This is a genomic window from Thalassospira sp. NFXS8 (assembly GCF_040148805.1).
Taxonomy (GTDB): Bacteria; Pseudomonadota; Alphaproteobacteria; order Rhodospirillales; family Thalassospiraceae; genus Thalassospira.
Map to the genome: position 1 here is coordinate 115,050 of NZ_JAGEMF010000001.1, position 461,373 is coordinate 576,422.

The window sequence follows — 461,373 nt, forward strand, 5'->3', positions numbered from 1 at the left end:
GCATTATTTTCGATTGGGCCGGTTGTTTTGCCATAATTTTTCGATTGGTTGGCACTCATCGTAAAACCCCAGCTTACGAAAAATTTCGGATCAGAAACGATCCACGTTCAGGCCGCCCAACGAAATTTCCGGGGTTTTGCCTGATATCAGGTCTGCTATCGCCTTTCCTGAACCGCAACTCATGGTCCAGCCCAGCGTTCCATGCCCCGTATTAAGATAAAGGTTATCATATTTCGTTGGCCCAAGCACAGGGGCAGAATCGGGGGTAACGGGCCTTAGGCCACTCCAATAGGTAATATCCTCACGTTTTCCGCATTGTGGAAAAAGATCGAAGGCTTTGTTAGCAATTAATTGCTGACGCCGATGTGACATACGCAGGGAATACCCGTCCAGTTCAGCGGTGCCGGCGGCCCGCAAACGGTTGCCCAGGCGCGAATATACCATTTTAACGCTGTCATCAATCAGGCTGACGGAAGGTGCGTGGCTTTCGTGTCCGCTGGTATCAATTGTAATTGAATAACCCTTACAAGGGTAAATGGGTAATTTGATGCCCAGGGGTTTTGTCAGAAGCGGACTGAAACTGCCCAGACAAACCAGATAACAATCCCCGCGGACTTCGCCACTATCGGTGCGAATATGGTCAATCGCCGAACCGCTTTTTCCAATCGAATGAATGGATGTATTATAATGAAACACAGCGCCCATGTTGCGACAGATTTTTGCCAGCTCTGTGGTAAATTTTTGCGCATCTCCGCTTTCATCGTCGGGTGAAAAACTGCCGCCGATGATCTGGTGTGCTGCAGCTTGAAGTGCGGGTTCAATTTCAAGGCATTCGCGTGCATTGACAACGTGTCGTTTTAACCCAAATTGTTTCATGATTTCAGATGATTGGGAAACTTTGTTCATTTCCTTTTCATCGCGGCAGATATGCAAAATGCCTTTTGACAGATTGTCATATTCCAGGCCAAGATTGTGGCGCAATTCCTTGATACAGTCGCGGCTATAGATTGCCAGGCGCAGTGATTTTTCAATGTTCTGGCGGGTACGGTCAGGGCCGCAATTGCGCAAAAAACGCAAACCCCAGGCAAATAGCTGTGGGTCAAACCGTAATCTGAATAATAATGGCGCATCTTCGCGGCCCAGCCATTTCAAACTTTGCCACGGCGTTTCAGGGGTAGCCCACGGGGTTGCATGACATGCCGAAATTTGCCCGCCATTGGCAAAACTGGTTTCCTGTGCAGCCATAGGCTGGCGATCTATGATGCTAACCTGATGGCCATTTTGCAAAAGATAATAGGCGGCGGTCGTCCCGATGACGCCCGCCCCCAATACAACAACATGCATGCCGGAATTGCCTTGTTCGCGTGGATTTAATTGGCAGAATCATATGCGCGGGGGCAATATACGCATTGGGAAAACAAATAGCTACCAGTGGCAATGCGTAACTGTGTTGTCAGAAACGGCTGTGCTTTCGGGCTGTTGCAAGGTCAAAGAAATTTTAAAACCGGGGCCGTGATGAGCGAAATTTTGACGATCGCACAAATGTATGAAGCCGATAAACGCACCATTGAAAATGGGCTTGCGGGCGAGGCTTTAATGGAAAATGCTGGTCAGGCTGTGGTCGATGCGATTTTGCAGCGTTTTTCTCCCTGTTCTGTATCGGTTTTATGTGGGCCAGGCAATAATGGCGGCGATGGTTTTGTCGTTGCCCGGTTGTTACGTGCACAAGGCTGGCACGTTCGTTTGGGCCTGTTTGGCCAACTTGCTGACCTGACAGGGGACGCAGCATTGAATGCCGAAAAATGGCAGGGTGTTGCGGAGCTGTTATCACCCGCGTTGCTTGTGGGCGCGGACCTGATTGTGGACTGCATTTTTGGTGCCGGGCTGTCGCGGGATATAACCGGTGATATGGCTGAACTGGTGCATGCTGTAAATGATAGCAACGTTAGTGTTGTTGCCGTTGATATGCCCAGCGGTATTGATGGTGTATCAGGGGCCGTGCGCGGCGTTGCAATTGAGGCCGACCTGACAGTGACGTTTTGCCGGCCAAAGCCCGGTCACTATTTGCTGCCCGGACGTGAGATGTGCGGCGAACGGGTTGTGGCGGATATCGGCATTAGCGATAAAACAGTGGCGTCCTTGCACCCGGATATTTTTATCAACAATCCTCGTTTGTGGGCCCGACATATTCCGTGGCCGGGTATTGCCGGTCATAAATATAACCGCGGGCATGTGCTGGCGTTGGGCGGAGCACATGCCACCGGGGCCACCCGCCTTGCCGCGCGGGCCGCGCGCCGGGCTGGTGCCGGTTTGTTAACAGTATTGGCCGAACCGGCGGTATTACCGCTTTATGCTCAGGATGCGCCGGGGGTGATGGTTGCCCCGATTGCCCGGTTTGAAGACCTGATGCAGGATTGCCGCCATAATGGTGTGCTGATTGGCCCGGGTGCCGGGGTGGGCGACGATACCCGCAAGCGGGTTGTTCATGCCTTACATTGCGCGCGGGCCTGCGTACTTGATGCTGATGCCTTAACCAGCTTTGCCGATGAGCCCAGCACACTGTTTTTTGCCGTGCAGGGGCCAACCGTAATGACCCCGCATGAAGGTGAATTTGGCCGCCTGTTTGCCGACATGACCGGCGACAAGGTGACGCGCGCCCGTGCCGCTGCCAAGCGAAGCGGTGCAGTCATTGTTTTAAAAGGTGCGGATACGGTGGTGGCGGCACCAGACGGCCGGGTTACAATTAACGATGTTTTTGCACCCTGGCTGGCAACAGCAGGCAGCGGCGATGTTTTGGCCGGTATGGTGATTGGCTTGCTGGCACAGGGTATGCCTGCCTTTGAGGCCACATCGATGGCGGTGTGGCTGCACGGGCAGGCGGGCCATAATTTTGGGCCGGGTCTTATCGCGGAAGACATTCCCGACGCACTGCCGGTTTTGCTTGCAAAGCTATGGCAAGGCAGGATGGACGCATAAGGGCGCACAAACTCAGAGGCGCGCTTGTTGGTATGAGCATAATCAGTTTGCGCCGACTTTGCGAAAGCAGGTTTTGCAATGCAAGAACACAGGCCTTTATATTGCCTGCTGGTGCCTTTGTGATTTCAATTTTGTACGGGATGCTGGCGAAATCCTGGTTGCCGCCCTTATGCATGATCGGAAATTGAATGAACCAGACTTTTATTGATCGCACGTTTGATAACATTCGTCAGCTTTGGCGAGAAATTCGCGAAAACCCCGTCGTTCGCAGTTTGGGATTTGACGACGAGTCTGCGCGCAAGGATCATTGGCGCCGCCAGGTTGCCGATTGCCTGGCGCATCGGGGCGGGGCAGTTTCGGCGCGGTCTCGCGCGGCAGAGTTGGGGCATGATTTTCTGCGTCTTGACGAGGCAGGCCGCAAAGAGTTTTTACATCTTTTGATCAATGAGTTTGATGTTGATCGTGGCAAACTCACCGCCCTGATGACAGACTGGCAGCAGGCTGACGATATGGCCGAACGCACCATGCTTGAAGGACAAATGCGGTTTGAGCTTGTGCCGCCTTATCGGAAATTATTACAAGAATTCAATTCATTGCCGCAGGGTGTTAAGTTTCTGGTTGATTTGCGGGCAGATCTGTTACGCTGGCGGGGCGAAGCGCCGGGCCTGTCATTGTTAGAGCAGGATCTAAAAACATTGCTGGCAAGCTGGTTTGATATCGGCTTTCTCGAACTTCATCAGATTACCTGGAATTCTCCGGCATCCTTGCTGGAAAAACTGATTGCATATGAAGCTGTGCATCAGATTCGCAGTTGGGAGGATTTGAAAAGCAGGTTGGCACAGGATCGGCGCTGCTTTGCCTTTTTTCATCCCGGAATGCCAGACGAGCCGTTGATCTTTGTCGAGGTTGCCTTGGTGTCAGGTATTGCTGACAATGTTGATGTCCTGATTGATCGCGATCTGACAAGCGAAGCTGCTGATCCGTCCAAAGTGGATACCGCAATATTCTATTCCATTTCCAACGCGCAGTCGGGCCTGGCCGGTATCAGCTTTGGGGATTTTTTGATCAAACGAGTGGTATCAGAGCTCCAACGGGACCTGCCCAATTTGCGGCAGTTTGCAACATTGTCGCCCATTCCGGGGTTTCGGCGCTGGATGATGCGCATTAACGCCCAGCTGGAGGCATCACAACATATACAGGCCCCTGCACCCGATAAAAAGGATCCGGGGGGCAAGGCTGTTAAAACGATTTCAGGCGAGGATGCCAAACCGGCTGTTTCAGTGCCCGAAAATGTTTTGCAAGACCTTGCTATTTGTGCGCCGCTTGTTGCTGCCAATGGTGTTGGGCACCGTGAACACCAAGGAGATCTGAAAGAAATTTCAGCAACGGCCCGGCCGGCCTTGTTGCGGTTGGTGGCACATTATTTGTTAAACGAGCGCCGGCCAGGCCGAAATACGGCGCTGGACCCTGTTGCTCACTTTCATCTTACCAATGGTGCCAGGGTGGAACGGCTTAATCTGGATGCCAACAGTGCCCTTGCCGGGCAGGAACAGTCGTTTGGTTTGATGGTTAATTACCTGTATCAGGCGTCGGAAATTGAAAAAAATCATGAAAATTATATTGGCGCGGGAAAAATTGCGGCATCAGGCAATGTCAGGCGTCTTGCGGGGTAAAACCGGGCTTTGAGGGTCTTTTTGCCCCATCCGGGCGTTATTATTTGCCTGCTTTGCTCTGAAGACCTCAGGCGACGCTTGCATGAGGGGATCGAAGTTTGTATTAAGGCGCACCCACACCGGTTTTTCCGGTGCGGGAGGTATGCATTTGTGCGGGCGTGGCGGAATTGGTAGACGCGCTGGATTTAGGTTCCAGTGGAGAGATCCGTGGGGGTTCGAGTCCCTTCGCCCGTACCATTTGCAAACTGGAAAATAAAAAAAGCTATTCGTTAAGTCATATTGACTTCTGACGTCCGGACGACGTCGCGTAACGGACATTATTCGAACCTAAGCAAAAGAGTTATCCATGCAGGTTACAGAAACCAAAAATGAAGGCCTGGCGCGCGAATTCAAGGTCGTTGTGCCGGCCGCTACAATCGAAGAACAGGTTAATGCCAAGCTGGAAGAAATCAAAAGCCAGGTTCGGCTTCCGGGTTTCCGCCCTGGTAAAATTCCGGCCAAACTTTTGCGTCAGCGTTATGGCAAATCCGTTATGGGTGAAGTCCTTGAAGCTGCTGTAAATGAAAGCACCAGCAAGGTTCTGGCTGACAACGAATTGCGCCCGGCTGTTCAGCCGAAAATTGAAGTCACTGCCTTTGATGAAGGCAAAGACCTTGAATATGACATTTCGGTAGAAGTCATTCCGGCGATTGAGCCGATGGATTTCTCCAAGCTGAACCTGACCCGTGAAGTTGTTGAACTTGACGACGCCAAGGTTACCGAAACCCTGGACCGTATCGCTGCTGCACAGGGCACCACCGAAGCTCTGAAGCGCAAGCGCAAGTCCAAAACCGGTGACGTTCTTGTCATTGATTTCCTTGGCAAAGTTGGCGGCGAGCCTTTTGAAGGCGGCAAAGCCGAGGATTACGAACTGGAACTGGGTTCAGGCACTTTCATTGAAGGTTTCGAAGACCAGTTGACCGGTGCAAATGCTGGCGACGAAACCGTTGTCAAGGTGACCTTCCCTGAGAATTACGGTTCTGACGAACTGGCAGGCAAAGACGCCGAGTTCGATGTGACCGTCAAGGAAATCAAGGAAAAGAAACCGGCTGAAATTGACGATGAACTCGCCAAGAAGCTGGGTCAGGACACCCTTGAGTCCCTCAAAGAAGCGATCCGCAAGGATTTTGGTCGGGAATACGAGTCGGTTGCGCGTCAGAAAATGAAACGCGATCTGCTTGATCAACTGGCTGACAATCACAGCTTTGATCTGCCGTCCAGCCTGGTTGAGAATGAACTGACCGGTATTATCGGTCAGATCAAACAGGCACGTGAAGCTGGCCAGGAAGATGACGAAACCAAGGGCAAATCTGAAGAAGAGCTGACCGAAGAGTTCCGCGAAATTGCAGAACGTCGTGTTTTGCTGGGGCTGTTGCTGGCTGAAGTTGGCCGCAACAACAACATTCAGATCACCCAGGACGACATCAACAAGGTACTGGTTGCCGAAGCCCAGAAATATCCGGGTCAGGAACAGCAGGTTATTGAATTCTACAAAAATAACCCGCAGGCCTTGCAGGCGCTTCAGGGCCCTGTATATGAAGACAAGGTGGTGGATTACATCGTCGAACTTGCCAAGGTTGAAGAAAAGACCGTTACGGTTGAAGAACTTCTGAAACCGGAAGAGGAAGACGACGCGCCGAAAGCCGACGCCAAGAAGAAGGCTCCGGCCAAGAAAGCTGCGGCGAAAAAGCCGGCTGCCAAGAAAAAGGCTGCTGACGAAGGCGAAGAGTAATCTGCCGATAAGCAGACAAAGTTGCAGCAAGGAGATTGCGGTTGATGATTGAAGAGCAGATGAACTCGCTTGTACCGATGGTGGTTGAACAGACCAGCCGCGGGGAACGGGCCTATGACATCTTTTCCCGCCTGCTCAAAGAGCGGATCGTGTTCATCAATGGCCAGGTCCATGACGGCATGTCGTCCTTGATTTGTGCCCAGCTACTGCATCTCGAATCGGAAAATCCGGACAAGGATATTTCCCTGTACATCAATTCTCCGGGCGGGGTGGTGACATCCGGCCTGGCGATTTACGATACCATGCAATATATCCGTTGTGATGTGTCGACCGTATGTATGGGGCAGGCTGCCTCGATGGGGTCGCTGCTGTTGATGGCGGGTGCAAAAGGCAAGCGTTACAGCTTGCCAAATGCGCGGATCATGATCCATCAGCCGTCAGGTGGTTTCCAGGGGCAGGCGTCGGATATCGAAATCCATGCCCGCGAAATTCTGGCTCTGCGCCATCGCCTGAACGAAATTTATGTCGAGCATACCGGCCGTGATATTAAAACCATCGAAGATTCGATGGAGCGCGATAACTTTTTAACTCCTGATCAAGCCAAGGAATTTGGCCTGATCGATGAGGTGGTTACGTCGCGTCCCAAGCCGGAAAGCGATAAAAAAGACTGATTTCGTTTAATCGGTGTAATTTTGAAACGCCCCGGTTTTCTGACCGGGGCGTTTTTTATGTCTTGCGTGGTTTCGCCTGAAAGTCCTAGACATGTAAGTTACAGGACGATGAAACCCGGCGCAGATGGAACATCTGCCACCGGATGAACGTTTTGTGAACAGGGCAGGCTTCACTTTTAGCCTGTTCATCCTATATCAAAGACATGGCCGCAAGCTGGAAGGGGCCGATTAATCGTTGAGATCGGTATGCTTTCCCGGCTAACATGGCGATAACAGATAACGTCAAACATCATTGGGGTTTGTATGAGCAAATCGAATAGCGGAGACTCCAAGAACACTTTGTATTGTTCTTTCTGTGGAAAGAGCCAGCACGAGGTGCGTAAGCTCATCGCCGGGCCGACTGTCTTCATCTGCGATGAATGCGTCGAACTGTGCATGGACATCATCCGCGAAGAGCACAAAACCCATCTTGTAAAGTCCGCTGATGGGGTGCCTTCTCCGCAAGAGATTTGTAAGGTTCTCGATGATTACGTCATCGGTCAGGGCCATGCAAAGAAGGTGTTGTCAGTGGCTGTTCACAACCACTACAAACGCCTGAACCATGCCAGCAAGAACGAAGACATCGAACTGGCAAAGTCAAATATCATGCTGGTTGGTCCAACCGGTTGTGGCAAGACTTTGCTCGCCCAGACGCTTGCGCGGATTCTTGATGTTCCCTTCACAATGGCAGATGCCACAACCCTGACCGAAGCCGGTTATGTGGGTGAAGATGTTGAAAACATCATTCTGAAGCTTCTTCAGTCAGCAGATTATAATGTTGAACGGGCCCAGCGTGGCATCGTTTACATTGACGAAGTCGATAAGATTTCGCGAAAATCCGATAATCCGTCCATCACCCGTGACGTGTCGGGTGAGGGTGTGCAGCAGGCCTTGCTGAAAATTATGGAAGGCACCGTTGCATCTGTGCCGCCGCAAGGTGGTCGCAAGCATCCGCAACAGGAATTTTTGCAGGTCGACACGACCAATATCCTGTTCATTGTTGGCGGTGCTTTCGCCGGGCTGGACAAGGTTATTTCGCAGCGTGGCAAAGGGGCCGGTATCGGCTTTGGCGCTGACGTGCGAAGCCCTGATGAACGTCGCACAGGCGACGTGTTACGGGCTGTTGAACCCGAAGACTTGCTGAAATTCGGCCTTATTCCCGAGTTCATCGGTCGTTTGCCGGTTTTGGCAACGTTGGAAGACCTGGACGAGGAAGCCCTGGTCAAGATCCTGACAGAGCCGAAAAACGCGCTCAGCAAGCAATATCAGCGTTTGTTCGATATGGAAGATGTCAAGCTGACCTTCCAGGATGATGCGCTGGTGGCGATTGCCGGCAAGGCGATTGAACGTAAAACGGGCGCCCGTGGCTTGCGTTCGATTATGGAAGGCATTTTGCTTGATACCATGTTCGATCTGCCGTCGATGGATAGCGTCGAGGAAATTGTCATCAATCGTGATGTGGTTGAAGGCAAGGCCAAGCCGCTTTTGATCCATGCGGAGCGCCGCACGGACGTTGAAAACAGTGCCTGATTGTTATTGCCGCGCGGGCAGCATTGCAGCGCGGCAATAACGTCTTATCTATTGAGGATGTTCGCGGTGCTATCGGGGCCTATTGCAGGACCGAAGCAGCGTTTTGGCTCAAAATAGGGAATAGAACACATGGTCGAACTGGCACATGCTGATATCTACCCGGTCTTGCCGTTGCGCGACATTGTCGTGTTTCCGCACATGATCGTTCCGTTGTTTGTTGGCCGTGAAAAATCGGTTCGCGCACTTGAAGATGTGATGCGCGAAGACAAACAAATTCTTCTTGTTACCCAGAAAGATGCCGGACTGGATGATCCGTCGGTCGATGACCTTTACCGGGTCGGGACTGTTGCGTCTGTTTTGCAGTTGCTGAAACTGCCCGATGGTACGGTAAAGGTTCTGGTTGAAGGTGGAAAACGCGCCCAGATTTCGGGCTTTGTTGATAACGCCGAATTTTTCCAGGCCTATGGCAGTGTGCGTGACGAAGATGACGAAGATGAAAGCGAGCTTGAAGCTCTTTCCCGCTCTGTCGTCACCCAGTTTGAACAATATATCAAGCTGAACAAAAAGATTCCGCCCGAAGTGCTGGTGTCGGTCAATCAGATCGAAGAACCAGCAAAGCTGGCGGATACGGTTGCGTCGCATCTGGCGCTTAAAATTTCAGAAAAACAGGAATTGCTGGAAACGGCGTCGATTGCGGCGCGGTTAGAGCGGATTTTCGGGTTTATGGAATCTGAAATTGGCGTATTGCAGGTTGAAAAGAAAATTCGCAATCGCGTCAAACGCCAGATGGAGAAAACCCAGCGCGAATATTATCTGAACGAACAGCTTAAGGCTATTCAGAAGGAACTGGGCGAGGGCGAAGACGGCAAGGATGAAGCATCCGAGCTGGAAGATAAACTTAACAAAGCCAAGATGCCGAAGGAAGCCAAGGAGAAAGCCCAGGCCGAGCTTAAGAAATTGCGCAATATGAGCCCGATGTCTGCCGAGGCAACGGTGGTGCGCAATTATCTTGACTGGATGGTGTCCATTCCGTGGAACAAACGGACCAAGATTTCGCATGACTTGAAAAAAGCCAAAAAAGTTCTCGATCAGGAACATTATGGTCTGGAGAAGGTCAAGGAACATATCCTTGAATATCTCGCAGTTCAGGCGCGAATTAAAAAAGTAAAAGGCCCGATTCTGTGCCTTGTTGGTCCTCCTGGTGTGGGTAAAACCTCGCTTGGGAAATCCATGGCCAATGCGACGGGGCGGAACTTTATTCGCATGTCGCTGGGCGGGGTGCGTGATGAATCGGAAATTCGCGGTCATCGCCGGACCTATATTGGATCAATGCCAGGCAAGATCATTCAGGGAATGAAGAAGGCGAAATCTTCAAATCCTTTGTTCCTGCTTGATGAAATTGAAAAGATGGGTTCCGACTTCCGCGGGGATCCGGCGTCAGCCTTGCTTGAGGTGCTCGATCCTGAGCAAAACGCTACTTTCAACGATCATTATCTTGAAGTGGATTATGATCTGTCGGATGTGATGTTTGTGACGACGGCCAACAGCCTGCGTATGCAACAGCCATTGCTTGACCGTATGGAGATCATTCGGATTTCGGGTTACACCGAAGACGAAAAGGTTGAAATCGCCAAGCGCCATCTGATCCCCAAACAGGTTGAAGCCAACGGCTTGAAAAAGTCGGAATGGAGCATCTCTGACGATGCCCTTCGTGACCTGATCCGTTATTACACCCGTGAAGCAGGGGTTCGTAGCCTTGAGCGTGAGTTGGCCCGTCTGGCCCGCAAAGCGACCAAACGTATTTTGATCGAAGGTTTGAAAACTGTGCGGGTGACGCCGCGGACCTTGGCTAAATATGCCGGGATTCGGAAGTTCCGTTATGGTGAAACCGAAGGTGAAGACCAGGTTGGTGTTGTGACGGGGCTTGCCTATACGGAATTTGGTGGAGATTTGTTGCAGATCGAAGCTGTGACGGTTCCGGGCAAAGGGAACATGAAGACGACCGGCAAGCTGGGCGATGTTATGACAGAGTCGATCCAGGCTGCGACGTCGTTTGTTCGGTCGCGGGCGACGCAATTTGGCATTAAGCCATCCTTGTTTCAGAAGCGCGATATTCATGTTCACGTTCCGGAAGGGGCAACCCCGAAAGACGGCCCTTCAGCCGGCGTTGGCATGGTGACGTCGGTTGTGTCGATTTTGACCAGCAACCCGGTTCGCAAGGACGTTGCGATGACCGGCGAGGTGACCTTGCGTGGCCGCGTGCTGGCAATTGGTGGTTTGAAAGAAAAATTGCTGGCTGCAATGCGTGGCGGTGTCAAAACGGTTCTTATTCCGAAAGACAACGAAAAAGACCTTGAGGACATTCCCGATAACGTGAAGCGCAATATGCGGATCATTCCGGTTGCCCATGTAGATGAAGTTCTTCAACACGCTTTGGTTAACCCGTTGGTGCCGATTGAGTGGGATGAAGAATCGGATAACGTAACGGTGAAGCCAAAAGACAGCGAGGAATCGGAGGTCGGTGGGGTTACAACCCACTGATCAGCCGCAAAATCCTGCAGTTTTTGACAGGGACAGCCAAGCTGTCCCTGTTTTTTTGTGGATAACTTTGCCCGGAATCGATCAAGGCCAAAAGGGCTGTGCCTGTAAAGGCGAAAAAACTGCAAAAAAACCACCGAAACGGCAGAAAACTGCGTCTCTCCGATTGACGGCATGTTCCCGACCTGCTTACATTGCGCCTGTAACAGGTTTGGGGCAAACCAAATTTCCTTATAACTCCGAACGTCCAATAAGGGGGCCAGGAAGTGAATAAAAACGATCTCGTTGGAAGTGTCGCTGCGAAAGCTGATCTGTCTAAAGCAGACGCTGCCAAAGCCGTTGATGCTGTATTCGATTCTATTACCGATTCTTTGAAATCAGGCGATGAAGTTCGTCTGGTTGGTTTCGGCACGTTCGCCGTTGCTGCGCGTGCAGCTTCCAAAGGTCGCAATCCGCGTACCGGCGAAGAAATCGATATTCCGGCTTCTAAGCAGCCGAAATTCAAGGCTGGCAAAGGCCTTAAGGACGCCGTTAATTAATTTTAACCGTCTTTGAAAAAAAAATGCCGGTGACAGCGTCACCGGCATTGCATTTTAAAAAAACCATGTTATGTTCCGCTCGCTTCCGCAAAACGGGGCACACAAAAAAGGGTGATTAGCTCAGCTGGTTAGAGCATCTCGTTTACACCGAGAGGGTCGGGAGTTCGAATCTCTCATCACCCACCATGTTAAAGGCGCCCGAACAGGGCGCCTTTTTCTTTTGTTGGAACAATGAATTATATCGTCACATTGAAATCCCGGCCAGCACAGGTCTGTCAGTGCTTTGCCGCATCACATTCCATCTTGTCTGTCTATTCATGGGGCGGTGCAAGGCGGGTTCGATGGGGCTTATTGTAAGCATGCCGCATAGAAAAATATTTCAATCTGATTTGCGCATTTGTTTAAAGTTCGGTCATTGATACCAGCTGGCATATTGCAAGCTTGGTCCGTAATTGCAGTAGCAATGATCTGAAACGGCGACGCCGTATTTTTCTGGCAAAACAAATATCATTTCCATTCTGATCTGTGTGATTTGGCATAATTGGGGCTGGTGCATACCCGGGCGGTCTGTAATCATATTCGGGCCCTACCGGTTTACATCGTCAGGTTGGGATTTTTGATATCGGAGTTTTGTTCTTGTTAGTTTCAGCCCTTCACAGGTTTTACATCAGCTTCATCCCTGTATTAGGGAACTGGCGACGCCATATGACTGCCATGTTGTTTCTGGGGGCTCTTGCCGGCTTGCAAGGATGCTACCTGCCAGAGCAGTTCACGGCGGACCTGGAGCTATCGCGCAATGGCGATTATCATTTTACCTATAAAGGGCAGTTGCGGCACGCAAAGCTGGCCAAGGATCTGATGGATGGCAAGGTAAGCCCTGCGGACGAAAAACAACGTGCAGTAACGATTTTAAATGACCTGGAGCGCGATGCTGCTTTTGGGCCGTCAACCTATGTGGGGCGCGGGGTGTTTAACGTTAGTTATGATCGGCGCGGTAATATCCTGAAGGAAAAGACGTTTAATTTTGTCCGTCGCAATTCCCGAATTTTGCAATTGTTGTATCATGAGAAAAGTCAGACGGTTGAAGTTCGCGGTAGTTCAGTGCCAGAACAGTATCTCGATACGCTCGGGGCGATGGGATATGTGCCTAACGGAACCATTACAGTTCATACCAATGTTCATGTGCGCCGCGAAAATGCCACGAGCCGAAAGACGGTCGAAGATGAAACGACTCTAAACTGGATAATAAACAAGCTGGGTGAACCTGCTCTTATTCTGATTTTAGGGTAGGAAAGACGGTTGAGGCTTTGCCTGCCAAAGGTCGGGTCCAAAATACCATCTGAATAATAAAAAACCCGCCAAACGTAATTTTGGCGGGTTTTGTGAAGCGGGTATAAATTGTTGTTAATAGACCATTTCGTCTTCGCCGCCGCCTTCGGAAATAACAATTTGACCTTGTGATGCAAGTTCCTTGGCCAACTGTACAATCATCATCTGACATTCCTCGACATCGGCCAGTCGCACCGGACCCAGGGCATCCATATCTTCGCGCATCATCTTGCCGGCGCGTTCGGACATGTTTTTGAAGAACAATTCGCGCATTGCGTCGGTAGAGCCTTTAAGAGCCAGTGCCAGCTTGTCTTTTTCGACCTGACGCAACAGGGATTGAACACCGTTATTATCCAGACGGGCCAGATCCTCGAAGGTGAACATAAGCGCCTTGATCTTTTCGGCAGAGTCGCGGTTACGTTCTTCAAGGGCTGTCAGGAAGCGATCCTGGCTTTGGCGGTCAAGGCTGTTGAAAATGTCGGCCATCAGTTCGTGGTTATCACCCCGTGACCCGCGCGCAAGGTTTGACATGAACTCGGTGCGCAGCGTTTTCTCAATATTATCAAGAACCTCTTTCTGAACGGCTTCCATGCGCAACATACGCATGATGACTTCCATCGAGAAGTTTTCCGGTAGAAGCGACAGAACAGCGGCGGAGTGTGTTGATTTCAGCTTTGAAAGAACCACGCCAACTGTTTGGGGATATTCGTTTTTTAGATAGTTTGCTAAAACAGCCTCGTTAACATTGTTCAGCTTGTCCCACATCGTGCGACCGGCCGGACCACGGATTTCTTCCATGATATTGTTAACGCGGTCTTCCGGCAAAACCTTGGTCAGCAGGCGTTCGGTTGTATCAAACGAGCCGACAAGAGAACCGGTTGATGACAACTGATCCGCAAATTCGACAAAAAGGCGCTCGACGATGTTGGAACTGATGGTTCCAAGACTGGACATCGTTTGCGAGATTTCCTTAATTTCCTCGTCATCCATTAATGCAAACATCTTGGAGGCATGCTCTTCCCCCAGTGCCAGCATCAGGATGGCCGCTTTTTCCTGTCCAGAAAGCGACCGGTATTCTTCTTTAACGCGCCCCACGTAAAGCCCACTCCGTCAGCAATTCCAGATCCGCTTCAAAATAACGTATCCTCGTGAAGGATACGTTACGACCAGTCAATAAATCTATAAGGCCTAAGTGCGTGTATGAAAAGACCTCTAGCATGCCGCACTGCCAGACAAATTGCCATAATGTGGCGTACGGTGCAAAAAAACGCGGAAGTTTTTCTTTTAAGGTGATCATTTCATGCTGAAATGACGACGCAGTTGAAAGCGTTGCTATCAGCTTGACTTACCCTGGGGGCTGGTCTAACAAGAGCACGCCAATGGATGGCCGTTTTGGGGGCGTAGCTCAGTTGGTTAGAGCGCCGGCCTGTCACGCCGGAGGTCGCGGGTTCAAGTCCCGTCGCTCCCGCCAATCCGGTCATCGATTGTTTTCTTTCTTGGGCGCTGCGTCTTTCCCGCCCGTATTTCATTTGCTGCTATGCATCAATCTGGAATGCGTTCGTGACGTTCAGCTGACCTGAAATTGAAGGCAGATGGCACGAAATTTAGAAAAGTTCCGGGCTTGGCGAGGTGGAAACACATCTCCGGGGCTGGTGCTTGTGTGGTGCATACGTTATGGTGCGCCCTTACGGGCTAGGTGGGGACCTGGTCGGGTTCTGGTTAGACCTGTTCTTGAGAGGTCAGAGAGATGCAAGAGCTTCTTTCGGAATATCTTCCGATCCTGATTTTCATCGGGATTGCCGTCGGTCTATCGGCGGTTATCATCATCGCTTCGCTGGTTCTGGCCAAGCAGGCCCCGGATGCTGAAAAGCTGTCTGCATATGAATGCGGCTTTTCGCCATTCGAAGATGCACGCATCAAATTCGATGTTCGCTTCTACCTGGTCGCAATCTTGTTCATCATTTTCGATCTGGAAGTTGCCTTTCTGTTTCCGTGGGCGGTTACGCTCGGTAAAATCGGAACATTTGGCTTCCTCTCGATGGTTGTTTTCCTGACAGTGCTGACAATCGGCTTTGTCTACGAATGGAAGAAGGGAGCTCTGGAATGGGAGTGAGCACCAATACAGGCGCCCCTTTGGCCCCTGGTCACGATCAGGACGTGCTGCTTAAGGGTGTGTTTGACGAGATGAATGACAAGGGCTTTGTCCTTGCCAGCCTCGACAAACTGGCAACGTGGGCCAGCACCGGGTCGATGTGGCCGATGACCTTTGGTCTGGCCTGCTGTGCTGTTGAAATGATGCATGCTGCCGCGGCGCGTTATGACATGGACCGATATGGTGTCGTGTTTCGCCCAAGTCCGCGTCAGTCTGACGTCATGATTGTTGCCGGTACGCTGACCAACAAAATGGCACCGGCGCTCCGCAAGGTTTACGACCAGATGGCCGAACCGCGCTGGGTTATTTCGATGGGCTCGTGCGCCAATGGCGGCGGGTATTATCACTATTCCTATTCGGTGGTGCGCGGTTGTGACCGTGTTGTTCCGGTTGACATTTATGTCCCCGGTTGCCCGCCGACAGCCGAGGCGCTGATTTACGGTATTTTGCAATTGCAAAAGAAAATCCGCCGTACCGGTGTCCTGTCACGCTGATCCGAGAGTAGGGGGCTAGCATGAGCGAATTGCTCAGCGATAACAGCGCCGCGCTGAAAGATCTCAAAGATCTTTTAACGTCGCATTTTGGCGCCGATGTTATTGATACTGCGTACCGCTATGGCGAATTAACCGTCGTTGTTAAACGCGAATCAATTACGAATGTTTTGACATTCCTGCGCGATGATGCGGGTTGTCTGTTCAAGCAGCTTATCGATATTTGCGGGGTTGATTACCCGGAACGTGCCGAACGTTTCGAGGTCGTCTATCACTTGCTGTCGCTCAAGCATAACCTGCGCATCCGCGTTAAGGTTACCACCGACGAAGAAACGCCGGTTCCGACCGCTGTTGGTGTGTTTAGCGCCGCAGACTGGTTCGAGCGTGAAACCTGGGACATGTATGGCGTGTTTTTCGCCGGACATCCCGATCCGCGTCGTATTCTGACGGATTATGGTTTCGAGGGGCACCCGCTGCGCAAGGATTTCCCGCTGACAGGCTATGTCGAAGTTCGTTATGACGACGAGCAGAAACGTGTTGTCTATGAGCCGGTGAAACTGGTGCAGGATTTCCGTAACTTTGATTTCGAAAGCCCGTGGGAAGGAATGCAAAGCATTCTTCCGGGCGACGAAAAGGCGGAGGGCAACGCCTGATGTCCGAGCAAAAAATTAAAAACATGACCCTTAACTTCGGCCCGCAGCACCCTGCGGCGCACGGGGTTTTGCGGCTTGTTCTCGAAATGGACGGCGAAGTTGTTGAGCGTGCCGATCCGCATATCGGTTTGCTGCATCGTGGCACTGAAAAGCTGATCGAATATAAGACATACGTTCAGGCGACCCCGTATTTCGACCGCCTTGACTATGTTGCGCCGATGAATCAGGAGCATGCCTTCTGTCTGGCGATCGAGAAGCTGATGGGAATCGAGGTTCCCAAACGTGCCCAGTATATTCGTGTGCTTTATGCTGAAATTGGCCGTATTCTCAACCACATCCTTAACCTGACGACCTTCGCGCTGGACGTTGGTGCGATGACCCCGCTTCTTTGGGGTTTTGAAGAACGTGAAAAGCTCATGGAATTTTATGAGCGCGCCTGTGGCGCCCGTCTTCACGCTAACTATTTCCGCCCTGGTGGCATTGCGGCTGATTTGCCTGCCGGCCTTCTCGAAGATATTTCGGCCTGGATTGATCAGTTCCCGAAATTTGTCAAAGACTTTGATCGGGTGTTGACGGGGAACCGTATTTTCAAGCAGCGTGCTGTGGGAATTGGTACCGTTTCGGCTGAAGAAGCCTTTGACTGGGGCTTTACCGGGCCAAATATTCGTGCATCGGGTATTGCCTGGGATTTGCGTAAATCCCAGCCTTACGATTCGTACGAAGATTTTGATTTTGACATTCCGGTTGGTAAATACGGCGACGTATATGATCGCTATCTGGTTCGTTTTGAAGAAATGAATCAGTCTTTGCGGATCATGCGCCAGGCTATCGACAAGATGCCGGATGGTCCGGTGATTGTGCAAAACAACAAGGTTGCTCCGCCGGCCCGTGCCGATATGAAGCGGTCGATGGAAGCCCTTATCCATCACTTCAAGTTGTTTACCGAAGGTTTCCACGTGCCGGCCGGCGAATGTTATGCCGCAGTTGAAGCCCCCAAAGGTGAGTTTGGCGTTTTCCTGGTGTCGGATGGATCGAACCGTCCGTATCGCTGCAAAATTCGCGCACCGGGATTTGCCCACCTGCAAGGCATGGATTTCATGTCGAAGGGTCATATGTTGGCTGACGTTGTTGCCAATATCGGTTCGCTTGACATTGTTTTCGGTGAGATTGACCGATGAGCCATTTAAGAAGACCAGCTCCGCGCGAGCTTCAGCCTACCAGTTTCGCGTTTACGCCCGAAAATATGGAAAAGGCGAAAAAGATCATCGCCAAATACCCCGAAGGTCGCCAGCAAAGTGCAACCATGCCGCTTCTCGATCTGGCTCAGCGTCAGACCGAAGGCAACTGGGTGCCGACTGTCGCCATGGACTATATTGCTGACATGCTCGATATGCCGGCAATTCGGGTCTATGAAGTGGCAACCTTCTACACCATGTATAATCTGGCACCGGTGGGGCAGAACTTTATTCAGGTTTGCACCACGACGCCATGCTGGCTGCGCGGGTCGTCCGAAATTGTCAAAATGTGCAAGGATGAACTTGGCATTGGCATTGGTGAAACCACCGAAGACGGTAAATTCACCTTGATCGAAGTTGAATGCCTTGGTGCGTGTGTTAATGCACCGATGATGCAGATTAACGACGATTATTATGAAGACCTGACCGGTGAAAGCACCAAGAGCATTCTTGACACGCTTAAACGCGGCGATAAACCCAAGGCGGGCCCGCAAAGCGGTCGTCGCGGGTGTGAACCGATTGATGGTCCCAAGGTTCTGAAAGCATTTTGTGGCTGTGGTGCTGCAGATCAGGCTGCTGAACCTAAAGACGGGGAGGCCTGATATGTTGCAGGATAAAGACCGGATTTTTACCAATCTGTATGGTTTTCAGGATTTTGGCCTGAAAGCGGCACAGGGGCGTGGTAACTGGGATGGTACAAAGGGACTGATCGAAAAAGGTCAGGATTGGATTATCGATGAAATGAAGGCATCGGGAATGCGCGGCCGTGGCGGCGCAGGTTTTCCGACCGGCCTGAAATGGTCGTTTATGCCCAAGGAATCCGATGGTCGCCCGCATTATCTGGTTGTGAACGCCGATGAAGGCGAGCCGGGCACATGCAAAGATCGCGAGATTATGCGCAATGACCCGCATACCCTGATTGAAGGGTGCCTGCTGGCCAGTTTTGCCATGCGTGCGCATGCCGCCTATATTTATATTCGTGGTGAATTTTACCACGAGGCATCCAACTTGCAGCGTGCCATTGACGAAGCCTATGATGCTGGCCTGGTTGGTAAAAATGCCTGCGGTTCCGGCTGGGATTTCGACATTTACCTGCATCTTGGTGCCGGTGCCTATATTTGCGGTGAAGAAACAGCCCTGATCGAAAGCCTTGAAGGCAAAAAAGGTCAGCCGCGTTTGAAACCGCCATTTCCGGCCAATGCAGGTTTGTATGGTTGCCCGACCACGGTGAACAACGTCGAGTCTATTGCCGCTGTTCCCGAAATTCTGCGCCGTGGTGGTGCCTGGTTCTCAAGCTTTGGGCGCGAGAAAAACCACGGGACCAAGCTGTTTGCCATTTCCGGCCATGTTGAAAAGCCCTGCACCGTTGAAGAAGCCATGAGCATCCCGCTGCGTGAGCTGATTGAACGCCATTGTGGTGGTGTTCGCGGCGGCTGGGACAATTTGCTGGCCGTTATCCCGGGCGGGTCATCGGTTCCGGTCCTGACCAAGGATGTGTGCGACGATGTCCTGATGGATTTCGATGCCCTGCGTGAAGTTGGATCAGGTCTTGGTACGGCGGCCGTTATCGTGATGGACAAGTCGACCGATATTGTTTACGCGATCGCACGCCTTTCCGAGTTTTACAAACATGAAAGTTGTGGCCAGTGCACGCCGTGCCGTGAAGGTACAGGCTGGATGATGCGCATGATGCAGCGCATGGTTCGCGGCGAGGCCACACTCGACGAAATCGACCTTTTGTGGGACGTGACCAAACAGGTCGAAGGCCACACCATTTGTGCGCTTGGAGATGCCGCCGCATGGCCGATCCAGGGCTTGATCCGTAATTTCCGTCCTGAAATGGAACGCCGGATCAAGGAATATCGCGCACGGATTGCGGCCTGAGAGAGGCCTGTTGAGAGGGATTGAGACATGCCGAAACTGACAGTTGACGGTATCGAAGTCGAAGTAGAAGCCGGAGCGACAGTTCTTCAGGCTTGTGAAGAAGCGGGCAAGGAAATTCCCCGTTTCTGTTATCACGAGCGTTTGTCGATTGCCGGTAACTGCCGCATGTGCCTGGTGGAAATGGAGCGTGCGCCAAAGCCGGTTGCGTCCTGTGCCATGCCAGCGGCTGATGGAATGGTGATTAAAACGGATTCCGACCTTGTAAAAAAGGCGCGCAATGGCGTGATGGAATTCCTGCTGATCAACCATCCGCTGGATTGCCCGATTTGTGACCAGGGTGGTGAATGTGACCTTCAGGATCAGGCAATGGCCTATGGTTTTGATGCGTCGCGCTACGCTGAAAAGAAACGTGCGGTAAAGGACAAGGAACTGGGGCCGATCGTTAAAACGATCATGACTCGTTGTATCCATTGCACCCGTTGCGTCCGTTTCTCGGAAGAAGTTGCCGGTGTTGGCACCATGGGTGCGGTTTACCGCGGCGAAGACACCGAAGTTGGACCTTATATCGAAGCGTCGATCAATTCAGAGCTTTCGGGCAACCTGATTGATTTGTGCCCGGTTGGTGCCTTGACCTCGAAGCCCTATGCGTTTACCGCGCGTCCGTGGGAACTGAAAAAAACCGATAGCGTCGACGTGATGGACGCGGTTGGTTCGAACATTCGTATTGATGCACGCGGGTCTGAAGTTTTGCGTGTTTTGCCGCGTCTGAACGAAGACGTGAACGAAGAATGGATTTCGGACAAAACCCGTTATGCTATTGACGGTTTGAAACGTCAGCGTCTTGACCGTCCTTATGTACGGGTTAACGGCAAACTGGCACCCGCCAGCTGGGACGAAGCTTTTGCTGCGATTAAAGCCCGCGTTTCCGGCCTTGACGGTAAAAAGATTGCAGCCCTTGCCGGTGACACCATCGATTGTGAATCCATGACGGCACTTAAGGATCTGATGGGCAAACTTGGCTCGGCAAATCTCGATTGCCGTCAGGATGGTGCAAAGATTGGTGGAACGCGTTCTTCCTATATCTTCAATTCAACGATTGCTGGTATCGAAGAAGCCGATGCCTGCCTGATCGTTGGGGCAAATGTTCGTGCTGAAGCGCCGATTATCAATTCACGTCTTCGCAAGCGCTGGCGTATGACTGCTGGTGATTTCCGTCTTGCCATTGTTGGCGAAAACTGGGATCCGACCTTCAAGCATGACTATCTTGGCGCAGGCCCGGAAACGCTGAGCGAAATTCTTGACGGCAAAAACGACTTTGCCAAGGTTCTTGAAAGCGCGTCTAAGCCTATGATTATTTTGGGCATGGGTGCGTTGAATCGCGAAGATGGTGATGCCGTGTTGGCAACGGCGCGTGCGATTGCAGATAAATTTGGTCTGGTTACCGGTGAATGGAACGGCTTTAACGTTCTTCACACCGCAGCCGCGCGTGTTGGCGGCCTTGATCTTGGCTTTGTGCCGGGCGAGGGCGGGCTGTCCACTGGCGAGATCCTCGATGGTGCGGCCAAGGGCGATGTTGAAGTTGTCTATCTGCTTGGTGCCGACGAACTTGACATGTCCAAACTTTCCAAGGCTTTCGTGGTTTATCAGGGCTGCCTTGGTGATGCCGGTGCGCAGGTTGCAGATGTTATTCTGCCAGGTGCGGCCTACACGGAAAAGAACGGGACCTACGTTAATACGGAAGGTCGTGTTCAGTATGGCTGGCGTGCCGTATTCCCGGTCGGGGATGCCCGTGAAGACTGGAAGATCATTCGTGCGCTGTCAGCCAGCCTTGGCCTGACTTTGCCCTATGACAACATTGATGCAGTACGGACCCGCATGGTTGAAATCAACGATGTATTCGGCTCGGTTAATGTTCCGCGTAAAGCGGCATGGGGCGATTTCGGTAAGGCTGGTGTGATGAAGTCGGAAGGCTTTGCTTCACCGGTTCGCAATTTTTACATGACCGACCCGATCAGCCGGGCATCGGTGACGATGGCAAAATGTACTGAAGCCTTCGTCAAGGATGCGGCTGCCGGAAAGGTTGCCTGAGTTCGGGAATGGGCGGCGGGGAACCGTCGCCTTCTCTCGCTAGGGGGTGTCCCGATGACGGGACCAAACGCAAAAGATACGGTTTGACCGATGGAACTTCTTTGGGACGGATATATTCAGCCAGGAATTTGGATCGTCGCTAAAATCTTGGTGATCGTGCTTCCCTTGCTGATTGCTGTTGCCTATCTCACCTATGCGGAACGCAAGGTGATTGGCGCGATGCAAATGCGCAAAGGCCCGAACGTTGTTGGGCCTTTTGGCCTGTTGCAGCCACTGGCCGACGGCTTGAAGCTGTTTTTGAAGGAAACGGTCATTCCGACCAGTGCCAACAAGGCGGTGTTTCTGATTGCACCGATGTTGACCTTCATTCTTGCACTTGTCGCCTGGGCCGTGATCCCGTTTGGCGAAGGGTTGGTGGTTTCCAACCTTAACGTTGGTATTCTGTACCTGTTCGCCATTTCGTCACTTGGTGTTTACGGCATCGTGATGGCAGGTTGGGCGTCGAACTCCAAATACGCTTTTCTGGGTGCTTTGCGCTCGGCGGCGCAGATGGTGTCCTATGAAATCTCGATCGGTCTGATCATTATTTCGGTTCTGCTGACCACCGGGTCGTTGAACCTTAGTGACATTGTTCTTGCGCAGTCCGGCGGGATCTGGAATTGGAACTTCATCTATCATCTGCCGATGTTTGTGATTTTCATTGTTTCGATCCTTGCGGAAACAAACCGCGCCCCGTTTGACCTTCCCGAAGCGGAAGCCGAACTGGTGTCGGGTTATAACGTTGATTATTCAGCAATGACCTTTGCGCTGTTTTTCCTTGGCGAATACGCCAACATGATTTTGATGAGCGCTCTTTGCGCGACCCTGTTTCTGGGGGGCTGGCAAGCGCCGTTGCCTTTCCTGGATTTCATTCCCGGTCCGTTATGGCTCATCATCAAGATCTGTATGGTTCTGTTCATTTTTCTCTGGGTGCGTGCGACTTTCCCGCGTTACCGCTATGACCAGCTGATGCGTCTGGGCTGGAAGATTTTCCTGCCGCTGTCATTTGCCTGGGTCATGCTGGTTGCTACGTTCCTGGTAGTTTTCGACAAAGTCCCGGCCTGATCGCCGCGCATCGGGAAGAGAGAGGTAAACGATGTCATTTATAGATCGGACGGCCCGGAGTTTCCTGCTGGTGGAACTACTTTCCGGTATGGCGCTCACCTTCAAATATATGTTCAAGCCGAAGGTGACGCTGAATTATCCGTATGAAAAAGGTCCGCTGAGCCCGCGTTTCCGTGGCGAACATGCGCTGCGCCGATACCCGAACGGGGAAGAGCGCTGCATCGCATGCAAGTTGTGCGAAGCTATTTGTCCGGCACAGGCGATCACTATCGAGGTCGAACCGCGTCTTGACGGATCCCGTCGTACAACGCGTTACGACATTGATATGACGAAGTGCATTTACTGCGGTTTCTGCGAAGAAGCCTGCCCGGTGGATGCAATCGTTGAAGGTCCGAACTTTGAGTTCGCAACCGAAAACCGCGAGGAGCTTCTTTACGATAAAGACAAGCTTCTTGAAAATGGCGAGCGTTGGGAAGCCGAGCTTGCTGCACGATTGGAGGCAGACGCACCTTATCGGTAAGTGTCGCGTCTGATCGTTTGGAAAAAGTTCATGGAGCGCCTTCCGCCGCTTGCGGGGGCGTTTCGCCAAGGGGGTACCTTATGGTCGTACAGGCTTTGGCTTTCTATTTGTTCGCCATTATTGCAGTTATCTCTGCCGCCATGGTGGTAACTGTTCGCAACCCGGTTCATTCGGTGTTGTTTCTTATTCTGACGTTTTTCAACGCTGCCGGGCTTTTTGTCCTGTTGGGCGCTGAATTTCTCGCCATGCTTCTGGTTGTTGTGTATGTCGGCGCCATCGCAGTTCTGTTCATGTTCGTCGTCATGATGCTCGACATTAACTTTGTCGAAATGCGTGAAGGCTTTTTGAACTATCTGCCGATTGGTGTGCTGGTTGCCGCCGTATTGTTTGTTGAGCTGGCCTTTGTTGGTGGCGGTTGGGTTATGACCGATGCCAAAATGGCTGCCATTGCCCAACCGGTTCCCGCCGGGGTTGGTAATGTCAATGCGTTGGGCATGCTGCTTTACACCGACTATGCTTATATCTTCCAGGCTGCCGGTCTGGTGTTGTTAACAGCAATGATCGGCGCAATCGTTCTGACCCTGCGTCATCGTGAAGGTGTCCGTCGCCAGAATATTTCCCAGCAGGTCCAGCGCCAGCGCGCCGAGACCCTTGAAATCAAAAAAGTACCGGTCGGTAGGGGGATCTGATGGAAATCGGACTTGCTCATTACCTGACTGTCGCTGCCATCCTGTTCACCCTCGGGATTTTCGGTATCTTCATGAACCGGAAGAACGTCATCATCATCATGATGTCGATCGAACTGATGCTGCTGGCAGTCAATATCAATTTTGTCGCGTTTTCGTCCTTTCTGGGCGATCTGGTCGGCCAGGTTTTCACCATCTTCGTTTTGACGGTTGCGGCGGCGGAAGCTGCCATCGGCCTTGCGATCCTGGTGGTTTATTTCCGTAATCGCGGCACGATCGCGGTTGAAGATATCAACATGATGAAGGGGTAAGGCACAGATATGTACGCTCTGATCGTTTTCCTGCCCCTTATCGCGGCCATCATTGCCGGTTTGATCACCCTTTCCGGGGCGATGAAAACGGCCAATGCACCTGCTGCCCATGATGATCATCATCACGGTATTTCAACTTCCGACCGTTTGTCGCAGCTTGTAACTGTGGCTGGTGTGGTAACGGCGGCGGCCTTGTCTGTTGCTGCCTTTATCGACGTTGCCCTTAACGGCAATCCGGTAACGCTTGATCTGTTTACCTGGATCAGTTCGGGTGACTTCACGGCAAACTGGTCGCTTCGTTTTGATACGCTGACCTGCGTTATGCTGATTGTGGTAACCGGTGTGTCGTCGATGGTTCATATCTATTCCATCGGCTATATGTCGCACGACCCCGACAAACCCCGTTTTATGGCTTATCTCAGCCTGTTTACCTTTGCCATGCTGATGCTGGTGACGGCAGACAACCTGATCCAGCTGTTTTTCGGTTGGGAAGGCGTTGGTCTTGCATCTTATTTGCTGATCGGTTTCTGGTATTCCAAGCCGTCAGCCTCGGCTGCTGCGATCAAGGCGTTCCTGGTTAACCGTGTTGGCGACTTTGGTTTCGCACTGGGTATCTTTGCTGTTTATGTGCTGTTTGGCACTGTTCAGTTCGATACCATTTTTGCCAATGCTGAAGAAGTTTCCGGCGCTACGCTGGTATTTCTGGGACATGACTTTTCCGCGCTGAACATTGCAACCTTTTTGCTGTTTATTGGCGCGATGGGTAAATCGGCCCAGTTGGGCCTGCATACCTGGTTGCCAGATGCGATGGAAGGTCCGACGCCGGTTTCCGCGCTTATTCACGCAGCAACGATGGTGACAGCGGGTGTGTTCATGGTCGCGCGTTTGTCGCCGATCTTTGAATATGCCGAAACCACACTCGCGATCGTGACGGTTGTTGGTGCAACGACGGCATTCTTTGCAGCGACCATCGGTTGCGTTCAGAATGACATCAAACGCGTGATTGCCTATTCAACCTGCTCTCAGCTTGGCTATATGTTCTTTGCTTGCGGCGTTTCTGCCTATAGTGCCGGCGTATTTCACCTGATGACACATGGCTTCTTCAAGGCTTTGCTGTTCCTCAGTGCCGGTTCGGTCATCCATGCGATGTCTGACGAACAGGACATGCGCAAGATGGGTGGCATTGCAAAGATGGTACCGCTGACCTTTGGTGTCATGGTGATCGGGACCCTGGCCATTACCGGTGTTCCGGGGCTGGCTGGTTACTATTCCAAGGACATGATCATTGAAAGCGCGTTTGCCGCTCATACCGGTGTTGGTACTTATGCTTTCTGGATGGGTATCATTGCGGCCTTCATGACATCATTCTATAGCTGGCGTCTGATTTTCATGACCTTCTTTGGCGCGCCGCGTGCGGATGAACGCACAATGGCCCATGTTCATGAAAGCCCGGCTGTCATGACGGTTCCGTTGCTGATCCTGGCGGTTGGTGCAGTTTTCGCTGGCTGGTTTGCCGTAAACTGGTTTGGTGGCAATTACGAAGAAATGCTGTCCTTCTGGAACGGTGCGATCTTTGTTTCTGAAAACCATCAGGCGCTTGAACATTCTCATCATGTTCCCGAGTGGGTCAAAATGGCACCGTTTGTTGCCATGATGCTTGGCCTTGCTTTGGCTGTGCTGATGTATCGTCTGGTGCCGTCACTGCCGCGGACTTTGGCGAATACCTTTAACGGTATCTACCGCTTCTTGCTGAACAAATGGTATTTCGACGAGCTGTATAACGCGATCTTCGTCAAGCCGGCCTTTGCTTTGGGTCGTGGCTTCTGGAAGGCAGGCGATGGCGCCCTGATCGACGGTGTTGGTCCGGACGGTGTTGCTGCAGCGTGTCGTAATATTGCGCGGCGTGTCAGCGCCTTGCAAAGCGGCTTCGTCTACCACTATGCGTTTGCCATGCTGATCGGCATCGCGGCCTTGGTGTCTTACACAATCTGGAAGATGGGTTAACGGGCGATGAGTGAATGGCCAATTCTTTCGATCATCACTTTTTTACCGCTATTGGGGGCATTTTTTATCCTCCTGATCCGCGGTGAAGAAGCGAATGTCGCCCGCAACTCGCGCTGGGTCGCGCTGTGGACGTCTGGATTTACTTTCCTGGCATCACTGATGCTGTGGATCAACTTTGATACAACAACCGCAAATTTCCAGTTCGTCGAAAAGGCGGAATGGATGCCGGGCCTTAATGTGTCCTATCACATGGGCGTCGATGGTATTTCGGTTCTGTTTGTTATCCTCGCAACGTTCCTGACCCCGATCTGCATTCTTTCCGCATGGGAAGCTGTTCAGAAACGGGTCAAGGAATACATGATCGCGTTTCTGGTTCTTGAAACCATGATGGTCGGTATGTTCAGCTCGCTTGATGCCATGCTGTTCTACATCTTCTTTGAAGGTGTGCTGATTCCGATGTTTATCATCATTGGTGTCTGGGGTGGGCCGCGCCGCGTATATGCAGCTTTCAAGCTGTTCCTTTATACGTTGCTGGGTTCGGTTTTGATGCTGGTCGCGTTGATGGCAATGTATTTCGATGCCGGTACCAGCGACATTCCAACCCTGATGACACATACCTTCAGCTATCAGGCTCAGCTTTGGATGTGGCTTGCGTTCTTTGCTTCCTTTGCGGTCAAGGTGCCGATGTGGCCGGTCCACACCTGGTTGCCGGATGCCCACGTGGAAGCACCGACAGCAGGTTCGGTTATTCTGGCTGGCGTGTTGCTGAAAATGGGCGGTTATGGCTTCTTGCGGTTCTCGCTGCCGATGTTGCCGTTGGCATCGGAAACCTTTGCGCCGCTGATTTTTACCCTGTCGATTGTTGCCATTATCTATACGTCCCTTGTGGCACTGGCACAGGAAGACATGAAAAAGCTGATCGCTTATTCCTCTGTCGCGCATATGGGTATTGTCACCGTGGGTGCCTTTACCTTTAATCAGCACGGTCTTGAGGGTTCGATCTTTCAGATGCTCAGCCACGGTGTGGTTTCGGGGGCCTTGTTCCTGTGTGTCGGTGTGGTTTATGACCGCATTCATACCCGTGAGATTGACGCCTATGGCGGGCTGGTACACCGGATGCCGGGATATGCCGTCACGTTCATGTTCTTTACCATGGCGTCGGTTGGTTTGCCGGGTACGGGTGGTTTCGTTGGCGAAATTATGACCCTTCTGGGGGCATTTGAAGCCAATACCTGGGTTGCATTTTTTGCCTCTACCGGTCTGATCCTGGGGGCTGCTTATGCGCTGTATCTTTATCGCCGGATCGTTTTCGGGGCCCTGACCAAGGAAAACCTGAAAAACATCCTCGATATGAGCCCGCGTGAATGGCTGCTGTTTGCACCGCTGATTATTGTTGTTTTCTGGATGGGGATTTACCCCAGCTCGTTCCTCGATATCATGCATGCATCGGTTCTGCATTTGGTCAACCAAGTTGAAACGGCGCAGGCCGCTGCGGCAAGTGCCGCGCAGCTTGCGGCGAATTAAGGGGAATGAACATGGGAGATTCTATGCTCAACCTCGGGGCGGCGTTGCCCGAAATTTTTATGGCCGTGGCATCGCTTGCGTTGTTGATGCTGGGCGTTTTCACCGGCAAGGATCGTTCGTTCCGTACTGTTTCCTGGGCCGCGGTTGGTGCCATGGTTATCGCCCTGATCCTTGTGATCACGGGCGAGGGCGGGGCCGCTTTTTCGGGCCAGTTCCTGGCTGATCCGTTTGCGCGGTTCTGCAAGGTTCTGATCCTGATCGGTTCTGCACTTGGTGTGATCATGTCGATGAAGTTCGCTGAACGCGAACGGATGGCACGATTTGAATTTCCGATTCTGTTGATGCTGGCAACCCTTGGCATGATGGCGATGGTGTCGGCATCCGACATGCTGTCGCTTTATGTCGGCTTGGAATTGCAGAGTCTTGCGCTTTACGTTGTTGCGGCCATTCGTCGTGACACGGTGCGCGCCACGGAATCCGGCCTGAAATACTTTGTTCTGGGGTCTATTGCATCGGGCATGCTGCTTTATGGTATGTCGATGGTTTATGGCTTTACCGGGTCGACCAACTTTGCCGTTATTAGCGATGCGGTGAGCAATGGTGGCTTGTCGGTAGGTACTTTGGTTGGTCTGGCATTTATTTTTGCCGGTCTGTGCTTCAAGGTATCGGCTGCACCTTTCCACATGTGGACGCCGGATGTGTACGAAGGTGCCCCAACCCCGGTTACTGCCTTTTTCGCTGTTGCTCCGAAAATTGCCGGTCTGGCATTGTTCGTGCGTGTAGCGTTGGGGCCGTTTGCCCACGTCGTTGCTGACTGGCAACAGATCATTGTTCTGGTTTCCATCCTGTCGATGGTCTGGGGCTCGTTCGCGGCTTTGCGTCAGAACAATATCAAACGTCTGATGGCTTATTCATCCATTGGCCATGTCGGCTTTGCCCTTGTTGGCCTTGCCGCAGGAACCGAAGCCGGTGTTCAGGCTGTGCTGGTATATCTGGGTATTTATCTGGTGATGAATATCGGCACCTTTGCCGTGATCCTGTCGATGCGTCGTCATGATCGTATGGTGGAAGAAATTGCCGATCTTTCAGGTCTGTCGCGGACCAAACCGTTAATGGCGGCTGTTAGTGCGCTTCTGATGTTCTCGATGGCCGGTATCCCGCCGCTCGCAGGGTTCTTTGGTAAGTTTTATGTATTTAAGGCAGCGGTTGATTCCGGCCTGATTACCCTTGCAGTGATTGGTCTGGTGACGTCGGTTGTTAGCGCATATTACTATTTGCGCGTTATCAAGGTCATGTATTTCGATGAGCCCGTTGAAGGTTTTGACCGGAATGGCACCGAACTTAACGTGATCATGGCTGTTGCTACCATCATTATTCTGGTTTTTGCGTTCTTCCCGAACCCGTTAACCGATAGTGCTGCTGCGGCGGCGTCTGCCCTGTTCGGACATTGATATGACGGATCCTGTCGTTCGCCTTCCTAACGGATATGTTCTGCATTTCCACGAAGTCATCGACAGCACGAATGAAGAGGCAAAGCGCCTCGGAGATAAGGGCGCCCCTGGTGGCGCCCTTATTTGGGCCCGGCGCCAACTTGCAGGGCGGGGACGACGCGGTCGGGAATGGAAGTCGCCTGTTGGCAATTTGTTTTTGTCATTGTTGCTCCGGCCTGATGGCCCATTACAGGAAACGGCCCGGCTGACATTTCTGGCGGCCCTGGCAATGGCCGAAGCCATTGATATGGTCACGGCAAGGCAGGTTGTTGCACAATGTAAATGGCCCAATGACCTTATGGTAGATGGGCGCAAGCTGTGTGGTATATTGCTTGAAAGTGCCTCTGTCTCTGGTCGTGATACCGATTATCTGGTGATTGGGACGGGGGTGAATATTGCGTTTCATCCTGATGATAGTGAACGTCCTTCGATATCACTTGCCAGTTTGGGCGCGATGATCCGTACCGAAGATCTGATTTCTGCCTATGTTTCCCGGATGGACGATTTATTGGACCAGTGGCACATACATGGCTTTGATGCCGTGCGTGAAAGCTGGCTGGCACGTGCGTATGGTTTTGGTGACCCTATTGTTGCCAGGTTAAGTGAACGAACCCTTGCTGGAACTTTCGTCGGGCTTGATCACGGCGGTTCGTTGATTTTAAAAGACCAAGAGGGCATTGAACATATTATCGGTGCTGGCGAAGTGTTTTTTAAAAGCTGATCCGGTAATTCTTTAAGTGCAGGTCCAATATATAGGACCGGGACGTTTCTGGCGTTTTAACCAGGGAACCATGATCGACCATGTTGCTGGCAATAGATGCTGGAAATACCAATATCGTTTTTGCTGTATTTGATGGGGATACCATTAAAGGACAGTGGCGCTGTTCTACGACAGTTGAGCGTACAGCAGACGAACTGGGTGTCTGGCTTCATCATCTTTTTGAATTATCAGGTGTGCCGCGTACCGCGATTAGCGGAGCGATTATTGCTACGGTGGTGCCTGCTGCCGAGTTCAGTTTGAAAACCCTGTGTCGTCAATATTTTAATGTTGAGCCAATGGTTGTTGGGACGCCCAATGTTGATTTGAAAATGAAAATCATCATGGATCGTCCCAGTGAAGTTGGCGCAGATCGCCTGGTAAATGCTGTTGCTGCACATCGTTTGTTTGGGGGACCATTGGTTGTGCTGGATTTCGGAACAGCGACGACCTTTGATGTTGTTGACGAGCAGGGCAATTATTTGGGCGGGGTAATTGCACCGGGTGTCAATTTATCCATTAAGGCCCTGCATATGGCGGCGGCCCAGTTGCCAATGGTTGCTGTCGAGGCCCCCGGCAATGTTGTTGGCAAAAATACAATCGAAGCTATGCAGTCCGGTGTTTACTGGGGCTATATTTCCATGATCGAAGGGCTGTTGATGCGTATTCGTCATCAGCAAAACGAACCGGCAATGAAAGTTGTGGCTACCGGTGGTCTGGCCCCGTTATTTGCGCGCGCGATTGACGAAATTGGTCATTCGCATGGTGATTTGACGATGATGGGCCTTTTGATGATATATCGTCAGAATTTGGAAAACGACAAAGCCGGACATTTGGCGTAAAAGAATTATGTTATTGGCTGCGTATGGTTTTTCATACGCATGCAATCGGTTTGATCGAAAAAGTGAGGTTTCGTGGATTTGTTTTTGCCAAAGGATGAGTTGCTGTTTGTCCCGCTGGGTGGTTCCGGCGAGATCGGGATGAACCTTAATCTCTATGGCTATAATGACCAGTGGTTAATGGTTGATATGGGGGTTTCTTTTGGTGAGGAGGGTTTGCCTGGCGTAGACGTTGTCATGCCGGACCCGACCTTTATCGAAGACCGCAAAGACAAACTCCTGGGCCTGGTTTTAACCCACGCGCATGAAGATCATCTTGGGGCGGTTCCCTATATGTGGCCGCGCTTGCGTTGCCCTATTTATGCAACGCCGTTTGCCGCCGAATTTTTACGAGCCAAACTGGCCGAAACCGATTTTGCTGATCAGGTGCCCATTCATGAAGTTGAACTGGGCGGTCGCTTTAAGCTGGGCGCATTTGATATCGAAATGGTCACCATGACCCATTCGATACTGGAGCCAAACGCCCTTGCAATTCGTACCCCCAAAGGGCTGGTTGTGCATACGGGCGACTGGAAGTTCGATCCCGATCCGCAAATCGGCAGTGCAGCGGATATGGCGAAGCTGGAAGCCCTGGGCGATGAGGGCGTGAACGCCCTGATTTGTGACTCGACCAATGTATTTTCCCAGGGGGAAACCGGTTCGGAAGGGCAAGTCGCACGTAATTTGGCAGATTTGTTTGCCAAAACCCCGACCGGTCGTATTGCCATCGCCTGTTTTGCCACGAATGTAGCGCGTATTCAGTCGATTATCGAGGCTGCACACGAAAACGGACGCTGCGTTGCCCTGGCAGGCCGGTCCATGCGCCGGGTTACGGAAGCGGCAAAAAAGGTGGGTTATCTTACCGGGTATCCCAATCTTTTATCTGATGAAGATGCGATGGAAGTTCCCAAGGATCAGGTGTTATTGATTTGCACCGGATCACAAGGTGAACCCCGTGCCGCAATGGCCCGCATCGCGCGGGGAGAACACCCGACAATCCAGCTTGATGCCGGCGATACGGTTGTCTTTTCGGCGCGTGAAATTCCCGGTAACGAAAAATCGATCGGGTTTATTCAGAACTCGCTGATCAAACGGGGGATCAACGTGATTACCGCCCGTGACGAACCAATTCATGTTTCGGGCCACCCGGGGCGGGCTGATCTTGCGCGCATGTATCAGTTGACACGGCCAAAAATTCTGGTGCCCGTTCATGGGGAACCTCGCCACTTGCGAGAGCAGGCCAATCTGGGACGGGAATGCCAGATACCTGAAACAGTGGTCCCCCATGATGGCACGGTTATTCGCCTGTCTCCGGGCTTTGCCAGTGTGATTGAGGAAGTTGATACCGGTATTCTGTGCCTGGATGGCGGGCGGCTGATCAAGCGGGATTCCAATACCATTCGTAACCGTAATCGCATCATGTGGAATGGCGTGATGTTTGTGACCGTGGTGCTTAATCAGTTTGGTGAAATGGTGGGCGAGCCCATGATTACCGCCCCCAGTCTTTTTGACGAAGCTGATGATGACGTTCAATTGAACCGGTTTGCTGCTGAAATTGGCAATCGTGTTGATCAGCTCGACGATGATGAAGTGTTGAACGATTCCGCAGTAATTTTGGCCATTCGCCAAGCCGTGCGCCGACCCATTCGCCAGCGGCAGGGCAAACGTCCGTTGATCGAAGTTCATTTGATGCGTGTAACCGAAGAATAATGCGTATTGCCCCGATCTGCCTGAAAGGGCCGGGGCAATATCTGTTTTAATCAGGATGCAATCAGGAGCCCGCGATGATTGGCCGTCTAAATCATGTTGCCATTGCCGTTCCCGATCTGGATGAAGGCATACGCCTTTACCGTGATGTGCTGGGTGCGCATGTTTCCGAACCGCAAGATGAGCCTGATCATGGCGTTCGCGTGGTTTTTGTCGAATTGCCCAATACCAAAATTGAATTGTTATATCCGTTGGGTGACAATTCGCCGATCCAGGCATTTCTGGAAAAAAATACCGCCGGTGGCATTCATCATGTTTGTTATGAGGTTGAGGATATTCTGGTTGCACGTGACCGTTTAGTTGCGCAAGGTGCGCGTATTCTTGGAACGGGCGAACCAAAGATCGGTGCACATGGCAAACCGGTTCTGTTTTTGCATCCCAAGGATTTTAATGGCACGCTGGTTGAGCTTGAACAAAGCTGAGAAAGGGTAACGGCTTTTTTATAGTCGGCTTAACTGTTTATGTAAGGATATCCCATGGGCTGGTTTTCGGGTTTGGTCACCTATCTAATTATTTGGTGGCTGGTTTTGTTCACGGTCTTGCCGGTTGGGGTCCGTCGGCAGGAAGTTGTTGAAAAAGGCCATGATAGTGGTGCGCCGCAAAACCCGCATATGTGGAAAAAAATACTGGCGACATCGTTGATATCGGCAATTCTGTGGGGCGTGGCATATTTTGTGATTACCAGTGGCCTGATTGATATTCGCCCGGCAGCTGACGCCTTTAAATAGGTGCAGTAAATATACCTGATGTCGGAAAAAGGGAAAATCTTTAAGGATTTCTCCTTTTTTGTTGGGCGATTATCCTTGCGGGAACAAAAAAAAAGCAAGATCCTAAGATCTTGCTTTAGCGCTATTTTATAGCTGTTTTCCCGTTATCTTTATTACTTCCTCCTAGACCTGGGCTCATTGGCACAGGTTTCTATTCGACGTCGCGCCTGCTTCTTTTGTGCTTATTGGCAAAAAAGCCTCCCGCATTTTATGAGCGGCTGCGGATCGTCTGTCCGTTACGATCTTGCGTCGTTTCAGGACGGTTAAAAAGCCATATAATTCACGATTATGCAAGATGTTTTGACCAAACTTCACAAATGCATGTAACGTTGTGTAACAAAATTATGTTACGTCAAATAGTTAGAAGGTGTTTTTGCCATGAAGCTGTTTGTTTGTTCGCGCTTTAAAAGGGCGTGTTTACAGGTGCTTGTGCCTGTTTTTGCCGTAATTACAGCGCTGATGAATCCTGTTTTTGCTGCGGATTCTGCACAAAAAGATTCGGGTGCATCAAGTACCCCAACCGTGACGGTGACCAAGGATGCCTGTCAGGCTGTTGTGGCATATCAACCGGATGCCGGTGTTGCGTATCAACCCGGCGTTGACGTTAATGGCAAAGCCGTAACGCCTGCCGAAGGCCCCGGGGTAGAAACAAATCCGATTATCCTGCCGGATGTGATCGAATTTCCCGTCACGATCGATTTTTTTAAATTTGCCGGTATTTCGACACCGGCAGGAATTAGCGGCGAGGGAGACCTTGGCCGGATTACATATCGCAACGGTCAAGTCTATTTTGATGACAAACCAATTGGAAATGCTGCCCACAATGCCGATTTGATTGCAGCATGTCAGGCTGCGGGGTATCGTTGATCCTCTTGGAAGATGCGTGCAGGGAATTTTATATGGTTCAGGTCTGATGTTTTCTTAGATTTTGGTCCGGGTCTATTCCGGCAAATTTCAAGTTCCGTCTTGCCTTTCCGCTGTGGCTGTCGCATGTTCCGGGCAAGATTTTTGGTAATTGTTACCTTCCCAGATTGCTTTATTACGAGGCATTGATGCGTCTTTCCCAGTTCTTCCTGCCCACCCTTAAAGAAACCCCGTCAGAAGCGCAGATCGTTTCTCATCGGTTGATGTTGCGCGCCGGGATGGTGCGGCAGCTTTCGGCTGGCATTTATTCCTGGCTGCCGCTGGGATATCGCGTTCTCAAAAAGATCGAACAGATTGTTCGTGAAGAGCAGGATGCCATTGGCTGTAACGAACTGCTGATGCCAACCATTCAGCCTGCCGAGTTGTGGCAGGAAAGCGGCCGTTATGAAGATTACGGGCTGGAAATGCTGCGCATTACCGATCGACATGATCGCAACATGCTGTTTGGGCCGACCAATGAAGAAGTCATTACGGATATTTTCCGTAAAGATATTCGGTCCTATAAGCAGGTGCCGCAGATGTTGTACCATATTCAGTGGAAATTCCGTGACGAGATCCGCCCGCGCTTTGGCGTGATGCGGGGTCGCGAATTTCTGATGAAAGATGCGTATTCGTTCGACATCGACTACGAAAGCTCCCGTCATGCCTATAACAAAATGTTTTTGGCCTATTGCCGGACATTTTCGCGACTGGGCGTGAAGGCCATTCCGATGGTTGCCGATACAGGCCCGATTGGTGGCGATTTAAGCCATGAATTTATTATTCTGGCGGAAACCGGTGAAAGCGAAGTTTTCTGCGATAAGAAATGGCTGGAAAAAGACCTGACCGGGCAGGGTGTTGATTTAAATGATCGCACCAACCTTGAAGGCTGGGTCCAGACCACGCTGGAAGATTATGCCGCGACCGACGAAAAACACGTGGCCGAAGATTGCCCGGTTGCAAGTGGTGACCTGATTGCCACGCGTGGCATTGAAGTTGGTCATATCTTCCATTTTGGCAGCAAATATTCCGAACCGATGGGGGCAACTGTCCTGGGCCCCGATGGCAAGGAAGTGCCGGTCATGATGGGGTCGTATGGAATTGGTGTGTCCCGTCTTGTTGGTGCCCTGATTGAGGCGTCACACGATGAAAACGGCATTATCTGGCCCGAAGAAGTGGCCCCTTTCCGGGTTGGTCTGATCAATTTGCGCACCGGTGACGATGCGTGTGATGCCGCCTGCGAAGATATTTATGGCAAACTCAAAAATGCCAAAATTGATGTGCTGTATGACGACCGTGACATTCGTGCCGGCGGTAAGTTTGCCGATATGGACCTGATCGGCTTGCCCTGGCAGATCGTGATTGGGCCCAAAGGGTTGGCCAATGGTGTTGTGGAACTTAAAAACCGTAAATCCGGTGAACGTTCCGAAGTCACCCTTGAGGCTGCCTTTAGCCAGATCGGTATCTGATGCCGGATACGGGGCGGGATGACCGCCCCGTACGAAAATTTGATATGACCCATACGGGTTTCAGACGAAACCCTTCTCCACAAGGATGATGTGCCTATGTTCAGTCCGTTCGAACGCATGGTGGCGTTTCGCTATCTGCGTCCCCGTCGGCAGGAAGGCTTTGTCTCGGTAATTGCGATTTTTTCGTTGCTTGGCATTATGCTGGGTGTGGCGACGCTGATTATCGTGATGTCCGTGATGAACGGTTTTCGTGCCGAACTGCTGTCTCGCATTCTTGGACTGAACGGGCATATATCGGTTTACGCACAAAACCCTGACGGCTTGCCTGATTATGCCGATATTGAAAAAAAGATTGTTGAAACCGGCAATATAACGCTGGTCAATCCGATTGTTGAAGGCCAGGTCATGGCCTCGAAAAGCGGGCGGGCGACCGGTGCGATTGTACGTGGCATGCTGCCTGACGATATCGTCAAGCGCGATACACTGGCTGACAACATCGTTTTTGGCAGCCTGAAAGATTTTAAAGGCGACGATGCGATCATTATGGGCGCACGTCTTGCGATGAAACTGGGCCTGGGTGTTGGCGATACGGTTAATCTGATTTCGCCCAAAGGCAAGGTTACGGCATTTGGGTCGGTCCCGCGGATGCGGTCCTACCATGTGGTCGCTCTGTTTGATATTGGCATGTATGAATACGATTCCGGGTTCATCTTTATGCCAATGCAGGCAGCACAGACCTATTTTCAAATGTCAGGCAAGATTTCAAATTTTGAAATTGTGTTGAAGGATCCATCGCGTCTTTCCGATACGATGGATGATTTGCTGCAAAATTTACGCGGTGAAAATTTGCGACTGGTGAACTGGCAACAGTCCAATTCCAATTTCTTCAATGCCTTGCAGGTCGAACGTAATGTGATGTTCCTGATCCTGACGCTGATTATTCTGGTGGCTGCCTTTAATATCATTTCCGGTATGGTGATGCTGGTGAAGGATAAGGGGCGTGACATTGCGATTTTGCGCACCATGGGGGCGACGCGTGGGGCTGTGTTGCGGATCTTCTTTTTGACCGGTGCGTCGATTGGCGTGTTGGGAACGTTAAGTGGTTTGCTGCTGGGTGTTGTGTTTTGTGAAAATATCGAAAGCATCCGCCAGTTTATTCAAAGCTTGACCGGTGCCGATCTGTTTAACGCTGAAATATACTTCCTGTCGCAATTGCCTGCCGATCTTGATGTCAATGAAGTGGTCATGGTCTGCCTGATGTCGCTGGCATTGTCGTTCCTGGCAACGATTTACCCGGCATGGCGCGCGTCGCGCCTCGATCCGGTGGAGGCGTTGCGGTATGAATGATGTGCAGAAAAAATCGGCCGCCCAGCGTCAAGTAAAACCGATGCTGAAACTTGAAAAGGTTGTGCGCTCTTTTTCGCAAGGGGCGGAAAAACTTGAAGTTCTAAAAGCGATTGATCTGACAATTAACGAAGGCGAGATTGTCGCCCTTGTCGGTCCGTCGGGCGCAGGTAAATCAACTTTGCTTCAGATCGCGGGGTTGCTGGAGCGCCCGGATTCGGGAAGCGTTTCGATTGGCGGAAAACGCAGTACCGATCTGTCCGATCTGGCGCGCACCGAAATGCGCCGAAATCATATTGGCTTTGTGTATCAGTACCATCATTTATTGCCAGAGTTTTCGGCACTTGAAAATGTGGTTATTCCGCAAATGATTGCCGGTCTGAAACGCAAGGATGCCGAAGTTCGTGCGATGGAGCTGTTGCAATGCCTGGGTATTGAAGCCCGTGCGCAACATCGCCCCGCACGCTTGTCAGGTGGGGAACAGCAACGTGTTGCTGTTGCCCGGGCGCTTGCCAATGTGCCCGATGTGTTATTTGCGGATGAACCAACAGGTAACCTGGACCCGCAAACGGCGGATAATGTTTTTGGTATGCTGGTGTCGCTGGTGCGTCAAACGGGGTTGGCGTCGTTAATTGCAACGCATAACCCGGAACTGGCCCGGCAGATGGACCGTATCATTACGTTGCGCGATGGTCACCTTGTCGAAATTGATCCGGAAACACTTTCATAATCGGGTTTCGGTTCCTATAAATGTATGATCGGCGGGCGCCCTTGTGGCGCCCTTGGTCTTTGTTGTTGTGCTTTTTTATCGAGGTCCCCTGCAATGGAAAGTGGTTTCATCCATCTGCGCGTTCATACCAACTATTCGTTGGCCGAAGGGGCGATTACGACAAAAGAACTGGCAAAGCTGTGCGCGGCTGACAATCAACCTGCTGTCGCCATGACAGATACCAACAATATGTTTGGGGCGCTGGATTTTGCCGGGGCTGCCAGTGGTGCCGGTATTCAGCCAATACTGGGTGTACAGGTTGGTATTGAACGTTTCGGCACCGAAGTTGTTTTGGGGAAAGCAGGCCGGGAACCGGACCCCGATGAACTTGTTTTGCTGGCACAAAACAAAACCGGTTACTTTAACCTGCTGAAAATTGTGTCGCGTGCCCACATGACGACTGAAGCAGGTAGTACGCCAAAGGTGCGGCTTGATCATTTGGCTGAACATTGTGACGGTGTCATTTGCCTGACCGGTGGCCCATCCGGCCCATTGGCACGATTGTTAAGTGAAGAACAGCAAAGCAAGGCGGTTGATTGTCTAAAGCGCCTGAAAGAGATCTATGATGATCGGCTTTATATTGAAATTCAACGTCACGGCCTGGCGTCGGAAGAATTGGTTGAGCCTCGCCTGATCGACCTGGCCTATGATCATGATGTGCCGCTGGTGGCGACCAATGATTGTTATTTTCCACGCGCAGAGATGTATGAAGCCCATGACGTGTTCATTTGTATCGGGCAAGGTGCCGTTGTGGGCCAGGATGATCGCTGGCGATTGACACCAAACCACCGTTTTAAAACCGCCGAAGAAATGCGCGCGTTGTTTGCCGACCTTCCCGAGGCTTGCGACAATACGCTGGTTATTGCTCATCGCTGTGCCTGGCATGTTGAAAAAATCGATCCGATTTTGCCACCGTTTGACTGCGGTGAAGGCCGGACGGAAGTGGATGAATTGCGCCATAAATCCTTTGATGGCCTGCAGGCGCGACTGGATAAATATGTTTATACCGCTGATATGACCGAGGCGGAAAAACAGAAGGTCGCGGAACCCTATAATGCGCGCCTTGAATATGAACTGGGTATTATTAACCAGATGGGGTTCCCTGGTTACTTCCTGATCGTTGCCGATTTCATTCAGTGGGCCAAGGAACATGAAATTCCTGTGGGTCCAGGCCGTGGGTCCGGGGCAGGGTCGCTTGTGGCTTATGCCTTGCTGATTACCGATCTGGATCCATTGCGTTTTTCATTGCTGTTTGAACGTTTCCTTAATCCGGAACGCGTGTCGATGCCGGACTTTGACGTCGATTTTTGTCAGGATCGGCGCGGCGAAGTTATTGAATATGTGCAACATAAATATGGTTATGATCGCGTCGCACAGATTATTACCTTTGGTAAATTGCAGGCCAAGGCGGCTGTGCGCGATGTGGGCCGTGTGCTGAGCATTCCGTATGGTTATGTTGATAAAATCTGTAAAATGATCCCCGGTGATCCGGCCAAACCTATCCCGCTGAAAGAAGCGATTGATATGGAGCCCGATCTGCGCCGTATTGCGCGTGAAGATCCCGATATTGACCGTTTGCTAACCATAGCCATGCAGATCGAAGGGCTTTACCGGAATTCGTCTACACATGCTGCCGGTGTGGTGATTGGTGACCGCGACCTTGATGAACTGGTGCCGCTTTATCGCGACCCCCGATCAGATATGCCGGTAACGCAGTTCAACATGAAGTTTGTTGAAAATGCCGGGCTGGTCAAGTTTGACTTTTTGGGTTTGAAAACCCTGACGGTGATTATTGAAGCCGTTAATTTGATGCGTCAACGTAAGGACGTTCCACAAGACTTTGATATCAGCGCAATTCCGCTTGACGATCGCCCATCTTTTAAGTTGTTGTCTGCGGCTGAAACCGTCGGCGTGTTCCAGCTTGAATCCCAGGGCATGCAAGACGTATTGCGCGGCCTTAAGCCCGATACGCTGGAAGATATTATCGCTGTGGTGGCGTTGTATCGTCCGGGGCCGATGGACAATATTCCCTATTACATTGCCCGTAAGCACGGGCGCGAAGAACCCGACTATATGCACCCGATGCTAAAGCCGATCCTTGAAGAAACCTATGGCATCATGATCTATCAGGAACAGGTCATGCAGCTGGCCCAGTTGATGTCGGGTTATTCCCTGGGCGGCGCAGATTTGCTGCGCCGGGCCATGGGTAAAAAAATTGCCGAGGAAATGGAAAAGCAGCGTTCGCTGTTTGTGGATGGTGCGGAAAAAAACAATGTTGATCGTCAGCAGGCATCGGACATTTTTGACCAGGTTGCCAAGTTCGCATCCTATGGCTTTAACAAATCGCACGCGGCAGCCTATGCGCTGGTGGCGTATCAAACAGCCTATTTAAAAGCGAATTATCCGGTCGAATTTATGGCCGCACTGATGACGCTTGATATGCACAACACTGACAAGCTGGCAATTTTCAAACAGGAAATTGAGCGGCTTGGTATCGAGATATTGCCGCCGTGTATTAATAATTCCGGCGTTGCCTTTACGGTTGAAAACCAGGGTGGCGTGCGCAAAATTCGGTATGCGCTGGCTGCGGTACGCAATGTGGGGGATGCGGCAATGGAAAGCCTCGTTGCCTCGCGCGAGGCGAATGGTGCGTTTAAGGATTTAACCGATTTTGCATCCCGGATTGATAGCAAGGCGTTAAACAAGCGATTGCTTGAAAACCTGGTCCGTGCCGGGGCTCTTGATTGCCTGCATGATAATCGCCGCGTGATGTATGAGAATGTCGATAAAATATTAGCTGTGTCGCAGCGTGAAATGCAGGCGCGCAACAATGACCAGATCAGCATGTTTGGCGATGATAGCGGTTTTGGCAAGGATACCATCCGTATGCCGGATGGCCGCGATTGGGTGCCGATGGAAAAACTGACCGAGGAATTTTCGGCCATCGGGTTTTATTTGTCGGCACATCCGCTTGATACATTTGGTAAAAGTTTACAGCGTATTGGTGTTGCCCCGTTTTCCGAGCTGGAAGCCCGGATGCGTGCCCAGAATAAGGGGGCGATCAAGCTGGCCGGAACGCTGATTAATGCCCGCGAAATGATTTCAAAAAAGAACGGCTCCAAATTTGCCTTTGTCATGCTGTCTGATGCGACAGGTAGTTTTGAAGTAGCTTTTTGGGCCGAAGCATGGGCTGCCTATAAAGAAGTGATTAATTCAGGCAAGCCGTTATTGTTAATTGTGTCGGCCGAGTTCCGCGAAGGCCAGTTGCGCATACAGGGGCAACGTGTCGAGGATCTGGAGCAGGCCGTGACAGGTGCGGCAGAAGGTATTCGCATTCGTCTGACCCGGACCGAGCCGATTTTGGAAATTCGTGAACTGCTTGAAAAAGCAGGGCGGGGACGGGGGCTGGTCAATATTTCTTCGGTGTGCCCGGATGGCCGTATTGCGGAAATTGAATTGACAGATAACTATAAGGTTGGCCCTACATTGATCGGGGCCGTTGGGGCAATTCCCGGTGTGGAATTTGCTGAAGAAATCTGATTGTTTTGTTTGGCAGGTTTTTGTGGGGCTTGTTGCCTACTTAACGCTTGCAATATCGGGGATGCGGCGCTAAAACCCGCCTCGAACATCGCACGTGGGAGCGTGGCGAATAGTTATGTATTCGTCCATCCGGTGTTTTGCCATTTGGCAAAATTCCTTCCCACGGAGGTATTAACCGGAAAACGGTAGGAAATTATCATGGCTTTGCCAACCTTTACCATGCGTCAGCTGATGGAAGCTGGCGTCCACTTTGGTCACCACACCCGTCGCTGGAACCCGAAGATGAAGCCTTACATCTTTGGTGCGCGTAACGACATTCACATCCTGAACCTTCAGGAAACCGTTCCGATGCTGCATCGTGCGATGCAGGCTGTTCGCGACGTGACTGCTGCTGGTGGCCGTGTTCTGTTTGTCGGCACCAAGCGTCAGGCATCCCCGGTTGTTGCTGAAGCTGCAAAACGTTGCGGCCAGTACTATGTGAACCATCGTTGGCTCGGCGGTATGCTGACCAACTGGAACACTGTTTCGGGTTCGATCAAACGCCTGAAAGAACAGGACGAAATCCTGAATTCCGGCGCTGAAGGCCTGACCAAAAAAGAAATCCTGAACCTGACCCGTTCGCGCGACAAACTTGAACGCGCACTGGGCGGCATTAAGGATATGGGTGGTCTGCCCGACATCATCGTCGTGGTTGATACCAACAAAGAAGCGTTGGCAATCCATGAAGCACGCAACCTGCATATTCCGGTTGTTGCCATTCTGGACTCCAACTCGGACCCGCAAGACGTTCAGTACCCGATCCCGGGTAACGACGACGCGATCCGCGCAATTCAGCTTTATTCTGACCTGTTTGTTGGTGCCGTTCTTGACGGTATCCAGGCAGAAATGACTGCTTCGGGTGCAGATCTCGGCGAAGCCGAAGAACTCCCGGCGCAGGAAGCTGCTGCTGCCGAAGCCGCCGATCAGGCTGCTTCCGCTTAAATTTCATTTTATATCTGGGGATCCGGCGGCTATCATGCCGCCGTTTCTTTAGGTGTTATCCACTTGATCGCGTAATAGGGGCTTAAAAAATGGCTATTACCGCTGCTCTCGTGAAAGAGCTTCGCGAAACTACCGGCGCCGGCATGATGGACTGCAAAAAAGCGCTGTCCGAAACCGACGGCAATATTGATGCCGCTGTTGACTGGCTGCGCACCAAGGGTCTTGCTGCTGCTGCCAAGAAAGCAGGCCGCGTTGCTGCCGAAGGTCTGGTTGGTGTTGCTGTTAATGGTACTGCCGGTGCCGTTGTCGAGTTGAACGCCGAAACCGACTTTGTATCGCGCAACGAAGACTTTCAGACGTTTGTTTCCGAAATTGCAAAGCTGGGTGTTGTTGCCAATGGTGACATCGAAACCCTGAAGGCAACCCCGTTCCCGGGGACGTCACGCAATGTCGAAGAACAGGTTACCCACATGATCGCCAAAATCGGCGAAAACATGAACCTGCGTCGCGTTGCTTCGATTTCGGTCGAAAAAGGTCTTGTCGCATCTTACGTTCACTCTTCAATCGCTTCCGATCTGGGCCGGATTGGCGTTCTTGTTGCTTTGGAATCCGAAGCTGACACCGCTGTTCTGGAAGGCCTTGGCAAGCAGATTGCGATGCACATTGCCGCCACCAACCCGGCATCGGCAACTGTTGCTGATCTTGACCCGGAACTGGTTGAGCGCGAAAAAGCTGTTCTGACCGATCAGGCTAAAGAATCTGGCCGCCCGGATGAAATCATTGCCAAGATGATCGAAGGCCGTATTCGTAAATATTACGAACAGGTTGTGCTGCTGGAACAGACCTTTGTCATCGACGGTGAAAGCCAGGTTAAAGCCGTAATCGAGAAAGCAGCGAAAGACGCTGGTGCCGCGATTACCCTTAAGGGCTTCCTGCGCTTTGAACTCGGCGACGGGATCGAAAAAGAAGAAAAAGACTTCGCTGCCGAAGTTGCTGAGCAGTTGAAGAAATAAGATGTCTTATCGAATTGATGCGGAAAGTATCAATTCGTGTATGATCCAGGCCGGCGGGGTCTTCAGAGTGCTAACACCCTGTTGCTCGCCGGTCTTTTTATATCTGAAGTTTGCTACCTGCTTGAATGGTGGCACAAATCAGCGTTGAGAGGCATCTGGATATGGCAGAAAACGGCCCGTTGAAGTTTCGTCGTGTGCTGTTGAAATTGTCTGGCGAAGGCTTGCTGGGCAAACAACAATACGGTCTTGACCCCGATACCGTTGATCGGATCGCCAGCGAGATCAAGATCGTTCATGACATGGGGGCTGAAGTCTGCATGGTGATTGGTGGCGGAAACATCTTTCGCGGTGTGAAGGGTGCGTCGCAGGGCATGGAACGTGCCACAGCTGATTACATGGGCATGCTTGCTACCATTATGAATGCCCTGGCGGTTCAGAACGCGCTTGAGCGCCACGGGGTTCAAACCCGTGTGCAATCAGCCATTCCGATGTCATCAGTGTGTGAGCCCTATATTCGGCGCCGTGCCGTGCGGCATATGGAAAAGGGCCGGGTGGTTATTTTCGCAGCAGGCACGGGCAACCCGTTTTTTACCACCGATACCGCAGCGGCCTTGCGCGCGGTTGAAATGGGATGCGATGCCCTGTTAAAGGGAACGCAGGTTGATGGCGTTTACACTGCGGACCCTAAAACCCATCCTGATGCAGTTCGTTATGACTCACTGACATATATGGATGTACTTGCGAAAGATTTGCGTGTTATGGATGCTTCCGCTATTTCTTTGGCGCGTGAAAATGATATTCCCGTAATCGTATTTTCTTTGCATAATCCGGGCGCTTTTGCCGACGTTGTTTGTGCAAAAGGTACGTTTACGATTATTTCGAATGGAGACTGAAGGTGTCTGACGTTGCTGGCCTAAAAAAAGACCTGTCCCGCCGTATGGAAGGGGCTCTTGAAGTGTTGCACAAGGAATTCACCGGTCTGCGTACCGGCCGCGCCAGTGTTAGCCTTCTCGACCCGGTCATGGTTGAAGCCTACGGGACGATGACGCCGCTTAACCAGGTTGGTTCGGTCAGTGTTCCTGAATCGCGGATGCTGTCGGTTCAGGTTTGGGACAAAACGATGGTTAAGTCGGTTGAAAAGGCCATTCGTAATTCCGGTCTTGGTTTGAACCCGGCTGCCGATGGTACACTTGTTCGGGTGCCGATTCCTGCTCTGAACGAAGAACGTCGTGCTGATCTTAGCAAGGTTGCCGGTAAGTATTCCGAGCAGGCCCGTATTTCTGTGCGTAACGTGCGTCGTGACGGCATGGATCAGCTGAAGAAATGGGAAAAAGACAGCATCATTTCCGAAGACACATTGCGTTCCGAGGAAAAAGAAATTCAGAAGCTGACCGATAAGGTGATTGCCGATATCGACGAAGCTCTGGCCCATAAAGAACAGGAAATCATGCAAGTCTGACCATGACTGTTCTGGCATCGAACCTTAAGCCGTCTGGCGACCAAATTGTTCCGCGCCATGTTGCCATCATTATGGATGGCAACGGGCGTTGGGCACGTGCGCGTGGAAAGCCCAGGACAGCCGGACATCGAGCCGGTGTCGAAGCCGTTCGGCGTACTGTGCAGGCTGCTGCCGAAATAGGCATTGAATATCTGACACTTTACGGTTTCTCGACGGAAAACTGGAAGCGCCCGGAAGGTGAAGTCAGTGATCTGATGGGGCTGCTACGTCTGTTTATCAAGCGTGAGCTGGGTGCTCTGGATAAAAATGGTGTTCAGATCAAAATTATTGGTGATCGGGATCGTTTTGCCCCGGACATCCGTGCATTGCTTGATAACGCAGAAAAGCGAACAGTTTCGAATTCGCGCCTGAAACTGACAATTGCGCTTAGTTATGGTGCAAGGTCTGAACTGGTGGATGCTGTTCGCCAGATTGCCCGGCGGGTTGCCCTGGGCGAATTGTCAGAAAGCAATATAAACGAAGACCTGATTGAACAAAATCTTGCAACTGCCGGTATGCCGGACCCCGATTTGTTGATCAGGACAAGTGGTGAACAGCGAATCAGTAATTTTTTGTTGTGGCAGTCGGCCTATACCGAATTTGTGTTTGACGAGGTGCTTTGGCCCGATTTTGACCGGCAACATCTGGAACAGGCAATAGAAAATTTTGCCGGGCGGGAGCGGCGTTTTGGCGCAGTCCTCTGAAGTAAGTGTTCCACCGAAATCCGGTCTGGGGTTGCGCATTGCATCGGCTCTGGTGATGGCCCCTGTTGCTGTTGCCGCGGTGTGGTTCGGCTCACCTTGGTTTGGGATGCTGATTTTTGTTTTTAGCGCCGCCATGACCTGGGAATGGTTGCGCATGTGCGCGCCTGATCGTGCCTTGCCTTTGGCTGCTGTTTCTGGTTTTGGTCTTGCCATTGCTATGTATGCGCAGTTTCTTGCGCCTCAAATATTGGTGCTTATACCAGTTGCTGTGACGGCTCTTGTCGTGGTCGCGCTGTGCGGGCGTGAACGGTTGCTGGTTTCGGTCGGATGTGTCTTTATTCCGCTTACTGCCCTTGCCGTACAGTGGTTGCGGGTGTGGCATCAGGATGGCCTGTTGCTGATCATGTGGCTGTTTTTGATTGTATGGGCGACCGATACAGGCGCATATGCATTTGGTCGTGCAATTGGTGGCCCCAAACTGGCTCCTAGGTTTAGTCCGAAAAAAACCTGGGCGGGTTTGGTTGGGGGAATGATTTGTGCCGCAATTATTGGTGGTCTGATTGTTCATTTCAGCGGCGGTGCAGCTATCTGGGCCATAACGTTTGCCAGTGCCGTGCTGGCGATTGTTGCCCAAATTGGTGATCTGGCGGAATCGGCCCTTAAACGTCGATTTGGTGTGAAAGACAGCAGCAATTTAATTCCTGGTCATGGTGGTTTTCTGGACCGGGCCGATGGAATGCTTTCGGTTTTGCCTGTTGCCTTTGTACTTGTTTATTTTTTCGGTCTGGGTCTGCGCTAGGACTAGCACTAGCAAAGTTCTTTGACCGGTTTGTTATATTGGTGCCGGATGTCGGTTACGAAATCTGTGTGTATTATGGGCGTCACGGGCTCGATCGGTAAAAGTACTGCCGATGTGGTTCTGGCCCACCCTGATCGTTACCGGGTCGATGCGGTAACTGCGCATCGCAATGTCGATGAACTCGCATCAATGGCTGTCAAGCTCGGTGCCCGTTTTGCAGTTATCGCTGATGAAACACTTTTCAATGATTTAAAAGTAGCACTTGCCGGTTCGGGTATTGAAGCCGGGGCAGGGGAAAATGCCCTGATTGAAGCCGCCTGTCGTCCTTCGGATATTGTTATTGCGGGCATTGTCGGCGCGGCCGGATTACGTGCCACACTGGCCGCTGTTCGCCGCGGCGCTGTCATCGGCCTGGCCAACAAGGAAACTCTTGTTTGTGCGGGCGAATTGATGACAGATGAAGTGCGGCGTTATAATGCCACAATTATTCCTGTCGATTCTGAACATAGCGCAATTTTTCAGGTCCTTGATGATCGTGCGCCAGACCGGATCGAACGAATATTGCTCACGGCTTCGGGCGGACCGTTTCGAACGTGGTCGTTAAGCGATATGGCCGCGGTTAGCCGCGAACAGGCGCTTGCTCATCCGAACTGGAGCATGGGGGCAAAAATTTCAATCGATTCTGCCACCATGATGAATAAGGGGCTTGAACTTATCGAGGCTTGCCGTCTTTTTCCCGTGCCTGAAAGCAAGGTTGAAATACTGGTGCATCCGCAATCAGTCATTCACAGCATGGTAGAATATGTGGATGGATCGGTGCTGGCCCAGCTTGGTACGCCTGATATGCGCACCCCCATTGCTTATGCACTGGGGTGGCCTGAACGCCTGCCATTGGCGTTGCCGCGGCTTGATTTCGCTGCTATCGGCCAGTTTAGTTTCGAAGCACCCGATGAAGAACGTTTTCCCGCATTGAGATTGGCGCGTGAAGCCTTGCGCGCAGGCGGGACCCTGCCTATTGTTCTTAACGCTGCGAACGAGGTTGCTGTTGCGGCGTTTCTTGCAGGGCGTATTGGTTTTCTTGATATCACAAAGCTGGTCGAAGCAGTTATGGTCGCCCATGCTGATGAAAAACTGAGCGATATTGATCATGTGTTCGCGACAGATGATCTTGCGCGGCGTTTGACTAAAGACATGATTGAACGACTATGCCTTTAAAGGCCCCGAACAATTCGAGGAATCCTACCTGATGGTCACTATCCTGTCGTTTCTTTTTGTGTTGTCCGTTCTGGTATTTGTCCACGAGTTTGGGCATTACTGGGTCGCGATCAAGGCCGGGGTAAAAGTTGAGTCTTTTTCCATCGGTTTTGGGCCGGAAATCGTCGGCTGGAACGATAAAAGTGGGACACGCTGGAAAATTAGTGCCTTGCCGCTGGGCGGTTATGTCAAGATGTATGGTGACATGAACCCGGCCAGCGCGGGCATCCGGGATGACCTGCCTGCGGAAGACCGGCAATATGCCTTTCATCATAAAGGCCTTTTGGCGCGCGCCGCCATTGTGTTTGCGGGTCCTTTTGCCAATTTTATTTTCGCGATTGTCATTTTCACCGTTTTATTTGCCGCTGTAGGTCAGCAACGTGCCTTGCCAGTGGTTGGAACGGTTACTGACGGTAGCGCAGCTGCATCGGCTGGGTTGTTACCCAAAGACCGGATTGTTGCCGTGGACGGCCAGAAAATTGAATGGTTTGACGAACTTTCGGTGCAAATTAGACAAAAACCGGGTCAAAGTGTTGACCTGACGGTGATGCGCGATGGCAAAACCATTGATGTGATGGCAACCCCGCAAGCTGTTAGCGAAGGCGAGGGACCAAACGCGATCACGTATGGCAGGCTTGGTGTCTCCGCCGGCGATTTTGTTGCGCAACGCGACGGTATTTTTGATGCTGTCGGACATGGCGTTTCGACGACTTTTGGAATTGTCACGCAAACATTTGGCGCAATCGGTGAAATGATTGCCGGTGAACGCGATAGTTCCGAGCTTGGCGGCCCGATCCGGATAGCGCAAATGTCGGGACAGGTTGCCGAAGGCGGTATCGCGCCGCTTCTGTCATTTATGGGATATCTATCTGTTAGCCTTGGCCTGATTAATTTGATGCCGGTGCCGCTTTTGGATGGCGGACATCTGGTGTTTTATCTGATCGAAGCCTTGCGCGGAAAACCAATGAGTGCGAAAGCGCAAGAATATGGTTTCCGTCTGGGCGCGGGTTTGGTATTCAGCTTAATCATTTTTGCAACATGGAATGATCTGTCGCATCTTGGCGTATGGAATTTTTTTAAAGGCCTGGCTGGCGGATGACTGCATATATCAGGGGGTTGGTTTTGCTGCGTAAAATGCGAACTGCTGCGATGATGGTGGCCCTTGCGGGCGCCGCTACTCCAGCATTCTTGCCTGTGGAAGCACTGGCTCAGAACTATCCCACCATCACGCAGATCCGCGTAGAAGGTAACAATCGTATCGAAACCGGTACGGTGGATGCGTATCTTAAGGTGCGTACGGGTGATCCGTATGACCCGCAAAAAATCAACGAATCGCTTAAGGCGCTGTTTGCCACCGATTTGTTCGCTGACGTTTCCATTTCATATAATGACGGCGTGATGAAGGTGAAGGTTGTTGAAAACCCGATCATTAACCGCATCGCGTTCGAGGGGAACAATCACCTCAAGGACGACGCGCTGACCACGGAAGTACAGCTTAAACCGCGTGTGGTTTATACCCGTACCAAGGTGCAGGCCGACGTTCAACGTATTCTGGATTTGTATCGCCGGTCGGGCCGTTTTGCCGCGACCGTGAATCCGAAGGTTATTCAGCGCGATCAGAATCGCGTTGATCTGGTGTTTGAAATCAAGGAAGGCGAGGCAACTGGCGTTCGTCGTATCAATTTTGTCGGGAACTCGGCATTTGATGATAGCGAACTTTCAGGTGTGATTCGTACTACCACCAGTGCCTGGTGGAAAATTCTGACATCCGATGACAACTACGACCCTGACCGGGTTACCTTTGACCGCGAATTGTTGCGCCGTTTCTATCTGGCTGCCGGTTACGCTGATTTCCAGGTTTTGTCTTCGGTTGCGGAATTAACACCGGACCGTTCCGACTTTTTCATCACCTATACTGTGAATGAAGGTGAACGTTACAAGTTTGGTGACATCAAGATTAATTCGGAAATTGATAAACTGGATGTCAGCGAATTGACGCCGTTGATCAAGGTTGAAAACGGCGACTGGTATAATTCCGAAGTTGTCGACGACATGATCAAATCCCTCACCGATTATGTCGGGGACCGGGGTTATGCTTTTGTCGATATCAAGCCGGAAATCAAACGCGACCGCGAAACCAATACGATCAATGTGACGTTTAACATCACCAAAGGCCCGAAGGTCTATGTTGAACGTATTGATATTGTTGGTAATGTTCGTACGCTGGACGAAGTGGTCCGCCGCGAGTTCCGCTTTGTCGAAGGCGATGCATTTAGCAGTTCCAAACTGAACCGTTCACGCCAGCGTGTTGAGAACCTGAATTTTTTCAAAAATGTTGATGTCAAAACCCTGCCGGGCAGTGAGCCCGACAAGTCGGTGGTTGAAGTTGACGTGGATGAAAAATCGACAGGCGAGTTCTCGATTGGTGCCGGTTATGGTACGGACCAGGGGCCGTTTGGTCAGGCCGGTATTCGTGAACGTAACCTTTTGGGACGCGGGCAGGATTTGCGTCTTGGTTTCACCGTTGGTGGCAGCAGCCGCCAGATCGACCTTTCCTTTACCGAACCGTACTTCCTTGATCGTGACGTGAGTGCCGGGTTTGATATTTTCCGTCGGGAAGACGATAACCAGGACGAAAGCTCGTATGATGAAGAACAGACCGGTTTTGGTTTGCGTGCGGGATATAATTTCACCGAACATTTAAGCCAGCAGGCCCGCTACGGGTTTGAACTGGACAAATATTCGGATGTTGATTCGAACGCATCGCGTTTGCTGCGCGAAGAAGACCCTGAATTTAGTGAATCGACCATCGGACAAACGCTGACCTATGATCAGCGGGACAGTTCGGTTTCACCAAAAGATGGTTATTTTGCCCAGGTGTCTAACGATCTGGCTGGTTTTGGCGGCTCGGAACGTTATTTGAAATCCCGTATTTCCGGTGGGTATTACTATCCGCTGGATCGTCAGAAAGAATGGGTGCTTAGCACCAAGGGATCCTCGGGCTATATTTTCGGGATCGGCAAGGATACGCGTATTTCGCAACGGTTCCTGCTTGGCGGCTCCAGCTTGCGTGGTTTCTCGGCCGGGGGTGTTGGGCCGCGTGACAAAGCCAGTGATGATGCTGTCGGCGGCAAGTTCTATTATGCCGGTACTGTGCAGCTTGATTTCCCGTTAGGCTTGCCGTCTGAATTTGCGCTTAAAGGACGTATTTTCTCGGACTTTGGCTCGGCATCGGGGGTTGATGGCGATCGGTCAGGCGAGATTTATGATACGGGGTCGCTTCGTGGGTCTGTTGGTGTTGGGGTAGGCTGGGAATCGCCGTTTGGCCCGATTGGTGTCGACCTTTCGCAGGCTGTGCTCAAAGAAGATTATGACAAAGAGGAAGTGTTCCGCTTGAACTTCGGAACCAGATTCTGATGTATATGATGAAAACCGCCCAACGACTTTTTTTGGTCTTCCTGATGGTGACAGGTCTGGGGCTGCAAGCGCAGGCCCAGGCGGCTGATACCAAACAGGAAACGACTGCGATTGTCATGATCGTCGATTTTGAAGGCATCATGCGTGAAGCCTCTGCTATGCAGGATATGCGTAAGCAGGTGGAAAAACGCCGTGATTCCTATCAGACAGAAATCGAAAAACGCCAACAGGCGTTGCGTGACGAAGACCAGAAGCTTGCCCAGCAACGTACTTTGCTAAGCGCAGATGTTTTGCAGCAAAAACGTGCAGAATTTCAGAAGAAAGTTGCTGAATTTCAGAAGTTCGCCCAGGGCCGTAACAAAGTCTTGGATGAAGCGGTAAATGAGGCACGGATCAAGTTTCAAAAGAAGCTGATTGAAATTATTGCTGACGTTGCCGAGGAACGGAAGGCGACACTGGTTTTGCATAAAAGCCAGGTGATCTTGCATGCCAATGCGATGGATGCGACCAAAGAGATCTTTGAAAAGATCAATGCCGCCATCCCGTCTTTGACCGTTGAATTCAAGGAAGCGTCCTGATGGCAGATCCGCGTTTTTTTAAACGCAAAGGGCCATTCGACGCGGCGGAAATTGCTCGTATTTCCGGTGCGACGCTTGTACAAACGACCGGCGAGAGCCGGTCTTTTGTTGATGTGGCACCTTTGCAAGTGGCAGACGAAACCTGCCTGAGCTTTTTCGATAATCGCAAATATGTCGACGCCTTTGTTGCAAGCAAGGCCGGTGCCTGTTTTTGCCGCCCCGAGTTCGCTGATCGCGCGCCTAAAGGGATGCTGGTTTTCACCAGCGATGATCCTTACCGTGCTTACGCCAAAGCGGCGACTGCGTTTTACCCTGCCGAGCCTGCGAATGGCGATATATCCGAGGCGGCTTATGTTCACGCATCGGCTCGTATCGGCGAAAATGTTCAGATCGATCCTGGTGCTGTGATCGAGGAAGGCGCCGAAATTGGCGCGGGTACGCGGATTTCGGCAAATGCCGTGATCGGGCGCGGTGTTGTCATTGGCGCGGGGTGTTATATCGGCCCGGGGGCAGCACTGACCCACACTTTGGTTGGAAATTTGTGCATTATCCATTCCGGCGCCCGTATTGGGCAGGACGGTTTCGGGTTTGCCATGGGCCAACAGGGGCATTTAAAAGTTCCGCAACTTGGCCGTGTGGTAATAGGCAATGATGTAGAAATTGGTGCCAATGCCACAATCGACCGTGGTGCAGGGCCTGATACGATTATTGGCAATGGTTGTCGTATCGACAATCTGGTGCAAATCGGCCATAACGTTGAAATGGGTATGGGCTGCGTTATCGTGGCACAGGTTGGTATTTCCGGTTCAACCAAACTGGGACATTTTGTTGTTGCAGGCGGGCAGGCCGGAATTACCGGACATCTGACATTGGGCGATGGCGCGAAAATTGCCGCACAGGCCGGTGTTATGAAGGACATGAAACCGGGCGACGTTGTAGGTGGGAGCCCGGCGGTCCCGATGATGGAATATCACAAACAGACGGTTGCTTTATCGCGGCTGATACGAAAAAAGAAATAAGGGCACTGTTTATGACCGAATTGGTAAATGTTGATATCCAGCGCATTCTGGAGATGATTCCGCATCGTTATCCGTTCCTGCTGATCGACAAGGTCATTGATATCGAAGCGGATGTAGCGGCTGTCGGCATTAAAAATGTGACGATGAATGAACCGCAATTTACCGGTCATTTTCCGCAACAGCCGATTATGCCGGGTGTCTTGATCATTGAAAGCATGGCGCAGACGGCAGCAATCCTGGTTGTTCATACGCTGGGTGAGAATGCCGAAGGCAAGCTGGTTTATTTTATGAGCATCGATAGTGCGCGTTTTCGCAAGCCGGTTGTGCCGGGTGATGTGATGCATATTCATGTTCGCAAAAAACAAAGCCGCGGCCCGGTGTGGAAATTCGAAAGTGAAGTTCGTGTAGACGGAGCAGTGGTTGCCGAAGCAACGATTGCTGCGATGATCCGGGATAATTGATGATGACAAACGTGCATCCGACAGCAATTGTCGAAGACGGTGCGCAGATCGGTCAGGATGTCGAAATCGGCCCTTATTGCATGGTCGGTGCGTCGGTTGTTCTGGGTGATCGGGTTAAACTGCATTCGCATGTTGTCGTTGCCGGGCATACGACGATTGGGGAAGACGGTGTTGTTTTTCCATTCGCTTCGGTCGGGCATGCCCCGCAAGACCTGAAATTCAAGGGTGAAGCATCGCGTCTGGTGATTGGCAGCCGTACCAAAATTCGTGAAGGGGCAACTTTGAACCCTGGCACGGAAGGTGGCGGGATGCTGACCTCAGTTGGGAATGATTGCCTGTTGATGGCTGGTGCGCATGTTGGTCATGATTGTATGATCGGCGATCATTGCATTTTAGTGAACAATGCCACCTTGGCCGGACATGTGCATGTTGATGATTTCGCCATTGTCGGCGGCTTGTCAGCTGTACATCAGTTTGTTCGAATCGGTCGTCATGCCATGATCGGTGGAATGACCGGGGTTGAAAGCGACGTTATTCCCTACGGCTCGGTCATTGGCAACCGCGCCTATCTTTCCGGGTTGAATATTGTTGGTTTAAAACGGCGCGGGTTTGACCGTGAAACCATTCATTCCTTGCGCAAGGCCTATCGACTGGTTTTCGCCCACGAGGGCACACTTGCCGAACGGGTTGAGGAAGTCGCGAAGGACTTTGCCGAGGTCGGTCCGGTTATGGAAATTATCAATTTTTTGAAAGCCGAGAGCACGCGCTCGGTTTGTACACCGAAATATGACAGTTCAGCAGGGTAAAATTGGCCTGATCGCTGGTGGTGGTGATTTACCCGCCCGCCTTGTCGACGCAGCAAAAGCGTCGGGGCGGGCGGTGTTCGTTGTTGCCCTTGAAGGGCACTGTGAAACACCTGAAGCTTTGGGCGCTCCTTACGAAATTGTTCGTTTGGGGGCTGCATCAAAAATTCTAGGCCAACTCAGGGCGCATGGATGTGTGGATGTTGTGTTGGCAGGCAAGGTGCAACGCCCGTCTTTTGCATCTATTCGGCCAGATTTGCGGGCGGCAAAAATTTTGGCTCGAATTGGCCTGAAATCGCTTGGTGATGACGGTTTGCTGCGCATCGTTGGACAGGAACTGGAACGTGACGGTTTTCGGTTGATCGGCGCGCACGAAATTATGCGGGATCTGGTGACACCTGTAGGTGTTTTGGGTGCTGTTTCGCCGGATGATCAATCAAGGGCTGATGCCCGTCGCGGATTGGAAATTGCCCGTATTTTAGGTCAGGCTGATGTCGGGCAGGGCTGTATTGTTCAACAGGGTCTGGTGCTTGCAGTAGAGGCGATTGAAGGCACTGATGAAATGATTCGTCGCTCGGCCGAATATGCGCGACCGGGCCCTGGCGGGGTTTTGGTTAAATCCAGCAAGCCCCAACAGGATCAACGCCTTGATCTGCCTGCCATCGGCGTTACGACGGTTGAGCAAGCCTATCAGGCAGGGCTTTCCGGTATTGCCCTGTTTGCCGGTGGCACCATGATTATCGATCGTGAAGCAGTGATTGCACTTGCAGACCGTTACGGCATGTTTCTTGTCGGCCTTTCCCTGCCAGATGGATCTGACCATGACAAATAACGTGGTGCCGCCGACCCTCGATTCCGCATCTTCACAGGCACGTGCGACAGACGGGGCCCGCCATAACCCGGTGAAGATTATGCTGGTGGCTGGCGAGGCATCCGGGGATCAATTGGGCGGTCGTTTGATGGCAGCGATCAAACGACAAAATCCGGCGGCAACGTTTATTGGTGTTGGTGGTCCTCGCATGATTGGCGAAGGCATGCAAAGCCTGTTTTCGATGAATGAAATGTCGGTTATGGGGCTTGCTGAAATAATCCCGCATATTCCGCGATTGTTGCGCCGGATTCGCGAGACAGCTGATTTCGCCCTGTTAGAACGGCCTGACATTGTCGTAACCATTGACGCCCCCGATTTCAGTTTTCGGGTTGGCAAGCGGCTGGCGAACAAGGGCATACCGCTGGTGCATTATGTCGCCCCGTCGGTCTGGGCGTGGCGGCCGGGCCGGGCACGCAAGATTGCAAAGTTTCTGGACCATTTGCTGGCTCTTCTTCCGTTTGAACCGCCCTATTTTGAAAAAGAAGGGCTGGCAACCACCTTTATCGGTCATTCAGCAGTTGAAGAACGACATGGCGGGGACGCACAGCGTTTTCGTACAACCCATGGCCTTGACGAGCATCAGAAAGTGATTGCCATTCTGCCGGGCAGTCGGCATTCCGAAGTCGGCCGTTTGTTGCCGGTCTTTAGAGAGGTGGTCACCAGGCTTCATCGTGACCATCCTGATTATGCCTTTGTCGTACCAACTGTTAGCAAGGTCGAAGATGTTGTCCGGCAAGCGGTTTTAGAATGGCCAGGTAAAGGGATTGTCGTTTCGACCGACCAGGAGAGGCGCGATGCGTTTAGCTCTGCGCATGCGGCTTTGGCGGCTTCTGGTACGGTTTCTTTGGAGCTGGGCATTGTTGGCGTTCCACATATCATTGGTTATCGCGTTAGCCCAACCAGCGCATGGATCGCCCGTCGACTGTTAAAGGTCGATACCGTTACGATTATTAATCTTGTTCTGGGGCGTAAGCTGGTGCCTGAATATTTGCAGGAAGATTGCACGCCAGACAGGCTTTACGCTGCGATGACCGCCCTGATCATGGAAGGTCCGGACAGGACAACGCAACAGGCCGGGTTTGATGAAGCAACGACGTTGCTGGGTTTTGGTCAGGAACCACCCAGTGACAAGGCTGCATCGGTTGTTTTGCAGGTCGCAAGCGCACACCGCTGAAAGACACAACGTTATGTTCCGTTGATGATGTGAAAAAGTTTTACAACTTCGCTGTTCTCAAGCCAGTCGAATTGTTTTAGCTTTCCCGCATTCAACAAGACATAATCGGAGAGTTTTAATGCGTTATTTGCATACGATGGTGCGTGTCACCGATATTGATGCGTCGATGAATTTTTATTGCAATTTGCTGGGGATGGAAGAAACCCGCCGCATCGAAAGCGAGAAGGGCCGGTTCACCCTGATTTACCTGGCACCGCCGCATGATGTTCCCAGTGCCAAGGCAAACAAGATGCCCGAATTGGAGCTGACATATAATTGGGACCCGGAAGAGTATTCTGGCGGACGTAATTTTGGCCATCTTGCCTATGAAGTCGAAGATATTTATGGCCTCTGCCAGAAGCTGATGGATGCCGGTGTTGTAATTAATCGTCCGCCGCGCGACGGGCGCATGGCTTTTGTTCGCTCGCCCGATGGTATCTCGATCGAGTTTTTGCAGCAAGGTGATGCTCTTGCGCCGGCTGAACCGTGGGCCAGTATGGAAAATACCGGCAGCTGGTAATTTCAATAATCTGATAAATAACGCAAAAAGGCCCGGATTTCTCCGGGCCTTTTTGTTTTATGAACGCCGTTATTAACGTGCGTCCACTTCTTTGAATTCGCGTTCCACATCGCCGGTGAACAGCTGACGCGGACGACCGATTTTCTGAGAAGGATCTTCGATCATTTCTTTCCACTGGGCGATCCAGCCAACCGTACGGGCGACTGCGAACAGAACAGTGAACATGCTTTCAGGGATGCCCATCGCTTTGAAAATGATGCCCGAATAGAAATCGACATTCGGGTACAGTTTCTTTTCGACGAAATATTCGTCTTCGCGTGCGATGCGTTCAAGTTCCTGTGCAACGTCAAGAAGCGGATCCTGGACATTAAGTTCCTTAAGAACTTCATGGCAGGTCGCCTGCATAACCTTGGCGCGCGGGTCGTAGTTTTTATAAACCCGGTGACCAAAGCCCATCAGACGGAACGGATCGTTCTTGTCTTTGGCTTTGTTAACAAAATCAGGAATGTTTTTAACATCACCGATCTGGTTCAACATTTTCAGAACGGCTTCGTTCGCACCACCATGTGCCGGACCCCAAAGCGAGGCAATACCGGCAGCAATACATGCAAACGGGTTCGCACCTGAAGAACCGGCCAAACGAACGGTCGAGGTCGACGCATTCTGTTCATGGTCAGCATGGAGGATCAGGATGCGATCCATTGCTTTGGCCAGAACCGGATTGACGTTATATTTTTCGCACGGAACGCCAAACATCATTGCCAGGAAGTTTTCTGAATATGACAGGGCGTTGTTCGGATACTGGAACGGCTGACCGATCGAGTATTTATAGGCCATTGCCGCAATGGTCGGCATTTTTGCGATCAGGCGGTAAGCCGAAATCAGGCGCTGGTTCGGATCGCTGATGTCGGTGCTGTCATGATAAAACGCAGACATGGCACCGACAGACCCGCACATGATGGCCATCGGGTGGGCATCGCGGCGGAAGCCGTTATAGAAATTGCGCATCTGCTCATGCACCATGGTGTGCATGGTGATGTCAGCACTGAATTTGTCGCGTTCTGCCTTGTTGGGCAGTTCGCCGTAGATCAGCAGATAGCAAACTTCAAGGAAGTCAGCTTTTTCAGCCAGATCATCAATGGCGTAACCGCGATGGCGCAGAATACCCTTGTCACCGTCAATATAGGTGATGGTTGATTCACAGCTGCCAGTCGAGGTGAAGCCGGGGTCATAGGTGAAGTAACCGGTATCAGCATACAGTTTGCGGATATCAATGACCGACGGTCCAATATTTCCCTCAAGAACCGGAAGCTCATACGACTTGCCGTTGGAATTGTCGGTTAGCGTCACGGTATGGGAAGTCTTGGAATTTTGAGCCATGACTTTTTTCCTTCCCTGTTAACGAACATGGTTTTCGATTGGGTGCAGCATAATGCCGCAGCGCACAAAGCGCAAACAGACTATAGTTTCCCGATGCTTTTTTGGTGCTGTTATGCCGCCTCAAATTTTTTAAGACGGTTCAGCGTTTCGGGTTTTCCGAGCACCTGCATTACTTCAAAAATGCCCGGTGAAGAATTGGAGCCTGTCAAAGCAGCGCGCAAGGGCTGGGCAACCTTGCCCAGTTTCAAGTCCTTGCTTTGTGCGATCTGCTTGACAACAGTCTCGATGGCTTCTTCGTGCCATGTATCGAGCCCGGCCAGGTCATTCGCTAATGCAGCAAATAATCCGGCGGGAGCCTCGTCGATCAATGACTGTGCCTTGTCATTGAAGGACAATACGCCGTCTGTGACATAGAAAGTGGCTGATTGAGCCAACTCGGTAAGGATCTTGGCTCTTTCTTTAAGGCCTGACATGCCCTTGATCAAGGTTTCTTTCTGCACTGCATCTAAATTGCGCACACCAAGTTCAGCTGCAATGGCAGGTTCGATCAGATCCACAAGGCGAGCATTATCAGCCTGACGTATATAAATACCGTTCAGATTGGTCAGTTTTGCGAAGTCAAAGCGCGATGCGCCCTTGCCGACATCGGCAATATCAAACCATTCAATGGCCTGTTCGGCAGAAATGACTTCATCATCGCCATGACCCCACCCCAGACGCAGCAGATAATTGTTGATAGCTTCGGGCAGAAAGCCCATTTCATCGCGATATGCTTCGATACCAAGGGCGCCATGCCGTTTGGACAGTTTGGCACCATCAGGGCCGTGAATCAGCGGAATATGAGCGAATGTCGGGACATCCCAGCCCATAGCGTCATACAGCGCTTTTTGGCGAAAGGCATTGGTCAAGTGATCATCACCGCGAATAACATGGGTAATGCCCATGTCGTGGTCGTCGACCACAACAGAAAGCATATAGGTGGGGGTGCCATCGGCACGCAGGATGATATAGTCGTCGAGTTGGTCGTTCGCCACCCTTACTTCACCCTGAACCTGGTCGATAATAACTGAATCACCTTCCAATGGTGATTTGAGGCGCACGACAGGTTTAATACCTTCGGGGGCTTCGCTCGCATCACGATCACGCCAGCGGCCATCATATTTCATGGGCCGGCCTTCAGCGCGGGCTTTTTCACGCATTTCGGTCAGTTCAGCTGGTGAACTATAACAAAAATAGGCTTTGCCAGATTCAACCAGGCTATGCGCAACTTCGGCGTGGCGCTCACGGCGGGCAAACTGCATGACCGGTTCTTCGTCAGCGTTCAGCCCAAGCCAGTCAAGGCCTGCAAAAATCGCCTCGACGGCTTCCGGGGTCGAGCGTTCCCGGTCGGTATCTTCGATCCGCAGCAAAAATTTGCCACCGGTATGTTTGGCATAAAGCCAGTTATAAAGGGCGGTACGTGCGCCGCCAATATGCAGGAACCCGGTCGGAGACGGGGCAAAACGGGTAACAACCGTCATTCGCTTTATCCGTTTTTTCTGGATGTTGTCGCTTATCGTTAAGACTTTTGGCGTGCACGCTATATCATATTCGGAATGCTGTTGCACCACAGCCGATGATAGATAAAAGCCCGAGGCACGCTATACTATTAAACATTCGTCGAATAAGATGGCGACAAATTACTTTTTTTCAAGGCTTTAAGGTTGTTTGTAATCATATTGCAACAGCACTGGCCGATGACCGTGAAAAGTGGATTTTGTCCTTTGCCATGTTCTTTGGGTTGGGGCAGGCGATATTTCTTTCGCTTCATGCGCGACCTTTTGCTGCGTATTTGGTCGCGGGCCTCATTGCATCAGCTTTTGGGTTGTGGCTGAGTCGGCAGCGCATTATTCCCTTTTTTACTGTTTTAATGCTGTTTGCGACATTTGCCGGCGCGTCCCTGGTACAGTTCCATTTGTATCTGGTGCAGGCGCCGACTCTTAAAAAACCGGTTTATACTGCGTCGTTGATTGGTGATATCGTGTCGGTCGAGCCCCGTGATGGGCGCACCAGACTGGTTATTGCACCGTCATTAATTGACGGTATAAAAAATGCGGATGTTCCGGCGAAAATACGGATTTCGTTGCAAGGTGCAATTCATGCTGTTCCCGGGGATATTTTTTCGGGCAAGGCAAAACTTTTTCCGCTTGGCGTGCCCGAAACACCTGGCGATCCGGATTTTGCACGTGCCCTTTATTTTGACGGGATCGGCGGTACCGGTTTTGCTCTTGGGCGCAATTATCAAATAGAACCGAAAAACAGGGCTGGCATCAGTCTGTTAGAAGCTACAGGACGGCTACGCCTGGCCATCATGGCGCGTATTAATGAGACTCTGCCCGAACTTCAAGCGGGGTTGGCTAATGCCATTCTGGTAGGGGAACGCGGCGGCGTGCCGCCGGAACTGGCGGAAGACTTGCGGAAATCGGGGCTGGCGCATTTGCTGGCGATTTCAGGCCTGCATATGGGTCTTTTATGCGGGGTCGTGTTTTTCGTTTCCCGGCTGGTGCTGTCTATGATCCCCGCTATCGCCTTGCGATATCCGATCAAAAAATGGTCTGCAGTGGCCGGTTTTATGGTTGGGGCGCTTTATTTGCTTTTGTCCGGGGCAACGGTGCCCACCCAGCGCGCCTTTGTGATGACGGCAATTGTTTTATTTGCCGTACTTGTGGACCGGCGCGCCATATCGCTTCGTCTGGTGGCAATTGCGGCGCTGGTGGTTATGGTTGTGCGGCCTGATGCGGTCTTGGGGGCCAGCTTTCAGTTGTCATTTGCGGCCGTTACAGTGCTGGTTGCCTTTTATCAGGGGCCAGGGACCAAATGGATGGCGACAGGCAGGGATGTGGCCGCCTGGGAGCGGGCAGGGCGGTATTTTGGGTTGCTGCTGATTACCGGGGTCATGGTGACTGCAATTACGGCGCCGATTATCGGGTTTCATTTCGGGCGTGTTTCGTTGCTTGGTGTGTTGGCAAATCTGGTGGCGATCCCCCTGATGGCGTTATGGATTATGCCCTGCATTGTCGCGACGCTAGTTTTTATGCCCTTCGGGCTGGAGGTGGTGCCGCTAACAATATTATCTCCGGCGCTGGAGATTTTGATCCATCTGGCCCGCCTGGTTGCGGGGCAGGATTGGGGGCTTTGGTATGTGGCCCGGCCTTCGGCAATGGTGGTCGCCCCGATATTGCTGGCTTTGCTTTGGGGGGTGATTTGGCGTAAATGGCCGGTCCGGGGATTGGCAATGGTGCCGGTGCTGGGGGCGATTGGCACAATGTTTTTTGTATACCAGCCAGATATTCTGGTCGGGGGCAGTCAAAAGGACTGGGTTATCCGTAATCCTGTGAACGGCACACTTGTTTTTAATGGTAAAATCAGCAGCTTCCATCGCAGTATCTGGATGTCACGCTTCGGTATTAATCCTTCAAAGGCAGTGATGCAAACAGATCGCTGTGGGGAATCCGTTTGCTGGTTTGAACGACATGGACAAAGGATTGTCATTGCCGAGACAATTGACGATCCTTTTTATATTTGCCGACATGCAGACATTATTGTGGTCCTGAAGCAGGATTTTCCGATAGGAGCCTGCAAAACACGACCCTTGATTATTGATGATGATGTTTTGTGGTGGCAAGGTGGAGCGGCCGCCTTTTTACCGGTAAAAGGAGAGCCAGCAATGTATAGAACAGTTCGTGACACAAGCGGTTATTGGCCCTGGATCAGCATTGGCGGACGTTAACTTGCCGTTCGTTTGCGAGAAAAAGGCATGCCTGTAAACTGGTTGCGCGGGTAGATTACCCCTTAATATTGGCGTAAAAGACCAACAAGGCGGCCCTGAATTTGTACGCGGTCCGGTGTTAACGAACGGGTTTCGTAACGCGCATTGGCAGGCTCAAGCAGAATTTGCCCCAAACCGCGTTTAAACCGTTTAAGCGTGGCTTCGCTGTCATCAACCAATGCGACAACAATGGTACCATCGTTGGCCTGTTCACAGCGCTGAATCAGAACAGTATCACCGTCAAGAATGCCGGCTTCGATCATTGAGTCACCCGAAACTTCAAGCGCATAATGTTCGCCTGTTCCCAAAAGGGCGGCAGGCACCTGAACATGTGTGCTTTGATCACGCAGGGCTTCGATCGGCGTGCCTGCAGCAATACGGCCAAATAACGGAAGAGAGACACTTTCCTGTATTTCGGAAAAGGCCGATGGCACCATGGCAGGCCGATGAGTGGTTTTGCGCGCCGATGTTATTGGCGTAACACGGGCTGTGGTGGCCGTTGCGGGTGCATCGTCTTCGTTATTGTCGGGCAGGCGAAGAACTTCAAGGGCGCGCGCGCGATGTGCAAGCCGGCGGATAAAACCGCGTTCTTCAAGGCCGGTGATCAAACGATGAATGCCCGATTTGGATTTAAGGCTTAGCGCTTCTTTCATCTCGTCGAATGATGGCGAGATACCATGATCGCGAAGATGATTGTCGATATAGACCAGCAATTCATATTGCTTGCGCGTCAGCATGGCGTTTTCCCGAACCCAAATAAGAACAAATCGAATACGTTAATGTTCTACTTTGGTTCCGGTTTGGGGTCAAGCATCTAACGTGCTCTCATACCTTTTCCACACGTTTTATGTGGTTAAAGGCAGCGAAATGACTTTTCCGGGCCAAATGCGCCTAATGCTTGCTACCGGGGAAGGTGGCAATCAGTCTGCGGTAAAGGTGCCTGATTTGCCACCTTCTTTGTAAACCACCCGAATATTGGTGAGCTGCATGGTTTTATCAACGGCTTTGCACATGTCAAAAACGGTAAGGGCGGTGATCGAAACCGCTGTCAGGGCCTCCATTTCAACGCCTGTGCGGCCCGATGTTTTACAGGTTGCTGTAATATCAACAGCACTTTCATGTTCGGCCAAAGCTAGCGTAACTAAAACCGAGTCCAAGGGCAGGGGATGGCACAGCGGAATAAGATCCGCGGTGCGTTTTGCCCCCATTATTCCGGCAAGCTGGGAAATGGCGAGGACATCACCCTTTTTATGGCCATGGCGTGCAATCAGATCAGCAGTTGTCTGTTGCATGGTAACGCGACCTTTGGCCGTTGCCGTGCGGGTTGTTACGTCCTTTGCGGAAACATCCACCATCACGGCATTACCACCATCGTCAAAGTGGGTTAGTTTGTTCGTCATGCCGGTTTTGCCAAAAGGGTTTGAGTTGCAAGTTTGACATCATTCTGGCGCATCAGGCTTTCGCCAATAAGAAAGCATTTTGCCCCGACTTTGCCCATGCGGGCCAGATCGTCCGGGGTGAAAATTCCGCTCTCGGCAACCAGTAACCGGTCCTTGTCTACCATCGCAGCCAGTTGTTCGGTTGTGGTAAGGGATACTTCCAAAGTCTTTAAATTTCGGTTGTTTATGCCGATAAGTTTTGATTTTAGGTTAAGGGCGCGTTCAAGTTCCGGTGCGTTATGAACCTCGATCAAAACATCCATTCCCAACTGATGGGACTGGTCTTCAAGCTCGGCTGCTTGTATATCATCAAGGGCGGCCATGATCAGCAAAATGCAGTCTGCGCCCAGCGCGCGGGCTTCGGTAACCTGATAGGGATCAATCATGAAATCCTTGCGCAGAACAGGCAGGTCGACGGCAGCACGTGCTGCGACCAGGTAGGAATCGTCCCCTTGAAAATAGGGAATATCGGTTAGGACAGACAGGCAGCTTGCCCCGCCAGCCTGATAGGCCTGGGCAAGGGCGGGCGGATTAAAATCTTCGCGGATCAGGCCTTTTGACGGGGATGCTTTTTTTATTTCGGCAATCAGTCCATAACGACCTGCGGCAATTGATGCCTCGAGCGATGCAATAAAACCGCGCGGCGCGGATTGTGCGGCGGCAGCGGCTTCAAGCGTGGAAAGCGGCATTTTAGCTTTACAGGCGGCAACGTGATCGCGTTTGTCGTTACAGATACGGTCGAGAACATCGCTCATGCCGCGTTTCCTTCGTTCGAGATTTTCACAAGCAGTTCCAGCGTTTGCGCGGCCTTGCCGTTGTCAATTGCCGCGCGGGCCTGTGCAATGCCATCGGTAAGGTCTTTGGTTTTGCCGGTCACAACAAGGGCTGCCGCCGCGTTTAACAGCACAATGTCGCGATAGGCATTTTTTTGCCCGGCCAGTAAATTGCGAATGGCGGCAGCATTTGTTTCGGCATCCCCACCTTTAAGGTCATCAAGCGAGGCAAGGGCGATGCCATAATCAGCCGGATCAATGTCAAAAGTTGTAACCTTGCCGTCCTTGACTTCGGCGACAAAGGTTGGTCCGGTGACTGAAATTTCGTCAAGCCCGCTATCGCCATGCACCACCCATGCATGTTCCGAACCCAGGCGGTTCAGCACATGGGCAATCGGTTCTACCCAGTCCCGGGCGAAAACGCCAATCACCTGATGTTTTGTTTTGGCCGGGTTGGCTAAGGGGCCTAGCAGGTTAAAAATGGTACGGGTCCCCATTTCCACCCGGGTTGGCATCACATGACGCACGGCTGAATGGTGGCGAGGGGCCATCATGAAGCAAAGATTGATTTCCTTCAGCGATTTTTCCAGAAGGCTCATATCGGCATCCAGATTAACCCCCAATGCAGCCAATACATCGGCCGAGCCGGACTTGGAAGAGGCCGCCCGGTTGCCATGTTTGGCAACTTTGGCGCCGCAAGCGGCAGCCACAATTGCCGCACCTGTCGATATGTTATAGGTGCCGCTACCGTCGCCACCGGTGCCACAGGTGTCGACCGCATCGGGGGCAGCAGTTAAGCCGGTGGCTTTGGCGCGCATGACACGGGCCGCCCCGGTGATTTCATCAATGGTTTCACCGCGCAGCCGCAATGCCATTAAAAACGCCCCCATCTGCGACGGTGTTGCCTGACCTGACATTAAAACGTCAAAGGCTTGTTCGGCTTCCTGCTCGCTTAGGGTGGCGCCAGTGGCAACTTTGGCCAGTGTCGGTTTGAGATCATGTTCCGTTGACATGGAATGTTCCCTTTTTTTGTTGGCGCCGAACACTTCAGGCGGCGGAGAAATCAATAAAATTTTTCAAAAGTTCGTGGCCATGCTCGGATGCGATGCTTTCAGGGTGGAATTGAACACCGTGAATTTCATGATCGCGATGGCGCATTCCCATAATTAATCCATCCGCACTTTCGGCGGTAATTTCCAGGCAATCAGGTAATGTCGCCCGGTCAACAACCAGCGAGTGGTAACGTGTTGCAATAACTGGCGAAGGCAAGCCTTTGAAAACACTGGATCCAGTGTGGATCATTCCATCGGTTTTGCCATGCATACATTGGGGCGCACGTACAACGTCGCCGCCAAATGCTGCGCCAATGGCCTGATGGCCAAGGCAAACACCCAACAGTTTTATCTGCCCGGCAGCCTGTTTGATCAGCTCGACACAGATGCCCGCCTGTTGCGGGTCACATGGGCCGGGGGAAATCACAATTCCTTCCGGGCGCAAGGCAAGGGCATCGGCAACGCTGATTTCATCGTTGCGGACCACTTTGACCTCAGGGCCAAGTTCACGTAAAAAATGCCACAAATTAAATGTGAAGCTGTCATAATTGTCGATGAGCAGATACATCGTGGTCCCGGGACTTCCTGTGTTTCAGACCGGGCGAGAATAAACGGCATTGCCGCTACGTCAAGCGATAGCGGTACGGATTTTCAGCCTTTAACAGGCTGCTAACCACAGATCAGGTAAGAATACCCCGCCAGGATCGATCTGGTAGTTCGTTTGCCTTATCACAGGCAGACGTGCTTTGCGTTATTATGGGCATCAAGACCCGAAATTTCATGGATTGGAGATACGGCGTGGCACGGCGCTCAACACCGGCAAAAAAGAAAAAGCCAGCGACACGTGGCAAAGCACAAACCCGGAAGAAAACGGTGAAAAAGCCCGGCGATTTTCGACGGCTTATGTTAGGGGCCGCGATGGTGGCCGGAGCTGTTTCAGCAATGATTGCCGCAGGCAGTATGCTGGAGCTTGACCGCGCAGCCCACAAGGCAGTGAGTGATTTGTCGTCAGGGTCGTCAACACAACCGAATCCACCGGAGCGGCAGACATCAAAGCCGCCAAAAATGGATTTTTCCAAGGGATATGATGCACCAAACCGGCCCGGATATATGGTGGAAAGAACGCCGGAGGACATTGATAAAACCGAACCGGATGCCTTGCCGCAGCCCAGGCCTAATCCGTCGCCAAATGTTGGATCAATACCAAAGCTTAATCCTGAACCTTTGCCGCATGCAGAACCGCCGGCGAACACCGAACTGGCATGGCAAAAATTTGCCACTCATGTACCCGATACCGGTTCCGCACCAGTTATTGCGATTGTCATAGATGACGCCGGGATCGATAAACCGAGAACCGAACGAGCGGCAGAGTTGCCGGGGCCAATTACGATTTCATATTTACCTTATGCAACCCATTTGCCTGAACAGGTGGCAACTGCGCGCAAACGCGGCCATGAAATTTTGCTGCATATGCCAATGGAACCGACATCACGAACGGTTGACCCGGGGCCACACGCACTTTTAACCAGCTATGACAAGGTCGCGATCCTGAACGAAATGACATGGATGCTGGACCGTTTTACCGGTTATGTTGGCGTTAACAACCATATGGGCAGTAAATTTACGTCGGACCCCGAACGCATGGCCGTTGTCATGCAGGTGATGAAATCGCGAGGGTTAATGTTTTTAGACTCGCGGACAAGCGCAAAATCCGTCGGGTATCAGGAAGCCGGGAAATACAGCGTTCCCGCTATTGAGCGCGATGTGTTTATTGATGATGCCGATGATGCCGGCAAAATTTCGGCAATGCTGGATCGTGTTGAACATGTTGCCAGCAAACGTGGCTATGCCGTTGCTATTGGTCATCCCCGTGATCTGACGCTGGAAGCCTTGACCAAATGGATTCCCAAAATGCAGGCCGCAGGGTTTATCTTTGTGCCTGCCACCGATATTGTTCGTCGTACAGGTGTTAAAGTGACCGGCTGACAGCACAATTTGGTTTTTAACAGCTGAGCAAATAAAAAACGGGAGCCGCAAAAAGGGGGCTCCCGTTTTTGGTTTTTCAGGCTTTTTTCAAGGGTCAGGCAAATCGATGGGCCTCGCGGCACGCGGCCATCAGGGCTCCGGCCTTGTTTCGGCATTCCTGATGTTCCATGTCGGGTTTGCTATCAACAACAATCCCTGCACCGGCCTGAATATGAATCACTTCATCCTTGATGACGGCGGTGCGAAGGGCAATGCAGGTATCCATTGATCCATCAGCCGAAATATAACCGATACATCCGGCATAAATGCCACGTCGCACCGGCTCCAGCTCATCAATGATTTCCATGGCCCGGACTTTGGGCGCGCCGGAAACGGTACCAGCCGGAAATCCTGCTTTCAGGGCATCCATCGCATCATATTGCGGGTCTATCTGACCGACCACGTTTGAAACAATATGCATGACATGAGAATAATATTCGATGGTTTCGCGGTCAGTAACACGGACGGTGCCCGGTTGTGATACCCGGCCCACATCATTGCGCCCCAGATCCAGCAGCATCAGGTGTTCGGACCGTTCCTTGGGGTCGTCAAGCAGGTCTTTGGCCAGCGCTTTGTCTTCTTCGGAGTTTTTGCCTCGTTTGCGGGTGCCGGCAATAGGGCGAATGGTGACTTCCCCATCGCGCAGGCGGACAAGAATTTCCGGGCTGGCACCAACCACCTGAAAACCGCCTATATCAAGATAGAACATGAAGGGCGAGGGGTTAATGCGTCGCAACGCACGGTAAAACGCGAAGGGCGGCAATTGGTAGGGTAGGGAATAGCGTTGTGACAGAACGACCTGAAAAATGTCGCCAGCCCGGATATATTCCTTGGCCTTTTCGACCATGTCGTAATAACCGGCTTCATCAACGCTTACTTGCGGTTCAGGCAGATCCTGAGGAACGGTGCGGGATCGACGATCGATAAACAGATTACGCTGAAAGTGCTGCACTACATCGTTTAGACGCGCACATGCCAGGTCATAGGCTGCGGCGGCATCAATACCGGATTCCGGGCGTACAGGCGTTACCACTGTGACAGTATCTGCAATGGTGTCAAAGCTGGCTGTGACGGTCGGGCGGATGAAAATTCCGTCCGGAACATCAAGATTATCAGGGTTGTTGTCGGGCAGCTTTTCCATCAGTCGAACGGTGTCATAGCCCATATAACCAACCAGGCCTGCGCTCATGGGGGGTAAATGATCGGGCAGGTTGATATGGCTTTCGGAAATCAGGGATTTCAGGGCATCCAGCGGTTTTTCGTCCTGGGCAATAAAGGCATCCGCATCTGCCATAACCCGGCGGTTGATTTCTGCCTTGTCCCCAAAGCACCGCCAGATCAGGTCCGGTTTGAAACCGATAAACGAATAGCGGCCACGGCTGGCGCCGCCTTCAACCGATTCAAGTAAATAGGTATTGGGAAGGCCTTCGGCCAATTTCAGAAATGCTGATACCGGCGTGTCAAGATCGGCGGTAAGGGATGTGTAAACAACCTGCGCAATGCCATTTTCATGGTTGCGGGCAAAGCTTGCGAAATCCGGTTTGATGTCCATGACGCAATCCGATCAAAACCAAACGTAAAAGTAACTGGAATGAAAAAAGGGCGATCCGGTTACCGGATCGCCCCACATAGGTTGTCCTGCCTAGTTGGCTGGGGCGTTTTGGGCATACAGCCCGTTTACAACGCCATTATTCAGGCTGATGGAAATGTCATCGCGCAAATAGTCCAGATATTGCGAAACGATATCCTGATCCAGGCTGTCTTGCAGTTCCGAAACAATCGGGTCGTCTTTGCCAGTGGTGTCACCGGCAGGTTTGATGGTGTCGAGAACAACAACCGAAACACCGTTTTCCCCGACAACCGACTGTGCCTTGCCCTGTGCAAGGTTAAACAGCGCACCGGCAATGGCGGGGTTGGCATCGGCCGACAAACCACGACCATCGCGTTTGGTCATGCCGGTATCGTCGATGCTGTTATCAAGTTCGGCAGCAATGTCATCAATTTTTGCCCCCTGATCATTGATACGGGCGGCAAGGGCATCGGCTTTTTCGCCCAGCAGGCGTTGTTTTTCGTCAGCCTTCCAGGCCGTTTCAACGGCATCGCGCACGTCGTCGAACGGTTGCACTGCTGACGGGGTAACCTTGGTTACGCTGACGACATAACGGTTGCCATTCTGGGTTTCTTCCAGAAAGCTTTCGTCGCCTTCGTTCAATTCGTAAATTTTCGAATTGATTTCCTTACTGTCAACAATGCCCTGTCCCAGATCCTGACCTTTTTTAATGTCGGTAAGGGTAAATAGCTGCGCATTCACTTTTGCTGCGGCATCTTTTAAGGACGTACCCGCACCCAACTCATCGTCAAGCTGGGCAGCAATATCAAAAATCTGATCTTCGGCTTTTTGGCGTTTTACGCCATTTTCAACCTGTTCGCGAACTTCATCCAGGCTTTGTTCGTGGGCCGGGGTGATTGATGTTACGCGCATGATGTGCCAGCCAAGAGCCGTTTCAACTGGTTCGGAATACCCACCTTCAGGCAAGCCAAATACTGTATCGCGCAGATCAGGAAGCATGTTGTCCTTGGTGAATTCGCCAAGTTTGACAACCGATTCTTTCATGCCTGCCTGCTCGGTTGCGACTTTCATAAAGTCTTCGCCGCCCTGAAGTGCTTTATAGGCTTCCGATGCACTTTCCTTGTCGTTCGGCGCAAACAGAATTTGTTCTACGGCACGTTTTTCCGGGGTTTGAAACTCGCCAATCCGCTGGTTATAGGCATCAAGCACTTCGTCGTCGGTAACGTCCATAGTTTGTGCAAGGTGATCAACCGTCAACAAGGCCAGTGTCGCGTTACGGGTTTCCGGGGCGGTAAACTGGCCGCTATGATCGTCATGAAATTTTTTTAAAACATCGTCAGACGGGGTTTCTATTGCGGCAATGTCATCATCGCCCAACGTAATGAAACGTCCGCTGCGGTCTTCATTGCGATAGGCCGCAATGGCTTTAACCAACGGTGACGGCGGGGTGCTGGCGGCGCTCAGGCTACCAACAACCTGCTGGCTCATCAGGTCACTTCGCATGCCTTCGATGAATTCCGGCTCGCTATATCCGTTTTGATACAGGATTTGCAGGAATTTTTGACGGTCAAACTGGCCGGTCGTTTCATCCTTGAAACTTTTATTATTGAAAATGTTGTCGCGAACTTTGTCATCGCTAATACCGATGCCCATGTCCCTTGCATTTTCTTCCAGCAGTTTTTGAGACACCAGACCCTGAACCGTATTGTTCAGAAGCCCCATCTGAATGGCTTGCTGCTGATCAAAGCCAGGGCCGAAAACCCGGCGCATTTTATCGATATTGCGTTTGAAGGCGCGGTCCAGTTCGGCAGGACTGATAGACTGGCTGCCGACTTCGGCGACTTCGCGGGAATTGCCAAGGCTCAACATCGAGGCATTAAGCCCCCATGCGACAAAGCTGATCGCGATGATGCCAAACAGAACTTTGGCAAAGATGGATTTCGAAAATGTGCGAATGCCAGATAGCATATTCAGTAGCCTAACAATTCGTTGCGTCGGACCGGCGCCAGTTGGCCGGCAACTTTTCATGCCAAAACGGTCCCGGTAACCGGGAAAAACCGTGCGGATCGGTGGCGCATCTTAATGGGGAGAGGATAGGGCGGCAACACCCGATTGCATAAGCCGTTTCAATTGCTGTGGCAAGGGCCTCCAACCGGGGTTGGCCCGGATGTTCTCACATGCTAAAACACGGGCAGGAAACGTTTTATAACTCTTCGGTTCTGATGTTGCGAATAAGGCGTCCGTCCCATAATACCGGGCTTTGTCGCATCACCGGTTAAAAAAAGGAAAAATTCAATGTCAGGTCGTCGTCCGTTAATTGCCGGTAACTGGAAAATGAACTGCTTGCGTGCTGATGGTTTGGCGCTGGCCAGTGGCCTTGCAGCCAAATTGTCGTCTGCGGCGCAAAAACCGGTTTGCGATATATTATTGTGTCCGCCGGCTACCTTGCTGGCTGACGTGGTGGGAGTCCTTGGTCATTGTGATATTCATGCGGGCGGGCAGGATTGCCATTTTGACAAAAATGGCGCGCATACTGGCGATATCGCTGCATCCATGCTGGCCGACATTGGTGCCAGCCATGTTATTTTGGGCCATTCGGAACGTCGTGCCGATCACGGTGAAAGCTCAACCGTCATCCGTCAGAAAACCATTGCCGCCCATGATGCCGGGCTGATTGCTGTTGTTTGTGTGGGCGAAACGGAGCAGGAACGCGACCTTGGGGCGGCTATTTCTGTTGTGTGCGGGCAGATGGATGTTTCCTTGCCCAAGGGGGCAAATGCCGAAAATACCGTAATAGCCTATGAACCAGTTTGGGCCATTGGTACCGGACGGACGGCGGCTGTCGAAGATGTTGCCGAAATGCACGCCGCCATTCGACGCAAGCTAAAAGAACGTTTTGGCGACGCCGATGGTTTTCGTATTCTTTACGGTGGTTCTGTTAAACCGTCCAATGCGGCCGAATTGCTGGCGGTTGATCATGTTGACGGGGCCCTTGTGGGCGGGGCGAGCCTTAAGGTCGAGGATTTCTGGGGGATCATCGATAGCTGCGACTGATCACTGTCAGTTGTTTTTTCTGATCCCGAGGGGCGCAGGTTGTGCTGGTGTAATTGCACTGGCATTACTTGTGACAAGTAAGCTGTTTTCCTGTGCGAATGGACGTTCGGCAAATTTATTTGCCTGTTTGCCACGAAAGGCAGGCGGGGATGTTGCAATTTGACGCGGGATCGGTGAAAATGGGTTCCCGGCGCAAGATGTTCGTTCTTGCTCGACGCCGGGAATTTTCCCGTACAAATTAAAGATGGTGTTTTCCTGCCGGTCGCAGGGACGACGTTATTGCATGCGGTTGTGAATTTATGGTTATAAACGTACGAAATACGGACTAGCCAACCGTTTCAAAACACGTTAAACACGCATCAAATTTTGCCCGGTACGGCAACAAAATCGTTGCCGCCGGATTTACAAGTCAAGAGTTTTGAGGCCATGCAGACTGTCATTCTGGTTATCCACCTGCTTCTTGCGATCGGCTTGATTGCCGTAATTCTGGTTCAGCGCAGTGAAGGCGGCGGGCTTGGTATTGGCGGCGGCAATAGCGGCGGCGGTAATTTTGGTGTCATGAGTTCGCGCAGTGCGGCGAACCTTCTGACCCGAACGACTGCAATTCTTGCTGCGGCCTTCATGATTACAAGCCTTGGTCTGGCCCTGTTGACCAATACCCGTACCGCACCAACATCGATCCTTGATCAGGTGCCTGCACCGGCTGCGACTTCCGATATGGAAAAAACGGCCCCGGCACAGGATAGCGGTCCGGCGGCGCCGACCCGCTAACACATATACCGATTATCAGAGGCGGCAAAATTGCCGCCTCAATTTTTGAATTGTTTGCTCCCCCGGTTCGCAATCTGCGTAACCGTGGCTTTGTGCTTTGAGATGAGGCATAGACATGACCCGTTATATTTTCATTACCGGTGGCGTTGTTTCTTCGCTGGGCAAAGGCTTGGCGTCTGCTGCATTGGGTGCCTCGCTTCAGGCGCGTGGTTTTACCGTCCGTTTGCGTAAACTTGATCCCTATATCAACGTTGACCCGGGCACTATGAGCCCCTATCAGCATGGCGAAGTTTACGTTACCGAAGACGGTGCCGAAACGGACCTTGACCTTGGCCATTATGAACGTTTCACCGGTGTGTCGTCACGCCGTTCTGATAACGTCACCACTGGACGTATCTATTCGTCAGTTATTGCCCGCGAACGCCGTGGTGATTATCTGGGCGGGACTGTCCAGGTCATTCCGCACATCACCGATGCCATCAAGGAATTCGTCCAAAGTGATGCGACCGAGGATTTTGTCCTGGTCGAAATTGGCGGTACGGTTGGCGATATCGAAAGCCTGCCGTTCCTTGAAGCCATTCGTCAGATGGGCAACGAACTGGGAGATGGCCGGACAATGTTCCTGCATCTTACCCTGGTTCCTTATATTCCGTCAGCGGGTGAGCTGAAAACCAAACCGACCCAGCATTCTGTCAAGGAATTGCAGTCGCTTGGTATTCAGCCCGACATTTTGCTGTGCCGCTGTGATCGCGAAATTCCGGTTAATGAACGTCGCAAAATTGCGCGGTTCTGTAACGTGCGCGAAGCGTCGGTCATTCCGGCTTATGATGTCGACAATATTTATCAGGTGCCGATCAGCTACCATAAATATGGCCTGGATAACGAAGTTCTGCATCATTTTGGCTTGCAGGCCCAGGATCCCGATATGGGCCCTTGGGAAGACATCTGCGACACTGTTCGCAACCCGGAAGGTGAAGTCACTATCGGGATTGTCGGTAAATACATTCAGTTGCCTGATGCCTATAAATCGCTGACCGAGGCACTGGTGCATGGCGGTATCAGCAACAAGGTTCGGGTGAAGATTGAATGGATCGCATCTGACGATCTTGAAAAAACCGAGAATGTCAGCGAACGCCTGAGCAAACTTGATGCGATTATGGTGCCAGGTGGATTTGGCGAACGGGGTGCTGAAGGCAAAATTGCCGCGGCACGATATGCCCGTGAAAACAAGGTGCCTTATTTTGGCATTTGTTTTGGCATGCAAATGGCTGTTCTGGAAGCTGCACGTAACCTCGCGGGCATTACCAATGCATCTTCGTCTGAATTTGGTCCGACCGACGTGCCGCTGGTTGGCCTGATGACTGAATGGTCCAAGGACGGCGGACGTGTTGAACGTCGTAGTGGCGAAGATGACCTTGGCGGCACCATGCGTTTAGGTAATTATGAATGCAAACTGGTGGCCGGGACGCGTGCCCGTGAAATTTACGGTACTGAAACGGTTCTTGAACGTCACCGTCATCGTTATGAAGTTAATATCAACTTCCTTGATCAGCTTGAGCAAAAAGGCCTGAAATTTTCAGGTCTGTCGCCAGACGGGCGTTTGCCGGAAATTGTCGAATATCCGGATCATCCGTGGTTTGTTGGCGTGCAGTTCCATCCGGAATTGCGCTCGCGTCCGCTGGACCCACATCCGTTGTTTGTGTCTTATATCAAGGCTGCCAAAGAACGTAGCCGTCTGGTTTAATGCTGCCTGGAACGTGCAAGGATGTTGAAATGAACGCGATTAAAACCGTTAAAGTCGGCAATATCGAATTTGCCAATGACAAACCCTTTGCATTGCTGGCTGGCCCTTGCGCCATCGAAAGCCGCCAGCACGCATTGGAAATGGCAACGGCCCTGAAAGAACTGGCCAGTGCAATGGGCATTGGGCTGGTTTATAAAAGTTCGTTCGATAAAGCCAATCGCACCAGCAATAAATCGAAGCGGGGCGTAGGTTTGCACGAAGGAATTGATATTCTGGGCGAAGTCAAGGATGTCACCGGGTTGCCAATCGTTACCGATGTTCATTTGCCTGACCAGTGTGCCGAGGTTGCCAGGGTTGCGGATATTTTGCAAATTCCGGCGTTTTTGTGCCGCCAGACCGATTTGTTGATGGCAGCGGCCGCCACCGGCAAGGCTATCAATGTGAAAAAAGGTCAGTTCCTTGCCCCTTGGGACATGGCCAACGTTGCCGACAAAATTGCCGAGGCGGGCAACGAAAATATTATGCTTTGTGATCGCGGAACCAGTTTTGGTTATAACACACTGGTTACCGATTTCCGTGGACTTCCCACCATGGCCCGACAGGGCTATCCGATTGTGTTTGATGCCACCCATTCCGTCCAGCAACCGGGCGGGCAGGGTGGCACGACGGGCGGACAGCGTGAATTTGCGCCTGTTTTGGCCCGTGCAGCTGTTTCTGTTGGTGTTGCGGCATTGTTTATCGAAACCCACGACAATCCTGATGCAGCCATCAGCGACGGACCCAATCAAATCCCTCTTGGCAAACTCCCGGAAGTCCTTTCGGTCCTAAAGGAGTTTGATGCTGTAGCGAAGGCCAATCCGGTTCGTCTGGATATGTTCGACGCTTGATTTAAAGGTGCCGCCATATTTTGTGGCGGCATTTCTTTTATGCTGTAACCGACGCGGCCCGACATTTGGGTCGTTCAATATGTCAGTAAGGAGAGTTGTTTCGTCATGACCGCTATCATTGATATCCGCGGGCGCGAAATTCTGGACAGTCGGGGTAACCCGACGGTTGAGGTTGATGTGACTTTGGAAAGTGGCGCCTTTGGTCGGGCTGCCGTTCCCTCTGGTGCATCGACTGGCGCACACGAAGCCGTCGAACTGCGTGACAAGGAAGACCGTTATCTGGGTAAGGGCGTTACCAAAGCTGTTTCTGCCGTAAATGGTGAAATTTTTGAAGCTTTGGCCGGAGTGGATGCCGAAGAGCAGATCGAAATCGATCAGGCTATGATTGATCTTGATGGTACTGCGAACAAAAGCCGTTTGGGCGCCAATGCCATTTTAGGTGTCTCTCTGGCTGTGGCCAAGGCCGCCGCACAGGAAGCCGGTTTGCCGCTGTATCGCTATATCGGTGGCTCATATGCGCGCACATTGCCGGTGCCGATGATGAACATTATCAATGGTGGCGAACATGCCGATAATGCCATTGATGTGCAGGAATTCATGATTGTGCCGGTGTCGGCTGACTCCGGTACGGATGCGATCCGCATGGGCGCCGAAATTTTCCATCATTTGAAAAAATCTTTGGCGGCTGATGGTCTTAGCACGTCGGTGGGCGATGAAGGTGGCTTTGCCCCGAATATCGCATCGACCGAAGACGCAATCAGCTATGTTATGAAATCGATCGAAGCTGCCGGGTATCGTCCGGGCGAAGACATTATGCTTGCGCTTGATGCTGCATCGACCGAATTTTACAAAGACGGCAAATATGTGCTGGCGGGTGAGGGCAAAACGCTCGATTCCGAGGGCATGGTTAAATATTGGGCCGAGCTTGCCAGCAAATATCCGATTTTCTCGATCGAAGACGGCATGTCCGAAGATGACTGGGACGGTTGGGCTGCGCTGACGCGCGAAATTGGCGATAAAATTCAGCTGGTTGGCGATGATCTGTTTGTGACTAATCCGCTGCGTTTGGCCGATGGTATTTCCAAAGGTGTTGCAAACTCGATCCTGGTCAAAGTAAACCAGATTGGAACGCTCAGCGAAACACTGGAAGCTGTCGAAATGGCCCATCGCGCGGGTTATACGGCTGTTATGTCGCATCGTTCGGGCGAAACTGAAGATTCAACGATTGCTGATCTGGCTGTTGCCACGAATTGCGGGCAGATTAAAACCGGGTCGTTGTCACGTTCTGACCGGTTGGCAAAATATAACCAGCTGATCCGCATCGAAGAACAACTTGGTTTGAGCGCCCGGTATCCAGGTCGTGCGATCCTGAAGAAATAATTTTCTGCTTTTATTTCGGAAGCGAGATGACGAAAAGCCGCCCTGGATCGGGGCGGCTTTTTTTGTTTACGATTTGTTAATTAATCATAAGGCGGCTAAAAAAAGATGTCTGTTTTTAAAACTCTTTTTACCTTGTTGTGATCAAATCACGCTTCAGGATATGGCATTGCGAATACTAAAATTACTAATCATTTGATATTGCGTGAAAATAACTATTGTTGTTTTCTCGTTTTGGTTTGTTAACGTTATGCTTTCCAATCCGTTTTCTGCTTTGGGGCCTTCGATCAAATGTCGTCATCTGCACCGGTAATCCGTCGATTTCGACAGGCCATAGCACCTGTTTTTGCTTTTACAGTAATGGTCTATTTTATCTTCCATAGTGTGGAGGGGGATCGGGGGCTGTTGGCTTACTGGTCGATGCAGGATCGTGTTACCGAGATTTCAAAATTGCGTGACGATATAAAAGCACGTCGCGAACTGTTGGAGCAACGCGTAAAGGCGCTGCGTCCAGGTAGCCTTGATCCCGATCTGCTTGATGAACGTGCCCGTACCATGCTTGATATGGCAAACCGGGACGATGTCATCATCTTCCATCATAATGGGTATGATCAGCCCTGATATTTTCTTTCAGCACGGTTACAATGGCATTAGGTGCGGCGCACACTAGCTTGCGCGCAGGTTTTTGCTGTTTATACGGCAACTGCGAAGATGAATTTTCCTTTGTCAAAATTGTTTTCATAAAAGCATAGCATTTGTGACGCTGTGGAATGAACCATCTGAATTGAGCTTCCTCAAACGTCTGATAATTCACAAAATATCATTTGAACCGTTAAAACTACAATTAACCAATAAACGGTTTATTTGTGATTGTGCATTGCAAAACAAGGCTTTAACGCCCCCAAGATAGCTTGCTTATGTCCGTTGTTTTGGGTAGATATTTCGGTGGTCCAATACCGAATTAAGCTGCTTTTCAAAGAAGCTTAAGCGAGCCATCCACCGGGAGGAACCATGGCGACCACAAAACGCAAACGCGCCACGACGCGCGCCGACAATCAGGCGAGCAGTGACGATCTCCTCAAATATTACCGCGATATGCTTCTGATCCGCCGTTTCGAAGAAAAGGCTGGCCAGCTTTATGGCATGGGCCTGATCGGTGGTTTCTGCCACCTTTATATCGGCCAGGAAGCAGTCGTTGTTGGTATGCAGGCAGCTACATCCGGCGATGACGGTGTGGTAACCAGCTATCGTGATCATGGGCATATGCTGGCATGCGGGATGGATTCCGCTGGTGTCATGGCCGAACTGACCGGTCGTGAGGGTGGTTACTCTCACGGTAAGGGCGGTTCGATGCATATGTTCTCGAAGGAAAAGAACTTTTACGGCGGTCACGGTATTGTCGGCGGACAGGTTCCGTTGGGTACCGGTATTGCCTTTAATTACAAATATCGCGGCGAAGACAAGGTCTGTCTGACCTATCTTGGTGACGGTGCTGTCAACCAGGGGCAGGTTTATGAATCTTTCAACATGGCTGCGCTTTGGAAGCTGCCGGTCGTTTATTGCATTGAAAACAATCAGTACGCGATGGGTACGTCAACACAGCGTCACTCGGCCAGCCCCGACCTTTATCAACGTGGGGAAGCCTATGGCATCCCTGGTGAACAGGTTGATGGCATGGACGTGCTCGCGGTAAAAGAAGCCGGTGAACGTGCGGTCAAGCATTGTCGTGAAGGCAATGGGCCCTACATTCTTGAACTTAAAACCTATCGCTATCGTGGCCACTCGATGTCTGATCCGGCGAAATACCGGACCAAAGACGAGCTGGACAAGATGCGCAAGGAACATGACCCGATCGACATGGTCAAAAAATTGTTGATCGATGCAAGCATCCTTGATGAAGACGGTCTCAAGGAGATCGACAAGGAAGTGAAGGCAGAGGTCGCCAAATCTGCGGAATTTGCACAGAACAGCCCGGAACCCAATCCTTCTGAACTGTTTACCGACATTTTGATCGAAGTCTGATCCAGATTTTGCAAAATCCGCTTTTGACCAGAAATTTTCCCGCAAAGAGGGGGAACCATGCCGATTGAAGTTTTGATGCCTGCATTGTCGCCGACAATGACCGAAGGCACTCTTGCCAAATGGAATGTGAAAGAAGGCGACACGGTTCAGTCCGGTGATGTCCTTGCTGAAATTGAAACCGACAAGGCGACGATGGAAGTCGAAGCTGTTGATGAAGGTAAGATTGGCAAGATTGTTGTTGACGCCGGAACTGAAAATGTCGCCGTCAATGCCGTTATTGCCTATATTCTTGAAGAAGATGAAGACGCATCTGCGCTGGATAATGTAAACCCCGGTGAAGCCAAGGCTGCCCCGGCGCCCAGCGACGAGAAAGATTCGTCTTCTGATAGCGCACCGTCGGCACCAGCAACAGCTGCTGCGCCGGTCAAGGCATCAGGGGCAATTGAACGCACTGATAACGAGCCGCGCGCAATGAGCGTGATGAACGAAACGCGCGACGAAAAATCCTACACCAAATTCAAAACCCAGACTGTTCGTGAAGCCCTGCGTGATGCAATGGCCGAAGAAATGCGGACGGACGAAAATGTTTTCGTCATGGGTGAAGAAGTTGCGCAGTATCAGGGGGCTTATAAGGTCACCCAGGGCCTGCTTGATGAATTTGGCGACCGCCGCGTTGTTGATACGCCGATTACTGAATATGGTTTTACCGGTCTTGGTACCGGGGCTGCCTTTATGGGGTTGCGCCCGATTGTTGAATTCATGACATTCAACTTTGCTATGCAGGCGATTGACCATATCATTAACTCGGCCTCAAAGACGCTTTATATGTCTGGTGGTCAGCTTGGCTGCCCGATTGTGTTCCGTGGACCAAATGGTGCGGCAGCCCGTGTAGGGGCCCAGCATTCACAGTGTTATGCCTCGTGGTATGCACATTGCCCGGGCCTTAAGGTGGTTGCACCTTATTCGGCAGCCGACGCCAAAGGCCTGTTGAAGGCTGCTATTCGTGATCCGAACCCGATTGTGTTTCTGGAAAACGAAATTCTGTATGGTCAGAGCTTTGAAGTTCCTGACGATGAAGATTTCGTTCTGCCGATTGGCCAGGCCAAAATTGAACGTGAAGGCACTGATGTTACCATCGTTGCGTTCTCGATCATGGTTGGCAAAGCCCTGAAGGCAGCCGAAAAGCTGGCGGAAGAAGGCATTTCAGCCGAAGTCATCAACCTTCGTACCATTCGTCCGCTCGATGTGAACACCATTGTACGTTCGGTAATGAAAACCAATCGTTTGGTAACATGTGAAGAAGGCTGGCATTTTGCTGGTATCGGCGCAGAAATAGCGTCGGTTATCATGGAACATGCGTTTGACTATCTTGATGCACCGGTTGCCCGTGTTACCGGCGAAGATGTTCCAATGCCATATGCGGCCAATCTGGAAGTTCTGGCATTGCCGCAGGATCAGCACATCGTCGATGCGGCCAAGGCCGTTTGCTATCGTTAAACAAAAACGGACAGGGGGCTGGCGCACCGTCGGTGCTGCCACCCCGTTACCGGGAGATTGCATCCATGCCAGTTAAGATTCTGATGCCGGCGCTTTCGCCGACCATGACAGAAGGCACCTTGGCGAAATGGCTTGTCAAGGAAGGGGACACCGTTGAATCTGGCGATGTCCTTGCTGAAATTGAGACCGACAAGGCAACGATGGAAGTCGAAGCTGTCGATGAAGGTAAAATCGGTAAAATTCTTGTTGAAGCGGGCACCGAGGGTGTTGCTGTTAACGCCGTAATTGCGCTGCTTCTCGAAGAAGACGAAGATGAATCTGCTCTGGAAGGGGCGGATACTTCAGGGCCTGATGTTGGTGGAGACGCGGCATCTTCGGCACCGAAGGAAGAAGAAAAATCCGAAAGCAAAGATGTTGCACCAGCAACATCCGGCACGTCGGTTAGCAAGGATGGCGACCGGATTAAAGCAAGCCCGCTTGCACGCCGTATTGCGTCGCAAGAAGGGGTTGAGTTGTCCGGGGTTGATGGTTCCGGGCCGCGCGGTCGTATTGTTAAGCGCGATGTTGAAGCCGCCCTTAGCAGCAAACCGGCCGCCAAATCTGATGCACCTGCTGCCGCAGGCAAGTCCGATGCTCCGGCACCGGCTGCCAAGGCACCTGTTGCATCGGGCTGGAACCCGGATCTGACTGGTCTGCCTGAATATGAAGAAATTCCGAATACAACGATGCGTAAGGTGATTGCGCGCCGTCTGACGGAATCCAAACAGCAGGTTCCGCATTTCTACCTGACCATCGATTGCCAGATTGATAATCTTTTGTCGGTTCGCAAGCAGCTGAACGAAAAAGCGGCTGATGGTGTGAAGGTATCGGTTAACGACATGGTTATCCGGGCATCCTCGATTGCACTTAAGCGTGTCCCGGCCGCCAATGCGATCTGGACGGATGCGGCCATCTTGCAATGCAAACAGCAGGATATTTCTGTTGCCGTTGCCATTGATGGTGGCCTGATTACACCGGTTATTCGCAATGCGGGTGGCAAGGGCCTTGCCGAAATCTCGACCGAGATGAAAGCATTGGCTGCCAAGGCGCGTGATGGCAAATTGCAGCCGCAGGAATTCCAGGGTGGAACCTTCTCGGTTTCCAATCTTGGCATGTTTGGCATTAAGGACTTTGCTGCCATTATCAATCCGCCGCAGGGTTGTATCCTCGCTGTCGGTGCTGGTGAACAGCGCCCGGTGGTCAAGGATGGCGCACTGGCAATTGCAACTGTCATGAGCTGCACCCTGTCTGTTGATCACCGGGTGGTTGACGGTGCTGTTGGTGCCGCGTTCATGGCTGAATTCAAGAAGCTGATCGAAGATCCGATAAGCATGCTGCTTTAAGGTCTGGTTATGCGGGGGCTTTAACAAGTCCCCGCAAGCTTTTGAATGATATACCTGTATGTGAAAATCAGGCAGGTGAAGGAGATGCAAAATGGCGGAAAACAATTTCGACGTTATCGTAATTGGTGCCGGTCCTGGTGGTTATGTTACCGCCATTCGTGCCGCCCAGTTGGGCCTGAAAACGGCTGTCGTCGAACGTGAACATCTGGGCGGTATCTGCCTTAACTGGGGGTGTATCCCGACCAAGGCCTTGCTGCGATCAGCCGAAGTTTATCGCAATATGAAACATGCCAAAAATTATGGCCTGTCTTGTGATAACCCATCCTTCGACTTTGACGCTGTTATTCAGCGCTCGCGTGGTGTTTCAAAGCAACTGACGGGTGGTGTTGGTCATTTGCTTAAGAAGAACAAGGTTACCGTGATTAACGGCGAAGCCAAGTTCGACGGGCCCAAAAAGATTACCGTTGAAGGCAAGGACAAGGGCACCTATACGGCGAAGCATTACATCATTGCAACGGGTGCAAGGGCGCGTTCACTGCCAGGGCTTGAGGCCGATGGCAAGGTTGTATGGGATTACAAAAAGGCGATGACGCCTGATAAAATGCCCAAAAGCCTTGTTGTTGTCGGGTCCGGTGCTATCGGTATTGAATTTGCCAGCTTCTATCATACTATGGGCACCGAAGTGACCGTGGTTGAGATCATGCCGCAAATTATGCCGGTGGAAGACAAGGAAGTTGCGGCCCTTGCGCAAAAGATGATGACCAAGGACGGGATGAAAATCCTGACTGAAGCCAAGGTCGCCAATCTGAAGCGCAATGCAGATAACGTTGTTGTTACCATTGAAACCAAAGACGGTAAAAAGCAGGAATTGACGGTTGACCGTGTGATTTCCGCTGTAGGCGTTATTGGCAATACCGAAAATCTTGGTTTGGAAACCACCAAGGTAAAGGTTGATCGTAACGTTATTGGCACTGATGAATTTTCTTGCACCGCCGAGCCGGGCATTTATGCCATCGGTGATGTCGCGGGACCGCCGATGCTGGCACATAAGGCCGAGCATGAAGGTGTTATTTGTGTCGAGAAAATTGCTGGTGAAAAAAATGTTCATCCGCTTGATCCACGCAAAATTCCGGGATGCACCTATTGCCATCCGCAGGTTGCCAGTGTTGGCCTGACCGAAGCCAAGGCCAAAGATGCCGGGTATGATGTCAAGGTTGGCAAATTTCCTTTTATCGGGAATGGCAAAGCTGTTGCCTTGGGTGAAGCGGAAGGCTTGGTTAAAACTGTATTTGATGCCAAAACCGGCGAATTGCTGGGCGCACATATGGTGGGTACAGAAGTTACCGAACTGATCCAGGGCTTTGTGATTGCAATGGGGCTGGAAACTACCGAGGAAGACCTGATGCATACGGTTTTCCCGCATCCAACCCTGTCTGAAATGATGCATGAATCGGTTCTTGATGCTTATGGGCGTGCGATCCACTTCTAAATCATTATATGGTGGATACGGCAGGTTCCCTTGTGGATCTGTCGTATCGGCCATGTCGAATGTCAATTTGACAATTTGGCATCAGGACGGCACATTGCCGCCCGTTCCATCCTTCGGAGGTTTAAATGTCCACGACGCGCAACGAAGTACGGGCTCTTCGTCACCCGGAAAAGCAAAAGAACCCGGATCGTCCTTCTGGTCGCAAGCCAGAGTGGATTCGCGTTAAGGCACCGACTTCGAAGGGCTATCAGGAAACGCGCGATCTGGCACGTGGCCTGAAATTGCATACGGTGTGCGAAGAAGCGGCATGCCCGAATATTGGTGAATGCTGGCAAAAAAAACATGCATCGTTCATGATCATGGGCGATACCTGCACCCGTGCATGTGCGTTTTGTAATGTTAAAACCGGGATGCCAAACGCGCTTGACCCGTTTGAGCCGGAAAACCTGGCAATGGCCGTTGCCGACATGGATCTCAAGCATGTTGTCATCACCTCGGTTGACCGTGATGATCTTGCCGATGGTGGTGCGATGCATTTTGCCCGCGTGATTGAAGCTATTCGCCATAAATCGCCGGCAACAACCATTGAAATTCTGACGCCCGACTTTCGCGATAAGCCCGGTGCTGTTGAAATCGTCGCCAAGGCCCGTCCAGATGTGTTTAACCATAATCTGGAAACAGTACCGCGTCTGTATCCGTCCATTCGCCCTGGTGCCCGTTTTTACCAGTCGTTGCGTATTCTTGATCGGGTTAAACAAATTGATCCGACGATTTTCACCAAATCAGGCCTTATGGTTGGTTTTGGGGAGCAGCGCCACGAACTGAGCCAGGTGATGGATGATTTGCGCGTGGCCGATGTTGATTTTCTGACCATTGGCCAGTATTTGCAGCCGACGCTGAAACATGCGCCAGTTGAACGGTTTGTGACGCCTGATGAATTTAAGGAATATGCGTCGATGGCGCGTGCCAAGGGCTTTTTGATGGTTGCATCAACGCCGCTGACACGTTCAAGCTATCATGCAGATCGTGATTTTGCCGAAATGCGTGAAGCCCGCGAGAAAAAACTTGCCGCAACTGCCAACGCGAGCGCGGCAGAATAAACGGTAATTCTTTACCCGGCATTTTTAAAAAGACCAGTAGGAGATCCCTTTGCCGACGCATGCGGAGCGCAGAAAGCTACCCTATACGCCGGAACAGTTATTCGATCTCGTTGCAGATATCGATGCCTATTCGGAATTTTTGCCCTGGTGTGCTGCATCACGGGTACGGAAGCGTGACGGTAACGAACTTCATGCCGATCTGGTGATTGGTTTTAAGATGTTTCGCGAAAAATATACGTCAAAAGTTACGCTGGATCGTCCGACCAGAATTGATGTTGAATATTTGCAAGGACCGTTCAAATATCTGAATAACCATTGGGAATTTCAGCCTGCCGACGATGGTGGGACATTTCTGGATTTCTATGTCGATTTTGAATTTAAGTCGGCAATCTTGCAAAAAATGATCGGTATGGTTTTTAACGAGGCCGTTAAATTGATGGTCGGATCCTTTGAAAATCGTGCCCGACAGGTTTATGGCGATAACGGGATTGCATCCTCGGCGTTATAGGTCGTTTGTGTGCACTAAATAATAAAAAGCCGGAACGTTACACAGGTAATGTTCCGGCTTTTTCATTTTTGGTCATACCGACCACTTGGTGCAGTGTTTACCGCGAAGTCACGATCATGTCCTGGATCATGGAAAATGCTGTCAGGATGGTTTGACGTCGAACCTGGTGCCGATCGCCTTTAAAAACCTGCGATTGGTTCAGGGTAGGGCGATGCCCTCCGGCACAGCCGAAATGTACCAGCCCAACGGGTTTTTCCGCACTACCGCCACCTGGGCCTGCGATGCCCGTTACGGCAACAGTGATGGTTGCCAACGGACTATGGCGTAATGCGCCTTCGGCCATGGCACGGGCAACCTGTTCGGATACGGCACCATGTTGTGCAAGCAAATCCCCGGAAACACCCAGCATTGCCATTTTGGCTTCGTTTGAATAGGTGATGAAGCCACCATCAACCACTCTGGAGCTGCCATCAACTGCGGTCAGGCAACCGCCAATCAGTCCGCCGGTACAGCTTTCGGCAGTGGCAAGCATTTCACCGTGTTGGCGGCAAAGTTCAATGATGCTGCCTGCTGCAGTCAGTAATTCAGGATCAGCGATCATGGAAGGAAACCTCCGGCAAGATGGGAAATCAGGGTCAGGAGGGCCATACCGAACGCCCCGGCAAAAATATCATCGAGCATGATGCCAAAACCACCACCCACCCGGCGGTCGACCCATCGAATAGGCCAGGGTTTTAGAATGTCAAAAAATCTGAAAACCACAAATGCCAGCAAGACCCATGCGACGTCCATCCATGTTGCTGCCAGGGGCAAGGGCAGCAGGCAAAGCCATTGACCGGCCACTTCGTCGATCACAATTTCACCAGGATCGTGGATCCCGATCATTTTGCTATAGGAATCGGAAATAAAAACCCCATAAATAAAGACAAGGGTGGTTGCGATCAGCAGAGTTGTGTTACCCCCTGCCATGATCAAAAGCCATCCCAGCGGCAAGGCAGCAAATGAACCTGCGGTTCCTGGCGCTTTGGGAACTTTGCCACTGTAAAACCAGGTGGCGGATGCGGTAATGATGATTTGGCTGAGGCGCATAACACTTTCGCATATGTCTAATGGGTATGGTTACCTGACTTATCATAGCCAATTGGCTGTGGCGTGAGGTTTTTTGGGGTTAATGGAGTGTTAACGCGCTTGCCACGCTGCTCTCTTGCGGGTAGCGTGAAACTGAAAACAGTATTGAGATAAACGTTGGCATCAATCGGGGGGTTCCGGCTTGGGTGCTAAAAATTGAACATGGATAAAAAAGGGCATAGCCGGACAGATGTCTTTGGTGGGGCGCATAAAGCATATAATTGAAAAGTGGTTTCCGGATCGGGAAGTTCTTGTTCGCTCCAATGATTCCGTCACACAGGTTCATCTGGGGCGTCGACGGCAGTTAATTGTTGGTGTGGTTGCTGTTTTCCTGATTGTCTGGACTGTTGGATCAACAGGGGTTGGCTACTATTTCAGTCATCGGCTTGACTTGCGTGAAGATCAGCTTTTCCGAAGTGAGATGGCCTATAGCGAACTGATAAACAGGGTTACAGAAAGCCAGAAAAAGTTTAGCGAGATTACCTCGCAGATGGAAGATACCCATCATAATTTGTTGAGTATGGCCGAAAAGAACCTGAAATTGCAGGCGAGGGTTCAGGACTTTAGTCTGAAACTGGCCGATAGTGAAAAAGAAAAGTACCGGATATCAGCGCTCCGTTCATCAATGGATAACCAGATGAATGCGCTAGGGCAGCAGATAGACGGTATTACTAATCGCAATATTGCGTTACGCGATGAACTTGAAACCGTTGAAACGGTGATGACGCGCGTGATGCGGGAACGTGATCAGGCGATTTCACGGGCCAAATCGTTGCAAGGCGAACTGGCAATGGCAAATCAGCGAATTTCCGATTTGCATACCGTTCAAAAACAGGCGCTTGAACGCGTAGCTGAACATGCAGGATCATCGATCGCCGACCTTAAGTCGGTGCTGAAAATGACGGGCGTACCGATCAAGGAACTGACGGACGAAGGGACAACCAGCGACGTTAAACGGGTTCTTGATGCTGGTGTTGGCGGGCCTTTTGTGCAGTTTGATCCCGAAACGCCGGAAGACGAACTGTTTATGAATGCGGCATTGACTGTTGGTAACCGAATGGACCAGCTGGCGAACCTGCAAAAAGTTATTAACCGTATGCCGTTGGGCGAACCGACGGAGAATTATTACGTTTCCAGCAAGTTTGGCAAACGTAAGGACCCTTTTAACGGAAAATGGTCTTTTCATTCTGGCGCCGACCTGGCAGCCCCGATGAAAACGCCAATCTATGCCACTGCACCTGGTGTGGTGTCGCATGCAGGATGGACAGGCGGGTACGGCAAAATGGTCGAGATTGATCATGGAAACGGTCTTAAAACCCGCTATGGCCATCTGATGAAGGTCCTCGTCAAGAAGGGCCAAAAGGTGAAATATCAAGATATGGTTGCACTGATGGGGAGCACGGGCCGCAGTACAGGAAGCCATGTTCATTATGAAGTCCTGGTAAACGGCAAACAGGTAGATCCCATCAAGTTCATAAAGGCGGGACATTATGTTTTCAAAGTCAAACAAAACACAGACGAGCACAAATAATACCCATACTACTTCGTCTTCCAGCAAGGTTGGCGGACTCTCGGTTATCAATTCAGACCTTCGTATTTCGGGCGATCTGGTTTCTGAATCAGATGTTCAGGTTGACGGTTTTGTTGACGGGGACATTCGCACGCGTAATTTGACCATCGGTCAGCATGGTGAAGTGCGCGGGGAAATTGTGGCGGACCGGGTTCGTGTTTGCGGCAAGGTTACAGGGCAGATCCGGTCCAAGGATGTTTCGTTGGCAGATACCGCTAAAATGATTGGTGATATTTTGCACGAAACCCTGGCAATAGAGCCGGGCGCACATCTGGAAGGGCATTGCCGCCGCATTGAAAGCATCGAAGAAGGTGGTCTGACTGTTATTCAGGCGGGCAAGATCGTTGCTTCGAATGTGAAGAAAGAACAGTAAGGTTTTTCTTTAGCGCGATTCCGGTCTTTGGGTCAGCGCAAGACGGAAATTACATGTTAAAAATGCAGAATTAAAACAGCCAGGTTGTTGATCAACCTGGCTGTTTGTTTTTATGGCCCCGTGTTTGTCACATATTCAGGCGGTTTTGGGATGGCCGGCCAGTGGCAGGATTTCATCCAGTCCCCCCAAAATAACGTCAGCCTGATGTGACAGGCGTTCAACGGGCAGGGAAGCACGGTTTATCCATGCGGTCTTAAAACCGAAATGTCCGGCGCCGGCAATGTCCCAGCCATTGGATGACTGAAAGGAAATTTCACCGGCATCAAGCTCAAGTTTATTGACCGCTAACTGATAAACGCTAGGATGGGGTTTGTAAGTCCGCAATTCATCAACACACAGGATTTCGTCAAACAGCGACAAAATTCCCGAAGACTTCGCCGCTGAAATCAGCATGTGTCGTGCACCATTGGACAGAATAGCCAGTTTATGGCCGTTCGCCTTAAGGGTTTGCAGGGTTTTGACAACCTCGGGAAAAGTATCCAGCGATAAATAGGTTTCCATCAGCCGCGACCTCAGAATAGGGTCATTCTTGCCAATGGCAGCCAGTGAATAATCAAGGGCATCACCGGTAACGGTCCAGAAATCGGCAAAATCCCCCATCAGGCTGCGCAACCAGCTATATTCCAGCTGCTTTCTCCGCCAAAGCTCAGACAGCTTGTCAGCTTCATCGCCCAAACTTTCCTGGCAGCGCTTTATCGCCGATCCAACGTCAAATAACGTTCCGTAAGCGTCAAAGACAAATGCACGACAGGAAGAGATAGCTGTTTCAGTCATTGGGTTTGGCCTCGTTTTTTATCACCGACAATACGGCGCTGGTGCCGATGGGTGCACAATCCTGCAAGCAGCAGGTTTTTACAGGTTATTTCTTGATCTTGGCTTGTGCCGGTTTGGCTGTATCCGGATTTTCCTGGCTCATCGCAATTTCATCACGGGCAAAGCGTCGCCGATAAACATATGTCCCTTCCATCACCCGCTGAACATAATTGCGGGTTTCCTTGTAGGGGATCATTTCGATCCAGTCGATGGGATCAACATCAGGTTCGCGAGGGTCGCCATATTCCGAAATCCATTCCTTTACCCGCGAAGGCCCGGCATTGTAGGACGCAATGGTCAAAATTTCGGCACCGTTCCAGCGGTTTAGCAGTTTGGATAGATATTGCCGCCCCAGCTGAATATTGAAACCCGGATCCTCGGTTAGGCGTTCCACACTGAAGGGCAAATCAAGATGATGGGCCATGCGTTCGGCGGTAGCGGGCATGAGTTGCATCAGGCCACGTGCACCGGCATAGGAAACCGCTGCCGGGTTAAACAGGCTTTCCTGGCGCATGATAGCGTGGACAAGCCCCGGGTCGGGGTTTTGCCCGCTTGGCACCAGATCATAGACAGGGTAGGCCGCATCCAGATACCCGCCGCCAGACCTTATTCCGCGTTTGGCCGCAATCACGGCAAGGTCGGTACGGCCATATTCAGCAGCGAGTCCGGTTGCCATTGCCAGCATTTCAGGGCTGTCGGACTGATCAACCAGCGCCATGATGAACGGGCGTATGATATTGCCCAGTCCCATATCACCTAATTCGCGTGATACTTTGGTAAGTTCATTGTTTTCAAACTTCTTGCGTTGTTCCGGGGTCGGGTGTGCCTGTTCGACCTGGTAATGAACGGTGCCGCCAAGTTCATCGTTGGCAAGTTGACCATAAAATGTGTGGGCATGATCTGCGGCAAGAAGGAACCATTTTTTTGCGCGAACCTTGTCGCCCATCGCCTTGCAGGCGCGCCCCGCCCAATAAGCCCCGCGGGATTGGCTAATCGGATATTGAACGACATCATACAGATTCTGGAAATGTTGAAGGGCGATTTGCGAGTCGCCTAAAAACTCCAGCGCAATCCAGCCTGCCAGCCATTCCGCACCGGCGATATCGGCAGGTTCGGTTTGTCCATGATTGGCAACAAGACGGTAGGCGTCGGTGATGTATCCCTCCTGCAGGGCACGACGCGCCAGGATGGCTTTTTCGGTCCACCAGTATTCGGGCCGAATCGATATATAAGCCAGATCATTTGCCTGATGCAGCAAAAGGTCGCGCGCATCCTTGTCCTGGTCATTGATACGACGCCAGCGGACGCGCTCATACATTAAGCCCGGGTTTTTCTGGTATTTCGCAGGTACGTTTCTGATTGCGGCATCCACATTTCCCTTGCGTTCCCGCAGTGCAAGGCGGGCTTCAGCCAGTTTTTGATAGTCAGCACTGACATGCTTCATCATACGGTTTGCAGGGTGTGTACGGCCTTCCCATAACAGCCGGTCCAGCCGGGCTTCATGGGTGGTTTCGTCTATATACTTGCCATAACGATCAATAAATCGTTTGGCTTGGCCGGTTCCAAAATTTTCATTGATCCAGCTGTTTCGGATCAATGCGACCGCAGCGTCTTTTTCGCCCACAGACAAAAGGGCGGAAATTTGACGGGTTGCGCCATCGGCAGTAACCGGCGCCGAGCGTTTAAACCAGGCCAGAATTTCAAAATCCGGTACAGCATCGGTCATGGCTTCTTCTGCACGCTGACGCAGCAATGCCTGACTGGGCCAGTTCGGATTGGCATCAATGAACCCGGTGATTTCCGCAAAGGATCGTTTGGAATTGGGGCTGATCAGCCACATCCACTCAACCGCTTTTTGCAACAGCGGATCATCGAAAGCCGGCAGCAATTGCGATACATTTTGGGTATCGCCTTTTTCCAGCGCATCTAGAAAAACGTTCAGGCGCGCCCGGCTGATGGCCGAAAATGCCGGAGAGGGAGGCGCAATAACAAGCGGTGACGGATCAGGCGTTGCCGCATCCGATGAATTTGAATAGCAGGTCGTTGCAATAAAACATGCCGTACCCATGGTCGCGGCATATATAGAAAATCGGCGGAAATTAACGTGCGCCATCGAAAAAACCCCTCATGCCTCAGGGCGAAAATTGCACTAAAGACAGCTGCTATTATGGCAGTGAAAGCAACAAAAGCCAATCAGTCCCGAAACAATTCGTTCTGGTGCTTGCGGTAGGCGTGAACTGCGGCTATTTTCGCGACGCTTTTTAATCCGCATTATGATTTGGAGATATCGATGTTTAAGGGTTCGATTACCGCTTTGATTACGCCGTTCACCACTGAAGGGGTGATCGACGAAAAAGCGTTCCAGTCTTTTGTGGATTGGCAAATAAAACAGGGCACGACCGGTGTGGTGCCGGTCGGAACCACCGGTGAGTCGCCCACCCTGAGCCATGCTGAACATCATCGTGTGGTTGAACTGGCCCTTGAAGTGGCAAAGGGGCGCGTACCTGTTATTGCCGGAACCGGTTCCAATTCCACCGTCGAGGCCGTGTCACTGACACGTCATGCTCAAAATGCCGGGGCAGATGCTGCCTTGGTGGTGACACCCTATTACAATAAACCGACACAGGCAGGTTTGCTTGCCCATTATAAGGCCATTCACGATTCGACCGATATTCCGATTGTTATTTACAATATTCCCGGTCGTTCCGTAATTGACATGTCGGTTGCCACAATGGCCGAACTGGCAAAACTGCCACGTATCGTCGGCGTGAAAGACGCGACAAGCGACCTCGAGCGTCCGGCATTGATGCGTATTGCCGCCGGGCCCGATTTTTGCCAGCTTTCAGGTGAGGATGGTACCATTGTTCCGTTCCTGGCACAGGGTGGTCACGGGTGTATTTCGGTTACGGCCAATATTGCCCCGCGCCTGTGCGCAGATTTGCAAACGGCATGGCGCGACGGGAACATCGCCAAGGTTCAGGAGTTAAACTATCGTCTGATGCCGGTTCATAAGGCCATGTTCTGCGAAGCAAATCCTGGCCCCGTCAAATATGCGGCATCGCTTCTTGGCCTGTGCACGGCGCATATGCGCCTGCCGATGGTCGAAATTGCCGACGACTCCAAACAGCGCGTTGAAGCAGCGCTGAAATCCGCCGGTCTTCTTTCCTGATTATCCAGGAACCGGCTAACAAGTTTTTGAGATGGCTGCAAAAAAAGAACACAGCAATAGCAAGTTGGTGGCGCAAAATCGCCGGGCCCGTTTCGATTATTTCCTGACGGAAACCTTCGAGGCGGGGCTGGCTTTGCGCGGCACCGAGGTGAAATCGCTTCGTGAAGGCAAGGGAAACATTCAGGAATCCTATGCTGAACCGAAGAACGGGGAAATATGGCTGATCAACGCCTATATTCCCGAATATCAAAGCAAGATGCCCTTTGGGCATGAAGAACGTCGACCGCGCAAACTGTTGTTGCACAAGCGTGAAATCGCCAAAATGTCGGATGCCGTAAACAAAAAAGGCACAACACTGGTGCCTGTTAAGGTCTATTTTAATGATCGCGGCATCGCCAAACTTGAACTCGCAATTGGCGAGGGCAAGCGGAAATCCGATAAGCGTGATGCTATCAAGGAACGTGACTGGCAGCGCGACAAGGCCCGTATTTTGCGCGAACATTAAGCTTCTGACAGGCCCTGTTGTGCCTGCACGGTTGCTGATTACGGTTGATTGTACTGATGGTGTGTTAAAAACGCATCGGATTGTTAAAAAAATGGTGCAGACATGGTGAACGTGTCTGTGCCATTTTTCGTATCATAAGGTGTGGATAAGGAGGCGGGCGTGACCAGTGCATTTACCGGCAGCATTCGTGAAAAACTGATTGCGGCCAAACAGCAATGGGCTGAAAAAGGTCGCCTGTTAACCGGCATTCATGATGAAAAACACGAAAATCGCCTGCCGCCCGGCCAGCGCGAGGTGAAGGACTGGCCTGTACTTGACCTTGGTATAACGCCCCACATTGCAGAAAGTGACTGGCAATTGACCATCACGGGTGAAGTTGAAAACCCGGTTTCGTTATCCATGGGGCAGTTGCTTGAATTACCCGCATTTTGTGACCGTAGTGACATTCACTGTGTTACGTCGTGGTCTCGCTACGAAAACGACTGGCAGGGGGTGTCGGCACTTGAACTGGCACACCTGGTAAAGCCGATGAGAACTGCCAGATATGTGTTGTTCACTGCGCATGACGGGTACACCACCAATGTCAGGATAGAACAGTTTCTTGATAACGATGTTTTGTTAGCCCATCACTGGCAAGATCAGCCAATTAGCGATGAACATGGTGGCCCCGTGCGTGTGGTTATCCCAAAACTGTATTTTTGGAAAAGTGCCAAGTGGGTTCGCGAAATCAAGTTCTCCAAAATCGACAAGCCCGGTTTTTGGGAGATGCGTGGCTATCACAATAATGCAGACCCTTGGACAGAGCAGAGGTATGATTAACTTTGCTTGCTGTGAACCGGAGCAATGAAAATGTGGTCATCGATAAAATTAATGATCATTTCAGCAGGGGTAACCCTATTGGGCCTTTTTCCTGCGGCAGGAGGCGAAATGACAATCGCACATGATTTCGAGTTTAAAACGATAGAAGGCGGTGTTTTGCCATTGCAGTCGTTTAATGGAAAAGCCGTTCTGATTGTGAACACAGCGTCGTTTTGCGGCTTTACCCCGCAATATGAGGGACTGGAAGCATTGTGGCAGCAGCGCCGTGAGGAAGGCCTGGTCGTGCTTGGAGTGCCATCGGGGGATTTTGGTGATCAGGAATATGGGGAAAATGACGAAATTCGTGATTTTTGCACAACAAGTTTCAATATTGATTTTCCACTAACCGCCCGGCAATCGGTTCGCGGTGAAAAGGCCCATCCGTTTTATAAATGGGCACGCGACGAACTTGGCCCGGACCAGGCACCGAAATGGAACTTTCATAAATACCTGGTAGGCCCGCATGGAGAACTTCTGGCAAGTTTCCCAAGTGCTGTAAAACCTGACGATGAAAAACTGCAAAAGGCCATCACGGCAGCACTGGCGCGTTAAACTTGTCAAGGGTGCCGCCGGGGCCGTGTTCAGGCGCGGCCATCTGTGATGTCGAGAAACGCCAACCCGTACTGGTCCAGTTTTTTGGCACCAACACCGTTGATTGCGGCCATATCATTTAAATTGCGCGGTTTGAAACGCACCATTTCTGATAACGTCCGGTCATTGAAAATAACATAAGGTGGGACGTTCTGGCTGGTGGCCAATTCACGGCGCAAGGCACGTAATGCCTCCCACATTTTGCGGTCGTCTTCATCTTCAAAAAATGTATCAAAGTCGCGCAGGCGCTGGGTGGTTGCACGTTTGCGTTCACTGGTATCCAGTCGCATTTCGACGACTTTTTCCCCACGCAAAACCGGGCGCGATGCTTCGGTTAAATAAACACCGCCATGGCCTTCTTCGTCGACCTGCAAATATCCCATTGCCAATAACTGGCGAAATACAGACCGCCATTGCGGTTGGGCAATGTCTTTGCCCAAACCGTAAACGGTGGTTTTGTCGTGACCCGTTTGTCTGATTTTTTCAGTATTCCGGCCCATTAAAACTTCTATGACATGTGCCGGGCCAAATCGTTGCCCTGTGCGATATACCGCAGAAAGAGCCTTGCGTGATGCATCGGTCGCATCCCATGTATCGACGGGTTCAAGGCAGGTATCACAATTGCCGCATGGCTTGGCATCTACTTCGCCAAAATACGACAAAATAACCTGTCGACGGCATTTGGTGGTTTCAGCAAGGCCGATCAGGGCATCAAGTTTGCGTTGCTCTATACGTTTTTGGGCATCGGGGGCATCGGATGATATCAACATGCCGCGAATGGATACGATGTCGGATAAATCATAATTCATCCAGGCATTGGCAGGCAGCCCATCGCGCCCTGCGCGACCGGTTTCCTGATAATAGGCTTCCATGCTTTTGGGCAGGTTCAAATGGGCCACAAACCGGACGTTCGGTTTGTCGATTCCCATACCAAACGCCACAGTCGCGCAAATAATCATGCCGTCTTCACGTAAAAAACGGTCCTGATGAAGTTGCCGCGTTTCTTGCGACAAGCCGGCATGATAGGGCAGGGCCGGGCGACCATTATCAGTTAGCCATTGGGCGATATCTTCGGTTTTGCGCCGTGACAGGCAATAAACAATGCCAGCATCTTCGGCATGTTCCCGGTTCAAAAAAGATAACAGGCGTTGTTTGCCATTGCCTTTGGTTTCGATGCGATAGGTGATGTTGGGGCGGTCAAACCCGGTTAAAAAACACCGGGCATCGGTCAGGTGCAGGTTCTCGGCGATGTCCTTGCGCGTTGGTGCGTCGGCGGTTGCCGTCAGGGCAATGCGCGGAACATGGGGAAAGCGTGTTGGCAATAGGTCAAGGCGGCGATATTCAGGCCGGAAATCATGGCCCCATTGCGATACGCAATGGGCCTCATCAATGGCAAACAGTGAAATGCGAATGCGATCAAGCAGGTTTAAAAAGCGGTCTGTCGCAAAGCGTTCCGGCGCGACATAAAGCAGGTCTATATCGCCCTCAATTGCGCGCATTTCAATTTCGCGCGCATGGTCGGGGGCAAGGGTCGAATTAATGAAAGCCGCCTTGATGCCAAGTTGTGTCAGGGCATCAACCTGGTCTTTCATAAGCGCGATCAGCGGCGAGACAACAACAGCCGTCCCCGGCCGACATAATGCCGGAACCTGATAGCATAACGACTTGCCGCCGCCCGTCGGCATTAATACCAGGGCGTCATTCCCGGCGATCACGTGGTCGATAATTTCGGCCTGAGGCCCCCTGAAACTGTCATAGCCAAAAACGTCTTTTAATACCTCCAGTGGCGCGCGCACGGGGGGCGGCGTTGTGGATGTTTCAAAATCGCTATCGGCAAAGAATGAAGGATCAGACAATTTCAGTGTTCCAGATATGTGCGGATATCAGCAAAGACGTCTTCAAACATCTCTGGGGTCAGGCGGTAGGTCTGGGTGTTGTAGCGCGAACAGTGATAGCTATCAAATAACGTTAGCCCGTTTTCCAGTTGATGGCGGGCGCCATGCGCGAACTTGTAAGCTGAAAGTTTCAAGCCAAACGTTTTCAGCATGGCCTGATGTGCGATTTGACCAAGGCACAAAATTCCCGCCAGGTTTTTCATTGCGGCAATTTCACTGATCAGAAACGGGCGACAGGTATTGGCTTCGGGCCCGGTTGGCTTATTTTCCGGCGGAACACATTTCACTGCATTTGTAATGCGGCAATTAACCAGTTCCAGCCCGTCATCGGGGCGTTTGTCATATGTGCCGGTTGCAAAGCCAAATTTTTTCAGCGTTGCATAAAGCAAATCACCGGCATAATCGCCTGTAAAAGGGCGGCCGGTGGCATTCGCACCCTTAAGTCCCGGTGCCAGCCCGACAATAAGAAGTTGCGCTGACAGCGGGCCAAAAGGGCGTACGGGGCCATTGTAAAATTCAGGGAACTTCGCCTGGTTTGCATGGCGAAATTCCACAAGGCGGGGGCATAGCGGGCAATCTGTTGCCGGTTCAATCAGTTCAGTCATAACAGGCCTGACGTTGGATCAAGATTGGGCCGAAACGGGGCTTAATCGAAATCGATGTCGTCGAGATTGGGGTGAACCGGATGATCGTCAATATCGCCTAAATCGGGGTGATCATCATCGCGGCGTTGTGCAACACGGCGGGCTATGGTGCCTTCAAGATCGGTCAGTTCAATGAAATTGTCGGCCTGACGGCGCAATTCATCGGCAACCATTGGCGGGTTTGATTTGACTGTCGATACAACAGTAACGCGGACCCCCTTGCGTTGAACGGCATCGACCAGACGACGAAAATCGCCATCGCCCGAGAAAATCACGACGTGATCAAGGTGCTGGGCCATTTCCATGACATCGATTGCAAGTTCGATATCCATGTTGCCTTTGATCTTGCGGCGGCCTGCGGCATCGGTAAATTCCTTGGTCGGTTTGGTGACCATGGTATAGCCGTTATAGTCAAGCCAATCGACAAGCGGGCGTATAGGAGAGTATTCCTGATCTTCAATCAGAGCGGTATAGTAGAAAGCCCTGATCAATTGACCTTTTTGTGCAAAAAGATCCAATAACCGTTTATAATCTATATCAAAACCAAGGGCGCGTGCCGCAGCGTACAGATTTGAACCATCAATAAACAACCCGATCCGTTCTTGCGGGTAAAAAATCATCCTTAAATGTCCTTAAATAGCGTTTAAAAATTGGTATTTTGCAAAATGCTGTTCGTTGTTTTACATCGCAAGCCCCGGCAAAGAAAGAACCAAATTGTCATGGACAGGTTGAACGTCCTTCCCTAAATATTGCGCCCGTTGCTTTTGCGTTTTGCATATAAGGGTTGCCTCCTGTGACTTTCCAGTCCCCGTCGAAAAATGATGGCGCTGCATCAGATGCTGCTGTTCTGATCGCCCTTGGCGCGAATTTACCAACCGAACGGTTCGGTGCGCCTGCAGATGCCGTGCGTGCTGCGATTGATGTTCTCGCAGCGTCTGACGGCATTACACTCCAGGAAGTGTCACGGTTCTATGAAACGGCACCTGTCCCGGTTTCTGACCAGCCCTGGTACGTGAATGCGATTATTCGGGTTGAGACAGTGCTTTCGCCCGTCGACCTGATGAAGCATTTGCACAAGATCGAAGCCGATTTTGGCCGGGTCAGGCTGGCACGGAACGAGGCACGGGTTCTTGATCTTGATCTGGTTGCATACGGGCGGCACAAAATTCAGGATGACGGTGGTCTGATCGTGCCCCATCCCCGGCTGCATGAACGGGCATTTGTCTTGTTGCCTTTACAGGATGTTGCGGCAAACTGGATGCATCCGGTTTTGTTGAAAACCGTGGCACAACTGGTTGATGCCTTGCCAGATGATCAGGAAATTCGCCAGATACAGCCTTGAGCGCTGAGACGTGCCTTGCAATTCGTTGTGGGCAGGTATGTTTCTGTGCTGTTAGGTGTTGCAACGCTTCGTTTGCAGCTTTATAAAGAGCGGTCTGGATACTTACTTCTTTTGCTGGAGAAATTTATGGCGCGCGTTACCGTCGAAGATTGCGTTGACAAGATTCCAAATCGCTTCGAGCTCGTGATGCTGGCAGCTCAGCGTGCACGCAACATTTCGGCAGGGGCAGAACTGACCATTGACCGCGACAATGACAAAAATCCCGTCGTTGCCTTGCGTGAAATTGCCGAAGTAAGCGTTAATTTTGATGACCTTCGTAATGGCATGATTCAGGGTCTTCAACGCCATGTTGAAACTGAAGAACCCGAGGACATCGAAGACGAATTTGGTCCGAAGCTGATGGCGGAAGCAATTGAAGAGTTTGCGCCGATTGCAGCGGCCAGTGCGCCTGCGGAAGATGATGAATAATCTTCGCTAGTGCATTGAAAAAAATGAATTAATAAAAAAGAGCTGCGGATTTTTATTCCGTGGCTTTTTTTTGTGCCATTTGTACTATCTTCTATGCATGTGCTTTTTTACATTTGCGAACAGGAATGGGAGCCGCTCCTGAATGATGCGTCAATATGAACTTGTGGAACGGGTTAAGGCTTATGATGCAGATGCCCGCGAGGCGTTGCTCAACAAGGCCTATGTGTATGCGACCCAGAAACATGGTTCACAAAAACGGGCCAATGGTGACCCGTATTTTTCGCATCCAATTGAAGTTGCCGGTATTCTTACGAACTACAAGCTCGATTGCGATACGATCATTACCGCATTGCTGCATGATACGATCGAAGATACTGATGCTACTCCCGAAGAAATCAACAAGCTGTTTGGCCCCAAGATTTTAAAGCTGGTTGACGGCGTTACCAAACTGACCCAGATCGAGCTTAAATCAGCGGATTCAAAACAAGCTGAAAATTTCCGTAAATTGCTGTTGGCGATGTCGGAAGATATTCGTGTTTTGCTGGTTAAGCTGGCCGACCGCCTTCACAATATGCGCACCCTGCATTACATTTCGAAACCGGAAAAACGCGTAAGGATCGCGGCGGAAACCCTTGAAATATATGCACCTTTGGCCGAGCGTATCGGTATGCATGACATCAAGGAAGAATTGCAGGATCTTGCATTTCAGCATTTGAATGCGGATGCGCGTAATTCCATCACAGCCCGGCTCGAGTTCCTGCGCAAAAAAGACGACAATGTTGTCGAACGTATTGTGAAGGAACTTGAAACCGTTATTAGCACCGAAGGTCCTGCCGTTCAGATATATGGTCGCGAAAAGCGGCCTTATTCGATCTGGCAGAAGATGCAGCGTAAAAATATCACCTTTGGCGAGCTGTCAGATATCATGGCATTTCGTGCAATGGTTGATACCATGCCGCAATGTTACGAGGTGCTGGGTTATCTGCATGCGGCCTACAAAGTGGTGCCGGGCCGGTTCAAGGACTACATTTCGACGCCGAAACCCAACGGATATCGTTCGATCCATACCACTATTATTGGCCCTGAAAATCACCGTATTGAAGTGCAAATACGAACTCACGAAATGCACGAGGTCAATGAAAACGGCGTTGCTGCACACTGGGCCTATAAACAGGGCGGCGGCGGGCGTGAAAAAGAAGGAACGCAGTATCGCTGGCTGCGTGACCTTCTGGACATTATGGAACATGCGACCGAGCCCGAGGAATTTCTGGAACATACCAAACTGGCCATGTTCCAGGATCAGGTGTTTTGTTTTTCACCCAAAGGCGATGTTATTGCTTTGCCTGCGGGCGGGACGCCGGTTGATTTTGCCTATATGATTCATACGCATATTGGTGATACCTGTGTTGGCGCCAAGGTCAACGGGGCAATGGTGCCGTTGCGTACCCAGCTTAACAATGGCGATCAGGTTGAGATTGTTACCTCGAAGGCGCAAACGCCAAACCCGACATGGGAAAGGTTTGTTGTTACCGGAAAGGCACGTGCGCGCATTCGCCGTTTCATCCGTCAGCAGCAGGAAGACCAGTATCGCGATCTTGGCAAGGCGATCGTGCAAAAGGCTTTCCGCCAGGCCGGATACGAATATTCGGAAAAAGGCCTGGAAGGTGTTTTAAAAATCTTCAAGCAGCCATCGGTTGTTGGTTTGGTAACGGCGGTCGGTGCCGGGCACATTACCGGGCGCGAAGTGATCAATGCTGTTTTCCCTGGCACCAAGGACGACCAAACCACCCGCAAATTTGTACCGACAGAAGGTAAAAATAATCGCAAACGCGACCATGCCATTCCGCTTAAGGGGCTTATTCCGGGGATGGCGGTGCATTATGCCGGGTGCTGTCACCCGTTGCCGGGGGATCGTATTGTGGGCATTGTTACAACCGGCAAGGGTGTGACCATTCACACCATTGACTGTGACACCCTTGAAACCTTTGCTGACCAGCCGGAACGTTGGCTGGATGTGGGCTGGGACAATGACGGCGAACCGGAACATTTTATTGGCCGTCTGGGTTTAACTGTGGCCCATGAATCGGGTGCGTTGTCGGCCATAACCAGTGTTATTGCTAAAAATCATGGCAATATTACCAATCTTCGGTTTGTTAGCCGGACTCAGGATTTCTTTGAAATGCTGATCGATATTGATGTTGTCGATGTTAAACACCTGACCAATATCATTGCTGCCTTGCGGGCCACACCCGTGGTCAATACGGTCGAACGGGCACGTGGATAATGGGAAAAGCAGGGAGGGATGCGCTATTTTCTTGCCAAGGTCGCTTTCAGCACTTACCCATAGCGGCGCGGGATTTCTCCCGTTCCCTCCTATCATGTCGTTTGTCTGACACCGTATGTTCCAGCGTCGCATAAAACCAAGTTCTTTCGAACGTCTTCGCAGCTTTCTGTGGCCGCGGGCCGGATGGCGTCGTTCATCGCGCTATTTTGCCCATCGAGTCGCCCGGTTGCCTGGTACGCCCTATAGCATCGCGTCGGGTTTTGCGATCGGGGCTGCTGTATCGTTTACGCCGTTTATCGGCTTTCATTTTGTCCTTTCTGCCTTGTTAAGTTTTATTATGCGGGCCAATCTGGTGGCATCGCTATTGGGCACAATTGTTGGCAATCCCTGGACATTTCCGTTTATTTGGCTGTGGCTTTATCACAGTGGCCTCTGGATTTTGGGCAATGACCCCTCGGTTCAAGGTGTCCATTTTAATATGGCTGTGCTGTGGGATTTTACCGTTGAAGGTGTCAGCTATATTGGCCGCGGTTTAATTTTCGGGATTTGGAACGGGGCTGAACAAGCTGATCTGTCGCGGCTGTGGGCCAGTATTGTTGATATTATCTGGCCCATGATCGTTGGATGCGTTCCAACCATCATTACAATTTGGCTGCTGTTTTACTTTCCTGTCTATCGTGCGGTTGTTATGTATCGTCATAAACGTATTCTACGTCGTATGAAAGTTCATGAAAAACGGGCGTTAAAGCCGGTTTTAGAAACGGCAAAACGTACTTTGCACCGCGATAATGTACAGCAGCAGGATAATTTGAAATGAGCGTTGATTTGCGTTTGGGTGTGAATATTGACCATGTTGCCACGATCCGTAATGCGCGGGGCGGGGCGCATCCTGACCCGTTGCGTGCTGCCCGGATTGCCGCGGCGGCCGGGGCTGATGGCATTACTGCCCACCTGCGTGAAGACCGCCGCCATATTTCGGATCGGGATATCGCCCGATTACGCGCCGAGATTGATCTGCCGCTTAATTTTGAAATGGCGGCGACCGACGAGATGCTGGCTATCGCAATTAATGCCAAACCCCATGCTGCCTGCATTGTCCCGGAAAAGCGCGAAGAGAGAACAACCGAAGGGGGGCTGGATGCCGCAGGGGGACATAACCATTTAAAACGGTTTGTTTCCGAGCTGGGCAACGCAGGCGTTCGTGTTTCCCTGTTTATCGAGGCGTCAAAAAACCAGCTTGATGCAGCCGCATCGCTGGGCGCACCGGTTGTTGAAATTCACACCGGTGCCTATTGTGATGCCACGGGTGATCAGCGTGCAAACGAGCTTGCCCGGATTGCCGAAGCCGTGAAATACGGTGCGGACCTTGGGCTTGAAGTTCATGCCGGTCACGGGTTGGCGTTTGATACTGTGACACCGATTGCCCAATTACCTGAAATTCGCGAACTTAATATTGGCCATTTTTTAATTGGCGAAGCCATTTTTATCGGCCTGGAAGCCAGTATTCGTGAAATGCGGCGACTGATGAATTTGGCACGAGGAATGACAGGGGCCAGCCAATGATTATTGGCATCGGAACCGATTTGTGCGATATCCGGCGTATTGAGAAAACCCTGGACCGTTTCGGGGAGCGTTTTTTGCGTCGCGTTTTTAGCGATGTGGAAATTGCGCGGGCGGTTCGGCGGCCAGAAAGGATGGCATCATCACTGGCAATGGCTTTCGCCGCGAAGGAAGCCTGTTCCAAGGCATTGGGGACGGGGTTCAGGCGTGGCGTGCATCATCGGACGATGGCGGTTGCCCATCAGCCAAGCGGTAAGCCGGATATGATCTTGATAGAGGGGGCAAAACGCCGCCTTGATGAACTGACACCTGCAGGGAAAAATGCATCGGTGCATGTTACCCTGACAGATGAATATCCAATGGCAAATGCTGTTGTCGTTATTTCTGCCGATTAAATTTTGATTTGAAAAAGGGTTGAGCCCTGGATGGAAAAGTTAGTGCAAAAAAAGAAACCGGGTGGCCTTTTTGATACCCTTAAAACCGTTTTCTGGGCGATTGTTATCGCCCTTTTGGTGCGAACCTTTGCGTATGAGCCTTTTAATATTCCGTCCGGGTCCATGATTCCGACCTTGCTGGTTGGTGATTACCTGTTTGTATCGAAATATTCCTATGGTTATTCCAAGCATAGCCTGCCGTTTAGCCTGCCTTTAATCCCGGGACGTATTCTGTCGAGTGAACCAAAACGTGGTGACGTTATTGTTTTCAAGTTACCGGCGGATACAACGCAGGATTACATTAAACGCGTCATCGGTTTGCCTGGCGATACCGTTCAGGTTAAACAGGGCCGTCTTTATATTAATAACCAGATGGTCGAACGCGAACGGATCGAGGATTATATCCTGACAGATGGCACAGGCCAGGCGATTGCAGTGCCGCAATACCTGGAAACATTGCCGGGCGGAAAGGTTCACCGCATTCTGGAAATCTTTGGTGATCAGGGACCGGCTGATAATACCGATCCATTCACGGTGCCGGAGGGCCACTATTTCATGATGGGCGATAACCGTGATAATTCGGCTGATAGTCGGGCTTTCCCTGCGCGTTTCCGGTTCGTGCCGTTTGAAAACCTGGTTGGTCGGGCTGAATTCCTGTTCTATTCAAAAGATAGCAGCCAGCCGATCTATGATTTGGGCAGCATTCGTTTTGACAGACTGTTTAAGGGAGTGAACTAATGACCGACATGGCGCCATTGTTGCGACATATCGATCATGAATTTTCCAAGCCGGATTTGTTGCGAGTTGCTTTGACGCACCGTAGTGCCGCCAAAGGCAAGGATGCTTTGAGCGGCGGCAATGAACGGCTGGAATTTCTGGGTGACCGCGTTTTGGGGCTGGTCATCGCAGAAATGCTCTATACCCGTTTTGGCCGCGAACGCGAAGGCGCGATGGCCAAACGCTTTGTTGCCCTGGTCCGCCGCGAAACTCTCGCCCGAATTGCAGTTGATATCGATCTTGGTAATCATATTGCGATGGCCAAGGGCGAAAGGGCGGCTGGTGCAGATACAAACCCCGCCATTTTATCCGATTGCATGGAGGCGGTGATTGCCGCACTCTATCTGGATGGCGGGTTGGAACCGGCACGTATTTTTATCGAAAGATTGTGGCGGCCCTTGCTTGATGAAGCGCCCAAGCCGCCACAGGATGCAAAAACACAGTTGCAGGAAGCCTTGCAAGGGCAGGGTAAACCATTACCTGTCTATGAGATGGTTGGCCGTGAAGGCCCCGCCCATGCACCTGTTTTTACAATTGAGCTGACAACCAGCGACGGTCATTGTGTGCGCGCGGAAGGCAAATCCAAACGCGAAGCAGAACAAATAGCCGCAAAACGAATGTTGGATGAGTTGAACCATGAATGAGGTTCCTGCCGCAATGCCCGAAAAGAACGACGATCCGCAACGCTGTGGCTTTGTCGCCCTTGTCGGCGCCCCTAATGCCGGGAAATCGACGCTGCTTAACCAGCTGGTCGGAACCAAGGTGTCGATCGTTTCGCCGAAGGTGCAAACAACGCGGGCGCGTGTTCGCGGTATTGTCATGGCCGAGGACGCGCAGATTGTCTTTATCGATACCCCGGGCATCTTTCAGCCCAAAAGGCGTTTGGACCGGGCCATGGTCAAGGCGGCCTGGGGTGGTGCCGATGATGCCGATCTGATTGTGCTGGTGATTGACGCGGTACAGGGTATTACAGATGATGTTCGCATGATTGTTGCGAACCTGAAGAAACAGCAACGCAAGGCGATCCTGTTATTAAACAAGATCGACAAAGTGCGTGATAAGGAAAAGTTGCTGCATCTTTCCGGCGAATTGTTTGGCGAGGACATTTTTACCGATGTCTTTATGATTTCGGCCCGAAAAGGCGCTGGTACCCAGGATTTTATCAATTTCCTGGCGGCCAAAATGCCCAATGGCCCGTGGATGTTTCCGGAAGATGATGTTTCGGACATGCCGTTGCGTTTGCTTGCCGCCGAAATTACGCGCGAAAAACTGTATTATCAGCTTCAACAGGAATTGCCTTATTCGGCGACGGTCGAAACCGAATTGTGGGAAGAGCGCAAAGACGGATCGGTTAAGCTGGAACAAACGATTTTTGTCGAGCGTGAAGGGCAGAAAGCAATTATTCTTGGCAAAAGTGGCAAGCGGATCAAAACCTTGGGGACGGATGCCAGAAAAGACCTTGAAGCCATTTTTGAACGCCGCGTGCATTTGTATCTGTTTGTGAAAGTGCGCGAAAACTGGGGCGATGACCCCAATCGCCTGGCTATCTGGGGATTGGATCATAACGCCTGACTTGTGAATTCGGCCTGATAGGAACGCGAAATGGAAACCAGACAATTCTGGGGGATGGTCCTGATCGTCGTTGGCGCGGCTACAGCGTTGATCGTCGCCATGATTTCCCGCCGACCATTTCGTTATCGCCATGATGGCAGTGATTTGAAACGTGAAGATCGGTTTTTGGGTAAACCGCTTAACATGTTGATGCTGGTGATTGCCGTTGTGATTTTTATCCTCGGGTTGTTGTGGCGCAACCCGGCAACACGGCCTTTCTGATATGACGCAATACAACCACGATACCAACAAGGATGAACCGCTAAAAAGTCTTTCTGACCTGACAGGATGGCGGCGATATTTGCTATTAACGGTAGCAATTATTGTTTTGGGATCAATGGTTTTTGGTCTGGCGGTTCATGTTATCCGCCTTCTTTCGGCTTCTGGCTACTGACAATCAGGGGCATGCATGGATTGGCGTGATGATGCGATTGTGCTGTCCTCGCGCAAACTGGGTGAAAGTTCAGCCCGGTTGACGGTTTTAACGCGTGATTACGGTCGTTATGCGGGCATGGTTCGTGGGGCATCAGGTAAAGCCCTGCGCGGGACGCTTGAATGCGGCAATTTGGTTAGGGCAAGCTGGTCGGCACGCCTATCCGAACATTTGGGTCAGTTTAAATGCGAATTGTTGCGCTCGCATGTGGTTGATCTGTTATTGCTGCCGGGGCCGTTACTGGCATTAAGTTCGGCCTGTTCGCTACTTGAAGTCTCCCTGCCGGAACGAGTGCCGCAAAAAGCGCTTTATACCGGCACGCTTGGCCTGATAGATGCCTTGAAAGACGAATTCTGGAAACCCGCCTATTTGCGCTGGGAAATCGGTTTGCTGGAAGAGCTGGGTTATGGTCTTGATTTATCTTGCTGTGCTGTAACCGGTAAATCGCAAGATTTGCATTTTGTTTCACCCAAAAGTGGCCGCGCTGTTTCTTTGGCGGAAGGCTCTCCCTATCGTGATCGTCTGTTGCCATTGCCCGCTTTTTTAAGCGGTGCAGCCGCATCGGAGGTGGCACGTGAAACTCCGATTAACGACCAATATAACCAGGCTGTTAAGCTGGCGGGCTTTTTTATTCATCGTGATCTTTTCGTTGCCAAGGGTATTCGCCCGGTTGCTGCACGTGACAGGCTTGCATCCATGATATGGCAGGATGGCCGTACGGATTGAGGCAATTTGGGCATGACAGACGGGGCGATTTGGCGGGGCAGGGATAATTTAAAAATTAAATGCACATTTTTGCTGTTGTCATCTGTTGACCACACCCGCCCTGAAAGTAGTATGGTGCGCCACGGCGTGATGTCAGGGAACTGGCGATCGTCGACATTATTAATTCAACCTGTTCCGGATTAAGAAAAACAGTTCATGAGCACGAAATCCTCCGACCCGGATACTGCCGGGCAGATCAGGGAAACCCGCCTTGCTGACGCGCTGAGCGAACGTTATCTGGCCTATGCGATGTCGACCATTATGTCGCGATCGTTACCAGATGTTCGTGACGGCCTTAAACCGGTTCATCGCCGGTTGCTTTATGCGATGCGGCAATTGAAACTAAATCCTGAACAGGGTTTTAAAAAGTGCGCCCGTGTTGTCGGTGACGTGATTGGTAAATATCACCCGCATGGTGACCAGTCGGTTTATGATGCGCTGGTACGACTGGCGCAGGATTTTGCGGTGCGATATCCGCTTGTCGACGGGCAGGGGAACTTTGGCAATATCGACGGCGATAATGCTGCTGCCATGCGGTATACCGAAGCCCGCATGACTGCCGTTGGTGCTTCGCTGATGGAAGGACTGGATGAAGACGCGATTGATTTTCGTCCGACCTATGACGGTGAGGATCACGAACCAATCGTGATGCCGGCTGCTTTTCCCAATTTGCTGGCAAATGGTGCCGCAGGTATTGCCGTGGGCATGGCAACGAATATTCCGCCTCATAACGCCGATGAACTTTGCACAGGCCTGATCAAGCTGATCGATAATCCTGAAACATCGATAGCCGAACTGGTGCGGTGCGTACCGGGGCCGGATTTTCCAACCGGTGGCGTATTGGTCGAACCGCGCGAGAATATTCTGGAATCCTATGCGACCGGTCGCGGGTCGTTCCGTCTGCGGGCAAAATGGGAAGTCGAAAAGATGACCCACGGTCTGTATCAGATCGTGATCACCGAAATTCCCTATCAGGTGCAGAAAGCAAAACTGGTTGAACGCATTGCAGATTTGATGTTTGCCAAGAAGTTACCGCTTCTTGCTGATGTTCGAGATGAGTCAACTGACGAAATTCGTTTGGTGTTCGAGCCACGTTCGCGTGCGGTTGAACCTGAACATCTGATGGAAATGTTGTTCAAGAATACCGAGCTGGAAACCCGGTTTGGTTTGAACATGAACGTTCTGGATGGCGACAATACCCCGCGTGTCATGAATTTGCGCGAAGTTCTGCGGGCATTTCTGGCGCATCGACAGGATGTTCTGGTTCGTCGGTCACAGCACCGGTTGGAAAAAATCAACCACCGGCTGGAAGTGCTGGAAGGCTATCTGATAGCCTATCTGAACCTTGATGAAGTCATCCGTATTATCCGGTTTGAAGATGAACCGCGCAAAGAGATGATGCGTGTTTTCGATCTGACCGAAGTTCAGGCCGATGCCATTTTGAATATGCGTTTGCGGTCTTTACGCAAACTTGAAGAAATGGAAATCAAGAACGAGCATTCAAAACTTAGCGAAGAAAAAGCAGGACTGGAGGCATTGCTGGCCAGCGAAGATATGCGTTGGTCCCGTATTCGTGAAGAAGTTGAGCAAACGCGCGAGAAGTTTGGCAAAAAAACTGAACTTGGCAAGCGGCGCACCGAAATTGGTGATGCGCCACAGGAAATTGAAGTTCCGCTTGAAGCATTGATCGAGCGGGAGCCGATCATGGTCATTTGTTCGCGCATGGGGTGGATCCGGGCGCTTAAGGGCCACACCACCGAAATCGCCGACCTGAAATTTAAGGATGGTGATGAAAGCCGCTTTGCGATCAAGGCCTTTACCACCGATAAATTACTGATCATGAGTTCAGCTGGCCGGTGCTATACAATGGGTTGCGACAGGTTACCCGGTGGCCGCGGTCACGGCGAGCCTATTCGCCTGTCTATTGATTTGCCCCAGGAACACGATATCGTTTCAATGACCATTCATCGTCCAAACGGGCGTTTGCTGGTGGCATCGTCGGCTGGGCGCGGGTTCCAGGTTGCCGAAAATGATGTGGTGGCCCAGACCAAAAACGGCAAGCAAATTCTGAATTTGGGAACCGGTGAAACTGCGTTGATTTTTGAACAGGTTGATAAAAATCACGTTGCTGTTTTAGGAGATAACCGGAAGTTGCTGATTTATCCGGTTGAGGAAGTGCCGGAAATGACGCGTGGGCGCGGGGTTATCTTGCAAAAATATAAACAGGGCGGGCTTGCCGACTTAACTTTGTTTAATATTGAAGATGGCCTGACCTGGACCATGGGCGGAAGCGAAGGTCGCAAACGTACCGTCACGGAACTTGATGAATGGATTGGCAAGCGCGCTGGATCAGGGCGGTTGCCGCCTAATGGCTTCCCGCGTTCCAACCGTTTTGAATGATGTGACCACTATTATTCCAAATTTGAAGCCTGAAGCGCCAATTTACGGTGCTTCAGGTTTTTTATTGGGTGTCCTTAATTTTTTAAATTAATAACAATGTCTTGTTTAATTAATTGAAGCGAAATTGTTAAACGGAAGTTGGCGGAATTTACCATGATTTGGTGCAGATGTGGCCGTTTTGGTTTTTTAAGGGATATTTTTGGCTGTCGTTAAAAAGATAGCGGTCTGCAAAAGCGCGAAAAACATGGTGTTTTGGATCATATATTTGTAACTTTGCTCCGCTGGCAACCGGAGGAGACCGGAAGCTGGCTAAAAGAGATTCCGGGTGTGGGAGGAAAAATGCTTTTTTTGGCACGTTTTGTGCGGCTGATTGACAGTCTTAATGACGCAATTGGCCGTGGCGTGGCGTGGCTGACCATTCCGTTGGTGTTGATCACTTTTTTGGTGGCAACATTGCGATACGGGTTTTCGGTCGGCTGGGTATCAATGCAGGAAAGCTATATGTGGCTTTACGGCATTATCTTCATGGTTGGGGCTGGCTATACGCTGCTTCACGGTGGCCATGTCCGGGTTGACGTTTTTTATCGTCCGGCGTCGGCACGCTACAAGGCATGGGTTGACCTGATCGGCACACTGTTTTTATTGCTGCCTGTTCTGACGCTGGTGTTTATTTATAGCTATCCTTATGTCATGACCAGCTGGAAGCGCCTTGAAGGATCGCAGGAAACCGGTGGGTTGCCGGGGCTTTTCCTGTTTAAATCTGTGATCCTGGTGTTCTGTATTCTGATGGGGTTACAAGGGCTTGCGCTGGCGGCACGCAGTATTCTGGTACTGACAGGCCATCGTGAATTCGAAATCAACGAAGAAGAGCACGAGGGCGTCTGATGTCGGGGGAAGTATTAAGTCTACTCATGTTTGCAGTGGCCTGTGTGGTGCTGCTTTTTGGGTTTCCGGTTGCCTTTTCACTGGGTGGCACAGGGTTGGCCTTTGCCCTTTTGGGGCATGCAATGGGTGTGTTCGACATGCCTTTGCTGGGTTCGTTACCATCGCGCTATTTTGGTGTGATGAGCAACGAACTGTACGTTGCCATTCCATTATTCGTTTTTATGGGCGTGATGCTGGAGCGCGCACGCATTGCTGAAAAACTGCTGCTGACCATGGGCATGCTGTTTGGCAAACGCCGTGCCGGTTTGGGCATTTCTGTAGTGATCGTTGGTATGTTGCTGGCGGCGTCGACGGGCATTGTTGGCGCCACAGTGGTTACCATGGGCTTGCTTAGTTTGCCGGCAATGCAAAAAGCAGGCTATAGCCCACGGCTTTCAGCCGGGGTTATTTGTGCCTCGGGGACGTTGGGGCAAATTATTCCGCCGTCAATTGTACTGGTGCTGTTGGGCGACATCCTTCAGGGGGCCTATGCCGAAGCACAGCGTTCGCTGGGTAACTGGGCACCGGAACCCGTATCGGTTATCGACCTGTTTGTCGGGGCATTTATTCCCGGTATGATGCTGGTTGCCCTTTATATCGGCTGGGTAATCATTCAATCCTTCATTGATCCAAAATCAGCCCCGGCGCTGGTGGAAGACAAGCGTCCTGAAGGTCTGTTTGGGGAAGTGTTGCGTGCACTTGTTCCACCTGCATTGCTGATTGTTGCTGTTTTGGGGTCTATTTTAACCGGTATCGCCACGCCGACGGAATCGGCAGCATTTGGCAGCGTGGGGGCCACCATTCTGGCGGCCTGTTATCGTCGGCTTGATCTGGCGGTTTTGCGCCACGTTACAGGTCAAACGGTGCAGATCAGCTCGATGGTGTTTATCATTTTGCTTGGTGCATCCATTTTCTCGCTGGTGTTCCGTGGCCTTGGCGGCGATCACTTGGTCGAGGAATTGCTGCATAACATGCCTGGCGGCTTGTTTGGCGCCATGTTTGTGGTTATGGCATTGATGTTCGTCATGGGCTTCTTTCTTGATTTTATCGAGATTGTCTTTGTCGTCGTGCCTATTGTCGGGCCGATCCTGCTGAAAATGGATATCAGCCCGGTGTGGCTGGGCATCATGATTGCAATCAACCTGCAAACCAGCTTTCTGACACCGCCCTTTGGCTTTGCGCTGTTTTATCTGCGCGGGGTGGCTCCGCCCTCGATGAAAACATGGGATATTTATCGTGGTATCGTCCCGTTTGTTTTAATTCAGGTTCTGGCGTTGATTTTGCTTGCGGCATTTCCGGAATTGGCAACCTGGTTGCCATCGGTTTTGCTGAATTAACAATCTGCATTGTTCAGGATATCGATAGAAAAGGGTCGGTTTTGCCGGCCCTTTTTTTGTGCTGGTTGCGCGGGCTTGAAGTCATGAAAAAGGGCTGGCACACATGCCAGCCCTTGTAAGGGATCTATTTCAGTAACCCGTTAACGCCGATCAGTATTTGAAAGGCAGGACACGGGCTTGCATGAATGCACTTTCCGAATATTTTGCCCAGGTGATGGACTGCTCACGGAAGGCGACCAGGCTGTCAAAGACTTCTTGTGACAGCGGATCTGCCGCAACAAGATCACGCAGAACCTTGCCAGCAAGGCTACCAAGGTTGGTCAAAATCTCATCGGAGAATGGACGCACATCAACATTGTGCTTTTCACGCAGGGTTTTCAGCGCCTGATTGTTCCGAGCAACAAATTCCGACAGAACCATTTGGTTGGTGGCACGGTTTGCCTGTTCGACAATGGCTTTCAAATCGTCGGGAAGATCATTCCATGCATCGAGGTTGATAAAGTTTTCCAGTGTCGTTGCCGGTTCATGCCAACCTGGATAATAGTAATATTTTGCCGATTTATAGAGGCCGAATGCCAAATCATTATACGGGCCAACCCATTCGGTTGCGTCAATAGCACCAGACTGAAGGGCAGGCGGAATTTCACCACCAGGCAAGTTAACAACGTTGCCGCCAGCCGCCTGAATGACTTCGCCACCAAGGCCGGGAATACGCATTTTCAGACCTTTAAAGTCGTCAATGGTGTTCATTTCCTTGTTGAACCAGCCGCCCATCTGGGTGCCAGTGTTGCCTGATGGGAAAAACTTGCAATTCAGTTTCGCATAAATCTTGTCGGCAATTTCCTGGCCACCGCCATACTGGAACCACGCGTTCTGTTCCTGTGCGGTCAGCCCAAACGGCATTGCAGCCAGATACTGGGTCGCGGCAACCTTGCCTTTCCAGTAATAGGGCGCCCCATGGCCCATTTCGACCGTACCGTTGCCTACAGCGTCGATGGCTTCAAATGCAGGAACAATTTCACCCGCACCATAAACAGACACCTTCATGCGGCCATCGGATGCCTTGTTGATATATTCAGCCAGCAAGTTCGCACCGGTGCCAAGACCAGGAAAGTTCTTGGGCCAGGTTGTAACCATGCGCCATTCGCGCACGTCCTGGGCAAGTGCAGGTTTGGGAAATGTGGATGCAACAGCAGCCGTGGCACCAGCCAAAGCTGCGCCGCTCAGGAATTGACGACGTTTCATTGTTTGTAGCCTCCCAGCAAACAATCGATAATTTGTTTTTCAACAAAGCCTTGTTTCGGCTTCGTGATCAAAGATTATAGTCGTTGAGGATAGGAGGCAACTGCCGATCAACACTCAGGGTTAAACTTTTGGCTAATTTTTGGGGGAGTGAGTATTTTTGCGCAGGTAAAAATACGGACCATTTGGCGATATGGGCAAGGCCAGAACCAGAATGGATCGATCAGCAGATAGCAATATCAGTCTTCACCATCATGACGGGACCATTTGCCATTCTGAAAAGCTTCGATTGGTTTGAAGCGTGTTTTGTAAGACATTTTGCGACAGTCACGCACCCAGTAGCCAAGATAGACAAAGGGCAACTTTAATCGGGCGGCCTCTGCAACCAGGTCAAGAATGATATAGGTGCCAAGGCTACGGCGGTCTTCTTTCGGATCAAAAAAACTGTAAACGGCAGACAACCCATCTGACAGGGCATCGACAAGAGCAACGGCAATTAATTTGCCTTCTGCCGTCCGGTATTCAAAAATGGATGTTTCAACGGTGGTGTCTTCCATCATGGCACGATAGTCACGTGTATCCATACGGGCCATGTCGCCATCGCCGTGCCGGGCATCCTGATAATCGGAAAACAGGCGAAATTGTTCCTGGGTTGCTGAAGCAGCAAAAATCTGGCGTTTCAGGTCAGAATTGGTTGCGCGATTTCGCCGAAATGATCGATTGTCCTGAAAATCGTGGGTGCAGACCCGAACCGGGATACAGGCATCACATTCACCGCAAGCCGGTAGATAAGCAATTGAATGACTGCGGCGAAAACCTGCCCGCGATAGCAGGTCATGGATATTATTGGCTTCAGGGCCACGTAATTCGGTCACCAGTTTACGTTCGAACCTGCCCGGTAAATAGGGGCAGGGCATCGGTGCAGTCAGAAAATAATGCTGTGTCTGGCGACGTTGATTGACCGTCATGTTCTGTGGTTATCCGTGCCTGAATAATTTACCCTATTTAACTAGTGTAGGTAGCGAGACGCAAACTTTAAAGTGGCCGCCGCTTATTCCCTGTGTTTCGGTGCCACATCAAGATTTAGGATTCCCGGTAAATTCAAACCCGGGATCAGGGTAATAAGGTATCTGCAGACCGGACCTAGTTACGCGATGGTACCGAAAATGTCGGACGTTCAATCGGTGCATCAGGATCAGGTGCCTGATTGGTACCAGGAGCGGTGTCATTACGATTTTGCGGGGCGTACAGGTTGGTTTCAGGGGCTGTATTATACCCGGGTTCATCGGTGGCTTGTGACGGTGGTGCCTGTTTTCCGGTACCACGCAGCAATGTAATGCTGATGCGGCGATTACGTTCGTCTTTGGGGTTATCCTTGATAAAGGGGGCTGTATCTGCAACCCCTGAAACCTTGCCGAACCGGTCGGCGGGCAGGGCATCAAGTTGTAATTCCCGGCGCGTCGCGAGGGCGCGGTCGGCCGAAAGTTCCCAGTTGGTGTAGGTGCCGTTGGAATGGGAATAAGGCACGGCGTCAGTATGCCCCTCAATAGATATATCCTGCGGCATGTCCTTGATGGCTTCGGCAACCTGTTTAAGCAGCAATTTAGTGTGGTCACGTAAATCGGCACTGCCGCTGGGGAACATCGATGTTCCGTCTTTATCGATGATTTGTATGCGTAAACCTTCGTCAGTTTGTTCGACCAGCAGGTTCTTTGACAGCTCCTGAAGCTCCGGTGATTTTTCCATTGCTTCTTTCAGGTCTTTTGCTGCTTCGTCGAATTCTTTCTTTTCCTGGGCTTTGGCGGCCTGTTCTGCTTTTTCGGCGTCTGTCGGGCCACTTTTTTGCGTTTCAACAGTCGTCGCATCCGGTGTCGGCGGAATATCCATTTGAATGACAGGGGCACCGTTTTCTGAACGCATAGCGCCGGAATCGGCAAGTTTTGTTCCGGCCAGCAAGCCGCCTGCACCGGATTCGCTTTGCGATATTGATTCCGGGGCGAAATAGTTTGAAATGCCGTGAAGTTGCTCGTCGGTTGAGCTGCTTAGCAACCACAACAGCAGAAAAAACGCCATCATGGCCGTTACAAAGTCGGCATAGGCCACTTTCCACGAGCCGCCGTGATGACCGCCATGTCCGCCTTTTTTTACTTTTTTGATGATGATATCGGGCATTTCAGACTGTCATATCCTGGCAAAAGACGTGCCGCATAAACGAAGCTGGTTGTTCCAGACTATTGTTCTTTACACCGTTGGGGCGTTCTGGATGGCGTCGTCAAGTTCCTTGAAGCTTGGACGTAATTCCGGAGGCAGGATTTTGCGGGCAAATTCGACAGAAACCTGTGGTGCGTAACCTTGCATATGGCCAATCAGGGCCGCCTTCATGCAAACATAGAATTTGGCGTCCTGTTCAAGGGTCTTTTTAATAATGGCCGAGGTCGGGCCGACAAACCCATATGAGGCCAGAATACCCAAAAACGTACCAACAAGAGCAGCACCGATCATTTCACCAAGAATTTCCGGTGGTTCGGTAACCGATCCCATGGTGTTGATAATGCCAAGAACGGCGGCGACAATACCAAGACCGGGCAGGGCATCGCCAACGGTTTGAATGGCATCTGCAACGGCATTCTCTTCTTCGTGGTGGGCATCAAGTTCCTGGTCAATCACGGCTTCCAGTTCATATGCGTTGGTTGTGCCCAGGGTAAGCAGGCGCAGATAGTCGCATAAAAATTCCAGCGCATGATGGTCGGCCGTCACACCGGGGAAATTGTTAAACAGGGCGGAGCTTTCCGGGTTTTCAACATGGCTTTCAAGCGCAAGGTCGCCTTTGGATTTGGCGAGCCGGAAAACAGCATAAAGGCACACCAGCAGTTCCAGATAGGCGGCTTTTTTCTTCGCACCTTTCATGGCGCGAATTGTATATGAAATGCTGCGTTTCAGGACACTGATCGGGTTTGCAATCAGGAACGTACCAAAAGCTGCACCAAAAATGATGACAATTTCAAAGGGCTGGATCAGGACGCTAAATTTGCCATGCGGCAAGTATCCCCCCAGGACCGCACCGATCACAACCACATACCCAATGATCAGAAACATCTATTACCCCTTGTGCCGGCAAAATACGCCAACGTGTCAATATGGGTGTGCTTGTCACCCATGTGTCATGTGGTGCCTTTTTACAAAAGTCCCACGCCCTATGATACAATTAGTTCAAATTGTTATTAACATCATGTTTACAAATCATTTTATGTCAGGATTTGACAGTATTTGAATTTATCGCCATGTTCCTGTGGCTTTAAGTGGGTTTCGCCGATCATTCTGAACAATGAAAGCTGTAATTTGAACATGTCCTTCTCGTCACGTCATTTCCGGGATTGCCTAGGCCAGTTTGCAACTGGTGTTGCCGTTGTTACCTCTCGTAATACGGACGGGCGGAAGGTCGGGATTACAATAAATTCATTTTCGTCAGTGTCTCTTGAACCACCGCTGGTTCTTTTTTCTGTTGCCCGCAATGCCGCAACCCATGATGTGTTTACCGGCGCTGTCGAGCATTTTTGTATTAATGTCCTGCGCAATTCGCAACGAGACCTTGCCGAACGGTTTGCATCGCCGATCGAAGACCGGTGGGAAGAGACCGGGTTTAAGGATAACGGTCATGGCATGCCGGTGCTGATTGGTAATATTTCGACATTTTCCTGTGTGCGGCACGCGGTTCATGATGGCGGCGATCACAGTATCATTGTTGGCCAGGTCAGTGATGTTGATATGGGTGAAACGGGCGATCCGTTGCTGTATTACGGCGGTGCATATGCGCAGTTGGTCCGCGTTTAGGTTCTGGCATTTCATTGCTAAACTGGTCAGATTGCTGTCTGCAATAGTTGCGAACTATTGCAGACAGCCTCTATTGCTTTTGCGACATTAATCCAGCGACGTATTGCCCAGCAACCGCCCGCCGTAACCGTTTTCTTTCAGATATTCGGTGACTTGCTGTGCATGTGCTGTATCGCGAACCTCGAGCACCATATCAACATCGGTTTGCTTGGCCGGGATGTCGTAAAAATAGCGCTGATGGTAGACTTCGATAATATTGGCTTCGGCATTACCGATCAGGGTGCTGATTCGTGCAAGAGCGCCTGGCACATCTGGAATTTCGATGCGAATACGTACCAGCCGTCCTTCGCGTGCCATACCGCGCATTAAAACCTGCGCCAGCAAACGGCTGTCGATGTTGCCGCCACTTATGATCAGGCAAACCTTTTTGCCGATGAATTTGTCCGGATGATCAAGCAGCGCTGCCAGCGGTGCGGCACCGGCACCTTCGACGACGGTCTTTTCGATTTCGATTAGCATCTGAATGGCGCGTTCAATCGCCGATTCCTCGACCAGCACCACATCGTCAAGCAATTCCTTGCAGATTTCCAGGGTCTTTCCACCAGGCTGTTTAACAGCAATACCTTCGGCAATTGTAACGCCACCACCGGAAAATTCCTTTTGGTGGATACCTTCATACATCGACGGGTACAGTTTGGTTTCTACACCAATGACATCGATGTCGGGCCGGCGTGATTTGATCGCTGTGGCAATACCGGATGCCAGGCCACCCCCGCCAATCGGCACAATCACTGTGTCAAAATCGGCCCCTTCATTTAATATTTCGAGCCCGACCGTCCCTTGACCGGCAATGATGTGATCATCGTCAAACGGGTGAACAAAAGTCAGGCCGCGTTCTTTTTGCAAATCCTGGGCGGCCTGCATTGATTCCGCCAGCACAGTGCCCTTTAAAACGACCTCTGCACCGTGCGACCGGGTATGTCGGACTTTGGTATAAGGGGTGTTTTCGGGCATAACGATGGTTGCGGGAATACCAAGGCGTTTGGCGTTATAGGCGACCCCTTGTGCATGATTGCCTGCCGATACCGCAATAACACCGCAAGCACGTTCTTCCGGCGTTAAGCTGGCCAGTTTAACATAGGCGCCACGTTCCTTGAACGATGCTGTATATTGCAGGTTTTCAAGTTTCAGATAAACATCAGCCTGGCAAATCTTTGATAAGGTTTGTGATTTTACCAACGGGGTTTTGTTGACGATACCTTCAAGCAGGCGTGATGCGCGAACGATATCGTGATAGGAAACAGCCATTTCCAGACTCCTGTGCGTTCTGCCTTTGAACAAGGCAGGAACCGTTTATGTGAATGTGGGGAAATAATCGGGGATAAACCAGACCTGTCATCCGCAGATGACAGGGTTCACATTCGCCGCACAGAAATGGGGCATATAATCATAAGCATCATGGCAGCCGCACCTGCAAAACAGGGTTGGGGACAGGGCGGCAAAAGGGTGTCGGCATCGTCAGACATGCGCCAGATACTTTCAGAAACTTTAAGCAATAATACAGGCACTTTTACGGATCGAACCGTTGAGGTCAAGCAAACATGGGAAAAAGCCGGGTTGCATATCTTGCAATGCAACCCGGTGGGAAAATAACTGGCGGTTTTTCCCTTATTCCATGTTGAGGATAATGGTTTTCTTGTGCGTGAAGTGTTCAAGCATGCTTTCAAGCGATGCTTCACGCCCCAACCCTGAAAGTTTAACTCCGCCATAGGACAGGTTGGGTTGCACCACCAGGTTCTGGTTTACCTGTACAAACCCGGCTTCAAGGCGTTTGGTTGCAACAAGGGCTGTTTTTAGATCTGTTGTCCAGACAGTTGCAGCCAGACCAAAGTCGCTATCGTTTGCAAGTTCAATGGCTTCGTCGAATGTTTTAAACTTGAATACACAGGCGACCGGGCCAAAAATTTCTTCGCGGGCGATCCGGGCGTCGGGTTTTACATCGGTAAAAATCACCGGGCGCACAAACTGTCCGTCAACCAGTTCCGGGTCATCGGGCAGGGCGCTTAATTCGTGTTTCTGCGCCCCTTCGTTGCTGCCAATTTCAATGTAATTGCATACTTTGCTACGTTGTTTGGCGTTAATGATGGTGCCAATGTCGGTCGCCTCGTCCAGCGGGTTGCCCATTTTAAGGCTATTGACCTTGTCTTTCAGGCGGGCAACGAAATCATCATGCAGATCTTCGTGAACCAGAATTCGCGACGACGCGGTACAACTCTGCCCCTGACGGGTAAAGCGCATACCGCCAATGGCACCGGCAACGGCCTTTTCAACGTCGGCATCGTTCATCACGATCATCGGCGATTTTCCGCCCAGTTCCAGTGTGACCGGGATCAGTTTTTCAGCTGCGGCACGATAAACGATGCGGCCGGTTTCAACAGACCCGGTAAAGGATACTTTTTTAACATCCTTATGCGCGACAAGCGGCCCGCCGCAACCGGGGCCAAAGCCCGAAAGAATGTTTAAAACACCTTTGGGCAAAATTTGTTGCATGATTTGGCAAACACGCAGAACGGTAAACGGTGTATCTTCGGCAGATTTGACGACAACACTATTCCCGGCAACAAGTGCCGGTGCAACCTTGATCGCCATGAGCAATAACGGGACGTTCCAAGGAATGATAGCACCGACCACACCAACAGGTTCGCGTGTGGTCATGGTCATCATATTGGGATTAAACGGAACGGTTTCGCCTTTTAGTTCGGAGGCAAGGCCACCGAAAAACACAAACATGTCTGCCAGAACAGATGCTTCAACCCGGCTTTCAGTGCGTAGCGCCTTGCCTGATTCCAGAGCAATAAGTTTGCCCAGTTCATCGACATGCAGATTCAGGATGCGTCCGCATTCAGCAACCAGTTTGCCGCGTTCACGGGCCGGGCGCTCGGCCCAGTTTTTTTGTGCGGCTTTGGCAACGGCAACAGCACGTTCAACATCATCGGCATCGCCTTCGGCCGCGTGACCGATGGATTTGTTGGTGGCAGGATTTAAAACGTCAAAAGTTTTACCATTGATCGGGGCCACAAATTCGCCATCGATCAAATGCACGCCAGACAATGATTTGGCCAGAACGAACGGATCAAGTTCCATTTCAACAGGCACAGAAGCCTCCCTGATTTTACCCGTCTTGTGCGCGCTATTGCTGCGCGGCGGGTTAAGTGGTTATTCGGTATTGTTTTACCAAATTAGCGAGCCGCCCGTTCTAATGCAAGCCATTTGCGTATGATCGTTCATGACTTTTAGAACCATGCTTGTTAGGGTGGCCCGTGCCGGAACAGGTCGCCTGCACGGGCGTTTATTTGTTATTCACTTTCTGAAATGTTCGGAGCCAGCAATGCCACGCCATTTTGATACGACCTATGATGTCGTAAAGGAACTTAAACCGTCTTATCCGGTTTATTGTTTGCGCCCTGACATTTTGCGCGATGCCGCGCGGCGGTTTGTCGATAGTTTTCCCGGTAAAGTTCTTTATGCGGTCAAATGTAATCCGCACCCTGAAATTATGCGCTACTTGCATGAAGGTGGCGTGCGCCACTTTGATACGGCATCCCCCGAAGAAATTGCGCTGGTCCGGCGGCAGTTCCCGGGGATGGATGCCTATTTTATGCATCCGGTTAAAAGCCGCGATGCCATTCGTAGTGCGCATCGTGTGTTTGGTATTCGTCATTTTGTCATCGATACCGAAGACGAATTGCATAAAATTCGTGCTGAAACAGATGAAGACCCGGACCTGGTGATCCATGTGCGTCTGGCAACGCCACCGGCTGGTGCGGCATATAATTTGTCGGCCAAGTTTGGTGCCCGGCCAATGACCGCAGCCGAACTGATAAAAAAGGTGGACAGTTATGGCTACAAGGCGGGTTTATGCTTCCATGTGGGTTCGCAATGCACCAGTCCCAACGGGTATCGTATCGCTATAGAGCTGATTCGGCAGGTGATTGATTTTTCAGGCGTCAAAGTTCATTCCATTGATGTCGGGGGCGGTTTTCCCGGCCAGTATATGAACCAGCGCGGACCGAACCTTGATGTCTTTATGGATGAAATCAGGGACTGCATTCGCTGGCTTGATATGCCCGACATTACCTTTATGTGTGAACCTGGCCGCGCGCTGGTTTCAAGCGGCGTTTCGTTGGTTACGCAAATTCAATTGCGTAAGGAAGACCAGCTTTTCATCAATGACGGTATTTATGGCAGTTTGTCCGAAGCGGTGACGGGAAATTTACGTTTTCCGGTGCGTCCCATGCGTATTGATGGGGATTTCGACCCGGAAGAAACCCTGGAATTCACCATTTACGGCCCGACCTGCGATAATATGGATGTGTTGCCAGCAACAGTAAATTTACCCGCTGACATTCGCGAAGGGGACTGGATCGAGTTTGGGCATATCGGTGCGTATAGTAACGCCCTGGCGACCCATTTTAACGGATTTTACCCGGAACTGCTGGTGACGGTGGGCGAGACATTTCCGTTTATTGATGGTGAGTTTCCGCAGGTTGGATAATCATGTCATTCATTTGGCTGGTTTTCAGGTGAAACATTAAACGCGGTAAAGCCGTACCGAATTGCAAATATATTTCCCCTGTATTAGGGTCGGTAAAAGCGGGCTGCACTATTGGTGCGGTCCGCAACACTGTTATGCCGGGGGAACCAACGTGACGACCAGCCTTTTCATGCGCATTCGGGATTGTTTTCCCGCGGACTTAAACAAAACATTGCTTGAAACCACAGATGGATCGCGATTTACCTATCGCGATGCTGACGAATGGTCGTCGCGCTACGCGGCGGCATTGCATGGCTTAGGTGCCCGCAAGGGAGACCGCGTTGCTGTTCAGATAGATAAATCGCCAGCCGCCCTATTTTTGTATCTGGGGTGCATCAGGGCCGGTTTGGTTTATTTGCCCTTAAATACGGCCTATCAGACGCAAGAGCTTTCCTATTTTGTCGAAGATGCTGCACCAGTTGTGATCGTATGTCAGCCACAAAGAAAGGCCGACATGGAGGGCATTGTTAAGGAAAAATCAGTTTCGGGTGTCTTTACCCTGGATGAAGACGGTCAGGGAACGATAACGCAAGCAGCACTGGAGCAACCCGTTGATTTTGCTCCGGTCCCCTGTGCTGACGACGATTTGGCGGCAATTCTGTATACATCCGGGACAACAGGCAAACCCAAGGGCGCCATGATGACCCAGATGAACCTGTGGTCAAACGGACGCACATTGGTTGACCTATGGGGATTTAAGGCAAGCGACACTTTGTTGCATGCGCTGCCGATTTTTCACACCCATGGCCTGTTTATTGCCTGTCATTGCGCCATGATATCGGGGGCAGGTATGATTTTTCTGCCCAAATTTGATCGCGAACAAGTGATTGCCGCGCTACCGCGTGCCACCGTTATGATGGGGGTTCCAACCTTTTATGTTCGCTTGTTGGCCGGTGATGATTTTAATGCAGATCTGGTGTCAAACATGCGTTTGTTCATATCGGGGTCGGCCCCGTTATTGCCCGAAACTTTTGCTGCTTTTCATGCCCGCACCGGGCACTATTTGCTGGAACGCTATGGCATGACGGAAATGGGCATGGCGACATCAAATCCGTTAACGGGGGAGCGGATTATTCATACGGTTGGCCCGGCATTGCCCGATGTTGAAGTGCGGGTATGTGACGATCAGGGACAGGTTTTGCCAGCGGGCGAGGTGGGAGTTCTTGAAGCGCGCGGACCAAATGTTTTTGCCGGTTACTGGAAAATGCCGGAAAAGACCCGCGAAGAATTTCGCGATGATGGTTTTTTCATTACGGGTGATATCGCCCTTATTGATAAGAAGGGCTATGTACATATTGTTGGGCGGGCCAAGGATTTGGTGATTTCCGGTGGGTTTAATATTTATCCCAAGGAAATTGAAACCGAGATCGATAAAATGGCTGGCGTCTTGGAAAGTGCCGTTATTGGTGTGCCGCATCCTGATTTTGGCGAGGCGGTTGTCGCAATTGTGGTACCAGACGGCACCCAAACGCTTTTACCCGACGATGTTATGAACCATATCAAATCGTTAATGGCGAATTTTAAGGTGCCAAAGAAAGTGTTTTTTGTTGACGAACTTCCCCGAAATACCATGGGAAAAGTGCAAAAAAACATTTTGCGGGACGAGTATGGTGCCCGCAATTAAACGGGGCATTTGTTGATGCATATAACAAAAAAGCCCCGGCGAATTTTCATCGCCCGGGGCTTTTTGATTTGGTCGGCAATATCGGCAGCCTGGTCTTAGTGACCAAAGGCAACGCGATGTGCAACATCGTCGATCTGGTCACGGTTAAGGCCGATATCAGCCAGTTCGCGATGGTCAAGGCGGGCCAGTGCATTCTGGGTCTGGTACTGGATCCGCAGGGCACGCAAGTAAGCAAAAATTTTGGTAAGGATCATTTTATCACCTATTTCAAACCGTCCGGACAGCGCCGGTAACTACATTCAGGGAACCGGCAAGTGATCCGTGTCATGCCCGGATGGCATGCTGAATGGCTCGACGTGTCGGTCTGCTATGTGCAACCAGGGCGACAAAGTTATCTTTGTGTGTAACCGTGTCAGTCGTGATCGCGTTATCTCTTGAGGCAGAAGATAGGCTTGGCCGCACGATTTAACCATTGCATTTTTTGCAGAGCAGGGCCGGATAAAGCGCAGAATTTAATCAAATGCCCAAAATATAGCCAATTGCTGCAATATAGAAGAAATAGTGATCTCTTTTTGTCCATGCACTCAGTGCATGGCTAATAAAATTACCCAAATTTTTAGTGTATTGGTTGTTCCCACCCATACGTGTAAATCCTGAAGAATTGTTCTTTTTTCGCTGTATTGATTTTATGTCTTTTTACAGGCACTGATGGTGCCTGACGGGGTGTGATGGGGTATGTTTTGCGATACCGGTTTTACGAATCGCAACAGAATCGTATTGATCTACAAAATAATGACGCCAATTTTTAATCGCGAAAGGCATATATATAATGACAGGTGCCAGACCTGCCCTTGACCGGGAAAGCGCCATTGCGGCTTATTTAAAATATGCAGACCGGATGCCACAGCTTGCAAAAGAGGATTTGCCCGGGCAGACGCAGGTTGCTCATAATATCCTGGAAATCGCCGATCAGTTTGATGTCATTATTTTTGATGCATTTGGGGTGCTTAATTCTGGCGTGCATGCGATCGCCGGTGCGTTATCGGCGGTAAAGGCATTGCGAGAGCGTGATATTGCATTGGCTGTTGTCACCAATGATGCGTCGAATTCACCAGAAGCGATTATTGCCCGTCATCGCAATCGTGGATTTGATTTTACCGTCGACTCACTGGTTAGCAGTGCCAAATATATAGTTCCAATGATGAGCCGCCATTCCCATGTGACACGCTGGGGCGTTATGGCGCCCCAGCATTGGCCGATTGCCAGTTTGCCGGGCGACGCGGGCTTTTTGGGCGATGATCAGAATTTTTATGACACAGTTGACGGGTTTATTCTGATTGATTCAGATGAATGGAATGATGAACGCCAGCATTTACTGGAAACCAGCCTTGCCAGAAAACCGCGGCCAATATTGGTGGGTAACCCCGACATTTGTGCCCCGATGGGCGATTTTTTGTCGGTTGAGGCCGGGTATTTTGCGCATCGTGCTGCCGATGTCTGTGGGGTGATTCCCCAATGTGTTGGCAAACCGTACAGTGAAGTATTTGAGGATATTTTACAACGTCACCCTGCCGTTGACCGCAGTCGCATCCTGATGGTGGGCGACACCTTGCATACGGATGTTTTGGGGGGCCTCGCTGTTGGAATTCAAACGTTGCTGGTAACCCGGGGTGGTTTTCTTGATGGCTATAATGATCTGACGGGGCTGTATCACCGGTCAGGTATTCACCCGCATTTTATTGCCCCTGCAATCGGGAACGGACTGGAATAAAAGTCGCCTTCGGATTGCAAAACAAAGGGTGTCGGAAAATTCATTCCGACACCCTTTGTGTTTATTGGCAGAATGCGTGCCCGATAGTCAGTCCTGGCTGATTATCCAAGATATTCGGCAACGTCGATTGCGCTATAGGTCAGGATGCCGGACGCGCCAGCGCGTTTAAAACAGGCCAGTGTTTCCACAGCACAAGCCGCGTAATCCAGCCAGCCATTGTCGGCCGCAGCGCGCAACATCGCGTATTCGCCCGATACCTGATAGGCAAATACCGGCACACCAAAACTTTCACGCACCCGACGAACAATATCGAGGTAAGGCAGGCCGGGTTTAACGATGACGGAATCTGCGCCTTCTTCAAGGTCATATGCCACTTCACGCAGGGATTCGTCACTGTTGGACGGATCAAGCTGATAGGTTTTTTTATCCGCCTTGCCCAATGCCGCAGCCGAGCCGATAGCATCCCGGAACGGACCATAGAAGGCCGATGCATATTTGGCTGCATAGGCCATGATCTGAACCTTTTTCAGGTTTTCCGTTTCCAGCACATCGCGAATGGCAGCAATACGTCCATCCATCATGTCAGACGGGGCAACAACGTCGCACCCGGCCTGGGCCTGAACCAATGCCTGACGCACCAGGGCTTCGGTGGTTTCGTCATTCAAAATTTCGCCGTTAACAACAACGCCGTCCTGCCCATTGGAATTAAACGGATCCAGGGCAACGTCGGAAATGATGCCAAGGTTGGGACAGGCATCCTTGATGGCTTTGGTTGCTTCGCACACAACATTGTTGGGATTGTAGGCTTCGCGTGCATCTTCGGTTTTCAGGGCCGGGTCAATATACGGAAACAGGGCCAGTGCGGGGATGCCAAGTTTTTCGGCGTGGCGCGCTGTCTCAACCAAAACGTCAATGCTTTGGCGTTCAACGCCCGGCATTGAGGGAATGGCGACACGCTGATTGCGACCGGAAATGACGAAAACAGGCAAAATAAGGTCATCAACACTTAGGCGTGTTTCAGCCACCATCCGCCTGGACCAGTCGGTCATGCGGGGGCGACGCAGGCGGGTGCGGGGGAACGTGCCATAACTGACAGGATGGGCCATGATCAATCTCTTTCACGCGAATTAGACGGTGGTGGCGTATGAATTAGTTTTATGCGGCAGATTTAAGCCGTGATCAACTATTGCGGACGGTTTTTAACCGTTTACGCATGCTGGTCAGATATACCGGAATGATCAGGCTTAAAAAGCCTGCCACCAATAAAAAGGCGTTTATCAAACCATAGCGCTCGCCAACTGCGCCAATTACTGGCGGTCCGGCCATTAGGGCGGTGTAACCGATGGCAGCAATGGTAGCCACAACTGTGCCGCCACTTTTTCCGGTGCTGGCCGCAGCACTGGAGATCAAAAGCGGCAATATGACAGCAAGACCGGTTCCGGCAATAAAACACCCCAGCCACGAAATCAGGTAATGCGGTGAAAGGGCAATGATCAGATAGCCCGTTGTTGCAAGGCCGCAACTGGCGATCAGGACCGGCGCACGGCCCAACTGCATTACCAGCCAGTCTCCGGAAAGGCGCGTGATTGCCATTGCGGCCGAGTAAAAGGCAAAACCGGCAGCAGCAACACTGACAGGGGTATCGAGAGCCCTTATCATTAAAACGGTAACCCAGTCGGTAATCACACCCTCGCCAAATTGTCCGATGAATGCGCAGATGCCAAAGGGCAATAAAAGCCAGAAAATCGGGCGTTCGGTGCCGGTTTTTGGCTGCTTGCAAGGCGGGCTGGCAGGTTGGGAGATATCGGGGCCTGACGTGGCAGGATGAACCCGATCTGACAATAACCCGCGTTGCAAATACCAGTGGGTTGCAAGCAGCATTATAACACTTACAGGGAGGTGCACAGTTTTTGACAGGGGCAGGGCAAACCACAATGTTGCAAACCCGGCACCACAGAATCCGCCCAGGCTCCAGAAACCGTGCAGACCGGATAAAATGCTTTTGCCTCGAATACGTTCAAGGCTAACGCCATTTGCATTCATGGCGATATCCATAAGTGCCGCGCAAAAACCCATGACAAAAAGGGTAGCTGCCAATGTTGGCAATGTTGTCATAAATAATGGAGCAACAAGCGAAGGGAAAAACAGGAGTCCCGAAAATTTGACAACAATGTTGGACCCGAAGCGATCTGAAAAACGCGCGGAAAACGGCATGGCTGCAATAACGCCGATGGCCGCAGCCAATAATGCCAGCCCCAGGTTTTCATGATTTAACCCAAGTTTTTCCTGCACCAGCGGGATATGGGGCACCCAACTGGCAAAACCTGCACCATGCAGAAAAAATACACCCCTACACCGATTGTGGGCAATGGCATGTTGGGAAATCATCGACCGTACCTGTTGAGATTTGTGCATTTGGCGGAGTTAAACCAGGACAACATCAATTCCATGTGTTTGGTAATTGGCAAGATAGCTTTTTGAAAGTTTGCGTCCGGTAACAAGTGTGCTGATGGCTTCGGCATCGCAAACCTTGAAGGGCATCCGGGTTTCCAGCTTGTCGGCGGTCGCAATGGCAATTACATCGCTTGAGCGGGCGATCATGGCGGCTTTGCTGGCACGTTCTTCGATCCGGCGTGTACTTACTCCAAGATCGGGGTGAATGGCGCAGGTGCCCAACACACAAATGTCTGCATGAAAACGGTTAATTTCTTCAACAGTTGATGGGCCTGACACTACCATGTCAGCCTTTAAGATTTTTCCGCCAATCATTATGACATCGGCATTGGCATGGTTTGCCAAAATCACTGCTGCGGCCGGATTAACGACAATGGCTGTTCCATGGAAGCTCTGCTTTAATTGTCTAACGACTTCCAGAACCGTTGTGCCGCTGTCAAAAAATACAACGGCCTCGTCAGGAATCATGTGTTGGGCAACATGGCGGGCGATAGCCGTGCGTTCAGGGCGAACTTCTTCGCTACGTTCCTGATAAGTTCCGTCATCGGATGCCGGTAAAATTGCGCCTCCGTGAATGCGGCGCAAATTACCCTGCTTTTCTAACTGGCGTAAATCGCGGCGGATGGTATCTGCCGAGGTATGCAGCCTTTCGGTCAGGTCATGGATATGAACAGTGCCAAACCGTTTTAACAACCTGCTTATTTCATATTGACGGGCGTTGACGCTGGACATGAGTGTTTGCCTGTTTTGCACATTTTGCCGATTTTGCCGGATTTATTTTTAAGCGGCTAGAAAACGGGCGTCAATAAAAACCGGCCACGTCAAAACGTGGCCGGTGTTCGATGCAAGGCAACTCAGGCAAGTGACGGTCTCAAACGAGAGCAAGTGCCTGTTCAAGATCAGCGAGAATATCGTCGATATGTTCGATGCCAATGGAAAGCCTGATGTAGCTTTCACTTACGCCCGATGCGGCAAGTTCGGATTTTGACATTTGTGAATGTGTTGTTGTCGCAGGGTGAATGGCCAGCGACCGTGTGTCGCCAATATTGGCGACATGGTAAAACAGCTTCAGGCTGTTGATGAACTTTTCGCCCGCTGCCCGACCGTCTTTTAATTCAAACCCCATGAGCGAACCGTATCCACCTTTCAAATACTGGTCAGCCCGGCGGCGGGTTTCACCATCTTGCAGGCTGGGGTGAATGACCTTGGCAATTTTGGTGTGGTTTTGCAAAAATGTAGCCACTTTGTTGGCATTTTCGCAATGGCGTTCCATGCGCAAGGGCAACGTTTCCATGCCCTGAATAATTTGAAACGAGCTAAGCGGCGAGGCTGCCGCACCAACATCGCGCAGCAACGTGCAACGCAGTTTGATCGCGTATGCCACCGGGCCAATCGGTTTGACAGCTTCGGTCCAGATAGCGCCATGGTAGCTGGGATCTGGCTGGGTCAAAAGCGGGAAGCGTTCTGCATGTTTTTCCCAGTCAAACTTACCTGAATCAACAACAATCCCGCCAACCGATGTGCCGTGCCCGGCAATGAATTTGGTGGTTGAATACATGACCACGCTGGCGCCATGCTCTATCGGGCGGCACAGGACCGGGGCGGCAGTATTGTCAACAACTAGCGGAATCCCGAGATCATCGCCAATATCGGCGACTTCGCGTAACGGGAAAACCTGCAATTTGGGGTTAGGCAAGGTTTCAGCATAAAATGCCCGGGTTTTGTCGTCGGCCAGTTTGCGAAAGTTTTCCGGGTCTGCCGGGTCGGCAAAACGCACTTCGATTCCCATTTGCCGAAAGGTGTTGGCAAACAGGTTCCATGTGCCTCCGTAAAGATCAGTTGAACTGACAATATTGTCGCCTGCCTGGGCAATGTTAAGCAGGGCAAAGGTTGTTGCCGCCTGGCCCGACGCAACGGCAACGGCAGCAGCGCCGCCTTCCAGAGCGGTAATGCGTTGTTCCAGCACATCGTTTGTCGGGTTCGTCAGGCGGGTATAAATATTCCCCAGTTCTTTAAGGGCAAACAGGTTGGCCGCATGTTCCGTATCGCGAAACTGATAGCTGGTGGTTTGGTAAATGGGTACTGCGACGGAGCCGGTGGTCGGGTCTGCGCGGTACCCCGCATGAAGAACAATGGTTTCCGGGTTTTTGCTGTCTGTCATTTCCATTTCCCTGTTGGTGTTTTTAAGGTGTTTGCCGCAGTAAGGCATATTAATTCCGTACGGACAAGATGGTGCCGAACCGCACGTACAGGTTGGTTGCAGTTTTTCCTGATATTCATAATGGCGTATTTCGGTAAGGTTATGCCGAATTAATTGACATCGGGTGTTTTTCACGTTTACGTAAAGGGAAACAATAGCCCTGATGAGGAAATATCCGATGGAGTTCGCCCTTTCCGACGACCAGTTGGCCTTTCAGCAGGCTGCCCGCGATTTTGCCGCTGGCGAAATGGCGCCGCACGCGGCCAAATGGGATGCCGAACATATTTTCCCCGAAGAAACCTTACGCCAGGCCGCTGAAATGGGGTTTGCTGCAATTTATACCCGCGATGATGTTGGCGGTTCAGGGTTGGGGCGTCTGGATGCGGCGGTGATATTTGAAGAACTGGCAACGGCGTGTCCCTCGACAGCGGCCTATTTATCTATTCATAACATGGCATGCTGGATGATTGACCGGTTTGGCAGCGAGCGCCAGCGCCAGGAGTTTTTGCCCAAACTTACCCGAATGGAACATTTCGCCAGTTATTGCCTGACAGAACCGGGTTCCGGGTCTGATGCCGGGTCGTTGCGGACCCGGGCTGTTCGCACTGGCGACACATATGTGCTGAACGGCGAGAAAGCATTTATATCGGGCGGATCACGAAGCGATATTTATGTTGTGATGGCGCGCACCGGTGACGAAAGTGCCGCCGGGATTTCGACCTTTCTGGTGCCTAAAGATGCACCGGGCCTGTCGTTTGGCAAGCTGGAAGAAAAAATGGGCTGGAATAGCCAACCGACATCGGCCGTCATTTTTAGTGATTGTATTATTCCGGCTGAAAATTTGCTGGGTGCAGAAGGCGACGGTTTTAAATTTGCCATGAAGGGGCTTGATGGTGGCCGCTTGAACATTGCGGCATGTTCGATTGGCGGGGCACGGGCGGCAATGGAGCATGCGCGTGACCATATGAAGGTGCGTAAACAGTTTGGCAAACCGCTAGAATCGTTTCAGGCCCTGCAGTTTAAATATGCCGATATGGTTACCGAACTGGAAGCTGCACGGTTGTTGCTGCACAAAGCTGCTTGCAAACTTGACGAACATGCACCTGATGCCACACAATTTTGTGCCATGGCCAAACGGTTTGCCACCGATATTGCCTTTGCTGTTTGTAACGATGCCCTGCAATTGCATGGTGGGTATGGTTATATTCGTGAATATCCCGTCGAAAGATTGCTGCGCGATCTGCGTGTGCATCAAATCCTTGAAGGAACAAATGAAATTATGCGGGTTATCATCGCGCGCGCTGCGTTGCGCGACTAGATTGGTGATAACTACAAGGCCAAATGCAGGAGCATTAATATGAGCGATGTCGGTGTTTATTTTGCTGTAAATGGTGCAGTGGGCGAGATTTATCTGGACCGGCCTAAAGCCCTTAACGCGCTGACATTGCCAATGGTCGATGCCATCCATCATCAGATGCAGGCATGGGAAAACGATCCATCAGTTGCTGTTCTGACGATTGAAGGCACGGGTGACAAAGCATTTTGCGCCGGTGGTGATATTCGCGGGTTGTATGATGCGCGTAAAAATAACGAACCGGCATTACTGGATGTCTTTTACCGGCGGGAATATTTGTTAAACCACTATATGGCGCATTACCCCAAACCCTGTATTGCCTTGCTGGATGGCATTGTGATGGGCGGAGGTGTTGGTGTCTCGGTTCATGGCCGATATCGCATGGTGACGGAAAAAACCATGTTTGCAATGCCGGAAACCGGTATCGGTTTTTTTCCCGATGTCGGCGGTGGATATTTTTTGCCCCGATGCCCTGGCGCGACCGGAATGTATCTGGGCCTGACCGGTGCGCGCCTCGGCGCTGCGGATTGTTTATATACCGGTATTGCGACACATGGCTGCCAAAGCAGTGATATTGCAAGGATAAAACAGACATTGGTCAATGCTGATTTCGGGGTGAAAAACGACAACCAGATGTCCCAGGTTTGTGAGCAGGTCGAACAGATTTTAAAGCAGTATTCCCATGATCATAGTCCGGCATTAATTGCGGAACATCAGGTGGAAATTGATACTGTTTTTGGTGCAAACACGATTGTGGATGTGATGGAAAAACTTGAGGCATCAGGTTCGGAGTTTGCAATCAAAACATTGAAAATGATCAAAACAAAGTCGCCAATGGCATTGGCCGTTACGTTTAAACAGATACGTGAAGGCGCAAAGCTGGATCTTGCCGGGGACTTGAAAATGGAGTTTCGTCTAAGCCAGCGTATGGTTGAAAAACCTGACCTGTTTGAGGGGGTCCGCGCCGTAATAGTGGACAAGGACCACAACCCGGTTTGGGCGCAGGGGGATGTTGGGCAGGTTGACCCGCGAGATGTGGATGCCTTTTTTGCCCCGTTGCCAGATGAACAGGAACTGACCATTTAGCGCGGGCAGATGCATATAACCATCAGGTTAATATCAAACAATGAAAACCGGTTATGACCGGACTATCAGAGGAGACGGTAAAAATGGCAAAGATTGGTTTTGTCGGGTTGGGTAATATGGGCGGTCCGATGGCGGCCAACCTTATTCGGGCCGGGCATGATGTGAAGGTGTTCGACCTTTCGGCTGATGCGGTAAAAGCAGCGGTGGAGATTGGCGGAACGGCGGTAAATTCGCTGGCGGATGCTGCAAGTAATGTGGATGCCGTTGTAACGGTGCTGCCTGCAGGTAAACATGTGTTGGCTGTATATGACGGGCCGGAAGGTCTTTTGGCCCATGCCGCCCCGAATACGTTATTTATCGATAGTTCGACCATCGATGTTGATTCTGCCCGCAAAGCCGCCGATTTGGCGCAGACTGCCGGTATGCGCCCGGTAGATGCCCCTATTTCCGGGGGTGTTGGTGGTGCAACAGCGGGGACCCTTACCTTTATGGTGGGGGGGAGTGAAGATGCCTTTGCTTTGGCTGAGCCAATTTTGCAGGCGATGGGCAGCAACATTATTCATGCCGGTGATAACGGTGCCGGGCAGGCGGCTAAAATTTGCAACAACATGATCCTTGGCGTCAGCATGATTGCCGTTTCAGAGGCCTTTATGCTGGCCAAACGTCTCGGTGTCGATGCCCAGAAACTGTTTGATATTTCATCAAAGGCATCCGGCCAGTGCTGGTCACTGACCAGTTATTGTCCGGTTCCTGGCCCGGTGCCGGCGTCACCTGCCAATCGCGATTATCAGGCAGGTTTCGCTGTTGATATGATGTTAAAAGATCTGAAATTGGCCCAGCAGGCCGCAGCAGGTGCGAATGCAACCACCCCGATGGGTGCTTTGGCCGAAAGTTTATATGCGATGTATAGTGCCGGGGGAAATGGCGGACGTGATTTTTCGGCAATTGTCAAAATGCTTGATGGCGAATAAAGCCTGCTGATCTGATGCAATTTTATCATCCTACAGCATAATTCACTACGACGATGCGGAGGATTTATGTCCTCCGCATTTTTTATATCCAGATTCGGCGCATTTGGTAGTATTGTTGCTCTTATACCAAGTTATACTTATGCTTTGCGTCGCAGTCAAAAATGCTATCCGGGATAAATTATGGCACCTGCTTCATCCAAAGGACGGGAAATATTTATAGAATTCAAGCAGGTAGGGCAGTACTTGCGCTGCACTGCCATTGATTCTGCTACCGGGCAGGAGGTAACTGTCGCAGGACCCGTTTCACGTAATCCAGAGCAACTAAAGCGTGTCGCGGTACAAAAACTTGAATACGTCCTGAATAAGGGATAAAATATACAATATTGAAACGGTTGGTTGTTCCACCATTATGGTAAAAAATTCTATCCAGGGGTGGGAAAACGGGAGATTCAACCAATTTTTCAAACACGCTTGCAGCCTTTGACCACATGTGTCTAAGGTTCCAACCGTAAATCGCGTTTTCGAACATAGAATCACATTAGAATGATCGCGTTCGTAAACTTAAAAGCGGGGATACCCCGATAACAAAAAGACGGAGGCTGCGGAGGTTTGCGAGGGGGCAATGGGGAGATGGGTTCTTACCCAACAACATTTGTATATCCTTGTTCTTTGCCTTCAGCCTTGCTGTCGAGGACGGCGTTTGTCTGTGCCAAATCTAAGGTTGAGCAATGGATTGGGCTTATTTTTTACAACAATTGATCAATGGACTGACGCTTGGCGCCATTTATGGCCTCATCGCGATCGGTTACACGATGGTCTATGGCATCATCGGCATGATCAACTTTGCGCACGGCGAAATCTATATGCTGGGCGCCTTTCATTCCCTGATTACGTTCCTGATTTGTCAGGCGGCGGGAATTAGCGGCATTTTGCCGTTAACACTTCTTTTGATGCTGGTCGTATCAATGGTCATGACCTCGGTTTATGGCTGGGGCGTTGAACGCATTGCGTATCGACCGTTGCGCGGGTCTTTTCGCCTGGCAGCATTGATCTCGGCTATTGGTATGTCGATCTTTTTGCAAAACTTTGTGCAAATTGCACAGGGTGCGCGCGTCAAACCAATGCAACCGTTGATCAAGGGTGGCATTACGCTAATGGAAAGTCCGAACTTTAATGTTCAGCTTAGCTATATGCAGATTGTCATCATCGTGCTGACCTTTGTGCTGATGGTTGTGTTTTCGACCCTGATCGCCAAAACATCGCTTGGTCGTGCCCAGCGTGCCTGTGAACAGGACCGGACGATGGCGGGCTTGCTTGGCATCAATGTGGACCGCACCATTTCGACGACCTTTGTTATGGGTGCTGCCCTTGCATCTGTCGCCGGGATGATGGTTACCCTGTATTATGGCGTGATCGACTTTTATATTGGCTTCCTAGCCGGGGTTAAGGCATTCACCGCTGCAGTTCTTGGGGGTATCGGTTCGCTGCCAGGTGCCATGCTTGGCGGTTTGCTTATTGGCCTGATTGAATCCTTCTGGTCGGGTTATCTCACCATCGAATACAAGGATGTTGCGACATTCGGTATTTTGGTTCTGGTGCTGATCTTCCGTCCGTGGGGCCTTCTGGGCAAACCGGAGGTGGAGAAAGTCTGATGTCGTCTTTACTTACATCTTCGCGTGTTACCCCGGTAGACATTGCCAAGGAACTGGCGTTCTTTGCTGTATTGGCCGTCATGATGTCGATCATGATTTTGGGTGTTGAAACTGTTGACCGTCCGACCGGACTTGAACTTGCCCTGCGTTGGGACCTTGTGCTTCTGGCGGTTTGTGCAACGGTTGTTGGCCGTCTTGGCCTGATTGTGCGTCGTGAACATCTGTCCCGATTGCTTCAGGCCGCGCTGATCGTCATTTCAGCGTTAATGGTTTTCGAAATGTTCGTTCGTTTCCGCGACCTTGACGATCGCTGGGTGTCACCTGTCACGTTTGATATGGCGACACAAAGTGTTGGGCGCGCGATTTTCTTCATCTGCCTGATCGCGGTTGTCTTTGCGATCGCCTATTTTTCGTCGGCCAAAGGTCGTCCGACCGGGGATAAAGACGAAAGCAACAAGATTTCCGCCAGACTGCAGGTTGCCTATCGGACCAACACCAAAAAAGTCGGTATGCTCGGGATTGCCTTTTTCATTATCTTCCCGTTCATTTTTGGCGAAAACCGCTCTGCAATCGACCTTGCAACGCTTGTCATGATTTACATCATGCTTGGTTGGGGGCTGAACATTGTGGTCGGGCTTGCTGGCCTGCTTGACCTTGGTTATGTCGCATTTTATGCGGTTGGTGCATATTCCTATGCCTTGTTGTCCCAGCATTTCGGTCTCAGCTTTTGGCTGTGCCTGCCGATGGCGGGGCTGTTCTCGGCAAGTTTTGGTATCATCCTTGGTTTTCCGGTCTTGCGGTTGCGCGGCGATTACCTTGCCATTGTGACGTTGGGCTTTGGTGAAATCATTCGTGTGATCCTGATTAACTGGTACGATCTTACCGGTGGTCCTGACGGTATTGCATCGATTGAACGTCCGTCGTTTTTTGGTTTGGCCGATTTCTCGCGCCGGGTGCCAGAAGGCGTTACGCGTTTCTCCGACCTGTTCGGAATTGAATATTCGTCGATGCACCGTCTGATCTTCCTGTATTACCTGATCCTGATTTTGGCGCTGGTGACCAATTTCGTAACCATGCGTTTGCGGAAACTACCAATCGGGCGTGCGTGGGAAGCCCTGCGCGAAGACGAAATCGCCTGCCGGTCACTGGGGATTAACCCGACCAACACCAAACTGTCGGCTTTTGCCATCGGTGCGATGTTTGCCGGTTTTGCCGGGGCATTCTTTGCCACCCGTCAAGGGTTTATCAGCCCGGAAAGTTTCACATTTCTTGAATCTGCCGTTATTCTGGCCATCGTTGTGATGGGTGGCATGGGCAGCCAGATTGGTGTGGTGCTTGCCGCAATTGTCATGATTGGCTTCCCGGAAATGTTCCGCGAACTGGCCGAATACCGCATGCTGATTTTCGGTGCCGGTATGGTTGCTATCATGTTGTGGCGTCCGCGCGGTCTTTTGTCTTTCCGTGATCCGACAATCTTGCTGAATATGAGCAAGAAAGAAAAAGTTGCCGGAGAAAAATCATGACCGACAACAAGTTGCTAGAAGTTGAACATCTGACAATGCGCTTTGGCGGGCTGGTCGCAATTGACGATTTGTCCTTTACGGCGAGAAAGCGGGAAATCACGGCAATTATTGGCCCGAATGGTGCTGGTAAAACCACAGTGTTTAACTGCCTGACCGGGTTTTATGTCCCGACGGAAGGGCGGTTAACACTTAGCGCTAATGATGGCCCGCGTTTGCTGGAGCGTACCGAAGGTTTTCGCATTTCGCGAAATAACGGTGTTGCACGTACTTTTCAGAACATTCGTCTGTTTACCGGCATGACGGTTCTGGAAAATCTGGTTGTTGCCCAGCATAACCGTCTGATGGATGCGTCTCTGTTTTCGCTGGCCGGGTTGTTTAACCTCAAACGTTATGCCAACGCGGAAAAAGAGGCACTTGAACGGGCAAAGTTCTGGTTGAATAAAACCGGGCTTTACGAATTTGCCGACTGGAATGCAGGTAACCTTCCTTACGGGAACCAGCGCCGATTGGAAATTGCCCGTGCCATGTGTGTTGAACCTTCGCTTTTGTGCCTTGATGAACCGGCCGCAGGTTTGAACCCGCGTGAATCTGCTGAATTAAACCTGTTGTTGCAAAGCATCCGGGATGAGCAGGGCATTGGTCTGTTGCTGATCGAACATGACATGAGTGTCGTGATGCAGATTTCAGACCATGTTATCGTGCTTGATTACGGCAAGAAAATCGCTGATGGCAACCCCGAGGCCGTTAAAAACGACCCCGCGGTGATCCGTGCCTATCTGGGTGAAGAAGAAGACGATGAACTTCCGCCGGAAGTTGCCCAGGATCTTCATCTTGACCCAAAGGCACAGTGAGGGAGAAGGCGATATGACCATGTTGAAGATTGAAGGTGTTCATACCTTCTACGGGAATATCGAAGCCCTCAAGGGCATTGATATGGAAGTCAATGAAGGGGAAATCGTTACCCTGATCGGTGCCAACGGTGCCGGTAAGACGACCCTTTTAATGACGTGCTGTGGCTCGCCACAGGTTTCCAAAGGCCGTATTTTGTTTGAAGGTACCGACATCAGCCGGATGCCGACGCATGATATTTGCCGCTTGGGAATTCAGCAATCCCCGGAAGGGCGGCGCATTTTCCCGCGCATGTCAGTTTTTGAAAATCTGCAAATGGGGGCCTGTACCCAGGACCCCAAGCATTTTGATTCAGACCTGGAAATGGTGTTTGATCTGTTTCCGCGTTTGAAAGAGCGTATCAACCAGCGTGCCGGTACGATGTCGGGTGGTGAACAGCAAATGCTGGCGATTGGTCGCGCCCTGATGGGCCGTCCACGTTTGCTGCTGCTTGATGAACCTTCTCTTGGTCTGGCACCATTGGTGGTAAAGCAGATTTTCGAAACCATCAAAAAAATCAACCGGGAAAACAAGGTTACGGTTTTTCTGGTTGAGCAAAATGCGTTCCATGCGCTGAAGCTGGCCCATCGTGGATACGTTATGGTGAATGGCAACATTACCATGTCGGGCGGCGGGGCCGAATTGCTGGCAAACCCTGAAGTACGCGCCGCGTATCTTGAAGGCGGACACTAGGAGATAGCGTTATGGAAGCAATTACAGGCACCAGCATTGGCGTTACCATTGGCATTACCATTATTTTGATGGGATTTTGCGCAATGATGACGGGGCAGGCGGTTGCCAACACCTGGCGGTCAATAAGCCAGCTGTTACCCTATGCCATCCTGCTGGGGTTCACAGACCGGTTTTTGGTATTTGCCCTTTTTGGCGGTGACCTTCTGTCCTTGTCGGGTTTTATTTTTGACACGGTTATTTTGTTTGCAATTGCCACAATTTCATTTCGGATTGTCCGGGTGAACAAGATGCTGTCCCAGTATCCGTGGTTGTATGAACGTGTTAGCCCGTTTGGCTACCGTTCGCGTGAAGGTGTCGAATAACGTGTATTGCTTTGCCAATGCTGCGTTGCAGCTAATTTGTTGGCGAAGCACGGATTTGTACTATTGCACACCCCAAACGGGATGCTAGAGTACGAGGAGCGGAAACCGGTAAATGGGGAAAAAACCAGGCCGGTTTCGGGTCCTAAAAGATGGTTCTGGCATGGTGTCGGAACCAACCTTTGGAACAGGGAGACTTCTCTTATGTCGAAAACCAAGCTTGGCCTTCTGGCAACTGCATCTGCGCTTGTCCTGTCAATGGGGGCGGCAAAGGCTGACATTACCATTGCGACTGTTGGTCCGATGACCGGTCCTTATGCTGCTTTTGGTGAACAGATGCGTCAGGGTGCATCCAAGGCGGTTGAAGATATCAACGCTGCCGGTGGTGTTAACGGTGAAAAGCTGGTTCTGGAAATCGGCGATGATGCTTGCGATCCGAAGCAGGCTGTTGCTGTCGCCAACCAGTTGGTTAGCAAGGATGTTGCTCTTGTTGCTGGTCACTTCTGCTCGGGTTCTTCTATCCCGGCATCAGAAGTCTACAACGAAGAAGGCATCATTCAGATTTCTCCGGCTTCGACCAACCCGCAACTGACTGATCGTGGCCTGGATAACGTATTTCGCGTTTGTGGCCGTGATGACCAGCAGGGTGAAGTTGCCGGTAAATATCTTGCAGAACATTTTGGCGACAAACGTATCGCCATCGTTCACGACAAACAGGCCTATTCAAAAGGTCTCGCTGACGAAACCAAGAAAAACCTGAACGCTGCCGGCGTTGAAGAAGTGATGTATGAAGCCATCACCCCGGGTGAAAAAGACTATTCAGCTTTGGTGACCAAGCTGAAATCTGAAAATGTTGATGTGCTGTATTATGGTGGTTACCACACCGAGCTGGGCCTGATCGTTCGTCAGATGCGTGCCCAGGGTATGGACACCCAGGCAATTTCCGGGGATGCGCTGAACTCGCTTGAATACTGGTCCATCACGGGTGATGCCGGTGCGGGCACCATGTTCACCGCCGGTCCGGCTCTTGAAAAAGATCCGCGCAACGCTGACCTCGTCAAATACTTCGAAGGTAAAGGCTACAAGCCGGAAGGTTATACCCTTTACACCTACGGTGCGATCCAGGCTTGGGCACAGGCTGTGACCAAAGCCGGTTCGACCGACTTTGAAGCCGTTACCAAGGAACTTAAAAGTGGCGATAGCTTCGACACCGTTCTGGGTTCGATCTCGTTCGACTCCAAGGGTGACGTTGCAGCACCGGGTTACGTTTTCTATAAGTGGGAAAACGGCAGCTACGATTACGCTGACTAAAATATCCTGATCTTGTGATCATGATGGGGCCCGGTACATTTTTGTGCCGGGCCTTTTTTATGATTTTCATGTTTGAGCCAGGCCGGACAGAACCTGTTTTATCAACTGGTGTCAAAGTTGGGGGCGGGTAAGGCTAAATTTGCCTTGGTTATCTTTTGGGTAAATAAAAAGGTGCCTCCTGTTTTCGGGGCACCTTTTTGTACAACATGCAGCGCACTACTGCGGCGCGCAGTTTGTTGTTATTAATCTACTTTACGGCCAAGGCCGATTTTTTTGGCAAATTGCGACCGCTGTTTTGCATAGTTTGGCGCAACCATTGGATAGTCTGCCGCCAAACCCCATTTTGCCCGATATTCTTCGGGGGTCATATTATAGGTGGTCCGAAGGTGGCGTTTCAGCATTTTCAACTTTTTGCCGTCTTCCAGGCAAATGATGTAATCATCACCGATAGATTTGCGGATCGGAACAGCGGGTTTAAGCGGTTCTTCTTCTTCAATTTCTTCAACACCGCGCAAATCTTCAAGCGATCTGAAAGTCGTTGTAATCAGCTCTGGTAACTGTGTTGCCGCCAGCGCATTGTTGCTGACATATGCTGAAACGATATCGACCGTCATCTGTAACAGTTCGTCGCGATCAAAGGCGTCATCATTTACGTCATTCATTTTTTCTTATGTCCTTGAACCTGTTCCCAACGGCTACAAGAATTGTAGCCCAAAGAGCATATAATCAACATTCTCGTTTGTTCAATATTAGCGAATTAATTTGAGTCAAACGCCGTTTTTTATACTTAACAAATAACATCTGATCAAACAAACGTACAGTAGTATAGTTTGAAAAGGTAACCAAGCGTTTAACATGTTATTTTGCAGAGAATTTTTTGTTCAGTAGTTGAAAATCGATCCGATGTTTCCAGTATTTATTTCGTAAGCAATGAAAATGTTGATTAACTATTTCAGATATTGTCGTTGTTGTATGATCGTCATAGTAGAGATTGAGGGCAGCGTGCGTTGCATGGCAGAACTCGCAAGGCAGGTGCGACTGCGCGTTGGCACAGCGATAGTGATGTGCTAAAAGGCGCTCAAATTTCCTTGCTGTTTGAAAAGGGCGCAAAAAATGTCGGCCAAAACCATTGCGATTGCTGCCGATCATGGCGGTATTGACCTTAAAGCACTAATCGTTAAACAACTGTCGGATCAGGGATATAACGTGCTTGACCTTGGCACGGATGGCGCGTCGTCTGTCGATTACCCGGATTTTGCCTATGCTGTATGCAAAACCATTATTGATGGCAAGGCAGAAAGCGGCATTCTCGTTTGCGGATCGGGCATTGGCATGAGCATTGCGGCTAACCGTTATCCGGAAATTCGTGCAGCGCTAGTACATGACCGTCTGTCTACCCAGCTTTGCCGTCAGCATAACAATGCTAACGTTCTGTGCCTTGGCGCACGCCTTTTAGGTGTTGCGACGGCTCAGGATTGTGTCGATGCATTTGTTTCGACCGAATTTGAAGGTGGGCGTCATCAGGGGCGCATCGACAAGCTTTCGGCACCGCAATAATTCAATTTGCCTCATGGCACGAACCAGGGCTTTCGGGCTCTTTTATTTCCCGTTTTATCGAAAGGCTTTCGAATGTCTTTTAGCGGCTTTTTTTCTACCGGTCTTGCTGACGCGGACCCGGCACTGTTCAAGTCCATTTCTGATGAACTGGACCGTCAGAAAAACCAGATCGAACTGATTGCGTCGGAAAACATTGTTTCCAAAGCCGTCATGGAAGCCCAGGGTTCTGTTCTGACCAACAAATACGCCGAAGGTTATCCTTCACGCCGTTATTACGGTGGTTGCGAATTTGTAGATGTTGCCGAAGAACTGGCCATTAACCGCGCCAAGGAACTGTTTGGTTGCGAATATGTCAATGTGCAGCCCCATTCGGGCGCGCAGGCAAATGGTGCTGTAATGCTGGCATTGTTGCAGCCTGGTGATACCGTGTTGGGCATGTCGCTTGATGCGGGTGGCCACTTGACCCACGGCGCACGGCCGGCATTGTCGGGCAAATGGTTTAATGCCATCCAGTATGGTGTGCGCGAACAGGATTACCTGATCGATTATGACGATGTGGAAGCGCTTGCCGTTGAACATAACCCAAAGCTGATCATTGCCGGTGGTTCTGCCATTCCGCGCCAGATTGATTTTAAGCGTTTTCGTGAAATTGCCGACAAGGTCGGTGCTTATCTGATGGTGGATATGGCGCATTTTGCGGGGCTGGTTGCCGGTGGCGTGCATCCAAGCCCGCTGCCTTATGCTGACATTGTTACGACGACAACGCACAAAACCCTGCGTGGTCCTCGTGGTGGTATGATCCTGTCGAACAATCTTGAAATTGGTAAAAAAATCAATTCGGCTGTTTTTCCTGGTTTGCAGGGCGGCCCTTTGATGCACGTTATTGCTGCCAAGGCCGTTGCATTTGGTGAAGCATTGCGCCCTGAATTCAAGGCATATGCACAGCAGGTTATTGATAATGCCCGCGCACTGGCTGACGTTTTGCAGTCCCGTGGCTTTAACATCGTTACCAATGGTACCGATACACACCTGATGCTGGTTGACCTGCGCCCCAAAAGCCTAAAGGGCAATGTGGCGGATGTCGCGCTGGAACGGGCAGGGATTACGTGTAACAAAAACGGCATCCCGTTTGATACTGAAAAGCCGACTGTTACGTCAGGTATTCGTCTGGGCACCCCGGCCGGAACCACCCGTGGCTTCGGTGTTGAAGAATTCAAGCTGATCGGCAAACTGATTGCAGATGTTCTTGATGCGCTGGTGGACCAGCCGGAAGGCAATGCAGAAGTCGAAGCATCGGTTCGGGCCCAGGTTCAGGATTTGTGCAACAAATTCCCGATCTACAGCTGATTTCTCTGAAATATAGCGAGAATAGATAATGCGCTGCCCGTTTTGTAGTCACGACGATACCCAGGTAAAGGATTCTCGTCCGACCGAGGAAAATCACGCCATTCGCCGGCGTCGGTTTTGCCCGGCCTGTGGATCGCGATTTACCACGTTTGAACGCGTTCAATTGCGGGAATTGATGGTGGTGAAAAAAGACGGGCAGCGCGAATTGTTTGATCGGGACAAGCTGGCACGGTCTATTTTTCTGGCGTGTCGCAAACGGCCGATTGAAGATGAACGGGTGGAAAAAGCCCTGAACGGTATTCAACGCCGTTTGGAAAGCAGTGGTGAAAGCGATATTACCACCGACACCATCGGTGAAATCGTGATGGAGGCGCTTCATGCCCTCGATCAGGTTGCCTATGTGCGGTATGCTTCTGTTTATAAGGATTTCTGCGAAGCTCGTGACTTCGAGGAATTCGTTGAAAACATGCAAGATAGTGACGATTCTTCGGATAAATGACCATGGCGGGTTCAAGCTTTAGCGATGATGACCGGCATTTTATGCGGGTCGCCCTAAGTCTGTCTCGCCGGGGGCTGGGAAATGTATGGCCCAATCCTGCTGTTGGCTGTGTGCTGGTTTCAAAAAGTGGCAACATTGTTGGGCGTGGCTGGACCAAGCCTGGTGGCCGCCCGCACGCAGAAAGGGTGGCACTGGATCAGGCCGGGACGAACGCGGCAGGCGCCACGGCGTATGTCACACTTGAACCCTGTAGTCATTTTGGCAAATCTCCTCCGTGTGTTCTCGGGTTGATTGAGGGTGGTGTTTCCCGTGTTGTCAGTGCCCTTGAGGATCCCGACCCGCGGGTTTCTGGCCGTGGGCATCAAATGTTGCAAGACGCCGGAATAAGTGTTGATACCGGTTTGATGGCCGAAGCTGCGCGTTATCACAATGCCGGTTTTTTATCGCGGATCATGCATGATCGGCCTTTGATTACGTTGAAACTGGCGGGAAGCCTTGATGGCAGGTCGAGCCTTGCCAATGGTAAAAGCCAATGGATTACCGGGAGCAGGGCGCGGCAGCAAGGCCACTGGTTTCGCGCTAATCATGATGCGATCATGATCGGCGCAGATACGGCGATTGCCGACAACCCCGACCTGCGATGCAGGATTGCCGGTCGGCAGAATAGTTCGCCCGTTCGTATTGTGCTTGATCGTCAGGCGAAAGTTTCTGCCGAATGTATTTTGGCCCAAACCGCCGACGAAACCCCGACCTGGGTGGTTGTCGACCTGCAATACCTGGCAAAAGCCCGAGAAGTTTTTTCAAAAACAGCGGTAAAAGTGCTCTCGGCCCGATGCATAGACGGGCATTTCGACCTACATAACGTATTGCATATTCTGGCTGAACAAGGACTTACCCGTGTTCTTGTCGAGAGTGGTGGCAGACTTGCTGCCGCACTTTTGCAAAAACAGGTGGTAGACCGTGTCGTACATTTTCAGGCACCTGGTATTATCGGCGCTGATGGTAAGGGAATTGTTGGCGACATGCATTTGCAAGACCTGACGCAGATGTATCGGTTTTCGCGTCACCGTGTTGAGAATGTCGGTCAGGATTTAATGATAAGCTATGAAAAAATAACGGATAAATCATAATGTTCACAGGTATCATCACAGATATCGGTACGGTTCGAAAAATTGAAAAACGTGGCGATACGCGGTTTGAGTTCAATACAGCCTTTGATACGGCCAAAATTGACCTTGGGGCTTCAATTGCGTGCAATGGTGCCTGTATGACCGTTGTGGAAAAAGATGCGGGCTGGTTTGCCATCGAGGCATCGGCGGAAAGTCTGTCGTTAACCACCCTTGGTGATCTGGTTGTTGGCGGACGGCTTAATCTTGAGCAATCCTTGCGCATGGGTGACGAACTGGGTGGCCATATTGTTTCGGGACATGTGGATGGTGTCGCCATTCTGACGGCCATGCATCCCGAAGGTGATTCGATGCGCATGACATTTGAGCTGCCTGAAGAGTTTGGGCGCTATGTGGCACGTAAAGGTTCCATTACACTTGATGGGGTGTCGCTAACGGTTAACGAGGTAAACGGCAATTCGTTCGGCATTAACGTGATTTCGCATACCCGGAACAATACGACGCTGGGCGGACGCAAAATTGGTGATCGGTTCAATTTTGAAATCGATATGCTGGCACGTTATGTCGCACGCATGGTCGGAAAGGACTGATCAAAATGCCGCATCGTTATTTGTCACCGATTGAGGACGTTATTGAAGAAGCCCGAAACGGGCGGATGTTTATTCTGGTTGATGACCAAGACCGCGAAAATGAGGGTGACCTTGTTATTCCTGCGCAAATGGCGACCCCGGATGCCATTAATTTTATGGCAACACATGGGCGCGGTCTGATTTGTCTGGCACTGGAGTCTGCCCGGTGTGACCATTTGGGGCTTTCCCTGATGACGGCCAGCAATGGCACCCGGCACGAAACAGCATTTACCGTTTCGATCGAGGCAAAAACCGGCGTTACCACGGGTATTTCCGCACCAGATCGTGCGCGGACCATTTCCGTTGCGATTGACCCGGCTGCAGACCGCCACGAAATAGTGACGCCGGGGCATGTTTTTCCGCTGCGCGCGCGTAATGGTGGTGTTCTGGTACGTGCGGGACATACCGAGGCATCGGTCGATATCGCCAGGCTGGCGGGATTAAACCCGTCCGGGGTGATTTGCGAGATCATGAATGACAAAGGCGAAATGGCCCGTTTGCCGGAGCTGGTGGAATTTGCGAAAAAACATGATCTGAAAATAGCGCAGATTGCCGATTTGATTCGCTATCGGCGTAAGCATGAAAAAGTTGTTCAATGCAAGGCGACAACCCGGATTGACAGCGTTCATGGTGGGGCGTTTGATTTGCATCTTTTCGTCAATACGCTTAATTACGCCGAGCATATCGCCCTGACCAAAGGCGATATTGGCGATGGAAAACCGGTTTTAACCCGCGTTCATGCCTTGAATGTGCTTGATGATGTCCTGGGGGACCGCCAAACCGGTCGAGGCGGAGAGCTGCACGCCGCAATGAATGCCATTGCCGAGGAAGGCAGGGGTGTTATTGTTCTTATTCGCGAAGCACGGGCCAACAGCCTTTCAAATGCGGTTGCCGGAATTATTGATCATCACGGTGGTGATGGTTCGGCGCTAAGGGACGACGTTAGCGACGCAGACTCGGTCGAACCGGACTTGCGCGATTACGGTGTTGGTGCGCAAATATTGCATGATTTGGGGGTGCGAGACATGATTCTGCTGTCAAACACCAAACGTCACATCGTAGGGCTTGACGGATTTGGTCTTAATCTGGTTGATCAGCGTCCGCTTTGCGTCTCGGAGGTAAAATGAAAAGCAGTAGTTCCCCGCACATCCTGATTGTTGATGCGCCATATTATACCCATATCGTCGAAGATCTGGTCAAAGGGGCTGCCAGCACGCTTGAAGCGGGTGGGGCAACATGGGACCGTTTGTCGGTAAGTGGTGCCTTTGAGGTGCCGATTGCCATCCGTTATGCAGTGCAATCGATGAACGAACTCGCAACCGGGCCGCGTTATGATGGATACTTGGCGCTTGGTTGTGTTATTCGCGGCGAGACAACGCATTATGAACATATTTGCAACGAAGCCAATCGTGCCCTAATGCAGTTGTGCCTTGATAATTGCCTGGCAATTGGAAATGGCATTTTGACCGTTGAAAATGAAGCCCAGGCGCTTGCGCGCGCGCGTGCAGACGAAAAGAACAAAGGCGGCGAGGCTGCGACGGCAGTTTTGCGCATGATCGAAGTTCAAAACCATTTTGGAATACATCACAAGTAATGACCGACAAATCCAAACCTTCAATCGCCCAACGGCGTAGTGCTGCCCGTTTTGCTGCTATTCAGGCGCTGTATCAGGCCGATGTGTCGCAAGTCGCGGCCGGGCGTGTTGTTCAGGAATATTCCGAATTCCGGCTTGATGGCCTGGGTCAGCGCGATATTGACGAGCCAAACGAAAATCTTATCGATCCTGATCGCGGTTTTTTCGCCGATCTGGTTCAGGGCGTGGAAAATCGCCTGCCTGATATCGACGGCCTGATAGACGGGGCCCTGGAAAAAGGCTGGACGGTTAAACGTCTTGAATCCGTTTTGCGCAGCATCATGCGTGCAGGCACCTATGAACTTATGATGCGTGAGGATGTTCCGATGCGCGTCGTGATTACCGAATATGTTGATGCGGCCCATTCATTTTTTGATGAAAATGAACCTCGCCTGGTCAATGCGGTTCTGGACCGTATTGGCAAAGCTTTGCGTCCGCTAGAGGCCAACAAGGATTGATATGGCAAAGCGGTCGGGTGAATTTGAACTGATCGCGCGTTATTTTACGCCTATTGCCAGCCGTTCGGCGGCATCGTTGGGGTTAACCGATGATGCCGCCATTTTCAGTCAGACACCAGGGACCGATAACGTCGTAACTTGCGATGCGCTGGTTGCTGATGTGCATTTTCGTGCCGAAGATGATCCTGCAACTGTTGCGCGCAAGGTTTTGCGGGTTAATTTGTCTGATCTTGCGGCAATGGGTGCGCGGCCGGTCGGGGTTGTACTGGCGGCGGGGTATAATCGTGATCTTCCCGAAGAATGGATTGTCGCCTTTGCCAGGGCTTTTGGCGAAGACTGCCTTCATTGGCAGGTCGATTTGCTGGGCGGTGATACGGTATCGACTCCTGGCCCAACATTCTTCAGTTTAACGGCACTGGGCGAAATCGCCCCGGGGAGCGCGTTAAAGCGTGATCAGGCGCGTCCGGGTGACGTGGTTGCGGTAACCGGAACGCTGGGCGATTCTGCTTTGGGTCTGGCAGTATTACAAAACAGGCTGGATCTGAAAAACAGATCGCATCGCGCTTTTTTAACAGACCGCTACTGGGTGCCACAGCCGCGGCTGGACATTGGCATGAATGCGGCGGCATTGGAAACACGCCTGGCCGCAATGGATATTTCAGATGGTCTTGCTGGTGATATTCGTAAAATTGCCGGGGCATCGGGCGTTGGGATGATTTTACAACAAAACCTAATACCGCTGTCAGACAGTGCCAGGGCCGCTGTTTTGCAGGATTCCGGGAACTGGCAAAGTATTTTGGCTGGCGGTGATGATTATGAATTATTGCTGTGTGGTCCGGCTACGCAAATCGCCCGGCTGGGGGCTGATGTAACCGTGATCGGGACTGTTACCGATCGTGTCGATACTATCTTAATGCAGGACCTGAATGGCAAAATGGCCGAACTCACCAAAGGCGGGTTCGACCATTTTTCAAATACATAATCAGGATAGTTAAACTGTTTTGTAGGGGCGCGCCGATTATTTTTCGGTATCGGTAAAGCGGCCAAGGTTACCAAACAGCTGTTGCAGGATCGTCAGTTCGCGGCCCGCTGTCGGCGTAACCCGATCCGTTGGTTCAACCGGTTTGCCATCTTCAAGATGATACTGTTTGACCAGATCAACGCGGTTGGCAGTATCAAAACTGATAACAACCACTTCCTGCTTGGTGACGTCAGGTTTAAAGAAAGCAAGGGTTTCAACCTGACGCGAGATGTAGAGCCAGACATTCGGGTCAAACGTCGCGATGCTTGAGGGGGTCCCAAGAAGATCGGTCACATCGCCTTTGGTTGACTGACCAATTTTAATTTGATCCAGGTCTTCTGGTTCGGGCAAATTACCACGATTGGCAATTTGCGGGCTGCACGCAGCCAGCCACGCGGCGGTGAAACCGGTGATAACGATAAAGGTGAAGCGCTTTATTCTTGAATGCATTGAACCCACCGGAACGATCCGCTTGTTAACGTCTTAAATGAATTGCCTTGAGTTTCAGCGCGGGGCGCATGATATTGCCGGGCAATAAACGGGACACAGCGCCCCAGGAAATTTAGGGCATTCTGCTTGCCATGGCGCGAATGTCAACGAAGGAGTGGTAAGTTGTTTGGCTGGTTAACAAAAAAAGGCAAAATTCATGATGCGGCCTTTGCATTATATACGGCTTTGGTAACCCAGGCGCGCCAGCCGGCTTTTTATGTGCAAGGGGGCGTTGCCGATACAAAAGAAGGCCGTTTTGACCTGATTTTGGTTCATGCCTTTATGTTGTTTCGCCGATTGAAAAGCAGCCCTGCACAAAAAGAACTTGCCCAGCAGGTCTTTGACGTGATGTTTGCGGACCTGGATCAGAATATGCGCGAAATGGGAATTGGGGATGTTGGAATCCTGAAACGTATTCGCAAAATGTCGGAATCCTATCACGGACGCATCGTTGCCTATGAAGAAGGCGTTGGTGCCGGGGAATCCACGCTGGCGGCAGCACTGGATCGTAACCTGTTTGCCGATACCAATGTTACGAGCGGGCAAATTGCTGCCATGACGTCATATATTTATGCCTCGATCGATCATCTTGCCACTTTGGGCGATGCCGAGTTGATGCGGGGTGAAGTTTCTTTTCCGGCACCGCCATATGAATATGATGCGACCGGACTGTAAAAACCGAAAACAAAAGAGCTTACCTATGTCTGATAATCTGACGCCGGAATTTTCCCGCATTGTTAAAGTGCAGGAACTGACCGCAAAAAAGACGACCATTGAAATTGATGCCAGTGCAGCAGAGCGGGCAGCCCTGGCTGACCGGTTTGAGCTGGCAAGTATTGAAAAACTGGTTGCCAAACTGACCGTGCAACTGGCCGGCAACGGCGAAGTAACAGTGCGTGGCCCACTGCACGCTGAAATTACACAGCGGTGTGTGGTTACACTGGATCCCGTTCCTGAAGTTGTTGATGACGAGATCGAGGTGCTTTATTCACCCCATGTTAGTGAAGACAGCTTGCCATCAACTGCGGATGACCTTGAAGGGTTAAGTGAAGACGAGCTGATGGCTCTTTTGGATCAGCCAGAACCCCTTACGGATGGTATTGTCGATCTTGGTGAAGTAGCGGCCCAGTTTTTGGCAATTTCGATGGATCCGTATCCGCGCAAGGAAGGCGTTGATATCGAGGAATTTGTCGAGGAAGAAGAGCCCGAAGAAAAGCCAAATCCGTTTGCAAAACTCGCCGGTCTTAAAGATAAGCTGGAAAACAAGAACTAGGCATTCTTATGCTTTACCTTGTGCCGAACCGGAATTTCCGGTAATTACGGGCTTTCCGGGCGTATCTCGCTGAACCGCGGCGCAAACCGGTTTCGCGGCGGTTACGTTTTCCTGCATAAATGTTTAAAACAACGACAAGAGAATACATTGCCTGAACAGGTTCGCATTTCACTTGACGCGATGGGGGGAGACCACGCGCCCGACATGGTCGTCGCGGGGGCAGAAATCGCGCTTAAACGTATGCCGCATCTAAAATTTTTAATGTATGGCGATGAAACGCGGATCAAACCGCTTTTGGACAATTGCCCTGAATTGGCAGCTGTAACCGAAATTCGCCATGCATCCCAGGAAGTCACGATGGACGACAAGCCCTCTGTGGCTTTGCGTCAGCGTCGGGACTCCAGCATGCGGCTGGCTATCAATGCGGTTAAGGAAGGCGAGGCACAGGGGGTTGTGTCGGCCGGAAATACGGGTGCTTTGATGGCAATGGCCAAGTTTGTTTTGAAAACCTTGCCCGGCATCGACCGACCGGCCATTGCGACTTATATGCCGACCCAGCGTGGTGAAACCATCATGCTGGATTTGGGCGCCAATATTGAATGCAATGAAGACAACCTTGTTCAATTTGCCCTGCTGGGCGAAGTTTTTGCCCGGGTTTTGTTTGGTATTGAAAAACCGTCAGTCGGGTTGCTCAATGTCGGTATTGAGGAACTCAAGGGCAATGAATCGGTAAAAAAGGCCGCGTCGATTTTACGCGAAATTAACCTGCCGATCCAGTTTGCCGGTTTCGTTGAAGGTGATGATCTGGCCAAGGGCACGGTAGACGTTATTGTTACGGACGGGTTTACCGGCAATGTCGCCCTGAAAACTGCGGAAGGAACCGCGCGGTTGCTGGTGCATTTCCTGCGTGAAACGTTCCGCAGTTCATTTTGGGCCAAGATCGGTTATCTGTTGGCCCGCCGTTCGCTACAGCGGTTTCGGGAACGGATGGACCCGCGCCGGTATAATGGCGCCATGCTGCTAGGCTTGAATGGTATTGCCGTCAAAAGCCATGGCGGCACGGATGCACTTGGGTTTTCCAATGCTATTGGTGTTTGCCATGATCTGATTGCCAATCGATTGAATGATACGATAAAGGCAGAAATCGCATCGTTCGAGGCGGAAATGTCAAAGACCCAGGCCGACGAGGCCGACGTTTTGCCAACAGGCACCGCACAATAATCCCTTCGTTTAAACTTTCCTATATTGGCAGTTCCTTATCATGACAGTTCGTTCACGCATCATCGGTTGCGGTTCCTACCTTCCTTCGACAGTCCTGACCAATGAAGAATTATCCCGGCGCGTAGATACGACTGATGAATGGATTGTGGCACGAACGGGTATCCGCCAGCGCCATATTGCCGCCAAAGACGAAATGACCAGTGATCTTGCATACCATGCTGCTGTGCAGGCTATGGCACATGCCAATGTCACCGCGGCCGATATCGATATGATTATTGTTGCAACGGCGACGCCTGATAACACGTTCCCGGCAACAGCAACCAAGATTCAGCAGCGGTTGGGGGTAACAGGCTTTGCCTTTGATATGCAGGCGGTATGCTCGGGCTTTATTTATGCTCTGACCACCGCGGATATGTATATCCGCAACCGTCAGGCAAAAACGGTGCTGGTTATCGGGGCAGAAACGTTTTCGCGTATTCTTGATTGGGAAGACCGCAGCACCTGCGTTTTGTTTGGTGACGGGGCGGGTGCTGTTATTGTACAGGCCCACGAAGGGACCGGCACTGTCGAAGATCAGGGCATTCTGGCGTCGCGTCTGCATTCAGATGGCAGCAAATATGAATTGCTGCATGTTGATGGCGGGCCGTCGTCAACGCAAACGGTTGGTCACCTGCGCATGGAAGGCCGCGAAGTTTTTCGCCATGCCGTTACCAACCTTGCATCGGTTATTCGCGAAGTTCTTGATGATACAGGTATTACCGCCGACCAGATTAACTGGCTGGTACCCCATCAGGCCAATCAGCGTATTCTTGATGGTACGGCGCGCAAGTTTGGTATTTCGCCCGACCGCGTGGTGGTGACGGTAGATCGTCACGCCAATACATCGGCGGCGTCAATTCCGCTTGCGTTAAGTGAAGCCGTGCATGATGGTCGTATTAAGCGTGGCGATATTGTTGTTCTGGAAGCAATGGGTGGCGGTTTCACCTGGGGCGCGTCGCTGGTGCGCTGGTAAGATTTGTTGATTTTAGCTTGAAAAATTGTTCATTTTGGTAAAAATTATTGAGAATCAATGATTTGGCCTAAAAAGTGCAACTTTCCGCCACAATCGCGTGTATCCTATTGATATTGACTGGTTTAGCCACCAACTATAACCTTGTGTTCATTGCCCTGTTATGAGGAGGCGGTCTGCATGTCGGAAACAACGGTTACCCGCGCCGATCTAGCCGAAGCGGTCTATCAGGAAGTCGGCCTTTCGCGTAACGAATCTGCCCAGTTGCTGGAAACAGTTCTTGATGAAATTTCTGGTGCGTTGATTCGGGATGAAGTTGTAAAAATATCGTCGTTCGGTAGTTTTTCTGTCCGCAGCAAGGGGGAACGGATTGGCCGAAACCCCAAAACGGGCGAAGAAGTACCGATATTGCCGCGTAAAGTGTTGGTTTTCCGGCCATCACAGGTTCTTAAATCGCGCATTAACGCATAATTACGAATAAGCGCGATCAATGAAAAATGAACTGGGGGAAACGGCGAAAAATCGCCGTACCATAAAATCTGACTCTGCTTTCAGGACAATTAGCGAGGCTGCAACCGAATTAGGGTTGCAGCAACACGTTTTGCGTTTTTGGGAACAGAAATTTCCACAAATCAAACCCATGAAACGGGCAGGGGGCCGACGTTATTATCGGCCTGATGATATCGAATTCCTGCAAGGTATTCGCGCACTTTTGCATGATCAGGGTTACACCATTAAAGGTGTGCAGAAACTGATTGCACAAAATGGCGGTACTTTGCCTGAAGGGGCGTCGTCATTTCCGTTGGTTGAAAATAATCCGACAGATGAGCAGCGTCCTGCGAGCGTGGAAACGTCACCATTGGCTGATAATGCTGATGTTGCTTTGGATTCTGCCAACGCAGGCATTGATCGGGATGCACTTGTGAACCTTCTGGGTGAATTGGAAGGTCTTCAATCGCTTTTGCGGACAGCACTTGAGAAAGTGCAAAAAAATCCATAAAAATCATTTGCGTCTTGGGCGTGGCAGGGCTATGTATCTGTCCGCGCCGCAAGGTGCACATCGGTCGGAGCGTGGCGCAGCCTGGTAGCGCACCTGCATGGGGTGCAGGGGGTCGGAGGTTCGAATCCTCTCGCTCCGACCAATATCTTTCTGAACTATCATTACGTATCAATGGCCTGCCCAAGATCTCGGGGCGGGTTTTTTTTTATGTTCAAATTAACCGGAACATTGGCCGTCAAATGTAACGATCATTCATTTTCCGGGATAATGGCAACACTTTATGGTGCGTCCCCTTTGGCGATCTTGCATCCGGCCTGTGTAAGTTTACACACCAGCCAATCAGGCTTTAACGGATTGGCAAACCATGGCTCAGCCCAGCCATGCCTGATGCAGGCCTGCACGGTTTTAGCAGGTATCTGGCGGCCATTTTCATCAAACAGGGGCAATTTACCACCGGGTTGGGTCAATCCGCGCTGAAGCCAGTGATATTGACTGTTGGTCGGTTTTGCAGCCTTGGAGGAGGGCATGTTAAACTTCCCTGTTCCGCTTGATTGTAAGTCGTACGATCTTTGCTGGCGTCTATGACAAAAGTTTCGCTGATATTTGAAACAGGAGCAACCGGCATGGCGAGTTTGCCCGAAAAAACCGATGATATAGTCATTCTCTACGTTACCGTACCTGACATTGAATGTGGGAAGGATATTGCCCGGTCAGCCGTTGGTCGGAAACTGGCGGCATGTGGCAACATATTCCCGGTCATGACAGCCATTTACGAATGGGAAGGTGTCGTGGAGGAAGGGGACGAAGCTGTATTGCTATTGAAGACCAGACAGGGGACGGCTGAACGTTTGATGGATTTCATCATTGAAAGACATCCTTATGATACGCCATGTGTTATGGAACTGCCATTAGGGCGCATAAATGATGGTTACGCAGCATGGTTGCTGGCCCAGGTTCAATAACTAACAGTCTAACAATAAAAAGTGACGGCCTGTGAGCCGGAACCCGGGAAGACGGATGTTGCGCTAAACCGGTTGCCCCCCTAGGATGGGGCCAAATTGACAAAAGAAGTGACACGATGAATCATTTAACCAAACTGGTCCTGGAAATGGGCCCGCTGGTCCTGTTTTTTGCGGTAAACGCAATTACCCACGATCTGATGAGCGCAACACTTGTGTTTGTTGTCGCCACCATTGTCGCGTTGTCGGTGTCCTTTTTAATTAATCGAACCATTCCGGTTATGCCGCTGATTGGCGGGGTGTTTGTGATCGTGTTTGGTGGTTTGACGCTGTATTTGCAGGATGACCTGTTCATCAAGATCAAGCCGACAATTGTAAATCTGATGTTTGCGGCTATTTTGTTTGGCGGCCTTGTTGCCGGGAAACTGTTTTTGAAACTTGTTCTCGAAAGCGCATTTCGCGCATCGGATGAAGGCTGGCGGATTTTGACATGGCGCTGGGGCCTGTTTTTTATTGCTCTGGCCATTGCCAACGAAATCGTCTGGCGTAATTTCAGTACCGACTTTTGGGTCGCTTTCAAGGTATGGGGCGTTACGCCAATTACTTTGCTGTTCGGATTTGCTCAGGTGCCTGTGATTCTGAAATACCAGTTGCCTGAAGAAGACGGTGCAGAAGCCTGATATTATAAGTGTTTTAGCGTAATGCATAAAGGCGGACCCTTGGGCCCGCCTTTTGTTTTTTATAACTCTGCCGAAGTGCGATCACGATAGTATGAATGGCAGGGCGATGCTGGCACTTGCCTGTGCGGCAATGCCTTCCTCGCGACCGGTAAAGCCTAATCGTTCCGACGTGGTTGCCTTGATATTTACCCTATCGACGTCAATTTCGAGGATATCGGCAACAGCCTGGCGCATTGCTGCGGTATGCGGGCCGATTTTAGGGCGCTCGCAAATCAGCGTCACATCAACATTTACAATTCGGCCGCCACGGCCCGCCACCAGTCTTGCGGCGTGTTTTAAAAACTGGTCGGATGCGGCCCCTTTCCATTGCGGGTCGCTGGGCGGGAAATGCTGGCCGATGTCGCCTGCTGCAATGGCACCAAGAATGGCATCCGTTAAAGCGTGCAGGCCAACATCGGCATCCGAATGTCCCTCCAGACGGGCGCTATGGGGCACCGAAATGCCACATAACATGCAGGCATCGCCCGGGGCAAAGCGATGTACGTCAAATCCGGTCCCAGTGCGAAATTCTTCGGAAGTCGTGTCGGGCATATTCCTGGTCTCCTGCTCGGGGCGGGGATGCGATAGTGTGGTTTGGTTATTGGTGAAATGTTCGCTCATGCGCGATAAATCGTTCTGGCGGGTGATTTTATCGTTTTGATCGCTTCCCGTAACGCATTTAACCGGAATGCCAAGCTGTTCTAGCAGGCTGGCATCGTCGGTCATTTCCTGGCCTTCAAACTGTTCATGGGCATCAAGAATAGTTTGAAAATTGAAACCTTGTGGGGTTTGTGCCCGCATAAGGGTTTCGCGCGGAATGGTCCGGCTGATATTGCCGTGCGGGTCACATTGCTTGATCGTATCGGCTACCGGGATACCCGGTATGGCACCGGCATGATCAAGAAGGGCGGCAAATACCCGATTGATAACTTCTGAATCAATGCCAGGGCGGGCGGCGTCGTGGATCAGAACATGATCCGGTGTCCCATTTTTAAGGGCGCGCAAACCATTTAGAACTGATTGTTGGCGCGTATGTCCACCACTGACCGCCGGGCATAGGCCTGCATGATGTATCAGGTCGCCGATGGCGGCCTCAAGATACAAATGATGGTCGACATTATAGACCACCTGAATTTGACCTGGAGGGCAAATGTGCATAAACGCTTCAACGCAATGGCGTAAAAGGGGTTTATTCCCTATCTGATGATATTGTTTTGGAAGCGGATCACCAAATCTGCTACCGCTACCGGCAGCAACGATGACAACCGAGATTTTTTTGTTCATAAACGATATGCGCTCACATGTATAAAGTGAGCCACAAGCTATCTTTCCGGGCCGGGTTTGCCAAGTCGGCAAATTGGCTGTTTTATTGCCCGTAACCATTCTGGACGTCCGTGTATGATCGCCACTGCCATCCACATTCTTTCCCTGCTGCCGTTGACAGCCCAGATTTTACGTCGCGAACCGCAACGTGACCTTTGGTTATATGGCTCTATCGCGCTGGGTATTATCGGAACAATTGCTGTTTTAAGCCTGACGGGTGAGGCGGTGCAATCACGCGGGTTTTCATCGGCTTTGCACTGGTCCGAACTGACGGTGTTATTTGCATTTGGTGGCATGGCAGGTTGTGATACCCGCCAGCAGGTCTGGCGGCTGGCCGGGTATGTCGGGGCATATTTGCTGTTGTTTGGTGGCGTCGCCGGTGTGTTTGAATCCATTGATGGGGCGGCACCCGGGCAGGTGGAAGAACAGGTCTTATATTCAGCGTGGCTTTGGGTGCATATTGGAACGTCGCTGGTTACCTATGCACTGGTAACAATTGCGGCCATTGCGGCAATGGCCTATGTCGTGCAGGAAAATGCCCTGAAAAATCGTCGTCCTACCCGCTGGAGCCGACGCTTACCCCCGCTGCGAGACAGTGAGCAGATGCTGGTCAGTTATTTGAAATGGTCGGCATGGGTGCTGGTTATTGGCATTGTAACCGGTTTTGCCTTGCGACAGGTAGAAGGCACATCCTTGTGGACGGTTGATCATAAAATGCTGCTGACCTTGCTGGGCTTTGCTGTCATTTGTGTGTTGATCTGGATTCATGAACGTTCAAGTCTGCGCGGGCGAATGGCTGTGCGGTTCGTGTTGGGGGCATGGCTTCTTTTAACGCTTGCTTTTCCCGGTGTGCGTTTTGTCACGGTTTATTTGTTGGGGTAACTTTCCTTTCAAATCAGCATTAACCCGCAATCCTTTAACTGTATCGCTTAGAGTTGTTGCACTCTGCGTTCAGTTTCATTAATCTGCCCAAGTTTTAGGCAATTGGAATATCTTCATGTCGTTGCAGATCGGGTCTGTCAGTGTGCCGGAAAATGTTGTTCTGGCACCGATGTCGGGTGTTACCGACCTTCCATTTCGTCAACAGGTGCGCCGGTTTGGCGATTATCTTGTCGTGTCGGAAATGATTGCGTCTGATGCCATGACCCGCATTCAGCAACATCAAAAAGAAGTGCGTAAAATGCACGGCGATTGTGCAGCCGAAAGCCCGCTTTCCGTGCAACTGGCCGGGACTGACCCTGACGAGATGGCCGAAGCCGCCCGGATGAATGAAGCCCGGGGTGCCATGATTATTGATATCAATATGGGGTGCCCTGCCAAAAAAGTGACCAAAGGTTACGCCGGGTCCGCCTTGATGCGCCAGGAAAAGCTGGCCGCTGACATTATGGAAGCCACGGTTAAGGCGGTCACAGTACCTGTTACGCTTAAAATGCGTCTTGGTTGGGACGATGATGATCGTAACGCACCACGATTAGGCAGGATAGCCGAGGATCTGGGCATTCAAATGCTGACGATACACGGCCGCACACGATGCCAGTTCTATAAGGGGCAGGCCGATTGGGATGCGATTGGTGATGTGAAATCGGCTGTGCGTATTCCGGTAATTGGCAATGGTGATATTCAAAGTGAAGAAGATGCCGCCGAGCTTTTGCGCCGGTCCGGTGCCGATGGGGTTATGATAGGCCGTGGCGCACAAGGGCGACCGTGGTTTTTAAAACAGGTGTCACATTATCTTAAAACCGGATCAAAGCTGCCTGCGCCATCACTGGAACAGCAACTTGAAACCATTTTGGCTCATTATGACGCTATTATTGACCATCATGGACACGTGCCGGGATACCGGATCGCGCGCAAGCATTTGGGGTGGTATTGCAATGGTTTGCGTGACGCGACGGAATTTCGCCGCACCGTTAATGTGCTAGATGATCCGGTACAGGTAAAAGATGCCATTCGCGCCTTTTACGAACCAAAAATTGAAACCGAATTACAGGAATGCGCGGCATAAGCCGAACAGCATTACCTGAACGCAGATTACGATCGGGGGACGGAAAATGAGGCTTGGCTTTGGCAAGGGACACAATGTTGATCCCGCCGGCGTTTTAAACGCAATTGCCAGCGCAGTGGTGGTCGCCGACCGTGATGGCAAAATCCGGTTTGTGAACCAGGCAACCGAACAGCTTTTCAATACCAGTGCAGCTGTGTTGTGCCGCAGTAACCTGAAGGATTTTATCCCCGGGGACAGCCCGGTTTTTTCGTTAATTGCACAGGCTATTGATGAAGCAACTTTGGTTGCCGATCATGATTTATTGATAGAAAGCCCTAAGATCGGACGGCATGCGGTTAACCTGACCGTCGGGTCTATGCCCGAGGAAATAGGCTCTGCTGTTTTAACATTTGAGCCCCGTTCGATTGCGCAAAAGATTGATAATCAACTGCTTAGCCGAAACTCTGCACGTTCGGTCAGTGCAATGGCGGCGATTTTGGCTCATGAGATCAAGAATCCGTTGTCAGGTATCCGGGGTGCGGCACAATTGCTCGAGCAAACAGCAAATGAAGATGACCGGGTGTTAACCCGTTTGATTTGCGATGAAGCAGACCGCATTGTTAATCTGGTCGACCGGATGGAAATTTTTTCCGACAAGCCGTTGGAGCGCGGGGCTGTTAATATTCATACTGTGCTGGAGCATGTCCGTCGACTGGCGGAAAACGGCTTTGGACACAACCTTCATTTTGAAGAGATTTATGATCCATCCTTGCCGCCGGTTTATGGCAACCGCGACCAGTTGATTCAGGTGTTTCTCAACCTTGTCAAAAATGCTGCCGAAGCCGTTCAATCCGATGATGGCCAAATTACCATTTCCACCCGCTATCAGCATGGGGTTCGTCTGGCAGTTGCTGGCGGAGATACACGGGTACATTTGCCACTGGTTGTTTCGGTGCGCGATAATGGTTCGGGTATTCCACCAGACATGCGAGAAAGCCTGTTTGACCCGTTTGTAACCACCAAACCTACCGGGTCCGGGCTGGGGCTGGCACTGGTTGCTAAAATCATTAGCGACCATGGGGGCGTGATCGAGGTAAAAGAGGTTCCTACCGGGGGAGCTGAATTTCAAATCATGTTGCCGATCTATCATCGTACTTTGGCTGAAAATGTGCAGGCCACTCAGAAAGATAGCTGGATCAAGGAAGAAACATTATGAGCGCGCAACCAGCCCGTATTCTTGTCGCCGATGATGATCGTGCCATTCGTACCGTTCTTACCCAGGCGCTGTCGCGTCAGGGGCATGAAGTCCGCAGTACCGGCCACGGTAAAACCTTGTGGGACTGGATTGCCGATGGTGAAGGCGACCTTGTGATCACTGATGTGATGATGCCTGATGAAAATGGCCTCGACATGGTGCCGCGTATTCGCAAATTGCGCCCTGATCTGCGCGTAATTGTCATGAGCGCGCAAAATACCTTGTTAACTGCTGTTAAGGCTGCACAGCGTGGTGCATTTGAATATTTGCCAAAACCTTTCGATTTGAATGAGTTGATGGGGATTGTTGATCGGGCACTTGAAACGCCGGTTAATCAGGAAAATACGAAATCCCCCAATGACGAAGGCGATGATCGTTTGCCTTTGATTGGTCGTTCATCGGCGATGCAGGAAATTTACCGGTCGCTGGCACGATTGATGAATACCGATTTAACGGTAATGGTTACGGGTGAAAGCGGCACAGGCAAGGAACTGGTTGCGCGGGCCTTGCATGAATATGGATCGCGCCGTCATGGTCCATTTGTTGCCATTAACATGGCCGCTATTCCGCGCGAGTTGATCGAAAGCGAATTGTTCGGTCATGAAAAAGGTGCCTTTACCGGGGCTAATGAACGCAAGGTTGGCCGGTTTGAGCAAGCCGAAGGCGGAACGCTGTTTCTTGATGAAATTGGCGATATGCCGCTGGAGGCGCAAACCCGTTTGTTGCGTGTTTTGCAGGAAGGTGAATATACCCGGGTTGGGGGGCGTACGCCCATTCGCGTGAATGTGCGCATTGTCGCCGCCACCCACCGGGATTTGCGCAAGCTCATCCGGGAAGGCAGTTTCCGTGAAGATCTGTTTTATCGTTTGAATGTGGTGCCAATCCGCTTGCCCAGCCTGCGCGAACGTCTGGAAGATATTCCTGAACTGGTGAATCATTTTCTGGCGCAGGCAAGTGAACAGGGACTACCGCGTAAAAACCTGTCGTCCGATGCGATGGCCCGCTTAAAAGCGCATCGTTGGCCAGGTAATATTCGCGAGCTTGAAAATATGGTGCGCCGTCTGACGGCCCTGTATTCGCAGGACGTGATTGGTGTGGACGTAATTGAAACCGAATTTGCCGAAAACAGTGTTGCTGAAGCAGCCCCGATGGGAGAGCCACAATCCCTGGCTGAATCAATCGAGCGCCATGTACGAGAGTATTATGACGCCCATGACGATGATTTGCCGTCAAGCGGCCTGTATGACCGTATCTTGCGTGAAATGGAACGTCCGCTATTGACCGTAACGCTGGAAGCCACACGGGGTAATCAGGTGAAGGCAGCCGAAGTATTGGGGCTAAATCGTAATACGCTTCGTAAGAAAATTCGTGATCTTGGGCTTGAAGTCGTGCGGGGCGCCAAATGAGCGTTCCGGCGCGCCAACGCCGAAAGGCGTGGCAGCAATCGGCTTTTGTTAAGGCTTTAGGCCGTATTGGTCAGTCTCGCAAACTGGCCATTGGGCTGGTAATTTCAGCGTTGCTGTCGGCAATTGTCACTTATCTGGCAATGACGGGAACAGCGCCGTTGCGGCCTGATCCACGCACGATTATCATCTTACTTAATATCGATCTGGTTTTGTTGCTTGCACTTGCTACACTCGTGGCCCGCAAGCTTGTGCAAATCTGGGTGGAACGGCGCAAAGGCACCGCCGGGGCAAAGTTACATACCCGGCTGGTTTTAATGTTTAGCCTGGTGGCCGTTACCCCGGCCATTATTGTGGCTGTTTTTTCTGCGCTGTTTCTGCATTTCGGCATTCAGGGCTGGTTTAGCGACCGTATTCGAACAGCGGTTGAAGAAAGCATGGTCATTGCCCAGGCCTATTTGCAGGAACATCAGGAACTGATCCGGGCGGATGCGCTGGCAACCGCCAGCGATCTGCAACGTCTCGGGGTTTCGTTTGCGACGGATCCAGGTCGTTTGGCACGTATTCTTACCGCGCAAGCCGATGCACGCGGTCTGCCCGAGGCCCTGATTATCGATGGCAGTGGCCGCGTTATTGCCCAGTCAGATTACAGTTTTTCCTATGACCCTGAAGGCGCCCCTGTGCCGCAAGAAGTATTCGATCGCGCACGGGTTAACGATGTGGTTCTGATGTTGGGGGACACGGAAGATCGCATACGGGCCGTTGTCAGGCTGGATAATTTCATTGATGGTTTTTTGCTGGTAGGCCGGTTTGTGGACAGTAATGTCCTTGACCGGATCGAACAGGCACGGCGTGCTGTTAAGGCGTATGAAAACCTTGAAGGTGAACGGTCCGGCATTGTCATTACATTTGTAATGATCTTTGTGATTATAGCGGTTGTTTTGCTGCTTGCAGCAGTAATGCTCGGCTTGACAGTGGCAACACGAATTGTCGAGCCGATCTCTCAGCTTATTCATGGCGCTGAAAAAGTTCGTGATGGCGATTTATCATTTCGGGTGCCATTAGACGGGCAGGGCGATGAAATTGAAGCCCTAAGCCGTGCATTTAACCGCATGACAGCCCAGCTTGATACCCAGCGTGCCGAGCTGATTGCAGCAAACCGGTTAAATGACGAGCGCCGACGCTTTACCGAGGCCATTTTGGGTGGGGTGACGGCAGGTGTTGTCGGGTTGGATGCTGATTGTCGCATTAATTTACCCAATCGCAGCGCATCGGAATTGCTGGCACTGGACCTTGAGGAAAAGGTGGGACATGGAATTTGTGAAGTCATTCCCGAATTCACGGTTCTGTTTGACGAAGCCATCAAGGAAGGGGATCGATCCAAGCCGCGGCAGATTGAAATTCGTCGGGATGGCCTGAATTTGATGTTGCTGGCCAGGGTGACGGTTGAACGGGCTGGCGACAGGTCTATTTTTGGCTATGTGGTAACGTTTGACGATGTGACCGAGCTTCAAAATGCCCAACGCATGGCGGCATGGGCAGATGTTGCACGTCGTATCGCCCATGAAATTAAAAATCCACTTACGCCGATCCAGCTTTCAGCCGAACGATTGCGCCGTAAATACTTAAAGGAAATTCAAAGCGATACCGAGGTATTTAAAACCTGCATCGAAACGATTGTACGACAGGTTGGGGATATTGGCCGGATGGTCGATGAGTTTTCGTCCTTTGCGCGCATGCCCAGTCCGAAAATGCGCGAAGAAGATTTGGCGGAACTCACACGGGATGCCCTGTTTTTACAACAACAGGCCCATTCGTCGATCACTTATGATTTTGCAATTGACGAAAATATCAAAACCAGAATTCAATGTGATGCACGTCAGGTCAACCAGTGCCTTATCAATACCCTGAAAAACGCCGCCGAGGCTATTGCCGGTCGAAATGGCGATGACGGCGAGGTTCCTCCCGGGCACATTCGTGTTCTGATATCACGCCGTGAAGATGCTCACTCGCGGATTGATATTGTGATAGAGGATAACGGACGTGGCTTGCCAATCGAACATCGGGAACGGTTGACCGAGCCGTATGTGACGACCCGTAGCAAGGGAACCGGACTTGGCTTGGCGATTGTCAAGAAAATCATGGAAGACCATGGTGGAGAGCTTATACTCGCTGACGGCACCGGGGGTGGAGCAAGGATTACATTGTCCTTTCCGCAAAGCTCGGCAAAATTAACTGAAAATTCTTCGGGAAATGATAATGTACCGCCAACGGTATAGATCAGGTCGATCCCGCACAACAATGAATTAGAAACACCAAGGTTACTGTCGAAACATGGCGCACGATATATTGATCGTCGACGATGAAGAAGACATCCGGTCGCTCATTGCAGGCATTCTGGAAGACGAAGGTTATACGACACGTGCCGCTGGCTCCAGTCAGCAGGCATTGTCCGAGGTTGCTGCTCGGCGGCCGACCCTTGTTATTCTTGATATCTGGATGGAAGCCAGCGAGCATGATGGCATTGAAACCTTAAAGCTGATCCAGCGTGAACATCCCGAAGTCCCCGTTGTGATGATTTCGGGGCATGGTAATATTGAAACGGCCCTTGAAGCATCACGTAATGGCGCTTACGATTTTATTGAAAAGCCGTTTAATACCGAACGTTTGCTGCTTGTTGTTGAACGCGCTATCGAAGATGCGCGTTTGCGCCGCGAAAACCGCGAACTTACTTTACGGGCGGGTGGCGATGTGGAACTGGTGGGGAAAACACCGGTTATTTCCAATTTACGCCAGGCAATTGAACGGGTTGCCCGCACAGGTAGCCGCATTTTGATTGCCGGCCCGGCCGGTACAGGCAAAGAAGTGGTTGCCCGGCTGGTGCATCGCAGTTCGGCCCGTGCGAATGGACCTTTCGTGGTGCTTAATTGTGCTAATATTTCGCCCGAAACGATGGAAGAATCGCTGTTTGGGGCCGTTGGTAATGCCACTCGCGATGCACGCACAGGCATGATGGAAATCGCCCACGGCGGCACTTTGCTGCTTGATGAGGTGGCAGATATGCCCCTTGAAACTCAGGGTAAGATCGTTCGTGTTTTGCAGGATCAAACCTTTGTCCGGGTTGGGGGATCAACCCCGGTTAGTGTTGATGTGCGGGTAATTGCAACGACATCGCGCGATCTTGAAGAAAAAATCGAAGAACAAAAATTCCGCCAGGATTTGTATTACCGGCTTAATGTGGTGCCGCTGGATGTGCCACCCCTGATAGCGCGCCGCGATGATATCCCTGAACTGGCAGACTATTTTTTATCGCGCTATGCCGATGCAACCGGTCTTCCCCGGCGGAAGCTATCGCCCGAAGCCATAGCTGCGTTGCATGCTTATGACTGGCCGGGAAATGTGCGTCAGCTTAAAAACGTCATTGAACGACTGATGATCATGTCGCCTGGTGAAAACGGACAAATGATCAGCGGCAAGATGCTGCCCAGCGAACTTTTTTCCGATATGCCTGAGTCCCTGGCATTTGATAAAACCAGTGAGATTATGGCATTGCCGTTGCGTGAAGCACGGGAACTGTTTGAAAAGGAATATCTTCAAACTCAGGTCGACAGGTTTGGCGGGAATATTTCCAAAACTGCCAATTTTATCGGGATGGAGCGTTCCGCCCTGCACAGAAAGCTCAAAAGCCTTGGCATTTACGGTGATCGCGTTGGTGATTGATACGCGATTAATGCCAGCAGGCTTTTGATCAGGAGAAAGATCTAAATGAAAGTCATCATTTGTGGCGCGGGGCAGGTGGGCTTCCACATTGCCAAATATCTTGCTGCCGAACAAAACGATGTAACGGTTATCGACCAGTCCGAAGAACTGATCCGCAAGATTTCAGATACGCTTGAGGTTAAGGGTATTATCGGCTTTGGTTCGCACCCCGATGTGTTGCAACAGGCCGGCGCAGATGAAGCCGATATGCTGATTGCAGTGACATTTGCCGATGAAGTAAACATGACGGCCTGCCAGGTGGCGCATTCATTGTTTAATGTACCCACTAAAATTGCCCGAATTCGTAGCCAAACCTATCTGCAGCCTGAATGGGCCGGGTTATTCGGCCGTGAAAAATTACCGATTGATGTGGTAATTTCCCCGGAAATGGAAGTGGCACGTGCTGTCGCACGGCGCCTGCGGGCGCCGGGTGCGTTTGATATGATCCCGTTTGCGGATGACAAGGTTAAAATCCTTGGCTTGCGCTGCAATGAAGATTGCCCGGTTATCAATACCCCCTTGCGTCAGTTACATCAGCTATTCCCGGATTTGAATATTTCGATCATGGGTATGATCCGTAATGACAAACCGGTTTACCCCAAAGGCGAAGACCAGATGCTGGCGGGCGATCTGGTGTATTTGGCGGTATCAAGTGATCAGGTTGACAGGGCCATGTCTGCCTTTGGTCACGAAGACCCGGAAGCTCGCCGGATCGTGATTTTTGGCGGCGGTAATATTGCCTTGTTCCTGGCCGAGGAGATCAACAATAACTTCCCCGGTGTTACAACGCGCCTGATCGAATCAGATCCTGAACGTGCACGATTTGTCGCCCAGAAACTACCCAAGAAAAGTGTTGTTCTGTGCGGGGATGTTCTGGACCCGGAATTGCTGGAAGAAGCCAACGTTGCCAACGCCGAGGCCGTCGTCGCCCTGACCAATGATGATGAAACAAACATTTTGTCATCATTGCTGGCCAAACGGTACGGGTGCCCTCGTGCGCTGACACTGGTCAATAAAAGTACCTATACGTCCCTGGTTTCCGAACTGGGCGTCGATGTGGTGATCAGCCCGCGTATGACAACGGTTTCGACCATTTTGCAACATGTGCGCCGGGGGCGCATTCGCGCTGTTCACAGCCTGTCAGAAGGATTTGGTGAGGTGCTGGAGGCCGAGGCCCTTGAAACAGCCCCGATTGTGGGCAAGGCGATCAAGGATATTGCGATGCCGCCTGGTGTTGTGTTTGGTGCCATTTTACGTGACGACAAAGTGGTCATGCCGCGTGCCAATACAGTGATCGAAGCCAATGATCGTATCGTTGTGTTCTCTGGCTCCGAACAGATCAAGAAAGTTGAAAAGATGTTTGCCGTTCGGCTGGAATATTTCTAGGTCATTAATGAATGGCAAGCAGAGCAGGGCGGATGATCATTATTGGGTTGGTCCGCCGCGTTTTTAGATTTTAAAGGGTGAATGATGTCGCGTATTGCCTATGTCAACGGTCGCTATGTTCCACATTCCGAGGCGTCGGTCCATGTTGAAGACCGTGGCTTTCAGTTCGCCGACGGTGTGTACGAGGTGGTCGCAGTTTATAAGGGCCAACTGATCGACGAGCAGGGGCATCTGGACCGCCTGGAACGATCGCTTGATGAATTGCGCATTGCTATGCCCCTTGCCCGTCCGGCACTTGCCCAGATTTTGCGTCGTATGGTGCGGCTTAATCTGGTTCGCGAAGGGCTGGTTTATTTTCAGGTTACCCGTGGCGTTGCGCCCCGTGATTTTCCGTTTCCTTTTGCTGCGGCACCAACCCTTGTGATCACCGCGCGCAACAAGAAATTCCCGGGACGTGATGTTAAGGCTGTTACTGTTATAACAACGCCAGACCAACGCTGGGCCCGCCGCGATATTAAAACGGTTGCCTTGTTGCCAGCCACATTGGCGAAACAAAAGGCGAAGGAAGCGGGTGCCTTTGAAGCATGGCAGGTCGATGCGGACGGGTATGTAACCGAAGGTGCTTCATCCAATGCGTGGATTGTGACGAAAGATAACGTGATTGTTACCCGAGAGGCCGATCATAATATCCTGCGTGGTATTACCCGGATGGCAATTATTGAATTTGCCAAAGAAAACGGTTTTAAATTTGAAGAACGGGCGTTTAGTGTTGAAGAAGCGCAAAATGCGCGAGAAGCCTTTGTTTCAAGTGCCAGTACATTTGTGATGCCAGTTTGGAAAATTGACAATGTTGCGATTAGCAACGGGGAAATTGGCCCGGTTGGCAAAACCCTGCGCGATGCCTATTTCGATGCCATGGACCAACTGGCAAACGATGCACGTACCAGATCAACAGACTGACTTTCAATGATGATAGCAGCGCGGAAAAAGCATTTTCATGTGGCTGCCTTGTTTATGTAGTTGGTTATATTTTTATCCTAATGAACTGAAAATATTATTATGCCAGAAAATTCCTTGTCACGTCCCGATGCTGTTTTGTTCGATTGGGATAACACCCTTGTTGACAGTTGGGGGCCCATTCTTGTGGCATTGAACCTGACCTTTGACGATTACGGACTGGAACGCTGGACAATGGAAGAAGCGCATGTTCGCGTGGCCCGATCCTTGCGGGATAGTTTTCCGGCGTTGTTTGGCGATGATTGGGAAAAAGCCAAGGATCGTTTCTATGAGCATTTTCACAATATTCATCTGGAAAAACTTAGCCCTTTAAAGGGCGCGCATGACCTGTTACTGGCCTTAAAGGATGCCGGAATCTACACCGCGATTGTCAGCAATAAACACGGTGACTTTTTGCGTGCCGAAGTTGCCCATCTGGAATGGGGGCACTTTTTTAGCGAACAGGTTGGTGCGACAGATGCAATCAACGACAAACCCGCCCTGGACCCGGTTCATATGGCGTTAGGTAAAAATGCTGCAATGCAAGGTGGGACTCTGTGGTTTGTCGGCGATAGCGTGGTTGATATCCAGTGCGCACGCAATGCCGGGGCGGTTGCAATTATTGTTGGCGATGAAGTAACCGGTGGTGCTGATGCCGCAGAAACCGCAGCTTTTTGCCCTGATTGGCATTTCCCTGATTGCGAAGAGCTTGCAGGGGTTGTAAAACACTTAAGGAAAGCCTTATAGTTTCACCAGGTCACAAGAAGGTGGGACGCGAACCGTAAATTCCATTAAGGACTAACGGTTCGGTATTTTCCTTGACCGCCCAAAACCAAAAAAACGCTCATAAAAGAAGGCTAGGTCTAACCAATGGCGGAAAAATCACAAAATGTTCAGGACGTATTCCTGAATTATTGCCGTAAAAACAAAACGCCGGTTACCGTATTTCTGGTCAACGGAGTCAAATTGCAGGGTATTATTACCTGGTTTGACAATTTTTCTGTTTTGCTGCGGCGCGATGCCCACACACAGCTTGTTTACAAACACGCGATTTCGACGGTAATGCCGACGACGCCAATTAAACTGTTTGATCCAAGCCAGCCTGCAACGGACGAAGAAAATAGCTGACGAAACACTGACATCGGGGGTGGACGAAGAAGACGCACGCCCCCGCGTCTTGGTGATCCACCCGGATCCCAAACGTATGGATGCCGCTTCTGCCTGGCGTGATTCACAGTCGCGCCTTGACGAGGCCGTAAATTTAACCGGTGCGCTGGATTTCGAGGTCGCAGGGGCGGAAATCGTCTCTATTGCGAAACCTCGTCCGGCAACCCTTTTTGGCACGGGTACCGTCGATAAAATCGGCGAGTGGATTCGTGACGAAGAAGCAGACCTGATCATGGTCAATGGTCAGTTAACGCCAATCCAGCAACGTAACCTTGAACGTTCATGGAAAGCCAAGGTCATTGATCGCACTGGCTTGATCCTGGAAATTTTTGCCAACCGGGCGCAAACCCGTGAAGGTAGCTTGCAGGTTCAGCTGGCCTTGTTAAGTTATCAACGATCCCGTCTGGTTCGAACCTGGACCCACCTTGAACGCCAGCGTGGCGGTCGGGGCTTTTTGGCTGGTCCTGGTGAACGACAAATCGAAATTGACCGTCGTTTGATTGGCGACAAGCTGGCAAAACTGCGCCGTGAGCTTGAAGAGGTTAAACGGACCCGCGATTTGCACCGCAAGGCGCGTCGTCGGGTGCCTTACCCGATTGTGGCTTTGGTTGGTTACACCAACGCGGGGAAATCGACATTATTTAACCGTCTTACCCGGTCGGATGTTTTTGTTGAGGACATGTTGTTCGCAACCCTTGACCCGACCATGCGGGGGCTGGAACTGCCCAGTGGTCGCAAGGTGATTTTGTCTGATACTGTTGGTTTCGTGTCTGACTTGCCGCACGATCTGGTTGCGGCATTTCGGGCGACACTGGAAGAAGTTCTGGAAGCGGACCTGATTGTTCACGTCCGTGATGTGTCTTCGTCCGAAACCGATGCGCAAAAGCAGGACGTGTTAGAAGTTCTTAAGGAACTGGGGCTTCAGCAGGTGATTGATGGTGCCGAACTTGTCGAGGCCCTGAACAAGGCGGATCTTCTAACTGAGGAAGATGCGCTGGCCGTACACGAGCTTAGCAACCGTACCGAAAACACCATGGTTGTTTCTGCCCTGACAGGCAAAAATTGCCAGGATCTGTTGCAACTGATCGAAAACCGTCTCACGGCTGAAATGCCGGTGTTTCAGGTGCTGGTTCCTTATGCAAATGGCAAAGCACTGGCCGGGCTTTATCAACAGGGTGAAGTGTTGAACCGTATTGAAGGCGATGATGGTATCAGCATCGAAATCCGGCTTGACGAAACCCGTGTTGGAAAGTTTGACGACTGGTGCCAGAAAAACGGCTTGGACCTTTATTCCGTGTAACCCGATAACGACGCAGGATTTTTAAAGTGATGACACCGGATATAGACAAGATTACCGCTATCATCCGCGAAGTCGCCGCCGAAGAAATTGCTCCGCGTTTCGGGCAGCTTGATGCCGCTGATATCGATGTTAAAACACATGCGCTCGACCTTGTTACCATTGCAGATACCGAGGCCGAGCGCGTTTTAACCCAACGTTTGACGTCATTATTGCCAGGTAGTGTCGCGTTGGGGGAAGAGGCCGCCCATCATGATCCATCATTGCAGGACCGGGTGTTTGCCGGTAATGACCCAATCTGGATTATTGACCCGGTTGATGGGACCAAAAATTTTGCCCATCATCGGCAACCGTTTCGTTCCATGCTGGCGCTGTATCGGGGTGGAAAAACAGTTGCAGCATGGATTATAGACCCGATTAGTGGCGATGTTACTGTGGCCGAGCAGGGGAGTGGCACCTTTCATAACGGACACGCTGTTTCTGTGCGAAAAAACGTCACGCATGCGCAAAATGCACGGGGCTTTTTAATATCCTATGTCCGGGATCGGTTGATAAAATTACACGGACACCACGACTTTTTTGAAAAAATATCTCATTATTCGTGTTGTGGGGCCGAATATCAGGAAATTGCTCAGGGGCAATATGATTTTTGTGCTTATCGTACTTTGAAACCCTGGGATCATGCATCTGGAACATTACTGGTACGTGAGGCCGGGGGCGTTGCCCGGTATATTTCCGCGCAAAAGCCAGCTTCTGACTATCGGGCTGAAGGTGATGCGCCAGCCCTGATATGTGCTGCCACACCGGAGCTATGGGACGAAATAAATACGTTGTTATTACCGGTTTTTGGTAAAAAAACCTGATCCTTCACCGGTAAGAATCCCCGTAAGTATCTGAAAATTTGATATAATTCTGGGGATCTCCAACGCCCCGGGCGCAAGCGTGTTGTTACGGGGCAGATTTAAGCAGTGATAGAAATGGGAACGCAGGTATATCCCTGCTAATGTCCCGGATAAGGAAAAAATTGCCGGAGAGTGGGTATGTCAGATAGACGGCAGGGTTAAATTTGCCCTATGGCCGACAAGATGGCAACCAGCGGGGCCGGGTAACAGGAAGCCAGATGCCAATAAAAACAAGTGCTGTATCGGGAACCCGCCTGCAAATGTCCGGGCTTATTCATGTGAAAGCACTTGTTCCGGGTTGCTCACTTAAAGGCCAGATTCAATCGTTCTTTTGATTATTCGGTTGTTTTTCGGCGTTCGTGTTGTTTGGCGGCATCCCACAACATGTCCATTTCTTCAAGGCTTGACTGCGATGCGGTTTTACCGTTCCGGGCCAGTTCCTGTTCGATAAATTGAAAGCGACGGGTAAATTTCAAATTGGCTCGCCGCAAGGCAACTTCGGGATCGACATTGATTTTTCGCGCCAGGTTGGCCATCACGAATAGCATATCGCCCAATTCATCTTCCAATCGGTCATGATCGGGGGTGTCCGTTAGTTCGGCACGAAGCTCCCCAATTTCCTCGCTTAGTTTGTCAAAAACCTGTTCAATGTCAGGCCAGTCAAACCCGACACGGGCCGCACGTTTGGTTAGCTTTTCTGCCCGCATCAAGGCGGGAAGGGCAGATGCAACCCCGTCCAGGGCGCTGGTTTGTTCATTGCCTGTTGCTTTGCGTGCGCGTTCTGCTGCCTTAAGTTTTTCCCAGTTTTGGCTGACATGGTCCGGGGTTTTGGCGTTATCATCGCTAAAAACATGGGGATGCCGGGCAATCATTTTGTCGGTAATGCTACGGGCGACGTCATCAAAGGTAAAAATTTGTTCTTCGGCGGCCATTTGCGAATGGAAAACCACCTGTAACAATAAATCACCCAGCTCTTCGCGCAGTTCAAGCATGTTATTTGCCGTGATGGCATCGGCAACTTCGTATGCTTCCTCGATGGTGTAAGGGGCGATCGTTGCAAAATTTTGTTCAATGTCCCAGGGGCATCCTGTTTCAGGGTCTCGCAGTTTTTTCATAACCTGCAATAGCTGATCCATGGGGGATAGCGCGGCCAATGGCATTGGAAAACTCCATTTTGGGTTCGATCTCATCATACAGACGAGAAATCTGTTTTATGCTGGTAACGTGAAGCTGTGATGACTTCAAGTCGGACGCAACAAAGCCCGCAAATTAAATTTGCGGGCTTTGTGTTTTGTATGTTCTATCGTCAATAGATGATCAGGCCGCAGCCAGTTCACCAACATTATCTGACGAAGATTTCTTTTTGCTGTCGTCGGTATCGGTTGCTTTTTTACCTTCAACCAACCCGCGATGCAGAGACACGATTGCTTTGTTAAAATCGCTTTCTGTCACTACAAATTGCAGATCAACCCGACGGCTTGGCGAATGGCTTGCGACCAGTTCAACACCCGCATCATCGAGGATACTGACAGCGCGGGCAAACAGGCCAGGCTGATCAATATTGGCCCCAATTACGGAAACAATAGCAACCTTACGGGTTTTAACCGTTGCCTCAGGTTGTTTACCTTCAATTTCCTCAACACAGCGACGGATCTGCTTAAGCGGGGCTGAAACGTAATGCGTAATGGTATTGGCGTTCAGGTTTTTGGTAACGGTGGGAACCTTATAGCGTTTAAGAACACTAAGGACCTCTTCTTCCGCACCGGGAACACCAACCATGTCCTGGTTATAGACCTCGATCTCGAAGGCGGTGCTGATGCCAGTCACGATTTCAACCCGGCTTTCATCAGGGTGCCAGTCATCATCAATGACGGTGCCCGGATGTTCCGGCTCGAACGTATTGGCAATGCGCAGTGGAATACCGTTCTGGCGAAGCCCTTTGGCGGCACGCGGATGAATGGCTTCCATCCCCATGTTTGAAAGCTGATCAGCGACATCATAACTGGTCCGCCCGATGGGACGAACGGCGTCTTCACCAACAATGCGCGGATCAGCGCTGCTCAAGTGGAATTCCTTATGAATGATGGCTTCATGTGCCCCGGTCATGCAGGCAATCCGCGAAAAGGTCACTTCGCTATAACCACGGCCATAAATGCTCATCAGGCCTTCGCTGCACTGGGCATAACCCGTAACAATTGGCATCTGGGTTTTGACGTCAATGTTGGTGAACACACTTTCAATACGTTCATCCAACGTCGATGCTTCCGGCTCACGCCAGCCTGAAAGGTCGGCAAACACGGCATTTACACCCTTGCCGCGCAGCAACAACATGGTGTTGTGCGCGCTGTGGGCTTCACCAATGGCGCTAAGCATTTCACGCACGGTCAGCAGGTGCTTTTCCAGTTTGAAATGGCCAAAGCTGCATAAACGGTGCAGGTCCATCAGGCAGCTACGTGTGCCTTCAACGCGTTCCTGGACAAAGGAATTGGCCAGTTTCAGTTCAGACTGATCCTGGAAAATTTCTTCATTCAGGGCGCACATTTTATCGGCGACCTTGTTAAGGGCATCACCCCAGGCCCAGTCGGTTTCCGAACCGGCATAAAGCTGATAGACGCCTGCTTCACCTGTTTTTTTGTTCTCAAGCAGCAAGTCGGTAAAGCCGCCATAGGCTGAAACAACAAAAATACGATTATAAAGCGCGCTTTCGTCGCGATCACCAACCAGAATGTTGTCCATCACAGCCTGAACCTGTGTCATGGACGTTCCACCGATCTTGTGAACGCTGTGTCCGGCATCCGCTTTTTTACGGGCTGAAACCATGGTGCCTCCTTTGGGGGCCGTTTCCTTGGAAGTTTCTCGGATAAGGGGGGCAGGGCGATGCGTTACACCGCCCGAACCCGATATATCGTTAGCTGGCAAGGGCATCAGCATCTAACGGATAGACACCGTTTTCATCGTGCGTTTCACGCCCGTTAAGCGGCGGATTAAACGCGCAGGCCACAACCATGTCTTCACTGCCACCGCGCAGATAGTGGCGATCATGCTTGTTCAGGATGTAAACCGTACCTGGAACGATTTTGTATTTTTTGCCATCGTCAATGGTTTCAACTTCGCCATTGCCCGAAATGCAGTAAACCGTTTCAAAATGGTTCGCATAGCAAATTTCGGTTTCGGTGCCTGCATAAATGGTGGTGATATGGAACGAAAACCCCATACCATCATCCGCCAGCGACAACCGGGTGCTTTCCCAGTTGTCTGCAACGACGCGACGACCGGTTTCTTCACATTCTTTCAGGGTGCGAACAATCATTTGTAACTCTTTGATTTGTTGTATTTTATGGTTCGAAATTTATGGCAACAACGGTGACGTCGCTGCCATAAAAAATCAATTTCAGGTTATTCCGCTGCAGCCTTAGCCGTCACGACGTTTTTTCCCATGACCTTTGCTGTCGACATTTCAAGAACATCCAGACCATGCGCCAAGTCTTCCATTGAAATTGTCAGCGGAACCAGACATTTAACCACTTCATCTTCTGGGCCGCTGGTTTCAATGATCAGGTTATGGGTAAAGCATTCCGATGTAACCTTGCCGGCAATTTCGCCGCTTTCAAAACAAATACCCTGCATCAGTCCGCGACCTTTGCGATAGATGCTGCCATTGTCGCCGTAACGTGTGGCGATTTCTTCCAGGCGTTTGCCAAGGAATTCGGCCTTTTCTTTCACGTCGCTAGCAAATTTGTCATCAGACCAGAAATGCTCCAATGCCGCAGCTGCCGTTACAAAGGCATGGTTGTTACCGCGGAACGTGCCATTATGTTCGCCCGGATGCCAGACGTCGTATTCCGGTTTGATCAGTACAACGGCAAAGGGCAGACCATAACCCGACAACGATTTGGACATCGTGATCATATCAGGCTTAATGCCAGCGGGTTCGAAACTGAAGAATGTGCCGGTACGCCCGCAACCCGCCTGAATGTCGTCAACAATCAGCAAAATGTCGTGTTTACGGCATAGGGCTTCAATTTTTTTCAACCAGTCAAAATCAGCAGCATTCAGGCCACCTTCGCCCTGTACCGTTTCAACAATGATGGCGGCAGGCAAAGCGATACCACTGGAATTATCACAAAGAACACGGTCCAGATAATCGGTTGTATCAACATCATCGCCCATATATCCGTCAAACGGAACTGCTACGGCGTTATCAAGCGGTACACCAGCAGCACCACGGTGATGTTCATTACCCGTTACCGCAAGCGAACCCAGCGTTACACCATGGAAACCATTAGTGAATGAAATGACGTTTTCACGACCTTTAACGCGGCGTGCCAGCTTAAGGGCTGCTTCAACCGCATTGGTGCCGGTCGGACCGGTAAACTGGACTTTGTATTCCATGTTACGGGGCTTGAAAATTTTGCTTTCCATCGCGCTCAGGAATTCTTCCTTGGCAGATGTATGCATATCCAAACCGTGGGTAATGCCGTTTGCCTTGATATAGTCGATCAGGCGCTCCTGCAAAACCGGGTTGTTATGGCCATAATTAAGGCTGCCGGCACCGGCGAGAAAATCCAGATAACGATTGCCATCCGTATCGGTCAGCCATGAACCTTCAGCTTTTTTGAAGGTTACGGGGAAGGAGCGGGCATAGCTCTGAACTTCCGATTCAAGGCGATCAAATACAGTCATAATTCTCTCTTTCATTTGGGGAGAAAATAAATTTTTCTTCTGTCATATCAAACGCCGAAGACCCGGGTTTGTTCCCGGAATTTCGGCGTTTTGACAGTTTTTGAAGGTGAAAAATCAGGCGGCAACGCGTGCGACATCTACGCGTTCAAACGGTCCAATCTGCCACAGAATTTCACTGGCAGCGGCGCCATCAAAATGTGTTTCACGTTCAAACAAAACCTTGCGGTTCACATCTGTTTCAAGTTCGCGTGCCACCGAGCGAAAGACACCCTGTGACGGGGCATTCGATGTGGTGATGGTGGTGTGCAGTTCGCTTACGTCGTGGCACACACGGCGATCAAGGATATCCAGGATCATGCGCTTGCCCAGCTTCAGGCCGCGCGCCTTGGGAGAAACCGCCACCTGCCAGATAAACAGGCGTTCAGGTGTTTCCGGAACAAGATAACCGGACACAAAACCGACCACTTCGCCGTCAAGCTCGGCCAGTGCACAGGTAGGTGCAAAGTGCGAGCATTGCAGCAGGTTGCAGTAAACAGAGTTCTCATCAAGCGGCTTGCAAGAAGCAATCAATTCGTTCACCGCAGCCCCATCGGTGGACTTCGGCTTGCGAATAACCAGGTTGGTCTTGCGGGTCGATTTGCCGTCGCTTGTGGCAACTTTCATCGTTCTATCTGCCTAATTGTTTCGTCAATCGATTTAGCTTAACGATCAGAAACATAGATTATCGATATATTTTAATCAAGATAGAAGGTGGCGAGTTTTGCGGTTATTCTGATAAGCTGCTGAAATTAAATGAATAATTTATTTGCTAAATATATCGGAACAAATTCATTTCCAAAGTTTTTCGATGTCACATAACCATAGCATTCGATATAATATTATGTGGGAAATCAATGGAAATGCTGAAAAGTCGTTGTCTGACAGGGCTTTGGCAGGTTATAAGAAGTACTTGTTGATTGCCGCTCGGAACCCGCAAATGGACAGACTTCACGACGCCCTGATTTCAATTAGACGGATATTGCGCGCCAGCGATATACATGCCAAGCGTCTTAGCAAGCTGGCGGGCCTGAAAACATCACAATTATTGGTCCTGCAGTCGCTGGAAGATTCCGGCGAAATGACAGTCGGTGAAATTGCGGCCAAGGTTAACCTTGCCCAGGCATCAACGACCGCGCTGGTCGATAAATTACAATTAATGGGGCTGGTGCAGCGGGCGCGGGGACATTCGGACAAACGCAAGGTTTATGTTCGTCTTACGGAAGCTGCCCGCGGGGTTCTGGCACGTGCGCCAATGGCGCTGCATGATCGTTTTTCAGAAAGGTTCAATAATCTGGAGGACTGGGAGCAAAGCTTTCTGGTGGCGGCCCTTCAGCGCGTATCAACCATGATGGATGCGGGCGATATTGATGTTGCGCCATTGCTGGATCATGAAGTTATTGTTGAAAAAAGCAACGATACGTCCCGAAACTGAGGTCGGCGGGGTAAAAATTCCGCAATTAATCAAAATTGTCGTCCGTCCGTTAAGATGCGATCCGAACCAAAAACTCAACATGTGGCCATGGTGATACACCTCTAATTCAAGTAGCCTTTTTGAGGGACGACGGGGCGTTATCCTTGCGTGAAAAGATTTTATGCGCGGTCCCGGGGGTGGCGCGGGTTGATTTTCAGGTGAAATACGCCAGGAGCAGTAGTCCGTTTAAAACGGGAACTCTTTAAAATTCAGGACGTTGAACATCCGTGTTTGCGGGGTTGCATTAAGCCAAGCCCGTTATTTCATGAATGTTTGGCGGGTAGAAATGCTGGATTGGATCGAAAATTACCATACCGTTTTACAGATTACCGTCAGCTTTGCGACGCTGGGTATCTGGATATTTTATGCCCAGATCCTGATGGCTCAATATCGCCGCACGCGGCGTCCCAAATTGCTGATTAATCAAACACGGGGGCGCTCGTTGCGGTCCCGGTTTCTGGTTAGCAATATGAGCCAGGAAAGCGTTCATATCGACGTCATTCTCGTGGGCTTGCATACAGATGGTGACGATGAGAACGCCGAGCGTGAACATTGGTACCTTGTCAGTGATTGGGAACCGATGCAGGACGACCAGCGCGCAGACACCAATGAATATGGAACTTTTCAAGGACCATTATCGGCGGGAACGTCGCTAGATATCGGGGATATCAAAGGGTTGATTACGCAGCGGAATGCTGAACATCAAGGCCAAAACATCGATGCAACAACAGATCTTCTTGATCAGGAAGGTATAAGATGCAAATCATTCGAGGTTATGGTGGTTGGTGTGTATAGTTCTGAAAAAGGTGTCATCGGAGCCAGCCGAACATTTGATATCGACAAAAACGGGCGTGTTCATCCACACGATGCCGAAACCGGACAATGCCGGACCAGAAAGGAAAGAACCCGAATGGAAGAATTGCACCGGCGCTATTTGTGATCCGGGTTTAGGCTGAGAAGGATGAAAAATAGTTGGTAACTATATGATGTTGTGTGAAAATTACGAGAAACTGTTAACTTTATGTAAGCCGGATTTGACCAATATTTGTCATAATATATATTATAGATCTTATTGATCTTTGTTAAAGATGGTGCAGCTGGAGCGTTTCTGAATTTACTTCTTGTGGCGAATTCGTTGCCGATGAACCCATTTCTCGCGATATGGTATAGAGATTGAGCAAATTGAATGATGTGCCGACAATCGAGACTTCTCGAACACGTATGGTTCGACCGGTTCTGTGATGTTGGCAACACCGGAATTTCAACAATCAAATAACACAAAAGCCGTTGAGCAGTTTGTAGGCTTGTTCAATGCTGTTCCGATTGGCGAACTAATTGCCAATCTGGAAACAGACATAACAAAGATCACGGTTAATGGAGTTGATTTCCCGGTTTCGATCAACCGCCCGACCAAGGATGCAAATTGCTATATTTGCTGCCCCCGCACAGCTTATATTGATTATGCTATTGATGAGACGCGAAATTTTGTGCAATCGCCGATCCTGTTTCGTCTTGTCAAAATTCTTATTCACTGTTGCCGTCCGTTGCTATTGGCGACAGGGTTGGATCGGCAAGCCCAGATCAATAATTGGCTGTTATCGACCAATCCGGTTCCTTTTATCGATGTGATGTCGGCGCGTAATATTGCTAAACAGGTTTCCACGACACATCCGGGCCACGCTATTGTCGTTCGTTCGTTAAACAAGCAGACAGATTTCGAGACCATCAAAAATCTGCGTGAGGCCGGTTTTCGTTTGCTCCCTGCCCGCCGGATATACCTCTTTGATGGCCGTCAGCCGCCCCCAAAACTGCCACAAAACGTGCGTTATGATCGGGCTCTAAGACGCCAAACCCGGTATTTGTTTGCACCTGACGACAGCTTCACCGAGGCTGACTATCACCGCGCGGCCGACCTTTATAAAATGTTGTATCTTGATAAATACACCCCCCTAAACCCGGATTATTCGCCCTGTTATATCCGTGAAATGCATCAGCGTGGCCTGTTTAAGCTGGCCGGATACCGTGATGATGCCGGCCAGCTTGTTGCTGTGGCAGGTTTCTTTTCCAATGTCCAAACCCTGACCCAGCCGATTGTTGGATATGATACAAGCTTGCCGCGTAAGGATGGGCTTTATCGCCTTGTTATGGCTGTTGGGCAGTCACTGGCTTTGGATAACAAACAGTTTTTCAACATGAGTGCCGGTGCAGGGAGCTTTAAGCGTCTCAGAGGGGCAAAACCGATAATTGAATATACTGCGGTTTATGAAAAACATCTTCCGCGAAAACAGCGCTGTGCCATTCGAATAATGGAATGGATATTATCACGCATTGGAATTCCTTTGCTGGAAAGGTTTGATTTGTGAACGTCCTTTCTGAAGCCTGGCATGCCGTCGCACGACTGTCGGATATTGGGCATAAGCCCAAGCGCATAATGTTTTTTGGGAAACCGGTTGTCTTGTTTCGTAGCGGCGCAAATATCGCCGCATTATATGATCGCTGCCCGCACCGCTTGGTAGAGCTTTCCGGGGGAAAGGTCTGTAACGGAGAAATCGAGTGCCCGTATCATGGCTGGAGATTTAACGCATCGGGATACTGCACAGCCATTCCTGGAATGATAGAGAAAACCCCTGCCCTTCGTATTCCAACTTTGCAAACCTTTGAGAAGGAAGGCGTGCTTTTTCTGTCGAAAGGCAGGCCCGAGCACTTGCCCTATTTGCATTGCATGGAGGGCCGGAAGACAAGGATCAAACTTGTTCGCAGCCAAACCCGCACATCTCTGCTCGACGCTGCAGAAAACATTCTGGATGCAACACATACCCATTTTACGCACAAGGGCTTATTGCGCGGATTAAGCCCCAAGCGCCAGCGTGTACGCGTCACCATCACCGGTGGCGATGGCTGGGTTGAGGCATGCTATACCGGCGAAGAACGCCAGCATGGCCTGATCAGCCGGCTGCTTGAAGGCCCACGTCTTAAAACAATCGGGCGTTTTCGATATCCGGGGGTGGCCGAATTGGAATATTGGAGCGTCAAGGGACTGGTTCTGGCAACCACGTTTCATTTACGCCAGTCAACAAATGAACATGTCGAGGGTATTGGGTGCCTGATTGGCCCGTGCGGCGGGATCCTTGACTATCTGAAATCATTTGCGTTCGGGCCAATGTTTTCAATCGCTTTGCAGCAAGATCGCAAAGTTCTAAAATCATCCAGCAAAAATGCGGCGTTTTTCCCCAATGTCAAACCTGTCATCGGTCCGCTTGATTTTTTGCGACGTGATATAGAAGCAATTATGGCCGGTAAATTGCCCGATGCCGCCAATACGCCATCCACCTGCTTTATTGACCTTTAGTCTGGACCATTCCATTCGATATCATATGTGCTGGCCTGTTGCAGGCTGCTGCGGTGACGTATGGATCGCGTGATCATTTCTAAAAAAGAACGCCATTGCCCGCGTTTGGGGCCATTATCTGATGGCCATTCCAGAATATGTTCTGCCCGGTTAAGGTCCTTTAGAAATGAAATCATTTTCCCGGCGCGTAATGCTTTGGGTAAGCCATAATACCACATTGCCAAGGGCAATGTTTGCGGCACCTTATGGCGTTTGATCAAACCATCATCGGATCGTAGCGTTATGGCATCAACAAATGGTGTTGGCCGTTGAAAAAAGTGTAATCCGCTGGTTGCTCTGGGGTTACATTCCAGTGGAAGAACTTCGCCATTTTGCATTTCGATAAAATCAAAAGATACCTGCCCGTTCCAGTTTGTCCCGGTGATGAAGTGATCAATGAATTTGTGTATTGCACCGTTCGTTGCCGGTTCAAAATAGATACCAGCCCCCTGCCCGGCACGGTAACGGCATTGATACACTGAAAGGGCAACCAGCCTGCCATTTCTGGCAACAGCATAGGCACTTAATTCTTGTCCGCGAACGAATGTCTGCGCGATCCAGGGCATTCGTGATGTCGGGTTAATCTGGGCAAGCTGCGCCGCGCTTGGGCAGATTAATATCTGTTTGGCAAAACGGGACCAAACCGGTTTGAAAACCAGATTATTTGCCTGATCGCTATATGATTTCAAATCATTAACGTTCTCGATCAAACGGGTATCGGGTGTTTCCAGTTTTAGCGCGCGACATAATTCAATGAATTTGAATTTGTTATGAACAGTACTTAGCAGGGAAAATTCAGGTGCAAAAAGAGGATGCGTAAACCGCCGTTGCATCCACAGATTGGCCAGATAAAAAACTTCTTCACAGCTTGGTACAACCAGCGCCGGGTTTTCAGCCGTGAGGATATCATCGATTGCATCCCCATATTGCGATGGTTCAAAGCGTGGAGAAGGGATCGAAAAATAACGTGAACAACATGCACTTGCCGCCGAGATCGGATGTCGGACGCTATCGGCCATCACAACGCGCCAGCCTGCGCCATGAAATAGCCGTGCCAAGTGAAGCGCAACCGGGGCACGCGCACCCGTAATCAGAACAGTGGATGGAGTGGAATGTGAGGCGTTCAAGCGTCGAAAATTCCGTTTTCAATCATTTAATGTGAAAAGTGCCGTTGGATTTTTACAGCTTGAAGTTCTGTATTTTACATGAAGATGTTCAACTTAAGTATTTGTTATTATGGTGATTGTTTTATGTAGATTTTGGTGGGAAACAAGATGAACTCGCCACAGGCGATCTTTACAGGCTGGCAGCATTTTTTTGATGCCAGCCTGTAATAACATGTCGTATCAGTCTTCGTGACCAGCCCACGGACCGTGCGGCTCATTCTTGCCGTCAACACGTTCAAAGCCGTGCGCACCAAAATAATCACGCTGCGCCTGAATCATATTTGCCGAAGTCCGGCGTGTGCGAACGGTATCAAACCATGAAAGCCCTGCTGCAAGTGCAGGCACTGCAATCCCTGCTGTTGTTGCGGCAATGACTGTTTCACGCAGTGCTGCCTGGCAATCTTTTAACAAGCCAGAAAACGGTTCTGCAAAAATAAGGTTATCGCCGGGGTTGTTGGTCAATGCCGTAGCCATGTCATTGAGCATGTCAGAACGAATAATGCAGCCTTCGCGCCAGACACGGGCAATGGCGGGCATCGGTAGGTCCCATTTAAAATGATCGGCAGCAGCAGCCAACATTTCAAATCCTTGTGCATAGCAAAGGATTTTACCTGCAATCAGGGCCTTTTCCAGTGTTTCAGCAGCGATCCCCTCGCCCTCAAGTGCTTTCTGAGCGTCGCCAAAATGATCGGCACCCCGGCTTCGGGTATCAATCCGGGCAGACAGATTGCGGGCTGCAACGGCCGCTTCAATGACGGGAACCGGAACGGCAAGCTGTTGTGCTTCAATTGCAGTCCAGCGACCGGTTCCTTTTTGCCCCGCTTTATCAAGGATTACATCAAGCATGGCATTGCCGGAAATCGGGTCGTTTGCACGCGATACCTTGGCGGAAATCTCGATCAGGTAAGATGCCAGCCGCCCTTTGTTCCAGGTATCAAATACATCAGCAACCTGCCCTGCCTTGTAGGCCATGCCGTCCCGCATAAGGCTGTAAACCTCGGCAATCATTTGCATATCGGCATATTCAATACCGTTATGGACCATTTTTACGAAATGGCCTGCTCCGCCCGGTCCCATCAGGGATGCACAGGGAGTGCCATCATATTTGGCGGAAATAGCTTCAAGCATCGGGGCAACACGGCTCCAGTCTGCTTTCGTACCACCAACCATGATTGATGGTCCATGCCGCGCACCACTTTCCCCGCCGGAAACGCCAATGCCGATAAAGCCGAATTTTTCGTCCTGTGCCCGTTTGGCACGGCGTTCGGTGTCATAAAAATTGGCGTTGCCTGCATCAATGATCAGGTCGTCGTCGCCTAAAAGCGGTTTAAGGGCATCAATATGGTCGTCAACGACAGGTCCAGCCGGAACCATCAGGATAATAACGCGCGGCGCCTTGATGGCCGCGACAAAGTTTTCCAGGCTATCGGTCGGGGTTAAACGTGGCGCAAGGTCGCCAGCCGTTTTGACAAACGTATCGGTGACGCTGCCTGTTCGGTTGTAAACGGCAAGCGGGTATCCCTTTTCAGCGATATTGAGCGATAAGGCCGCACCCATCGTACCCAAACCAATCAGACCTACCTGAGGCTGTTCCGACATGTTTAATTTCCTGTTTTTATCAAGTGGGAGCCAGAACAAAACAGCACTTTTGCTATTTGTCCCAATTAAGATTTCGAACCGGAGTCATTGTGAAACAAAGGTTTCTAATGTGTGGCGCAGCAATATGCCCAAAAAAGAAATGCGCGCTTGTAAACTGATTTACCAATAGGCATTTGGTGCATCCTGTCTTCACAATAAATCCGGCGACCTTCGCGCGGTCAAACGGTAAGGAACAATTCAAACAGCGTCATACATGCCAAATCGCATGATTGCACGCCATGTGTCATGTCATTCGCGCTTAACATAGCGTGCCGATATTGATTTGGCACCTGTTTGCGAAGCCAAAATTTAATTTTTGGAACAAGGGCAATAAATTTTGCGGTGCTATTTTCCTCCAAATGCCCGATCCCGGCTATTTTAAGTCTGAGTCAACGTGATCAAGAGGTAAGATACACCTGTTATTGAAAATCTATTTCAGGTTGAATGATATTGTGTGTTTTTGCGCTTTAAATTATTCAAGGAAACCTGTTATGGATCAAAAAAAGCCGTCGTCATCTGTACCGTCGGGGATTGCAGCCCTGGCACCGCAATTCCCCGAAATGAAGTTTTCGATACCTGCATCAGTCGTATCTGCCGGGTTTTCATATGCCATTTTTGGCAAGACTGCTGCCAAGGGTGATAAATGGTTCTATTGGGATGCACAAACCGGGGCCTATGCTGATTTTGGCGCGTCCTCGACCGGTAAAAATGTCGTCTGTCTGAATACGCCAGTCCTATCGACCGGGCACAATGTGGTGTCTGTTTCCTTGCCAACGGATCAAAATATTATATCGGGCATCGTTGTTATGTTCATCGGCCCGTCTAGTGGTGTGGCGGTTACAAATGGAAAACCTGCTGTACCAACACCGGCAACGAACCCGTCCGATGTTTATGGTATCTTTGAGCTAAGCTATAATACTGCAACAGAGACCGAAAGCGCGACGCTTGATGTCGATATTTCCAATATTGATCAGGTCAGTTTTACATTTACAGTTACCAGTTCTCCTTCTGCGCCATATCCACTGGGCAAAGTTGGTTCACCCATTTCGACCTCGGAATTGATGGGGCGTTTTAAGGCACAATTCCCTGAGCACTCTGCATTTTCCGACTGCCTGGGGTCTGCTTCCGGGCCGTTAACGGCCCCTCAGGATATATTGAAAGCTGTTAGCCCACCTGTGCCACCATCTTATCTTGCCCCGACCGGGGTGCCGGTAGCCGACAATCCATTTACCGCACATAGTTATTTTTATGCGGTATCTGAAACCTCCCCGTCTGGCGAAACTGCCGTCTCTCCTGCTGTTTTCGGCGGGTTTTTACTTGGCAAAACCGGGGCGGCGCAGGCAAAAGGCATTAATATCGGATGGCAGATTGAAGGGACGCCGTCGAAATATATTCCGGTCAATAAAAACGCGACCGGTATTAACCTTTATCGCGCTTCTGTCGCACCGGTATCGGCAGGCGGAACCATACCTGTTTCGCCGTCGTTGCAGAATTTCGGATTGGTAACTTCCATGTCGATTGATGAATGGAACGCCCAGCCCGGGTTTTGTTTTTTCGATGATTCGGTCAGCATTACCAAGTCTGCTCCTGTAACCTCTTCTTACGGATTTAATGCGTTATCAACATGGTTTGATGCACCGTTACAGCAATTTTTCGACCATTATCAATCATCTGTCTTTTCGTTTCATCAATATGCGCAAGAAGTGGGAAGTCATGGAACGTTATGGATGGGAAAGGTTGTAACGGTTACGCCCAAACAGGGGGCACAGATCCCTAATCTGTCATTTATCGATGAAACGGGCGCCACCAAAACGATTGATTTTGCATGGCAATGGGGTGACGGGACACAAACCTATCTGGCATTGCAGCTGGTTGGTAACGCCTATGATGTGAACGACTTGTCGCAAACCAGCCTGACCACAAAACAGACACTTCAGGCGGGGGAATATCAGGGGGCTGTCGTTCACATTTATTTCCCCTATTTTGTTGAAAATACGGACTTGACGCAGCTTACGCTGCCCGTCAGCGGCTCGGTTTATGCTGTGCCCTATGTGCCATCATGGCTAACCAATTCCTCATGGACACCATCGGCGATGGTTTTTGGATGTACCGGCGTTTTTTCATCCTTAACCGATGCAGATGCCATAGCACAAAATGCGGATTTTCCCGGTTTGTCGTCTATCGCCCTGCCCGCGTTGGAAAATGTTGTTGTATCGGCGTTTAACCGCGGCATGGCAACCGGGTACGGTTTTGCGCTTGGTGCCTTGCAATATATCAGCTTTTATCAATTCAAAGCTGCCGCCAGTATTGTCCAGAATGACCCTGATAACAAACTCTTACCGGCCGGAACTTACAGTTATTTTCTGTCTGGTGTTTTGCAAAATAGTGCTGAAACGGCTTTGTCGTGGTCACAAAGCATCACCCTGGATACAGCAGCAAATGTGACGTTAACATGGTCGCCGCAATCACCGGCTTTATATAAGGCTGCCAATATTTATCGTCAGGCGACTGATGGCGAATGTATCCTGATTGGATCAGTTGACAATAATGCCGCGGCTCCGGCTGTGACCTTTACCGATAAAAACAGCAAGGTTGCACAGCCAACAACGGGCGCACCTTTTGCTTTTTATCCGGGATGGATAGAAGATAATTCTGTAAAATCAAATTTCTATTCGGCATTTCTCCACCAAAACTGGAGCCACAATTTGGCGACTGGCATTAGTCTGAACGGGCTGGTTTACGGTTATCCCTTTGATGATCAGGGCAATTTTTCGACCAATATTAATTATGGTACGGCCCTGCCTAAAACCATCACCATTGATATAATGCCGTTATCGTAATCGGTAAATTTGATGCGAGGGCAGTTTTGCCCTCGCTGTCATCTCTTGCTGGATTGGCGAAACTTGACCAGCAATGCATTTTGTCCCTTGTTCTGCCAATTGGTCAAAATTCATTCCTGGTCACGTTTCTATGTCGGCTCAAATGGAACGATCATGTTTCAGAAGAGCTAAAATTTTTGCTGCATTGCCAAAAATTTGCGCGATTGTGCAAAAAACCAAGACGATCAGTCTACCTGATATACGGCATCGCCCCTTATATTTCTCGTCAATATCCCAGTTTGCGACAGCGGGAATTCCCATCCTTTACATTGCAGCGCGTCATTATAAAGCTCGTTTTTTAAACGGACTGATCGGTTGATCTGTCGCTGCAAATTAGGTTCGTTCTTATTCTGGAACGCTAAGTGTTGGAATTGCCGTCTATTGCAATCTGAACCACGCGCATATTGTCGCAACAAAGTTGCATTGCAAAATGCCCATTGGAATTACGGAGAGACGTGATGTCATCGAAATCCAGATTAAGATATGCGGTTGGCGCCGTCGCGATTGCGTTTGTCGCCGCGGGTGCGACCGGATTGGTTCCCGTACCTTTTATTCATGCTGAAGAACAGCAAGAAGCTCCTGCTCCGGCGGCGGCCCCTGCTGCCGTACCAGCCTCGGTTGCTGAAATTCATAATCAGAAAATCACCCGCTGGTCGAGCTTTTCTGGCCGACTTGAAGCAATTGACCGGGTGGAAATTCGCCCGCGTGTCGCCGGGGCGATTGATGCCGTTCATTTCCGCGAAGGCGAGTTGGTTAAGGCCGGCGACCTGTTATTTACAATTGATCCCGCCCCGTTTGAAACTGAAGTTGCGCGTGTTGAAGCACAGGTATTTTCGGCGCAGTCACGTCTGAAGCTGGCAACAACCGAGCTTGACCGTGGAAACGAGCTTTGGAAAACCCGGGTTATTACCCGCTCGGTACTGGATCAGCGCCAGGAAACCAAACAGAATGCCGAGGCCGATCTGCGCTCGGCACAGGCTCAGTTACGGTCGGCCAAGTTGAACCTTGGCTATACTGAAATTCGTGCCCCTATTTCCGGTCGGGTTGGCGATATTCGTTTGACGCCGGGCAACCTCGTTGCGGCCGGAGCCAATTCCGAAATCCTGACTACGATTGTTTCTGTTGACCCGATTTACGCGACTTTTGATGTAAACGAACAGGCTTTACTACTGGCCATGCATCAAACCGGTGAGCCGTCAGTTGATACTGTTCATCGGATTCCGGTTCAGTTGAACAGTGATTTTATTGGCCCTGATACGATTAAGGGTCACGTGCAAATGATTGATAATGAATTCAATCCGCGCAGTGGCACGATCCGCGTACAGGCCGTGTTTGACAATAAAAATGGCCGTCTGGTTCCAGGGCAGTTTGCCCGTATCGAATTGGGCCAGGCCAGTGCCGGCAGTGCCATTATGGTCGCAGAACGTGCTGTTGGCACTGATCAGGACAAAAAGTATGTCTTGGTTGTGAACCCGGAAAATGTTGTCGAGTACCGTGAAATCAGCCTTGGTGGCGAACAGAACGGGATGCGGATTGTAACCAAAGGCCTGACCGACGGCGAACGTATTGTTGTTGAAGGTCTGCAACACATTCGCCCAGGAATGACCGTTGCCCCTGAAGTTGTCTCGATGGACCGTCGGTCCATGGTCGATGCAAGTGGCGACGCCAAGGGAGATTCCCGCTCTTAATCAGGGCCGGGGGACACAAGCACAATGAACATTTCCAAATTCTTTATTGATCGCCCGATTTTCGCGGCGGTGCTGTCACTGCTTATCCTGTTGGGTGGGGTTATTTCCATTCCGCTGTTGCCAGTGTCAGAATATCCCGAGGTCGTACCGCCATCGGTAGTGGTGCGTGCCAACTATCCCGGCGCCAACCCCAAGGTCGTTGCTGAAAGTGTCGCAACACCGCTTGAAGAAGCCATTAATGGCGTCGAAGGCATGCTGTACATGAGCAGCCAGGCAACAACTGATGGCCTGATGACCCTGACGGTGACATTTGCCCTGGGGACAGACCCCGACCAGGCCCAGCAACTGGTTCAAAATCGGGTATCCCAGGCCGAACCACGCCTGCCCGAAGAAGTGCGCAGTCTGGGGGTCACGACGATCAAAAGTTCACCAGACCTGACAATGGTTGTGCATCTTGTTTCGCCCAACGGGCGTTACGATATGAATTATCTGCGTAACTACGCCATTCTTAACATCAAGGATCGTCTCGCCCGTATTCATGGTGTCGGTGATGTGAATGCGTTTGGCGGCGGCGACTATTCAATGCGGATCTGGCTTGATCCGCAAAAAGTTGCGGAACAAGGCCTTTCGGCCAGTGATGTGGTTGCTGAAATTCGATCGCAAAACGTTCAGGCCGCAGCAGGTGTAATCGGGGCTTCGCCTTCTGCGCCGGACCTTGATTTGCAATTGTCGGTTAATGCCCAGGGCCGCCTTGAGGACCCCGAAGAATTTGGCAACATCATTATTCGCTCTGATCCTGATGGTTCGGTGACACGTCTGCGCGATGTGGCGCGGATTGAAATCGGCGCATCTGATTATTCCTTGCGGGCCCTGCTTGATAACAAGGACGCTGTTGGTATGGGGATTTTCGCAGCCCCCGGTTCCAACGCCATCGAAATCGCCGATAATGTTCGCGAAACGATGAAAGAAATCAAAACCTATATGCCCGAAGGGGTGGATTACCGGATCGTTTATGACACGACCGAATTCGTTCGTTCGTCCATCGATGCCGTCATTCACACCTTGCTTGAAGCCATCGTCCTGGTTGTTCTGGTGGTGATTGTCTTTTTGCAAACATGGCGGGCATCCCTGATCCCGGTGCTGGCAGTGCCGGTTTCCGTGATCGGTACGTTCGCGGTTATGTATCTGTTTGGCTTTTCAATTAACGCGCTTAGTCTTTTTGGTCTGGTGCTAGCAATCGGTATCGTGGTGGACGACGCGATTGTGGTGGTTGAGAACGTCGAACGTAACATCGAACTGGGCTTTTCGCCGCGCCAGGCAACTTACCGGGCCATGCGCGAAGTTTCCGGGCCGATTGTTGCCATTGCCCTGGTATTGGTGGCCGTGTTTGTTCCGCTGGCCTTTATTAGCGGCCTGACCGGGCAGTTTTACCGCCAGTTTGCCCTGACTATTGCAATCTCGACCGTTATCTCGGCTGTTAACTCGCTTACTCTTTCCCCTGCCCTGGCCGCTTTGTTGCTTAAGGGGCATGATGAACCCAAAGACCTGCTTACCCGTATTCTTGACGGCGCACTGGGCTGGTTCTTTCGCGGGTTCAACAAGGTATTTAACAAGGGATCAAGCGGTTACAGCAAAGGTGTTGGTGGTATCGTTACCCGCAAAACCATCATGATGGGGCTGTATCTGGGGCTTGTTGCCCTGACATTTGGCCTGTTTCGTGAAATTCCGCGCGGGTTTGTGCCAACACAGGATAAACAGTATCTGATTGGTTTTGCCCAGTTGCCCGATGGCGCAACCCTGGACCGTACCGAAGATGTTATTCGTAAAATGGGTGATATTGCCCTTGCCCATCCCGGTGTCGACCATGCGGTATCTTTCCCTGGCCTGTCGATTAACGGTTTTACCAACAGTTCAAACTCCGGCATTGTTTTTGCCACCCTTAAGCCGTTTGATCAGCGTAAAGACCCAAGTCTAAGTGCTGGCGCCATTGCCGGTCAGCTGAACCAGCAATTTGCTTCGATCCCGCAGGCCTTCACGGTTATCTTCCCGCCGCCCCCGGTTCAGGGTTTGGGAACGACGGGTGGCTTTAAAATGCAGCTCGAAGACCGTGCCTCACTGGGCTACAAGGCACTGGATGATGCCCGGAAGGCATTATTGGCAAAAGCCTATCAGACGCCTGAACTTGCCGGTATGTATTCGACCTATCAGGTTAGCGTACCGCAGCTTTACGCCGATATTGACCGGACCAAAGCCCGTCAGTTAGGTGTTTCGGTGAGTGATATCTTGCAAACCATGCAGATCTATCTTGGTAGCATGTATGTTAACGACTTTACGATTTTCGGTCGTACCTACAGTGTTCGTGTTCAGGCTGATGCCCCGTATCGCGCACATGAAGATAATATTGGTGATCTGGAAGTTCGTAGCTCAAACGGTGACATGGTGCCGCTTTCAGCTGTGCTGAATGTAACACCGACATTCGGCCCGGAACGGGCGATGCATTATAACGGTTTTCTCTCTGCCGATATTAACGGCAACCCGGCCCCTGGATATTCGTCGGGTCAGGCGCAGGATGCCTTGCAACGCATTGCCGATGAAACCCTGCCGCAAGGTATTTCTTATGAATGGACCGAACTGACCTATCAGGAAATTCTGGCGGGCAATACCGGAATTATCGTTTTTCCGATTGCGCTGCTGCTTGTTTTCCTTGTTCTTGCGGCTCAGTATGAAAGCCTGACATTGCCAATTGCGATCATTTTGATCGTGCCAATGGGGCTATTATCTGCTTTCACCGGGCTTTACCTTTCCGGGGGTGATAATAACGTCTTTACCCAAATCGGGCTTATGGTGCTTGTCGGGCTATCGGCGAAAAATGCGATCCTGATCGTCGAGTTTGCCCGTGAGCTTGAATTTGGTGGCAAGACGCCAATGCAGGCGGCCATTGAAGCAAGTCGGTTGCGGTTGCGCCCCATCCTGATGACGTCGATGGCATTTATCATGGGCGTGGTGCCGTTGGTGCTGTCAACCGGTGCGGGTGCTGAAATGCGCCAGGCCATGGGCATGGCGGTGTTTTCCGGCATGATCGGGGTTACGGCGTTCGGTTTGTTCCTGACACCTGTGTTTTATGTGATGATGCGTCGATTAACGGGCAACCGTCCGCTGACCCAGCATGGTCACGATAACGAACACATTCCGGTTGTTTCCCATCCGGTCGACTAATCCTTCACGGTAACGTGACAAAAACATCGAAAAGCCCCCGGATCATTCGGGGGTTTTTTTCGTTTAACCTCAAGTTACTACTTCCCGATTTTTGAATTTCCCCACCAACCGAGCACCCCTTTATGCCCCTAAAAATGATCCCGGCCCGTAAACCTGATCTGACCGGCGATAAAACACCCGCATCATCATTGTGGCGTTATGTCTGGCGCATGAGCGGCTATCACCAGATTTGGGTGTCGCTGCTTGCCGTGGTCGTCGCGGCGCTCAGCATGTTGCCCATTGAACTGCAACGCCGACTGGTGGATGACGCCATATCGGATGGCAAGCTGGATTTGTTATTAAAATTAGCCGGGGCCTATGGCGCGGTTCTGATTCTGCACGGGATTTGCAAATATCTGCTGCGTCTCTATCAGGGCTGGTTAAGCGAAAGCTCCATTCGCTATAACCGCCTTCACCTTAGCCAATTGCACGAAGAACACGAGGGTGACAGCGCCCACGAGGAAGACGGCAAGGTGGTATCAATTATCGGATCGGAAATCGATAAACTGGGCGGCTTTGTGGGCGAATGTTTGTCGCAACCGGTTGTAAATACCGCCATGCTGGTGTTCGGCATGGGGTATATGTTCTCCAAAGCTCCCCTTGTTGCCGCCATCGGGCTGGCGGCATTGGTACCCCAGGCATTGCTGGTCCCACTGGTTCAAAAACGCATTAATGTGCTTATTGCCCGGCGGGTAAACACCATGCGCCGTGTTAGCGATGATCTGACACGGTTGCCCCATGATGATACTGATCTTGATGAAACCGCCCTGCCCGATCGTATCGATTTGCTGTATCGCAACCGGATGATGACCTTTGTCTTAAAGTTTGGCATGAAGGCCATCATCAATTTTTTAAACGGTGCAACGCCGCTTATTGTTCTGATCGTCGGGGGATATCTGGTTATTGAAGGGCAAACAACCATCGGGATCGTGGTTGCCTTTATTTCCGGTTTTGATCGTCTGTCAGACCCGATGCGCGAAATGTTGTCTTATTACCGGGTGGCTGCCCAAGCCAATGTGCAGCATAAAATGATCGCACGGTGGATGAGATAATGCCGTTAATGAATTGAAATTAAAAAATAAATCAAATTTCAATCACAAGGCCATCATGAGCCGGACTGACATGATTTGGCGTCATGTCGTTAAGCTGGTCATAGTCAACCTGGATGCTCATATGGGTGAAATAAACCTGCCGGGGTTTAAATTTATCGACCCAACCCATCACCTTTTCAAGGTGTGCGTGGGTTGCGTGTGGTGTCAGGCGCATGCAATCCACCACCCACACGTCCAGATCGTATAAAAACTGATGCGAATAGTCCGGCAAATTCACCACATCTGTTGAATAGGCAAAATTGCCCACCCGAAAGCCAAGGCTTTCGCAAAACCCGTGATCCTGTGGAAAAACCTTAACCGGGACGCCGCCAATATCAAGGTGGCCATCAATCTGATGGGGGACGAGAACCGGTTTATAATAAAAATCGACGCCTTCGGCTAATGGCTGCAAAACGTAGGCAAACCGTTGTTCCAGCGTCTGAATTGTCTCGGCCGAGGCATAAATGTCAATTGGCCGATGCATGGCAACATTGATCCAGCGCAGGTCATCAATACCATGAACATGGTCGGCATGAGCATGGGTAAACAGGATGGCATCGATATGTTTGATATCTGCTGCCAGTGCCTGTTCACGAAAATCAGGGCCGACATCGACCAGAATTTTCTGCCCGGCTTCTTCAATCAGGATCGAACTGCGTAAACGCCGGTTTTTAAGGTTCTCCGGGTTACACGCCCCCCACCCCAAACCAACGGAAGGCACCCCGTTTGAGGATCCGCAGCCAAGGATGGTGATTTTCGTCACTGTTCTCCTGCCCCCGTTTCGCCCAGGCGTGAACGGTCTGCCTTGGTAAACAGATTAAAGAAATTATCTGTGGTGATACGGGCAATTTCTTTGATGCTGACGCCTTTAATTTCGGCCAGTTTTACTGCAGTATGGGCCACAAACGAGGGTTCGTTTGATTTACCGCGCTTTGGCACCGGTGCCAGATAAGGTGAATCCGTTTCAACAATCAAACGGTCCAGCGGAACATCGGCAACGGCATCACGAATGGCCTTGGCCGAATTGAACGTGATAATCCCCGAACAGGAAATATAAAATCCAATCTTCAAGGCCCGCTGTGCCAGTTCGGCTGACGAACTGAAACAATGGATAACGCCGGGAAAGGCGCCTTTGGCATATTCTTCTTCAAGAATATCCATCGTGTCGTCATCGGCATCGCGGGTATGCACGATCAGTGGCAATTGTGTTTCACGACAAGCTGCAATGTGGGCGCGAAAACTTTGCTGTTGGGCATCACGCGGGGCATTATCATAAAAATAGTCCAGCCCGCTTTCGCCAATGCCGATCACTTTGGGATCTTTGGTTTTTTCAATCAGGATATCCGGGCTGGACAAACCTTCTTCACCGGCTTCATGCGGGTGAACCCCGACGGTGCAATAAATGTTGTCAGCACGTTCTGCCATCGCGCGTACCTGGTCAAAGGTTGAAATACGCACACCAATGCTAACCATCATGCCAACGCCCGCATTGCGGGCACGCGCCATGGTGCCCGCAAAATCGTCAGAAAACTGGGGATAGTCCAGATGGCAATGGCTGTCGACAAGGGCGACATTCATGCCTTCTCTCCTTCTGTTTCCGGTTCAACATAGCGCGGGAAAACCCCGGCCGGTTTGGGAAGGTCGGTTCCGGCAACCAAAGCATGTTTCGCACCAAGGCAGTCAAATCCGCGTGCGTCCTCTTCCAGCGACAGCTGATCCAGAATTTTGGCAGCCGATTCCGGCATTAACGGCTGCACAAGAATACCAACGTGGCGAATAACCTCGGCCAGTACATAAAGAACAGTTTCCATCCGTGCAGGATCGGTTTTTTTAAGACCCCAGGGTGCCATTTCATCGACATAACGGTTGGCATCGCCGACCAGCGACCAGATGGCATCAATCATTTTATTAAATGCCTGGGCTTCAATCTGGGCACGGGCGGCATCAAGCAAATCATGTGCCTTGGTCAGAATAACCGTGTCGGCATCGCTAAATTCACCCGGTGTCGGCACCTTGGCATTGCAGTTTTTGCCAATCATCGACAAAACACGCTGGCATAAATTGCCAAGGTCGTTGGCCAGTTCGCTGTTCATGCGGTTCACCATCGCCTGATGGGAAAAATCGCCATCATTGCCAAAGGGTACTTCGCGCAGCAGGAAATAACGGGTTTGATCCAGCCCGTATTTGGCTGTCAGATCATACGGATCAATAACGTTACCAATTGATTTTGAAATTTTCTGACCTTCATTGGTCCACCAGCCATGGGCGAACACCCGCTTGGGCGGTGCAATACCTGCGGCCATTAACAGGGCCGGCCAGTAAACAGCATGGAAACGGGCAATGTCCTTGCCCACCATGTGTAAATCCGCAGGCCAGTATTTAGCCAGTTTTTCAGCATCAACATCAGGGTAGCCAACGGCCGTGAGATAATTGGTTAGCGCGTCAACCCACACATACATCACGTGGTCTTCATTGCCCGGAACCGGCACACCCCATTTAAAGCTGGTACGCGAAACCGATAAATCATGCATGCCACCTTTAACAAAGCTGATGACTTCGTTGCGGCGGGAATTCGGGGCGATAAAACCGGGATTATCATCATAGAATTTCAGCAGACGATCACCCCATTCCGACAGCTTGAAGAAATAGCTGGGCTCGGATACCCACTCAACAGGGGCACCTGTCGGGGCAAGTTTCTTGCCGTCTTTTTCAATCAGTTCCTTTTCGGCGTAAAATGCCTCATCGCGAACCGAATACCAGCCGTCATAAGACCCGAGATAAATCTCACCCTTTTCTACCAGCGTCGTCCAAAGGGCCTGGCAGGCTTTTTTGTGGCGTTCTTCCGTGGTGCGAATGAAATCATCGTTGGAAAAATTCATGTGCACGGCAAGATCGCGGAAATTTTGCGATACCTGATCGGTAAAGGTTTGCGGATCAATGCCTTTGGCCGCCGCTGATGCGTCAACTTTCTGACCGTGTTCATCCGTTCCGGTCAGAAACATCACATCGAAACCGTCCAGACGCTTGAAACGCGCCATCACATCAACGGCCAGCGTCGTATAGGCATGGCCGATATGGGGCTTGTCGTTCACGTAATAGATCGGCGTGGTGATGTAGAAGGGCGGTTTTTGCCCGGTCATGATCGCAATCCTTCGTAAAGCATGACGCAAAACGGCCCTTGCGGGCCGTCTGATCATATATATTTAAATCAGCCCAGCCGCACTAGCTTCGAATGGTTTCCTCAAGCATGAAAAACGCATTTAACAGCGCCTGCTTGCGATCCAGATGAAGTCCGCGCGTTGCTGACATCAGGTCGGTGATCTTTTCCCACACCTCCAGCCATTGATCAAGCGGTTGCGCAGCAGCCATGCGTTGCATGGCTGGCAATTCACCACTAACCACTTCGCGCGGTGCTGTCCCTGTTGCCGCAAACCGGATCATACGGGCCAGCCACCAGTTTAACAGTGCAGTTACGGTAACAAAGGCTTCGTCACGATCCGCCGGTGAAAACCGTTCGGCAAACTTGTGCTGGGCGGCAACATCGGTTTCGGGCAATGTCGCAATCAGGTTGACCAGTTCGGTATACAGCTCCAGCCCGCCAACATCATGCAATTGAAGTGCCCGACCAATACTGCCATCAGACAACCCGGTTAAGGCGTGGATATCGTCGGTTTCCATATCCGGGCAATATTGTGCCAAAAGTGAACTTACCGTTTGATCATCCAGTGTTCCCAAATTTAACCGGCGGCAGCGCGACCGAATGGTCGGTAACAACCGGCCCGGTTGATGGGCAACCAGAATCATCATCGCATTGGCTGGCGGTTCTTCCAAAACCTTGAGAATGGCGTTGGCAGCATTGCGGTTGAGTTCGTCAGCAGCATCGACAATGACCACCCGCCAACCGCCCTCGGCCGAGGTTTTGGACATAAAATTGCCAACAGCGCGCACATTCTCCACAACGATTTCACCCTGAAGGCGTTTTTTTTTCTCGTCGTACAAACGTTCGATGACTTTTAAATCACCATGCCCGCCACCTGCTATACGGCGGAAAACCGGGTCTTCTGGCGACACATACAAACTGGTTGGTACGTCACCAAACAGCCCGCCGCCGGCATTTTCCCCTCCGTGCGATAACGCAAATCGCGCCATGCGATAGGCCAGCGTTGCCTTGCCGACACCACGTGGTCCACATAACAACCAGGCATGGTGCATGCGCTTGCTGTTCCAGGCATCGACAATTACCTGCTCTGCGGCGTCGTGGCCTTTTAGCTGATGGTTTTGCCGCGGCGTCGGGTACCCTTGGTCATCATCATTGGGTTCCGTCATGCCGGGCGTCCTGCCAGAAACTGTTCAACGACAGATGCCACACGCGCGGCAACGGTTTGTACATCCCCATCAGCATCGACAACCCTGCAGCGATCCGGTTCTGCTGCGGTAATTTCGTGAAAACCTTGCTGAAGGCGCTGGTGAAAAGCCAGTCCCATTTTTTCAAACCGGTCTTCTGCTGCGCTGACATTGGCAAATCGTGCCCCTGCCCGTGCCAGTCCGGTTTCAATTGGTAAATCCATCATCAAAGTCAGATCAGGTTTAAAATCATTTACGGCCAGCTTCCAAAGCTGACGGATAAAGTCAGCTCCTAATCCATGGCCGTATCCCTGATACGCCACAGATGAGTCGGCAAAGCGATCACATAATACCACTTGGCCCTGTGCTATCGCCGGGCGAATGGTGCGTTCGACATGATCGCGACGTGATGCAAACATCAATAATGCTTCGGTTACCGCGTCCCAGCGGCCAGGGTCACCGGTAAGCAAAAGGGCGCGGATTTCCTCCGCACCCGGTGACCCGCCTGGTTCGCGTGTGACAATAACGTCACGGCCACGATGGCGAAACCATTGCTCTAAAAGGCGGATCTGGGTGGATTTCCCACTGCCTTCTCCGCCTTCAAAGCTGATAAAAATTCCGGACGGGGTACTCACCCGTTGCTGCCTCCCCAAACCAGATACTTGATCGCGGCGCCAATACGCCCGACCAGCCCCAGCCGTTCAACACCGGATTTGGCATAAAGCGGAAATGACTGCGCGTCCTGATTGGGAATTTCAACTTTCAACGTTGCAACCTGCTGACCTGCGCTGATCGGTGCCGGGATCGGGCCTTCATAAACCACTGAAACCTTCATATCCTTGCGATCTTTGCGCGGGACCGTCAGGGTAATGTCCTGATCGGTTACCAGATCTACCTTGCCGGCATTGCCCAGCCAGATATCGGCAGAACTGACAACATCATCTTTTTTAAACAGATGGTAATTGTCAAATTCGCGAAAACCCCAATCAAGCAGTTTTTGCCCTTCGGTACGGCGTTCGCGCATTGAATGCATGCCCATCGCAACCAAAATCAGGCGGCGACCATCCCGTTTTGCTGTGGCCGTCAAACCAAAACCGGCAGCTTCGGTGTGGCCGGTTTTCATGCCATCAACACCGGCACTGGTTCCCAGCAGCGGATTACGATTGTGCTGACGAATACCGTTATAGGTAAAGACAGGTTCACTATAAAATTTATAAAGCTCGGGGAAATCATGAATGGTGCGATGTGCCAGTACAGCAAGGTCATGTGCTGTTACCAGGTGCCCATCGGCAGGCCAGCCGGTGGCGTTTTTAAACACCGATTTGGTCATGCCAATTTCGCGGGCTTTTTCCGTCATTTCATGGGCAAAAGCATCTTCGGTGCCAGCAATACCTTCTGCGACCACAATTGCTGCATCGTTGCCAGACTGTACGATAATGCCATGGATCAGGTCATAAATCGAAACGTCGGAATTAACCTCGACGAACATCTTCGACCCACCCTTTTTCCACGCATCTTCGCTGACATGGAAGGTGTCTTTCAGGGTCAGGCTGCCATTCTTGATGCGATCAAACAGCATGTAGATCGTCATCATCTTGGTCAATGACGCCGGTTCGGCAAGGTCGTCGCCATTTTTGTTCAACAGAACAGCGCCGGTGTCATAATCAACAAGATAGGCTTCACGCGCGACGGTATCAATCGCCTGCGCATGGCTGGCAGTCGCTGCCATTACGGTTCCCAGAAGCGCGGCCCCGGCCAACAGCCGATTAAATGTGGCTTTGCACGGAATTGACGGAAGTAAATTCATAACGTCCTTGTCCTGTTGATTTATTTCGTCCCCGAAGGATTGGCCGATGGCCAACAGGGCTGTCCTATGTCGCAAATTGGGCAAAAATGTGCAAACACGTTTTCACCCGTTATTTCCCAGTCAAATTAGCACCCGGCAACAGACTTTTCCCCTGCCCCTGCGCATTCGACAATCACCCTGGCCCCGGTTTGCCCGGTTGCCAAAACCCGGTCAAGTAAAACATCGGCTTCGGGCACAGTTGCCATCGGCCCCAGGCGAACCCGGTAAAAAGTTGTTCCCTTGACATCGATGGGTTCAATTTTGGTTGGTGCAAGATTATAGAGCTGGTTACGAAGGTTTAAGGCGTTATCGTAAACTGAAAATGCGCCAGCCTGAACGTAAATCGCACTTGCCGGCACCGGTGTTACATTAACTTCCGGGTTGGCCTGGGCGGTTACCGCAACATTGTTGGCTGGTGTTTCAGGCTGGTATTTTATCCGTTTGGCCGGTGCCGGAGTATCATCAAAATCGTTGGGGCTTTTGTTGCCGGGTGGTGCATCAAGCGATACGGTTTCAACCGACGCTCTCGGGGCAGCCGTAACGGTGTTTTTTTCCGCCGTCGTGACCGAAGGTGACGATGCTTTACCCTGCGAAATCAAGGCGGCCTGCTGGCTTTCAGCCTCAAGCACCTCAACCATCACCTTGGCTGTTCCCTGTTGTTCAAACCCCAACAGTTCGGCTGCCTTTCGCGACATATCGATGATACGGCTGCGCGCAAACGGTCCACGGTCATTAACCCTTACCTTAAGCGAACGACCATTTTCCAGGTTTGTGACCCTTACAATACTTGGCAAGGGCAAGGTTCGATGAGCGGCTGAAACTTCATTCTGATCAAAAATCTCGCCATTGGCGGTGTATTTTCCGTGAAATTTCGGGCCGTACCACGATGCGATACCGGTTTCACGATATTCATAATCAACAGCCGGGTAATACCATTGCCCTGCAATTTCATATGGTTTGCCAATTTTGTAAGCACCGCTTTGGGTGGTTGCCGCCGTCTGGTTTTGCGATCCGATCCGCTTTACGCCGTGAACGGCAAGCTGGGTTTCCGCACAGCCTGCCAACATCACCAGTATCGCCGCGACCCCGGTTACTTGACAGCCAAGGCGCCACAGCGGGCGAGCCGATCCGATAGCTGATTTTGGCATCCAGTTTTTCCTTGTCATTCCGAAGTCATTTCAGGATCGTCAATTGGTCGATCAACGACCGGCAATGGCATCGGCAAGCGTGCCGACCGCAATGGCAAAATAGGTCGACCGGTTCCAATGCATGATGGTATTGAAATTGTTATAAACCATATAGGCAGGCCCGGTACCGTCATTTACCAGAACAATGGCAGCTTTCATATCGGCCGAGGGAAGATTGCCGCCATCAGGCATACGAACCCCCATTTTTTGCCATTCGGCAATTGGTTTGCGCACATCACGTCCGGCCTTGCTGGCATCAAACCCTTTGGGCAGGCTTACCTTGCGGCCCCAACGTTCATCCGTTTTCCAGCCAACTGAGGATAAGTAATTGGCAGCAGAGGCAAAAACGTCTTCCTTTTGGGTCCACAAATTGATTTTACCGTCGCCATTGCCATCAGTAGCATAGGCCATAAAGGTTGAAGGCATAAACTGGGCCTGCCCCATGGCACCGGCCCATGATCCTTCCATAGCTGCTGCCGAAATATGGCCGGCATCAATAATTTTCAGCGCTTTTAACAATTCACCGCGGAAATACTCGGCCCGGCGGCCTTCAAAGGCCAGGGTCGCCAGAGAATCGATAACTGAAAATCCGCCGGTATGTTTACCAAAGCCGGTTTCAATACCCCAAAAAGCCGTTAAATAATGAGCGGGCACACCGTATTTTTTTGCCGCCGCTTCAATAATATTGCGGTTTTCAGCAAATTTGCGCCGTCCTTCGTCAATGCGTGACTGCGGAACAACACGCTGCAAATATTCTTCGAAAGTCAGTTTGAATTCGGGCTGGCTGCGGTCAAGTTCGATCACGCGGGGGATCGGTTGGGTTTTGGCAAAGGCCTCATCAAGGGTTTTTTGGGAAATGCCGTCTTTAAGCGCATCACGTTTAAAATCTGCCAGCCATTTGTCGAACCCTTCTGTCGTGAAGGCGGGCAAAGGGGCATCTGCGGGCGCAGCCAATACGGGGCTTGCAATCACAAGCGCACCAAGAATCGTGGCAACAGTTCCGAGTGTCCGAATTTTCATATTGTTCGCCCTGTCCTTGTCAGAATAAATTCGCTTTGCTTTATTTTATCCCCTGTCAGGGGGCCGGAAACCACGTCGAGGTTCGCCCTGTCCAGTAATAGGCCGTCAGGCCGGCAAACTCTTTCAACGCATTGTCCAGCATCTTGATAGAATGCGAGACGTTAATATCTGTTAAATGGAGGTGCGCTGGCGCGATATAATCCACCGGCCAGGCAATAATCGACCAATCGTATTGCCGAAACACACCCATTGCACGCGGCATATGGCGGGCAGAGGTTACCAGCAGCCATTTCCCCTGTGCGCGTTTCGGCCAGTTTTTTGTCACCAACTGGTAGCTCAGCGCTGCATTTTCAGCCGTGTTGCGCGATTGATTTTCATAAACAATATTGATGGCATTAAATCCGCGCGCACTCATATCCGCCTGTACGGCATCGGCTTCGTTAAAACCACGTGCCGCCAGGGCCCCATCGGCTCCACTATAAATAACCGGTATATCAGGATGATGATTTGCCAGTTGCAGCATGCTCAAAACCCGATCAGCCGAATCATTATACTCGACCAGTCCGCGCTCGACATATTGCTGTCCGTCAACCGCCCCGCCCAAAACGATGATGCCCGCAATGTTATCGCCTTTGATGGATTCGATTGTCGGGCGCGCAAACCGGTTCTCCAGAATTTGCACTCCATATTGACCAACCGGGAACACTGTTACCCCGACACATATAAAGGCAATAACGACCAAAAGCACATGGCCGACGTGTCGGGTTGGCTTATACAGTACTAAAACAAGGGCCGTGACAAATCCCAGTGTCACAAGGTTTCCGGGTTGCAAAAAGAAAGCCGCAATCTTGGAAAATATAAAAAACAATATGTCCCCCGTTTTTCAACATCCCGCCAGGCGGGACGATGTCTGTCGCGTAAATTTGGTGCCAAGGCAGCGCTTTGATCCCAAAATGTAATTTTATCGACCATCGAAGCAATAACATATATTGACAGCACCCCCTCGTGCCCTTATTGAAGGGCCGCAACAAACAGACCACATTGCGGAGAGATGGCAGAGTGGTTGAATGCACCGGTCTTGAAAACCGGCGTGCCTTTACGGGTACCCAGGGTTCGAATCCCTGTCTCTCCGCCATTTTCCCCGCCAAATCATTATATAAAACCCTGTCTTGGTTCCCGAATCTTTCGGCGGCAAAAGTGATCGCATTTTGATCAGCGATTCTTTTTGCATTAAATGTGACCAGACAGTTTGTTGCGTAAAATCCCTTATATCCGCAGAATTTTTGCCAAAACCAGCAAAGCCAGGCGGCATATCGTGCGGGTTACATCATTTTCTTCATAGATATGTAAAAAATCAGTAGAAATACGGGGGCATCACGCGCCATTATTGGCAGGCAAGATGATATTCGGGGGAATCATTTTCCGGTGGCAATGCTACCTGACTCCCCTTTTCAAACGTCACAACAAGACGGAAAATATAAACAGGGGGCTCTTTTTTACGTTATGAGCACAGCAACACCCGCCCTTAAAGTCGAAGGGATGCATAAAAGCTTTGGTGATCATGAGGTGCTTAAAGGCATTGATCTGACTGCCAATACCGGTGACGTGATTTCGATCATCGGTTCTTCCGGGTCTGGTAAAAGTACCTTCCTGCGTTGCATCAACCTTCTTGAAACGCCGAATTCCGGTCACGTTTACGTACATGGCGAACTGATTAAAATGCGTGGTCTGGCCGATGGCAGCCAGGAACCGGGCGATAAAAAGCAGCTGCAACGTATCCGTACCAAGCTGGCGATGGTGTTCCAGAGCTTTAATCTATGGAGCCATTTGACAATTCTCGAGAACGTTATCGAAGCACCTGTACATGTGCTGGGCGTTCCCAAAAAACAGGCAATCGAGCGCGCAGACGCCCTGCTGCACAAGGTTGGCATGTATGAACGCCGGGATTATTACCCCGGTCATATATCGGGGGGCCAGCAACAACGTGCTGCCATTGCGCGTGCACTGGCGATCGAGCCCGAAGTCATGCTGTTTGACGAACCGACATCGGCACTGGACCCGGAACTTGTCGGTGAAGTCTTGAAGGTCATGACCGATCTGGCCGAAGAAGGCCGGACCATGCTGGTGGTGACCCACGAAATGGGCTTTGCCAAAGGGGTATCCAATAAGGTGATGTTCCTGCATCAGGGGCTTGTCGAAGAATCCGGAAACCCGAAAGAGGTTTTTGAAAATCCAAAATCAGAACGCATGAAACAATTTCTTCAGCGCGATTACTGATCAAGGAGGTTCCGGTTAGCGGTGGCGGGCCGGAAAGGGAGGATGCAGCACAAGCTGCCTTCCCGTTACAACAAGGGAGACTATGAATGAAGAACTGGATCAAGGCTGCTGCGGTTGCAGCTGTCGGTATTGCATTTAGCGCATCTGTCGCCAGTGCAGCCTGGGAAAAAGTTGTTGTTGCAACTGAAGGCGCCTATCCTCCGTTTAACTTTGTTGACAAAGACGGAAAATTGCAGGGTTTTGACGTCGATTTCACCAAAGAGCTTTGCAAAACTGCAGGCGTTGAATGTGAAATCGTTGCACAGGACTGGGACGGGATCATTCCGGGCCTGCTGGCAAAAAAATATGATGCCATCATCGCCCAGATGTCGATCACGGACGAACGTAAACGTTCGATCGATTTCAGCAACTATTACTGCACCACGCCTGCAGTTTTTGTTGGCAAAGACGGCATGAAAATCGAAGCCTACAAAGACGGCAAGGTTGTCGAAGATGCGCTTGATGGCATGGTCATCGGCGTTCAGCGCTCGACCACCCATGCGAACTTCCTTGAAGATAACTTCCCGAATGCTGAAATCCGCATGTATGACACCCAGGACAACGCATTGCTTGATCTGACAGCAGGCCGTATCGATGCGACCCTGGCTGATTCGGGTGTTCTGCTTGAATGGGTAGATTCCGATGCGGGCAAAGGTTATAGCTTCGTTTCAGATACTTTTGCCCCGGTCGAATGGTTTGGCGAAGGTGCAGGTATTGGTCTGCGTAAAGAAGACCAGGACCTGAAAGAACTGTTTAACAAAGCGCTGGCTGAAATGCTGGCCAACGGTTCTTATGAAAAGCTGAACAAGAAATATTTCGAAACCATCAACCTGCATCCGCGGTAATCGGTTAGGAAACAGAGGGCGACACCATGGTGTCGCCCTTCCCTTATTGTCGGGCCGCTATAACCGACATCAAGGCATGCGGGAGAGATCATGTTTGATTTATATGGCCGCGGCTGGCAAATGCTTGATGGTGGACTTGTCACCATTCAACTATGCCTGACCGTGCTGCCCTTTATGATTATTATTGGCCTGCTGGGGGCATCAGCAAAACTGTCGCGTTTTAAAGCCCTGCGCGTCATTGGGGAAAGTTATACGGTTATTATCCGTGGCATTCCCGAACTTCTGGTTATTTTACTTATCTATTTTGGGGGCACCATTGCGGTTCAAAACATTGCCGAAATGATCAGCGGAGCTGAAACCCGTGTTGATATTCCGGCGTTCTGGTCCGGTGTTGCCGCCCTTGCCCTGGTTCAGGGGGCTTTTGCATCCGAAGTGTTTCGCGCAGCCATGCTGGCCATTCCCAAAGGCCAGATTGAGGCTGCCATTGCCACCGGGATGACACCGGTACAAATTTTCCATCGTATCAAATTGCCCCAGCTTTGGCGCTTTGCCTTGCCAGGCCTCAACAATCTGTTTCAAGTTCTGATCAAGGATACGGCCCTGATTTCAGTCGTGGGTGTTGAAGAAATTTTACGCAAGGCCGCTGTTGGTGCCGGGACGGAAAAGGCACCGTTTACCTTCTATCTGGTTGCCATGTTAATGTTTCTGGCATTCACCACGGTCTCGCTTATCGCGTTTAACCGTCTTGAAAAGCGGGCTTCCCGCGGCATTGCGAGGGCATAGTCATGTTTGAAGATCTGATTTATGTTCTGGGCAAATACCACGGCTGGTTATTTGACGGGTTACTGCTGACACTGCAATTACTGGTCATTGCTGTCATTTTTGGAAGCTTGCTTGCCGTTCCCCTGGCAATCGCCCGGACGTCAAAAAAACTGTGGGTGCAGGCCGTCCCATTCGGTTTCATTTATCTGTTTCGTGGTACGCCGCTTATCGCACAGCTATTTATGATGTATTACGGCGTGGGCCAGCTGATTGCCAATATTGATGGCATTCAGGATAGCTGGACGTGGGAATATCTCCGTGATCCGTATTGGTATTGCCTGTTAACCTTTATTCTTAATACAGCGGCATATGTTGCTGAAATCATGCGGGGCGGTATCAATAACGTGCCGAGCGGCGAGGTTGAAGCAGCCCGTGCCTGCGGCATGACACCGACAACCACCTATCGCCGGATCATTTTTCCACGTATGTGGCAAATTATTTGGCCTGCCTACACCAACGATGTCATTTTCACACTTAAAGCAACATCGCTGGCATCAACCGTAACGATGATGGAACTGACCGGTGCAGCACGTAAAATTGTTGCCCGTACCGCCCTGCCCTATGAGGCATTTATTTCCGCGGGCGTTATTTACCTGATCATTGTTTACGTGCTGACATTTGGTTTCAAAGGCGTGGAAAAATACCTTCGCCGTAATGAATTCCGCCAGGCCGACAAAAAACCGAACGTTAAAATTGGCGTTCAGGCCTGACACAAATCTGTTTCCACATCGACGGCGACCGGTGCCTTACCCACCGGTCGCATTTTAAAGGTTTCCGACGATCATGACCCGTTCATCCGTCGCTGGAGCGTCTGCACGCCCGCGTAAAAACATGCGACTGGCTGTTAAGCTGCCTTTGCTTGTTGCGATTAGTTCGCTGATATCCATTCTGGTTCTTGGTGCTGCTGACTACTGGCTGGCATCCAACGATATCCGCAGCCTATCGGCCGACAAGCTCACCGCGTTGCTCGATGCCCGCACATCAACCCTGAACCGGTTGTTCCGTGTTGAAAACCAGTCAGTTGAAAGGCTTGCAAACAGCCTGCAAATCAAGGAAGCCAACGACAGTTTTGCGTCAGGATGGGCATTGGAAGGTGACAGTCGGGTTGCGAACCTGCGACGATTGTTCATTGATGAAAACCCAAACCCAGCGGATCAACGCGCTGAACTGACCAAGCCGGAAGAACGCACCCCCTATACCCGCTATCATAATCGTTTTCATGTTGATTTGCGCGGCATAGCAACCGAACGTCAATATCGGTCCCTGATGCTGGTGTCGTTAACTGGCGATGTTATTTACACCGTCAATAAGCGCGATGAATTTGGTCGTAATATTAAGGATACCGACTTTCCGTATCCTGGTTTGTCAGGGTTGTTAAAAGGTGTCATGGCTGATCCGGCCAATATACCGGTCGCCTATGGTGATTTTCTGCGCAATGTCCCGGGCTTGATTTCGCGGTTCATTGTATCGCCGATTATCGCCGATAAGGGCGATGTGCGCGGGTATCTGGTGGTCGAGGAACCGGTTTCCGAAATTAATGATGTAACAGCCGATCCCGCCGGTCTTGGCAATACCGGTTCGATTTATCTGGTCGGGCCGGATCGTTTGCTTCGCACTGTTGACCGGCAGATGGATGACGTCCGTGATGCCAGCCAGGCTGTCTTGACTGTTTCCCATGATACGGCCCCCGTTGGCGCGGCCCTTGGCGGCGCAACCGGCGTCATGACCTATCGCGATGAAAACAACATTGAAAAAGTTGCGGCCTATCAACCCATTGAATATGGCGGGTCCACATGGGCCATGATAGCCGAAGCACGGGTCAGCGAAATCATGGCCCCTGTCGCTGATTTACGTAATTCAATGATCCTGCGTGCCATTGCCATTCTGGTGGTGATTGGTCTTGTCGGGCAATTTATTGTCCGTCGGGTGATCCGGCAGCTTGATGACGTCCGCGCAACCATGGTCCGGTTGGCGGATGATGACCTCTCGGCTGAAATTCCCTCGACTGAACGAACCGACGAAATTGGCGAATTTGCCCGTGCCCTGGCCGTGTTTAAACGCAACATCCAGGAACGCCGGAACATGCGATATAAGGAAGAAGAAAAAAAGGCCGAACAACTTGAACATAGCCAGCGCCTTCAATCGCTTACCGAAAAATTCGAAAGTGAAATTACCAATATCCTGACCACATTAAACGCATCAATGGGCCATCTGGACCATGCTGGCCAGTCTATGATGTCTGCCGCTGAAAAAACCCGCTCGCTCGGCACGGATGCCTTGGGCCATTCGCAAAATGCCGCCGATGATGTAACGACTGTTTCCACAGCCACAACCGAACTTTCGTCATCAATTGATGAAATTGGCCGAAGCTCGTCAACCGCACTGGGTAAATCACAGGCCGCCGTAACCGAGGCAGAAGCTGCAAACGCCAAAATTCTTGACCTTGATCAGTCAGTAAGCAAAATCGGCGAAATTGTTGCCATGATTAGCGGCATTGCCGAGCAGACAAATTTGCTGGCGTTAAATGCAACGATTGAAGCAGCCCGTGCGGGGGATGCCGGCAAGGGGTTTGCTGTGGTAGCCGGTGAGGTTAAAAATCTGTCATCGCAAACTGCCAAGGCAACCGAGGAAATCAGCAAACAGATTGGCGAGGTTCAGGTTGAAACGGCAGAAGCCGTTAAGGCCATTGAAACCATAACCCGCACGATTGGCGAATTAAGCGTTCTGACCGGCAGTATTTCGGCATCGATCGAACAACAAGGCAGCGCCACAGCCGAAATATCGCAAAGCGCGACGTCGGCGGCACACGGAACGCAATCAGTGATTGCATCCATAGACGGCGTGGCACGCGCATCGGAGGAATCAGACATGGCATCACGTGAAGTTACACGTGTTTCTGGCGAGTTAAATCAGCAGGGTATATTACTTAAGTCAGCCGTTGATGGGTTCTTGTCCGGTGTCCGGCGCGACTGATCCCATATCTGATATCTGTATATTTTAACATGTCGGCGCCACCAACGACCGACCCCATAACCAAAAGGTATGAAATGCAGCAACAGCGCATTGAACTTCTTCGTCCCCAAATGGGTACCAGCCGTGCCCTGACCGTTCGTACCTATGGTACTGTGGGCAAAGGCCCCAAAGCCTATTTTCAGGCGGCCCTGCACGCCGATGAATTGCCCGGTGTCCTGGTACTACATCACCTTGAAAAATTGCTCGCCGATGCCGAAGCCAAGGGCGAGATTACTGGTGAAATTGTGATTGTACCGTTTGCCAACCCCATCGGCTTTACCCAATATGTGGATATGAAGCCATTGGGCCGGTTTGACATGCGAACCGGACAAAATTTTAACCGCCATTACCCCGATTTGTGCGACGAACTGATTGTCGCGGTAAAAGGTAAGCTGGGGCAAGACCCCAGTGCCAATGTTGCCGTTATCCGTGCTGAATTGCGCCGCCTGATCAAGGAATGTCGTGCGTCGTCTGGTCCTATGACTGATTTGCAGGATCTGCGTTTTACGTTGGCCGAACTGGCAATTGATGCGGACCTGGTCATGGACCTGCATTGCGACTGGGAAGCCGCCATGCATCTTTATACCAGTGATTCCAGTTGGCCCGATGCTGCCGATTTGAATGCACAGCTTGGTGCCGGGGCCTGCCTGATCGCAGAAGAATCCGGTGATAATCCGTTTGATGAAGCTTTCAGCCTGCCATGGGTAGTGATGCGCCGTGAATATGGCGAACAATTCCCCATTCCCATGGCAACTTTGGCAACCACCATTGAATTGCGCGGCGAACAGGATGTGTATGACCATTATGCTGCCGAAGACGCAGCTAACCTGTTTTGCTTTCTGCAACGCCGTGGCGTCATTGCCGGTGATCCCGGCCCGCTGCCGGTTGCCAAATGCGATGCAACCCCCCTGGCAGGTGTGGACCGTGTAACGGCAACCCATGGCGGTATGATCGTATTTTCAGTAAAACCGGGCGGTATAGTAAAGGCCGGCCAGGAACTGGGATATGTGCTGGATACCGAAACAGGTGACAAAACACCATTTAGCAGCCGCACCGACGGTTTCATGTATGCGCGTGTCGGCGGGCGGTTGGTGGTGCCAGGCGGTCTGCTATGCTCGGTCGCAGGACCAAAAGTATTGCCCGGGAAAACCGGCAATCTGTTAACCGCGCGTTGACGGCTGCGGGCTGAAGCGATAGCTAGAATATCCTGTTTGCAGGGTCCGGGCGGTTGTTCGGACCCTGCCTGTTTACGGCATATCAAAGGGCAATCATAATGTTCGACATCAAAAAAATATCGGAAACGATTGAAGAAGCGCAAAAACGAGTTTTGGTAAACGAAGCAACGGCAAAGCGCGCCATTTCGGTTCTGGATCTGACCAGCCTGAATGATGATGATACGAACGAAACCATCGAAGCACTATGTGCCACGGCGCAAACCCCGGCCGGCAATACGGCAGCGGTCTGTGTTTACGCGCCATTTGTTGAAACGTCGTGGAAAGCATTGGGCCAAAGCGGGATAAAAACCGCAACTGTGGTTAATTTCCCTGAAGGTGGGCAAAATGCGCAGCGTGTTGCAGACGAAACCGCCAATGCCGTTGCCGCAGGTGCCGATGAAATTGACGTTGTTTTGCCCTATCGTGCCTTTTTGGCCGGGAATATTGATAGTGCGGCCGAAGTAATTGTCGCCACCCGCCAGGCCTGCGGGCCGTTCATGACGTTAAAAGTTATTCTTGAAAGCGGCGAATTCCCTGACGCGCAAACAATTTATGACGCCGCCCGTCTGGCAATTTCAAATGGAGCCAATTTCATTAAAACCTCAACCGGGAAAGTTCCGACCGGGGCGACACCCCAAGCCGCCGTTGCCATGATCACCGCCATTCGTGATGCAAAAGCAGAACAAGGCCTGGAATGCGGGTTCAAAGCATCGGGAGGTGTCAGAACAGCGAAAGATGCAGGTTTGTATCTGGCCATTGCCGACCATATTATGGGGCCGGATTGGGCAACACCAGCGACGTTCCGTTTTGGGGCAAGCAGTGTTTTAAACGATCTTTTGGCAGTTTGCGGTGTAAATAGCGACCGGCAACCGGCAAGTGCTGGCAACTATTAAAACTGATACCTATCTGTGACGCAACCATATGTGTTTTGAGCATATATGGCCGATGAGAATACCAGGAAAGGATTTTCCATGGCACGCGCCATTTTAATTGTTGCTGACAGCTTTGGTATCGGGGCGGCTCCGGATGCCAGTAAATTTGGCGATGTAGGTTCGGATACGCTCGGCCATATTGCCGAATTATGTGCAAAAGGCATGGCCGATACCGGGTTTCGCAAAGGTAAACTGCGTGTGCCAAACATGACAGCCCTTGGCCTTGGCGAAGCGGCGCGTGATGTTACCGGGCAAATCCCGCCCGGGCTGGAACATGGCGGTGCCATTATCGGAGCTTACGGTTTTGCGCGCGAAATTTCGCGCGGCAAGGATACTCCAAGCGGTCATTGGGAGATAGCTGGTGTTCCCGTGGATTTTGACTGGGGTTATTTTCCTAACGAAGTGCCAACTTTTCCTGCTGAGCTAACCGATGAATTGATCAAACGGACCAAAATTCCCGGTATTTTGGGCAATTGCCATGCCTCGGGGACCGACATTATTGCCAAACTGGGCGAAGAGCATATCCGCACAGGTATGCCGATTTGTTACACATCCGCGGATAGCGTTTTTCAAATTGCCGCTCACGAAGACCATTTTGGTCTGGACCGTTTGATGGAGGTTTGTGAAACCGCTTTCACTTTGGTTGAACCCTATAACATTGGCCGGGTCATTTCCCGCCCGTTTGTTGGTACAGGCCCGGCAGATTTCAAACGGACAGCAAACCGCCGGGATCTGGCCGTGCCACCACCCCGCCCCACCCTGCTTGATGTCTTTAGCAACGCAGGGGGCAAAGTGATTTCGGTGGGTAAAATTGCCGATATCTATGCCCAGCACGGGATCAGCAAAAAAGTTAAAGCCGCAGGAAACATGGCGTTATTTGATGCCATGATGATCGAAATTGATCTGGCACCGGATAACAGCCTGGTTTTTACCAATCTGGTGGATTTTGACATGGAATTTGGCCATCGGCGTGATGTGCCTGGCTATGCCAATGCGTTAGAAGAATTTGATGCCCGCCTGCCCGAACTGCGTGCGGCCCTGAAACCCGGTGATCTGGTAATTATTACTGCCGACCACGGATGCGACCCGTCATGGCGGGGAAATGACCATACCCGCGAAGTGGTACCGATACTGGCATTTGGCCCGGCAATTGCCCCCGGCCCCATTGGTGCGCGCGACACCTTTGCCGATATTGGCCAGACTGTTGCCGAACATTTGGGAATCACCATTGCGACGGGTACGTCGTTTTTACACGGTTAAGATCAATAACCACGGACAAGGGAGATGACACCATGCAGCTTTCCGCCCTGCGCGTTGAAGCCATCGTCGATACGGTTTGTCCGTGGTGCTATATCGGTAAAAAGCGCCTGGAAAAAGCTCTTCAAACCGAGGATCTAGGCGGTTTTTCCATTGAATGGCGCCCCTTTTTACTTAACCCGGATATGCCCCAGGGCGGGGTGGACCGTAAATGGTATCTTTCCACCAAATTTGGCGGCATCGAAAGTGCCAACCGTGTTTATAAGACAATCGCGGCGGCCGGTGCCAGCGTTGGCATTAACTTTAATTTTGATGCAATCGCAGTAACCCCGGATTCAACATTATCGCATCGCCTGATTTACAAAATGTGCGCCGAACGCCCGGATGTTGGCAATGCACTGGTCGAAGACCTTTTTGCCGCCTATTTTTTGCACGGTCGCGATATTGGCAACCCCGAAGTACTGGTCGATATTGCCACCCGCCACGGGGCGGATCGCAGCGAAATTATAGATTATCTTCACAGTGACATGGACTACGAATTTGTTGTGCAGGAAAGCCGCCTTGCCCATCAACTAGGTGTGAGTGGCGTACCATGTTTTCTGTTTAACGGCCGTCATGCCCTGTCAGGGGCACAAGAGCCCGGTATTTTACAACGCATGATCCGCCTTGCCCGCCAGGAAGACACACTCACGCCGTAACAGCATATAGCCTGAGAATATGAAAAATGGCGGCCCGTTTCCGGTGCCGCCATTCTTGTATCAAGAGGTCATCATTTCAAATTCTGCTCAGGCCCTGGCAGCAATTTCCGACAACCGGCGCATTAGGCGTTTGACGCCATCCAGTCGGTCCATCGGGCCATCCCAGCCCGCGATATAAACAATTTTATGATCCGGCCGCAAACGGGCTACGCCAACCTGTTGCTGAATAAAACCGATTAAACCGGCAGGGTTCGGGAATTCGTTATTGTGAAGCGTGATAACCGCACCCTTGGGCCCGGCATCCAGTTTTTCGACATTGGCACTGCGGCACCACAGTTTGATGGTTACAACGTCCAGCAGGTTTTCAACTTCCTTGGGCAGTTTGCCAAACCGGTCAATCATTTCCGCACCGAACTGGTCCACTTCCTCGCGCGTGCGCAATTCAGACAATCGGCGGTACAGGCCCAGTCGCACGCCAAGATCAGGAACAAAACGGTCTGGAATCAAAACCGGCATCCCGATATTGATTTGCGGAACAAACCCGGCATCAGCGGCATCATCGATTTCGCCTTTGGCCTCGGCCACAGCTTCCTCGATCATTTGCTGATAAAGTTCAATCCCGACTTCCTTGATATGGCCGGATTGCTCTTCCCCCAAAAGGTTACCAGCCCCGCGAATATCAAGGTCATGCGATGCCAGGTTAAACCCGGCCCCCAGACTGTCCAGCGTTTGCATCACTTCAAGGCGTTTCATCGCCGTCGCCGTCAGCTTTTTACCGTTAGGCAGGGTTAAATAGGCATAGGCGCGCTGTTTTGAACGGCCAATACGCCCGCGTAACTGATAAAGCTGCGCCAGCCCAAACATGTCTGCACGGTGCAGAATCATGGTATTGGCATTGGGAACATCAATACCCGATTCAATGATGTTGGTTGCCAGCAACAAATCAAATTTGCGTTCCACAAAATCCGTCATGACCTGTTCAAGGTCGCGTGCGCCCATTTGCCCATGCGCCACATCAAACTTGATTTCAGGAACCAGTGTTTCAAGCTCCTTTGCCACCCGGCCAATGTCAGACACACGCGGGCAAACATAAAAAATTTGTCCGCCGCGATGGCGTTCGCGCAAAATCGCTTCGCGCACCACAACCGGGTCATAAGGGGTGATGTATGTTCGCACCGCCAAACGGTCGACCGGTGGTGTTGCAATGATCGACAGTTCCTTTACCCCGGTCAGGGCCAATTGCAAGGTCCGTGGGATTGGCGTAGCGGTTAAAGTCAGCACATGCACATCGGTTTTAAGTTCTTTAAGGCGTTCCTTGTGCTTGACGCCAAAATGCTGTTCTTCGTCAACAATCAGTAAGCCAAGGTCATTAAATTTAACGCCCTGCCCTAATAATGCATGAGTGCCACAAACAATATCAACATGGCCGCTTTCAAGATTGTCTTTCACCAGCTTGGCATTTTTACCGGTTACCAGGCGTGAAAGCTGTTCAACCCGGACGGGTAAATCGTTAAATCGTTCCTTGAAATTCAGATAGTGCTGGCGGCACAACAAAGTGGTTGGTGCAACAATGGCAACCTGTTTTCCCGACATGACAGCGGCAAATGCAGCGCGCAAGGCTACCTCGGTTTTCCCAAAACCCACATCACCGCATACCAAACGGTCCATTGGCTTGCCTGCCGCCAGATCACCAAGCGTATCGTGAATGGCACGGGCCTGGTCTTCGGTCTCGGTAAAAGGAAACCGCGCGCAGAATTCGTCGTAAGTGCCTTCGGGCACGGTCAAGGCTTCGCCCTTGCGCAAATGGCGGGCAGCCGCAACCTTGATCAGCTTGTCGGCCATATCGCGAATACGTTCGCGCAGCTTGGCCTTGCGGGCCTGCCATGCGGCACCACCAAGACGATCCAGGATCGATAATCCTTCGTCGGATCCATAACGCGATAAAACTTCGATATTTTCTACCGGAACAAACAGCTTGTCACCGCCATCATATTCCAGTTGCAGGCAATCATGCGGGGCGCCACCGGCGGTTACCGTCATTAAGCCCAGATAGCGGCCAATACCGTGTTCGATGTGAACTACAAGGTCGCCTTCGGCTATTTCCGATGCTTCACGCAAAAAGTTTTCAGCCTTGCGGCGGCGACCGCCAGGGCGGCTCATGCGGTCGCCCAGAATATCCTGCTCGGTTAAAAACCACAGGCCTTCGCGACGAAAACCATGCTCAATATCAAGGATGACGACGGCGCAATGCTCCGAAGTCAGATCATCGGTGATATCTTCCCAGCATTCGGCAGTTACAACCTTGCCAACCCCGTGTTCACGCAAAAGCGACACCATGCGGTCGCGCGATCCATCGGAATAGGATGCAATAACAACCTTGTTCTGTTTGCCCCGCTGGGCCGAAATAAAATCGCGCAATTCGTCATACAGGTTAACGTCGGCACGGGCGCGAATATCGCCAAAATCGCGGCCCTTGCGTGCGCCCATATCAAAAACGCCCCGTTCGGCATTTTCTTCTTCAACGTAGGGCGATAGATCCAGCACCAGCCGCCCGGCAAGGTTACGTTCAAATTCGGCGTGGTCGAGATAAAGCCGTTCTGGCGGAACAGGTTTATAAACACTATCGCCCGAAAGACCGCCGCCTTTAATATTTTGACGGGCCTGAAAATAATCATCGATCATTTCCAGGCGATTATCAATCGCCTCGCCCACCTGATGATCCAGGCTGATAATCGCATCGGGCAAGTAGGTGAAAATGGTATCCAGACCGTCATGAAACAAAGGCAACCAATGCTCCATACCGCCATATTTCAACCCGGCACTGATTGATTCATAAAGCGGATCAGTTTGTGAAACATTGCCAAATAATTCGCGATATTTGCTGCGAAAAAGCGAAATTGTGTCAGCGTCGAGAAATATCTCGCCGACAGGTAACAGCGATATTTCACCGATGCGACCTACTGTGCGTTGGCTTTCGACATCAAACCGGCGAATGCTTTCAATTTCATCACCGAAAAAATCCAGCCGGACCGGCTCCTTCATGCCTGGCGCAAAAATATCAACGATATCGCCACGGACAGCATAATCGCCCGGTTCCATTACCTGTTCGGCACGGCCATAGCCCATGCGTTCAAAATAGGCGGTTAGATCAGCGCGGGAATAATCCTGACCGGTTTTCAAGGTTAGCTTGCCACGCTGCATTACATCGACCATCGGCACACGCTGCATCACGGCAGCGGCCGTTGTCAGTACAATGCGCCCGAACTCTCCGACCCGTTGGCTGGGGTCGGCCAGGACGGACAGGGTTTCAACCCGGCGTGCAGTAACATCGGCCACGGGCGAAACACGGTCATATGGCAGGCAATCCCACGCAGGAAATGACAGGACTTCAACCTCGCCTGCAAAAAAATGCAAGGCTTCGGCCATTTGCGCCATGCGTTTATCATCGCGCGCAATATGCAATATGGTGCCTTTGTCCTTTGCTGCATCCATAACTTCGCGCAGCAAAAGCGCATCGTAACCTTCCGGCACCCCACCCAGCCGGGTATGATTGGTGCGTGTGACGATATCTGTAATATTATTCAATGTCTTATTTGGCGTTGCTAAGTTCGTTAATCATGGCCAGAACATCGGTGTCATAGGCTGCTGGCGCTTTTTCCTTGCCGGTGGCCCATTTGAAAAAATCAGCTTCCGGCACATCAACGATCAGGGATTCGAAGTCATCAAGTTGGCGTTCTGTCAGGGTTGCCAAATGGGCATCCATAAAACGGCCAACCAGAATGTCGTTTTCCTTGGTCCCGCGATGGGCACCGCGAAATTGCAATTTTTTACGCCGCAATTCCAGTGCATTGTCATGGTCAGTCATGGGCCGTATTCTCCTGTCACTGTTTGCGCGCATGTCCAGATATGGCACAATGTCGCTTTCCGGCAATGGCCTGGGGTCAAGGCCTAGCGTTGTAAGGCAATTTGCCAAATTGGTCCATGCTGTGAAGGGCCGGATTTGCGACTGTGGCCCAACTCGATGGTTGCGGGCGTGAAAATATGCTGTATACCGAACAGAAACAAGTATTTGTTCTTCTAATGTTCCATTTTTTGAGTTTTAAGTATAAAGCCTATGCGCCCGGAAATCCTGTTCCCGCTTTTTGCTGAAATAGACAGCTTGCCAGGTATTGGCCCGCGGTTAAAGCCGCTCGTCGAACGGTTGATTGGCGGCGTGCATCTGGTGGATTTATTGTGGCACCTGCCCTCCGGCCTGATCGATCGGCGATTTTCGCCGCCCCTGACGGAAACTGTTGATGGCGCGATTGTTACGCTGGACGTTTTTGTTGAACGCCATGAACCATCGCCTGACCGCAGGCGTCCCTATCGCATCATTTGTCGCACCGACGACGGTTTTGTCACGCTGGTGTTTTTTAATGCGCGGGGAAAATACCTTAACGAGGTTTTGCCCGAAGGCGAAAAACGGATCATTTCCGGCAAGATCGACCACTACCGCGGGGAATACCAGATCACCCACCCCGACCGGATCGGCACCGAAGCCGAGCGCGACGCTATCCAGACGGTCGAGCCGGTTTATCCAATGTCTGCCGGGGTCACCGGAAAAACCCTGACCAAAGCTATTCAAAGCGCGCTGGGCCACGTTCCCGATTTGCCGGAATGGCACGACCCCGCCTTGCAAAAGCGCCATGGCTGGCACGATTTTAAAACGGCGCTGTTTCAGGTTCATAAACCTGAAGAAGACCGCGACCTGTTACCCGACCATGCAGCCCGCAGCCGCTTGGCCTATGATGAATTACTGGCTAATCAACTGGCACTGACCCTGATCCGGGCGAAAATGAAAAAGCTGGGCGGTCGGTCTATTGCGGGTGATGGCAGGTTGCGCCAATTGCTTGGTAAAATGTTGCCTTTTGCGCTAACCGGCGCACAGCAACGTTCCCTTAAAGAAATTAACGACGATATGGCCAGCACAGGCCGTATGTTGCGGCTTTTGCAAGGCGATGTTGGCTCGGGTAAAACGGTCGTGGCCTTGATGGCGATGTTAAATGCCGTTGAAACCGGGCGGCAAGCTGCCCTGATGGCACCAACCGAAATTCTGGCACGGCAGCATTTTGAAACCATTGCCCCCATGCTCGAACAGATCGGGGTGACCTGCACCTTGCTGACCGGGCGGGATAAAGGTAAGGCCCGGCAGAAAATTCTTGATGGTTTGGCAAGCGGTGAATTTGCCGTTGCGGTTGGCACGCACGCCCTGTTCCAGGAAAGTGTTGCCTTTCACGACCTGGCCTTTGCCGTAGTGGATGAACAGCACCGGTTTGGCGTGCATCAACGCCTGATGCTGGCAGCAAAAGGCACAGCCGTGGATGTGCTGGTGATGACGGCAACCCCCATACCACGCACCCTGACCCTGACGGCATTTGGGGACATGGAAGTCTCCCGGCTAGATGAAAAGCCGCCCGGGCGCCTACCGGTTGATACCCGTGTACTGCCAATTGACAAGGTAGAAGAAGTAACCGCAGGCATTGGGCGTGCCATGCGCCAGGGCGCAAAGATTTACTGGGTTTGCCCGCTGGTGGAAGATTCCGAAATCGTTGATTTGCAAGCCGCCGAGGAACGACATCGCATTCTGGTCGACCAGTATGGTGAAGGCCGCGTTGGCCTGATACATGGCAAAATGAAAGGCAAGGACAAGGATATCGTCATGGACAGATTTGCTCATGGCGATTTGTCGATCCTTGTTGCGACAACCGTGATTGAAGTGGGCGTAAATGTGCCCGAAGCCACGATTATGGTAATTGAGCATGCCGAACGTTTTGGTCTTGCGCAGTTACACCAGCTCCGCGGTCGCATTGGCCGTGGTGCCGGGGCGTCAACCTGTTTGTTGCTCTATGGTGCGCCGCTGGGCGAAATATCCAGGGCACGACTTAAAATCATGCGGGAAACCGAAGACGGCTTTATCATTGCCGAGGAAGATTTACGCTTGCGGGGTGCCGGAGAAGTATTGGGAACCCGGCAAAGCGGCCTTCAGGCCTATCGCCTCGCCAGCCTGGATTTACATGGCGATTTATTGGCTATTGCGCGCGATGATGCCCGGCTGATTGTCGATCGTGACCCCGATTTGCAAAGCCCACGCGGCCAATCATTACGCTTTTTGTTATACCTGTTTGAGCGCGACGAAGCTGTGCGGTATTTCCGCTCCGGCTAATGCCAGCTTTCGGTAAACCCGACACCCAACCCCTTGCCTTATGGGTTGATTGCGGTCAATGAGGTTTGAATTAAGTATATTTGCGTTCCTAATTGAAATGCCCATTGGCTAAAAGAAATCAGGACAGGAACATAATGTCCTGCCCTGTTTTCTTTGATCACAGCAACGCCGAATAACCTTAGGCGTTTTCTGTTTTGTCTGCGCTTGCCCCGTTGGTGCTTTGCGTACTATCCGGACTATCGCTCGCAACTTCATGACGTGTCACAAGTATCGGCGCATTTTCCTTTTCGCGCAAAACATCCAGATCTTCATAGGTTCGTGCCGAAACCACCGGCTTTTCCTGCAAATCTTTGGGACGGCGGTCAACCGGCGTTACGATACCACCCGACATGACCATTTTAATGGCCTCTTCCACAGTCATATCAAGGACAACAACGTCCCGCTTGGGAACAAAAAGCAGAAATCCCGATGTCGGGTTTGGTGTGGTCGGCAAAAACACATTGATAACCTGATCTTCGGTCAGATTTTGTACTTCGCCTTTGGTTTCACCGGTAATAAAACCAATTGCCCACATGCCGCGCCGCGGATATTCGATCAAAACAGCCTGACGAAAAGCATTGGACTGATTTGCCAGTACGGTTTCCAGAATTTGCTTGATTGCACCGTAAATGCTACGCACTGCGGGAATACGACCCAGAATACGTTCGTAGACCTTGATCAGGGCGCGTCCGGCGAAATTGGTGGTAAGCCAGCCAACCAGTGTAATGGCAATGACAATTACCAGCAGACCAAAACCGGGAATCCCGTAACTTTGATAAGCCTCGGGCAAGTATATTTCCGGGTTATATTTTGCCGGAATTAACGGCATTACCGAGCCGTCGACAAATTCGATGAACCACCACGCCAGGCCAAAGGTAATTGCCAGTGGCGCGCTAACCAGAACCCCGGTTAAAAAATAGGTCCGCAACCGGCCAATAACACCCAAAGACGGAAGTGGCGTGGTTGGCGAAGTATTATTGGCATCGGGAGCATCATCACGCTTGGCGTTCATTTATCACCTTTGATAGGTTGTAGTGCGATAACACACTGCAAATATGTCTTTAAAGTTTGCCCGAAAAAATATGGCATTGCTGCGACAGCACTTCCCCGATAACACGCAGGTCGCAGCCTGCCTGTTTGGAATAGTGATAACAGCAAGCGCTTTTGCAGTGCAACCAAACAAACAGAAACCAACGAAAAGGAGCCGTTTTGCAGGTCTGGATTGTTGAATATATTTATGACGACGCGGGTGCTGTGCGCATCAACACAACCAATGTGCGGGCGGAAAATTATGAAACCGCCCGAAAATATGCGGCAGAGAATGCGCCAGCGGCAGATTTTGTCATGTCTCTGCACCCGCAATCAGACGAACAGTTTTTGGGGCGCACAGTTATTCAGGCGCATGAAATGACTGGAAAAATCGTAAGCGATTTGCCTGACCCCGACCTTGAAGATGAAGATGATGGCTCCGAATAAATGACAAACCCCGGGGACCGACATAACCCCACACGGCCTTTAATCGGCGTTGGGGGTGTGGTTTGGCATCAAAACAAGGTTTTATTGATACGGCGGGGTAAACCGCCAAAAGCCGGAGAATGGAGCCTGCCAGGTGGCGCGCAGGAACTGGGGGAAACCGTAGTCGAAACCCTGATTCGCGAAGTGTTTGAAGAAACGTCAATTCGCATCAACAATATTGAATTTCTTGAAATTGTGGATTTGATTGTTCAGGGCGAAGAGCATGGCAAGCCCCGTTATCATTATACACTAATTGATTTTAGTGCCGATGCGGCACAGCAATCATCCCGCCCCACGCCCGGTGATGATGCGATTGATGCCATTTGGGCAGACCCTGATGCCCTTGAAACATATGGATTATGGGAAAAAACCATTGAAGTGATCAGAAAATCACAGCAGCAACGCATGGCCCGCCTTTCCGATTGAGCCAAACTTCAGGTATAAAAAAGGGCGGCATCGTAATGCCACCCTTGATATGCGCCTGATCCATCAGATTAGATAATTGCTATCAAGCAGCCTGATGTTGGGTCAGAACAGATTCCTGTAACTTCTTGAATGCACGGGCTTCAAGCTGGCGGACGCGTTCACGGCTGACGCCAAAACGTTCACCAAGTTTTTCAAGTGTGATCGGATCATCGCTTAAAAAACGTGCCAGAATAATTTCGCGTTCCCGGTCCGGCAGCTCACCCAGGGCATTTTTCAGCATGCCATTGTGCAAATTGCGTTCTTCTGAATCCGCAACCAGTGCTTCAGGCGATGGTGAATCCGAGGCCAGCGTATCAAGATATTCCATGCCTTCATCTTTGGGCATGGGCGTGTTTAACGAAAAATCACGCGCCGCCAGACGACGGTTCATGTCCAGCGCTTCCTTGTCGGTCACGCCAAGACGTTCTGCAACCTGACCCGCCTGTTCCGGGGTCAATTCGCCATTGTCATAGATGTTAAGCTGTTTCTTGGCCTTGCGCAGGCTGAAAAAAAGTTTCTTTTGCGCTGCCATCGTGCCAAGTTTGACCATTGACCAGCTGTGAAGGATATATTCCGTCACGGCGGCACGGATCCACCACATCGCATAAGTTGACAGGCGAAAGCCTTTTTCAGGGTCAAATTTTTGTACCGCGCGCATCAGGCCGGTGTTCCCTTCGGCAACCAGATCGGTTATCGGCAAGCCGTAACCGCGATAGCCAAAGGCAATTTTGGCAACAAGGCGCAAATGGCTGGTCACCATTTTGTGGGCTGCGTCGGTGTCTTCATGTTCGACATAACGCCGTGCCAGCATGTATTCCTCGTCAGCAGTCAGCATCGGGAATTTCCATACCTGGCGAAGATATCCAGAAAAGCCGTCATCCTGGGGAACGGCAGGTAATTTAAGGGTACTCATGGTTTTGTCCTCCTGAGAGGTCAACGCAAACCGGTTTCGTCACATTAGGACGGGTCAGTACCGGCAATTATTACGCAACCTCAATCATGTGTAATTGAAACACTTCACAGGCAGAAATGGCTAAACATGCAACAACAGCATAACGGGGCCATTTCGAAAAAGCCTATGGAAGAGGACGCCTGATGCAAAACTGGGTATTCATGATGTGTCTCATCCTTACTTTGAAGCAAATCGACATTACGTCCGCCAAAACCTGGCCGGACTTAAATCCGGCGGTGCCTAATGGGCCCCCACCCGCTTTCTGAAAGTTAATATATCTAATCCCGAGTAAATTCGTCAAGATAAAAACGCACATCCCGACTTATGGATTAGGACCAAATATCAACCTTCTATCGATTATACCCCACTAAAAAAGTCAGGTATAATCATTTCCCGCAAAGTCACGGTAGAAACGATATAAGGCGAAAAAAAGGCAATTTGCTTTCTGACGCAATCACTCTATGTTCACAACGCTGTGAAGCCCTTTCTGTTCCATGATTTTTGCCCTTCTTCGGCCCCCAGATACGGACGCTGTTTGCCATGTCAAATTCGACCAGCATCGCTGTAACATCGACCACTGCCTGCCCGTGTGGCACCGGGCAAACCTATGGCAAATGTTGCCAGCCATTTCATGCGGGAAGCAAGCTTCCTGCGACAGCAGTTCAACTGATGCGGTCGCGCTATTGTGCTTTTGCCCTGGGTCTGGGCCAATACCTGGCAGAAACCGTGCCCGAAGAAAAAGCCCATGAATTTGCGGCCAGGACAGTTTCGCGGCAAAAATGCCGCTGGACCAACCTTGAAATCATCAAGACAGAAGCCGGCGGATTATTTGAAAACACCGGTTACGTTGAATTCATTGCCAGCTTTACCGAAAATGGCCGCCGCGAAACATTGCACGAGAATTCCCGTTTCTTGCGCCATAATGGAAAATGGCTTTATGTCGATGGGGAAATGCTTCCGTAAGGTGATCAGCCTGTTCTGGCAGCGGTATGCATGGGGCAGTCATAAAAATTTCATGGCATCCCTTGCCGATATGTGCAATACGGCGCCACACCTAGCGAACTGTTGAAGATATTGGCACAATTGATCTTGTGCACCATTTTAACCTGACAATTTGATCCCATATTATTCATGTAAATAAAAGCCGGTTGCCCTCATATATGGCGGGCTGGCATTTTAATTCTTTTTCAAGGGCACCTGAATGAAACGTTTAATCACCCTTTTGCGGCACGGTGAAACTGTCACCTACGACGCCAGGGGCGATTTTTGCCGTCCGTTAACCGAAGAGGGCAAATTAAACGTTCAGCGTATCGGTGCTTTTCTGGATAGAAAGAACCTGCACCCCGATAAAATAATTGCGTCGCCCGCAGAACGCACAGTTCATTCGGCTGAAAAACTGCACAAAACCCTGTATCCTGGCATCAAGCCCGATATTACCACGAATGCAGATTTTTATAATGCCACGGCATCAACCCTGTTTGCCGCGTTAACAGCCCTTGATCCTGAAACAAGGCATGTTCTGATTGTGGGGCACAATCCTGGTATCAGCGCCCTGCCCGCGCTTGTTGCCGGGGCTGACTTGCGTAAAAAACGTCTGTTTCCATCGATGAAACCTGCATCGATGATCATGATTGAAGTTTCGGGAAAATGGTCCGGCCTGTCGCCAGAATCGGGACGAATTGTTGAAATGGTTGATGCGGCCGACGTTGCACAGGAATTTGCCTGGCCCGACCGTAACGGGACCGAAACACGAAAACGGCCAGCCTATTTTTATCATCAGTCGTCCGTTATTCCTTTTCGGGTCATGCCTGATCACAGCCCCGATGCCGATATCGAAATTCTGATGACGTTATCGAGCAGTGGCAAACATCTGGTTATCCCGAAGGGAGCAATTGACCCTGGTTTAACTGCAATTGAAAGCGCGGTTAAAGAAGCACGTGAAGAAGCAGGATGCATTGGCACGGTGCACGAACCTGCGGTCGGATCCTATCATTATCAGAAATGGGGCGCGCGTTGTAATGTTGAGGTCTTTGCAATGCAGGTGACGAATTTACTACCTGATACGGAATGGGAGGAATCCCATCGTGGTCGCAAATGGGTTGCCCTGAACGACGCCATTGAAACCGTAAAGGAAGAAGGCCTGCGAAAGATCTTACAGGTGTTCAGAGATCAAAAAAGCCGGTTTGTGAACATTCCTGATTAATTCGGAATTTCCCGACCATTGTTATGCTTTGCCCCGGCTCGATAGAGAACGAAAAACCACCATCAAGCCCCTGTTCGATAAAGATCCTGCAACAGTACTAAGAAGCAATTCGGGCTATCGGATTGCTGACAGTTCTAAAGAACATTGAACAGCCCAACGATGAAAAGGTCGCACCAGTTGTTGTTCAACATCAAGTGATGGCATCCACATAAACTCGTGGTCCAGATCAATCTGGGCGACGGTTTTTTGCAAAATTTCAGCGATGTAAAATACCCCGCGTTTGAGGCGGTATTTGCCCTTGGCGCGGTTATTGACATACTGGGTCGCGATACCGATTTGCGAAATAATCCGAATGCCGCACCCTGTTTCTTCAATTGCCTCGCGGTTAAGGGCAACCTTGCCTGTTTCACCCCGTTCCACACCACCCCCGATCAGCATAATACCCTTGGGTGTTTTAACCACACCGAGGCGCCCCTTGCCGTCAGGAATAACCGCATAGGCACAATCCTGAATATCATAGAATTTGCCCGGCTCGGGGCTGCCAAAAATTGGGCCGATCAAATATGTTTCTCCGTAGCAAGGATATAGGCAGGTTTGTGGGTAGACGTCACAAAATGAACTGTCTGAATTTTCATATCAACAAGTTCCCAGTTTGTAACGATAAAAAAAGGCAGCACCATAACGGTACTGCCTGTGTCTTGTTTATTTGCAATCGCAAGGGGTATTGGTTAACCCGGCATTTGCCTCAGAAAGGAATATCATCGTCCAGATCAGGGGCGCCACCCGGGGCAGAGCCGCCACCACTGCTGCGCGAGGATGAATTACCCCATCCGGCATCGCCGCCACCGTCATTGCCGTAACCGCCGCTATCGCCGCCGCCATAACCGCCACCTGATGATGAACCGCCGCCACTGCCACCACCGTCACCGCGACCATCAAGCATTGTTAGCGCGCTGTTAAAGCCTTCCAGGACGATTTCTGTGGTGTAGTTATCCTTGCCGTCCTGGCCCTGCCATTTGCGGGTACGCAGAACGCCCTCGATGTACAATTTGCTGCCTTTTTTAACAAAGCGCTCAACAACATCGGCCAGGCCTTCGTTAAAAACAACAATCCGGTGCCATTCGGTCCGCTCGCGGCGTTCACCGGACTGGCGATCCCGCCACTGTTCGGAGGTCGCGATGCTGAAATTGGCAATTTTTTTGCCTGCCTGGGTAAAACGGATTTCCGGGTCGCGGCCCAGATTACCAACGAGAATGACTTTATTGACACTGCCTGCCATCGGTTATCTTCCAAAGTTCGTTGTTAGTTTGCGATTCCGTTCCAGAACCAGCGAATAAATCTTGGCGATCAGCGCGCAAAAACCTGCGCCATTATAGCTTCAAGTGCGGTTTGATCAATCTCGTCGAAGGACCCGGTTTCTACACTGTCTACATCGAAAACCGCGATCAGTTTTCCGGACGGGTCAAGTACAGGTACCACGACTTCCGAATTGGAACGACTGTCACAGGCAATATGCCCTGGAAAGGCATGTACATCGTCAACCACACAGCTTTTCAAGGTTGAGGCAACAGTGCCACAAACCCCTCGGCCAAACGGAATGCGCAGGCATCCAAGTGTCCCTTGATACGGACCAACCACCAATTCATTTTGTTTGATTGGATCAACGATATAGAACCCGGTCCAGAAATAATAGTCGAACTTTTCGGCCAGAACACAGCTTACTGTCGCCATCAATGCCGTCACATTGGCTTCGCCTTCGGTAATGCTGGCCAGTTCTTTCATGGCATCCGCATAAAGCGCGCTTTTCTGATCAGAGTTCAAGGTCGTTCTCCTGTCTTGCTCAGGCATGGAACTACCGTTTCAGCATGGCAGAAACAAGGACAAAATCGTATTTTCCCTAAAGCAGCACATGCGCAGCCCTATGGCTTAAAAGAAAACCACCCGTGATCTGCACGGGTGGTTTACATGGCAATACAACAAACAGTGCTGGTTAAATGCGCCGCCCACTGGCCTGATCAAACAAGTGAATTTGTGAAGGGTTTGAATATAGGGTCAGTTCATCACCGGCAGCATATGTATGGGTACCTTGCATTCGCAGGGTAATAGCTTCGTTTTTGCTGCCAAATGTCAGATATACAAGCGTTTCAGCCCCAAGACTTTCGGTAATGCGAACCTTTGCAGCAATGCTGCTTTCGGTTGGCGTGGTAATGGAAAGATGTTCCGGACGCACACCGACAACAACATCGCGATTTTCCGCAACATTATGGTCAAGCGCGAGGCGGGTACCGTCTGTCAGGACGACGTGGCTACGATCATTTGACACGCGACCATCAAGGAAATTCATTGATGGTGATCCAATGAAACCTGCGACAAAACGGGTGGCCGGTGTGTTGTAAATGTCAATCGGCGAACCGATTTGTTCAGCCACCCCGCCATTCATCACAATTAGCCGATCTGCCAATGTCATGGCTTCGACCTGATCATGGGTAACATAAACCGATGTAGTACCAAGGCGTTGTTGCAGGTTTTTAATTTCCAGTCGCATGTCGACACGTAATTTGGCATCAAGGTTTGATAAAGGTTCATCAAACAAAAATGCCTTTGGTTCACGCACAATTGCCCGTCCCATGGCAACGCGCTGGCGCTGCCCACCCGATAATTGCCGGGGTTTGCGATCCAGTAATTCTGTTAGCTGCAAAATGGTGCCTGCTTCGCGTACGCGGCGATCAATTTCGTCCTTGTTATAACCCCGGTTTTTAAGGCCATAGGCCATATTGGCATAGTTCGACATATGCGGATAAAGCGCATAGTTCTGAAACACCATCGCAATATCGCGATCAGCCGGGGCCACGGTGTTTACAACCCGGTCGCCAATTAAAATTTCACCATCCGAAATGGTTTCAAGCCCGGCAATCATGCGCAGCAAGGTTGATTTGCCACACCCCGACGGCCCGACCAGAACAGCAAACTCACCGTCGGAAATTTCAAGATTAATACCGTGAATTGCCTTGTAGCCATTGGCGTAGGTTTTTTCGACCTGCTTTAGATTTAACGTTGCCATCTTGTTATCCTGTCGTCACCGGGACTGATATGTTTTGTTTAAAAGGTTGGTTTAGTCTTTTGAGATAAATATCATTTTTCAGTTTCAACCAGCCCCCGGACAAACATGCGCTGGAATATCACCACCACCAGAACCGGCGGAATGGAAGCCATGATCGTTAAGGCAAAAGCCTTTGGAAATTGCGGAATTTGCCCGCCTTCATAAAGCGAATTGTAAACCTGCTTAATGCCGATCACGATGGTATAAAGCTGATCATCGGTGGTCATCAAAAGCGGCCATAGATACTGGTTCCAGCCAACCACAAACATGATGATAAAGATCGCCGCGATCATGGTGACGGACAGCGGCACCAGAATGTCGATGAAAAACCGCCACGGCCCTGCCCCGTCCAGACGGGCCGCTTCAAGCAATTCGTCGGGCACTGAACGATAAAACTGACGAAAGAAAAACGTGCCGGTGGCCGATGCAATAAGCGGTAGAATCAAACCGGTATAGCTGTTAAGCAGGCCCAGTTTTGCCACCACTTCGTAAGACGGTACAATGCGAACCTCAAGCGGCAGCAACAAGGTGGCGAAAATCACCCAGAATAACGGCATCGCCAGGCGAAAGCGGAAATAGACGATAGCATAGGCCGCCATCATGGAAATAATGACCTTGCCAATGGCAAAACCCAGCCCCAGAACCATGCTGTTAAACAGCATTTGCAGCGCAGTGACCCGGCCTTTGGTCGCACTTTGGTCAAACAGGATTTTGCCGTAATTTTCGAAAAAATGCCCACCGGGCAAAAATTGCAACCCGTTCTGAAATAGAAATTCGCGTGTATGGGTCGAGGACGCAAAGGCAATCCAGACCGGCATGATCATGAAAAGCGAGCCTAAAATCAGGATCACATGGTTGGTCAGGGACCGCCATTTTGACTGATACATAACGATACCCCCTGTTAATAGTGAACTTTGCGTTCAATGAAGCGGAACTGGAACACGGTCAAAACGCTGACCATGATCATCAACAGTACAGATTGCGCTGAGCTGCCCCCCATATCCGCCCCCAGGAAACCATCCACGTAAACCTTGTAAACAAGCGTTGCCGTTGCCCCGCCCGGTGCACCCTTTGTTGACACATCGATAATTCCGAAAGTTTCAAAGAAGGCGTAGGTCAGATTAATGACCATCAGGAAAAATGTGGTAGGTGCCAAAAGCGGAAACGTAATGGTCCAGAAACGGCGTTCGGGACTTTTGCAGTCCAGCGTTGCCGCCTCGGTGACTGACTTTGGAATGCCTTGGAGACCCGACAAAAAGAATATGAAATTGACGCTAACCTGTTTCCACACCGCAATCAGCACCACGACAAAGGTGGCGTCATTGCCGTTCTGAATATGGTTAAAATCCAGACCCATCTTGTTAAGCAGGATGTAAAGATCGCCCATCAACGGGTTAAACAGCATGATGCCCAAAAGACCGGCGACCGGTGGCGCAACCGCATAGCCCCACATCAACAAGGTTTTGTAAACCTTGGCCCCCCGAATAACTTCGTCGGCGCGTACTGCTAAAAATAACGAAATCGCAATTGATAAAACAGCAACCAGCGTCGAGAAAACAACAGTAAAACCGGCCGATTTCAACCAGCTGGGACTGGATAAAACATCTTCAAAATTCCGAAACCAGACAAATTGCGAAGACATGCCAAAGGCGTCTTCCAGCAAAAAGGACTGGTGGACCGCCTGGGCGGCCGGCCAAAGAAAAAATATGGCAATAATTATGATTTGAGGTGCCACAAAAAGATAGGGTACCGGGCTATGCCCGAATTGAACGCGTTTCATAACGGATCCCGGCCTGACGCAAACAGGAAAACAAAAAAACAGGGCGGCTATAAAATGCCGCCCTGCCCCGCAGGATAAATTAGTTGCTATAGGTATCGTGAAAACGACCCAGCAGCTTGTTACCTTCGGTTTCGATCACGTCAAAAGCCTGATCAATGGTTTCTTCGCCATTCATCATTTTGTCGACTTCGTTATAGATCACTTCGCGGATCTGAACGTAGAAGCCAAGACGATAACCTTTGGTCCATTCGCCGCCTTCTTCGGAAAGCTGCTGAATGCCAACTTCGGCATCCGGGCTTTCTTTATAATACCCGTCCTTTTTGGCCAGTTCATAAGCAGCCGTGGTGATCGGAACGTAACCGGTTTCCTTGTGCCAGTAATACTGGGTTTCCGGTTTGGTCAGGAATTCAAAGAATTCAGCAACGCCTTTATTTTCTTCATCGGAATGACCCGAGAACGCAAACAGGGATGCACCACCGATAAAGGTGCTTTTCGGGGCATCGCCAACACCTTTCCAGTAAGGAAGGGTGGATGTACCAAAATCAAAGGTCGCACTTTTTCGCAAACCACCGAACGAGCCTGACGAGCCCAGCCACATCGCCGCTTTCTGCTGAAGGAAGGCATCCTGGTTTGCACCCCAGGCGCGACCGTAATAACCAAAATAACCTTCGTCTTTCCATTCCTTCATTTTTTTCCAATGATTTTTCAGGTCATCATTGTTGTAAAGGATTTTGACGTCGGTGCTGTCGTAACCGTTATTGGCGGTTGCCATCTGAAGGTTATGACGGGACATGAAGTTTTCAAAAAAGATCCAGGGGCTATGCGATTCAGCAAAGCCTTCGTAACCGGCAGCCTTGAGCTTCGGTGCTATTTCTTCAAATTCCTGCCAGGTTTTCGGCGGGTTTTGGATGCCTGCTTTGGCAAGCGCGTCTTTATTGAAATACAGAAGCGGGGTCGAGCTGTTGAACGGCATGCCGATCATTTTACCCTTGGAATCCGCATAGAAATATCGAACACCGGGGATGTAATCATTGATGTCAAATTTCGAGCCATATTTTTCCAGCAAGTCCTGCACCGGATAAACAGCACCCTTGGCATTGATAATGGTGGCAGCACCGGCATCAAAGATCTGAATGATGTTGGGCTGGTTTTTCGCGCGGAATGCTGCGATGCCAGCTGTCATTGTATCTTCGTAGCCACCCTTGTTGATCGGAACGACCTTAAATTCGGACTGGCTCTTGTTAAAATCGTCGGCAATATGGTTAACAACATCACCAAGGGCGCCGTCCATTGCGTGCCACCAGGTAATTTCGGTTGCTGCACTGGCAGTATTTGCCATTGCAAGCAACGCTGCAGCCGCCATCAGCGTTTTGCGAAACATGATTCCGTAATCTCCCAAATAAAAAAATCGCTCGCTTTGGCTGCCCTGTTCGCAGCCCAAACAACACGCATGTTTATCCAATGCGATGGCAATTCACTCAAATGACAGTTTTCGGAAACTTCTATTTAGGACAAAAATAAGGTTCATTTTCATAAAAAAAGTCACAATTTATTTTCATATGAACAATAAAAAAGGTCGAATAAATTTTAAAATTGAACGTCAACCGCTTAAATTTAATGATTTAAAAATGTCATCAATCTGAAATATCAGTAAATATGCCGCATTTAGCAAATAAATGGTAATATTTCACACTCAAGAGTTGAATTTAGTTTTTGAATTATAAATAAAAGCGTTTTTCAATCGAATCGACAAATGAAAACCACTGAACCTTTTTGCTTGTTCACCACTCGCACGTCGTAAAGGTTTTGGCTGAAATTGCACCATTTAAAGCGCAAGAGAAAACGCCTTGATGGCATGATAAAGACAAGGTTGCGCCAGACCAAAAAGACGAAGGGTGTTAACCGGTTCTGGTTAACACCCTTTGACATTTGCATTTGATTAATTGGCTTGAAACAACGCATCGGAAAGCCAATTACCACAATGCCTATTTGGAACTACGGTCGCGCTGGGCAAAAACCGATATCAAGGCAAGGCCACCTGAAACCACCATTAACAAAAGTGACAGGGCGTTTAGCGCGGGGGTCGATCCTTGTTTTAGACGGTCAAACATCGCAATTGTCAAAGGGGCATCCGACCCCACCAGCATCAGGGTGGTGTTGAAATTTTCAAATGACATCAGAAACGAAACAATCGCAGCCCCAATCAGGGCCGGTTTCAAATAGGGAATGGTGACGGTGCGAATGGCGTCCGCCCGGCTTGCGCCAAGGTTAAGGGCTGCTTCCTCCAGCGTAATGTCAAATTTGCGCAGGCGAGCGGATATCACCAGAGTCGTGATTGTGGTGATGAACGCAAACTGGCCAATTATAACCAGAAACAGTCCGGGTCGTAAAAAGTCCAGATCCCAGCCAATCGCTTCTTCAACACCATTGGCAATGGCGTTGGAAAACACCAGAATCGAAATCCCTAAAATCACACCGGGAATAACCAGCGGTGAAATAGCCAGCATATACAGCAGGTTTTTGCCCGGAAAGCGGGCGCGCTCGAACAAAAATGCATTGCAGGTACCAACGGTGACCGATAACAGCGTCACCCATACCGCAACAAAGGCCGATGTGCCGATACTCCGCAACAACGCGCTATCGTGGAAAATACCGATATAGGGCGCCGTATCGCCAAAAAACCACGCCAGCGTCGCCCCTTCCCACGGCATTGAGGGAAACAGGCTATCGTTAAAGGCAAACACACCGACAACGACCAACGGTGCCGCCAGATAGATGAAAAACAACGTTACATAGGCACCATAAAGGCCCTTGGCATAACGCGATTGCGGAATGGAAGGTATCATGATGGCCTCCTAGCCGACGGTATCGGATAATGTTTGACGGCTAAGCTTTAATCCCAACCAAACAATCAGCGACGACAATACCAGCAATAAAAACCCGAAAGCCGACCCTGATTCCCAGTTAAACCGGGTGATGAACTGGGTATAAATTTGTTCGGTAAACCACAGGCTGCTTTTGCCGCCCAGAAGGTTTGGCGTCAGATAATTGCCAAGTGTCAGCATGAAAACAACAATACAGCCTGATGCAATACCGGGCATGGCGTGGGGAATGACAATATCGCGGGTGACGGTAAAGGCGTTACCGCCCAGATCGTAACCGGCCTCGATCAGGCTGTCGTCCAGACTGTCAAGAACAGATACCAGCGGCACCACCATAAACAGCATTGATGTATAAACCAGCCCCACCATAATGGTGACATCGTTATACAGCATTTCGACGGGACCATCGACCAGCCCGGCCCACTGTAAGAAATGGCTGATAACGCCGCTTTCGCGCAGCAAAATCATCCAGCCAAAGGTACGCACCAGTTCGCTGACCCAGAACGGGATCAGGCACATCAGAAACAAAACGCTTTTGCCCCTGCCCCGCATCACCTTTGCAATATAATAGGAAATCGGAAAACCGATTACCAATGTCAGCGCGGTTGCCAAAATCGACATGGTCGCGGTACGGACATAGGTGTTCCAATAAAGTGGTTCGGTAAAAAACTCGATATAATTGGTAAAACTAAACGCATATTTGCCATACGAAATACGTTCGCGTAACGACACCATCAGCAAATCAAGATGCGGTAATATCACCAGCAATAGCAGCCACAGCAGCAAGGGCGTCGCCATCAGCAACACGCCCAGTTTCAAGCCGCCGCCAGCAACAGAACCCGATGCGTTCTTCATGCGACTGCCTCGCCGCTTACATCCGCCTGGGCCGCTTTCGTGTTCGGGAAGCATTTTGTCTGGCTAGCACTCCAGCTTAAATCCAGTTCATCGCCATTGCGCAATCCTGCGAACGCCCCGGTTTGCGGCAAGGCCACGTTCATTTCGTGTCCGGTTGTGGTTTCGCGTAACTGGACACTGCTGGCAGCGCCATTAAATAACAGGTTTTCAACCCGGCCCTGCATCGCATTAAGACCTGATGTTGCGACGGGCCCCTGGCCCTTGGCTGCAATGGTGATGGCCTCGGGCCGAACAAAAACATCCATCCGTTGTCCCGCAACCTGGTCAGGGTTGGTGACTTGCGTGGGGTCGGTATAAATAACACCACCACTATCAAGGCGAATAATTGCCTTGCCATCTGCAACAGTTTCAAACGTCCCTTGCCAGCGATTGCTTTCGCCGACAAACCCGGCAACGAATGGCGTGTCAGGCTGATAATACAGCTCCTGCGGGGTGCCAACCTGTTCAAACCGGCCCGCATTCATCACCGCAACCTGATCGGACATTACCAGGGCTTCAGACTGATCATGGGTAATATAAACAAAGGTGGTGCCAATTTCGTGCTGAAGCTGTTTTAGCTCGACTTTCATATGCTCGCGCAATTTCAAATCAAGTGCGCCTAGCGGTTCATCAAGCAACAAAACAGCCGGTTCAAGTACCAGACAACGCGCAATGGCGATACGTTGTTTCTGGCCGCCCGATAGTTGGCTGATCTGTTTTTGCCCGGAATCGGGCAAACCTACACGGGCCAGGGTTTCAGCAACCTTTTTGTCAATAGTGGCGCGGTCCACCCCGCGCCGACGCAATCCATAGGCAACGTTTTGTGCAACATTCATCATCGGGAACAGGGCCAGATGTTGAAACACCATATTGACCGGGCGCCGGTTAGGCGCAACACCCAGCACCGATTTTCCCTTAATCAGGATATCGCCCGCCGTTGGTTCGATAAACCCTGCCAACATACGCAAAAGAGTTGTTTTACCGCAGCCGCTTGGTCCCAGAATGGAAAAAAAAGACCCTTGCGGAATGGTCAGTGAAACCTGATCCACAGCCGTAAACTGGCCAAATTTTTTAACAACATCGCGGCATTCCAAATCAAACTGGTCGGCCATGCTTACCCCGAACTTATCCTGGATATTATTAATTATATAGATACGAAATTGATCGTATCTTTTTGTTTATAAACAAATATGGCACCTCCGAACATTATCGGAGATGCCATTTTTATCAAATGTTACTGGGCAGCTTTGACCCGGTCCAGTGCTTTACCTTCAAGGGTTTCCAGACCGGCAGGAACCGGCGGATACCATTTGATATTATCAAGGGCTTCCTGCGGGAAGCTGTTCTTGAACTGGGCTTTCAACTTGTCTTCAGCAAAATCATCAGCCCCTTTGGATGCCGTAAAGTTACCGGCACTTGCGGTAATTTTGGCCGCAATTTCCGGCTGCATGACAAAGTTGATCCATTTGTATGCCGCATCTTCGTTTTCAGATTTGCGTGGCAGGGCAAAGGTATCAACCCAACCCAGCGCACCTGATTTCGGTGCAACAAAGGTAATGTCGGCATTATCGTTGTTAAGCTTCCACCCGCCAGTATCCCATGCCATGGCAGCAACGACTTCACCCGAACGTACCAGGTTCAGCAGCGCATCGCCGCCTTCCCAATAGGTTTTCACATTCGGTTTGCACTCAATCAGTTTTTCCTGAACTTTATCAAGAATTTCCTGATATTTCGCCTCGTCAGTATAAGCTGCAAACGGGTCCATGCCCATGGCAAAGGCAAAACCGATCAGGGTTGGGCGCTTCAGACGGTAGGAAACCTTGCCAGCAACGCTGTCATTGCAAAGATCGGTATAATCTTTAACGTCGGCCGCCTTTTTGGTATCAACAACAAGACCGCTGGTGCCCCAGATATGCGGCAAGCCGTAAACCTTGCCATCAACCGTGGTGTTGGTTTTGGTCGCAGCCAGCATTGACGGAATAAACTGTGCTGCATCAACCTTGGACAGATCCATCGGTTTGTAGATACCATATTCCATCTGGGCACCGGCAATACGGTCCTGTGACGGTTGGGCAAGGTCAAAACCGCCGCCGCCGGTGGCACGCAATTTCGAAATCATGTCTTCATTGTTTGACAGGGTTACTTCGACATCAATGCCGGTTTCCTTTTCAAACATCTGGATAACGTCATCCGGGGCATAACCACCCCAGGTCAGCAAACGCAATTCTTCTGCCTGGGCAGTACCTGCCAGCATCATCACACCTGCCAGTGCAGAAACACCGAACATGGTTGCGCGCAGCGAACCGGTATTTTTAGACATTGTAACGAACCCCTTTGTTGACGAAATTCAAAATCTGCCACCAATCACAGCCCCCATAGCCCGCGCTATGGGGCACCGCCGAATGATATTATCAGCAAATTTTATGTTGAAACGAAACCAAAAAGACCAATTTCGTTTTCTATTGAACTTTTCGTTACAAGTTTCGCCATGTTTTGCCTCAAATCGCAAGTTAAAGTTCTGCAACAAAATTTGCGAAACAATGTGGGCGTTTCAGATATCCGCATACGAAAAAAGGGTGGCCTGCAAGACCACCCTTTAATCAGCAGATATCGTAACGGAAAGGTCCTATTCGTCGGCGCTATATTCGGCGGGGCAGTTTACCTTGATAAAGGCTTTGCCGTTTTCGTCAAACAGGTGGGCAGCGCCGCCATCGGCAGCGGCAGTAACCTTTTCGCCAATTTTTACCCGGCTGTGGCCCGGTGCGCGCAAGGTTACCCGATCACCGTTGGGCAACCCGACATATAGATATGTGGAGTCGCCCAGCTTTTCGACAACCTCTACTTCACCGGTAACCGGCAAATCGCCGTCGCGGTTTAGCTCAAGATGTTCGGGCCGAATACCCAGTTCCACTTCCTTGCCCACCTGCCCGGCAGGAACAGCAAACGGCAAAATGGCCGTGCCGCCACCAGGCATTTCAACGGTGACAGTTTCGGCCCCGGTTGCCGTAATTTTTACCCGGGTAAAATTCATCGCAGGCGAGCCGATAAACCCGGCCACAAACCGGGTTTTAGGATGATGATAAAGCGTCATCGGCGAGCCAACCTGTTCTACCCTGCCCGCATTCATCACCACGATTTTATCCGCCAGCGTCATAGCTTCGATCTGGTCGTGCGTGACATAAACAATGGTGGATTTCAGTTTTTGATGCAGTTTGGCAATTTCGATCCGGGTTTGCACCCGCAAGGCGGCATCAAGGTTTGACAACGGTTCATCAAAAAGAAAAACCTTTGGCTGGCGCACAATGGCACGACCAATGGCAACACGCTGGCGCTGCCCGCCAGAAAGTTCGGACGGACGACGGTCCAGCAGGTTGTCAAGCTGCAAGGTGGATGCGGCGGCACGAACCCGCTGATCAAGCGCGGATTTATCGGTTTTTGCCAGTTTGAGGCCAAAGGCCATGTTCTTGTAAACTGTCATATGCGGATACAGCGCATATGACTGAAACACCATGGCAATACCGCGATCCTTGGGGGTTTTGTTATTTACGATATCCCCGTCGATCATAAGGTCGCCGCCAGTAATATCTTCCAATCCTGCAATGATGCGCAGCAGGGTTGATTTGCCGCAGCCCGACGGGCCGACAAAAACAACAAACTCCCCGTCTTTCACATCCAGATCAATGCCATGCAGCACATCAACAGCGCCATAGCTCTTGCGGATCTGGTCCAGTTTCAAATCGGCCATTTTTTAAAGTGCTCCTGTAACCCGTAAATCACTTCACTGCGCCAGATGTCAGGCCACGGATCAGTTGGCGGGAAAAAATCAGATAAAGGATCAGGATGGGAATGATTGCCAGGCTAAGCGACGCCAGAACCGCGTTCCAGTCCGTCACATATTGCCCGATAAACTGCTGCACACCGAGGGTGATGGTCTGCTTGCCATCGCCCGGTGCCAGGATCAACGGAAACCACAAGTCGTTCCAGATCGGGATCATGGTAAAGACCGCAACCGTTGCCACAGCCGGGCGTACCAGCGGCAGGATAATGGCAAAAAAGATCTTGAATTCACCCACCCCGTCACAACGGGCGGCTTCTTTCAAATCCTTGGGGATCTGATGCATGAATTCTGTCAAAATGAAAATTGCCAAAGGCAAGCCTTGCGCCACATAAACCAGCACCAGCGACGTCAACGTATTCACCAGCCCCAAATCGACCATCAGGCTGAGAATGGACACAGTACCAAGGCGAATTGGCACCATGATGCCAATGGCAAGATAAATTGCCAGTGCGGTATTGAGCGGAAATTTATATTCCGACAAGGCCCAGGCCGCCATTGCGGCCAGCAACAGCACAACAACAATCGTGACGACCGTTACCGAAATACTGTTGAAAAAATAGGTTCCAAAATCGGCTTTGTCCAAAACCTTCTCAAAACCCGACAGACTGAAGGTTTGGGTTGTTGGCAGGGCCATCGGTTCGCGAAAAATACCCTTGCGGGATTTAAAGGCATTAATCACGATCAAAAATACAGGATAAAGCGCAATCAGCGTATAGCTTAGCAAGACCGCGTGAACGATAACGGCGCGGGATGCATGATCCTTGCGAACATTTAAAGCCATGAATGCAGCCCCCTTTTACAGTTGATAGCGCGACATGCGGCGCTGCACGACAAACAGGTAAAACAGCACACCGGCAAGGATGATCAGGAACATCAGGGATGCGACAGTCGCGCCCAGTGTTGGGCTGCCAAGCTGCAATTGATACCCAAAGAAGGTGCGGTAAAACAATGTGCCCATAATATCGCTGGAGAAATTAGGCCCGGCCAGCGCACCTTTTACGGCATAAACAAGGTCGAAAGCATTGAAATTACCAACAAATGTCAGGATCGACACCATGGCCACCGTCGGCAAAATCAAGGGCATTTTAATGTGCCAGAATACCTCGAAATGGGTGGCGCCATCAACAATGGCGGCATCAACCAGATCTTCGGGAATGGCAAGTAAAGCCGCGTAAATCAGCATCATGGGGATGCCGACCCATTGCCAGACGGAAATAAAGGCCAGGGTAATCAGCGCACTGCCTTCCTTACCCAGCCAGGGGCCAAACAGGGATTTCAGGCCAACAATATCAAGGATATCTGCGCCGACCCCCCAAACCGGGCTTAGGATAAGTTGCCAGATAAACCCGACAATCACCACTGACAGCATGGTCGGCATAAAAATCAGCGTGCGATAGGTATTGCGAAATTTAAGACGTGGCAAACTTAGAACAGCGGCAAGGGCAATACCGATAGGGTTTTGCACCAGCATGTGAACCGCGAAAAATTTCATATTGTTCCAGAAACTGTTCCAGAACGTCGCGGCCCAGTCTGGATCGCTTAAAATTGTTCGGTAATTTTCCAGGCCAACAAATGTCAGATCGCCGCCGGATGGCGTCGTGTAAAAACTTAACCGGATCGAATCGATCAACGGATAAATCATAAACAGCGTATAAAGGATTGTTGCGGGTGCCAGAAAGGCAAATACAGGCAGTTTTGCCTTGCGCCAATCGGTCATGGGCCCTGAATGCGCCATACCATGTCCTGTCTGTCTGAAAAATATCTGATGGCGAGACGATAAAATAATCGCCGCCCGCCCGGGGGCGCTTTAATCGTCGCCCATATTACTTGCGATGTACGCCCCGAAGGGCGGACAGGCACAATTATGCGCCTGTCCAATCGTTTAACCGATCATTTCTGATGCGGTGCATACCATTTTTCCAGGCCGTCTTCGGCCTTTTTCGCCCCTTCTTCCGGGGTCAGCGTGCCATTGATCACCTGTGCGGAAATATTCCACAGTTCGTTTTCAAGGTTCGGCGTGCCACGTGAAAGGATCTGATAGGAGTTGCGAATGGTTGATTTGCATTTCTGGCGCCAGCTGACAAATTCCTGCGCGACCGGATCTTCAATGTCAATTTTCGCATTCGACAACGAGAAGAAGCCCGGCAGGGCATTTGAATAAAGCTGGGCGAAGTCCGGGCCGGTCATCCATTCAAGAAATACTTTCGCGTCTTCGGTATTCTTGGAATGTGCGTTCAGACCCATGCCAATATCGGTGTGATCGCTGATATAGCAAGTATCGGAACCCGCCGGCGCAGGTGGCGGGAATGCGCCAAATTCAAAATCGGCCTGTTTGTTAAACAGCGAAATATCCCATGAACCGGCCGGGTAAATTGCAGCCCGCCCGAGCGAGAACAGGTTCTGTGCATCGGGGTAGGAAATGGCTTCAAACCCGTCGGGCAGGTAATCTTTCCAGCGCGCCAGTTCGGTGAAAGTATCGACATAGGGTTTGTCGGTAAATTTCTGGCTGCCATCAATCAGGGCTTTGCGGCCTTCTTCACCTTTCCAGTGATTCGGACCGATATTCTGGAAGCCCATGGTGGCTGCTTCCCACTGGTCGGCAGTCCCCATCGCCATCGGCGTATAAGTTCCGTCTTCCTTGATTTTATCAAGAACCTGGAAGAATTCCTCGGTCGTTTTGGGAACTTCTACGCCGACTTCCTTAAAAGCTTCCTTGTTATAGATAAAGCCATGAATAACCGATGCCATCGGCACACAGAACGTGGTTGAGCCATCGTCCGTCTGCCAGGCCGATTTGGCCACATCGGAAAAATTATCCATGCCGGGCAAATCATTTAACGACGCCAGATTGCCCTGTTTATAAAGTTCAAGCGATGCATCAAACGGACGACACGCCACCAGATCACCCGCAGTCCCGCCAGAAAGTTTTGCATTCAGCGCTGCGTTATATTCGGTAGGTGTTGTCGGTTTGAACGATACATGAATATCCGGGTGTTTTTCGTTGAAAGCCGGAATAATTTTATCGTTCCAGATATCGATATCGTCGTTACGCCAGCTTTCGATCACCAGGTCGCCGGCTTGCGCCATTAACGGAACCAGGGCGACACTTGCCGCCAAGGCACCCGCCAGCCCTTTTGCCAATAGTTTGTTCGACATTTATGCCTCCTCTGATCAATGTCGGTAGGCTGCCCGGTCCTTTATGAACCGGGTTCAACCCTTATATTCAAGCGCCGCCCGAAGATTTCCGTTTACGGACGCCAGAATTTCTTTTGCTTTTTGCAAAGTTTGGCCGCGCACCATTAAAACTGCGCAGCGAATATCAAAACCGGATTGTTCAAGTGCGCGTTGCGCAATGGCAGCATCGCATTTGGCAATATGGCCCACAATGCGAACCGCCCTGCCCTGCAATTTCGTGTTTTCTGCCCGCATGCCGACCATAAGGTTGTCAAATAAACGCCCCAGACGGTTCATCACCAGCGTTGACAACATGTTAAGGGCTGCTTTTTGCGCTGTTCCAGCCCCCATACGGGTTGATCCTGCAACGACTTCGGGCGCACTATCTAAAAATATGCCATGACAAGCATGGCTTAACAATGCGCCGTCGCTATTATTACAAATGCCAATTGTCAATGCTCCGGCGTCATTCGCCGCCTGCACAGCACCTAACGTAAAGGGAGTTGATCCACTGGCGGCAACAGCAATTAAAACATCCTGCTTGCCAATATTGTGTCGGTTGACTTCAAAAAGTGCAGCATCACGGTCGTCTTCGGCGGAATTAAAAACACCAGGTGCGCTATCAACACCTCCCGCAAGCAAAACAATGGTTCGGTCTTCGGGCCAGCCAAATGTACCACCCAGTTCCTTGGCATCTTGCCATGCAACGGTGCCTGACGTCCCGGCGCCAGCATAGATCAGGCGGCCACCGTCAAGCAATCGATCAGCGATACCGGCTGCAGCGCGCGCCAAAGGTTCGATCATCGGACCAACAGATGCAACAGCCCGCATCTGACCTTCCCATAAAGCAGTCAGGAAATCGGCATCGGACCATTGGTCCAATCCTGCAAAGCGCATATCGAATTCTTCGGTGCTTAATGCCATTTCCCTGATCTCCCTTCCATAATTAAATACCATTGTGATACCAGACACGCAAGGCGTTAAATTATCCTCGTGGCACCTCTTTCAACCCCATCCATATTTTTTATTATATATCAGTATATTGATTGGGTTTTTCATTCAATTTTCGTTTTTTATATACGTTTTTGCCCGCCATTTTGCCGTCATATACGGCGAAAAAGTGGATCTATATTGGTATTGCAAATATAGATACCAGTCTGCTAGGATGACGCAAGTTAGGGATGGCAAACAATGAACAACTCACAATCAGAGAGACTTTATCTGGGGGTCGACGGCGGTGGAACGCGATGTCGGGTAAGACTGGTTAACAGTCATGGTATGGTTATGGGTGAAGCCACACGCGGCAGCGCCAACACCCGCCTTGGCCTGGAAAAGGTTTTTGCCGAGATAACCGATGCAGCCTATGATGCCCTTGATCAGGCATCCCTCCCGCCAGAGAAAATTACTGAAATTCATGCCGGGCTGGGCCTGGCCGGATTAGCATTAACCCGTGAGCAAAAACGTGTTCGGGCCCATCCTCATCCGTTTGCCAGTGCCGTTTTTGAAACCGATGCCTATAGTGCGTGTCTGGGTGCACACAATGGCCATGACGGGGCTATTTTAATCGTCGGCACCGGAACATGCGGACAGGCCATTGTTGCAGATCGGCAACTTGCTGTTGCCGGTTGGGGGTTTGAAATATCCGACATTGGCAGTGGTGCGCGCATTGGCAAACACGCACTGGAAAAAACCCTTCTGGCACACGAAAAAATTGGTTCCGAATCGGACCTGACCCGCCAGTTGATGGCCCATTTCCACAATAGCCCTGAAGAAATGGTGTCCTTTGCCGAAACGGCCGGCCCCGCTGATTACGGACAATTTACCGTGTCCGTTTTTGATGCCTTTGATAATGACGATACCGTTGCCCGCGAAATCGTCGGTCAGGCCTGTAATGCAAATGAACAAATATTACGTCAATTGTTGGCATTTGGCGCCCCGCGCCTGACTTTAATGGGCGGCATTGGCCAACGTATAGCCGGTTTGATGTCGGATGATATACAGAAAAAACTGGTGCCCGCATCAGGTGATGCCCTTGATGGAGCCATTTTAATGGCCAAACGCCAATATGAGGCCCTCCCATGATTGCACCTGATGATGTTTTAAAAAGCCTGCGTGCGCGCGACTTTGAAAATACCGGCCATGGCCCGCTTTATCGCCGCTTGCAAACTGCGATCAAGGCAATCATTGATGACGGTATTTTAAAAGTTGAAGATGCTCTGCCAAGCGAGCGGGACTTGGCAACAGAACTGGGAATTTCACGTGTTACCGTACGCAATGCGGTACGGTCCCTGGTGGAAGATGGTATTCTGGTGCAACGCCACGGCGCGGGCACATTTGTCGCCCCCCGGGTGGAACAGGCCCTGTCGCGGTTAACATCCTTTACCGAAGATATGACCACAAGGGGCATGCATCCCGGTGTCGTCTGGCTGGAAAAATCGGTGGGGTATGCAACACCGGAAGAAGCAATGGCCTTAAACCTGTCGCCCGGCAGCGAAGTGGCGCGGTTTCGGCGCTTGCGTACCGCCAATGATAAACCAATGGCGCTGGAATTTGCCGTCGTCCCCCGACAGTTTATTCCCGTGCCTGAAGAAGTCGACAAATCGCTTTATGATGCATTGGCAAAATACGGCAAAAAACCTGATCGTGCCTTGCAAAGGTTGCGCGCAGAGCTGTTTGATCACGATACGGCTCGCGCCCTTGGCGTACCCGAAGGAAGTGCAGCCCTTTATATCGAGCGCCGGTCGTTTCTGGCCAATGGCACCCCGGTTGAATTCACCCGATCACATTATCGCGGCGACAGTTACGATTTCATCGCCGAAATGCAGGTCGATGCGCGCTAGGCGCAACCAACGTTATAAGCTCATTGCAAACCAAGGAAATTGAACATGACTACACGCTGGACGCCTCAAACCCAGATGGGTCGCGAAACGGCTCAGGCGCCGTCTGTTGTAAAGGCTCAGCTTGCAGCCAATCATGAGGCGATTGCCCAATTGGCCGCCGAATTACGTGAAACGCCCCCCACCTTTGTCATGACATGTGGACGTGGCAGCTCAGACCATGCAACGCTTTATGCCAAATACCTGATCGAAAGCCAGCTTGGCATCCCGGTGGTGTCGGCCGCACCGTCCATTACCTCGATTTATGGCAAGACACTGGCCGTTAAAGGGGCTTTGTTTATTGCCGTTTCGCAGTCTGGCAAAAGCCCGGATCTGGTACAAAGTGCAGCAGCAGCAAAAAAAGCAGGAGCGCGCACCGTTGCATTGGTAAATGTAACCGATTCTCCGCTCGCACAAACAGTGGATCACGTTATTCCGTTGCTGGCGGGTGCCGAAACCAGTGTCGCTGCGACAAAATCCTATATCGCGACACTATCGGCAATTGCCCAGATTGTGGCAGCATGGGTTAATGATGATGCTTTAAACAAAGGCCTTGATGCCCTGCCCGGTCAATTGGTCCGTGCCCTGGATAATGACTGGCTTGATGCGGCAGAGCCAATTGCAAAATCGCAAGGTTTATACGTTATTGGCCGCGGGCCGACCTTCGCCATTGCCCAGGAAGCAGCCCTTAAATTCAAGGAAACCAGCAGCCTGCATGCCGAAGCCTTTAGTGCTGCCGAAGTCAAACACGGCCCGATGGCCCTGGTCACAAGTGATTTTCCGATGCTGGTATTTTCACAGCAAGATGCCACGCGCGAAAGTGTAGAAGGATTTTTGGCTGAAATGCGCGCCAAAACCGACAACCTGTTTGCCGCCGAAACCGGGCATAGCAGCACCAAGGGCCATTTGCCGGTTGTTGAAGACATTCACCCGTTACTGGCCCCTATCGCCATGATCCAGACTTTCTATACGCTGGCTGAACATGTTGCGTTACTGCGCGGCTGCAACCCCGATGCCCCGCCGCATCTGTCCAAGGTAACGGAGACGCATTAATGCCGGTTCTTGCCATTATAAACGCCAAATTGTTTGACGGTGACCGTTTTCACGATGACAAGGCCGTCGTGATCGAGAACGGTAAAATTTCGGCTGTTAGCAATGCTGGCGATATTAGCGACACCACAAACACCTATGATGCCCAAGGCTATATTTTAGCCCCTGGCTTTATCGATGTGCAGGTGAACGGTGGCGGTGGTGTGTTATTAAACCACACCCCCACTGTTGAAGGCATTCGCGCGATTATGGCCGGTCATCGGCAATTTGGCACAACCGCCATGTTGCCAACCCTGATTACGGATACGCGCGCTAAAATGCTGGCGGCAATTGCGGCGGTTAAAGATGCAATTGCGCAAAACGTCCCCGGCATTGTCGGCATTCACCTTGAAGGCCCTTATCTGAACACCGAACGCAAAGGCGTTCATGATCCCAACATTATCCGCCCGATGGAAGATGATGCGATCGAAGTGTTAAGCAGCCTGCCTAATGGCCGCATTGTGGTAACGATGGCCCCGGAAAAAGCCAAGGCAGGCACCATTGCCAAGCTGACCGAAAACAACGTTCTGGTTTGTGCTGGTCATACGGCGGGTACATATAGTGATGTGCAAGCCGCAATTGGCGAAGGCTTGCGCGGCTTTACCCATCTTTTTAACGCCATGAGCCCGCTTAACCACCGGGAACCGGGTGTTGCCGGGGCCGCCATTGCCGATGACAATACCTGGTGCGGACTGATTGCCGACGGGTTCCATGTCCATCCTGCTGCCATGCAAGTTGCTGTGCGCGCCAAAAAAACCGGCAAAATTATGCTGGTGACAGATGCGATGCCGACAGTCGGTGCAAAGAACAAAAGTTTTGTTCTGGGTGGTGAGGAAATTATTGCCACCAATGGCCGTTGCGCGCTGGCTGATGGCACCTTGGCCGGGTCCGATCTTGATATGATGTCGGCGGTGAAAAACACGGTTGAAATGATTGGCACGGATCTGGCCGAAGCCCTGCGTATGGCATCGCTTTACCCGGCGGAATTTTTAAAGATGGGCGAACATAAAGGCCGGATCAAACCGGGTTTTGACGCCGATTTTGTTCTGTTTGACAGCGCATCATATACAGTAAAAAACACCTGGATTTCAGGGCAATAACGATCATTCGTTATATAAAACATTAAAAAGGAGGCACCTCATGACGTCGAAACCCGTACGCGTTCTTGTCGTCGGACTGGGCAATATGGGGATGTCCCATGCCAAGGCTTATCATGCTCTTGAGGGGTATGAAATTGTCGGGCTGTGCACACGATCCCCCATTTCGGACGAATCCCTGCCTGATGGCTTTGCGCACTATCCGCGATTCACAGATTATGAAACAGCACTGACAAACACCAAACCCGATGCCGTTTCAATCAACACCTATACCGAAACCCATGCCAGTTACGCCGTGGCCGCGTTTGAGGCCGGGGCGCATGTGTTTATTGAAAAACCACTGGCCGCCACGGTTGAAGATGCCGAGCGAGTGGTTGCCAGTGCGATGAAGAATAACCGCAAACTGGTGATCGGCTATATTCTGCGCCATCATCCGTCGTGGGAAAAGTTTGTCGAACTGGCACAAACATTGGGCAAGCCGCTGGTGATGCGTATGAATTTAAACCAGCAAAGCAGTGGTGAATTCTGGGAAACCCATAAGCGCCTGCTAAACAGTGTGTCGCCGATTGTTGATTGCGGCGTGCATTACCTTGACATGATGTGTCTGATGACGGGTGCCAAACCGGTTTCGGTTCATGCGATGGGCGTGCGCCTTTCACCCGACGTGGCCGAAGATATGTATAATTATGGCCAATTACAGGTGCGGTTCGATGACGGTTCGATTGGCTGGTATGAAGCGGGCTGGGGCCCGATGATCAGTGAAACGGCTTTTTTCGTTAAAGATGTGATCGGACCGAAGGGCTCTGTCTCAATCACAGATGTAGAAGAAAAAGGCGCAGGATCGGCCGATATTGATACACACACCAAAACCAGTGCCTTAAAATTACATCATGCTGCCACAGATCATGACGGAAAATTTACACAATCGGACGAGATCATCAGAACAGATGACGAGCCCGATCATGATGCTTTGTGCCTGCGTGAACAGCAGTTTTTCCTAAAGTCTATAACGGAAAATCTTGACCTTACGCAGCATATGACGGATGCATTGGGCTCCTTACGGATCGCCCTTGCTGCGGATCAATCGGTTCGCACGGGGAATATTATAATGCTCTGACCCCCAGGAGGAGTACCCACATGCCTTCCGTTAAACCCGGTGTTGTTACCGGTGCTGCCTATCGCGAACTCGTTGCTGCTTGCAAGCAGGACAGGTACGCTCTACCCGCGGTTAATGTTACCTCGTCAAGCACATTGAACGCAGCCCTTGAAGCTGCTGCCAATGCCGGTTCTGACATTATCATTCAGCTATCGAATGGTGGTGCACAGTTCTTTGCCGGCAAGGGCATCAAGGATGCCAATGCTGCCCGTATTATTGGCGCCGTTTCCGCCGCCCGTCATGCTCAGCTTATGGCTGAATATTATGGCGTCGCCGTTGTTCTTCATACCGATCATGCCAACCGGAAATTCGTTCCGTGGGTCGATGGTATGCTGAGCTGGGGTGAAAAAGCGTACAAGGAAACCGGCAAGCCTTTGTTTAGCTCGCATATGCTTGATTTGTCAGAAGAACCACTGGAAGACAATCTGGCGACCTGCGAGGAATTTCTCAAACGTCTTTCTGCTGTCGATATGAGCCTGGAAATTGAACTGGGTGTTACCGGTGGCGAAGAAGACGGTATTGGCAAGGAACTTGATACGTCGCAAGACGATATTGACCCGCGCCTGTATACCCGGCCAGAAGAAGTTGAAGAAGCCTATCGTCGTCTGAAGCCGCTGGGCCATTTTTCGGTTGCTGCGGCATTTGGCAACGTTCACGGCGTGTACAAACCCGGCAATGTGAAACTGCGCCCGGAAATTTTGCTGGAATCGCAGAAATACGTTGCCGAAAAACACGACCTTGACGGTTTCCCGCTTGATTTCGTTTTCCACGGTGGTTCCGGTTCGGAAAAAGAAAAAATCGAGGAAGCCGTGGGTTACGGCGTTTTCAAAATGAACATCGATACCGACACCCAGTTTGCCTATGCAACAGCGGTTGGTAAATATGTTGAGGAAAACGAACGCGCCTTTAAATACCAGGTCGATCCTGACAACGACACGCCCTACAAAAAGCAATACGACCCGCGTGTCTGGGTCCGCGAGGCTGAGCTTTCGATGGCCGCCCGCCTTGAAGAAGCCTTCAAGGATTTGGGAGCTACCGGCAAGTCAATCGCCAAAGGCTGATTACACACATCTTTTCGCAAAACCCGTCAGAGAAATCTGGCGGGTTTTGTTTTTGCAGTGCAAAATTCACACGACCAGAACACATATCAGTCATGCTGACATATCCTGACAGGAACTGTCAGGGGCGCACTTGCGTATATAGACTGGCTCCTCTATACATTTCCCGAACAATTCAGGAACAAAGGCCGGATATGCTGACAAAAATTTCGGTTCGCGGTGCGAAAGAACACAATCTTCAAAACATTGATGTGGACCTGCCGCGCGATTCACTTGTGGTCATTACCGGCCTTTCGGGGTCAGGTAAAAGCTCGCTTGCATTTGACACCATCTATGCCGAAGGCCAGCGCCGCTATGTCGAAAGCCTGTCGGCCTATGCCCGTCAGTTCCTTGAAATGATGCAAAAGCCGGATGTCGAATATATCGATGGTCTGTCTCCTGCCATTTCGATTGAACAAAAAACCACCTCGCGCAATCCGCGCTCGACGGTGGGGACTGTGACCGAAATTTACGACTATATGCGCCTTCTTTGGGCGCGTGTCGGTATTCCCTATTCGCCTGCTACCGGCCTTCCCATTGTCAGCCAGACGGTTTCACAAATGGTGGACCGGGTGATGGAAATGGAAGAAGGCACAAGGCTTTATTTGCTGGCCCCCATCGTGCGTGGTCGCAAGGGGGAATATAAAAAGGAATTAAAAGACCTGCGCGCACGTGGCTTTCAGCGCGTAAAAATCGATGGTGAAATGTATGACATCGACGAGGCACCTGATCTTAACAAAAAGCTGAAACACGACATATCTGTCGTTGTAGATCGACTGGTTGTCAAAGACGGCATTCAAACGCGCCTGGCCGACAGCTTTGAAACCGCGCTGGAACTGACCGACGGTATTGTTTTTGCCGAAGATGCGCGAAGCGGTGACAGCACGTTGTTTTCCGCCAAATTCGCCTGCCCCGTTTCCGGTTTCACCATCGAGGAAATCGAACCACGGTTGTTTTCGTTTAACAATCCGTTTGGCGCCTGCCCGGTTTGCGATGGCCTTGGCACCCAAATGGAATTTGATCCGGAACTGGTGGTGCCTGATACCAGCAAAACGCTGGATGATGGTGCAGTGGCCCCGTGGGCCAGCGGAACGTCAAAATACTATTTGCAAACGTTACGCGCCATTGCCAGGCATTTTGGCTTTAAAACCAATGTTGCATGGGAAAAACTGCCCGCAACGGCACAAAAAATTATATTGCATGGCTCTGGCGATGAAGAAGTGACCGTGACCTATGATGACGGGTCGCGCAGCTATAAGGTAACCCGTCCGTTTGAAGGGGTTATCCCCAATATGTCGCGTCGTTGGCGCGAAACCGATAGCCAGTGGGCACGCGATGAACTTGCCAAATACCAGACAATTTCAAGCTGCGATGCCTGCCACGGCGACCGCCTGAAACCCGAGGCACTGGCCGTCAAGATTGACCATTGCACCATTTCCGAAATCACCGCCCTGTCAATTGGCAAAGCGGTGGACTGGTTTGCCGCCCTGGAACCAAAACTGAACGAAAAGCAGACAGAAATTGCCCGGCGTATTTTGCGCGAAATTAATGATCGTTTGCGGTTTTTGAACGATGTTGGCCTGAACTACCTGTCAATGTCTCGAACATCGGGCACTTTATCGGGCGGGGAAAGCCAGCGTATTCGTCTGGCGTCGCAAATCGGTTCGGGTCTGACCGGCGTTTTATATGTACTTGATGAACCGTCCATCGGCTTGCACCAGCGTGACAATGACCGGTTGCTGGAAACCCTGAAACGCTTGCGTGACCTTGGCAATACCGTGCTGGTGGTCGAGCATGACGAAGATGCCATCCGTGCGGCCGATTACGTGGTTGATATGGGCCCGGGCGCAGGTATCCACGGGGGCCGCATTGTTGCCGAGGGGACCCCGGAAGAAATTCAACAAAACCCTAACAGCCTTACCGGAAAATACCTGACCGGTATTGAACAGATTGCCGTGCCCGACAAACGCCGGGACGGCAGTGGCAAAGCCATTACCATTACCGGCGCGCGGGCCAATAACTTGCAAAACGTTAAAGTGGATTTTCCACTGGGCAAGTTTATCTGTGTGACGGGGGTATCAGGTGGTGGTAAATCCAGCCTGGTGATTGAAACGCTATATAAGGCGCTGGCAAAACGCATGCATAATGCGCGCAACCAGCCTGGCGCCCATGACAGCATTTCAGGCATCGAACATATCGATAAAATCATTGATATTGACCAAAGCCCGATTGGCCGTACCCCGCGGTCCAACCCGGTAACTTATACCGGTGCTTTTACCCCCATTCGCGAATGGTTTGCCCAGTTACCCGAAGCCAAAACACGCGGTTACAAGCCCGGTCGTTTTTCGTTTAACGTTAAAGGTGGCCGTTGCGAAGCCTGCCAGGGTGATGGCGTTATCAAAATTGAAATGCATTTTTTGCCCGATGTTTACGTTACCTGTGATCAATGCAAAGGCAAACGCTACAATCGGGAAACATTAGAAATATCTTTTAAAGGCAAATCAATATCAGACATTCTTGACATGACAGTTGAAGAAGGTGCCGATTTCTTCAAGGCCGTTCCCAGCATTCGTGACAAGATGGAAACCCTAAAACAGGTTGGGTTAAGTTACGTTCATTTGGGTCAGCAAGCCACCACCCTGTCGGGCGGTGAAGCGCAGCGCGTCAAACTTGCCAAGGAGCTTTCCAAACGGGCAACAGGGCGCACGATTTATATTCTGGATGAACCGACAACCGGCCTTCATTTCCACGATATTCGTAAATTGTTAGAAGTGCTGCATACCCTGGCCGATCAGGGCAACACGGTTGTTGTGATTGAACATAACCTTGATGTAATCAAAACGGCCGACTGGATTATTGACATTGGCCCCGAAGGGGGTGATGGCGGTGGTGAACTCGTGGGTGCCGGAACGCCTGAAGACATCATGAACAATGATCGCAGCTATACCGGAAAATACCTGAAGCGACATTTACGTATCGCTTAATTCAAAGGCCGCATCATGTGGATTTGGCATTATCAGACCCGATAGCCAAAGCACGGATGCGGCCCTCCAGGGTTTGTAAAATCGCTTTGACCAACCGTTCGCTAAAGCCTGCGACAAAGGCTATCAACAGCATTGTCGCCACTTGCTGGCCGGTATCGGCGGCCATATCGCTGTTGCCGATATCGTTTAAATCCCTGATCGCCTGTAGCTGATTAAGGGAATCGGGAACGATACCGGCGCGAATAACCAGCAATGCCAGAACGGCAAAAACAAACCCCAGAAATGGACGAAACAGAAATTTGAAAAATACGTCCAGCGGCGACAGATCGGTCCAGTTGTGGCTATCACCCATATGCAACATCACACTGACCGTTGCACCCAATGCGCCAAAAACGCCTACAAAAAACACCAGATCATAACTAAACCCGAACAACCGGCCGCCCCAGGAACTGATCAGCGTATCAATTAAAAAAAACGTCCCTAAAACGCCAACCAGAACAACAGGTGACATAACCAGCGCCACGCTGGCCGCCGATAGTTTGGCGACATCGCCCCCCGATACCAATGTCGTTATAAACCGGCTCATCGGGGTATTGTTTGGTACTATCAACGGTGACGGTGACGGTGACGGTGACGATGCTGGTACGGTTTCCGATATCTGCCCGCCTGAAACAGGATCATGGTCCGAAGACGGCTTTGCAGTTGCGTCGTCCTGTTGTTTGTGCGGATCTGCTGCCTGGGTTGTGCGTGGCGGGGATGTATCCATTCGGCCAAACTCCTGCGATGTCTGATGGGGTGCCGGTTGCAACAAACGACCGCTAATTGACGCAGAACACACCAAAATGTGATGTGAGTCCTTTTCACAAAGTTTTTTGGCAGCGCCCGTGGGAAATTTTCAGCAATTGTCTTGAAATTTACGCCATTGCACCGCTATGTGTGGGGCAATCTTGGCATTATGCCATCACCTGTTTGACGGAGGTTCAGCTTGGATACGGTTACACCCGTTCATATCATTGGTGCCGGATTGGCCGGCAGCGAAGCGGCATGGCAATTGGCCGAAGCTGGCATCCCCGTGATCATTCACGAAATGCGCCCTTCCCGCCCGACCGATGCGCACCACACCGACAAATGCGCCGAACTGGTTTGTTCCAATTCGTTCCGGTCCGATGACAAGGAATATAACGCAGTTGGCTTGATCCATGATGAAATGCGCCGCGCCAATTCAATAATCCTGCGCTGCGCCGATGAACACAAGGTTCCCGCCGGAGCAGCATTGGCCGTCGATCGCGAAGGTTTTTCGCAAGCGGTCACCGACGCACTTTCCAATCATCCGTTAATTACGCTGGAACGTGGCGAGATTGACGGTTTGCCGCCAGTCGAATGGGGCAACACCATTATTGCCACCGGCCCGCTTACATCGGGACCGCTTGCCGCAGCAATCCGCGAAGCCACCGGCGAACAGTCACTGGCGTTTTTTGATGCCATTGCACCGATCCTGTATAAAGAAAGCATTGATTTCGACAAAGCGTGGTTTCAATCGCGTTATGACAAGGGCGATGGCAAGGATTATATCAATTGCCCGATGAACAAGGACGAATACAACGCGTTCATTGATGCCTTGCTGGCGGGTGAAAAAACCGAGTTCAAGGACTGGGAAAAAGACACGCCGTATTTTGATGGCTGCCTGCCAATTGAAGTAATGGCCGAACGGGGCCGTGAAACCCTGCGCCATGGCCCGATGAAACCGGTAGGCCTGACCAACCCGCATGATCCGCTGGTGAAGTCCTATGCCATTGTTCAATTGCGCCAGGATAACGCCCTGGGCACGCTTTACAACATGGTCGGATTTCAAACCAAGCTGAAATACGGTGCCCAGGTCGAGGTTTTTAAAACCATCCCCGGTTTGGAAAATGCCGATTTTGCTCGCCTTGGCGGCATTCATCGCAATACATTCATCAATTCCCCACGTTTGCTCGACCCAACATTACGTCTTAAATCGCGCCCTGACATTCGCTTTGCCGGGCAGATTACCGGGTGTGAAGGATATGTTGAAAGTGCAGCCGTCGGCCTGATGACCGGGCGCTTTACCGCCGCAGAAAAACTGGGCCGCGAATTACCCCTGCCCCCTGCCATAACCGCAATGGGCGCATTACTGGGCCACATTACCGGCGGTGCAGATGAAAGCACATTCCAGCCAATGAATGTAAATTTCGGCCTGTTTCCCGAACTTGAATTAACCAAACGGGTTAAAGGGCGAGATCGCAAAAAACTCTACACCGACCGCGCCATTCCGGCTTTCGATGAATGGCTGACAAGCATCAATAATTGATGCCGTCCAATATCGGCTTTTATGTATCAAAACGCCCGGTCAGCAATGATCGGGCGTTTTTTGTGGTTTTCTAATCGCGATACAGGTTAACCCGGGTCAATTCACCCGTTATTTCGCGAATGCTTTTGCCATTTCGGAAACGTTTAAAAACAAGATCCAGATTACCATCATCGTTTAACGTACGTTCATAGACCTGCATCTCATAGCCGCCATCATCAAGAATATACATGGCATGCACAGTTAGCGTTTTGCCAACAATGCGCGCCCAGACAAATGGCTGCCCCTTTAACGGGTCATTGGGAACGCGTTTGCCAAACAAGCCGGTCCGCATGGCACTGCCATAAATTTCCGGTCGGTCTGTTTCAAAAAAATCGATGGAGATGGCGGCGGTTTTTTCGCGCCCGTCTGATTTATAAATGACGGTCGACCAGTCAATCGAAAACCCGCTGCCACTTTTCTTAATCGCAACATCAAGGTCCCTGGCTTTAAGCTCGTTTTCGGCTTCAGAAATTGCGGTGCCATGATAGGTACCCAGAAAGGGATCAATAGACATCGCCGATGCAGGGTGACGGCCCGGCCAAAATGCCACCAGAACAGCCAATGGAACAATGACTAAAAACGCGAGCTTCCTGATGATTTTCATTTTGTGACCCCACGGGCTTAAAACACCGGTTCAGGACCACAGTTAAGTCAGGAACCGGTTGACATGTAAAGATTTATAACCTTTTTGCCCGTTGTAAAGACTGCGCTTTACCAATAACCGGAAAATGCCCTAAGCGTCAGGCGGAAGCTCGCGGGTCTGGCCAGACCGAACACAGCAGAAAATGGATCATAGTCAGCCTTTTTCAGCTTTTTCAAATAATTTTCAGCCAGTATTACAGGCAATGCTGCGGCTATTGCCGACTTTGGCAATGCAGAACGCATTTTTCGTGCATCCCTAATTTTCATAGCCGCATGTTCAGCCAGGTGTTTGCTCATCGCGCGAACAGCATCGGTCCGGCGAAATTCAAAGATATCTCCGGTCGACACACCAAACTGTTCCATAACATCATTTGGAACATATTGGCGTTTTGCGCGCCCATGGAAAACCATTGCCCGCAAAATGCCTACCATGCCATATGCGTTTCCGGCCCGTCTGGCAGCCTCGCCCGCATCATTTTTGCTATCCTCACGATGCCCCAAAAGTACTCCTACTGCAGCCTGGCTTAATAAGCCCGATGTCTGATCGATATAATGGTCAAGGGCTGCAAGGTTATCCGGGGCAGTGTCAAACAAATCGAATTCACGGGCATCAATCATGGCTTCCAGAGCCGGCCGATCCAACTTGTTATTGCCGATCATCTGTGCCAACGGTTCGACAACTTCATGCTTTCGCACATCACCGTTCTCAATGCCAGAAAGTGCGTCGCGCCACCATTGCAACCGGATCTGACCCAGCATGGCCTCGCTGACCATTTCGCGGGTTTTTGAAATTTCCTGATTAAAGGCATAAAGCGTGAACAGGTCTTCGCGATGTTCCGGTGCCGCAAAAAGTCCACACAGGAAACGGTCACGATCATTACGACGGACATATTCGGCACAATAGGAAAGGTCTGGAGTATTGGTCATTGGTTTGTTTTACCTGCCGGTCATAATATGCGCGGACAGGATATTATCCCATCTTTTCGGGCGTTTTCCGGGGCTGTTGTGCTTTATCATTATCAGAATGTTCCGATGCCTGCGACATTGCCATCTCGGGCATGGTCTCCACATATATCGACTGGGACGGGAATGCAAATGAAGCGCCTTCTTCTTCGATAATTCGTTTAAAAGCGATGATATGCCGATTACGGATATCACGCCACTCCAGCCAGTCGGTCGTCAGTGTAAAGTAGTACAAATCGATATTGATGGAACTACTGCCAAAATCGGCAAGATGCACCATCTGCGGTACATCCTCCTGCGCGACATCGTCATCGTTTTTCAGAAATGCGCGCAACCGCTCAATGATTTTTTCGATCTGATCGGCACTGGTACGATATTCAACCCCAATCACCATTTTGATCCGGCGATGGGTCATACGGGTCCAGTTAATCACCGGCGAATTAACAATTTCCGCGTTGGGCATCACCACCATTGCTTTGGAAAACGTTCGTACCTTTGTCGCACGCAGACCAACAAATTCGACCACGCCTTCAAAATGCGGTGTTTCGATCCAGTCCCCGCGTTTGAAAAGTTTATCGGCAAAGATGGTTAGCCCACCAAACACATTGGCAACAGAATCCTTGGCCGCAAGGGCAACCGCCATACCAGCCAGCCCAAGACCACCCAAAAACGCCGAAACATCAATTCCCCAATCTTCCAAAAGGGCGACACCAGCCAAAACCACAATTAATGTTCTGACGCAGCGAATGAAAAACTGGCGCAAATCATCGGCTAGGCCAGCCCCGAAACGCCCCGCAAATGTATTAAAGCCCAACGCAAGTGGTTCGATGATCCGGTAAAAAGCCCAGAAAATTGTCGCGATAACAATAACGCGCAGAACATTGAAAATTGCTGCGTCAGCCTGTTCGGAAAAATCCATCACTTCGACTGAAAAATAAACCCCCAGGACCACAACAAAGACCTGAACAGGTGTCTGTATCGCGTTGAAAATCATTGCCATTGTTTGATGACGATGATGGTTGGCCAGTTTGCCAAGCCCCCCGACCACACCGTGTGCCAGAACCTTACGCATCACGACAAACAATATCAAAATAACAAGCGCGATAATGGCGCGCCCGATTTCGCCGCCACCAACCATGTCGGCCCATTTGGCAAAGTGATCAACAACCCTGTCGTTCAGGTTTTCAACGCTTGAAGTGATTTCTTCCATACTATTACATGCGACATCTTGGCCCGAATATTGTCGCAGTTCCCCCGCCCTGTTCAAAAATTTCCCGTTACTACATCGCGCAACAGCACCTTGATTGTTCTCGGAATTAGCAAACAAACCGAAACAGTTGACGGGTTCTCAAACAGCTATTAATGCCGCTGCCACGCGCCGTTCTTCCGATTGCAGAACATTAAATGTCCGGCAGGCTGCACCTGTATCCATCGGCTCAATAACAATCCCGTGCGGGCGCAAGGCATTTCGCCATGCTGTTTTAACTGGCTGCATTCGTGCGCCCATTCCCAGCAGCAAAATATCAATTTCGCCAGCACGCGCAATGACCTCGGCAAATGCGTTTTCATCTACGCTATCAATTTCGGTGTGAGGCCATGCGAGAACTTCGGTCGAAAACAGTAAAATAGAGCCTTCGGCCTTTTCCATACCAAAACGAAACAGCCCGTCGCCATAACTGGTAACAATTTTTCGGCCCGATGCGACCATCGGTGTGATGTCCAATGTCATGATTGACCTCGCTGCAGTGATGTTATCTGGCGCCAGAACGGCGATGTCGATTGCCAGGCTGGCATTAAAAAGGCCGGGTCGTTTTCGCACGATCCCGGCCTTCTTGTAAATGATTGACGCTAGCAGATACCGTCTAATCCGATTTTAAAGCGCACCGGCTTCTTCGGTTGTTGCTTCATCGCCTTCAGGAATTTTCCGGCGCAATTTCAAAACAACCAGCAACGGCGATGCCACGCAGATCGATGAATATGTCCCGATCACAATCCCGAAAATCAGGGCAAAGGTAAAGCCGCGAATAGCCTCGCCGCCAAATGCAAACAATGCAATCAGCGCCAGCAAGGTCGTAAACGAAGTCATTACCGTACGCGACAGGGTCGTATTGATCGACAGATCAAGAAGTTCGACCAGATCCATTTTGCGAAATTTACGCATAAATTCGCGAATACGGTCAAAAACCACCACCGTATCGTTGATCGAATACCCTGCCACCGTCAAAATTGCCGCCAATGTCGCCAAATCGAACTGAACACCACTGATCACAAATAACCCGACGGTAATGATCACGTCGTGCAACAGCGCGACGACAGATGCCACGGCAAACTGCCATTCGAACCGTAACCAGATATAAAACATGATCAGCGCAAGCGAGATGACAACCGAGTAAATACCGGCTTCCTTAAGCTCATCCCCAACCTTGGGTCCGACAAGTTCCGAACGACGAATGCTGACCCCGTCGCCAAGTGCCTTGGTTACGGTTTCAAGTGCCGCCATCTGGGCCTTTTCGTCACCATCCTGACGTTGTAACTGGATTAGAACGTCGTCAGGTTCACCAAATTGCTGGATCGAAACATCGCCCAGCCCCAGGCTACCAAGATTATCGCGTAAACCCGAAATATCGGCAGGCCCATCGGTTTTGATTTCGAGCAGAATCCCGCCACGAAAGTCGATCCCGAAATTCAGACCTTTGGTGAAAAACAGAACACTAGAGATAACCACCAGTGAAATCGAAAAGATGTAGAAAAACTTCCGGAGCTTGAGGAACGGGATGTTCACTTCATCCGGAACAAGATGCAACGGTTTCATGTGCGATTTGCTCCCTTCCTCACAATACCAGCTCTGTCGGACGACGACGCTTCACCCAGAATGCCACGATCAAACGTGTCACCCAGATTGCCGCGAACATCGACGTGATAATCCCGATTGCCAATGTCACCGCAAACCCCTTGATCGGGCCTGATCCAAAGCTGAACAGAACCAAAGCGGCAATAAGGGTGGTGATATTGGCATCAAGAATTGTCGACATAGCACTACGATAACCGGCATCAATCGAATTGATAATCGATCGGCCGATTTTTCGTTCTTCCCGGATACGTTCAAAAATAAGAACGTTGGCATCAACCGCCATCCCGACTGTCAGAACGATACCGGCGATGCCCGGCAAAGTCAGCGTTGCCTGAAGGATCGACATGATCGCCAAAATCAGAACCAGGTTCACGATTAAGGCAAGATTGGCAAAAATACCAAACAGGCCATAACTGATTGCCATGAAGACAACAACAAAGACCATGCCGAGAATGGCGGCAATTTCGCCCGAATCAATTGAATCCTGACCAAGGCCCGGCCCGACAGAACGTTCTTCAAGAATTTTCATTGGGGCTGGCAACGCACCTGCGCGCAACAACAATGAAAGATCATTGGCTTCCTGAACACCGAACTGACCGGTGATGATCCCGCTGCCACCCATGATCGGTTCATTGATCCGGGGGGCTGAAATCACCTTGCCATCAAGCACAATCGCCAGACGACGACCGGTGTTTTTGCTGGTGACATCACCAAACCTAGCACCGCCTGCCGCATCAAAGCGGAACGATACCACCGGGCGACCATCATTAAAGGTCGGCTGGCTATCGATCAGGTTGTCACCGGAAACGACAACACGGCGATCAACCAGATATTCTTCGGGTTCACCGGGCGATGCGTTATCGGCACCAGGCATAATGACAGCGCCGGGCGGAATGCCGGTTGCCTTTGCCTGCTGGGGTGTTTTGGTTTCGTTAATCAGGTGAAAGTTCATTTTGGCTGTCCGACCCAGAATATCGCGCAACCGCGATGGATCATCCAGGCCAGGAACCTGCACAACGATACGATCTTCCCCTTGACGCTGGATTGACGGTTCCGTCGTCCCCAGTTCGTCAACACGACGACGCACAACTTCCAGCGACTGGCTGATGGCGCGGTCGATCATTTCACGACGCGTCTTTTCGTTGTAGGTCAACATGATGTGGTTGCCTTCACCGCCAACAATAGTCAGCGGGTCCAACTTTGCCAGCATGGATCGGGCTTTTTCGACATCATCGTCATTAACGATGGTAACCGATGCGCCATCAGCCGAGCCGCGCAATCCACGATAACGCAGACGTTGCTCACGCAGGGCATCGCGCATGTTTTCAGTCAGTGAGTCGTAACGTTCCCGAATAACGGAATCGACGCCCACTTCCAAAAGCATGTGCGAACCGCCGCGCAGATCAAGGCCAAGGCTGATCTGCTTGCCGGGCATCCAGCTTGCTTCTGTCGGAAATGTGCCCTTGGGAAAGAAGTTTGGCGCGGCATATATCACGCCCAAAGCACACACCAGGAGCACCAGTGCTGCTTTCCATTTGGTAAAATAAAGCATGTGTCCTTTAACCAGAGATGTCTGGGGAACATTGCGACATCGGGCTCAGGGCTTAATCAGGAAAAAAGGAAGGACTTGCCCGGCCGACCGCCAGAAATAACAGTAATTAGCAGAAAGGCGGAACCGGGAGGTTCCGCCTGTACGCCGTGATAGAAATCAATCTTTTTTGACTTCTTCAATTTTCTTGTCGTCGGTCTTTTCGTCGGCATCAGAACCGCCCTTGGCAGGTTCGGTACGCGACAGAACATTCGAGATCATGCCACGTGCGACTTTAACTTTCACACCATCAGCAATCTCAACCGAAACTTCATCGTCCGAGACAACCTTAACAACGGTCCCGATGATCCCGCCAGCAGTCACGACTTTATCACCGCGACGAACCGCGGCCAGCATTGCTTTGTGTTCTTTCGCTTTCTTCTGCTGCGGACGAATGAGCAGAAAATAGAAAACCACAAAAATCAGGATCAGCGGCAGAAAGCTGGTCAGCATATCTGCTCCGCCAGCAGCGCCACCAGCACCCTGAGCAAAAGCCGGTGAAATCAACATTAGGAACTCCTAACCTAAAACGGAAAAACTAATCAACTGCCGGAATATAACGGTGTCGTTCGCCGTTGCAAGAAAGATCGCGCAATTTTGCCCCAAACTTCCCCTTGCACGCCTTATATTCTCCATACCATTGCCCATTAGCAGTTGAATAGCGCGGGTTTGACTGGGTTTGTGATCGGATTCACAGTTATCTCCCCCTTTGCAATAGGCTATTCTCGGTCAACAATGCTGTGGTAGGGTTTGCTCATAAAAGGTGGCTTTGACCACCATCAAAAATGAAACCGTCCATGAGGCCCCGATGACCGATACCCTTGCCGATTTATTGCCCACCTTAAACCGCATTGCCGATGCCCTTGACCGAATGGCGCCACCTGCCCGCCAAAAAAATGACCTTGCCGCCGCAGATGCCTTTGTCTGGCACGCCGAAACAGGTTATTTAACCCCGATCAAACAGGTCAACCGGGTCGATATCGGGCTGTTACAGGGGATCGATCAACAAAAAACGATCCTGTATAATAACACCAAACGATTTGCCAATGGCCTGCCAGCCAATAACGCCTTGCTATGGGGGGCCCGTGGCACGGGTAAAAGTTCAATCGTCAAGGCGATGCACGCCCTGATCAACCAGGAAAACCCGTCATCACTGGCATTGGTTGAAATTCACCGCGAAGACATCCCGACCCTGCCCGTTTTGCTGAAAATCCTTCAGGAAAGCGCGCGCAAGATAATTCTGTTTTGCGACGATCTGTCGTTCGACCTTCAGGACGAATCATACAAGTCATTAAAAGCTGTGCTGGATGGCGGAATTGAAGGCCGTCCTGATAACGTTATTTTTTATGCCACATCGAACCGGCGCCATTTGATGGCCCGCGATATGATTGAAAATGAACGTTCAACGGCCATTAACCCGTCCGAGGCCGTTGAGGAAAAAGTATCTCTGTCTGACCGCTTCGGATTATGGCTGGGCTTTCACAATATTTCGCAAGATGTCTATTTCGAGATTATCGCGGGTTACGCTGACGAATTTGGTTTGGACATGCCCAAAGAAGACCTGTTTGCCCGTGCCAAGGAATGGACTGTAACCCGAGGAAGTCGATCAGGACGAGTCGCTTGGCAATTCATTCAGGAAATTGCCGGAGAGCAGGGAAAACATATTTCCTGAGGGCAAAATTAAACTGCCATTCCAATACAAAAACGGCCTGAAATTTTATCAGGCCGTTTTTCATATTTATCGCGATGCGACTGCCTGGGGCAAATATTTGACCGGGTCGCGTGACTTGCGCCCTTTGCGAATCTCAAAATGCAGTTGTGGCCGATTAACCGCCCCGGTGGCGCCGACCGATGAAATCCGCTGGCCCCGCGTCACAATATCGCCGCGGGCCACCAACGGGTTTTCGGTATGGGCATATGCCGACACATATCCATCAGCATGTTTGATCAGGATCAGGTTGCCAAACCCGCGCAGTTCATTGCCAACATAGGTTACAACACCATTATCAGTCGCAAGAATGGCGGTGCCCCGTTCGGCCGCAATATTAATACCATCGTTAAACAACCCGCCTGGCCCGGCGCCATATCCCAAAACCACCTTGCCTTGCACCGGCCAGATAAAACCCTGGCGGTTGGCGGGGTCAATATCATCGACACGGGTCTTGGCAACTGTTGTCGGTTTTACCGATGATGACGTGGAAGCCGAGGGCGAAGGATTACGGGTAACAGATGTTGCCGGTTCCGCATGCCAGCTTTTCCCCGAAGCCAACTGGCGTTCGGCTTGTGCGGCAACATCCTGTGGCTTCATTCCCGGCACCGGAATATTTGCGCCAGTCGCATAATCGGCTCTGGCACTGGTTATATCCGTCACCCGGCTTAGATCAGACGAAGATGTTGACGTTGATGAAATATCATCTGGGGCCTCCAGCGGAGACGCACCTATTTCTGCAGACTGACTGCGTCGCGCAACAACAACTTGTTTGGTTGTTACAGTTTTGCGCGATGATGATGCCACAGCAGTCCCCGGCGGACTGCTGTTATAGTCAGCCTGCCACGGCGGCAAAACAAGACGCTGGCCGGGGTAAATGACGTAAGGTGACCTCAGGTTATTTCTGCTGGCGAATTTCTGAAAATCGGCATGATAACGTTCAGCAAGCAGCGATACACTATCACCGCTTTTTACCGTTATGACACGTTCGCCATTGCCCAGTTTTGGCATCGCGGAAAGCGAATAATTCGTTCCCTCGTCATACACAACCGGAACTGGCCTGGAATTAAGCAAACAGCCGCCAAGCGTCGCTGCTGTCCCGCAGACAAACAGCAACGTCCGAACATTGTGAACGACGTGTTTGGCATAATTTTTCATCATGCCGCAGATTTTCCATCACTACCGGTTAATAATCGGTAAGGAGACGGCATTTTTCAGAAAAATGAAGGACGTTAAAATTCTTCCGTGCCTGCCAGCATGGGAACAAACCGTACCGGCATCAGTTCGGTTACATCAATTCCGGTCGGTGTGCGCATTACCCGTAACAGAATTTGAGTATGGGAAACCTCGCCAACAGGCACAACCATTATACCGCCAATGGCAAGCTGATCGACCAGAACCGGGGGAACATCCTGCGCCGATGCCGTAACGATAATACGGTCAAACGGTGCCTGCGCCTTCCAGCCCAGGCCACCATCGGCATGCAGGGTGGAAATGGTATGTAGCCCCAAACGGCGAAACCTGTCTTCGGCCTCGCGCAACAATGGTTTTTGGCGCTCCAGCGTATATACCCGCCGGGCCAGCTGCGCCAGAATTGCCGCCTGATACCCGGACCCGGTACCAACCTCAAGAACCTTCATGCGGTCATTAAGTTGCAAGGCCTGCGTCATTAAGGCGACGATATAGGGCTGCGAAATGGTTTGCCCCTTGCTGATTGGCAGGGCGACATTTTCCCAGGCGCGACGAACAAACGGTTCGGCAACAAACATTTCACGCGGGATCGCGGCAAGTGCAGCTAGAACCGCATCATCATGAATACCGTCATGGCGCAGGATCGCCAGCAGGGCATCAATTTCCGGGGCACGGGCAATGGCAGGCGTACTCACTGAAATGCCTTTGTCAGTTTTTCGTGGGTCTTGTTATCGGTAAAATCAAGGCCGATTGGCGTTATAGAAATATCGCCCTTTTCGATCACATGTAAATCGGCGTTTTCGTCTTCGGGCAATTCAGACCGGATCGCCCCAATCCAGTAATAGGGTTCTCCGCGCGGATCAAGACGTTCGGCAACGTGATCACCAATTTTACGTTGCCCCTGTCGGGTTACGCAAACTTGTGCGCCCCCTTCGCGTTCGAATTCGGGAAAATTCACGTTAATCAAAACGTTACTGGGCCATTTTGCAGCAACAAGTGAACGCGCAACCTGAGTAAGATGTGCCCGGGCAATGTCCCAGCTAATCAGCTTTTGGGAAAAATACTGTGAAAATGCAATTGCAGGAACATTTAGCAAGGCTGCTTCCATTGCGGCCGCAACCGTCCCCGAATAGGTAACATCTTCGCCCAGATTACCCCCGCGATTAATGCCGGAAAAAACAATATCAGGTGGCGTTTCACGCATGATGATCTGCAAAGCCAGCAAAATACAGTCAGTTGGTGTTCCATCGACAGCAAAATGACGGTCGTCGCGCTTGTGAATACGCAAGGGACGACGCAGGGTCAAGGAATGCCCCGCGCCGCTTTGTTCTATCGATGGTGCAACCACCCAGACATCATCCGAAAACTGACGCGCCAGTTTTTCCAGTAGTTTGATGCCTGGCGCATCAATACCGTCATCATTACAAATAAGGATGCGGGCGTTTTGCAGATCGATCATTAATTTCCCTAGCTCGCAACGGCAATTTTGGTCAGTCCACCCATATAGGGAACCAACACATCAGGAACCCGAATGGAACCATCGGCTTGCTGATAATTTTCCATTACGGCGATCAAACAGCGACCAACTGCCAGCCCTGACCCGTTAAGGGTATGAACAAAGCGGGTTTTCTTGTCACCCTGTGTCCGGCAACGGGCGTTCATGCGCCGTGCCTGAAATTCACCAGTATTCGAGCAAGAAGAAATCTCACGATACCGTCCCTGCCCCGGCAACCAGACTTCGATGTCATAGGTTTTCATGGCCGAGAAACCGGTATCCCCCGAACATAACAACATTGTCCGATACGGCAGTTCCAGCTTTTGCAAAACTTCTTCAGCACAGCCGGTTTTACGTTCCAGTTCGGCATCGGATTTATCCGGGTCGACAATTGAAACCATTTCTACCTTGGAAAACTGATGCTGACGGATCATGCCGCGGGTATCACGTCCGGCAGACCCGGCTTCGGACCGGAAACACTGCGTTAAGGCGGTGTACCGCAACGGCAATTGTGCAACATCAAGAATATCGCCAGCCACCTGATTGGTCAGGGTGACTTCCGATGTCGGAATCAGCCACATGTCATTGGTGGTTTTAAACGAATCCTCGGCAAATTTTGGCAATTGACCTGTGCCAAACATGGCATCGTCTTTAACCAGCATCGGCGTCGTGGTTTCTTCATAGCCATGCTCGTTGACATGCAGGTCAATCATGAACTGGGCCAGTGCCCGTTCCAGACGCGCCAACTGGCCGCGCAAAATAACAAACCTCGATCCTGACAGTTTTGCCGCTGTGGCAAAATCCATCATGCCCAGCTTTTCCCCCAGATCGAAATGTTCGCTTACGTCAAAATCAAACGTGGCCGGTGTGCCCCAGCGACGAATTTCAACATTGTCGTCTTCATCCGCGCCCTTGGGAACGGCAGCATCAAGAATGTTGGGAAACGAGGTTAGCAACAGATCAAGCTGTTCGTTTAACGATGCCTGGCCATCTTCGGCAGCTTTGATGCGGTCTTTTAAACCACCCATTTCAGCCATCAGCTCGTCGGCATTTTCACCACATTTCTTGGCTTTGCCAATATCCCCGGAAATTGACTTTCTACGCGCCAGCAATTCCTGATGCTCGGTCATCAGGCGGCGGCGTTCGGCGTCGATTTCGATTAATCGGGCCGCTGTAATTTCGGCATTGCGCATGCTCATTGCTGCGTCAAATGCATCGGGGTTGTCACGAATCCATTTTATATCGTGCATAAAACCGCACCTTGTTTGTCTGATTTTTAGGGGCTGGTTATACGACGGGGCGAACCATTGGTCCACCCCGCCCAAACGTCTTGTAACTGCGAAGTTTAATTAACGGGCATTATTAAAATCATCTTCATCATCATCGCCCGCCTTCGGGCCAGATTGAGATGACGAGGACTGCTTTGTTTCATCCGTATTTTCATCAGATGAGGCACCGTTATCTTTCGCCGTTTTTTCAAAACCGGATGTTTCTGAATTTCCGGCACTTGCTGCCGCAGCAGATTGTGCATTCAAATCATCGTCAGACTGAGCGCCATTGCTATAATCATCTTCGTCATCGTCGGCCTGGCTTGCGGCACGTTTACGTTCGCTCATACGGGCCATGACAATTGAAATTTCATAAAGCAGCATAATAGGCACCGCCAGCCCGATTTGGGAAATCAGATCAGGCGGCGTCATGATGGCGGCAAAGACAAACGTCACGACAACGGCATATTTGCGTTTTTTGGCAAGCCCCGCAGCTGTTACCAGGCCGGCACGGGCCATCAAGGTTAGCAATACAGGCAACTGAAAGCTAAGACCAAAGGCAAAAATCAGCTTCATCACCAGCGACAGATATTCACCGACTTTGGCTTCAAGCTGAATGGCAAGACCGGTCTGGCTGCCAGCTGTTTCAAAGCTGAGAAAGAATTTCCATGCCAGCGGCATGATAAAATAATAAACCATCGCCCCCCCCAACAAAAACAGGACGGGGGTCGCAAACAGAAACGGATAAAATGCCCGACGTTCGTTTTTATAAAGGCCCGGTGCGACAAAGGCCCATATCTGCCCCAGAACCACTGGCGTTGAAACAAACATGGCAGCAAAGAACGAAACCTTGACGTAGGTAAAAAACACCTCGGTCAAGGCTGTATAAATCATACGCCGATCACTACCCGGCCCCATAGCAGCCGCCAAAGGACGCACAAGAAAAGCGTAGATGTCCTCGACAAAGTAATAACAGACGCCAAAAGTCACGATAAGTGCGAGTACCGACCATGTAAGGCGATTTCGCAACTCTATCAGATGCTCCATGATTGGCATCTGCTGGTCTTGAAGCTGCATGTTCACGCCTATTTCTCCGGCTGGGTCCGGGCGGTTGCCGGTTGAGGTTGATTCTTTACATCCGCCGGTTCTGTCACCGGTTGACGTGCAGGTTCTGCAGCAGGTTCGGAAGATGAATTTTTCGAGTCATCCACCTTTGCTGTATCAGAAGGTGCCGCGGAAACAGTTGAATCCGCTGGCACAGAGGGAGAGTCGGCTTTTTTGGGCGCAGGTTTTGACGCTTTGGTCTCCCCGCCGCCAATCTGCTTTTCCAGAAAGTCAGTCGCGCTGGTATTGGCACTACTGGCCTGCTTGCGCAATTCGTCAAGCTCGGCCTCACGGATCAAACTATCAATACCGCCCTGGAATTCGCGCGCCATGCCGCGCACTTTTTTCCAGTAATGTGCCATTTTATACAGAACATGAGGCAAATCCTTGGGGCCGACGACAAAAAGCGCGACGACGGCCACAAGTGCCATTTCGGTCCAACCGATATCAAACATGAATAGCGCCTATCAGAGCCAAGCCAGTCAGACAGACGGGGTCAGGACTTAACCGAATCCTTGTCTTTGCTTTCGGCAGAAACCGAAGCCGAGGTGTTATTGCCAATCGAAGCATTGCCGGATTCTTCATCATCTTTTTCGTTGATGCCAGCCTTGAAGCTACGAATACCTTTACCCATGTCACCCATGACGCGTGGCAATTTGCCAGCACCAAAAATAATCAAAACGATGGCCAGGATAAGTACAATTTGCCAGACGCCGATACTCATAACTTTTCTACTCCCAAAACGGTACTCGCCCTTTGAACAGGGCAAGGGATAATGGCAGAAAGCCCCATGCGGTGCAACGCGGTGTTTGCTGTTTCGCACACTTCTGCCATCCTTTCTATTCCCTAGGAAACACGAACGTCATCTCCGGATCAAGCGTAATAGATACAACGCCGCCCTTGTCCATCACCTGACGACGCGGAACACGGGCATGAATATGCGGTCCGTTATGAACCGAAAGATGCATCAGGCTAACACCGCCAAGCGACCTGACCGCGTCAATATTGGCCAATACATCGCCTACCCGGCCTGCTTGGCCGATACGTAAACCTTCAGGGCGCACCAACACATCAACATCCGTGCCACCGGCAATTCCGGTAACTTCGACATTTCCCAGCGGGGTTGACGCAACACTGTTTTCAACACGCGAGGGAAACAGGTTTACTTCGCCAAAAAATGACGCAACAAAATGATTTGCCGGGTGAAAATAAAGTCCTTCGGGGGTGCCATCCTGCATCACCTGCCCTTCATTCATCACAATGATGCGATCAGCCATATACATGGCTTCTTCGGGGTCATGTGTAACCATCACGGTTGCAATACCGGCATTTTTCAAGACATGCAGGGTGGTGTCACGCAGTTCCGCCCGGCGCGCCACGTCCAGCCCGGAAAACGGCTCATCAAGCAGCATCACGCGCGGCACCGGGGCAAGTGCGCGCGCCAATGCGATACGCTGTTGCTGGCCCCCTGATAATTGATGGGGAAAGGCATCGATATAATCAACCATGCCCACACGCTCCAGCGCGTTCACCACGGCTGCCCGTCGTTGCGCACCTGTAATATGGCGTAAACCGAACCCGATATTGCCCGCAACATCAAGATGGGGAAACAGGGCGTAATCCTGAAAAACCAGCCCGACGCCACGTTTTTCCGGCTCCAGATATTGCCCGGCCGACGCCACGATTTCATCATGAATCAGCACTGAACCGGTTTGCAGGCGCTCCAGCCCGGCCGCAATGCGAAGGGCCGTTGTCTTGCCACAGCCCGATGGCCCCAGCAAACACACCAGTTCCCCAGGGGCGACATCAACATTAACGTCACGCAGAACGCGGGTCGTGCCAAATTCATGGCTGACATTTTTCAGGCTAAGGCCAACCGGCATGGCGTACTCTTTATTCATTAAATCGACCGAAAAAGGTTATTACCTCGCAAGCATTGCGAATGAAAAGCAATATCCTGCATTGGTGTAAAGCCCCTGCCCATCACATGCAACAGTTTGCCTGTTGAATGATTTAATCGTGATCAATCAGATTTCAGATCATCACCGGGAAGGCTTTCGGCATATATTTCCACATCAAGCTCCGCCAGATTTCGACTGGTGAGTGTTTCTTCAACAGCAGAGTCGGCACTGGAGGGATCATCTTCAGGTTCTGGCAACAAACTGTCATCGTTTGAATTCGCTCCATACCGCCCCATGCCCGGGCGACTATCGAGCAACCCGGCAGCTTTCAGGTCGGACAGGCCCGGCAGATCGTCGCGATTTTGCAGCCCGAAATGATCGAGAAATTCATCGGTCGTTGCCCACAAAATCGGCCGTCCCGGTACGCGTTTACGCCCCCGTGGGCGGATCCATCGGGATTCCAGCAAGATATCGAGCGTACCTTTTGACAAGGCCACACCCCGAATTTCTTCGATTTCAGAACGTGTCACCGGCTCGTGATAGGCGATAATTGCCAATGTTTCCAACGTTGCGCGGGTCATTTTTTTGGATTTTTCGACCTCGACATGCAAATCGCCGGCAAGGTCAATTGCGGTGCGAAACGCCCATTTTTCACCAATATGAACCAGGTTCACGCCCCGTTCGGCATATGTTGCCTGCAACTCGGCCAGAACATCTGCAATTTTGGCATCCGATGGCAAACGCGCGGCCAGCAACTTTTCACTTAAAGGTTCACTTGACGCAAACAAGACAGCCTCAATAATCCGAAGATGTTGCAGATCAATCGCTGGTTTTTGCACCATTTCGGCCATTTCAAGCTGGTTATTCTGCTCGGTCATCGGTGCCCCCGTCATTTGGTAAATCATCATCTGCCGTTGTCGCAGCATCGGATTTAACGGTATCCCAGTCATCGTCAAAGGAAACGGCATGTTCGGTACGCGGCTTTTGCGGGGACCGCAACATGATTGGACCAAATATCTGTTCTTGTGAAATTTCCAGTTCACCGTCACGGCACATTTCAAGGCTGGCAACAAAATGGGCAGCCAGTGCAGATCGGGCTTTCAACGGTGTACCCAGCCCGCGTGGCATGAACTGCATTAACAATGTCCATTGCGGCACAATACGACGACCAAACAGGTCGCGTAACCGGCGAATGGCATCGTCCATCGCATATAAATCGAATGCTTCAATCTCAAGGGTTTTGGCCTCGGCCGTAAGCATGATTTGCGCATATGATTTCAGCAAATCATAAAGCGAAGCATCATAAACTGACGAAGTTGTTACACGCATTTCTTCCGGCGCGCCGCGAGCAAAAAAATCACGCCCGAGGTTGGGCCCGTCGATCAGTTTGGCACCGGCGGCTTTCATGGCTTCCAGTCTGCGCAGCTGAAATGCCAGCAGTTCGGCCATTTCCTCAGCGCTAAGCTCTTCGCCGTCATCTTCCTGCTTGGGCAATAACAGCCGCGACTTTAAATAAGCCAGCCACGCTGCCATCACCAGATAGTCCGCTGCCAGTTCCAGACGCATTTCCTGCGCACGATTGATAAAATCCAGGAACTGTTCCGCCAGATCAAGGATCGATATCTTTATGATATCGACCTTTTGATCTCGCGCCAGTTCCAGCAAAACGTCAATCGGGCCTTCGAAACCGTCCAGATCCAAAACCAGCCGGTCAGCCAGACTTACGCCGTCGACCGGTGCTACGTCGAAGGCTTCGTCACTGATGGAAACATCTGGTGAAACGGTTTCGGCCATTCAGATCTCGTATAACGGCAAAGAACAATCAGTAAAAAAAGCTGGCCAGAAAATTGATAAGCCACATTGCCGGTTCAACAACAAGCCACTGAAAAATCGGCAGGTTAATGCCCAGTTGCGCAGTGACATAGGGCAACAGAAATACCAGCGCAAGCAACAGGACCATACCGGCTTTTTCCATCCGCATCAAAACACGGGCCATCGGTGCCGGGGAAATGGCGGTTAAGACCCGCCCGCCATCAAGCGGCGGAATCGGTAACATGTTAAAAACGGCCAGCACACAGTTCAAAGCAATGGAATTATTCAGGGTTTTACCAAGCCAGTCATTAACCGGCGGAGAAAATGACGGTAACCATACCAGCAGCATTATCGATAAAATTGCCAAAACAATATTAACTGCCGGTCCGGCGACAGCAACGCCAATAATCCCCAATCGTTGCGGGCTTAACCGGTAAAAAGCCACCGGCACCGGTTTGGCATAACCAAACAGAAAAGGCGCACCGGTTAACAATAACAACCCCGGAATAACAATGGTGCCAACCGGGTCAATATGTCGAATCGGGTTCAGGCTTAACCGCCCTGCCCGCTGCGCGGTATCATCGCCAAAGGCTTTCGCGGCAAAGCCATGCGCCGCCTCGTGCAATGTCACAGCAAAAAGCACCGGCAAAACCCAGGTGGTTGCCGAAATAATCACGTCGATAATGTGGTTCAAGCACCTTCTCCTTGTGCCGCAGGCCAGACAGGTGCGAGCAATTGCGCCAGCCGCGAATTCCAGTCGGCCAGAACGGACCTTGCAGGGACAGTACCCTGCAGGGATGTTATTTTACTGGTCACGGCAAGGGCACGTTCCAGTGCCGGGCCGTCCAGTTTGGGCGACATCGAAACAACCTGCTCCAGCTCTGTCCGCTTGCCATTGCAATGCAGGGCAATATCACATCCCGCTGCCAGGCATTCATGGGTTCGGCTGGCAATGGAACCACCAAGTGCTTCCATCGACAGATCATCACTGATCAAGAGATTTTCAAACCCGATATCACCACGGATGATTTCCTCAATCACTTTCGGTGACACCGTACCAGGCCGCTGGTCGTCAATCGCTGTAAACAGGATATGCGCCGACATTGCAGCAAGAACATCCTTCATCTGGCGAAACGGTTCAAAATCATTAACCGACAAGCTGCTGCGCGACGCAGTGACCACCGGTAAATCCTTGTGGCTATCAACAGATGCCCTTCCATGACCGGGAATGTGTTTAACCACCGGCACAATCCCGCCATCCATGAACCCGGCAGAAACAGCGCTGGCAAGAGCCACAACATTAACAACTTCGCTGCCATAGGAACGATCACCAACAACGTCGCTCATGCCTGGAAAATACAAATCAAGCACGGGGGCGCACACAATTGAAATACCGGCATCAATCAGATCGGCAGCCAGCAACCGCGCATTCAAATAAGCCGCCTCACGGGCATCTTCCGGTGCTTGCTCGTAGAGTTGCCCAAATACGCCAGCGGCTGGCATTTTACGCCAGTGCGGCGGTTTTAACCGCATTACCCGCCCGCCTTCCTGGTCAACCAGAATAGGAAGATTGCTGCGTCCATTAAGGTCACGCAAATCATCGGTCAGGCGTTTAAGCTGATCCGGCTCGTCGACATTACGGGCAAAAAGGATGTATCCATAAGGATCAGCCTCGCGAAAAAATCCTTTTTCCCAATTACTTAATGACGTTCCTTCAAGCCCAAGGATACAGGCTTTGGGTCGTTTGAACTCAAGGCCGGACACTGAGGCACCCCACATTGCGTTGTTTCAATTCGGAACAGATTTTGTCAGCAGCAGCACGCCCATCAAGCGGGCCGGCCTGCAAACGATAAAAAACACCTTTGTCACCCAGATCAACACGCTGAACAAACATCTTAAGTTTTCCAACAAGATCTTTGTTTTCAGACGATATTTTTTTCCAGGCTACACTTGCTTGCGCATCGTCGCGCAACGATGCCAATTGAATGCGAAATTCCCCTTCGGTTGAACTTTCAGATGCCGCTGGTTGCGGGGCTGTTGCAGCCGTTGCTGAATTTTCCGCCGGTTTGGGTGGCGTTTCAACCGTATCTTTATTCTGCAAACCTTCTGACGAAGGTGCCTCAACTTCTGGCGCGGTTATGTCCTTGCCGGTATCAATGGCAATTTCATTGCCAACCAGTTTACGTGCATCAGGCGGCGGCCCCAATTCAGAGGCATCGGGTGCCTTGGGCATATCGGGAATGGCGTCGATAACAACCGCAACATCGCCACCACTTTCGTCAAGTTCCTGATAAATGGTGGTATCACGGTGCGGGACTTCCATCCCGCCGGGGCTATCGGGCCGCACTTTGACCGGACCATCTTCAGGTACGAGAACCGGCAAATCGCCTTCCTGGGTCACAAACTGACCGTGACCATAAAACCACCAGGCACCAAGGCCGATACTGCCGCCAATAATTGCAACACCAAAAATCACGGTCGCGGCACCCTTTTTCCAGCCGTCGTTCCGGGCTGCGCCCGAAGCAGGACGGCGGGTTTCCGCGTACAAGTCGCGACCATGATCCCCGGACATTGTTACATCTCCTCGAGCGGACTAACCCCGACAACGGCCAGGCCAGATGCGATCACCAGAGCAACGGCCCGAATCATAGCCAGACGTGCCTGGGTTGTTGCCAGATCATCGGCTTTGATAAAGCGCAGTTCGGTATTGTCGCGGCCCCGGTTCCATAAGGAATGGAAATCAGCGGCGACTTCGCTTAGGAAAAATGCAATCCGGTGCGGTTCATGCGCGGTTGCAGCCTGCTCGATAATACGCGGCCACTCTGCAATACGGCGCACAAGACGCATTTCTTCATCGGAATCCAGCACCGACAGATCACACCCCACCAATGCCGCATCGGAAAAATCGACATTACCAAAGGCTTCGGACGCCTGACGGAACACCGAGCTAATCCGCGCATGTGCGTATTGTACATAAAACACCGGGTTATCTTTGGATTGTTCAGTCACCTTGGCAAAATCAAAATCCAGCGTCGCATCGTTTTTACGGGTCAGCATAATAAACCGCACAACGTCCTTGCCGACCTGTTCGACAACTTCGTTCAATGTCACAAACGTTCCTGAACGCTTGGACATTTTAACCGGTTCACCATTATCAAACAAATTCACCAACTGGCAAAGTTTGACGTCAAGCGAGCCATTACCACCGGTAATTGCCTTGGTCGCGGCCTTCATGCGTTTGACATAGCCGCCATGGTCAGCCCCGAAAATGTCAATCATGTTGGCAAAGCCACGTTCGTATTTATCGAAATGGCACGCAATGTCGGATGCGAAATAAGTCCAGCTACCGTCCGATTTTTTCAACGGGCGGTCAACATCATCGCCAAATTCGGTAGAGCGAAACAGCGTTTGCGGGCGCGGTTCCCAGTCATCAGGTGTTTTACCTTTGGGCGGCTCAAGCACGCCCACATAAATGTCACCCTTGCTTTCAAGGAAATCAAATGCTGACTGCACCTTGCCAGCCGCAACCAAGGCTGCTTCGGATGTGAAAACATCATGTTCCACGCCCAGCTGAGCCAGATCGTCGCGGATCAGGCCCATCATTTCAGAAATGGCGAAACCGCGAAATTCCTGCAACCAGGTTTCTTCGGGCTGATCAAGCCATTTATCGCCATCGCGCGCAGCCAGTTTTTTACCAGGTGCGACCAGATAGTCGCCCGGATAAAGACCGGCGGGAATGGTGCCGATATCTTGCCCCAGGGCTTCGCGATAGCGCAAATGAAGCGACCGCGCCAGCACATCGACCTGCGCCCCGGCATCATTTACATAATATTCCTTGGTAACGTCGTAGCCTGCCTTTGAAAGCAAATTTGCCAGCACATCACCAACAACCGCTCCCCGGCAATGGCCAACATGCATCGGGCCAGTCGGGTTGGCCGAAACATATTCGACATTCACCCGTTCACCCTGCCCCATCGGGCTATCGCCATAGGCTGTACCAACGTTAAGGACCTCGGTAATTTGCGACAGCCAGAAATCATTGGCCATGCGCAAATTAATGAACCCGGGCCCCGCAATTTCAACCGCCGAAATGCCGGGAACAGCACGTAATTTATCGGCCAATTTATCGGCCAGATCACGCGGTTTCATGCCTGCACCCTTGGCAAACAACATGGCGGCATTGGTGGCCGCATCGCCGTGTGACGGGTCGCGCGGCGGTTCGACGGTAACGCGCGAAACATCCAGGTCACCCGACAGGACACCTTCGGTTTGAAGGACCGCTATCTGGCCTTCGATATCGCTTTTCAACTGGCTGAAAACATTCATGGCAATAAAGACTTTTGTAATTTGTGAATTAGGGCCAATGGCCAACAGTCTGCCGGTGTTTTGAGCCATTTCACGACAAAACGCAAGCAAGGCATGCCCACGGCATGGCAGCCTTGTTAATCCGGGGTTTTGACATTTAGCATTGATGCGCTAAATACAGGTTAAACAGACAGGTCTGATTGTGATAAAGTTACCATCAGATTATGAATCCCATCCGTTGGGTTGAGCGTCAAGGAGCATGTAAATGGCGGAAGCATCCCGGCAAGTACAGATGACAGAAAGTGCGGCAACCCGCATTCAGGAACTGATCAACAGCGAAGGCAATAATGACCTGATGCTGCGTTTGCAGGTTTCGGGTGGCGGTTGCAGCGGTTTTCAGTATGAATTTTCGCTAGATGACAACAGCAGCAGCGAAGACCACGTTTTTGAAAACTTCGGTGCCAAAATGGTGGTCGATGACGTATCGCTGGATTTACTGGGCGGTGCCGAAATTGATTTCGTGCGCGAGCTGGTCGGGGCAGCATTTCGGGTCAATAATCCCAATGCATCTTCGTCTTGTGGCTGCGGATCAAGTTTCTCGGTTTGATCGCCCGGCACGAAAGCGTTAAATATTTTCGGGACCTGTGATATTCGCAGGTCCCGTTTTATTTTTGGCAATACTTTAGCGAAATTCGAGGATCACATGAAAATCGCCACCTGGAATGTCAACTCTATCAAGGCGCGCCTTCCCAACATCCTCGAATGGCTGGATCAGGCGCAACCTGATGTGGTTTTGTTACAGGAAACCAAAACAGTTGATGACGGCTTTCCTGCCATGGAAATCGAGGATCTGGGCTATAACATCGCCATTCACGGGCAAAAAACCTATAACGGCGTTGCGATCCTGTCGAAATTTCCGATTGAGGATGTTCAACGCGGCCTGCCCGGTAATGACGACGATGATCAGGCCCGGTATATCGAAGCAGTAATTTCTGGTGATAACCCGGTACGTGTCGCATCAATCTACGTCCCGATGGGTACCGAGGTGGGTTCGGAAAAATTTGCTTACAAGCTGAATTTTCTTGATCGCCTGATCACACGGTTTGACGCGATTTTTGCCAGCGGAGAAGCTGCCGTCATGGGTGGGGACTATAACATTGCGCCCGATGATGCTGATGTCTATGACCCGGAAAAACTACATGAAAAAGTTTTGTGTTCGACCCAGGAACGCAAACGCCTGCGCACTATGATGAATATGGGCTACACCGATGCTTTTCGCACCTTTAATGCCAGCGGCCATCAATATAGCTGGTGGGATTATCGTGCCGGGGCGTGGAACAAGGATAACGGGCTGCGCATTGACCATTTGTTGCTAACACCTGCTGCCGCAGACCGTTTAAGTGCTGCTGACATTGACCGTGACCCACGCGGCAAGGAAAAGGCGTCCGATCATACTCCGGTATGGTGCATGATTGACGGATAAATAATTAAAATCAAATAGATAAATTTATTTGTTAATCCGGTAAATCATCAAAAAAGGGACGGTCCATGTGACCGTCCCTTACGATTTTAGCACCGATCAAACAGCAAAAAGACTATTCGGCGGCCTTTTGCATTTGCTGGCGATAGGCAACGATATCATCGATGCTGATAACAACCATGTCATGACGTGTTGCATAGTCGACAAGTTCGGGCAAGCGGGCCATGCTGCCATCGGGGTTGGTGACTTCGCACAAAACCCCGGCCGGTTTCAACCCGGCCAGGCGCATCATATCTACCGTCGCCTCGGTATGGCCGCGACGTTCCATCACCCCGCCCGGCCGGGCGCGCAACGGAAACACATGGCCAGGCCGGGCAAGGTCGGATGCCTTGGCACCGTCTGCTGTGGCAACCTTAACCGTTGTCGTGCGGTCTGCGGCCGAAACGCCGGTAGTGACACCTGCTTTGGCTTCGATGCTAACGGTAAATCCGGTTCCCATGCTGGACGTATTATTGGCCACCATGGGCGGCAATTCCAGTGCCGTTGCATGGGCATCTGTCAGGCACAGGCACACAATGCCGGAACAATCGCGAATCATCATCGCCATTTGTTCATTGGTCAAATGCTGTGCTGAAAATATCAGATCGCCTTCGTTTTCACGATCTTCGTCGTCGACAACCAGAACCCCTTTACCCGCCTGCAAATCGGCAATGGCACGTTCCATACGCACCATTGGATCGCCAAATTGCGCCAATGTAGGTTCCTGATGATCACTCTGATTCATAACCGTCCTCCAATAATGGCGGCTTACGAATCAGGGCACGCAAGAAAGGCCAAAGAAACGATGATACACATCGTTCTTTGTCGATACCTGACAAAACAGACACATGGAAAATCCAGTGGCCACTTCTGTCACGCCTTATCCTCTCCCATCCGGACTATTACCGTCGGCTCTGGAATCACACCAGATCTGCTTGACCCTGACAGTTACCTGTCAGGCGCTCGCGGGCTTCCCGAAATCGGGTTACCGCCGGTCAGGAATTACACCCTGCCCTGAGAATAAGCGCCGTTTTAATAACGACATAACCAACCGCAACAAACGGTCAGTGAGATGACATTAGGAAATTACAACTATGTTGGCAAGATCAAACCTTGCCAACATAGTGTTGCGCAAATGCAGATAACCGATTGGCTGCCAAACGGCCCTTCTCCCCGTTATTGATCGGGTATCCTAAAGAGGCGGCAAAACCTTACCTGCCCGAAAGTGAAAGCTGCACCCGTTGCTTTCGGCCTCGCGCGGTGCCCATTGGCAAACGGCACAGCGGCGTTCGTTGCCTGCGGCATGGGGGGAATCACAATCTTCGGCAAGATGTTTGCCCAGCAAGGCATCAACATAACTGCCCTGAAACGCATCGACCCCCAGGCTTCGTCCCATTCGCACTGCGGTTCGGCTATCGCAACGGGTTAAAATCAGGTTGCGGTTTCCCAATGCGGTTGCAAATTCGCGCAATCTTTCGGCAACAGTGGACCTCTTGGACCCGATAATATTTTGGTCCCAAATCACCTTCACAAAATCAACCTTAATCTTGCGAGGGGATAAAAACTCAAGCGCTGGCAAAGTTATGCGATCCAGGCCAACCCGAACCCCGGCAGACTGTAATAATTTACAGGCGTCTTCAAATTCCCACCAGTCGGCTATCGCGTTTTCCAGCGAAACCTCAATCGCCAGGTTTCGGGCAAAACGGCTATCACCGCTGTCAAGAAAGCTGGTAAATGCATCGGAAAAGATGGTTTGCACCTGCATGTTCAAATGCAGTACATCGGGCAAAATAATTGGAGAAAGGCGTTCGGTCAGGGCCATGACCTTTTCATCAAGCACCCGCGACAGAATTTCTATTTCGCCGGGACCTTCAAGAGCGAAATTTGCCAAATGATTATGGCGCAAAAAATCCAGTGAACAATAAAGTTCGTGGCCAATAATTTCGCGTTGGGTATCGCGGATTTCCAAAATGGCCTGGCGACGGCACGAATCATAAACAGCATCACCTGAAATGGCCGCCTTTAGCATATTTGCCAGGTCAATTTTCTTTTTGCCGATCGATGAAATGGCATCTTTTTCACTGATATGAAGGGCGGCTTGTAACCCGGCATCATCATCTGGCCAGCGAAATTCACTCCAGATATCATCGGGAACCGCCCCTATCCCCTGGCGGACAATAACCTTTTCCAGTAATTCCGAGATAGTATCGACAAACGGGTCCACATTGCCAAAGCCGCGGCCAAGGCGAACAAATGCAACCATGCCATTATCAAGTTTGTATTGCTGGGTGCGTTCGGGCAAAAGGCGAAAACCTTCACGCATCAGAACAGCATAATCCTCGGACGAAAATCGCAACGCAACCGGTACATTCAACAATCCGACAAACAGCTTCTTGCCAGACTGATCATTCTTTTTCAGCAATTCCAGTAACCTGACTGCCGAAATTTCCTTTAGCTTTCCAGTTTGCGTCATAATCTCCCTGCGCGTGTGTTCTCTGAAATTTGAAACCGATTTAAAAATCGCAGCTGATTACAAGCTAACCCCTGACACTCATTTCAAGAGCCGACGACAATTTTTTATGCAAATCCCGTCCGTATTCCGATTGTACAAGCATTTCCCCCTCGACACTTGAAACGGCCCGAATACCGCGCAATGCATTGCAAACAATAACATATTCTGCTGCTTTTAGGTCCCCAATCGTCAACGGATCATAGCATATTGCGATATCATTTCTTTGCGCCCAATCAATTACAAAGTCGCGGGCCAATCCGGCAAAAATCCCACTTTGTTTTGCTGCTGTGCAAAGCTGGCCGTTAATCAGAACAAAAATATTGGCAATGGTGGTTTCGCCAACATAACCATCTTGCGTCATAATAAGGCAGTCTTCTGCCCCCGCATTGGCCGCTTCTTGCCGGGCAATGATATTATCCAGATAATTCAGGCTTTTTATCTGACTGGCGACCGACCACGGATTACGACGTACCCGTTTTGATACTGCCAAGGTAACAGGCTTTTTGCCGCCCTCAAGATCAAATGGTTTTGCTGTTATTAACACCACGGGCTCACTTGCCCCGGCAGGCAGCAACCCCTGCCCACCCTGCCCGCGTGATATGGTCAGGCGGATAACCCCATGAGGGTTTGAAAATGTCTGACAAAGTGTCGCAATAATTTCCGCCATCTGTGTTTTAGAAGGCAGCGAAACAGAAACGCCGCCTATTATGTCAATAGAACGGGATATTCTTTCAAGATGAGACGACAACCAGCCTACTTGCCCATGTCGTGCCCGCATGGTTTCAAAAACACCATCCCCCAGCAAAAAACCACGATCTGAAACGGATATTTGCGCGGGATTAACCGTATAAAACGAGCCATTAAGCCACAACATTATCAGGCTCCCTTTGCAATTACATTGCCGGGCTCTCGCGGCACTGTTTTTCGCCGGTTAAAATTATCGGCAATGCGCAAAAAATTCGCCAGCAACGCATGGCCATGTTCAGTCAAAACCGCCTCGGGATGAAATTGCACGCCAAAGACCGGCAAACTTGTATGCGCCAGCGCCATCAATTCCCCGTCAGAGCTAATCGCCGTTGCCCGCAATTGGCTATCATTGACGGGTAAATGTGCAACCAACGAATGATACCGGGTCACGGTAAGGGGATTTGGCACATTGGCAAACACCCCTGTGCCGTCATGTTCAATGGGGGTCGTCTTGCCATGCAAAGGGCGGATAGCCCGGGTAATACTGCCGCCAAACGCCTGGGCGATAACCTGATGACCAAGGCATACACCCAACAATGGAATATCGGCACATGTGTCGCCCACGATATTAAGGCACTGCCCGGCCTGATCAGGCGCGCAGGGACCCGGCGACATAATAATGGCATCCGGTGCCAGCTTACGAACACCATTCGCATCAATGGCGTCGTTGCGCATAACCACAACATCGCGCCCCAGTTCACGAACATATCGCGCCAGGTTGAAAACAAAAGAATCGTAATTATCGATCAGTAAAATCACAAACGATTTCCCGTTCCCGTGTCAGCAGTGCACCAGTCTGCCAGACGTTATGGCAATTCTGCCCCTATGCCAACAGCCGCCATCAGCTTGGCCGCCTTGGATAGGGTTTCGTCATATTCAGCGGCAGGAATACTATCGGCGACAATACCACCACCAACGTTAAAGGCCGCCCGGCCTTCATGAATTGACAGGGTTCTAATGGCAATATTCGTATCCATCGCCCCGTTAAAACCGATAAACCCGATCGCCCCGCAATAGGCTCCGCGACGACGATTTTCAAGTTCGGTTATAATTTCCATCGCCCTGATTTTAGGTGCCCCGGTAATCGACCCGCCAGGAAAACATGCCGCTAGCGCATCAATTGCCGTTTTCCCGCTCTCAAGTCGTCCTTCAATTGTTGAAACAAGATGATGGACGTTGGCGAAGCTTTCCAGCTGGCAAATTGCGGTTGCAATAACACTATGGGGTTCACATACCTTCGACAGATCGTTGCGCAGTAAATCAACAATCATAACATTCTCTGCCCGGTCTTTTTCAGACAGAAGCAATTCCTGTGCGTTTGTGGCGTCCTCTAGTGTCGTTGTTCCACGCGCTCGGGTTCCCTTGATCGGTTTAGTCTCAACCCGGCCATCGGTATCTATTTTTAAAAACCGCTCCGGCGAGTTTGATAAAATACCAACTGCGCCAAATTCAAGATATGCCCCGAATGGGGCCGGACTTATTGCGCGTAATCGTCGATAGAGGCTAAATCTGTCCGGGGTGTTTTCAGGCCCATAATGAGCGAAAAACGACTGCGACAGGTTTGCCTGAAAAATATCGCCTGCAAATATGTAATCCAGCACCTCTCTTACCGCACGTTCATAATCCGCGCGGTTAAAATCGGTCTGCCACGGCACAATGTCTGGCAAAGCAGGTGCGGCTGGCACCTCAACCTCGAAGGATTGCTGACAATGGCTTAACCGCCCCTTAATTTGGGCCAGTTGCAGTGACGCGCAGGTTTTCCGGGTTTCTTGACCCATTTCCAAATAACCGTGCGTAATTATCCACATCCGACGATTGGCAAGATCAAAGGACAGCACAGCATCATAAATGCCCACCAACATATCGGGAATATTCAGCCAGTCCTGTTCCGGCACAGGCAGCTTTTCAAGCTGGTGGCACAAATCATACCCGAAATATCCCACCACCCCCCCCTGGAATGGAGGCAAAGCCGGATCATTTTTAACGTCGTAACCGGCCATCATGGTTGCCAGCACCTCAAATGGGGCACCGGGCACATCAACACCATCAACCGTTACCTGCCCGTCCCGGGCTGAAATGGTATGAACAGCGTTTAAGGCAATATAGGAAAAGCCGCTGTCATTTCCCCCGTCAAGGAAATGACATTCGCCAACATCCCGTAACGCCCCAAAAGCAATGACAGGTTCCATAAATGGATGTTCTTCAGCCAGCATCAATCCTGATCCCGGTTCTGAAAATTGCCGTCAGGCCGATCAAAATCGTAGGCCCGCTCAACTCTGGCAACCCTTAACGTATAGCTTTGATACCATTTTGCGCGGCCCATATTGCGGGCTTCCGTGTGATCAAGTTGTAATTTCCACGCACGAATGGCCGCTTCATCTCGCCAGTAAGACACCGTAATTCCCATGCCATTCTCATCACGGACAGTTGAATCTTCGCCAAGATACCCATCCTGTTGTGCTGCAAGGCGGCTCATTTCGGCGGCTTTTGCCCCATATGCCACATCATCACCATCTGTGCGAATGGATGAAAAAATAACGGCGTAATATGGCGGCGACGGTAAACGGGAAAGCGGCATAATACTGTCTCCTGCGCAAAACATAGGGCGACAATTTATGCGATTCCCCCACCAATACCAGCGACAAAAAAGGGATGCCGTAAATACAGCACCCCTTTTGTCGATCAGGCAATAAAACGCACAACCTTACATGGCAGCAATGCGATCATAACCTTCCTGAAGTTTACCCAACGTATTACGGGCATCTTCAAGTTTACCTTTTTCGGCTGCAACAATTTCTTCCGGGGCCCGACTGACAAAGCGTTCGTTCGACAGCTTGCCTTCCTGCGCCGTGATGTATTTGCCAATTTTTTCGATTTCTTTTTCAAGACGCGACTTTTCTGCCGCAACATCAATGAAATCAGCCACAGAAACAAATACCGGCACACCGTCAACAACGGTCTGAATGGCACCTTTGGCAACGGCTTCCACGCCATCCTGACCAATAAGTTCGATCACAGCGACCCGGGCCAGACGCTTGACCTGGGCTTCCTGTGCCGTAATTGCTGCCTTCATGGCGGCAGTTGCATCGACCAGATAAATTGGCACCTCGGCAGACGGCGGCACATTCATTTCTGAACGCACCCCGCGAATATTGCCGATCAGGCGTAATGCCAAATCCATTTCGGCTTCGACATCGGTATCAATCAGGTCATCATCCAGTTTGGGCCAGGCTTGCGCCATCAACAAACCTGTATGTGTTTCACTGGTTTGCGCCCACAATTCTTCGGTGATGAATGGCATAACAGGATGCAGGATCAACAATATCTGATCCAAAACCCATGCCGCAGTGGCCCGTGTTTCGGCTTTTGCATCAACATCGTCGCCCATGAATACGGGCTTTGCCAGTTCCAGATACCAATCGCAGAAAGTTCCCCAGACAAACTGATAGGCACCCGCCGCCGCATCATTGAAACGATAGTTTTCAATCGAACCGGATACGGTTTTGGCCGCCTCGGCAACCTTGCCAACAATCCAGCGATTCAACGTCGTTTTCACCGATTTGGGATCAAATCCGTCAACAACGATACATTCATTCATTTCGCAGAAACGGGCCGCATTCCAGATTTTGGTCGCAAAGTTGCGATACCCTTCAACCCGTGATTCAGCCAGTTTAATATCACGGCCCTGTGCGGCCAGGGCCGTCAATGTCATGCGCAAGGCATCGCAGCCAAATTTGCCTATCAGATCCAGCGGGTCAATCACGTTACCCTTGGATTTGGACATTTTCTGACCGTGTTCATCGCGGACCAGTGCATGGATATACACATCACGGAACGGCACCTGCCCATCCATGAAATGCATCCCCATCATGATCATGCGGGCAACCCAGAAGAAAATGATGTCAAATCCGGTAACCAGCACATCGCCCGGGTAGTATTTGCCAAGCTCCGGTGTTTGATCAGGCCAGCCCAGCGTTGAAAACGGCCATAAGGCAGATGAAAACCACGTATCGAGAACGTCGGTTTCCTGATTAAGTTCAACATCCTTGCCGTAATGCGCCTTGGCTGCAGCAATTGCTTCAGCTTCGGTTTCTTCAACAAAGAAGGTGCCGTCGGGCCCGAACCATGCCGGAATACGATGCCCCCACCACAATTGGCGTGAAATACACCATGGCTGGATATTGCGCATCCATTCAAAATAGGTGTTTTCCCAGTTTTTGGGCACAAAACGGATACGACCATCTTCAACGGCTTCTGTTGCCGGTTTGGCAAGAACTTCCGCATTCACAAACCACTGATCCGTCAGATAGGGTTCAATGACAACGTTGGAACGATCCCCATAAGGGACCATGTGAACAGTTTCCTCGATCTTGTCGACAAGACCGAACTCTTCCATCCGGGCAATAATCAGATCACGCGCCTTGAACCGGTCCATGCCACGATATTCTTCGGGCGCATTTTCATTGATACAGGCATGGTCATCCAGAATATTGATTTTTTCCAGATCGTTGCGCTTGCCAACTTCAAAGTCGTTAAAGTCGTGCGCCGGCGTGATTTTAACCGCACCGGAGCCCTTTTCCGGGTCGGCATATTCATCGGCCACAATCGGAATACGACGGCCAACAATTGGCAAAATGCAATATTTGCCAACCAGATCGGCATAACGTTCATCATCGGGATGAACAGCAACTGCTGTATCGCCCAGCATGGTTTCCGGGCGGGTCGTGGCAACGGTGATAAACTCACCCTCGCGGCCCTCGATCGGGTATTTGAAATGCCAAAAATGACCTTTGACTTCTTTTTGAACCACTTCAAGGTCCGAAATCGCGGTCAGAAGTTTAGGATCCCAGTTCACCAGACGCTTGTCGCGGTAAATCAGCCCTTGCTTGTGCAGGGTTACAAACACCTTGCGTACAGCAGCTGACAGGCCCTCGTCCATCGTAAAGCGTTCGCGCGGCCAATCAGGCGATGCGCCAAGATGACGCAACTGATTGGTAATGGTTCCACCCGATTCCTCTTTCCATTCCCAGACTTTTTCGACGAACTTTTCGCGGCCCAGGTCGTGACGGGTCACATTTTGGGCGCCAAGCTGACGTTCCACCACCATCTGGGTCGCAATGCCGGCATGGTCTGTGCCTGGCTGCCACAAGGTATCCTTGCCGGTCATGCGGTTGTAACGCACAAGAATATCCTGCAAGGTAAAGGTCAGCGCATGCCCCATATGCAGGCTACCGGTCACGTTGGGCGGCGGCATCATAATGACATAGGGATTTTCTTTACTTTCCGGATGGGCAGAAAATGCCCCGGATTTTTCCCATTTTTCGTAGAGCTTGTTTTCCACGTCTGCCGGGCTATAGGTTTTATCCAACATCGTCTTTCTGATCCGCTGCGGGTTTTATTGATAAAAGAAAAAAAAGCGGCGCACCAAAGGCGCGCCGCTGTTTCTTGCTCGTCGGCTCGCCTAGAGGTCTTCGGCGCGGCTTACAATCCGCTCGATTTCCTTTTTCACAAGGCGTTCGATCATATAAGGCAAATTCTCATCCAGCCACTCTTTCAAGATCGGGCGCAGCATATCGCGCACCAGATCTTCAAGGGTGGCATGGCCAGCGTTGATTCCCAAACCGATTGCACGCTTGCGCGCAACCGCCTGGGCCAGCTCTGTCATGCTCCCCGAGGCCGAAGATTCTGTCTGCCCCGAAATCAGGGCAGGTTCATCATCATCTTCTTCCTCGTAAAAAGCAGGCATCTGACGACGCGGCTCCTCGCGAACAGGTTCCGGCTCCGGTTCAGGTTCTTCGTCGACCTGCTCTTCAAAATCGAGCATATCGTCAAGATCCATACTTTCCGGTTCAAGTTCCATCTCCTCTTCATCATCAAGATCAAGAGGTTCAGGTTCTTCGTCGTCAAGCTCCAGCTCTTCCGGTTCATCTTCCAGAACCAGTTCGTCAAACTCATCTTCCGGCTCGTCAAAAACCTCTGGTTCAGGTTCAGGCACCGGGGCCGGGGCCGGCTTTGGTTTTGCCGGTTCCTTTTTTTCATCCTCGCCTTCATCCGCAAGAATTTTGCGAATAGACTGAAGGATGTCCTCCATCGAAGGTTCCTGTTGCCCGTCACTCATTGGTTTTCTTCCGCGCTAAAAAATAATCACCGAACTGGTCCGGTCGATTATCCGACCCCCTTCCCGTTCGGGGCCGGTGTTGGCACTTCCAGATCAATCAGATCCCCACAATTGATCCTTAACTTTATTATAGTTCTGTTCTACATCGTAAATTTCAACCGGCAGACCCAAAACCTGTGCATTCAGGGCACCAATTGCCGCCTTTACCTGGAATTCAGCAACCGCCGCATCCCGGCGCGACTGCACCAAAGACACACGCGCCTGCAAAAGTTCCTGTTCCTGGTCAAGAACATCAAGCACAGTCCGCGAGCCGACTGATGCTTCACGTTGCACACCATCAAGAGCAACTTCAGCCGATGAAACCTCAGCCTGCTGGCTTTCGATGCTGGCACGTGCCGTTACCAGGTTTTCCCACGCGCTGGTCGCACTTTCAATCACTTCACGGCGTGACTGATCGACAACCATGCGTGCCTGACTAGCAGTTTGCTTGGCCGCACGAATGCTGGAATATTCAGCACCCTGCTGATAGATCGGCACTGTGACCTCTGCCAAAACCTCGGCAGTATCGGTTGTCATGTCTTCACTAGATGATTCGCTGCTGCGCGACAAACCAGCCGACAAACTGACCACCGGATAAAGCGCACCCTCGCTCAGGCGAATGTCATCATGAGCTGCATCTTCCGAATACTGCGCCTGAAGAACATCCGGGTGCTGTGCGCTGGCGGTTTCGATGACCTGCTTAACACCCGTCGGCAGCCCCCCAAGCGGATCCGGAATTTGAAGGTCAGTCGGTGCATTCCCGACCAGACGTTCATAAACCGCGCGTGTATTGGCAAGCGTGCCCTGTGCCGCAATCAAATCGGCCTTGGCACCGGCAAGGCGAGCCTCACCCTGCGACACGTCAGTACGGGTCACTTCCCCAACCGAGAAACGATCACGTGTTGCTTCAAGCTGACGCTCAAGAACGCGAATGTTATTCTGGTTTAGTTCAACAACAGCTGTGTCGCGCAAAACGTTAAAATATGCCGTTGCAACATCAAGGAACACATTTTGCTCGCTTGAACGCAACGCAGCGCGCTGAGCCTTGATCCGCGCATCTGCACGTTCGGTCTCGGCTTCGGTCCGACCGCCACGATACAACGGCTGGCTTACATTGAGGCCAACCTCGTAGGGGTTCAATGTTGATTTTCGTGTGGTCGAAGCCTGCTCGGTATCAACATCCAGCCTGCGGATACCTGCACTACCATTTAATTGAACCGTCGGCCGCCAGTTGGAAAGAGCCTGAGATATCTGCTCGTCCGTTGCACGCAGTTGCGCCCGGCCAGCTTCCAGCGTCGGGTTGCTCTGATATGCTTTGGCAAGCGCATCATCGAGGGTTTCAGCAGACGCCCCTGCGGTGATCACTCCGGCAGTAGCCAGAATGCTACAGGTCAGCAAGAACCGTTTTATCATTTATACACCCTTGTCAAAGTCCTACACTAAGTCCCGACCCCAGCGCAGTTCCGATTTGGTAACGTTGCCAATAAAAATGTCTAAAAAAAGAGACAGTTGGAAGCAAAATTTCCAATTTTCCCTTTATTTAGTCGAATTAATTCATTTCCATCATTCGTATCGTGACATTTCTGGCGCGACATCGATAGCCCACATTTCAATGCCGCCTGCGATATTAAAGACATTTTCAAGTCCCTGTGCCCTCAGGAACATCGCCGCATGACGGCTGCGAACCCCGTGGTGGCACAAAACAGCCACAGGCTTGCTGTCATCAATATCACCATACCGCTGGGCTATTTCACCAAGCGGTATGTGTAGGGCACCTTCAATGGCGCAAATTTCCAGTTCCCAGGCTTCGCGCACATCAACAAGCGTAAGCGGCGCGGATGTTTCCATCAGCTGCGCCACCTCCCGACACGAAATATCCCGGACCATGTCCAATTCAAACAGTCCTTGCAACAGTCAATAACACAACGATGCGTTCTGATATCGTCACCACGTTATCAGAACAGCCCTTTTCATCATGCATTAAAACACAAAACTTTCGACCGGTTCAAAACCCGGCAAATATGGAACATTTGCATCAAACAGGTCACGATGGCCAATAACACCATGTTCGCGTTCGTACAGGCGCGCGACGCCGACCTTGTTAGGTTCCCGAACAACGGCCAGCAACCGGCCACCTTCTGCAAGCTGACCAAGGATGGCATCCGGAACTTCGGCCACGGCACCATCAAACAGAATAACATTATAAGGTGATTGTTTGGCATACCCGGTGACAACATCGCCTTCAACGACAATGACATTGTCGTAATTGTTGTCCTGCATGATTTTTTCGGCAGTTTGCGCCATTGCAGTATCGCTTTCTACGGCAACCACCGTTTCAGCAACCCGTGACACCAATGCGCAGGCATAACCGTAACCGGCACCAATCACCAATGCGACGTCGGTCGTGGCAATTTCCGCAATTTGCATCAGACGGGCAATAACCATTGGCTCAATCGCATAACGACCATTCCCAATGGAAATATCTTCATCAACATACGCAACGCCGCGTTTATTTTCGGGCAAAAACAGTTCCCTCGGGACCTCTTCCATCGCTGCGATGACCAAAGGATCGGTGACCTTGTTGGCACGAACCTGATTTTCCACCATGTTGTGGCGCGCGACTTGATAATCCATCATATTTGACCTGAAATTCCCGCAAGAAATGCACTATGACGCCGTTGCAATTCCAGCAACAGAGTCAGACGAGGTATCATGTTTATAATCAGCCCGTGTGCGCCTGACAACATTGGAAATTAATTGAACGGTGCACCAGGGGTACTCGCCTGTCCTTTTTAACCAATATCGCTCCGAAAATGCGCTGCTTCACAACCTGCAATCACACCAGAACGAAACAATAACCCCTCCCCGTGCTACAGAAGCCCTTTGATGTCAAAGCTGCCAATCACGCAATATTTGGGACGTTTTATCAATAATTCCAGACAGAACGCTTTGCCGCCTGTCGGGACTTTACTTCAAATGCAAACTTCCGGATAAAATTTAGATCAATAAAAAACGCCCGATCACGCATTGTGGTGCGCCCTGAAGACGACACTTACGATTCCCGACACAAAAATTACCCGTTGATAATACCAATGGATAGATTAAAGATCGTATGCCTTTAGTCAATCAATACAAAGATATATCAATTCTTGCCGCATTGTATCTGTGTATTTAGCGACAGATTAAACCAACACAACACCAGCAACGCCAGAGGGGACCATGCGGGACACGGGGCCAGTTACAAACCGCGAAGTCGTAATGGATGACAACAGCATCCTAGTTTCCCGGACTGATACCGGGGGCAAAATTGTTTTTGCCAATCAGGACTTCATAAAAATCAGTGGTTTTGACGAAAACGAACTGATTGGATCCGCGCATAATATTGTACGTCACCGCGATATGCCAAAGGAAGCATTTGCCGATTTGTGGTCAACGGTTAAAGCGAGGCGCCCGTGGCAAGGCGTGGTTAAAAACCGTTGCAAAAACGGCGACCATTACTGGGTTCGCGCCAACGTCACCCCCATCATCGAAGACGGAAACGTTTCTGGCTATATATCGATCCGTACCAAACCAACAACCGAGCAAAAACGTGAGGCCGAGCAAGCATATGCCGACCTGCGTAACGGCGCATCAAATGCAGGCCTGGATGACGGACAACTGGTTAAAACCGGTTTTAGCGCCTCTTGCCGCAATTATATCTCCGGTATTCGGGGTAGCTTGACCCTGGCCTTTGGCTCGATGGTTATCCTGATGGCGCTTATTGGTGGTTTTGGCGTATGGGCGGAACAAAACACCGAACAACATTTGGTCGAAGTCTATGAAAACCGGGTCAAACCGCTTAATCTTTTAAAAGAAATCTCCGACGATTATGCAGTTTTTATCGTTGATGCCGCGCATAAGGTGAATAACGGTAATTTCGACTGGAATACCGGCCTGAAAGGCATCGAAACTGCCCAGGCAAGAATCCATACCAACATTGCAAAATATGCCGCACAAGACCTTCAGCCGCGCGAGAAAACAATTTTAGTCAACATCACATCAATGATGACATCGGCTGATGCGCTGGCAAAAGAACTTGAAGATGCTTTTCGTGCCAAAAACAAGGCAAAATTAAAAACACTGGTAGAACAACAGCTCTATCAGGTTATCGACCCATTAACGGCAAAAATCGGCGATCTTTCCGCCTTGCAAAATCAGTTGACCAAAGAACGCGTCGCGATGGCGGAACAAAACTTCTATAACGCCGTCATTGTTACCCTGATTTTGATTGTTGTTGCCATCGCTCTGACGCTTCTTTACGGCACAATCATGATTCGGAAGTTACGCAAGCCCCTGCAACGCATGGAAGAGCACTTCGAAGCCATCGCGCATAACAATTTTTCTCACGATATCGAATTACCGTCCGTATCCGATTTCAAACCCGTCATTCAGCAGTTACGTGCCCTGCACGCCAAGCTGGCTTATGGCATCCTGGAGCGCCAGGAAAACGAGGAAAAAGCAAATTCGCGACGCATTAATGCCTTGCAAAATCTGGCCGAAACCGTCGAACGTGAATTGCAGATTGTTGTTGAAGCCATCATTGATCAGACATCACGGTTAAATTCATCTGCGGGTGAAATGGCGGCATCCTCGCAACGGGTTTCAACCAATTCCGAAAGCGTTGCCGCCGCCGCACACGAAGCACTGGCAAATGCTGAAACCGTATCGGGCGCGTCCGAAGAACTGGCCGCTTCGATCCGGGAAATTTCACGTCAGATAGAAGAAGCAACAACAATCACCACTGAAGCCAATACATCAGGTATCGAGGCAGAACGTACTGTTTTATCACTAAAAGACAGTGTTGATCGTATTGGTGAAGTGGCTGAACTGATTGCCGACATCGCCGCCCAGACCAACCTTCTTGCTCTTAATGCAACAATTGAAGCAGCCCGTGCCGGCGACGCCGGAAAGGGTTTTGCCGTGGTCGCACAGGAAGTAAAAAACCTGGCCAACCAGACAGCCCGTTCAACCGAGGAAATCACCCGCCAAATTGGCGATATCCAGGAAGTTACCGGATCGGTTGTATCCACAGTTCAACATATGAGCGAAAACATCCGTCGCATTGATCAGGTGGCATCGAACGTTGCAACCTCGGTACATCAGCAAGACAGCGCAACCCAGGAAATTGCCCGCAACGTGATAGAGACGGCAACAGCGTCCAACGAGGTTACCGAAAAAATCACCGATGTCGCCAAGGAAGCTGACAGCAACCTGGAGCGCGCTGAGAATATGAACAGGATTGCGTCAGAAGTTGACACCAGTATTGCCGAACTTCGCGCGACCCTTGTTCGCATTGTTCGGACGGCCACCCCGGAAGTAAACCGCCGCCGTGACACCAGATTCGAAATTGAAGCCCGCGTTCAGATTAATGTGAATGGTGAAACCATAACAGGCAAAACCATCGACCTTTCCAATGGCGGCAGCAAAGTGAAATTGCAAAAGCCGCTGGCGACAGGCGTTCGCGGCACAATTCGCATCGACGGACCAAATGTTTCACTGTCGTTTGAAGTTGAAAATAGCAAGGGCGATATCGCCAACGTTGAGTTCAGCCCCTCTCCCGATCGTGAAAAAATCCTGCGTCCGTGGCTGGAGCGTCAGCAGCACCGCCGGTAAACCTTCTTCGCCCGACACTATTTAACCACTGCCGCCAAGCTCAAACTGGCGGCAGTGCTGCTTTTGACCCTAAATTCATGCTGTTGTATGAAAAATGTAAAATTGGGTGCTTGACGGCCCGTATTCTATAGGGCTATACACCGCCCTGCCGACGCGATGGCGCGATGGCGGAGTGGTTACGCAGAGGACTGCAAATCCTTGCACGCCGGTTCGATTCCGGCTCGCGCCTCCACTAATCCGGCATAGCTCAGTTGGTAGAGCAAATGACTGTTAATCATTGGGTCGCAGGTTCGAGTCCTGCTGCCGGAGCCAATGTGGAAAGGGATCGAACGTTTGTTCGGTCCCTTTTTCTTTGCCTGCTGCACAAACCAAAAGTTTGTGTCCCCTTCCGCGACAACAGACCATCCCGCTTTAATCAGCCTGCCTTTAAACATGCACCTTATATTGTATAACATTTGTAAGGGCTGAACATGCCATAACGCCGCCCAGCGCGCTGGCAAATACATATGACGTCCTTATGTCCGGCCGCATATCGACTGGGTCAAGCAGCATTCCGTCCCAAGCGCCCCCGGCCCGCGATAGACAGTTTACCTGATTGTAATGTCTTGATACGACATACATTAACAATCACGAAAACAGTAAAATCACCCCGGTTTCAGGTATGGGCCAAACAGCTTTGCCCAAACATCAAATCGGAGTGACCCATGGGGTCCGGAAATGTCAGCACCTGTCGCGCGCCGTAAACTAAACGAAGATTTAAGTTTCTCCAGTCTGGCATGGGGCGCATGGCGCCTGCGCAACAGCCCGGATGTTTCAAGCATAGATGATGTTGTCCGGATCATGGAAACAGCACTGGACCTGGGAATCACAACGTTTGACCATGCCGATATTTACGGCAATTACGGATGCGAAGATTATTTCGGCGCAGCCCTGTCGACCGTACCGCATCTGCGCAGCCATATGGAAATCGTCACGAAATGCGATATCGCCCTGGTATGCGATTCCCGCCCGGAACATCGTATCAATCACTACAACACCAGCAAGCGTCACATTTTAGAATCGGTTGAAGCGTCGTTAAAAAATTTACGCATAGACCATATCGACACCCTGCTTCTTCATCGCCCCGACCCGCTTATGGTTGCCGATGAAGTGGCGGACGCCTTTAATCACCTGCAACGTGATGGCAAGGTCCGCTATTTTGGTGTCTCCAATTTCAAACCCTCCCAGTTTAATTTGCTCCAAAGTCGGCTGGACCAGCCAATGGTTACCAACCAGATCGAATGCTCGGTTCTTGAACTGGCCCCCATTTTTGATGGCACATTTGATTTGATGCAGCAAAAACGGGTCACCCCGATGATCTGGTCGCCGTTGGGCGGGGCACGCCTGTTCAAGGATAAGGACGATGCCGTTGCGGCCCATCTGCGGCCCATACTTGAAGAAATGCGCGTTAAATACAACGCACACGGTATTGCTGAAATTGCCATTGCGTGGTTGTTAGCACTTCCATGTCAGCCGATACCGGTATTGGGAACAATGAAGCCTGACAGGATCCGCGATGCCGCCCAGGCATGTGACCTTATCCTGGATCGGCAGGACTGGTTTGCCATTCTGGTCGCAGCACAGGGGCATCCCGTCCCCTGAACGATCCAGGGTTTGATGACAGATATTTAATTGCGGCCTTACGGGATGACAACGCGATAAAAATGATACTGTAAACGGCCCGGATACCGGCGCCAGTTTCTTCGTGGCTAAAAATGCCCGTGCCATTTCCACCTCAGGCGTTTGATAAAGCATTGAAACTGGATAAATTTTGGCAAAATTCATTTTTTCGCGTTTTTTTGACAAAAAAGGTCTTGCGCGTGTTTCCGGGTTTTATTATACCCCTGCCACGCGCTTCGAACGGGGCGCCAAATACTGATCCGGCATAGCTCAGTTGGTAGAGCAAATGACTGTTAATCATTGGGTCGCAGGTTCGAGTCCTGCTGCCGGAGCCAATTTAAAAGGGACCGAACATTTTGTTCGGTCCCTTTTTCTTTTGGGCACTCTGCCCTATCATGCGGTGCGATCAGCAAAAGGAAACACCAATGAAAATTGCAAAAATTGAATTGCGCAAAGTTCAACTGGGCACACTTGGCGGGTCAAGCGACGGCTGGCTGATTGTTGGTGACAACGATGTGATTCACGGTACGGTCCATCCGATTGATGGCGACCTTTTCACCATTGCATCGACCACCGATGAAAGAATACAGGCATTTGGCTGGTGCCCGATGTTTGACAGCCTGGATCATGTACACAACGATGTTGCCATTGCTCTGGCTATGGGCGGTGCAGCAGAAGTGGAACAATGGCTGGAAGAATCAGAACGTCACGATATTGATCACACACCGGACGGGCACCTGCACTAAAGCTGTTTGCATTCCAGTCTGTCTTACTTCACCCTGCCGCAGCACAATTTTGTTCCAGAAATGTGAAGCCTGTTGCGGTTTTGATTCAGAACAAGGCGCATGAACGCCAAACGAAATATTTTCCGCACCTGCGAAAAGCAGTTATTCTGATCGGGTCATACTGCCCCGAAAACAGGTCACACGGCGCATACACTAGCGCGGCGTCCATTCAGACAGCAAAGCGGGAATTCGGTTATGAGTACAGTCAACCTAGAACACCTCTTCAAGCCGTCGTCAGTCGCCGTTATTGGCGCCTCTAACCGCCCGCATTCGGTTGGGCAGGTCATCATGCGCAATTTGCTGGCAGGCGGCTTTGACGGGCCAATAATGCCGGTTAACCCGCGCAGCCAGTCCATTGGCGGGGTTCTGGCCTATCCCGATGTTGAAAACCTTCCCGTGGTGCCGGAACTCGCCGTTATTTGCGTACCCCCTCAAGCTGTTATCCCGGTGATGGAATGCCTGGATCGCAAGGGGTGCAAAGCTGCCATTGTTCTGACTGCGGGCCTTGGCTCGGTACCGTACGATGAAACGCGCAGCGTGAAACAGGCAATGCTTGAAATTGCAGCGCGTAATAAAATGCGCCTTTTAGGGCCTAATTGCCTGGGGTTGATGGTGCCACCAATTGGCCTGAATGCCAGCTTTAGCCATCAAAGTGCCAGCAAGGGTAAAATCGCCTTTGTGTCGCAATCCGGCGCCTTGTGTACGGCCGTGCTGGACTGGGCCGCCGCACGCGGGGTTGGATTTTCGCATTTCGTGTCGCTGGGGGAATGCGATGATGTCGATTTTGGCGATGTAATTGATTATCTGGGGTCCGATCCCGATACCCGGGCAATCATGCTGTATATCGAATCGATTCACGAACGTCGCAGTTTCATTTCTGCCGCCCGTGCTGCGTCGCGCAACAAACCGATCCTGTGCATCAAATCGGGCCGTTTTGCCGAAGGTGCCGCCGCCGCCGCATCCCATACCGGCGCGCTGGCCGGAGCCGATGATGTTTTTGACGCCGCCATCAAACGTGCTGGCGTCTTGCGGGTCTATACCATCGCAGAAATGTTTTCGGCAGCTGAAACCCTGTCACGGATGCGGCCGTTTCGCGGTGATAAACTTGGCATTATCACCAATGGTGGCGGTATTGGCGTTTTGGCCGTTGATGCCCTGATTGAACGCCACGGCCACCTTGCCCATCTTGAACAATCAACCATCGAGAACCTGAACAGCGTTTTGCCCGATACATGGTCCCATGCCAACCCGGTTGATATCATCGGTGATGCACCAGGCGAACGGTATGCCAAATCCATCGACAAAGTATTGGCAGATCCAAATATTGACAGCTTGCTGGTCATGCATGCCCCAACCGCCATTACCAACCCGGTTGAAGTTGCCCGTGGGGTTATTGATGCGGTTAAAAACAGCAAAAAGAACATCCTGACCAACTGGGTTGGCGAAGCCACCGTGGCCCCTGCCCGTGTTTTGTTTAACGAAGCCGGTCTTCCGACCTATAACACCCCCGAACAGGCTGTCGCCGCATTCCAGCATATGGTGAATTATCGCAAATTGCAGGATTTGCTGATGGAAACACCGCCATCAGTGCCCCAGGACTTTACCCCGGAAATCGACAAGGCACGCGGTATTATTCATCTGGCGATCCATTCCGGGCGCACCATGCTGACCGAACCCGAGGCCAAGGCCGTGCTGGACTGTTACGGCATCAACACGGTTAAAACCCTGTCGGTTGAAACCACCGAACAAGCAGTGGCCACAGCCGAAAAAATCGGCTTCCCGGTAGCGCTTAAAATTCTGTCGGATGATATTAGCCATAAATCTGATGTCGGCGGCGTTGTTTTGAACCTTGAAAGCGGTGAAGAAGTACATCGTGCCGCAACCAAGATGCTTAAAAACATTGGCAAACAATTCCCCGATGCCCGTTTGCGCGGCTTCACCGTCCAGGAAATGGTCAAACGCCAAAACGCCCGCGAACTGATTGTCGGCATGACCACCGACCCGATTTTCGGCCCGGTGATATTGTTTGGACATGGTGGTGTTGAGGTGGAAGTGGTACGCGACCGTGCCATGGCATTACCCCCCCTTAACATGAAGCTGGCCCGTGAACTGGTTGAAGGCACACGCATTTATAACCTGCTTAAAGGCTATCGCGATGTTCCGCCGGTAAATCTGGAAGAACTCTATATGACGCTGGTGCGCTTATCGCAGTTGGTGGTGCATCTCGGTGAAGTTGTTGAACTCGACATGAACCCGCTTTTGATTGACCAAAAAGGCGTGATCGCGCTGGATGCCCGCATCAAAGTGACGCCAAAAGTGGAAAGTGACGATAAACGCCTCGCCATTCACCCCTACCCGCGTCATTTGAAACAGGAAATTGTGCTGGAAGACGGCACCAAATATATGCTTCGCCCGATCAAACCCGAAGATGAACCAGCCCATTATGCCTTTATGTCAAAGCTGACACCCGAGGATATTCATTTCCGGTTCTTTGGCTCGGTGCGCGAATTGCCGCATTCGGAAATGGCCCGTCAAACCCAGCTGGATTATGACCGCGCAATGGCCTTCGTCGCCACCGTCCCGAACGGAACATCACAGGGTGATATTCACGGTATTGTTCAGGTCGCAATTGACCCGAACAATGAACATGCAGAATACGCTGTCATGGTGCGCTCCGACATCAAGGGGCGCGGCCTTGGCCGGATCCTGATGGAAAAAATGATCGAATTTTGCCGTGCCAAAGGTGTTGCAACCTTTATTGGTCAGGTTTTGCCTAATAACCGCCGCATGCTCACGCTGTGTGAAAAACTTGGCTTTAGCCGCAAATATCTGGAAGACGAAGAAGTTTTCGAGGTCACTTTACCGCTGGGCCAGCCAAGCAAACCACGCGCGTAACACCTAATCCATGTCAAAACAAACACCCCGCCAGATACCAGTCTGGCGGGGTGTTTGTTATTGCTGGCATCCGTGAAAACACCGCAAACAACAAAGCGACTAAGCACCGGCTTTCGCTGGCATTTTTTTGCTGATGTCGTGAACAGATTTTTCCGGATCCAGGCCGCGACTGCGTAACGCGTCGGCAGCTTCGGATTCTATTTTTCTAAGCTCGCCCAGTGTCGTCTGCACATCGTCAAGCTGCTGCTCTAGCTCGGTAATGCGTTTGCGCCCGACCAGCATCAAATGCGCCAACTGTTCGGCGTGGCTTCGGTCCGCATCATAAAGGTCGATATATTCCTTAATATCTTCCAGCGTAAACCCCAGCCGTTTGCCCCGCAAAACCAAAACCAGCCGCGCCCTGTCCCGATAATTATATACCCGTGTTGCCCCCGCCCTTTGCGGAGACAGCAATCCTTTGGTTTCATAAAAACGAATGGCCCGGGGCGTGATATCAAACTCTTCGGCAAGTTCTGTAATGCTGTAAAGTTTATCGTTCATCTGTTCTTCTTATGCTTAAGACACCCAACCACCAGCATCACCTTAGACCAACGTCAAAGTCAATAAATTTACGCTAACGTAAGTAGAAAACCACCTGTTATCGAATTGACGCAACTTTCGTTTAAGCATCATTATGGTCATCTCCAAGACATTGCTGAAGATAGTCACGATCGATCGGGCGATATTTTGGTCCATCAAACAACCCGTTGCCATCCAGCGCCCCTGGCATCAGCCCGTTGGCTGAATGCCAAACCGTCCCATCGGGCATTTCAACGGCCAATGGCTGTGCAAAAGGTTCTGCCTTGCCCGGTACCAGTGCCAAATCACCACAAATTCCGGCGCGGAAAACAGGCCCATTGGCCCGAGTCCCCCCCAGATAAACCCCGGGATAATTTTCGAAAATTTCCGGAAAAGTCGGGTGATTACATAAATCCCCGTCAAACGACACATTATCGGCAGCAGACAAAACCAGGTCTTCTCCCAGAAACGGCTGCCCTGGCGTCATTAATCCCGGTGGCAATTCGGCACTATCGGCATAGCCAAGGACATTACGGCGGTGCCGCCAATTACGGGTGGTGCCTTTTTTTACATATTGCTGGCGCAAATAGAAACTGTTGTGAAAACATTCAAATGGCAATGTCGGCAAGGCATCGGGGTCTTTGCCAAATTTGAAAACGGCTCCGCCATTATTCTCATCCCCCTCCGGTCCTGGCCGTGAATCAAACCAGCCACGGTTACCAAAATAATACCAAAACCCACCACGGACACCGTCCTGGGAAAACCATTTATGGCAGTTGTATAGCTGATTGTTAAAAACCCACCAGTTCACGGCCACAGTTTCGGGTTCCACCGGGTTATCACGCACAAAGGAAAACCGGTTATTACTGATCACAACGTTGCAATTGAACTGCCCTAGCGGGGCATCCTGATTTTCATCCGACAGATCCAGACGGATCGCATTATAACAATGACGGATATCGTTGCCGCGAATAACCACATCCCCGGCAATATTGTTGCTGCCAAAAAAGGCACCATTCAAATAGCGATACGGGGCCTTTTCGCCCGGCACCAGTTCGCCGTCATGGACCATCGCCCAATTGATGTAACGCCACAGGCTATCGTCCTGCACCCAGTCACATCGTACGATCGTTAAATGCCGACATGCCGGACCATCAGCGTAAAAAGCATAAGTTCCCCCGACTATCTGCATGTCCTTGAAGGTCAGATGGTGGCTGTTTTCCATGTAAACAGCACTGGGCCAGCACCTTTCGATCCGGATGTTATCAAGCCGGATGTGACACCGGTTAACCATGCGAAATGCAGCATAACGTGTGGCACCGGGGCTGGTAGCCGATACTTCCGGGTCAGGTGGCCGACGGCCATCAATGATCGCACCGTGCTCTCCGCGAATAATAATCGGCTCGGCCGCGGTGCCGTCACAGGGCAAATCAATGGCTTCTGGCAGAAAATAGTTCCCCGGCAACAGGCGGATCAAATCGCCTGGCTGACTGTCATCAATGGCAGCGCGTAGAGTTTTGGTATCGCGCCACTCACTATCAACCCAGTGATGCCCCCCATCGGGTGTCACATAAATCATTCGCAGCATTGCTGGTCCCCTTGTCCCGTCATTCCATCAGCCTGAGGTGATGAAGCCTGAAAACACAGCATAACCATACCACCGGGACACCACACGTGGAAACAGAACAACATTATCCCGGCACACCTTTTTTACAATGCCGGGAAACAGCAAAATAAGGGCAATAATGACATTCATTACATAGACAAATTGAACCTCATACGAATTTTTATTTTTTATGATAAAAGTGATTCCAGTCACTTGACGAAATATTCTGATGAAATTAGCGTCTGCCAACCAACCGAATTTATCGCGTTAGAAAGGGTAAAATGATGCAATTCCTTAAACCATCGACAAGGATGGCATTCGCCACCAGCCTTGTCGTTTTTTCCTGTGTATCAAGTGCCGCACAGGCACATTTTCAGGAACTGATCCCCACCACAAATGTCATTGATCAGGAAACGGGTAAGGATGTGCATTTTGACATGGTCTTCACCCATCCCACCGATATGGGACCAACAATGGAAATGGCATACCCGGTACAATTTGGGATGCAGGTAAATGGCCAGAAAACCGACCTTCTGGACAAGTTAACCCGCCACGATGTCGATGGAAAACAGGCATATCAGGCCGATGTTATCCTGCCACGACCAGCAGGATATGTTTTTTACATTGAACCAGAACCTTACTACGAACCCGCCGAAGGCAAATATATTGTCCAATATACCAAAACCGTCATTGATGCCTTTGGCGATGGCAGCAATTGGGACCAGATGGTTGGCTTTCCGGTCGAAATAGAACCCTTGTCACGGCCTTATGGCCTATGGGCAGGCAATAGTTTTAGCGGCATTGTCAAACATAATGGCAAACCGGTTCCCTTTGCCGAAATCGAAGTAGAATTTCGCAATGATGGCAGCGTGAAACTGCCCAATGGCAGCTTTTCCACCCAGATTATCAAGGCCGATGCCAATGGGACATTTTCCTATACAACTCCCTGGGCTGGCTGGTGGGTTTTTGCGGCCCTGATCGAGGATGGCACCCTGCCAACCCCTGACGGCAAAGCCAATGCACCGGTTGAACGCGGTGGCGTGCTATGGATCAAAACCGATAATCCTGCCCAAACAAGCAACTAACCCTCAATGTTCCTGAATGAAAAGTTATGACGAATTTTTCAGATAAATCGCACAAAAACAAACCTTTACCTGATTACATTACGTCATAACTTTTTATAAAAAATATGAAAAACAGCGTGGCCGCGCTTGACTTTCAAGCTATTCCGCCCCTAGTCTACAGTCTGATCAGGGTGATCCGGGTTCGCCCGGATAAAAGGGAATACGGTGCCGTAATTTTGCCCATGCCGTAGCTGCCCCCGCAACTGTAAGCGACCAGAATTTTCAATGGCCACTGGAACATTCCGGAAAGGCGAAAATTGTACGCGCAAGCCAGGAAACCTGCCTTGATCACAAAAGCTGTATCGGGCGGGGTGTACCGGTGGAACGGCGCGATGATAGCGGGCACATAACCCTTGCTGTGTCGGTCCTTTCCACCGTTATGGACCTTTCCCCGATATTTACAACAACGATGAACCAAGCTGGCACCAACCGGAGCCAACTCAATAAAGGGCGACCAATGCATATTGTGGATGGTGTTTTATCAACCGAGGTCGTAGTTGCCGGTGCAGTCATTGCAGTGGGCGGCATTGCCCTTGGTTTACGACAGGTTTCCATTGAAAATATGCCGCGTATTGCCCTGCTTAGTGCGGTTTTTTTCGTCGCCTCTCTCATTCATGTGCCAATTGGCCCGACCAGCATTCATCTGATCATGAATGGTTTGCTTGGGTTGATACTCGGCTGGGCTGCGGTTCCGGCAGTGTTTATTGCCCTGCTTTTACAGGCTGTCTTTTTCGGGTTCGGTGGCATTACGGTTCTGGGCGTTAATACCGTCAATATGGCGTTGCCCACCATTGTTGTATGGCTGATCTTTGGCCCAATACTTGCCCGAACCGAAGGACGCACCATGATGATTGCCGCGTTTCTTGCCGGGTCATCTTCCATTATGCTTAGTGCCATCATGGTCGGATTATCACTTGCCCTAAGCGGGCAGGAATTTATCGCAACCGCCCGACTTGTTTTTGTCACCAACATTCCAGTCATGATTGTTGAAGGTTTCCTGACGGCAGCGGCCTTTGGACTGATTAAAAAAGTTCGCCCCGCTGTGTTATTATCAGGCCCAAACACCAGCCTGGCGGCCTGACTTATGACAACAGCGTCCGCTATCCATCCAAACTTTTTCCAAACCCGCCTGTCCCAAAACGCCTTTACGGCGCTGGTGCTTGCCGTGCTGACAATTGCCATGCTCGCCCTGCCCGTCACTGCCAGGGCACACAGCTTTCATGTATTTGCGCTGGGGGATGGCAATATCATTGAAGGCTACGCCTATTTCGGCGGCGGCGCACGCCCGCAACATGCAAAGCTGTCGGTCGAAAACGGCGCGGGACAGATCTTACTGCAAGGCGAAACCAACGCGAATGGCGAATTTCGTTTGCAGGTGGACCATCTTGATGACTATGTCATCCGTGCCAATACTGGCGACGGCCACGCGGCATCCTATTTGCTTAAATCATCCGAACTTTCCGACGCCTTGCCAAAGGCGACAAGCAATGCAATCGGAACTGTTGTGGCACTTAACCCGGCTGACAGTGCATCAGACACCGCAACCTCTTTTTCTGCTGCCTCCGACATGGTCGCATCGACGACGGATGAAAACACGGCCTCGCAGCATGTTTCAATAACGCCGGAACAACTTTCGCAACTGGTCAGTCATGCCGTTGCCAAACAGGTAAATCCGCTACGCGAACAAATTGTGGCTTATGAAAACAAGGTTCGTTTTTCCGATATCATCGGTGGACTTGGTATTATTATTGGTATTTTTGGCATAATTGCGTGGTGGCAGGCACGCCAGAAAATATCGAACACATCGAAATGAGCCGCCATATCGTCCTGTCACCGGCCAGCCGGAATACGACAACCGGGATGATTGGCGTTATCGACCCGCGTTTTCGCATTATTTGCACGATCATCTTCGCTGTTTTTATTGTTTCCATCACAAGCTGGCAAGCTGTGGTGGCCACCATCGTGGTGGCTGCAGTTATGGTGGCACTGTCACTGCCAGAATGGCGTAAAACATTGCGCCGGGTGCTGACGATGGACGGTTTTATTTTTGCCACCCTGCTGTTACTGCCCTTCACCTATCCCGGCGATACGGTTTTCACCGTATGGGGTCACGCGGCATCACAACAAGGAATTTATCAGGCGGTCATGATCGGCCTAAAGGCCAATGCTGTTATTTTTACAGTGATGGCATTTCTGGGATCGCTGGGCAGCACAGATTTGGGGCGCGGTATGATGGGCCTTTATATACCAATCAAACTGACAACATTGCTGATGTTCACCGTGCGCTACATCGATGTGTTACATCACGAATATTTACGTCTGCGCCAGGCAATGCGCGCCCGCGCCTTTCATTTGCGTAGCAACCGGCACAGCTGGAAAATGACAGGGTATCTGGTGGGAATGTTGCTGGTACGCGCGCATGACCGGTCCGAACGAATTGTATGGGCCATGAAATGCCGTGGCTTTCACGGGCATTTTCATTTCACCCATCTGCCGCGCCCGGCAAAATCTGATTACATGTTTTTATTGGTTATGGCGGTAATTCTGGTGATGCTCATCACGCTGGAGGCTCTATGTCCGCCCCTGATCTGATTGTGCTGCGCGATATCTGTTTTGCATTTTCACCCGCAAAACCGGTTCTAAATCACGCTGATTTCTCACTGGCGCCCGGCGAAAAAGTTGCCCTGACCGGACCGAACGGGGCCGGAAAAAGCACACTGCTGCATATTATGATGGGGCTGCAAATTCCAACAACCGGCACCATTACTATCTTGCAAAAAACCTGTAAAACCGAAAAGGATTTCAGCACCATCCGCGGCAAGGTCGGCTTGCTGTTTCAGGATTCCGACGATCAGCTTTTTTGCCCTACCGTGATTGAAGATGTTGCCTTTGGCCCGTTAAATCTGGGCTATAGCGATGCTGATGCCCTTGAAATTTCACATAAAACTTTGGCCGACCTTGGCTTGTCCGGTTTTGAAAACCGTATTACTCATCAGTTATCAGGTGGCGAAAAACGGCTGGTCGCCCTGGCAACGGTGCTGGCAATGGCACCGGAAATCCTGTTGCTTGATGAACCGACCAACGGTCTTGACCACACTGTTGAAAACCGCCTCACCAGTATATTGCAAAACCTGCCACAAGCGATGGTGATCATTTCACATAACCAGCCCTTTCTCGATCATGTTGCCTCCCGCCAGGTAACGTTACACAATGGTGATCTGATTTCCGGACACGAAACAATCAAAAACATCACGGCAGGAACAACATCATGAATCCGGACGAGATTTTAAATTTCTGGTTCAACGAACTGACCACGAAACAATGGTTTGAAAAAGATACCGCGCTTGACCGCCACATCGACGAACGTTTTGCCGATTTTCATGCAGCAGCGCGAATTGGCGAGCTTTATTACTGGCGCGAAACCGCACGAGGACGCCTGGCCGAAATCATCATTCTTGACCAGTTTTCCCGGAACATGTTTCGCGACCGGGCCGAGGCCTTTGCCTGTGACACACTCGCGCTGGTTCTGGCACAGGAAGCTATCTTGCAAAAAGCTGATGCAGCACTGACAACCGCATCAGAAAGGCTGTTTTTATATATGCCTTATATGCATTCAGAATCCGAAGCCATTCATGACATTGCCCTGACGCTGTTTGATCAACCGGGACTGGAAAACAATCTGGATTTTGAAAAACGTCACAAGCAGATTATTGACCGTTTTGGCCGTTATCCACATCGCAATGAAATACTGGGGCGGCCATCCACCCCGGAAGAAATTCTATTTTTACAACAACCAGGATCATCATTTTAATAAAAAAGCAGGTGTGCGAACAAAATCGCACACCTGCTTTTCTCATTTTACCAGAATATCCAATTACCGCCGACTTAACGCTGGCGCTTGATCTTGCGATTTACCCACCATCCTTCAACCAGGCTTTCCGCTTCGTCAATATAATCCGCCCGGCCCGCCAGATAAGCCGCCATGGCGGCGCTGCCCTTGATCTTGGCAATGGCATCCGTATCTTCGATCTCGCCGCGCCACACGCCTAAAAAATGCTCCATCTTGGCAGGAGGCGTATCGTCTTCGGGCTTTTCGCTGCGTGCCAATGCCGCAGGCCAGCGTAAATCGCTCAGCGTGCCATTATCAAGCAAGCGTAAATCAACATGTTTGTACGGGGTGCGCTCCGCCTCGCCGCCGCCGCCCTTGATCACACCAATGCGCGGCAATGCCAGTAATTTTCCGGTTTCACGATGAACATCCAGAAATGCCGGGTGAAACACCCCTAAAAAAGCCGCCTTGGCCTGTAACGGGTTTAACAACCGCAACAGGGTATTCACCGGGCTGCGAAGCCCCAGCAGCGGGCGCAGACCGATTAATTCCTGTAATTTCGGATGAATATGGCGCAGGGGCAAATAGGCAATCCCTTGCGTTTCAATATCTGATCGCGCTTCTTCGGCGGACATCGCAATGGGCAGCTTTAACGCCTTAAACGCCGCTTCGGTGCCAACCCCTTTAACCAGATGCGAATTATAACCATGCATCAGGACCGGCACCTTGTTTTGCGCCAGCAACAACGCGGAGAGCACAAACCACGGCAAGCCCCGTGTACGTCCTGCTGCGTAAGACGGCCAGTCCAGCATTGGATGGCACGCAGCCGGCACATCGCTGTCATCAGGTTCCAGGCGCGCAATGGTGCGCACAGCCTCGATCATGCCGGCCAGTTCTTCCGGCGTTTCACCGCGATAGCGCAGCATCAAAAGATACGCACCCAACTGGATCGGATCCACCTCGTCACGCAACACCATGGAAAAGGCATCGAAGGCCTCGTCCCGTGTCAAACTGCGAGAACGGCCCGGTCCGCGAAAAAACTGCCGCAAATAACCCGAAAACGGGTGGGCTTCCGGCATATGGTTTTCATCGTCGGGCTGCTCTAGATGATCATCGCTCATCTGGTCGCTCACTTCGTTTGTGGATGGGGTGTAAAAAAGGGCACTACCCTATTCGTGGGTACGCGTAAAGACCCAGTCATTTCCCTGCGTCAGATCATCGCGGTAAACATACCCGTCCATATCAAAGGATTTCAGGTCTTCGGGGGCCTCAATACGATTTTTTATCATATAGCGCGACATCATACCACGGGCGCGCTTGGCTGAAAAACCGATAACCTTGGCAGTATTCCCCTTAATCTCCTTAAACACCGGTGTAATCACCGGCCCTTCGATCAGCTTGGTCTTGACGGCCTTAAAATACTCGTTCGAAGCGAGATTGACCAACGTTCTGTCTTTATGCTCAAGGGTAAGATCATTGATGTGGCGCGCAATTTTATCACCCCAGAATTCATATAGATTCTTGCCACGATTATTTTCAAGCCGGGTTCCCATTTCCAGCCGATAGGCCTGCATCAGGTCGCCTGGTTTCAAGATACCATACAAACCGGAAAGCATCCGAAAATGGTCCCCTGCCCAGTCCAGGTCATCTGATGTCAGGTTATCGGCATCGAGTCCGACATAGGTATCACCGCGAAAGGCATATACGGCCGGTTTGGCGTTATCGCGGGTAAAGGGTGTTGAAAAATGCGCGAAACGCTGCACGTTCAATTCCGCCAGATCTTCACTAATGTGCATTAAATTCATCAAGTCGCGACGTGTTTTTTTTCGCGCAACCTGAACCAGTTCAACGGCATCATCAAGAAACACCGGCTGACTCACGGGCATCTCCGGTGCCGGTGTTTCAAAATCCAGTTTCTTTGCCGGGGAAACAACAGCAAGCATTTGTGAGCCTCTTCTCTTTCATCACAGGTCATTTTGTCGTAACAAGCCACAAGGCTTATGGGAAAGTGTGCTTGATAGCAATTCCCATAATTTCGAAATTTTGCAGATTTCCGGCCATTTGCACCATTATGGCGGCCGGATCGAAAGGAAAAATCATGAGTGAACAAGTTCGCGCTTCGCACATTTTGCTGATGTATGCCGGTTCGGCACGCTCGACCGCATCGCGTAGCAAAGAAGAAGCCCTGACCCAGATTCAGGATTTGAAAACCCAGGTCAATGACGGCGCTGATTTTGCCGACCTCGCCAAAGCAAACTCTGATTGCCCGTCCGGCCAGCAGGGCGGCGATCTTGGCTTTTTTGGCCGTGGCATGATGGTTCCCGAATTTGATCAGGCCGCTTTCAACATGGAAGTTGGTACTGTATCGGACGTTGTTGAAACCGATTTTGGTTATCACATCCTGCAGCGCACTGCCTAATCTGGCACGATCAAAATCAAAGGCCTGCAATGCGTTGCAGGCCTTTTTTTATGCAAAAAATCCACTAAATATCGTACAAGTTTTGTTGAACTGTTAAAATAAGTCCGCTTATTCTCAGCTTTTATCGTGAAGTCTGGTGCCCTTTTTGCAACATGGGACCTCGCGCACCTGAGGCTGCGAAACCGGCATTTGCCAAATTAAGACGGTTTATCGCTGACAATTATTGGCTAAAGCGCACACAAAACGTTAATGCCCTAAAAATCAACAATCGGCGCATCAAGTTCATAAGCCGATTTGTGATCTTCGATTTCCAATACCCAAACATCGCGATCAAATGAAACCTGTTTGCGGCAATATTCATCGCATTGCATTTCTGTTTCGCGCCCACCGTCGCTGCCCCCGATAACTTGCATCCAGCCCTGATCACCATCCATCGTCGTTACGCGGGAATAAATGAAACAGCCCTTGGCGAAACGATTCAGCTTGACCAGAACAGCACCGGCATCCTCGTTTCCCTTGTGAACGACCATCGCTGTAATATTATGGGCCTGACAAATTGCAATTTGTCCACGTACCCATATTCCCGCCTTCAAGCGTGGTGGCATCATTTCAAATACCATCCCGGCTGGCGGTAACATTTTCCGGCATTTGCAAAATCAGATTGGGATTGGGGCAAATAGCTTCCCACACCTCCCACTGCGATGGCTTGGCCGCCCCAAAATAATCGCCATGTTTACCCAGCAGATCAAAAATAATTTGAAAATGCAGGTGCGGAATCCAGTCACCATTAATCGGGTAATCGCCAAACCGGCACAATTCCTCACCTTTTGCAAATGCTTTACCTACCGCAAGCCCACTTAAAGAGTCCCGGCTTAAATGGCCATATAACGTCCAGAACGTAATGCCCGGTGTGGGGTTATGCTCCATGATAATGGTCGGGCCATAATCCAGCGGTAAATTATTATCGGCGAAACTGTGAACCACACCATCTAGCGGCATGTAAACCGGTGTGCCGGCTGCCAGAAACAAATCAATACCCAAATGCTGGCTTCGGGCTTCGCCCCCGGTTTTAAACTGTGGCGACTGATAACAAATGCGGTCCTCGCGGTAACGCCCCACACCAACCGGGGCATTGGCAGCCGCCATTTGGGCAAACATCACATCCGTCTGGCGGGCCGGGTCACTGATCCCACCGATAACAACATCGCCATTAGTGCTAAAATCATACACAATTTTTCGGCAGGTTTTCAGATCATGTTGTAAAACGGACGCAAACCCGGCCTGGTTATCATTAATCCAGCGCAGAATAGACGTTGCCTGGGGTATCGGTGCCTCGCCCTTTTCCTGTCGCGCCAAATAGGTTGCCAGGCGGCCTTCTCCCTGGGCCAGGTCGTCGTCACCGGTTGTGCTGAAAATTGAAACACCTTGGCTCACACCGAAACTCCGCAAATAAATCCATAAACAAAAATGGCAGCATGCCAAAACATGCCGCCATTGTGCGTAGCTAATTTATGACTATCGCGCAAGCTGTCAGCGATTATAACGCTTCCCAATTGGCGACTTCATATTCACACGAAACATCATCATCATCTGTGTCAGTCAGTGCGACCGTCAAACGGCGCATTTGCGGATTAAACCGTTTGATAAAGTTCAGCAACAGCAAGGCTTCTTCGCTCAGTTCGCCAGCATCTTCGTCATCGTCATCCAGCTCGCACAGCTCCACCAGTTCCAAAAACAGGGCCGCAAGCGCCCGTTTGACATCTTCGCCCCCCTTAAGACCACCGGTAAGCTCGCCCAAAGGTTTCAAATCGACATCAAGCTGACGCAAGGTCTTGCTCATCTGATCGATTTCATCCTCGCCAAGCACCATTTCGGCGGCGATCATATGTGTGCCGACTTCGTTGATATTCATATACCCAACAAATTCAAACACGTCTTCGGTGCTGCGACCTTCATTAATCAGGGTTTCGGTATGGGCTTCAAACTCGGCCAATTCGAGGTCTTCATCGCCAAAGTCGTTATCAAGGTCGCTCATGGGGCTTTAACTCCGTTAAATTTGCGCCGCTGATACTCTTAATCCGGCCAGAAAACAACCCATCGGCCAATTATTTCACCAAATCTTCGTCGCAAGGATCAAGTCAATAATATAAATGGAATTGCCCATAACCGCGAGAACAAACACATCGGGCAATGTGTCGGGGTAATGCTATAATGCGCAACAAAGATCAGGGGATATAAAATCAATGGCAACGACAACATTGCATGACGTGCTGGCACTGATTTGGGCATTATGCTGGTGGACCGGATATACATTTTATGCCGATAGCAGTTCCCGTCGACGTAAAAGCATTTCGGCCCTGATGGCCCGTAACCGCCATCGCTGGATGGAACAAATGTTGCAGCGAAACCTGCGCATGATCGATACGGCCATTGCCGGAAACCTTATTACGGCAATCAGCTTTTTTTCATCAACGACCATTCTGGTTCTGGTCGGTCTGGGCGCACTTCTGGGTTATAGCAAAGAAGGCATCGAACTGATTTCTGCCCTGCCCTATGCGGCACCATCGTCGGCCATGTTATGGAATTGCAAGGTCGTATTTTTAATGCTGATCTTTATCTATGCGTTCTTTAAATTCACCTGGGCCTTTCGCTTGTCAAATTATTGTTCAATCCTGATTGGCGCAGCACCCGACCCGTCACACGCCAAAGGTGCCCATGTCGCCGCCCAGGCCGCCCGCATGAGCATGATGTCCGCCCACAATTTCAACCGGGGCATCCGATCCTATTTTTTTGCGCTGTCGGCCCTTGCGTGGTTTTACCATCCCGTTGCGTTTATCATTGGCTCAAGCTGGGTGACCATTGTCCTGTATAACCGCGAATTTCGATCACACGCCTTGCAAATTATGATGGGACGTTAACACGCACCAGACGCCCATACCCGTTCGTGGCGGCAGGAAAAAGATTTAAATGTGCACAAATACCTTGAACAACTTTTGATCAGTATTTATATGCCAAAAGTATAATTTCCACTACTTTTGAGCATATCAAAACTGTGGTTCCCAAAAGCTGTTGCAAGTTCAGAAAGTGTGTCGCATGGCGTTTTTTAAACCTTCACCCGAAATAGCCGAAAAAATCGAATGGCTTGAAATTTTGTCGCGTCACTCCGGGGTCGGGTTGTGGGACGCGATCCTTCACAATGGCGATGCCATGCATGCCAAGTCCAAATGGACATGGACACCTGAATTTCGCCGTTTGTGCGGTTTTGACAGCGAAAAAGAATTCCCCAATGTTGTGCAATCCTGGTCGGACCGCCTGCATCCGGAAGATGTTGCCCCAACTTTCGCGGCATTCACCAATGCGCTTGAAACCGGCAAAACATATGATGTTCTGTATCGTCTAAAGGTTAAAAACGGGTCTTATCGCTGGTTCCGGGCAACTGGCGGAACCACCAAAGACGCAAATGGTGTGCCGCGTCGCGCCTGCGGATCACTTGTTGATGTTCATGACAGTAAACGAGCCGAAGCTGAACGTGAGGAAATGCGCCAGAAAATGGCCAACAGTTTCGAAGCATCGGTTGGAAAACTGGTCGAAGCCGTTTCAACATCTGCCGGCACGCTCGACAAAGCTGCGCATTCGCTAACATCTACCGCCACAGAAACCACCAGTCTGTGCGACGTTGTTGCCTCGGCTTCCAGTGAAACCACTCAAAATGTGCAATCTGTAGCTTCGGCTACCGAAGAATTGTCTTCGTCCATTAACGATATCAGCAAACGCGTTAATCAATCATCCCGTATCATCACCACGGCGGTTTCCGAGGCCCAGGAAACCAACAGCAAAATTGAAGGTCTGGCAGTTGCAGCCCAGAAAATTGGCGACGTGGTCAAACTGATCAACGATATTGCCGGCCAAACTAACCTTTTGGCCCTGAACGCCACAATCGAAGCGGCTCGTGCTGGTGACGCAGGCAAAGGATTTGCCGTGGTTGCTTCGGAAGTTAAAACGCTGGCAACACAGACGGCACGTGCAACGGAAGAAATCGCAAACCAGATTAAAGCAATTCAGGACGAAACCCAAAATTCGGTTCAAGCTATCCAGAATATATCCCGAACCATTAATGAAGTTGACGAAATTTCTGCAGCAATTGCGGAAGCCATTGAACAGCAAGGGGCCGCAACCCGGGAAATTTCAGCCAGCGTCCAACAGGCGGCCCACAGCACAGAGGCCGCACAAGCAAACATTCACGCAGTAACCCAGGCAGCCGACGAAACCGGCCGTGCTGCTGGCCGTGTTCAGGCGGAAACATCTGAACTGGCAAAAAATGGCGACAAATTGCGAGACCAGGTTGCCGAATTCTTGCGATCAATCCGTACCTGAGCCATTTGCGTGAGCAATCCGCAACCACCCCGACAACGGGGTGGTTGCGTTTTCACTGACCTACAGTGCTTTTCTTTTCAGGCTGTGTTTATAGACGCCATATATCGTCACAATTAACATCACCAACCCGACAGGCAATGCCGCCGACATCAACAAAACAGACCAACCTGCCCCGGCATAAATCGATCCGGCGGACAGCGACGCAACCGCGACCGTCCCAAACACAACAAATTCATTGATCGCCTGAATACGAGCCTGTTCGGATGGCCGGTAATTTTCGGTTAAAAGCGATGTTGCCCCGACAAACATAAAATTCCAGCCAATGCCAAGCAAAATCAGTGCGGGCCAGAAATTCGTCAGTAAACCAATCCCGGAAAGCCCGACAAGCAAACAGAGCAGTGTAATAACGGCCCCCACCTGAATAATCGCCAATGTACCAAAACGGCGAATAAGGTTACCCGTCACAAAGCCCGGGGCATACATGCCCACGACATGCCACTGAATAATAAATGCTGCATCCCCAAAGGCATAGTTACAATCAAGAATAGCCAGTGGTGTTGCCGTCATCACAAAACTCATGACTGCATAGCCAAGGGCGGCACCAATGATCGCCACGACAACACCGGGTACGCGCAAAATTTCGCCAAGGGGACGCGCGGGCTCAGTGTGGATTTTTTTATGGGTTTCGGGCAAACGCAATTGGGCAATTGCCAGCATCAACAACAATTGCAAGCCAAACAGGGCCACAAATGTCCCCATAAAGGGCACTGTATCGATCCAGTTGCGGGCATGACTGGCCAGATTAGGCCCGATAAATGCTGCTAATACTCCACCCAGCATTGTAAGCGAAATGGCGCGAGAGCGAAATTCCGCTGGAGCAGCCTCGGCTGCTGCAAAGCGGTATTGCATGGCAATGGCATTCGCCGATCCAATAAACGCCCCTGCAGCGCACATGAGCCAGAAATTACCCAAATAAACTGCGCCAATGCCACAAAAAGCCCCGCACATGCCGATCATACAGCCAATTGAAAACCCAATCCGGCGGCCATATTTTTTCATCATGAAGGCTGACGGTGCCGTTGTGATCAGCATTGCAATCATGGTGGCAGAAACCGGAAGTGTCGACAGGGATTTGTCAGGCGACAACGAATAACCAATGACTGCTGCAACTGTAAAAAGAAGCGACATTGCACTGGCAGAAAGTGCGACACACAGGCTTAGAACAATTACATTACGTCTGACGTCGGGGCTGGTCATAGTGGCATTTCCCTGATTGGCGTGGTGGCGCCTTGTGATTATTATGCGGCGAATTATTGAAATATTGGCCAGTTCCGGGTTGCCCGCAGGCAATAGCCTGTTATATTTGACCAGCAACAAACGGGAAAGCATCAATGCACGGCAAGGCCGACAAAAAATTGATGACGTCAGAATTGACCGCAGACCACAATGGTGGTGCGGCGTTTTTTGCTGCCCAGAAAGTCGCCTTTTCCGAAGTGCGAACTTGACCCCATCCCAAAATTCGTTTTCTTGTGCAGACTTCCCGTTATAACAACGGGTATAAGGTGTGCGCCTTGATTATTTCGCCCGCATAATAAGCAGAGTTGAGCAGAACATGATTGCCCTTACGCTTCCGGACGGCGCCGTACGTGAATTTGACGGTCCTGTTTCGGGTTTCGATGTTGCAAAAAGCATCAGCAGTTCCCTGGCAAAGAAATCCTTTGCCATTATCGTTAACGGTGAAGTCCGCGATCTTGGCCGCGAGATCGATACTGATGCAACCATCGAGATCGTAACCAAGGGGCATGACGAAGTTTTGCCGCTGATCCGCCATGACTGCGCCCATGTGATGGCCGAAGCCGTGCAGGAACTTTATCCTGACACGCAGGTCACGATCGGCCCGTCCATTGAAAACGGCTTTTATTACGACTTTGCCCGCAAAACGCCCTTCACGCCCGACGATCTGGTCAAGATCGAAAAGCGGATGAAGGAAATTGTCGATCGTAACGAAAAGATCGAACGCGAAGTGTGGGATCGTAACGAAGCGATCAAGTTCTTTCTTGATAAGGGCGAAGATTACAAAGCCGAAATCATTCGCGATCTGCCGGAAACGGAAACGATTACCTGCTACCGCCAGGGCAATTTCATTGACCTGTGCCGCGGGCCTCATGCGCCGTCGACGGGAAAAATCGGCAAAGCATTTAAATTGATGAAACTTGCCGGTGCCTATTGGCGTGGCAATTCCGACAATGAAATGCTGCAGCGCATTTACGGCACCTGCTGGGAAACGCAGGAACAGCTGGATGCCTATCTTCACATGCTTGAAGAAGCTGAAAAGCGCGACCATCGCCGCCTTGGCCGCGAAATGGACCTGTTCCATATGCAGGAAGAGGCCCAGGGATCGGTTTTCTGGCACGATAAGGGCTGGAAGCTTTATCGCAAGGTGGAAAACTATATCCGCGGCCGTCTTGACAATGCGGGTTATCAGGAAGTGCGCACGCCGCAGCTGGTAGACCGTGTGTTGTGGGAAAAATCCGGTCACTGGGAAAAGTTCCGTGAAAACATGTTCACGACGGCCCCCGATAGTGATGAAAAGGTTCTGGCCCTTAAGCCGATGAACTGCCCCTGCCACGTGCAGATCTTCCGTATGGGCAGCAAATCCTATCGTGATTTGCCCTTGCGTATGGCCGAATTTGGCTGCTGCCATCGTAATGAACCGTCAGGCGGTTTGCATGGCATTATGCGCGTGCGCCAGTTCATTCAGGATGACGCGCATATTTTCTGTACCGAAGACCAGATCGTTTCAGAAACCAAGATTTTCTGTGACCTTCTGAAATCGGTTTACAAGGATTTCGGCTTTACCGACATCGTCGTCAAATTCTCTGACCGTCCGGAAGTTCGTGCTGGTTCGGATGAAATTTGGGACAAGGCGGAAAACGCCCTGCGCGAAGCATCCGAAGAAGCAGGCCTGAAACTGGAGATCAATCCTGGTGAAGGGGCATTTTATGGCCCGAAACTGGAATTTGTTCTGCGCGATGCCATTGGCCGTGACTGGCAGTGTGGCACGCTTCAAGCGGACTTTGTTTTGCCCGAACGCCTTGATGCCACCTATATGGGGGAAGACGGCGAAAAATACCGTCCCGTCATGCTTCACCGTGCCATTTTGGGCTCGCTTGAACGCTTTATCGGCATTCTGATCGAAAACTATGCCGGGCGCCTGCCCCTGTGGCTTTCGCCGGTTCATGCCGTGATCTGCACCATCACCAACGAGGCGGATGATTACGCCCGTGAAGTGAAAGAAGCATTGGCTGCCAAAGGCTTGAATGTTGAACTTGATCTGCGCAATGAAAAGATCAGTTACAAGGTTCGTGAGCATAGCCACGCCAAAATCCCGCTGATTTTGGCGCTTGGCAAACGTGAAGCCGAAGAAAAAACCGCATCCGTGCGTCGTCTTGGTTTCAAACACCAAAAAACGGTCTCCATTGATGAACTGGCTGAAAACATGGTCCGTGAAATTCAGGACCGGGTTATCGAAGCTGATTTTTAAGGCAATTGCTTGATCAGCAGGAAATTGAAGAAAGGCTCGCCATCCACCGGCGAGCCTTTCTTTTATCCTGTCTTCACTGTACTCTCACATATACGTTATATTTGGTGTACGAGCTGTGACACCCCTATTGCAGGACAACGGCTATATTGGACGCGAAAGTGGCTTATCGCCCCCCTTAAAGCCATCCCCTCTTTTAAAACGAGCTCCCGATGAACAGTCAGTCATTCGTCAAATTCGCAAAAATAACGACCATCGCAGGTGCGATCTGTCTTTACAGTTCAGCCGGTTTTGCCGCGGGCTTTTTTAGCAGTTCAAGCGACGACACACCGACCGATTTACCAGCTGTCGTTAAACTTATCGATGCCGGAAAATATTCCGACGCCATCGACAGCCTGGAAAAAATGAATGAATCTGACCCTGATAACGCTGACGTTCTAAATTACCTGGCCTACAGCCAGCGCAAATCAGGGGACCTCAAGTCGGCCGAAGCAAATTATGACAAAGCCTTGAAAATTAACCCGGATCATCCCGGGGCACTGGAATATCAGGGCGAGCTTTACATTCAAACCGGGCGCATCGATATGGCAAAACACAATCTGGCCCGCCTGAAAGATGTCTGTGGTACTGAATGTGAACAATATGAAGACCTTAACGAAGCACTTGCCGGAAAATAAGCCCGTTTCGGGCCCGTTTTTCGATTAAACGTGTTGTGCTGAAAAACCTTTCCCGGCGGTTCGCCCGGAAAGGTTTTTCATTTCCGAGAGGATATCATCAGAGCGTTCAAGCATCTCAAAGCCATTAAACTTTCATTTTCTGTTTGATCTATCTTGTTTAAGCAACAACCCGAACAATATAAAATTAGACTTGAATCAAATTAAGCAAGGGAACGGTTCGTGTGGCCGGGCAATCGCACATTATTTATCCTTTCCTCCTGTATCCAGGCTGGAAAAACAACATATCGCACCGCAACAAAATATCCCTTTGTATAGATATACATTCCCGTAAGATCAGGGCATTTTATCGATTGAACCGTTTTAATTTGTGAGTACCTAATGGCTGGCAACCTGCTTCGCAAAACCTATACTGTTATGGTTACCCGCACCACCGGGGCTCAAATGGAGCTGGAAACTGCGACAGAATACGCCGCGGCCATGACATCGGCCAAAAATGCGTTGAACAACACCAATAATGTTGAAGCCCGTGTGGTTGAAAACAAATATGACGATGCAACGCGCCGCGAGAAGAAACAGGTTGTCAAAATTTTGAACCGGGAAAACCTGGCAGCTTCACAAAACGGAACCACCTCTTCAGGGTCGGGGCAAATGGTTCTTCCACCCGAAATTGTTTCGCGCGCAACCAAGTCTGTCATCAATATTGCGTTAGCTGTTACTGTTTTGATTTTATTGGGTGGTGTCGTTTTCCAGCTGTTGAACCGATAACACATTTTATATCCCGGATCGTATAACTGCGCCTTGACACTTCCCCACTCTACGACATGATAAGCGACAGAAAACGCTTTAAACAAACAATCGGGAAATGTGGGGAACAATGGCGAAATCCAGCTTTTCATTCGGGAACGGCACTTTTCGCCCGGCACTGCGCCTGTTATTAGCAACACTGCCCGCTGCGGCTGTCTTAACAGGGTGCGCGACAGGCAAAACAGGATCGGAACCGGAACGGCCAAATGTGATGGCCAATATTTCCGAACAACCGACACCCCTTGCCGATTTTAGTATCGCCCAGCAAATGGCCGCCTGTTCCCTGTTTATCGATGCTGAACCTGCGCGGGGGATTTATCTGTCTTCCAGTCAGAAAAAAAACCTGCCAGCAGGCACAGGACGTATAACAATCAGCAACAGCCCGGAAAATGACCTGCGTAAAGCAATCGAACTGGAACTGGCCGGTTATCATACCGAAGCACGGCAATTGTATCTGTGGTTGACCGCAGCCAACCCGAACAGCGAATTTACCATGCCATGTGGCAATGGCGTTAACCTGTCGAGCAAGATTTCCCGGCTGGCACAACAGCGCCTGGCCGCAATGGACAAACAAAACCCGGACCTGGCCAAATCAGACGAGATCGATGAAAAGGTCGAACTGGCAAAAGTTGCGCCAGGCCCGACACTGCCGTCTCCCCCCAAAGTGAAACGCAACACCGATTTTTATCTTACCGCTGGCCCGGTTGATACCATGCCGGAAGATGACCGCCCCCCGGCGCCGCCTTTTGCCATCGAAGTTAGCCCCAATACCGAGGCATTGGCACGCGTAACGCCGCCCAGCGAACCGGTCAGCCTGACCAGCGAGAAAGCCGTAAGCATTAACAATGTAACAACCCGGCACCCCGATGACATGCCTGATGATTCTGACATTCTTGAGCTGACAGGCGGTGTTGGCGCAGCCAGTGTGCGTAGTGCGGGTCTGCAGCCTAATAGCAACCCGACCGAAGAAGGTAATCTGCAATCAATGCCTGCGGCACCAAAGGTTGCCGACACCCCGCTCCCGCCCGTCGCAGACGACATGGTACCCGGGGCAGATGAACCGGCACCGGCACCGGCAACAGCAACGTCTTTGCCACAAAACACGGAAGTGGCGCAGAATAAAACCACAACCACCTCGGCACCCAAAACAGAACCGACACAAGAACCTGCATCCATGATGCAAAGACCGGAGCGACAGGGACCACCAATGCCAATGCCGGAAACCACAACCGCACCGGCACAGGTAGCCGGCGGGCGTCCCTATTACGCCCTGCAACTTGCTGCCTATCGCAGCAGGGAAATGGCCGAAAGCAGTTGGCTGCGCATTCAGAAAAAATCACATGGCCTGCTTGATGGCGTTGACCACGAAATTCGGACCCTCGCAATCAAGGATAAAGGCCTTTATTTTAGATTGCTGACCGGCCATTTCGAGGAAAAATCGATCGCGGTCAAAGTTTGTGACGGTTTTAAAGCCGAAAAACTCGATTGCATTGTTCGCCATATCGAACCCTGACAATCCTCACCAATCACATCCAAAACACTTTCAAAACGCGCCAACACAGTTATCGTTTGGCGCGTTTTGTTGTTTGGCGCAAATCCTCTTTTGCTCGAACCCTGCCAGTCTCTGATGGTCAGAACTGATTAACCAACGTAAATCAGCGAACAAAATCAAATTGATATGGGGTTAACCACATTACATGCCATGCCGTGCCGTCTCCCCAGCCTGTTTTCCTGGCGTTACTATTGGCAAATAACGGTGACTAATCATCGCCCCGCACGTTAGTTACTCCCTGCCCCGATCATGTCGAAATGACAAACACTGGATTATAGATAATTAGTACAGGTCATAAATACCTGGGAGCAGGTCTTTTGTGCATAATCGCCACGGGCGTATTTTCCGGCCTGTTTGCACGTTTTGCCATCAACCCTGTGTAGATGTTTTTTGGCGCAAACGGCGTTGAATGGGCCCGGGATCTGTTTTGCGCAAATGCACCACAATCCAGCCCGGTGCCTGATAAAGCGCCTTTTCCAGCACGTGATTGCGTTGTGCCAGTTTCCACCGGCATCTCTGGATCAACCTGCGCGCTCGTTTGGAACCACTACCCAGCATCGGTATCGCAATGGCAATAAGGACCATACCAAAAAACGGCGGCGGTAATGGTATAAATGCCAGCCCCGTTACCAACAACAATGTCCCACCACCAACCAGCCAGAATGACCGCAAGAACCGCATGATAACAACTTTCAGAATTGCCATGAACGCACGGTCTGTCCTTGCTGGCATCGCAGCACAAACAGATAGTTGTGGCATTATGTATTTTCCCGCCAGGCGATTAAAACGAAACTATCAAGACAATTTGATGGATCGGTGATTGCACCAACTCAAAACCCCGCTACATTGCGGGTAACTTCTTTTCCTATTCAGTCAGGTTGACCATGTTTAATTCTGTTCCGCCCGAAAAATCACGTCTCCCAAACAAGGCCGATGCCCTTCCCGGCCGTGACGAAGCCATTGCGGTACCAGACGCCCACGTTGTAAATGGCAACCCGTTACAGCCTCCTTTTCCGGCTCATCTCCAAACTGCCATTTTCGGCATGGGATGCTTTTGGGGGGCAGAACGGCTTTTCTGGCAACGCGATGGTGTATACAGCACTGCTGCCGGTTATGCTGGCGGCTATACAAAAAACCCGACATATCGCGAAGTTTGCTCGGGCTTAACAGGTCATGCGGAAGTTGTTCTGGTCGTGTATGATCCGACAATTGTAACCTATAATGATCTGTTGAAACTGTTCTGGGAAAATCATAACCCCAACCAGGGAATGCGCCAGGGTAATGATATTGGCACGCAGTATCGGTCTGTCATTTATCCCGTGACCGACGAACAAAAGACTATCGCCCTGCAGTCACGCAATGATTATCTGGCTGCGTTGAACGGGGCCGGTATAGGCGACATCACCACCGAAATTGAACCCGCGCCAACCTTCTATTACGCGGAAGATTTTCATCAGCAGTATTTATACAAAAACCCTGACGGATATTGCGGGCTTGCAGGCACCGGTGTTACCTGCCCCGGAAGCTAGGTTTTTCGTGTATATGACACTGCAGCTTTAAGTATGCTGGTTTACCCAAACAACAAACGGCCCGCCTTGCATTGGCGGGCCGTTTCGTTTGCTGCGGGCAACCCCAATTGTCATTTACTCACCAGGGTACACGTTGCTCATCGTCCCCCCGTGCGCAACGAGTGAAATTCATCGCCCCCCAAAACCCGTCGCCAAATATTATAAACACAGCCCAATATGGTGGCCTAAACCGGCTTCCCACCATATTCCCGGCTTAGATCGGCGCAAACCCGGCGGATCAAACTGCCAAACACCGAAATGCGATCCTGGGGAATGCGAGCCGCCGGGCCAGACAACGACAGGGCAGCAATAGGAACGCCGGTTTCATCGCGCACGACACCAGCCACACAGCGCAAGCCGACAGCATGTTCTTCATCATCCAGAACCCAGCCTTGTCGCCTGGCTATTTCCAAATCCGCTTTCAGGCTTTGCGATGTTGTTCTGGTGCGTTCTGTCATTTGAGGCAAACCATGTTGCTCTATCACCATATCGACATCCTTGGCCGGCAAAAAAGCCAGCAGCGCCTTGCCCACCCCCGAACAATGCATTAAGGCCCGCCGCCCTGGTGTAACAAGGGCGCGCATCATTTTGCGGCATTCCACCTGTGACAGAAAAATGACTTCGCCGCCATCTGCAACGGCAAGATTAACCGTCTCACCACTTTCTTCCATCAATGCCCGCATATAAGGACGCGCGATCAGGTTCAAATTACGGTTTTTGGTAAAGGCATTGCCAACGCTGAATGCTTGCACGCCAACAGACCATAATGTTCGTTCGCCATCAAAGGTGACGTAACGTTCATGCTGCATTGTGGTTAGCAAACGGTGCACGGTTGACGGCGGCAATGTAACCCGTTGCGAAATCTCGGTCAGGGTCATTCCGTCGTCACTCTCGGCAAGAGTGTTTAAAATACCAAGGGCGCGCATCAGCGATTGAACCTGCTGCATGTATGATGTTCCTCCCGAACCGATTTGCGTTTTTCAATCCGGCAACATCAGACAGGCAGCGCGGCCCAAAAGCTATTGCCCGGCCTGCGCAGTTTCCCTGCTGCGCCACCAAACGACGCTGGAATAGCAAACAAGATAGATTGTCGCGGCCCCAAAAGCGAGAAGCGTTCCCTCGCCAATTCCAAAACGCGGATAGGTAAAGCTGACCGATACAATATAAATCAGCAATGCCCCCATTCCGCGAGGAAAATTACGAATAACGGTGTGCACCGGTGCGACACCATAGGACCAATGTAAAATCAGCATCATCGGATAAAGTGTTACCGGGAAACCGGAAAACAAACCGGACCAGCGCGGCCCGATAATGGCGGCAGCACCACTTATCGCAACGACAATCATCGCTGCCGTTGCCGCCCGCATGGCAACAATCTTATGAGTAATTTTAACGCGTTGCGAAATGCTGACATTTTCAATGGCACGAAACAGCACGATCGCGACAATCATGGCAGCGACCAGCGACAAGCTGGCACTAAGCAGCGTAAACCGGACCATCTGCCCAAGCCATGAAACAAAAACAAAGGTCGCAAATGCCCCCAGCGATGCCCCGGCAACCTGCACCAAAACCGCATGGCGCAGCAACCACTTCGATATCAGATAATAAGCGTATAAAAATGCCAGCGTGGCAATCAGCCCGGGCAAGGCATAAACCGCACTTTCACCGGCAAAATGCACACCCTGTTCAATCGCGATGAAAAACAGCAAAATTGCCGTTCCCAGAGGATAGCCTGACAGGACACCGGCCACACGCGGCCCTGCCCGTTCAGCCAACATCGACAATCCCAGAACAACAAGGATCGAAACGGCAAGTTTGGCAAAAAACAGCGACATGACCATCCATCCGATAAAAGAACAACGAAGACAAAACGTTATCGAATTGTTGCAATTTTACCTATATAGCGCCAGATTTTTTTTCACCTGCATACTCATACAATGCAAAATGACCTTATTTCTTGCCGATATCAAACTGTCACGTTTGGGCACTTTGCCAACGCAGGTTATACGCCCGGTCACACAAAAGGCACACCAGGTGTTCGCGATTCCAGCATTCGCAGAAATACATGGCAAAGAGACAGGTAGTTATCGAAACTTACAGTCACGACAACTGATATGGCACGCAATACTACCGTTCACTTTAGGAAACTGCAGGGTCGTGCGTCCCCGGCCCGGTCCCGACTATGCCGGTGTCATGTCTTGAATTTGCAAGTCGAATTCTCCCTGCGCAACAACATGTCCATTCACCATAATTTCAATGCGCTGCATACCTGCATAGTATTTTCGCGTTGTAATGGCCCGGACCGGATGCCGACGGCTTAATGCAACTTGCTCGTCTTTTTTCAAGCGCAGCTTTTTCCACTTAAAAACTTTCGCCGTCTGGCTACCGTTGGCCTTACGGTGGTGAATTGCATAATCAATCATCAGATCGCGGGAGATATTTTCGCAATTTTTGATTTGCAGCGAAAATTCCACCGAGCCCCCCAATTGCACCACCGGATTTTTCATTACCAGGTCTGATGCAGTAACATTGACTGATCCAAATCCCAATGCTGCCAGCGTTGGCCCATGCCCTTGTTTGAGCAGACTGCGACACGCGTGCCGAATAATACGCTGACGCGTTTCAGGTGCATCCTGAAGCCATTCTTTTGCAATAGATGCGACCCGATCAGGATGATCTTTCGAAATATCGTTCAGGCTATTGGCCACGGATCTGCGCACATATTCTGCGCGATCATCACGCAAGGTTGTTAAAAAACCAATGATCGGCGACGGATCCTGAACAAATGCGGGCAGTCTTATCCCCCAGGGTAAGCGCGGCCGGGTCCCCTCTGAAATCAATCGTCGTACATGCACATTAGGGTCATTAATCCAGCCTGCCAAAATTGCCAGCGTTTGTTCCGTATGGTTCATCAGAAACGGGCGAATGGCAAACTCTGCGGTAAAGCGCTGGGTTAAATGATAAAGACTATCCATTGATAATTCGACATTATCCTGACCATGCCTGGCAATATAATCGGCCATTGGCATAATCCCCCATCCTCGAATCCCCGGGCCTGCAGGGTGCGCTTGCGGATCAGTAATGTCGTTTATATTGCCGTCCGGCGCCGGGGCCAGGCTATTGACAATAATAGTTGCGGCGTCGCTAAATTCACGTGGCAAATGGGCCGACAACGCATCAAGAACCTGATTGCTACGCTGTTTAAGTTCGAGCTTATCCATGTCATGGCAAGCAACATGAACAAAACGATCCCGGTCAAATCGCTCGTAATGCAACGCAATATTGTCTGCCATTACCGCGACAAGTTCAGGTGAAAACAAATCTTTTAGCAACGTCCCCATGCAGGCTCCTTATCGGTATATCAACCATTCAAAGGTCTTACTGCCGTTTAATGAAAACCACCATGAAACACGCACCGGCATCCTGACATCCCCAGACAGCAGAGATTGCGGCAAAATAGAAAGAGCACAAAACCGCCCCGGTTATTCCTGCATGTTGAAGGCCACAAACAATAACAGGCAGACGCAAAACGCCTGCCTGAAACTAACAAGTCATTATCGAAAACAGTCTATCCGGCGACAGTTTCAAGCTGTCCCTGACGTACTTTAGGCCGGGCACTTGCCACATGCCCCCGCACAGATCGCAAATCGTTGCGGGGCTTTTGCACAATCACCCCGCGCCAACCCAGCCCCTCATAAGTTTCGTAACCCGGCGTCAGGGCAAAGGCAACGATACTGCCATCTTCCAACAAATAGGAATCTTTGTCGTTCTCGCCCACCTGCAACATAAAACGTTCGTTACGGTTCGACATACCATCAGACGCGGCTATAACATTGTAATTGCGGTCAACAATCATGACCCGGGTTCGCGGGGCCTCTTCCTCGGCAAAACTGATTGAATTTAGCACGGAATCAGCCTGCACCTCCCAATCAAAGAAAATACCCATTGCGCCGATGATTTCCCCGTCCGCTTCACCTTCTGCCCGAACGGCAGTTGCATATGTTGCTGTTGCCTTGCCACCCAGATGCTGGTTTCGTTCAATATCAGCGACAGAATATTCGGTGCCGTCATGGGTCGCCATCGCCTGACGAAACCACGACTCATTGCTTACATTCAAACCCTTGACCCGGTATTTGTCAGGCCGACCATTGGCAATCACATTGCCATTTTTATCGGCCACCCACAAATCAAGATAAACAGTGTAACTATCAAGAATAACGCCCAGCCGTTTGGATGCCCAGGCACTTGCCTTGGCATCGTCAGGGTCTGCACAGCCATCAACAACGGCACTATCCGTTGCCCACCAACGCACATCGCAAGAACGTTCATAAAGATTACGGTCAATAAGTTCGATGACATAAAGCGCCAGATCCGAGAGACGTGCCCCTCGGACCATTTGCGCTGTACTCCGCAAGTCACGTGCCTCGGTTGCAAAAAGGTTTTGCAGTTCATTGGCAATGGATGTGACCTGTTGTGAAATGCTGTTTACTTCATTTGCCACCACAGCAAAGCCACGTCCGGCTTCCCCGGCCCGCGACGCTTCTATCAACGCATTCAAGGCGAGAATTTTTGCCGCCTTGGTAACATTTTGTATTTCGTTGACCTTGGCTGTTGTCAGTTCTGACATTTTTGTAGCTGCATTCAAAATTCGCTCAGGCATGTTATCCCCCATTTTTATTGAAGTTCCTGATGAGAGAATGCTGGGCTGCCAAACCTGTTCGCACACGCAATATTTTTGTCATACAAATTAAAATGGTAGTATTATTTCTATATTTTTCAATGACTTATTCAGTTGTTTCAAATATCAAAAGAACTTTTTCCTAAACGTCACAAATGAAACACCAAAAATACGTAATACCACTTATCCATAAACACTATACTTAAGTGAACAGAAATAGAATCTTACATATAGATATACATCTACATTTTAGTTTTTCGCCCAACCTAATTTTAACACTCAATATAGTGTTGTTAACAGAGTCGTCGCGGCATTTTTCCGTCCAAAATAGAATTTCATGCCGTATTTTTTATATTTTTAGAATTCCCTGCCAAATTGCCCTATACAACCGCTGAAAACGCAACAATTAGCATAAATTGCCGGACGGCCTCTTGGCGCAAGGACGCCCCAACGAGGTATTATTCTATTTTATCGGCCAGATAGAAAATTTATGAAATTTTGTCACGACAGGCGGGGCTCGCCGCCCCTGCACATACCAAAAGGGGCAGGATGAAATACACATCATCCTGCCCCGCACGATCCGATCGTAAAATGAAACAACATTCCCGGTTTTACAAAAAACCGTAATGTGTAAGGCCATCCCACAGCAGCTTAAGGCCTGTCATAAAAAGCAACGCATAACAAACCCGATAAAAAAGTTGTTCGTTAATTTTGTCGTGCGCCCAAAGGCCAATCCATGTCCCCAAAATCGCAACCGGGGCCAATACCACTGCGGTTTCAAGGTTTGATCCGTTAAACTGGCCCAGCAACCAGTATGGAACCAGCTTGACGTAATTGACCACAATGAAAAACATTACGGTGGTACCAACGAAAACCGTTTTATCAAGCCGTTGTGGCAATAGAAAAACAGATATTGGCGGCCCGCCCGCATGAGCAACAAAACTGGTGAAACCGGAAATGGTGCCCCAGAACGTTCCCGGCAGCCATTTCGCTGATGTTGGCTGATCAACCGCTGACTTGCGCCGCAACCAGCGATCCATCGTAAAACCAATCGCAATCACCGCGATCAGCATTTTAACTGCCGCCTCGCTTAGATAGTTAAACGACAAGGCGCCAACCAATATACCGATCAACGCCGCAGGCACCAAAATCAGCATATTCCGCCGATCCCAGTTTTTACGATATGCCCAGACATTGGCCAGATCCATCAGGCACAATATCGGCAGCATAATTGCCGCAGCATCCTGTGGTGAAACAGCCAAAGCAATTAACGGCACGGAAATAATTCCCAAACCGCCACCAAACCCGCTTTTTGAAACGCCAGCGATTAACACCGCCGGGATCGACACCAGATAAAAAAACGGGTCGCTAATGATTTCCATGAGATATCCGTAACATATTCACTGGGTATTTAGGCCTTTCTGAGCATAACCAACCGTAAGACTGCATTCGATAAAGCCTGAGCCAATCGCGACACAAGATGACTATGCAATGCAATCCAGCCAAACCATTACGCTGCGAGTGCAGCTCGCTGAAAATGATGCATTTGCAGGCATCATTCTCGATTTAATTACCTGAAAACCGGGACCCTAACCATTATTTTTCCAGTAAGCGAGGCATCAGTTCAACGAAATTGCAGGGCCGATGGCGGAAATCAAGCTGATAGACCAGAATATCGTCCCAAGCATCCTTACAGGCCCCATTCGACCCCGGCAACGCAAACATATATGTCCCGGCAGAAACCCCGGCCACGGCCCGCGACTGAACGGTTGATGTGCCGATTTTTGCATAGGAAAGCCAACGAAACAGCTCCCCAAACCCGGTAATTTCCTTTTCATAAACAGCAAGATGGGCCTCTGTTGTTACGTCGCGCCCTGTAACACCGGTGCCTCCGGTTGAAATGATAACGTCAATATTCGGGTCATTGCACCACTCGCGGAACTGCGCCACCAGCTGGTCAAATTCGTCGGGTAAAATTTTGCGCTCAACAATTGTGTGACCGGCACTTTCTGCCCGGCGCACCAGGATATCACCGGATGTATCCGTCTCCATATTGCGCGTATCGCTAACCGTTAATATGGCGATATTTACCGCCTTGAACGGCAGGGAAGTATCAATCTTTCCGGGCATTTCCTGTTCTCCGAAATGTATTTTACGGGCAACAGATTACTGCCCTTCGCCGGGCTTGCAAGCGATACATCGGAAAACTTTTTGTCGGGGATTTATCGCCGATACCAGCCCAAATGGATGCTGCGCCCCACCAACGTACCGGTTGTAACATCCATGCCATCGAGACAGTAATGCATCTCGCACCCTAGCCGTGCAAAAATAGTTACATATATTATATTTTTCATTGCCTTATTTGCATAACCTGAAAAATCACATTAAATATATGTAATGTTGATTCGATAAACAACGGCATGGCAACGCCAGTTTTCTTGCCGTGCAACATATTTCGACGTAAAAAGCGGTAGGGTGATACCGAATTACCAACCGTATTCTCAAACCTTGGCATCCCCTTAATTCATAATAATGCTGACGCAGGAAACAGAGGTATCGACGATGACGGACATTCTTTGGCAACCCGGCCCGGAGCGCATTAAAAACGCCAACGTCACGCGCTTTCGCGAATGGATCAACGGGCGCAACGATGTGCAGTTGGAAAATTTCGTCGAGCTGTATGACTGGTCTGTCCGCGAGATGGAAAAATTCTGGCCCGAGCTGATTGAATATGCTGGCTTGAAAGCACAAAGCTGGGGCGATGTCGTTCTGGAAAATCCGAACAAAATGCCAGGTGCGGCCTTTTTCCCCGATGCCAGGCTGAACTTTGCTCAAAACCTGCTGCGACGCGATGATCAAACCGATGCCCTGGTTTTCTGGGGTGAGGACAAAGTGAAAACCCGTCTGTCATGGTGTGATCTTAACATTGCCGTCTCTCGTTTTTCGCAAGCCTTGCGTGCGCAGGGTGTCAAGAAAGGTGACCGGGTTTGTGGCTATATGCCCAATATGTGCGAAACGGTCATTGCCATGCTTGCAACCGCCGCAATCGGGGCAACGTGGTCTTCCGCCTCGCCCGATTTTGGCGTTCAGGGCGTTGAAGACCGGTTCGGGCAAATCGAACCCAAAGTCATGATTACGGTCGATGGCTATTATTATAATGGTAAAAGCCACGATATTCGCGAAAAGGTGAAGGATGTTGTCGACCGCATCCCAAGCCTGGAAGCAGTGGTTATTGTGACCTATGCCTTTGATGGTGAAAACACCACCGGCATTCGCAATGCAATTTCCTATGCAGAATTTACCGGACGTTACGACGCCGAAAAAATCGAATTCGAGCAAGTAGAATTCAATCATCCGCTTTATGTAATGTTTTCGTCAGGAACAACAGGCAAGCCAAAATGCATTGTTCATAGTACTGGCGGCACACTTCTCAAGCAGGTATCTGAACATCTGATGCATTGTGACGTGGTGCCTGGCGACCGGGTATTTTATTTCACCACTTGCGGCTGGATGATGTGGAACTGGCTGATGGGCGGGCTTGCCGCCGAAGCCACCCTGCTTTTGTATGACGGATCGCCGTTTTATCCCAGCGGTAACATTCTGTTTGATTATGCCGATGCGGAACGCATGACCCTGTTTGGCACATCAGCCAAATATATTGATGCATTGGCAAAAGCCGAACTTAAACCGGCACAGACCCACGACCTGTCAACTGTTCGCGCCATGACCTCAACGGGGTCGCCCCTGGCCCCCGAAAGCTTTGACTATGTTTACAACAACATCAAACAGGACATTCATCTGGCATCCATTTCCGGTGGCACAGATATCCTTGGCTGTTTTGTTCTAGCCTGCCCGGTGTTACCCGTGCGTCGCGGTGTTATTCAAACCCGCGCCCTGGGCGTTGCGGTTAATGTGTATGATGACAACGCCAAGCCTGTTTTAAACGAAAAAGGCGAGCTTGTTTGTACCGCACCCTTTCCATCCATGCCGGTTGGTTTCTGGAATGACCCCGATGGCCAGCGATATCACGACGCCTATTTTGACCGCTTCCCCAATATCTGGTGCCACGGCGATTATGTCGAACTTGATGATACCGGCGGCATGATCATTTATGGCCGGTCTGACGCAACCCTTAACCCGGGCGGTGTGCGCATTGGCACCGCCGAAATCTATCGCCAGGTAGAGCTATTACCGGAAATTCAGGAATCAATCGTTATTGGCCAGGAATGGGATAACGACGTGCGCGTGGTCCTGTTTGTTGTTCTTAAGCCAGGAGTAGTGCTTGACGATACCTTGTCCGATCGCATTCGCAAGCAAATCCGGAGCAACTGCACACCGCGCCATGTGCCAGCCAAAATCGTAGCCGTCGATGATATCCCCCGAACAAAATCGGGAAAAATTACTGAACTTGCAGTGCGGGATATCGTTCATGGACGCAAGGTAAAGAATCAGGAGGCACTTGCCAATCCCGAGGCCCTGGATCTTTATGCCGATCTGGACATCTTGAAAAACTAATTCTTGCAACGCAACAAAATCAGTCTTTCGCCCCGGTATTCCGACAGGAATCCGGGGCATATTTTTTGCTAAATCCTTGTGATCAGCGCTCCCGCCAGAGCAATTATGCAAGCGGGTAACAAATGCTCCGATTCCGCATTGCAATGTCGGTTATTTTTTAATCAGAACGATTTTTTGCCATTTTTTTACACACAGATACATGATCAGAAAAAAAAATGGCGCGAAAATGGCACGGCAACCTGTCCAAAAAGACAGGAATACAATCTATTGATATAAAAGAGTTTTCTATACGTTTGCATCAGATTTGCGATTTTCAAAGCTAATAAGATTACCCAAACGTTCCATTTTCATGCCGAAAATTGCCCTTCATTTTGAAGCGAAAATATTTTTCATACTTGACACATACGGCCCTAAAATTCCTTAATTTGGCTGTCCTCAACAAAAGGACAGAACAGATATGCTGTTTTGGCATGTCTGGGGTGGCATAGAAGTTACCAAAGCCATTAAGAATGCTTTGCTAATGAGGGAGCTAATAAATGAAAATGAAAACGATCCTGGCCGCTGGCGCAATGTCTGTTGCTGCCATCGCCGCAAACAACGCCCATGCAGGCGCTGCACTTGACGGCATCAAGGCCAAAGGTTTCGTTCAGTGCGGCGTGAATACCGGCTTGCCGGGTTTCTCTGCTGCAAATGCGGAAGGCAAATGGGAAGGCCTTGACGTTGATGTTTGCCGTGCAGTGGCAGCAGCACTTCTGGGTGACGCCGAAAAAGTTCAGTACACCCCGATGACTGCAGCTCAGCGTTTCACCGCTCTGCAATCGGGCGAAATCGACATTCTGTCGCGTAACACCACCTGGACCCTGACCCGCGATGCAAAGCTGGGCCTGACGTTCGGCGGTGTTAACTATTATGATGGCCAGGGCTTCCTGGTCCCGAAAGCACTTGGCGTTTCGCACGCTACCGAGCTTGATGGCGCCACTGTTTGCGTTGAACCGGGCACCACCACCGAGCTCAACCTTGCTGACTACTTCCGCGCTAAAGGCATGAGCTTTGAGCCGGTCGTTATCGAAAACATCAACGAAACCACTGCCGCTTTCTTTGCTGGTCGTTGCGATGTTTACACCACCGATGCTTCGGGTCTCGCATCTGTTCGTCAGACCATGGCTCCGAACCCGGATGACTATGTGATCCTGCCGGAAATCATTTCCAAAGAACCGCTTGGTCCGTCTGTCGCACAGGGCGACGATCAGTGGGCTGATCTGGTTCGCTGGTCGCTGATGGCGATGGTTGAAGCCGAAGAACTCGGTGTCAACAGCGAGAATGTTGACGATATGAAGAAGAGCGAAAATCCGAGTATCCAGCGTTTGCTGGGTGTGTCTCCGGGCATGGGCGAAGCTCTTGGTGTTGACGAAGAATGGGCATACCGCATCATCAAACAGGTTGGTAACTATGGCGAAAGCTATAAAGCCAACGTAACTGCAAAGCTGGGCCTCGAACGTGGTCTGAACGCTTTGTGGACTGATGGTGGTCTGCAGTACGCAATGCCGGTCCGTTAATCGTTCCGGTCTTCGTAGACGAAATTAGCTCCGCCCACTGGCCTTCCTTGCCGGGGCGGAGCTTTTCGTTACAGCATCTGCATATTGGATACAATCTACACCTGAGGGACAGATGAGTAAGACTCAAAAGGCCCCGGGGGGTGTCCGTTCCAAAAGCCTGACCGATTACCTGAATGACGAAAATGTTCGCGCCGTAATTTATCAGATCGTCGCGATTGCCCTCGTCATATTGGCAGGCTGGTACCTGGTTTCCAACACACTGGCAAATCTGGAACGGCAAAACATCTCAACCGGTTATGGCTTCCTTAATCTGGAAGCGTCGTTCGGGATCAGCGAAAGCATGATCGACTATACGCCCCAAAGCAATTACGCAACGGCGTTAATGGTCGGCTTTCTCAACACCGTCAAGGTGGCATTTCTCGGCATTATATTGTGCACCATCATTGGCACGATCTTTGGTGTGGCACGCCTTTCCTCGAACTGGATCGTTCGTAAACTCGCGACCGTCTATGTCGAGACATTCCGGAACATTCCGGTCCTGTTGCAGCTTTTTTTCTGGTATGCAATTATTCCCGGTGCCTTCCCGGCCGCGCGGAATGCTTTCCAGCCCCTACCCGATGTCCTGCTAACAAACCGCGGGATGTATATCCCCGTCCCTGTCGCTGACAATGCTTACGACTTTATGGGCATTGCCGCTATCATCGCGTTGGTTGTCATTTATTTCCTAAAAAAATGGGCAACAAAACGCCTTGATGAAACAGGTCAACCCTTCCCGATCGTGTGGGCAAGCCTTGGCATTTTTGTCGGCTTAGTGCTTATTGCCTACATCGCCGGTGGCGCGCCAACAGCAATGGATATTCCGTCCCTGCAGGGCTTTAACATTCGTGGTGGCTACAATATCTCGCCCGAATTCCTGTCGGTACTGATCGGCCTGACAATTTACACGTCAACCTATGTTGCCGAAGTTGTCCGGTCCGGGATTGAAGCCGTTCCCAATGGGCAATGGGAGGCCGCTGACAGCCTTGGCCTGAAACGTTCTGTTTCATTGCGGAAAATTATTTTGCCGCAATCGATGCGCGTTGCCATTCCGCCGCTGACCAACCAGTATCTGAACCTGACCAAAAACAGCTCTCTTGCTGTTGCAGTTGGCTATCCCGATCTGGTGTCGGTTTCGAATACCACCATGAACCAGACAGGCCAGGCGATCGAGGCAATATCGATTTATATGGCAGTTTACCTGGGCCTTAGCCTGATCACGTCACTGTTCATGAACTGGTTTAACAAGAAAATGGCATTGGTGGAGAGGTAAGATGGCAAACAGTCTCAAACTACCACCGGGCCCGGTTGGTACCGTCGGCCAACGTTCTGTTACCTGGGTTCGCAAGAACCTGTTTAACAGCTGGTTCAATTCACTTTTGACATTGCTTTCTATTGCCTTTGTTCTGTGGATCGTGCCACCGATCATTGAATGGGCCTTTGTCAATTCCACACTCACCCCTAGCATTGATGCATGTCGTGCGGTTACGGGTGCCTGCTGGGGTTTCGTTAACGCGAACCTGCGCCTGATCCTGTTCGGTGTTTATCCCTACGACGAACAATGGCGTCCGCTTCTGGCCATGATCGTTCTGTTTGGTGTAATTATCGCCAGCCTTGCCGGCGTTAAATATCCGCGCATGCAGAAACTGATCATTCCGATGTGGGTGGTTGGCATTCCCGTGATTGCTATTTTGATGTGGGGCGGCATGCTTGGCCTCACCTACGTTCAAAACAGCTCATGGGGCGGTTTGCCACTGACCTTGATCCTGTCGACAATCGGTATTGTCTTTGCCTTTCCGCTTGGCCTGCTGCTGGCCCTTGGCCGTCAGTCGAACATGCCGGCAATCAAGACCCTGTCGGTGGTTTATATCGAAGTCATTCGTGGTGTGCCGCTAATTACGGTGTTGTTCATGGCATCTGTCATGTTCCCGCTGTTTTTGCCCGATGGCGTTTCAATCGACAAGCTTCTGCGTGCCCAGATCGGCATTATCCTGTTTACTGCGGCCTATTTGGCCGAAGTATTCCGGGGTGGCTTGCAAGCCGTTCCACGCGGCCAGTTTGAAGCCGGTGATTCGCTTGGCCTTTCCTATTGGCAGTCCATGCGACTGATCATTCTGCCGCAAGCATTGCGGTTGGTGATCCCGCCAACGGTCAACAGCTTCATCTCGATGCTAAAAGACACGACACTGGTTGTCATTATCGGCCTGTTCGATCTTTTGGGGGCCGTGAAACTGGCCCTGCGCAGTGACCCTGCCTGGACCCGCTACTATGTCGAAGGTTACGTTTTCGCTGCCGCGATCTTCTTCCTGATCTGTTACTCGATGGGCCGCTATTCCGCATATCTTGAAAAAGAACTGCGCAAGGGCGAGCGCCGGTGAGGAGAGAGGAAAAACAAAATGACTGCTACTGAAACCATGAATAAAGTTGCTCCGCCGCCGTCCGATGAAGATGTGATCACCATCAACAAGGCGAACAAGTGGTATGGCAACTTTCACGTTCTAAAGGATGTGGACCTTACAGTTCGCAAAGGTGAACGTATTGTCATCTGCGGACCTTCGGGTTCGGGAAAATCCACCCTGATCCGCTGCCTGAACCGGCTTGAAGCCTATCAGACGGGCGAAATCACGGTGGATGGCATTTTGCTGGGCGATGATGTGAAAAACATCGAAGCCGTGCGCCGCGAGGTTTGCATGGTGTTCCAGCATTTCAACCTGTTCCCGCACATGACGGTACTGGAAAACCTGACACTGGCACCGATCTGGGTTCGCAAGACCCCGAAGAAAGAAGCCATTGAACTTGCCATGCACTATCTGCAACGTGTTCGCATCGCCGAACAGGCCCATAAATTCCCGGGCCAGCTTTCAGGTGGTCAACAACAGCGTGTTGCCATTGCCCGCTCATTATGCATGCAGCCTAAAATCATGCTGTTTGACGAGCCGACATCGGCACTTGACCCGGAAATGGTCAAGGAAGTGCTGGACGTGATGGTTGAACTGGCAAAAGAAGGCATGACCATGCTGTGCGTGACGCATGAAATGGGCTTTGCCAAGGAAGTTGCCGACCGTGTCGTGTTTATGGATGCTGGCGAGATTGTTGAAATGGGCGAGCCCCATGACTTTTTTGACAATCCCAAAAGCGACCGCACCAAACTGTTCTTAAGCCAGATTCTGTCGCACTAATCGACAAATTTGGTCTGAACACGCAAACGGCCCCGAAATTTTCGGGGCCGTTTCGCATTTCACACATTTCATCCTTGCACCCGGCCCACCAAGCAGCGACTATCGGCAACCCTTGTATTCCGATAACATTGATTGCCCCATGACATTCCCCAGCGATAACGACGAAAATTCAAAATCAAATGGTCCGGCCTTTTTGCAACTGGAAAAAGTCGGTAAAAAATTCGGCTCCCATACTGTGCTGGATAATGTCAGTCTTTCCCTTGACCGGGGGCAGACAATGGCAATCATCGGGCCATCGGCGGCCGGTAAAAGTGTGCTGCTAAAATGCCTTGCAGGTATTTATCCCGTTGATCAAGGTAACATTCTGATCAACGGTCAGGATATTTCTGAAAAACAACCCGCTGACCAAGGCCACTGGACCGATAAAATTGGCATGTTGTTTCAACAAAATGCCCTGTTTGACAGCCTGCCCATCTGGCAAAATGTGTGTTTCCAGCTTATCGAAAACGGAACCCTTAAACGCAAAGATGCGCGTGATAAAGCCGTTGATCTGCTAGGTTTGGTTGGCCTCGACCCGGACAGCAGCAAACTGCGCCCATCCGATTTGTCTGGCGGGATGCAAAAGCGCGTTGGCATTGCCCGTGCCATTGCCAATGACCCCGAAATTCTGTTGCTCGACAATCCGACAGCAGGACTGGACCCGGTATTGTCCAATCATATTGAAAACATGATTGAAACCATCGCCAAAAAGCGGATGACAACGGTTATTACTGTAACCAATGACATGGAAATTGCACGTAATCGCTATGATTACCTTACCATGATGCATGAAGGTCGTGTTTACTGGTCCGGCTCGCGCAACCAGGTTGAAACAGCCCAAAACCCGCATCTGACACAAATGCTTAGCGGATCATCCCAGGGGCCGATTGCCATGCGAACCCAAAATAGAGGTCAACATCTGGTCGCATGATGACCGTGAAATTAACGTAACACCGGGCATCTTGCTGCAATAACCTCCCTGCCCGCCTGGCGCGCAGGAGAGGCTTTTAGCACCTGAATTTCGTCATGCGGAAAGATTGTTAATCAGCGCAATAAACCGACAAATCAGCTTGCTCCAGAATACTGTCCCACGCCTTTCCTGGCGCAATATCGGTAAACAGGGCATCAACTTCGGATAAATGCCCAAGGCGCACCATCGCCCGGCGACCAAATTTCGATATATCTGTACATAAAAACGTTTGCCGGGAATTGGAGATAATTGCCCGGGCAACCCGCACTTCACGATAGTCAAAATCCATCAGGCTACCATCTTCATCAACGCCTGAAATGCCGATGATGGCATAATCCACCTTGAACTGGCTGATAAAGTCGATGGTTGCCTCGCCAATAATGCCAAAATCGCGCTGCCGCACCACCCCCCCGGCAATGATCACCTCAAACCCGGGATTTGCGGCGCAAATTTCGGCAACATGAAGATTATTGGTAATAATTTTCAAGTTTTTATGATCAGACAGGGCACGGGCGACTTCTTCTGTTGTCGTGCCGATATTGATAAATAAAGATGCGCCTTCGGGGATATGCTGGGCCACCAGACGGGCAATTTTTCGTTTGGCATCCAGGTTCAAGACCTGACGGTCAGTATAGGCGGTGTTTTCCGTAGTAGACTGGCTGGCCGCCCCGCCATGATAGCGTGCAATCAGGCCCTCTTCGGCCATTTCATTAATATCACGCCGGATTGTTTGCGGGGTAACATCGAAATGCGTCGCCAGGGCATCAATTGTCATAAAGCCGCTTGCGGCAACTTTTTCCAGAATTTCGCGGCGACGCCTGTCTAATTTACCCATTTTTGCTCCGATCCGGCGAATTTGATTTTATAAGGGGTTGTTGTCTTTCGCAGGTTCTAAAATGCGGGGATCGGACAAAAGATGCAAGACCATTGCCCAAAATCAAAATACAAACGGCACCAGCACGATGGCCAATATCACCAGCAAAACCAGTGCGCAAATATTCAATAGCAACCCGGCCCGCACCATATCGTCTATTTTTAAATAACCACTGCCAAAAACGATGGCGTTGGGGGGTGTCGCAACCGGCAACATAAACGCACAACTTGCCGCCAGTGTCACTGGCACGACCATAATCATGGGATCAATCCCCTCGCCGATCGCATAAGTCGCCAGCAAGGGCATAAAGGTTGCCGCTGTCGCCGTGTTGGAGGTTAAATGGCTAACCAGAATGATAACGGTGGCAATCAGACATATTTGCAACATCAATGGCATTTCAGGCATTGCCTGCATGTTCAACGCAATAACCCTGGCGAGGCCGGTATCGCTAATCAGGGCACCAAGAGACAACCCGCCCCCTACCAGTAACAATATCCCCCATGGCAACCGCAATGTTGCCTTCCAGTCCAGCACATACAGGTTTTGCCGCGCACGTACTGGCAGAGCAAACAAGCAAATGGCGGCAAAAACCGCAATCGCGGCATCGCTCAATGCAATGTGCGGAAAAATCTGGCTGATTAACGGGCGGAATAACCACAACAATGCCGTTGCCACAAATACAATAGCAACACGCTTTTCGCCCCCACCCATCGGCCCCAACCGGGCAATCCGTTCCTTCAATGCTATTTCAACAGAATCAGGCAAATGATCACTTAACGGATAAATAACCCGACATAACAAATACCAGCAAATCACCAGCAAGATTGCGGCAAAGGGCACGCCGACCAGCATCCATTGGCCAAACCCGATTGTGATGCCGTAATTTTGCGCCATATACCCGGCCAGCAAGGCATTGGGCGGGGTGCCAATAAGGGTACCCACCCCGCCGATCCCGGCCCCATAGGCAATGGCAAGCAGCAAGCAGCGCGCAAGATTATGTGTAGCCGGGCTTAACCCGTCTTCGGGCAGAGGGGCATCAGCATTTTCGTCTGTTTTTACCGGCATGTCTGACGGGCCACCCGGTTCGGTTCTGTCCTGATTTTGGCTGCGATCAAAATTGCTGAAAAGCGTAATCAGCGAAACAGCCACCGGTAACATCATGGTTGCTGTCGCGGTATTGCTGACCCACATCGACAAGAATGCGGTTGCCGCCATAAACCCGGCCACCAATGCTGAAGGATGAAACCCGACCTTGCCAATGATCATAAGGGCGATCCGCAAATGTAAATTCCATCTTTCCATCGCCAGGGCAATGACAAAACCGCCAAAAAACATAAAGATCAGCGGGTTGGCGTAATTGGTACTGATGTCGTCGGTGGTTCCAACACCCAGAACCGCGCCAAGAGCCAACGGCAACAGGGCTGTTGCCGCCAATGGAATGGCCTCGCTGAGCCACCATATTGCCATCAAACTGGCAAGACCTGCGGTATGCCATGCAGCAACCGGTACATCACCAGGTGGCGAAAACACCAGAAAACCGGCAAAAACCAATGGCCCCGCTACCAACCCGATTATACGCCGCACGCTGCCCGGCCGCCGGGGTGATGCCGGGTTTGCCGCCGTGCCCGAAATCGGCAAGCGATCGATTAATGGAAAACGGATCATTGCCGCCCCTTCGCACACATTTATTAAAACGGCAAATACCGTTGGCAATGTTTAGCGGAGGGGCCGTTTCTGGCAATTGAAACCGCGCCAGTGGTTGAATGGTTCTAAAAATCAGGGGTATCGGGCATGTGTGCCGCTGTTAGTAAATCAGAGGCGGCGTGGGTTTCTTCTCGGATAAAATCGGCCAGCAATCGAATCCGCGCGACGTTGATCATGTCGCTATGGCAAACCATCCAGTAATCTCGCATGATTTTAACCGTTGCAGGCAAAACCGGTATCAAATCATCAAAATCAACGGCCATAAAATAGGGTAAAATACATAATCCAAAACCGGCCCGTGTGGCCTTTAGCTGGGCAAAAACGCTGGAACTTTGATAGCCCGCACGCAACCCCGGCAGCAGTTCACCCAGATAGTTCAGCTCCTGGGTAAAAATCATGTCTTCGATGTACCCGACAAAAGGATGTTCCGCCAGTTGCGCGCGATCCGTGATGGGAGGATGCCCGGCCAGATATTGTTTTGATCCATAAACATATAATGCGTAGCTGGAGATTTTTTCGCGATGATAGGACCCGGTTTTGGGCGTGTTGAGTGCCACCGAAATATCGGCTTCGCGCCTGGAAAGTGAAACAATCTGCTGAATATTGACCATTTCAATCGCCAGACTGGGGTGGCGTTTGGCAAAAAACGGCAATTTTTCACCAATAAAAAAATTGCCGAAACCTTCCGGCACACTAAAGCGCACAACACCGCTTAGGGCAAAAGACCCGGTGCCCACCTCGCCCAGCAATTTATCGGCTTCCTGGGCCATCATTTCGGTCGGCCCCATTAAACGTGCACCTAAGGGGGTTAAAACATATCCGCGCGGGTTCCGTTCAAAAAGTTTGGCCCCCAAACGTTGTTCCAGCCGGTCAATGCGCCGGGCAACGGTGACATGACTGGTGCGTAATCGCCGTGCCGCAGCAGAGAGTTGCCCGTCACGTGCAACAGCCAAAAAATACTGTAAATCATCCCACGAAAAATTGTTCATCCAGCCTTCTGTTCATTTTTGTACAGATAATGTCCAAAATTATATATTTGTTGACGTTTTCGTCAATGTTAGCGTTCATATCGAACAACAAAACAATAACGTCACTTGCCGCAATGTCAGCGCAGGTGAACACTATCAGGGCATCGACATAAATTCCGGTGCGTTACAAAAACAAACAAGTGCACGGCACAGTGTACGCCTATCCGTCACCTGTCCCGCCGCTGTCGTATGACCAGTGGTCAAAACAGTTTTCGGGAAACAGGAACGTCACCCGTTCTTCACCATGAAGGACGGTAACAACATGGTTCAGTTAGGGAGGAACCTCAGATGAAGAAACTCGCGATGGCATCCGTTGCCGTCATGGCGGCCGCTGCTGCATTTCCGGCTTATGCGGCTGGTGTTTCCGACGATATCGTTAAAATTGGTATTCTAAACGACCAATCCGGCGTGTATGCAGATTTCGGCGGCAAATGGTCTTATGAAGCAGCGAAAATGGCTGTTGAAGATTTCGGCGGCACGGTTCTGGATAAAAAAATCGAAGTCATCACGGCAGACCATCAGAACAAGCCTGATGTAGCAGCCAACATTGCCCGTCAGTGGTATGACGAAGACAAGGTTGACGCCATCATGGAACTGACCACATCGTCAGTTGCGCTGGCTGTTCAGGGTATTTCCAAGGAAAAGAAAAAGATCGACATCGTTACCGGCGCGGCAACAACCGCCCTCACCGGTGATCAATGCTCGCCTTACGGTTTCCATTGGGCCTATGACACCCATGCACTGGCAGTGGGTACCGGTGGGGCGCTGGTCGAAAACGGTGGCGATACCTGGTACTTCCTGACCGCCGATTACGCCTTTGGCTATTCACTGGAAGAACAAACCTCGAAATTTGTCACCGACAATGGCGGCAAGGTTCTGGGGTCGGTTCGTCATCCGCTTTCCAGCACCGACTTTTCATCCTTCCTGCTCCAGGCACAGGCATCGGGTGCCAAGGTCATCGGCCTTGCTGATGCAGGCCTTGATACCGCCAATGCCATCAAACAGGCATCGGAATTTGGCATTGTTCAGGGCGGTCAACGCCTTGCGGCCTTGTTATTTACCCTCTCCGAAGTTCATGGTCTGGGTGCCGAAGCTGCACAAGGCCTGTCGCTGACCGAAGGGTTCTACTGGGATCGCAACGACGAATCACGTAAATTTGGCGAACGCTTCCATGACCGTACCGGTCGCATGCCCAACATGATTCAGGCTGGGACCTATTCGGCCGTATTGCAGTACCTTAAAGCTGTCAAGGAAGTCGGTACCGACGAAACCGAAGCCGTTTCAAAGGCTCTGCATGAAATGCCGGTCAATGACGTCTTTGCCCATAACGGTAAAGTCGGCGCCAATGGCCGCATGATTTACGACATGTATCTGATGGAAGTCAAAAAGCCGTCCGAAATGAAGGGCGACTGGGACTATTACAACGTTCTTGCCACCGTTCCGGGCGACAAGGCGTTTATCAAACCATCCGAAAGCGGCTGCGCGCTGGCGCAGTAAAAACATGATGGCAACCGGAGAACGTCTAAATCCCGGTATGTCGCAAAACGCGAACGAGGCACGAGTGGTTCTTTCCGCTCGTGACCTTCGTCGCGATTTTGGTGGCTTTACCGCGGTCAACAATGTCAACCTTGATGTCGAACACGCCAAGGTGCATGCGCTGATCGGCCCGAATGGCGCAGGCAAAACCACTGTTTTCAACCTGTTAACAAAATTTCTTCAACCCACCAGTGGTAAAATCACATTGCTGGGGCAAGATATTACCAAAACCGCACCTGCCCGTGTGGCCCGTATGGGGCTGGTACGATCATTTCAAATTTCCGCCGTTTTTCCACATTTGACCGTTTTGGAAAATGTCCGTGTCGCCCTGCAACGGCCGAGCGGACTGGCGGTTCAGTTTTGGCGATCCATGAACACCCTGGATCGGTTAAATGATCGGGCCGTTGAACTTTTGACATCAGTCGGGCTGGAAAAAGACATCGATAGCTATGCTGCAGATTTGTCTTATGGCCGAAAACGCGTGCTGGAAATTGCAACCACCCTGTCGCTGGACCCCAAGGTACTGCTGCTAGACGAACCTATGGCTGGCATGGGTCAGGAAGATGTGGGCCGTGTCGCCGAAATCATCCGCGAAGTTGCACGAACCCGTGCCGTTCTGATGGTGGAACATAACCTTAAGGTCGTGGCTGATCTGTGCGACCACATCACGGTTCTTCAGCGCGGCGAAATTCTGGCCGAGGGCAATTATGACACCGTCAGCAACGACGAACGCGTAAGAGTTGCCTATATGGGGACAGACGATGAGTGACAAGGAAATCCTTCTGTCCGTCAGGGATTTGAATGCCTGGTATGACGAAAGCCATGTTTTGCACGGCGTTAACCTTAATGTCCGGCGCGGTGAAACCGTTACCATTCTGGGGCGCAACGGGGTGGGCAAAACCACCACATTGCGTTCCATTGTCGGCATCTTGCGCAAACGCACCGGCGAAATCGAATTTAACGGCCATAACCTGATGCGCCTGCCCTTACATAAAACCGCCAAAACCGGTTTGGGGTTTGTCCCCGAAGAACGGGGTATTTTTTCAACTTTAAGCGTTGAAGAAAATCTGATGTTGCCGCCAAAAATTTCCAATAGCGGCATGAGCATCGAGGAAATATACGACCTGTTTCCCAATCTTTATGAACGTAAAACCAGTTCGGGCACCAAACTTTCGGGCGGTGAGCAACAAATGCTGGCGATGGCCCGTATGTTGCGCATTGGTGTGGATATGCTGCTACTTGACGAACCGACAGAGGGGCTGGCACCGGTAATTGTGCAGCGCATCGGCGAGGTTTTACAGACCCTGAAACAGCGCGGCATTACCATTTTGCTGATTGAACAGAATTTCAGGTTCGCCAGCAAAATCGCCGACAGGTTTTACCTGATGGAACATGGCCTGGTTTCAGCCGGATTTGATGCGAATGAACTGCCCGACCGCATGGATATGCTGCACGAGGTTCTAGGAGTTTAAACGCCGTGATCATGATATTTGGAATTCCCATTCAGGCGTTTCTGGGACAATTGCTGATCGGGCTTATCAATGGCTCGTTCTATGCAATGCTCAGCCTTGGCCTGGCAATTATTTTTGGCTTGCTGCGCGTCATCAATTTTGCGCATGGGGCGCAATATATGATGGGTGCCTTTGCGGGCATGTTGTTGCTTACCTGGCTTGGCGTAAATTACTGGTTTGCGCTTATTCTGGCTCCGATTGTGGTTGGCATTACCGGGATTATCGTTGAACGTTTTGCCCTGCGCCGCCTTTATAATCTGGACCATCTTTATGGTCTGCTATTTACCTTTGGTCTGGCGTTGGTGGTCGAAGGAACGTTCCGTTATTTTTACGGGTCATCCGGGCAACCCTATGCCACCCCAAAATTACTGAGTGGCGGGGTAAACCTTGGTTTCATGTATTTGCCAATCTATCGTGGCTGGGTCGTCGTTGCATCGCTGATCGTATGCATTGGCACATGGCTGCTGATCGAAAAAACCCGGCTGGGTGCCTATCTGCGTGCGGCAACAGAAAACCCGATACTGGTGCAATCCTTTGGCATCAATGTGCCACTTTTGCTAACCCTGACATACGGTCTTGGCTCGGGCCTTGCCGCATTGGCCGGCATTATGGCCGCCCCGATTTATCAGGTCAGCCCGCTTATGGGGTCCAATCTGATCATTGTGGTTTTTGCCATTGTTGTGGTTGGCGGCATGGGATCCATCATGGGGGCCATTGTTACGGGCTATGCCCTTGGCATCATTGAGGGCCTCACCAAGGTCTTTTACCCCGAAGCCTCGAATATCGTGATCTTTGTCATCATGGCACTGGTTCTTCTGGTCCGGCCTGCCGGTCTTTTTGGTCGGGATGCGTGATATGAAAACATCTTCCATGACATCCACTGCAACCACCAGCACCGGTACCCGTATCCAGTTGCTATTGCTGGGAATCGCCCTTTTAGGGTTGATCATTGCCCCCTTCACTTTCTATCCGATTTTCCTGATGAAGGTTCTGTGCTTTGCCTTGTTTGCCTGCGCATTCAACCTGCTGCTGGGCTATACCGGGCTTTTATCGTTCGGCCATGCCGCATTTTTTGGTGGCGCTTCCTATTTTACTGCCTACGCGGTCAAGGAATGGGGCGTCCCACCGGAAATTGGCATTTTAATCGGGGTTATCGGCGCAGCTTTCCTTGGGTTAATAATGGGCATTTTTGCCATTCGTCGCCAGGGCATTTACTTTGCCATGGTCACACTTGCACTGGCACAAATGTTTTATTTCTTTTGCCTGCAAGCTGAATTTACCCACGGTGAAGACGGGCTGCAAGGTGTGCCGCGCGGTCATTTATTTGGCTTTATCGACCTGAACCAGCCGTTGAACATGTATTTCTTTGTGCTGGGAATTTTCGTCATTGGTATTTTTGCCATCTGGCGCATCGTGCATTCTCCCTTTGGCATGATCCTGAAATCCATCCGTGAAAACGAAGACCGGGCCATTTCACTTGGCTATTCGGTTAGCCGATACAAACTGGGTGCTTTTGTCATGTCGGCAGCCCTCGCCGGTTTGGCGGGCGGCACCAAGACACTGGTGTTCCAGTTTGCCACCCTGACCGACGTTGCATGGCAAATGTCTGGAGAGGTTATTCTGATGACCCTTCTGGGCGGCATTGGCACGATTTTTGGCCCCATCTTTGGTGCCGGATTTGTCGTGACACTGCAAAACTACCTGGCAGCATCGGCTTTTCCGGTAACCGTTCTCACCGGGTTGATCTTTATGATCTGCGTTCTGGTGTTTCGTCGCGGCATTATTGGCGAATTTAATGCATCACGTTTGGGTGTCCGTCTTGGTTTACGGACAAAGCAGTAAGGTCGCCGCCTCATGAGCGAAGAAACATTCGACTACATCATCGTCGGAGCAGGTTCGGCGGGCTGTACGCTCGCCAACCGCCTGTCAGAAATCGGCAATGCCACCACCCTGCTACTTGAAGCCGGGGGCAAGGACCGTCACCCGTGGATCCACATCCCCGTCGGCTATCTTTATTGCATTGGCAACCCAAAGGTTGACTGGTGTTTTAAAACCGAAAACGAAGCCGGGTTAAACGGTCGTTCACTTTCGTATCCACGAGGCAAGGTTCTGGGCGGCTGTTCGTCAATCAATGGCATGATTTACATGCGCGGTCAGGCTACCGACTATGACCAGTGGCGTCAGGCAGGGTGTCAGGGCTGGGGTTGGGACGATATTTTACCCCTGTTTAAAAAATCGGAAGATTATTATCAGGGCAAGGACGAGTTGCACGGCGAAGGCGGCGAATGGCGCGTTGAAGAAGCCCGCCTGCACTGGGACATTCTTGATGCGTTTCAGAACGCCGCCGAACAGGCCGGTTTCGCCAAGATTGACGATTTCAATCGGGGCAACAACGAAGGGTCCAGTTATTTCAAGGTCAACCAGCGCCGCGGTATTCGCTGGAACACCGCCAAGGCCTTTCTGCGCCCTGCCCTGGACCGCCCTAATTTGCACCTGCAAACCCATGCCCAGGTTCGTCGGCTGATTATTGAAAATGGCCGTGCTGTAGGTGTGGAATTTGATCATCACGGCGCCATCCGCACGGTACGTGCGCGGCGCGAAATCATCCTTTCAGCCGGGTCCGTTGGATCCCCGCATATTCTGGAGTTGTCGGGTATAGGCCGGGGCGACGTTTTACAAAAAGCAGGTATCGCCGTTACCCATGAAAACAAATCGATCGGCGAAAACCTGCAAGACCATTTACAATTGCGCTGTGCCTATAAGGTCGAAAATATCAAAACCCTGAACGAACAGGCAAACTCCCTGTTTGGCAAAGCATCCATTGCGCTGGAATATCTGTTCAAACAATCTGGCCCAATGTCGATGGCGCCCAGTCAGCTTGGCATGTTTACACGCTCGTCCAGTGCGTATGACATGCCAAATCTACAATATCATGTGCAACCGCTTTCACTTGATAAATTTGGCGACAGTGTTCATCCGTTTCCGGCCTTTACTGCCAGTGTGTGTAATTTGCGCCCCGAAAGCCGTGGTTCCATTCATCTCACCAGTCCGGATTTCAAACAACAGCCTGCAATTGCGCCCAATTACCTAAGTGCCGAGGCCGACCGGCAGGTCGCGGTTGATGCCATTCGCCAAACCCGGCGGATCGCATCACAAAAAGCATTGCAGCCCTATAACCCGCAGGAATTTAAACCCGGTCCCACTTACGAAACAGAAGATGATCTGGTTCGTGCCGCCGGCGACATTGGCACGACTATTTTCCATCCTGTGGGCACCTGCCGTATGGGGGTAGACCCCGATGCGGTGGTTGACTTCACCTTGAAGTTCAATGGCATTGCCGGACTGCGAGTAGCGGATGCCTCGATCATGCCAACGATTGTTTCGGGTAATACCAATTCACCAACCATCATGATTGCCGAAAAAGCCGCGCAATTGATCAAGGCTGATGCCGCCTGATTCCATATGGCAAAATAATGCAAAACGAACAGGGCCAGACAATTGATGTCTGGCCCTGTTCTTATTTCATGATAATGAAATTATGCCATCACGTGCCGGGCCGCTGGGCAACAATTCGTTCCCGCACAGCACCGGCAGTGCCCGTTTCTGCAACATCGCCATCGCCGATCACGATGGCCTCATGTAACATTTTTTCGGCCAGACGCACCTGGTTTTCATCACGGGTATGCGCCACACATAACGGCGATGCTGCCGACACTGTTTGCCCAACCCGAACAAAATCGGTGAAGCCAACGGCATGATCAATTTCCTGATCGGCACGTGTTCGCCCGCCTTTCAGAGCAACCAGCGCCAAACCCACCTTGCGCGCATCCATCGACATAATTCGCCCGGTTTTGGTCGCCGCAATTTCCGACACCATCGGCGCTGCTTCCTGATGTTTGTCAATATTTTCAACAAAATCAACAGGCCCGCCCAAAGCGCCAACCATACGGCCAAATACCTCGGCGGCACGCCCCGACGACAATGCAGCCGCAGCCTTTTGCAAACCATCGGCGACATCAGCGGCAATGCCGGTCAATGCCAGCATTTCGGCGGCCAATGCCATGGTCACATCGTAAACGCGCTGTTCCTGGGTTTTACCGGTCAGAAAATCGACCGCTTCTTTCATTTCCAGCGCATTGCCAACTGTTTCGCCCAGTACCTGGTCCATGTCGGTCAAAAGGGCCGTTGTCGGCACCCCGTTCCGCGTTGCAACCTCGGTAATGCTTTGGGCCAATTCACGGGCGCGATCATATTCATTCATAAAAGCGCCAGAGCCAAATTTGACATCCATCACCAGCGCATCAAGCCCCGCCGCCAGTTTTTTTGACAGGATTGACGCCGTAATAAGCGGGATGGATTCAACCGTCGCCGTAACATCGCGAATACCATAAAACCGCTTGTCCGCCGGGGCCAGATCCGCAGTCTGGCCGATAATCGCGCAGCCAACCTCGCGCGTTACCTTGGCAAATTCTGCCAGATCCGGCGCGGTACGATACCCGGGAATGGAATCAAATTTATCCAGCGTACCACCAGTATGGCCCAATCCCCGACCTGAAATCATCGGGACATAAGCCCCGCAAGCCGCGACAATCGGCCCCAGCATTAAGCTTACCTTGTCGCCGACACCACCGGTGGAATGTTTATCCACCACCGGGCCCTTTTCCAAACCCAGTTTTTTCCAGTCAAGCACTGTTCCGGAATCGCGCATATTACGGGTTAATGCCGCGCGTTCGTCCATTGTCATGCCTTGAAAAAACACAGCCATGGCAAATGCGGCGACCTGACCTTCGCTAATAGAAAGGTCAGCGATCCCTTTGACAAAAAAAGCAATTTCATCTTCGCTTAAAACATCACCCTGACGTTTACGACGAATAATTTCCTGCGGCAGCATTTTTTTCCCCTGCTCGGCAGTTGATTAAAAAGTCAAGGCGGGCGCCATAAAGCTGCCCGCCCAAAAACCCTGTTATAGCGGACTGTTGTTAATGGCTCCGGGCAAAGTAACGCAGCAAAATGCGGATCAGGTTTGCCGACCCTTCCTTCGCCATTTCCAGTGTCTGTTCATGGCTTAATGCTGTTGCACTCATGCCGGCAGCAAGATTGGTAATATTGGAAACCGCTGCCACCCGGAAACCAAGACGTCGGGCCAAAATGTTTTCCGGCACAGTCGACATACCAACCGCATCGGCCCCCATTACCCGCAACGCCCGAATTTCGGCAGGCGTTTCAAAGCTGGGACCAGTACACCAGGCATATGTTCCCTCAAACAGGGCAATACCAAGCTCTGCTGCCGTATGATGCAGGCCTGCACCAATTTCCGGGTCATAGGGAACATTCATATCCACGAAACGGTCCGTACCATGATAGCCAATTAACGGGTTGGGCCCAAACAGGCTGATATGATCAGTGATCAGCATCAGGTTTCCCGGGCCTGCTTCGGAAACCAAAGACCCCGCCGCATTGGTTAAAATCAGGCGATCCGCACCCAGCTTGCGTAAAACTTCCAACGGTTCCGCCATCAGGTCTGACCGGCCATGTTCATAATAATGCGCCCGCCCCTGCATTACAGCAACCGATACGGCGCCAATCCGCCCCAGCACCAGTTGCCCGCCATGCCCGACCACAGTTGGTTTGGGAAACCCCGGCAAGTCGGCATAATTGATGGTAATGGCATCGCTGACCGCATCCACAACACCGCCCAGCCCGCTTCCCAGAACCAACGCAACATCAGCGCTAAAGCCCGGTGCTTTTTGGGCAATAACAGCAAGGGCAGATTCAATATCGCTCATGACAAATTCTCCGGCCCAAAGGAATGCGGGATCAGCTCTTCGCGGGTTAATGTCAGCAGGGTTTTTCCGGCTTCGTTAATCACAAAAATGGTTGCGTCCGGGCCGGTAAATTCGCGAATTTTCTGACGGCAGCCGCCACAGGGTGTACAGGCAACGTCGCCACTACCCACCACCACAATTTCGTTAATCTTGCGTTCACCGGCCAAAACCATCGCCGAAATGGCACCACCTTCAGCACATACGCCTTCGGGATAGGCGGCATTTTCAACATTGCAGCCCGCAATGACCACACCATTATCGGTTCGCAATGCCGCACCAACCATAAATTTGGAATACGGCGCATAAGCATTTTTGCGCGCAGCTTGTGCCGCAGCCACCAGATCATCTGGTGCAGTCAATTTTGCGCCACTATGAGCCGAGTTATTTTCAATCATTTCTTCATCCAGTCGGGGCACCGCCCCATAAACCACAAAATTTTAACGTTCCTTGACGTAAGGACGCCCCAGCGATTTTGGGGCCACCGCACGGCCAATAAAGCCCGCCAGCAAAATTACCGTCAGAATATAGGGCAGTGCCTGCACCAGCTGCACTGGTACCTCGCCAATACCAGGTAAAACCACGCCCTGAAGACGGGTTGCCGCCGCATCAAGAAAGCCAAATAAAATGCAGGCAAACATCGCCGGGAATGGCCGCCATTTACCAAACACCATGGCCGCCAGCGCGATATAGCCCTTGCCTGCCGTCATGTCCGATAAAAACGAAGCACCCTGTGCGGTCGAAAGATACGCCCCGGAAATGCCAACAAGAAAACCGCTACACAAAACAGATTTATAGCGCATGCCAACCACGCTGATACCAGCGGTGTCAACCGCGCCGGGGTTTTCCCCCACAGCCCGCAGGCGCAAACCGAAACGGGTACGATACAAAATCCACCAGGAAGCGGGAACGGCCAGAAACGCAACATAAACCAGAATGTTGTGACCGCTGATCAGTTCGGAATACAGCGAGCCCAGGATCGGCACATCAGCAACAGCATCTGCCCCCGGCAAGGTAATGGGTTGAAAACGTGCAGAATGATCCAGCGCCGGTGTTTTGCCCCCTTGCGCAAACAGGGCAATCCCGACAAGGGCCGTTAACCCCGACATCAGAATATTAATCGCCATGCCCGACACAACCTGGTTGCCTTTATGCGTGATGCAGGCAAAACCATGTAACAATGACAGCGCCATTGTAGTCAAAACCGCGGCACCCAGGCCCAGCCACTGACTATCTGTGTAATAGGCAACACAAGCCGCTGAAAAGGCCCCGCCGAGCATCATACCCTCAAGGGCCAGGTTAATTGTCCCTGCCCGTTCGGAAAACATCCCGGCAAGGGCAGCAAGGATAAGCGGGGTGGAGGTCCGCATTGTTGCATCAAGCAACAGCACAATCATTTGAAAATTGTCCATCACGCGGCCTCCTGCGTTCTCTGGCGCAAACGCCATGCCGTGTACATCTGGGTCACACGCGGGCGGAACATATGTTCCAGCGCCCCGGTACACAGAATAACCAGCCCCTGAATAACCACCACCATGTCATTGGTAATGGTTGGAATTTCAAACGAAAGTTCGGCCCCGCCCTGATAGAGCATGCCAAACAGCAGGGCGGACAGAAAAATACCAAACGGATGGTTACGCCCCATCAGGGCCACCGCAATACCGACAAAGCCATAGCCTGCGGTAAAGTCGATCAACAGTCGGTGCTGAACGCCCATCACCTCGTTTAGTGCCATGAAGCCAGACAGCGCACCGGAAATCATCATTGCCATAATGATGTAGCGCCCTGGTTCTATGCCGGCGAAGGTGGCAGCTGCGGCATTGGCACCGACGGTGCGAATGGCATAGCCCCAGCGCGTATGCCAGATAAACAGCCATACCAGTACACAACACACCAATGCATAAACAAAGGACAGGTTGAGCGGACTGCTGGCCATATCGATGCCAAACCAAGCTGCCATATTATGGATGTAAGGCAATGTAAGGTTTTCATCGATAGCAGCACTTTCGGGTGTCATCGAGCCTTGCGGGCGCAATACATTCACCAGCAAATACACCATCAGCGACGATGCAATGAAGTTAAACATAATGGTGGTAATCACCACATGAGACCCACGCCGTGCCTGCAAATATGCCGGAATATAGGCCCATGCCGCGCCAAACAGGGCCGCCGCCGCAATAGCAACCACCAGCATCACCGGAAATGGCAGCCAGTTCAAATAGAGCGCTGCAAGTGCAACCCCCAAACCACCGACATAGGCCTGACCTTCAACACCAATATTAAAAAGCCCGGCGTGGAACGCGACAGCAAAAGCCAACCCGGTAAAGATGAAGTTGGTGGTATAATAAAGGGTATAGCCAACGGCCTCTTCATACCCGAATGCACCATACAGCATGATGCGCACAACTTCGGTCGGGTCTTCGCCAATGGCCATCACCACCAGCCCGGAAATAAGAAAGGCCAGCACCAGATTCATCAATGGCAAAACGCCAACGTCAATCCAGCGCGGAAGTTGGATGGTATCACTCATTTTCCGGCCTCCGCTTCTGCCTGTTTCGGGTCTACACCCGCCATCATCAGGCCCAGAACCCGTTCGTTTGCATCCGCGGCATTCACTTCACCAACAATAAAGCCATCACACATCACCAGGATACGGTCCGATAGCGACATGATTTCGTCAAGCTCAACCGATACCAGCAATACAGCCTTGCCAGCATCACGCATGGCGACAATCCGTTTATGAATAAACTCGATCGCACCAATATCGACACCGCGTGTAGGTTGCCCCACCAGCAACAAATCGGGATCGCGCATCATTTCACGCGCCAGAACCAGCTTTTGCTGATTGCCGCCTGAAAAATTTGCCGCCTTTAAGTGTGGGTCCACCGGGCGAACATCAAATTCTTCCATCATATGGCGGGTAGCATCGGCAACCTTGCCCCAATCAAGCAACAAGCCCTTTTGATACGCCGTGTCATCCTGATAGCCCAGAATAGCAGCTTCTTCGGCAGAAAAATTCGTCACCATTGCCATGCGATGGCGATCTTCGGGCACGTGGGCAACCCCACGCTGCCGCAGTTCAGCCGGCCCAACCCCGCGGCCAGGCGTTACATCCTGACCATTTAGCATAACCTGGCCTTCCGATACGGCCCGGATTCCCCCCAATGCTTCCAAAAGTTCGCTTTGGCCGTTCCCCGAAACCCCGGCAATACCCACAATTTCGCCTGCCCGCACGGTAAAACTGGCATTTTTGACCTTGCGAACACCCGCACGGGTATCAACACACAGATTATCGACCTGTAAAACCGTTCCTTGCGGATTGGCGTTGCCTTTTTCCAAACGCAACAATACCTTGCGGCCCACCATTAATTCAGAAAGTTCTTCCGGGCTGGTGTCGGCCGTATGACGATGCGCCACCATTTCGCCCTGGCGCATCACCGAAACATTGTCTGTTGCGGCCATAATCTCGCGCAATTTATGCGTAATCAAAACAACCGTTTTGCCCTGCTGTTTCAGGGTACCCAGAATGCGAAACAAATGGTCCGCTTCCTGTGGTGTTAAAACGCCGGTTGGTTCATCAAGAATAAGAATTTCAGCCCCACGATAAAGGGCCTTTAGAATTTCAACGCGCTGTTGCAAGCCGACCGACAACTCACCGACAATGGCGTCAGGGTCGATATCAAGGGAGTATTCGCGTTCAAGTCGGCGCAGTTCTTCACGGGCCTTGTCCACACCTTCGCGCAGTACAGCACCGCCTTCAACACCCAGTATCACATTTTCCAGCACACTAAACGGTTCAACCAGCATAAAATGCTGATGCACCATGCCGATGCCCACGGCTATAGCGTCTTCCGACCCGTTAATGTTGCAAAGCGTCCCGTCAACGTGAATGGTGCCTGCGTCTGCCTGGTAAAAGCCGTACAGGATGCTCATCAACGTTGATTTGCCAGCACCGTTTTCCCCGACAATGCCGTGGATGGTGCCTTTTTCTACTTTCAGATCAATTGAATTATTGGCGTGAACCGCACCAAACCGCTTATCAATTCCGCGCAGTTCAATGGCGGGCGGCACGGTACCGGTTTTTCCGGTACCGTGCGCTGAATGTATCGTATCCGACACGTCAAATCCCCGATTGTCTTGACGACTTACATCGGGCAAGCGCTGTCAGTCATGTAATCATGAACCTTCAGCGAGCCGTCGATGATTTCTTCTTTCGCCTTGGCAACGGCGGCTTTCATGTCGTCGGTGATCAGCTTCTCGTTATTTTCGTCGAGAGCCCAGTCAACGCCGCCATCCTTAAGGCCCAGAACGCTGGTACCCGAATGCCACTTGCCATTCGCAGCATCGTCAAATGCCTGATAAACGGCAACGTCAACACGCTTGAGCATCGAGGTCAAAACCGAACCCGGGTGCAATGCATTCTGGTTTGAATCCACACCAATACCAAGTTTACCGGCATCGGCCGCCGCCTGAAGCACACCAACGCCAGTGCCACCAGCCGCATGATAAATAACGTCCGCACCCCGATCGAACTGCGATTTGGCCAATTCACCACCCTTAACCGGGTCATTCCAGGCCGCACCAGTCGTACCGGTCATGTTCTGGAAAACTTCGGTGTCGGCATTGGCATATTTAACGCCCTGGGCATAACCGCAGGAAAATTTATGGATCAACGGAATATCCATCCCGCCAACAAAACCGACCTTGTGCGTTTTGGAAGCCATTGCCGCTAACACGCCAACCAGAAACGAACCTTCCTGTTCCTTGAACAGGATCGACTGGACATTCGGCAGATCAACAACCGAGTCAACAATCGCAAAATTGGTATCCGGAAATTCAGCCGCAACTTTTTCAAGGGCGCTTGCCTGCGAGAAACCGATAACAACAATCGGGTTCATACCGCGGCGCGCAAAGTTACGCATGGCCTGTTCGCGTTGGGAATCGTTCTGGATTTCAAAATCGCGATACGCGGTGCCGGTATCTTCTTTATATTTTTCGGCCCCCATATGGGCGCTCTGATTAAATGAACGGTCGAATTTTCCACCCAGATCATAAACAACCGCCGGCTTGATTTCAGCAGCCGAAGCTACCGTTGCATAGCACGCGACAGCCGCGACCATTGTGGTCAGAAGCTTTTTCATTCCGATGCCCTTCTGTTGTTTGATTGTCTTATTTTCATTCCCGCCAGTGCCCTTGACGGCGGAACTCCCTCATCGAAAAATTGTGCCCGTACCTTTTTATGAATTATTCGGGTCTGAATGCGCCTTTCCCCTAAAACCGGATACGGACACCATATGGTAACTACAAAATATGGGCCTGTGTAAATAGGCGAGGAACATTATCAGGTATAAAAGCTGTCCGTTTGGTCAGAACCGCGATCGAAACATGTTCGCTTTACCCTGCCCTATCAGTGATTTCCCTTACATTGCCCGTTTAATAGGCACTAAAATAAAATTCAAGAAATTTACCCGGCCTTTGCCTGATAGTTGTCCGAAAAAGTCACAACCCACACCGCGTTAACGCCACTGCCATCTCATAAACAACGGGTCGATTCTTTTTAGACTCGCCAAAATACCGGTTTTCGAGACCATAAAGATACCCTGCCATCTTTCCGACAGTCGCCATAACCACAAGTTTTGATCGCCGGTGCGTCCACCCCCAAAACCATGCATGCCGTAACCATAGTTTCAGTCGACATTGGCGTGCGCCTGGCTACCATATCAAAGACCGAATTTTTAATAGATGTTTTCGCGATTTGACCGGAGCAAACAAATGAAACAGATGACACTGGGCCTGCTGGCAGCCTGTTCAATGATTACACTTGGCAGTGTACCTTCTTTTGCTGATTATCAACTGCGAATTTTACACACAAATGACGTTCACGACCGGGTAGAGTCAGTCACGAAATATAACAATACCTGCGATGCGGCCGGCGAAGCCGAAGGAAAATGTTTTGGCGGATATGCCCGCCTTGTAACGGCAATCCGCGATATCCGCGCAAAAGACGACAATGTTGTGTTGCTTGACGGCGGTGATCAGTTTCAGGGGTCACTCTTTTACACCACCTATAAAGGCGACTTCACCGCCGAATTAATGGCTATGGCTGGCTATGATGCCATGGCCATTGGCAACCACGAATTTGATGACGGCCCCGAAAACCTGGTCCGCTTTATTGAAAACAATAAAACACCGGTTTTGTCTTCAAATCTGGTTGCCGGCCCGGGATCTCCGTTACATGAAAAGGTGAAAGCCTATAAAATACTGAGCGTTGGCGGACAAAAAATTGGCATCATTGGCCTGACAACCGAAGAAACACCTGAAATCAGCTCAATCGGCCCTGACGTGACATTCTTGAAGTCCGAGGAAGCACTCCGCATTGCCGTTGCCAAACTGAAACTTGAAGGAATTAACAAAATCATCGTTGTCGGCCATGACGGGTCCTATCGTGATTTTGCAATTGCCAAACAGGTAGACGGCATTGACGTTATTGTTGGCGGTCATGATAACCAGTTATTTTCCAACACCGCCAAAGATGCCAATTATCCCTACCCGGTGGTCGAGCATACCCCGAATGGCGATCCTGTACTAATTGTTCAAGCCTATGCCTATAGCCGCTATCTCGGCGATTTGAAGGTAACCTTCGACGATAATGGAACCCCGGTTAAATGGGACGGCAACCCGATCGCACTTGATAGCAGCATAAAACAGGCCCCCGATGTATTGGCTGCGATTGAGGCCAAACGTGGCCCGGTCGATGCCATTCGCAACCAAATTGTCGGTGAATTTAGCACCCCCGCCGACGGATCACGCGAAAGTTGCCGGGCAAAGGAATGCGCCATGGGCGACCTTATAGCCGATGCCATGCTGTGGAAAGCTGGCGATGATTATCAAATAGCTGTGCAAAACGGTGGCGGTATTCGCGCCAGCATTGATGCCGGAAAGGTTGATATGGGTGAAGTCATAACAGTTTTGCCATTTCAAAACACGCTGGCAACCTTCAAACTTTCTGGCAAGGACATGATCGCGGCTCTTGAGCACGGTGTTTCAGGTGTTGCCGATGGTAAAGGCCAGTTTCCGCAAATTACCGGGTTGAAATTTGAGCTAGACCTTGCTGCAGGCGATGGCAAACGCGTGTCAAACGTGATGGTAAAAGAAAATGGTACCTACACCGCGATCAACCCGGATCGGCAATATGGTGTCGTTTCAAACGATTTCATGCGTCGTGGTGGCGATGGCTATAGCATATTTCGCGATAATGGCATCGACGCCTACGATTATGGTCCCAACCTGGAACAGGCTGTTGCCGAATTTATAGGTGCAAATTCGCCAATGGCACCAACAACACACGACCGCATCATCATGAAATAGCATTCAGTTCCACCGACACAGATACCGAAACCGCTAATCAATAAATGACGGGGTGGCAAATTACGGCCTCCCCGTTTTATTGTTACAAGGATGGGATAAGGGCTGGGCGGTGTTGGCCTTTTCCTTGCCAGCACGCAAACAGATAACTATCAATCAGTCCTGTATGTGACTTTCGACACCGGCCTGCCTCCGCGCATTTTCATAACCCCGTTTCAAAGACGCCCCACATGTCCCTGTCTGCCAACATCCTGTGTCTGGGCGCTGCCCATTTTGACAGAACCATGCAATGCCTGAACCCTTTTGTGGCCGGGGCATCCAACCCGGTTAAAACGTTGCATCGCAAACCAGGGGGTGTTGGGCGCAACATTGCCGTTCATTTACGGCTTTTGGGATGCAATGTTGGCATGGCCGGCGCTGTGGGCCGGGATGGCGACGGCACCCAAATCGTTCAGTCGCTATCGGAAATTGGCGTTGATACCCGGCTTCTGGACCGCTTGCCCGGCCAGCACACCCCCGGTTATACGGCCATTCTTGATATGGCAGGGGATTTGGCACTGGGCCTGATAGATGCCGAGACCTACGATAAATTAACGCCTGCGCATTTTCAAAGCCGCCTGCCCCAGCTAAAAAAATGGGATTGGTGGATAGCAGACGCCAATTTGCCAAGCGATACACTGGCATGGCTAAGCCGCAACAAAGGCAGTGTTCCATTATGTGCGGCAACGGTTTCCCCCTCCAAAGCACAGAGATGGAAAGAAATCGTTGGGGATGTTGATCTGTTAATTACCAACCGGATTGAAAGTGAAATTTTAACCGATCAAACCGTTACCAATGTCGACGAAGCTTTACGCGCAGTTCGGAAATTACATGCCAAAGGCGCCCCCCGGATCATCATCACCCTCGGTGCTCAGGGCATTGTCGCTTTAAATAAAGGGGAAACATCTTTCTGGGCACCACTACCGACACAGCTTGTCGACGCCAATGGTGCGGGCGATGCCTTTTTTGCCGGCTTTGCCGCCGCAATCGCAACTAATCGCACTGAATTTGATGGCGCTGTTGCCCAAGGTCTGGCAATGGCCAATCTGACAGCAGAAACACACGGCACCACCGTGTGGGACCTGGATTTAAAAACCGTGCAGGAACGCGCACAAACAGCCGTTAAACAGATACAACCATCGTAAGATCAGGCCATCAAACAGTCCTGATGCCCCCATTATTGGTCGTTATTTCCGGCTCCGATGATAGGGGCGCACAAGATACTCCAGCCAGTTTTGTAATTCGATCAATCGTGACGGCGCCTTTAAAACATCTTCACCAACGCCGTAACGCCATGCAAGGTCTGTTCGGGTCGGTGTTTCATGCAAGGTAAACCAGTCTGCGGCCATTTCATCCAGGGCCTGCTGGTTCTTAAACAATCCAGCGTCGATCAGGCGTTGTCCGTAACGGCGAAAAATAGCGGCCAGTTCAGCCAATGAATATTCCGGGTGATATTGCACACCCCAAAAACGATACTGAGATGTTTCAAATACGAACGCCTGAATAGCAGAATGGCGATTTGCGGCCAAAATGACCGCGCCGTCGGGCACCTGTGACACTTCGTCCATATGCACCGTCATGGCACTATAACAGGCGGGACGTCCGGAAAATAACGGATGTTTCATCCCCGCCTCGTTCAGCATTATTTCACGCCCGATGCCAATTTCGCGGCCTTTTTTACAAGGTTGCACCGTTCCACCAAAGGCCTGGGCCACAATTTGCATACCCCAGCAACTGCCAAAAACCGGCACTCCCGATTCAACACATGCGCGTGCCAGCGGTAGCTGGTTGGTCACAGCAATTTCGTCCGAATAGGCATTCAAGGCCGATCCCGTCCAGGCAATGCCATCAAAATCGGTGAAGGTGACACCGGCAGGCAAACAATTCGGTCCATCATCAGCCGGGTGGACAATAGTTGCGTCAATTTCGGGATCAAGCGATTGCAAGGCGCTTACATAACCTTCGCCTGACGGCGACCCGCCCAGCGATTTATTAAGCTGGTTAACTGCTGCCAGGTTGCCATCAACAATCAGTATTTGTAAGGCCATTACATGTCCCCCGATCCCGAAAATTCCGGTCTGTAGTTAATCAGCCCAATTCACCAGCACAGGCACGACGATATATCGCTGCGTAATCCGCCACTGATAAATCAATCGGGTTACCACCATCAGACGGATCCGCCTTGGCCTTGGTCGCGATTTCATCGGCACGGTCAACATCAACGCCAATTTCACGCAGGGTATTGACAATACCAAGCCGCGACCGGAACCCCAGAACCCAGTCAAACATGCTTTCAAAGCCAGGGGCTGCAATGTTCAGCATCCGGCCCAAAACCACCATTTTATCATCGATGGCCTTGCGGTTGGCCCGCATGACATAGGGCATTAAAATAGCGTTGGTCAGGCCATGATGAGTGTCAAAAACAGCCCCGATCGGGTGTGCCAGCGCATGAACACCGCCCAGCCCTTTTTGAAAGGCCGTTGCCCCCATCGATGCGGCGGCCAGCATATCGGCCCGTGCCTCGATATCATCGCCGTTATCATAGGCCCGCGGCAGGGCTTCAGCGATCAGACGCATGCCTTCCAGGGCAATACCATCTGCCATCGGGTGATATCCCGGCGCACAAAAGGCTTCAAAACAATGCACAAAGGCATCTACCCCGGTGGCTGCTGTTATATGTGCTGGCAAACCAACAGTCAGCTCCGGGTCGGAAATAACAATGCCGGGCAGCATTTTAGGGTGGAATATGATTTTCTTTTCGTGGGTATCCTCGTTGGTAATAACACTGGCACGCCCCACTTCCGACCCGGTACCCGAAGTGGTCGGCACAGCAACAATCGGTGCTATTCCGTCAGGATCAGCACGGGTCCAATTGTCACCCACATCTTCAAAATCCCACATCGGGCGGGTCTGCCCGGCCATCAATGCCACGGCCTTGGCTGCATCCAGCCCCGATCCACCGCCAAATGCAATCACACCATCATGGTTACCTGCGCGGTAAACCGCCAAACCGTCGTCAACATTTTTACCAACCGGATTTCCTTTTACACCGGCAAACAGGCCTGTTGGTACTCCGGCTTCCTCGTTTGCGGCAACGGCATTGCGTACCATCGGCAAGTCTTTCAGGCCTTCATCGGTAATCAGCAGCGGTTTGGTCATTCCCAATGCCTTGCAGGCATCAGCCAGTTCGGCAATTCGGCCCGGCCCAAAACGCACGGGGGTCGGATAATTCCAGTTTCCGGTAATCTGTTTGCTCATGATCATTTCCTTTGGCGCGCTTGCGCCCATCCTTAAATTTTGGTCCGCAAGTGAAAACTTTTCGGGCGGGTCAGGCTTTCATAGCCGATTTTCGATAAGGTACAGCCCCGGCCCGAATTTTTAACCCCAACCCATGCCAGTGCCGGGTCAAGATAATCTGCCCGGTTCATAAACACGGTACCGGTTTCAAGTTGATCACCAATGCGTAATGCAGCTTCCTCGTCAGCCGTCCAGATCGATGCTGTCAGGCCAAATTCACTATCATTCATCAGTTTGATCGCTTCTTCGTCCGACGCCACTTTCATAATACCAACAACGGGACCGAAACTTTCCTCGTTCATCACGCGCATCGAATGATCAACATTGATTAAAACCTGGGGGGCCAAATAAGGGGAGCCTTCTGCGTTGGCGGTAAATTTGGCGGGATCAATCAATGGCTTTGCCCCGGCTGCAATGGCATCGGCAATTTGGCCCCGCACAAAATCGGCCGAACTGGCCCGCACCATCGGCCCCAGATTGGTGTTTGTATCAATCGGGCTACCCAATCGATATTGCGAAACCAAATCGGCTGCTTTGTCGACAAACGAGTCAAAATGGCTTTCATGCACATAAATGCGCTCGATCCCGCAGCAGGACTGCCCCGTATTAAAAAACGCCCCGTCGATAACGTTTTCGACAGCATGATCCAGATTGACATCCGCACGAATATAGGCCGGGTCCTTGCCACCCAGTTCCAGCCCGGTTGCAATAAACTTACCCGTCACGGCACGTTGCACGGCATGGCCACCTTGAACAGACCCGGTGAAATTAACAAAATCGACGCGATGATCGCCCATCAGTTTTTCGGCATCTGCATGGCTTAGGTGCAGATACTGAAAAACACCATCAGGCAAACCTGCCTTGGCAAAAGCCTCGGCAAAGCGTTCGGCGCAAAGCGGGGTTTGATGCGAATGTTTAAGCACCACGCTATTGCCCGCCATCAAAGCCGGAATAACCCCGTTAACAGCTGTCAGATAAGGAAAATTCCACGGCGCAATAATAGCGACAACACCCAATGCCTCCCGGCGAATGAAACGGTTAAAACCCGCTTTTTCACCAGGGTTATAATCACCAAGGGCTTCGGGTGCTATGTCGATCATATAGGTGGCACGTTCTTCAAAACCGGCGACTTCACCCCCGGCCTGCGAAACAGGCCGCCCCATCTGCCAACTAATCTCGGCAGCGATTTCATCCTTTTTGCCAACAAACGCAGTAACAGCTTTGCGCAAGATTTCCTGCCGTTCGGCAACGGGCACATTACGCCATGTGCGCTGGGCATCCTGCGCTTTATCAAGTGCACTATTAATTGCCGTTGCGTCTGCCAATGGCCGTTCGACATAAACAGATCCATCAACAGGCGAGATGGTTCTTAAAGTCTCTGACATTATTCCTCACAGGATAATAAAGATGGAGGTCTTGGTTGATTCTTGATGATGTAGAATGCAAGAAAAACAGCGCAAACTTCTGAAAAAATATAATTTTTCAAAAATCAGATAATTTCGAAATAGCGCTGCATTTCCCAGTCGGTTATCGCTTTACGAAATTCGCGTTCTTCCCATTCACGCGACTGGGCGTAATGTTCAACAAATTTCGACCCGAACAAATCGTTAGCTGCCTTTGACTGGCGCAACCTTCCGGCTGCTTCATAAAGTGTCGCCGGGATTGTCAATTCAGCGGGAAATTCCTGTTCATAAGCATTGCCAACCACCGCAGCAGTCGGTTCAATTTTATGTTCAATGCCCCACAAACCCGAGCCAATACAAGCCGCCAGCGCGATGTAAGGGTTAATATCCGCCGCCGCAATGCGATATTCCACCCGTTGCGATTTACTGCTACCGGGAATCACCCGCAAGGCCGTGGTTCGGTTTTCAACACCCCATGTCGCATTGGTTGGTGCCCAAAAACCGGGAATAAGGCGGGAATAGCTATTTACCGTGCAAGCCACCATCGACAGCAATTCCGGCATCAGTTTTTGCTGCCCGCCAACAAACCAGCGCATTTCATCGGACATATTGTGGGGCTTGGCATCGTCAAAGAAAACGGATTTTCCGTCCTCTATGCCAAACAGGGATGCATGCATATGACCGGACTGCCCCGGCCACTCTGGCGACCATTTTGCCATAAAGGTCGCCATCCAGTCGGATCGCTGCGCCAGAACCTTGGTAAAGGTTTTAAACAGGGCTGCCTTATCGGCGGCACGCAGGGCATCATCATGGCCAATGGCTGCTTCCAAAACTCCTGGCCCGGTTTCAGTATGCAGCCCCTCAATCGGAAAATCCATGGCCTCGCCCAGATCAAGAAGGTCACGGTAAAATTCGGCATGAACCGAGCTTCGCAACATCGAATAGCCGTAAAAGCCCGGCGTGATATTTTTAAGGTCGCGATAGTTTTTTTCGCGCACACTATGCGGGGTTTCTTCAAACAGGAAAAACTCGAACTCGCACGCAGCTGTGGCGCGGTAGCCCATATCTGCCGCCTTGTTCAAGACCCGGCGCAACACCGCACGCGGACATACATTTTCCGCCTCGCCGTCAAATTCACCTAAAAACAGAATGGTGTCTTCTTCCATCGGCAATTCACGGCAGGTTTCGGGCAACAGGCGCACCGGCGCATCAGGATACGCCGTATGCCAGCCGGTAAATTTGGCGCTGTCATAAAGCTGATCATTGGAATCCCAACCCAACACCACGTCACAAAAGCCAAAACCACCGTTCAACGACGACAGGAACTTGTCCTTATGCATGTATTTGCCACGCATAATACCGTCGACATCAAAAACACCGACCTTCACATATTTGATCTGGCGTTCTTCAATTAATTTCCGGGCATCTTCGGCAGTTTTAACCTGTTTCGCCTCCATGGGCGGCCTCCTGTTTGATCGTTTTTCAAGGATCGATCTTTTTATTTTATGGTTTTCCGCCTCTTCGTGCGGTGATGTCACAGATATTATTGTAACAAATTTTACAAAATTCCATCATTTTTTCAATAATGTGATTTATTTGTATAATTTATTACAATTAGTCAAAATCACAACGCCAAACATCACACGATCAGCCGGGAAACAGGCAGGCATTACAAAGGAATACCTGCCTGCAACACTTTATCCCGCCAGATAACCAACGGCAGAATCAGCTATAGCGATAAGGTGCGCCCGCCTTTTCCATGGTTTCGGCATATTGCTTGAGAATTTCAACAACCTTGGCGCATCGTGGGCTGGTCTGCGCTATTTCATCCCAGAATTTATGCGCTTCGGCCTCGACCTGTTTCCATTCCGCATCAGGGATGGATGTCAGTTCCATTTTGGTTCCCTGGGTGCGCAGCTTGGCTTCCCCCGCCCAATACCAGTAAAGCCGGTGGTAATGCGAGCTGTCCATACAGGCCCGGAACAGTTCCTTTAAATGGTCAGGTAATTCATTCCAGCGTTCTTCATTGGCAAAATACGAACCACACCATGCACCGGAGATATTGTTGGTCAGGAAATATTTGGTCACATCGGCCCAGCCCACTGTGTAATCCTCGGTGATACCCGACCATGCAATGCCATCAAGCTCGCCGGTTTGCACCGCGACTTCCACATCTTCCCATGGCAAGGTTACCGGGACCACGCCAAAACGTGACAGGAATTTACCTGCTGTTGGAAACGTAAAAATACGTTTGCCTTTAAGGTCTGCCAGACTTTTGATCGGCGCAACCGTGGCAAAGTTGCATGGGTCCCACGACCCGGCGGAAAGCCATTTGACGCCTTCCACTTCGTCATAGGCCTCTTCCCAGATCTTATCGAGGCCGTATTCGTAAAACAGGGTCGGCACATCAAGGCTGTACCGTGATGCAAACGGGAAATAACCACCAAAAACCGACACATCAACCGGTGCGGCAATCGAATCATCATCGGACTGTACCGCATCAATCGTGCCGCGCTGCATGGCGCGAAAAAGCTCGCCCGTCGGCACCAGCTGGTCGGCATGGTACAATTCAATTTCCATTTCGCCATTGGCAATTTTATTAAACCGGTCAATCGACGGTTTAATCACATGTTCCGCCAGTGCCGGGCCTGCATAGGTTTGCAAACGCCAGGTAATTTTCGCATTTGCCGCCTTCACATAGGGGGCAGCAAATGCCGTTGTTCCGGCTGCGGCGGTGGCCAACCCTGCTTTTCTAAAAAATTCGCGTCTTGAAGTCATTTTTTATCTCCCTGATCAATAAACAGGCGGGATTTTCCCCGCAATTTTGGCTCGCCAGACCGGCGAAACCGCCCCTCTCCGTTTCTCAAGTATCGGTCCCTCGGATGGTTTCTGTTTGTTGGACCTGCATTCGGATTGTCACGAAATACAGGTCAATAGCGCATCTGCGGGTAATCAGTGACCGTATTGGACACCGGGTAACCACAAGGCGATCTGCGGAAACGCCATCACTAGGACCAGGGCCAAAACCATGATCAACACAAACGGCGTAATGGATTGATAAATGTCTTTAAGGGTAACTTCCGGCGGGGCCATCGCCCGCATTAAAAACAGGTTATAGCCAAAAGGCGGCGTCATATAGGCGATCTGGCAGGTGATGGTATAAAGCACGCCATACCACACCAGATCGAAACCAAGGTGGCCGACCAATGGCACATAAAGCGGTGCAACAATCACCAGCATCGCCGTATCATCCAGGAACATACCCATAATGATAAACGATACCTGCATCAGGATCAGGATTTGCCATGGCCCCCACCCCATTTGATCGACGAAGAAATTTTCGATCGCACGCACGGCGCCAAGACCATCAAACACCGCACCAAAACATAGGGCAGCAAGAATGATCCACATGAACATGCAGGTAATGGATAGGGTTTTGCGCAGGGTTTCTTCCATCACATGGGATGTCAGGCGGCGCTTGAATATTGCCGCAAGCGTTGCCGCCAATGCCCCCACGGCCGAACTTTCGACCAGCGAGGTGTACCCCATCAAAAACAGACCGGTCATGGAAAAGAAAATGAACAGCGGGATCAAACCGGCCTTCAGCAAACTGACCTTTTCCGACCAGCTAACAGCAGCACGTTCTTCACGGCTAAGGGCCGGTCCCATTTCAGGCTTTAACCAGCACCGCACCGCAATATACAATACAAACAGGCCTGCCATCATCAGTCCGGGGAAAACCCCCGCCAGCCAAAGCTGACCGACAGGCTGACGCGCGATCATGCCATAAAGCACCAGGACAACACTGGGCGGCACCAGAATACCCAGCGAACTTCCCGCCTGGATGACGCCTGTCACCATGATCTTGTCATAACCGCGGCGCAAAAGCTCGGGCATGGCAATACTGGCCCCTATGGCCATGCCGGCAACGCTTAAGCCGTTCATTGCCGAAATTGCCACCATCAGCACAATTGTGCCAATTGCCAGGCCGCCACGCACCGGCCCCATCCAAACATGGAACATACGATACAAATCATCGGCAATGCCCGATTCAGACAGCATATAGCCCATGTAAATAAACAGCGGCAGGGTCAGAAGCGGATACCATTTCATCAGCTTCATCGCGGCACTAAAGGCCATTTCAGACCCGCCATCGCCCCACAGGGCGAGCGAAAACACAACCGCAACAACACCAATCGCGCCAAAAACGCGCTTGCCGGTCAATAACAGCAGCATCATTGAGGCAAACATCAACAATGCAATCATTTCATAACTCATTACAGAACCTCCCCGCGAATACGGGCCAGATCCCGAAAGAATGTCGCAATCGCCTGCAGCAACATCATGAACACGCCAAACGTCATGATCACCTTGATTGGTGCCATAGGCGGCGACCAGCTGGAATAGCTGGTTTCGTTATACTGCAGCGCATAAGAGGTAGAGGAAATGCCGCCATATAGCAGAAATGCCAGATAAAGAATCAGCAGCAGAATCGTTATGGCATCAACAATGGCCTGGGTCCTAGGCTTCCAAGATCCGTAGAACAAATCCATGCGCACATGGCTGTCAAGCTGCATGGAATAACCACCACCCAGCAAAAAATAGGCAACCATTAAAAACTGTGCCGTTTCCAGTGTCCAAAGAGCAGGAAACAGAAAAACCTTGGTAAAGGAAGAATATAAAAGAACCGCCAGCATCGCAAAAATCAGATACATGGCAAACCGCCCGATAATGCGGTTTATCCGGTCCACCCACCGGACATAGACTTTAATCACTTCAGGCATCGTACAATCCCATTCCCCGATGTCTTGGTCTCTATTTATGTGCCGGCCCTTTAAAACCGGCACATCAGATTCTGGATCAAGGCTGGCCAACCGGCATGTCATGCCTGCAACACAAAATGACTACCATGCGTTGCAGGCATGGCTATCGGGTTGTGATAAAAGCCGCAATTCACCAGTTCTCAAAGCAACCTGCCTTAAGAATGGTCGATTCAAGTGATGCAAGGAAAATGCATCTTCTTGCGGGCAAAATCCCATATGACGTCAACCCCTGCATTGCCGAAACAATGGACGTTACGTTTGTGCCGCCTCCCGGGCGATCAACTGCCAATTCAGACAGCCATTTTTAATTCGCGCCACCTTTGGTGGCATAGGGCATTTTTGCCTCTATGTAATGAACGTTACATCAAGCCTGTTTGAATGACAAGATTGTTAGTTGATGTAAAATTCATTACAATTCCATCCAAGGTGATGTGACAAATTGAGCAAGATGAACTATAGGAACCTTCCCACCGCTTGCCGCTGCTTGCAAAACCAGCCCTTTCCAGCTTTACCGCACGGGAATCACCGATTTGGACGCCATGGAAAAAACCACCCGGCCCAGTGTTGCCGAACTGATCACGCAAAAAGCGGACGACCTGACGGCTTCCGAACGTAAACTTGCGCAGGCATTGCTTGGTCATTATCCGATGGCCGGCCTTGAAACTGTTGCCACCTTTGCCGAACGATGTGGGGTTTCTGCCCCAACTGTGCTTCGATTTGCAGGTAAGCTGGGGTTTGAAAGCTACCCCGAAATGCAATCGCGCCTGCGCGGTGAACTGGAGGCACGGCTGCAATCCCCCCTTACGCGAAGCGCCCTTCCCCGTGCTGCCGTGGCTGCAACCGGCCACCCGATGGGCGAATTACTGCATCATATGATTGACGCGGTTACATCAAACATCCGCTCGTCACTCACCAATATTGCCCCCACCGAACTGGCAGGTGCCGTTCAGCTTCTGGCCGACCAAAAGCGCGCTGTTTATGTACTGGGAGGGCGGTTTTCATCGGCATTGGCGGTTTATGCCTATGAACATTTACGTTCAATGCGCGGCAATGTGCGCCGTGTTTCCGGTCAGAATACCAAGTGGACTGAAGACTTGCTTGATATCGGCAAACGAGACGTTTTGCTGGTGTTTGATGTCCGGCGCTATCAGCATGATGTTATTACCTTTGCTGAAACCGCCTCGCAACAGGGTGCCAGGGTTGTTTTGTTTACCGATCAGTGGCTAAGCCCGATTGCGCGGTTTGCCAAACATGTTTTTCCCGTCAGAATCGAAACAGCAACAACCTGGGACAGTGCGGCTGCAAGCATGGCTTTGCTTGAAACATTACTGGAAGGTGTTGGCCGCGCCAATCCGGATCATGTTCGCGACCGGATCGAACATCTTGAACGGTTACGCCGCCGCCCGATTGGCGAATAATCAATTCCGGCAGGTTTGCTTGCCCCTAATTCACCCTGCCCCTGCACAAATTATTGAAACGGCGCGCCAGCCAAGCTAGCTTGGCCGCTTGTTTAATCCATTGCGGAGACGCCACCATGCATCCCTTCTTTATTTTCGTGAAATGCGAACTTGGCAAAGCCTATGACGTTGCCGCCGCGCTGGTAGAAGAGGTCGAAGGTGTTTCCGAAGTCTATTCGATTTCCGGCCCGTTTGAATTACTGGTCAAAGTCTATATCGAAGACGGACAGGATATTGGCCGCTATGTGAACGAAAAAATTCACGCCCTGCCCAATATCAAGGACACCCAGACCATCATCACCTTTAACGCATTCAGCTAAACAGCCTGACGGGTCGTAATGGCCGGTTTAAAGCTGCGAACGAGGCCACATGAAAACGCAGGAAACAGATCGTCTTATTCTGAGGAATTTCAGAAAAGACGATGCAGATGGTCTTTATGCCTATTTGCATATGCCAACCGCAAGCTGCTTTCTGTCTTTGCGGCTTGATAACCCCTTAAAAGCCAACGACGAAGCTGAGAAGCGCAGCAAAAGTGACGATTACATCGCTGTCTGCGAGAAAAGCTCGGGTAAACTGATAGGTGATGTCTTTGCCGTGGCCGAAAAGCACGACAAGGACGTATTTGCCATTGGCTGGAATTTCAATCCGGATTTCCAGGGACACGGCTTTGCCAGCGAAGCTGCCAGAGCCCTTCTCACCTATCTTTTCACGGCACAAAACGCCCGACGCCTTTATGCCTATGTCGAAGACACAAACACCCCTTCGGAAAGCCTTTGCCAAAAGCTGGGGATGCGAAAAGAAGGGCATTTCATCGAGTTTGTGTCCTTCAAAAACGACGAAACCGGCACCCCCATCTACGAAAACACAATGCAATACGCCTTACTGAAACGGGAATGGGAATCCCAGCAGACGACATAATCAAAATGGTTTCATTTCAGGTTCTGTTGCGCGGCTGTTTTGCCGCCTGAACGCCAAAATAGTGAATATCCCAAACGAAAAAAGGCTCCCTTTAAGGGAGCCTTTATCACTGGCGGGCAAGGAGGGATTCGAACCCTCGATGGGGCTTTTGACCCCATACTCCCTTAGCAGGGGAGCGCCTTCAGCCACTCGGCCACTTGCCCGTTTTGAGTGGTGTTCCGTGTGGAACGCCGCCTTTCTTAAACATCCGATCCGATACTGTCAATGCCTCAAAACCGGGTCAGGACAGTTTTCTTTTTACTATTGTGCATTTAGCGACATTTTTTGCAAAAAATCAGACCTGACCCGTCACAAGACACCCACTATTCAACCGCAGGACGACAGCTTAACGATCATTCGGCACCACCATGCCACGTGCGACACCGTCCCGGTTTGAAATTTCTTTTTTCCACCGGCTAACATTCGGATACCCGGTCAGGTCAACCTGATGCCATTCATGGCGACAGGCCCACGGGTAGCAGGCCATATCAGCAATCGAATACTCGTCTCCTGCCATAAAATGTTTTTGCGCCAGATGCCTGTCCATCACCCCGTATAAACGTTTGGCCTCAGCAACATAGCGTGCCTTGCCATATGGCACATCTTCCTTTGCGGCACGCAAAAAATGGTGCGCCTGCCCCAACATCGGGCCAAATCCGCCCATCTGCCACATCAGCCATTTGATGCATTCCATCCGCGCATGGGGATCGGCAGGAATAAATTTTCCATATTTTTCTGCCAGATAAATAAGAATCGCCCCACTTTCAAAGATATCGATCCGTTTGCCGCCAGGTCCATCCTGATCCACCAGTGCAGGGATTCTGTTATTTGGGGCAATCGCCAGAAAAGACGGCGCGAACTGTTCGTCCTTGCCAATATCAACAACATGCAAATTATAAGGAACAGCAAGCTCCTCAAGAAGAATAGAAACCTTGCGCCCGTTTGGCGTGCCAAATGTGTAAAGGTCAATCATGGTAAGGATAATCCTAATATATCATCGGGGTCTGCCTCAGTTGGCTTCAACCATGACACAGCTTTTGCCTTTCTGTCAGAGACAGACGCAATTTCCGTGGGCACTTTTTCGTGACTGTCTTCAAACAATCACACAGCTGTCACGGGCCGGAAAAGAATTTCTGGCATAAGGTCAGCCTACGGGATGACATTTAACGCCACCCGCCACCCGATGTGACAGAAAGACACCCAGGAGCATTTTATGCGGACCGTCTATCAAAGCACCGATGACCATGGCCATGTTTTACGCACCCTGAAACTTCAGCATGAAGACCGTCCCGACCCGGTTTATCTGGGCATTGTGATCCGTGAACGCGAAGTTCTTTTCCAGACCCGCGAAAGCACCTCTCGCGATCAGGTTCTGCAAAAAATCAAGGAATTCGTCGCCGCACACCGCCCCGCAATGTCCTTGCAGCCAGCGTAATCGCTGGCTTTTTTATCACCTGTAATCTGGCGGCCACTACCCGGTTTTGCCTGATTGCACATGATCGCGCCGGGGCGTTTACATTTTCGTATTTTGCGCCCCACACAACTGACCCGCCGGTTTTATTCCGGCGGGTCTTTTTGTTTAACCAAATCAGCAATTATCCCCGTGCCGATTTCAAACGAATGCGCCCCGAAACCAGCAAAATAGCTAACCCGACCAAAACAACAGGCATCATCCCGATATTAACGGCATCCCAGCCTGCACCAACGATAAGAGCACCGGCAGCAAAAGATGCCATCGCCCCAAAAATACCATTTGCAAGTTCCATTAATGCCTGCGCGTGGCCCCGCTCTGCCGCGGTGTGGCCTTCGCCCAACAGGGTTGTTCCTGCCAGAAGCATCAGGTTCCAGCCCAAGCCCAGCAGCAAAGAACTAAACAGGAAATGCCCAAAACCAATACCCAGCAATGCTGCAAGCGCGCTTGCCAGCAAAATGACACTGCCAATACCGGCAATTTTTCGCGCCCCGAATCGGTCAATCAGGGGGCCTGCGACAAAGGCCGGTAAAAACATGCCAATAAAATGCCAGCGGATTACCTCTGAGGATTGGGCCACATCAAAACCGCAAAATTTCATGGCCAGGGGTGTCGCCGTCATCACCAGGACCATAACGCCCTGACCAATTGCACTGATTGACACCGCCGCAAATATTTTTGGCCGCAGCAACAGGTCGCGCATCACTTGCCCACCATTGGGAATGCGCGCGGGGATTTCTCCCTGCTGCACGCCTGTCAATAACAGGATCGCCAGCAAAGCCATCACAATCATGGCCAGATACGCCCCCAAAAACGGCACCACCAGTGCATCACGCGACCACACAGCAAGCTCAGGCGCCACAAGGGCCGCCAACACCCCGCCACCGGTCACATAGGCCGCGGCCCGCCCCTTATGGGCATTCTCAACAGCTTCCAGCGCGACATAGCGATAATATCGGGCCGATGCCTGATAAATACCGATTGGCAACGCGCCAAGGCAAAAGATGGTAAAATCACCCACATAAACACCAAACGATGCAATGGCAGCCCCGGCAACGCCAAACCAGGCACCTGCCATCAAACCTGCCCGACGACCGCGGCGCTGCATGAATAAAGACAACGGATGCACACCGCCCAAATTGCCCAGAACCAGCAAACCCAGCGGTAAAGTTGCCAAACCTGCATAGGGCGCCAGTTGCACCCCGACCAGCGATGTCAGCGTGATACCCACCATCGAACATAACCAGTATAATGCCTGCGCGATAAAAAGCAGGCGCACCTGCCCATTGGTCAGTAACAGCATGTTGCCAACTTTCAAAAACGGGAATGAATTATAAAAAGACCTGGCGGTCAGACCAAAACGGTACTAATGCCATCAAAATCAGCCATACCGAACCGTTCAGCGTAATCTTGCGGGCTGATGGACAAATGACGGTGAAATGCTCGGCGCATGGTTTCGGGATGCCCAAAACCGCACAGTCGCGCAACACGGTTAATTGAAATATCACCGGCCTGAAGAAGCCCCCGCGCCGCTTGGACGCGCACCCTTTCCACATAACGGGCCGGGGTTAACCCCATGTCACGGGTAAAAACGCGCGAAAAGGTTCGCGGGGACATACCAGCGCGTTGTGCCATGGCATCAAGAGACAAATCAGCCTGCAAATTTGCCGGAAGCCATTCCAGCAAGCCGGCCAACTGGGCAGAAGCGCCGATTGCCGGTGTAAGATAGGCACTGAATTGTGCCTGCCCGCCCGGACGTTTTAAAAACATAACCAGCCTGCGCGCAACTGCCAGTGCAATCGATCTGCTACAATCATGTTCAACCAGGGCAAGGGCCAGATCGATCCCGGCGGTGACCCCGGCCGATGTAAAAATGTGGGCATCGCCGTCAAGACCAGTGGGGTCATAGGTATGCAAACGATTTTCAACCAGACCAATTCGGGGATAGGCTGTGCGCATTTCATCGCAACGCGACCAGTGGGTTGTTGCCACCTTACCATCCAGCATACCTGCTGCCGCCAGAACCAATGCCCCCGAACAAACCGAACCAACACGTGGCACCAAATCCGCTGCTGACTGAAACCAGTTTAAAACATCAACATTCCGGCGAACCCGGTCGATGCCGTCCCCACCAGGCACGAGCACTGTATCGACCACGTCAAGGTCAACATCCCGGCGTGCCATGTCAGCATGCAAACGGATACCCGCCGAAGTTTGAACCGGGCCGGATTGTTCGGCGAAAACCATAATTTCATAAGCCGCCGCCTGCCCCTGGCGCATCAACTCCACATTGGCAGAGGCGAAAACCTGCAATGGCCCGGTGATATCAAGGCTCATAACATTATCAAAGGCATAGCAGGCAATAAGCCGCACAGACGTCGGCGAGGAAACAGTGATTGGCATTGGCGGGGCTCCTGTGTAGGTCATGCCATTTTGACTGATCGCCGCATTGGCAACAATGACAAACAGCCCACTAATTTTGCCAATTACAATTTAAAGCGCCGATGCAGCTCCGCAATAAAAAACGCCCGCAGCATTTCGGGCCACGGGCGCTGCAAAGGCGCGGTATGTTATAAACAGGCGGGGACGTTAAAACCCGCTACGCTGTAAAAGAGCATAAAAATCGCGCAAGGTTCCTTCCTTTTCACCGGAATCCTGTAAATCATCGACAAGATGATCGGTAAAATTAGGTTGCCGTAAATAACTGACCACGCGCTTTCGGGCCATGGTTGCCGACTTTCCTTCGATCAGCACGCCACTGGAGCAAAATTTAACCAGCATATAAGCACGCTGGCGTAAATGCAGGTCGGGGTTGTCAATCCGCTCGATTACTTTTTCGCGGGTAAGATATTCAGCCAGGCCTGTGTCCAGTTTTTCACTAAGATGATGCTTCAAATCTTCAACAAAATTGGAGCGCCCCACCTTATCGTGCATGCGGGTAACCAGCGCCATTTTTTCGCGCGGTTTTGCTTCCGGTCCACAAAATGCGCGCAACCCGCGCATATCGGCAACCGTTTTGCGGGTAAGTTCGGCAAGCTCTGTTTCGATACCGGCCGCGCGGTCATTTTGTGTCACATCGGACAAAAATGCCAGGCGACGCCACCCCGGCGCAAGGCAGCTTACAATTTCCTCAACCCCCTCGCCAAAGGCGCGGCTGCCGCCAACATTGCGAACCCTTGCACCACGTTCCACCAGTGCTTCAACCATGGGCTGCCCAAAAACAACACCTTCGGCATTTAACAACCGATCCAGAATTTGTACCAGTTGATCGGCACCATCATCCTGGCGTGAGAGGGCGTTGGCACTTTTCAGTTCGCGGGCAATATAATCAAACAGCACAAATTGTGCTTTTGGCAAAAGACCGGCAGAAAAAAGCGGATTTAGCAAATCCAGCACGTCCTGTGCAGCACCACGATTACCATTTGCCTTGCCCATCGCCAGATCAATGTGAAGCAAAACGGCATCGCCAAAACTGCGCGATGGACCAAGCAAATCCTTTAATGCCACAGGAGACCCGAGGATATCGGCAACAACATCATCGACCATTGCCCGGGCATGGTCATCTTTGGGGTCGCCTTTAACCTTCAACGCAAAATCAAGTTTACCAATCCAGCTGCGCGAAGACGACAACTCACGCGTCAATGCCACCATTGTCAGAAAATCGGTATCTTCTGCCAGGCGCAGGCTTTGAATTTCGCGGCGGACCTCGGCTATTGTTGCGTCTTCAAACTGCGGCAGGTCGTATTTCTCAACCTGGCGTGCCCGCGCAGCCAGCGTATCGATGGCACGATGCAGCTTGTTTGAGGCTTCAATATGATTACCTTCAGTGGTGCGCGAATGAATCGTCGCAACCCTGTCAACGGCACTTGGCAGTAATGTGTCATGATACATCAATTTGCGCAGGTTTTTAAAATTGTACATCACCTCGGTCGGGGTCAGTACTTCCTGTTCAAAATATTTGCGCAACAAACGATTGATGGTTGCCCGGCTTTCAACGCCCAGCAAATCCTCATCTGTTTCGCATAGGGCTGCATCCTCAATTGCTGTTACCCGAACAGGATCATTATCGCCCTCGCCCTGCCCTTCCTTTTCCAGAAGGACTTTTTCAATATGCCGCCCATCCTCGCGTTCCCAATCCCGAACAACGCGAACGGCCGACACTTTACCGCGCAACACGTTTTCGGCGTCTGCGACGGCTTCCTTGTCTGTGTTATATGTGGCATGGATGATCCAACGATCTCCACGCCGAACACGTACTTCGTACGTATAGGCTGTTGTCACCGGCATGATGCAACCTGGCTCCCCAAAACTACCTGTATCGGCGAATAACCACGGAAAGCAGCAGCTGCATGTCCCAAAACGAGGGCATTTTCCCCCTTGCAGACAGGATACCCAATAGAATTATATAAAACAACAGATTGCGACACAGCATTAGCACCAAAGACCTAACCCTATTGCCGCTATCACACGCAAAACTTAACTTAATTCATTATGTATAATAGATTTTTTCCAATTATGCCGTGCTTGCTGGCAGCTGCTATTTTTGACGCACGAAACAGCACCCCAACAGTCTACAGCCCTAATCTGCCGTATAGCATTGCACAGACTCAGAGCAACGCGACGTCAGGACCGAGTAAACGCCGTGGAAATATTATCGGCAAAACGGCCCCAAAGCACGCTCATGGCTGCAACAATATCGGCACTGTCAGCCGATGCCGGTTTAATACGCTGATCAAACTGATTTGACAGAACAATTTCACCACTGGAAGCATCAATAATCTTCCACTGAGCATTCAGGCGGACTGTCCGGTCAGGCTGGGCTTCAAAGTTTGAAACATCAACGGCAATCTGCCAGTCCACACCATCGCGACTGTTCCACGGAAACGCCTCCATCCGTTTTGGGGCCAGCCTGTCCTGCAAATCCTGCATCAGAACGCGCCGTGCCGTTTCGCGAAGCGGTTCTGCCCATTTATCGTTTTCACGCAAATAAAGCTCGTTTTGTCCGGTCCGCAAAACCAGTTGCGCGCGATCGAGATGGGACGGAAATGAAATAGGCCCCACCCCCAAAACCGCTTTTACCACGCCAGATTGAACCTTGCTTTGCGACGCCGCCGGGGCCAAAACAAAATAGCGCCCACTTTGCGGTGTCGTACAGCCTACCAGCGCAATTATGCCGCCTAAAGCAGCAATTACAGCACCCTTTTTAAATCGGCGTCCCAGCACTGAAAACCTGGAAGAACCAATGCCGGAACAAGTCTCAATACGGCGAGATGCGATGGACATTTTTATTCCTCCCGATTACCGGATTTGCCCAGAATCAGGGCGTTGGGATTTTGTTCAAGATAATCCGTCAATGTTCGAACTGAACGCGCCGCAGACGAAATTTCCTTCAGCGATTCTTCCAGATTGTAACGCACCGGCGAATTCGGCGCGGTCATGTCTCGTAAATCGGTCATGGTTTTGCGGGCTTCATCAAGGGCTTCACGCGTCGCTGGCAAAACACTGCTATCAAGGTTGGAAACCAGCTGATTAATGCCATTGCTGGCTTCCTGAATGCTTTCCATGCTTTTCTTTAACTCTGGCGAGGTAACAAGGTTTTCCATACCTTCCACCGTGCCTAAAACACGCATGCCAATTTGTTCAATCGGAATGGTTTCAACTTTGGCCAGCAGGGATTGCAGAGAATCTGTAATCTCGTCAATCTGATTGGGCAAGGTTGGCAGCTCGTCGATTTTACCCTCGCCATCCCCAAGATACCGTGCCGGTGCCAGCGGATACATATCAAGGTCAACATAAAGCTGACCGGTCAGGAAACTGCTGGTTTTAAGACGGGCACGCAAGCCATGCTCAACCAGTTGTGACAGAACCTGCTTATATTCGTCGGCACTTTCGGGTTTATCCCCCACCGTCTGAATACGTTCAGGCTCCACTGTAATTTGTACCGGTGCCCGGAACATACCCTTGTCGCGCAAATATTCCAGGTTAACGCTATCGACTGTTCCAACCCGAATACCGCGAAATTCGACAGGTGCATCCGCCACAAGCCCCCGGATCGACCCGTCAAAATACAGCATGAATTTCTGAGTATAGCCTTGCACCAGGCTTTCTGCCTGCTTGCGATTTTTATACAAATTGAAAACCGTATTGGACAGGGCCGGGCTGGCGTTGTCATTGCCCGGGGGTGTCATGAAATTAATCCCGCCCTGAATAACCGACCGGATCGATTGCGCGCGAACAGACACACCTTGCGCGTTCAGATCAACACTGACACCACTGGAATCCCAAAACCGGCTGTCATTAGTGACCAGTTTGTCGTAAGGCGACTTGATATAAATCGGGATTGATACTTTGCTCGCGGAGGCGTCAAGGGAGGTATCAAGCACCTCGCCCACGGCAACGCCATGCAGCAAAATTGGCGCGCCTGAGTTAATGGAACCAAGTTCATTCGCTGTTAGAACAAAACGTGTTCCCTCGCTACCGTCGGCCACAAATTGCGGTTCTTCCGAACCGACAAATTTCGTTGCCGGTTCGCCTTTTTCACTTGGTACAATTTCGATATAGGCACCGGTAACAATGGTTTCGAGGCCCGATATCCCGCGCGACGACACGCGTGGGCGCACCACCCAGAACTTTGTCTTGTCGGTTAAATACTGCTCAACATCGGCATTCATCTGCAAGGTTAAAACGACCTTGCTAAAATCCTCGGACAGGGCAATTTTCTTAACTGTGCCAACATCAACATCGCGGTACCGCACTGCCGTTTTACCCTGGGTCAGCCCCTCGGCAGATTGAAATGTCACCGAAATTTCAGGGCCTTTCGACGAAACTTCGCGCCAAATCAGCCAGCCGCCAATAATAACGGCAACCAATGGCACCAGCCATATCAGCGACAGGCTCTGCAAACCGCGCCGGACTTCCGGTTTTTGCGGTTCAGACTGTGACGCATTTTGGTTGTCGTCGTTCATGATAGCGTCCCTTGCTTCATTTTCAGTGTCGCGCGATCCCAGATCAGACGCGGATCAAACGCCATTGCCGAGAGCATCGTTAGAATAACCACTGCACAAAATGCAACGGCACCGAACCCCGGCACAACGGTAGCAATATTCCCCAATTTCACCAAGGCTGCCAAAATCGATACCATAAACACATCAATCATGGACCAGCGCCCGATCAATTCGGTAATGCGATAAATCCGGGTCCGTTGGCGCAGCGGTCCGGCCATCCCCAAACCGGCGGCCATATAAACCCAGCTCAGCACCACAAGTTTAAAAATCGGCACGACAATACTGGCGCAAAATACCACCATCGCAATTGGCCACTCCCCGGCATCTATCAAGGCACCAACACCCGAAAGGATGGTATCGGCCTCGGTATTTCCCAACATGGTTACACTCATGATGGGAAATACATTTGCCGGAATATAAAAAATTGCGGCGCTAATCAGCAACGCCCAGGCCCGTGACAGGCTCGCCGGTTTACGATGATGTACAACCGCCCCGCAACACGGGCAAACGGCATGGTCATTTTGCGCTGCTTCGCCTGTTAAAACAAACGCGCAGACTTCGCAGGTTACCCAGCGGTCACTACTTGTTTCCGATACGGCAATATCGTCGGTGGTCGGGTATTTCAAACCCTTCGGAGCCAGACGATGCCAAACCTCTCTCGGGTCAAGTTGGGCGCTCATCAACAATGACATTGGAATAAGAATACACACCGCATAAAAGGCCGGCCCTGCAATAACGTCGGCAAAATCGTTCAACTTTGTCAGGGCAACCAGCAGGCCAATCAAAAAAACATCCAGCATTGACCACGGCCGGGCAATGGCCAACACCCGCCAAACCTTGCGAATGGCAGGAAAACCCATACCAAACCGCAACGGCAACAACACATAAATATAGGCTGAAATTAGCAAAAGCGGCGCAACAATGGACGTAAGACCCACCATAAATGCCAAAAACCAGAAACCTTCATTCCAGAATGTCAGGACACCGGAAATCAGGGTGTTACTTTCGCTACGCCCTTCCATGCTGAATTGTAAAATCGGAAATGAATTAGCCAGAATAAATAACACAAGGGCGGTAAAGGCAAATGCCAGAGACCGTTCAATACTATTGTTCTGGTTTTGATACAGGGGCGAACCACAGCGCACGCAACGGGCAACATGGCCCGGCGGAATTTCTTCTTCGGTATGGAGATAATCGCAATGATCACAAGCGACCAACCGATGCGACATATAAGATTTACTCTCTGCTATAAAACAAAACACCGGTCATTGCGGATGAACCGATAAAGTAAGAAGCAAAAAGCCCCTGCTGTCAAACGGTGTCAGCACATGCAAGTTCCCGACAAGTTGATATATTTATTGATGTTTTTCCATATTGTTCGCGTTTTTTCCATCAGTGGGCAAAAACCGCCGTGCTTCATCGCGCACGATATCATTTACACGCGAGAATAAACGACTTTCCATATTCCAATGATGCCAGAATAACGGCCTTTCAATGACATAACGGCAAGGCTGCACCAACCTTCCTGCCAAAATGCCCGGTGCGGCCTGATGTTCCTCAACCACGGCATACGCAATTCCCTGTTCGGCCATTGTCACAAACCCCTGGGAACTGGGCATGGTATGGGCAGGAAACTCGCCAGGGGTAAGCCCGAAGAACCGGTAAAAAAACTGGTTTTGCAATTCGTCATGTTCGGAAAAATTAACCGCCGGGCATTGTCGTAATGCATCGGGCGTTACACCATCGGGGAAGTATTTTTGGGCAAATCCGGGCGACACGACCATAATATAGCGCATTATCCCCAATGGCCGCACCTTGCAGCCCTGCACCGGAATTTCGCGCGTGCTTACCGCCCCTAGAACGCGTCCACTTTGCAATGACTGATGGGTTAAAACCTCATCTTCTACTTTAATATCAACCAGCAAATTTAATTCATCAAACAGTTTTTTGGGGACATTCATAAACCACGTCGCCAAACTGTCAGCATTGATCGCCAGAGCAATATGCCCAAACCCGGTTCCCTCAACCAGATCAGGGACATCATCATGAAGTTCCTGTTCCAGCAGGCGCACACGTTGGTAATGCTGCAAAATACGCTCGCCAGGCTGGGTCGCCGCAATGGGTTTTGTTCGCATGATCAACGGCTGCCCAATACGGTCTTCCAGCAACTTTACCCGCTGCGATACCGCCGATTGCGTAAGCCCAAGGGCACGGGCCGCTTTTTCAAAACTACCGTGGCGAATAACTTCTGCGCAGGCTTCCAGTAATTTGTAATCGATCATACAATTATCAGTTTTCCTTATGAAGCATCAGTATAATTCAATTTTCTTATTTCCCAAAATTGTTATGACCATGACTACACAACAAACAACTCAACGCAGTGGATGACGTAAATGCTTCTGACATACGCGACCGGATTTGGTTTAAGTGGCGGGCTTATCCTGGCTATTGGCGCCCAGAATGCCTTTGTGCTGGGGCAAGGTCTTCGTCGTCAGTACCCTGCCATGGTCGCACTTGTATGCGCCCTTTGTGACGCCATCCTGATCGTCGCCGGAGTGGCGGGACTGGGTACTCTGGTCGCTCACTATCCACTGCTCACCCGAATTGCGGCCTGGGGCGGTGGTATTTTTCTAATATGGTATGGTATCGGCGCTTTTCGGCGGCTGTTTCAAACAGAAGCCCTGTCGGAAACAAATGTTAAAACACATGGCTGGAAAGCCGTTCTATCCACAACGCTGGCCGTAACGCTGCTTAACCCGCACGTTTACCTTGATACCGTGGTAATGCTGGGCGGGATCGGCGGGCAATTTCCACCTGATGAACGGGTGTTTTTTGCACTAGGCGCTGTTAGCGCCAGTTTTATATGGTTTTTTGGCATTGCCCTGGGGGCGGCATGGCTGGCCCCCTATGTGGCCCGCCCGATTACCTGGAAAATTATCGACGCCACCACAGCCATTGTGGTGTGGCTGGTTGCCTGGCACCTGCTAACACCGGAAATCAGCCGATTGCTGGCTTAACTGATCTCAAACAAGGATGCGAAACGGTTACCGCCCCATCGCATCCTTAAAATGAACACGGCAAACCGGCACATAACGATCATTTCCGCCAATTTCAACCTGGGCACCTTCGCGCACCGGGTCACCATTTTCATCGATCCTGATCACCATGCCTGCCTTGCGCCCGCAATGGCAGATTGTTTTAAGCTCGTTCAGCTTGTCGGCCCAGGCCAGCAGCCATTTGGAACCTTCAAACAAATCACCCTGAAAATCGGTGCGAATGCCATAACACAGCACAGGCACGCCAAGTTTGTCCACTACGTCGGAAAGTTGCCACACCTGATCTTTGGTTAAAAATTGCGCCTCATCAACCAGCAGACAATCCACCGGGCGGGTCGCAAGTTCCGACTTAACCAGTTCAAACAGGCTGCTCTCACTATCAAAAAGGGTTGCCGGGGCCTCCAGTCCAATACGCGAGGCAATTTTGCCCGCGCCAAACCGGTCATCCAAGGCGGCGGTCAGCAACATGGTTTGCATCCCGCGTTCGATATAATTAAAGCTGGATTGCAATAAGGTCGTCGATTTGCCGGCATTCATCGACGAATAATAAAAAAACAGCTTGGCCATCCATTCCCCCTGCCCTGAACTTCATGCGACATAGCCGATTAGCCCATGCCGATCAAGTTTGCACTGTCGTGGTCGGCCCTCTACCATCATCTGCATTGTGAAAAACGCTTGACGTTCCATCCACTGGAAGGTGCAAACTGAAAAAAATCAAACGGATGGAGAATTGCCATGCTGAAGCTAAAAGTCGAAGAAATGAGCTGTGGCCACTGCGTCAAAGCCGTCACCGAAGCTGCCAATACGGTCGAGAATGTCGACAATGTTGAAATTGATCTTGAAGATGGACTGGTGACCATAACCGGCACCCCCGATAGCTCCGCCGTCATCACCGCTATCAGCGAAGCCGGATACCCGGCCCGACAAATCGCCTAGGCTGTCTTTACAAACAAGCAGATCAAACAGCAAAGGCCGCAATGCCAGCGGCCTTTGCCTTGCACAATCGAGTGTCGATCAGAAATTAACTATCCACCGTCAGGCATGATGCCGACCTTGATCCAGATTTGGCAGCAAAGCCGCCAGAAAACCGATTGCCGGTAAAAACGCACAGACCTTGTAAACAAAGGATATGCTGGTCCAGTCGGCAAGAACACCCAACAGGGCCGCCCCAATCCCGCCCATGCCAAAAGCCAGACCAAAAAACAAACCCGATATCATGCCAACCCGGCCCGGCACCAGTTCCTGTGCATAAACAACAATTGCTGAAAATGCTGATGATAGAACCAGACCAATAATAACACTGAGCACAATGGTCGTGGTCAAACCGACATAGGGCAACAACAAGGCAAAAGGCAACGTTCCCACAATCGAAACCCAGATCACTTTTTTGCGGCCTATACGATCACCAACCGGCCCGCCAATCAAAGTTCCTGCTGCAACAGCCGCCAAAAACACAAACAGGTAAATCTGCGATTGTTGCTCTGCCAGCGTAAACCGCTCCATCAAATAAAAGATATAAAAGCTGGTGAAGCTGGCCAGATAAAACCACTTTGACAGCATCAGACAAAACAGCACAGTTAAAGCCCGTGATACCTGCGGACCGGTTAAATGCGCATGCACAACCCTGGTCCGTTTTGCCGGAGGCTTTGCATGGCCCTGGCTTTTATACCAGTTGCCCAACCCCACCATAATCACCATGCCGACCAATGCGACCAGTGCAAACCACGCCAGACTTTTTTGCCCGTTTGGCAGCACAATAAATGCGACCAGCAACGGTCCGATCGCCGACCCGACATTCCCGCCAACCTGAAAAATAGACTGCGCCAAACCATGCGCCCCACCCGATGCCAACCGCGCCAGACGCGATGATTCGGGATGAAACACCGATGACCCCGTCCCCAGCAACGCGCTTCCACATAAAAGCATGGCAAAGTTGGTGGAATAGGCCAAAACCAAAAGCCCTAGCAACGACACCCCCATACCAAACGACAGTGAATAGGGTTTTGGTTTGCGATCGGTATAACTGCCGACCAACGGCTGAAGCACCGATGCCGTCACCTGATAGGTCAATGTTAAAAAACCAAGCTGGGCGTAGCCAAGATCAAACCCGCCTTTGAAAATTGGATATGCCGCCGTAAACAACGACTGAATCATATCATTTAGTAAATGACAAAAACTGGCTGCTCCCAACACCGAATAGGCTGTTTTCACCTGCCTTGGCTGACCAGCAATCGCATCGCTCATCCTTGAAATCCTTTGACCCGTCGTTAAACACGCAATGTCGCACTTAAGGATCATTTTAAATAATGGACGATGGCCCGCCACCCGATTAGGGTCATTATATTATTCAAGTGGGCCAAGATGAATTTAACAGATCACAGTCACCAACATTTACATTCCGTTCCCCGACCGGTCATCGCCCTGGGCGTTGATTACCCGGACGGGGAAATCATTCCCCCGCATCATCATAAGCATGACCAGTTGCTTTATGGCCTTACCGGTGTGGTTATGGCAACGACCCCCCACGGCGCATGGATGATGCCACCCCAGCGCGGCATGTGGATACCGGCAGGTACCGTGCATGAGGTTCGCACTCTTGGCGAGGTCAAAATGCGCAGCCTTTATCTAGACCCGGCCATTACGCAAGGGATGCCAACCAGTTGCCAGGTGGTTGGTATTTCGTCTTTTATGCGCAATTTGCTGGAAGAAGCATCTGCCCTCCCCGTCGAATATGATGAAGATGGCCGCGGCGGTGCCCTGATGAACCTGATACGGTTCGAACTGGAACTATTGCCACCGATACCATTATCACTGCCGTTACCTGCCCATAAGGGCCTTGCAAGGCAATGTCACCATTTCCTGCGCGAACCAGAGGCAAACATTACGATTGATCACTGGTGTGATGCACTTGCCATGAGCCGTCGTACCTTTACACGCCTGTTTCGCCGCGAAACCGGGCTAAGTTTTGTCGCGTGGCGGCAACAGGCATGCATTATGGCAGCACTGCCCCGGCTGGCCCAGGGGGATGCCGTTACAACCATTGCCCTTGACCTTGGATATGACAATCCCGCAGCATTCAGTGCGATGTTCAAACGCATTTTAGGAACAACGCCAAGCCTGTATCGACCCTGAACCGGCAAAACCATTATCATCCAACAGCCGCAACTATCCCGCATACGGTATTTAAGAGGGCATTTTGACAAATCAGGTTTTGGCTATTTCCGGAAGCCTGCGTAAAGCATCAATCAACAGCACCCTTTTGCGGGCGGCACAAATCGCTGCAGATAAATTTTGCCTTGAAATCGATATTTATACCGGCCTTGGCGACCTGCCCCTTTTCAACCCGGACCTTGAAGGCCGCGAAGCGCAATCTGTGCTTAATTTTCGGACAAAATTGCGAAGCTGTAACGCCGTTTTAATTGCCAGCCCCGAATATGCCCACGGCGTAACCGGTGTCCTTAAAAACGCGCTGGACTGGGTGGTTGCCAGTGGCGAATTCATGGGCAAACCTGTCGTCGTGCTTAATGCGTCTGGCCGGGCAACCATTGCCCAGGCGGCCTTGATCGAAACGATTGGCACCATGGACGCAACAGTGCTGCATAATGCTTGCCTGACCATTGCGTTAAACGGCAAAAATTATAGTGAAACAGATATCATAACAGCCAGCGACACCGCCCCCACCCTGCAAAAGGCGCTGGACATTCTACGCACCGAATTGCAGCAAAAATAACAATCCATAAACAGCAAAAGCCGCCCCGAAGGACGGCTTTTGTCTCATCACCTATATCCGGAAAACTTATCCCAGAATTTTATCACGCAGCATTTTATTAACCATACCAGGGTTGGCCTTGCCGCCGGTCGATTTCATGACCTGTCCAACAAACCAGCCCAGCATACGGTCTTTACCCGCGCGGATTTCTTCAACCTTGTCCGGGTTCGCCGCAATCACTTCATCAATCGCGGTTTCAATGGCGCCGGTATCGGTGATCTGTTTCAGACCTTTTTCTTCCACAATCGCTTCCGGGTCTTTACCGGTTTCGATCATGATTTCAAAAACGTCTTTGGCAATCCGACCCGAAATGGTGTCATCGCCAATCAAGCCAATCAGTTTGCCAAGGTTTTCTGCCGTAACCGGGCTTTCCGAAACATCAACACCCAATTTGTTAAGCGCACCAAACAGGTTGGTAATCACCCAGTTGGCTGCCATTTTGCCATCACGGCCCTTGGCAACGCGCTCGTAAAACTCGGCCTTTTCCTGCTCGGCAACCAGCACGCCCGCGTCATAGGCTGACAAGCCATATTCACGCATGAAGCGGGCTTTTTTCTCGTCAGGCAGTTCGGGCAGTGTTTTTTCGATTTCGGCAACAAAGGCTTCATCAAAAACCAGCGGCAACAAGTCGGGATCCGGGAAATAGCGATAATCGTGCGCCATTTCCTTTGACCGCATCGACCGGGTTTCACCCAGTTTCGGGTCAAACAGGCGGGTTTCCTGAATAATTTCTCCGCCACCCTCGATTACTTCGATCTGGCGCATGGCTTCAATTTCAATAGCCTGCATCACGAAACGGATCGAGTTCACGTTTTTGATTTCGCAACGTGTACCAAATTCGGCCCCGGCACGACGCACAGAAACGTTGGCATCACAACGCATCGAACCTTCGTTCATGTTGCCATCACAGGTGCCCAGATAACGCACAATCGCGCGCAATTTGGTCAGATAGGCCCCTGCTTCTTCCGGCGACCGAATATCGGGCATCGATACGATTTCCATCAGGGCGACGCCCGAACGGTTCAAATCGATATGCGAATATTTCGGGTCCTGGTCGTGCATCGACTTGCCCGCATCCTGTTCAAGATGCAGGCGTTCAATGCCAACCGCCTTGGTCGAACCATCAGGCATATCCAGAATGATGGTGCCTTCGCCGACAATGGGCTTGTCAAACTGTGAAATCTGATAGCCCTGCGGCAGATCGGCATAAAAGTAGTTTTTACGCGAAAACACACTTTCATGATTAATCCTGGCCTTAAGCCCCAAGCCGGTTTTAACCGCCTGACGCACACATTCGGCATTGATCACCGGCAACATGCCCGGCATTGCCGCATCGACAAGGCTGACATTGTTGTTAGCGTCTGATCCGAACTGGGCCGAGGCCCCGGAAAACAGCTTGGAATGGGAAATCACCTGGCAGTGAACTTCCAGACCGACAACGATTTCCCACGGACCGGTCGAACCTTCAAGAATATAAGTCATGGATCAACCCTCCAGCCCGGCAGGTTTGGCATCAAACCCGGCTGCGGTTTCAAGAACGCCACCAATACGAATGACGGTTTCTTCATCAAACGGTTTACCGATCAACTGCAAGCCAAGCGGCAGGCCGTTATCGGAAAGACCGGTCGGCAAGGACAGGCCCGGAAGCCCGGCCAGGCTGGCCGGAACCGTAAACACGTCATTAAGGTACATCTTAACCGGATCATCGCTGTTTTCACCAATCGCAAAAGCAGCCGATGGCGCGGTTGGTGTCAACACGGCATCAACCGTACCAAAGGCATTGGCGAAATCTTCGTAAATACGACGACGTACTTTCAATGCCTTGTTGTAATAGGCATCGTAATACCCGGCCGACAGCACATAAGTGCCGATCATGATGCGACGCTGGACTTCCTTGCCAAAACCCGCCGCACGGGTTTTCATGTACATTTCATCAAGGCTGTCGCCGTCTTCCAGCACACGCTGGCCGAAACGAACACCATCGTACCGCGCAAGATTGGACGATGCTTCGGCCGGGGCAACGATATAATAGGTCGGCAATGCATATTTGGTGTGTGGCAAGGTGATGTCGATTACTTCCGCACCGGCATCGCGCAGCATGGCAACGCCATCATCCCACAGTTTGGCAATTTCGTCGGGCATGCCATCAACACGGTATTCCTTGGGAATACCAATTTTCATGCCGCGAATATCACCGCTAAGGGCGGCTTCAAAATCGGGAACCGCCATCGGCGCCGAGGTGCTGTCTTTGGCATCGTGCCCGGCCATGGCACCTAACATAATCGCCGCATCGCGCACGGTGCGGGTCATGGGGCCAGCCTGGTCAAGCGAGCTTGCAAAGGCAACCACACCCCAACGCGAGCAACGGCCATAAGTCGGCTTTAAGCCAACAATGCCGCAATATGCCGCAGGCTGACGAATGGAACCACCGGTATCGGTGCCGGTTGCAGCCATCGCCATACGCCCGGCAACAGCGGCAGCCGACCCGCCAGATGACCCGCCAGGAACCAGATCCTTGCCATCCTTGCCCTTCCACGGGTTAATGACATTGCCGTAATAAGACGTAATGTTCGACGAACCCATGGCAAATTCGTCAAGGTTGGTTTTACCCAGCATCACCGCGCCATTGCCAAACAGATTGGCCGTCACGGTTGATTCATATTGCGGTTTGAACCCTTCAAGAATATGCGAAGCAGCGGTTGTTTGCACATTTTCGGTACAGAACAAATCCTTGATCGCAATCGGCAGGCCTTCCATTTTTCCAACATCGCCCTTGGCGCGTTTGGTATCGGATGCCTTGGCCATTTCAAGGGCCTGTTCCGGGGTTTCGGTAATATAGGCATTCAGCTTGCGCTGCGCGCCCATCGACGCAATATGGGCTTCGGTCAGTTCGACCGACGTGTAATCCCCCTTTGCCAACCCGTCGCGGGCTTCGGCAAGGGTCAAATTTGTCAGATCAGTCATTATTCAACCACCTTGGGCACAACAAAACAGCCGGCATCGGTTTTTGGCGCATTGGCCAGCACTTTTTGCTGGATATTGCCATCGGTGACTTCGTCCTTGCGCAACGGCAGGGTCAAATCGGCAACCGAGGTCAGAGGTGCTGCGCCCTCGACGTCAACTTCTTGCAGTTCCTCGATAAAATCGAGGATACGGGTCAAATCACCCGCCAGTTCGCCCAATTCTTCCTCGCTTACTTTAATACGCGACAGGAAGGCGATTTTACGAACCGTTTCCTTATCCAAAGACGACATGGATGAAAGTCTCTCTTAAGGAATGACAAAACACCCGGCGAACGGTCGTCCGCCAGAAACTGAAAATACAAGCCGGAACCTAGCACCGGGAATGACTGGCGGCAAGGGCCGTGCGCCCTACTTTCAACGTTGCCCGGATCACAATGTGTTTTTTACCTGAAATACCTTGCCCGTACCCGCCAAAACGACATGCCTGAAATACCGTTTCCACCATGCTTTGCACTGGTATTTTTGGCGATCTGCGCCTATAAGGTCGCCATGATTTGTAATGATACTCAGGAATTGCTGCGGTACCTTGCACCGGCAGCGCGGATTTTGGGCCTGGACCTGGGCACCAAAACCATTGGTGTTGCGCTTTCGGACGTCGGGCTGCAAATTGCAACGCCCTATAGCCTGATCAAGCGTAAAAAGTTCACACGCGACATTGCCGAACTTTCGGCCATTGTCAGCAAACAGAATGTCGGCGGCATCGTCATCGGCTTTCCGCGTGAGATGGATGGCTCGATTGGCACATCCTGCCACCGGGTTTATGCGTTTGTCGATGAAATGGACAAACACATCGATGTTCCGGTTTTGCTGTGGGATGAACGCCTGTCAACCAGCGCTGTTGAACGCATCCTGATTGGCGAAGCCGACATGACACGCAAACGCCGTGCCGAAGTTGTCGACAAGGCAGCGGCGGGTTACATCCTGCAAGGTGCGCTTGATAATCTTAATCGTCACACCGATCCTGGTTTGGTTGATGACGAAGATGACATCGACGCAGTGAATGACGAAATCGACGCTGACGACAAACAGGGCTAAAATCAGACCTGTTTCATGGCACGATCAGCCATCGTAACGCAGCCTCAGCCAAGCCGCCGAACTGTTTTGTTCAGGCGGCTTTTTGCTGACCGATCACCATCATCACACCAAACATGCGACTGGGGGGCAAAATAACTTCATCCCCGCACTGGATTGCCCCCAAAGACAAGGCGGCCTGTCGAATGGCATCAATATCCTCAACAAGCAAACGAAACCCGGCAAAACCATCGTCGGGCAGAACATCGTCCCCAATCGGGTACTGTGTCAAAAACTCGTCCTGATGTTTTACACGAACAAGACTATCTAGTCCCATTTCAGAAAAGAATTCGTCAACGGCCTCGGCAGCCCAATGGGTTAAAAATATCCGGTCGATAGAGGCTGCACTGTTAACGTGGTTTTGATATGCGGGAAAATAGAAGTTCTCTGCCGGGTGATGATGCTGGCATGAAAAACAGACTGCATGGCACATCAACGGATGGCTGGCAAAAGCCAGCGAGAAACCAAGCTCAACCTGAGCCCCGTCCGGCGTTTCTCCTGTACGCTCAAAATCAAAAACATCGGGAACAGCAGCACCCGCAGCAATAAAAGCGTCACGATCAGCATGTGCATCCTGTGATTGCAATGCAAGCATCGACATGCCTTCGCGCAGGCGCAAAAAATTACGGTTATAAACAGCAAACGAAAACGGCAAATCAATATTGTCCGGGCCGATTTTCTCCGGGTCAACAACCGCCAGAAGCTCCAGATACATATCCCCAAGCTGCACCAGCGCATTACCAGTGCCAAACGGATGAAGAGCCCGCGGCGTAACGGTAAAACCCAACTGACGGTAACGGTCGCAAGCGGCGTCAAGATCCCTGACACACAATACAAGATGATCGATTTTTTTTGACATTACTGCATCCATTTGCCGCCGAACCCGAAACCGGGTGGCCGCGTGCCAGCCGGTTTGCGCGGATAAATGTGCCGGTTCTTAAGGCCTGCGGCAATGTAATTTTACCGCGACCACCCTGTATTGTTTCATTTTCTCAAATTTTGAACAATTCATTCCAATACGAAATATACGCGTCTCACTACGGGCACCATAAATCAACACCTCCTTGCAGTGACGCCTGAACTGCCTTATGCGGATAGTTACCGTTCGCCCCTGTTACAGGACAGTGCCATGCTGCCAATTCTTTCGGCCCTCATCCCGACATTCGGCCTGATTGTGGCCGGGTTTGCCCTGCGACATTGGCGCTTTCTGCCCGATGCGTTTTGGCCAGGCGCTGAAAAACTAACCTATTTCATCACCTTCCCCGCCCTTCTGTTTGCCAATACGGCAAAGGCTGATCTGGGAAGTTTGCCTGTAAGCGGCATTGCCATTGTTATTCTGGGAACAGCATTTGCGATGGCAGCCTTAACACTTTTGGCAAAGCCGGTTTTACGTGTCAGCGATGCGGCATTCTCGTCTCTTTTTCAGGGGGCCATCCGCCCCAATACCTATATCGGCCTTGCCGTTGCGGCCGCCCTTCTGGGTGAACGCGGATTAACGGTTACCGCCCTGTGTGTTGCCCTGATCGTGCCAACCGTTAACGTGCTATCGGTTTTAGCCTGCTCACATTGGGGCGATAACAATCGCAAATCCGGCCTGCTATCGATATTACGCGATGTCATTCGTAACCCGTTACTGGTGGCTTGCGTGCTGGGGCTTGTCGCAAATGCAACAGGTTTAGGTTTACCGCCCATTGCCGGGCCGTTTTTAGAGGTGCTGGGGCGCGCAGCCCTTCCCATCGGGTTGCTTGCCGTTGGTGCAGGTATAGACTTGCAAGCAGCACGTCGCGCCGGGGGACCGGTTGCCGCTTCCACAATTGGCAAACTTGTCCTTAGCCCCGCTATCGCAGTTGCCTTGTCTTTTGCATTTGATATGCCATCGGTCGACATGGCAGCACTGGCGTTTTATGCGGGCCTGCCCTGTTCGGCCAGTGCTTATGTTTTGGCCCGCCTGATGGGTGGAGACGCCAAAATGATGGCCAGTATCATTACCGTTCACACACTTGTCGCCATTGCAACGATGCCACTGTTGGCGATATTGCTACACGCGGCCTGAAACTGGAATAACTCCAATATTTTCGCGCAAAAAGCTGACCGGGCGGACAAGGTAAAATTTGATATTTTACCTTTCCGTAACAGGTGCAATTCGTTATGCTCCGCACGCAATTTTCCAATCAGTGTGCAGTCAAGGAACAAGTGCAACGCCATGAGTGTCATGGGACCAGAGGCGGATCACTATCCGCATCCACATCTTCTGGGGATCGAAGGTTTGACCCCCGGGGAAATCACCCTCATTCTTGATCGTGCCCAGCATTATGCGGAAAAAAACCGCACTGCCGACAAGACCAGCAATATCCTTGCTGGCAGCACGGTCGTTAACCTGTTTTACGAAAATTCCACCCGGACACTGACATCGTTCGAACTGGCCGCCAAACGGCTGGGCGCCGACGTTATCAACATGACGGTGGGTACCAGTTCGGTCAAAAAGGGCGAAACCCTGATCGATACGGCAATGACCCTGAATGCCATGAACCCCGATGCACTGGTGGTGCGCCATAATGACAGTGGTGCGGTTAAACTGCTCAGCGAAAAGGTAAATTGTGCTGTTCTTAATGCTGGCGATGGCCGGCACGAACATCCGACCCAGGCCCTGCTTGATGCCCTGACGATCCGTCGCCACAAGGGCCGCCTGCATCGTCTGACGGTTGCCATTTGCGGGGACATTGCACATTCACGTGTTGCGCGGTCGAACATCCTGTTGCTCAACACCATGGGATCGCGCGTCCGTCTGATTGCGCCGCCAACATTGATCCCGTCTAAAATTGACCGCATGGGTGTTGAAATTTTCCACGATATGGAAGAAGGGCTCAAAGACTGCGACATTGTAATGATGTTGCGTTTGCAGCTTGAGCGCATGGAAGGCAGCTTTATCCCTTCTGTTCGCGAATATTTCCACTTTCACGGTCTGGACCGCGCCAAGCTGGCCAATGCCAAACCCGACGCACTGATCATGCATCCCGGCCCCATGAACCGGGGGGTGGAAATTGACAGCGAAGTTGCCGATGACGTCGAACGTTCTGTCATCCGGGAACAGGTTGAGATGGGGGTTGCCGTGCGCATGGCCGCCCTGGAAATTCTGGTTCAAAACCAGCGAAATCTTGCAGGGGACCGTAAATGATGCCTGCCATTCGCGCCAAAGCCAGCGGTAAAACAGCCTTTGTCAATGTCCGCCTGCTCGATCCCGCAACCGGGTTAGACCAGACTGGCGGCCTGCTGATCCAGGACGGCGTTATTATTGATCTTGGTCCGTCGGTTAACCGTGACACCGTCCCTGCCGATTGCCGTATTATCGAGGGTGAAGGCCGTTGCCTTGCCCCCGGGCTGGTGGATATGCGGGTGCAGCTTCGCGAACCGGGGTTCGAGCACCAGGAAACCATCGAAACAGCAGGGAAATCAGCAGCAACAGGCGGCGTTACCACGATGGTAGCCCTCCCCAACACCGATCCGGTTATTGATGATGTTGCCGGCGTTGAATTTGTTGCCCGGCGTGCACGTAAAGTGGGGCTGGCAAAGGTCTTTGTTTACGGTGCAGTTTCCAAGGGCATTGAAGGCCGCGAAATCACCGAAATGGGACTTTTGCATCAGGCCGGCGCTGTGGCCTTTTGTGACGGGGTTAAAACAATTGCCAGCCCACGCCTGCTGCGCCAGGCACTTTCATACGCCACTTTTTTTGACGGCATGATTGTGCAGCATCCCGAAGAACCGGAATTGTCGCGTGGCGACATGAATAGTGGAGAACTGGCAACCCGGCTTGGGCTTTCAGGCATTTCGCCCCTTGCCGAAGTCATCCAGATCGAACGCGATATTCGTCTGGCCGAAATGACAGGCGGCCGGTTGCACTTTTCGCATATTTCCACCGCAGAATCAGTGTCGGTCATCCGCAAGGCCAAAAAACGCGGCCTGAAAATAACCTGCGATACCGCACCATTTTATTTTGCGCTAAATGAAAATGCTGTCAGCGATTATCGCACATTCGCCAAGCTGGCCCCACCGCTACGATCAGAAGATGACCGTCAGGCAATTGTAATGGGCCTTGTTGATGGCACGATTGATACCATCGCATCCGACCATAACCCGCAGGACCAGGACAGTAAACGCCTGCCTTTTGCCCAGGCTGCCGCCGGTGGCGTGGGCCTTGAAACGCTGTTACCGATTACACTGGAACTTTATCACAACGGCCATATGTCCCTGCTAGAAGCGATTGGTAAAATTACGATCGCACCCGCAACGCTGATGAAACTGACCGGTCATGGTACGCTGAAACCCGGAAGTTCGGCCGACATTGTTGTGTTTGATCCAGACCGCCCGTCCAAGATTGACCCTTATAAATTCCAGTCAAAATCCAAAAACTCCCCGTTTGACGGACGCCTGATTCAAGGGATGGTTCTGCGCACCCTGATTGACGGACGGGAAGTCTTTACGCACACCAGCTGCATTGAAGGTTCATAACCATGGAACTAGACCCCGCCTACAAGGCCCTGTTGATGTCGCTGCAAATTGCCACTGTATGTGGTTATCTGTTGGGGTCGATCCCGTTCGGGCTTGTTTTGACCCGGATGGCAGGACTTGGCGACATTCGTAAAATGGGCTCGGGTAATATTGGTGCTACCAACGTTTTGCGCACCGGCAACAAAACCCTGGCGCTGCTTACGCTGATTGGCGATTGCGGCAAAGGTGCTGCTGCCGCCCTGCTGTTCACCTATTATGTAGGACCCGAACAGGGCATTTTTGCCGGTGCAGCCGCTGTTGTCGGGCATATGTTCCCGCTATGGCTTCGTTTTAAAGGCGGTAAGGGCGTTGCAACAACCCTGGGCACCTTGGCCGCCGTTAATTGGGTTATGGGCCTTGTTGCGGCTTTAACGTGGCTGGTAATGGCCGTTATTTTTCGCTACTCGTCGCTTTCGGCCCTGGTGGCGCTGGCGGTGGCACCACTGGCAGCATTTTACATAGCCCATGATGTTGGCGCCGGATGGCTTGCCCTGTTTCTGGCATTCATTGTCTGGTGCGCCCACCATGCCAATATCCGCCGTTTGATCAATGGCACCGAGCCCAAAATTGGTGACAAGAAAAAAAACGCCGCACAAGAAAGCCCCGAAAGCAACGCGACAAACAACTAACTTGCTGAACCCGCGTCAGAAATGCTTGACGACATAACGTCGGGATGATCACAATCCCGGCGTTATGAATTTGCACACATCACAACCATCACGGCTTCCCCAATCTGAACGGCTGGCACGGGTGCGCCTTGCGCGCAGCAGCCAGATCGGGCCGGTGACTTTTCGCCGGTTGCTGGAACAATTCGGATCTGCGCGAACCGCGATTGATGCCCTGCCAGACATTGCCCGGAAAAGCGGTGCTAAACGCCCGATTGTGATCGCCACCCGCCAGGATACGATTGCCGAAATTGAATCCGCTTTGGCCCTATCGGCCAAACCGGTTATCTGGGGCGACCCGGAATACCCGACCGCCCTTGCTGCCATTGAAGACGCCCCACCCTATTTTTATGTTTTAGGTGATGTCAGCCTGCTCTCTCGCCCGAACATTGGCATTGTGGGTGCCCGCAATGCCTCCCTCGGTGGCTGCCAGTTTGCACGTGGATTGGCGCGCGAACTGACACAAGCCGGGTATAATGTTGTGTCAGGGTTAGCGCGCGGTATCGACGGGGCAGCCCATCAGGGGGCGCTTGATGCATCATTGGCACCTGTTGGCACCAATGGCGCGACAATTGCCGTTGTTGCCGGCGGCGTGGATGTTATTTACCCGCGCGAACATGCAGACTTACATCAACGTATCGCGCAAAGCGGATGTGTTATTTCCGAAATGCCGCCGGGGTTAAAACCACAGGCCCGTCACTTTCCTCGCCGTAACCGGATTATTTCAGGTCTGGCACAAGGTATTATCGTAATTGAAGCAGGACGTAATTCGGGGTCACTGATTACAGCGCGCATGGCGGCCGAACAGGGACGCGATGTTTTTGCGGTGCCCGGTTCCCCGACCGACCCTCGCGCGGCAGGACCCAACAGCCTGATCCGCGACGGTGCCATTTTATGCGACTCCATCGACGCAATTCTAAATGTAATCGGGCATGCCAACACCAATTCGCAATTTGATGCTCCATCCCAGACATTTAATGATGAAACCCGCCCGCCACCGGCAAACAATACGGCCTATAACCTGGATGTTATCCTTGAAGGCCTGATGCGTGACCGGACTTTTGAAAACACGAACAACACCGACGATCACGTTCAAACAACGATCAACCCGGCACAAACTGGCGGCTCTGGTCCTGCGTCATATTCTGTCGCAACGGGCACGGATGGCAGCGATCCAGGGCAAACCTTGTACGATCTGTTATCGTCGGCCCCCATCGCAATCGACAGCCTGATCCGGGCCTCAAATTTACCTGCAAGCACGATTTCAACGCTGTTGATCGAACTTGAACTTTCAGGAAGGGTTGAACGTCACCCCGGAAATAGGGTATCGCGTATCGCTAATTGAGTCTTGTCGTCGTTGAAATTGCCACAATATGCAGTTTCAAGGGCGTTTTGAGACGCAATCCGAACGCATTTCCCGTCATGATGAGATGGGCACTTGCGAAATATATGCATTGCGGCATACCTTTTCCGCCATCAGGCGCAAAAAACCGGACACGTAAAAAGTAATGAATCTTGTCATCGTCGAATCGCCAGCCAAAGCCAAGACGATAAACAAATATCTCGGTGATGATTTTAAGGTATTGGCCTCGTTTGGTCACATCCGCGATTTGCCGTCGAAAGATGGCTCGGTGGATACCGATAACAACTTTGCCATGATCTGGGAAACCGATGGCCGGTCTGAAAAACAGATCCGCGAAATTGCTGCTGCCGCACGCGATGCTGACACCATATATCTCGCAACTGACCCGGATCGCGAAGGGGAAGCCATTTCGTGGCACATCCTTGAAGTGCTGGAACAAAAAAAACTGCTGCGGGGCCGCGAGGTTCACCGCGTGGTTTTTCACGAAATCACCAAAAAAGCCGTTACCGACGCCATTGCCAACCCGCGTGCCCTAAATCAGGAACTGGTTGACGCCTATCTGGCACGCCGGGCACTGGATTATCTGGTGGGTTTTAACCTGTCGCCGGTTTTATGGCGCAAATTGCCCGGTTCGCGCTCTGCCGGTCGTGTGCAATCCGTTGCCTTGCGCCTGATTTGCGAACGCGAAATTGAAATTGAGGCCTTCCGCCCCGACGAATATTGGTCGCTGGAAGCCAATTTTGGCATTCTCGAAGGCAAATTCAGCGCCCGACTAACCCATCTGGATGGCAAAAAGCTGGACAAGCTGGCCATTGGCAATGAAGGCGATGCGAAGCTTGCCAAGGAAAAGGTCGAAGCCCGCAGCTATGCCGTCTCGAAGGTCGAGCGCAAGGACGTCAAACGGCGCCCGCAGCCCCCTTTCACCACGTCTACCCTGCAACAGGAAGCATCGCGCAAATTGGGCTTTGGCACCAAACGGACGATGCAACTGGCACAGCGCCTGTATGAAGGCGTGGATATTGGCGGTGAAACCGTTGGTTTGATCACCTATATGCGTACCGACGCCGTGATCCTGTCATCCGAAGCCCTGGCAGGGGCACGACGCCTGATCGACAAGGATTATGGAAAAGATTACCTGCCGGAAAAACCGCGCAGCTTTGCCAACAAGGCAAAAAACGCACAGGAAGCCCACGAAGCCATCCGCCCGACCGATGTTTTCCGCCGCCCCGATCAGGTTTCGCGCCACCTTGATAAAGACCAGCTGGCCCTTTACACCCTGATCTGGAAGCGCACCGTCGCCTGCCAGATGGAAGACGCCCGCTTTGACCAGGTGGCTGTTGATCTGGCGTCCAACGATAACCATGTTGTGCTGCGTGCCAATGGGTCGGTTGTCAAGTTTGACGGCTTTTTAAGGTTGTATCAGGAAGGCAAGGATGATTCCGACGATGACGACAATGATCGTCGCCTGCCCCCGCTAAAAGAAGGCCAGAAGCCCGGCCTTGAAAAAGTGTCGATTGACCAGCATTTCACCCAGCCGCCGCCCCGCTATACCGAGGCCAGCCTGGTAAAACGCATGGAAGAACTGGGTATTGGCCGACCGTCAACCTATGCCTCGATCATTTCGGTGTTGCAGGACCGCAATTACGTTACTCTGGAAAAACGGCGCTTCATTGCCCAGGATCGCGGACGGCTGGTTACGGCGTTTCTGTCGAAATTCTTTGAACGATACGTACAGTACAATTTTACCGCCGATCTTGAAAACCAGCTGGATGATGTGGCAAACGGGGATCGCGCATGGCGCGAGGTACTGACCGAATTCTGGACGTCGTTCAAGGGCAATGTCGACGAGGCCAAGGAACTCAAGATCACAGATGTTCTTGATGCCTTGCAGATCATGCTGGAGCAATATCTGTTTGCCGAACGTGAAGACGGATCTGACCCGCATAAATGCCCGAAATGTGACGATGGCACCCTCAGCCTGAAGCTGGGCAAGTTCGGTGCCTTTCTGGGGTGCTCGAACTATCCGGAATGCAATTACACGCGTCCGCTGGTCGCCAATGACAATGCAGGTGATTCCGAACTTGATGGTGGCCCCAAGGTTTTGGGCGTTGATAGTGCAACCGGCAAGGAAATTACCCTGCGCAAAGGGCCATACGGCGTTTATGTGCAGTTGGGCGAGGAAGAAACCGTCGAAGGTAAAAACGGCAAGCCCAAAAAGGTAAAACCCAAGCGCACATCCCTGCCCAAGGGGCTGGAGCCCGCCGTTGTCGATTTAACCAAGGCCGAGGAACTGTTAACATTGCCACGCGATGTTGGCGTATACCCGGAAACCGGCGAAGATATTAAAGCCAATATCGGGCGATTTGGCCCCTATGTTCAGGCAGGCAGCACATTTGCATCCCTTAAGGCTGATGACGATGTGCTGACCATTGGTGAGAACCGCGCCATTACCCTGATTGCCGACAAGCGCGAAAAAGCTGGCAAGGAAATTGGCAAACACCCCGATGATAACGAACCGATCCTGCTGGCCGATGGTCGCTGGGGACCGTTTGTAAAACACAAAAAAACCAATGCCAATTTACCACGTGACACCAATAAGGAAGATGTCACACTGGAAATGGCAATTGCAGCGTTAAAAGAGAAAGAAGCCAAGTCGGGTAAAACGACGTCGGCGGGTGCAAAGAAAACAGCCGCGAAAAAAGAACCGGCTAAAAAGGCTGCACCGAAAAAAACCGCTGCAAAGAAACCTGCGGCCAAAAAAGCGACCGCAAAAAAGACACCAACGAAAAAAGCAGCGGCCAAGTAATCATACTGCGCTGCTTTTACCGGACCAGAAGGTGACCATCATTTTCTGGTCCGAAGATATAAAATTTGAAAGGACGCCACAAACTTGGCGAACACACCCGAAGATAAAACACCCTTCCCGACCAAAGAGCAGATTCTTGAATTTGTCGAGATGAGCCCGACGCCGGTTGGCAAGCGCGAAATTGCCCGCGCTTTTAACATCCGTGGCGCGGCCAAAATCGAACTGAAAAAACTGCTTAAGGATCTTAAATTCGGCGGTGACGTGGTTGCAGGACGCAAACGGTTTAACAAACCCGGTCGCCTGCCCCCTGTCGAGGTTTTGGAAATTACCGGCATTGATGAAAATGGCGAGGTTCTGGCCCGCCCCAATGTCTGGAAAGAGCCGTTTGACCCACCAGTGATTTATGTAAAATCCACACGACATGGTGGCCCAAGTGCGCCGGGCATTGGCGACAAAATTTTGGCCAAGCTGCGCTATACCGGCAAAAATACCTATGACGCCAGCATCATGCGCCTTTTGGGCAGCGGACCGCAGAGGGTTTTAGGGCTTTTCCGCCCGAACGAACGCGAAGGCCGTGTTGTGCCGACCGATCGCAAGGACAGCGGCGAAATTGCCGTTCCGTTAGATGATCACCCGGGGCTTGAACCTGGCGCATTGGTGCTGACCGAACTTTTACCTGGCAAACATTTTGGCCTGCGCAAAGGCCGAATTGTCGATGTTTTAGGCAATATAAACGAGCCCAAATCGATCAGCCTTGTTGCCATTCACGCCCGCGGGATCCCGTTTGAATTCCCGCCCGAAGTTGAACTTCAGGCGCGGGAATCAAAGGCAACCCCGATGGGCAACCGTACCGACCTTCGGCAAATTCCGTTGGTGACGATTGACGGTGAAGACGCGCGCGATTTTGACGATGCCGTCTGGGCCGAAGCCGACACCGACCCGGAAAATCCCGGGGGCTGGCATGTCATGGTGGCGATTGCCGATGTGTCATGGTATGTGCGCCCCGACGACGCGCTGGACCGTGAAGCCATAAAACGCGGCAACAGCTGCTATTTCCCGGACCGCGTGGTGCCGATGCTGCCGTTCGAGCTGTCGAACGGCTGGTGCTCGCTTGTGCCGCACGAAGACCGCGGTTGCATGGCCGTTGAAATGTGGCTGAATGCCAAGGGCCAGAAACTACGGCACAAATTTTGCCGGGGCATGATGAATTCTGCCGCCCGCCTGACCTATAACCAGGTTCAGCGAGCCATGGATGGCGACCCGGACGATACAACAGCACCATTGGTCGATCGTGTTATCAAACCATTATACGGTGCCTATCATGCGTTTTTAACGGCACGCGAAAAACGGGGTGTACTGGAACTTGATGTTCCTGAACGCAAGATTGAACTAAACGAAAAAGGCGAGATTATTGCCGTGGCGCCACGCGCCCGTGTCGATAGTCACAAGCTGATCGAAGAGTTCATGATTGCCGCCAACGTTTGTGCCGCTGAAGAACTGGAACGGTTAAAACAGCCTTGCATGTATCGTATCCACGATGCGCCCAGCGAAGAAAAACTTGAAGCTCTGCGCGAGTTTTTAGAAGGTGCCGGATATAAACTGCAACCCGGACCGGTTTTAAAGCCGCGTGATTTTAACCATATTTTGGAACGCGCCAAAGGCACCCCTGAAGCCGAACTGATCAATACGGTGGTGTTACGCAGCCAGTCACAGGCGATGTACAGCCCGGATAATATTGGCCATTTCGGCCTGGCATTGAACCGCTATGCTCATTTCACCTCGCCTATCCGCCGGTATGCCGACCTTTTGGTGCATCGCGCACTGATTGCCGGTTTGCATTTGGGTGAAGGCGCGTTACGCCCCGAAGACGGCGAACGGTTTGAACAGCTTGGCGAGGATATTTCCGGTACCGAACGACGGGCGGCGATGGCCGAACGCGATTCGGTTGACCGTTACGTCGCAGCTTATATGGCAGATCGTGTTGGTGCAGAATTGCCCGGTAAAATATCGGGTGTCACACATTTCGGTCTATTTGTATCGTTGCATGAAACCGGTGCGGATGGCCTTGTACCGATCAGCACCCTGCCCGATGACTATTATGTCCATGATCCGATCAATCATTGTCTGGTTGGGGAAAAACGGGGCAAGACATTCCGCCTTGGCGATGATGTTGTAGTGCGCGTAGCCGACGCCGATGCGGCCACCGGCTCGCTGTCATTGCGCCTGGCTGAGCATGCCGACATCACCAGCCGCGACCTTATTGAACGCCCGCGCTTCAACAAGGGGGGCAAAGGTGCGCCGCGCGGCAAACGCAGCCCTGGCGAACGTAATAACCGCCACGGCGCCAAACCGGGTTTCCGTGCGGCGGCCAAAAACACTGCCGGAAAAGCCGACGCCAAAGGACCAAGCGCAGGCAAAAAGACAACGCCGAAAAAGCAGCGTAAAATACGTGTCGGCAATCGTAATGCGACACCGCCCAAGTCATCCTGATTTAGCGCACTTACCTTATCCAAAACAAAACCCGCATCAAAAACGATGCGGGTTTTGTTGTATAAACACATATTTATACAGATCATTACAGGATCACACCCAAGCGCAGTGATCCTGGATATTCCCTTAACCAAGCGTTTCAATAAATTTAACCAAATGCCCGGCGGTTTCCTTGCCCCGGTTGGTAATAACCGTCACATTTGCAGGCAAGCCCTCCAGATCAGGGTGCCCGGCATCAAAGCTGGTCAATAAGCCCAAAGGCTTGCCCTGCATGGTTTTCATCGCAGCCAATGCGCGGATCAGTTCTGTTCCGCTTAAACCATCCAGTACGGCAGCTGAAATAATTGCATCGGGCCGGGATTGAACAACCGTTTGAAAGGCCTCCACTGCGGATCGGGCAGCAATGGTACGAAAACCACGTTCGCGCAATTCCCGTTGCAGGAAATGGGCCTGCACCGCCGTCGCCGTCACAATCAAAACTTCCTGCTGGTGTGATGCCGCGCCAGTAGTGTCACCTTTGCCATCCAGGGCAGTGTTGCCCGCACTGCGTGACGGTAAGGACCGCAGAATTCGAATTTCTTCCTCGGCGGCCGGGTTGGTTCCGCTTTCAACGATTTCGCGAATCCAGGTCGTAAAATCAACCAAGGATGCCGCCTGCAAATCATCAATCTCGGTCATATCGGCGATATAGTCTTCAAGACGATGCGCAATTGCCCCCACCAGCGGGAACCCGAAAGACCCGGCAAGCCCCTTCACGGTGTGGGCCTCACGTCGCAATTCAGCAATGCCCGCCGGGGCATCATCCATACGACCTGCAACACGATCAATCGTTGTTTCGATACGGTCCACACGATCAATGGTGTCTTCGATGAAATCCTGCTTTAGCCGCGCAATGATATCGTCGGCATTGTCCATGGAAGGGCTCCTGAAACTGTCTCTGGCACCGTCAGCACGAATGAAAAACGCTTGCTGTTCTTAGTTAACCACCTGATGATGGCTATTATAGAAGCATACATATACGCGCAAACATCCGGGTGCATTAAGTTTGCGGGACGAATTTTTAAAAAATTTATCATTCTCGCAAAAATGCCCCCCTTCAGGATAGGATCGCCACACCATGGCAACCGGCAGCGAGCAAAACAACGATTACGCCCCGCCAATAGAACCCGGGGCCGCCCGGTTTTTTACCGGGTTACGGCGTGGATTTCGCCGCAAATGCCCGAATTGCGGTCATGGTCTGGCTTTTAGCGGTTATTTGACCGTTCGTGAAACCTGCGCCTGTTGTGACCACAAGCTGGGCGAATACCGTTGCGATGATGCCCCGCCCTATTTCACGATTCTAATTGTGGGTCATCTGGTTGTGCCCGGCGCACTGGCTGTTGAACAATCAGGTACACCGTCCATGGCCCTTCAACTGGGCATCTGGATTCCGGTAACCCTTATTCTGGCGCTGGGGTTGCTGCCATTCATCAAAGGCGGTGTTCTGGGCGTGCAATGGGCCATGAACATTCGGGGTTAATCAAAATATCCGCCGGAATAACCGGAAAACGATACAAAAATCCCGAAATATCCGTGCGGTGCGGTGCCATTTTGCCATATGATTACAAAGCTTATCGGTTAACCATGCGCTTTGGCGCCAATTAAATTGCACTGCACGGCATACAGGACAGTTACCAACAATGAATGAAGGGCTCCGCCACCGGTTTGCGTTTTACCGCACCGGATTCGCTAAATCCGTCATCGCCCCCATGGGCCTTGCCCTGCTTGTTGCGACGTCATGTACGCCACGTCAACCAGTTACACTGACCGATGAAACCGACACCCAAACCCTTGCCGTGGTATCACAGGCAATCGGGTTGCTTGAAAATCGTTATATTGATCCGCTATTGCCCGAACAACTGACGATCAAAGCCATCGAAGGTTTGCAAGCGCTGGATCACAATATCGCCGTCTCACTGACACCTGATACAATCATGGCGCGTTATGGTAGCGATGTTATCCTGAAGATCCCCTTGCCAGATGATGACAATGAAGCCGACCCTTCCGCCGGGCATATTCATGACGACATTTGGGCCGAGCTGGTGATGGACAGTGTACGGGCCTATCGTATGTATTCACCTGCCCTTCGACAAAGCAGTGCCGCCGATTTACAAGCACATTTAATATCGGGCGCGATTGACGGGCTTGACCCGTACAGCCGCTATGAAAACCCTAACCGTGCCGAAATTTCGCGTGACCGCCGTGAGGGTTATATTGGCATCGGCGTCGATATTATCGCCGGCACCGGTTATCCGGTTGTCAAAAAAATCACGGAAAATGCCCCGGCCGTCAAATACGGCATTCATCCTGGCGACCAAATCATCAGTGTTGATGGTACCGACCTTTATAACCGCACCCGTCTTGATATTATTGACCGTCTGAAAGGTGCACCCGACACAGTGGCAAGGCTGGAAATCAACCCGACCGGGTCAAGCCAGGTCAGAAGGCTTGATGTTCCACGCAAACGCATCATCGCCCGCACCGTATTCCCTGAAATCCGAAACAGCGTGCTGATTGTTGAAGTTAGCAGCTTTAACAATGATACCGCCGCCGAAATTGCCCAGGCCATTCACGATGCCAAAATCTGGTCGGTTTCCCCGTTGCAAGGCGTTGTCATGGATTTACGCGGCAATCGGGGCGGGTTACTTAATCAGGGGGTATCTGTCGCTGATGCATTTCTGACAAGCGGGCCAATCGGGACAACACTGACCCGTGTTCCTGCCGCCCGGCATGTCTTTACATCCGATGATCGCGACTTTACCGACGGACTGCCACTGGTCGTGCTTATAAACGGGCGTACAGCGTCATCGGCCGAACTTGTTGCGGCATCCCTGCAGGATCGCGGGCGCGCCGTTCTGGTCGGAAGTACCAGCTTTGGCAAGGGGTCGGTGCAGGCCATTAACGACCTGGTCAATAATGGCACGATCACGTTTACATGGTCGCGTCTGGTGGCCCCCTCCGGTTACACATTTGACCGGCTGGGTTTACACCCCGCCATATGCACATCACAAATCAACGATCTGTCGCCGCAGCAGCTGGTCGCCAAAGCCGTTACCTTAAAACAGCACCTTGCCGACACAATGCAGGCGTGGCGTCAGGTTGATTTTCGAAATGAATCGACGCGTCGGGAATTACGAAACACCTGCCCGCCCAGCTATGGGACTGACAAATTCGACATCGACGTTGCCCTTGAAATCATCAAAAATCCTGCTGCTTACAGCTATTTTCGCCAGCAAAGCACCCTTGAGGTCGCCGATACGCACACAAACCAATAAAAAAGCAGAAAAATGAACCAATACAGGTTGACAGACGGGCCACAATCTATATGTTCCGCCGCCTAGGACACACCTGAATACAGGATGCAGAGACATGGCGAAGCCCGCTTCGATTCTCGTTAAGTTGGTAAGCACCGCAGATACCGGTTACTTCTACGTTGTGAAGAAGAACCCGCGGAATACCACCGAGAAATTCTCATTTCGCAAATATGACCCGGTCGTGCGCAAGCATGTCGAGTTCAAAGAAGCGAAAATGAAGTAATCAGCCTGTCCCTAACGGGGCAACTGGATTACCGAGATTTAAAAAGACGTGATTCATTTATGAATCGCGTCTTTTTTTATGCCATCAAAAACCGATAGAACCAAAAACAGGGGCGCGCTGATAGTGCGAACGCCGCCCCTGCTGATAAGCCACTCTAAATTTTACTCGTCACAACACACGTCCCAAGCCGGGTTTAATCTGCATCCATATGCGCAGGAAATGCCTTAAATCCGGCAATGGCAACCATCAACCACCCGGCCATGAAACTGATACCGCCCAGCGGTGCAACCATGCCAAAGGCTTTTAGCCCGCTAAAGGCGATAGCATATAACGACCCGCAAAACAGAATTGTGCCTAAAATAAAGGCCATATTGGCAAAAGCCAGCAACCGCATATTGGGCCGAAAGACAGCAAGAGCGGCAACAGCCACAATAACTACCGCATGTACCAACTGGTAATGGGCACCTTTTTCCACCAGTTCCCGGGCATAGGCCATTTCCTGCCCGGCCATACCATGCGTCGCAAAAGCGCCCAGCGCCACAGCACTCATCCCGCTAATCCCGGCCAGTCCGATCGACATCCGCATTTCAAGATTGTCCTTCTGTAACTTTGCCCCGCATCCTAAATCCGTTTGCCGCAAAGATGAACCATTTGCTGGTTCTTCCCCTGTTATGTGCACCACATCGCGCTTCAGTGCCGAAACACCGGTAAACCAGTCTCCCAACACACAGGCCCAAACAAAAAAAATGGCCGCACCATAAGGCGCGGCCAGTATATTTTCTCTTGGGGGAGATGTGCCACGATCTATTGACCGGACATCAGCACCTTAAAATACAGGCTCACTCCAGGCTGTGATAACCGTCACAAGCAACACAGTTTTTTACTGCGAACCAAAATATGCGGTTTCGGGCGCACCCGTCGAAAAACAACAAACTTCAAAGCATATGCAACCTTGATCCATCTGCCGCGTGTCTTTACGAACCGGCTGCATTTCCCAATAATGCTTCTAACCGCCGTATATCGGGGATCACCAGACTTTCACCCTTTTTAAGAACCACGCCCTGACGGGCAAGACTGCCAAACACCCGTGCCACCGTTTCACGCGACGTGCTAACCTTTCCCGCCAAATCAGAATGCACTGGCACAGGCGCAATCAAGGCCTGCCCGTCGTCATCGGCGACGGCCTGCGCCAAGCGGAAAATCTCGGCAATCACGCGTTCATTTGCTCCCAGCGTACTAACATCAACAATCCGCCGCGTAGACGCCCGCACAATCCGCGCGAGTTCGCGAATAACCCGCCAGGCGACTGTCGGGTGGTTCTTGATCACGGTTTCAAAACCCGATGGACTTAGCATGGCAACTTCGGTCACACCCACTGCCAGCACACAGGCAGAACGTGGTTCTCCGTCAATTGCGGCCAAATGCCCCACACAGCCGCCAACGCCAATTTCCTCAAGTGTCACCTCGCGACCGGAAAGGGAATAATTAACCACCCGAACCCCGCCAGACAAAATCAGGAAGACATCACTGCTGTCACCTTCGGACTCGATAATTTCCACCCCAGGCTGAAACACATGCCGACGAACATGTTTTTCAACATCTGCTAAAGCCGTATCATCCAGATCGGACAATATGCCAACTACACCCAGCTTAACCATCGTCCCCCGGCCTTATGTGACCTGCAATTCGATTGCCAGTGACGTCACCCGCGTCACTGCGAATTACCATTATGTTTATAGATTTTGAGAAAGATCATATGCAAACCACTCCCTGCCCGCAATAATATCTGTCTACGATGCAGGGATGCAGCATGGCTGAATATATGCTAAACTGTGCAAGTAACGAACCCACTGCCGATCACTTGCCGTTAAGGCCTGTTCCCTTGGTCGCGACAGTGCAACACAGCAAAAATTTGGCATCGCCTTGGCATTTTTAAAACTGGCATGTCTGGTTTGCGACCCCGCCTGAATTTACCTGAAACAACAGTGTAAGGAGGCCCCAATGAGACCAGAACTGGAAATTTTTCGCCGCAGCCCAACCGGCCCGCGCCTGTGTTCTCATCCGATTGTGCTTGTCCACGGGGCCTTTACAGGTGCCTGGTGCTGGAATGAACATTTTCTAACCTATTTTGCCGATATGGGGTTTGAAACCATTTCGTTCTCCTTGCGCGGACACGGCGGCTCTGGCGGGCGCGATATCCGCAGCCTGGCATCGATTGATGATTATGTGGAAGATTTGGAAACCGTCGTCGATACACTAGGGCAGCAACCCATCCTGATCGGGCATTCGATGGGCGGATATGTGGTCCAGAAATATCTCGAACATCACCCGGCACGCGCTGCCATCCTTATGGCATCCGTCCCACCGGAAGGATTATTAGCCAGCAACGCCATGATGGCTTTCTCCCAGCCTGACCTGTTTTTACAAATGTTCTGGCTACAGGCCATCGGCCCGCACACCCTGCTGCGCGACAGGCTGGGCCGCGCCATGCTGTCCGCAGATATGGCGTCAGACGAAGGCATGATTTATTTTGGTCGCCTTGAAACCGAAAGTCACCGTGCCCTGATGGACATGGCGGGGGCCAATCCGGTGTTTTTGTCGCCAGCCACCATTCCCCCCATGCTGGTGATTGGCGCACGTAATGACGAAATCGTTCCCAGTGAAATTGTCCATCGCACAGCAGAACGTTATGGCGCTGAATGTATCCTGATTGATCATATCGCCCACGCCATGATGCTTGATACCCATTGGCAAAAAGTGGCCGACGCTGTTTTGGGCTGGATGAAAGAAAATCTGGCTGACAAAGCCGAAAACCCGGGAAAACAGAGCGCGGCCTGATATCCCGTTTTCAACTGTTCCCAACCGGATTCCAGAATTTGTTAAACACACAAAACGGGGCGAAAAGCACAAGGCTTTTGTCCCGTTTTGGCTGTTTAACGGATGCATTAATACGCTTTTTGCGCGATTGTTTACTTCCCAAGAACAGACTTTTCTGAAACCATCACTCGCCTGTAATATTCGCCACCCCATCGTAAAGACAGGAAGCCATGACAGGAAACCCAGCCCCGGCAGCTTCGTCTGCATCCATGCCAACTGTTCATAAATCCCCCTACACGGCCCATCGCTATTGCGGGCCGACGCGACAGGCACCCGTAATCGCGCCGCTGCTGGCGGCGGCCGCCCTGTTTGTAACATTTACATCCCCCAGCTTGGCCCAGGCACAGCAGGCAACCGATGCCATCGCCCCTGAAAGCGGGGCGGCACCAAATGAAATGCGCCAGGCAGTTAAATCGCAAAACTGGATGATAAGTGCCGCCAACCCGCTGGCCGTGCAGGCCGGTGCCGATGTTCTGCGCCGGGGCGGTAACGCCATTGATGCCATGGTCGCAGTGCAAGCAATGCTGGGGCTGGTTGAACCCCAGTCATCGGGCCTGGGCGGTGGATCATTCATGGTGTATTACGATGCCGCGAAACAAAAACTCACCACCATGGATGCCCGCGAAACCGCGCCAATGGCCGCCGATGAAAACCTGTTTATGGGCAGCAATGGCGAACCGATGAAATTTTATGACGCTGTCGTTGGCGGACGGTCTGTTGGCACACCAGGCACCCCTATGCTTATGGAAAAGGCCCATCAAAAATGGGGGCAAATGGCATGGTCGAACCTGTTTGAAATGGCGATTGACCGGGCTGACAAGGGTTTTCTGATCAGCCCGCGACTGGCTGAACTGATCGTGGAAGACGGCGGAAAACTTAAAAAAGACCCCGAAGCTGCGGCTTATTTCCTTGATGCCGAAGGAACGCCGCTTCCTGCCGGAAAGTTGCTTAAAAACCCCGCCTATGCCAATACCTTGCGCACGCTGGCGCAGGGTGGTGCGGATGCGTTTTATAATGGCCCAATTGCCGATGCCATTGTTAAAAAAGTGCAAGGTGCGAGCTGGAATCCCGGCTTGCTGTCGCAAAGTGATCTATCGGCTTATGATGTCAAGGAACGCGATCCCGTTTGCGCGTTATATCGAGGCTATGATGTTTGCGGCATGGGCCCGCCATCGTCCGGTGCGCTGACGGTCGGGCAAATACTCGGTATGATCGAACCTTATGACATTGCCAAATTTGGCCCCGATTCCGCCAAAAGCTGGCGGCTTATTGGTGATGCCTCGCGCCTCGCCTTTGCTGATCGTGGTCGTTATATGGCCGATAGCGATTTTGTACCTATGAACCTTAAGGGCCTTGTTGATCCGGGTTATCTGGCCCAGCGTTCCCGCCTGCTTTCTGGCGGCCTGGCCCTTCCTGCCGATAAAGTTCAGCCGGGCAACCCGCCGCAAATTCACGCTGCCAACTGGGGCGACGACAACGCCATTGAATTTCCCTGCACAAGCCATTTTTCAATTGTCGATTCCTGGGGCAATGTGGTGTCGATGACCACAACCATCGAAAATGGCTTTGGCTCCCGCCTGATGACAAACGGGTTCTTGCTCAATAACGAAATGACCGATTTTTCGTTTAAACCAACCGATGCCAGGGGCATGCCGGTTGCCAACCGGGTGGAACCGGGCAAACGCCCGCGTTCGTCAATGGCCCCCACCATTGTCATGCAGGGCAACCAGCCGGTTATTGCCACCGGATCACCGGGCGGCAGCCGCATTATCGGCTATGTGGCGCAATCGATTATCGCCATGATCGACTGGGACATGGACCCGCAACAGGCTGCTGCGATGCCCCATTTGGTCAACCGGTTTGGCACATTTGATGTCGAGGCTGGCACATGGGCCGAAGCACTGGCACCCAAATTAAAAGCCGCCGGGTTCGACACCAAAATAACCGACCTTAATTCCGGCCTGCATATCATCAAAATCGGCCCGGATGGCCTTACGGGCGGAGCAGACCCACGCCGCGAAGGCATTGTGCTTGGCCAATAAAAGCTAACATGCACAACACGAATGAAAAACGGGCCCCTATGGCCCGTTTTTCACGACAAAATTCGCCCTAAAGAGTGCTCATTACAGCCAGCTTTGCAGCAAATCATATAAATCGTGATGATCATTGGCGATATAATGCGCGCCATTTTCAAGCAACAAGTTGCCCGGTGTTTCACCTATCAACCCGATCGTGATAGCCCCGCTGGCAACACCGGCGCGAACGCCGCTAATGCTATCGTCAATGACGACGCAATCGTGAATATCCACCCCCACACGGCTGGCAGCCAAATGATAAACGTCGGGGGCCGGTTTGGCATTTGGCACATCCCGGGCCGAACAGATGCGCCCGGTAAAACGACGTAACAACCCAACCTTACCCAGCGACACATCCATTTTGTCGTGCGGGCCATTACTGCCGATCGCAAAGGGAACATTTGCCGTATCCAGCATATCAAGGATGTCATCTACGCGTTCAAACGGTTCCATGTCATTGCGCAAGGATTCGAACGTGCGCGCGTAACATTCATCGGTCCAGTTATCTGGCAGAGTCACGCCATACATTTCGTGCATTTTCGGGCCAATCATGGACAGCGTGCCGCCCATAAAAAGCTGATGCGTCATATCCTCGGTCACCGGGCAGCCATATTCGTTCAACAGCTTGACCAGAACGACATTGCCCAAATTTTCGGTATCAACCAGCACCCCGTCACAGTCAAACAGCACAGCACCAACTTTGGGCTTCACAACAACCTGATCCATTATGCCGACACCAAATCATTCCAGCGGGTTTCATCATAACCCACCGTGCGCACCGCGCCAAAATCCACCACCGGGCGCTTGATCACGGTCGGATTGTCCGCCAGCACCTTTGCTGCGGCCAAATCATCCTTTTCAAGTAAGGCTTTATCCGCATCTGAAAGGTTGCGATAACTCGGCCCGCGTTTGTTAACCAGCACCTTGCCACCAACCTCGCCCAGCCACATCACCACCAGCGACGGGTCCAGCCCATCGACACGGAAATCATGAAACCTCGTCTCGACGCCCTGCCCTGCAAACCATTTCAACGATTTGCGCACCGTGTCGCAATTTTTAATGCCATAAACCGTAATCATAAAAATAATCCTGTCTGCCAGATGCGTGCAAAGCTGCCATGTCATCCTGCCTGAATGCAGACATTTGCACCATAATCCAAGACACTATATAAAGACCGCGCCGACACTACGGCAACCCCAAGGATTAAAACCATTTCAGGAACAGGATGGCATGACTGTCAACCGGCGTATTTCTATTGCCCCGATGATGGACTGGACAGACCGGCATGATCGCTTTTTTCTTCGGCTGATCAGCCGACATGCCCTGCTTTATACCGAAATGGTCACAACCGGTGCCCTTATCTATGGCGATGCCCACAGGCATTTGCGTTATAACACTGCCGAACATCCGGTTGCGCTTCAGCTTGGCGGCAGCAACCCCGATGACCTGGCGCGCGCCTGTGACATTGCCAATTCCTATAACTATGATGAAATTAACCTTAATTGCGGCTGCCCGTCTGATCGGGTGCAAAACGGGACCTTTGGCGCGTGTTTAATGGCACAGCCCGATACCGTGGCTGATTGTATTCGGGCAATGACATCGGCATCGGCAGCACCGGTCACGGTTAAAAACCGCATTGGTATTGATGACCAGGAAGACTACCCGTCGTTAAAACGCTTTGTTGAAACCGTTGCCAATGCGGGCTGCAAAACCTTTATCGTGCATGCACGCAAAGCCTGGTTAAATGGGTTAAGCCCCAAGGAAAACCGCGAGGTTCCACCCCTTAAATATGACCTGGTCTATCAGTTAAAGCAGGAATTGCCCGAGCTTGAGATCATCATTAATGGTGGTATCAAAACGCTGGATGAAACCCAAGCACATCTGGCCCATGTTGACGGTGTCATGATTGGCCGGGAAGCCTATCAGAACCCTTATATTCTGGCCGATATTGACCGGCGTTTTTATAATGATACGACCACCCCGCGCACCCGCCAGCAGGTGGTTGAGGCCATGTTACCTTATATTGATGCGCATCTGGATGAACCCAATGCCATGTTGGGGCATGTAACCCGGCATATTCTGGGCCTGTTTCAGGGCCTGCGCGGCGCCAAACAGTGGCGCCGTTACATCAGCGAAAACGCTCATCGCAAGGATGCCGGAAGCGATGTTGTGCGGGCGGCTCTTGCGTTGGTGCGTGATGCCAGTGACGAAGCCCTGAGCGCATGACAAAACCGGTTGACCCACAAAGCGGCAGCAAACCTGCCGACAAACCGTGGTTCGACCCTGCTACGCCGTTTATTCGCAACACATCGCATAACAACGACGTGGCCATCATCGGTGGCGGCATTGCCGGTGCATCCTGTTGTTATGCGTTAAACCAGCTTGGCATTGGCGCCACCCTGTTTGAACAGCATGATCATCTGGCACAGGGTGCCTCGGGCAACCCGATTGGGATGCTTGAACCATATGTGACAGCCGATAACAGTTTGGCGGGCCAGTTTTACGAAGCCGGATACCAGCATAGCAGCAACCTTGTGCGACAACTTTTAGCCGAGGGCAGAAATGTTGAAGCGGCATTTTGCGGGGTGTTATCCCTGCCCGCCACCCCGCGTGATGCCTCCCGCCAGCAGGTGATCCTCGACCGCTTGTCAAAATTGCCAGCGGTTGATGGCGCAACATCGGTTCAGCCCCTTGATCAAGCGGCCGCCAGCGATATTCTGGGCTTAACTGTACCCACCGGTGGATTGTTTTACAAAGATGCAGGCTGGGTTAATCCACCGTCGCTGTGCCGGGTGTTAACCGCGCAGGCAACCATCAAACAAGGCATTCAAATTGCCCGCCTTACGCCCCTTCAAGGCAGCGGTGCTCGCCTGTATGACCGGCAGGGATTGTCTGTTGGCGATTTTGGTGCCGTGATTATTGCCGGGGCGATGGAAACAGCAAATTTTGCCCAAACCACATGGATGCGCGACTACATGGTCGCCCTGCGTGGGCAAATATCATTTTTTTCCAATACGTTGCTTGAAGACTTGAAAGTAAATTGTGTCCTGAGCCACAAGGGGTATTTAACCCCGGAACGGGCGGGAATGCATGTTTTTGGTGCAACATTTGACCGCCACGCCAACAATATCGACATTACGGAAAACGACCACAAAGCCAACATTTCCCAACTGGCGCTGGCTGTGCCCAACCTTGCCGCACGCTTAACCCCGGGCACCCTTGGCGGGCGAGCCGGGCTGCGTACCACCACGCCGGACCATCTTCCGATGATTGGCCCGGCACCGGATTACGCAGCTTATCTGGATGCCTATCCCGACCTTGATAAAGGCCGTTATTATGCGCGATATTGCAGTGCGCCGTACCATAAAGACGTGTATGTCTGTACCGGTTTTGGTGCACGCGGCATGATCGGCGCGCCACTGGCAGCAAACATGATTGCCTGTCAGATCGCCGGTCATAAACACGACTTGCCCCCTCTTGTTCAAGAAGCCCTGCACCCTGCCCGTTATATTATTAGAGCCATCAAACGCGGACTCCTCGCCCCATGACACGCAATACCGATGCTACCCGCAAACAAACTGCCATCATACTCGGCCTGTTTTTTGTCGGTCTGTTTTTAATACAGGGCGTGTTTTTGCCCTATTGGCCGGTATGGCTTAAGGGTCACGGGTTAAGCGGCGGGGAAATTGGCATTTTGTTATCGCTGCCAAACTGGATCCGCATTTTTGCCGACCCGCTGATTGCCCAACAGGCTGATCGCTCTGGCAACCGCAAAACCCCCATGATCATTCTGGCCGGGATTTACATCCTGACCATCATCGCCTTTGGCTTTGCCGATGATTTCTGGTTTTTACTCGGCCTGTCCGCCATCATCGGGTTCAGCTTTGCACCGCTGCTGCCGCTTGGCACCACGATTACTGTGCATGAATGCAAACGCCAGGATCTTGATTATGGTCGGGTACGCTTATGGGGGTCACTGGCCTTTATCGGTGCGTCCTATGGGGCGGGCTGGGTGCTGGATGCCACCGGCAACAGCGCCATTATCTGGATGCTGTGCGCGGCGGGTATTGTTAATTTCGTTATCATCACCCAAATGCCCAACCCGCAAACCGACCGGCCATTACGCAGTGGTTCGTCGATCATGTTTTTGCTGAAATGCCCGACATTTCTGGTTTATCTGGGCTGTATTTGCTTTGCGCAGGCCAGCCACGGTACCTATTACGGCTTTGCCTCGGTCCATTGGGAAGATGTCGGGTTTTCGCACGATGTCATTGGCCTGTTCTGGGCCACCGGTGTGGCCGCTGAAATTGTTTTGTTTGCTGTTGCCGGTAAATATATGCGTGCCTATCATCCCGGTCTTTTATTTGCGATTGGCGCACTGGGCGGCATTGTCCGTTGGTCGGTCCTGGGTATGACCGATAATTTCTGGCTGATTTTACTGGTACAACCGCTTCACGCCCTGACATTTGGTATCACCCATCTTGCCGCCATTGGCTTTATTGCCCGTGCCGTGCCATCGCAAATTGCAACGTCGGCACAAAGCCTGATGGCAACCTTATCGATGGGGCTGTTTCTCGGCGGGTCGATCTGGGCATCGGGGCCGATATTTGAACATATCGGATCAAGCGCCTATTTCCTGATGGTGGTGTTTTCGGCGATATCGTTTTTGTTTGCCCTTTGGTTGCGCCGCCGCTGGACCGAAGGACAAGCCATTCCCATATAAGCTGCCGCCCGCCAGTTGGGCCTGTCGCAATTAGGCAAATCCGCCACCCTCCCGCGCGATTGCCCCTTTGCCCATGGCCTAAAACCGGATAAACATCTGTCCCTTCGCATTCGTTGCCGTTACAGGCCCATAAAGGAAGCAAATGACCGACCTTCCCTTTGCCAAAAAATTTCGTCGCTGGAAACTGGGAGTCAAAACCCTGTTTGGCAAAGAACCGGCGGGTTATTTCATCCCTTATCGTTATGCTGCCCAAACAAGGAACGCTGTTGGTCGCCCGCATTATACCACCCTGGAACAGCAATTTTCCCGGCATCGCGATGATATGAAAGCATGGCTGTTAAAGGCTGAACTATATCGCGATTCCCTTGTCGGGTTTAATAAGGCAACCCCGCCCGACCCGCGCTGGGAACAGGGGTGGTTTCCCGGTATGGATGGCATGATGGCCTATGTCATCACCCGTGAAACACGCCCCAAACGCATTGTCGAGGTTGGTTCCGGCCATAGTACGCGCTTTTTCTATCGCGCCGTGCTTGATGAAGGGCTTGATACCGATATATCGGCCATCGACCCGGCCCCGCGTGCAGATATTGCCCAATTGCCGATCACGATCCACAAAAAGATCGTTCAGCAGGTGCCAATGGCCGTTTTCGCTGATTTACTGCCGGGCGATATTTTATCAATCGATAGCAGCCATATCCTGATGCCAGGCACCGATGTAGACATGTTATTTTCCAATGTGCTGCCCATGCTTCCCGCCGGGGTCATTATCCACATCCACGACATTTGCCTGCCCAATGATTACCCCACCATCTGGCAATGGCGCGGTTATAACGAACAACAGGGTGTTGCGGCACTATTGGCAGGCAACGGCTTTGATATCCTGTGGTCGTCGGCCTATGCCAATAACTTCATGAAAGATACGGTCACGGCATCCATTGCCAATGACCTGCCTTTGATAGACGGCAGCATTGAAACCAGTCTGTGGTTACGCAAGAAATAACAAAGCGGCCCCATGAACGCGCAAAAACGATAATGCCGCGTGGCCCATTTTTAAAACCACGCGGCATTATGAATAACTAAAACACTATCGATATCGTACCAGCATCGATGTCAGTTTTTATAAGGGTCGGCTGCATCACGCAGGCCATCGCCCAAAAAGTTAAATGCCAGCACCACAATAATCACCGGCACCACGGGCAACATCAGCCACGGATAAACCGCAACGGCATTAATATTTTGTGCCTCGTTTAACAACACCCCCCAGCTTGTCACCGGTGGGCGCAAACCCAACCCCAAAAAGCTAAGCGCGGTTTCCCCCAAAATCATATTGGGAATGGAAAGTGTGACCGACGCAATCAGATGGCTGGCAAAATTGGGCAGCAAGTGGCGCGCTATGATGCGTTTGGGCGTTGCCCCGGTTAACCGGGCAGCAAGGGCATAGTCTTCCTCGCGCAGGGCCAAAAACTTGGACCGCACCGCACGGGCAAGGCCTGTCCAGTCGATCAGACCTAAAATAATGGTAATGCCGAAATAAATAAGAACCGGGCTCCAGGTGACCGGCAAGGCCGCAGATAATGCCATCCAAAGGGGAATTTCCGGCAAGGACCGGATCACTTCGATAACACGTTGTACGCAACTATCAACCCAGCCACCAAAATACCCAGCCGCCCCGCCAATCAGCACGCCCAGAACAAAACTGACAGCAATACCGACAAGGCCAATGGTTAGGGAAATGCGCGCTCCATAAATAATGCGCGAAAACATGTCGCGTCCCAACCTGTCGGTCCCAAGCAAGAACAGGGTTCCGTCTTTTGCCGGGCACACCAAATGCAGGCTGGCATCAAACAACCCCCAAAATTCGTATTTATCGCCAGAGCATAAAAACCGTAACCGGTCTATTTTTTCGGGATTGGGCGTATAGATCGGTTTCAGGGTTTCCATATCGATGGAAAAATCGGTGCCATAGGTAAATGGCCCGACAAAGCTGCCATCATCAAATAAATGAATGCCCTGTGGTGGATGATGGATATTTTGGCTGTCGCGACTTTCCTGTGCATAGGGTGCCAGAAACTCGACAATGAAAATCGCCGAATACATTATGGCCAGAATGATCAGCGAAATCAGCGCCAGGCGATGCTGTTTTAACCGCCACCAGATCAACTTCCATTGCGACGCCAGAAAATACTTTTCCTGTGCCGGCGAAAGTTCTTCCTTATCCCACGGGTCGAAAGGCTGTGTATCAACGAAATGTTCATCAGAACGATCAGGGGTATGGCGGCTCATTCCGATATGCTCCCCTGCAGGCGAATACGCGGATCAAGCCATGCCAGCAACAAATCCGAGACAAACATGCCCACCACCGTCAGCAAGGCCAGAAACATCAGGAAAGACCCGGCCAGATACATATCCTGGCTTTGCAAGGCCGACAGCAACATTGGCCCCGTTGTTGGCAAAGACATCACCACTGACACCAGAACCGATCCTGAAACCACCTGCGGCAGGATATTGCCAATATCGGAAATGAACGGGTTTAACGACATACGCAGCGGATATTTAAAAAGCACCTTCATCGGTGACAGGCCCTTGGCCCTTGCGGTAACCACATATTGCTTGCCCAGTTCGTCCAGCAGGTTGGCGCGTAACCGGCGGATCATTGCTGCCGTTCCTGATGTCCCAATCACCAGCACCGGTGCCCACAAATGTTCAATCACCGACATCACCTTGGGCAAGGACCACCCTGCATTTATAAATTCCGGGTCCATCAACCCGCCAATAGAAGTGCCAAACACCACATTGGCGTAATACAACAGCACCAGGGCAAACAAAAAGTTGGGCATGGCCAGGCCGAGAAACCCCAGCAGGGTGATACCGTAGTCACCCCAGCTATATTGCCGCGTGGCGGAATAAATGCCGATCGGAAAGCTGATCAGATAGATAAACAGGATGGTGCTGAAATTAAGCACCATTGATAACCACAAACGATCCCCGACAACCTCGGTTACCGGCAAGTTATACTCGAAACTAAAGCCAAGATTGCCATGCAAAAGCCCCCAGGCCCAATGGATATATTGCATATAAAGCGGCTCATCGAGGCCATACTGAGCACGCAGGAAAGCGATTTTGGCCGGGTCAACCGCCTCGCCCTGTGCTTTTAGCTCGTTAAGATATGTCGTTAAAAAATCGCCGGGAGGAAGCTGTATGACAATGAAAACCAGCACACTGATCATAATCAGTGTCGGTATCATTACCAATAACCGCCTGGCCATGAATGTCAGCATCGGCACCTTCCCCCTGTGTGACCGGTTTTAACGTACCATCCCCATCCGGCACGTCAAATTACTCTAATTAACGATCCCACCAAAAGGTATCGGGATGATAGATGCCAAAAAACCCGCCGGGTTCCCAGCTGTGAATGCCTTTTTCCGGAACATTTTTCAAACCGTCTGCCACCACAACAGGCTGCGGAACATTGCCGACCAGACCAATAGAAAACAGATTTTCGGCATTAATATCAAGGATATGTTCCCACGCCTTTTTTTGCTGATGGGGGCCACCTGTACGCCATTTTTCATATAACTTCATCAGTTCCCGGGCTTCGGGCATGTCGGGTTGTTCACCCGCTTCACCGCTGGTGTCATAATACTGGCCCCATTTGGGCCATTGCAGACTGTCCTGGTTAACCGGAACAAATTCCGACGGCACGGTAGACGGCACAGCAAGCCCGTTATCAATGCCGGTAAAAATCGACATTACGGTATCACCGCTATAGGCACGGGTACGCATTACTTCACGTTGCAACGCCTTGACATAAAGCTTCACGCCCGCCTTTTTCCAGCTATCGCCAATCAGTTCGAGAATATCGTCCTGTTCGGGGTTTTCCCCCGTTGTTTCAACGATAATTTCCAGTGGCCGGCCATCGGGCATCAGACGAATGCCATCGTCATTGCGTTTATCAAGCCCGATTTCATCTAGCAGGGCATTGGCCTTATCAAGGTCAAAACCAATATTTTCGCTGGCATATTCTTTTTTAAATAACGGGCTTTTAGGCAAAATCGTATTGTTACGTGGCGTAGCAAGCCCGAAAAACAGCACCCGGTTCAATTCAGTTCGGTTAATCGCCAGTGACAATGCCTTGCGGAACCGCAAATCACGCAACAATTTACGCCACACCGGGTCTGATACGGTTAAATTCGGATACAAGGTGGCATAATTGCCATAGCCAACATCCCATAACCGCACATGATATGACTTTTCCTTTTCCGCCTGTTTAAGGAACGTATAGTCCTTTAACGTCAGAATTCGGCTTTGAATATCGACCTCGCCGGCCCCCACCTTGGCAGGCACCAGTTTGGCATTGGCGATATTAAAAATCATCCGGTCGATATAAGGCAACTGGTTCCCATCGGGGTCAACCCGGTGAAAATACGGGTTCCGTTCAAAAATAAACCGGTCTGACGGTTCCTGGGTCCGAATAATCCACGGCTGCAACGTGGGCAGATTGATGTTTTCAAGTTTATAGGGTCGGTCCATATCGGTTTCAAGAACGGCCCAATTGCGCAGGCTGCGTTCCTTGACCATCGCATCAAGTTTTTGCGGATCCTGATATTTCGCATGAAACTGTTTTAGATAATGCGCCGGCCGGTAAATAAACGGTGGTCGCGTTCCAGCCAGTTCAGGCAGGAAAAACGGGTTGGGCTGCGACCAGCTGTAACGCACGGTATATTTATCAAGTATTTCAAATTTCGGGGGTTCGCCGTCAACCAGCAAAAACCGGGGCGGACCAACCGGGAACAGCTGATCATTATTAACAACATCTTCCCAGTAAAACCGGAAATCCTCAGCCGTAAAAGGTTCCCCGTCCGACCATTTATGCCCCTTGCGAAGATGCAACGTAAACACGCTGCCCTCATCATTCACATCCAGGCTTTCCAGAATATCGGGCTTTAATTCCAGGTTCTGATCATAGCCAACCAAATGGGTATAGCCGTAAACCACCGCCATCCGAATGTCTTTGGACCGCCCCATGATGGTAACCAGATCACCACCATACTTTCCGATCTCCTTGCCTGCATCGGCAAAATCCATTTTCAACGGATGTTCAGGCAACCGCTGTTCCATCGGCGGCAAGGTACCCGCTTTGATCTGATCAGCAAAATACGGCACCTCGGCCCATGCCGCCTGGCTTAACATGGTGCAGCCAAACAACAATGCCGCCCCGCCGCCGACCACCGCGCGCAAGGTTGGCATACCTGCACAGCGTCGCCGGTTTACAGACGATGCACTATCAACCTTGATGCGGGTGGTCTGAAAATTTGCGGGCGATACCATCAAACAGCTATCTCCTGGTAATCGGGTCGGGACATGCGAACAAAATGATCTTCGGCCAATTGAACCATTGGCGGGCTCGACATACGATCAACCGTAAAGGGGGCTGGCCAGGCCGCCGGGTCGGAACATTTTCCATCAATGATTTTGGAAAAATCGAGCGGATGATCAAGGTCGGCATAAGGCACGGCATTTAACAATGCCTGGGTATAGGGATGCGCCGGGTTGCGAAACAGGCTGGCGCGCGGGGCAGATTCAACAATACGCCCGGCACACATCACCGCAATCCGGTCTGCCATGTAATCTATCACTGCCAAATTGTGCGATATAAACAGATATGTAAGGTTAAGGTCGCGCTGCAAATCTTTTAAAAGATTAAGTATTTGCGCCTGAACCGATACATCAAGTGCAGATGTGGGTTCATCAAGGATCAAAAGATCAGGGCGCAGACACAAGGCGCGGGCAATACCGATACGCTGGCGCTGCCCGCCTGAAAAACTATGCGGGTAACGGTTTAGAAAGCGCGGATCAAGACCGACAACTTCCATCAGTTCCAGCACCATTTTGCGCCGATATGCCGATGTGCCAACACCATGAATTAACATTGGTTCGCTAATCAGATCCTGTACCGTCATGCGCGGGTTAAGCGATGAAAACGGGTCCTGAAACACAAACTGAATACGTTTGCGATAAGGGGCCAGGCGGTCTTCATCCAGCCCGACAAGTTCGGTCATCTGCCCGCTTTCACCGCGAAACAGAATACTGCCGCTATCAGGTGCCATTGCCCGCATAATCAGTTTCGAAAGGGTTGTTTTGCCACAACCACTTTCACCAACCAGCCCGACACATTCACCGCGGCCCACAGTCAGGGACACATCGCTTACGGCCTCAATGCGCCGTTCATCCATGCCAAACCAGCCGCTTTTACGCACCGGAAAACTCTTGCTAAGATGCGAAACAGCCAACACCGCCTCGCCGCGCATGCCTTCCGATAATCGGCGATTTACCGGTTCCGCGCCATCCGGCCCGGTATTGGCCTGGTCAGCTGAATAATTTGGCGGGCTGTTCGCATCGGCTCCTGCCCCGCCATGTACGCCATCTCGCGTGCTATGTCCCGCAACAGGGCCCATCCTTGCATGTTTGGGGCCTGCATTCGCCTGCTGTTCCAGACGCGCCATTTTGCGATCAAATTTATCAACCAGCGTTAACAGGCCATCCGTGCGTGGTTTTATATCGCGAAGGGGCGTCAAGCGCTCGCCAGGGGCCATGTCAAAGTGCGGCACCGCCTGCAACAACGAGCGGGTATAGGCATGACCGGGATTAATAAAAATATCCTCGGTTTTACCCCGTTCAACCACACGGCCATTATAAACCACCACCATATGGTCGGCCATATTGGCAACAACACCCAAATCGTGGGTAATCAGCAACACTGACATTTTCAGGTTTTGCTGCAAATCCTTTATCAATCGCAATGTTTGCGCCTGAATGGTCACATCAAGGGCGGTTGTCGGCTCGTCAGCGACCAGCAATGCCGGGCGACATACCAGCGCCATGGCAATCATCGCACGCTGGCGTAACCCACCCGAAAGTTCAAACGGATAAGTCCGCAATGCTGATTTGGCATTGGGAAATCCGACAAGTTCCAACATTTCACGCGCCAGGTTGCGAGCTTCGCTGGCCCCAACTTTCTGATGCAGACGCACGGCCTCGCAAATCTGATCGCCAACCGTATGGATCGGCGATAACGAACTCATCGGTTCCTGAAAGATCATGGAAATACTACCGCCACGAATGGCGCGCATTTCGGCACTATTGGCCGATAACATGGCAATATCAACACGGGTTCCGGGCGTTTTAGGATCCGCAAAAATAATGCTGCCGCCAGCAATCCGTGCCGATTTGGGCAAAATCCCCATAATCGCCTGGGATATTGTTGTTTTCCCCGAACCGGATTCACCAACCAGTGCAACAGTTTGCTGCGCGCCGATCCGAAAGCTAACTTTGTCAACGGCCCTGGTTCGCATATGAGGCGTAACAAATTCCACCTCAAGATCGCGAACACGCAGAATATCGATCATTGCCCCTCGCCCCTTGCCCCGCCATGTCCTGTATGCGCACGCACTATATTGTCCGCCTCATCCAGGCGCATCAGGTTAGTTCGTGTCACATCATCAATCATCAACTGGTTTTCCGTCGCGGCCTCACGGGCCAAGTCCAGCAACCGGTCAAAACCATGCAAGGTTGATTCGGCAACAAGTTTGGTTCCGGTCGCCCGCAAGGTCATTTCAAACCAGCCTTTTTTACCGTCGCGGTGCGTACTGAAATAACGCAGACGAAATCCCGAAAGTTCCGACCAGCCAAATGCAGACCCCGATAACACCCCGCTTTGGCGAACCCCGTATTCAGATACATGCATTCGTATTTGCATACGCAACAGCGTGCGTAGCAAATAAACCAGAAACAGTAAAATCAGGGCGGCGGCCACCCAGCGCAGCAATTCAATAATATCGGGCGTAACTGCAATTCCCGCGCATAGGACCATCCCCAGAACCGCCCGGATCAAATCCGGCATCACAACCCGACGGGGATATTTCATTACCATCACATCTGTATTACGCAAATCGGCCTGGGCCGGCACAACTGGCGGCGCATCAAGCACGTTATCATTCTCCTGCCTGCCACTTGCGGCGCCCCCTGAATCCCCGTTGTCGGATGATGACGACACGTGATTTGGTGTGTTTTGCTTTATTGCCATGGAAAAACCCCTGCAATGGCCTGCCATGACAGGGCTGGATGTTCAAACGAAAACAGGTCATGAAGGAAAGCCGTCGTGGCACTGTCATGCACCAGATGATGGGTCAACAGGCCCGTTGTTTCATCCGGATCAACTGTTGCTGTCCGTCTGGCCTTCAGGTGCGTAATCATGGCCTCCAGGCACACATCTTCGCCCACAAACCCCCGCGTGCCGCGCCAGTCAATTACATCAATATGGGTGTTAACCTGCAATAAGCCGTCCGCAGCATAAGGTTGACGACGCGGGCCATATGTCGATACGCCGCGCAAACCGGTATTTGGCAGACCTTGCAGCACCTGTGGGGAAATTCTGTTCCATGGTGGCACCATCACCGGCAAAAACCGGCTGGCGAAACGTGCCGTCAAGACATCGAAACCGGATTGCATCTCGGCTAAAACGGATTCGGCCGGGCGCACATCATCGAGTTCCTGTTTCTTGCGGTCTGCCGGCGCGTGATTTTCATGACGCCAGCCATGCTGTAAAATCCGGGTATCAAGGGTTTCAACCAGCCGATCAACAAGGCCATTTTCGACCTTTCCAGGAATGACCGCCAACGCCAAAGGCACATGATAACTGCGCTCGCAGGACAAAATCTCCTCAAGCTCGTCCGTAACGGAAACAGCATCATCGTCCCGCCACCACATCGTCGCGCGTTTATCGGTCTGCGCCCAGCTATCAAGCTCGGCGCGAAGGTCATCCCAGGTGCCCATGGTCTTTTCCCATTATTATTGCCCTGATTTTAGCCGCACCTATACGCGCCCCGTCCAGCGATAATTCAAATTCCTTGGGAAAATCTGCATTATCAATTGCTTTTGCCAGGGCAAGCGGGGTCAATTGCGGCGCAGGTAGCAGCGAAATAATGTTTTTCGCGGCAAAAATTTCGGCCCGCTCGGTTTGCTCACTTTCACCGCCTTCGGCAAATGGCACCATCACCGATGGCACACCGGCAGCCAGCACATCCATCAATGTGTTATATCCGGCTTGCGATACCGATGCGCTGGCGCGGGTCAAACGGTGGCGAAAATCAGATAAAAACCGGTGCAAGGTCATATTTTGCGGCAAGTTCCGGTTTATCGCAGCGAAATCTTCTGCTGGAAAATGCGGACCAGTAATAATATCCCACGGCACATCGGCATATTTTTGCGAATGCGGCATTGCGGCAATCGCGGTGCGGATTAGTTCCACGCCGACCGCCCCGCCACCAGCCGACACCATAACACCATTGCGCGGCGCCCTGCCCTGGGGCATTTGCGGGGCAACATAGCCAGTATATTCAAGTTTACCCGACAGATCGCCAGCAAAGGGAAAGCTGCGATCAAATCCAAATACCACAGGATCACCATGCACCAGTATGGTATCAAAATGCGATAATGCCACATCACGCATCCAGCGTTCCTTGGCAATATCGGTTTTGCGCACCAGCAAATCGCGTACCGAACACACCCGTTTCACCCCGTCCTGCCCGGCCTTTTCCAACAAAGGCAGCAATTCAAACCGAAAAGCACGACGCCCAAAGGGAAACATTTCAACCATCAATAATTCTGGTGACAGATCGCGATAGGCGTCAAACAGAGCCTGCTGGCGCCGGGTTTTCCAGGCATCATCAACAGCTGTGCCATTTTCATCCACCAACCCGGAAAACCCGTGATCAGCACTTCGGCAGGGCGGCAACTGAATAACGGTATCCGTACCAAAATCAATGGCATCATCGGGGATCCCCCCGCTTACCACGCCAACACTCAACCCGGTTTTTTGTATTTCCTGAACCAGCAATGCCGTCCGGCGCACATGGCCAATTCCCAACAGGTGCTGAACATAAATCATGACGTCCGTCATTATGGCATCCTTTTGATTGGCATTATCTGATGGGTACGAACGGTATGTTCAATTGCACGATCGACAAACCGTCCTTTGCTGACCAGCGAAAAACATGCACAGCATCCCAGCGCAATTTGTGCGGTATTTTCCCTGTCATGTCCCATCCGCTTGCACCGGCATAAACCGCGCGAATCAGGCCCTTGTGGGTAACAACACCAAAATTGCCATCCCGCCACTGCGCCAAAAATGTTCGCACCCGGGACAAAACGTCCCGTGGACTTTCGCCGTTATCAGGGCGAAAGTCCCAGCCACGCTCTTCATTTGCAGTCATTTCAGTACCCAGTCGGCTACGCAACGACGAAAGCTTCTGCCCTTCCCAGTCGCCCCAATCCATTTCGATAAATGGGGTCAAAACGCCCACCGGCGCAATATCAAGGGCTGCCGCGGTTTGTTGGGTGCGTTTAAGCGGGCTTGTGTACCACGGCAGTCTGGCCCAATCACCGGGGATCCGAAACCCTGAAAGCTGCATTTGGCTTTGATCAAGCAAACCAATATCGCGATGGCCCTGAATACGGCCTTCGACATTCCATTGTGTGGCCCCATGCCGTAACAAGGCGAAAGTAAAATCAGATTTCATGACCATCGCCTGTAAGATCGTCATCTATCGGGCTATCCAGCGGGCGTGTCAAAAACGGCAGCATCACCTGATAAAGTTTTGCCGCCGCAGACGAAACATCATGAAACTGGCGGGCATTTTTTACTGCCGCACTTCCCGCCGCCACCAATGTTTCGGGTGCATCCAGACAATAGGACAATGCCTGGCAAAATGCGGCAACATCCCCGGCTGCGACCAACCATCCCGTTTGACCATCATCCACGATGCCGCCAACACCCCCGCTGTTCCCCGCCAACACCGGCACACCTGCTGCCTGTGCTTCCAAAAGGGCCATGCCATAGGCCTCGTTAATTGCCGGCCACACACACAGGTCTGAATGTGCAAGATGTTGCCGTGTGGCAACGGGGTCACACTGCCCGGCAAAGTGAACCTGATGTTTGGGAAACTGTGCAAACAATGCTGCAACGTCGGCACGGGCCGGGCCGTCGCCAACCAAAGTTAAATGCCAACGCCCCTGTTGCGCTACGGGCAAATCAGCCAGGGCTGCTGCCAGAATCTTATAGGACTGCATTTTGTCGCCCGGCCGCATCATGGCAACCGTGATCAGACGAACAACATCCGACAATGTATTTTCACGCCGTTTTATACGATTGTCTGCAGAACCGGCCCAGGTGGCAATGTCAGCAAAGGGAGGTAAAAAATGCAATTTTTGCGCGCCGGAAACCGGCAACACACATTCCATATCGGCCCGGTTTGGACAAAAAACAGCCGCCGCCTGCTCAAGGGCATGTTCAACCGCACGATGACTGGCTGCCCACCGGCCGGTTGCCCGTTTTGGCGCGTGCGACGCCTCGCAAATAAAATAGGGAATTCCCAGTTCGCGGGCAACCAAAGGACCAATCCAGTCAGGGGCCTTGTAATATAAATGATAGGTAAACCAAGCATCAGGACGGGGTAAAAAGCCGTTTTCGTACCGGCGGATCAACCGCCGGGCCAATGCGCCGCCCAATTCAGCCAACTGTGCCTGACGTAGGCTGTTGCCATCCCCTACCCGGCTGCGCAGCTTTGACGCCACGTCAACGGCAAACCCTGCCTGTTCCAACGCTGTGACAAGCAACCGTGCCACAAGCCGGTCCCCCGATGGAACCGGATGATCAAGCGGCTTTAACGGGGCGTAAAATGCAATCCGCACGGCACTTACTCCGCCCCGGAAGCAGAACCAGCCACCCGGGTGATGTCCCTGTTATAAACAGCCGTCGTTTCCTGATCATCGTCAGCAAGACCAAACCGGTATCCCAATTCACGCATCCCGGCATGAAAGGAAAAATCCCGGCGAACGATTTCGTTTCCGGCCGTGCCCATTTTAGTGCGACTTTCAGGATCCGCAATCATTTCAGCCAGCGCAACCGAGAGTATGTCGGGGTTTCGTTCAGGTACCAGCCGCCCGTTCACCCCATCCTCGATCAGTTCAGGAATGGCTGAAATATTGGTTGATATTGCTGCCAATCCACAAAGCTGGGCTTCCATTAACACGTTAGGCAAACCGTCCCGGTCACCGTCTTTTTCAATACGGCTGGCCAACACAAACAAATCGGCATTCTGGCAGGCGGCAATCACTTCGGCCTGGTCACGTGGCCCCCGCCAGTCGCAATTTTTTGCGATGCCAAGTTCTTCGGCAAGGGCCAAATATTTTGCCCCATTACCACCGCCAATATGGACGAAACGCCAATGCAGATCTTTGGGCAGTTTTGCCAACGCTTTTAACAGGTCGTCATAACCCTTTTTGCCAACCAGACGCCCGACCGACAAAATAATAACGGGGTCCGCCGCATCATTGCCCGTTCGCATGGGCCGGGTTGGCAATTGTTCGGGGAAGCGCGAAAAATCCAGCCCGTGATACAGCAAATTGACCTTTTCGGGGTTATCGGCCAGCGCGCGTAAATGGTCCACATTGGCGCGTGTACAGGTCACCAGCCAGTCCATATCGGCCAGCTTTTCGCGCATGTCCCAATCGGGGCTGGTATAAATATCCTTGGCATGCGCCGAACAACACCACGGCAATTGCCGCATCATCGCGCCATAACGGGCAACCGATGCCGGTGTATGTAAAAAATGGGCATAAATCCGGGTAACGTCGGCAGGTAATTCAGCCGCCATTACCATGGCCTGCCCTAACCGCCGAATGCGATTACGCGTCGTATCCCGGCGAAAATCACGCTTCCAGGCCGCAATTACAGCAGCATAACCCGGCATTTTGCGCGCTTTCCACCACCCGGCCACCACCCGCATCGGTGCATTATGCAAGTATTCAGGCAGGTAATCGACCGCACCGGTAATACGTTGATGGATGGGATGGCGTTTTTTATCGGTCGGATGACGCAGCGAAACAATACGATAAGGAATTCCTGCTTGCTGAATACCCAGAATTTCCTGGGCAATAAATGTTTCAGACAGGCGCGGATACCCTTTTACAACAATGGCAATATGGTCAACGCCCGCAAGATTGGCCGAAGTCATGCCGTTGCGTACTCTGCATCAATAATTTCGCGCGGCAACCAGCGTTCCACCATGGTCGATACAGTTTCAAGCCCGCCCATCAAACCCGGTACAGTGACACTGGATGGCGCGGGTTGTGCGGCCAAACCGCGCAGAGCCTCGGCCATTTCAAGGGGTGGCCGCCCGCCTTCCTCGGTTAACATTCGCACCAGACCAAGTTTTTCAGCCTGTGAAGCACGAACATATTGTTCAAGACGCGGCACGGTACGCGGCACAATAATCGACGGTTTGTCAAATGACAGGATTTCGCAAAATGTATTATAGCCCCCCATGGCAATAACACCGCTTGAGCGCGCCATCAGCATTTCCACATTGGCGTCAAAGGTAATCAGCGACAACTTGTCGATATTTTCGGCACGTTCCATAAATGCCTGCTGATCGGCGGGGGGCATAAACGGCCCCAACACCACCAAAGAAGGCATGGGAATATCAGGGTCAGCTTCATAGGCACTAATCACCCAATCCACCAGATTAACCCCGTCCCCCCCACCGCCGGTGGTCACCAGGAAATAGGGTTCGTCCAAGCCCAAAGACCCATGTTCAGGTGCCGGTTTGCGGGTCGCCGTACGCGGTAAATACCCGGTATAGGTCATTTTTTCCTCAACACCGGGCGCAAGATCAATGCCGTGCAGCGGATTGCATATTTCACGCAATCCATAAACCCAGATGTCATCGTAATAGGTGTCAAGGGCAGGCGTACAGTTTTTACGCAGCCATTCCTCGCGAAGGGTTTCGGGGTCGTCCATCACATCGCGCAGACCTAAAACCAGCCGGGTATGGCGTTCTTTAAGCAATTTCAATGTGGGTTCGACTTCACCGCGCAGGCCCAGCGGTTCCTTATCAACGATAAACAAATCGGGATCAAAAACATCGGCAGTATGCTGAATGATCGATTCACGCATCGCCAGCATCTGATCAACATCAATATCAAGATTAAGCGATGTGTATTCACCATTAGACAGCTTGATCACGCCCGGAATGCGGACAAAATCCACCCGTGAACGAAACTCGAAACTGCCAATAATCGGCGATCCTGACAGGATCAGAACCGAAACATCGTCACGATTATCAACCAAGGCATGGGCAATGGTGCGGCACCGCCGCAAATGGCCAAGACCAAATGTGTCGTGACTGTAAATCAGAACACGATAGCCGCGTGCGCCCTTTAAAGACATAATACCGTCCGCAATTCAGGTGCCCCCAAAGACATGATCGCCATTACGGCAAAAACCTTGCCGGTGTAAATCGCTCATGTCCCATTGAACCTCCCATCGCCTCTTTTTTTTCAAAGGTGACAGGAATTGAAATAATCACAAGCAAATCTGTCCTATAGTTAGCAGATTTCAAACATATGCAACCATCAGAAACGCGCACGATATGGTGAATTGGCGCAAAAAACGCCAAAATCCAACAACAACGCCAGCTTCCCAGATGCAAAAATTTTGCCCGCAACTCCCCAAAAATTGAAAATTATTCTACCTCATCAACCCGGGAATAACATTTTGTCGAACGTCACCGATTAAACATCAAAACGCATACAGGGCAGAAAGCCATTGCCCCCTGCCCTGCATTGGTCACCATTTTCCCCCGTCCATGGTGACGATCGCTTTTGCCTGTACCAGCCTTATGATCGCTCTATAGTGCTTGTCAGCTTTGCCAGCAATTTTTCGCGTTGCCGATTGGTCGACAGGGCAGCAAGTTTTTCCGAAAGGGCTGTCAGGGTACGGGCATAATCATTATGCCAATCCTCACGCGACATCACATCATGACCAAGACGGCGGGTAATGGGCGGTTGGTGATCCTTGCCCCTGCGCAATACAACTGTTTCATCCAGGGATGGGCTTGATAAAAGTTTTGCCGGAATATCATTGGCGATCAAAAGATCGCGGAAGGTGGTCCGCGCCGGATTTTCGCCATGGGTCAGGAATATTGCCTTATGAACCGGCTGACGCGCCTTCACCCATTCCAGCAATGTTTGTTGATCGGCATGACCTGAATAAATATCAAGGTTGCGCACCCGCGCACGCACCTGGATTTGATCGCCATGAATACGCACGTTTTTCGCCCCGGAAAGCAAGATGCGCCCCAGCGAACCTGCCGCCTGATATCCAACCAGCAACACCGTGCATTCCGGGCGCCACAGGTTGTTTTTTAAATGATAGCGCACCCGCCCGGCATCGCACATGCCACTGGCAGAAAGAATAATAGCTCCCCCTTTAATACGGGCCAATTGAATGCTGGCCTCAACATCGGGCACCATATGAAAATTGGGATGATTAAGGGCGCGGGCATCTTGCGCGTCAAGGTAACGGGCAAAAACACCCGTTGCACGTTGCGCCAGCGGGCTATCGATAAAAACATCGGCTTTCGGCAATTGCCCACTGTTAAACAATGCCGCCAAATCAACCAGCAATTCCTGGGTGCGGGCCACGGCAAAACTGGGAATGACAAGGTTGCCCCCCGCAATCAGCGCTTCGCGCACTTCGGTTGCCAACATGGTTCTGCGTTCGTCGGCAGTCATGTCCACCCGTTGCCGATCACCATATGTGGTTTCAACAAAAAGATAATCCACATCCGACGGGCCTTCGGGGGCATCATTAAAAACCGCTTCACCAGTACCAATATCGCCCGAAAACAGCAAATGGCGGGTTTTATGGCCCGGTTCGCCATCAATGCGCACCTCGATCGAGGCAGACCCCAAAATATGCCCGGCATCCCAATAACGAACCTCAAAACCCGGGGCAATTTCGATCCATTGGTGATACTCGACCGGGCGCAAACGCTTTAGCGCTTTTTCTGCATCCTCACGGGTATAGATCGGTTCAACCTGCGGGCGGCCGCGCCGGGCATTGCGGCGGTTTAACCGGTCCACTTCCGTTTCCTGAATATAGCCGGAATCAGGCAGCATATAGGTTAGCAAGTCACATGTTGGCTCGGTCGCAAAAACCACGCCAACAAACCCGGCCTTAACCAGTTTCGGGATCAATCCTGAATGGTCAATATGGGCATGTGTCAACAAAACCGCGCGTATGTCGCTGGCGTCAAAAGGAAAGGGCCCATAATTAAGTTCCTTGACTGTCTTGCTGCCCTGAAACATGCCGCAATCAATCAAAAAATTTCCTGCAGGTGTGCGCAACAGGTAACAAGACCCGGTCACACCGCCCGCAGCGCCACAAAATGTTACCGAAAGGGTCATTGAAAAACCTCCTTGCGCATTGCCCGATTGCATTACAACAATGGGTGCGCAGGCCGGTTTGCTTCAATGATCTGGATCAGTTGACAAATTTATTGCCCGATTTAACGACAAAACCGGCTCCGGCTAAAATGCCTGCAACCCGGCAAAGGGGATATAATCGACCATATCACCCTGGCCCACACTGGCGCGGTCTTCGGCCAGTTCTATCAGCCCTTCGGCCCATACCATGGACGACAACACACCCGAACTGCTGGACCGAAACGGCAAGGCCACCAGTTGCCCGTTCCCGTTACGGTGCAGCCGCGCGCGCAACCATTCCCGACGTCCTGTGCCCCGTTTAAGGGCAAACCCGGCCGGCACCTGAAACCGCACAGCTGTCCGGTCTTCATCACGGGCACCCATCATATGAAGCAACAACGGCACGGCAAACAACAACCCCGACACCATCACAGAAACCGGATTACCCGGTAAGCCCAGCACCAGACAATTGCCAATTTTTCCCCGCATCAACGGTTTGCCGGGTTTAATTGCCAGTTTCCAGGCGTGAATTTCACCAATACTATCAACCACCGGCTTTAACAGATCAGCTTTGCCGACCGATACACCGCCCGATGTTAAAATCACATCATGGTTTTGCGCCGCATCGCCCAAGGCCGATTGCAAAACGTCAAAATCATCCCGCAGCAAACCAAGGTCGGTTACCTCGCACCCAATGGCGCGCATCATACCGATCATGGCAAAACGGTTGCTGTCATAAATGCCCCCGGGTGGCAATGCGTCGCCGGGAACAGACAATTCATCGCCCGTAGAAAAAACGGCAACCCGCAGCGGGCGTGCAACAACCAGGCCCCCTTTGCCCTGCCCTGCGGCCACAGCTACGTCCTGCGGGCGAAGCCTTTTACCGGCAGAAAGCACAATACTGCCCACTTTAACATCTTCGCCCATGCGACGAATATTATCGCCCCGCCGCAAGCGTGCCACTGCATCACGTTCAATGCGAATTTCGCTTTCATCGCTGTTTGCCGTGACGTTTTCCTGAATAATAACCACATCGGCCCCGGCGGGCACAGCGGCACCCGTTGCAATGCGAATGGCACGCCCAACCGGCACCTCAGCAACAAAAGGATGCCCCGCCAGTGAAACACCGGCAACCGGAATGGTCAAAGCACCCGATTTTGGCAAGGCCTCAATATCATCAAGCCGCAAGGCATAGCCATCCATCGCGGAATTATCAACGGATGGCACATTAACCGCAGCGACGACATCCTCGCGCAAAATGGCACCATAACAATCGGTTAAATTGCGGGTTTCGGTTTGTGCAAAAACCGGAATTTGGGCGCAGGCCTGTGCCAGGGCAACATGGATCGGCGTCAAACCTGCCTGCTGCCCGACATCCGCAACAATATTGGCCCGGGTATCAGAAACAGAAGAACCAGATGTATTGACCATGGTGATTACCTTGCATGTATAGATGGAAACCTGACCTGTGATAGCGCGATCAGCACGACCCCCCAAGTGGCACCTGGAATTATCCGTGGTGCCCCGGGCGGGACCGGGAAATTGCCCTGCTTAGCATCACCACAGGAATAACGCCGACCACAACTATGGTCAGGGCGCCCAGGGCGGCCTGCTCAATCATTTCGTCCTTGGCATACTGGTATACGTGGGTTGCCAATGTATCGAAATTAAACGGGCGTAAAATCAGGGTGGCGGGCAGTTCTTTCATGGAATCAACAAACACCAGCACACATGCCGCCAAAATACCGCCGCGCACCAGTGGGAAATGAATGCGCTTTAACGTACCAAACGGGGTTTCACCCAAAGTCCGGGCGGCATCATCCATACTGGGGCGCACCTTGCCCAAAGCAGCCTCGATCGAGCCATAGGAAACAGCCATAAACCGTACGCTATAGGCAAAAACGATGGCGAAAATTGTGCCACTTAACATCAGCCCGGTGGAAACACCGAAATGATCGCGCATGAACGCGTCTACCGCATTATCCAGCCCGGCAAACGGCACCAGAACACCAATCGCCAGCACGGCCCCCGGCACAGCATACCCCACCGAAGCCAACCGGATACAGGCGCGCAAGGCCGGTTTGGGAAACAGACGCAGGGCATAAGCCAAAAACAGGGCAGCACTTACCGCCATCAATGTTGCCAGGCCCGATACCATCAGACTGTTGCGGGCAAATTCAAAAAAATCGCTGGTCCAGGATTGGTCAAAATAACCGACCGAATAATATACCAGCACCAGTGCCGGGATAACAAAACCCAGCACAATGGGCAGACTGCAAATCAGCAAGCCAGCCACCTTCGCCCCCAACCCCAGTTCATAGCCCGGCAGTTCCTGAAACCGTGACGTGGTATCGTGAAAACGCTGACGACGGCGCGAATAACGTTCAGCGACAATCAGCACCATCACAACCGCCAGCATGGTTAAGGCGATTTGCGCCGCCCCGCCCGCATTACCCATGCCCAGCCACACGTTAAAAATACCCGCGGTCAAGGTATGAACGGCAAAAAAGTCTATGGTGCCAAAATCATTCAGGGTTTCCATCAGCGCAATAATTACGCCAACAACAATAGCCGGGCGCGCCAGCGGCAAAGCCACCTTCACAAATGCATTCCACGGTCCCCGCCCCAGCACGCGGGCCGCTTCAAGCACACATACCGATTGCGACAAAAACGCCGCGCGGGCCAACATATAAACATAGGGATACAATGTCAGGCTAAGCACCACAATCGCACCGCCTTTGGTGCGAATATCGGGAAACCAGTAATCGCGCGCCGATTGAAACCCGAACCACGCCCGAAGCGTACCTTGCACCGGCCCGGCATATTCCAGCAAATCGGTGTAAACATATGCCACGATATAAGCTGGAACTGCCATCGGTAGCAGCATGGCCCACTCAAAAAACCGTTTCCCCGGCAGACGGCACATGGTCACAACCCAGGCAGACGAAACGCCCATCACAGTTACGCCAATGCCAACACCCAACATTAAAATAAAGGTATTGGACAAATACCGTGGCAGCATTGTCGATGCCAGATGCGGCCAGATATTTTCAGTGGGAAACACTGCCAGATAGACCACCGCCACAATCGGTGCAGCCACCAGCATTGCAATCAGCATTGCACCACCCAGCCACCATGACGATTGCCCCTGACCCCACCAGCGCATCGAATGCACCATGGGCCTCTGTTGCAAGGGATCAAATGTTTCGCTGGGTCCGGTGCCGCGAATGTCCTGTTTAACTGCCAATTTGCACCGATGCTTTATTCGTTAAAACCAACTTCGTCGATCATGCGAATGGCATCACCGCGCAAGTTGGCCACTTCGTTCAACGGTAAATCGTCAGCCTTGAATGTGCCCCACGAGGCCACCATTTCCGACCACACAACACCCGGTTTCACCGGATATTCAAAATTAACTTCGGCATACATATGCTGGGCTTCGTCGCCCGATAAAAACTCGACCAGTTTTAGCGCATTTTCACGGTTCGGCGCATTTTCCATCAGGGCGACACCGGAAATATTTACATGCGTACCCCGGTCTTTCTGATTGGGAAAAACGATCCGCACCTGTTTGGCGGCATCGGCCTTGTTCGGATCATCCAGCATCTTGCCGTAATAGTACGAATTGCCAATCGCAACGTCGCACACACCCTGGGAAACTGCTTCGATCTGGTCAATATCGGCCCCTTGCGGTTTGCGCGCCAGATTATCCTTTAACCCGATCAGCCATTTTTTGGCATCTTCCGGGCCGTGATGGGCAATCATGGAGGCAACAAGGGCAATGTTGTAAACATGCATCCCCGAACGAATACAAATACGCCCTTTCCATTTCGGGTCGGCCAGTTCTTCGTAACTGGCAATGGCATCAGGTTCGATCCGGTCAAGCGATGTGTAAATCACCCGCGCCCGCGTTGTTAACCCAACCCATTGGGCGTCCTTGTCGCGATATTGCGCGGGAATATTCTGTTCAATAATGTCGCTGGTCAACGATTGGGTAACACCCGCATCAACCGCATCCTGAATACGACCAATATCAACAGTTAACAGCAAATCAGCCGGGCTGTTGCGCCCTTCATGCTTCACACGCTCAACCAAACCGCTTTGCGAAAACAACGTGTTAACGCGAATACCGGTTTCTTCGGTAAATTTCTGGAACATCGGTTTGATCAAAAACGGCTGACGCAATGAATAAACATTCACTTCCTGCGCGGCCTGGGCAACAGAGAACGAAACCGTCGTCAGTGCCAGTCCAAGGATGAATTTTCGCAGGTTCATGAAGGGTCTCCTGATCGTTCCAATAATGACAATGGGAATGAAAAACATTCGCAAGGCGCGAAATTACCGTTTCAACATCCCGATTGGCAAGGCACAATCACGCCGCTCACAGCATTGTTGGCAATATCACCCTCTTGACAATTGCCAACATTAATTATCCCTGTCACATAGTTCCTGTAAAAACGCCGGACAAAGCTATATTTTAAAACGTCTTTAATCGTGAAATCTGAAATAAAAAAAACTGTTTTCAATAGCATCGCCCAGGGGCAAAATTGTCGTCACAACCCAGATATCTTTTTCATCATGTCCATAAATGCGGCGGCAACAGTTTGCGCATCGCTTTTGCCAGGTGGTTTCTAATCACTTATGATTACCGGCAACGCAGCCCGACACCGGAAAATGAACAAAGCCCCGCCGATTTTGCCAAAGCTGGAATTGATCGTTCAAAATTACGCAATAATGCTTTGATTTGTGGGCATTTTGATACCGACGGCGCCTATTTATGGCAGCGATATAGCGAAGTTTATAACGATGGCACAAGGCTGATTACATTTCTGCGCCATCCGCTGGAACGTGCCATTTCACATTACTTTTTTGGTACAAAAACCGGCTATCTGCCCATCACCGAAAACAGCCTGACAGATTTTTTACTGGCCTGTCACAACCCGATGGCCGGCCTGTTATCGCCGAACCCTAAAAATGCAGCAGACATTCTTGCCCCTTACTGGTTTGTCGGAACCCTGGAAAACGCAAATGAAGATCTGTTGCGTTTAGCAAAAATGATGGCGCAACCCGACGATATATTGCCCATTACCCACGTCAACCATACTGGCCGACCGGCATATGATCTGCCAAATGATGTAATTGCGACATTTAACGCCAATAATGCGCTTGATTTTGCCTTGTATAACCAGGCCAGAAATTTCAGCACCCCATAAAAAAGGGGTAGCATAATGTGCCACCCCTTAATCAAAGCAGTATTCGAAACTGTTTTAAAACTGCCTATTCGTTATAACCAACCTGATCAACCATCTTGATCGCGTCGGCGCGCAAGCGGGCGATTTCGGTTAGCGGCAATTGGTCGGCCTTGAACGTGCCCCAGGATTTAACATTTTCGGCCCATTCAACACCGGGTTTGACCGGATATTCGTAATTCACCTCGGCGTATATTTTTTGCGCCTCATCACTGACCAGAAACTCCATCAATTTGACCGCATTTTCGCGATGTGGCGCCCCCTTGATCAGCGTCATGCCAGAAATATTCATCGACATGCCACGGTCATCCTGATTGGGGAAAACAATGTTGACAGCCTCGGCCCAGCTGCGCTGTTGCGGATCATCCAGCATCTTGCCGTAATAATAGGTGTTGCCAATGGCGATATCACATTCGCCTTCCTTGATCGCCTTAACCTGGCCCCGATCATTGCCCTGCGGTTTGCGCGCCAGGTTGGCTTTTAAGCCTTCCAGCCATGTTTTGGCATCCTGTTCGCCATGATGGGCAATCATGGAGGCAAACAGGGCGATATTGTAGTCATGCGTGCCAGACCGGGTACAAACCCGCCCGGCCCATTTGGCATCAGCCAGGTCTTCGTAGCGGGTAATTTCACCCGCACCCACACGATCTTTCGACGCATAAATCGCCCGTCCGCGCTGGGTCAGGGCAAACCAGTGACCAGCCTCGTCGCGCAAATGCGCCGGAATACTGTTGGTCAAAACGTCACTGTCCACCACATCAGTCACGCCGGCATCAACGGCTTGCTGGATCCGGCTAATATCAACCGTCATCAAGATATCGGCGGGGCTGTTCACACCTTCCTGTTTGATGCGTTCAACCAGCCCCTTTTCAGCGAAAATCACATTAACCTTGATACCGGTCTGGTCGGTAAATTTTTCAAACAAGGGTTCGACCAGAAAAGCCTGTCGTAGCGAATACACATTCACTTCCTGCGCCGATGCCGCTGTGGCACCCAAAACCGCCGACCCGATTGCCAGTCCGCCAATGATTGTTGCGAATTTCATCCACACGTTCCTTCAGGGTTTATAGGGTATCCAGATTGGTTGATATTGCGAATAACTTGCAAACTCAAAATCAGATACCGCAAAACCCGACGCGGGTTCAATTACAAAACCCGCGAAACAACCGCCCGTGTGAAACGCTTCACGTCAGTGAATTTTTAGCCGTTGCAGTTTTTAAAACCCATTCCGCCGCAGCAGTTTTTTCCATTACAAAACGTTAAAGGACCCGGCACTTGATGTGCGCCATGCCTCCAGAAACTCGGCATAGGCCGGAATGTCGCCTGCCCGTTCTTCCAACCACGCCACAGTCAGATTAATGGCATGATTATACCCGTCATGGTCCGAAAGCCCGGTATGAAGAACATAACGCAAATAAAGCAGATAGGTGTTTAGCACATCGGTTTCACAATAGCGGCGAATACCGTCAATTTCGCCGGCATCATACATATCGGAAACCTTGCTGCCATCGACCCCGGTTTTGCCGGGTAAATCCAGGGCAGCACAAACCTCGTTCATTTTAGTACGCGCCGAGGCCCCGTAATCAGATAAAACCTCGGCCAGGTCACAATGCCAGTTGGGCGCATAGCGCGAGGTGTAATTTTCCCATTTGTTTGCCGCCTGATGCAGCCATCGCGCCGAAACACCGTGTTTCATCGCCCTGTATTTCAGCACCGGCAAGTCAAACCCGCGCCCGTTAAAACTGACCAGGCGGGGATACAGTTTACCGCAATAGGAAAAGAAACCCGCAACCAGATCTTTTTCCTCGCTGGTCAAATCCCCACCGGATCGCAATTCCTCGATCTCGTAGGTTTCCAGGTTACCGTCGCGCTGAATGGTGGCACGCAAAAAACTGATCGCAACGACCTTGTGAAAGGGTTGACGTGGAAATCCGTTACGCCCGCTTGTAATATCGAGATGATACTGTTCCAGCATTTGCCGGCCCGTTTCCGGGTCCGGTGCGGTTTCGCCGGTTAATTGCGGCAAAACATCAATATCGGGAACGGTTTCAATATCAAAAACAAACAGGCTGTCATGCATGGAGCACATCCGGGTTATCTGAGTGGCAGGCAGGTCTGCCCACCATATACCCGATACAACCCGAATTAACAGGGCCGATCACGCCATCCTTCCTTCCCTGTCGGGCAGAAACACCTGTTTATCGGGGTGGCATTACAACCTACTGACATATCCTGTCATTTTATAACCGATCAAAGGTTGCGCAAAACCGGACAGGGCGGCTAAACTTTTTGCCATGACTGTATCAGGCGGTATTTCGACCAAGCCACAGAACCGGGACGGAACCAAATCCGATCTGGTTCGTATAGTGAGAAGTCGGAATGCACATGGTGCGCTTTCGGACTGTTGACGACGTCGAAGGAACAAAAACGATGAAATTCCTGCCCGCCGGAGCCGCAGCGCTGATGGCCATTGGCCTCGGCCTTTCCTTTCAACTTAACGCGTCCCCGGCCCACGCCGCAGACGCGTCGTGTGAAATTGACCGCCCGGTGATGTTTGCCGGGCTTAACTATGACAGTGCTCTGTTTCACAACGCTGTCGCCCGTTACATCATTGAAAAAGGTTATGGTTGCCAAACCGATGCGCTGCCTGGCGAAACCATCCCGCTTTTGACCGGTACAGGTAAGGGTGACATTGATGTCGTCATGGAAATCTGGCGCGACAATGTTGCCGATGCCTGGAAAAAAGCAGAGGCAGCAGGCACCGTTAAACAGATTGGCGTTAATTTTGACGATGCTGTCGAAGGCTGGTTTGTGCCCAGCTTTGTCATCAAGGGTGACAAGGAGCGCGGGATCGAACCGATGGCCCCGGACCTTAAATCAGTATCGGACCTGCCCAAATACACCAAACTGTTTGAAGATGCAGAAGAACCCGGCAAAGGTCGTTTTTATAACTGCCCATCGGGTTGGGTTTGCGAAAAGGTCAATACCAACAAGCTAAAGGCCTATGGCCTGGATGACAGTTTCACCAACTTCCGCCCCGGCACCGGTGCCGCCCTTTCGGCAGCGATTGCATCAGCCAACAAACGCGCACAACCGATCCTGTTTTATTACTGGGGCCCAACCTGGGTTATGGGCCTGTATGACAGCGTAAAACTGGAAGAACCGGCTTATAACAAGGAAATTTTCGACAAACTGAAAGACGGCAGCGATACCAGCCAGGCAACGGCCTATCCGCAAAGCACCGTCACGGTCGGCGTGAATACCGGTTTCATGAAATCGGCCCCGAAACTGACGGAATTTTTGTCGCATTATCACACCAGCAGCGCATTGGTGTCAGAAATGCTGGCATATATGCAGGATGAAGGGGAAAAACCCGAAGGTGCCGCCGAGCATTTCCTGAAGGAAAAACAGGATATCTGGACCAAATGGGTGCCAGAAGATGTTGCTGAACGGGTAAAAGACAGCTTGTAAAATTTACGAGCCAGGCGGCTATGGCCGGTAATCTATACAATCGGGGCAGTCTCAGGCTGCCCCCTTTTTTATGTCTTGTCCTATGCGTATTATTTGAATCGTCATTCGTAAAAACATTCAATTCCCCTGTCGGGGGTTGTCACTGCCAGCATACAACGACTTATGACGATAACGTTGAATGCCCATGTCCCCGCCGGGTGGGTGGACGCGGATCAACCTCGTCTCCCTCCATTAACATGGCTATTTTCTTTAGGGATGTAACAATACGTCCGCGTTCGGTATCTTTTAATTCTTCAAAACGGTCCATGAAATCGTCGTCAAGCAAGGGCGGTGTATTGCGGATCATGTCCGCGCCCTTTTTGGTCAGGCAGCTATTAACCACGCGCTTGTCGGTAATATTGCGGGTGCGGCGGACAAAGTCGCGCTCCTCCAACCGGTTCAAAATTGTCGTTACTGTTGCCTGACTTAATGACACATGACGCGAAATTTCCTTAACCGTAACTTCGCCAAGTTCCTCAATCGCAAGCAGAACCACCAATTGCGGCACCGTTAGGCCACAAACCTTCATCACCTGTTTTGAATGCAGGTCCGATGCGCGAATAATTTGGCGCAACGCCACCAGCACATCAAGAGAATCGCGTCTTTTTTGCTGTTCAGACGTCATTTGGCCGTTTCCCAATCCTTAAATCCGCCGTCAACCTAGCTCAAATTTAATTTGACATCAAATGTTTTGAATTGTAACTATCTTGGCAGAATATGTGACGGTACTTGGGGAAGTAATCGTACTGGCCACGAAATCAAAGGCCAGCTAACCACAAAACGAACAGCTGAACTGCCCGCCTAAAACCGGGTAGATTTATGCGGTTTGCCAAAAAACCGACAAGGGACCATGACCGATAAAATCGTTGTAAAAGACCTCTATAAAGTCTTTGGCGACCAGCCGGACCAAGCCATGAAAATGGTGCGCGACGGGATCGACAAAGCCGAGATTTTCGAAAAAACCGGCCAGACAGTTGGCGTTTGCGGTGCAAACTTCACGGTTCGCGAGGGTGAAATTTTTGTTGTCATGGGGCTGTCGGGCTCCGGCAAATCCACCCTCGTCCGATTATTGAACCGGCTGATCGAACCCACAGCAGGCCAGGTTCTGTATGATGGCGTCGACATTGCGGCAATGAATGCGCAGGAATTAATGAATTTGCGCCGCCGCGATATGTCGATGGTGTTTCAGTCCTTTGCCCTGATGCCACATTTATCGGTTGTAGATAATGCGGCTTTCGGCCTTGAACTGGCCGGTGTCGAGCTTGAAGAGCGACAAAAACGGGCGCTTAACGCCCTTGAACAGGTTGGCTTGCACGCCCAGGCCAGTTCCTATCCCGACGAACTTTCAGGTGGCATGCAGCAGCGCGTCGGCCTCGCCCGTGCCCTTGCCAATGACCCGTCTGTCATGTTGATGGACGAAGCCTTTTCCGCACTGGACCCGCTTATTCGTGCCGAAATGCAGGATGAGCTGCTGATTTTGCAGCGCGAACACAAACGCACCATCATTTTCATTTCGCACGACCTTGATGAAGCCATGCGCATCGGTGATCGCATTGCGATCATGGAAGGCGGTATTGTGGTGCAGGTCGGCACACCTGAAGAAATTCTCAATAACCCGGCCAACGATTATGTCAAATCGTTCTTCCGCGGGGTGGATGTTTCAACCATCCTTTCGGCTAGGGATATTGTTTCAAAACGCGAAACCACCGTGATCGAGCGCGAGGGCGTCGGCCTTAAAACGGCCCAACGTCGCCTTGAAACCGAAAACCGCGAATTTGGCTATATCGTTGGTCAGAACATGGAATTCCACGGCGTCATTTCACAAGAAAGCGTTGAACGTGCCATCAAAGCCGGGGCTGACAAGCTGTCGGCAGCGTTCCTTGCCAATATCGAAGCCGTTAATGAAGATACCCAGCTTTCCGACCTGATCGGAACCGTTGCCCATGCCCCGTGCGGGGTGCCCATTGTGACAGACGCCGGAAAATATACCGGTGTGATCCGCAAGGCAAAATTGCTGGCAACGCTCGACCCGGAAGGAGATTTGACCAATGGCTGATAACAGTAATCCCTGGGCAAGCAGCGGCCAATCTGGCGCGGATGCAGCAACCAGCGGCGGCGATGCTGCGGCAAGTGGCGGCGACGCCGCATCCTCTGCTGCATCCAATCCGTGGGGAACCCCCGATGCCTCTGCTGGCAGCGGCGTTTCCGATACTGCCGGCGACTGGCTGTCAGGCGCAGCACCGGCCCCTGAACACCATTTCAGCATTATCCACCCGTTTCACGATGCCGCCTTCCCGGTCGATATCTGGGTTAATAATGGCCTTGACTGGATTGTGAATAACTTTCGCAGTTTCTTTCAGGCCGTGCGCTGGCCGATTGACGCGGTGTTAACCGGGGTTCAAACCGGTTTGCAAGCGACCCCGGCCCTGATCGTGATCGTCATTATGGCATTGCTGGCCTGGCAGGTCGCCGGGCGCAAACTGGCGATTGGTACGTTCGTGTCGCTGATCGCAATCGGCCTGATCGGCGCATGGTCAGAAGCGATGATTACGCTGGCGCTGGTGATTACGTCGGTTTTGTTCTGTGTTGTCCTTGGCCTACCTACCGGTATCTGGCTGGCGCGCAATGAAAAAGCATCGCGCATGACACGCCCCGTTCTGGATGCCATGCAAACCACCCCGGCATTTGTCTATCTGGTGCCGATTGTGATGTTATTCGGGATTGGCAATGTGCCAGGCGTTGTCGTGACCATTATTTTCGCCCTGCCCCCGCTGATCCGCCTGACCATCCTTGGCATTCGCCAGGTCCCGGCCGATCTGGTGGAAGCGGCCCGTTCGTTTGGGGCCAGCCCAAAGCAGCTTTTGTTTCGGGTGCAGTTACCCCTTGCCATGCCGACCATCATGGCCGGTGTTAACCAGACCCTGATGCTGGCGCTTTCCATGGTTGTGATTGCATCCATGATTGCGGTTGGCGGCCTTGGGCAAATGGTGCTGCGCGGCATTGGCCGCCTTGATATGGGCCTCGCCACCGTGGGCGGCATCGGCATTGTTTTACTTGCAATTGTATTGGACCGCATGACCCAGGCCCTTGGTCAGGACATGCGCAGCAAGGGCTCCCGTCACTGGTATGAAACCGGTCCGGTTGGCCTCGTCCGTTCCCTTATGGGCAAGAAATAACCGCACAGCGGTTGCAATAAAGGCTGAATCAACGGCCCAAACCACATAACAAGGAGAAGCCAATGACCATCCTGAAAAAACTCACCGCCGGAGCAGCCATTGCTGTTACCAGCAGCATGTTGCTGGCAGGAACTGCCTTTGCCGACAATATGAAGCCAGGCGAAGGCATTGACGTCCAGCCGCTTAAAAGCTCGATCGCGGAAGAAACCTTTCAGACCGAAATCGTGATGAAAGCCCTGGAAGAACTTGGCTATAACGTCGGGGACATCAAGGAAATTGAATATGCGACCGGTATTGTTGCCATCGCCAATGGCGACGGCACCTTTATGGCCGATTACTGGGACCCGCTACACGCGGATTTCTATAAAAATGCCGGTGGGTCCGACAAAATCTATCGCGAAGGTGTGTATTCTCCCGGTGCGCTTCAGGGTTACCTGATCGACAAAAAAACCGCAGAAAAATACAACATCACCAATATCGAACAGCTCAAAGATCCGAAAATCGCCAAGATTTTCGACATCAATGGCGACGGCAAAGCCGATCTGGCCGGGTGTAATCCGGGCTGGGGCTGTGAAAAAGTCATCGAACATCATCTTGATGCCTATGGTCTGCGCGATACGGTTACCCACAATCAGGGTTCGTATTCCGCCATCATCGCCGACACCATTACCCGTTACAAACAGGGTGAACCGATCCTGTATTACACCTGGACCCCGTACTGGGTTTCGGGCGTGCTTGTCCCGGGTAAGGACACCGTATGGCTTCAGGTTCCGTTCTCATCACTTCCGGGTGAAAACAAGGATGCCGACACAGCCCTTCCCGATGGCAGCAACTATGGCTTCCAGGTGAATAACCAGCGGATCATTGCCAACAAAAAATGGGCCGATGAGAACCCGGCAGCCGCCAAGCTGTTCGCCATCATGCAGATTTCGTCCAACGACATCAGTGCTGAAAACACCCTGATGCGCAACGGCGAAAAATCGGCTGAAGACATTGGTCGTCATGCCGATGCGTGGATCAAAGCCAATCAGAGCAAATTTGACGGCTGGCTGAAAGAAGCCCGCGCTGCGGCCAAATAATTCCGCCGCGTACCGTCAGATAAACATCTGATCGCCAACATTTAAAAAACAGCCCGCAGGTTTGCTCCTGCGGGCTGTTTTGTTTTTCGCCCTATCAACAATTCGGCAATGACATGTTCTAATAAACAGGAACAACATAACCAGATCCGGCCATCCACAAGAAAGAAATACACGCCCTGTGGCGGCACGAAAAAGACATTTGAAATGCATGTGCGCAAGAAGGGCGTGGCCGTTTACCGGGCTAGCGACAAACCGGCTGACGCACCAGCTACATATGCCCGTATGGTGCATACATTCCCCATTAGGTAACACTGGTTTCAAGCGTGCAGACCTTTTTTCAGTTGTATTTGTCTTTTCATTTTTGCGCGTAATCCGAAATCATTTCGAACTGAAATAACGTTCTTCAGCGCAAATTTTAAGGCCCGCAATGTCTGATTGCGGACCTTTTGATGTTGTTTGCATCATCCCTGAAGGCGACCCTATTTGCGAATGGATTCCAAAAACAGATTGGCGTTCTTTTGCAAATTATGGGCTTCTTCTTCCAGTTCGGCAGACGAGTTTCTGACATGGCCGGTTGCTTCGCCCGCCTCGTGAATGGAACTGACCACATCGCCAATATCGTCATTCATATTGGCAATGGCGTGGCCGGTTTGATCAATGGTGCTGGTAATATCATTCGCGGCGTTTGACTGGTCTTCAACCGCGCTTTCAATGCTAAGCGATACAGCATGAACCTGGCTGATACGTTCGCCAATTTCACCAATGGCCCCGGCGGCATCTTGCGAAATATTTTGAACCGCCGAAATTTGTTTGGTTATTTCCTCGGTCGCGCGGGCAGTTTGATTAGCAAGCGCCTTTACCTCGTTGGCAACCACGGCAAAGCCCTTGCCTGCATCCCCTGCCCGTGCGGCCTCGATCGTTGCGTTTAAGGCCAAAAGATTGGTTTGGGCAGCAATATCCTGAATAAGTTCAACCACATCGCCTATCTTACGTGCTTCGTCAGAAAGGTTGGCAACGGTTTGGTCTGTATGGCGGGTTTGCGAAACGGCTTCTTCGATGGCGGCACGTGATTGCACCATTTGCTGTGAAACCTCGTGCAGGGCACCACGCAACCTGTCGGCCGCGGTGGCAACCGATTGTACCCCGTTCGAGGCATCGGCAACGCTTTTTAACACCCGGTCGGTTTTTTGCCGTGATGTGTCGGTGGCCGAGGCAAGAATGCGGGCATTATCGGACAAACCATTGGCAGAGCTTAAGACTGCTTCAACAATACTGCCAACCGTTCCGCGAAATGACTTGGCCGTTTCATCCAGACGACGGGCATTTTCAGCCCGGTTCCGGGCATCAAGTTCCTTTCTTTCCTCGCGCAGGCGGGCAATACGCTGACCATTTTCCTTAAATACATTCAGGGCATGGGCCATTTCGCCCATTTCATCATGACGCATCCCCGCAGGAACAACGACATTCAGGTTGCCATCGGCAATCTGGGTCATGGCACCGGTCATGGATTTAAGCGGAGATGCAACAATTTTATGGATCAGCAAAAATAGAAACGCCAGGCAGGCTGCTAGCAAAACAATCGCTATTCCGGTTTGATCAATGGCGTTTGCCGTTGTTTCGGCTTTTAACGAGGCAAAGGACCACGCCATGACTATCGCCCCGACAACATCCTGATTTTTACCAAAAATGGCGGGTTCAGCAATAACCTGTAAATCACCAATCCGGGTTTCCTGCCGGTCGGTTGCCGTAATGGCGGCCAATCCAAGATCGGTCAATTGTGCCGCCAGGGCAGAATTGGTGCCGGGGGCGGCAAAATTTAAAATCGGTTTGCCTTCCGCATCAATTGCCAGCACAGAAGCCAGCGTTTCACGCCCGTCAGATATCAACTCCTGAAAAGATGCTTCAATCGCGTCGGCCTTGCGAAACTTTACCGCCCCGCCATTTTGCGAAGCAATAAGCGACGTTACAATGGTATTGCCGTCCGCCAGCCGCACCTTGGCTGAATCAATTGAAAAGATAATGCCGACATAGATCGTTGCGATAAAGGCGACAACAACTGTTGCGGCAACACCAAAGACCAGTTTGCTGCGAATGGACCACCCACTGCGGACAAACGGCGGAATGGCTGAACCACCATCTGTTGCGCCATTTTCCATGTTCATTTTCCCACATTCCCTGCCCCGAAAGGCTTTCATATTTATGGGTCTGCACCCAAATCAATTACCTATGATTTACGGGGCCACAACGGGCCGCAACCAGGTTGCTTTATTCCAGCAATTCAACATTGATCCCCACGGTAACTGCGCCAATAACAGTGGTACCGTCGCTATCGATCACCGGCAGGCTTAATTGCGACTGATAGGTCTGGGTGGATTCATCCAGTTCAACATCGCTCATATGAATGGCGTCTGGCCCGACGGGGAATGTCTTTTGCCATTTGGCCTCGTCACCCTGCCAGTAATCGCTGGTGACATCACTTTGGCCCACATTCAGGCCTTTGTTATCCATGACAAAAATTTCCGTAATCAAACCTTCGGTTTCGTCGGCTTTTTCACGCAAAAATTTTGACAGGGGGCGGGCCAGAACCTTGTCGATCAGCGGTTTATCCGTAGCTGATGTTTCGGCACGCCATTCCTTGTCCAGCTTGTCGATATCATCCTGCGACAAACCGGCATTTTCAGCGTTCTGGGCTTTTACCGCATCAATGACCAGCGGGTCTGATAACCATGCTTTCACATCATCGGCATAGTTGCGCAATTGACCTTCAAATTCGTTGGCATTTGCCACCGTCATGCCCGAAACAAACGCAATCGGCGCCACCACAAATATGGCCAGCATTTTCATTTTAAATGACATATATCCACCCTCCTAATTGCCGATAACATCGGCACCCCAAAAACAGGCACAAGCAAATGCCTTGACTATTTCAGACGTGGGGACAGGGCGGAAAAATTCAACCAAAGATATTTTCTAAAAGCGACCAGTACTTTCCTTGAAAACCACAACAGCAATGCCTAACCGCGCAATTTAATTACACGGAACATTCTGTTCTATTGGGGCGTTTTCAATCATTGCTAAATGCTCTCCTGACAACTCCTGACGCAGCAAGACTGAATAAAGGGTGAGTTATGAGGCTGTAGTTGTTAGGCTTGCGCCAAAGCCTTGCCACCCGAAAAACGGAAAACACCCGAATGTTTCCTGACAAGCTGAATATCCCCCTTGGAAAATCGGTAAATGCCCTTGTCGACTGGTTGGTCGTCAATTACGGCGATGCCTTTGAAGCCTTTGCCGATGCGCTGTTGACCGTTCTGGTCTGGCTTGAACATTTGCTGCGTGCAACACCCTGGTGGCTGGTAATTGTCGTCATTGCTGCGATTGCTTTTCATGCCAGTCGCAGTTGGAAAACCACGCTGGGCCTGTCGCTTGCCATGGTTGCGATTGGCATGTTGGGCCTGTGGGACAAGGCAATGCAAACCCTTGCCCTCATGATTATTGCCACCGGGCTTTCGGTGATTATCGGTATTCCGGTCGGAATTGGCATGGCGATGTCAAACAAGCTGCGCGCCGTAATGGTGCCCCTGCTTGATATGATGCAAACCATGCCCAGTTTTGTTTATCTGATTCCGGCCCTGATGCTGTTTGGGCTGGGCAAGGTCCCGGCCATTCTGGCAACGGTTATTTATGCTGCCCCACCGGTTATCCGCCTGACGGATCTGGGTATTCGGCTGGTTGATAAAGAAGTCCTTGAAGCATCGCGGTCCTTTGGGGCCAGCCGGGCACAAATTTTGTGGGGCGTGCAATTGCCCCTTGCCCTGCCCAATATCATGGCGGGTATTAACCAGACCACCATGATGTCGATTTCAATGGTGGTGATTGCTTCCATGATCGGGGCCCGTGGCCTTGGCGAACAGGTATTAACCGGCATTCAACGCCTTGATGTTGGCCAGGGGGTAGAAGCCGGGATTGCCATTGTTTTGCTGGCCGTGGTGTTTGACCGCATTGGTCAGTCCTATGGCAAACGATCCCAGCGCACCACCACCACCGGCGCAGGAGACGGCGCATGAGCTATATCGAAATAAAAAACATCTATAAAATTTTCGGCCCCCACCCGCAAAAAGCCCTGACCATGGCCCAAAACGGCGAAAACAAGGACGATATCCTTGCCAAAACCGGCCATACGGTGGGGCTGCAAAATGTATCGCTGTCGATTGATCAGGGTGAAACATTTGTGGTGATGGGGTTATCGGGGTCGGGGAAATCGACCTTGATCCGCCATCTCAACCGCCTGATTGACCCGACGGCTGGGGAGATCCTGTTTGGCGGGGAAAACATATTGCAGATGACCACACCCCGGTTAAACGCCTTTCGCCGCGCCAAACTTGGCATGGTGTTTCAACGTTTTGGCTTGCTGCCACACCGAAGCGTCATCGAGAATGTTGCCTATGGGTTGAAAATTCAAAAAACCGACAAAGCCGAACGGCTAAAATCAGCCCGGACCTGGATCGAACGGGTTGGACTGGCGGGCTATGAAGACAGCTTTCCCGATCAGCTATCAGGCGGCATGCAACAGCGTGTTGGCCTGGCCCGGGCACTTACGACCAACCCGGAAGTGTTGCTGATGGACGAAGCGTTTTCAGCATTAGACCCGTTAATCAGAAGCGACATGCAAGATGAATTGATGAAGTTGCAAAGCGAGCTTCACAAAACCATTATCTTTATCACCCATGACCTTGACGAAGCCCTGAAACTGGGCGATCGCATTGCGATTTTAAAGGATGGCGCACTGATACAGGTCGGGCGGCCCGAAGAAATTATAATGAACCCGGCCGACGATTATGTCCGTGCCTTTACCCGTGATGTTAACCGCTCACGGGTATTGCGGGCAAAAACGCTGATGCAGCCAACATCAATCGGCAACGATATGCCCGCCAATACCACTGGCTGGCCGGAAGTGGATGCAAACATGCGCCTTGAAGATATTCTGCCCATCGCCATCGCCTGCCCCGATGGAATTAGCGTGGTTAACCGCGACCACCAGAAAATCGGTACGTTAAGCAAGGATCAGATAATCGCCGCCCTTGCCGCCTGATTTTTAATCCAGATAATATACACACAAACCGACAGAACCTGCATTATGGGCAGTCTGTCGGTTTTGTGTTTGTCAGGATGCCTGCAATGGCTGATAATCCGAGGCGATGTCCGTCATTGCGCCGTGATGCTGGTGCGGCGGGATGGCAACTTCTTCCATCATGAAACCCCGGCTTTCAGTTTTGTTTTGCCAGTCGGCAAAAGACGGATGGGTTTTATCCTTATCCGAAATCACCGGCACCATGCGGCCCAACTGCCAGTCAATCGCCAGGTCGGGGTCATTCCAGGCAATACCACGATCATGTTCCGGGCTGTAATAATCGCTAACTTTATAAACAACCGTTGTATCGGGAACCAAGGTACGAAAACCATGGGCAAAGCCCGGCGGCACCCATAATTGATACCAGTTCTGGTCGGAAAGCTCGATCCGGATATGTTTGCCAAAAGTTGGGCTATCGGGGCGAATATCAACGGCCACATCCAGAATAGCCCCATGCGTGACCCGCACCAGTTTGCCCTGCGCGTGCGGATTAACCTGAAAATGCAAGCCGCGAATGGTGTTAACCGGCGCACTGACCGACTGGTTTTCCTGCACCAGGGTGGCATCGCCAATGGCGGCGGCAAATTCGTCTTCGCGAAAGGTTTCGGCAAAAGTGCCGCGCGGGTCACGATGCTGATTGGGTACAAAAAGCAACGGTCCCTCTATGTCAAAACGGTCAAATTGCATGATTACGCATCCTTGATAAGGGGTCTATTTTTCGTCGCTGTTAAAACGGATCGGCTGGCGCATCAATTTACGCGTCATCGCCCATTTTCCATTGCGCTGGACGGGCACCAACTTCACATAAAGCAGGCTTGCCTGCGCATCGACCGTGCCAAAAATGCGGTCCTTGCTGTCTTCATCGATAATCGATGGATAGGCAACAAACTCATCACCCGGTCCGGCATCGGGTTTCAGGTCGGCTGCCAGCAACATTTTAGGCATCGACCATTTGATCATGTCTTTGGATGTCGAATAATAAATGCCGTGTTCGCTTGTGCCGTCCTTGTGCTTGCGACGGTGTTTGTAAACGGCAATAAACGTATTGCTTGCTTCGTGTCGAACAATGCCCCGGATCGATGTTAATCCATAAGGGCCAACACGTGCGCAATCGGTCTGATATACTTCCCAGCCCTTATCGGGCGTCAGGCGCGCAGCATCGACAAACTTTTTGCCATCCCATATTTGCCAGCGCGACGGGTCATCGGCATTGGCCCGCGCCAGACAATTGCGCGACGATTTCCAATCCACCCCGCGCCGCCAGACAATGGAATAAAGATAATCCTTCCAGCGGACGATATTGGTAGCCGTCACATAACTGGGCGCGCGTTTGCGATCATCGCGATACGCCATGGGTGGGGGAAATGGTGCATGGTGCGGCGGTTTTGCCTGATAATCAAAATGCTGTCCACCATCGGTAGATTTTAAGGTTACCAACCCGTTGATCCAGCAATCGGTGCGTTTTTTGGCATTCGCACACGGCATGTCGTGGCGATAAGGCATGAAACTGGCACTGCCCAGGGCGTAAACCGTTTCACCATCATCGGTATAAATCGCATGAAGCCAGGTACGGTCATCGAGCATCCCCGGGTCTGCCTTGCCGGCAGCTTTAAAGCGACTGTTGCAGTCCTTATGCAGGGATTCCAGATTTTGGCCCACAAAGGCACGATTGCGAAAATTGGGGGCAAACAAAACCATTCGTCCTTGCGCATCGCGAAAAGCACGAGCCGGGGCATCGGGCAAATGGGAATCATCGCAGGCATTAACAGCAGTATCAAACAGCACAGTTTCATCACCCGCCAACCGCACATCAAGGGCCTGCGCCCCGTGAGATTGCACCACCCACGCTGCCGCCACCGCAAGGGCAGCACTTCCGAAAAATCCGATGATTGCGTTTCTATGCACTGTTTATATCCGTGCCATAAATCGGGTGGAAAAAAGCCCGGGATGTGCAGGGCATGGAGGGGTCCCTGCACATCCCGTCGTCATGGTCACGCCGCCTTGCTCAGGTTTGGGGTCGGGTTTTTACCCAGACGGTGCGCCATGCCGTTCTCATCAAGGAATTTTTGCAAATCCTTGAACCGTTCGGCGTAAGTCTTTTCAAACATGCCAAAATCGGCATTATCCCAGGCTTCCTCGAAAGAAAAGCGGTCAATATATCGCCCGTCGACATGAGGAATCCCCAGCGTTTTGACAAACTCGCGGGTTCGTGTGTCATAGGTGATATAAAGAGCGGGAACTTCGTTTGCCAAAGCCAGCAAATTACCATGCAAACGAAAACCGGTTACGGCATCCTGGCGGCATTCGGCATCTTCAAAATCGCTTACGGTTTCAAAAACACTTAGGGACGACCGGTAAAGATCCAGCAACGGGTCGTTTGCGCCATACAGCCATTTTTCCTTTATCAGGCTGTTAACTGCTTTTTCCATAACCTGTTTCGGGTTTGGCACCAGATTGCTGCGGGCATAGAAAATGGCCTTTTCTTCAAGCTCGCCCGCACACAAAATTTCGGTACGGTAATTTTCGGCCAAAGTCCGCAACATGTAACGTTGCAACATGGCAAAGCCATGGGTTTTCCGGCGCAGGGTAAAGCCAAGATTTTTAATCTCGTTGGCCTTCAGCCGTGGTAAATTCAGTTCCGGCTTACAATGACGAAAGGCCGTAGGGCACCCGAAAATCCGGACATTTTTAATACCAATCGAATTAAGTGCCTTGCGTGAAAGTGCGCCGCGCACCCCAACAGTTTTGGACCTGTCAGCCACCAGTTGCAAAAACCGTTTGGTGGATTCATTGACATATTCATCGGAATTGTCAGGCACCTGCACACCAATACCAAATGCCATGACCGGCACTTTGGTTTTTTCCAGCACATTGGTAATTTCATCCCACTGGCCATTGGTATTGATATAGTTCGATCCGCGCAAAAAGATGTAGTCAAGGGTGTTGATTTTCTCGATCTGCTCTTCACTTAGTCCGCCGCTGGATTGCCCGTAAATCGGGTACAGTTCGGCATAATCAAGAATACGAAGCGAACTGTCATAGACGAAACAGTCGCCGATATTTGTGAACAGTTCGGTTGCCCGCTGTGGTGCGCCAAAGGTATGGGTGACAACACCCTTGCCTTCAACAACCTTGCCGGCGGGCATCAAAACGCCAATGCGCGGTTTACGCCCAATGGGGGAAACAGAATCAACCATCATGAAACTCCTGCATGGTGCCGAAAAATGCGCCAGGCCTGGGCATTTTTCGGTATTTGCTCGTGTATGCGGGGTAATTTTTCGCCCCTGTTTTTATAATCAGGCGGCGTCGGCTTGACGCTGTTTCAGGCTTTCTTCCCAGGCAAGAGCATGAGAAACGATGGTATCGAGATCGTTATATTCCGGCGTCCATTGAAGTTTTTGCGAAATGCGATCGGCCCCTGCAATCAGGGCTGCCGGGTCGCCAGCGCGGCGTTCGGCAAGATTAACGGTAAAGTCATTGCCTGAAACACGTTTGACGGCGTCAATAACCTCGTACACCGAAAAACCACGCCCATAACCACAATTCATCACGTCGCTTTCGCCGCCATTTTCCAGGTATTCAAGGGCCAGAACATGGGCATTGGCAAGGTCACTGACATGGATGTAATCACGTATGCAGGTACCATCCTGTGTCGGATAATCATCGCCATATACATCAAGATGGCTGCGCACACCGCTGGCGGCCTGGCTGGCAATTTTGATCAGATGGGTGGCCTTGCGTGACGTTTGCCCTGCCCGCCCTTTGGGGTCGGCACCGGCGACATTAAAATAGCGCAAGGCAACAAAGTTCATGTCATGTGCAACGGATGCATCCTGAAGCATTTTTTCCGTCATCATTTTTGATGTGCCATACGGTGAAATCGGCTTTGACGGAAAATCTTCCAGAATAGGCGTTTTTTCAGGCTCGCCATACACACCCGCAGTCGATGAAAAAATGAAGTGCTTTACCTTATTATCGACAGCCGCCTGCGCCAAAGCGCGTGAATTAACCGTGTTGTTGTAATAATAGTCCAGCGGATAAACGACAGATTCCGGCACAATGATCGAACCGGCAAAATGCATGATCGCGGTTACGTCATGTTCACGAATAACGCGCGATACCAGTTCGATATCGCCGCAGTCACCTTCGACAAAGGCAGCGCCTGCCGGAACGGCCCAGCGATACCCCTGGCTTAGATTATCAAGGATAACAACCTTGCGCCCCGCATCGAGAAGGGCCAGTGCTGCGTGACTGCCAATATATCCTGCGCCACCGGTAACAAGTACTGTCATGTTTCATGCCTCCTTGCAAAGGCGGTTCACATCGGGATCGGGGGGAGATTTTTAGAATGTGAACCGCAAATAAAGGGCACTACCGCCAGCCGAAATGCCGGCGGCAATGCAGAAGGTTTTAAAGATCAGGCCACTTTGCGCTGCGGCTGATTTTGCGGTGCCATCACATCGGTCATCTTGTGATCGATGTTATTTTCACTCAGGAACATCTGCATTTCGCGATAGGTCTGGAACCAGGCGCGGTTGAATTTGTCGAACAGGGACTGATCCCAGTAATCTTCCAGAACGAAATCCTTCTGCGAGAAGACATCGTAGCTCGGGATCTGGTAGGTTTCGGCAAATTCGACAGTGCGGCTGTCATAGGTGAAGTAAACGGATGGAACACCGTTGGACAAAGCCATCAAATTGCCGTGCAGGCGGTAACCCAGCACGCAATCCTTGGTACGAACCAGGTCTTCGTAATCCGACACCACATCAGAATAGAACAGCTTTTCGCGATAAAGCTTTTCCATCGTGTCATCGAGATACCAGTTCTTAACCCAGTCATTGTCCTTAAGGGCCTGCATGGCTTCCTGTTTCTGGACATCCGTCCCAAAGACCAGTTTCTTTTCTTCCGGTTCCCCCTGGGCCATCAGGGTTACGTCAAACCGGTTTGCAAGTTCCTTGACCAGATCACGATGGAAGGTCAGGTAACGTTTGATATCCTGGGCGTAAGCCGGGGAAACTTCGCGGCGCAGGGTTACACCGACATTTTGCACGCTTTCAAGTGACGGCAGTTTGATCCGCATATTCGGGTTGTTGGCGCGAAACGCGGTTGGGCAACCAACAATGCGCACATTGGTAATGCCTAGATCCCACAACACCTGGGCGGTATAGGCACCGCGCACACCGATGGATGTGGTTGAATCCGCCATCATGCGCAAAACGGTTTTGGTCTGCTCGGAAAGCTCCAGTTTACCCTTTACCGGCGCCTGCGCCCCAATACCAAAACCAAGTACCGGCAATTTCAGGCGTTTAAGCACGGCAATGGTATTGCGCCAATCCATGTGTGAATGGATATAGTTCGATCCGCGCAGAAAAACGTAATCATATTCTTCGCGCAGGCGGTCGATGTCTTCCATTTTCGGGTCGGCAATGGGCAGAACACCCAGCTTGTCAAAATTCATCAGTTTCAGCGATGAATCGAACACAAAGGCATCACCAATATTGTGATAGTGGTTAATGCTTTTTTGAACATCACGGTAATTGTACCAGCGGACACAATCATGGTCGTAGACTTCGCCCGAGGGAATCATTACGAGGACGCGCGCCATGGTATTTCTCCTTGCAGTTGATGGATCGGTCACGGTTTTATCCGTGCCTGTATCCCTTTCGCGCTATGGCGTGGTTAACGTTCCGGCCGCTTCAAGGTGTGACAAACGCCATCACGCCCCGACCACGGATTGTTGCGGAGCCGCATTGGTTGCAGCAACGGATGGGCGGTTTTCAAGAACCCCCCGATACTGCGCAAGATGCTGTTTTGCGCAGTCGATGTAGGTGGGCGCGCGACGGATTCCGTCATGCATCCGGTCCCACAATGTTTTGTCGGTCAAACATTCGATCAGGCGGTCTGCCAGATCTTCAGCACTGCCAACACGGAAATGCAGGCCATTCACCCCGTCTTCAATTTTCTCGGCCATCCCGCCAATGTTGCTGGCGATCATGGGGCGGCCATGAAAGAAGGCTTCCTGAATGACAATCGGTGAGTTTTCCCACCAGGTGGATGGAATGATGGTCCAGTCGGCCATTTCCATCAGACGCGGCATTTCGGTGTTTTGATAAGCGCCATAAAAACGAACGCGTTCGCCGGCCTTTTCGATCAGGTCTTTGACTTTTTCCTGATATTCAAGGGGTTGCCGGTCAAGGTTACCCCCAAAGATCATCAAACGGGCATCATCACCCCAGATGGATTCCGGCACACGGCCCACGGCATCAAGCAGCACATCCGCGCCCTTGAACATCGTAAGCTGCCCAAAAAAGGCAAAACGTGCCCGACGTGGTTGCGCCTTGGTCAGGGGCCGAATGGCAGCGCGTTTTTCGATATCCAGGCCGTTTTCAATCACCGACATTTTGTCGGCTTCCAGCCCCCAGTCGATAAACCGGTCGGCCAGAAACTGGCTGGGCGATACGTAATGATCTGCCAGATCCAGCATGGATTTGATAAACCGTTCGCGGCGCAGGAATGATGCGGGCGACACCCCGGGGAAACAGCCGTTACATTCAATCGGGCTGGCCCGGTTACACAGCTTTTGCCCGCCACTTTTAACCATTTGCCCGTGATTGTGGCACATGGTTAAAAATTCGTGGAATGTAAAGAATATAGCGGCATCCGGCAGAGCTTCGCGCACCGCATAGATGGTTTCCATCCCCAATCCCAGCACATGGTGGAAATGCACCACATCGGGGTTGTAATCCTTCACGAAACGCAACAAATCGCGATCAATTTCATCGGTGCTGCGGTTCGATAACAGAAAATGATCGTAATTTTCTGCATGATACAGAATTTCATTGTCTTTCTGGCGCAGGCTCATCAAAGCCGATGCACCATGACGTGGTACCGGGTGGCCAACACGGGCCAGATAAAAGCTCTCGACACCGTCGAGTTCATTCAATCCCTTGTGCAGGTTATAAGACCCGACTTCGGCCCCACCCAGCGACAGGGCGGGATGGCCATGGGAGATGACCAGCACACGCAAATCAGTCGACGGCATGATTGTGGCTCCGCAAATTTGAAACGACCAAAGACCAGCGGCGATCAAACGCCCAGCGGTCCAAACGATGCGAGAGTTCCTCCCAGGCGGGCGTGGACGTTATGGATTGTTCACTGCCCAATACTTCAATTTCCGGTAGCCAGTAGGATGGCGTCCCGGCCATGCGCAATTTAAGCGCAATATCCAGCCCCTTTTCGGACGGGCCGATATAACCGCGGGTAAAACCTTTAACATCCAGAAATGCTGATCGCGGCAGAATGCAGCATTCAACCGTCCCGGCACTGACTTCGCAGGGCTCGGCATCGGTCAGAACAGCACGGGGATAGCCAACAAAACGATCCGCCAGATATTTTCCTTCCGGCCCTTCTTCGATCCAGGTGCCGGCCCAGCGCACGGAATCATCTTCAAACAGGATGGTCGGGCACACGGCCCCCTTGCTGCCACGCTTGCGATACGCATTTAAAAGCGGACCAAACCAGCCTTTCTCACGCGGTAAAATATGGACCGACATCAGACAGACCGCGTCGGATTTTGTTGCTTTCACGCCAACTTCCAGCGCATCGCAAAAATCCTCGACGCCTTCGGCAAAAACAAATCGTACATTCAGTTTGTAAAAAGCTGCCAGGCGCAGCATATCGCTACCAACCTGATCAAAACTTTCGGCAGGACCGGCAATAACGATGGGTAATTTCCGGGTTTCAGGGTCCAGCCCCAACAGGGCAATGGTTACACCCATGTCGCCAATTGTGTCATCCGCACCAACGATCAGGGTAACCGGCGCGTTTTCATCAAACTTGCCAATATCATGTACATCAATCGCAAAGGGGCTTTGTGCCGTCATATTTTGCAACATCGGGCCAAACTGGCGTTCAATGCTGCTAGATGCCGTAACGGAACGCGGGTCAAGCGACGGTAACACCCGTGACAGGGCCTGTCGTGCCGATGCGCGTGTTGGATTAAGCGGGCAGTAAGCCGGGAAACTGTCGCTAATATCAAATTCCAGATATATCGGCTGATCAGATGCCGGTGTTTCCGAAAGCGGGCAAAACACCAGAAAACCGTGGCTGTTGCGGGCCGAATTCATACCCGCAAACATCGGATCATTTAAAAAGGCTTCAGTAACATCCGGGCGCGTTTGCCGTGTCCAGGCATCATCGATACGAATGCTATCCTGACCGACCCGCAAGCTAATTTCGTTCACCCCGCGATCCGGGTCCAGCATCCAGCCCGAAACCAGAACCCCACTGCCTTCAATCACAAGGGCAAAATCAATGCCAACCCGTATCGGGCGTTCCAGATCGGAAACCGTATCACGGCCATCAAACCGGTGGGCGGCCAGTTGCATCTGTTCACGAATATTATCGGGTGCTTTAACCCGCCCCAGAACCGACCGGATATGGGCCGGCACATCACGCGGGGCCACCAGAACACGTTGCTGGTAAACTTCGATACCAAACCAGCCATCGCGGCCGCGAAAATAGACCCGTTGCAGTTTTTCAGGCTTCACAACCCGTTCGGTTGCAAGCAACCCGACAACGCCGGTGGCATCTTCACCCAGGTCATCCCGTTGAAATTCGGCACTGGTCAATTCGGCAAGGACCGGCCCGTCTTCAATGGCAATAACGCGAGTACGACCATGGGGGAAATTGCTGGACCACCCCTGAATATAAAGTTCGTTTTCTTCAAGGCCGCCCAGAACTTCGACAAAACCGTTACTTTTTGCCGCAATACGCACCAGTGCTGCAACTGTGCGCAACCGTTTCCTGTTGGTTTTACCTGCCAGCAAGGCCTCGATTACGCCATCCATCACACCGGCAAAACTGGATCCCGACTGGTCGGCAACAGCCGATAAAATGGCTTCCAGCCCCTGCCCGCGGCTTTCAATGGCATACTCGGCCGGGTGACCGGGGCGGCGAAACACCACCTTTTTCAATCGGCCGCCACTAACATTTTTAAGGGGTAACAGGGCAATAAAACCAAACGCTGAGTCAGCCGAACTATCGTTACGACGCCAGCTGATCATGGATGCCTGAACCTTTGCCTCAGGCGACCCGTTTAAATACACATCAATCGTGGCAGGCATGGCACTGCCCACCCCGGCCATCAGGGCCAGTCCTTCGTCTACCAGCGTGGCCATTACGGTTGCACCGTCCAATGGCAGGCCTGAAGGCTCACTCATGCCCTGCTCTCCTGTTGTTTGATGAACTGTAAAATGCTTGTTTTTCGCGTGCGGTAACAAAACCGAACGCCCCTAGCCCGTCCACATCAACACCCACGACATTGCGGTCGTCGGTGTGAGCCATGTCATCAAGGTAACGGCCATATTCGCTGTTGGCCGAAAACCCGGCACTGCGCGTCATATCGCCGCGATTGATCCAGCCAAGACGCCATGCCGTTTCTTCAGGGCTGCCAATTTTAAGGCCCTGGCGTTCTTCCACCGAACATACAAACTGCGCGGCCTGAAGCAGGCTGGCAGGGGTTCCGGTGTCAAGCCAGGCACAGCCGCGCCCCAGCATTTCGACATTCAGTTTGCCGTCTTCCAGATAGGCGCGGTTAAGGTCGGTAATTTCCAGCTCGCCCCGATGCGACGGGTGCAAGGCCTTTGCACGGTCGGGTGCCGTTGCATCAAAAAAATAAAGCCCGGTGACTGCCAGATTTGACGGCGGATGCGTTGGTTTTTCGATGATATCAAGGGGGTTCCCTTCAGCATCAAAAGCCATAACGCCATACCGTTCCGGGTCTCGCACGGCATGAACGAATACCGTTGCCCCATCGTGACGGTTGGCTGCGGCTTGCAATCGCGCACCAAGGTTATCCCCGTGAAACAGATTATCACCCAGGATCAGCGCACAGGAATCGCCCGCCAAAAATTCACGGCCAATCAGCAAGGCTTCGGCAATGCCATTGGGTTTTTGTTGTTCGGCATAGGAAATTTCAATTCCAAACTGGCTGCCATCACCCAAAAGCGACATGAACGCTTCGGTCTGGCCTTTTGCTGTCACAATCAGAATGTCGCGAATTCCCGCCAGCATAAGCGTGCTTAACGGATAAAAAATCATCGGCTTGTCCCACACGGGCAGCAACTGTTTGCTGGTCGCATGGGTAATCGGCCAAAGCCGACTGCCGGTACCACCGGCCAAAATAATGCCTTTCATGCGATTTTCCCTTCTGGAATGCCGGAATGTGCCAATGTCTGACGAATGCCGTCTTGCCAGGGCTGGCAAGGCAGTTGCAGATGACGGGCAATTTTGCTGCAATCAAGCACCGCAAAATGGGGCCGCACGGCAATTTCGTTGCGGTTTGCAGCTGAAACCGGCGTAATCAGTTTTTCGTCCGCGCCCAAATAACCCGCGATTTCGGTTGCCATATCAAACGGGCTGGCGGCACCAATACCTGCACAATGGAAAATCCCGGCTTCCACCACGTCGCCCTGCACAATTCGCGAACAAATCCGCGCAATATGCGCCGCCAGCATGATGGCCGATGTTGGCGAACCGAACCGGTCATTGACCGCCGTAATTTGTTCACCACGCGCCAGCTTGTCGGCCATGGCATGCACAAAACATCGACGATGACGACCATGTAGCCAGGCTGTTCGCAATATCACTGTTTCAGGGGCCGACATTCGCACTGCACGTTCCCCTGCCCGTTTTGTTGCGCCGTACCAATTGACCGGGCCGGTTTTGTCGCTTTCGAAATAGGGGGTTGTTCCCTCGCCCGAAAAAACAAAATCGGTTGATACATGGATAAGACGCACACCCATGTCAGCCGCGACTTCGGCCAAAAGGCCCGGCACATCCGCATTGATCCGGCGTGCCTCTGTCCGAAGGGTTTCCGCACCGTCAACATCGGTAAATGCAGCTGCATTTATCAGTACCGCCGGGGGATGTACCTTAATCGCCTGCAATAGTGGCGACAGATCGACCAGATCAAGATCATGACGGGGCGGCGCGAACAGCGAAATGCCCTGCTTTGCCAATTGCGCGGCGCATTCCTGCCCCAATTGACCACCAGCGCCCAATAACAGCACATATTTGCGTTCGGGAAGCTCGTATAGCGGCATAAACGGGTCTGTAGTCATAATGCCAGCCTCACCAAACAATCGCGCCAAGTGACAAACCACCGACAAGCCCCACCAGCACGGCGAGCAACAAAAGTGGTGTTTTAAGATCATTGCGATGACGGTCACTTAAAACTGCCAATCGCTCGTCAAACCCGCCCAGCGACTTGTCAAAACGCACCAGAAAAACTTCAAGTTGCTCCACCCGGCTGGCCAGTTCTTCCTGGCCATTACGCACCAGTTTAACGCCGGCTTCGATGCCATCGTCGGCCGATGCCAGCTCGTCCATGCGTTTGGACGATTCAATCAATCGCTTCGCGGCTTCACGCTGGCCATTTTGCAAAATATGCTGCGCAGCCAGTAACCGATCGAGCCGGTCCAGAATTTTGCCAAGCGGGGCATTCATGGCAGAATGGGCCGCCTGTTCGGTTTGCGATGGTATACGCAGGGGGTTTTCAGCACCGGTTTCAGGCGTAATTGCAACCACACTTAAACTGTCAACTGCGGCCAGGGCGGCCTCGGGCAGCTCAATTTCAAAGGCATGTTTGCCATTGCCAATACCATTACGACGCAAATCTATCCGTTCGCGGTCCGCCTTGACCTTAATCAGGGTGTGGCCGTTCATGCGTACAATCAGGTCTATCTGCGCATCAGGATGTTGCGGACACCAGACCCAGCCGAACAAACGGTCGCGGTCAATGGCATCAACATTGCCTTCAAGTACGGGTGGGCCATCTGCCTTCTGAACAGTTTTTCCCGCTTGCGACCCACGCTGTGCGGCGGCTTGTCCGGCCTGCGCGTTTGTCGCCTCTACCGCGGGCCTGGGCTGTGCTGGTTGCGCAGGTTTTGCCTGCTCCTGCTGTGCATTTACGGGGGGTGTCGTATCCTTGGTCTTTTCCTGTGCAACTGCCATGGAAATCTCCTTTGTCAGGCCGCGACGAAGTCGGGCCGGATCAGGTTACGAAAACGTGAAAGATGGGTTTGTGCAACATCGTCGATATTGGCGGGTGCGCGAACATTGCCCGAAAGTTTTTTCCACAATTTCGGGTTCATGGCACAATCCGCCATCGTACGCGCAAGCGCACCGGGATCATCGGGGCGAACATGAACACCATCCATGCCATCGCGTACCATTTCGGCCATGCCGCCAATATTGCTGGTGATAACAGGGCGGTCATGCTGAAACGCTTCCTGAATAACCAGCGGCGCGTTTTCCCACCAGATCGACGGCGCCACAACCCAGTCAACTGCCGCCATCAATTCGGGAATATCATCGCGGTCATAGGCACCAAGGCGCACGACATGGCTGCTGGTTTGTTCAAACAGTTTGTCGATTTTTTCATTAAAGGCCGCGGTTTGAAACGGCGCCCCGCCATGAATGCGCAGTTCAAAATCAACACCGTCATCCATCAGCTTACGGCATGCATTTAACAACACATCCGCCCCTTTCCAGGGGTTAAGGTTGCCAAAATACCCAAATACATTGGGCATACCGCCTGTGCCATGTTCGCGCCGCCGCACCGCCCGAACAGCAGGGCGACCATTGTGAATGACCTCGATCTTGTGCGGGTCTAAACCCCATTCGATATAGCGTTCACGCAAAAAACGGCTGGGCGACAGGAACAAATCCACCGCACGCAAATGATTGCGTATATTGACCGCGCGCATGGCAAACCGGTCTGCCGAAATGCCGTCAAGGCCGCAATTATCGCCCGACACATCAGCCGATAAATAACGCTGCCGCGTTTCCCGGTGGATCATCAATCCGTCATGCGGGCAAATCTGATAATAATCGTGCAATGTCATCACGATTTTACAATCAGGCAGCACCCGCCGGATCAACATCGGCAATTCAATACCAAACAAAACCAAATGATGGATGTGAACAATATCGGGCCGGAAATTTTCCAGTAATTCCGTCATCGCCGGTACAACGGCATAAAGGTCGGTCTGCGACATATTGAAACGGTCAAAATGCCCGGCCCAGAACAGCAATTCATCATCGCTGTCATTGACTGCCTGAAAACTGGTTCCCGGGCGACGTGTGCGGTGCACGTCATTGGTGGCCCCCACAAACAACGCGTCGCACCCTGCCCGTTTATAGGCCCCAAACAAATCATGGGCGAATATTTCGGTGCCGCCAGGATGAAGGTCGGGGTGGTTATGGGCCAATACCAGAATACGCGGGTTCATTTGCTGCTCCTGCGGGGTTTCTGGGCCACCAGAATATCCTGGTAATGTGGGGACTTATCACCATGCCAGGCCCCGAAACCTTTGCGCAGCAAGGCAAACCCTGCCTTTGCCAGCACCGATTCCAGATAACCATTGTCAAAGCCCACCGCTGCCATCGGGTTTTCACCACGCAAATGCCAGCACGGCTGGTCTTTTTCACGGACAAGGCCACTTAGGCGCGGGTCACATTTGGGGGCAGCCAGTTCTTCGGCACTACGCACGGTAAACGCCGTCATAAACAACCGGCCGCCGGGCCGCAGAATGCGGAAAATCTCGTTGCAATAACGTTCAACCTCGGCGGGCGGCAAATGCGTTGCCACAGAAACCATGGTGGCAAAATCAAATTCGGCATCCTGCGCTGGCAGCTTCCAGTTATCACCGGCTACTTTGCCTTTGGGATTATAAAGTTCGTTGGCCAGATCCACCGTTTGAAACCGGAAATCCTTGTAAACCGGGGTAATGGCTTTTTGGCACCACTTAATTCCGTCTGCCACCGGGTCAATTCCCAGATACCGGGTTTTGCCCGGCACCAGATACTGGGTTAACGGCACCGCCATGCGGCCAATGCCACTGCCAATATCAAGCACACTCTCGGTGGGTTTTAACCCGCCCAGGCGCACAAAATGGCCCAAAAATTCGGCACCGATTGCCAAATAATCGCCGTCACCCACAAAGACTTCGTCTTTGGTTGGCGTTGGCAAAAAGCGGTTATGGGCGATCTGGCGGCAAATGGCACCAAGGTAAACTTCCTGTCGCGGCGTCAAATCACCAAATGACGATGTTTTACGTCCGCCTTTTCCCGTGGCCGCCGTTTTTCCACTTTCGTCTTCGTCGTCGGCGTCAACACCCTCGCCCAGGGAAGTATCTGGAATAAACAAACCGCCATCGGCATCGGGTAATGTCGCACCGTCCCTGGCGGCGGGCGGACCGATAGGGGCAACATCGGACATTTGCGCCGCCGCCGCGGCCGCGCGATCAAGTGGCGCGGAACCCGCTTTTCTTGCATCTTCCGTTTTTTTCGCTGTCTGGGCTTTTGCCTGTGCCAAATCCGCTTTATTTACCGGCGCCTGTGACCGTGTAATACGCACGGTCGGATATTCCGATACTTTGCGGTCGGCCTGGTCCACGGCCCCATCGACATCGGGGCGATGACCGGGAATTGCCAAAATCTTGTTCATAATGTGCCTCTGCCCGTCACAGCTTCGGCGGCCGGTTGCGGCACACCTTGCATGGAAAATTCAGTCATCTGATCGTCCCAGCGTTGCGCATGCAGCCAGGCGTTATATTGCGTTGCGACACCACGCATATAATCGGAATGGGTCGAGATCGATTTCCGTTCAAAATGATAAAGTTCGGCGTCGGGCACATAGCGAATGTCGAAACCCTGGGCGCGAATTTTCAGGCATAGGTCACTGTCTTCGTAATCGCCAATGACGTAATCCTCGCTAAAACCATCGACATCCTCGAACACACCGCGATGCAACAACATGCATGCCCCGGTAACAGCGGGAACCGACCGTTCAAGACAGGCATCGCGATAACGGCCCGGCATGCCTTTGTAATAATGATGGTTCAGCCACTGGCCGCGTTCATTGCGGGCAAAATACATCCCTGCATGTTGCAACGATCCATCTTCAAACAGCAATTTCGGGCCAACAACGGCAACATCGTCGGCCCCCCCCATACGGGTGGCCATCGTGCCGAGCCAGCCAGTTTGATGGGGAATAATATCGGAATTCAACATGGCTAGCAGGTCGGCCTTTGCCACCGCAGCCCCGCTATTACAGGCACGGGCATAACCGCCGTTGCGCGCCATCACCACCAGACGAAGGGGCACACCATAAAGCTGATACAACCCACGAAGTAAATGTTCGGTTTGTTCGGCCTGTTCTGGTGAATCCAGAACGTAAATCAGCTCGCAATGCTGCGATATCCAGGGATCACAAGCAAATGCACCAACCTGGGCACGCAGAAAATCCAGTACGCGATATAATGGCACAACAATCGATACCGACGGATCATTCCGTTGCGGGCCAATGTCGAGAACAGTTGGTTCACCAATGCTTCCCAGCAGTTTTTGCTGCACGTCACCAATCACCGGCGCCAGACAATTTTCCATGATGTCATTGGTTAAATGCTGCGGCGGAACTGCGCGTAATATTCGTGCCCGTGCCTCGGCCGGATCAGCAGGTTGCGCGGTCGGAACCATTAAATGACGGCTGCCTGACGTCAGCCGCAAAACGCTACGCGGTTGTAAAATTGGCGCCTGACTTTTGATCTGCGGATGAAAACCAATAAAACCGGTTGCCGGAACCGTTTTGTCCTCCAGCGCGATGCTACCTGCATAACGGTGAAAATTAGTCTCAAATTTATGTTCAGTACCGGTGTGGTCGAGCAGATCAACCCCGCCCACCATTTCAACCGGGTCACGATACCAGCCACCAATCAGGGTGCCGCGCGCCGTGGTCACCGCAAGATCAACTTCGCCCGACGGCAAACCGCCACCGCCCGTTACACGCTGCGCCGACAGTGGGCAACGCAACTGAAATTCCAGCGCTGCCTTGCGCGATGTTGCATCGCCCCGTGCCAGCGCGGCAATCGCGTATTCACGTAAATCAGCATCCGCCTGCCCCTGCGCCAGCCACCAGCGTGACAATGACGGCAATGTCGATTTTGCTTCAAGCTGACGAATGGCCAAAGCCCGGCTGCCGGTAATGACAAGATAGGCGCCGTTTTCAAGCCCGTTTCGTTCTGCAATAAAAAATGTCTGCCTGGCCCCGTTCGGCGTTTCGCGGCCTTCATGGGCGGCATTGGTTAACCGCCAAAACCCGGTTGGCGACACCACATAGGTACCCTCAATTCCGCCAAAGGCCGTTGGCAAGGTGGTGGCCATCAGCATGTGATGTTCTGAAATCCGCGCAACCGGCTGGGCCCGCTGCGGATCTTCAACGATCCGCGCCACCAGCCGGTTCAGGGTTTGGGTATAACTGCGACTGCGCCGCATACGAAACATACTGGCCCATGCGCCCAGCATGGCAGACAGCAACGACAAACGCCCTGCCGGGGTAACGTCGCCAAGCAACGCATAAGCATCAACCGGGTCAAAGTCGCCTTCCGGGTCGATGGTAATTTCTTCCTGTCGGCCCAGGGTTCCGGCTTCTGCCAGCAACGACAAAGGGGCATCTTTGGGCTGGGGAATAACGCGCAACAAACGCGTTCCACCGCTGCCCAGCGGCAACCGCAACGTGGCCTGGGGTGACACCTTGCGCCCGTCACGTGCTTCCAGTTTGGGGGCTGTCCACAAACGGGTTGGCAAGTTCCAGATCAAAATAAGTGTATCGGGGGTCAACCGGCAAACTTCCGGCATATCGCCAGACAATTGTCTGTCGTCAGACGTGGCAAGTTCAAGCATTTGGCGCCTGTACCCTTACAAATGGAACGATAAAATAGGATGTTCGCAGCCGCAGCTGCGAACATCCTGCTATGTCGTTACTGTACGTTGAAGAAGTGGTCCGGGTGGTCCTGGACGTCGTCTGCATCAACATTGTTAAGGGTGATGGAATCACCATTGCCAAGATCGACAACAGTATTGGCGCCATCCTGTGTTGCCCGGGCGGCAACGTCGTCAGCCGACGAAATGTCGGTGTCGTTAATGCCCTTGGAAATCGAGAGCATGTCTTCCCCAACCTGGAAGTCGAGGACAACATCGTTGCCACCGCCGCCAGAGAAGACAAAGTTGTCATGACCAGCGCCACCAACCAGCATATCGTCGCCAGCGCCACCATTGATAACGTCGTCACCGGCACCACCCATCATCAGGTCGTTACCCGCACCGCCATTCATCACATCATCGCCCTGACCGCCGAGCATGACATCGTTACCGTCACCCCCCTGCATCAGGTCATCGCCCTGACCACCAAGCATCTGGTCGTCACCGGCACCGCCGAACATAATGTCGTCGCCAGCACCGCCCTGCATAAGATCATGGCCATCGCCACCATCAAGCAGGTCATCGCCTTTGCCGCCTGTCAGCAGATCATCATCAGCACCACCGAAAAGCTGATCATCACCATGACCGCCAAACAGCATGTCGTTACCGGAATCTCCAAGCAACTGGTCGTCGCCCGACCCGCCAAACAGAAGATCACGACCGGCGCCACCCAACAGGGCATCATCACCGGAACCACCAAACAGGTGGTCATCGCCTTCTTCACCAAACAGAACGTCGTTCTGTCCATGTCCAAACAGGGTGTCGTCACCGCCGCGACCAAAGATCACATCGCTAAAACGTGACCCGAGCAGCGTATCGTCGTAAGCGCCGCCTTCGAGAGTTGCCATCATATCCTCCTTCTTGTCCCAATATGGGTTTCGGTGTGACTAGAGGCTGGCCGTTCCCTCAGGTTCAGTGCATTGCCTAATGAACGGCCACACAGGAACCCTATATTCTTTTGCTTTTTGATAGGAAGTTATTATCAAGGTATTATTGTGGCAACATTATGTAATGACGTAATTTTTACATTATTTTACTGATTTGTTTAATTTTATTATTTACATAACTTTTATCTATATTTGTTTTAAAATTTGAATTACTTGCAAACAAGAAAAGGCCAACCCCGCAAGGGACTGGCCTTTATCAAATTGCATGGCAAAACAATATTCGCCGTTCAAACACAAGAGATAACAGTACCGAAAAGGATGCTAAGCCATACAATACCTGCCAACTCTCATGGGCTGGTCAATCTTCGCGGAAGGCCCGGCCCATACCCTCAACAATCGGATCGAGCAAATAATCGATCGCTGTTCTGGGCTTGTTCAGAACCAGAATATCGGCTGGCATCCCTGCCCTTAGCTTTATGTCGGGGTGTTTTGCCAGTTCGGCGGGGTCAATTTTTGCCCGAACAACATAATAGGAGCTATCACGCTTTTCATCGACCGTCTGGTCAGCATCAATATAGCTGATTTTGGCGTTGATTGGCGACAAACGGCGCTGGTTATAGGCCGTCAGGCGTACCCGGGCATCGGCCCCCATATTAACCGCGTCAATGTCGCGCCGGTTGATCATCGCTTCAATTTCAAGCGGTTCATTATCGGGGATCACGTCCATAATCGGCTGGGCCGGGCTGATCACCCCGCCAGGGGTTCTGATCTGGATATTGCTAACAATACCATCTTGCGGGGAACGGATTTCCAACCGCTTTAAAACGTCGTCCTTGGCCGTAATGCGTTGATTAACGTCATTTAGTGCCAATTGCGTTTCCTGTATCGATTTGGCAATGTCGCTTTGCCATTCCATTTCAATGGATGCCAGTTCAATTTCAGCACCTGCTTTTTCCTGTTCGGCTGCGGCGCGCTGGGCTTTAAATTCACCAGCATCGCCAACAAGGTCGCTCCAGTTATTTTCAATTTCCACCAGCTGTGTGCGGGTGGCATACCCTTTTGATGCCAGTTCGCGCACACCATCGAGTTGCTGCTTCACCAGTTTTTGCTGATGGCCCCGTGCATTGATTTGCGAATCAAGGGCATCGGCCTGGGCGGAAAATTGCTTTATCTGTTTTTCCTGTGCATCACGCTTGGCGGTATAAACCTCGTGGCGTTTATCAAACAGGCGCTTTTCATCGTGCAAAATATCGGCAACGTATTTTTCCTTCGATGACGTAAGGCTTTGGGGAAAAGTGATTGTGCTTTTCCCGTCCTGTTCTGCGCGCAACCGGGCCAGCTTTGCCTGCAGGCCATAACGCTCACCACGCAATTGCTCCAGTTCTGACTGGCTACGCGTGCCATCCAGCAAGGCCAGAACCTGCCCTTGCTGTACGCGATCACCTTCGTTAACCAGCAATTTTTTCAAAATGCCGCCTTCAAGGTGATTCACGGTCTTTTTGCGCGAATCGACAATAACCGAACCGGAGGCAACCGCCGCACTATCAAGCTGGGCATTAAACCCCCATAAGAAAAAACCACCAAAGCCAACCAGTATTACCAGGGCCCCCGCGATCATCGGCTTGCGCAGGCTTTGCTTTGATGCATCGCGTTCTTCAGCCAGCACCTGATGCCAGACCGGCTGGGGGGCATCGGGGTTAATCACGTTCCCCCGATCATCAAGATTGATTAAACGGTTCATGCCGCACCTCCGTTTTCCAGCTTGCCGCGGGTCGCGACATAACGTCGTCCATTATCTGGCAGGGGTTTCACATCATGACCCTGTTCGGTAATCGCCTGCACAACGTCGGTGCGTTCACCGAACTGTTTGATCCGCCCATCCTGAAGCACAAGCAATTTATGGGCATAACGCATGATCGACTGGCGATGCGCGATCAGAACCACCATCGCCCCGTTTTCTGCCGCCGTGCGGATGGCCCGGATCAACGATGCCTCGCCTTCGGCATCCAGATTGGCATTGGGTTCGTCAAGAACCAGCAGCCGGGGCCAGCCATATAACGCACGGGCCAGTGCAATGCGCTGTTTTTGCCCGCCCGACAGGGTATAGCGCCCTGATCCGATCGGGGTATCGTAACCCAGCGGCAACCGACCAATCATTTCATGCACCCCGGCCGCACGGGCCGCATCAATCACTTTGCGCGGGTCAGCCTCGCGCATTCGACCGATATTTTCACGAATGGTTCCGTTTAACAACGACACCGATTGCGGCAAATAGCCGACCATGTCGCCAAACGACCCGCGTTCCCAAAGATAGGTGCTGTGCCCATCTAAATAAACGCCGCCAGCAGTTGGCTTGGCCGCACCAATTATGACCCGCGACAAGGTTGATTTACCCGCCGCCGACGGCCCGATAACACCCAGAATTTCACCAGGATTCAAATCAAACGAAATGCCCTTAAGGACGGGCATGCTTTGCCCGCCGACGGCATAAACAAGGTTATCAACAACCAGCGGCCCCTCGCTCCGCGGGGTTGGCTCGATTTCGCGTTCGGACTGACGTTGCTCAAGGATGCTGCGAATACGCTGCCAGGCTGACATCGCATTGACCCAGCCGCGCCAGTCACGGGTTACGTTATCGAATGGCAGCAACAACCGGCCCATAATCACGGTACCGCCGATCATGGCACCGGGCGATGTTTCACCTTTGATCACAAGCGCAGCACCCATTGCCAGCACGCTAACCTGAAGGCCATACCGCAAGGAACGTGTCAGGGAGTACATGCCCTTGCTACGTGCATTGGCGATGTCGAGCAGCTCGGTTGTATGATGCTGTGCCGAGCGCCAGCGCATTGCCAATGCAGGCATCATACCCATACCTTCGATGGCTTCAGCATGGGGAATGGACGAACCAATATCGGAAATGTTGCGTAAGTTGGCATCGCTGGCTTCCTTTGTCACCCGGCGGGATAACACATCGCCCAGCAAACTAAGACCAATCAGCATGATCACGCCGATCACCCCTGCCAAACCGTAAAAGGGATGCAGGGCAAACATGACGCCGAGAAAAATAGGTGCCCACAGGGCTTCAAGCGGCGCACCGATTGTATTGCCATTGATAAAGGTCCGCAGATCGGACAGGTCCCGTAAAACCTGGGTTCCGGGTGTTGAGCCCTTTTCCATCGAGACACTCATGGCGGCGGCAATCGCAGGCAAATTCATACGCCGCAATAATGACTTTGCCATTTCCTGAAAAGTCATGGCGCGAATGAAATCAAGAATGCCATACAAAATGATGGCACCCACCGCGATCACCAGCAACAGATTCAGCGTTTCCATGCTTTGGCTGTTAATCACGCGGTCATGGACCTGCAACATGAAAAGCGGCACGGTCAGTTGTAGTACATTAATGAAACCACTAACGATCCCGGCCCATGTCAGGCCGCGCACGAACGTAAAACGGGCTTCGCGGATCAATGTGGGCGCATCGAGGGCGGGGCGTGTTTCGCGCCGCGCTGTCATGGCGCGTGGCGCGCCTTTTGACCGAAATTGCATCCAATCTCATCCAATTTGCAAAAAGTCATAGTTTTTCCGCAATCTGCTCACATAGTTGCGAAATCATGATGCAATAAAATAAATCGAAATATGTCGATCTAATGTTCATGATTGGACAATGTAAAAACACAAATCAAAGAAGTATACCAAGGCCATACTCTTGGAAATTACTTCAAAATTTTGAGCAAACTACAGGAAGGATTGGGCGTGTCAAAAATTGTTACAGAACAACGTCCTGTTATCTTCCGAAAACGATTGGCCGATACCGGTAACAACCGGATAGCGACCTCTTTATATTGGGACCAGATAACGGATCGAATGCCATGACCGTCACTCATCTTGAACTCGCAAATACTGTTGAACGAATCTATCGGCGTTTTGCCGATTTACTGCGCGTCGATCTGATCAGGTTGGGGAATGATGACATCAGCCCGGCTCAGGTCGCATTGCTGTTTAATATCGGCGATGATGAACTTTCTGTTCGCGATCTGCTGGATCGGGGGCACTATATGGGCTCGAATGCCTCATATAATCTCAAGCAACTCGTGGAATCCGGCTATATCGAACGTCAGGTAATGGCGCGTGATCGCCGGTCCGCACGGATCAAACTGACCGAAAAAGGTCATGACCTGTGCGATTCCCTGCAAGAATTTCACGAGGAATACCACGAAGCCCTTTCTGCCGGACGTGATGGAGAGGCGGAACTTGAAAAC

At 51.3% G+C, this 461,373-nt stretch carries 413 protein-coding genes, 9 tRNA genes, 1 pseudogene and 2 riboswitches (2 of these 425 running past the window's edge); of the genes and pseudogenes, 232 read left to right on the forward strand and 191 right to left on the reverse strand.

Annotation, left to right across the window (positions count from 1 at the left end):
- Together J4E05_RS00505 and J4E05_RS00510 are read right to left on the reverse strand one after the other, a co-directional pair.
- Nucleotides 1–59, reverse strand: the start of a protein-coding gene (locus tag J4E05_RS00505) for a PAS domain-containing sensor histidine kinase (protein ID WP_349591647.1). It extends 1,069 nt beyond the left edge of the window; 59 of the gene's 1,128 nt are visible here — the first part of the coding sequence; its start codon is at nt 57–59; its stop codon lies beyond the left edge, outside the window.
- 31 nt (nt 60–90) lie between these two features.
- Nucleotides 91–1,344 carry a D-amino acid dehydrogenase gene (locus tag J4E05_RS00510; RefSeq protein WP_349591649.1) on the reverse strand — a complete coding sequence of 418 codons (1,254 nt, stop codon included), beginning with the start codon at nt 1,342–1,344 and terminating at the stop codon, nt 91–93.
- 171 nt (nt 1,345–1,515) lie between these two features.
- Between J4E05_RS00510 and J4E05_RS00515 the strand changes: the two genes are divergently transcribed.
- The 10 genes from J4E05_RS00515 to J4E05_RS00560 all read left to right on the forward strand — a co-directional run bounded on the left by J4E05_RS00515 (nt 1,516) and on the right by J4E05_RS00560 (nt 13,027).
- Nucleotides 1,516–2,976, forward strand: a complete 1,461-nt coding sequence (locus J4E05_RS00515) for an NAD(P)H-hydrate dehydratase (protein WP_349591651.1) — start codon at nt 1,516–1,518, stop codon at nt 2,974–2,976.
- A gap of 188 nt (nt 2,977–3,164) precedes the next feature.
- Nucleotides 3,165–4,649 (forward strand): malonyl-CoA decarboxylase, encoded by a 1,485-nt coding sequence (locus tag J4E05_RS00520; RefSeq protein WP_349591653.1) that lies wholly within the window; start codon nt 3,165–3,167, stop codon nt 4,647–4,649.
- Between the two features lie 152 nt (nt 4,650–4,801).
- Nucleotides 4,802–4,886, forward strand: a tRNA-Leu gene (locus J4E05_RS00525).
- 109 nt (nt 4,887–4,995) lie between these two features.
- On the forward strand, nt 4,996–6,420 hold the full coding sequence (gene tig / locus J4E05_RS00530; protein ID WP_085592065.1) for a trigger factor: 1,425 nt from the start codon (nt 4,996–4,998) through the stop codon (nt 6,418–6,420).
- A gap of 44 nt (nt 6,421–6,464) precedes the next feature.
- On the forward strand, nt 6,465–7,091 hold the full coding sequence (clpP, locus tag J4E05_RS00535) for an ATP-dependent Clp endopeptidase proteolytic subunit ClpP (protein ID WP_085583355.1): 627 nt from the start codon (nt 6,465–6,467) through the stop codon (nt 7,089–7,091).
- 303 nt (nt 7,092–7,394) lie between these two features.
- Nucleotides 7,395–8,660 carry an ATP-dependent Clp protease ATP-binding subunit ClpX gene (gene clpX / locus J4E05_RS00540; protein ID WP_085592067.1) on the forward strand — a complete coding sequence of 422 codons (1,266 nt, stop codon included), beginning with the start codon at nt 7,395–7,397 and terminating at the stop codon, nt 8,658–8,660.
- A gap of 129 nt (nt 8,661–8,789) precedes the next feature.
- Entirely contained in the window at nt 8,790–11,201 is a 2,412-nt protein-coding gene (gene lon, locus J4E05_RS00545) for an endopeptidase La (protein ID WP_085592069.1), read from the forward strand.
- Nucleotides 11,202–11,464: 263 nt separating this feature from the next.
- A complete protein-coding gene (hbs, locus tag J4E05_RS00550; RefSeq protein ID WP_008891813.1) occupies nt 11,465–11,737 on the forward strand; it encodes a non-specific DNA-binding protein Hbs in 273 nt (90 codons plus the stop codon).
- A 109-nt stretch (nt 11,738–11,846) separates the two neighbouring features.
- Nucleotides 11,847–11,923 (forward strand) — tRNA-Val (locus tag J4E05_RS00555).
- Nucleotides 11,924–12,442: 519 nt separating this feature from the next.
- Complete coding sequence (locus J4E05_RS00560) at nt 12,443–13,027, forward strand: hypothetical protein (RefSeq protein ID WP_349591657.1); 585 nt, start codon at nt 12,443–12,445, stop codon at nt 13,025–13,027.
- A gap of 114 nt (nt 13,028–13,141) precedes the next feature.
- Here J4E05_RS00560 and fliG read toward each other — a convergent pair whose 3' ends face one another.
- Nucleotides 13,142–14,161 carry a flagellar motor switch protein FliG gene (gene fliG, locus J4E05_RS00565; protein ID WP_085583347.1) on the reverse strand — a complete coding sequence of 340 codons (1,020 nt, stop codon included), beginning with the start codon at nt 14,159–14,161 and terminating at the stop codon, nt 13,142–13,144.
- A gap of 299 nt (nt 14,162–14,460) precedes the next feature.
- On the opposite strand from fliG, the gene J4E05_RS00570 reads away from it, so the two are divergent.
- The 41 genes from J4E05_RS00570 to J4E05_RS00770 all read left to right on the forward strand — a co-directional run bounded on the left by J4E05_RS00570 (nt 14,461) and on the right by J4E05_RS00770 (nt 56,533).
- Nucleotides 14,461–14,537: transfer RNA gene (locus J4E05_RS00570), tRNA-Asp, on the forward strand.
- A 276-nt stretch (nt 14,538–14,813) separates the two neighbouring features.
- Nucleotides 14,814–15,179: an NADH-quinone oxidoreductase subunit A gene (locus J4E05_RS00575; protein WP_085592074.1), complete on the forward strand. Its 366-nt coding sequence runs from the start codon at nt 14,814–14,816 to the stop codon at nt 15,177–15,179.
- Entirely contained in the window at nt 15,170–15,712 is a 543-nt protein-coding gene (locus J4E05_RS00580) for a NuoB/complex I 20 kDa subunit family protein (protein ID WP_085592076.1), read from the forward strand. Before J4E05_RS00575 ends, J4E05_RS00580 begins: the two co-directional genes overlap by 10 nt.
- Before the next feature lie 20 nt (nt 15,713–15,732).
- Complete coding sequence (locus J4E05_RS00585; RefSeq protein ID WP_085592078.1) at nt 15,733–16,362, forward strand: NADH-quinone oxidoreductase subunit C; 630 nt, start codon at nt 15,733–15,735, stop codon at nt 16,360–16,362.
- Nucleotides 16,362–17,540 (forward strand): NADH-quinone oxidoreductase subunit D, encoded by a 1,179-nt coding sequence (locus J4E05_RS00590; RefSeq protein ID WP_349591662.1) that lies wholly within the window; start codon nt 16,362–16,364, stop codon nt 17,538–17,540. Before J4E05_RS00585 ends, J4E05_RS00590 begins: the two co-directional genes overlap by 1 nt.
- Entirely contained in the window at nt 17,537–18,199 is a 663-nt protein-coding gene (gene nuoE, locus J4E05_RS00595) for an NADH-quinone oxidoreductase subunit NuoE (RefSeq protein ID WP_085592082.1), read from the forward strand. The genes J4E05_RS00590 and nuoE overlap by 4 nt, the downstream gene beginning before the upstream one ends.
- A gap of 1 nt (nt 18,200) precedes the next feature.
- The gene (nuoF, locus tag J4E05_RS00600) at nt 18,201–19,481 is read left to right on the forward strand and encodes an NADH-quinone oxidoreductase subunit NuoF (RefSeq protein ID WP_085592083.1); all 1,281 of its coding nucleotides are present in this window, start codon (nt 18,201–18,203) and stop codon (nt 19,479–19,481) included.
- A gap of 27 nt (nt 19,482–19,508) precedes the next feature.
- Nucleotides 19,509–21,569: an NADH-quinone oxidoreductase subunit NuoG gene (gene nuoG, locus J4E05_RS00605; protein ID WP_085592085.1), complete on the forward strand. Its 2,061-nt coding sequence runs from the start codon at nt 19,509–19,511 to the stop codon at nt 21,567–21,569.
- A gap of 90 nt (nt 21,570–21,659) precedes the next feature.
- A complete protein-coding gene (nuoH, locus tag J4E05_RS00610; protein WP_085592087.1) occupies nt 21,660–22,673 on the forward strand; it encodes an NADH-quinone oxidoreductase subunit NuoH in 1,014 nt (337 codons plus the stop codon).
- Between the two features lie 31 nt (nt 22,674–22,704).
- Complete coding sequence (nuoI, locus tag J4E05_RS00615) at nt 22,705–23,193, forward strand: NADH-quinone oxidoreductase subunit NuoI (RefSeq protein ID WP_073954581.1); 489 nt, start codon at nt 22,705–22,707, stop codon at nt 23,191–23,193.
- Nucleotides 23,194–23,273: 80 nt separating this feature from the next.
- Nucleotides 23,274–23,882: an NADH-quinone oxidoreductase subunit J gene (locus J4E05_RS00620; protein ID WP_085592089.1), complete on the forward strand. Its 609-nt coding sequence runs from the start codon at nt 23,274–23,276 to the stop codon at nt 23,880–23,882.
- The gene (gene nuoK, locus J4E05_RS00625; RefSeq protein WP_022732390.1) at nt 23,882–24,190 is read left to right on the forward strand and encodes an NADH-quinone oxidoreductase subunit NuoK; all 309 of its coding nucleotides are present in this window, start codon (nt 23,882–23,884) and stop codon (nt 24,188–24,190) included. Before J4E05_RS00620 ends, nuoK begins: the two co-directional genes overlap by 1 nt.
- Nucleotides 24,191–24,199: 9 nt before the next feature.
- On the forward strand, nt 24,200–26,194 hold the full coding sequence (gene nuoL / locus J4E05_RS00630) for an NADH-quinone oxidoreductase subunit L (RefSeq protein ID WP_349591667.1): 1,995 nt from the start codon (nt 24,200–24,202) through the stop codon (nt 26,192–26,194).
- Nucleotides 26,195–26,200: 6 nt separating this feature from the next.
- A complete protein-coding gene (locus J4E05_RS00635; protein WP_085592093.1) occupies nt 26,201–27,718 on the forward strand; it encodes an NADH-quinone oxidoreductase subunit M in 1,518 nt (505 codons plus the stop codon).
- Nucleotides 27,719–27,729: 11 nt separating this feature from the next.
- Nucleotides 27,730–29,169 carry an NADH-quinone oxidoreductase subunit NuoN gene (gene nuoN, locus J4E05_RS00640; RefSeq protein WP_371455678.1) on the forward strand — a complete coding sequence of 480 codons (1,440 nt, stop codon included), beginning with the start codon at nt 27,730–27,732 and terminating at the stop codon, nt 29,167–29,169.
- A 1-nt stretch (nt 29,170) separates the two neighbouring features.
- The gene (locus tag J4E05_RS00645) at nt 29,171–29,929 is read left to right on the forward strand and encodes a biotin--[acetyl-CoA-carboxylase] ligase (protein ID WP_349591669.1); all 759 of its coding nucleotides are present in this window, start codon (nt 29,171–29,173) and stop codon (nt 29,927–29,929) included.
- Nucleotides 29,930–30,009: 80 nt separating this feature from the next.
- Nucleotides 30,010–30,807 carry a type III pantothenate kinase gene (locus J4E05_RS00650; RefSeq protein ID WP_349591671.1) on the forward strand — a complete coding sequence of 266 codons (798 nt, stop codon included), beginning with the start codon at nt 30,010–30,012 and terminating at the stop codon, nt 30,805–30,807.
- A gap of 72 nt (nt 30,808–30,879) precedes the next feature.
- Nucleotides 30,880–32,553, forward strand: coding sequence for a ribonuclease J (locus J4E05_RS00655; protein WP_349591673.1), 1,674 nt, complete (start codon nt 30,880–30,882; stop codon nt 32,551–32,553).
- A 74-nt stretch (nt 32,554–32,627) separates the two neighbouring features.
- Nucleotides 32,628–33,032, forward strand: coding sequence for a methylmalonyl-CoA epimerase (gene mce / locus J4E05_RS00660; protein WP_349591674.1), 405 nt, complete (start codon nt 32,628–32,630; stop codon nt 33,030–33,032).
- A 54-nt stretch (nt 33,033–33,086) separates the two neighbouring features.
- Nucleotides 33,087–33,338 (forward strand): DUF1467 family protein, encoded by a 252-nt coding sequence (locus J4E05_RS00665; RefSeq protein WP_085592101.1) that lies wholly within the window; start codon nt 33,087–33,089, stop codon nt 33,336–33,338.
- Nucleotides 33,339–33,755: 417 nt separating this feature from the next.
- Complete coding sequence (locus J4E05_RS00670; protein ID WP_349591676.1) at nt 33,756–34,244, forward strand: hypothetical protein; 489 nt, start codon at nt 33,756–33,758, stop codon at nt 34,242–34,244.
- A gap of 185 nt (nt 34,245–34,429) precedes the next feature.
- Nucleotides 34,430–35,749 carry a proline--tRNA ligase gene (gene proS / locus J4E05_RS00675; RefSeq protein ID WP_349591678.1) on the forward strand — a complete coding sequence of 440 codons (1,320 nt, stop codon included), beginning with the start codon at nt 34,430–34,432 and terminating at the stop codon, nt 35,747–35,749.
- A 96-nt stretch (nt 35,750–35,845) separates the two neighbouring features.
- Nucleotides 35,846–37,096: a lipoprotein-releasing ABC transporter permease subunit gene (locus J4E05_RS00680; RefSeq protein ID WP_349591680.1), complete on the forward strand. Its 1,251-nt coding sequence runs from the start codon at nt 35,846–35,848 to the stop codon at nt 37,094–37,096.
- Nucleotides 37,089–37,823, forward strand: a complete 735-nt coding sequence (locus tag J4E05_RS00685; protein WP_085592108.1) for an ABC transporter ATP-binding protein — start codon at nt 37,089–37,091, stop codon at nt 37,821–37,823. Before J4E05_RS00680 ends, J4E05_RS00685 begins: the two co-directional genes overlap by 8 nt.
- Nucleotides 37,824–37,916: 93 nt before the next feature.
- A complete protein-coding gene (dnaE, locus tag J4E05_RS00690; RefSeq protein WP_349591682.1) occupies nt 37,917–41,402 on the forward strand; it encodes a DNA polymerase III subunit alpha in 3,486 nt (1,161 codons plus the stop codon).
- 198 nt (nt 41,403–41,600) lie between these two features.
- Entirely contained in the window at nt 41,601–42,383 is a 783-nt protein-coding gene (rpsB, locus tag J4E05_RS00695) for a 30S ribosomal protein S2 (protein ID WP_085592111.1), read from the forward strand.
- Nucleotides 42,384–42,472: 89 nt separating this feature from the next.
- Entirely contained in the window at nt 42,473–43,396 is a 924-nt protein-coding gene (gene tsf / locus J4E05_RS00700; protein WP_349591684.1) for a translation elongation factor Ts, read from the forward strand.
- Nucleotides 43,397–43,557: 161 nt separating this feature from the next.
- Nucleotides 43,558–44,289: a UMP kinase gene (gene pyrH, locus J4E05_RS00705; RefSeq protein WP_085592114.1), complete on the forward strand. Its 732-nt coding sequence runs from the start codon at nt 43,558–43,560 to the stop codon at nt 44,287–44,289.
- Nucleotides 44,290–44,291: 2 nt separating this feature from the next.
- Nucleotides 44,292–44,855 carry a ribosome recycling factor gene (gene frr, locus J4E05_RS00710; RefSeq protein ID WP_085592116.1) on the forward strand — a complete coding sequence of 188 codons (564 nt, stop codon included), beginning with the start codon at nt 44,292–44,294 and terminating at the stop codon, nt 44,853–44,855.
- A gap of 2 nt (nt 44,856–44,857) precedes the next feature.
- Complete coding sequence (locus J4E05_RS00715; RefSeq protein WP_085592118.1) at nt 44,858–45,598, forward strand: isoprenyl transferase; 741 nt, start codon at nt 44,858–44,860, stop codon at nt 45,596–45,598.
- A complete protein-coding gene (locus J4E05_RS00720; protein WP_349591686.1) occupies nt 45,582–46,397 on the forward strand; it encodes a phosphatidate cytidylyltransferase in 816 nt (271 codons plus the stop codon). The genes J4E05_RS00715 and J4E05_RS00720 overlap by 17 nt, the downstream gene beginning before the upstream one ends.
- 48 nt (nt 46,398–46,445) lie before the next feature.
- Nucleotides 46,446–47,612, forward strand: a complete 1,167-nt coding sequence (locus tag J4E05_RS00725; protein ID WP_349591688.1) for a 1-deoxy-D-xylulose-5-phosphate reductoisomerase — start codon at nt 46,446–46,448, stop codon at nt 47,610–47,612.
- Nucleotides 47,593–48,750: an RIP metalloprotease RseP gene (gene rseP, locus J4E05_RS00730; RefSeq protein ID WP_349591690.1), complete on the forward strand. Its 1,158-nt coding sequence runs from the start codon at nt 47,593–47,595 to the stop codon at nt 48,748–48,750. The genes J4E05_RS00725 and rseP overlap by 20 nt, the downstream gene beginning before the upstream one ends.
- A 23-nt stretch (nt 48,751–48,773) precedes the next feature.
- Complete coding sequence (bamA, locus tag J4E05_RS00735) at nt 48,774–51,068, forward strand: outer membrane protein assembly factor BamA (protein WP_246832970.1); 2,295 nt, start codon at nt 48,774–48,776, stop codon at nt 51,066–51,068.
- A 44-nt stretch (nt 51,069–51,112) separates the two neighbouring features.
- Nucleotides 51,113–51,646, forward strand: coding sequence for an OmpH/Skp family outer membrane protein (locus J4E05_RS00740; protein ID WP_246832971.1), 534 nt, complete (start codon nt 51,113–51,115; stop codon nt 51,644–51,646).
- Nucleotides 51,646–52,665, forward strand: coding sequence for a UDP-3-O-(3-hydroxymyristoyl)glucosamine N-acyltransferase (gene lpxD / locus J4E05_RS00745; RefSeq protein ID WP_349591692.1), 1,020 nt, complete (start codon nt 51,646–51,648; stop codon nt 52,663–52,665). Before J4E05_RS00740 ends, lpxD begins: the two co-directional genes overlap by 1 nt.
- 11 nt (nt 52,666–52,676) lie before the next feature.
- Complete coding sequence (gene fabZ, locus J4E05_RS00750; protein ID WP_349591694.1) at nt 52,677–53,126, forward strand: 3-hydroxyacyl-ACP dehydratase FabZ; 450 nt, start codon at nt 52,677–52,679, stop codon at nt 53,124–53,126.
- A gap of 2 nt (nt 53,127–53,128) precedes the next feature.
- Complete coding sequence (gene lpxA, locus J4E05_RS00755) at nt 53,129–53,932, forward strand: acyl-ACP--UDP-N-acetylglucosamine O-acyltransferase (protein ID WP_349594609.1); 804 nt, start codon at nt 53,129–53,131, stop codon at nt 53,930–53,932.
- Complete coding sequence (locus J4E05_RS00760; RefSeq protein WP_349591696.1) at nt 53,913–54,761, forward strand: LpxI family protein; 849 nt, start codon at nt 53,913–53,915, stop codon at nt 54,759–54,761. Before lpxA ends, J4E05_RS00760 begins: the two co-directional genes overlap by 20 nt.
- On the forward strand, nt 54,751–55,974 hold the full coding sequence (gene lpxB, locus J4E05_RS00765; protein WP_349591698.1) for a lipid-A-disaccharide synthase: 1,224 nt from the start codon (nt 54,751–54,753) through the stop codon (nt 55,972–55,974). Before J4E05_RS00760 ends, lpxB begins: the two co-directional genes overlap by 11 nt.
- A gap of 118 nt (nt 55,975–56,092) precedes the next feature.
- Entirely contained in the window at nt 56,093–56,533 is a 441-nt protein-coding gene (locus J4E05_RS00770) for a VOC family protein (RefSeq protein WP_349591700.1), read from the forward strand.
- 72 nt (nt 56,534–56,605) lie between these two features.
- Here J4E05_RS00770 and J4E05_RS00775 read toward each other — a convergent pair whose 3' ends face one another.
- Together J4E05_RS00775 and gltX are read right to left on the reverse strand one after the other, a co-directional pair.
- A complete protein-coding gene (locus J4E05_RS00775; RefSeq protein WP_085595425.1) occupies nt 56,606–57,913 on the reverse strand; it encodes a citrate synthase in 1,308 nt (435 codons plus the stop codon).
- A gap of 110 nt (nt 57,914–58,023) precedes the next feature.
- Nucleotides 58,024–59,433, reverse strand: a complete 1,410-nt coding sequence (gltX, locus tag J4E05_RS00780) for a glutamate--tRNA ligase (protein ID WP_349591702.1) — start codon at nt 59,431–59,433, stop codon at nt 58,024–58,026.
- 248 nt (nt 59,434–59,681) lie between these two features.
- On the opposite strand from gltX, the gene J4E05_RS00785 reads away from it, so the two are divergent.
- Nucleotides 59,682–61,682 (forward strand): ComEC/Rec2 family competence protein, encoded by a 2,001-nt coding sequence (locus J4E05_RS00785; RefSeq protein ID WP_349591704.1) that lies wholly within the window; start codon nt 59,682–59,684, stop codon nt 61,680–61,682.
- A 62-nt stretch (nt 61,683–61,744) separates the two neighbouring features.
- Here J4E05_RS00785 and lexA read toward each other — a convergent pair whose 3' ends face one another.
- The 5 genes from lexA to J4E05_RS00810 form a co-directional block, all read right to left on the reverse strand.
- Nucleotides 61,745–62,458, reverse strand: coding sequence for a transcriptional repressor LexA (gene lexA / locus J4E05_RS00790; protein ID WP_349591706.1), 714 nt, complete (start codon nt 62,456–62,458; stop codon nt 61,745–61,747).
- Between the two features lie 183 nt (nt 62,459–62,641).
- On the reverse strand, nt 62,642–63,121 hold the full coding sequence (moaC, locus tag J4E05_RS00795; protein WP_349591708.1) for a cyclic pyranopterin monophosphate synthase MoaC: 480 nt from the start codon (nt 63,119–63,121) through the stop codon (nt 62,642–62,644).
- Nucleotides 63,118–63,915, reverse strand: coding sequence for an indole-3-glycerol phosphate synthase TrpC (trpC, locus tag J4E05_RS00800; RefSeq protein ID WP_349591710.1), 798 nt, complete (start codon nt 63,913–63,915; stop codon nt 63,118–63,120). The genes moaC and trpC overlap by 4 nt, the downstream gene beginning before the upstream one ends.
- Nucleotides 63,912–64,946 carry an anthranilate phosphoribosyltransferase gene (gene trpD / locus J4E05_RS00805; RefSeq protein ID WP_349591712.1) on the reverse strand — a complete coding sequence of 345 codons (1,035 nt, stop codon included), beginning with the start codon at nt 64,944–64,946 and terminating at the stop codon, nt 63,912–63,914. Before trpD ends, trpC begins: the two co-directional genes overlap by 4 nt.
- Nucleotides 64,947–64,980: 34 nt before the next feature.
- Nucleotides 64,981–65,553: an anthranilate synthase component II gene (locus tag J4E05_RS00810; protein WP_085595439.1), complete on the reverse strand. Its 573-nt coding sequence runs from the start codon at nt 65,551–65,553 to the stop codon at nt 64,981–64,983.
- Between the two features lie 305 nt (nt 65,554–65,858).
- On the opposite strand from J4E05_RS00810, the gene J4E05_RS00815 reads away from it, so the two are divergent.
- A complete protein-coding gene (locus J4E05_RS00815; protein ID WP_349591714.1) occupies nt 65,859–66,971 on the forward strand; it encodes a divergent polysaccharide deacetylase family protein in 1,113 nt (370 codons plus the stop codon).
- Nucleotides 66,972–67,065: 94 nt separating this feature from the next.
- Here the strand turns inward: J4E05_RS00815 and trpE are convergent, their stop codons facing one another.
- On the reverse strand, nt 67,066–68,562 hold the full coding sequence (trpE, locus tag J4E05_RS00820; protein WP_349591716.1) for an anthranilate synthase component I: 1,497 nt from the start codon (nt 68,560–68,562) through the stop codon (nt 67,066–67,068).
- Between the two features lie 90 nt (nt 68,563–68,652).
- Complete coding sequence (locus J4E05_RS00825) at nt 68,653–70,548, reverse strand: SurA N-terminal domain-containing protein (RefSeq protein WP_349591718.1); 1,896 nt, start codon at nt 70,546–70,548, stop codon at nt 68,653–68,655.
- Nucleotides 70,549–70,875: 327 nt separating this feature from the next.
- On the opposite strand from J4E05_RS00825, the gene tpiA reads away from it, so the two are divergent.
- From tpiA to J4E05_RS00885, 12 genes are all read left to right on the forward strand, one after another.
- Nucleotides 70,876–71,634: a triose-phosphate isomerase gene (gene tpiA, locus J4E05_RS00830; protein ID WP_349591720.1), complete on the forward strand. Its 759-nt coding sequence runs from the start codon at nt 70,876–70,878 to the stop codon at nt 71,632–71,634.
- A 426-nt stretch (nt 71,635–72,060) separates the two neighbouring features.
- Nucleotides 72,061–72,405 (forward strand): preprotein translocase subunit SecG, encoded by a 345-nt coding sequence (secG, locus tag J4E05_RS00835; RefSeq protein ID WP_085583255.1) that lies wholly within the window; start codon nt 72,061–72,063, stop codon nt 72,403–72,405.
- Between the two features lie 115 nt (nt 72,406–72,520).
- Nucleotides 72,521–74,149, forward strand: coding sequence for a CTP synthase (pyrG, locus tag J4E05_RS00840; RefSeq protein ID WP_085593590.1), 1,629 nt, complete (start codon nt 72,521–72,523; stop codon nt 74,147–74,149).
- Nucleotides 74,150–74,178: 29 nt separating this feature from the next.
- The gene (gene kdsA, locus J4E05_RS00845; protein WP_085593636.1) at nt 74,179–75,036 is read left to right on the forward strand and encodes a 3-deoxy-8-phosphooctulonate synthase; all 858 of its coding nucleotides are present in this window, start codon (nt 74,179–74,181) and stop codon (nt 75,034–75,036) included.
- A 105-nt stretch (nt 75,037–75,141) separates the two neighbouring features.
- Entirely contained in the window at nt 75,142–76,416 is a 1,275-nt protein-coding gene (gene eno / locus J4E05_RS00850; RefSeq protein ID WP_085593591.1) for a phosphopyruvate hydratase, read from the forward strand.
- 288 nt (nt 76,417–76,704) lie between these two features.
- Nucleotides 76,705–77,034, forward strand: coding sequence for an FtsB family cell division protein (locus tag J4E05_RS00855; RefSeq protein WP_349591724.1), 330 nt, complete (start codon nt 76,705–76,707; stop codon nt 77,032–77,034).
- A 390-nt stretch (nt 77,035–77,424) separates the two neighbouring features.
- A complete protein-coding gene (pdhA, locus tag J4E05_RS00860) occupies nt 77,425–78,435 on the forward strand; it encodes a pyruvate dehydrogenase (acetyl-transferring) E1 component subunit alpha (protein WP_085593593.1) in 1,011 nt (336 codons plus the stop codon).
- Between the two features lie 57 nt (nt 78,436–78,492).
- Nucleotides 78,493–79,932, forward strand: coding sequence for a pyruvate dehydrogenase complex E1 component subunit beta (locus tag J4E05_RS00865; protein WP_349591727.1), 1,440 nt, complete (start codon nt 78,493–78,495; stop codon nt 79,930–79,932).
- Nucleotides 79,933–79,997: 65 nt separating this feature from the next.
- Complete coding sequence (locus tag J4E05_RS00870) at nt 79,998–81,314, forward strand: pyruvate dehydrogenase complex dihydrolipoamide acetyltransferase (RefSeq protein ID WP_349591729.1); 1,317 nt, start codon at nt 79,998–80,000, stop codon at nt 81,312–81,314.
- A gap of 91 nt (nt 81,315–81,405) precedes the next feature.
- Nucleotides 81,406–82,803 carry a dihydrolipoyl dehydrogenase gene (gene lpdA, locus J4E05_RS00875; RefSeq protein ID WP_085593596.1) on the forward strand — a complete coding sequence of 466 codons (1,398 nt, stop codon included), beginning with the start codon at nt 81,406–81,408 and terminating at the stop codon, nt 82,801–82,803.
- Nucleotides 82,804–82,928: 125 nt separating this feature from the next.
- Nucleotides 82,929–83,903, forward strand: a complete 975-nt coding sequence (lipA, locus tag J4E05_RS00880) for a lipoyl synthase (RefSeq protein WP_349591731.1) — start codon at nt 82,929–82,931, stop codon at nt 83,901–83,903.
- 49 nt (nt 83,904–83,952) lie between these two features.
- Entirely contained in the window at nt 83,953–84,411 is a 459-nt protein-coding gene (locus J4E05_RS00885) for a type II toxin-antitoxin system RatA family toxin (protein WP_085593598.1), read from the forward strand.
- A 97-nt stretch (nt 84,412–84,508) separates the two neighbouring features.
- Here the strand turns inward: J4E05_RS00885 and J4E05_RS00890 are convergent, their stop codons facing one another.
- Together J4E05_RS00890 and J4E05_RS00895 are read right to left on the reverse strand one after the other, a co-directional pair.
- On the reverse strand, nt 84,509–85,012 hold the full coding sequence (locus J4E05_RS00890; protein WP_349591734.1) for a CinA family protein: 504 nt from the start codon (nt 85,010–85,012) through the stop codon (nt 84,509–84,511).
- Nucleotides 85,009–85,500, reverse strand: coding sequence for a phosphatidylglycerophosphatase A family protein (locus J4E05_RS00895; protein ID WP_349591735.1), 492 nt, complete (start codon nt 85,498–85,500; stop codon nt 85,009–85,011). Before J4E05_RS00895 ends, J4E05_RS00890 begins: the two co-directional genes overlap by 4 nt.
- Before the next feature lie 229 nt (nt 85,501–85,729).
- Here J4E05_RS00895 and J4E05_RS00900 point away from each other — a divergent pair, with 229 nt between their 5' ends.
- Both J4E05_RS00900 and J4E05_RS00905 read left to right on the forward strand, forming a co-directional pair.
- Entirely contained in the window at nt 85,730–87,070 is a 1,341-nt protein-coding gene (locus J4E05_RS00900) for a peptidoglycan DD-metalloendopeptidase family protein (RefSeq protein WP_349591737.1), read from the forward strand.
- Nucleotides 87,030–87,482, forward strand: a complete 453-nt coding sequence (locus J4E05_RS00905) for a bactofilin family protein (protein ID WP_085593602.1) — start codon at nt 87,030–87,032, stop codon at nt 87,480–87,482. The genes J4E05_RS00900 and J4E05_RS00905 overlap by 41 nt, the downstream gene beginning before the upstream one ends.
- A 135-nt stretch (nt 87,483–87,617) precedes the next feature.
- On the opposite strand, the gene J4E05_RS00910 is transcribed toward J4E05_RS00905, so the two are convergent.
- Entirely contained in the window at nt 87,618–88,316 is a 699-nt protein-coding gene (locus J4E05_RS00910; RefSeq protein WP_085593603.1) for a haloacid dehalogenase type II, read from the reverse strand.
- An 85-nt stretch (nt 88,317–88,401) separates the two neighbouring features.
- Nucleotides 88,402–90,468, reverse strand: coding sequence for a lytic transglycosylase domain-containing protein (locus tag J4E05_RS00915; protein ID WP_349591740.1), 2,067 nt, complete (start codon nt 90,466–90,468; stop codon nt 88,402–88,404).
- A 177-nt stretch (nt 90,469–90,645) separates the two neighbouring features.
- On the opposite strand from J4E05_RS00915, the gene dapA reads away from it, so the two are divergent.
- The 4 genes from dapA (at nt 90,646) to J4E05_RS00935 (ending at nt 93,439) form a co-directional block, all read left to right on the forward strand.
- Nucleotides 90,646–91,524 (forward strand): 4-hydroxy-tetrahydrodipicolinate synthase, encoded by an 879-nt coding sequence (gene dapA / locus J4E05_RS00920; RefSeq protein ID WP_085593605.1) that lies wholly within the window; start codon nt 90,646–90,648, stop codon nt 91,522–91,524.
- Between the two features lie 31 nt (nt 91,525–91,555).
- Nucleotides 91,556–92,029: an SsrA-binding protein SmpB gene (smpB, locus tag J4E05_RS00925; RefSeq protein ID WP_085593606.1), complete on the forward strand. Its 474-nt coding sequence runs from the start codon at nt 91,556–91,558 to the stop codon at nt 92,027–92,029.
- A gap of 159 nt (nt 92,030–92,188) precedes the next feature.
- On the forward strand, nt 92,189–92,848 hold the full coding sequence (locus J4E05_RS00930) for a sulfite oxidase-like oxidoreductase (protein WP_085593607.1): 660 nt from the start codon (nt 92,189–92,191) through the stop codon (nt 92,846–92,848).
- Between the two features lie 108 nt (nt 92,849–92,956).
- Nucleotides 92,957–93,439, forward strand: coding sequence for a glutathione peroxidase (locus tag J4E05_RS00935; protein ID WP_349591743.1), 483 nt, complete (start codon nt 92,957–92,959; stop codon nt 93,437–93,439).
- A 29-nt stretch (nt 93,440–93,468) separates the two neighbouring features.
- Here the strand turns inward: J4E05_RS00935 and recQ are convergent, their stop codons facing one another.
- The 3 genes from recQ to J4E05_RS00950 form a co-directional block, all read right to left on the reverse strand.
- Nucleotides 93,469–95,274 (reverse strand): DNA helicase RecQ, encoded by a 1,806-nt coding sequence (recQ, locus tag J4E05_RS00940; RefSeq protein ID WP_349594612.1) that lies wholly within the window; start codon nt 95,272–95,274, stop codon nt 93,469–93,471.
- 62 nt (nt 95,275–95,336) lie between these two features.
- On the reverse strand, nt 95,337–95,978 hold the full coding sequence (locus tag J4E05_RS00945; protein WP_349591745.1) for a uracil-DNA glycosylase: 642 nt from the start codon (nt 95,976–95,978) through the stop codon (nt 95,337–95,339).
- A gap of 41 nt (nt 95,979–96,019) precedes the next feature.
- Nucleotides 96,020–96,637, reverse strand: a complete 618-nt coding sequence (locus J4E05_RS00950) for a LabA-like NYN domain-containing protein (RefSeq protein WP_085593611.1) — start codon at nt 96,635–96,637, stop codon at nt 96,020–96,022.
- A 173-nt stretch (nt 96,638–96,810) separates the two neighbouring features.
- On the opposite strand from J4E05_RS00950, the gene folK reads away from it, so the two are divergent.
- The 14 genes from folK (at nt 96,811) to J4E05_RS01020 (ending at nt 110,352) form a co-directional block, all read left to right on the forward strand.
- Nucleotides 96,811–97,359, forward strand: coding sequence for a 2-amino-4-hydroxy-6-hydroxymethyldihydropteridine diphosphokinase (folK, locus tag J4E05_RS00955; RefSeq protein ID WP_349591747.1), 549 nt, complete (start codon nt 96,811–96,813; stop codon nt 97,357–97,359).
- Nucleotides 97,360–97,485: 126 nt separating this feature from the next.
- Nucleotides 97,486–97,827, forward strand: a complete 342-nt coding sequence (rpoZ, locus tag J4E05_RS00960; protein WP_349594615.1) for a DNA-directed RNA polymerase subunit omega — start codon at nt 97,486–97,488, stop codon at nt 97,825–97,827.
- A gap of 142 nt (nt 97,828–97,969) precedes the next feature.
- On the forward strand, nt 97,970–100,111 hold the full coding sequence (locus tag J4E05_RS00965) for a RelA/SpoT family protein (protein ID WP_085593612.1): 2,142 nt from the start codon (nt 97,970–97,972) through the stop codon (nt 100,109–100,111).
- Between the two features lie 115 nt (nt 100,112–100,226).
- On the forward strand, nt 100,227–100,928 hold the full coding sequence (locus J4E05_RS00970; protein WP_085593613.1) for a DUF2062 domain-containing protein: 702 nt from the start codon (nt 100,227–100,229) through the stop codon (nt 100,926–100,928).
- On the forward strand, nt 100,925–101,674 hold the full coding sequence (locus J4E05_RS00975; RefSeq protein ID WP_349591750.1) for a pyridoxine 5'-phosphate synthase: 750 nt from the start codon (nt 100,925–100,927) through the stop codon (nt 101,672–101,674). Before J4E05_RS00970 ends, J4E05_RS00975 begins: the two co-directional genes overlap by 4 nt.
- Complete coding sequence (gene acpS / locus J4E05_RS00980; RefSeq protein WP_085593615.1) at nt 101,671–102,066, forward strand: holo-ACP synthase; 396 nt, start codon at nt 101,671–101,673, stop codon at nt 102,064–102,066. The genes J4E05_RS00975 and acpS overlap by 4 nt, the downstream gene beginning before the upstream one ends.
- Nucleotides 102,067–102,096: 30 nt before the next feature.
- Nucleotides 102,097–102,843 (forward strand): signal peptidase I, encoded by a 747-nt coding sequence (gene lepB, locus J4E05_RS00985; protein WP_085593616.1) that lies wholly within the window; start codon nt 102,097–102,099, stop codon nt 102,841–102,843.
- Nucleotides 102,843–103,526, forward strand: a complete 684-nt coding sequence (gene rnc, locus J4E05_RS00990) for a ribonuclease III (protein WP_085593617.1) — start codon at nt 102,843–102,845, stop codon at nt 103,524–103,526. Before lepB ends, rnc begins: the two co-directional genes overlap by 1 nt.
- On the forward strand, nt 103,519–104,454 hold the full coding sequence (gene era / locus J4E05_RS00995; RefSeq protein WP_210402944.1) for a GTPase Era: 936 nt from the start codon (nt 103,519–103,521) through the stop codon (nt 104,452–104,454). Before rnc ends, era begins: the two co-directional genes overlap by 8 nt.
- Before the next feature lie 30 nt (nt 104,455–104,484).
- The gene (locus tag J4E05_RS01000) at nt 104,485–104,715 is read left to right on the forward strand and encodes a hypothetical protein (protein WP_085593618.1); all 231 of its coding nucleotides are present in this window, start codon (nt 104,485–104,487) and stop codon (nt 104,713–104,715) included.
- Nucleotides 104,716–104,902: 187 nt separating this feature from the next.
- Nucleotides 104,903–105,652, forward strand: coding sequence for a DNA repair protein RecO (gene recO, locus J4E05_RS01005; RefSeq protein WP_349591753.1), 750 nt, complete (start codon nt 104,903–104,905; stop codon nt 105,650–105,652).
- Nucleotides 105,653–105,847: 195 nt separating this feature from the next.
- Nucleotides 105,848–108,091: a DNA topoisomerase IV subunit A gene (gene parC, locus J4E05_RS01010; RefSeq protein WP_349591755.1), complete on the forward strand. Its 2,244-nt coding sequence runs from the start codon at nt 105,848–105,850 to the stop codon at nt 108,089–108,091.
- 339 nt (nt 108,092–108,430) lie between these two features.
- Complete coding sequence (locus tag J4E05_RS01015; protein ID WP_085593621.1) at nt 108,431–108,976, forward strand: TRAP transporter small permease subunit; 546 nt, start codon at nt 108,431–108,433, stop codon at nt 108,974–108,976.
- Nucleotides 108,977–109,002: 26 nt separating this feature from the next.
- Nucleotides 109,003–110,352 (forward strand): TRAP transporter large permease, encoded by a 1,350-nt coding sequence (locus J4E05_RS01020; RefSeq protein ID WP_503012319.1) that lies wholly within the window; start codon nt 109,003–109,005, stop codon nt 110,350–110,352.
- 150 nt (nt 110,353–110,502) lie between these two features.
- On the opposite strand, the gene J4E05_RS01025 is transcribed toward J4E05_RS01020, so the two are convergent.
- The 4 genes from J4E05_RS01025 to motA form a co-directional block, all read right to left on the reverse strand.
- On the reverse strand, nt 110,503–111,597 hold the full coding sequence (locus J4E05_RS01025) for a TRAP transporter substrate-binding protein (RefSeq protein WP_349591759.1): 1,095 nt from the start codon (nt 111,595–111,597) through the stop codon (nt 110,503–110,505).
- A gap of 236 nt (nt 111,598–111,833) precedes the next feature.
- Complete coding sequence (locus J4E05_RS01030; protein WP_085593624.1) at nt 111,834–112,562, reverse strand: arginyltransferase; 729 nt, start codon at nt 112,560–112,562, stop codon at nt 111,834–111,836.
- 175 nt (nt 112,563–112,737) lie between these two features.
- Nucleotides 112,738–113,766, reverse strand: a complete 1,029-nt coding sequence (locus tag J4E05_RS01035) for a flagellar motor protein MotB (RefSeq protein ID WP_349591761.1) — start codon at nt 113,764–113,766, stop codon at nt 112,738–112,740.
- Between the two features lie 69 nt (nt 113,767–113,835).
- Entirely contained in the window at nt 113,836–114,690 is an 855-nt protein-coding gene (gene motA / locus J4E05_RS01040) for a flagellar motor stator protein MotA (protein WP_085593626.1), read from the reverse strand.
- Between the two features lie 249 nt (nt 114,691–114,939).
- Here motA and J4E05_RS01045 point away from each other — a divergent pair, with 249 nt between their 5' ends.
- Complete coding sequence (locus J4E05_RS01045; RefSeq protein WP_085593640.1) at nt 114,940–115,425, forward strand: flavin reductase family protein; 486 nt, start codon at nt 114,940–114,942, stop codon at nt 115,423–115,425.
- Between the two features lie 87 nt (nt 115,426–115,512).
- Here J4E05_RS01045 and J4E05_RS01050 read toward each other — a convergent pair whose 3' ends face one another.
- Together J4E05_RS01050 and J4E05_RS01055 are read right to left on the reverse strand one after the other, a co-directional pair.
- Complete coding sequence (locus J4E05_RS01050) at nt 115,513–116,733, reverse strand: threonine ammonia-lyase (protein ID WP_349591764.1); 1,221 nt, start codon at nt 116,731–116,733, stop codon at nt 115,513–115,515.
- A gap of 360 nt (nt 116,734–117,093) precedes the next feature.
- A complete protein-coding gene (locus tag J4E05_RS01055) occupies nt 117,094–118,569 on the reverse strand; it encodes an aldehyde dehydrogenase family protein (protein ID WP_503012327.1) in 1,476 nt (491 codons plus the stop codon).
- Nucleotides 118,570–118,813: 244 nt separating this feature from the next.
- Here J4E05_RS01055 and J4E05_RS01060 point away from each other — a divergent pair, with 244 nt between their 5' ends.
- Together J4E05_RS01060 and J4E05_RS01065 are read left to right on the forward strand one after the other, a co-directional pair.
- Nucleotides 118,814–119,980, forward strand: coding sequence for a type III PLP-dependent enzyme (locus J4E05_RS01060; protein WP_085593630.1), 1,167 nt, complete (start codon nt 118,814–118,816; stop codon nt 119,978–119,980).
- A 151-nt stretch (nt 119,981–120,131) separates the two neighbouring features.
- On the forward strand, nt 120,132–121,643 hold the full coding sequence (locus tag J4E05_RS01065) for a malonate--CoA ligase (RefSeq protein WP_349591768.1): 1,512 nt from the start codon (nt 120,132–120,134) through the stop codon (nt 121,641–121,643).
- Nucleotides 121,644–121,738: 95 nt separating this feature from the next.
- Here the strand turns inward: J4E05_RS01065 and J4E05_RS01070 are convergent, their stop codons facing one another.
- Entirely contained in the window at nt 121,739–121,897 is a 159-nt protein-coding gene (locus J4E05_RS01070) for a DUF1127 domain-containing protein (protein ID WP_085593631.1), read from the reverse strand.
- A 575-nt stretch (nt 121,898–122,472) separates the two neighbouring features.
- Between J4E05_RS01070 and J4E05_RS01075 the strand changes: the two genes are divergently transcribed.
- Complete coding sequence (locus J4E05_RS01075; RefSeq protein WP_349591770.1) at nt 122,473–123,414, forward strand: HAD-IIA family hydrolase; 942 nt, start codon at nt 122,473–122,475, stop codon at nt 123,412–123,414.
- A gap of 101 nt (nt 123,415–123,515) precedes the next feature.
- Here J4E05_RS01075 and hemB read toward each other — a convergent pair whose 3' ends face one another.
- From hemB to J4E05_RS01095, 4 genes are all read right to left on the reverse strand, one after another.
- On the reverse strand, nt 123,516–124,520 hold the full coding sequence (gene hemB / locus J4E05_RS01080; RefSeq protein WP_085593633.1) for a porphobilinogen synthase: 1,005 nt from the start codon (nt 124,518–124,520) through the stop codon (nt 123,516–123,518).
- A 73-nt stretch (nt 124,521–124,593) separates the two neighbouring features.
- Nucleotides 124,594–125,802: an MFS transporter gene (locus J4E05_RS01085; RefSeq protein ID WP_349591772.1), complete on the reverse strand. Its 1,209-nt coding sequence runs from the start codon at nt 125,800–125,802 to the stop codon at nt 124,594–124,596.
- Nucleotides 125,803–125,838: 36 nt separating this feature from the next.
- Entirely contained in the window at nt 125,839–126,600 is a 762-nt protein-coding gene (locus J4E05_RS01090) for a DeoR/GlpR family DNA-binding transcription regulator (RefSeq protein WP_349591774.1), read from the reverse strand.
- Between the two features lie 139 nt (nt 126,601–126,739).
- Nucleotides 126,740–128,029 (reverse strand): O-acetylhomoserine aminocarboxypropyltransferase/cysteine synthase family protein, encoded by a 1,290-nt coding sequence (locus J4E05_RS01095; protein ID WP_085592319.1) that lies wholly within the window; start codon nt 128,027–128,029, stop codon nt 126,740–126,742.
- Nucleotides 128,030–128,246: 217 nt separating this feature from the next.
- On the opposite strand from J4E05_RS01095, the gene J4E05_RS01100 reads away from it, so the two are divergent.
- The 10 genes from J4E05_RS01100 (at nt 128,247) to J4E05_RS01140 (ending at nt 137,905) form a co-directional block, all read left to right on the forward strand.
- Nucleotides 128,247–129,386, forward strand: a complete 1,140-nt coding sequence (locus J4E05_RS01100) for an acyl-CoA dehydrogenase family protein (protein WP_349591776.1) — start codon at nt 128,247–128,249, stop codon at nt 129,384–129,386.
- A 39-nt stretch (nt 129,387–129,425) separates the two neighbouring features.
- Nucleotides 129,426–130,508, forward strand: a complete 1,083-nt coding sequence (locus tag J4E05_RS01105; RefSeq protein ID WP_349591778.1) for an enoyl-CoA hydratase/isomerase family protein — start codon at nt 129,426–129,428, stop codon at nt 130,506–130,508.
- A gap of 83 nt (nt 130,509–130,591) precedes the next feature.
- Nucleotides 130,592–131,479: a 3-hydroxyisobutyrate dehydrogenase gene (mmsB, locus tag J4E05_RS01110; protein WP_349591780.1), complete on the forward strand. Its 888-nt coding sequence runs from the start codon at nt 130,592–130,594 to the stop codon at nt 131,477–131,479.
- 180 nt (nt 131,480–131,659) lie between these two features.
- Complete coding sequence (locus J4E05_RS24045; RefSeq protein WP_085592296.1) at nt 131,660–131,851, forward strand: DUF6898 family protein; 192 nt, start codon at nt 131,660–131,662, stop codon at nt 131,849–131,851.
- Nucleotides 131,852–132,207: 356 nt separating this feature from the next.
- Nucleotides 132,208–133,131 carry an ABC transporter permease subunit gene (locus J4E05_RS01115; RefSeq protein ID WP_085592294.1) on the forward strand — a complete coding sequence of 308 codons (924 nt, stop codon included), beginning with the start codon at nt 132,208–132,210 and terminating at the stop codon, nt 133,129–133,131.
- The gene (gene livM / locus J4E05_RS01120; RefSeq protein WP_349591782.1) at nt 133,131–134,654 is read left to right on the forward strand and encodes a high-affinity branched-chain amino acid ABC transporter permease LivM; all 1,524 of its coding nucleotides are present in this window, start codon (nt 133,131–133,133) and stop codon (nt 134,652–134,654) included. The genes J4E05_RS01115 and livM overlap by 1 nt, the downstream gene beginning before the upstream one ends.
- On the forward strand, nt 134,651–135,505 hold the full coding sequence (locus tag J4E05_RS01125; RefSeq protein WP_085592292.1) for an ABC transporter ATP-binding protein: 855 nt from the start codon (nt 134,651–134,653) through the stop codon (nt 135,503–135,505). The genes livM and J4E05_RS01125 overlap by 4 nt, the downstream gene beginning before the upstream one ends.
- Before the next feature lie 19 nt (nt 135,506–135,524).
- The gene (locus J4E05_RS01130; RefSeq protein WP_085592315.1) at nt 135,525–136,235 is read left to right on the forward strand and encodes an ABC transporter ATP-binding protein; all 711 of its coding nucleotides are present in this window, start codon (nt 135,525–135,527) and stop codon (nt 136,233–136,235) included.
- A gap of 11 nt (nt 136,236–136,246) precedes the next feature.
- Entirely contained in the window at nt 136,247–136,597 is a 351-nt protein-coding gene (locus J4E05_RS01135; RefSeq protein WP_349591785.1) for a DUF6867 family protein, read from the forward strand.
- A 201-nt stretch (nt 136,598–136,798) separates the two neighbouring features.
- Nucleotides 136,799–137,905: a branched-chain amino acid ABC transporter substrate-binding protein gene (locus J4E05_RS01140; protein ID WP_085592288.1), complete on the forward strand. Its 1,107-nt coding sequence runs from the start codon at nt 136,799–136,801 to the stop codon at nt 137,903–137,905.
- Nucleotides 137,906–138,147: 242 nt separating this feature from the next.
- On the opposite strand, the gene J4E05_RS01145 is transcribed toward J4E05_RS01140, so the two are convergent.
- Nucleotides 138,148–138,567, reverse strand: a complete 420-nt coding sequence (locus J4E05_RS01145) for a Ros/MucR family transcriptional regulator (protein ID WP_085592286.1) — start codon at nt 138,565–138,567, stop codon at nt 138,148–138,150.
- A 451-nt stretch (nt 138,568–139,018) separates the two neighbouring features.
- Here J4E05_RS01145 and rpiB point away from each other — a divergent pair, with 451 nt between their 5' ends.
- From rpiB to thiL, 9 genes are all read left to right on the forward strand, one after another.
- A complete protein-coding gene (gene rpiB / locus J4E05_RS01150) occupies nt 139,019–139,462 on the forward strand; it encodes a ribose 5-phosphate isomerase B (protein WP_349591788.1) in 444 nt (147 codons plus the stop codon).
- A gap of 72 nt (nt 139,463–139,534) precedes the next feature.
- Complete coding sequence (gene glyA / locus J4E05_RS01155) at nt 139,535–140,809, forward strand: serine hydroxymethyltransferase (RefSeq protein WP_085592282.1); 1,275 nt, start codon at nt 139,535–139,537, stop codon at nt 140,807–140,809.
- A gap of 28 nt (nt 140,810–140,837) precedes the next feature.
- On the forward strand, nt 140,838–141,308 hold the full coding sequence (gene nrdR / locus J4E05_RS01160; RefSeq protein WP_085592280.1) for a transcriptional regulator NrdR: 471 nt from the start codon (nt 140,838–140,840) through the stop codon (nt 141,306–141,308).
- A gap of 2 nt (nt 141,309–141,310) precedes the next feature.
- Nucleotides 141,311–142,438 (forward strand): bifunctional diaminohydroxyphosphoribosylaminopyrimidine deaminase/5-amino-6-(5-phosphoribosylamino)uracil reductase RibD, encoded by a 1,128-nt coding sequence (ribD, locus tag J4E05_RS01165; protein ID WP_349591791.1) that lies wholly within the window; start codon nt 141,311–141,313, stop codon nt 142,436–142,438.
- Complete coding sequence (locus J4E05_RS01170) at nt 142,438–143,025, forward strand: riboflavin synthase (RefSeq protein WP_139835598.1); 588 nt, start codon at nt 142,438–142,440, stop codon at nt 143,023–143,025. Before ribD ends, J4E05_RS01170 begins: the two co-directional genes overlap by 1 nt.
- 5 nt (nt 143,026–143,030) lie before the next feature.
- Nucleotides 143,031–144,191 carry a 3,4-dihydroxy-2-butanone-4-phosphate synthase gene (gene ribB / locus J4E05_RS01175; RefSeq protein ID WP_349591793.1) on the forward strand — a complete coding sequence of 387 codons (1,161 nt, stop codon included), beginning with the start codon at nt 143,031–143,033 and terminating at the stop codon, nt 144,189–144,191.
- Nucleotides 144,188–144,658, forward strand: coding sequence for a 6,7-dimethyl-8-ribityllumazine synthase (gene ribH / locus J4E05_RS01180; RefSeq protein ID WP_085592276.1), 471 nt, complete (start codon nt 144,188–144,190; stop codon nt 144,656–144,658). Before ribB (J4E05_RS01175) ends, ribH begins: the two co-directional genes overlap by 4 nt.
- Nucleotides 144,658–145,155, forward strand: a complete 498-nt coding sequence (gene nusB / locus J4E05_RS01185; RefSeq protein ID WP_085592274.1) for a transcription antitermination factor NusB — start codon at nt 144,658–144,660, stop codon at nt 145,153–145,155. The genes ribH and nusB overlap by 1 nt, the downstream gene beginning before the upstream one ends.
- Nucleotide 145,156: 1 nt before the next feature.
- On the forward strand, nt 145,157–146,137 hold the full coding sequence (thiL, locus tag J4E05_RS01190) for a thiamine-phosphate kinase (protein ID WP_349591795.1): 981 nt from the start codon (nt 145,157–145,159) through the stop codon (nt 146,135–146,137).
- A gap of 36 nt (nt 146,138–146,173) precedes the next feature.
- Here the strand turns inward: thiL and J4E05_RS01195 are convergent, their stop codons facing one another.
- Nucleotides 146,174–146,626 (reverse strand): outer membrane protein assembly factor BamE, encoded by a 453-nt coding sequence (locus J4E05_RS01195; protein ID WP_085592270.1) that lies wholly within the window; start codon nt 146,624–146,626, stop codon nt 146,174–146,176.
- A 162-nt stretch (nt 146,627–146,788) separates the two neighbouring features.
- Here J4E05_RS01195 and J4E05_RS01200 point away from each other — a divergent pair, with 162 nt between their 5' ends.
- From J4E05_RS01200 to J4E05_RS01230, 7 genes are all read left to right on the forward strand, one after another.
- A complete protein-coding gene (locus tag J4E05_RS01200; RefSeq protein ID WP_085592268.1) occupies nt 146,789–147,340 on the forward strand; it encodes a ubiquinol-cytochrome C chaperone family protein in 552 nt (183 codons plus the stop codon).
- A gap of 25 nt (nt 147,341–147,365) precedes the next feature.
- Nucleotides 147,366–147,938, forward strand: a complete 573-nt coding sequence (locus J4E05_RS01205; RefSeq protein WP_349591798.1) for a YceD family protein — start codon at nt 147,366–147,368, stop codon at nt 147,936–147,938.
- Between the two features lie 147 nt (nt 147,939–148,085).
- Nucleotides 148,086–149,159, forward strand: a complete 1,074-nt coding sequence (gene plsX, locus J4E05_RS01210) for a phosphate acyltransferase PlsX (RefSeq protein WP_085592313.1) — start codon at nt 148,086–148,088, stop codon at nt 149,157–149,159.
- A gap of 40 nt (nt 149,160–149,199) precedes the next feature.
- Nucleotides 149,200–150,171: a beta-ketoacyl-ACP synthase III gene (locus tag J4E05_RS01215; RefSeq protein ID WP_349591800.1), complete on the forward strand. Its 972-nt coding sequence runs from the start codon at nt 149,200–149,202 to the stop codon at nt 150,169–150,171.
- A gap of 177 nt (nt 150,172–150,348) precedes the next feature.
- Nucleotides 150,349–150,639, forward strand: coding sequence for an integration host factor subunit alpha (locus J4E05_RS01220; RefSeq protein WP_085583110.1), 291 nt, complete (start codon nt 150,349–150,351; stop codon nt 150,637–150,639).
- A 19-nt stretch (nt 150,640–150,658) separates the two neighbouring features.
- The gene (locus J4E05_RS01225) at nt 150,659–151,168 is read left to right on the forward strand and encodes a MerR family transcriptional regulator (RefSeq protein WP_349591803.1); all 510 of its coding nucleotides are present in this window, start codon (nt 150,659–150,661) and stop codon (nt 151,166–151,168) included.
- A gap of 65 nt (nt 151,169–151,233) precedes the next feature.
- Nucleotides 151,234–151,310, forward strand: a tRNA-Pro gene (locus J4E05_RS01230).
- Nucleotides 151,311–151,446: 136 nt separating this feature from the next.
- Here J4E05_RS01230 and J4E05_RS01235 read toward each other — a convergent pair.
- A complete protein-coding gene (locus tag J4E05_RS01235) occupies nt 151,447–151,695 on the reverse strand; it encodes a hypothetical protein (RefSeq protein WP_349591804.1) in 249 nt (82 codons plus the stop codon).
- A 54-nt stretch (nt 151,696–151,749) separates the two neighbouring features.
- On the opposite strand from J4E05_RS01235, the gene cutA reads away from it, so the two are divergent.
- Together cutA and J4E05_RS01245 are read left to right on the forward strand one after the other, a co-directional pair.
- Nucleotides 151,750–152,130 carry a divalent-cation tolerance protein CutA gene (gene cutA / locus J4E05_RS01240; RefSeq protein WP_349591806.1) on the forward strand — a complete coding sequence of 127 codons (381 nt, stop codon included), beginning with the start codon at nt 151,750–151,752 and terminating at the stop codon, nt 152,128–152,130.
- A 116-nt stretch (nt 152,131–152,246) separates the two neighbouring features.
- Nucleotides 152,247–152,807, forward strand: coding sequence for a septation protein A (locus tag J4E05_RS01245; protein WP_085592259.1), 561 nt, complete (start codon nt 152,247–152,249; stop codon nt 152,805–152,807).
- Between the two features lie 81 nt (nt 152,808–152,888).
- Here J4E05_RS01245 and J4E05_RS01250 read toward each other — a convergent pair whose 3' ends face one another.
- On the reverse strand, nt 152,889–154,130 hold the full coding sequence (locus tag J4E05_RS01250) for a bifunctional 2-C-methyl-D-erythritol 4-phosphate cytidylyltransferase/2-C-methyl-D-erythritol 2,4-cyclodiphosphate synthase (protein ID WP_349591808.1): 1,242 nt from the start codon (nt 154,128–154,130) through the stop codon (nt 152,889–152,891).
- Between the two features lie 114 nt (nt 154,131–154,244).
- Between J4E05_RS01250 and J4E05_RS01255 the strand changes: the two genes are divergently transcribed.
- The 12 genes from J4E05_RS01255 to J4E05_RS01310 all read left to right on the forward strand — a co-directional run bounded on the left by J4E05_RS01255 (nt 154,245) and on the right by J4E05_RS01310 (nt 168,279).
- Complete coding sequence (locus J4E05_RS01255; RefSeq protein WP_085592257.1) at nt 154,245–155,051, forward strand: cytochrome C assembly family protein; 807 nt, start codon at nt 154,245–154,247, stop codon at nt 155,049–155,051.
- 115 nt (nt 155,052–155,166) lie between these two features.
- Nucleotides 155,167–156,174: a tRNA dihydrouridine synthase DusB gene (gene dusB / locus J4E05_RS01260; RefSeq protein WP_349591810.1), complete on the forward strand. Its 1,008-nt coding sequence runs from the start codon at nt 155,167–155,169 to the stop codon at nt 156,172–156,174.
- 46 nt (nt 156,175–156,220) lie between these two features.
- Nucleotides 156,221–157,369 (forward strand): two-component system sensor histidine kinase NtrB, encoded by a 1,149-nt coding sequence (locus J4E05_RS01265; RefSeq protein WP_085592253.1) that lies wholly within the window; start codon nt 156,221–156,223, stop codon nt 157,367–157,369.
- A complete protein-coding gene (gene ntrC, locus J4E05_RS01270) occupies nt 157,366–158,814 on the forward strand; it encodes a nitrogen regulation protein NR(I) (protein WP_085592251.1) in 1,449 nt (482 codons plus the stop codon). The genes J4E05_RS01265 and ntrC overlap by 4 nt, the downstream gene beginning before the upstream one ends.
- Nucleotides 158,811–161,090 carry a sensor histidine kinase NtrY-like gene (locus J4E05_RS01275; protein ID WP_349591813.1) on the forward strand — a complete coding sequence of 760 codons (2,280 nt, stop codon included), beginning with the start codon at nt 158,811–158,813 and terminating at the stop codon, nt 161,088–161,090. Before ntrC ends, J4E05_RS01275 begins: the two co-directional genes overlap by 4 nt.
- Before the next feature lie 55 nt (nt 161,091–161,145).
- The gene (gene ntrX, locus J4E05_RS01280) at nt 161,146–162,531 is read left to right on the forward strand and encodes a nitrogen assimilation response regulator NtrX (RefSeq protein ID WP_085592247.1); all 1,386 of its coding nucleotides are present in this window, start codon (nt 161,146–161,148) and stop codon (nt 162,529–162,531) included.
- 45 nt (nt 162,532–162,576) lie between these two features.
- On the forward strand, nt 162,577–163,956 hold the full coding sequence (trkA, locus tag J4E05_RS01285) for a Trk system potassium transporter TrkA (protein WP_085592245.1): 1,380 nt from the start codon (nt 162,577–162,579) through the stop codon (nt 163,954–163,956).
- Nucleotides 163,957–164,037: 81 nt separating this feature from the next.
- Complete coding sequence (locus tag J4E05_RS01290) at nt 164,038–164,916, forward strand: D-amino-acid transaminase (protein WP_349591816.1); 879 nt, start codon at nt 164,038–164,040, stop codon at nt 164,914–164,916.
- Nucleotides 164,917–165,015: 99 nt separating this feature from the next.
- Entirely contained in the window at nt 165,016–165,699 is a 684-nt protein-coding gene (locus J4E05_RS01295; protein ID WP_085592242.1) for an HAD family hydrolase, read from the forward strand.
- 123 nt (nt 165,700–165,822) lie between these two features.
- A complete protein-coding gene (gene hfq / locus J4E05_RS01300; RefSeq protein WP_007089557.1) occupies nt 165,823–166,080 on the forward strand; it encodes an RNA chaperone Hfq in 258 nt (85 codons plus the stop codon).
- A gap of 76 nt (nt 166,081–166,156) precedes the next feature.
- On the forward strand, nt 166,157–167,419 hold the full coding sequence (gene hflX, locus J4E05_RS01305; RefSeq protein WP_349591819.1) for a GTPase HflX: 1,263 nt from the start codon (nt 166,157–166,159) through the stop codon (nt 167,417–167,419).
- Between the two features lie 29 nt (nt 167,420–167,448).
- The gene (locus J4E05_RS01310; RefSeq protein ID WP_349594618.1) at nt 167,449–168,279 is read left to right on the forward strand and encodes an inositol monophosphatase family protein; all 831 of its coding nucleotides are present in this window, start codon (nt 167,449–167,451) and stop codon (nt 168,277–168,279) included.
- 374 nt (nt 168,280–168,653) lie between these two features.
- Here the strand turns inward: J4E05_RS01310 and mazG are convergent, their stop codons facing one another.
- From mazG to ectA, 5 genes are all read right to left on the reverse strand, one after another.
- Nucleotides 168,654–169,478, reverse strand: coding sequence for a nucleoside triphosphate pyrophosphohydrolase (mazG, locus tag J4E05_RS01315; protein ID WP_349591821.1), 825 nt, complete (start codon nt 169,476–169,478; stop codon nt 168,654–168,656).
- A gap of 157 nt (nt 169,479–169,635) precedes the next feature.
- The gene (locus tag J4E05_RS01320) at nt 169,636–171,138 is read right to left on the reverse strand and encodes an aspartate kinase (protein ID WP_349591823.1); all 1,503 of its coding nucleotides are present in this window, start codon (nt 171,136–171,138) and stop codon (nt 169,636–169,638) included.
- Nucleotides 171,139–171,226: 88 nt separating this feature from the next.
- The gene (locus J4E05_RS01325; RefSeq protein WP_085592234.1) at nt 171,227–171,628 is read right to left on the reverse strand and encodes an ectoine synthase; all 402 of its coding nucleotides are present in this window, start codon (nt 171,626–171,628) and stop codon (nt 171,227–171,229) included.
- Nucleotides 171,629–171,714: 86 nt separating this feature from the next.
- Nucleotides 171,715–173,001 (reverse strand): diaminobutyrate--2-oxoglutarate transaminase, encoded by a 1,287-nt coding sequence (gene ectB, locus J4E05_RS01330; protein ID WP_085592232.1) that lies wholly within the window; start codon nt 172,999–173,001, stop codon nt 171,715–171,717.
- A gap of 114 nt (nt 173,002–173,115) precedes the next feature.
- Nucleotides 173,116–173,664 (reverse strand): diaminobutyrate acetyltransferase, encoded by a 549-nt coding sequence (gene ectA, locus J4E05_RS01335; protein WP_085592230.1) that lies wholly within the window; start codon nt 173,662–173,664, stop codon nt 173,116–173,118.
- Between the two features lie 313 nt (nt 173,665–173,977).
- On the opposite strand from ectA, the gene J4E05_RS01340 reads away from it, so the two are divergent.
- From J4E05_RS01340 to J4E05_RS01355, 5 genes and pseudogenes are all read left to right on the forward strand, one after another.
- Nucleotides 173,978–174,472, forward strand: a complete 495-nt coding sequence (locus tag J4E05_RS01340; RefSeq protein ID WP_085592228.1) for a MarR family winged helix-turn-helix transcriptional regulator — start codon at nt 173,978–173,980, stop codon at nt 174,470–174,472.
- A gap of 325 nt (nt 174,473–174,797) precedes the next feature.
- Nucleotides 174,798–175,451: a hypothetical protein gene (locus J4E05_RS01345; protein WP_349591826.1), complete on the forward strand. Its 654-nt coding sequence runs from the start codon at nt 174,798–174,800 to the stop codon at nt 175,449–175,451.
- A 364-nt stretch (nt 175,452–175,815) separates the two neighbouring features.
- Nucleotides 175,816–176,874: a hypothetical protein gene (locus tag J4E05_RS01350; protein ID WP_349591827.1), complete on the forward strand. Its 1,059-nt coding sequence runs from the start codon at nt 175,816–175,818 to the stop codon at nt 176,872–176,874.
- Nucleotides 176,871–177,116, forward strand: a pseudogene (locus J4E05_RS24050) (Rieske 2Fe-2S domain-containing protein); the annotation flags it as partial. The gene J4E05_RS01350 and the pseudogene J4E05_RS24050, both read left to right, overlap by 4 nt.
- Before the next feature lie 6 nt (nt 177,117–177,122).
- Nucleotides 177,123–177,860: a hypothetical protein gene (locus tag J4E05_RS01355; protein ID WP_349591829.1), complete on the forward strand. Its 738-nt coding sequence runs from the start codon at nt 177,123–177,125 to the stop codon at nt 177,858–177,860.
- Here the strand turns inward: J4E05_RS01355 and J4E05_RS01360 are convergent.
- Nucleotides 177,857–179,026 (reverse strand): ATP-grasp domain-containing protein, encoded by a 1,170-nt coding sequence (locus J4E05_RS01360; protein ID WP_349591831.1) that lies wholly within the window; start codon nt 179,024–179,026, stop codon nt 177,857–177,859. The genes J4E05_RS01355 and J4E05_RS01360 overlap by 4 nt on opposite strands.
- Before the next feature lie 219 nt (nt 179,027–179,245).
- Nucleotides 179,246–180,664 (reverse strand): NADP-dependent phosphogluconate dehydrogenase, encoded by a 1,419-nt coding sequence (gnd, locus tag J4E05_RS01365; RefSeq protein WP_349591833.1) that lies wholly within the window; start codon nt 180,662–180,664, stop codon nt 179,246–179,248.
- Between the two features lie 530 nt (nt 180,665–181,194).
- On the opposite strand from gnd, the gene J4E05_RS01370 reads away from it, so the two are divergent.
- The 4 genes from J4E05_RS01370 (at nt 181,195) to J4E05_RS01385 (ending at nt 189,577) form a co-directional block, all read left to right on the forward strand.
- On the forward strand, nt 181,195–183,543 hold the full coding sequence (locus J4E05_RS01370) for a hypothetical protein (protein WP_349591835.1): 2,349 nt from the start codon (nt 181,195–181,197) through the stop codon (nt 183,541–183,543).
- Between the two features lie 497 nt (nt 183,544–184,040).
- Entirely contained in the window at nt 184,041–185,270 is a 1,230-nt protein-coding gene (locus tag J4E05_RS01375; protein ID WP_349591837.1) for an efflux RND transporter periplasmic adaptor subunit, read from the forward strand.
- A 24-nt stretch (nt 185,271–185,294) separates the two neighbouring features.
- Nucleotides 185,295–188,486, forward strand: a complete 3,192-nt coding sequence (locus J4E05_RS01380; RefSeq protein WP_085592212.1) for an efflux RND transporter permease subunit — start codon at nt 185,295–185,297, stop codon at nt 188,484–188,486.
- 122 nt (nt 188,487–188,608) lie between these two features.
- Complete coding sequence (locus J4E05_RS01385) at nt 188,609–189,577, forward strand: ABC transporter transmembrane domain-containing protein (RefSeq protein ID WP_349591839.1); 969 nt, start codon at nt 188,609–188,611, stop codon at nt 189,575–189,577.
- 31 nt (nt 189,578–189,608) lie between these two features.
- Here J4E05_RS01385 and J4E05_RS01390 read toward each other — a convergent pair whose 3' ends face one another.
- The 9 genes from J4E05_RS01390 to J4E05_RS01430 all read right to left on the reverse strand — a co-directional run bounded on the left by J4E05_RS01390 (nt 189,609) and on the right by J4E05_RS01430 (nt 198,827).
- Entirely contained in the window at nt 189,609–190,379 is a 771-nt protein-coding gene (locus tag J4E05_RS01390; protein ID WP_349591841.1) for an MBL fold metallo-hydrolase, read from the reverse strand.
- Complete coding sequence (locus tag J4E05_RS01395) at nt 190,376–191,194, reverse strand: TatD family hydrolase (protein ID WP_349591843.1); 819 nt, start codon at nt 191,192–191,194, stop codon at nt 190,376–190,378. The genes J4E05_RS01390 and J4E05_RS01395 overlap by 4 nt, the downstream gene beginning before the upstream one ends.
- Nucleotides 191,191–192,756, reverse strand: a complete 1,566-nt coding sequence (metG, locus tag J4E05_RS01400) for a methionine--tRNA ligase (RefSeq protein WP_349591844.1) — start codon at nt 192,754–192,756, stop codon at nt 191,191–191,193. The genes J4E05_RS01395 and metG overlap by 4 nt, the downstream gene beginning before the upstream one ends.
- Before the next feature lie 82 nt (nt 192,757–192,838).
- Nucleotides 192,839–193,942 carry a DNA polymerase III subunit delta' gene (locus J4E05_RS01405; RefSeq protein ID WP_349591846.1) on the reverse strand — a complete coding sequence of 368 codons (1,104 nt, stop codon included), beginning with the start codon at nt 193,940–193,942 and terminating at the stop codon, nt 192,839–192,841.
- Nucleotides 193,939–194,595 carry a dTMP kinase gene (gene tmk / locus J4E05_RS01410; protein ID WP_085592200.1) on the reverse strand — a complete coding sequence of 219 codons (657 nt, stop codon included), beginning with the start codon at nt 194,593–194,595 and terminating at the stop codon, nt 193,939–193,941. The genes J4E05_RS01405 and tmk overlap by 4 nt, the downstream gene beginning before the upstream one ends.
- Nucleotides 194,592–195,767: a D-alanyl-D-alanine carboxypeptidase family protein gene (locus J4E05_RS01415; protein WP_085592198.1), complete on the reverse strand. Its 1,176-nt coding sequence runs from the start codon at nt 195,765–195,767 to the stop codon at nt 194,592–194,594. Before J4E05_RS01415 ends, tmk begins: the two co-directional genes overlap by 4 nt.
- Nucleotides 195,768–195,892: 125 nt before the next feature.
- Nucleotides 195,893–196,954: a septal ring lytic transglycosylase RlpA family protein gene (locus J4E05_RS01420; RefSeq protein WP_349591848.1), complete on the reverse strand. Its 1,062-nt coding sequence runs from the start codon at nt 196,952–196,954 to the stop codon at nt 195,893–195,895.
- Between the two features lie 51 nt (nt 196,955–197,005).
- Nucleotides 197,006–198,013, reverse strand: a complete 1,008-nt coding sequence (locus tag J4E05_RS01425; RefSeq protein WP_349591850.1) for a lytic murein transglycosylase — start codon at nt 198,011–198,013, stop codon at nt 197,006–197,008.
- A gap of 55 nt (nt 198,014–198,068) precedes the next feature.
- Nucleotides 198,069–198,827, reverse strand: coding sequence for a YdcF family protein (locus tag J4E05_RS01430; RefSeq protein ID WP_349591852.1), 759 nt, complete (start codon nt 198,825–198,827; stop codon nt 198,069–198,071).
- A 231-nt stretch (nt 198,828–199,058) separates the two neighbouring features.
- Between J4E05_RS01430 and J4E05_RS01435 the strand changes: the two genes are divergently transcribed.
- From J4E05_RS01435 to J4E05_RS01480, 10 genes are all read left to right on the forward strand, one after another.
- Nucleotides 199,059–199,148 (forward strand) — tRNA-Ser (locus J4E05_RS01435).
- 368 nt (nt 199,149–199,516) lie between these two features.
- The gene (locus tag J4E05_RS01440) at nt 199,517–200,290 is read left to right on the forward strand and encodes an ABC transporter ATP-binding protein (RefSeq protein WP_085594294.1); all 774 of its coding nucleotides are present in this window, start codon (nt 199,517–199,519) and stop codon (nt 200,288–200,290) included.
- Between the two features lie 86 nt (nt 200,291–200,376).
- The gene (locus tag J4E05_RS01445) at nt 200,377–201,174 is read left to right on the forward strand and encodes a lysine/arginine/ornithine ABC transporter substrate-binding protein (protein ID WP_085594296.1); all 798 of its coding nucleotides are present in this window, start codon (nt 200,377–200,379) and stop codon (nt 201,172–201,174) included.
- Nucleotides 201,175–201,264: 90 nt separating this feature from the next.
- On the forward strand, nt 201,265–201,957 hold the full coding sequence (locus J4E05_RS01450; RefSeq protein WP_349591855.1) for an ABC transporter permease: 693 nt from the start codon (nt 201,265–201,267) through the stop codon (nt 201,955–201,957).
- A gap of 2 nt (nt 201,958–201,959) precedes the next feature.
- Entirely contained in the window at nt 201,960–202,706 is a 747-nt protein-coding gene (locus tag J4E05_RS01455) for an ABC transporter permease (protein ID WP_349591857.1), read from the forward strand.
- Nucleotides 202,707–202,779: 73 nt separating this feature from the next.
- On the forward strand, nt 202,780–204,969 hold the full coding sequence (locus tag J4E05_RS01460) for a methyl-accepting chemotaxis protein (protein WP_349591859.1): 2,190 nt from the start codon (nt 202,780–202,782) through the stop codon (nt 204,967–204,969).
- A 74-nt stretch (nt 204,970–205,043) separates the two neighbouring features.
- Nucleotides 205,044–206,183: a succinylglutamate desuccinylase/aspartoacylase family protein gene (locus J4E05_RS01465; protein WP_349591861.1), complete on the forward strand. Its 1,140-nt coding sequence runs from the start codon at nt 205,044–205,046 to the stop codon at nt 206,181–206,183.
- Nucleotides 206,184–206,281: 98 nt separating this feature from the next.
- On the forward strand, nt 206,282–207,115 hold the full coding sequence (deoC, locus tag J4E05_RS01470) for a deoxyribose-phosphate aldolase (protein ID WP_349591863.1): 834 nt from the start codon (nt 206,282–206,284) through the stop codon (nt 207,113–207,115).
- Between the two features lie 78 nt (nt 207,116–207,193).
- Complete coding sequence (locus tag J4E05_RS01475; protein ID WP_349591865.1) at nt 207,194–208,414, forward strand: phosphopentomutase; 1,221 nt, start codon at nt 207,194–207,196, stop codon at nt 208,412–208,414.
- Nucleotides 208,415–208,446: 32 nt separating this feature from the next.
- A complete protein-coding gene (locus J4E05_RS01480) occupies nt 208,447–209,109 on the forward strand; it encodes a DsbA family oxidoreductase (protein WP_349591867.1) in 663 nt (220 codons plus the stop codon).
- Nucleotides 209,110–209,196: 87 nt separating this feature from the next.
- On the opposite strand, the gene mfd is transcribed toward J4E05_RS01480, so the two are convergent.
- Both mfd and J4E05_RS01490 read right to left on the reverse strand, forming a co-directional pair.
- Nucleotides 209,197–212,601, reverse strand: coding sequence for a transcription-repair coupling factor (gene mfd, locus J4E05_RS01485; protein ID WP_503012328.1), 3,405 nt, complete (start codon nt 212,599–212,601; stop codon nt 209,197–209,199).
- A gap of 97 nt (nt 212,602–212,698) precedes the next feature.
- Nucleotides 212,699–212,974 carry an FAD assembly factor SdhE gene (locus J4E05_RS01490; protein WP_085593779.1) on the reverse strand — a complete coding sequence of 92 codons (276 nt, stop codon included), beginning with the start codon at nt 212,972–212,974 and terminating at the stop codon, nt 212,699–212,701.
- Nucleotides 212,975–213,223: 249 nt separating this feature from the next.
- On the opposite strand from J4E05_RS01490, the gene recG reads away from it, so the two are divergent.
- On the forward strand, nt 213,224–215,311 hold the full coding sequence (gene recG / locus J4E05_RS01495) for an ATP-dependent DNA helicase RecG (RefSeq protein WP_349591871.1): 2,088 nt from the start codon (nt 213,224–213,226) through the stop codon (nt 215,309–215,311).
- A gap of 178 nt (nt 215,312–215,489) precedes the next feature.
- Here the strand turns inward: recG and J4E05_RS01500 are convergent, their stop codons facing one another.
- On the reverse strand, nt 215,490–216,362 hold the full coding sequence (locus J4E05_RS01500) for a DUF502 domain-containing protein (protein WP_349591873.1): 873 nt from the start codon (nt 216,360–216,362) through the stop codon (nt 215,490–215,492).
- Between the two features lie 197 nt (nt 216,363–216,559).
- On the opposite strand from J4E05_RS01500, the gene J4E05_RS01505 reads away from it, so the two are divergent.
- Both J4E05_RS01505 and J4E05_RS01510 read left to right on the forward strand, forming a co-directional pair.
- On the forward strand, nt 216,560–216,826 hold the full coding sequence (locus tag J4E05_RS01505; RefSeq protein WP_085593782.1) for a hypothetical protein: 267 nt from the start codon (nt 216,560–216,562) through the stop codon (nt 216,824–216,826).
- Complete coding sequence (locus J4E05_RS01510) at nt 216,827–217,291, forward strand: NUDIX hydrolase (protein WP_349591874.1); 465 nt, start codon at nt 216,827–216,829, stop codon at nt 217,289–217,291.
- 82 nt (nt 217,292–217,373) lie between these two features.
- Here the strand turns inward: J4E05_RS01510 and rpoH are convergent, their stop codons facing one another.
- Nucleotides 217,374–218,243 (reverse strand): RNA polymerase sigma factor RpoH, encoded by an 870-nt coding sequence (gene rpoH / locus J4E05_RS01515; RefSeq protein ID WP_085593784.1) that lies wholly within the window; start codon nt 218,241–218,243, stop codon nt 217,374–217,376.
- 579 nt (nt 218,244–218,822) lie between these two features.
- Between rpoH and J4E05_RS01520 the strand changes: the two genes are divergently transcribed.
- The gene (locus tag J4E05_RS01520) at nt 218,823–219,245 is read left to right on the forward strand and encodes a YchJ family protein (protein ID WP_349591877.1); all 423 of its coding nucleotides are present in this window, start codon (nt 218,823–218,825) and stop codon (nt 219,243–219,245) included.
- Between the two features lie 238 nt (nt 219,246–219,483).
- Complete coding sequence (locus J4E05_RS01525) at nt 219,484–220,485, forward strand: histidine phosphatase family protein (protein WP_349591879.1); 1,002 nt, start codon at nt 219,484–219,486, stop codon at nt 220,483–220,485.
- Nucleotides 220,486–220,599: 114 nt separating this feature from the next.
- On the opposite strand, the gene J4E05_RS01530 is transcribed toward J4E05_RS01525, so the two are convergent.
- From J4E05_RS01530 to J4E05_RS01605, 16 genes are all read right to left on the reverse strand, one after another.
- The gene (locus J4E05_RS01530) at nt 220,600–221,046 is read right to left on the reverse strand and encodes an NUDIX domain-containing protein (protein ID WP_349591881.1); all 447 of its coding nucleotides are present in this window, start codon (nt 221,044–221,046) and stop codon (nt 220,600–220,602) included.
- Between the two features lie 184 nt (nt 221,047–221,230).
- Nucleotides 221,231–221,764, reverse strand: a complete 534-nt coding sequence (gene ssb / locus J4E05_RS01535; RefSeq protein WP_085593788.1) for a single-stranded DNA-binding protein — start codon at nt 221,762–221,764, stop codon at nt 221,231–221,233.
- A gap of 68 nt (nt 221,765–221,832) precedes the next feature.
- Nucleotides 221,833–222,306, reverse strand: a complete 474-nt coding sequence (gene msrC, locus J4E05_RS01540) for a free L-methionine (R)-S-oxide reductase MsrC (protein WP_210402953.1) — start codon at nt 222,304–222,306, stop codon at nt 221,833–221,835.
- Nucleotides 222,307–222,475: 169 nt separating this feature from the next.
- Nucleotides 222,476–223,546 carry a sn-glycerol-3-phosphate import ATP-binding protein UgpC gene (locus J4E05_RS01545; protein ID WP_349591884.1) on the reverse strand — a complete coding sequence of 357 codons (1,071 nt, stop codon included), beginning with the start codon at nt 223,544–223,546 and terminating at the stop codon, nt 222,476–222,478.
- Between the two features lie 71 nt (nt 223,547–223,617).
- Nucleotides 223,618–224,472: a sn-glycerol-3-phosphate ABC transporter permease UgpE gene (gene ugpE, locus J4E05_RS01550; protein ID WP_085593791.1), complete on the reverse strand. Its 855-nt coding sequence runs from the start codon at nt 224,470–224,472 to the stop codon at nt 223,618–223,620.
- A gap of 14 nt (nt 224,473–224,486) precedes the next feature.
- On the reverse strand, nt 224,487–225,365 hold the full coding sequence (locus tag J4E05_RS01555; RefSeq protein WP_349591886.1) for an ABC transporter permease subunit: 879 nt from the start codon (nt 225,363–225,365) through the stop codon (nt 224,487–224,489).
- Between the two features lie 79 nt (nt 225,366–225,444).
- Nucleotides 225,445–226,746, reverse strand: coding sequence for a sn-glycerol-3-phosphate ABC transporter substrate-binding protein UgpB (gene ugpB / locus J4E05_RS01560; protein ID WP_349591888.1), 1,302 nt, complete (start codon nt 226,744–226,746; stop codon nt 225,445–225,447).
- A gap of 604 nt (nt 226,747–227,350) precedes the next feature.
- Nucleotides 227,351–228,211 carry an ABC transporter permease gene (locus J4E05_RS01565; protein ID WP_349591890.1) on the reverse strand — a complete coding sequence of 287 codons (861 nt, stop codon included), beginning with the start codon at nt 228,209–228,211 and terminating at the stop codon, nt 227,351–227,353.
- A 9-nt stretch (nt 228,212–228,220) separates the two neighbouring features.
- Complete coding sequence (locus tag J4E05_RS01570) at nt 228,221–229,102, reverse strand: ABC transporter permease (protein WP_085593795.1); 882 nt, start codon at nt 229,100–229,102, stop codon at nt 228,221–228,223.
- Nucleotides 229,099–230,253 carry an ABC transporter ATP-binding protein gene (locus tag J4E05_RS01575; protein WP_349591892.1) on the reverse strand — a complete coding sequence of 385 codons (1,155 nt, stop codon included), beginning with the start codon at nt 230,251–230,253 and terminating at the stop codon, nt 229,099–229,101. The genes J4E05_RS01570 and J4E05_RS01575 overlap by 4 nt, the downstream gene beginning before the upstream one ends.
- 122 nt (nt 230,254–230,375) lie before the next feature.
- Nucleotides 230,376–231,461, reverse strand: coding sequence for an extracellular solute-binding protein (locus J4E05_RS01580; protein WP_085593797.1), 1,086 nt, complete (start codon nt 231,459–231,461; stop codon nt 230,376–230,378).
- Between the two features lie 306 nt (nt 231,462–231,767).
- Complete coding sequence (locus J4E05_RS01585) at nt 231,768–232,886, reverse strand: ABC transporter ATP-binding protein (protein WP_349591894.1); 1,119 nt, start codon at nt 232,884–232,886, stop codon at nt 231,768–231,770.
- Nucleotides 232,887–232,914: 28 nt separating this feature from the next.
- A complete protein-coding gene (locus J4E05_RS01590; protein ID WP_085593800.1) occupies nt 232,915–233,760 on the reverse strand; it encodes a carbohydrate ABC transporter permease in 846 nt (281 codons plus the stop codon).
- Nucleotides 233,761–233,775: 15 nt separating this feature from the next.
- Nucleotides 233,776–234,714, reverse strand: coding sequence for a carbohydrate ABC transporter permease (locus tag J4E05_RS01595; RefSeq protein WP_349591896.1), 939 nt, complete (start codon nt 234,712–234,714; stop codon nt 233,776–233,778).
- A gap of 155 nt (nt 234,715–234,869) precedes the next feature.
- Nucleotides 234,870–236,135, reverse strand: a complete 1,266-nt coding sequence (locus J4E05_RS01600; RefSeq protein ID WP_349591898.1) for an ABC transporter substrate-binding protein — start codon at nt 236,133–236,135, stop codon at nt 234,870–234,872.
- A 54-nt stretch (nt 236,136–236,189) separates the two neighbouring features.
- Nucleotides 236,190–237,077 (reverse strand): N-acetylmuramic acid 6-phosphate etherase, encoded by an 888-nt coding sequence (locus tag J4E05_RS01605; RefSeq protein WP_349591900.1) that lies wholly within the window; start codon nt 237,075–237,077, stop codon nt 236,190–236,192.
- A gap of 267 nt (nt 237,078–237,344) precedes the next feature.
- Between J4E05_RS01605 and J4E05_RS01610 the strand changes: the two genes are divergently transcribed.
- From J4E05_RS01610 to uvrA, 7 genes are all read left to right on the forward strand, one after another.
- Nucleotides 237,345–238,235 carry a glucosamine kinase nucleotide-binding domain-containing protein gene (locus J4E05_RS01610; RefSeq protein WP_349591901.1) on the forward strand — a complete coding sequence of 297 codons (891 nt, stop codon included), beginning with the start codon at nt 237,345–237,347 and terminating at the stop codon, nt 238,233–238,235.
- Nucleotides 238,232–238,993, forward strand: a complete 762-nt coding sequence (locus tag J4E05_RS01615; RefSeq protein WP_085593804.1) for a GntR family transcriptional regulator — start codon at nt 238,232–238,234, stop codon at nt 238,991–238,993. Before J4E05_RS01610 ends, J4E05_RS01615 begins: the two co-directional genes overlap by 4 nt.
- A gap of 45 nt (nt 238,994–239,038) precedes the next feature.
- Nucleotides 239,039–240,082 (forward strand): SIS domain-containing protein, encoded by a 1,044-nt coding sequence (locus J4E05_RS01620; RefSeq protein ID WP_085593805.1) that lies wholly within the window; start codon nt 239,039–239,041, stop codon nt 240,080–240,082.
- Nucleotides 240,082–241,218 carry an N-acetylglucosamine-6-phosphate deacetylase gene (gene nagA / locus J4E05_RS01625; protein WP_349591904.1) on the forward strand — a complete coding sequence of 379 codons (1,137 nt, stop codon included), beginning with the start codon at nt 240,082–240,084 and terminating at the stop codon, nt 241,216–241,218. The genes J4E05_RS01620 and nagA overlap by 1 nt, the downstream gene beginning before the upstream one ends.
- A gap of 40 nt (nt 241,219–241,258) precedes the next feature.
- Complete coding sequence (locus J4E05_RS01630; RefSeq protein ID WP_349591906.1) at nt 241,259–242,332, forward strand: Gfo/Idh/MocA family protein; 1,074 nt, start codon at nt 241,259–241,261, stop codon at nt 242,330–242,332.
- A 20-nt stretch (nt 242,333–242,352) separates the two neighbouring features.
- Complete coding sequence (gene fbaA, locus J4E05_RS01635; RefSeq protein WP_349591908.1) at nt 242,353–243,432, forward strand: class II fructose-bisphosphate aldolase; 1,080 nt, start codon at nt 242,353–242,355, stop codon at nt 243,430–243,432.
- Nucleotides 243,433–243,623: 191 nt separating this feature from the next.
- On the forward strand, nt 243,624–246,452 hold the full coding sequence (uvrA, locus tag J4E05_RS01640) for an excinuclease ABC subunit UvrA (protein ID WP_349591910.1): 2,829 nt from the start codon (nt 243,624–243,626) through the stop codon (nt 246,450–246,452).
- 13 nt (nt 246,453–246,465) lie between these two features.
- Here uvrA and J4E05_RS01645 read toward each other — a convergent pair whose 3' ends face one another.
- Nucleotides 246,466–247,218 carry a hypothetical protein gene (locus J4E05_RS01645; protein WP_349591912.1) on the reverse strand — a complete coding sequence of 251 codons (753 nt, stop codon included), beginning with the start codon at nt 247,216–247,218 and terminating at the stop codon, nt 246,466–246,468.
- Between the two features lie 219 nt (nt 247,219–247,437).
- Between J4E05_RS01645 and trmFO the strand changes: the two genes are divergently transcribed.
- Nucleotides 247,438–248,781 (forward strand): methylenetetrahydrofolate--tRNA-(uracil(54)-C(5))-methyltransferase (FADH(2)-oxidizing) TrmFO, encoded by a 1,344-nt coding sequence (gene trmFO, locus J4E05_RS01650; protein WP_349591914.1) that lies wholly within the window; start codon nt 247,438–247,440, stop codon nt 248,779–248,781.
- Between the two features lie 70 nt (nt 248,782–248,851).
- Here trmFO and J4E05_RS01655 read toward each other — a convergent pair whose 3' ends face one another.
- The 7 genes from J4E05_RS01655 to yajC all read right to left on the reverse strand — a co-directional run bounded on the left by J4E05_RS01655 (nt 248,852) and on the right by yajC (nt 255,374).
- Nucleotides 248,852–249,424, reverse strand: coding sequence for a hypothetical protein (locus J4E05_RS01655; RefSeq protein WP_349591916.1), 573 nt, complete (start codon nt 249,422–249,424; stop codon nt 248,852–248,854).
- 107 nt (nt 249,425–249,531) lie between these two features.
- On the reverse strand, nt 249,532–250,389 hold the full coding sequence (locus tag J4E05_RS01660) for a phytoene/squalene synthase family protein (protein WP_349591918.1): 858 nt from the start codon (nt 250,387–250,389) through the stop codon (nt 249,532–249,534).
- A gap of 43 nt (nt 250,390–250,432) precedes the next feature.
- Nucleotides 250,433–251,635: a mechanosensitive ion channel family protein gene (locus J4E05_RS01665; RefSeq protein ID WP_349591920.1), complete on the reverse strand. Its 1,203-nt coding sequence runs from the start codon at nt 251,633–251,635 to the stop codon at nt 250,433–250,435.
- 138 nt (nt 251,636–251,773) lie between these two features.
- Complete coding sequence (locus tag J4E05_RS01670) at nt 251,774–252,154, reverse strand: Mth938-like domain-containing protein (RefSeq protein WP_210402954.1); 381 nt, start codon at nt 252,152–252,154, stop codon at nt 251,774–251,776.
- A gap of 144 nt (nt 252,155–252,298) precedes the next feature.
- Nucleotides 252,299–253,237 (reverse strand): protein translocase subunit SecF, encoded by a 939-nt coding sequence (gene secF, locus J4E05_RS01675; protein WP_085593815.1) that lies wholly within the window; start codon nt 253,235–253,237, stop codon nt 252,299–252,301.
- A gap of 19 nt (nt 253,238–253,256) precedes the next feature.
- Nucleotides 253,257–254,828, reverse strand: a complete 1,572-nt coding sequence (gene secD, locus J4E05_RS01680; RefSeq protein WP_085593816.1) for a protein translocase subunit SecD — start codon at nt 254,826–254,828, stop codon at nt 253,257–253,259.
- Between the two features lie 156 nt (nt 254,829–254,984).
- Nucleotides 254,985–255,374, reverse strand: coding sequence for a preprotein translocase subunit YajC (gene yajC, locus J4E05_RS01685; RefSeq protein ID WP_085593817.1), 390 nt, complete (start codon nt 255,372–255,374; stop codon nt 254,985–254,987).
- A 298-nt stretch (nt 255,375–255,672) separates the two neighbouring features.
- Here yajC and J4E05_RS01690 point away from each other — a divergent pair, with 298 nt between their 5' ends.
- Nucleotides 255,673–256,536 carry an ATP-binding protein gene (locus J4E05_RS01690; RefSeq protein WP_349591924.1) on the forward strand — a complete coding sequence of 288 codons (864 nt, stop codon included), beginning with the start codon at nt 255,673–255,675 and terminating at the stop codon, nt 256,534–256,536.
- Nucleotides 256,537–256,602: 66 nt separating this feature from the next.
- Here J4E05_RS01690 and J4E05_RS01695 read toward each other — a convergent pair whose 3' ends face one another.
- From J4E05_RS01695 to argS, 14 genes are all read right to left on the reverse strand, one after another.
- Nucleotides 256,603–257,733 (reverse strand): peptidoglycan DD-metalloendopeptidase family protein, encoded by a 1,131-nt coding sequence (locus tag J4E05_RS01695; protein ID WP_349591926.1) that lies wholly within the window; start codon nt 257,731–257,733, stop codon nt 256,603–256,605.
- Nucleotides 257,734–257,804: 71 nt separating this feature from the next.
- Nucleotides 257,805–258,443 carry a protein-L-isoaspartate(D-aspartate) O-methyltransferase gene (locus J4E05_RS01700; RefSeq protein ID WP_210402988.1) on the reverse strand — a complete coding sequence of 213 codons (639 nt, stop codon included), beginning with the start codon at nt 258,441–258,443 and terminating at the stop codon, nt 257,805–257,807.
- A gap of 11 nt (nt 258,444–258,454) precedes the next feature.
- Nucleotides 258,455–259,222 (reverse strand): 5'/3'-nucleotidase SurE, encoded by a 768-nt coding sequence (surE, locus tag J4E05_RS01705; protein ID WP_085594806.1) that lies wholly within the window; start codon nt 259,220–259,222, stop codon nt 258,455–258,457.
- Nucleotides 259,223–259,230: 8 nt separating this feature from the next.
- Entirely contained in the window at nt 259,231–260,508 is a 1,278-nt protein-coding gene (serS, locus tag J4E05_RS01710) for a serine--tRNA ligase (protein WP_349591928.1), read from the reverse strand.
- Between the two features lie 99 nt (nt 260,509–260,607).
- Nucleotides 260,608–261,603 (reverse strand): twin-arginine translocase subunit TatC, encoded by a 996-nt coding sequence (gene tatC / locus J4E05_RS01715; protein WP_503012329.1) that lies wholly within the window; start codon nt 261,601–261,603, stop codon nt 260,608–260,610.
- Between the two features lie 8 nt (nt 261,604–261,611).
- On the reverse strand, nt 261,612–262,085 hold the full coding sequence (gene tatB, locus J4E05_RS01720; protein ID WP_085594809.1) for a Sec-independent protein translocase protein TatB: 474 nt from the start codon (nt 262,083–262,085) through the stop codon (nt 261,612–261,614).
- Nucleotides 262,086–262,126: 41 nt separating this feature from the next.
- The gene (locus tag J4E05_RS01725) at nt 262,127–262,354 is read right to left on the reverse strand and encodes a Sec-independent protein translocase subunit TatA/TatB (protein ID WP_085594811.1); all 228 of its coding nucleotides are present in this window, start codon (nt 262,352–262,354) and stop codon (nt 262,127–262,129) included.
- A gap of 115 nt (nt 262,355–262,469) precedes the next feature.
- Nucleotides 262,470–263,531, reverse strand: a complete 1,062-nt coding sequence (locus tag J4E05_RS01730) for an ABC transporter ATP-binding protein (RefSeq protein WP_349591931.1) — start codon at nt 263,529–263,531, stop codon at nt 262,470–262,472.
- A gap of 122 nt (nt 263,532–263,653) precedes the next feature.
- The gene (scpB, locus tag J4E05_RS01735) at nt 263,654–264,409 is read right to left on the reverse strand and encodes an SMC-Scp complex subunit ScpB (protein ID WP_349591933.1); all 756 of its coding nucleotides are present in this window, start codon (nt 264,407–264,409) and stop codon (nt 263,654–263,656) included.
- Nucleotides 264,393–265,325 (reverse strand): segregation and condensation protein A, encoded by a 933-nt coding sequence (locus J4E05_RS01740; protein WP_085594816.1) that lies wholly within the window; start codon nt 265,323–265,325, stop codon nt 264,393–264,395. The genes scpB and J4E05_RS01740 overlap by 17 nt, the downstream gene beginning before the upstream one ends.
- Nucleotides 265,326–265,353: 28 nt before the next feature.
- On the reverse strand, nt 265,354–266,037 hold the full coding sequence (locus J4E05_RS01745; protein WP_349591936.1) for a site-2 protease family protein: 684 nt from the start codon (nt 266,035–266,037) through the stop codon (nt 265,354–265,356).
- Complete coding sequence (nagZ, locus tag J4E05_RS01750; RefSeq protein ID WP_349591938.1) at nt 266,034–267,107, reverse strand: beta-N-acetylhexosaminidase; 1,074 nt, start codon at nt 267,105–267,107, stop codon at nt 266,034–266,036. The genes J4E05_RS01745 and nagZ overlap by 4 nt, the downstream gene beginning before the upstream one ends.
- On the reverse strand, nt 267,094–267,915 hold the full coding sequence (locus tag J4E05_RS01755; protein WP_349591940.1) for an SPOR domain-containing protein: 822 nt from the start codon (nt 267,913–267,915) through the stop codon (nt 267,094–267,096). The genes nagZ and J4E05_RS01755 overlap by 14 nt, the downstream gene beginning before the upstream one ends.
- 2 nt (nt 267,916–267,917) lie before the next feature.
- Entirely contained in the window at nt 267,918–269,669 is a 1,752-nt protein-coding gene (argS, locus tag J4E05_RS01760; protein WP_349591942.1) for an arginine--tRNA ligase, read from the reverse strand.
- Between the two features lie 244 nt (nt 269,670–269,913).
- On the opposite strand from argS, the gene erpA reads away from it, so the two are divergent.
- Both erpA and xth read left to right on the forward strand, forming a co-directional pair.
- Nucleotides 269,914–270,255, forward strand: a complete 342-nt coding sequence (gene erpA / locus J4E05_RS01765) for an iron-sulfur cluster insertion protein ErpA (protein WP_085594821.1) — start codon at nt 269,914–269,916, stop codon at nt 270,253–270,255.
- 96 nt (nt 270,256–270,351) lie between these two features.
- On the forward strand, nt 270,352–271,131 hold the full coding sequence (gene xth / locus J4E05_RS01770) for an exodeoxyribonuclease III (protein ID WP_349591944.1): 780 nt from the start codon (nt 270,352–270,354) through the stop codon (nt 271,129–271,131).
- Nucleotides 271,132–271,243: 112 nt separating this feature from the next.
- Here xth and ribB (J4E05_RS01775) read toward each other — a convergent pair whose 3' ends face one another.
- The 11 genes from ribB (J4E05_RS01775) to J4E05_RS01825 form a co-directional block, all read right to left on the reverse strand.
- Nucleotides 271,244–271,912, reverse strand: a complete 669-nt coding sequence (gene ribB, locus J4E05_RS01775; RefSeq protein ID WP_085594823.1) for a 3,4-dihydroxy-2-butanone-4-phosphate synthase — start codon at nt 271,910–271,912, stop codon at nt 271,244–271,246.
- 133 nt (nt 271,913–272,045) lie between these two features.
- Nucleotides 272,046–272,193: riboswitch (FMN riboswitch) on the reverse strand.
- Nucleotides 272,194–272,359: 166 nt separating this feature from the next.
- Entirely contained in the window at nt 272,360–273,640 is a 1,281-nt protein-coding gene (locus J4E05_RS01780; protein WP_349591947.1) for an EAL domain-containing protein, read from the reverse strand.
- A 64-nt stretch (nt 273,641–273,704) separates the two neighbouring features.
- A complete protein-coding gene (locus J4E05_RS01785) occupies nt 273,705–274,553 on the reverse strand; it encodes an aminotransferase class IV (protein ID WP_085594826.1) in 849 nt (282 codons plus the stop codon).
- A gap of 2 nt (nt 274,554–274,555) precedes the next feature.
- On the reverse strand, nt 274,556–275,185 hold the full coding sequence (locus tag J4E05_RS01790; RefSeq protein ID WP_349591949.1) for an anthranilate synthase component II: 630 nt from the start codon (nt 275,183–275,185) through the stop codon (nt 274,556–274,558).
- 47 nt (nt 275,186–275,232) lie between these two features.
- Nucleotides 275,233–276,639, reverse strand: coding sequence for an aminodeoxychorismate synthase component I (pabB, locus tag J4E05_RS01795; RefSeq protein ID WP_349591951.1), 1,407 nt, complete (start codon nt 276,637–276,639; stop codon nt 275,233–275,235).
- On the reverse strand, nt 276,639–277,004 hold the full coding sequence (locus J4E05_RS01800; RefSeq protein WP_085594831.1) for an antibiotic biosynthesis monooxygenase family protein: 366 nt from the start codon (nt 277,002–277,004) through the stop codon (nt 276,639–276,641). Before J4E05_RS01800 ends, pabB begins: the two co-directional genes overlap by 1 nt.
- A gap of 126 nt (nt 277,005–277,130) precedes the next feature.
- On the reverse strand, nt 277,131–279,797 hold the full coding sequence (locus tag J4E05_RS01805; RefSeq protein ID WP_349591953.1) for a valine--tRNA ligase: 2,667 nt from the start codon (nt 279,795–279,797) through the stop codon (nt 277,131–277,133).
- A 90-nt stretch (nt 279,798–279,887) separates the two neighbouring features.
- Nucleotides 279,888–280,544 carry a DUF2497 domain-containing protein gene (locus J4E05_RS01810; protein WP_349591956.1) on the reverse strand — a complete coding sequence of 219 codons (657 nt, stop codon included), beginning with the start codon at nt 280,542–280,544 and terminating at the stop codon, nt 279,888–279,890.
- 93 nt (nt 280,545–280,637) lie between these two features.
- Nucleotides 280,638–281,996 (reverse strand): TolC family outer membrane protein, encoded by a 1,359-nt coding sequence (locus tag J4E05_RS01815; RefSeq protein WP_349591958.1) that lies wholly within the window; start codon nt 281,994–281,996, stop codon nt 280,638–280,640.
- 150 nt (nt 281,997–282,146) lie between these two features.
- The gene (locus J4E05_RS01820) at nt 282,147–282,470 is read right to left on the reverse strand and encodes a rhodanese-like domain-containing protein (RefSeq protein ID WP_085594838.1); all 324 of its coding nucleotides are present in this window, start codon (nt 282,468–282,470) and stop codon (nt 282,147–282,149) included.
- Nucleotides 282,471–282,563: 93 nt separating this feature from the next.
- A complete protein-coding gene (locus J4E05_RS01825; RefSeq protein WP_349591960.1) occupies nt 282,564–283,220 on the reverse strand; it encodes a protein-L-isoaspartate O-methyltransferase family protein in 657 nt (218 codons plus the stop codon).
- A 621-nt stretch (nt 283,221–283,841) separates the two neighbouring features.
- On the opposite strand from J4E05_RS01825, the gene J4E05_RS01830 reads away from it, so the two are divergent.
- From J4E05_RS01830 to J4E05_RS01860, 7 genes are all read left to right on the forward strand, one after another.
- Entirely contained in the window at nt 283,842–286,235 is a 2,394-nt protein-coding gene (locus J4E05_RS01830) for a methyl-accepting chemotaxis protein (RefSeq protein WP_349591962.1), read from the forward strand.
- Between the two features lie 158 nt (nt 286,236–286,393).
- Nucleotides 286,394–286,467: transfer RNA gene (locus tag J4E05_RS01835), tRNA-Cys, on the forward strand.
- 4 nt (nt 286,468–286,471) lie between these two features.
- Nucleotides 286,472–286,547, forward strand: a tRNA-Asn gene (locus J4E05_RS01840).
- Nucleotides 286,548–286,952: 405 nt separating this feature from the next.
- Nucleotides 286,953–287,876: an aldo/keto reductase gene (locus J4E05_RS01845; protein ID WP_349591964.1), complete on the forward strand. Its 924-nt coding sequence runs from the start codon at nt 286,953–286,955 to the stop codon at nt 287,874–287,876.
- Nucleotides 287,877–288,153: 277 nt separating this feature from the next.
- Nucleotides 288,154–288,229, forward strand: a tRNA-Asn gene (locus J4E05_RS01850).
- 90 nt (nt 288,230–288,319) lie between these two features.
- Nucleotides 288,320–288,640, forward strand: a complete 321-nt coding sequence (locus tag J4E05_RS01855) for a hypothetical protein (RefSeq protein WP_085593025.1) — start codon at nt 288,320–288,322, stop codon at nt 288,638–288,640.
- Between the two features lie 234 nt (nt 288,641–288,874).
- Nucleotides 288,875–291,574, forward strand: coding sequence for a bifunctional acetate--CoA ligase family protein/GNAT family N-acetyltransferase (locus J4E05_RS01860; protein WP_349591966.1), 2,700 nt, complete (start codon nt 288,875–288,877; stop codon nt 291,572–291,574).
- 99 nt (nt 291,575–291,673) lie between these two features.
- On the opposite strand, the gene J4E05_RS01865 is transcribed toward J4E05_RS01860, so the two are convergent.
- Both J4E05_RS01865 and J4E05_RS01870 read right to left on the reverse strand, forming a co-directional pair.
- Nucleotides 291,674–292,114: a MerR family transcriptional regulator gene (locus tag J4E05_RS01865; protein ID WP_085593021.1), complete on the reverse strand. Its 441-nt coding sequence runs from the start codon at nt 292,112–292,114 to the stop codon at nt 291,674–291,676.
- Between the two features lie 121 nt (nt 292,115–292,235).
- Complete coding sequence (locus J4E05_RS01870; protein ID WP_349591968.1) at nt 292,236–293,720, reverse strand: right-handed parallel beta-helix repeat-containing protein; 1,485 nt, start codon at nt 293,718–293,720, stop codon at nt 292,236–292,238.
- A 299-nt stretch (nt 293,721–294,019) separates the two neighbouring features.
- Here J4E05_RS01870 and J4E05_RS01875 point away from each other — a divergent pair, with 299 nt between their 5' ends.
- The 6 genes from J4E05_RS01875 to J4E05_RS01900 all read left to right on the forward strand — a co-directional run bounded on the left by J4E05_RS01875 (nt 294,020) and on the right by J4E05_RS01900 (nt 298,673).
- The gene (locus tag J4E05_RS01875; RefSeq protein WP_349591970.1) at nt 294,020–294,823 is read left to right on the forward strand and encodes a DUF4198 domain-containing protein; all 804 of its coding nucleotides are present in this window, start codon (nt 294,020–294,022) and stop codon (nt 294,821–294,823) included.
- Between the two features lie 151 nt (nt 294,824–294,974).
- Nucleotides 294,975–295,163, forward strand: a riboswitch (cobalamin riboswitch).
- Between the two features lie 156 nt (nt 295,164–295,319).
- On the forward strand, nt 295,320–295,943 hold the full coding sequence (gene cbiM / locus J4E05_RS01880; protein ID WP_349591972.1) for a cobalt transporter CbiM: 624 nt from the start codon (nt 295,320–295,322) through the stop codon (nt 295,941–295,943).
- Between the two features lie 3 nt (nt 295,944–295,946).
- A complete protein-coding gene (locus J4E05_RS01885) occupies nt 295,947–296,675 on the forward strand; it encodes a NikL family nickel/cobalt ECF transporter subunit (protein ID WP_349591974.1) in 729 nt (242 codons plus the stop codon).
- Nucleotides 296,672–297,454 (forward strand): cobalt ECF transporter T component CbiQ, encoded by a 783-nt coding sequence (gene cbiQ / locus J4E05_RS01890; RefSeq protein WP_349591976.1) that lies wholly within the window; start codon nt 296,672–296,674, stop codon nt 297,452–297,454. The genes J4E05_RS01885 and cbiQ overlap by 4 nt, the downstream gene beginning before the upstream one ends.
- Entirely contained in the window at nt 297,436–298,134 is a 699-nt protein-coding gene (locus J4E05_RS01895; RefSeq protein ID WP_349591978.1) for an energy-coupling factor ABC transporter ATP-binding protein, read from the forward strand. Before cbiQ ends, J4E05_RS01895 begins: the two co-directional genes overlap by 19 nt.
- Nucleotides 298,131–298,673, forward strand: a complete 543-nt coding sequence (locus J4E05_RS01900; RefSeq protein ID WP_349591980.1) for a DUF924 family protein — start codon at nt 298,131–298,133, stop codon at nt 298,671–298,673. Before J4E05_RS01895 ends, J4E05_RS01900 begins: the two co-directional genes overlap by 4 nt.
- Before the next feature lie 74 nt (nt 298,674–298,747).
- On the opposite strand, the gene J4E05_RS01905 is transcribed toward J4E05_RS01900, so the two are convergent.
- Complete coding sequence (locus J4E05_RS01905; protein ID WP_349591982.1) at nt 298,748–299,812, reverse strand: glycosyl transferase family protein; 1,065 nt, start codon at nt 299,810–299,812, stop codon at nt 298,748–298,750.
- A gap of 48 nt (nt 299,813–299,860) precedes the next feature.
- On the reverse strand, nt 299,861–300,634 hold the full coding sequence (yaaA, locus tag J4E05_RS01910) for a peroxide stress protein YaaA (RefSeq protein WP_349591984.1): 774 nt from the start codon (nt 300,632–300,634) through the stop codon (nt 299,861–299,863).
- A gap of 155 nt (nt 300,635–300,789) precedes the next feature.
- Between yaaA and J4E05_RS01915 the strand changes: the two genes are divergently transcribed.
- Nucleotides 300,790–301,110 carry a peptidylprolyl isomerase gene (locus tag J4E05_RS01915; RefSeq protein WP_085593000.1) on the forward strand — a complete coding sequence of 107 codons (321 nt, stop codon included), beginning with the start codon at nt 300,790–300,792 and terminating at the stop codon, nt 301,108–301,110.
- A gap of 254 nt (nt 301,111–301,364) precedes the next feature.
- Here J4E05_RS01915 and J4E05_RS01920 read toward each other — a convergent pair whose 3' ends face one another.
- The 3 genes from J4E05_RS01920 to J4E05_RS01930 all read right to left on the reverse strand — a co-directional run bounded on the left by J4E05_RS01920 (nt 301,365) and on the right by J4E05_RS01930 (nt 303,145).
- Complete coding sequence (locus J4E05_RS01920) at nt 301,365–301,718, reverse strand: DUF1491 family protein (protein WP_246833000.1); 354 nt, start codon at nt 301,716–301,718, stop codon at nt 301,365–301,367.
- A 1-nt stretch (nt 301,719) separates the two neighbouring features.
- Nucleotides 301,720–302,544 carry a peptidoglycan DD-metalloendopeptidase family protein gene (locus tag J4E05_RS01925; protein ID WP_349591986.1) on the reverse strand — a complete coding sequence of 275 codons (825 nt, stop codon included), beginning with the start codon at nt 302,542–302,544 and terminating at the stop codon, nt 301,720–301,722.
- 103 nt (nt 302,545–302,647) lie between these two features.
- Entirely contained in the window at nt 302,648–303,145 is a 498-nt protein-coding gene (locus J4E05_RS01930) for a hypothetical protein (RefSeq protein ID WP_085592998.1), read from the reverse strand.
- 208 nt (nt 303,146–303,353) lie between these two features.
- Between J4E05_RS01930 and J4E05_RS01935 the strand changes: the two genes are divergently transcribed.
- Together J4E05_RS01935 and J4E05_RS01940 are read left to right on the forward strand one after the other, a co-directional pair.
- Entirely contained in the window at nt 303,354–304,028 is a 675-nt protein-coding gene (locus tag J4E05_RS01935) for a DUF599 domain-containing protein (RefSeq protein WP_085592996.1), read from the forward strand.
- A 175-nt stretch (nt 304,029–304,203) separates the two neighbouring features.
- Nucleotides 304,204–305,484, forward strand: a complete 1,281-nt coding sequence (locus J4E05_RS01940) for a methyl-accepting chemotaxis protein (RefSeq protein ID WP_085592994.1) — start codon at nt 304,204–304,206, stop codon at nt 305,482–305,484.
- Nucleotides 305,485–305,544: 60 nt separating this feature from the next.
- Here the strand turns inward: J4E05_RS01940 and J4E05_RS01945 are convergent, their stop codons facing one another.
- A complete protein-coding gene (locus tag J4E05_RS01945; RefSeq protein WP_085592992.1) occupies nt 305,545–306,741 on the reverse strand; it encodes an MFS transporter in 1,197 nt (398 codons plus the stop codon).
- A gap of 355 nt (nt 306,742–307,096) precedes the next feature.
- Here J4E05_RS01945 and thrS point away from each other — a divergent pair, with 355 nt between their 5' ends.
- The 4 genes from thrS (at nt 307,097) to J4E05_RS01965 (ending at nt 312,019) form a co-directional block, all read left to right on the forward strand.
- Nucleotides 307,097–309,028 carry a threonine--tRNA ligase gene (gene thrS / locus J4E05_RS01950; RefSeq protein WP_349591989.1) on the forward strand — a complete coding sequence of 644 codons (1,932 nt, stop codon included), beginning with the start codon at nt 307,097–307,099 and terminating at the stop codon, nt 309,026–309,028.
- A gap of 209 nt (nt 309,029–309,237) precedes the next feature.
- Nucleotides 309,238–309,702: a tetratricopeptide repeat protein gene (locus J4E05_RS01955; protein WP_349591991.1), complete on the forward strand. Its 465-nt coding sequence runs from the start codon at nt 309,238–309,240 to the stop codon at nt 309,700–309,702.
- A 378-nt stretch (nt 309,703–310,080) separates the two neighbouring features.
- Nucleotides 310,081–310,467 carry a hypothetical protein gene (locus J4E05_RS01960; protein WP_349591993.1) on the forward strand — a complete coding sequence of 129 codons (387 nt, stop codon included), beginning with the start codon at nt 310,081–310,083 and terminating at the stop codon, nt 310,465–310,467.
- Between the two features lie 109 nt (nt 310,468–310,576).
- The gene (locus tag J4E05_RS01965) at nt 310,577–312,019 is read left to right on the forward strand and encodes an SPOR domain-containing protein (RefSeq protein WP_349591995.1); all 1,443 of its coding nucleotides are present in this window, start codon (nt 310,577–310,579) and stop codon (nt 312,017–312,019) included.
- A 408-nt stretch (nt 312,020–312,427) separates the two neighbouring features.
- Here the strand turns inward: J4E05_RS01965 and J4E05_RS01970 are convergent, their stop codons facing one another.
- The gene (locus J4E05_RS01970) at nt 312,428–312,763 is read right to left on the reverse strand and encodes a PGPGW domain-containing protein (RefSeq protein WP_085592982.1); all 336 of its coding nucleotides are present in this window, start codon (nt 312,761–312,763) and stop codon (nt 312,428–312,430) included.
- Nucleotides 312,764–312,942: 179 nt separating this feature from the next.
- On the opposite strand from J4E05_RS01970, the gene msrA reads away from it, so the two are divergent.
- Entirely contained in the window at nt 312,943–313,587 is a 645-nt protein-coding gene (gene msrA / locus J4E05_RS01975) for a peptide-methionine (S)-S-oxide reductase MsrA (RefSeq protein ID WP_349591998.1), read from the forward strand.
- Between the two features lie 224 nt (nt 313,588–313,811).
- On the opposite strand, the gene J4E05_RS01980 is transcribed toward msrA, so the two are convergent.
- From J4E05_RS01980 to moaB, 6 genes are all read right to left on the reverse strand, one after another.
- Entirely contained in the window at nt 313,812–314,573 is a 762-nt protein-coding gene (locus J4E05_RS01980; protein ID WP_085592978.1) for an IclR family transcriptional regulator, read from the reverse strand.
- A 72-nt stretch (nt 314,574–314,645) separates the two neighbouring features.
- The gene (locus tag J4E05_RS01985) at nt 314,646–315,461 is read right to left on the reverse strand and encodes a hypothetical protein (protein WP_085592976.1); all 816 of its coding nucleotides are present in this window, start codon (nt 315,459–315,461) and stop codon (nt 314,646–314,648) included.
- 345 nt (nt 315,462–315,806) lie between these two features.
- A complete protein-coding gene (locus tag J4E05_RS01990; protein WP_349592000.1) occupies nt 315,807–316,649 on the reverse strand; it encodes a DNA alkylation repair protein in 843 nt (280 codons plus the stop codon).
- Nucleotides 316,650–317,194: 545 nt separating this feature from the next.
- Nucleotides 317,195–318,253, reverse strand: a complete 1,059-nt coding sequence (locus J4E05_RS01995) for a methyl-accepting chemotaxis protein (protein ID WP_349592002.1) — start codon at nt 318,251–318,253, stop codon at nt 317,195–317,197.
- 662 nt (nt 318,254–318,915) lie between these two features.
- Nucleotides 318,916–319,686 (reverse strand): sulfite exporter TauE/SafE family protein, encoded by a 771-nt coding sequence (locus tag J4E05_RS02000; protein WP_085592972.1) that lies wholly within the window; start codon nt 319,684–319,686, stop codon nt 318,916–318,918.
- A gap of 214 nt (nt 319,687–319,900) precedes the next feature.
- On the reverse strand, nt 319,901–320,434 hold the full coding sequence (gene moaB / locus J4E05_RS02005) for a molybdenum cofactor biosynthesis protein B (RefSeq protein ID WP_349592004.1): 534 nt from the start codon (nt 320,432–320,434) through the stop codon (nt 319,901–319,903).
- Nucleotides 320,435–320,866: 432 nt separating this feature from the next.
- Here moaB and J4E05_RS02010 point away from each other — a divergent pair, with 432 nt between their 5' ends.
- The 6 genes from J4E05_RS02010 (at nt 320,867) to J4E05_RS02035 (ending at nt 328,560) form a co-directional block, all read left to right on the forward strand.
- Nucleotides 320,867–322,819 carry an acetoacetate--CoA ligase gene (locus J4E05_RS02010; protein WP_349592006.1) on the forward strand — a complete coding sequence of 651 codons (1,953 nt, stop codon included), beginning with the start codon at nt 320,867–320,869 and terminating at the stop codon, nt 322,817–322,819.
- Nucleotides 322,820–323,355: 536 nt separating this feature from the next.
- Nucleotides 323,356–324,375, forward strand: a complete 1,020-nt coding sequence (locus J4E05_RS02015) for an amino acid ABC transporter substrate-binding protein (RefSeq protein ID WP_349592008.1) — start codon at nt 323,356–323,358, stop codon at nt 324,373–324,375.
- 112 nt (nt 324,376–324,487) lie between these two features.
- Complete coding sequence (locus tag J4E05_RS02020; protein WP_349592010.1) at nt 324,488–325,684, forward strand: amino acid ABC transporter permease; 1,197 nt, start codon at nt 324,488–324,490, stop codon at nt 325,682–325,684.
- A gap of 1 nt (nt 325,685) precedes the next feature.
- Nucleotides 325,686–326,789 carry an amino acid ABC transporter permease gene (locus J4E05_RS02025; protein ID WP_349592012.1) on the forward strand — a complete coding sequence of 368 codons (1,104 nt, stop codon included), beginning with the start codon at nt 325,686–325,688 and terminating at the stop codon, nt 326,787–326,789.
- A 36-nt stretch (nt 326,790–326,825) separates the two neighbouring features.
- Nucleotides 326,826–327,590, forward strand: coding sequence for an amino acid ABC transporter ATP-binding protein (locus tag J4E05_RS02030; protein WP_168184925.1), 765 nt, complete (start codon nt 326,826–326,828; stop codon nt 327,588–327,590).
- 139 nt (nt 327,591–327,729) lie between these two features.
- Entirely contained in the window at nt 327,730–328,560 is an 831-nt protein-coding gene (locus tag J4E05_RS02035) for an ABC transporter ATP-binding protein (protein ID WP_085592958.1), read from the forward strand.
- Between the two features lie 109 nt (nt 328,561–328,669).
- Here the strand turns inward: J4E05_RS02035 and J4E05_RS02040 are convergent, their stop codons facing one another.
- From J4E05_RS02040 to J4E05_RS02050, 3 genes are all read right to left on the reverse strand, one after another.
- The gene (locus J4E05_RS02040) at nt 328,670–329,434 is read right to left on the reverse strand and encodes a DeoR/GlpR family DNA-binding transcription regulator (protein ID WP_085592956.1); all 765 of its coding nucleotides are present in this window, start codon (nt 329,432–329,434) and stop codon (nt 328,670–328,672) included.
- 102 nt (nt 329,435–329,536) lie between these two features.
- On the reverse strand, nt 329,537–331,138 hold the full coding sequence (locus J4E05_RS02045; RefSeq protein WP_349592015.1) for an SLC13 family permease: 1,602 nt from the start codon (nt 331,136–331,138) through the stop codon (nt 329,537–329,539).
- Between the two features lie 104 nt (nt 331,139–331,242).
- The gene (locus J4E05_RS02050) at nt 331,243–332,166 is read right to left on the reverse strand and encodes a LysR family transcriptional regulator (protein WP_349592017.1); all 924 of its coding nucleotides are present in this window, start codon (nt 332,164–332,166) and stop codon (nt 331,243–331,245) included.
- Between the two features lie 327 nt (nt 332,167–332,493).
- On the opposite strand from J4E05_RS02050, the gene J4E05_RS02055 reads away from it, so the two are divergent.
- From J4E05_RS02055 to J4E05_RS02080, 6 genes are read left to right on the forward strand one after another with little or no spacing between them, the layout of a single operon-like run.
- Nucleotides 332,494–333,702 carry an ABC transporter substrate-binding protein gene (locus J4E05_RS02055; protein WP_085592950.1) on the forward strand — a complete coding sequence of 403 codons (1,209 nt, stop codon included), beginning with the start codon at nt 332,494–332,496 and terminating at the stop codon, nt 333,700–333,702.
- Between the two features lie 7 nt (nt 333,703–333,709).
- The gene (locus tag J4E05_RS02060) at nt 333,710–334,510 is read left to right on the forward strand and encodes an ABC transporter ATP-binding protein (protein ID WP_246833003.1); all 801 of its coding nucleotides are present in this window, start codon (nt 333,710–333,712) and stop codon (nt 334,508–334,510) included.
- Nucleotides 334,503–335,213, forward strand: a complete 711-nt coding sequence (locus J4E05_RS02065) for an ABC transporter ATP-binding protein (protein WP_349592019.1) — start codon at nt 334,503–334,505, stop codon at nt 335,211–335,213. Before J4E05_RS02060 ends, J4E05_RS02065 begins: the two co-directional genes overlap by 8 nt.
- Nucleotides 335,214–335,224: 11 nt before the next feature.
- Entirely contained in the window at nt 335,225–336,106 is an 882-nt protein-coding gene (locus J4E05_RS02070) for a branched-chain amino acid ABC transporter permease (RefSeq protein WP_503012330.1), read from the forward strand.
- A 1-nt stretch (nt 336,107) separates the two neighbouring features.
- The gene (locus tag J4E05_RS02075; RefSeq protein ID WP_417844865.1) at nt 336,108–337,094 is read left to right on the forward strand and encodes a branched-chain amino acid ABC transporter permease; all 987 of its coding nucleotides are present in this window, start codon (nt 336,108–336,110) and stop codon (nt 337,092–337,094) included.
- 12 nt (nt 337,095–337,106) lie between these two features.
- A complete protein-coding gene (locus tag J4E05_RS02080; protein WP_349592021.1) occupies nt 337,107–338,708 on the forward strand; it encodes a GMC family oxidoreductase in 1,602 nt (533 codons plus the stop codon).
- Nucleotides 338,709–338,796: 88 nt separating this feature from the next.
- Here J4E05_RS02080 and deoA read toward each other — a convergent pair whose 3' ends face one another.
- The 7 genes from deoA to J4E05_RS02115 form a co-directional block, all read right to left on the reverse strand.
- Entirely contained in the window at nt 338,797–340,143 is a 1,347-nt protein-coding gene (gene deoA / locus J4E05_RS02085; protein ID WP_349592023.1) for a thymidine phosphorylase, read from the reverse strand.
- Nucleotides 340,144–340,231: 88 nt separating this feature from the next.
- Nucleotides 340,232–341,038 (reverse strand): purine-nucleoside phosphorylase, encoded by an 807-nt coding sequence (locus J4E05_RS02090; protein ID WP_085592936.1) that lies wholly within the window; start codon nt 341,036–341,038, stop codon nt 340,232–340,234.
- Complete coding sequence (gene cdd / locus J4E05_RS02095) at nt 341,035–341,472, reverse strand: cytidine deaminase (RefSeq protein WP_349592025.1); 438 nt, start codon at nt 341,470–341,472, stop codon at nt 341,035–341,037. The genes J4E05_RS02090 and cdd overlap by 4 nt, the downstream gene beginning before the upstream one ends.
- Before the next feature lie 42 nt (nt 341,473–341,514).
- Nucleotides 341,515–342,486: an ABC transporter permease gene (locus J4E05_RS02100; RefSeq protein WP_349592027.1), complete on the reverse strand. Its 972-nt coding sequence runs from the start codon at nt 342,484–342,486 to the stop codon at nt 341,515–341,517.
- Entirely contained in the window at nt 342,486–343,604 is a 1,119-nt protein-coding gene (locus J4E05_RS02105) for an ABC transporter permease (protein ID WP_349592029.1), read from the reverse strand. The genes J4E05_RS02100 and J4E05_RS02105 overlap by 1 nt, the downstream gene beginning before the upstream one ends.
- On the reverse strand, nt 343,601–345,193 hold the full coding sequence (locus tag J4E05_RS02110) for an ABC transporter ATP-binding protein (protein ID WP_349592031.1): 1,593 nt from the start codon (nt 345,191–345,193) through the stop codon (nt 343,601–343,603). The genes J4E05_RS02105 and J4E05_RS02110 overlap by 4 nt, the downstream gene beginning before the upstream one ends.
- Before the next feature lie 26 nt (nt 345,194–345,219).
- Nucleotides 345,220–346,215 (reverse strand): BMP family lipoprotein, encoded by a 996-nt coding sequence (locus J4E05_RS02115; protein WP_085592928.1) that lies wholly within the window; start codon nt 346,213–346,215, stop codon nt 345,220–345,222.
- A gap of 631 nt (nt 346,216–346,846) precedes the next feature.
- Here J4E05_RS02115 and J4E05_RS02120 point away from each other — a divergent pair.
- Nucleotides 346,847–348,442 carry a bifunctional metallophosphatase/5'-nucleotidase gene (locus tag J4E05_RS02120; protein ID WP_349592033.1) on the forward strand — a complete coding sequence of 532 codons (1,596 nt, stop codon included), beginning with the start codon at nt 346,847–346,849 and terminating at the stop codon, nt 348,440–348,442.
- 227 nt (nt 348,443–348,669) lie between these two features.
- Entirely contained in the window at nt 348,670–349,623 is a 954-nt protein-coding gene (locus J4E05_RS02125; protein WP_349592035.1) for a PfkB family carbohydrate kinase, read from the forward strand.
- Between the two features lie 42 nt (nt 349,624–349,665).
- Here the strand turns inward: J4E05_RS02125 and J4E05_RS02130 are convergent, their stop codons facing one another.
- The 7 genes from J4E05_RS02130 to J4E05_RS02160 form a co-directional block, all read right to left on the reverse strand.
- Entirely contained in the window at nt 349,666–350,526 is an 861-nt protein-coding gene (locus J4E05_RS02130; RefSeq protein ID WP_349592037.1) for a type 1 glutamine amidotransferase, read from the reverse strand.
- A 40-nt stretch (nt 350,527–350,566) separates the two neighbouring features.
- Nucleotides 350,567–351,736, reverse strand: coding sequence for an iron-containing alcohol dehydrogenase (locus J4E05_RS02135; RefSeq protein ID WP_349592039.1), 1,170 nt, complete (start codon nt 351,734–351,736; stop codon nt 350,567–350,569).
- Nucleotides 351,737–351,768: 32 nt separating this feature from the next.
- Complete coding sequence (locus tag J4E05_RS02140; RefSeq protein WP_349592041.1) at nt 351,769–353,160, reverse strand: aldehyde dehydrogenase family protein; 1,392 nt, start codon at nt 353,158–353,160, stop codon at nt 351,769–351,771.
- A gap of 104 nt (nt 353,161–353,264) precedes the next feature.
- Nucleotides 353,265–354,635 (reverse strand): glutamine synthetase family protein, encoded by a 1,371-nt coding sequence (locus tag J4E05_RS02145; protein WP_349592043.1) that lies wholly within the window; start codon nt 354,633–354,635, stop codon nt 353,265–353,267.
- Between the two features lie 268 nt (nt 354,636–354,903).
- A complete protein-coding gene (locus J4E05_RS02150) occupies nt 354,904–355,956 on the reverse strand; it encodes a TRAP transporter substrate-binding protein (protein ID WP_085592914.1) in 1,053 nt (350 codons plus the stop codon).
- Between the two features lie 174 nt (nt 355,957–356,130).
- Nucleotides 356,131–357,456 carry a TRAP transporter large permease gene (locus J4E05_RS02155; RefSeq protein ID WP_085592912.1) on the reverse strand — a complete coding sequence of 442 codons (1,326 nt, stop codon included), beginning with the start codon at nt 357,454–357,456 and terminating at the stop codon, nt 356,131–356,133.
- Nucleotides 357,456–357,962 (reverse strand): TRAP transporter small permease subunit, encoded by a 507-nt coding sequence (locus J4E05_RS02160; RefSeq protein WP_349592045.1) that lies wholly within the window; start codon nt 357,960–357,962, stop codon nt 357,456–357,458. Before J4E05_RS02160 ends, J4E05_RS02155 begins: the two co-directional genes overlap by 1 nt.
- Before the next feature lie 578 nt (nt 357,963–358,540).
- Here J4E05_RS02160 and J4E05_RS02165 point away from each other — a divergent pair.
- The 3 genes from J4E05_RS02165 to J4E05_RS02175 all read left to right on the forward strand — a co-directional run bounded on the left by J4E05_RS02165 (nt 358,541) and on the right by J4E05_RS02175 (nt 360,376).
- Nucleotides 358,541–359,419, forward strand: a complete 879-nt coding sequence (locus J4E05_RS02165) for a MurR/RpiR family transcriptional regulator (RefSeq protein WP_349592047.1) — start codon at nt 358,541–358,543, stop codon at nt 359,417–359,419.
- A gap of 116 nt (nt 359,420–359,535) precedes the next feature.
- Complete coding sequence (locus J4E05_RS02170) at nt 359,536–359,778, forward strand: Lrp/AsnC ligand binding domain-containing protein (RefSeq protein ID WP_085586171.1); 243 nt, start codon at nt 359,536–359,538, stop codon at nt 359,776–359,778.
- Between the two features lie 49 nt (nt 359,779–359,827).
- Nucleotides 359,828–360,376 (forward strand): GNAT family N-acetyltransferase, encoded by a 549-nt coding sequence (locus J4E05_RS02175; RefSeq protein WP_349592050.1) that lies wholly within the window; start codon nt 359,828–359,830, stop codon nt 360,374–360,376.
- Nucleotides 360,377–360,486: 110 nt separating this feature from the next.
- Here J4E05_RS02175 and J4E05_RS02180 read toward each other — a convergent pair.
- Together J4E05_RS02180 and J4E05_RS02185 are read right to left on the reverse strand one after the other, a co-directional pair.
- Nucleotides 360,487–360,579: transfer RNA gene (locus tag J4E05_RS02180), tRNA-Ser, on the reverse strand.
- Nucleotides 360,580–360,761: 182 nt separating this feature from the next.
- A complete protein-coding gene (locus tag J4E05_RS02185) occupies nt 360,762–361,388 on the reverse strand; it encodes a glutathione S-transferase N-terminal domain-containing protein (protein ID WP_349592052.1) in 627 nt (208 codons plus the stop codon).
- Nucleotides 361,389–361,628: 240 nt separating this feature from the next.
- Here J4E05_RS02185 and J4E05_RS02190 point away from each other — a divergent pair, with 240 nt between their 5' ends.
- A complete protein-coding gene (locus tag J4E05_RS02190; protein WP_085595415.1) occupies nt 361,629–361,850 on the forward strand; it encodes a hypothetical protein in 222 nt (73 codons plus the stop codon).
- A gap of 160 nt (nt 361,851–362,010) precedes the next feature.
- On the opposite strand, the gene J4E05_RS02195 is transcribed toward J4E05_RS02190, so the two are convergent.
- The 7 genes from J4E05_RS02195 to J4E05_RS02225 form a co-directional block, all read right to left on the reverse strand.
- Nucleotides 362,011–363,189, reverse strand: coding sequence for an MFS transporter (locus J4E05_RS02195; protein WP_349592055.1), 1,179 nt, complete (start codon nt 363,187–363,189; stop codon nt 362,011–362,013).
- Between the two features lie 47 nt (nt 363,190–363,236).
- Entirely contained in the window at nt 363,237–364,289 is a 1,053-nt protein-coding gene (locus tag J4E05_RS02200; protein WP_349592057.1) for a GlxA family transcriptional regulator, read from the reverse strand.
- Nucleotides 364,290–364,475: 186 nt separating this feature from the next.
- Nucleotides 364,476–366,173, reverse strand: a complete 1,698-nt coding sequence (locus J4E05_RS02205) for a hypothetical protein (RefSeq protein WP_349592059.1) — start codon at nt 366,171–366,173, stop codon at nt 364,476–364,478.
- A 336-nt stretch (nt 366,174–366,509) separates the two neighbouring features.
- The gene (locus J4E05_RS02210) at nt 366,510–367,169 is read right to left on the reverse strand and encodes a PqiC family protein (RefSeq protein WP_349592061.1); all 660 of its coding nucleotides are present in this window, start codon (nt 367,167–367,169) and stop codon (nt 366,510–366,512) included.
- A gap of 2 nt (nt 367,170–367,171) precedes the next feature.
- Complete coding sequence (locus J4E05_RS02215) at nt 367,172–368,851, reverse strand: PqiB family protein (RefSeq protein WP_349592063.1); 1,680 nt, start codon at nt 368,849–368,851, stop codon at nt 367,172–367,174.
- Nucleotides 368,848–370,119: a paraquat-inducible protein A gene (locus tag J4E05_RS02220; protein WP_349592064.1), complete on the reverse strand. Its 1,272-nt coding sequence runs from the start codon at nt 370,117–370,119 to the stop codon at nt 368,848–368,850. The genes J4E05_RS02215 and J4E05_RS02220 overlap by 4 nt, the downstream gene beginning before the upstream one ends.
- A gap of 126 nt (nt 370,120–370,245) precedes the next feature.
- On the reverse strand, nt 370,246–371,172 hold the full coding sequence (locus tag J4E05_RS02225; protein WP_349592066.1) for a LysR family transcriptional regulator ArgP: 927 nt from the start codon (nt 371,170–371,172) through the stop codon (nt 370,246–370,248).
- A 111-nt stretch (nt 371,173–371,283) separates the two neighbouring features.
- Here J4E05_RS02225 and J4E05_RS02230 point away from each other — a divergent pair, with 111 nt between their 5' ends.
- On the forward strand, nt 371,284–371,907 hold the full coding sequence (locus J4E05_RS02230) for a LysE/ArgO family amino acid transporter (protein WP_349592068.1): 624 nt from the start codon (nt 371,284–371,286) through the stop codon (nt 371,905–371,907).
- Nucleotides 371,908–371,934: 27 nt separating this feature from the next.
- On the opposite strand, the gene J4E05_RS02235 is transcribed toward J4E05_RS02230, so the two are convergent.
- Complete coding sequence (locus J4E05_RS02235) at nt 371,935–372,513, reverse strand: thymidine kinase (protein ID WP_349592069.1); 579 nt, start codon at nt 372,511–372,513, stop codon at nt 371,935–371,937.
- 168 nt (nt 372,514–372,681) lie between these two features.
- Here J4E05_RS02235 and J4E05_RS02240 point away from each other — a divergent pair, with 168 nt between their 5' ends.
- Entirely contained in the window at nt 372,682–372,882 is a 201-nt protein-coding gene (locus J4E05_RS02240) for a heavy-metal-associated domain-containing protein (protein ID WP_085595399.1), read from the forward strand.
- Nucleotides 372,883–372,981: 99 nt separating this feature from the next.
- Here J4E05_RS02240 and J4E05_RS02245 read toward each other — a convergent pair whose 3' ends face one another.
- Nucleotides 372,982–374,190 (reverse strand): MFS transporter, encoded by a 1,209-nt coding sequence (locus J4E05_RS02245; RefSeq protein ID WP_349592072.1) that lies wholly within the window; start codon nt 374,188–374,190, stop codon nt 372,982–372,984.
- A 117-nt stretch (nt 374,191–374,307) separates the two neighbouring features.
- Between J4E05_RS02245 and J4E05_RS02250 the strand changes: the two genes are divergently transcribed.
- Together J4E05_RS02250 and J4E05_RS02255 are read left to right on the forward strand one after the other, a co-directional pair.
- Nucleotides 374,308–375,078 carry an AraC family transcriptional regulator gene (locus tag J4E05_RS02250; RefSeq protein ID WP_349592074.1) on the forward strand — a complete coding sequence of 257 codons (771 nt, stop codon included), beginning with the start codon at nt 374,308–374,310 and terminating at the stop codon, nt 375,076–375,078.
- A 64-nt stretch (nt 375,079–375,142) separates the two neighbouring features.
- Nucleotides 375,143–375,676, forward strand: a complete 534-nt coding sequence (locus tag J4E05_RS02255; RefSeq protein WP_349592076.1) for an NADPH-dependent FMN reductase — start codon at nt 375,143–375,145, stop codon at nt 375,674–375,676.
- A gap of 66 nt (nt 375,677–375,742) precedes the next feature.
- On the opposite strand, the gene gatB is transcribed toward J4E05_RS02255, so the two are convergent.
- Genes gatB through gatC form a run of 3 tightly spaced genes read right to left on the reverse strand, consistent with a single transcriptional unit; the run spans nt 375,743 to nt 378,969 of the window.
- Nucleotides 375,743–377,197, reverse strand: a complete 1,455-nt coding sequence (gene gatB, locus J4E05_RS02260) for an Asp-tRNA(Asn)/Glu-tRNA(Gln) amidotransferase subunit GatB (protein ID WP_349592077.1) — start codon at nt 377,195–377,197, stop codon at nt 375,743–375,745.
- Nucleotides 377,198–377,200: 3 nt separating this feature from the next.
- Entirely contained in the window at nt 377,201–378,679 is a 1,479-nt protein-coding gene (gatA, locus tag J4E05_RS02265; protein WP_349592079.1) for an Asp-tRNA(Asn)/Glu-tRNA(Gln) amidotransferase subunit GatA, read from the reverse strand.
- Nucleotides 378,679–378,969 carry an Asp-tRNA(Asn)/Glu-tRNA(Gln) amidotransferase subunit GatC gene (gene gatC / locus J4E05_RS02270; protein WP_085591379.1) on the reverse strand — a complete coding sequence of 97 codons (291 nt, stop codon included), beginning with the start codon at nt 378,967–378,969 and terminating at the stop codon, nt 378,679–378,681. The genes gatA and gatC overlap by 1 nt, the downstream gene beginning before the upstream one ends.
- A gap of 258 nt (nt 378,970–379,227) precedes the next feature.
- Here gatC and ruvX point away from each other — a divergent pair, with 258 nt between their 5' ends.
- Nucleotides 379,228–379,773, forward strand: a complete 546-nt coding sequence (ruvX, locus tag J4E05_RS02275) for a Holliday junction resolvase RuvX (protein WP_349594632.1) — start codon at nt 379,228–379,230, stop codon at nt 379,771–379,773.
- A 70-nt stretch (nt 379,774–379,843) separates the two neighbouring features.
- Here ruvX and J4E05_RS02280 read toward each other — a convergent pair whose 3' ends face one another.
- Complete coding sequence (locus tag J4E05_RS02280; protein WP_349592081.1) at nt 379,844–380,668, reverse strand: VOC family protein; 825 nt, start codon at nt 380,666–380,668, stop codon at nt 379,844–379,846.
- A gap of 270 nt (nt 380,669–380,938) precedes the next feature.
- On the opposite strand from J4E05_RS02280, the gene J4E05_RS02285 reads away from it, so the two are divergent.
- The 7 genes from J4E05_RS02285 (at nt 380,939) to rnr (ending at nt 391,678) form a co-directional block, all read left to right on the forward strand.
- Nucleotides 380,939–381,862, forward strand: a complete 924-nt coding sequence (locus J4E05_RS02285; RefSeq protein WP_349592083.1) for an AEC family transporter — start codon at nt 380,939–380,941, stop codon at nt 381,860–381,862.
- A 159-nt stretch (nt 381,863–382,021) separates the two neighbouring features.
- A complete protein-coding gene (locus tag J4E05_RS02290; RefSeq protein ID WP_371455583.1) occupies nt 382,022–382,984 on the forward strand; it encodes an aspartate carbamoyltransferase catalytic subunit in 963 nt (320 codons plus the stop codon).
- Nucleotides 382,981–384,315: a dihydroorotase gene (locus tag J4E05_RS02295; protein ID WP_349592085.1), complete on the forward strand. Its 1,335-nt coding sequence runs from the start codon at nt 382,981–382,983 to the stop codon at nt 384,313–384,315. The genes J4E05_RS02290 and J4E05_RS02295 overlap by 4 nt, the downstream gene beginning before the upstream one ends.
- A 2-nt stretch (nt 384,316–384,317) precedes the next feature.
- On the forward strand, nt 384,318–384,983 hold the full coding sequence (gene plsY, locus J4E05_RS02300; RefSeq protein ID WP_349592087.1) for a glycerol-3-phosphate 1-O-acyltransferase PlsY: 666 nt from the start codon (nt 384,318–384,320) through the stop codon (nt 384,981–384,983).
- Nucleotides 384,984–385,047: 64 nt separating this feature from the next.
- Nucleotides 385,048–386,364 (forward strand): DNA-processing protein DprA, encoded by a 1,317-nt coding sequence (gene dprA / locus J4E05_RS02305; RefSeq protein WP_349592089.1) that lies wholly within the window; start codon nt 385,048–385,050, stop codon nt 386,362–386,364.
- A gap of 163 nt (nt 386,365–386,527) precedes the next feature.
- The gene (topA, locus tag J4E05_RS02310) at nt 386,528–389,188 is read left to right on the forward strand and encodes a type I DNA topoisomerase (RefSeq protein WP_349592091.1); all 2,661 of its coding nucleotides are present in this window, start codon (nt 386,528–386,530) and stop codon (nt 389,186–389,188) included.
- Between the two features lie 84 nt (nt 389,189–389,272).
- Entirely contained in the window at nt 389,273–391,678 is a 2,406-nt protein-coding gene (rnr, locus tag J4E05_RS02315; protein ID WP_349592093.1) for a ribonuclease R, read from the forward strand.
- Between the two features lie 126 nt (nt 391,679–391,804).
- On the opposite strand, the gene J4E05_RS02320 is transcribed toward rnr, so the two are convergent.
- On the reverse strand, nt 391,805–392,593 hold the full coding sequence (locus J4E05_RS02320) for an Hpt domain-containing protein (protein WP_349592095.1): 789 nt from the start codon (nt 392,591–392,593) through the stop codon (nt 391,805–391,807).
- A gap of 202 nt (nt 392,594–392,795) precedes the next feature.
- On the opposite strand from J4E05_RS02320, the gene J4E05_RS02325 reads away from it, so the two are divergent.
- The 3 genes from J4E05_RS02325 (at nt 392,796) to rpmG (ending at nt 395,254) form a co-directional block, all read left to right on the forward strand.
- Nucleotides 392,796–393,197, forward strand: coding sequence for a DUF983 domain-containing protein (locus J4E05_RS02325; RefSeq protein WP_085591396.1), 402 nt, complete (start codon nt 392,796–392,798; stop codon nt 393,195–393,197).
- A 160-nt stretch (nt 393,198–393,357) separates the two neighbouring features.
- Complete coding sequence (locus tag J4E05_RS02330) at nt 393,358–394,992, forward strand: S41 family peptidase (RefSeq protein WP_349592097.1); 1,635 nt, start codon at nt 393,358–393,360, stop codon at nt 394,990–394,992.
- A gap of 94 nt (nt 394,993–395,086) precedes the next feature.
- Nucleotides 395,087–395,254 (forward strand): 50S ribosomal protein L33, encoded by a 168-nt coding sequence (gene rpmG / locus J4E05_RS02335; protein ID WP_007089918.1) that lies wholly within the window; start codon nt 395,087–395,089, stop codon nt 395,252–395,254.
- A 193-nt stretch (nt 395,255–395,447) separates the two neighbouring features.
- On the opposite strand, the gene J4E05_RS02340 is transcribed toward rpmG, so the two are convergent.
- Both J4E05_RS02340 and J4E05_RS02345 read right to left on the reverse strand, forming a co-directional pair.
- Nucleotides 395,448–395,840: a DUF423 domain-containing protein gene (locus tag J4E05_RS02340; RefSeq protein WP_349592100.1), complete on the reverse strand. Its 393-nt coding sequence runs from the start codon at nt 395,838–395,840 to the stop codon at nt 395,448–395,450.
- A 388-nt stretch (nt 395,841–396,228) separates the two neighbouring features.
- On the reverse strand, nt 396,229–396,912 hold the full coding sequence (locus J4E05_RS02345) for a Crp/Fnr family transcriptional regulator (protein WP_349592102.1): 684 nt from the start codon (nt 396,910–396,912) through the stop codon (nt 396,229–396,231).
- Between the two features lie 343 nt (nt 396,913–397,255).
- Between J4E05_RS02345 and J4E05_RS02350 the strand changes: the two genes are divergently transcribed.
- Together J4E05_RS02350 and ggt are read left to right on the forward strand one after the other, a co-directional pair.
- The gene (locus J4E05_RS02350) at nt 397,256–398,092 is read left to right on the forward strand and encodes an alpha/beta hydrolase (RefSeq protein WP_085591404.1); all 837 of its coding nucleotides are present in this window, start codon (nt 397,256–397,258) and stop codon (nt 398,090–398,092) included.
- Nucleotides 398,093–398,301: 209 nt separating this feature from the next.
- A complete protein-coding gene (ggt, locus tag J4E05_RS02355) occupies nt 398,302–400,173 on the forward strand; it encodes a gamma-glutamyltransferase (protein ID WP_349592104.1) in 1,872 nt (623 codons plus the stop codon).
- Nucleotides 400,174–400,254: 81 nt separating this feature from the next.
- On the opposite strand, the gene J4E05_RS02360 is transcribed toward ggt, so the two are convergent.
- Together J4E05_RS02360 and J4E05_RS02365 are read right to left on the reverse strand one after the other, a co-directional pair.
- Nucleotides 400,255–400,932 carry an HAD family hydrolase gene (locus tag J4E05_RS02360; protein WP_349592106.1) on the reverse strand — a complete coding sequence of 226 codons (678 nt, stop codon included), beginning with the start codon at nt 400,930–400,932 and terminating at the stop codon, nt 400,255–400,257.
- Nucleotides 400,932–401,285 carry an ArsC/Spx/MgsR family protein gene (locus J4E05_RS02365; RefSeq protein WP_349592108.1) on the reverse strand — a complete coding sequence of 118 codons (354 nt, stop codon included), beginning with the start codon at nt 401,283–401,285 and terminating at the stop codon, nt 400,932–400,934. The genes J4E05_RS02360 and J4E05_RS02365 overlap by 1 nt, the downstream gene beginning before the upstream one ends.
- Before the next feature lie 151 nt (nt 401,286–401,436).
- Here J4E05_RS02365 and dusA point away from each other — a divergent pair, with 151 nt between their 5' ends.
- The 4 genes from dusA to J4E05_RS02385 all read left to right on the forward strand — a co-directional run bounded on the left by dusA (nt 401,437) and on the right by J4E05_RS02385 (nt 405,929).
- Complete coding sequence (gene dusA / locus J4E05_RS02370; protein ID WP_349592110.1) at nt 401,437–402,432, forward strand: tRNA dihydrouridine(20/20a) synthase DusA; 996 nt, start codon at nt 401,437–401,439, stop codon at nt 402,430–402,432.
- Nucleotides 402,429–403,754 carry an FAD-dependent 5-carboxymethylaminomethyl-2-thiouridine(34) oxidoreductase MnmC1 gene (mnmC1, locus tag J4E05_RS02375; RefSeq protein WP_349592112.1) on the forward strand — a complete coding sequence of 442 codons (1,326 nt, stop codon included), beginning with the start codon at nt 402,429–402,431 and terminating at the stop codon, nt 403,752–403,754. The genes dusA and mnmC1 overlap by 4 nt, the downstream gene beginning before the upstream one ends.
- On the forward strand, nt 403,751–404,929 hold the full coding sequence (locus J4E05_RS02380) for an MFS transporter (protein ID WP_349592114.1): 1,179 nt from the start codon (nt 403,751–403,753) through the stop codon (nt 404,927–404,929). The genes mnmC1 and J4E05_RS02380 overlap by 4 nt, the downstream gene beginning before the upstream one ends.
- A gap of 142 nt (nt 404,930–405,071) precedes the next feature.
- Nucleotides 405,072–405,929, forward strand: a complete 858-nt coding sequence (locus tag J4E05_RS02385; protein WP_349592116.1) for a class I SAM-dependent methyltransferase — start codon at nt 405,072–405,074, stop codon at nt 405,927–405,929.
- 110 nt (nt 405,930–406,039) lie between these two features.
- On the opposite strand, the gene J4E05_RS02390 is transcribed toward J4E05_RS02385, so the two are convergent.
- From J4E05_RS02390 to J4E05_RS02460, 15 genes are all read right to left on the reverse strand, one after another.
- Nucleotides 406,040–407,212 (reverse strand): ABC transporter permease, encoded by a 1,173-nt coding sequence (locus tag J4E05_RS02390; protein WP_085591418.1) that lies wholly within the window; start codon nt 407,210–407,212, stop codon nt 406,040–406,042.
- A complete protein-coding gene (locus tag J4E05_RS02395) occupies nt 407,209–408,207 on the reverse strand; it encodes an ABC transporter permease (RefSeq protein WP_085591420.1) in 999 nt (332 codons plus the stop codon). Before J4E05_RS02395 ends, J4E05_RS02390 begins: the two co-directional genes overlap by 4 nt.
- 67 nt (nt 408,208–408,274) lie before the next feature.
- A complete protein-coding gene (locus tag J4E05_RS02400; protein ID WP_349592119.1) occupies nt 408,275–410,257 on the reverse strand; it encodes an ABC transporter substrate-binding protein in 1,983 nt (660 codons plus the stop codon).
- Nucleotides 410,257–412,335, reverse strand: a complete 2,079-nt coding sequence (locus J4E05_RS02405; protein WP_349592120.1) for an ABC transporter ATP-binding protein — start codon at nt 412,333–412,335, stop codon at nt 410,257–410,259. The genes J4E05_RS02400 and J4E05_RS02405 overlap by 1 nt, the downstream gene beginning before the upstream one ends.
- Nucleotides 412,332–413,012: a hypothetical protein gene (locus J4E05_RS02410; protein WP_349592122.1), complete on the reverse strand. Its 681-nt coding sequence runs from the start codon at nt 413,010–413,012 to the stop codon at nt 412,332–412,334. Before J4E05_RS02410 ends, J4E05_RS02405 begins: the two co-directional genes overlap by 4 nt.
- Nucleotides 413,003–413,761: a polysaccharide deacetylase family protein gene (locus tag J4E05_RS02415; RefSeq protein ID WP_349592124.1), complete on the reverse strand. Its 759-nt coding sequence runs from the start codon at nt 413,759–413,761 to the stop codon at nt 413,003–413,005. Before J4E05_RS02415 ends, J4E05_RS02410 begins: the two co-directional genes overlap by 10 nt.
- Nucleotides 413,745–414,887 carry a glycosyltransferase family protein gene (locus tag J4E05_RS02420; RefSeq protein ID WP_349592126.1) on the reverse strand — a complete coding sequence of 381 codons (1,143 nt, stop codon included), beginning with the start codon at nt 414,885–414,887 and terminating at the stop codon, nt 413,745–413,747. The genes J4E05_RS02415 and J4E05_RS02420 overlap by 17 nt, the downstream gene beginning before the upstream one ends.
- A 22-nt stretch (nt 414,888–414,909) precedes the next feature.
- Nucleotides 414,910–415,506: a histidine phosphatase family protein gene (locus J4E05_RS02425; protein ID WP_349592128.1), complete on the reverse strand. Its 597-nt coding sequence runs from the start codon at nt 415,504–415,506 to the stop codon at nt 414,910–414,912.
- The gene (locus tag J4E05_RS02430; RefSeq protein WP_349592130.1) at nt 415,496–416,677 is read right to left on the reverse strand and encodes a glycosyltransferase family 4 protein; all 1,182 of its coding nucleotides are present in this window, start codon (nt 416,675–416,677) and stop codon (nt 415,496–415,498) included. The genes J4E05_RS02425 and J4E05_RS02430 overlap by 11 nt, the downstream gene beginning before the upstream one ends.
- Nucleotides 416,678–416,682: 5 nt before the next feature.
- Nucleotides 416,683–418,002, reverse strand: coding sequence for a glycosyltransferase family 4 protein (locus J4E05_RS02435; RefSeq protein WP_349592131.1), 1,320 nt, complete (start codon nt 418,000–418,002; stop codon nt 416,683–416,685).
- Complete coding sequence (locus tag J4E05_RS02440; protein ID WP_085591432.1) at nt 417,999–419,216, reverse strand: glycosyltransferase family protein; 1,218 nt, start codon at nt 419,214–419,216, stop codon at nt 417,999–418,001. Before J4E05_RS02440 ends, J4E05_RS02435 begins: the two co-directional genes overlap by 4 nt.
- A 449-nt stretch (nt 419,217–419,665) precedes the next feature.
- Nucleotides 419,666–421,237 carry an MBL fold metallo-hydrolase gene (locus J4E05_RS02445; protein WP_349592133.1) on the reverse strand — a complete coding sequence of 524 codons (1,572 nt, stop codon included), beginning with the start codon at nt 421,235–421,237 and terminating at the stop codon, nt 419,666–419,668.
- A 123-nt stretch (nt 421,238–421,360) separates the two neighbouring features.
- Nucleotides 421,361–422,686: a molybdopterin molybdotransferase MoeA gene (locus J4E05_RS02450; protein ID WP_349592135.1), complete on the reverse strand. Its 1,326-nt coding sequence runs from the start codon at nt 422,684–422,686 to the stop codon at nt 421,361–421,363.
- A 79-nt stretch (nt 422,687–422,765) separates the two neighbouring features.
- Nucleotides 422,766–424,433 (reverse strand): ABC transporter permease, encoded by a 1,668-nt coding sequence (locus tag J4E05_RS02455; protein ID WP_139835576.1) that lies wholly within the window; start codon nt 424,431–424,433, stop codon nt 422,766–422,768.
- A gap of 83 nt (nt 424,434–424,516) precedes the next feature.
- Nucleotides 424,517–425,530 (reverse strand): Fe(3+) ABC transporter substrate-binding protein, encoded by a 1,014-nt coding sequence (locus J4E05_RS02460; protein ID WP_349592137.1) that lies wholly within the window; start codon nt 425,528–425,530, stop codon nt 424,517–424,519.
- Between the two features lie 329 nt (nt 425,531–425,859).
- Between J4E05_RS02460 and J4E05_RS02465 the strand changes: the two genes are divergently transcribed.
- Complete coding sequence (locus J4E05_RS02465) at nt 425,860–426,468, forward strand: hypothetical protein (protein WP_349592139.1); 609 nt, start codon at nt 425,860–425,862, stop codon at nt 426,466–426,468.
- 64 nt (nt 426,469–426,532) lie between these two features.
- Here the strand turns inward: J4E05_RS02465 and J4E05_RS02470 are convergent, their stop codons facing one another.
- A complete protein-coding gene (locus J4E05_RS02470) occupies nt 426,533–427,549 on the reverse strand; it encodes a Fe(3+) ABC transporter substrate-binding protein (RefSeq protein WP_349592141.1) in 1,017 nt (338 codons plus the stop codon).
- 204 nt (nt 427,550–427,753) lie between these two features.
- Complete coding sequence (locus J4E05_RS02475; RefSeq protein ID WP_349592143.1) at nt 427,754–428,584, reverse strand: 3'-5' exonuclease; 831 nt, start codon at nt 428,582–428,584, stop codon at nt 427,754–427,756.
- A gap of 350 nt (nt 428,585–428,934) precedes the next feature.
- Between J4E05_RS02475 and J4E05_RS02480 the strand changes: the two genes are divergently transcribed.
- Nucleotides 428,935–429,975 (forward strand): ABC transporter substrate-binding protein, encoded by a 1,041-nt coding sequence (locus J4E05_RS02480; protein WP_349592145.1) that lies wholly within the window; start codon nt 428,935–428,937, stop codon nt 429,973–429,975.
- Nucleotides 429,976–430,135: 160 nt separating this feature from the next.
- Here J4E05_RS02480 and J4E05_RS02485 read toward each other — a convergent pair whose 3' ends face one another.
- The gene (locus J4E05_RS02485; protein WP_085591452.1) at nt 430,136–430,639 is read right to left on the reverse strand and encodes a MarR family winged helix-turn-helix transcriptional regulator; all 504 of its coding nucleotides are present in this window, start codon (nt 430,637–430,639) and stop codon (nt 430,136–430,138) included.
- Nucleotides 430,640–430,864: 225 nt separating this feature from the next.
- Here J4E05_RS02485 and proV point away from each other — a divergent pair, with 225 nt between their 5' ends.
- The 3 genes from proV to proX all read left to right on the forward strand — a co-directional run bounded on the left by proV (nt 430,865) and on the right by proX (nt 434,269).
- Entirely contained in the window at nt 430,865–432,070 is a 1,206-nt protein-coding gene (proV, locus tag J4E05_RS02490; protein ID WP_085591454.1) for a glycine betaine/L-proline ABC transporter ATP-binding protein ProV, read from the forward strand.
- Nucleotides 432,063–433,190: a glycine betaine/L-proline ABC transporter permease ProW gene (gene proW / locus J4E05_RS02495; protein ID WP_349592147.1), complete on the forward strand. Its 1,128-nt coding sequence runs from the start codon at nt 432,063–432,065 to the stop codon at nt 433,188–433,190. Before proV ends, proW begins: the two co-directional genes overlap by 8 nt.
- A 62-nt stretch (nt 433,191–433,252) precedes the next feature.
- A complete protein-coding gene (gene proX, locus J4E05_RS02500; RefSeq protein WP_349592149.1) occupies nt 433,253–434,269 on the forward strand; it encodes a glycine betaine/L-proline ABC transporter substrate-binding protein ProX in 1,017 nt (338 codons plus the stop codon).
- A gap of 479 nt (nt 434,270–434,748) precedes the next feature.
- Here proX and J4E05_RS02505 read toward each other — a convergent pair whose 3' ends face one another.
- On the reverse strand, nt 434,749–436,431 hold the full coding sequence (locus J4E05_RS02505) for a methyl-accepting chemotaxis protein (protein ID WP_349592151.1): 1,683 nt from the start codon (nt 436,429–436,431) through the stop codon (nt 434,749–434,751).
- A 103-nt stretch (nt 436,432–436,534) separates the two neighbouring features.
- The gene (locus J4E05_RS02510; RefSeq protein ID WP_210402898.1) at nt 436,535–437,125 is read right to left on the reverse strand and encodes a PDC sensor domain-containing protein; all 591 of its coding nucleotides are present in this window, start codon (nt 437,123–437,125) and stop codon (nt 436,535–436,537) included.
- Between the two features lie 335 nt (nt 437,126–437,460).
- Between J4E05_RS02510 and J4E05_RS02515 the strand changes: the two genes are divergently transcribed.
- Nucleotides 437,461–438,333 carry an ABC transporter permease gene (locus J4E05_RS02515; RefSeq protein ID WP_085591462.1) on the forward strand — a complete coding sequence of 291 codons (873 nt, stop codon included), beginning with the start codon at nt 437,461–437,463 and terminating at the stop codon, nt 438,331–438,333.
- On the forward strand, nt 438,330–439,358 hold the full coding sequence (locus J4E05_RS02520; RefSeq protein ID WP_349592154.1) for a quaternary amine ABC transporter ATP-binding protein: 1,029 nt from the start codon (nt 438,330–438,332) through the stop codon (nt 439,356–439,358). The genes J4E05_RS02515 and J4E05_RS02520 overlap by 4 nt, the downstream gene beginning before the upstream one ends.
- A gap of 72 nt (nt 439,359–439,430) precedes the next feature.
- On the opposite strand, the gene rfbC is transcribed toward J4E05_RS02520, so the two are convergent.
- The 16 genes from rfbC to J4E05_RS02600 form a co-directional block, all read right to left on the reverse strand.
- A complete protein-coding gene (rfbC, locus tag J4E05_RS02525) occupies nt 439,431–440,084 on the reverse strand; it encodes a dTDP-4-dehydrorhamnose 3,5-epimerase (RefSeq protein WP_349592155.1) in 654 nt (217 codons plus the stop codon).
- Between the two features lie 24 nt (nt 440,085–440,108).
- The gene (locus J4E05_RS02530; protein WP_349592157.1) at nt 440,109–441,302 is read right to left on the reverse strand and encodes a hypothetical protein; all 1,194 of its coding nucleotides are present in this window, start codon (nt 441,300–441,302) and stop codon (nt 440,109–440,111) included.
- Between the two features lie 86 nt (nt 441,303–441,388).
- The gene (locus J4E05_RS02535; RefSeq protein ID WP_246832953.1) at nt 441,389–442,597 is read right to left on the reverse strand and encodes a polysaccharide pyruvyl transferase family protein; all 1,209 of its coding nucleotides are present in this window, start codon (nt 442,595–442,597) and stop codon (nt 441,389–441,391) included.
- Between the two features lie 96 nt (nt 442,598–442,693).
- Nucleotides 442,694–443,689: a UDP-glucose 4-epimerase GalE gene (galE, locus tag J4E05_RS02540; protein WP_349592159.1), complete on the reverse strand. Its 996-nt coding sequence runs from the start codon at nt 443,687–443,689 to the stop codon at nt 442,694–442,696.
- Nucleotides 443,690–443,814: 125 nt separating this feature from the next.
- Entirely contained in the window at nt 443,815–445,002 is a 1,188-nt protein-coding gene (locus J4E05_RS02545) for a polysaccharide pyruvyl transferase family protein (protein WP_085591472.1), read from the reverse strand.
- Nucleotides 445,003–445,113: 111 nt separating this feature from the next.
- On the reverse strand, nt 445,114–446,439 hold the full coding sequence (locus J4E05_RS02550) for a glycosyltransferase family 4 protein (RefSeq protein WP_349592161.1): 1,326 nt from the start codon (nt 446,437–446,439) through the stop codon (nt 445,114–445,116).
- The gene (locus J4E05_RS02555; protein ID WP_349592163.1) at nt 446,426–448,618 is read right to left on the reverse strand and encodes a hypothetical protein; all 2,193 of its coding nucleotides are present in this window, start codon (nt 448,616–448,618) and stop codon (nt 446,426–446,428) included. The genes J4E05_RS02550 and J4E05_RS02555 overlap by 14 nt, the downstream gene beginning before the upstream one ends.
- Nucleotides 448,611–449,594 (reverse strand): glucose-1-phosphate thymidylyltransferase RfbA, encoded by a 984-nt coding sequence (gene rfbA, locus J4E05_RS02560; protein ID WP_349592165.1) that lies wholly within the window; start codon nt 449,592–449,594, stop codon nt 448,611–448,613. Before rfbA ends, J4E05_RS02555 begins: the two co-directional genes overlap by 8 nt.
- On the reverse strand, nt 449,591–450,520 hold the full coding sequence (gene rfbD, locus J4E05_RS02565) for a dTDP-4-dehydrorhamnose reductase (protein WP_349592167.1): 930 nt from the start codon (nt 450,518–450,520) through the stop codon (nt 449,591–449,593). Before rfbD ends, rfbA begins: the two co-directional genes overlap by 4 nt.
- Before the next feature lie 10 nt (nt 450,521–450,530).
- A complete protein-coding gene (locus J4E05_RS02570; RefSeq protein WP_349592169.1) occupies nt 450,531–451,412 on the reverse strand; it encodes a hypothetical protein in 882 nt (293 codons plus the stop codon).
- Between the two features lie 14 nt (nt 451,413–451,426).
- Entirely contained in the window at nt 451,427–452,692 is a 1,266-nt protein-coding gene (locus tag J4E05_RS02575) for a glycosyltransferase family 4 protein (protein ID WP_349592171.1), read from the reverse strand.
- Nucleotides 452,689–453,909 carry a class I SAM-dependent methyltransferase gene (locus J4E05_RS02580; protein ID WP_349592173.1) on the reverse strand — a complete coding sequence of 407 codons (1,221 nt, stop codon included), beginning with the start codon at nt 453,907–453,909 and terminating at the stop codon, nt 452,689–452,691. The genes J4E05_RS02575 and J4E05_RS02580 overlap by 4 nt, the downstream gene beginning before the upstream one ends.
- The gene (locus J4E05_RS02585) at nt 453,906–456,143 is read right to left on the reverse strand and encodes a glycosyltransferase family 2 protein (RefSeq protein ID WP_349592175.1); all 2,238 of its coding nucleotides are present in this window, start codon (nt 456,141–456,143) and stop codon (nt 453,906–453,908) included. The genes J4E05_RS02580 and J4E05_RS02585 overlap by 4 nt, the downstream gene beginning before the upstream one ends.
- A gap of 77 nt (nt 456,144–456,220) precedes the next feature.
- Nucleotides 456,221–457,072, reverse strand: a complete 852-nt coding sequence (locus J4E05_RS02590) for a calcium-binding protein (protein WP_246832955.1) — start codon at nt 457,070–457,072, stop codon at nt 456,221–456,223.
- 394 nt (nt 457,073–457,466) lie between these two features.
- Nucleotides 457,467–458,849: an HlyD family type I secretion periplasmic adaptor subunit gene (locus tag J4E05_RS02595; RefSeq protein ID WP_085591490.1), complete on the reverse strand. Its 1,383-nt coding sequence runs from the start codon at nt 458,847–458,849 to the stop codon at nt 457,467–457,469.
- Nucleotides 458,846–460,660, reverse strand: a complete 1,815-nt coding sequence (locus J4E05_RS02600) for a type I secretion system permease/ATPase (RefSeq protein ID WP_349592177.1) — start codon at nt 460,658–460,660, stop codon at nt 458,846–458,848. Before J4E05_RS02600 ends, J4E05_RS02595 begins: the two co-directional genes overlap by 4 nt.
- 323 nt (nt 460,661–460,983) lie before the next feature.
- On the opposite strand from J4E05_RS02600, the gene J4E05_RS02605 reads away from it, so the two are divergent.
- Nucleotides 460,984–461,373, forward strand: the 5' portion of a protein-coding gene (locus tag J4E05_RS02605; RefSeq protein WP_085591494.1) for a MarR family winged helix-turn-helix transcriptional regulator. 111 nt of this gene lie beyond the right edge of the window; the window shows 390 of its 501 coding nt (coding positions 1–390); it begins with the start codon at nt 460,984–460,986; the stop codon falls past the right edge of the window.

Bases quoted from the DNA above. Each gene is read 5' to 3' on its own strand.
- J4E05_RS02550 (WP_349592161.1), bottom strand. From the start codon at position 446,439: ATGCCGTCGACTGATTTGCGTGTGCTGGTCATCTCCCATGGCCATCCC.
- J4E05_RS01445 (WP_085594296.1), top strand. From the start codon at position 200,377: ATGAAGAACTGGATCAAGGCTGCTGCGGTTGCAGCTGTCGGTATTGCA.
- J4E05_RS00510 (WP_349591649.1), bottom strand. From the start codon at position 1,344: ATGCATGTTGTTGTATTGGGGGCGGGCGTCATCGGGACGACCGCCGCC.
- J4E05_RS02100 (WP_349592027.1), bottom strand. From the start codon at position 342,486: ATGGACAATTTTCAAATGATTGTGCTGTTGCTTGATGCAACAATGCGG.
- J4E05_RS02600 (WP_349592177.1), bottom strand. From the start codon at position 460,660: ATGCAATTTCGGTCAAAAGGCGCGCCACGCGCCATGACAGCGCGGCGC.
- pyrH (WP_085592114.1), top strand. From the start codon at position 43,558: ATGGCAGAAAACGGCCCGTTGAAGTTTCGTCGTGTGCTGTTGAAATTG.
- rnc (WP_085593617.1), top strand. From the start codon at position 102,843: ATGACCGACATGGCGCCATTGTTGCGACATATCGATCATGAATTTTCC.
- J4E05_RS01855 (WP_085593025.1), top strand. From the start codon at position 288,320: ATGAAAATTGCAAAAATTGAATTGCGCAAAGTTCAACTGGGCACACTT.
- J4E05_RS01480 (WP_349591867.1), top strand. From the start codon at position 208,447: ATGCAGCTTTCCGCCCTGCGCGTTGAAGCCATCGTCGATACGGTTTGT.
- lexA (WP_349591706.1), bottom strand. From the start codon at position 62,458: ATGCTGACGCGCAAGCAATATGAATTGCTGGTCTATATCGACAATCAT.
- J4E05_RS02000 (WP_085592972.1), bottom strand. From the start codon at position 319,686: ATGGAAATCATTAGCGACCCGTTTTTTTATCTGGTGTCGATCCCGGCG.
- tsf (WP_349591684.1), top strand. From the start codon at position 42,473: ATGGCTATTACCGCTGCTCTCGTGAAAGAGCTTCGCGAAACTACCGGC.
- J4E05_RS01000 (WP_085593618.1), top strand. From the start codon at position 104,485: ATGGAAACCAGACAATTCTGGGGGATGGTCCTGATCGTCGTTGGCGCG.
- secG (WP_085583255.1), top strand. From the start codon at position 72,061: ATGCAGACTGTCATTCTGGTTATCCACCTGCTTCTTGCGATCGGCTTG.
- J4E05_RS02440 (WP_085591432.1), bottom strand. From the start codon at position 419,216: ATGTCTTTAAAGGGCGCACGCGGCTATCGTGTTCTGATTTACAGTCAC.
- J4E05_RS02165 (WP_349592047.1), top strand. From the start codon at position 358,541: ATGGAAAAAACCACCCGGCCCAGTGTTGCCGAACTGATCACGCAAAAA.
- J4E05_RS00945 (WP_349591745.1), bottom strand. From the start codon at position 95,978: ATGACTGAACTGATTGAACCGGCAACAGATTGCCCGCTATGCCCCCGC.
- J4E05_RS01940 (WP_085592994.1), top strand. From the start codon at position 304,204: ATGGCGTTTTTTAAACCTTCACCCGAAATAGCCGAAAAAATCGAATGG.
- J4E05_RS01970 (WP_085592982.1), bottom strand. From the start codon at position 312,763: ATGGCAATTCTGAAAGTTGTTATCATGCGGTTCTTGCGGTCATTCTGG.
- J4E05_RS00900 (WP_349591737.1), top strand. From the start codon at position 85,730: ATGTCTTTGGTGGGGCGCATAAAGCATATAATTGAAAAGTGGTTTCCG.
- nuoG (WP_085592085.1), top strand. From the start codon at position 19,509: ATGCCGAAACTGACAGTTGACGGTATCGAAGTCGAAGTAGAAGCCGGA.
- J4E05_RS02450 (WP_349592135.1), bottom strand. From the start codon at position 422,686: ATGGTCAATACATCTGGTTCTTCTGTTTCTGATACCCGGGCCAATATT.
- proW (WP_349592147.1), top strand. From the start codon at position 432,063: ATGGCTGATAACAGTAATCCCTGGGCAAGCAGCGGCCAATCTGGCGCG.
- J4E05_RS02290 (WP_371455583.1), top strand. From the start codon at position 382,022: ATGGGACCAGAGGCGGATCACTATCCGCATCCACATCTTCTGGGGATC.
- J4E05_RS01050 (WP_349591764.1), bottom strand. From the start codon at position 116,733: ATGGCTGTTTCCTATCACGATATCGTTCGCGCATCACGCCTGCTTGAA.
- J4E05_RS00905 (WP_085593602.1), top strand. From the start codon at position 87,030: ATGTTTTCAAAGTCAAACAAAACACAGACGAGCACAAATAATACCCAT.
- J4E05_RS02555 (WP_349592163.1), bottom strand. From the start codon at position 448,618: ATGAGTGAGCCTTCAGGCCTGCCATTGGACGGTGCAACCGTAATGGCC.
- J4E05_RS00870 (WP_349591729.1), top strand. From the start codon at position 79,998: ATGCCAGTTAAGATTCTGATGCCGGCGCTTTCGCCGACCATGACAGAA.
- J4E05_RS01115 (WP_085592294.1), top strand. From the start codon at position 132,208: ATGGATTGGGCTTATTTTTTACAACAATTGATCAATGGACTGACGCTT.
- J4E05_RS01105 (WP_349591778.1), top strand. From the start codon at position 129,426: ATGAGCGATGTCGGTGTTTATTTTGCTGTAAATGGTGCAGTGGGCGAG.
- J4E05_RS01780 (WP_349591947.1), bottom strand. From the start codon at position 273,640: ATGACGCAAACTGGAAAGCTAAAGGAAATTTCGGCAGTCAGGTTACTG.
- ectB (WP_085592232.1), bottom strand. From the start codon at position 173,001: ATGACTGTATTTGATCGCCTTGAATCGGAAGTTCAGAGCTATGCCCGC.
- J4E05_RS02485 (WP_085591452.1), bottom strand. From the start codon at position 430,639: ATGACGTCTGAACAGCAAAAAAGACGCGATTCTCTTGATGTGCTGGTG.
- J4E05_RS02115 (WP_085592928.1), bottom strand. From the start codon at position 346,215: ATGAAAAAGCTTCTGACCACAATGGTCGCGGCTGTCGCGTGCTATGCA.
- J4E05_RS01060 (WP_085593630.1), top strand. From the start codon at position 118,814: ATGCCACGCCATTTTGATACGACCTATGATGTCGTAAAGGAACTTAAA.
- J4E05_RS00650 (WP_349591671.1), top strand. From the start codon at position 30,010: ATGTTGCTGGCAATAGATGCTGGAAATACCAATATCGTTTTTGCTGTA.
- J4E05_RS02200 (WP_349592057.1), bottom strand. From the start codon at position 364,289: ATGCCAATCACTGTTTCCTCGCCGACGTCTGTGCGGCTTATTGCCTGC.
- nuoL (WP_349591667.1), top strand. From the start codon at position 24,200: ATGTACGCTCTGATCGTTTTCCTGCCCCTTATCGCGGCCATCATTGCC.
- J4E05_RS01195 (WP_085592270.1), bottom strand. From the start codon at position 146,626: ATGCATTCAAGAATAAAGCGCTTCACCTTTATCGTTATCACCGGTTTC.
- J4E05_RS00775 (WP_085595425.1), bottom strand. From the start codon at position 57,913: ATGGCTCAAAATTCCAAGACTTCCCATACCGTGACGCTAACCGACAAT.
- J4E05_RS02455 (WP_139835576.1), bottom strand. From the start codon at position 424,433: ATGGTGCATTCGATGCGCTGGTGGGGTCAGGGGCAATCGTCATGGTGG.
- J4E05_RS02125 (WP_349592035.1), top strand. From the start codon at position 348,670: ATGTCCCTGTCTGCCAACATCCTGTGTCTGGGCGCTGCCCATTTTGAC.
- J4E05_RS01870 (WP_349591968.1), bottom strand. From the start codon at position 293,720: ATGCTGCGAATGATTTATGTGACACCCGATGGGGGGCATCACTGGGTT.
- J4E05_RS01730 (WP_349591931.1), bottom strand. From the start codon at position 263,531: ATGAATAAAGAGTACGCCATGCCGGTTGGCCTTAGCCTGAAAAATGTC.
- J4E05_RS00895 (WP_349591735.1), bottom strand. From the start codon at position 85,500: ATGCGCCTCAGCCAAATCATCATTACCGCATCCGCCACCTGGTTTTAC.
- J4E05_RS01545 (WP_349591884.1), bottom strand. From the start codon at position 223,546: ATGGCAACGTTAAATCTAAAGCAGGTCGAAAAAACCTACGCCAATGGC.
- era (WP_210402944.1), top strand. From the start codon at position 103,519: ATGAATGAGGTTCCTGCCGCAATGCCCGAAAAGAACGACGATCCGCAA.
- J4E05_RS01670 (WP_210402954.1), bottom strand. From the start codon at position 252,154: ATGACATTGGACATCACACCGATGGTCGCATCGGGCCGAAAAATTGTT.
- J4E05_RS02060 (WP_246833003.1), top strand. From the start codon at position 333,710: ATGGCAACCGGAGAACGTCTAAATCCCGGTATGTCGCAAAACGCGAAC.
- J4E05_RS01985 (WP_085592976.1), bottom strand. From the start codon at position 315,461: ATGTCGCTGTTTTTTGCCAAACTTGCCGTTTCGATCCTTGTTGTTCTG.
- gatC (WP_085591379.1), bottom strand. From the start codon at position 378,969: ATGTCGTCTTTGGATAAGGAAACGGTTCGTAAAATCGCCTTCCTGTCG.
- J4E05_RS01995 (WP_349592002.1), bottom strand. From the start codon at position 318,253: ATGTCAGAACTGACAACAGCCAAGGTCAACGAAATACAAAATGTTACC.
- J4E05_RS01095 (WP_085592319.1), bottom strand. From the start codon at position 128,029: ATGACAGACAGCAAAAACCCGGAAACCATTGTTCTTCATGCGGGGTAC.
- J4E05_RS00825 (WP_349591718.1), bottom strand. From the start codon at position 70,548: ATGCTATCTGGCATTCGCACATTTTCGAAATCCATCTTTGCCAAAGTT.
- J4E05_RS02010 (WP_349592006.1), top strand. From the start codon at position 320,867: ATGACGGACATTCTTTGGCAACCCGGCCCGGAGCGCATTAAAAACGCC.
- dprA (WP_349592089.1), top strand. From the start codon at position 385,048: ATGAATTTGCACACATCACAACCATCACGGCTTCCCCAATCTGAACGG.
- mmsB (WP_349591780.1), top strand. From the start codon at position 130,592: ATGGCAAAGATTGGTTTTGTCGGGTTGGGTAATATGGGCGGTCCGATG.
- J4E05_RS02215 (WP_349592063.1), bottom strand. From the start codon at position 368,851: ATGAACGACGACAACCAAAATGCGTCACAGTCTGAACCGCAAAAACCG.
- rfbC (WP_349592155.1), bottom strand. From the start codon at position 440,084: ATGCAATTTGACCGTTTTGACATAGAGGGACCGTTGCTTTTTGTACCC.
- J4E05_RS02390 (WP_085591418.1), bottom strand. From the start codon at position 407,212: ATGAGCCGCCATACCCCTGATCGTTCTGATGAACATTTCGTTGATACA.
- J4E05_RS02545 (WP_085591472.1), bottom strand. From the start codon at position 445,002: ATGGCGCGCGTCCTCGTAATGATTCCCTCGGGCGAAGTCTACGACCAT.
- J4E05_RS01980 (WP_085592978.1), bottom strand. From the start codon at position 314,573: ATGCAGCAGGTTCAATCGCTGATGCGCGCCCTTGGTATTTTAAACACT.
- cbiM (WP_349591972.1), top strand. From the start codon at position 295,320: ATGCATATTGTGGATGGTGTTTTATCAACCGAGGTCGTAGTTGCCGGT.
- J4E05_RS01615 (WP_085593804.1), top strand. From the start codon at position 238,232: ATGATTGCACCTGATGATGTTTTAAAAAGCCTGCGTGCGCGCGACTTT.
- J4E05_RS01860 (WP_349591966.1), top strand. From the start codon at position 288,875: ATGAGTACAGTCAACCTAGAACACCTCTTCAAGCCGTCGTCAGTCGCC.
- J4E05_RS00975 (WP_349591750.1), top strand. From the start codon at position 100,925: ATGAGCGTTGATTTGCGTTTGGGTGTGAATATTGACCATGTTGCCACG.
- J4E05_RS01420 (WP_349591848.1), bottom strand. From the start codon at position 196,954: ATGCCAAAATCAGCTATCGGATCGGCTCGCCCGCTGTGGCGCCTTGGC.
- trpC (WP_349591710.1), bottom strand. From the start codon at position 63,915: ATGAGCGATGTTCTCGACCGTATCTGTAACGACAAACGCGATCACGTT.
- J4E05_RS00560 (WP_349591657.1), top strand. From the start codon at position 12,443: ATGACTGCCATGTTGTTTCTGGGGGCTCTTGCCGGCTTGCAAGGATGC.
- J4E05_RS02105 (WP_349592029.1), bottom strand. From the start codon at position 343,604: ATGAGTGATACCATCCAACTTCCGCGCTGGATTGACGTTGGCGTTTTG.
- nagA (WP_349591904.1), top strand. From the start codon at position 240,082: ATGCCGGTTCTTGCCATTATAAACGCCAAATTGTTTGACGGTGACCGT.
- J4E05_RS01595 (WP_349591896.1), bottom strand. From the start codon at position 234,714: ATGGCGCATTCAGGGCCCATGACCGATTGGCGCAAGGCAAAACTGCCT.
- J4E05_RS01665 (WP_349591920.1), bottom strand. From the start codon at position 251,635: ATGGAAGAAATCACTTCAAGCGTTGAAAACCTGAACGACAGGGTTGTT.
- J4E05_RS01450 (WP_349591855.1), top strand. From the start codon at position 201,265: ATGTTTGATTTATATGGCCGCGGCTGGCAAATGCTTGATGGTGGACTT.
- J4E05_RS02400 (WP_349592119.1), bottom strand. From the start codon at position 410,257: ATGGTATCGCCCGCAAATTTTCAGACCACCCGCATCAAGGTTGATAGT.
- J4E05_RS00785 (WP_349591704.1), top strand. From the start codon at position 59,682: ATGTTCTTTGGGTTGGGGCAGGCGATATTTCTTTCGCTTCATGCGCGA.
- J4E05_RS00855 (WP_349591724.1), top strand. From the start codon at position 76,705: ATGTCGTCATCTGCACCGGTAATCCGTCGATTTCGACAGGCCATAGCA.
- rpiB (WP_349591788.1), top strand. From the start codon at position 139,019: ATGTCGGCCAAAACCATTGCGATTGCTGCCGATCATGGCGGTATTGAC.
- J4E05_RS01645 (WP_349591912.1), bottom strand. From the start codon at position 247,218: ATGGATACATCCCCGCCACGCACAACCCAGGCAGCAGATCCGCACAAA.
- J4E05_RS00965 (WP_085593612.1), top strand. From the start codon at position 97,970: ATGATGCGTCAATATGAACTTGTGGAACGGGTTAAGGCTTATGATGCA.
- J4E05_RS02510 (WP_210402898.1), bottom strand. From the start codon at position 437,125: ATGTCATTTAAAATGAAAATGCTGGCCATATTTGTGGTGGCGCCGATT.
- J4E05_RS01610 (WP_349591901.1), top strand. From the start codon at position 237,345: ATGAACAACTCACAATCAGAGAGACTTTATCTGGGGGTCGACGGCGGT.
- lpxA (WP_349594609.1), top strand. From the start codon at position 53,129: ATGACAAACGTGCATCCGACAGCAATTGTCGAAGACGGTGCGCAGATC.
- trpE (WP_349591716.1), bottom strand. From the start codon at position 68,562: ATGGACATCAAACCGGATTTCGCAAGCTTTGCCCGCAACCATGAAAAT.
- nusB (WP_085592274.1), top strand. From the start codon at position 144,658: ATGACCGACAAATCCAAACCTTCAATCGCCCAACGGCGTAGTGCTGCC.
- J4E05_RS01340 (WP_085592228.1), top strand. From the start codon at position 173,978: ATGGACAGACTTCACGACGCCCTGATTTCAATTAGACGGATATTGCGC.
- J4E05_RS02135 (WP_349592039.1), bottom strand. From the start codon at position 351,736: ATGAGCAAACAGATTACCGGAAACTGGAATTATCCGACCCCCGTGCGT.
- J4E05_RS01905 (WP_349591982.1), bottom strand. From the start codon at position 299,812: ATGAGCGATGATCATCTAGAGCAGCCCGACGATGAAAACCATATGCCG.
- pdhA (WP_085593593.1), top strand. From the start codon at position 77,425: ATGGCGACCACAAAACGCAAACGCGCCACGACGCGCGCCGACAATCAG.
- J4E05_RS01960 (WP_349591993.1), top strand. From the start codon at position 310,081: ATGGCTGGCAACCTGCTTCGCAAAACCTATACTGTTATGGTTACCCGC.
- thrS (WP_349591989.1), top strand. From the start codon at position 307,097: ATGATTGCCCTTACGCTTCCGGACGGCGCCGTACGTGAATTTGACGGT.
- J4E05_RS00585 (WP_085592078.1), top strand. From the start codon at position 15,733: ATGAGCGAATTGCTCAGCGATAACAGCGCCGCGCTGAAAGATCTCAAA.
- hflX (WP_349591819.1), top strand. From the start codon at position 166,157: ATGGATGCCGCTTCTGCCTGGCGTGATTCACAGTCGCGCCTTGACGAG.
- J4E05_RS01070 (WP_085593631.1), bottom strand. From the start codon at position 121,897: ATGATCCTTACCAAAATTTTTGCTTACTTGCGTGCCCTGCGGATCCAG.
- J4E05_RS01920 (WP_246833000.1), bottom strand. From the start codon at position 301,718: ATGATGCCACCACGCTTGAAGGCGGGAATATGGGTACGTGGACAAATT.
- J4E05_RS01345 (WP_349591826.1), top strand. From the start codon at position 174,798: ATGCTGGATTGGATCGAAAATTACCATACCGTTTTACAGATTACCGTC.
- J4E05_RS02245 (WP_349592072.1), bottom strand. From the start codon at position 374,190: ATGAGCGATGCGATTGCTGGTCAGCCAAGGCAGGTGAAAACAGCCTAT.
- J4E05_RS02480 (WP_349592145.1), top strand. From the start codon at position 428,935: ATGAAATTCCTGCCCGCCGGAGCCGCAGCGCTGATGGCCATTGGCCTC.
- trpD (WP_349591712.1), bottom strand. From the start codon at position 64,946: ATGTCAACGGAACATGATCTCAAACCGACACTGGCCAAAGTTGCCACT.
- J4E05_RS01935 (WP_085592996.1), top strand. From the start codon at position 303,354: ATGGCAACGACAACATTGCATGACGTGCTGGCACTGATTTGGGCATTA.
- ribD (WP_349591791.1), top strand. From the start codon at position 141,311: ATGGCGGGTTCAAGCTTTAGCGATGATGACCGGCATTTTATGCGGGTC.
- J4E05_RS02360 (WP_349592106.1), bottom strand. From the start codon at position 400,932: ATGGATCAGGTTGTTGTGAAGCCCAAAGTTGGTGCTGTGCTGTTTGAC.
- J4E05_RS02475 (WP_349592143.1), bottom strand. From the start codon at position 428,584: ATGCATGACAGCCTGTTTGTTTTTGATATTGAAACCGTTCCCGATATT.
- J4E05_RS01075 (WP_349591770.1), top strand. From the start codon at position 122,473: ATGACAGGTGCCAGACCTGCCCTTGACCGGGAAAGCGCCATTGCGGCT.
- J4E05_RS01035 (WP_349591761.1), bottom strand. From the start codon at position 113,766: ATGCCCGATATCATCATCAAAAAAGTAAAAAAAGGCGGACATGGCGGT.
- J4E05_RS02205 (WP_349592059.1), bottom strand. From the start codon at position 366,173: ATGCCGGTGACAACAGCCTATACGTACGAAGTACGTGTTCGGCGTGGA.
- lpdA (WP_085593596.1), top strand. From the start codon at position 81,406: ATGGCGGAAAACAATTTCGACGTTATCGTAATTGGTGCCGGTCCTGGT.
- cdd (WP_349592025.1), bottom strand. From the start codon at position 341,472: ATGATTGAAAATAACTCGGCTCATAGTGGCGCAAAATTGACTGCACCA.
- J4E05_RS01600 (WP_349591898.1), bottom strand. From the start codon at position 236,135: ATGTCGAACAAACTATTGGCAAAAGGGCTGGCGGGTGCCTTGGCGGCA.
- plsY (WP_349592087.1), top strand. From the start codon at position 384,318: ATGGAACTAGACCCCGCCTACAAGGCCCTGTTGATGTCGCTGCAAATT.
- J4E05_RS01170 (WP_139835598.1), top strand. From the start codon at position 142,438: ATGTTCACAGGTATCATCACAGATATCGGTACGGTTCGAAAAATTGAA.
- J4E05_RS02090 (WP_085592936.1), bottom strand. From the start codon at position 341,038: ATGAGCGATATTGAATCTGCCCTTGCTGTTATTGCCCAAAAAGCACCG.
- J4E05_RS01030 (WP_085593624.1), bottom strand. From the start codon at position 112,562: ATGACGGTCAATCAACGTCGCCAGACACAGCATTATTTTCTGACTGCA.
- J4E05_RS01145 (WP_085592286.1), bottom strand. From the start codon at position 138,567: ATGAATGACGTAAATGATGACGCCTTTGATCGCGACGAACTGTTACAG.
- J4E05_RS02395 (WP_085591420.1), bottom strand. From the start codon at position 408,207: ATGCTGACATTCATGGCCAGGCGGTTATTGGTAATGATACCGACACTG.
- J4E05_RS02590 (WP_246832955.1), bottom strand. From the start codon at position 457,072: ATGATGGCAACTCTCGAAGGCGGCGCTTACGACGATACGCTGCTCGGG.
- J4E05_RS02080 (WP_349592021.1), top strand. From the start codon at position 337,107: ATGAGCGAAGAAACATTCGACTACATCATCGTCGGAGCAGGTTCGGCG.
- J4E05_RS02505 (WP_349592151.1), bottom strand. From the start codon at position 436,431: ATGAACATGGAAAATGGCGCAACAGATGGTGGTTCAGCCATTCCGCCG.
- J4E05_RS02045 (WP_349592015.1), bottom strand. From the start codon at position 331,138: ATGATCCGTTTTCCATTAATCGATCGCTTGCCGATTTCGGGCACGGCG.
- J4E05_RS02345 (WP_349592102.1), bottom strand. From the start codon at position 396,912: ATGGTTAAGCTGGGTGTAGTTGGCATATTGTCCGATCTGGATGATACG.
- yaaA (WP_349591984.1), bottom strand. From the start codon at position 300,634: ATGCTTGCTGTTGTTTCCCCGGCAAAGAAACTGGATTTTGAAACACCG.
- J4E05_RS01090 (WP_349591774.1), bottom strand. From the start codon at position 126,600: ATGTCCAGCGTCAACGCCCGTCAATATGAAATAAGCAGGTTGTTAAAA.
- J4E05_RS01475 (WP_349591865.1), top strand. From the start codon at position 207,194: ATGGCACGCGCCATTTTAATTGTTGCTGACAGCTTTGGTATCGGGGCG.
- mce (WP_349591674.1), top strand. From the start codon at position 32,628: ATGATTGGCCGTCTAAATCATGTTGCCATTGCCGTTCCCGATCTGGAT.
- J4E05_RS01385 (WP_349591839.1), top strand. From the start codon at position 188,609: ATGCCCCTAAAAATGATCCCGGCCCGTAAACCTGATCTGACCGGCGAT.
- J4E05_RS01585 (WP_349591894.1), bottom strand. From the start codon at position 232,886: ATGGCCGATTTGAAACTGGACCAGATCCGCAAGAGCTATGGCGCTGTT.
- tig (WP_085592065.1), top strand. From the start codon at position 4,996: ATGCAGGTTACAGAAACCAAAAATGAAGGCCTGGCGCGCGAATTCAAG.
- J4E05_RS00590 (WP_349591662.1), top strand. From the start codon at position 16,362: ATGTCCGAGCAAAAAATTAAAAACATGACCCTTAACTTCGGCCCGCAG.
- J4E05_RS00680 (WP_349591680.1), top strand. From the start codon at position 35,846: ATGTTCAGTCCGTTCGAACGCATGGTGGCGTTTCGCTATCTGCGTCCC.
- J4E05_RS01900 (WP_349591980.1), top strand. From the start codon at position 298,131: ATGAATCCGGACGAGATTTTAAATTTCTGGTTCAACGAACTGACCACG.
- J4E05_RS00670 (WP_349591676.1), top strand. From the start codon at position 33,756: ATGAAGCTGTTTGTTTGTTCGCGCTTTAAAAGGGCGTGTTTACAGGTG.
- J4E05_RS02520 (WP_349592154.1), top strand. From the start codon at position 438,330: ATGAGCTATATCGAAATAAAAAACATCTATAAAATTTTCGGCCCCCAC.
- J4E05_RS02170 (WP_085586171.1), top strand. From the start codon at position 359,536: ATGCATCCCTTCTTTATTTTCGTGAAATGCGAACTTGGCAAAGCCTAT.
- J4E05_RS02295 (WP_349592085.1), top strand. From the start codon at position 382,981: ATGATGCCTGCCATTCGCGCCAAAGCCAGCGGTAAAACAGCCTTTGTC.
- nuoH (WP_085592087.1), top strand. From the start codon at position 21,660: ATGGAACTTCTTTGGGACGGATATATTCAGCCAGGAATTTGGATCGTC.
- moaB (WP_349592004.1), bottom strand. From the start codon at position 320,434: ATGCCCGGAAAGATTGATACTTCCCTGCCGTTCAAGGCGGTAAATATC.
- ntrC (WP_085592251.1), top strand. From the start codon at position 157,366: ATGAGCGCGCAACCAGCCCGTATTCTTGTCGCCGATGATGATCGTGCC.
- J4E05_RS01440 (WP_085594294.1), top strand. From the start codon at position 199,517: ATGAGCACAGCAACACCCGCCCTTAAAGTCGAAGGGATGCATAAAAGC.
- J4E05_RS00770 (WP_349591700.1), top strand. From the start codon at position 56,093: ATGCGTTATTTGCATACGATGGTGCGTGTCACCGATATTGATGCGTCG.
- galE (WP_349592159.1), bottom strand. From the start codon at position 443,689: ATGACAGTACTTGTTACCGGTGGCGCAGGATATATTGGCAGTCACGCA.
- J4E05_RS02230 (WP_349592068.1), top strand. From the start codon at position 371,284: ATGCTTCTGACATACGCGACCGGATTTGGTTTAAGTGGCGGGCTTATC.
- J4E05_RS01755 (WP_349591940.1), bottom strand. From the start codon at position 267,915: ATGTCCGGGGATCATGGTCGCGACTTGTACGCGGAAACCCGCCGTCCT.
- rfbD (WP_349592167.1), bottom strand. From the start codon at position 450,520: ATGACTACAGACCCGTTTATGCCGCTATACGAGCTTCCCGAACGCAAA.
- J4E05_RS01395 (WP_349591843.1), bottom strand. From the start codon at position 191,194: ATGAATGTCGCCCTTGTCGACAGCCATTGCCATCTGGACTATCCCCAG.
- J4E05_RS01320 (WP_349591823.1), bottom strand. From the start codon at position 171,138: ATGGTTTCAGCCCGTAAAAAAGCGGATGCCGGACACAGCGTTCACAAG.
- J4E05_RS01555 (WP_349591886.1), bottom strand. From the start codon at position 225,365: ATGAAACGCGTTCAATTCGGGCATAGCCCGGTACCCTATCTTTTTGTG.
- dusA (WP_349592110.1), top strand. From the start codon at position 401,437: ATGACTGTCAACCGGCGTATTTCTATTGCCCCGATGATGGACTGGACA.
- smpB (WP_085593606.1), top strand. From the start codon at position 91,556: ATGGCTGCAAAAAAAGAACACAGCAATAGCAAGTTGGTGGCGCAAAAT.
- J4E05_RS02415 (WP_349592124.1), bottom strand. From the start codon at position 413,761: ATGGGCACCTGGGATGACCTTCGCGCCGAGCTTGATAGCTGGGCGCAG.
- J4E05_RS02340 (WP_349592100.1), bottom strand. From the start codon at position 395,840: ATGCGGATGTCGATCGGACTGGCCGGGATTAGCGGGATGAGTGCTGTG.
- glyA (WP_085592282.1), top strand. From the start codon at position 139,535: ATGTCTTTTAGCGGCTTTTTTTCTACCGGTCTTGCTGACGCGGACCCG.
- J4E05_RS01235 (WP_349591804.1), bottom strand. From the start codon at position 151,695: ATGCCCTCCTCCAAGGCTGCAAAACCGACCAACAGTCAATATCACTGG.
- surE (WP_085594806.1), bottom strand. From the start codon at position 259,222: ATGATCGATCTGCAAAACGCCCGCATCCTTATTTGTAATGATGACGGT.
- J4E05_RS01945 (WP_085592992.1), bottom strand. From the start codon at position 306,741: ATGACCAGCCCCGACGTCAGACGTAATGTAATTGTTCTAAGCCTGTGT.
- J4E05_RS01310 (WP_349594618.1), top strand. From the start codon at position 167,449: ATGACACCGGATATAGACAAGATTACCGCTATCATCCGCGAAGTCGCC.
- J4E05_RS00580 (WP_085592076.1), top strand. From the start codon at position 15,170: ATGGGAGTGAGCACCAATACAGGCGCCCCTTTGGCCCCTGGTCACGAT.
- pabB (WP_349591951.1), bottom strand. From the start codon at position 276,639: ATGCTGGCTGAAGAACATCCATTTATGGAACCTGTCATTGCTTTTGGG.
- thiL (WP_349591795.1), top strand. From the start codon at position 145,157: ATGGCAAAGCGGTCGGGTGAATTTGAACTGATCGCGCGTTATTTTACG.
- J4E05_RS01255 (WP_085592257.1), top strand. From the start codon at position 154,245: ATGATCGCCACTGCCATCCACATTCTTTCCCTGCTGCCGTTGACAGCC.
- moaC (WP_349591708.1), bottom strand. From the start codon at position 63,121: ATGACGAACAAACTAACCCACTTTGACGATGGTGGTAATGCCGTGATG.
- J4E05_RS01355 (WP_349591829.1), top strand. From the start codon at position 177,123: ATGATAGAGAAAACCCCTGCCCTTCGTATTCCAACTTTGCAAACCTTT.
- parC (WP_349591755.1), top strand. From the start codon at position 105,848: ATGAGCACGAAATCCTCCGACCCGGATACTGCCGGGCAGATCAGGGAA.
- J4E05_RS00890 (WP_349591734.1), bottom strand. From the start codon at position 85,012: ATGATCGCTGATCCTGAATTACTGACTGCAGCAGGCAGCATCATTGAA.
- J4E05_RS02570 (WP_349592169.1), bottom strand. From the start codon at position 451,412: ATGGCAGTTGCACAGGAAAAGACCAAGGATACGACACCCCCCGTAAAT.
- rpmG (WP_007089918.1), top strand. From the start codon at position 395,087: ATGGCGAAGCCCGCTTCGATTCTCGTTAAGTTGGTAAGCACCGCAGAT.
- J4E05_RS01290 (WP_349591816.1), top strand. From the start codon at position 164,038: ATGATGTCGCGTATTGCCTATGTCAACGGTCGCTATGTTCCACATTCC.
- fbaA (WP_349591908.1), top strand. From the start codon at position 242,353: ATGCCTTCCGTTAAACCCGGTGTTGTTACCGGTGCTGCCTATCGCGAA.
- tpiA (WP_349591720.1), top strand. From the start codon at position 70,876: ATGTCAGGTCGTCGTCCGTTAATTGCCGGTAACTGGAAAATGAACTGC.
- J4E05_RS01830 (WP_349591962.1), top strand. From the start codon at position 283,842: ATGGATGACAACAGCATCCTAGTTTCCCGGACTGATACCGGGGGCAAA.
- recG (WP_349591871.1), top strand. From the start codon at position 213,224: ATGCGCCCGGAAATCCTGTTCCCGCTTTTTGCTGAAATAGACAGCTTG.
- dusB (WP_349591810.1), top strand. From the start codon at position 155,167: ATGTCGTTGCAGATCGGGTCTGTCAGTGTGCCGGAAAATGTTGTTCTG.
- J4E05_RS01785 (WP_085594826.1), bottom strand. From the start codon at position 274,553: ATGTTGTGGCTTAATGGCTCGTTTTATACGGTTAATCCCGCGCAAATA.
- J4E05_RS00725 (WP_349591688.1), top strand. From the start codon at position 46,446: ATGTCGGTTACGAAATCTGTGTGTATTATGGGCGTCACGGGCTCGATC.
- nuoF (WP_085592083.1), top strand. From the start codon at position 18,201: ATGTTGCAGGATAAAGACCGGATTTTTACCAATCTGTATGGTTTTCAG.
- J4E05_RS01690 (WP_349591924.1), top strand. From the start codon at position 255,673: ATGACCGATACCCTTGCCGATTTATTGCCCACCTTAAACCGCATTGCC.
- J4E05_RS01810 (WP_349591956.1), bottom strand. From the start codon at position 280,544: ATGAGTGACGGGCAACAGGAACCTTCGATGGAGGACATCCTTCAGTCT.
- J4E05_RS01045 (WP_085593640.1), top strand. From the start codon at position 114,940: ATGTCCTTCTCGTCACGTCATTTCCGGGATTGCCTAGGCCAGTTTGCA.
- nuoK (WP_022732390.1), top strand. From the start codon at position 23,882: ATGGAAATCGGACTTGCTCATTACCTGACTGTCGCTGCCATCCTGTTC.
- J4E05_RS01100 (WP_349591776.1), top strand. From the start codon at position 128,247: ATGGAGTTCGCCCTTTCCGACGACCAGTTGGCCTTTCAGCAGGCTGCC.
- J4E05_RS01570 (WP_085593795.1), bottom strand. From the start codon at position 229,102: ATGAAGAACGCATCGGGTTCTGTTGCTGGCGGCGGCTTGAAACTGGGC.
- nuoN (WP_371455678.1), top strand. From the start codon at position 27,730: ATGGGAGATTCTATGCTCAACCTCGGGGCGGCGTTGCCCGAAATTTTT.
- J4E05_RS01125 (WP_085592292.1), top strand. From the start codon at position 134,651: ATGACCGACAACAAGTTGCTAGAAGTTGAACATCTGACAATGCGCTTT.
- gltX (WP_349591702.1), bottom strand. From the start codon at position 59,433: ATGACGGTTGTTACCCGTTTTGCCCCGTCTCCGACCGGGTTCCTGCAT.
- J4E05_RS02575 (WP_349592171.1), bottom strand. From the start codon at position 452,692: ATGAACCCGCGTATTCTGGTATTGGCCCATAACCACCCCGACCTTCAT.
- J4E05_RS01405 (WP_349591846.1), bottom strand. From the start codon at position 193,942: ATGACGGAACCCAATGATGATGACCAAGGGTACCCGACGCCGCGGCAA.
- J4E05_RS01580 (WP_085593797.1), bottom strand. From the start codon at position 231,461: ATGTCTAAAAATACCGGTTCGCTGCGCGCAACCATGTTCGGTGTTTCT.
- tatC (WP_503012329.1), bottom strand. From the start codon at position 261,603: ATGCAGCTTCAAGACCAGCAGATGCCAATCATGGAGCATCTGATAGAG.
- J4E05_RS01460 (WP_349591859.1), top strand. From the start codon at position 202,780: ATGACCCGTTCATCCGTCGCTGGAGCGTCTGCACGCCCGCGTAAAAAC.
- J4E05_RS02120 (WP_349592033.1), top strand. From the start codon at position 346,847: ATGAAACAGATGACACTGGGCCTGCTGGCAGCCTGTTCAATGATTACA.
- J4E05_RS02405 (WP_349592120.1), bottom strand. From the start codon at position 412,335: ATGATCGATATTCTGCGTGTTCGCGATCTTGAGGTGGAATTTGTTACG.
- J4E05_RS01055 (WP_503012327.1), bottom strand. From the start codon at position 118,569: ATGGAACTTGATCCGTTCGTTCTGGCCAAATCATTGTCTGGCGTGCAT.
- J4E05_RS00645 (WP_349591669.1), top strand. From the start codon at position 29,171: ATGACGGATCCTGTCGTTCGCCTTCCTAACGGATATGTTCTGCATTTC.
- xth (WP_349591944.1), top strand. From the start codon at position 270,352: ATGAAAATCGCCACCTGGAATGTCAACTCTATCAAGGCGCGCCTTCCC.
- acpS (WP_085593615.1), top strand. From the start codon at position 101,671: ATGATTATTGGCATCGGAACCGATTTGTGCGATATCCGGCGTATTGAG.
- J4E05_RS01820 (WP_085594838.1), bottom strand. From the start codon at position 282,470: ATGGTCCGGGATATTTCGTGTCGGGAGGTGGCGCAGCTGATGGAAACA.
- J4E05_RS01250 (WP_349591808.1), bottom strand. From the start codon at position 154,130: ATGAACAAAAAAATCTCGGTTGTCATCGTTGCTGCCGGTAGCGGTAGC.
- cbiQ (WP_349591976.1), top strand. From the start codon at position 296,672: ATGAGCCGCCATATCGTCCTGTCACCGGCCAGCCGGAATACGACAACC.
- rpsB (WP_085592111.1), top strand. From the start codon at position 41,601: ATGGCTTTGCCAACCTTTACCATGCGTCAGCTGATGGAAGCTGGCGTC.
- lipA (WP_349591731.1), top strand. From the start codon at position 82,929: ATGTCCACGACGCGCAACGAAGTACGGGCTCTTCGTCACCCGGAAAAG.
- mnmC1 (WP_349592112.1), top strand. From the start codon at position 402,429: ATGACAAAACCGGTTGACCCACAAAGCGGCAGCAAACCTGCCGACAAA.
- J4E05_RS01295 (WP_085592242.1), top strand. From the start codon at position 165,016: ATGCCAGAAAATTCCTTGTCACGTCCCGATGCTGTTTTGTTCGATTGG.
- fabZ (WP_349591694.1), top strand. From the start codon at position 52,677: ATGACCGAATTGGTAAATGTTGATATCCAGCGCATTCTGGAGATGATT.
- J4E05_RS01875 (WP_349591970.1), top strand. From the start codon at position 294,020: ATGATGCAATTCCTTAAACCATCGACAAGGATGGCATTCGCCACCAGC.
- J4E05_RS00915 (WP_349591740.1), bottom strand. From the start codon at position 90,468: ATGGCGCACGTTAATTTCCGCCGATTTTCTATATATGCCGCGACCATG.
- livM (WP_349591782.1), top strand. From the start codon at position 133,131: ATGTCGTCTTTACTTACATCTTCGCGTGTTACCCCGGTAGACATTGCC.
- J4E05_RS02350 (WP_085591404.1), top strand. From the start codon at position 397,256: ATGAGACCAGAACTGGAAATTTTTCGCCGCAGCCCAACCGGCCCGCGC.
- scpB (WP_349591933.1), bottom strand. From the start codon at position 264,409: ATGACCGAGCAGAATAACCAGCTTGAAATGGCCGAAATGGTGCAAAAA.
- J4E05_RS02535 (WP_246832953.1), bottom strand. From the start codon at position 442,597: ATGATGGTTGATTCTGTTTCCCCCATTGGGCGTAAACCGCGCATTGGC.
- J4E05_RS01135 (WP_349591785.1), top strand. From the start codon at position 136,247: ATGGAAGCAATTACAGGCACCAGCATTGGCGTTACCATTGGCATTACC.
- ruvX (WP_349594632.1), top strand. From the start codon at position 379,228: ATGATTTGTAATGATACTCAGGAATTGCTGCGGTACCTTGCACCGGCA.
- J4E05_RS02435 (WP_349592131.1), bottom strand. From the start codon at position 418,002: ATGACTTCGGCCAATCTTGCGGGCGTTGACCATATTGCCATTGTTGTA.
- J4E05_RS02175 (WP_349592050.1), top strand. From the start codon at position 359,828: ATGAAAACGCAGGAAACAGATCGTCTTATTCTGAGGAATTTCAGAAAA.
- deoA (WP_349592023.1), bottom strand. From the start codon at position 340,143: ATGCTGCCGCAGGAAATTATTCGTCGTAAACGTCAGGGTGATGTTTTA.
- deoC (WP_349591863.1), top strand. From the start codon at position 206,282: ATGTTCGACATCAAAAAAATATCGGAAACGATTGAAGAAGCGCAAAAA.
- J4E05_RS00950 (WP_085593611.1), bottom strand. From the start codon at position 96,637: ATGATTTTTTACCCGCAAGAACGGATCGGGTTGTTTATTGATGGTTCA.
- nrdR (WP_085592280.1), top strand. From the start codon at position 140,838: ATGCGCTGCCCGTTTTGTAGTCACGACGATACCCAGGTAAAGGATTCT.
- proV (WP_085591454.1), top strand. From the start codon at position 430,865: ATGACCGATAAAATCGTTGTAAAAGACCTCTATAAAGTCTTTGGCGAC.
- lepB (WP_085593616.1), top strand. From the start codon at position 102,097: ATGGAAAAGTTAGTGCAAAAAAAGAAACCGGGTGGCCTTTTTGATACC.
- J4E05_RS01930 (WP_085592998.1), bottom strand. From the start codon at position 303,145: ATGAGCGACCTTGATAACGACTTTGGCGATGAAGACCTCGAATTGGCC.
- J4E05_RS01825 (WP_349591960.1), bottom strand. From the start codon at position 283,220: ATGATGGATTATCAAGTCGCGCGCCACAACATGGTGGAAAATCAGGTT.
- J4E05_RS01605 (WP_349591900.1), bottom strand. From the start codon at position 237,077: ATGGCATTAAGCACCGAAGAATTCGATATGCGCTTTGCAGGATTGGAC.
- J4E05_RS00935 (WP_349591743.1), top strand. From the start codon at position 92,957: ATGACAATCGCACATGATTTCGAGTTTAAAACGATAGAAGGCGGTGTT.
- ntrX (WP_085592247.1), top strand. From the start codon at position 161,146: ATGGCGCACGATATATTGATCGTCGACGATGAAGAAGACATCCGGTCG.
- J4E05_RS00515 (WP_349591651.1), top strand. From the start codon at position 1,516: ATGAGCGAAATTTTGACGATCGCACAAATGTATGAAGCCGATAAACGC.
- J4E05_RS02585 (WP_349592175.1), bottom strand. From the start codon at position 456,143: ATGCTTGAACTTGCCACGTCTGACGACAGACAATTGTCTGGCGATATG.
- J4E05_RS00910 (WP_085593603.1), bottom strand. From the start codon at position 88,316: ATGACTGAAACAGCTATCTCTTCCTGTCGTGCATTTGTCTTTGACGCT.
- J4E05_RS00970 (WP_085593613.1), top strand. From the start codon at position 100,227: ATGTTCCAGCGTCGCATAAAACCAAGTTCTTTCGAACGTCTTCGCAGC.
- J4E05_RS01815 (WP_349591958.1), bottom strand. From the start codon at position 281,996: ATGATAAAACGGTTCTTGCTGACCTGTAGCATTCTGGCTACTGCCGGA.
- J4E05_RS00685 (WP_085592108.1), top strand. From the start codon at position 37,089: ATGAATGATGTGCAGAAAAAATCGGCCGCCCAGCGTCAAGTAAAACCG.
- kdsA (WP_085593636.1), top strand. From the start codon at position 74,179: ATGAACGCGATTAAAACCGTTAAAGTCGGCAATATCGAATTTGCCAAT.
- msrA (WP_349591998.1), top strand. From the start codon at position 312,943: ATGTTTAATTCTGTTCCGCCCGAAAAATCACGTCTCCCAAACAAGGCC.
- J4E05_RS02280 (WP_349592081.1), bottom strand. From the start codon at position 380,668: ATGTCAAAAAAAATCGATCATCTTGTATTGTGTGTCAGGGATCTTGAC.
- argS (WP_349591942.1), bottom strand. From the start codon at position 269,669: ATGAATGTTTTCAGCCAGTTGAAAAGCGATATCGAAGGCCAGATAGCG.
- J4E05_RS01655 (WP_349591916.1), bottom strand. From the start codon at position 249,424: ATGAAAATCATCAGGAAGCTCGCGTTTTTAGTCATTGTTCCATTGGCT.
- mfd (WP_503012328.1), bottom strand. From the start codon at position 212,601: ATGGATGCAGCAAAGGACAAAGGCACCATATTGCATATTGCGCGCGAT.
- J4E05_RS02070 (WP_503012330.1), top strand. From the start codon at position 335,225: ATGATATTTGGAATTCCCATTCAGGCGTTTCTGGGACAATTGCTGATC.
- J4E05_RS02385 (WP_349592116.1), top strand. From the start codon at position 405,072: ATGACCGACCTTCCCTTTGCCAAAAAATTTCGTCGCTGGAAACTGGGA.
- J4E05_RS01885 (WP_349591974.1), top strand. From the start codon at position 295,947: ATGACAACAGCGTCCGCTATCCATCCAAACTTTTTCCAAACCCGCCTG.
- J4E05_RS01660 (WP_349591918.1), bottom strand. From the start codon at position 250,389: ATGACCAATACTCCAGACCTTTCCTATTGTGCCGAATATGTCCGTCGT.
- rfbA (WP_349592165.1), bottom strand. From the start codon at position 449,594: ATGAAAGGCATTATTTTGGCCGGTGGTACCGGCAGTCGGCTTTGGCCG.
- J4E05_RS01865 (WP_085593021.1), bottom strand. From the start codon at position 292,114: ATGAACGATAAACTTTACAGCATTACAGAACTTGCCGAAGAGTTTGAT.
- J4E05_RS01590 (WP_085593800.1), bottom strand. From the start codon at position 233,760: ATGGCTTTAAATGTTCGCAAGGATCATGCATCCCGCGCCGTTATCGTT.
- J4E05_RS01990 (WP_349592000.1), bottom strand. From the start codon at position 316,649: ATGGCCGATTATATTGCCAGGCATGGTCAGGATAATGTCGAATTATCA.
- tatB (WP_085594809.1), bottom strand. From the start codon at position 262,085: ATGTTTGATATCGGTTGGACCGAAATGGCACTTGTGGCCGTCGTCGCG.
- J4E05_RS01895 (WP_349591978.1), top strand. From the start codon at position 297,436: ATGTCCGCCCCTGATCTGATTGTGCTGCGCGATATCTGTTTTGCATTT.
- J4E05_RS02365 (WP_349592108.1), bottom strand. From the start codon at position 401,285: ATGATTACGGTTTATGGCATTAAAAATTGCGACACGGTGCGCAAATCG.
- J4E05_RS00575 (WP_085592074.1), top strand. From the start codon at position 14,814: ATGCAAGAGCTTCTTTCGGAATATCTTCCGATCCTGATTTTCATCGGG.
- J4E05_RS01800 (WP_085594831.1), bottom strand. From the start codon at position 277,004: ATGCCGCTTTCCCGTTTACCGTCGCCGCCATATTACGCCGTTATTTTT.
- J4E05_RS02580 (WP_349592173.1), bottom strand. From the start codon at position 453,909: ATGAACAAGATTTTGGCAATTCCCGGTCATCGCCCCGATGTCGATGGG.
- J4E05_RS02320 (WP_349592095.1), bottom strand. From the start codon at position 392,593: ATGGACAATGCCGACGATATCATTGCGCGGCTAAAGCAGGATTTCATC.
- J4E05_RS00810 (WP_085595439.1), bottom strand. From the start codon at position 65,553: ATGTATCTGCTCATCGACAATTATGACAGCTTCACATTTAATTTGTGG.
- J4E05_RS01525 (WP_349591879.1), top strand. From the start codon at position 219,484: ATGAAACGTTTAATCACCCTTTTGCGGCACGGTGAAACTGTCACCTAC.
- J4E05_RS00865 (WP_349591727.1), top strand. From the start codon at position 78,493: ATGCCGATTGAAGTTTTGATGCCTGCATTGTCGCCGACAATGACCGAA.
- J4E05_RS01275 (WP_349591813.1), top strand. From the start codon at position 158,811: ATGAGCGTTCCGGCGCGCCAACGCCGAAAGGCGTGGCAGCAATCGGCT.
- rpoH (WP_085593784.1), bottom strand. From the start codon at position 218,243: ATGAGTACCCTTAAATTACCTGCCGTTCCCCAGGATGACGGCTTTTCT.
- J4E05_RS01740 (WP_085594816.1), bottom strand. From the start codon at position 265,325: ATGGCCGAAACCGTTTCACCAGATGTTTCCATCAGTGACGAAGCCTTC.
- motA (WP_085593626.1), bottom strand. From the start codon at position 114,690: ATGTTTCTGATCATTGGGTATGTGGTTGTGATCGGTGCGGTCCTGGGG.
- proS (WP_349591678.1), top strand. From the start codon at position 34,430: ATGCGTCTTTCCCAGTTCTTCCTGCCCACCCTTAAAGAAACCCCGTCA.
- J4E05_RS00520 (WP_349591653.1), top strand. From the start codon at position 3,165: ATGAACCAGACTTTTATTGATCGCACGTTTGATAACATTCGTCAGCTT.
- J4E05_RS01425 (WP_349591850.1), bottom strand. From the start codon at position 198,013: ATGAAAATTCGGACACTCGGAACTGTTGCCACGATTCTTGGTGCGCTT.
- ggt (WP_349592104.1), top strand. From the start codon at position 398,302: ATGACAGGAAACCCAGCCCCGGCAGCTTCGTCTGCATCCATGCCAACT.
- J4E05_RS01375 (WP_349591837.1), top strand. From the start codon at position 184,041: ATGTCATCGAAATCCAGATTAAGATATGCGGTTGGCGCCGTCGCGATT.
- secF (WP_085593815.1), bottom strand. From the start codon at position 253,237: ATGAAACCGTTGCATCTTGTTCCGGATGAAGTGAACATCCCGTTCCTC.
- J4E05_RS02515 (WP_085591462.1), top strand. From the start codon at position 437,461: ATGTTTCCTGACAAGCTGAATATCCCCCTTGGAAAATCGGTAAATGCC.
- J4E05_RS01370 (WP_349591835.1), top strand. From the start codon at position 181,195: ATGGATCAAAAAAAGCCGTCGTCATCTGTACCGTCGGGGATTGCAGCC.
- J4E05_RS01500 (WP_349591873.1), bottom strand. From the start codon at position 216,362: ATGAACGCCAAGCGTGATGATGCTCCCGATGCCAATAATACTTCGCCA.
- recO (WP_349591753.1), top strand. From the start codon at position 104,903: ATGGATTGGCGTGATGATGCGATTGTGCTGTCCTCGCGCAAACTGGGT.
- secD (WP_085593816.1), bottom strand. From the start codon at position 254,828: ATGCTTTATTTTACCAAATGGAAAGCAGCACTGGTGCTCCTGGTGTGT.
- J4E05_RS02220 (WP_349592064.1), bottom strand. From the start codon at position 370,119: ATGTCGCATCGGTTGGTCGCTTGTGATCATTGCGATTATCTCCATACC.
- hfq (WP_007089557.1), top strand. From the start codon at position 165,823: ATGGCGGAAAAATCACAAAATGTTCAGGACGTATTCCTGAATTATTGC.
- ribH (WP_085592276.1), top strand. From the start codon at position 144,188: ATGAAAAGCAGTAGTTCCCCGCACATCCTGATTGTTGATGCGCCATAT.
- dapA (WP_085593605.1), top strand. From the start codon at position 90,646: ATGTTTAAGGGTTCGATTACCGCTTTGATTACGCCGTTCACCACTGAA.
- J4E05_RS02240 (WP_085595399.1), top strand. From the start codon at position 372,682: ATGCTGAAGCTAAAAGTCGAAGAAATGAGCTGTGGCCACTGCGTCAAA.
- dnaE (WP_349591682.1), top strand. From the start codon at position 37,917: ATGGAAAGTGGTTTCATCCATCTGCGCGTTCATACCAACTATTCGTTG.
- metG (WP_349591844.1), bottom strand. From the start codon at position 192,756: ATGACCGGGCAAAAACCGCCCTTCTACATCACCACGCCGATCTATTAC.
- J4E05_RS02595 (WP_085591490.1), bottom strand. From the start codon at position 458,849: ATGAACCGTTTAATCAATCTTGATGATCGGGGGAACGTGATTAACCCC.
- ribB (WP_349591793.1), top strand. From the start codon at position 143,031: ATGCCGCATCGTTATTTGTCACCGATTGAGGACGTTATTGAAGAAGCC.
- J4E05_RS02470 (WP_349592141.1), bottom strand. From the start codon at position 427,549: ATGAAATTCGCAACAATCATTGGCGGACTGGCAATCGGGTCGGCGGTT.
- cutA (WP_349591806.1), top strand. From the start codon at position 151,750: ATGACAAAAGTTTCGCTGATATTTGAAACAGGAGCAACCGGCATGGCG.
- J4E05_RS24045 (WP_085592296.1), top strand. From the start codon at position 131,660: ATGGCACCTGCTTCATCCAAAGGACGGGAAATATTTATAGAATTCAAG.
- J4E05_RS01215 (WP_349591800.1), top strand. From the start codon at position 149,200: ATGACAGTTCGTTCACGCATCATCGGTTGCGGTTCCTACCTTCCTTCG.
- J4E05_RS02330 (WP_349592097.1), top strand. From the start codon at position 393,358: ATGAATGAAGGGCTCCGCCACCGGTTTGCGTTTTACCGCACCGGATTC.
- J4E05_RS01965 (WP_349591995.1), top strand. From the start codon at position 310,577: ATGGCGAAATCCAGCTTTTCATTCGGGAACGGCACTTTTCGCCCGGCA.
- uvrA (WP_349591910.1), top strand. From the start codon at position 243,624: ATGCTGACAAAAATTTCGGTTCGCGGTGCGAAAGAACACAATCTTCAA.
- yajC (WP_085593817.1), bottom strand. From the start codon at position 255,374: ATGTTGATTTCACCGGCTTTTGCTCAGGGTGCTGGTGGCGCTGCTGGC.
- J4E05_RS02225 (WP_349592066.1), bottom strand. From the start codon at position 371,172: ATGATCGATTACAAATTACTGGAAGCCTGCGCAGAAGTTATTCGCCAC.
- ectA (WP_085592230.1), bottom strand. From the start codon at position 173,664: ATGAAAGTTGCCACAAGCGACGGCAAATCGACCCGCAAGACCAACCTG.
- trkA (WP_085592245.1), top strand. From the start codon at position 162,577: ATGAAAGTCATCATTTGTGGCGCGGGGCAGGTGGGCTTCCACATTGCC.
- ribB (WP_085594823.1), bottom strand. From the start codon at position 271,912: ATGAATCAGAGTGATCATCAGGAACCTACATTGGCGCAATTTGGCGAT.
- proX (WP_349592149.1), top strand. From the start codon at position 433,253: ATGACCATCCTGAAAAAACTCACCGCCGGAGCAGCCATTGCTGTTACC.
- J4E05_RS02425 (WP_349592128.1), bottom strand. From the start codon at position 415,506: ATGAAATCTGATTTTACTTTCGCCTTGTTACGGCATGGGGCCACACAA.
- J4E05_RS02050 (WP_349592017.1), bottom strand. From the start codon at position 332,166: ATGAACAATTTTTCGTGGGATGATTTACAGTATTTTTTGGCTGTTGCA.
- lpxD (WP_349591692.1), top strand. From the start codon at position 51,646: ATGGCAGATCCGCGTTTTTTTAAACGCAAAGGGCCATTCGACGCGGCG.
- J4E05_RS01140 (WP_085592288.1), top strand. From the start codon at position 136,799: ATGTCGAAAACCAAGCTTGGCCTTCTGGCAACTGCATCTGCGCTTGTC.
- J4E05_RS02250 (WP_349592074.1), top strand. From the start codon at position 374,308: ATGAATTTAACAGATCACAGTCACCAACATTTACATTCCGTTCCCCGA.
- lon (WP_085592069.1), top strand. From the start codon at position 8,790: ATGGTCGAACTGGCACATGCTGATATCTACCCGGTCTTGCCGTTGCGC.
- J4E05_RS02210 (WP_349592061.1), bottom strand. From the start codon at position 367,169: ATGTCCATCGCATCTCGCCGTATTGAGACTTGTTCCGGCATTGGTTCT.
- J4E05_RS01510 (WP_349591874.1), top strand. From the start codon at position 216,827: ATGACAAACCCCGGGGACCGACATAACCCCACACGGCCTTTAATCGGC.
- J4E05_RS01265 (WP_085592253.1), top strand. From the start codon at position 156,221: ATGAGGCTTGGCTTTGGCAAGGGACACAATGTTGATCCCGCCGGCGTT.
- J4E05_RS01245 (WP_085592259.1), top strand. From the start codon at position 152,247: ATGAATCATTTAACCAAACTGGTCCTGGAAATGGGCCCGCTGGTCCTG.
- clpX (WP_085592067.1), top strand. From the start codon at position 7,395: ATGAGCAAATCGAATAGCGGAGACTCCAAGAACACTTTGTATTGTTCT.
- J4E05_RS00635 (WP_085592093.1), top strand. From the start codon at position 26,201: ATGAGTGAATGGCCAATTCTTTCGATCATCACTTTTTTACCGCTATTG.
- nuoE (WP_085592082.1), top strand. From the start codon at position 17,537: ATGAGCCATTTAAGAAGACCAGCTCCGCGCGAGCTTCAGCCTACCAGT.
- J4E05_RS02055 (WP_085592950.1), top strand. From the start codon at position 332,494: ATGAAGAAACTCGCGATGGCATCCGTTGCCGTCATGGCGGCCGCTGCT.
- J4E05_RS00620 (WP_085592089.1), top strand. From the start codon at position 23,274: ATGGTCGTACAGGCTTTGGCTTTCTATTTGTTCGCCATTATTGCAGTT.
- pyrG (WP_085593590.1), top strand. From the start codon at position 72,521: ATGACCCGTTATATTTTCATTACCGGTGGCGTTGTTTCTTCGCTGGGC.
- J4E05_RS01465 (WP_349591861.1), top strand. From the start codon at position 205,044: ATGCAGCAACAGCGCATTGAACTTCTTCGTCCCCAAATGGGTACCAGC.
- J4E05_RS02160 (WP_349592045.1), bottom strand. From the start codon at position 357,962: ATGCCTGAAGTGATTAAAGTCTATGTCCGGTGGGTGGACCGGATAAAC.
- J4E05_RS02020 (WP_349592010.1), top strand. From the start codon at position 324,488: ATGAGTAAGACTCAAAAGGCCCCGGGGGGTGTCCGTTCCAAAAGCCTG.
- J4E05_RS01205 (WP_349591798.1), top strand. From the start codon at position 147,366: ATGTCTGATAATCTGACGCCGGAATTTTCCCGCATTGTTAAAGTGCAG.
- J4E05_RS02140 (WP_349592041.1), bottom strand. From the start codon at position 353,160: ATGTCAGAGACTTTAAGAACCATCTCGCCTGTTGATGGATCTGTTTAT.
- J4E05_RS01380 (WP_085592212.1), top strand. From the start codon at position 185,295: ATGAACATTTCCAAATTCTTTATTGATCGCCCGATTTTCGCGGCGGTG.
- J4E05_RS02075 (WP_417844865.1), top strand. From the start codon at position 336,108: ATGAAAACATCTTCCATGACATCCACTGCAACCACCAGCACCGGTACC.
- J4E05_RS02420 (WP_349592126.1), bottom strand. From the start codon at position 414,887: ATGACGGACGTCATGATTTATGTTCAGCACCTGTTGGGAATTGGCCAT.
- J4E05_RS02445 (WP_349592133.1), bottom strand. From the start codon at position 421,237: ATGACCCTTTCGGTAACATTTTGTGGCGCTGCGGGCGGTGTGACCGGG.
- J4E05_RS01130 (WP_085592315.1), top strand. From the start codon at position 135,525: ATGTTGAAGATTGAAGGTGTTCATACCTTCTACGGGAATATCGAAGCC.
- J4E05_RS02380 (WP_349592114.1), top strand. From the start codon at position 403,751: ATGACACGCAATACCGATGCTACCCGCAAACAAACTGCCATCATACTC.
- J4E05_RS00740 (WP_246832971.1), top strand. From the start codon at position 51,113: ATGGTGACAGGTCTGGGGCTGCAAGCGCAGGCCCAGGCGGCTGATACC.
- J4E05_RS01025 (WP_349591759.1), bottom strand. From the start codon at position 111,597: ATGAAACGTCGTCAATTCCTGAGCGGCGCAGCTTTGGCTGGTGCCACG.
- eno (WP_085593591.1), top strand. From the start codon at position 75,142: ATGACCGCTATCATTGATATCCGCGGGCGCGAAATTCTGGACAGTCGG.
- lpxB (WP_349591698.1), top strand. From the start codon at position 54,751: ATGACAAATAACGTGGTGCCGCCGACCCTCGATTCCGCATCTTCACAG.
- J4E05_RS01520 (WP_349591877.1), top strand. From the start codon at position 218,823: ATGTCAAATTCGACCAGCATCGCTGTAACATCGACCACTGCCTGCCCG.
- serS (WP_349591928.1), bottom strand. From the start codon at position 260,508: ATGCACGATATAAAATGGATTCGTGACAACCCCGATGCATTTGACGCA.
- J4E05_RS00760 (WP_349591696.1), top strand. From the start codon at position 53,913: ATGACAGTTCAGCAGGGTAAAATTGGCCTGATCGCTGGTGGTGGTGAT.
- J4E05_RS01020 (WP_503012319.1), top strand. From the start codon at position 109,003: ATGTTTGCAGTGGCCTGTGTGGTGCTGCTTTTTGGGTTTCCGGTTGCC.
- J4E05_RS01630 (WP_349591906.1), top strand. From the start codon at position 241,259: ATGACGTCGAAACCCGTACGCGTTCTTGTCGTCGGACTGGGCAATATG.
- J4E05_RS01015 (WP_085593621.1), top strand. From the start codon at position 108,431: ATGCTTTTTTTGGCACGTTTTGTGCGGCTGATTGACAGTCTTAATGAC.
- J4E05_RS02325 (WP_085591396.1), top strand. From the start codon at position 392,796: ATGGCAACCGGCAGCGAGCAAAACAACGATTACGCCCCGCCAATAGAA.
- gatB (WP_349592077.1), bottom strand. From the start codon at position 377,197: ATGACTTATATTCTTGAAGGTTCGACCGGTCCGTGGGAAATCGTTGTC.
- J4E05_RS01225 (WP_349591803.1), top strand. From the start codon at position 150,659: ATGAAAAATGAACTGGGGGAAACGGCGAAAAATCGCCGTACCATAAAA.
- J4E05_RS01575 (WP_349591892.1), bottom strand. From the start codon at position 230,253: ATGGCCGACCAGTTTGATTTGGAATGCCGCGATGTTGTTAAAAAATTT.
- topA (WP_349592091.1), top strand. From the start codon at position 386,528: ATGAATCTTGTCATCGTCGAATCGCCAGCCAAAGCCAAGACGATAAAC.
- J4E05_RS01725 (WP_085594811.1), bottom strand. From the start codon at position 262,354: ATGAGTATCGGCGTCTGGCAAATTGTACTTATCCTGGCCATCGTTTTG.
- J4E05_RS01490 (WP_085593779.1), bottom strand. From the start codon at position 212,974: ATGACTGACCATGACAATGCACTGGAATTGCGGCGTAAAAAATTGCAA.
- J4E05_RS02285 (WP_349592083.1), top strand. From the start codon at position 380,939: ATGCTGCCAATTCTTTCGGCCCTCATCCCGACATTCGGCCTGATTGTG.
- ssb (WP_085593788.1), bottom strand. From the start codon at position 221,764: ATGGCAGGCAGTGTCAATAAAGTCATTCTCGTTGGTAATCTGGGCCGC.
- J4E05_RS02025 (WP_349592012.1), top strand. From the start codon at position 325,686: ATGGCAAACAGTCTCAAACTACCACCGGGCCCGGTTGGTACCGTCGGC.
- J4E05_RS02185 (WP_349592052.1), bottom strand. From the start codon at position 361,388: ATGATTGACCTTTACACATTTGGCACGCCAAACGGGCGCAAGGTTTCT.
- J4E05_RS02460 (WP_349592137.1), bottom strand. From the start codon at position 425,530: ATGAACCTGCGAAAATTCATCCTTGGACTGGCACTGACGACGGTTTCG.
- J4E05_RS02065 (WP_349592019.1), top strand. From the start codon at position 334,503: ATGAGTGACAAGGAAATCCTTCTGTCCGTCAGGGATTTGAATGCCTGG.
- rpoZ (WP_349594615.1), top strand. From the start codon at position 97,486: ATGGCGCGCGTTACCGTCGAAGATTGCGTTGACAAGATTCCAAATCGC.
- ugpB (WP_349591888.1), bottom strand. From the start codon at position 226,746: ATGTTTCGCAAAACGCTGATGGCGGCTGCAGCGTTGCTTGCAATGGCA.
- J4E05_RS02190 (WP_085595415.1), top strand. From the start codon at position 361,629: ATGCGGACCGTCTATCAAAGCACCGATGACCATGGCCATGTTTTACGC.
- J4E05_RS01695 (WP_349591926.1), bottom strand. From the start codon at position 257,733: ATGATGAAAAATTATGCCAAACACGTCGTTCACAATGTTCGGACGTTG.
- J4E05_RS02155 (WP_085592912.1), bottom strand. From the start codon at position 357,456: ATGAGTTATGAAATGATTGCATTGTTGATGTTTGCCTCAATGATGCTG.
- clpP (WP_085583355.1), top strand. From the start codon at position 6,465: ATGATTGAAGAGCAGATGAACTCGCTTGTACCGATGGTGGTTGAACAG.
- J4E05_RS01955 (WP_349591991.1), top strand. From the start codon at position 309,238: ATGAACAGTCAGTCATTCGTCAAATTCGCAAAAATAACGACCATCGCA.
- J4E05_RS01085 (WP_349591772.1), bottom strand. From the start codon at position 125,802: ATGATTTCCCAACATGCCATTGCCCACAATCGGTGTAGGGGTGTATTT.
- mazG (WP_349591821.1), bottom strand. From the start codon at position 169,478: ATGCCATTGGCCGCGCTATCCCCCATGGATCAGCTATTGCAGGTTATG.
- J4E05_RS02035 (WP_085592958.1), top strand. From the start codon at position 327,730: ATGACATTCCCCAGCGATAACGACGAAAATTCAAAATCAAATGGTCCG.
- erpA (WP_085594821.1), top strand. From the start codon at position 269,914: ATGGCGGAAGCATCCCGGCAAGTACAGATGACAGAAAGTGCGGCAACC.
- J4E05_RS00665 (WP_085592101.1), top strand. From the start codon at position 33,087: ATGGGCTGGTTTTCGGGTTTGGTCACCTATCTAATTATTTGGTGGCTG.
- J4E05_RS01620 (WP_085593805.1), top strand. From the start codon at position 239,039: ATGACTACACGCTGGACGCCTCAAACCCAGATGGGTCGCGAAACGGCT.
- J4E05_RS02410 (WP_349592122.1), bottom strand. From the start codon at position 413,012: ATGGCAATAAAGCAAAACACACCAAATCACGTGTCGTCATCATCCGAC.
- J4E05_RS02015 (WP_349592008.1), top strand. From the start codon at position 323,356: ATGAAAATGAAAACGATCCTGGCCGCTGGCGCAATGTCTGTTGCTGCC.
- J4E05_RS02235 (WP_349592069.1), bottom strand. From the start codon at position 372,513: ATGGCCAAGCTGTTTTTTTATTATTCGTCGATGAATGCCGGCAAATCG.
- J4E05_RS02030 (WP_168184925.1), top strand. From the start codon at position 326,826: ATGAATAAAGTTGCTCCGCCGCCGTCCGATGAAGATGTGATCACCATC.
- J4E05_RS02195 (WP_349592055.1), bottom strand. From the start codon at position 363,189: ATGCTGTTACTGACCAATGGGCAGGTGCGCCTGCTTTTTATCGCGCAG.
- gnd (WP_349591833.1), bottom strand. From the start codon at position 180,664: ATGTCGGAACAGCCTCAGGTAGGTCTGATTGGTTTGGGTACGATGGGT.
- J4E05_RS01415 (WP_085592198.1), bottom strand. From the start codon at position 195,767: ATGAATTTACTTCCGTCAATTCCGTGCAAAGCCACATTTAATCGGCTG.
- J4E05_RS01220 (WP_085583110.1), top strand. From the start codon at position 150,349: ATGTCGGAAACAACGGTTACCCGCGCCGATCTAGCCGAAGCGGTCTAT.
- J4E05_RS02145 (WP_349592043.1), bottom strand. From the start codon at position 354,635: ATGGAGGCGAAACAGGTTAAAACTGCCGAAGATGCCCGGAAATTAATT.
- ugpE (WP_085593791.1), bottom strand. From the start codon at position 224,472: ATGTATCAGTCAAAATGGCGGTCCCTGACCAACCATGTGATCCTGATT.
- J4E05_RS01805 (WP_349591953.1), bottom strand. From the start codon at position 279,797: ATGTTGGATAAAACCTATAGCCCGGCAGACGTGGAAAACAAGCTCTAC.
- J4E05_RS00715 (WP_085592118.1), top strand. From the start codon at position 44,858: ATGACTGTTCTGGCATCGAACCTTAAGCCGTCTGGCGACCAAATTGTT.
- J4E05_RS01565 (WP_349591890.1), bottom strand. From the start codon at position 228,211: ATGATACCTTCCATTCCGCAATCGCGTTATGCCAAGGGCCTTTATGGT.
- J4E05_RS01455 (WP_349591857.1), top strand. From the start codon at position 201,960: ATGTTTGAAGATCTGATTTATGTTCTGGGCAAATACCACGGCTGGTTA.
- gatA (WP_349592079.1), bottom strand. From the start codon at position 378,679: ATGACTGATCTGACAAATTTGACCCTTGCCGAAGCCCGCGACGGGTTG.
- J4E05_RS02040 (WP_085592956.1), bottom strand. From the start codon at position 329,434: ATGGGTAAATTAGACAGGCGTCGCCGCGAAATTCTGGAAAAAGTTGCC.
- J4E05_RS02150 (WP_085592914.1), bottom strand. From the start codon at position 355,956: ATGACTTCAAGACGCGAATTTTTTAGAAAAGCAGGGTTGGCCACCGCC.
- J4E05_RS01915 (WP_085593000.1), top strand. From the start codon at position 300,790: ATGAGTGAACAAGTTCGCGCTTCGCACATTTTGCTGATGTATGCCGGT.
- J4E05_RS02130 (WP_349592037.1), bottom strand. From the start codon at position 350,526: ATGGCCTTACAAATACTGATTGTTGATGGCAACCTGGCAGCAGTTAAC.
- nuoI (WP_073954581.1), top strand. From the start codon at position 22,705: ATGTCATTTATAGATCGGACGGCCCGGAGTTTCCTGCTGGTGGAACTA.
- J4E05_RS01845 (WP_349591964.1), top strand. From the start codon at position 286,953: ATGTCAGCACCTGTCGCGCGCCGTAAACTAAACGAAGATTTAAGTTTC.
- J4E05_RS01325 (WP_085592234.1), bottom strand. From the start codon at position 171,628: ATGATTGTTCGCACCCTGAAAGAATGTGAAGAAACCGGTCGTCGCGTC.
- hemB (WP_085593633.1), bottom strand. From the start codon at position 124,520: ATGGCCCATCCTGTCAGTTATGGCACGTTCCCCCGCACCCGCCTGCGT.